The following is a 449,488-nucleotide window of genomic DNA, read 5'->3' as shown; positions in this document are numbered from 1 at the left end:
TGGCTGAGGCTCGAAGGGCACAATCTGGATGTCACTGCTGACCAGTTCGATGCAGCTCTCCCCCACACCCTCATCACCCAAGCCGGGGGATGGCATGAGAGATTCAACGAGATTCGCGTGGCGCCATTCCAAATGGGTTTCCACGAGGACTACGGGGATGACTGCAGGCAAGACTTCATCGACGACTACAGGGCCTTGGCACACAAGGCACGGGCGCAGCTCGGGCCGTAGGCTTAGAGCTAGCTCATGTTTCGGGGCTGCGATGTCGCGCCGAGAACCGGCTTCGCAAGCGCGCCGCGTCTTCTGTAGGAGCGGCCTTGTGCCGCGATGGGCCGCAAAGCGGCCCCGGCAATCGCGGATCACAACAGCGAAACCTCAAGCCCCCACCGACAGGACTCAAAACACCCTATCAGGCAGCCTTCTGCTCCAGACTCTCCCACCCCAGGCATGCCAGTGCCAATGTGCGTGGAACCGCTTCACGACCACTGCTATAGCGGCTGATGCTTCGGGCGCTGACGCCCAGCGCTTCGGCAGCCTGGTCGAGCGTCATCCGATGGCGCAAACGCCAGCGAATGAAAACGCGGGTATTTTCATCAGGGGCGTTCTGGGCAAGCGCATCCAGCAGCAGGGTATCCGCACCAATCTGAATATCCAGCGCCGGCCACTCCACCGACCATCCCCCGTCGCCCAATACGACACCTTCGAACGCTTTACGATTGGACAGCGGCGCCAATCCCGGATACGTCTTGAGCGCATCGCTCATATCCAGGGTGAAATGCTGACCATTGGTAAAAGTAAGCTCAAGGCTGGCACCCAATCGAGGCTGCACACCCTTGAGACGGGGACGTTTCATCGATGCCATTTCATCCACTCCTCCAACAAATCGGCCTGATTGGCCGCGACCCAAGCCAGGGCTTCTTGCACCACTTTGGCAGGTGCTCTGCCTTGGGTAACCGTCACAAATTCCAGACTGATCACCACATCCACTCCACCTCCCGTAAGGTGGACATGGGGTGGGAGATGATCTCTTTCCCTTAGCTCGATTCGGTACTTGTCGCGAAATCGATGTTTGGTAGACATGGCTTGATCGTATCGCCAATTTGGCGATACATCAACCGCTACGAACCGGCTGCTAGGGTATCCACAGCATCGGGGAGGCACATCTGAGCGGGCGCGTTCTTGCGGGGGTTGTAAAGCCGCACCTTTGATGAGGACCAACCAGCAAAAAACTACAACTCATGTCTGCGGCAAACCACTGATGCCATTAAATAAATCTGTCCCCTTTTTTGTCACCTTTTTTGTCACACCATTCAAGGTTCCATAGAAAGCTTTCACAATCTCTGGAACCCCCGAAAAACCCGCCTTATGGCGGTTTTTTTCGTTTTGGCGTTCCGTCGGATTCCGAGGGTAGCCAGCGCTAATTAAGCAACCTGCAGCGCGACATAAAGACGGGCCAATGATGTATGTCTTTGTCTTGAGCGTGTCGGTTGTTAGCCCTTCACGTTATTGACTGGCGGCAGGTTCATGTGAATGGTGCATGATCCCATTTCGTTCACTTTATTCGTGCCTGGTTCATCCACAAGCTGTACCGAAATTCTGCCCATATGGACAGGTCCGGTGAGCGTTTTCAGCCTGACCCGCCTGTAGTTTCCAAACTTCTCCAGCGCGCCAAATGGCGTCGACCCAAGAATCTCATACTCGCAGAACCCGACTTCCGGATTCTCGGCCACGGCAAATCGACTGGCATAGATGTAAATCGAGGGCACGTCTGGGTGCCTCGAAACGTACTCGATACCCATGTTCAATTCATTGAGATTCGGATTCATTAGCTACCCCATGATTATCTATCCACAGAGACTCTACCGCTGACGAACCGAGGAAACCATCTCCAACCCTTCGTAGAATGAGCCGACATGGCAGCCTGAACGTCGGCTTCCCACCTGCGACACATCGCCCACCCCACCCACTTCTTGTTTTCGCTCAATAAACCATACATTCAAAGCGGCTATTCCTGTGCCCGACGGCTTTCGTCGACTTAAGGAGAAGTCCCATGAACGAGCAACAAGGCGTGTCCCTGACCCGGCGCGGCATACTGGCCGGTACCGTGTTGCTGGGCGTCGGCGCCTCGGCGCTTGGCAGCGGCCTGGCAAAGGCCGCGACCGCCGTACCGGGCCAGGACCCGGCGGTTGACCTAGCGAAACTGGAGCGTGTCAGTGTCGAGCTGGTGGCGCCGCCGCAAGTCCACGCTCATACCCAGCGTGCCGAGGGCAAGCCGCGGATCGTCGAGTTCCGCATGGTCATCGAAGAGAAGGAGCTGGCCATCGACACCGTCGGCGCCTACATCCACGCCATGACCTTCAACGGCTCGGTTCCCGGCCCGCTGATGGTGGTGCATGAGGGTGACTACGTGGAACTCACCCTGGTCAACCCAGCCAGCAACAGCATGATGCACAACATCGACTTCCACGCCTCCACCGGCGCCCTCGGCGGCGGCGAGCTGACCCACGTGAAGCCCGGCGAGCAGGTGAAGCTGCGCTTCAAGGCCGACCGTGCCGGGGTGTTCGTGTATCACTGCGCACCGGGTGGGGCGATGATTCCCTGGCATGTGGTGTGCGGCATGAACGGCGCGATCATGGTCCTGCCCCGCGACGGCCTGAAGGACCCCGAGGGCCAGCCGTTGCGCTACGACAAGGTCTGGTACATCGGCGAGCAGGACTACTACATCCCCCGCGACAAGGACGGCAAGTACAAGCGCTACGCCAACCCCATGGCCAGCTTCGGCGACATGAGCCAGCTGATGAAAGGGCTGGTGCCCAGCCATGTGGTGTTCAACGGCAGCGTCGGTGCCCTGACCGGCAAGCAGGCGCTCACCGCAAAGGTCGGCGAGACTGTGCTGATCGTCCATTCCCAGGCCAACCGCGACACTCGCCCGCACCTGATCGGCGGCCATGGCGACTATGTCTGGGCCTCGGGCAAGTTCGCCAACCCGCCGCAGCGCAACCTGGAGACCTGGTTCATCCCCGGCGGCGCGGCAGGCGCTGCGTTGTACACCTTCCGCCAGCCCGGGCTGTACACCTACCTCAACCACAACCTGATCGAAGCGGTGATGCTCGGCGCCGCCGCGCATGTGCAGGTCGAGGGGCGCTGGAACGACGACCTGATGAAACAGGTGCAGGCGCCCGGGCCGATCAGCTAGCGGCATTGACCCCGATCAAGCCCCTTGGCCATGCGCGGCATAGCCTGAGCGCAGGCATTCACTTCATGGAGGGAGACATGGCCAAGCGATTTCCCAACAACCCCAGCCATCCCGAACGGATCTGCTGGGGCTGCGACCTGTACTGCCCGGCCAAGGCGCTGGCGTGCGGCAACGGCGCGGACCGGACCATGCATCCGGTGGAGTTGTTCGGGGAGGATTGGAACCAATTGGATGATCGCCTTGACAGGCCAATCGACAGCCATGTGGATCGCCCATCGAATACTGGCTGACGCGGCTTGCCAGACCTACGGTCTTGATTCAGTCTGAATTTGGACTACGATGCATTCCACTGCACTCGAGGACACTCAGATGAGAGTCGAAACTATCAGCTACCTGAAGCGCCATGCCGCAGACCTCGACCTGGAAGAGCCCATGGTGGTCACCCAGAATGGCACACCCGCGTATGTGATTGAATCCTATGCAGATCGCAAACGTCGCGACGAAGCCATCGCCCTGGTCAAGCTTCTGGCCATGGGCTCACGCGAGTACGCTCAAGGCAAACACAGCTCTGCGGACGATCTCAAGGCGCGTCTTTCCAGGAAGTTCGCCGAGGACTAAGCGATAACGCATGGCCAAGCCAAGTATTCGTTTCACCGACTCCGCGTCACAAAGCCTTGAGGACCAGGTTCATCATCTGGCGGTCTACAACGGCGCCGCGGCAGCACTCGACACGATCACCAACCTGATCGATGCCATTGAGCACAAGCTCTCGATGGCCCCCGCCGCCTATCCCATCAGTCCTCAGGCCAGCGAGCTGGGCGTGGCGCACTACCGGGAACTGAATCTTGCGGGTTACCGTGTGTTCTACGAGATCGTCGAGGACGGGCGAGTGGTGGCCGTTGAGCTGGTCTTGAGGCAGAAGCAAAGCATCGAGCAGGCGCTTGTCCGTTACTGCCTCATCTATCCCCTGGCCTGACACATGTAGTCACTTGATCGCCAGTTGAGGCTGTCACAGGTGTCGCCGGTCAATGGGTACTTGGCCAAGGCGTTGCAGATCGCATAGTCCGACCAGTGCGGTTTGGGGCTGAGCATCGCCCAGCTTATCGCGACCAATCCTGGCAGCGAGCTGCTGCTGGAGTACCGACAGTGTGCGACTGCCCTTGGATGCAAGCCGCTGATCACTTGCAATCACCCTGCAAAATCCTCAGCGCCGCCTCGGCCAGGAAACCCGAGCGACTCTTGTGCTCCGGGTGGTTCTGCACATACGAGTCGATGCGGGTGAGCAGGTACGCCGGCAGTGTGATGTTGAGCTTCTCGGCCTTGCCCAGGTAACGGGTGATGTCTATATCGATCAGCGCCCAGGTACAACCGGCATAGGACGGATTGGCTGCGTGTACGCTGACCAGGCTGGCCTTGGGGATCTCCTGCTGGTCCTGGGCCAGCAGTTCGAGGTGGCCTTCGATGGCTTCGCGGGCCATGGCGATGGCGTTGTCGAGGTCTTCGCCGGCCGAGAAACAGCCCGGGATGTCAGGGACTTCAACACCCCAGGCGTGTTGATCGTCACCGGGGAGAATCGCAATGGGGAACAACATGGTGATGGGTCTCCTCGTCAACTGGCATAGCCGATTCGCGCCTGGCGCAGGATGCTGGCCGCAGTGGCCGGCAGCAGGTCTTTCTTTGGATGCGGGATGGTGACCAGGCCTGGCTTTTCGGGATGCTTGAAGTGATGGTGGCTGCCTTTCGAACGCACCAGGTACCAGCCATCCGCCTCGATCACTGAAATCATTTCACGGCTGTTCATGAACCCATTCCTTGGGCTGGCCGCTCGGTGGTTAGTATAACCACCGAGCGACGTTTATCAACACCATACCCACTATTGCGACGAGTGGGCTGCCAGGAAGGGAAGTATGGTAAGAGGCACAGCATGAGCATCTGGAGAAGTGATGCGGGATCTTGCGGCCAAGCCTTTCAGGGTTTTGACCGAGCGAGGGCCTTCAGGTGTCCGCCGTTACCCTTGCAGCGCCTATCAGATCGAGCGCCGCCCGCGCGGCGCATCGCGGCACAAGGCCGCTCCTACATTTGTTGCAACGTGCCGAACCTGTCTGGCTATGGTTGCCAACCTTGGCGCAAGGCTTGAGGCAGGTGGGGCGGCAGCAATGCCCGCCGAAAAATCGCGTCGAGCGCACAAGGCTGACAACCATGGCCTATCAGGCATGGCCACGTTGCAATAGATGTAGGAGCGGATTCATCCGCGATGCGCCGCGCGGGCGGCGCTCGATCTGATAGGCGCTGCAACTCTAACGCCGAACACCTTGAAAACAACGAATCGATCAAAGTACCGCCAAAGCCTTACTCTTCAGCACCTCCAGATCCATCACCGGCACCCCGGTCAGCTTCGCCATCTCGTCCCACTCGCGCAGGCGCAGACTCACCCGGAATAGAGGATCGGCCTCGAAAGCATCGGCTTCGCTGTCGCTCATCACCCCGCCCTGGTACGCCAGCGTGCGCCGGCTGGCCTCGCTCAGGCGATCGTAGTAACCGGGCTGGCGCAAGGTCAGGTAGCGCTTGGCCTCGACGTGATACTGCACCAGCCGCGCCAGTCGCTCGCTGAAGCCGCAGCGGCGCAGGTACTCGGCACCGATACGTTCATGGCTGACGATGCCATAGCCGCCCATGTCCTCGCCCTCGCACAGGTGGCCGATGTCGTGGAAGAAGGCGGCGAGGACCACTTCGTCGTCGTAGCCCTCCTGCATGGCCAACTGGGCGGCCTGGGACATGTGCTCGATCTGGGTGATGGCTTCGCCGATGTAATCGGCACTGCCGTGGCGCTCGTAGAGGGCGAAGGTGTCGCTGATGATCTGGGTGGGTGTGGGCATTGTGCCTAATCCTGACTGACCTGGTCTGTCGCTATCGCGGGGCAAGCCCCGCGACAGGGCCATGACGACTTGTTACTGAATCTGCTCCGGCGTCACGATCACCCAGTTCTTGTCCGCAGTCACCGGCAACCCTTCCCTGGCCTGGGCCGCCGCGTTCTTGGCGATCATGCCGTTCAACTGGTCCATGTACTTGGCCTTGCGATTTATCCACAGGTGGATGCCGCCTTTGCCCACATCCACACCATGGAATTGCATGTAACCATCGCTGGTCGGGGTATCGCCGCCCACCAGCACCGGCTTCTTCCACTCATCGATGTAAGTGAGGATGGCCGCCTGCTTGCCGGCCATCCAGGTGGCCGGGGTCCACAGGTACGGGGTCAGTTCCAGGCCTTCATTGGCCTTGGGATCGTACTGCCCCGCAGTGATCTGCTTGCGCGCCGTGGTCATCTGGCCACTGGCGCGGTCCTTGAGCAGCAGGCTCACGCCGATCACGTTCTGCGGTTTGACGTTGTAGCCGTACTTGGGATCGGCGGCGACCATGCGCACCAGCTCTTCGGAGGCCGCGGAAATCACATAGACCTCGATGCCGTTCTCCATCAGCTTGTTGTACAGCTCGGCCTGGCCGGTGAACACCTTGGGCGGTTGCACCTCGATGGTCTTGACCTGATCCCCCTCGAAATAGGTGCTGGGGATCGGCTTGCCCGAAGCCATCAGCTCGTCGACCTGCTGCTTCAGCTCCTTGAGGGTGAAGCCCGAGAACACCTGGGCTACCCAGGGGTAGCAGACCATGTCGTCGAGTTCGCACAGGCGGTAGTAGTAGCTGAACAGGCTCTCCTTGTGCTCGGCGGTGTCCTTGAACGGGATCAGCTTGAGCGAGGGGTCGAGCTTGTCGCGGGTCAGCAGGCCCTTGTTCTCCATGAACGGCAGCAGCGCTTCCTCGAGGTCGAAGCGATAGCTGGTGTTGTCCATGTCGAACACCGCGTAGTTACCCTTGTTGGCGTTGGCGGCAATCATCGCGTCGAGCTTCTGCGCGGCCTCGGCGGGCCAATGCTTGAGCTCGGTGGCCGCCCAGCTGCTGGCGCTCAGCAACAGGGCCAGGCCGCCGGCAAGGATTCTCGGAGCAGACATCATGTGCGGTTCTCCAAAAGACGTGGCCGCTCAACCCTAGACCTGATTTGTGACAAACAGGCATGCGTGAGCGACCCCGAGACAACCGCAAACGTCATGTTCATTGCCAAAAACGACCAGACGTTATTCCATAAACGACTATGCAAATTACTTTTAGGTATAAATTCGTTTGTTTTCAGGCTGTTAGCATTTCCGTTCGTAATCGCTCACAGAGGCGATGCCTCTTTTGCCTTTTCCTGGAGCTTCAATGAACCTGCCGCTGTCACTCAACCTGCTGGCGTTCCTGGCCCTGCTGCTGGGCCTGGCGCAAACCCGCCGCACCGACTGGAGCCTGGCCAAGAAAGTGCTGTTGGGCCTGGTGCTGGGCGTGGTGTTCGGCCTGGTCCTGCACACGATCTATGGCGCCGGCCACCCGGTGCTCAAGGCCACCCTCGGCTGGCTCGACCTGGTCGGTAACGGCTATGTCGGCCTGCTGCAGATGATCGTCATGCCGCTGATCTTCGCCTCGATCCTCAGCGCCGTGGCGCGCCTGCACAACGCCTCGAGCCTGGGCCGGATCAGCGTGCTGAGCATTGGCGCCCTGCTGCTGACCACCGCCATCGCCGCGCTGATCGGCATCGTCCTGACCAACCTGTTCGGCCTCAATGCCGAAGGGCTGGTGGCCGGTGCCCAGGAAAGCGCCCGCCTGCAAGCCATCCACAACGACTACGCGGGCAAGGTCGCCGACCTCAACATCCCGCAGCTGCTGCTGTCGTTCATCCCGACCAACCCGGTGGGCGACCTGGCCCGGGCCAAGCCGACCTCGATCATCAGCGTGGTGATCTTCGCCGTGTTCCTGGGCCTGGCCGCGCTGCAGCTGATCAAGGACGACAAGGACAAGGGCGAGCGCGCCCTGTCGGCCATCGATGTGCTGCAGGCCTGGGTGATGCGCCTGGTGCGCCTGGTGATGAAACTCACCCCCTATGGCGTGCTGGCCTTGATGACCAAGGTGGTGGCCAGCTCCAACCTCGAGGACATCCTCAAGCTGGGCAGCTTCGTGGTGGTGTCGTACATCGGCCTGGGCCTGATGTTCGTGGTCCACGGGGTGATCCTGGCGCTGACCGGCGTCAGCCCCCTGCGCTTCCTGCGCAAGGTGTGGCCGGTGCTGACCTTCGCCTTCACCAGCCGCTCCAGCGCCGCCAGCATTCCGCTGAACATCGAGGCGCAGACGCAACGCCTGGGTGTGCCGCAGTCGATCGCCAGCTTCAGCGCCTCGTTCGGCGCGACCATCGGCCAGAACGGCTGCGCCGGGCTGTACCCGGCGATGCTTGCGGTGATGGTTGCCCCGGCCGTGGGCATCAATACCTTCGACCCGCTGTGGATCGCCACTCTGGTGGCCATCGTCACCCTGAGTTCGGCCGGTGTGGCCGGCGTGGGTGGCGGGGCGACCTTCGCCGCGCTGATCGTGCTGCCGGCCATGGGCTTGCCGGTGGAGCTGGTGGCCTTGCTGATCTCGGTGGAGCCGCTGATCGACATGGGGCGTACGGCGCTGAACGTGAATGGTTCGATGATGGCGGGGGTGGTTACCAGCCAGTTGCTCAAGCAGACCGACCAGCAGGTGCTGGGCGGCGACGAGCATGCGGAACTGAGTCACTCCTGAGATATTGTCGGGGGCGCTTTGCGCCCCTTTCCGGCCGGTCCGACGCCTCGGCGAGGCCGCTCCTACAGGGGGTATGCGATCCCTGTAGGAGCGGCCTCGCCGAGGCGTCGGACCGGCCGGAAAGGGCTGCAAAGCAGCCCCGGCGATTCAGGCTCAGTACGCCGCCCGCAACGACAACGTGAAGTTGCGCGGCTCGCCATAGAAGTTCGAGCCCCACGCACTGTCCACGCGCTCGTAGTACACCCGGTCGAACAGGTTGTTGGCGGTCAGCGTCGCCGACAGATGCTTGTTGAAGCGATACCCCACCTGCGCCGTGGCCACGCTGTAGCCGCCCTGGACGAAGTCCACGCCATTGCGCGTGTAGTAGGTGGAACTGACCACCCGCACGCCGCCACCGACACTGAACCCTTCCAGCGGCCCATCGGCGAACGCATAGCGCGTCCACACGTTGAAGTTGTGCTTGGGCGTGATGCTGATGCCCTGATAGTCGGCCTGGCGCCCCGACTCCAGCCGCGTGAAGGCGTAGCCGGTGCTGACGCTCCAGTTGTCGGTCAGGTTGCCGGACAGCTCGGTTTCCCAACCCTGGCTGCGCACCTTGGCCTGGGCCTCGTAGAACGGCGTCTGGCCGATCTGCTGGGCGCGGTTCTCGTCGTAGATGCGAAACACCGACACACTGCCGTTCAGGCGACCGTCGAAGAACTCCCGCTTCAGGCCCAGCTCGTACTGCTTGCCCTCGCGCGGCTCCACCGTGCTGTTGCCGCCGGCCATCTGCGTCTGCGGCTTGTAGACGGTCGTGTAGCTGGCATACGCCGACAGCTCTGGGGTGAGCTTGGCGACCAGCGCACCGTAGGGGATCACCTTGCGCCGAACGCTACTGTGTGGGTCGGAGAATTCGTTGAAGAACGGGTTGGCGTTGTGGCCATCGCTGTCGAACCAGATCACCCGGCTGCCGAGGATCACGTCCAGCCAGTTGTTGGCACTGACCTTGGTACGAGCATACAGCCCGTACTGGTTCGACTTGGACGAGTTGCCGTTGTCCATCACGTAATCGATCCTGGGGATGTCGATGCTGCCCGGGTCGAACACGTTGATGTCGAACCACTCCCGGCCACCGTAGCGGAAATCCTTGTCCACATGCTGGTAGTCGGCACCCACCGTCAGCTCGTGGGTGCGCCCGAACGCCTCGAACGGTCGCGTCACGAAGCTGTCCAGGCCCAGGGTCTTGATGTGGGTGTAGTAGTTGTAGGCCACCGCCGAGCTGGCACCGGTCTCGGGGTTCACCGAACCATCGGTCCAGGTGAAGTCGCGCGTTGGCGTCTCGGCGTCGCGGTAGGTCAACGAAGTCTTGAACTGGCCGCCGTCGTCCAGCGCATGATCGACCTCGAAGAAGCTTTCCCAGACCCGCTCGTCCAGTTCGTTCCACTTGGCGTCGACGAAGGTCGAGCGCTTGACGTCGAGCAGCTTGCCGCTGTCGTAGGCCGGCAGGCCGAACGCGGGCACCGACTTGTTGCGCTGGTAGGCGCCGCCCAGGGTCAGGGTGGTGGCCGGTGACAGGTCGTATTCCAGGCGCCCGTACATCATCGGGCGCTCGTTCTGGGCGTAGTCGACGAAGGCCTGGTTGTTCTCGTAGGCGGTGATGAAGCGCCCGCGCAGGCTGCCGTCGCTGTTCAGCGGCCCGGTGACATCCACCGTGGAGTGGTAGCGGTCATAGGTGCCCGCCGACAGCTCGCCGGACAGGGCGAACTGCCCCAGCGCCCGCTTGCGCACCAGGTTGATGGTCCCGCCGGGCTCGCCCGCGCCCTGGTACAGGCCGGACGGCCCGCGCAGCACTTCGACACGGTCGTACATCGCCAGGTCGAAGGCCGTGGCCATGTCGCCCTGCCCGGTGGGCTGGGTGACACCATCGACCTGCACCATGTCGACCGGGAAGCCGCGCATGTACACGTCATTGAGGTTGGAGCCGGTGTTGTAGCTCTTGATCGTGGTGCCGGTCACCTGCCGCATGGCATCTTGCAGGCTGTTCATGTTCTGGTCGTCCAGGCGTTGGCGGGTCATCACCGAGACCGACTGCGGGATATCCTTGAGCTTCTGCTCGCCCTTGCCGATGGTCAGCGCACCCGTGGTGTAGGAACCCGAACCTTCGGTGGTGGCGCCCAGCTGGCTGCTGTCGATCTTCACCGCACCCAGTTGCAGTGGGTTGTCGCCCGAGGTGCGCTGGCGCTCCAGGGTGACGCTGTCACCGTCGATGTAGGCGGCGCTCAGGCCGGTGCCCTGAAGCAGGCGGGCCAGCGCCTGGTCCTGTGGATAACTGCCGCTCAGCCCCGATGAGCGCAGACCCTGGGTGAATTCGCCCGGTACCAGGACCTGGATCCGTGTGACCGCACTGAAGGCCGCCAGGGCCGAGTCCAGCGACTGCGCCGGAATGTCGAAACGGTAGACCTGCGCCTGGGCGGCGGCCTGGGCCTGGGCCTGTCCAGGTCCGGGCAGCGCGGTGCTGCCAAGCGCGATGGCCAGGCCGAGCACGGCCCGAGTGGCGGTGGTTTTCATCAGTGAGGCTCCCCGAGATCGTTCAAGTCATCGACTGGCGCGGCACTGTCTGAGAGTGCTTATTATTTGCGCCTACGAAATCAAGGACGTCGGTCGAGCGGGAATCCCCGAAAATATTTTCAGTCAGCCTTCACGAAGGATGCGCAGGTAGGCCGTGTACTGTTCGGCGCGCACGCCCAAGGTGTGGGTCAGGGCCTTGAGCACGGCATCCGGCTTGTCGATGTCGAACACCCCGGAAACCTTGCGCTGGCGCAGGCCGTCGCCCAGCACCAGGGTCTGCCCGGGCCAGTAGCGGTTGAGCTCGGCAACCACTGCGCCCAAAGGCTGCTGGCTGAACACCAGTTGCCGCTCACGCCAGGCGAAAGCCCGTCCAGGCTCGAAGCCATGCACCACACCCGGCCCGCTGGCCGTGTACTCCACCGCCTGCCCGGGCTCGAGGAACACGCCCTGGCCGGCGCCGGCACGGACCTCGACCTTGCCCTGGGCCAGTTGCACACGGGTCTGTCCATCCGCCTCGGCGACGCTGAAACGCGTGCCGACCACCCGCACCCAGCCCTCGCCGGCCCGCACCACGAACGGCCGGGCCGGGTCGCGGGTCACCTCGAACCAGGCCTCGCCGCGCAACAAACGGACACGCCGCTCGTCCGCAGCCAGCTCGACCTGCAGGGCGCTGTCGGTGTTGAGCTGGATCCGCGAGCCGTCCTCCAGCTGCAAGCTGCGCGTCTCGCCAGTGGTGGTGGCGTAATCGGCGCGCCAGCGGTCTGGCCAGGGTGTTTGGACGACCAGAACTCCCAGCAGCAGCACGGCCGCGGCAGCACTCGCCAGCTTGGGCCAAGTGCGCCGCCGGGGAGCACGCCAGGCGGTCTGCTGCTGCTCGCGCAGGCGCCTGGCCGGGGCTTGCAGGGCGCCCAGCAGGTCGAGCACTTCCTCCCAGGCCTTGGCATGAGCCTGCCCCTGCGCCCGCCAGACGGCGAACGCCTGGCGTTCGGCCAGGGTGACGTCCTCGGCGTGCAGGCGGTAATACCAGGCCGTGGCTTCGGCGAACAGGCGCTCGCTTTCGGGCAGGTCGCTCATGGGATCGGTCGCACTCTCGGGATGACGGCTCATGGACGTTGCCCCCTCGCGTCACCGGCCAGCCGAGCCTGGATGAAGGCACGGCAGTCGAGCAACGCCCGCCGCAGCTGGTACTCGACGCTGCGTGGCGTGACCTGCAGGCGCTCGCCGATCTCGCGGTAGGTGCAACCGTCAACATGATAGAGCAGGAAGATGTGCCGGGTCGCCTCGGGCAGTGCCTGGATCGCCGCCTGCATCAGCGCCTGTTCCTGCTGCGCGGCCAGCTGGTCTTCGGCACCGGGTGTGTCACTGGCCAGCTCCTCGCTGGGCTCGCCGCCATCCAGGCGCTCGCGGCGAATGGCCTGGCGCTGATGATCGCGCACCAGGTTGCTGGCAATCGTGAAGAGGAAGGCCGGCAGGTTGTCGATCTGCTTGTCGGCGGGCAGCCGCGCCAGACGCAGGAAGGACTCCTGGGTCAGGTCGGCGGCCACCTGGGTGCTGCCGGTGCGCCGTGCAACGAACGCCTCGAGGGCCTTCTTGTGCTCGGTGAACAACCGGGCGATCTGCTTGTTCCACGAAGACACGGCACATCCTGGCTCTGAGTCTCAAGAGGAGCGAACGCTAGCAGAAGATGATATTTGTTCGCAATTGTAACGACCGCGCTTCACCACGGCCGCCCAGCGCAAACCTGTAGGAGCGGGCTTGCCCCGCGATGGGCTGCGCAGCAGCCCCAGGTTTTCAGACCTTGTCCCAGACTTCGAAGTGATAAACCGGCCCCTGCCCCTCGGCAGGTTGCGGCTCACTCGAGCTCAGTTGCCACTGTCCGCGATCGAACGCTGGGAACCAGGCATCGCCCTCCGGCGACAGCTCCACCCGGGTCAGGTACATCCGGCTCACCAGCCCTTTATCCAGCGCCTGCCCATACAGCTGCGCGCCACCGATCAGCATCAGCTCGCCGACGCCCTGCTCCCGCGCCCATTGCTCGGCACGCACCAGGGCTTCCTCCAGCGAAGCGAACACCTCGGCACCTTCCAGTTGCAGCCCGGACTGACGGCTGACGACGATATTCAACCGCCCCGGCAGCGGCCGGCCCAGCGAATCCCAGGTCTTGCGCCCCATGATGATCGGCTTGCCCAGGGTGGTGGCCTTGAAGTACTTGAAATCCCCCGGCAGGTGCCAGGGCATGGAGTTGTCGATGCCGATCACACGGTTCTCGGCGAGCGCCGCGATCAGGCTGAGGGGGAGTGATGTGTTCATGCCGGCGAGGATAGCACCGGGCGCGTGGGTTATGCTTCTCCCCTGACCTGTGCAATGGAAGAGCTTGTGACGGCACCGACTCCACTCGACAAGCGCTGGCTAACCGAAGCAATACGCCTGCGCGAGGAACACGCCGGTCCCCTGGAGGACCAGGAAGCCAACCGTCGCGCCCGCCAGCAAGGCGGCGACCTCGCTACCCGCATCGAGGCCCGCGCCCTGTGGCTGGCCGAACGCGACGGCATGGACACGGCACTGCGCCACTGGAAGCAGGGCGCGCGCCTGGCGTTGCTGGCGCTGATGGTCCTGGCCGTGCTCAGCGGCGCCGGCCTGGGCCTGGCGGCTCTGGGCGACGGGCAGCGCCCGGTGAACGTATTCTGGGCCTTGGGCAGCTTGCTTGGGCTTAACCTCATACTGCTCTTCGGCTGGGCCGTGGGCTTCTTTTTCGCCGGCGAGCAAGGCGCAGCGCTGGGCCGCCTGTGGCTGTGGCTGAGCGAGCGCCTGGCCCGTGACGCCAAGGCCGCGCAACTGGCCCCGGCGCTGCTGGTGCTGTTGCAGCGCCAGCGCCTGAACCGCTGGTTGCTCGGCCTGCTGGTGCATGGCCTGTGGCTGCTGGCGATGCTCGCCGCGCTGGGCATGCTCCTGGCCCTGCTGGCGACCCGACGCTACGGGTTCGTCTGGGAAACCACGCTGCTCGCCGCAGAACCCTTCATCAGCCTGACCCAGGCCCTTGGCGCCCTGCCCTCGCTGCTCGGCTTTGCCGTGCCGGACGAAACCATGATCCGCGCCAGCGGCGACACCCTGCCGGCACTTGATCTGGCACGCCAGGCCTGGGCCAGCTGGCTACTTGGCGTGGTCCTGGTCTACGGCCTGCTGCCGCGCCTGGCGCTGGCCGCGCTGTGCCTGTGGCGCTGGCGCCAGGGCCGAGAGCGGCTGGCGCTGGACCTCGACCTGCCCGGCTACGCCCAACTGCGCGACGCGCTGATGCCGCGCAGCGAACGCATCGGCGTGCAGGACCCCGCCCCCGACGCCCTGCCGCGCTTCGAAGCAGGCCAGCTGGAAAGCGGCAGCAGCGGCGCCTTGCTGGTCGGCCTGGAGCTGGACGACCAGCGCCCATGGCCACCCACCCTGCCTCGGTCGGTCACCCACGCCGGCGTGCTCGACAGCCGCGAATCGCGCAACAAGCTGCTCGAGCAACTGGGCCGCTTCCCTCCGGCGCGCCTGGCCATCGCCTGCGACCCACGCCGCTCGCCAGATCGCGGCAGCCTGGCGTTGCTCGCCGAGCTGGCGCGCAATGCCGGTGCCACCCGTATCTGGCTGCTGCAGGCGCAACCGGGCCAGGCCCTGGACGCGGCACGCCTGGGCGACTGGCACGAGGCCCTCGACCGCCTGGGCCTGACCCACGCCGACACCTCGCCCGTGACCTGGCTGGAGCATGGCCATGACTGAGCCGCTGAAACTGGCCGTGGTCGGCCACACCAACGTCGGCAAGACCTCGCTGCTGCGCACCCTCACCCGCGACGTCGGCTTCGGCGAGGTCTCGCACCGCCCCAGCACCACCCGGCATGTGGAAGGCGCACGCCTGTCGGTGGACGGCGAGCCGCTGCTGGAGCTGTACGACACCCCTGGCCTGGAAGACGCCATCGCCCTGCTCGACTACCTGGAGCGCCTCGAACGCCCGGGCGAGCGCCTGGACGGCCCAGCCCGCCTGGAGCGTTTCCTCCAGGGCAGCGAGGCGCGCCAGCGCTTCGAACAGGAAGCCAAGGTGCTGCGCCAGCTACTGGCGAGCAACGCCGGCCTCTATGTGATCGACGCCCGTGAACCAGTGCTGGCCAAATACCGCGACGAACTGGAAGTGCTGGCCGGTTGCGGCAAGCCGCTGCTGCCGGTGCTCAACTTCGTCGCCAGCAGCCAGCACCGCGAGCCCGAATGGCGCGAGGCCTTGGCGCGCCTGGGCCTGCATGCGCTGGTGCGTTTCGACAGCGTGGCCCCACCCGAGGACGGCGAGCGCCGCCTCTACGAAAGCCTGGCACTGCTGCTGGAAGATGCCCGCCCGGCGCTGCAACGGCTGATCGACGACCAACAGGCCCAACGCCTGGCCCGCCGCCACAGCAGCAAGCGCCTGGTCGCCGAGCTGCTGCTCGATTGCGCCGCCTGCCGGCGCAGCGTCGAGGCGGAGCCTGCCGCCGAGGCGCGGGCCATCGAAGCCCTGCGCCAGGATGTGCGCCAGCGCGAACAGCGCTGTGTCGAGGCGCTGCTCAAGCTCTATGCGTTCCGCCGCGAGGACGCCAATGCCGGTGACCTGCCGCTGCTTGACGGCCGCTGGGGCGACGACCTGTTCAACCCGGAGACCCTGAAGCTGCTCGGCGTGCGCCTGGGCAGCGGCGTGGCCGCCGGTGCTGCGGCGGGCGCAGGGGTGGACCTGCTGGTGGGCGGCCTGACCCTGGGCGCCGCCGCGCTCGCGGGCGCCATCGCCGGCGGCGCCTTGCAGACCGCGCGCAACTACGGCTCGCGCCTGATGGGCAAGCTCAAGGGCCAGCGTGAGTTGACGGTGGATGACGCCGTGCTGCGCCTGCTGGCGTTGCGTCAGCAGCAGTTGATCACCGCCCTGGAAGGGCGAGGCCACGCAGCGCAGGACAGCATTCGCCTGGCGCCCGCGGACGACAAGGGCTGGCGCGAGGGCAAGCTGCCCGAGGCGCTGCGCAAGGCCCGGGCGCATCCGCAGTGGTCCACGCTCAATAGCGGGGCGCGGGTCAGCCAGGCCGAGCGACAGGAGCAACTGGAAGCCCTGGTGGCGGACTTGTAGCCCGATCGCGGGGCCAGCCCGCTCCCACAGATCAATGCAGGGCCATCCTTGTAGGAGATCGCGCAGGGAACAAAACTGCAAGCATCACCAGCGTGGGAGCGGGCTTGCCCCGCGATGGCTAACGCCGCGCCTTGCACAACGCCACCAATTGCCGCCGCATCTCTCGATGCCGCTGGCTATTGAACACCAGCATCGCCAATAACGGCAGCACCAGCGACGCGACCAGCATCACTGGATTCAAACCGCTCCCGATCATGCTCAACGCCATCAGCAGGGCAACCACCGGCACCGGCAATACCCCCCACATCGCCCTCAGCCCGCGAATCATCGCGATGTGACCCAGGCACAACAGCACTACCAGCCCGCCAATGCCCAGCACAGCGTAGAGCGGATTGTCCGGATGATTGCGCCAGTGGCTGTCGACCCACAGCGTCACCGCCAATGCCACCGAGAGTATCGAAGTGAATATGCCCAGCATAAAGACCGGGAAGTAGCGGGCCATGAATCGCGCAGAGGGATCTGGACTCATTGACGCCCCTGGCGTCGATGCTCCCGATACTCCGCCAGGCGAACGCGCATCTCCCGGTATCTGCGGCTATTGAGCAACAGCAATGTCACCAGCCCAGCAACCAGGCTGCTGGTGTAGATAAACAGGTTGGGACGATGCCCGTAGGTCGTCAGCGTGATCACCATGCTAGCCACGCACAGCCCCGCCACGAGCCACGCACCCCAGGCACGTCCCCGGACCACTGCGCCATGGCCCAGCATGAAGACCGCCAGCGTAATGAAGAGACTCCAGGGGAAGAGCCCGTCCTTCGAGCACTGCCGGCAATAGGTGCTCCACACCAATGCGAATGTCCAGGCCACGGCGATGATCGACGAAAAATAGGCGCCGATGAACACGCCGAAGTACCGCTGAAGAAAGCCCTTCAACTCAGGATGCCGGATCATTCGGAGATTTCCTCGTAAAGCCCGACAGCCATGCCCTGTACCGTACCGCTGCCGGCCAGGCCAATGAAACCACCCAGCGAGTCCTTGATCAGCGTCTGTGTGGAGTGGCTGATCTGCGTGGGCGTGAAGCGCTTGACCAGCTCGCCCGCACTTTGCCGGAGCTTCAACTGCTTGGCCGTCAGGGCCGGATGCTTGATCGTCAGCAGTTCCCTGGTCAGCGCCTTGCGTTGCTGTCGACTCAACGAGCGAGTCAGTTGATACCAGCTGTTGCCGGTCGCGGCCTTGCGCACCTGGAGGAACTTCAGCGTCGTAAGGCCTGAAGCCCCCACGCCCATCAACGACACGACATCGAGCACGGGGGTGGCGGCCTGGTACCACGCCTCCTGATCCAGTGCATCATTAAGCGAAGGGTCGGTTGCCTCGAAAGCGGTTCGCACTAGGCCGATACCGCATTGTGCGGTACTGGCGGTTGCCGCAGCATAGCCCGCGACCGTCAGCGCCAGGCTGGCGCCCCCGGAAAACGGCACGGCGATGGTACCGCTGAACATGACGATCCAGCCCAGCACCGCGCCGGCACAGGACAAGGTGGTGTTGACCGCCTCCTTTACCACCCGGGCTTCACGCGGATTGGTCTGCAGCTGGTTCATGAATTGCTCGGGCGAGGTGTAGCGAGGCGCCTCGCGCAGGATGATGCGCTTGGGTTTGATGCTGCAGATCGGCTGGAACTCGCGCAGCGTGATGACGTTGTAGTCGGCATCGATGTAGACGACACCCGCGCCGACGATGCCTGGGTCGGCGTCGATGGCCTTGAACAGCTTCTGCTGATCGATGCGGCCCTGCATGCGCTGACGTGCCATGAACTGAGAGGTGCTGCCCAGGGAATTGGAGAGCAGGTCTGTCACAAATCGGTTTCCTATTACAATGAGCGACCGTATCGCGCGGGGAACTGTGATTACCCGGCCAGCGCGCACCCTGTGGGAGCGGCTTTAGCCGCGAAGCAAGCGACGCGAAGGATGGCACCGGCTTCGCCGGTGTTCGCGGCTAAAGCCGCTCCCACAGGTCCCTGCTAAATCAATTAGTTTGTGCAGCTCTGTGAGAGCGGGCTTGCCCGCGATTGCGCCGGTACATTCACCATCGCAATCGCGGGGCAAGCCCGCTCCTACACAGGTCGGCGAGCGGCCTTAACGGATCACACGTTCGGGCACGGCACCGGCGCCCAGTCACCCATGTCCGGGTTGCGGCACATGGCGTTGACCTGGTCGGTACCGGCCTTGGCCACCTGCTGGGCCTCGGCTTTCTTGCCAGTGGCGTTCTGCAGGGTCTTCTCGGTGGCCACGGCTTCCTGCGGCACGTCCTTGGTCACCTTCTTGGCCGGCTGGACCTTCTTCACCTCCTTCTTCTTGCCGGTGGTCGCCACTTTCGGCGGTTCGGCCACGGCGACCACGTCGGTGCGCGCGACGCCGACCTGCTTGAGGTCCTGCTCGTAGGCCTGGGTGTAGTTGTTCAGGTTTTCACCCAGACGCCCGTTCACAGTGGTCAGCAGGTTGTTCGACTCCTGCAGGCCGGAGACGATCTCGGCCAGGCGCTTGCGCCCCTCGGTGTCGTTGATGCGGCCAGACTTGCGGTTCTGGATCAGGCTGGCGAACTCGCGCTGGTAGCAGGACTGCGACGACTTGGCATAGGCCGTGGTGCGGTCCAGGTCGGCGGCGCTCTTGTCGATATCGGTGGCATACGAGGCGATGCGCTGCTTGTCGTCGCTGATCTGCTTCTGGCGCTCGGTGTAGTAACCGGCCGCGCCGCCGACCAGGGCGCCACCGGCGGCGCCGATGGCGGCATTGCGACCACGATTTTCCTTGTCGACCAGGGCGCCGGTCAGGGCACCGCCGACCGCGCCGAGCAGCGCGCCGGTGGCGACCGAGCGGGTCATGTCACCGTCGGTGGAGCGCAGGTGCTGCACCGGCTCGTAGCAGTTGGGGTAGTACTCGACCTTGGTCGTGGCGCCGACCTTGGACACGGGCGAACTGGCGCAACCGCTCAACAGCACGGTGCTGAAACCGGCTGCCAGCAGCAGCGCGGTACGGGCCTGGGATGCAGTGATCAGGGGTTTGCGGGTGAACATGGTCTGGTTTCTCTTCTTGGGTTTCTCGGTATCCGGGGGCTTCGTGCCACCCGGGAGTCCTTTCTGTCGAAGCTGTCCTTAGGGTCGCGGGGCGGCCGATGCCAGCAGCTCCTTGAGGATCGTCGCCGGATCGGCCCGCCGGTTCTGGCGGTACTCCCCGACGTGGCGGACGAACAGGGTGGCGCGGGTCACCAGGCTGTTGCCCAGGACCGGCTTGCGATTGAGTTCTTCCCTGACCCGCTGGAACTGCGCCTGGATCACCGCGTCGGTGTAGCGCGTGCCGCTGGCCAGGTTGTCGATGTAGATCGCCACGGCCCCGTCGAGGGCGGCGCGGCCATTGGCGATGGCGGCGCCGTACATGCGCGCGCTGGTCTGGTCGCCCGAGGCCTCGGCCTTGGCCTGGGTGGCCTGCAGGTTGGTCAGGCGGATGTTGTAGTTGTTGACGGTCTCGGCCACCAGGGCGGCGGACTGGATCAGGTTGCCGGCGGCCTCTTCGCGCTGGCGGGCGATCAGCGAGACGTTGCGCTTGAGCTCTTCGTTGACCAGGCCGAGCTCGGCCTGCTGGCGCGGGTCGGTGGCGGCGGCGATGATGCTGTCCAGGCGCTTGGTCGGGTCCTGGGCGGCGTCGATGTCGTCGGTCAGGCCGGCCAGTCGGCCTTCCTTCTGCCACTGCTCGAACAGCTCCTGGTAGCGCGAACGCGGCGCCGACAGGGCGCCGATGGCTACGCGAAAGCCAGTGGTCTCGTTGCGCTGCTCGGTGCCGTCGGCGCCGAACAGCGGGTACTCGCGGCGCATGCCGGTGAACAGGGTGCCCTCGCCCTCGAGGTAATTGCCACCCTTGACCACGAAACCACCGTAGGCGCCCTGCAGGCGCCCGGCGTTGACCAGCTGGAATGACTCCTGGACCATCTCGGCGGCGTTGCCGATCACATCGAACAAGCCCAGCGGGTTGGGCTGCCTGGTACCGATCGGCATCAGCCGCGCCGCCTGCCCGGTGCCGCCGGCAACCTGGTTGAACACCGCGAAATCGGCCAGCGGCCCTTCACTGTCGGCGCCTTCGACCTTGCGCGGGAACAGGCGTCCCTCCAGCTCCTGGCGGCTGACCGCCGAACCGCCACGGGCGGCGAACTCCCACTCCACTTCGGTGGGCAGGCGCACGAAACCGGTGCCACCGTCCTCGGCCTTGCTGCCACGGCCACTGACCGGCAGCAGGTCGCGATGGTGCTTCATCAGCCAGGCACTGTAGACGGCGGCGAAACGCTCGGCCTCGAAGCGCGACAGCTTGACCTTGGGCAGGCGCCCCGCCGCGTCGTTGTTCGCCTCACAGGCCGGCGCCGCGTCGCCGCCGGCCAGCGACGGCGCCTGGGCCATCACCTGGGCGTACTGGCGGGCGGTCACTTCGTACTTGCCGATGAAGTACATCATCGGCGTAAGCGGGCTGCCTTTGTCAACCTTCGGCAGGCTCGGGCCGACCGCCTTCTGCCACTGCGGCGCCAGGTCCTGCAGGCTGAACTGGCCGTTGATGAAATCGCGTCGGTAACCGGAGATGAATGACTGCTTGTAGCCAGCCTCGCCTTCGCTGAACGGGTAACCGAGGTTGACCTCGCGGTCATCGAGGCTGCCCTGGGCCAATACGTAGACGCTGCGCAGCACCAGTTCGCCGCCACAAGGCAGCGGCAGGCTGACATCGCCCGGCAATGGCTTGGGATTGTCGAACTTGCTGTCAGCCACGGCCTGGGACTGCACGGCCGGCTTGGCCTTGTCGTCGCCATCGGCCGGGGAGCAGGCCCCCAGGCTCAGCGCGGTGAGGATCAGGGCGGCAGCCCCGAGGCGGCGATCAGACATCACGTATTCCTTGGCAGGCCTCGATGCGCGCCACCCGCCAGCCGCCCAGGGCGGCGGCGGCAGTGCTGGCCAGCAGCACGGCACACAACGCAACGAGGTAGTGCATGGGCAGCAGGTGGCTGGCGAACTCGCCGGGCACCTGCATGAAAAGTCGGTTCAGGCCGTGCTCGGCCAGCAGGTACAACAACCCCGCCACGGCGGCAGCCAAAAGGCCGCTGTAGAGCGCCTGGAGCACCACGAACAACAGCAGCGTGGCGGTGCCGAAGCCCAGCAGGCGCAGCACCGCCAGCTCGCGCTGCTTGCGCTCCACCGCCGCCACCGCACCCGCGGCGATGGCCGCCACGGCGCCGGCCACGGCCAGGCTGGCGATGATCCAGAACACCAGGTCGAGGTTGCGGCTGAGCGACTGCACCTGGGCGATCTGTGCGGCCTGGGTCGAGACCAGCAGCTTGCGTTCGGCGAAGAACTGGCGCAGCGGCTCGACGTCGGTCAGTTCGCGGGCATACAGGCGGAACGCCGGGTACACCCGCTGCGCCACGGAGCCCTGCGCCTCGCCCTGCCACTCCAGTGCCGGCACCGCGCGGCCATCACGGTAGTCCTCGACAGCCTCGAGCAACTGCAACGATGCGAACAGGCCATCGCGCTCGAACGCGGCCAGGGGCAACACGCTGGTGACCTGCAGGCGCGTCTGGCGCCATTGCATCTGCCCGGCCTGCTGGCGGCTGAAGCTGGCCTGCAGCTCGTCTCCGGCCCTGGCGCCGAGCTTTTCCGCGGCGGTAAAGCTCAGCACCACCTGTTGCAGCCCCGCCGGAGGAGCGACCTGCGCCAGCAAGGGATCGCCCTCTGCGGTGGGCAGCATTTCAACCGTCAGGCCACGCCCGTGGGCGGGCAACAGCAGTTCGGCGGTGGCGGCGATCTGTCGGGTACGCGGGATGGCGAAGGCCACTCCCGGACGCTGTGCCAGTTCGTCGATGAACTCGGCGCGAAAGCGTCCACCGCCCAGGGGAATGATCTCGCGCACGCCCGGGTCGCGCTGCAGGCGCTCGGTCAGACTGCCGACCAGGCCGAACTTCAGGCCGAACAGCACCAGCAGCGGCGCAATCACCGCCACCAGCGCCAGCACGCCGCACGCCGACAGCCGCGCATCGTTGCGGTAGTCCTGCCAGGCCAGCCCGGCGATCAGCAGCGGGCGCATCAGGCGGCCCTCTCCAGGGTTGCCGTGACGCCGCCGTCGGCCTCGCGCCGGCAGGCCATGCGCAGCACCGTCAGCCCGGCCTGGCGGGCCAGGCCTTCGTCGTGGGTGGCGACCACGCAGGTCACCTGGCGCGCTTCGGCCTCGCGCAGCAACAGCTGCATCACCCGCTCGGCGTTGACCGGGTCAAGTGCTGCGGTCGGCTCGTCGGCCAGCAGCAGCGTCGGGGCATGGACCAGGGCACGGGCACAGCTGACCCGCTGGCGCTGGCCAAGGGACAGGGCGGCGGGTTTCTTGCCCAGTTGATCGTGCACGTCCAGCGCTTCGGCCAGGCGCTCGACGCTGCCGTCATCGTCGAGCCCCAGCAATTGGCGCGGCAGACGGATGTTGCCGCGCACATCGAGAAAGCCCAGCAGCCCGCCCGCCTGCAGCACGTAGCCGAGGTGCCGACTACGCCAGCTGGCCAGGCGGTCGAGCTGTCGGCCGCGCCACAGCCCGGCGACATCCTCGCCGCCGAGGACGAAACCCTCTGCCGCATCCGGCGCCAGCACCAGCGCCAGCAGGTCGAGCAAGGTACTCTTGCCGCAGCCACTGGGGCCGACCAGCGCCACCCGCTCACCCACGGCCAGGTGCAGCCGGTCGACCTGCAGGCTGTAACGCTGGGCACCCTGCCCGCGCGTCTTGCGCACCCCGTCCAGGCGGATCATCACGGCAACGTCGACAGCGGGACACGGTACAGGGCGTCACCCGGCTCGGCTTTTCCGAAGCGCACCCAGTTGGCCATGTCGTTGTGGAAGGTCTCGTACAGGCGGATCTTCGAGTCCAGCTCGTCGATGAAGTCCTCCTGCTCGGCCACCGACAGCGACAGCCACAGGTCCTGGGTCATGCTCAGGGACTTGCTGCGGTACGGCAGGCCATCGAGGTACTCGCCGAGCACCCCGCCCTGGGCCAGGTTGGCGCCCTTGCGCAGGGCGCCGGGGTCGCGGCTCATGTAGGCGCTGGCGCTGGCGATCTCGTTGAAGAAATCGCCCGGCGAGCTGCGGGTCTTGCGCGCGGCATCGACGATCAGCTTGAGCGACTGCTGCAGGTCGTTGAGCTGCAGCTTGGTGAGCATCACGCACACCTGCAGGGTCGGCAGCGTCGGGTTGGTCAGGTCGCGGTCGGCGGTCCAGGCGCTGACCAGCTGCGGCGCCTGGCTGGCGCCATGACGGCCAAGGAAGTCCATGTGCATGGCGTAGCCGATGGCCTGGGACTTGGCCGCCAGCCCCGAGGCCGAGGTCAGCAGCGGCACCGGCTGTGGTTGCCGGTTGCGCACCTGGTGCACCAGCTCGGCGAAGGTCGAGCCAATCTCGCGCACGCGCTCGCCGAACGCGCCGACCTCGCCCCCCGGCACGCCGACGTAGAGATCGCCGATCTGCGGATTGCTGTCGGCCGTGAGCACGCGGTACTGGCTTTCGGCCGAGCCGTGGTTCTTCACCCCGGACGGAGTGCGCAGGTGCAGGGCGTAGATCTTGATCTGCTTGCTCAGCGCCGCCTGGCGCACTTCGGCCTCGTTCATCTGGGTGCTGCTGAACGGGTCGTTCTTGCGCAGTGCGCCGGCATCACTGACCAGCAGGATGAGGCGCCCGCCGTAGCCGGACCAGTCCATGCCCTCGACCGCCTGCATCACCCCGGCGAAAGCGTCCTCGTTGAACGAATGGCTGGAAACGCTGGTGGCCCTGACCTGAGAGGCGGCCTTGAGGAAGCGCGCCGGATCCCGGCCCTCCTCCAGGCTGACCAGGGTCTTGCTCAGGTACTCGAGGCCCGGGGTGCGCTTGACGCTGTTGCGAAACCCCACCAGGCCGAAGCTGACGCTGTCCAGCTCGCCCCGGGCCGCCAGTTGCTGCTGCAGCTCGCTGACCACCTGGCGCACTCGGTCGATATAGGGCTGCATGGACACCGAGGTGTCCACCACCAGGACGATGCCGGTGCGGAAGCTGTTGTCGCTGACCGCCGTCACGCCGGCCGCCTTGGGCGCACTGTCGCGGGCACTGGCGCCGGGGTCGATCGAGGCGATGTTGAGCAACTGCACCGGCTGGCCGCCGACGTCGAAGCTTTCGCGGTAGTCGAAGATCGGCATCAGGTAGAACTGGTTCTGCGGCACGGCGCTGGCCGTCGGCTCCAGGGCCACCACCTGCGGCACCTGGTCGGGATGGTTCTGTGCCTTGAGCAGGCTGTCGCGGGCCTGGGCGGTGTCGTCGAGCAGGTGCTGCACATCGTCCACCTGGCGCATGAACATCACCGGCGAGCGGCCCGAGCGCTCGGTGAACTTGAGCACCAGGCTCTGTTTCCAGTCGCTGGTCTGCGCGGCCGGCAGCCAGCCATCGCGCTGGCCGTCGCTGGCGGCGCCGACCTGGACCCAGGCCTGGCCGCCGACATCCTTGCGCTGGTAGACGTAGAGCACGGAGAAGGCCGGCAGTTTCTCGCCCGAGGCATCGCCGGGCTCGGCCACCAGCTGGGCGTCGGGCTTGGTCAGCACACGCTGGAACAGGGTCTTCTTGCCGGGCATCAGCAATGGACGGCCATCGTCCGAAGCGGCAGCAGGCGTGATTTTGGGTTCGGCGGGGGCCACGCTGGTGGCGGGCGTCTGCGCCACCGGTGTTTCAGGCGCGGGCGCGTCACTGCCGCCGAGCAACCAGAAGAACGCGCCCCCCAAACCCAGCGCCGCCGCGATCGCCACCGCCAGCACGGCCTTGGCCGGTTTGTTCGATCCGGACTTCACGGCGGGAGCGGCCTTGGGTTCGGGCCGCCGGGCAGGCTCGCCCACGGGAAGGGCCTGCGGAATGTCGATGGACACCGGTTGCGGGATGGCTGGCGGCGGGAGCGGCAGCGGGCGGACCAATGTGCTGTCGTTGTCCTCGACCGGTACCTGCACCGTCAGGCGGTCCAGCGCGGCCAGCAACGCCGCCGCGTCGGCAAAGCGCTCGTTGGGATCCTTGGCCAGCAGGCCACGCAGGATGTCCTGGTAGCGGCCGTGCTCGATGGGCAGTTCCGGCAGCGGCTCGGTCAGGTGCGCCAGCGCCGTGGACAGCGCGTCGGTGCCGCTGTACGGCAGCTTGCCGACCAGGATCTCGTAGAGCACCACGCCCAGCGCATACAGGTCGGCGCGGCCGTCGATCTCCATGCCGCGCGCCTGTTCCGGGCTCATGTAGCTCGGCGTGCCGACGGCGAAGCCGGCCTGGGTGAACTGGGTGCGGTCATCCAGTGACTTGGCGATGCCGAAGTCCGACAGCACCGCGGTGCCGTCGGCGCGGAACAGGATGTTGGCCGGCTTGACGTCGCGGTGCACCAGGCCCTGGGCATGGGCATAACCCAGAGCCAGGGCGATCTGGCGCACGTAGGCCAGGCCCTGCTCGGGCGTCAGGCCATCGGCAATGCGCTCCTTGAGCGTGCCGCTGGGCAGGTACTCCATGGCCATGTAGTACAGCTCGCCGACATTGCCGATGTCGTGGATGGTGGCGATGTTCGGGTGTGCCAGCCGCGCCAGGGTGCGCCCTTCGCGCAGGAAGCGCTCGCAGAAGGTCGGGTCGGCGGCCAGGCTCGCCGCCATGATTTTCAGCGCCACCTTGCGCTCCAGGGAACGCTGGGTGGCGAGGTACACGCTGGCCATGGCGCCTTGGCCAAGCTCGCGATCGATATCGAATCCGGGGATCTGCATGTCCATGATGTCTTCAGTTCACCTTGACGACCACTGCGGTGATGTTGTCCGGCGCGCCACGGGTCAGCCCCAGGTGCACCAGGCTGCGGACCACCTCGTAAGGGTCGGCGTGGCCGAGCACTTCGGCGATCTCGTGGTCCTCGGCGGTCTTGTTCAGGCCATCGCTGCACAGCAGGTAGGTGTCGCCGGGCCGCACCTGCAGGGCCACGGCCTGCAGGTCGAGGTCGTCCTCGACGCCGATGGCGCGGGTGACGATGTTGCCGCGCGGGTGCACCCGCGCCTCGGCCTCGTTGAGCAGGCCGCTGTCCTGCAGCTCCTGGACGTAGCTGTGGTCATGGCTGAGGCGCTCGATGCGGCCATCGCGCAGGCGGTACAGGCGACTGTCGCCGGCCCACAGGCCAATGGCCTGGTCGCCACGCGCCGCCAGCACCACCACCGTGCTGCCCATCATCGTCACGCCGCGGCGCACGGTTTCCTCGCGCACGATGCCGTTGACCCAGGCCAGACCGTCGCGCACCTCGCCGCTGAAGTCGTCGAGCGAGTCGAGCATCGGCAGGCTGCGCAGGCTGTCCATGGCCAGGCTGCTGACATAGTCGCCCGCCGCATGACCGCCCATGCCGTCGGCCACCGCCCACAGGCCTGCCCAGGTCAACTCCAGGCAAGCGTCCTCGTTGATCTTGCGCACCATGCCGACATGGCTGTAGCTGGCCGCTGTGTACTGCATGTCGGTCATTCGGTCCGCGCCTCGCTACCCAGTAGAAACCCGGCGAAATCCTCGCTGCGGGGCAGACCCGCGCAGCGCATCAACCCCGGGGCGATACGTTCGGAACCCCTGCCCCACCACAGGCTCATGCCCTCACAGGCGCATTCGGCCAACGCCAGCGCACGCCCCTGCGGCGTGGTCGCATCCAACCGCTGCACCCCACCGACAGTCACACGCGGTCCCTGTAGGAGCGGCCTCGCGCCGCGAAAAGGCTGCAAAGCAGCCTCAAAACCCTCAAAGGCCGCCCCAGGCTCAAGCGTCGCCAGCAATGCCACCTCGACCGCCTCGAACCACTCCTCGGCCCCGGCCACCACAGGCGCCAACGGCTGCCCCGGCTCCAGCACCTGGGCCACGGTCAGCGGAAAATACCGCCCGACCCGGTCGATGCTCGGCATCAGCACACCAATGACCGCCTCGGGCCCGCACAACCCCGGCGCCAGGGCGAAACGCCACAAGGGGCTGACCAGGTAGGCCTCGAGCCAACGCTCGCCCAGCGCCTGCTGGCTGGCCTGCATCCCCGCCGCCAGCCACTGGTCCCAGGGCTGGATGAAGCTGTTTGGAAGGCCGCGGCTGACGAAGTCGCCGCGGCTGGCCAGTTTTCCGTAGAAACCCACGTCGTTCACAGGTGCTCCGGCAGGCTGAAACCGCTGAGCACTCGGCTGCGGAACGGGTTGAAGGCGCTGCTGGCGCGCAGCTCGTAGGACACGCTGGCGCCATCGACGCGCAGGCGCAGGTTGAAGCGTTCCGGCGAGCTGCCGGCCACCAGGTCGGACTGGTCGAGCAGGCGGAACCAGGCCCAGGGGCCTTCCACGGTCAGGCCGGAACGGCCGGTGGCCGAGGGCGGCGAGATCGACAGGCGCACCACGCCGATGCTGTTGGGGTTCGGCCACTGCAACGCCACCGGCCGGCTCGGTCCGTGGTCGTAGCTGACCTGCTGGCCATCGAGGTCAAGCAGGAACTGGGTGATGGTCGCATCCATCGCCACCGGCTTGAGCTCGAAACGCACGCCCGGCTGCACACCGTTGCTGTTGCGGAAGAACGCATCGCGGATGCTCGCCGCGCGCTGGAAGGTGTACAGCACGTTGCTGTTGATCCCCAGTTTCTGCGCCGCGCCCGGTTGCCAGCTCCACGGCGTGCTCGAGGTGTTGACGTAGGGTTGCAGGTACTTGCGGAAGTAGTTGTCCATCACCCCGCCGACGCCGAAGAACAGGCCGAAGTCCTCCAGGGTGGCGTCCCGCGCGCTGCCAGCCACCAGCGGATAACGGCCGCTGAGGGACTGGCGGTAGACGTTCACCACTTCGCTGGTCCAGGCGGCGTTGAGCTGGTTGCGCACGCCGCCCATGACGATGTTGTGGGTCGAGCCGAGCACCGAGCCCACCAGGTTCTGCACCACCTTGGGCTGGCGCGCGGCGCCCAGGGCGACACGCTGCGCGGCGGCCTGGGCCTGGTTCTTGGCCTCGCCCAGCAGCGCGTCGCCGCTGGCGCCGACCATGGCACTGACCTGCACGTACAGGGCGTTGAGGTCGGTGAGCAGGCCGTCGATGGCCGCAGGCTGCCCTTCGCCGGTTTCCACCAGCGCAGCCAGTTCGGCGAAGTGCGCGGTCACCGGGTCGACCTCACGGGCAGCCGGGTTGTCGCTGGGCAGCGGCGCATCGCCGAGCAGGCCGCCGAGGCGCTGGCGCAGCTGGTCGACACCGGCCTGCTCGGCCTTGGCCTGGACCTTGTCGAGGGTGGTCGGCTGCGCCAGGTTGGTCTCCTTGGCGACCGCCTGCAGCAGTTTCTTCATCGGCGAGGTCGGCCCGGACAGCACCCGCAGCACATCGGCGGCCTGGCCGACGCTGGTGATCGGCACGAAGTCCAGGTCCGCCAACAGCGCATCCCAATGACGGATATAGTCCTGGTAGTACAGCTGCAGCACATCGTCGGCCAGGCGCTTGGCATCGCCCGATTCGCTGGCCTCACGGCCCAGCACCCAGCGCTCCTCGGCCAGGGTCTCACTGTGGGCCAGGCTGGCGGCGAGGAACGCCTTGCGGTAGCCCTCGACGGTGAAGATACCCGGCAGCGGCTCGCTCAGCGGCTTGCCGTTCTTGAAGCGGAACACCAGCGCGGCGTCGCGACCGGCGGCGTCGCTGACCCGGAAGTCGCCGACCCCGGCCGGCAGCTTCTGGCGCTTGACCCGATCGTAGACGCGCTGGGCAACCGGCAGCTGCTGCAGCTGGCGACGGGTATCGTCGATCAGGCGCTGGTCAAGACGGGCATTGGGCGGGCGCTTGTCGAACAGCGCCGTCAGGTGCTGCTCCAGGGCCTGGCGCAGGTCCGGAGCGAGGTCGCGGGGCAGGCTGCGCTCCCAGTCGAGGGTGACCCAGGCCTTGATGAACTCGGCGTCGTAGTGTTCGCCGTCGGCCAGCATCAGGTAGGCCTTGAGCCCCTCGTAGAGATAGTCGGACGGGCCGCCGGCGTACAGCTGCTCCTCGATGCGGGTAACCAGGCGCGGGGCGAAGATGGCGATCAGCAGCTTGCGGTAGACGCTGTCCGACTCGCCTTCGAGCATGTCGCCCTGGTACAACCCCAGGCCCTCGGCCCAGCCGGGCGGATCCTCGGCCAGGCGGCGCACGCCGTTGAGCAGCGGCAGCACGTCGACCACGTTGCGCTGGGCCGGGCTCAGCTCCTGGACGCTCTTGCCCAGTGGTTTGAGACGGCCGTCGACTTCAGCGATGTACTGCTGGTTGGCGCGGTAGCTCAGGGTCCACAAGGTGCCGACCACCAGCACCAGGGCCACGCTCAGGGCCAGGGCGCCGCGAGCGATCCACTTGCGCCGCTGCTCGACCTTGGGGTTGCTGCCGACCAGGCCGCGCTCGGCGAAGGCCACGGCGCTGAACAGCTTCTCGATGAAGTAGCTGCGCCCGGTGCCGTTCTGCCGCGCCAGGTGGGCACGGTCCAGGCCCATGCTCTGGGCCATGCTGCCGATCAGGCGATCGATGGGGCTGCCTTCCTGGGTGCCACTGGTGAAGTACACACCGCGCAACAGGGCGCGCGCTTCGAAGGCGTTGGGCTTGAAGATGCCGTCGAGGAAAGTCTTGAGGTTGCCGCGCAAGGCGGCGAACTGCTGGACGAAACCGTAGACCAGGTCGCGCCGCGCCGGGTCGCGTTCCTGTTGCAGGCGCTCCACCAGACGCTGGTTGAGGCGCTGCTCGAGCAAGGCGAACTCGCTGCCGAACTGGGCCAGCGGGCCATCGCCGTGCTGGCCGTCATCCAGGGGGAAGGTCATGCCCCACACCTGGGCGCGCTCTTCCTTGCTCAGGCTGTCGAAGAACTCCATGAAGCCCGGCACCAGGTCGAGCTTGGTCAGCATCAGGTAGATCGGGAAGCGCACGCCCAACTGGCTGTACAGCTCCTGGATGCGGGTGCGGATCGCCGCCGCGTGGGCGGCGCGCTCGGCGTCGCTGCCCAGCAGCAGGTCGGACAGGCTGATGGCGATGAAGGCACCGTCGATGGGCCGACGTGAACGCTGGGTCTTGAGCAGGTCGAGAAAGCCCAGCCAGGCCGCCTTGTCCACCTGGGCATGGCTGTCCTGGGTGGTGTAGCGGCCGGCGGTGTCCAGCAGCACGGCCTGGTCGGTGAACCACCAGTCGCAGTTGCGCGTACCGCCCACGCCACGGATGGCGCCCTCGCCCAGCTGCGCCGCCAGCGGGAAATGCAGGCCGGAGTTGACCAGCGCGGTGGTCTTGCCCGAGCCGGGCGGACCGATGATCACGTACCACGGCAGCTCGTACAGATTGCGCCGCTCATCACCGCCCAGGCGCGCCTTCTTCAGCAGCGTCAGGGCCTCATCCATGCGCTGGCGCAGGGTCGCCAGCTCTTCGGCGGTGGCAACGCCGGCAGGGTCAGGCGCGGTCTCGGCAGCCAGGCTCTGCATCACCTTGGCCGCCTGGCGCCGGGCCTGGACGATGCGCCACACGCGGTAGGCAATCCACACCGCGAACAGCAGGACGATCAGCACCAGGCGCGGCGCGACCGGCACCAGCGCATCGAGCAGCGGACCAAGGAACCAGATGATCAGGCTGAGGGCGAGCAGGCCCAGCACCGGGACCACCCAGCGAATGACAAAACTGAAAAACGCCTTCACTCGACGCCCTCCGCCAGAACGGTGATTTCAACCCGGCGATTCTTCGCCCGGCCCTGCGCGCTGTCGTTCGACGCCAGCGGCTCGGTGTCGCTCAGGCCCTGGGCGCTGAAACGCCCGGGCTGGCCGGTGCGGGCGGCGAGCAGGTTCTTCACCTCCTCGGCACGGGCCTGGGACAACGCCCAGTTGGACGGGAAGCGCAGCGTGGCGATGCGCTGGTTGTCGCTGTGGCCGGTGACTTTCACGTTGCCCTTGACCTTGGCGACGGCTTCGGCGATGCGCAGCATGAGCGGTTCGAAGTCACCCTTGATGCTGGCGCTGGCCGAGGCGAACAGCTCGTCGCCGCGGATGGTCACCACCGAGCGGTCCACCGCATCCTCCACGGCGACCCGGCCGGCCTTGATGTCCTCGGCCAGGAAACCGGCCAGACGCGGGCGCTCGACAGGCTTTGGCTGCACCACCGGGCGGTCCATGGCCTGCACCGGGATCTCGCCCAGGGCATGGATGCCACGGAACACCGGTTCGGCGTCAGCGGCCAGCTTCAGGCGCAGACCGAACAGCACCAGCAACAGCAGCGCGAGGGCCAGGGCCAGGCCGACCCAGGGCGGCACGAACTGCGCCAGGCGGTCACGGGTCACGGTGACGCCACGCCAGTGCGGCGAAAGCTCGCGCTCGATATCGCCACGGGCGCTGCGGATGGTCGCAGCGGTGCGCTCGCGCAGGGCCTCGAGCTGGGCACGGCCACCGTTCATCACCCGGTAGCGGCCTTCGAAACCAAGGCTGGTGCACAGGTACAACAGCTCCAGCAGGTGCAGGCGCTCACGCGGACTCTGCAGGCAGTGCTCCATCAGCTGGAACACCTTCTCGCCGCCCCAGGCCTCGTTGTGCACGGTGATCAGCAGGCTCTGCTTGCCCCAGTCGCTGGCGCTGCCCCATGGCGTGCTGAGCACTGCTTCATCGAGCGCGGTGCACAGCGCGTAGCGCGCCAGCAGCACCTCGTTGCGCGCGACCCCGGCGGCCTCGGCGCGCTCCTCGAACTGGCGCAGGTAGGCCAGCAGCTGCGCTCGCAGGCTGGCCGGCGCCGGGTGGGCGATGGTGTTGCGCAGGCGGGTGAGCAGCGCCAGCAGCGGGCCGGCAGCCTGCTCCAGCGGGTTCAGGCCCGCCGCCTGGCCCGGCGCCAGTGGTTCGGCCGGCACATTCAGTGGCGGCGGTGGCGCCTGCGCAGGTCCGGGCGCGGCCGGTTGCGGGCCTCGGCCACCGGGGCGCGGCATGAACTGGGTGCGGTCATTGGCGAGCGGATCGTCCGATTGCATCGCGGCTTAGTCTCCGGTCCTTGGATAGCGGGTAGGTTCAGCGTGGGAGCGAGCTTGCCTCGCGATCACCGGCGCAGCCGGTGCCAGGCAATGCGTCGCTTGCATCGCGGGGCAAGCCCGCTCCCACGAGGTTGCGACATGATCGAACGCCATCGCGTTATCCCCGAATCGCCCAGAAGGCCAGGTTCAGGCCGGGGAACTCGCCGGCGACGTAAATGGCGAAACCACCGGAATGCTGCAGCTGCTTCCAGTGTTCGCTCCCCCGGTCGAGTTCGAAGTAGGTGGAGCCGGCATGGAACGGAATCTGCCGTGGCGCCACCGGCAACGGCAGCAGGCTGATGCCCGGAAGCTGCAGGTTGACCAGGTCGCGGATGTGCTCCACCGCGCCGATCTTGCTCTGCTGGCCGAAACGGCTGCGCAGGGTCTCGCTGGGCACGTCGGCGCGCACCACCAGGACGAAGCTGGCGCTGTCGAGCAGGCTGCGGTCGGCCAGCATGCCGACATGGATGCCGTAGGCCTTCTCGACCAGCGGGATGGCCACGGCCTTGCTGTCAATCAGCATCGACAGGGCCTCGCGCAGGGCCACCAGCACCGGGGCGAAGGTCGCCGCCAGGTCGTCGTGCTGGTACACAGGATATGCCTCGGGGCGGCGACCTTCGCGGGTGAAGGTGGCGAACTCGCCAGCCAGGGCCACCAACTCGCTGTACAGCCGCTCGGGGTGCAGCGGCGTCAGCTGGTTGAGGTGCTCGACCAGCGGCTGGGCGCGGTTGACCAGTTGCAGCAGCATGAAATCGGCGATCTCCGAGGCACCGCCGTTGGCCGAAGCCACCACGCGCCCGGCCAAAGCCTCGCCGCGCTGGTGCAGCAGGCCAAGAAGTTCGCCACGGAACCCCGACAGCAGGTTGCTGGCGGTCACGTCGAGCAGCGGCGGGATGTAACCGTCATCCAGCACCAGGGCACGGTCGGCGCGCTTCTCCCGGATGCGCACCACGCCCAGCGCGGCATAGTCGCTCAGGCCATCCTCGGCGCGCAGCAGGCGCAGGGCGCGGCTGCCCAGGGCCAACGGCGCGCGGTTCTCGAACGGGGCGTTGTCGTCGCGGACTTCGCTGATACGGCTGACATAGCGCGCACCATCAGGTATTTCACCGTCGTCGACGGTATCGCGGGCACCGGCGCGCTTGAGCGGCAGGCCCAGATAGATCACGCCGTTGCGCAGGTCGTCGGGAATCTCCAGCGGCGCAGGCGGCAGGTCGTCACGCGGGATATCGAACGGCGTGCCGTCCGGCAACAGGCCACGGGCGCTGAGGATCGCCAGCTTGCCCTGGGCCAGCAGGCCCTGGTCGACCAACAGCTCGGAAAAACCCCAGGCGGCGGCGCTGAGCGGCCGGTTACGGGCGTCGACGAAATTTTCCAGGTAGCGGTCGTGCTGCTGGAAGTGCTGGGTGGTGATGAACATCCCTTCCGACCAGACCACGCGATTGTTCCAGGACATGGGTTCTCCGATTGCCTAGCGGGCAGGCTCAGGTTGTGGGGTGGCCACGGCGCTGCGCACGGCGCGCACATCGAGGCTGATCTGATAGTCACGAGGCGGCACCGGCAGCACGCTGCGCCACTGGGCCTGGTCGACCTCGCGGTAGCCGACCACCAGGCCGACCTGGCGCGTGGCCGGGTCGAGCGGACGCTCAAGGCGCAGTTGCTCGCCGGGCTGGAGCAGGACCTCGTCCTGGTCGATCAGGTCGGCGGCCAGGGTGGCCTGGGCACGCTCGGCCAGGGCGAAATAGTCGGCGCGGGCGAAGGCGGCGCTGTTCTTCAACTCGTAGATGCGTACCCGCACCGGCGCGGGCGTGCCACCAGCGCCCGGGTTGAGCCCGGCCGCGGCACTGAAGTACAGGGTAATGCCCGTGGCCGCCGGCGCCGCGTCGGTAACGGCGGGCTCGACCGGGCTGTCCTTGCTGCAGGCACTGAGCAGCACCATGGCCAGGGCTGCGATCAGTCTCGTTGCGCTCATCCTCGTCCTCATGACGTCCTGTGTTCTTCCTGTGCTCCGGGCGTTGGCCTCAGGAGCGTTGAATGCGTTGGCTATGGGCCTCGTAGGCGCGACTGAACTCGCGACCGAACAGGTCCTGGAAGTCGTCTTCGGCTTCCCGGGAAATCTGGCTGTAGAGCTCGGTGAACTGCTGCCAGCAGTGGGCCTGGCGCGAACCGCCGAACAGCTTGGCCAGCCCGGCGGCGGGCGCCAGGCGCTGCTCCAGGCGGGCGGGCTCGAAGCGCTCGAGCAGGTGCTTGATGGCCGCCTCGACGCCCGCCATCACCGCCAGTTGGTGGGCGCGCAGGTCGTCGAAGCTGTCGCGCACCGCCTGGTCCGGGGCCATGAACGCCTGGTTGCCCTCGCGCAGCAGCAACAGCAGCGCTTCGTCGGCGTTGGGGGCGAACTTCAGCGGGTTATTGCGCACCGGGGCGATGGTGGTCTGCTGCATGCGGAACTCGCCCTTCAGGCTGCTGCGCGCGCGCAGCACGTCGATCAGACCCTCGACCATCAGGCGGTAGCTGCGCCCGACCGCCTCCATCTGCGCGGCGGCATCGGCCGCGTCGATGCGCAGGTGCTCGATGCCCGCGCCACGCAGGAAGGCCTGCAGCAAGGCATCGCCGGCGCCAACCGGGTCGGGCGCAGGTGCCGACACGGCGGTGGGTGCCGGCATAGGCGTGACGACCGGTGCCACCGGCGCTTCCGGCTCTGGCAGGGGCGGCGCGATGACAGGCGCAGGCTGGGGGGCAACGACGGGGGTTTCGTCGAACAGGTTCCAGTCGTCAGGGATTACGCCCGGCGCGGCGGGCATGGCGGCCGGCACTGGCGCAGGCGGCGGCGCCACTGGCGTGGGCGGACGGAAGTCATGCTGCTGGGCGGGGACATGATCCGGCTGGCTGACCGGAGGCACAGTGGATGGGCCAAGAAAGTCGAACAGGTCCGGCAGGGTATCGTGGCTCGACGCCCCCTGCAGGAACGCGGCCGGCGCGCCGACGATGGGCGCGCTCGGGGCGGCCACCTGGTTGGCCATCAGGGCTTCGAAACTGTGGGCTTGCGGCTGCCCGGCGAGCGGAATCGACAGGCCTGCGTCGATGCGCGCCTGGATTTCGTAATCGCCAATTCGAATAACTTCGCCATCCATCAGCGGCTCGCTGTTACCGCGACGCAGGCGAATACCGGCATGCACCAGTTCCACGCCGTTGGTGCTGTTATCGGTCAAGTAATAGCGGCCATCCTTGAACTGGATCACACAATGTTTCGAAGAAACAAGGCGTTCCGGATCGGGAAGTACCCAGTCATTATCCGCCGCACGACCTACGCTGATGGCACCGTTTTCCAGCAACTTCTCCGGGCATTGCCCAGGGGTGATCTTGTGATAACTGGTAATGGTCAGGCAAAGTGCCATCACGCCTCCTTGCATATATATGAAACACTCACACATCCATTTGAGTGGATTCGCGAGCCCGACCCCGCTTTCCGGCTAAACCCTTGTAAGTACTGGGCCTCACACCGAAATTCGCTTCCCGGAAAGGTCGTATTAAACCCTATCGGCAAGGCACTTTGATGGCACCTGACCAATGGACACGAATACCTGCCAACTGGTTCACAGTCGCCCTTCGCGGCGCGTAGCTTACCTTGACAGCAATTTGGAAATAAACCATAAATGCGCAACTTAAGAGTGCCAAAGTGATATCACGGTGATATCAACTTCGCATTCTTTGACAAGTTTGTGCGCCATTTCACATTTGCAACTTGGCGCAAACGACGCCCTCACCAAGGGCCGATATGGAGATCGATTTCTGGTGAACTCACCGCAGCTGCTCGCCGCTGTTTCCGCAGACTTTCCGTGCGGCGACGACCTCGAATACGATGCCGATTTCCTGCAACTGGAACGTGATGCCCAGGGCCGCCCCGAGCGTGTGATGGGCGACGCCGTGCAGCCGGCCGAACCGCCGCAGTGGCGCGCCATCGAACAGTCCTGCACAGGCCTGCTGCAACGCAGCAAGGACCTGCGCATCACCCACTTTCTGGTCCAGGCCAACCTGGCCCTGCACGGCCTGCCGGGCCTGGCCGCGAGCCTCGAACTGATCCGCGATCTGCTGGGCGAATACTGGCTGCACCTGCACCCGCAGCTGGACGCCGCCGACGACAACGACCCTACCGTGCGCGTCAACGCCCTGGCCGGACTCACCTGCGACACCAACATCGCCCTGCTGCGCGACGCCGTGCTGGTGCGTTCGCGCACCTTCGGCCCGGTCACCCTGCGTGCCGCCCTGCATGCGGCGGGCGTGCAGCACTTCGCCAGCGAGCAGTTGAGCGCCGAGGAACTGGCCGCCGCCCTGCGCGACGCCGACCCCGAGCAGCTCGCGCAATGCCGCCAGGCCCTGCAACTGGCCCGCGAAGCCCTGGACACCATCGAGAGCCGGGTCAACGACCAGGTCGGCTCGGCCAGCGGCGTCGACCTGTCCGCCCTGCGCCAGCCGCTGCGCCAGGTCCAGCAGGTGCTGACCGACTACAGCCCGGAAGGCTCGGCGCCGGTCAGCGCGAGCATGGACGAAGTGACGGCGCCCGGCGCCAATGACGACCCGCAGCCCGCCGTCGCCGCGCCACGTGCCGCGGCTGTCGCGGCGCGCCCCGGCGAGGTGAACAGCCGCGATGACGTGCTGCAGAGCCTCGAGCGTGTGCTCCAGTACTACGCCCGCCACGAGCCCTCCAGCCCGCTGCCGGTGCTGCTGCGCCGGGCGAAGAAGCTGGTCGACGCCGACTTCGCGACCATCGTCCGCGACCTGATCCCCGATGGCATGTCGCAATTCGAGAACCTGCGTGGCCCGGAACACGACTGACGTCGTTCCGGCCGCCTAAACACCGACGCCCGCAACAAACAGAGCCGCCGTACCGGCGACCAGGAGGAACAACGTGGCGAAAGACAGCTCCCAGAAATTCATCGCGCGCAACCGTGCGCCGCGAGTGCAGATCGAATACGACGTCGAGCTGTACGGCGCCGAGAAGAAGGTCCAGCTGCCCTTCGTCATGGGCGTGCTCTCGGACCTCGCCGGCAAGCCCGCCGAGCCACTGCCGGCCGTGGCCGACCGCAAGTTCCTGGAGATCGACGTCGACAACTTCGACTCGCGCCTGAAGGCCATGAAGCCCCGCGTGGCGTTCAACGTGCCCAACGAGCTGACCGGTGAAGGCAACCTGAGCCTGGACATCACCTTCGAGAGCATGGACGACTTCAGCCCCGCCGCCGTGGCGCGCAAGGTCGATGCCCTGAACCAGCTGCTCGAGGCCCGCACCCAGCTGGCCAACCTGCTGACCTACATGGACGGCAAGACCGGCGCCGAGGACATCATCCTCAAGGCCATCAAGGACCCGGCCCTGCTCCAGGCCCTGGCCAGCGCGCCGAAACCTGCCGACACCGAGCCGAAGGCCTGAGGAGACCGACCATGAACGATCCGTTGCGCGACAGCCAGGCCCCGCAGGCGGCCACCCAGGACCCGAGCGAGTTCGCCAGTCTCCTGCTGCAGGAATTCAAGCCCAAGACCGAGCGGGCCAAGGAAGCCGTCGAGAGCGCCGTGCGCACCCTCGCGGAGCAGGCCCTGGCGCAGACCAGCCTGGTGTCCAACGATGCCATCGGCTCGATCGAGCAGATCATTGCCGCCATCGACGCCAAGCTCACCGCCCAGGTCAACCAGATCATCCACCACGATGACTTCCAGAAACTGGAAAGCGCCTGGCGCGGCCTGCACTACCTGGTCAACAACACCGAGAGCGACGAGCAGCTGAAGATCCGCGTGCTCAACATCTCGAAGAACGACCTGCACAAGACCCTGAAGAAGTTCAAGGGCACCGCCTGGGACCAGAGCCCGGTGTTCAAGAAGCTCTACGAAGAGGAATACGGCCAGTTCGGTGGCGAGCCCTACGGCTGCCTGGTGGGCGACTACTACTTCGACCAGTCGCCACCCGACGTCGAGCTGCTGGGCGAAGTGTCCAAGGTCTGCGCCTCGATGCACGCGCCGTTCATCTCCGCCGCCTCGCCGACGGTGATGGGCATGGGCTCGTGGCAGGAGCTGTCCAACCCGCGCGACCTGACCAAGATCTTCACCACCCCGGAATACGCCGGCTGGCGCTCGCTGCGCGAATCGGAAGACTCGCGCTACATCGGCCTGACCATGCCGCGCTTCCTGGCGCGCCTGCCCTACGGCGCCAAGACCGACCCGGTGGAGGCCTTCGCCTTCGAAGAAGACACCGACGGCGCCGACAGCAGCAAGTACACCTGGGCCAACGCCGCCTACGCCATGGCGGTGAACATCAACCGTTCGTTCAAGCACTACGGCTGGTGCTCGCGCATCCGCGGCGTGGAATCCGGTGGTGAAGTCGAAGGCCTGCCGGCGCACACCTTCCCCACCGACGACGGTGGCGTGGACATGAAGTGCCCGACCGAGATCGCCATCTCCGACCGCCGCGAGGCGGAGCTGGCGAAGAACGGCTTCATGCCGCTGCTGCACAAGAAGAACACCGACTTCGCCGCCTTCATCGGCGCGCAGTCGCTGCAGAAGCCGGCCGAATACGACGACCCGGACGCCACCGCCAACGCCAACCTGGCCGCGCGCCTGCCGTACCTGTTCGCCACCTGCCGCTTCGCCCATTACCTGAAGTGCATCGTTCGCGACAAGATCGGCTCGTTCAAGGAAAAGGACGAGATGCAGCGCTGGCTGCAGGACTGGATCCTCAACTACGTCGACGGCGACCCGGCGCACTCCACCGAGACCACCAAGGCCCAGCACCCGCTGGCGGCCGCCGAAGTGGTGGTCGAGGAAGTCGAAGGCAACCCGGGTTACTACAACTCGCGCTTCTACCTGCGCCCGCACTACCAGCTCGAAGGGCTGACCGTGTCGCTGCGCCTGGTGTCGAAGCTGCCTTCGGCCAAAGGGGCCTAAGCCTGAACGGGGCCGCTGCGCGCCCCATCGCGGGACAAGCCCGCTCCTACAAAGGCTGCACAAATCCTGTAGGAGCGGGCTTGTCCCGCGATGGGCTGCACAGCAGCCCCAATAGCACCGCCAACCGACTGGAAATTCCGAGGACATCATGGCTGTAGATATTTTCATCAAGATCGGCGACATCAAGGGTGAGTCCCACGACAAGGCCCACAAGGACGAAATCGACGTGCTCAACTGGAGCTGGGGCATGTCCCAGTCCGGCAACATGCACCTGGGCAGCGGTGGCGGCTCGGGCAAGGTCAACATCCAGGACCTGTCGATCACCAAGTACATCGATAAATCCAGCCCCAACCTGATGGCCCACTGCTCCAGCGGCAAGCACATCGACAAGGTCAAGCTGACCGTGCGCAAGGCCGGTGGTGAAAGCCAGGTCGAGTACCTGATCATCAACCTCGAAGAGGTGATCATCAGCTCGCTGAGCACCGGCGGCTCGGGCAGCGACGACCGCCTGACCGAGAACGTGACCCTGAACTTCGCCAAGGTCACTGTCGACTACCAGCCGCAGAAGGCCGACGGCACCAAGGAAGGCGGCCCGATCAAGTACGGCTGGAACATCCGCTCCAACGTCAAGATCTGACCGACCGCGCCCGTGCCGCCCCAGGCGGCGCGGGCGCCCTTCCCCACGCCTCACCCGCCCACGGTGAACATCATGGCCAAGCCTTCCTTCATCAATCTGTGGAATGCCTATCCGAGCGAATCCTCGCCTTGCGATGGAGGCTGGGACAACCAGTGCGCCATCCGCATGAGCATCGCCCTCAATGGTGAACACACGATCAAGGTCAATGCCAGAACCTACAGCGAGCCACGCTGTGCCCATGACCACGCCAGGGGCGCGGAGTCACTGGCGAACTGGCTGTGGAAACACCATCTCGGCGCGCCTCTGCAACTGAGTGGCAGTGCGAATGACCGTCTGAAACTCAATGAGAAACGCGGCATCATCTTTTTCAAGGACTGCTTCGCCCGTGCAGGGCAGTCATACGAGAACCGCACCGGCGATCACATCGACCTCTGGGATCGAGGTCGGGTAACCGGCTACTTTGCCGACCAGGCCCATCGCTCCAAGGCTGTATGGTTCTGGGAGCTGAAATGAAAAGACTGCGCAAAGTCGTCCCTGGCCTGTTGATCGCGCTTGCCCTGAATGCATGCGCTCAGCAGAGCTCGACTGGCACCCCCCAAGACCTTCAGGTCAATCTTGCGGCCCAGACGCTGTCGTTGGTGAACCACGAAGGTCGCTGCGCATTGCGCAAGGCCGATCAGTCGTTGCTTGAGCTGGACATGCCTTGGCCCTGCCAGCTCAGTCCGGAGCGGCTGACTGGCAAGCCTCGTGTCGAGCATTTCAATGGTTCGCAGATCATCATCGTCAGCCATGTGGAGGCCGACCCGTCGCAGCCCGGCCGGTGCAATAGCCAGTATCAGGCCGTACGCCTGGTAGGGGCCAGCCTTGAGCCTTCGATTCTCGCGAAGGGTGGCAGTTGCTCGACAGGCCCTGTAGATCAGAAGGACTTCGTGGGGCTGTTCCAGTGGTAGCCGAGATCGCCACCCGCGACCGCCTGCAGCCCTCGCTGCTGGATCGCCTGACCGACGACGACCCGGGCAACCCGCAGGAAGCCCCCGACAAGCGCGTGCTCAGCCTGCAGCAGCTCAAGGCCTCGGTGCTGCGCGACCTGGCCTGGCTGCTCAACACCACCTCGCTGCTCGACACCGGCGCCACGCTGAATTCCCCGGCCGGCGCCTCGGTGATCAACTACGGCCTGCCGGCCCTGGCCGGCAACAGCGCGTCGAACATCGACCTCAACGCGCTCGAACGCATCATCCACCAGGCCATCGCCACCTACGAGCCGCGCATCCTCGCCCACACCCTGAAGGTGCGCGCCCAGGCCGCGCCCGGCGAGATGAACGCCAACGCCCTGAGCTTCGAGATCGAAGGCGACCTCTGGGCCCAGCCGGCGGCCCTGCCGCTGCTGCTGCAGACCGACGTGGACCTCGAGTCCGGGCACGTGCGCGTGGCCCCCGCCGACCGCCGGAGACGCGCATGAACCCGCGCCTGCTCGAACTGTACAACCAGGAACTGCAGCACATCCGCGAGGGTGCCGCCGAGTTCGCCAAGGAATACCCGAAGATCGCCGGGCGCCTGACGCTGTCCGGGATCGAATGCGCCGACCCCTATGTCGAGCGCCTGCTGGAAGGCTTCGCCTACCTCACCGCGCGGGTGCAGCTGAAACTCGACGCCGAATACCCGACCTTCACCCACAACCTGCTGGAAATCGCCTACCCGCACTACCTGGCGCCGACCCCGTCGATGACCGTGGTGCAACTGCAGACCGACCCCGACGAGGGCTCGCTGGCCGCCGGTTTCCAGCTGCCCCGTGACAGCGTGCTGCGCGCCAACCTCGGCCGCAACTCGCAGACGCCGTGCGAATTCCGCAGCACCCAGGACGTGACCCTGTGGCCGCTGCAGGTGGCCCGCGCCGAATACTTCGGCAACCCCGGCGCCGTGCTCGGGCGCCTGGCCGCCAGCGAACCGAAGGCCCGCGCCGGCCTGCGCCTGACCTTGCGCAGCGGCGCGGAAATCCCGTTCAACAGCCTGCCGCTGACGCATCTGCCGCTGTACCTCAATGGCGCCGACGAAACCCCATTCCGTCTGTACGAACAACTGCTGGGCAGCGCCTGCGCGGTGTTCGTGCGCCAGCCCGGGGCCGACTGGGTCGAGCGCATCCCGGTCGAACAAGCCTTGCTGCCGTGCGGCTTCGACGACCGTGAAGCGGCGTTGCCGGTGGTCCCCCAGGCGTTCCAGGGCTATCGCCTGTTGCAGGAGTACTTCGCCCTGCCGCAGCGTTTCCTGTTCGTCGATTTCGCCGGGCTGGAGCGCGCGGTCAAACGTTGCGATGGCCAGGAACTGGAGCTGCTGGTGCTGTTCGAGCGCTTCGACGCCGCGCTGGAAAGCAGCGTGGGCAGCGCGCAGTTCGTGCCGTTCTGCACCCCGGCGATCAACCTGTTCCCGCGCCGGGTCGACCGCATCCACCTGACCGACCGGGTCCACGAGCACCATGTGATCGCCGACCGCACCCGGCCTACCGACTTCGAGATCCACTCGCTGCAGCAGGTCAGCGGCCACGGCACCGGGCCGGACCAGGCGTTCCTGCCGTTCTACGCCGTGCGCGACCCGTCGCGCTACGGCCGTGACCAGGCCTACTACATCGTCCGCCGCGAGCCACGGGTGCTGTCCAGCGAGCAGCGACGCAACGGCACGCGCTCCAGCTACATGGGCAGCGAGACCTTCGTCAGCCTGGTCGACGGACACCAGGCGCCGTACCGCCACGACCTGCGCCAGCTGGGCATCAGCGCGTTGTGCAGCAACCGCGACCTGCCGCTGTTCATGAACGTCGGCGACGGGCGCAGCGACTTCAGCCTGGCCGACAGCGCGCCGGTGTCCGCGGTGCGCTGCCTGGCCGGCCCCAGCCGACCGAAGGCCAGCCATGCCCACGACAACCGGGCCTGGCGCCTGATCAGCCAACTGTCGCTGAACTACCTGTCCCTGGCCGAACAGGGCCAGGGCGCCGCCGCCCTGCGCGAACTGCTGCGCCTGTACGGCGACCAGCAGGACAGTGCCCTGCAATTGCAGATCGACGGCCTGCGCGAGGTCAGCTGCAAGCCCTGCACCCGGCGCCTGCCGATGCCCGGCCCGATCGTCTTCGGCCGTGGCCTGGAGATTACCCTGACGTTCGACGAAAACGCCTTCCGCGGCACCGGCGTGTTCCTCCTGGGCGCGGTGTTCGAGCGTTTCCTGACCCGCTACGTGTCGATCAACAGCTTCACCGAAACCGTGCTGCGCACCAGCGAACGTGGCGAGATCATGCGCTGGAAAGCCAAGCCCGGGCGCAGGCCGACCCTGTGAACACGCTACAGGCCATGCAGGCAGAGCCCTGGGAGTACGACTTCTTCCAGGCGTTGCGCCGCCTCGAGGCGGAAAACCCCGAGCTGCCGCGCTTCGGCCATTCGCTGCGCCTGGCCGATGAGCCGGTGCGCCTGGGCCAGCGCCTGGATTGCAGCTTCGCCCCGGCAACGCTGGCCTCGGTCACGGCCAACGACGATCAGCCGGCGCGCCTGGAGCAGTTCTTCTTCGGCCTCGGCGGCCCCAACGGCCCACTGCCGCTGCACCTGACCGAGTACATGCGCGAACGCCAGCGCAACCACGCCGACCCGACCAGCAAGCGCTTCCTCGACATCTTCCACCATCGCCTGCTGAGCCTGTTCTACCGTGCCTGGGCCGAGGCCCGGCCGACCGTCAGCCACGACCGCCCCGGCGACGACTACTGGGCCGCGCGCCTGGCCGCCCTCAGTGGCCGCGGCCAGCCGGAACTGCAAGGCCAGGGGCCGCTGGCCGACACCGCCAAGCTGCACTGGTCCGGCCACCTGGCGGCGCAGACCCGCTACCCGGACGGTCTGTGCAGCATCCTGTCGAGCTATTTCGGCGTGCCGGTGCAGCTCGAGGAATACGTCGGCCAGTGGCTGGAGCTGCCCGAGCGCAGCCAACTGGGCGTGCGCGCCAACCGCCTCGGAGTGGACCTGTGCCTGGGCCGTTACGTCTGGGACCGCCAGCACAAGTTCCGCTTGTGCCTGGGCCCGCTGACCCTCGACCAGTACCACGCCCTGCTCCCCGGCGGGCAGGCGTTTATCGAGTTGGCGGCCTGGGTCGCCGAGTACCTGGGCCAGGAACTGGACTGGGACCTCAACCTCATCCTCGCGCAGGGCCAGGTGCCCGCGCTGCAACTCAATGCCGGTCAGCGCCTGGGGTTCGACACCTGGCTCGGCCGCCCCTCGCACGATGCACGCGACCTGAAGCTGGCCCGGTACTACGCCGACCAGCCAGTCGCCGCGCCCCACACAAGGAGTCAGGACCATGGGTGAAATCAGCCGCGCCGCGCTGTTCGGCAAACTCAACAGCGTCGCCTACAAAGCCATCGAGGCGGCCACGGTGTTCTGCAAGCTGCGGGGCAACCCCTATGTCGAGCTGGCGCACTGGCTGCACCAGCTGTTGCAACTGCAGGACAGCGACCTGCACCGCATCATCCGCCAGTTCAACGTCGAGCCGGCGCGCCTGGCCCGCGACCTGACCGACGCCCTGGACCGCCTGCCACGGGGCTCGACCTCGATCACCGACCTGTCCTCCCAGGTGGAAGAAGCCGTCGAGCGCGGCTGGGTCTACGGCAGCCTGATGTTCGGCGAAAGCCAGGTGCGCACCGGCTACCTGCTGATCGGCATCCTCAAGACCCCGAGCCTGCGCAACGCGCTGCTGGGGCTGTCCAGCGAGTTCGCCAAGCTGAAGATCGAAGCCCTGAGCGAGCGCTTCGACGAATACGTCGGCGACTCGCCGGAAAACAACCTGGCCGCCAGCGACGGCTTCAGCGCCGCCGCGCCGGGCGAGGCCAGTGGCGCCGTGGCCCCGGCGGCGATGGGCAAGCAGGAAGCGCTCAAGCGCTTCACCGTCGACCTCACCGAGCAGGCCCGCAGCGGCAAGCTCGACCCCATCGTCGGCCGTGACGAGGAGATCCGCCAGCTGGTCGACATCCTCATGCGCCGCCGCCAGAACAACCCGATCCTCACCGGCGAGGCCGGCGTCGGCAAGACCGCCGTGGTCGAAGGCTTCGCCCTGCGCATCGTCGCCGGCGACGTGCCGCCGGCACTGAAGGACGTCGAACTGCGCAGCCTGGACGTCGGCCTGCTGCAGGCCGGCGCCAGCATGAAGGGCGAGTTCGAACAGCGCCTGCGCCAGGTGATCGAGGACGTGCAGGCCTCGCCCAAGCCGATCATCCTGTTCATCGACGAAGCCCACACCCTGGTCGGCGCCGGCGGCGCGGCCGGCACCGGTGACGCCGCCAACCTGCTCAAGCCGGCCCTGGCCCGTGGCAGCCTGCGCACCGTGGCCGCAACCACCTGGGCCGAGTACAAGAAACACATCGAGAAGGACCCGGCCCTGACCCGCCGTTTCCAGGTGGTCCAGGTCGACGAGCCGAGCGAGGCCAAGGCGCTGTTGATGATGCGCGGCGTGGCCTCGACCATGGAGAAGCACCACCAGGTGCAGATCCTCGACGAAGCACTGGAAGCCGCCGTGAAGCTGTCGCACCGCTACATCCCGGCGCGCCAGCTGCCGGACAAGTCGGTGAGCCTGCTCGACACCGCCTGCGCCCGCGTCGCCATCAGCCTGCACGCGGTGCCGGCCGAGGTGGACGACAGCCGTCGGCGCATCGAGGCGCTGGAGGTGGAACTGCAGATCATTGCCCGCGAAGCCGCCATCGGCGTCAAGACCGAGCAGCGCCAGGCCCAGGCCGACAACCTGCTGACCGAGGAACGCGAGCGCCTGGCCGCCCTCGAGAGCCGCTGGGCCGAAGAGAAAGCCCTGGTCGACGAGCTGCTGGCCACCCGCGCGCAACTACGTGAACAGGTCGGCGTGGTCGATCAGGAAGTGGACGTGCAGGGCAGCCATGAACTGCGCGAAAAACTCGTCGACCTGCAGCAGCGTCTGAGCCAGCTGCAAGGCGAAAGCCCGCTGATCCTGCCGACCGTGGACTACCAGGCGGTGGCCTCGGTGGTCGCCGACTGGACCGGCATCCCGGTGGGCCGCATGGCGCGCAACGAGATCGAGACCGTGCTCAACCTCGACAGCCACCTGGCCAAGCGCATCATCGGCCAGGACCACGCGCTGAAGATGATCGCCAAGCGCATCCAGACCTCCCGCGCCGGCCTCGACAACCCGAACAAACCCATCGGCGTGTTCATGCTCGCCGGCACTTCCGGCGTGGGCAAGACCGAAACCGCGCTGGCCCTGGCCGAAGCGATGTACGGCGGTGAGCAGAACCTGATCACCATCAACATGAGCGAGTTCCAGGAAGCCCACACCGTCTCCACCCTCAAGGGCGCGCCACCCGGCTACGTCGGTTACGGCGAGGGCGGTGTGCTGACCGAAGCGGTGCGCCGTCGCCCGTACAGTGTGGTGCTGCTGGACGAGGTGGAAAAAGCCCACCCCGACGTGCACGAGATCTTCTTCCAGGTGTTTGACAAGGGCGTGATGGAAGACGGCGAAGGCCGCCAGATCGATTTTCGCAACACCCTGATCCTGCTCACCACCAACGCCGGCACCGAGCTGATCGCCAACATCTGCAAGGACCCGCAGGCCCTGCCCGATCCGGAAGCGGTGGCCACATCGCTGCGCAAGCCGCTGCTGGAGATCTTCCCGCCGGCGCTGCTCGGCCGCCTGGTGACCATCCCCTACTACCCGCTCAGCGACACCATGCTCAAGGCCATCACCCGCCTGCAGCTTGAGCGCATCCGCAAGCGCGTGGAAGGCACACATAAGGTCGGCTTCGCCTACGACGACGGCGTGGTCGAGCTGATCGTCTCGCGCTGCAGCGAGACCGAAAGCGGTGGCCGCATGATCGACGCCATCCTCACCAACGGCCTGCTGCCGGACATGAGCCGCGAGTTCCTGACCCGTCTGCTCGAGGGCAAGCCGCTGGCCAGCGTCAGCATCAGCCGCCGCGACAACGACCTGCACTATGACTTCGGCGCCGCCGACTGACAGGACCGACCATGCTGTTCAAGCAGTTCACGCGCCTGGCGCAGATCAACAGCCCCCTGGGGCCGGACAAGCTGATCCTTGCCGAGATGGGCGGCAGCGAAGAGCTCGGCCGCCTGTTCGACTACGAGCTGCAGCTGACCAGCGACGACCCGGCCATCGACCTCAACCAGCTGCTGGGCAAGCCCATGAGCCTGAGCGTGCAGCAGAGCGTCGGCACCTCGCGGCACTTCCACGGCATCGTCGCCCGCTGCAGCCAGTCGGTGGACCAGGGCCAGTTTGCCGCCTACCGGGTCACCCTGCGTCCGTGGCTGTGGCTGCTGACGCGCACCAGCGACTGCCGGATCTTCCAGCACCTGAGCGCGCCGCAGATCATCAAGCAGGTGTTCCGCGACCTGGGCTTCTCGGATTTCGAGGACCTGCTCAGCCGCAACTACCGCGAGCGCGAGTACTGCGTGCAGTACCGCGAGACCAGCTTCGACTTCGTCAGCCGCCTGATGGAGGAAGAAGGCATCTACTACTTCTTCCGCCACGAGCAGGAACGCCACGTGCTGGTGCTGGCCGACGCCTACGGCGCGCACCAGAAGGCCCCAGGCTACGAGACCGTGCCCTACTACCCGCCGGACGGCCAGCACCGCGAGCGCGACCATATCAACGACTGGCACCTGGCCCAGGAAGTCCAGTCGGGCTCCCTGGAGCTCAACGACTATGACTTCCAACGCCCCAGCGCGCGCATCGACGTGCGCTCGGCCATGCCGCGCCCGCACCAGGCCGGCGACTACCCACTGTACGACTACCCCGGCGCCTATGAGCAGACCCAGGACGGCGAGCACTACGCCCGCACCCGCCTGGAGTCGCTGCAGAGCCTGCACGAGCGGGTCGAGCTGCGCGGCAATGCCCGGGGCCTGGGCAGTGGCCACCTGTTCAGCCTGAGCAACTTCAGCCGCCAGGACCAGAACCGCGAGTACCTGATCGTCGCCGCCCGCTACTACGTGCACCAGGAGCGCCTGGAAAGCGGCGGCGGCAGCGGCGCGGCGCAGTTCGAGAGCAACCTCAGCTGCATCGACGCGCAGCAGAGCTACCGCCCGGTGGGCAGCACCCTGCGGCCGATCGTCAAGGGGCCGCAGACCGCCGTGGTGGTCGGCCCATCCGGCGAGGAGATCTGGACCGACCAGTACGGCCGGGTCAAGGTGCACTTCCACTGGGACCGCCACGACCAGTCCAACGAGAACAGCTCGTGCTGGATCCGCGTATCGCAAGCCACGGCGGGCAAGAACTGGGGCTCGATCCAGGTGCCGCGGATCGGCCAGGAAGTCATCGTCAGCTTCCTCGAAGGCGACCCCGACCGGCCGATCATCACCGGGCGGGTGTACAACGCCGAACAGACGGTGCCCTACGACCTGCCCGGCGGCGCCACCCAGAGCGGCATGAAGAGCCGTTCGAGCAAGGGCGGCAGCCCGGCCAACTTCAATGAAATCCGCATGGAGGACAAGAAGGGCGCCGAGCAGCTGTACATGCATGCCGAACGCAACATGGACACCGTGGTCGAGCAGAGCGAGACCCTGTCGGTGGGCATCAACCGCACCCAGACCGTCGGCATGCTCGAGACCATCACCATCGGCCAGGACCGCATCCGCGCCGTGCGCCGCGACGACATGCTGCTGGTCGGCGCCAGCAAGACCGACAGCGTCAGCACCAGCTACCTGATCGAAGTCGGCGAGAACCTGCGCCTGGTCTGCGGCAAGAGCGTGATCGAGCTCAACGCCAGCGGGCAGATCAACATCAGCTGCGAGCAGTTCAGCTTCCACGCCAACGCCGACGCCGAGATCAACACCGGTGGCACCCTGGACCTGAACGTGGGCAGCGGCGCGCAGACCGCCCCGAACAACCAGGGCGTGAAAACGGCCATCGACGGCGCGGTGAAGGCCCTCTTCCCCGCCGCCAGCAAGTAACGAGACCGAACCATGAGCTACCGCCTCAACGAATTCCGCTTCGCCCTGCCCGACGCGCAGGTACGCGACACCAGCATCAACATCCTGCGCTTCGAGGCGCTGGGCACCTCGCTGATCGTCAGCCGCAGCCTGCTCGAAGAGGGCGAGACCCTGCAGAGCAACTTCGACGGCCAGCTGCAGCGCCTGCAGCAGCAGGTCAAGGACCTGCAGTTCCAGCCGGCCCGCGCCACCCAGGTGGGCGCGGCCCAGCCGATCGAGGCGATCGAGCTGAGCAGCCAGTTCAGCAAGGGCCAGGAGAAGGTCTACCAGTACCAGCTGGCGCTGGTGCTGCCGGGCACGCGCAAGATGTTCGCCCTGAGCTACGTCAAGCCGACCCCGCTGGGCGAGGCCGAGGCGACGCACTGGGCGGCGCTCAAGCAGTCCCTCGCCTTCGACAACCTGGGCTGACGTAGCGGATGTCCGACGCACTCTGGGCTGCCCGCGAAGGCGATGCGCTGCTGCACACCTCGGTGATGGCCGACATCATCGGCGGCGTGCTGGAAGTGGCCGCCAACGTCGCCATCGGCGCCCTGGCCACCGCCGCGGTGGCCGCGGCACTGGGCATTACCGTGGTCACCGGCGGCCTGGGCTGCTTCGTGCTCGGCGCGGTGGTGGGCCTGGTGGTCGGCGTGGTCATGGCCAAGACCGGCGCGGACACCGGGCTCAGTCGATTATGCGAGGGCATCGGCAACGCCCTGTTCCCGCCGACCGTGCAGGCCACCATCGTCAGTGGCTCGCCCAACACCAAGACCAACGGCAAGCGCGCCGCGCGCGCGGCCGGGGTGGTCACCGCCCCCTCGGCACCGTCCAGTGGCGGGGGCGGTGACGCGCAGGCCGAGGAGCAGGAAGAAACCTTCCTCGACATGGCCAAGGGCTTCTTCTCGCAGATGTGGCGGCCGACCGTCGCCAGCCCCGCGCCCAACACCCAGGAAGCCCCCGACGACAAGGTGCTGTGCACCAAGCACCCGCCGATGCCGCCGCAGTACCTGGCCGAGGGCTCGAGCAAGGTGCTGATCAACGGCCACCCGGCCTGTCGCAGCGGCGATCGCAGCACCTGCGAGGCGGTGATCGTCGATGGCGGGCTGGTGTCGGACAACGTGCGCATCGGCGGTGGGCCGATCGTGGTGCGTGAAATCCGCAGTGGCAAAACGCCGGGGATCGGTTTGGCGATCACGGCGTTGATGATGTTGCGGGGGCGTGGAGGCAAGTTCTACAGCAAGTTCGGGTGCATGCTCGTCGGAGGCGTGGTCAGTTTTGCCAGCAGCCAGGTGACCGCCGCCCTGACTTCGGCCATCGTCGGCTCGCCAAACCCTGTCCACGCGCCCACTGGCGCGAAGATCCTGAGCGACGAACACGACCTCGACTTCACCCTCCAGGCCATGATCCCACTGGACTGGCAACGCTACTACAACAGTCGCGACGAACGCCGCGAGGGCCTGTTCGGTGCCAGCTGGAGCGTCCCCTACGAAGTGTCTGTGAGGGTCGAGCACGACCGCCTGATCTATACCGACGAACAAGCTCGCGTCATCGACATGGGCATGATCGCCCTCGGCGACGCCGTCTTCAGCGCTGGCGAAGGCATCAGCGTGCGACGCGCCCTTGATGGCGAGCTGCTGATCGAAGACATCAGCAGTGGCCTCTATCGTTTGTTCGAACCCAGTCCACAGGACGCCAACCACCTGCGGCTGGCAAAACTGGGAGATCGCAACGACAACCGCATCCACCTGGACTATGACGATCTCGGGCGCCTGATGTGGCTGCGCGACACCTTTGACCGCGTGCGGATCAAGCTGCACTACAGCGACGCTTGGCCACGTCGAGTCAGCCATATCGAACGGGTGTTCGTCGATGACGATGCTGAAACACTCGCCAGCTATCGCTACGACGCCGCTGGCGATCTGGCCGAGGTCCACGATGCACTGGGGCAATTGCAGCGTCGATTCATGTATGACGAAGGTCGGCGCATGGTCGGGCATCAAACAGCCAATGGCCTGCTTTGCCATTACCAGTGGCAGAAACTGGACGACTGGCGGGTGATCCGGCACTGGACCAACGCCGGCGACGAGTATCACTTCGAATACGATATCGAGGCTGGCATCACCTGCATCACCGACCCGCTGCTACGCACCAGTGTGCGGCGCTGGAACGCGCAGTTCCAGATCATCGAGTCGAGCAACGCGCTGGGCCAAACCTGGCGCTTCCACTGGAACGATGAACGTCAACTGCTTGCCGCTACCGATCCTGAAGGCGGTGAATGGCGCTTCAGCTACGACGAATCCGGCAACCTGTGCGAAACCATCGATCCGTTGGGACGCAGTGAATCGACCCAGTGGCTCGAGCATTGGGCGTTGCCTCGCAGTGAAACCAATGCCGCCGGGGCAACCTGGACCTATCGCTACGACCAGCACGGCAACTGTATTCGCGAAACCGACCCCTTGGGCGAGGTGACGCGCTACCGCCATGACGAACATGGCCTACCGCTGGAAACCATCGACGCCACGGGCAAGCGCCAACGTCAGCGTTGGAACGAACAAGGTCTGCTGATCGAGCAGGTGGACTGCTCAGGCTACGCCACACGGTTGCGCTACGACCGGCGCGGCCATTTGCAGAGTCTGACCAACGCCCTCGGCCAGACCAGCCACTTCCAACACAATGCCTTGGGACATCGGATACGCCAGGAGCTGGCGGATGGGCGCATTGTCCAGTACCGGTACACCGCCTCGGGCCTGCTCGAATGCTTCATCGATCCGCTCGGCAACGCCGAGCATTTTCGCTATGACCTGAATGGCCAGCTCATCGAGCAGCGGGACAACCTCGGCCGGCCGACGCTGTTTACCTATGACCGTTGCACACGACTGGTGGCACTGACCAACAGCAACGGTGAGTCCTATCGTTTCACCTGGGATGAGGCGAACCGCCTGGCCGAGCATGAAAATCTGGATGGCAGTCGCAAGGCCTACCAGTACGATGGACTCGGCCAGATCATCGCCATGGACTTCATTCCGGCGCCGGGCGCCAGAGAGGCGCCGATCCATCACCGCCTTCGACGTGACGCCGCCGGCAGGCTGGTTGCGTTGCTTACCGAGGACGACAGCACTACCTACAGTCTCGATCCGATGGACCGGTTGATGGAGGTGATCAGCGAGGATCGTCAGGGGAATGTGCAACGCGTCGCGTTCGAGCATGATGCCTGCGGACGCCGCACTGCCGAAAGCAACAGTGCCGGAAGGCTGGAGCACACCTACGACGCACTGGACAATCGCTTGCAGACGCGGCTGCCCGATGGCCGCCAACTGAACCGCCTGGTGTATGGCTCGGGACACCTCCATCAGATCAACATCGACGGGCAGGTGATCTGCGATTTCGAGCGCGATCGCCTGCACCGTGAGGTCTCGCGAACCCAGGGACGGCTGCTTACCCGTAGCCAATATGACCTCAGTGGCCGGCCGAGCGCCCGTCTGCGCTGGGGCGCCGACCACAACGAACACCTGCCCGCGCCCTGGCAGCAGCGCTTCGACTTCGATGATCGCGACAATCTGGTGCTCTACCTGCGCCAGCAACCCGATTATCAACATCAGCTGCTGATGCATTACGACGCAACGGATCGCCTGCTTGCCAACCAGGGACCGTTGCCAGGCCAAAACGAACAATACCTCTATGACGCTGCGGCAAACCGTGTGCCCGGTGCTGGGCAAGTCGCCCGCCATGACCAGTTGCTACAGCTGAAAGATCGCCACTACCGCTATGACGGTTTCGGACGCCTGTCGGAAAAACGCAGCACGCTGTATGGCGAACAGCATATGAGCTACGACCAGCATCATCGCCTTGTTCAGGTGCGCTCTGTACGCGGCGGGCGCGAGCGCATCGTCAAATTGCACTATGACCCTCTCGGGCGCCGCATCGGCAAGACCGAGCAAGACGATCAGGGCAATCTGCTGGGCAGCACCGACTTTGGCTGGGACGGTCTCAAATTGCTGCAAGAGCGCTGCAACGGCCACCTCACTTTGTATGTCCATGAACCGGGCTATAGAGTCCTGGCACGTGTCGACGGTCAAGGTGCGCATCAACGCACGCTCCATTACCACAACGCCCTCAACGGTCTGCCCGAGCAACTGACCGACAGTGACGGCACGCTGGCTTGGGAGGGCGAATGCTCCGCCTGGGGCATGACCTTGCGCGAGTGGAGGACTGAGGACTTCATCGAACAGCAGAACCTGCGCTTTCAAGGTCAGTACCTGGACCGTGAGACTGGCTTGCACTACAACCTGTTCCGCTACTATGACCCACAGAGCGGCCGCTTCACTCAGCCCGACCCTATTGGCCTGGAAGGCGGCATCAACCTGTACCGCTATGCGCCGAACCCTGTCGGCGGGATAGATCCGCACGGGTTGGACTGGAGCTATTTCCTTTCCGACGAGAAAGGCAACCCGTATTACAACGGGCGAGCCTCGGACAACGATACGCTCGAAGGCGTGGTACGCCGACATATGGAAACCAAGGGCGCAGACGGCCCACGCTTCAAGGAAGGTGACCGCATCAACCGCGTGACACCGATTGGTACCGACTACGACACGATACGCGGCATCGAGGACTCAGGGATCCGCGAGCGAGAAGTGCTCGGCAGAAAGAACCCGAACGTGCGAGGCAACAAGATCTATGGCATCTCCGACGCCAAGGCGAAAAAAGACCCTGGCCTCGAGCGGATAGCGCTCGCCAACGACTTCCTGAAGGCACGCGGTGTCAGCAAAGTCACGCAACTGCCCGTGCTCGACAGCCGTGGCGCCCTGCCCCCCAAGGCCAACAAAAGCTCCTGCGGGAAATGAACATGAATGCAACTCCTGAACAACTTTGCAAGATCCTCAAGGCCCAGCATCCCAGCGAGCCACCAAGCTCGGCGCTGGTAGCCACAGGCCTGGCGACCGAGACCCGCAGAATGAGCCATGACCAGGTGCTTACCTGGCTGTTCAAGGCGCGAGAGACCGTGGTGAAGAAAGAGGTGGTCGCCAACTTTCTCACCGGTGTCGAGCGCAACCAGGCCTACCTGCGCGCGGCCCTGTCGGCCTATGCTTGCGCGACACACCTGCCGCAACACGCCTTCACGGCGCAGGACCAACTGAACTGTCAGGTCTGCAGTTTCTTCAAGGAGCGCGAAGTCAACTTCATTGCCCTCAACAGGGTGCGTTTTCTGATCGGCGCAGCGCTTTTCGGCAGCCCCTCCAATATCGCGTTCCAGTTGCAGGAGCATAACGCCGGGCCGAAAGAACAGCCGGGCAACCTGGAGCTGATGGTGTCGATCCTGGACCTGATCCGTAACGTGCCTGCCGTGACCAAACCCAAGGACCTGCTCAAGCTGCTGCGTAAACTACCCGGTATCAAGATGAGCGAAGAAGAGGGCCGGGGGTTCCTCGACCTGCTGGGACACTGCGGAATACTGCAGACGCCAGAGCATCCAGGCCTGCTGTACCGCTACACCAACCTCGGCCTGGCGCCACGTAGCGCGCGCTCGTCAGATTGGAGCTACCCGATGGACTTCTGGCGCGGTGAGCATGGTCTCAATCAGGATGCCCTGGACTATTGGTTCAGTGACTATCCCGAGCTGCTCAAGGTTTAAGTCCTTGGCGGCCAATCTGCTCGCTGGGCGCCGCATGGGCAATACAACTGTTGCGCGACCCCCTCATGGCAATGGCTCTATGAAAGACGTTGCGACCAGAACAGCAAGAGCCGTGAAGCCTGATATGAACATCTATTTTGTCAGCAACGCACAAGCACCCTGGGGCGATTGGGGTGAGGTGCTAGCCTACGGCATGATCGCCTGGGACGAAGACACCGACATTGACAGCATCGAGCGTACCGGCCCCTACACACCGCCCGCCTACATCCGCTCTGGCCTGCTGGTACTGACCGAGCCGACAAAGAAGGCGTTGGAGAACTCTGGCCTGAAAGGCATCAGCCGCTTCGAGCATCTGGAAAAGACCCATATTGTCGAACTCGACTGGCAGCAATGGGACGCGGCCAAGGACATCAGCGTCTACCTGGAGCTGGATGACGAGCCCGAATCGATCATCGAGTCACGCCCCCATGCCCCACAACTGGCAGCACGCATGCCGGCGTTCTGGTGCGCCTACGTCGCTGGCAAGGTCGCCTTGCGCATGGACGAGAGTGTAAAGAGCAATGATCCCTCTCATTACCTGCAGGTAGTCCGTGCTGATGAGCACGCCGACTTCTTCAAGGCCGATGTGCACGGCGGCTATTTCGTCAGTGAACGGGCAAAGAACTGGCTCGAGCAGCACTGCCCGGAAGCATTCCAGTTCGCCTTGATCCCCCTCCCGGGCAAGTGATATTTCCGTGGGGCTGACAAGGGTCTTACTTAACCTGAACCAGACCCTCGGACGGGGAACCGCTATTTGATGATCGGTTGGCAACAACTCTACGAAAAGCATGAGACCAAGCTCGACCGCCTCTACGACGATGTAGAAGAAGGCAAGCTGGAGCGGCTACGTGCGTTCGCGCAGAAATACCCCGAACTGCTGGTGCTGCCCCGCTATGGCGAGGCCGACGAGGAGGGGCTGCTGCACATGGCCGCTCGAGCCGGACAGGCGGCTAGCTGTGGCCTGCTCCTGGAGCTGGGCCTGGCGCCGAACCAGCCGTATGTAGACGAGGGTCATGCCAGTGCTCTTGAACTGGCAGCCAGCGAAGGGCACCTTGAAACCTGCGTTTGCCTGCTCGATGCCGGTGCCTGGGTCGACGGCCTGCCACTAAGCGTCTGCCCACCGCTATACGCAGCGGCCCAGTCGGGCCACAACGAGGTCGTTGCACTGCTGCTGACACGAGGCGCACAGGTCAATCGCCTGCACCGACGCGCCAATGACAGCGCACTGGACGCTGCGCGCGAATGGGGGCATCAGCGCACGGTCGATCTGCTGCTCGAACACGGTGCACGCAGCATCAACGATGTCGAGGACGCCGATGCCGAAGGCGCCGGACAGGCCATTGTCACCTTTGTGCACAATACCGCTGGGTGGGTCCTGCCTACCGCGTTCTGCCCTCCCAGTGAAGACCCTCGCGGCACGCTGCATGTCAGCCTGATCGATAGCAAGACCGACTACAAGCTGCTGTTCACCACCGGCCTGTACCAGGTTGCCCCGATGACCGAGTTGTTCCTCTGCCTGCCGGGTGACTGGGCACTGCCCCAGGCCGGATTGCCGGTGCCAGACGCCTGGTATTTTCCAGTAGGAATGCTGGCACGCCTCGCCGCCAGAACCTTCGAGCAGGGCCCGGTGGCCGAGGGCATGCTGTTCCAGCGTGACGATCCACAGTTTGCCGACCTGCACTGGCCTTGCGCGGTGGATGCGCTGTTGGCAGTGGACAAGCCCTGGAACAAGCATGGTGAAGGCGAGCGGATTCCCGAACGTGAGAAGGTCACCCTGCTGACCCTGGCACCGGTGAAGTTCACCGGCAAGGGTGCTCCGACCGCCAAGGCCCTGGCCGCGCTCATCGAGCGTAAACGCAAGGCGAGCTGGAAGGTCCTGGCGCTGGAGACGCCGATCTGAAGTGGAACAACCCGTAAGACGCAAAGGATGCTATTGACCATGACCTCGCAAAAAATCGTGCTTTCCGGCCAGGATCACGGTCTGGGCCAGATCGGCGGCGGCGCCCGCCTCAAGGATGCCTCGCTATGGCCACGAAGCCCGGACACTGATGAGCCGATGACCCCGCTGCTGACATTGAGCGACCGCTTCCTGCCCGTCACCTTCATTCCACCCGGCATGGCGATCACGGTGTTCATCACCGCGCGTCAGCAAGACGGCGCCTTCAACCGGTCCACCCAGCGCCACTACACTGTCAATCAGCAGAGCGAGCTCGACGAAAAGCGCGCCAATCGTTTTGCCCGGGTCATCCTGCACGAGCTGGCCGACCAGTCGATCGCCCCGCCCGCCGCGGCCTTACTGCTGGACCGAGCCTACATTCAGTTCGAACCCTTCAGCGATGAGGAAGAAGAACAGGAACTGGAGGACGAGGACAGCGGTATCGACCTGAGCAAGCCCGTCGGCAGGCCTTGCTGGCTGCAGGACCCGATCTACGAACCCCAGCGCTTCCTGTTCCTGATGCAACTGCTCGACAGTGATGTGGCCGCCGCCAGCCGGCAGCACGTGGGATTGTTCTCGGACGGTATCGGCTACCTGTATGTCGACAGGCAGGCACGGCGCGGCAAGCAAGGCGATGAAGCCGGCTTCTTCTTCATCCAGTTCACCTGATTGGAGACCGGGGCCCTGGCTACAGTCAAACCTGGCCATGTGCTCTCCAGGCAATTCCGCGTCGAGTAACAGTCTTTTACCGAAACCCCAGGTTTTCCCCCCGCAGCCTTTGCCTATCCTAGGCCGGGTCATCCCGCCTGCGATGGACCCATGAAAGACTCGCTCCCCAGCCGCTATGCCTGCCTGTTCCTGTGCCTGGCCTTCACGATCACCAGCGTCCCGTTCCTGCTTGCGCACACCTGGCTCTGGCCCTTCACCGTCATCAGCGCCCTGCTTAGCCTGGTCGGCCTCAACGACCTGCGCCAACGCCACCACGCCGTGCGCCGCAACTATCCGATCCTGGGCAACATCCGCTACCTGATCGAAACCATCCGCCCGGAGATCCGCCAGTACCTGATCGAGGGCGACGACGACAAGCTGCCGTTCTCCCGCGCCCAGCGTTCGCTGGTCTACGCCCGGGCCAAGAACGAAAGCGCCGAGAAAGCCTTCGGCACCCTCAACGATGCCTACAAGCCGGGCTTCGAGTTCATCAGCCATTCGATGCTGCCGGTGCCGATGGCCGACCCGGCTTCGTTCCGCATCCGCATCGGCGGCCCGCAGTGCCGCCAGCCGTACTCGGCGTCGATCTTCAATATCTCGGCCATGAGCTTCGGCGCCCTCAGCGCCAACGCCATCGCCGCGCTGAACAAGGGCGCGCGCCTGGGACGCTTCGCCCATGACACCGGCGAGGGCAGCATCAGCCCCTACCACCGCGAACACGGCGGCGACCTGATCTGGGAAATCGGCAGCGGCTATTTTGGCTGCCGTACCGAGGACGGCCACTTCGACCCCGATCGCTTCGCCGAACAGGCCCGCGCGCCACAAGTGAAGATGATCGAGATCAAGCTCAGCCAGGGCGCCAAGCCGGGCCATGGCGGGATTTTGCCGGGGCACAAGGTCAGCGCCGAGATCGCCGCCACCCGGGGCGTGCGCGAAGGCGAGGACTGCATCTCGCCGGCCGCCCACAGTGCCTTCAGCACACCGCGGGAGCTGCTGCAGTTCGTCGCCCGCCTGCGCGAGCTGTCCGGCGGCAAACCGGTGGGTTTCAAGTTCTGCCTGGGCCATCCGTGGGAGTTCATGGGCATCGCCAAGGCCATGCTGGCCACCGGCATCACCCCGGACTTCATCGTCGTCGACGGCAAGGAAGGCGGCACTGGCGCGGCGCCCCGGGAGTTCTCCGACAACATGGGCGTGCCGCTGCGCGAGGGCCTGATGTTCGTGCACAACACCCTGGTGGGGCTGAACCTGCGCGAGCGCATCCGCATCGGTGCGGCGGGCAAACTGGTCAGCGCCTTCGACATCGCCAGCGTGCTGGCCATCGGCGCGGACTGGGTGAACTCGGCGCGGGGCTTCATGTTCGCCATCGGCTGCATCCAGTCGCAGAGCTGCCACACCAACAAGTGCCCCACCGGGGTGGCGACCCAGGACCCGCTGCGCCAGCGCGCACTGGTGGTGCCGGAGAAAGCCGAGCGGGTCGCCAGTTTCCACCGCAACACCCTGCATGCCCTGGCCGAGATGCTTGCCGCCGCCGGCCTGGACCATCCCTCTGAACTCAAGCCCAAGCACCTGGCGCGGCGTATCAGCGCCAGCGAGATCGGCCTGTTTTCGCAGCTGCACACCTTCCTCAAGCCGGGCGAGCTGCTCAGCGGCACGATCGACAGCGAGTTCTATGCGCGGATGTGGCGGATGGCACGCAGCGACAGCTTTGCACCGGAGACGGGGGAAGTCGAGGTGGCGGCGGCGGTCAACGTGCGCCGAAAAGAAACAGCCCCGGCATAGGCCGGGGCTGCGGGTGACGCGGGAACAGGATCAGAAGATGCTGATCGGGTACTCGACGAATACGCGGACTTCGTTGCCGTCGTCGTTGTAGCCGTTCTGCTGGACAGCATTGTTGGTCCGCAGGAAGGAGCTACGCAGTTTGACGGACAGGTCCTTGGCCGGGCCTTCCTGAACCACGTAACGGATCTGGTTGAAGATCTCGCGCTCTTTACCTTCACCGAAGCCTTGTGGGGCGCCGACTTTACGGGTGTTGATGTTGTCACCCACTACATAGGCGAACTTGTAGGTCAGCCCCGGAACGCCGAAGGCGCCAAAGTCCAGACCATAGCCCAGCTGCCAGGAGCGCTCGTCCTCGGCGTTGAAGTCGGACCAGTAGGAGTTGGCCAGGTAGATGGTCGAACCACCGTCACCCACGCCACCGTCGTTCTGGTACCAGCCGTAGTTGTAGCCGGTGCTGCCGGTGCTGCGCTGGTGCGCCAGGGTGAACGAGTGCGGGCCGTAGGCGTAGGTAGCGGCCAGGCTCCAGATGGTGTTGGAGTCGCCGTTCAGCTTGGCGGCACGTACGTACTTGCTGTCGATGTCCGACTTGTAGCCGTTGAAGTCCAGGGTCAGGGACTGGTCGCTGGCGATCGGGAAGACGTAGTTCAAGCCCAGGTAGTGCTTCTTCATCACGTCTTCGTTGTCGGCGGTGTACAGCGACGCGGTGAAGTTGTCGGTGAACTTGTAGCTGCCGCCGAGCACGTTGATCGACTTCAGGCCGCCGCCATCACGGCGCTCAGCGCTCTTGCGGGCTTCCTGGGTGAAGCGACCGGCGTTGATTTCCAGGCCCTTGATCTCCTTGGAGGTGATCATGGTGCCGGTGAAGCTTTCCGGCAGCAGGCGGCCGTCGTCGTATTGCAGGACCGGCAGGGCCGGCATCTGGTCACCGTACTTGAGTACGGTGTTCGAGACACGGAACTTCACCGCAGCGCCACCACGGGCCAGGTTGTGCGAAGCGTTGGTCTTTTCACCATCGAAAGTGGGATCGGAGCGCTTGAAGAAGTCGACACCGCCACCCTGGTTACGGCCTTTGCCGCCATCCAGGCGCAGGGCGTACAGACCGAAGGCGTCGACGCCGACACCGACGGTGCCCTGGGTGAAACCGGAGGAGAAGTTGGCGATCACACCCTGGCCCCACTGGGACTGGTCGTTGGTGTGGTGCTTCTTGTCACGGTTGATGAAAGCGTTACGCAGCAGGACGTTGGCGTGGCTATCTTCGATGAAGCCCTTGCTTTCGGCCTGCTCATTGGCCTGTGCCTGGGTCGCGGCGATCATCGCCAGGGCGACCAGGCTGATCCTGGTTTTCAACATGTTATTTTCCTTATTTCGTATTCAAAAACGCTCTGCATGAGAACGCCAGGAACCAACGCCCCTTCGTAGGTTCGACGCTATGCGGATCCAAGCCGAAAGGCCCGCCAATGGTCTGCAACGGGCCTTGCAGCCGCATGGCCAGATCATGGCCAGCAGGCGTAGAGCCCGAATCCTAGCCCTGCCTGCTTATACATGTCAAAAAAACGTGAAATGCAGGTTGATATAACCAAAAACAAGGTCGGCGCTGGTGCATTTCCATGCATATCTGCCGTGGGTCAGCGCAAATTTGTCTCTTTTGTGGAAAGCGGGCGAAATCCATAAAAGCGTCATACGGCCATGCTCCTGCAGGCATCCCGAAACCCTGTCGGAAATTGCCCTGAGCGGCGTGGGAGCGGCGGTGCGACTTGCCCCGCGATAGAGTCGGCAAAGCCCACATCACCGTCCAGCCAGGGCGCCATCGCGGGACAAGCCCGCTCCTACAGGTCATCCCCATGCGTATCTGTATGAATATCAAGACAATTAAAAATCAATCCGCATGGATAGCAACATTTTGAAACATATGTAAAGACAACCCTTTACAAATGTCGATGCAACAGCAAATAGCAAGCATTACCATTCGCGCCCAATTTCTCACTCCATTCATTGGACGCCTTCGATGCCTGCCCCCTGCCGCCTTTCCCCCCTGACCCTGGGCCTGTCGCTGCTGTTCAGCGCCGGCCTGGCCAGTGCCGCCACCACGACCCTGCCGGAAACCTCGGTGACCGCCGACAGCACCCGCGAAGAGGACAACCCGCGGGTCAAGGACGTGACCACCGCGACCCGTACCTCGACCCCGGCGCGCTATGTGCCGCAGGCCATCGATTCGGTGAAGACCCGCAACGTGCTGGACTACGGCAGCAGCAACCTGGGCAAGGCGCTGGAAGGCATCCCCAACGTCAGCAGCGGCGCCGACACCCGCTTCGACAGCCTGCGCATCCGCGGCTTCGACGCCAGCAACGACTTCTACCTGGACGGTATCCGCGACGACAGCCAGTACACCCGCGACCTGCACAACATCGAGCGGGTCGAGGTGCTCAAGGGCCCGGCGGCGGTGCTCTATGGCCGTGGCAGCCAGGGCGGCATCGTCAACCGGGTGAGCAAGGCGCCGGAGCATGGCCGCCGCTCGAGCATCGAGGCCCAGGGCGGCAGCCAGGACCTGCGCAGCCTGTACGCCGACCTCAGCGCCGACCCCAGCGACACCCTCAGCCTGCGCCTGAACCTGGGCAACGAAGACAAGAACAGCTTCCGCGACGGCATCGACGGCAACCACCGCCAGCTGTTCGCGCCGTCCATGAGCTGGCAGATCACCCCCGAGCTGAACTGGCTGGTGCAGTACGAGTACAGCCGCTACGACCGCACCCCCGATCGCGGCATCCCCGGCAACCCGCTCACCGGGCGCCCGGCCGATGTCAGCCGCAAGACCACCTACGGCGACACCCAGCGCGACTACATCAACGACCGCGCCGAATCGCTGCGCTCGCGCCTGAACTACGAGCTGAACGACCAGTGGCAACTGCGCCACACCTTCAGCCTGTTCACCCTGGAGAGCGACTTCGACAACACCTACCTGACCGCCTACCGCCCGGCTGCCGGGCTGGTGGATCGCCAGCGCTGGCAACAGGACCTGAGCACCCGCAACCTCTACAACACCGTCGAGCTGGAAGGCCATGTAGAGACCTTTGGTCTTGAGCACACGCTGCTGGTGGGCCTGGAAATGGGCGAGCAACGCCGCAACTCGCTGCTGCACCAGGGCGTCGGCGTGCCATCGGTACCCGTGCAGGGCTCGACGGCCGGCCAGCAGCACAACGGCACGATGCGGGTGTCCAGCAACAACCACACCGACGTCGAGAGCACCGGTATCTACCTGCAGGACCAGATCCGCCTCAACGACCAGTGGCAACTGCTGGCGGGCGTACGCTTCGACCAGTTCGAGGTGGACACCACCAACAAGCTGCGCGACATCTCGGAAAAGCAGAAGGACAACAGTTTCAGCCCGCGCATCGGCGTGGTGTACACGCCCTGGCAGGACCACTCCTTCTATGCGTCCTGGAGCAAGACCTACTCCCCGGTCGGCGGCGGCCTGATCGGCATCACCCCGGGCGCGGCCGGCAACACCAACCAGACCGACCCGGAACAGACCCGGCAGAAGGAGATCGGGGTCAAGAGCGAATGGTTCGACCAGCGCCTGAGCACCACCCTCGCGATCTACGAACTGGAGCTGTACAACCGCCGTACCCGCGACCCGATCAACCCGGAGCTGATCCAGCTCAGCGGCCTGCAACGCTCGCGCGGCATCGAGCTGACCGCTACCGGCAACGTGGTGGGCAACTGGTATGTGCGCGGCGGCATCGGCCTGCAGGACGCGACCATCGTCAAGGACAACAACGGCCAGCAGGGCAACCGCATCAACGACGTGGCCAAGCGCAACGCCAGCCTGTTCGTCACCTGGAAACCGGAGCTGGGCTGGTACGCCGAAACCGGCCTGACCCTGGTCGGCGACCGCTACGCCGACAACCAGAACACCGTGATCCTGCCGGGCTATGGCCGCTGGGACGCGCTGGCGGGCTACCGCACTCATGACTGGGATGTGCGCGCGGCGCTGAGCAACATCACCGACAAGACCTACTACAGCTCGGCCACCAGCGCCGCGCAGATCCAGGTGGGTGATCCGCGTAGCCTGGTGGTGACCGGGACCTACAGCTTCTGATCGTCAAAGGCCATACGCCGTCCGTGTAGGAGCGGCCTTGCCGAGGCGTCGGACCGGCCGGAAAGGGCTGCGAAGCGGCCCCAGGATTTCAGCGTTCATGCAAGATCGCCGGGGCCGCCTTGCGGCCCTTTCGCGGCACAAGGCCGCTCCTACACACAGGGGATGCGTACTTCTGCTGCACGCCTCACAAACGAAAACGCCACCGCAGATGCGGTGGCGTTTTTTTCTGCGACGGGTTCCTTCCCGATCAATGCCAGACAGCCAGCAGAGCTTCGAGCTCTTCCTCGCTGATCAGGCCTTGAGGGTATCGCCCATCCAGCAGGCGTCGTGGGTCGGTCGTCCTGACCCGATTGTCTCCATGACGTTTCAACCACTGAGCCAGGATTCTGAGCGATCGGTGGCTGGCTGCCGCTGGGGGCAAAGCCGACTCACTTGCTGCGTTCATTTCCTCACGTACTCCCCGGGCCTAGTGAGCGGCTAAGGTACTTCAGGCGCGTTACAGAATGGCGTAGGTCCATTCGTCTGAAGCACGAGGAAAAATCAATACAATTGCTGTGCCATGCCGCCCGACCGATTATCGCGAGCATAAAAAAACCCGTCATCCGACGGGTTTTTCACTCATTGGCCGATCAACGTTTTACCGGTGTCGGCTGCTGCTGGGTCAGGCAGTGGATGTTGCCACCGCCCAGCAGCAGCTCGCGCCCCGGGATCATCACCACTTCGTGATCCGGGAAGACCTTGGCCAGGATCGCCCGGGCCAGGGCATCGGCCGGGTCGTCGAAGCTCGGGGCGATGATGCCGCCGTTGACGATCAGGAAGTTCACGTAGGAACCGGCCAGACGCACCGACGGGTCACGCTCCTGGCTGCCCACCACATGATCAACGCCGTCGCATTCTGCCTGGGTGGCATACAGTGGCCCCGGGATCGGCATCTTGTGCACCACGAACTCGCGGCCTTTGGCGTCACGGGTGTTTTTCAGCACCTCGTAGGCGGCATGGCAGCGTGCATAGTTGGGGTCATTGGAATCATCGGTCCAGGCCAGTAACACTTCGCCGGGGCTGACGTAACAGCAGAAGTTGTCGACGTGGCCATCGGTCTCGTCGTTGTACAGGCCGTCCGGCAGCCAGACGATGGTCTCGACCGCCAGGTGCTCGCGCAGGATCTCCTCGATCTGCTCGCGGTTCAGGTGCGGGTTGCGGTTGCGGTTGAGCAGGCATTCCTCGGTGGTGATCAGGGTGCCTTCGCCGTCGACGTGGATCGAACCACCCTCGAGCACGAAACCTTCGGTGTGGTAGCGCTGCACGCGCTCCATCTCCATGACCTTGGCGGCCAGCTCCTCGTCGCGGTTCCAGGGGGCGTACAGGCCACCGTCGAAGCCACCCCAGGCGTTGAAGCCCCAGTCCACGCCACGCACTTCGCCATGGTCGTTGATGACGAAGGTCGGCCCGGTGTCGCGCACCCAGGCGTCGTCGTTGCTGATCTCGACCACGCGGATGTTGGGCAGGTCGAGCTGGCGACGGGCGTTGGCGTACTGGCCGGCGGACACCGCCACGGTGACCGGCTCGAAACGGGCGATGGCCTTGGCCAGGGTCACGTGGGCGGCCTGCGCCGGCTTGCCACCCAGGCGCCAGTTGTCCGGGCGCTCCGGCCAGACCATCCACACCTGGGTCTGGGGGGCCCACTCGGCGGGCATGTGGAAACCGTCGGCGCGGGGAGTCGAGTTGAGCGTTTTCATCGATGGCCTCTGATGGCAACTGTCGGTGGTCCAGGGCCCGCTGCGCGCGCCTTTCGCGGCACAAGGCCGCTCCTACAAAGAAAATGTGTGGGACCTGTAGGAGCGGCCTTGTGCCGCGAAAGGACCGCATCGCGGTCCCGGCTACGGTAAAGCGGACACTTATAAACGATAAATATCGACTTTAGAAGTTATCGGCAAGACCGTTTTCGTATAAACGACGCACAAAATCCGATAAAAATCGATATCACAAACCTTCACCCAGGATCCGCTCCACGCTGTCGACAAAGTAGTCCACGCTGGCCCGCGTGGTGCACATCGGCGGTTTGATCTTGAGGATGTTCAGGTAGTCGCCGGTCGGCTGCATGAAGATCCCCAGGTCGCGCAGGCGATCGCACAGGATCATGGTCTCCTCGGTCGCCGGCTCCAGGGTCTGGCGGTCGCGCACCAGTTCCAGCCCCAGGTAGAACCCGGAACCGTGGGCGGCGCCGGCCAGCGGATATTTATCGACCAATGCCTGCAGGCGTGCCTTGAAGTGGCGGCCGACGTCACGGGCGTTGTCCCACAGCCCCTCGTCGCGCATCACATCCAGCACCGCCATGCCGATGCGGCAACTGACCGGGCTGCCTCCGGCCGAGGAGAAGAAATAGCCCTCGGCCTCCAGTGCCTCGGCGATCTCGCGCCGGGTGATCACCGCGCCCAACGGCTGGCCGTTGCCCATGCCCTTGGCCATGGTGATGATGTCCGGTACCACGCCCTGCTCCTCGAAGCCCCAGAAATACTCGCCCAAGCGCCCATAGCCGACCTGCACCTCGTCGGCGATGCACACCCCGCCGCGCTGGCGCACCTTGGCATAAGCCTCGCGCAGATAGCCCGGCGGCAACGAGATGCCCCCGGCGTTGCCGTACACCGGCTCGCAGATCATCCCTGCCAGCTGGCGGCCACGGGCGTCGAGGTCGGCCAGCTTGGCATCGACGTCGCGCAGATAGTCGGCGGCGCTGTTGGTGCCCCGGTAGCGCCCGCGGAAGGTGTTCGGTGCCTCCACCGGGTGCACCCAGTCCGGACGGGTCTCCAGGGCCTGGGGGTTGTCGGCGATGGAGGTGGAGATCGCGTCGGTGGCCACCGACCAGCCGTGGTAGGCCTCCAGCACGCTGAGCAGGTCGCGCCCGCCGCTGTAGGCCCAGGCCAGGCGGATCGCCAGGTCGTTGGCCTCGGTGCCGCTGTTGACCAGGAACACCCGGTCAAAGCCTTCCGGGGCCACTTCCAGCAAGCGCTCGGAGAACTCGGCGATGGCCGCGTAGTGGAAGCGCGAGTTGGTGTTGAGCAGCGACCACTGGCGCGCCGACTCGGCGACCATGCGCGGATGGCCATGGCCAAGCACCGCGACGTTATTGAGCATGTCGAGGTACGAGCGGCCCTGCATGTCGATCAGGTAGTTGCGCCAGCCGCGCTCGATGTGCGGCGGCTGAGCGTAGTAATGCTTCTGCGAGCGGGCGAAGCTGGCATCGCGACGGGCCAGCAAGGCCTGCGCGTCGGCCAGTGGCTCGGCATCGCAGTCGAAGCCCAGCAGAGCACGCGGTGACGGGCACAGGGCCAGCCAGGCGGATGCGTGGGACGGTGTGGCGAAGAACGGTGGGCGGGTATCGGCATCCAGGCACAGCTGCACGCTGAGGAAGCCACAGGTCGCGCCCAGCGCCTGCCCCTTGAGCAGCGCCTGGCCATCGGCCGGCGTCTCTTCCAGGCCAGCGAGCCACAGGCTCCAGTGCGTGGTTCGCAGGCAGCCACGACCATCCCCGGTGCGCTGCCATACACCAGCCTCGGGTGCTTGCAGCGCGCTACCGGGCAGCAGGCTCAGCTCCACGCCCAGGGCACAGGTGGCCGGCTCTTCGGGCCGATCGATATGGGTTTGCGACAGGCGGTACTGCCCATGGAGGCTGCACGCCGGGCCCGGCTGGGCGGCGAGCAGGCGCTGGTCGAAGCCCGGCTGCTCCCAATTGCCCGCCTCGCAGAGGGGGCTGAGCACGCCCAGGTCGACCCGGGCGACCGGCTGCCCGGCAAGACTCGGCAGCAACACGGCGCAAGCGCTCATGTCCGGCGTCCCGGGCACCTGGCCCGCCGCCTGCAGGATCGCCGCCTCCATCAGCGCGGCGGGCACGGCGCAAGCGGTGTCGAAGATCTCCCATTCATGGTCGATGTTGTCGCGGGTGTACTGGTTGTCCGGGTCGATCGCCAGCTGCTGCTCGCTACTGAGCACCAGCACCGCGGCGCGGTTCAGCACCAGCGGCCACAAGGCGCGCAGCTCCGCCTCCTGCAACGGGTTAGCCGCGTGATAGGCGCTGACCGCTGGCAGGATCCGCAACGGGTCGCCCTCGGCATGATGCAACAAGGCGGCGCAGGTCACCGACAGGTCGGCGATGCGCCAGGTGCGCAGCAGGTCGCCGAAGTCGATGACGCCCTGCACCTGCCACTGCCGCTGGTCATCACGGGCCCAGACCACGTTGTCGTCGGTGATGTCCAGGTGCACGGCCTGGACCGGTAACTGCTCGACCAGCGGTTGCAGGCGAGTGGCTGCGAGCTCGGCGACCTGTGCCACCTGCTCGCGACGCTGGGCATCCTGCAACACCGGCAACAGGTGCTCGATCAGCACCGAGGCGTGCCGCGGGTCCCACTGCAAGGTACGCTCGAGACCCGGGTGGTCGAAACCGGCCAGCGCCTTGTCGACCTCGGCGCAAAGCGTGCCGAGCTCGGCCATCACCCGCGCTGACAAGTGCCCAAGACGTGTCAGAGGCTGGCCGTCGATGTAATCTAGCAAACGGACCCGCAACGGCTGACCATCGATGTCCAGCGCCAGCAATGACTCGCCCGTGTTCGCCGGACGCACCACTGGCACCGGCATGCCTTGCCCGCGCAGATAAGCCAGGGCCGCATGCTGTGCCTGCAGTTCGATCAGCGCATAACTGCCATGGCAGACCTTGAGCACATACCGGCCCTGGTCGCTGTCGACGCAAAAATTCAGATCCTGCTGGCTACCCAGTGCCTGCAACTGCCCTTGCAGGTCATAATGCGACTGCAGCAGGGCGTTGGCCTGGGCCTCACCGAGTGATGGGCTGGGCAAGCACGCACGTTGAGTCAGGATGCTCAGGGACATAGGTGGAAACCTCTTTTTTTGCCACTTATATCGCCACTGCTGCTGCCGATATACAAGGGGCAGATCAAATCAGGCAATGGATTTCCAGCGCCGGCGTGATCGGTCAAGAGCGGCTACAACCAAACAAACCAGGCTTTAGGCCACAGGCTTCCAGTAGAGGCACATGCTCATGCGCATTCTCGTCACCGGCGGTGCCGGCTTTATCGGCTCGGCGCTGATCCGCCATCTTATCGGTGATACCGATCATGAAGTGCTCAACCTCGACAAGTTGACCTACGCAGGCAACCTGGAGTCGTTACAGGGAATCGCCGACAACAGCCGCTATGAGTTCGTCCAGGCCGACATCGCCGACCAGCCAACGGTGGGCAAGCTCCTCGAACGTTTCCAACCCGACGCCATCATGCACTTGGCCGCCGAGTCCCATGTCGACCGCTCCATCGATGGCCCGGCGGCTTTCATCCAGACCAATATCGTCGGCACCTACGCCCTGCTCGAGGCAACCCGCGCCTGGTGGAGCCAGCTGCCAGCCGAACGGCGCGCACGGTTCCGCTTCCACCACATCTCGACTGACGAGGTGTATGGCGACCTGCACGGTGTCAATGACCTGTTTACCGAGACGACCCCTTACACCCCCAGCTCCCCTTACTCGGCGAGCAAGGCGGCCTCTGACCACCTGGTCCGTGCCTGGCATCGCACCTATGATCTGCCGGTGCTGATCACCAACTGTTCGAACAACTACGGACCGTACCATTTTCCAGAAAAACTCATCCCGCTGATGATCCTCAACGCCCTGGATGGAAAACCGCTACCTGTCTACGGCAACGGCCAGCAGGTACGCGACTGGCTGTATGTCGAAGACCACGCCCGGGCGCTGCTCAAGGTGGTGACCGAAGGCAAGGTGGGTGACACCTACAACATCGGTGGCCACAACGAGCGCAAGAACCTCGAAGTGGTGCATACCTTGTGCGCGCTGCTCGAAGAGCTGGCCCCCGAACATCCAACCGGCGTGGCTCGCTATGCCGACCTGATCACCTTCGTCCAGGACCGCCCGGGCCATGACCTGCGCTACGCCATCGATGCCGGCAAGATCGAACGCGAACTGGGTTGGGTGCCGCAGGAAACCTTCGAGACCGGTTTGCGCAAGACCGTCCGCTGGTACCTGGATCACCTGGAGTGGTGCCGCCGCGTCCAGAACGGCAGCTACCAGGGCGAACGCCTGGGCACCTCCCATTTCAAGGACCTGATCGCATGACCAAAGGTATCGTCCTCGCCGGAGGCTCCGGCACCCGTCTGCACCCCATCACCCTCGGTGTGTCGAAACAACTGCTGCCGGTCTATGACAAACCGATGATCTACTATCCGATCTCGGTCCTGATGCTCGCCGGAATCCGCGACATCCTGCTGATTTCCACGCCCCTTGACCTGCCGCAGTACCGCCAGCTGTTCGGCGACGGCAGCCAGTTCGGCATCAACATAAGCTACGCCGAGCAGCCCTCGCCAGATGGCCTGGCCCAGGCATTCCTGATCGGTGAAGCGTTCATCGGCGACGACTCGGTATGCCTGATCCTAGGCGACAACATCTTCCACGGGCAGAGCTTTACCGAGCAACTGCAACGTGCCGTCAGCCACGCCTCCGGCGCCACCGTGTTCGGCTACTGGGTCAAGGATCCCGAGCGTTTCGGTGTGGTCGAATTCGACGAACAGGGCAACGCCCTGTCCATCGAGGAGAAGCCACGGCAACCCAAGTCCAGCTATGCCGTGACCGGCCTGTACTTCTACGACAACGACGTGATCGAGATCGCCAAGGGCGTACGCCCGTCGGCACGGGGCGAGCTGGAAATCACTGACATCACCAATGCCTACCTTCAGCGCGGCGACCTTCGGGTCGAGCGTTTCGGCCGTGGCTTCGCCTGGCTCGACACCGGCACCCATGAAAGCCTGCTGGAAGCCTCGCAGTACGTGCAGACCATCGAGAACCGCCAGGGACTCAAGGTGGCCTGCCTGGAGGAAATCGCCTTCAACAAGGGCTGGATCAGCCGCGAAAGCCTGCTGGTAAAGGCCGATGAACTGAAGAAGACCGGATACGGTCAATACCTGCGCAAAGTGGCCGACGAATCTGCATGAACATCATCCCCACAGACATAGCTGACGTCCTGATCATCGAACCCAAGGTGTTTGGAGATGATCGAGGGTTCTTCTTCGAGAGCTTCAATGCCAAGGTCTTCGAAGAACATACCGGGCTACCGGTAAGTTTTGTTCAGGACAATCACTCGCGCTCGCTGAGGGGGGTATTGCGAGGGCTTCACTATCAGGAGCGCAACATCCAGGGCAAACTGGTGCGCGTGATCCAGGGCGAAGTGCTGGATGTAGCAGTCGACGTGCGCCGTAGCTCGCGGACCTTCGGCAAGTGGGTCGCCCAGCAGCTGTCCGCGGAGAATCGTCGCCAGCTGTGGATTCCTCCGGGCTTCGCCCATGGATTCCTGGTACTCAGCGAGTCGGCTGAGCTTCTGTACAAGACCACCGACTACTACAATCCAGAAGCCGAGCATAGCATCCGCTGGGACGACCCCACCCTGGCAATCGACTGGAAGCTCAAGGACGATCCCCAGCTTTCCGCGAAGGACCAGCAGGGCAAACTGTTCACCGAACTGGCACTATTGCCATGAAGATTCTCGTCTGTGGTCGCAATGGCCAGGTCGCCCATGCACTGCACGATGCGCTCGAAGGTCTTGGCGACGTGCAGTTACTCGGGCGTGAGCGGCTCGACATGGCCCAACCGGCGCTTTTGCGAGAGCAACTGCGCACGCATGCTCCCGACTTGATCATAAATGCCGCCGCTTACACGGCTGTCGACCAGGCAGAAAACGAGCCCGACGTAGCCTATGCGATCAATGCCGAAGCTCCACGGGTACTCGCCGAGGAGGCCGAGCGCCTGGGCGCGCCGCTGATCCACTACTCAACCGACTACGTGTTCGATGGATGCAAGGCCACACCGTACGACGAAGAGGACGAGCCTGATCCCCTGAGCGTCTACGGCCGAAGCAAACTGTCAGGAGAACAGGCGATCCGCGCAGCAGGCGCAGAACACCTGATCCTGCGCACCAGCTGGGTCTATTCGCTGCATGGGCGCAATTTCCTGCTGACCATGCAGCGCCTGCTTCAGGAACGCGCTCAACTGAAAGTGGTGGACGACCAGATCGGCGCCCCGACCTGGGCAGCCACAATTGCAGCCAGTACGCGTGCATTGATCGAGCGCTGGCAGAACGGCCAGGCCGGCGCCTGGGGCACCTACCACCTGACCGCCCAGGGTGAAACCTCCTGGTTCGGCTTCGCCCAGGCCATCGGCGAACAGCTCAAGATCCGTGGCCTGCCCTGCGCCGAATTGCTGCCGATCCCTTCCAGCGAATACCCGACACCGGCAAAGCGACCGCTCAACTCGCGCCTGGACTGTTCGCGCCTGGCCCGCGAATGGCAGGTCAGCCAGCCACACTGGCACGATGCACTCATCGACTGCCTCAAGTAGCGCATAATTGCGCCAGATCCTACTGGCGCCATTATCGCAATGATCCCAAGACCCACGCCTCCCCGCCGCCCCCGCTGGCGCAGCCTGGCCCTGCTGGCGCTGTGCCTGGCCCCGCTGCTGTGGCCGCTGCACCACCTGGCCGAGCGCTACTATCAGGACGAACTGGCTTCGCAGAACCGCCAGACCCTCGACCTCTACGTCGCCAACCTGCTGGGCACCCTGCACCGCTATGAAACCCTGCCGCAGATCCTCGGCGACCTGCCGGCGCTGCGCAGCGTGCTGGCCGACCCGTTGCGCCTCGAGGCGGTGACCAACGCCAACCGCCTGCTCAAGCACATCACCCAGCAAACCGGCGCCGAGGTGATGTACCTGATGGATGTCAGCGGCAACACCCTGGCCGCCTCCAACTGGGACAAGCAGGACAGCTTCGTCGGCCGCAACTTCTCGTTCCGCCCCTACTTCATCGAAGCAATGGAGGGCCGCCTGGGGCGCTTCTTCGGCCAAGGCACCACCTCGGCCAAGCGCGGCTACTTCTTCGCCGCCGCCGTGCACGACCGCGACAAGGTGATCGGCGTGCTGGTGGTCAAGGTCGATCTCGATCACACCGAAACCCTCTGGGGCCGCACTCCGGAACAACTGCTGCTGACCGACCAGAACGGCGTGGTGGTGCTCACCTCGCGCCCGGACTGGCGCTTTCGCGCCACCCGCGAGCTGACCGCGGCCGAGCGCCAGGCCATCGTCGCCATCCAGCCCTACCCGACCCAGGCGCCGCAGCCGCTGACCCTCGACCAGGCCGCCTGGCTGATCCAGACCCGCGACATCAAGGAAACCGGCTGGCAGGTGAGCATCCTCGCCCCGCGCCTGCTGGTCGACCGCTCGGTGCAGACGGTCATGGCCATCGGCGGCGGCGCGCTGCTGGTGACCATGCTCCTGGCCGGCCTGGTGATGCAGCGCCGTCGCCACTACATCGACCGTATCGATTTCGAGGCCCGTGCCCGCCAGGAGCTGGAAAACCGCGTGATCGAACGCACCGCCGACCTCGAAGGCCTCAACACCCGACTCAAGAGCGCGGTACTCGAGCGCGAAAGCGCCCAGCAAGAGCTGGTGCGCGCCCAGGACGAACTGGTCCAGGCCGGCAAGCTGTCGGTGCTCGGCACCATGTCGGCCAGCATCAGCCACGAGCTGAACCAGCCGCTGGCGGCCATCCGCAGCTACGCCGAGAACGCCGAGATCCTACTTGATCATCAGCGCACCGAGGACGTGCGCGGCAACCTCAAGCTGATCGGCGAGCTGACCGGGCGCATGGCCTCGATCATCGCCCACCTGCGCGCCTTCGCCCGCCGCGACCAGCACGCCCCGGAAAGCGTGGCCCTGCAACCGGCCCTGGACGACGCCCTCGCGCTGCTGGCCAAGCGCCGCCGGGCCATGGCCGTGGAACTGGTGCGCGACCTGCCCGAGGCTACCCTGTGGGTGCAGGCCGGCGAGACCCGCCTGCGCCAGGTGCTGGGAAACCTGCTGGCCAACGCCCTCGATGCCCTCACCGAGAAAGCCAACCCACGCAGGCTGTGGCTGAGTGCCGAACGCCAGGATGACTGCGTCTACCTGTACATCCGCGACAATGGCCCCGGCTTCAGCCGCCAGGCCCTGGAGCACGCCAAGGAACCGTTCTTCACCACCAAGACCCGCACCCAGGGCCTGGGCCTGGGCCTGGCCATCTGTGAAAGCCTGATGCATGCGCTGGGCGGCGAGCTGCTGCTGGGCAACCACCCGGAAGGCGGTGCCCTGCTGACGCTGAAACTGCGCGTGGCCAAGCCCGGCGCCAACCTGCAATCTTCGGAGGACACCTCGGCATGACCGAGACACTGATCGATAGCCACGCCCAGGTGCTCCTGGTCGACGACGACCCGCACCTGCGCCAGGCCCTGAGCCAGACCCTGGACCTGGCCGGGCTCAAGGTCGTGGCCCTGGCCGACGCCCAGGGCCTGGCCGGGCGCATCGAGGAAGACTGGCCAGGGGTGGTGGTCAGCGATATCCGCATGCCCGGCATCGATGGCCTGCAACTGCTGGAACAACTGCATGCCCGCGACAACGAGCTGCCGGTACTGCTGATCACCGGCCACGGCGATGTGCCGCTGGCGGTGCAGGCAATGCGCGCCGGCGCCTACGACTTCCTCGAAAAGCCCTTCGCCAGCGACGCCCTGCTCGACAGCGTGCGCCGTGCCCTGGCCCTGCGCCGCCTGGTGCTGGACAACCGCAGCCTGCGCCTGGCCCTGAGCGACCGCCAGCAGCTGGCCACGCGCCTGGTCGGCCAGTCGCCGGGCATGCAGCGCCTGCGCGAGCAGATCGGCGCCCTCGCCGGGACCCGCGCCGACGTGCTGATCCTCGGTGAGACCGGCGCCGGCAAGGAGGTGGTGGCCCGTGCCCTGCACGACCTGTCGAGCCGCCGCGACGGCCCGTTCGTGGCGATCAACGCCGGCGCCCTGGCCGAGTCCGTGGTCGAGAGCGAGCTGTTCGGCCACGAGCCCGGGGCTTTCACCGGGGCGCAGAAACGCCGGATCGGCAAGTTCGAGTTCGCCAACGGCGGCACACTGTTCCTCGACGAGATCGAGAGCATGAGCCTGGATGTGCAGGTCAAGCTGCTGCGCCTGCTGCAGGAACGGGTTGTCGAACGCCTGGGCGGCAACCAGCTGATCCCGCTGGATATCCGCATCATTGCCGCGACCAAGGAAGACCTGCGCCAGTCTGCCGACCAGGGCCGCTTCCGCGCCGACCTGTACTACCGCCTCAACGTCGCGCCGCTGCGTATTCCCGCGTTGCGCGAGCGCGGCGATGACATCCTCGTGCTGTTCCAGCACTTCGCCGACGCCGCCAGCGAGCGCCACGGCCTGCCGCCCCACAGCCTGCAACCGGCGCAGCGCGCCGTGCTGCTGCGCCACGATTGGCCGGGCAACGTGCGCGAACTGCAGAACGCAGCCGAACGCTTCGCCCTGGGCCTTGAGCTGGCCCTCGATGGCCAGGCGCCCGCGGCGACCCATGACATCCAGGTGCCCGTGCCAACCGGCAACCTCAGCGAGCAGGTCGAGCAGTTCGAACGCTCGCTGATCGCCGCCGAGCTGGGCCAACCGCACAACTCGATGCGCAGCCTCGCCGAAGCCCTCGGCATCCCGCGCAAGACCCTGCACGACAAGCTGCGCAAGCATGGCCTGAGCTTCGACGGCGGCGGCGGGCACGACGACCAGGAGGACAACCGTCCATGAGCACCGACAGCCAGTACCTGCAATCCGTGTTGCACAGTGATATTCCCCTGACCCGCGAGATGGGGATGGAAGTCATCGATTGGCAGCGGCACTGTCTGCGCCTGAAGCTGCCGCTGGCCCCCAACGTCAACCACAAAAGCACCATGTTCGGCGGCAGCCTGTACTGCGGCGCGGTGTTGGTGGGCTGGGGCTGGCTGCACCTGCGCCTGCGCGAGCTGGGGATCGATGACGGGCATATCGTCATCCAGGAAGGGCAGATCAGTTATCCGCTGCCGGTTACCGGTACGGCGGTGGCACAGTGCCCGGCGCCGGACGAGAAGACCTGGGAGCGGTTCCTGACGATGTACCAGCGTCGCGGGCGGGCGCGGCTGACGTTGGAGACGGTGGTGAGCAACGAGGGTAGCGACGAGCCTGCGGTGAGGTTCAGCGGGCAGTACGTGTTGCATCGCTGAAAGCTTGGAGGCCCATCGCGGCACAAGGCCGCTCCTACAGGGAAACGTGATCCCCTGTAGGAGCGGCCTTGTGCCGCGATGGGCTGCAAAGCAGCCCCGGCTATCTCAAGCCCGGATAGCGCCCGCCAGCTCAATCAACGCCTTCCGCCAACCGGCAGCCTTGGGCAACGCCAGGAAAAACGGATTGAGCAACGACTCCCGCGCCGGATACCGGAACGGCAATCCATCCAACCCGATCACCTCACCCCCGGCCCCTTCCAGCACGCCCTGGGCAGCCGCCGTATCCCACTGCGAAGTCGGCGCCAACCGCGGATAACAGTCAGCACTGCCTTCGGCCAGCAGGCAGAACTTCAGCGAACTGCCGATATTAGCCAGCTCCAGCTCACCCACCGCACCACTCAACCCGGCCAGCAGGGCCTCCTGCTGCGGGCTGGAATGCCGACGGCTGGCGACGACGGTAAACTTCACCCCCTGCGGTGGCGCGTTGCGTACTCGGATCGGCTGCGCGGCACCATCACGCTCCACACGCCAGGCCCCCAGGTTGCGCCCGCCGAAATAACAGCGGCCATTGGTCGGCATCGCCACCACCCCGAACACCACCTCGCCGTTTTCGACCAGCGCGATATTGACGGTGAACTCTTCGCTACCAGCGATGAACTCCTTGGTGCCATCCAGCGGGTCGACCAGCCACCAGCGCTGCCAGCCTTCACGGGTGGCCAGCGGGATGTCGCAGTCTTCCTCGGACAGCACCGGAATCTGCGGTGCCAGTGCCTGCAGACCCTCGGCGATCACCCGATGGGCCGCCAGGTCGGCAGCAGTCACCGGCGAATCGTCGGCCTTGCTGGTCACGGCCACATCGGCGCGCCAGAACGGCAGGATCGCCTCGCCGGCCAAGCAGGTGAGCGCTACCACGTCCTGCATCAATTGCCGATCGTTCATACGCTCAGCACCCCACGCTGGATCAGCAGGTCACGGGCCAGGTACAACGCCGCCAGCGCCCGTCCTTCGGTAAACTGCGGGTGCATGGCCAACGCCGAAAGCTCGCGCAGGTTGACCTTGTCGACCCGCATCGGCTCGGGCTCGTCACCCTCCAGGCGTTCTTCGTACAGGTCCGAGGCCAGCACCACCTGGATCTTCTGGCTCATGTAGCCGGGCGACAGCGACAGCTCGGTCAGGTGCTCCAGCTGGCGTGCGCCGAACCCGGCCTCTTCCTTGAGCTCCCGGTCGGCGGCGGCCAGCACGTCCTCGCCCGGCTCGATCAGGCCCTTGGGCAAGGACAGCTCGTATTCATCGGTGCCGCCGCAGTATTCCTCGACCAGCAGCGCGTGCTCGGCATCGAGCATGGCCACGATCATCACCGCGCCATAACCGTTGCCACGACCGACCAATCGCTCGTAGGTGCGCTCGGTGCCGTTGGAAAAGCGCAACTGCACGGCCTCGACCCGGAACAGGCGGCTGCTGGCGACGATTTCGCGGCTGAGGACGGTGGGTTTCTGGCGCATGGGGCGGCTCCTTGGCGTGAACGGGTTACTATACCGTGGCTTGCCGACTGATCGAGAATTTCCCATGCCCGTTCTTCCCTGGTCCGCCATCGATACCGTCCTGCTGGACATGGACGGTACCCTGCTCGACCTGCACTACGACAACCGCTTCTGGCTGGACCACCTGCCCCAGCGCTATGCCGAGCTGCATGGCGTGAGCCGAGCCATGGCCGAGCTTGAGCTGCGCCCGCTGTTCGAACAGCATGCCGGGACGCTCAACTGGTACTGCCTGGACTTCTGGAGCCGCGAGCTGCGTCTGCCGATCCGCGAGCTGAAACAGGAGATCGCCGACCTTATTGCCCTCAAGCCGGATGCCGACACCTTTCTCGCGGCCGTGCGCAAGGCGGGCAAGCGGGTGGTGATGATCACCAATGCGCATCGCGATTCACTGTCGCTGAAACTGGAGCGGGTGGAACTGGCGCCGTACTTCGAACGGCTGATCAGTTCGCATGACTATGGATATCCGAAAGAGAGCCCGCAGTTCTGGGACGCGTTGCACGCGGATATCGGCTTCGAACCGGCGCGCAGCCTGTTCATCGACGACACCCTGGCGATTCTGCGCAGTGCCCGGCGGTACGGGGTGGGGCATCTGCTGGCGGTGCGCCAGCCGGACAGTCGGGCGGAGCCTCGGGATACCCAGGAGTTTGCGGCGGTCGAGGATTACCGGGAGTTACTGGTTGGCCTGTGAGGGCCTCTCGCGGGTAAACCCGCTCCCACAGGAGTTGCACAGTCCTTGAATGTGGTGCAGTACCTGTGGGAGCGGGTTTACCCGCGAAAGAGCCGGATCAGACGATGAAGATTAATCCGGAATACGCAGCACCTGCCCCGGATAGATCTTGTTGGGATCCTTCAGCATCGGCTTGTTCGCCTCGAAGATCTTCTGGTACTTGTTGGCATCGCCATAGACCCGTTTGGAGATGGCGCTCAGGGTGTCGCCTTTCTCGACCTCGACGAACCGCGCCGCCTGGGCCACCGGCCCGGTGACGGTGATCTGGTCATCCACCGAAGCCACCCCCGCGATATTGCCGGCGGCCAGTATGATCTTCTCCTTCTCTTCCTGGCTGGCCACCTCGCCCTTGAGAATGACCTTGTCACCCTCTACAGTGGCCGAAATGTTCGGGTTACCCAGGCCAACGTCCTGGACGTGCTTCTTCAACTGTTCCTCGGCATTGGCATTGCCCGGCGTCAGCAGGTCGATCAACTTCTCGCCGGCTTCCTTCACGAAACTGAACAGGCTCATGTGGCGCTCCTTTGATGGTGAATCCATGGAAGCAGGAGTCTAGGCCAGGATCCCTCATCCCGCCCCACTGCGACCAATCGACGCGCTCTATCACGGCATAGACGCTAGCGATTAGACGCCACCGGCACAGGGGCCTAGGCTTGTGGGGTCAAACTGCCAGCCGGTATTCGCCCCGATGAACAGCAAGCCACCGGTCTGCGCGGCGTCCACGTCTTTTGCGCTGCCCGCCGCCAGTAACACCTACGACTACGTCCAGCTCACCGACACAGCTCGCGAAAGCACGCCGTTGGCCGAGGAAGTGGCCCTGGCCATCGTCTACAACGGCCTGAACCAGGCGGTGATGCTGGTCAGCCCGACCGACCTGGAAGACTTCGCCGTCGGTTTCAGCGTGGGCAGTGGCATCGTCGCCGGTACCGAAGAAATCTACGACGTGAAGCTCTCCGGCAGCGGCTCGGCGCTGTATGCCGACCTGGAGATCTCCAGCCGCGCCTTCTGGAACCTGAAGAACCAGCGCCGTCAGCTGGCCGGCACCAGCGGCTGCGGCCTGTGCGGCGTCGAGGCCCTGGAGCAGGCATTGCCCGAGCTGGACGTGCTGCCTGGCGCGCCGCTGCCGCCCGCGCACTGGCTGAAGGACCTGCGCCAGCGCATCGACGCCTTCCAGCCCCTCGGCCAGCACTGCGGCGCGGTGCACGCGGCGCTGTTCATGGACCGCGACGGCCAGCTGCTGCTGGGTCGCGAGGATATCGGCCGGCACAACGCCCTGGACAAGCTGATCGGCGCCCTGCTGCGCCAGCGCATCGACACCACCGGCGGCCTGGCCATCGTCACCAGCCGCTGCAGCCTGGAGCTGATCCAGAAAGTCCTGCGCGCCGGCATCCAGACGTTGGTCAGCCTCTCCGCGCCCACGGGCCTGGCCCTGCAATGGGCGCGCAAGCACAACCTCAACCTTATCCATCTGCCCAAACACAGTGCACCGCGGGTGTTCAGCCCAGCGGCGGAGTAGCAACAGCCGTGACCTCCTACGAAAAACTGCCAGACAACGCCCCCGCCTCCACCCCTCGCTACAAGCCCTACCCCGGCCCTGCCGGCGGTTGGGGGGCGCTGCGCAGCGTGGCCAAGGCCTGGGTGGGCAGCGACAACGCCCTGAAGAACATCCGCGCCCTGCTCAAGACCAACCAGAACGGCGGCTTCGACTGCCCCGGCTGCGCCTGGGGCGACTCGCCCGAAAGCGGCATGGTCAAGTTCTGCGAGAACGGCGCCAAGGCGGTCAACTGGGAGGCCACCAAGCGCCGCGTCGATGCGGCGTTCTTCGCCCGCTACAGCGTCAGCGCGCTGCTCGAGCAGAGCGACTACTGGCTTGAGTACCAGGGACGCCTGACCGAGCCGATGGTCTACGACCCGGTCACTGACCGCTACCAGCCGATCGACTGGGACGCGGCCTTCGCCCTGATCGCCCGCCACCTGAACAACCTGTCCAGCCCTGACCAGGCCGAGTTCTACACCTCCGGCCGGGCCAGCAACGAGGCGGCGTACCTGTACCAGCTGTTCGTGCGCGCCTACGGCACCAACAACTTCCCCGACTGCTCGAACATGTGTCACGAGGCCAGCGGCGTGGCGCTGGGCCAAAGCGTCGGCGTGGGCAAGGGCACAGTCACGTACGACGATTTCGAACACGCCGACACGATCTTCGTCCTGGGTCAGAACCCCGGCACCAACCACCCACGCATGCTCGACCCACTGCGTGACGCGGTGAAGCGCGCTGCCCAGGTGGTCTGCGTCAACCCGCTCAAGGAGCGTGGCCTGGAGCGTTTCCAGCATCCGCAGAACCCGCTGGAGATGCTGACCAACACTGACCGCCCGACCAACACGGCGTTCTTGCGCCCGGCCCTGGGCGGCGACATGGCGCTGCTGCGCGGCATGGCCAAGTTCCTGCTGCAGTGGGAGCGTGAAGCCCAGGCCAAGGGCGAGCCGGCGATCTTCGACCATGCCTTCATCGCCGAGCACGGCCATGGCGTGGACGAGTACCTGGCAGCGGTCGATGCCACCCCGTGGGAGCAGATCCAGGCGCAATCGGGCCTGACCCTGGCCGGCATCGAACTGTCGGCGCGTATGTACTGCAAGGGCAAGCGGGTGATCATGTGCTGGGCCATGGGCATCACCCAGCACCGCCATTCGGTGCCGACCATCCAGGAAATCGTCAACCTGATGCTGCTGCGCGGCAACCTCGGCGTGCCCGGCGCCGGCCTGTGCCCGGTGCGCGGCCACAGCAACGTGCAGGGCGACCGCACCATGGGCATCAACGAACGGCCGCCAGTGTTCCTGCTCGACGCTCTCGAAAAACGCTTCGGTTTCCCGGTGCCGCGCCATAACGGCCACAACACCGTCGAGGCGATCCACGCCATGCTTGACGGTCGGGCCAAGGTGTTCATCGGCCTGGGCGGCAATTTCGCCCAGGCAACGCCGGACACCGAGCGTACCGCGCAGGCGCTGCGCAACTGCGAGCTGACCGTGCACATCAGCACCAAGCTCAACCGCAGCCACCTGGTCCACGGCAAGCAGGCACTGATCCTGCCGTGCCTGGGCCGCACCGATATCGACCTGCAGGGCGAAGGCCCGCAGGCGGTGACGGTGGAGGACTCGTTCAGCATGGTCCATGCCTCCAACGGCCAGCTCAAGCCGCTGTCCCGGCAGATGCGCTCGGAGCCGGCCGTGGTCGCCGGCATCGCCGCCGCCACCTTGGGCAAGCAGCCGGTGGACTGGCACTGGCTGGTGGCCGACTACGCGCGCATCCGCGACCTGATCGCCGACACCATCCCCGGCTTTGCCGACTTCAATGAACGCCTGCGCCTGCCCGGCGGCTTCTATCTGGGCAACAGCGCCGGCAGCCGCCAGTGGAAGACCGCCAGCGGCCGTGCCAACTTCAAGGCCAACCTGCTGCCCGACAGCCTGCTCGACGAGCGCGTGCGCGCCAGCGGCCAGTTGCCGGACCTGATCATGCAGTCGATGCGTTCGCACGATCAGTACAACACCACCATCTATGGCATGGACGACCGCTACCGCGGCGTGCGCGGCCAGCGCGACGTGCTGTTCGTCAACGAAGCCGACATCGTCCGCCTGGGCTTCCAGCCAGGGCAGAAGGTCGACATCGTGTCGCTGTGGGGCGATGAGCATGTGCGCCGGGTGCATGGCTTCACCCTGCTGGCGTTCGACATTCCCGCCGGCCAGGCGGCGGCCTACTACCCGGAGGTGAACCCGCTGGTGCCGCTGGAAAGCATCGGCGATGGCAGCCATACGCCGACGTCGAAGTTCATCGCCATCAAGCTGGAGCGGGCGCGGGACGACGGGCGCATCATCTGAGCAAGATTGGGCTATGCGCGATCCCTGTAGGAGCGGCCTTGCCTAGGCGTCGGACCGGCCGGAAAGGGCCGCAAAGCGGCCCCGGCGATATCTGCTTGATGCACAAATCGTGGGGGCGCTTCGCACCCCTTTCGCGGCACGAGGCCGCTCCTACAAGGGCAAGCGCAGATTCCGAGCAATTGCCCACAAAAAAGCCCTGTTCCGCAACGGTTCAGGGCTTCGTCATAAATAGCTCAGACAACCGAAAATCGATAAAGTTTCATACATAATTCAATAACTTAGAGAATTGTGTACAACTCGTGCTACTCGTCGGATTCCGATTGCCAGGCGCCTCGGCGAGCCTCAAATTCCGCTTCGTCATCCCTCTGAGGCTCTCTTGATGAAGAAGTACTCCTCGATTCTGTTGTTGTCTTTTGGTCTGCTCAGCGGCGTTGCCATGGCAGGCGGCACCACCGAAGCCGGCATTGGCGGCGCATTGGGTGGGGTACTCGGCTCCGTGGTGGGCAACTCCATCGGCGGTAGCACCGGCGGCGCCATCGGTGCCGGCCTGGGTGGCGCGGCCGGCGGCGCCCTGGGTGCCGACAAGCGCCAGCGTGGCGAAGCGGCCATCGGTGGCGCACTGGGCGCCGCAGGCGGCAACGTGGTGGGTCGCTCCGTGGGCGGCACCACCGGCAGCTACATCGGCGCGGCCGCCGGTGGTGGCGCCGGTGGCGCACTGGGCAACTACATGGGCAACAAGGCCGATGAGGATGAGCGCCGTGATTCGCGCCGCTACCGTCGCGACTACGACGATCGCCGCTACTACGACCGCGGTCACCACTATGGCCATCGCAAGCACAAGCGCCACTGGCGCCATGACTGATCGCCAGGCTTACGCCTGAGGCCTAAGGCCCTGCCCTCATCGGCAGGGCCTTTTCGTTTGCATACCCGCCAGAGGATTAGGGGCTGCCCCGATATGGAGGCCACTAGCCACTAGTTATCATCGCTGTTTCGATCAAGCACAGGACGCAGGGAATGCGCACGATCATCACCGACCCCGTCTGTCTGCCCCGGGCCAGGAGAGGCTGAAGGATGCCCGGTCGTCGCCCGCCACTGCTCGGCGAAGCCAGCTTTGCGTCGATTCGCCAGCGGGTCGTGCAGGCCACCGGCGTGCAACTGGCCGACGATCGCCGTGCCGTGGTCGCGGCGCGCCTGCACAAGCGCCTCAAGGCCCTGGGCCTGGCGGACTTCGAGCGCTACCTCGCCCTGCTCGACAGCCCCCGGGGCGCGGAGGAGCACGAGCACCTGCTGCGCCTGCTGGTCGCCCGTGACAGCTACTTCTTTCGCGAGCATCGCCACTTCGAATGCCTGGCCCGCTGGCTGGCCGACCTCGACCACCCCGCACGCCTGTGGAGCGCCGCCTGCGCCACCGGGGAGGAAGCCTGGAGCCTGGCCATGGTCGCCGCCGAAAACGCCCGCCATCCCGGCTGGCAGGTGCTGGCCAGCGACTTCGACCCACAACTGCTGGAGACCGCCGCTGCCGGCATCTACGACATCGCCCAGGCACGCTACTTCCCCGAAGGCTGGCTGGCCCGCCACTGCCTGTGCGGCGTCGACGAGATGGCTGGCCGGCTGCGGGTCACGGCGGCCCTGCGCGAGCAGGTGCGCTTCGAGGCGCACAACCTGATCCGACCCTTGCCTGAACAGCTCGGCAGCTTCGATGTCATCCTGCTGCGCAACCTGTTGTCGAACCTGGCGCCACGGTACAAGAACGAGGTACTCCAGCGCCTGCTGGCACACCTGCGCCCCGGTGGCCTGATGATCATCGGTCACAGCGAGAGCGTCCACGCCCTGGGCCTGCCCCTGCGTCCACTACTGCCGTCGGTGTTCGAACGCCTATGATAAGAGGCACTGCCGCGCCCATCGGCAGACAAGGACTGATCGCGCAACCGCGCGCAGTGCGCTTTCGGATCGAGCAGGCCTGCCGCCCCCCTTCCCTTGCGAAACAGGCCCTTATCCATGCCCTGCCGAATCCTGCTTGCCGATCACTCGCCGCTCTTCCGCGCCGGCCTGCGTGCCCTGCTTGAACAGAAGAAAGATTTCGTCGTGGTGGGCGACACCGGCGATGCCATGACGGCCGTGAGCCTTGCGGAAAAACTCAAGCCGGACATCGTGGTGCTCGACATGAGCGGCGAGCTGGACAGCCAGCAGGCCCTGCAGGAGCTGTTCATCCGTGCCCCCGCCTGCCGGGTGCTGATGTTCTCGCCACGCTCGGAGCTCGAGCATGTGATGAGCTGCCTGCAGCTGGGCGCCCATGGTTTCCTGCTCAAGAGCGCCACGGTGAGCGAACTGGAGCAGGCCCTGCAGACCCTGCGTGGTGGCGGCCAGTACCTGTCGTCGGCGGTGCTGCCGATGGTCATCGGCCAGGCCCTGAAACACAGCCGCAAGCGCGTCGTCAGTCAGGTCCAGACACCGCCGCTGACCACCCGCCAGCTGGAGATCCTGCGCCTGATCGCCCGCGGCGAGACCACTCGCTCCATCGCCGACGGCCTGGGCCTGAGCATCAAGACCGTGGAGGCTCACCGCTCGCAGATCATGCACCGCCTGCAGATCCACGACGTGCCCGGCCTGGTGCTGTTCGCCGTGCGCGAGGGGATCATTCGCCTCAACGATTGAGCGACAGCCCGGCGAGGATCAGCTGCAGCGTCTCCGGTAGCGCCACAGGACGCCCCGAGGCCCGCTCGATGAACACCTGCACCACACTCCCCGCCGCGCAGGCCTCGGCCTCGCCCGGGCGGAACAGCGCCAGGCGGAACTCCACGGTACTGCCCGCCAGGCGCGTCACGCCCAGGCCCACCTCGAGCACGTCGGGAAAGCCCGGCAAGGCGAAGAAATCCGCCGCCGAGCTGACGACGAAGCCGGCCAGCTCACCGTCGCGCAGGTCCAGCTCGGCCTGTTCGACCAGGAAGGCCTGGATGGCGGTTTCGAAAAAGGCATGCACGGTGGCGCCGGCGAGGTGACCGTTATGGTCGTTGTCCTGCGGGCGGGTAAGGATGGGGTGGAAATGGGAGAAGGCGGAGCGTTGGGGGGATTCTGTCATGAGGCATCTGCTTTCTGGTGGGTGCCCTGCAAGTGAAACAGATTCTGGCCGTGCTGTATTGATGCGGCTATCCGACAAACCTTCAGGAACGGTGTGTAAATCCTGTAGGAGCTGGCCTTCCCTGCGATAGCCTCAGTAGACACAGCACCCAAAGCGGGCTTTCAGATACGAAAAAGCCGCCCCGAAGGGCGGCTTTTCTTCCGAACCGGCAGCAGCTTAGAGCTGCGGACCAGCGGCCTTGATGGCGTCGGAAACGTCGAACTTCTTGAAGTTCTCGGTGAACAGCGTGGCCAGGCCCTTGGCGGCTTCGTCGTAGGCAGCCTTGTCAGCCCAGGTGTTGCGTGGGTTGAGCAGTTCGGTCTCGACGCCTGGAACAGCCTTCGGCACGTCCAGGTTGATGATGTCCAGGTGCTCGGTTTCGGCACCGACCAGAGCGCCGCTCTGGATGGCAGCGATCACGCCACGGGTGGTCGGGATGCTGAAACGCTTGCCGACGCCGTAGCCACCACCGGTCCAGCCGGTGTTGACAAGGTAGACCTTGGAACCGAACGCCTTGATACGCTTGATCAGCAGTTCGGCGTAAACGCCGGCCGGACGCGGGAAGAACGGTGCGCCGAAGCAGGTGGAGAAGGTCGACTTGATGCCGCCGCCCGAACCCATTTCGGTGGAACCGACCAGCGCGGTGTAGCCGGACAGGAAGTGGTAGGCCGCCTGCTCGTTGTTCAGGATCGACACCGGAGGCAGTACGCCGGTCAGGTCGCAGGTCAGGAAGATGACCGCGTTCGGCTCGCCGCCCAGGTTCTCTGCCGAGACCTTCTCGACGTGCGCCAACGGATAGGCGGCACGGCTGTTCTGGGTCAGGCTCACGTCGGCGTAGTCGGCGTGCTTGTTGGCGTCGATCACGACGTTTTCCAGCACCGCGCCGTGCTTGATGGCTTTCCAGATGACCGGCTCGTTCTTCTCGGAGAGGTCGATGCACTTGGCATAGCAACCGCCTTCGATGTTGAAGACCACGCCCTCACCCCAGCCGTGCTCGTCGTCACCGATCAGGTAACGGCTTTCGTCGGCCGACAGGGTGGTCTTGCCGGTGCCGGACAGGCCGAAGAACAGGGTGACGTCACCCTCTTCGCCGATGTTGGCGGCGCAGTGCATCGGCAGCACGTCGGCGGCCGGCAGCAGGAAGTTCTGCACCGAGAACATGGCTTTCTTCATTTCACCGGCGTAACGCATGCCGGCGATCAGCACCTTCTTCTGGGCGAAGTTGATGATCACGCAGCCATCGGAGTTGGTGCCGTCACGCTCAGGCACGCACTCGAAGTTGGCAACGTTGAGGATCTGCCACTCACCACGGCCAGCCGGGTTGTACTGCTCGGGGTTGATGAACAGGCAACGGCCGAACAGGTTCTGCCAGGCGGTCTGGGTGGTCATCTTGACCGGCAGGTAGTGCTCGGCCGCAGCGCCTACGTGAACGTAGGAAACGAAGTGATCCTGGGCGTTGTTGAACGCCTCGACGCGGTCCCACAGGGCATCGAACTTGTCGGCCGGGAACTTGCGGTTGATCGGGCCCCAGCCAATCTGGTCCTGGGTGGACGGTTCTTCGACGATGAAACGGTCAGCCGGCGAACGGCCGGTGCGGTGACCGGTTTCCACCACCAGCGCGCCAGTATCGGCCAGCACGCCTTCACCGCGGGACAGCGCTTCTTTTACCAGCTCATCGACGCTCAGGTCGGTGTACACGGTGTTGTTGGCTTGCGTCATGAGATACCCCATCCGGCCCGAGGCCGAGTGCTCCAAACGTTTTGTAGTCGTCTCGAAAAAACTACTACAGCGAAAAAAGTGGCCGGATTATGCCAGAAACGCCCAAAAAAAGTAGGCCCCTCCTGTCAGAACTGCGTTTTTGCGCAATTCGACAGGAGAATTTCCTGTAGTTAACCGTTTCAGTGCTGAGTTTCTGACGGCGCCTCGGTGCCGCCACCGGCAAACAATTGCGCGACATCGCTTGCATCGAAGAGATAGCGCTCGTTGCAGAACTGGCAATCGATCTCGACCTGGCCGCCGCATTCGGCCACCAGCGCCTTGGCATCCTGCTCGCCGAGGCTGACCAGGGCGTTGGCGGAACGCTCGCGCGAGCAGCTGCAACGGAAGCGTAGCGGCTGGATATCGAACAGGCGAACCGCGTCCTCGTGGTACAGGCGGTGCAGCACGGTTTCGTTGTCCAGGCCGAGCAGTTCCTCGGTCTTCACGGTGTTGGCCAGGGCCTTGACGTGGGCCCAGCTTTCCTCGCGCTCCTCGCTGTCCTTGTGGATCTCGGCCGGCAGCTGCTGCACCAGCAGGCCGCGGGCACGCGCGCCATCGGCGGCCAGGGAGATGCAGGTGTTCACCTGCTGCGACATGACGAAGTAGTTGGTGAAGCACTCCGACAGGTCCTTGCCGTCCAGTTCGACGGTGCCCTGGTAGCGCTGGCCATTGACCGGAATGATGGTCAGCACCAGGTGACCACCCGGCATCAGGTCGGCCAGATTGGCATCCGCCTTGATCTGCTCGGCTTCATAGCGTGCCAGGCCACGGATGTCGTGCTCGCTGGTGTACTCGATGGCCAGCAGCGGCACCGGGCCCTGGGACTGCGCCTGGAGCACCAGCAGCCCGTCGAACTTCAGGGTGCCGACCAGCAGCGCGGCGGCGGCCATCAGTTCACCGAGCAGATGCTTTACCGGCTGCGGGTAGGCGTGCTTGGCCAGCACCTCGGCGTAGCTGCGTTCCAGCGCGACCATCTCGCCGCGCACGTCGCGGTCGTCGAACAGGAAGCGTTGAGTGAAATCGGTATCTGGCAAGTCGCTCATGGTTGTCTGGCTTTCTAAAAATGATTACAAAATAATTACAGGAGACCGAAAGGTCCGTCGCAGAGCGCTCACGAGGCGCTCACTTCCTGCTGGATATCGAGGTATTTTATGGACAATCGACCACTGTTCCAAGCAAGGTGGTCCTGGGGACCGTTGGCAGCCTGCACCCTGCTGCCCATCGCACTACTGTGTTTCTGGTTGTGGCCCGTTGGCCAGATCCTGTGCCTGACTTTCGACGAATGGCTGTTCCACAGCCTCAATGCGCCACTGGCCGACAACCTGGTCTGGCGGTCGATCTGGGCAGTCGGCAGCCTACGCCCCTTCGACATCCTGGTCGGCCTGATCATGCTGTCGCTGCTGATCCACGGCGATTGGGTATTCAAGGCTACCCAAGTGCGCCAGGCTTTTTTCGGCTTTTTGGTGACCCTACTCCTCTTAGTGGTGATTCGCGCGCTGTTTTCCAAGTGGGTCAGCGCAATGGGCTGGCAACACAACAGCCCGTCGATGGTGTTCGACGACGCCGTGCACCTGAGCGACTTCTATCCGCACATGGAAGCGAAGTGGGAATTGAAGGACCGTTCCAGCCAGAGTTTCCCGGGTGACCACGCCTCGGTGCTGCTGATCTGGGCGCTGTTCATGAGCCTGTTCAGCCGCCGCCTGGTGCAGCACCTGGTGATCTGGGCACTGGCCTTGCTGTTCATGCTGCCGCGCCTGGTGGCCGGCGCCCATTGGGGGCAGGACGACTACATCGGCGGCCTGTTGATGGCGGTGCTGGCACTGGGCTGGAGCTGCCACACGCCCCTGGTGGCCAAGGCCAGCGAGGCGCTGGTGCGCTGGACGGCACCGCTGTTCGGCCTGCTCGGCAAGCTGCCGTTGGTCGGGCGCATGAGCGTGATGCGCACCGCCTGATCCATTGCCGGGGCCGCCAGGCGACCCCGGTCCTCAAGCCCTGGCCAGCTCCGGCAAGTCCCCGGACAACCCCAGGGCCTGGCGCACGAACAGCGCCTTGGCCTCGGGCATCTGCTCTACCAGCTTCAAGCCGCTGTTGCGCAGCCAGCGCAGGGGCAGCGGATTGGCCTGGAACAAGCGCTCGAAGCCCTCCATCGCCGCCATCAACGCCAGGTTGTGCGGCATCCGTCGCCGCTCGAAGCGGCTCAGCACCTTCACATCGGCCAGGCGCTCGCCACGCTCGCAGGCACGGACCAGTTCCTCGGCCAGCACCGCGGCGTCGAGAAAGCCCAGGTTGACCCCCTGCCCGGCCAATGGGTGGATGGTGTGAGCCGCATCGCCGATCAGCGCCAGCCCCTCCTCCACGTAGCGCTTGGCATGGCGCTGGCGCAGCGGCACGCAGACCCGCGGATCTGCCTCCAGCACATCGCCCAGACGCCCCTCGAAAGCCCGCTCAAGAGCCTGACGGAAGGCCGCGTCGTCCATCGCCATGGCCTGCTCGGCCTGCTCCGGGGTGGTCGACCAGACGATCGAGCACCAGTCCTGGCGACCATCGCGGCTGAGCGGCAGGAACGCCAGCGGGCCTTCGTCGGTGAAACGCTGCCAGGCCGTGGCCCTGTGTGCCTCGCTGCAGCGCACGCTGGTGACGATGGCGTGGTGCAGGTAATCCCACTCACGGGTTGCACAGCCGGCCAGGCGGCGTACCGCCGAGTTGGCGCCATCGGCGGCGATCACCAGCGGCGCGCGCAGCTTGCGGCCATCGGCCAGGGTCAGCAGCCACTCATCACCGGAGCGGCGCAGTTGCTCCAGGCGAGCGTTGGCCAGCAGCCCGACATCGCTGTCGTGCAGACGCTCCAGCAGGCCATCCTGGACCACGCGGTTCTCGACGATATGACCCAGCACCTCGGCATGCACGCTGGCCGCGGAGAAATGGATCTCGCCAGTGCCGCTGCCGTCCCAGACATGCATGTCCGAGTACGGCGAGACACGCCGCCGGGCGATGCCGTCCCAGGCGCCGAGGCGCTCGAGAATGCGCTGGCTGGCGGCCGACAGGGCACTGACCCGTGGTTCGAAAGGTGCCTCGCCGTCAAACGGCTTGACCGTCATCGGGCCGCCATCAAGCAGGAGCACCTCCAGACCACTGTGGCGCAAGGCCAGGGCCAGGGCGCTGCCGACCATACCGGCACCGACAATCAACAGATCTGCGCGCATTTCCATGCCTTACGCCTGCCTCGCTTGCGGCTTGAGCCGCACGTATAGGGTTTTGTCGACCCGCGCCACCAGCTCACCGGCGCCGTCGCGAATCTCCACCTGCAACCGCGGCAGGTATTTCTTGCCGCTGGCGGTCTGCTGGCGGATCTCGTCCAGCAGCGCGTCGTCGACGTGGAATTGGGCATACACCGGGCCCTTGCCCGGCGAGATGAAATCGATGCTGGCGGCCTTGTCCCAGACGATGTATTCACGCCCCAGCTGCTCGATCAGCAGCAGCATGTAGAACGGGTCGACCATCGCGTACAGGCTGCCGCCGAACTGGGTGCCGACGTAGTTGCGATTCCACCGTGTCAGCTTCATGCGCACCTTGACGCTGCGCATGTCCGGGCTGATCTCCTGGATATGGATGCCGGCGCCCAGGTAGGGCGGGTAGAAGTTCAACAACCAGCGCAGCATCCGTGCCCGCCGTGCGAGCCGGCGAACATCGCTCATGGGCGGCCTCGCGGGTCGGGGCGGGTACCCAGGCCCATGGCCTGGCGGGCGAACCAGCTTTTTGCCGGTGGCAGCAGGTCCAGGCCAAGCAGGCCGAGGTTGCGCCCGGCAGCCAGCAGTGGCTGGCTGCTGCCGAACAGGCGGGTGACCTGGTCGGAGAAGCCGATGGTCAGGGCCTGGTCGAGGCGCTGGCGCTGGTGATAGGCCTGCAGCGTGGCCAGGTCGCCCGGCAGTGCCGGGCCGGCCAGCAGGGCGTCCGCCAGCGATTGCACGTCGCGCAGCGACAGGTTGAAGCCCTGGCCGGCGATCGGGTGCAGGCTGTGGGCGGCATTGCCCAGCACCACCAGGTGCGGGCGTACCTGCTCCTCGGCCTCGACCAGCGACAGTGGGTAGAGATGGCGGGCACCGACCTGGCGCAGGGCGCCGAGGCGATAGCCAAAGGCCTCCTGCAGCTCGCGCAGGAAGCTGCGCTCGTCGAGCTCGGCCAGGCGCCTGGCGTCCATCCCCTGGCGGGTCCAGACCAGCGCGCAGCGGTTGTCCGCCAGCGGCAGCAAGGCCATCGGGCCTTGCTCGGTGAAACGCTCGAAGGCCTGACCGGCGTGGGCTTCACCCGGGGTGATGTTGGCGATCAGCGCGCTCTGGTCATAGGGCGTGTTGCGCACATGGATGCCCAGCTGCTCGCGCAGGCCCGAACGGCCGCCGTCGGCCAGCACCGCCAGGTCGCATTCCAGCGAAGTGTCGTCATCCAGCTGCAGGCGGTAGCCACCGGCGATGGCCTGCATCGCCTGCACCTGCGCAGGGCAGCGCCAGCTGATCACTTCGTTGTCGATCGCCTGCCACAGGCACTGGCCAAGCCAGGCGTTCTCGACCACGTAGCCGAGTGCCGGCACGCCCTCCTCCAGGGCGTCCAGGCGGGTGCCGCCAAAGCGGCCGCGGTCGGACACCTGGATCTGCCGGATCGGCTCGGCGCGGCGGCTGATGGTCTGCCACAGCCCCAGGCGCTCATAGATCTGCCGGGTGCCGTAGGACAGCGCCGAGGAGCGTGCGTCATAGCTGGGCTGGAAGCTGTCGCCGGGGGCGAACGGCTCGATCAGCAGGATCTTCCAGCCACGGGCCTTGGCCGCGGCCTGCAGCGTCAGGGCCAGGCTCGCGCCCACCAGGCCGCCACCGATGATCGCCAGGTTGACCCGGTTCATGCGGCGTCCTTGCGGGCGTCGCGCATCAGCGCCTCGATCTCGGCGACCGTGCGCGGCACGCCTGAAGTAAGGATTTCACAGCCTTGCCTGGTCACCACCACGTCGTCCTCGATCCTTACCCCGATGCCACGCCACTTCTTCGCCACCGCCTGGTTGTCGGCGGCGATGTAGATGCCGGGTTCGACGGTCAGCGCCATGCCCGGTTCGAGCACGCGCCACTGGCCACCGACCTTGTATTCGCCCACGTCGTGCACGTCCATGCCCAGCCAGTGTCCGGCGCGGTGCATGTAGAAGGCACGGTAGGCCTCGCTGTCGATCAAGTCCTGCACCTCACCCTTGAGCAGCCCCAGCGTCACCAACCCTTCGGTGATCACCCGCACGGTCGCCTCGTGGGCGTGGTTCCAGTGCTTGCCCGGGGCAATCTCGGCGAACGCCGCGGCCTGGGCCGCCAGCACCAGCTCGTAGATGGCTTTCTGTTCCGGCGAGAACCGCCCGCTGACCGGGAAGGTGCGGGTGATGTCGCTGGCGTAGCAGTCGATCTCGCAACCGGCGTCGATCAGGACCAGGTCGCCGTCCTTGAGCGGCGCGTCGTTCTGCTGGTAGTGCAGGATGCAGCCATTGCGCCCGGCGGCGACGATCGAGCCGTAGGCCGGCATCTTCGCTCCGCCCTTGCGGAACTCGTAGTCCAGCTCGGCTTCCAGGCTGTACTCGTGCAGCCCGGCGCGGCAGGCCTGCATGGCACGCACGTGGGCTCGGGCGGAGATCGCCGCGGCCTCGCGCATGACCTTCACTTCCGCCGCCGATTTATACAGACGCATGTCGTGCAGCAGATGATCCAGGGCAACGAACTCGTTCGGCGGCTGGGCGCCGAGGCGGGCCTTGGAGCGGATCACGTTGATCCACTCCATCAGCCGGCGGTCGAACTCGGCGTTGCTGCCCATGTTGCTGTAGACCCGCTCGCGGCCTTCGATCAGGCCCGGCAGGATCTCGTCGATATCGCTGATGGGGAAGGCATCGTCGGCGCCGAAATCACGCACTGCGCCTTCCTGGCCAGCACGCAGGCCGTCCCACTGCTCGCGCTCGGGGTTGCGCTCGCGGCAGAACAATACGTACTCGCCATGCTCGCGCCCCGGAATCAGGGCGATCACCGCCTCGGGTTCGGGGAAGCCGCTCAGGTACTGGAAATCGCTGTCCTGGCGGTAGACATGCTCGACGTCGCGGTTGCGGATAGCGACCGCCGCGGCCGGCAGGATGGCGATGCTGTTGGGGACCATCTGCGCCATCAGCGCCTTGCGCCGACGGGCGTACTCCGCCTTGGGTATGTGGCTCATGGGCAAACGACCCCGTTCAGATCAGTGCAGCGATGGCTTTGGCGCGGGCGCGGCGGGTGCGGCCAGCTCCGTGTACAGCAGCAGCGGGGCGACGCGCAGGTACTCCATGACCTCCATGTAGTCGCTCTCGCCGTCCTCGGACTCTTCCAGCGCTTCCTGGACCTGGGAAATGGCCACCAGGTCCTGGAGCACTTCCTTGGCATCGGTGGACAGGTCCTTGCCGCCGGCGTTCAGGCCGAAGCCGGTGATGAAGCCCTGGCACCACTGGCCCAGCGCGGTGGCGCGGTCACTGAGTGCGGCATCATCGGAGGGCAGCAGCAGGACGATGGCGACGTCCTCGCCGGTCAGCTCGGCCTTGACCATCTCTTGCAGGCCGACCAGGGCGTTGCGTACCGAGTCACCGGGCTCGGTCTCGAGCAACTGGGCGGCGTCGGCAAGCCAGGCATCGGCATCGAAGCCGGCGCCGGCGCAGCTGCGACCGATCAGCAGGCCATGCAGCTCGGCAGGGGTGACGGGGTGGCCATTGCTCGAAAGCAACATGGCGAAGGCGATGTAGGGCGATTGGGTATTGGGCATGGGCAGCTAGGCGCCAGACGGCGCAATGACTAGAATGGAGGCCTTGTATCCTAGCACCGGCAGGCGCGCCAAGACCATCGGCACTGGCCGTCGCGCCCTTGGGGCAGGCATGATCGCCAGGCGAGTGAAGGAATCGAGTGCAACCCATGCAAGAGAACGACCTGCAAGCACTGATGAGCCGGTTCGAGTTGCTGATCGAACGGGTCGAGCAACTAAAGCGGCAAAACGCACTCTTAGTAGCTCAGGAACGATCCTGGCGCGAGGAACGCGCCCACCTGATCGAAAAGAACGAGATCGCCAAACGCAAGATCGAATCGATGATCCTGCGCCTCAAGGCCCTGGAGCAAGACTCATGAGTTCAAGCAATAGCGTCACCGTCCAGATCCTCGACAAGGAATACTCGATCATCTGCCCGCCCGAGGAGCGCAACAACCTGGTCGGCGCCGCTCGTTACCTGGACGGCAAGATGCGCGAGATCCGCAGCAGCGGCAAGGTGATCGGCGCTGACCGCATCGCCGTGATGGCCGCGCTGAACATCACCCACGAGCTGCTGCACCGCCAGGAACGCCCCGAAGCGACCAGCGGCGGCACCACCCGCGAGCAGGTGCGCGACCTGCTGGAACGGGTCGATCAGGCCCTGTCCGACGATCCGGTTAGCAAAAGCGACTGAGATTGGTATACTGGCGCCACTCCCTGGGGGATGCGCCAGTCGGTTATGTCCCTGAGCCGATACGCACAACCACGGGGGTTGCACGCTGGGGCCGGTGTGCATGTCCGCCCGACGGAAAGCCTTAACGCCCCCTGCAATCTCCACCTTGAACTTTCGGGTTCAAGGGCTACACCGATAGCGGTCTTGTCGGGGAGCCTGCATTCAGAACTGCCCGCCTCCAACGGCGGGCTTTTCGTTTCTTCTGGGATCGCTTGTGCCATGACCGACACCGCGCCGCTCACCCGCCCCCAGCTTCGCCGCTTCCTGCGCAATGCCCGCCGCGCTCTCACACCCGCCCAGCAACGCCAGGCCGCCGAAGGTCTGTATCGCCAACTGGCGCAGGATCCGCTGTTCCGCCGCGCCCGGCATATCGCCCTGTACCTGCCCAATGACGGCGAGATCGACCCACGCCTGCTGCTGCGCGAAGCGCACAAGCGCGGCAAGCGCGTCTACCTGCCGGTGCTGCATGCCTGGCCGCGCACGCGCATGGTGTTCCAGCGCTTCGAGGCCGGCGAGGCACTGCGGCCCAACCGTTTTCGCATCCTGGAGCCGGTGATCGAACGCAAGCGGCAACGGCCGATCTGGGCGCTGGACCTGATCCTGCTGCCGCTGGTCGGTTTCGACGAGGTGGGGGGGCGCCTGGGCATGGGCGGTGGCTTCTATGACCGCAGCCTGGCCTACCAGGGCCGGCGCCAGACATGGAAAAAGCCATTGCTGCTGGGGCTGGCGCACGAATGCCAGAAAGTGGAGCGACTCAACCAGGCGAGCTGGGATGTACCGTTGCAAGGCACGGTCTCGGACCGTGGCTGGTACCTGGCGCCGAAGTGAGGTGCGATCAGCGGTGCTGTTGCTGCGTCGGATCAACAGGCGCCTGCTGGTAGGCGGCATCCAGCTTGCGCTCCCAGAAGCCTTGCGCGTAACCGGTGGTGACCACGCCCAGCCCGAAGACGAAGGCCAGAATCCAGAGCAGGTCCGGTTTACGTTGTTTCATTGATCGTCCCCCAAGAACAACTGTCCAGGCTCGGCGGCTTTCTTGATGGCGGCCGGAGCGTATAGCTTAAAATCGGCGCATTTTCCGACAACATGAGTCGCCAGGCAAACGTTGACGCCAACCGACTGTCGGTTTCATGCAACGAGTTATTTCAAACTCTTTCAGGAGCAGCATCCATGGCCTACTGGCTGATGAAATCCGAGCCCGACGAGCTCTCCATCGAAGCCTTGGCACGCCTGGGCAACGCCCGTTGGGACGGGGTGCGCAACTACCAGGCACGCAATTTCCTGCGGGCCATGAGCGTAGGCGACGAATTCTTCTTCTACCACTCCAGCTGCCCGCAACCGGGGATCGCCGGCATCGCCCGGATCAGCGCCGCCGCCTACCCGGATCCAACCGCCCTGGATCCGCACAGCCACTACCACGACGCCAAGGCCAGCGCCGAGAAGAACCCGTGGAGCGCGGTGGACGTCGAGCATGTGCGGACCTTCCGCCAGGTGCTTGGCCTGGGCCTGCTCAAGCAGCAGGCGGCGCTCGAGGAACTGCCACTGGTGCAAAAGGGCAGCCGCCTGTCGGTGATGCCGGTGACCGCAGAACAATGGGCGGCGATCCTCGCGCTGAGCTGATTGTGCGGCTATTGTCAGGGGTTTGACCAATATCAACGCGCAAGGAAGCGCGTCGCGCCAGGATAAGGCGTGCTAGCCGCAGGATGCAGACCGATGAATAGAAAAGCCCCCAGAATCTTCGCCTCCGCCCTGGTATTGCTGTTGCTGGCGGCAGGCGGGCTGGGCTACTGGAAGTCTCTTCACGATCGCCTGCCCGAAGGCCTGAGCATGGGTAACGGGCGCCTCGAATCCACCGAGGTGCAGATCGCCAGCAAGATCCCCGGGCGCCTGGCCGAGGTGCTGGTCGATGAAGGCGACAAGGTCACCCGCGGCCAGTTGCTGGCACGCATCGACACCCGCACGATGGAGGCCCAGCGCAGCCAGGCCGAGGCCGAAGTGCTGCGCGCCCGCGAGAATTATGCCGCCGCCCAGGCCAGCGTGCAGCTGCGCCAGAGCGAACTGTTGCTGGCCAGCCAGGAACTCAAGCGGGTGCGCGAGATCTACCAGCGCAAGTTCGCCAGCCAGCAGTTGCTCGACCAGCAGCAGGCCCGCTACGACACCGCCACCGCGGCCGTGGTCGCGGCCCGGGCCCAGTTGGCGGCGATCAAGGCCGCCATCGGCGCCGCCGAGGCCCAGGTCGCCCAGCTCACCAGCGAGATCGACGACAGCAGCCTGCGCGCGCCCATCGACGGCATCATCCAGCTGCGCCTGGCCGAACCCGGCGAAGTGCTCGGCGCCGGTGGCCGGGTGCTGATGCTGATCGACCCTAGCGACCAGTACATGAACCTCTACCTGCCCGCCGCCACCACCGGCCGGCTGACCGTCGGCGACCAGGCGCGGATCGTGCTCGACGCCCTGCCGGACAAGGCCCTGCCGGCCAAGGTGGCGTTCGTCGCGGCCAAGGCGCAGTTCACTCCGAAACAGGTCGAGACCCGCGATGAGCGGCAAAAATTGGTGTTCCGGGTCAAGCTGCGCCTGACCGAACCAAGTGCCGTGCCCCAGGCCAAGCCAGGCATGCCCGGCGCCGGGTACGTGCGCACCGCCGATGTGGGCTGGCCGGCCAACCTGCAATGAACGCGGCGATCGCCCTGCGGGCCGAGGGTGTCAGCCATCGCTATGGCGACCTGCAGTCCTTGCACACCCTCGCGTTCAGCCTGCCGGCCGGGACCCGCTGCGGCCTGATCGGCCCGGACGGCGCCGGCAAGTCGACCCTGCTCGGACTGATCGCCGGGGTCAAGCGCCTGCAACAAGGCGAGTTGCAGGTGCTCGGTGGCTCGATCCGCCAGCGCCGCCACCGCACCGCGCTGTATCCCAAGGTTGCCTTCATGCCCCAGGGCCTGGGCAACAACCTGTACCCGGAGCTGTCGATCCGCGAGAACATCCGTTTCTTCGCCACCCTGTTCGGCCTGGGCCGCGCCGAATGCGAGCAACGCATGGCCAGCCTGCTGCGCGCCACCGACCTGGAGCGCTTCGCCGAGCGCCCGGCCGGCAAGCTCTCGGGCGGCATGAAGCAGAAGCTGGGGCTGTGCTGCGCGCTGATCCACGAGCCGGACCTGCTGATCCTCGACGAGCCGACCACCGGCGTCGACCCGCTGTCGCGACGGCGCTTCTGGGAGCTGGTCGAGCAGGTGCGCGCCCAGCGCCCGCAGCTGACCCTGCTGGTGGCCACCGCCTACATGGAAGAGGCCGAGCAGTTCGAGCATTGCCTGATGCTCGACGCTGGCCGCCTGCTGGCCGCCGGCCTCAGCCGCGAACTGGCGGCGGTTACGCCCAGCGGCAAGCTGGACGACGCCTTCACCCACTTCCAGGGCGCCGGCCGCGCACAGCCCGAGCCCCTGCGCATTCCGCAACGCCAGGCCGACGACGGGCCTATCGCCATCGAGGCCCACGACCTGACCCTGCGCTTCGGTGACTTCACTGCAGTGAACAAGGTCAGCTTCGCCATCGGCCGCGGCGAGATCTTCGGTTTCCTCGGCTCCAACGGCTGCGGCAAGACCACCACCATGAAGGTGCTCACCGGCCTGATGCCGGCCAGCGAGGGTAGCGCCAGCCTGCTCGGCCGCCCGGTGGATGCCGGCGACCTGGCCACGCGCAAGCGGGTCGGCTTCATGTCCCAGAGCTATTCGCTGTATGGCGAACTGAGCGCCCGACAGAACCTCGAACTGCACGCCCGCCTGTTCGACCTGGCCAAGGCCGACAGCGCGCCGCGCATCGCCGAGCTCATCGAACGCTTCGACTTAGGCGCCATTGCCGACCAGCCGTCCGGCGCCCTGCCCCTGGGCCTGCGCCAACGCCTGTCGCTGGCCGTGGCGGTATTGCACCGCCCGGAAGTGCTGATCCTCGACGAGCCGACCTCGGGGGTCGACCCGGCGGCCCGCGACGACTTCTGGCGCCTGCTGGTGGAGTTGTCCCGCGAGCAGGGCGTAACCATCTTCCTGTCCACCCATTTCATGAACGAGGCCCTGCGCTGCGACCGTATCTCGCTGATGCACGCCGGTCGGGTACTGGCCTGCGACACCCCGCTGGCGCTGCAGCGCCAGTTCGGCGGCGAGACCCTGGAAGACGCCTTCGTGCGCTGCCTCGAACAGGCCCAGGACGCGCCCGTCCAGGCGCAGGCCGATGCAGGGCTGGAACAGGCCGCCGCCCCGGCGCCCGCCTTGCGCCAGGCCTTCAGCCTGCGCCGCCTGCTGGCGGTGGCCAGCCGCGAAGGCAAGGAACTGCTGCGCGACAAGGTGCGCCTGGCCTTTGCCCTGCTTGGCGCGCTGTTCATGATGGTGATCTTCGGCTACGGCATCTCGCTGGACGTGGAGAACCTCGCCTTCGCCGTGTACGACCAGGACCAGAGCCCGCAGAGCCGCGCCTACCTCGAGGCCTTCCGGGGCTCGCGCTACTTCGCCGAGCAGGCGCCGATTCGCGATGCCCGCCAGTTGCACCAGCGCCTGCAACGCTCGGAGATCAAACTGGCCCTGGAGATCCCGCCGGGTTTCGGCCGCGACCTGCATGCCGGGCGCCAGCCGGTGGTGGCCGCCTGGCTGGATGGCGGCATGCCGTTTCGCGCCGAGACCAGCCGCAACTATGTGGAGGCCGTGCACCAGGCCAACCTTGAGCAGCTGGCCGCCCTCGGCCCGCACCCGGTGGCGCGCCAGCAGCCGGTACGCCTGGAAACGCGCTTTCGCTACAACCAGGACGTGGTCAGCGTGAACGCCATCGGCCCCGGCGTCATGGCACTGATCCTGGCCTTCATCCCGGCCATGCTCACCGCGCTGGGCATCGTCCGGGAAAAGGAACTGGGCTCGATCACCAACTTCTACGCCACGCCCCTGACCCGCCTGGAGTTCCTGCTCGGCAAACAGGCGCCCTACCTCGCGGTGAGCCTGGTCAACCTGGCGCTGCTGGTGGCGATGAACCGCTGGCTGTTCGGCGTGCCGCTCAAGGGCAGCCCGCTGGCCCTGGCCTGCGGAGGCCTGGCCTACCTGCTGGCGACCACCAGCCTGGGCCTGCTGATCTCGGCGTTCACCCGCACGCAGATCGCGGCGATCCTCGGCACCATGATCATCACCAGCCTGCCAACCATCCAGTTCTCCGGCCTGATCGTGCCGCGCTCGTCGCTGGACGGCGCGGCGGCGCTGATGGGCCAGCTGTTCCCGGCCGGCTATTTCCTCGACATCGCCGTCGGCACCTTCACCAAGGCCCTGGGCCTGCGCGAGCTGTGGCCGCAGTGCCTGGCGCTGCTGGGCTTCTTCGCCGCCTTCACCGGGCTGAGCCTGGTCATGCTGAAAAAACAGGAGGCCTGAGATGAGCCGCCTCTCCCACACCCTGCGCCTGGGCCTGAAGGAACTCACCAGCCTGCGCCACGACAGCGTGTTGCTGCTGTTCCTGCTGTACGCCTTCAGCGTGGCGATCTACATGCCCGCCGCAGGCTCCGTGATCGGCGTGCACAACGCCAGTGTCGCGGTGGTCGACGAAGACCACGGCGCCGTCTCGCGCAAGCTCGCCGAATCGCTGCAGCCGCCCGAGTTCCAGCCTGCCGTGGCACTGCCGGCGGATCGCCTGGACCAGGCCATGGACAGCGGCCAGTACACCTTCGTGGTCAACATCCCGGTGAACTTCCAGGCCGACCTGCTGGCCGGGCGCTCGCCGGAGCTGCAGGTCAACGTCGATGCCACGGCCATGAGCCAGGCCTTCATGGGGGCCGGCTACATCGGCCGGATCTTCGAACGCGAACTGCTGGAGTACGCAGGCCGCAGCACCAGCAGCCCGGCCCTGCTCAACCCGAAAGCCCTGTTCAACCCCAACCTGGAAGGCGGCTGGTTCCTGGCGGTGATCCAGATCGTCAACAACATCACCATCCTGGCCATCGTCCTCACCGGCACCGCGCTGCTGCGCGAGCGTGAGCACGGCACCCTCGATCACCTGCTGGTGCTGCCGCTGACGGCGCTGGAAATCATGCTGGCGAAGATCGCCAGCAACGCCCTGGTGGTGGTGGCCTGTACCTGGATATCGCTTGAAGTGGTGGTCAAGGGCGCCCTGGGCGTGCCGCTGGCGGGCTCCATGGGGCTGTTCCTGGGGGTGACCGCGCTGTACCTGTTCGCCAGCACGGCGCTGGGTATCTTCCTCGCCACCCTGGCGCGCTCGACGCCGCAGTTCGGCCTGTTGGCGATCCCGGTGATCATCCCGATGCTGCTGCTCTCGGGGGGCAGCACGCCGCTGGACAGCATGCCGCAGTGGCTGCAGTGGGTCATGCAGGGCTCGCCCTCGACCCACTTCGTCAGCCTCGGCGCGGCGATCCTGTTCCGCGACGCCGGACTGAACGTGGTGTGGCCGGATGTGGCGGCCCTGGCCGCGATCGGCCTGGTGTTCTTCGGCGTGGCCCTGGCGCGCTTTCGCCGCAGCCTCGCCGCCTGATCACTGCACGATCAGGTTGTTGAACAGCAGGTCCTCGACGATCGGCTTGCCCTCTTCGGACTCCATCACCTGCTGCACCTGCTTCAGGGCTTCCTGACGCAGTTTTTCCTTGGCCTCGACGTTGCTCATGTTGTCCACGCCCTGCTGGGTGAACAGCGCCACCAGCTGGTTGCGGATCAGCGGCTCGTGGTGCTTGACCGCGGTGGCGGCGGCATCGCCAGTCACGCGCAGGGCGACGTCGGCCTTGAACACACGCAGCTTGGGGCTGCCGTCGAGGGCGTAGTTGCCGACGAAGGGCGGGCTGAGGCTGATGTAGGCGACCTTGGGCTCGCCTTCCTTTTCCTCGGCCATCGCCGCCACTGGCAGCATCAGGGCCAGCACCATCAAGATCCACGCTTTCACGAATTCGCTCCTCAATACAGTTGGCGCCAGCTTACCCAGCGCGCCGGCCAAACCCAAGCCCGGGCTTATGCCGGCTCATCAGGGCCGGCCATGCTCGTTGACCCTGGGGGTGGCCCTCCTACACTTATCGGCCACCACACGCAAAGGAATAGCCCTGATGAAAGCCTTGTTGTGCAAAGCCCTGGGCCCGGCGCGGGACCTGGTCCTGGAAGAGGTCGCCAGCCCCGCGCCCAAGAAGAACGAGATCCTCCTCGACGTGCACGCCGCCGGGGTCAACTTCCCCGACACCCTGATCATCGAAGGCAAGTACCAGTTCCAGCCGCCGCTGCCGTTCGCCCCGGGTGGTGAGGCGGCCGGCGTGGTGGCCGCGGTCGGCGAGAAGGCCGGCGCGTTCAAGGTCGGCGACCGGGTCATGGCCCTGACCGGCTGGGGCGCCTTCGCCGAGCGGGTGGCGGTGCCGTTCTACAACGTGCTGCCGATCCCGGCGGGCATGGACTTCACCACCGCCGCCGCGTTCGGCATGACCTACGGCACCTCGATGCACGCCCTGACCCAGCGCGGCCAGCTCAAGGCCGGCGAAACCCTGCTGGTGCTCGGCGCCTCGGGCGGCGTCGGGCTGGCGGCGGTGGAAATCGGCAAGGCCCTGGGCGCGCGGGTGATCGCCGCGGCCAGCAGCGCCGAGAAACTGGCAATCGCCCAGGCGGCCGGGGCCGACGAACTGATCGACTACAGCCAGGCCAACCTCAAGGACGAGATCAAGCGCCTGACCGGCGGCCAGGGCGTGGACGTGATCTACGACCCGGTCGGCGGCGCGCTGTTCGACCAGGCCGTGCGCGGGCTGGCGTGGAACGGGCGGTTGCTGGTGGTGGGCTTTGCCAGCGGCACGATCCCGCAACTGCCGGTGAACCTGACCCTGCTCAAGGGCGCGGCGGTGCTCGGGGTGTTCTGGGGCGCCTTCGCCCAGCGCCAACCGGAGGACAACGCGGCCAACTTCCGCCAGCTGTTCGCCTGGCACGCCGAAGGCAAGTTGAAGCCCCTGGTGTCGCAGACCTTTGCACTGGCCGAGGGTGGCGCGGCGATCGAACGCCTGGCGCAGCGCCAGGCGGTGGGCAAGCTGGTGGTGACGATCCCGCGCTGACCGCTCACGTAAACCATTGATTTGACTTAACCCTGTGGGAGCGGGTTTACCCGCGAAGAATCCAGCGCGGTGTATGGCACCGGCTTCGCCGGTGTTCGCGGCGGTGCGGCGGTCCGACAAGCCCGCTCCCACAGGGATAGCATTTCCCTGCACGACAGGGCCGACCCTGCAGTTCTTCTATCCATATTCCTAAACGGTAGTTCATAAACTTTTTCTAAACGAATAGGGTATATCGACCGGACCACCGGACCAGCAAACGTCTGTCGCCATCAGCTGAGGCGACGCTTTCAACTTTGTGAGGTTAGGAATGGTCAGGATCACAATCACCCCAGTGCATAACGCCAGGGCATTGAGTGCAGCCAAGGAGCGGTACTGATGTCCAGCCAACCAACTACTACCCGATTCCACAGCGATCTCGACAGCTCGCCGCTGCTGCTGCCGGCCACGGTGTTGCGCAACGACGAAGAGGCCCTGCAGGCCGCCCGCGAACTGGCCGAGGTGGCCCGCCAGCAGGCCGCCAAACGTGACCAGCAGCGCAAGCTGCCCTGGGCCGAGATCGAACAGTTCACCCGCAGCGGCCTGGGCAGCATCAGCGTGCCCAAGGCCTTCGGCGGCCCCGAGGTGTCCTTCGCCACCATCGCCGAAGTGTTCCGCCTGATCAGTGCCGCCGACCCGGCGCTGGGGCAGATTCCGCAGAACCAGTTCGGCATCCTGCAACTGGTCCGCCTGACCGCCACCCAGGCCCAGCAGGAACTGATCTTCCGCTCGGTGCTCGACGGCTGGCGCATCGGCAATGCCGGCCCCGAGCGCGGGACCAAGGACACCCTGACGCTCAAGGCGCGCCTTACCCGTGATGGCGATGGCTATCGCATCAGCGGCGAGAAGTTCTATTCCACCGGTGCCTTGTACGCCCACTGGGTGGCGGTCAAGGCGCTGGACGACGATGGTCGCCAGCGCCTGGCGTTCGTCCGTCGCGGCAGCCCTGGGCTGCGCATCGTCGACGACTGGTCCGGCTTCGGCCAGCGCACCACCGCCAGCGGCACCGTGCTGCTCGACCAGGTGCCGGTGGACGCCGACCTGGTGGTGGCCAACTGGCGCCTGCGTGAGGAACCCAGCATCCAGGGCGCCGCCTCGCAGTTGATCCAGGCGGCGATCGACGCCGGCATCGCCGAAGCGGCGATCGAGGACACAATCCAGTTCGTTCGGGAGAAGTCCCGGCCGTGGATCGAGGCCAAGGTCGAACGCAACAGCGACGACCCCTATGTGATCGCCGACATCGGTCGCCTGAAGCTCGAACTGCATGCCGCCGAGGCCCTGCTGCGCAAGGCTGCCAAGGTGCTCGACGAGGTGAACGCCGGCGTGATCGATGCCGCCGCCGCGGCCCGTGCCTCGATTGCCGTGGCCGAAGCCAAGGTGCTCACCACCGAGATCTCGCTGCAGGCCAGCGAGAAGCTGTTCGAGCTGGCCGGCAGCCGCGCCAGCCTGGCCGAGTTCAACCTCGACCGGCACTGGCGCAACGCCCGGGTCCACACCCTGCACGACCCGGTGCGCTGGAAGTACCACGCCGTCGGCGCCTACCACCTCAACGGCACCCTGCCTGCCCGCCATTCCTGGATCTGATATCGAGCCTTGGGGCTGCTGCGCAGCCCTTCGCGGGTAAACCCGCTCCCACAGGGATCGCACCGATTCCGATAACAGCGCTGTACCTGTGGGAGCGGGTTTACCCGCGAAGAGGCGCACGACGTCCCCAGGCTCCGGAGAGCAAAATGACTGCATCCATCATCACCACCGACGCCCAGGCCCTGGCCGTCGCCGACGAACTCGCCCAACACCTGCGCCAGGACAGCGCCCTGCGCGACCGCGAGCGCCGCCTGCCCCATGCCGAACTCGAACGCTTCGTGCAGTCCGGCCTGTGGGGCATCAGCGTGCCCAAGGCCTTCGGCGGCGCCGGGGTGTCCAATGTCACCCTGGCCAAGGTCATCGCCCGCATCGCCCAGGCCGACGCCTCGCTCGGGCAGATCCCGCAGAACCACTTCTACGCCCTGGAAGTGCTGCGGGTGAACGGCAGTCCCGAACAGCAAAAACGCCTCTACGCCGAAGTCCTCGCTGGCCGCCGCTTCGGCAACGCCCTGGCCGAGCTAGGCACCAAGAACGCCCACGAGCGCACCACCCGCCTGAGCCGCGACGGCGACCACTATCGCATCGACGGCCGCAAGTTCTATTGCACCGGCGCGATCTACGCCCAGCGCATCCCGACCCTGGTGATCGACGAGCAGGACGTGTCGCACCTGGCCTTCGTGCCCGCCGACAGCCAGGGCATCGAGGTGATCGACGACTGGAGCGGCTTCGGCCAGCGCACCACCGGCAGCGGCTCGGTGGTGTTCAACCACGTGGCGGTCCGCGCCGAGGACGTGGTGCCGTTCCAGAGTGCCTTTGAGCGCCCGACCACGGTCGGCCCGCTGGCGCAGATCCTCCATGCCGCCATCGACACCGGTATCGCCCGCGCCGCCTACGAGGACGCCCTGCACTTCGTGCGCACCCGCAGCCGCCCCTGGATCGACTCCGGCCTCGACAAGGCCAGCGACGACCCGCTGACCCTGAAGAGCTTCGGCCACCTGGCGATCCGCCTGCACGCCACCGAGGCGCTGCTCGAACGGGCCGGGGAAATCCTCGACATTGCCCAGGCCGACAGCAACGCCGAGACCCTGGCCGCCGCTTCCATCGCCGTGGCCGAGGCCCGGGCGATCAGCACCGAGATTTCCCTGGCCGCCGGTACCACGCTGTTCGAGCTGGCCGGCAGCCAGGCCACCCTGGCCGAGCACAACCTCGACCGCCACTGGCGCAACGCCCGGGTGCACACCCTGCACGACCCGGTGCGCTGGAAGTACCACGCCATCGGCAACTACTACCTCAACGACGAGAAGCCGCCGCGCCGGGGGACCATCTGATGGCCAAGGAGATCCTGCTCAATGCCTTCAACATGAACTGCATCGGGCACATCAACCACGGTTTGTGGACCCACCCACGGGACACCTCCACGCGCTACAAGACCCTCGACTACTGGACCGACCTGGCTCGCCTGCTGGAGCGCGGGTTGTTTGACGGGCTGTTCATCGCCGACATCGTCGGCACCTACGACGTCTACGGCCAGTCGGTCGACGTGACGCTCAAGGAGTCGATCCAGCTGCCGGTCAACGACCCGCTGCTGCTGGTCTCGGCCATGGCGGCGGTGACGAAGCACCTGGGCTTCGGCCTCACCGCCAACCTGACCTACGAGGCGCCCTACCTGTTCGCCCGGCGCCTTTCCACCCTCGACCACCTGAGCAATGGCCGGGTCGGCTGGAACATCGTCACCGGCTACCTCGACAGCGCCGCCCGGGCCATGGGCCTGGAGCAGCAACCCGAGCACGACCGCCGCTACGACCAGGCCGACGAGTACCTGCAGGTGCTGTACAAGCTGCTCGAAGGCAGCTGGGCCGACGATGCCGTGGTCGCCGACCGCGAGCAGCGGGTCTATGCCCGCCCCGACAGGGTGCGCAAGGTCGAGCACCACGGCGAGTTCTACAAGGTCGAGGGCTACCACCTGTGCGAGCCTTCGCCGCAGCGCACGCCCGTGCTGTTCCAGGCCGGCAGTTCGCCACGCGGGCTGGCCTTCGCCGGCAACCATGCCGAGTGCGTGTTCATCAGCGGCCAGAACAAGGCCGCCACCCGCGCCCAGGTTGACAAGGTGCGCGCCGCGGCCAAGGCGGCCGGGCGCGACCCAGAGGCGGTCAAGGTGTTCATGGGCATCACCGTGATCGTCGCGCCGACCGAGGCGCAGGCGCAGGCCAAGCACGCCGAATACCTGCGCTACGCCAGCGCCGAGGCCGGGGTCGCGCACTTCGCCAGCTCCACCGGTATCGACTTCTCGCGCTACGAACTGGACGAGCCCATCGGCTTCGCCAAGGGCAACGCCATCCAGTCCGCCACCCGCCAATTGCAGGAAAGCGCCTGGACCCGCCGCCGCCTGCTCGAACAGCACGCCCTGGGCGGTCGCTACGTGACCCTGGTGGGCGACGCCGAGCAGGTGGCCGAGCAGCTGATCGCCTGGATCGACGAAACCGGCCTGGACGGTTTCAACCTGACCCGCACCGTCACCCCGGAAAGCTACGAGGACTTCATCGAGCTGGTGGTCCCCGCCCTGCAAAGCCGCGGTCGCTACAAGACCGCCTACGCCGAGGGCACCCTGCGCGAGAAGCTGTTCGCCAGCGGCGAGCCGCGCCTGCCCGGCGGACACCCCGGCGCCCGCTACCGCAACACCCCCGACCCTGCCCCGACTGGAGCCCTGCACCATGCTTGAGAAACTGTTCCGGCCCGTCGCGGCCATTGCCCTGGGCCTCGGCCTGTCCGCCGCCGCCCTTGCCGCCGAACCCCTGAAGATCGGCACCACCGCCGCCTTCGCCATCCCCCTGGAGGCGGCGGTGGAGGAGGCCCATAAACAAGGCCTGGAAGTGAAACTGATCGAGTTCAGCGACTGGATCGCGCCCAACGTCAGCCTCAACAGCGGCGATATCGACGTGAACTACTTCCAGCACATCCCGTTCCTGGAAAACGCCAAGGCCGCCGCCGGCTTCGACCTGGTCCCGTACGCGCCGGGGATCATCAACAACGTCGGCCTGTACTCGAAAAAATACAAGAGTCTCCAGGAACTGCCCGAGGGCGCCAGCGTGGCCATCGCCAACGACCCGATCAACAGTGGCCGTGGCCTGCAGTTGCTGGCCAAGGCCGGGCTGATCACCCTCAAGCCGGGCGTGGGCTACAAAGCCACCGAGGACGACATCGTCGCCAACCCGAAGCAGATCCGGATTCTCCAGGTCGAAGCCGTGCAGCTGGTACGCGCCTACGATGACGCCGACCTGGTCCAGGGCTACCCGGCCTACATCCGCCTGGCCAACACCTTCGACGCCACCTCGGCGCTGCTGTTCGACGGCCTGGAGAACAAGGAATACGTGATCCAGTTCGTCATCCGCCCGCAGGAGAAGAACGACCCGCGCCTGGCCAAGTTCGTCGATATCTACCAACACTCGCCGGTCGTGCGCGCCGCCCTGGACAAGGCCCATGGCAAGCTCTACCAGGCCGGGTGGGAAGGCTGACATGGCCCAGGCCAGCGCCCTCAGGGCGCCCATCCCGCCCGCCGAACCGCTCAAGGCCGAGGAAACGGCCCTGCGCCCGGAGGTGAACCAGGCGCACATACGTTTCCTCGGCCTGGGAAAGACTTATCCGGGCCAGGGCCAGCCGGCACTGCAAGGCATCGACCTGAACATCCGCCGGGGCGAGATCTTCGGCATCATCGGCCGCAGCGGCGCCGGCAAGTCCTCGCTGCTGCGCACCATCAACCGCCTGGAGCAACCCAGCCAGGGCCGGGTGCTGATCGACCAGGTGGATATCGCGCCGTTCGACGAGGACCGCCTGGTGGCCTTGCGCCGGCGCATCGGCATGATCTTCCAGCACTTCAACCTGATGTCGGCCAAGACCGTGTGGCAGAACGTCGAGCTCCCGCTGAAGGTGGCCGGCGTGGCCAAGGCCAAGCGCCAGCGCAAGGTGCGCGAGCTGCTGGAGCTGGTCGGCCTGGCGGAAAAACATCACGTCTACCCGGCGCAGCTGTCAGGTGGGCAGAAGCAGCGCGTCGGCATCGCCCGGGCCCTGGTACATGACCCCGAGATCCTGCTGTGCGACGAGGCCACCTCGGCGCTGGACCCGGAAACCACTGCCTCGATCCTCGAACTGCTGCGCGACATCAACCGGCGCCTGGGCCTGACCGTGGTGCTGATCACCCACGAGATGGCGGTGATCCGCGACATTTGCCAGCGTGTGGTGGTGCTCGAACGTGGCGAGATCGTCGAGCAGGGCGAGGTCTGGCAGGTATTCGGTACGCCGCGCCACGACGTCACCCGCACCCTGCTCGCACCGCTGCAGACCAAGCTGCCGGCAGCCTTGCAGGCCAGCCTGCGCGCCCAGCCGGTCAGCCGCGACGCGGCCGTGGTGCTTAAGCTCACCCTGGTCGGCGAACCGGAGCTGAGCGCCCTGTTCAACGACCTGGGCGGGCGCGTGCGGCTGCTCCAGGGCGGCGTCGAGACCATCGGCGAGCATGCCCTGGGGCAGTTGATCCTGTCCGTGCGCGGCTCGCCGCTGGACACCCACCAATTGCTCGAACGCGCCCGTCGCTGGGCCGCGGATGTGGAGGTACTCGGCCATGTGGATTGATCGCCTGCTGCAAGGCCTGCTCGACACCCTGCTGATGGTCGGCGTGTCCTCGCTGGTCGCACTGCTCGTCGGGGTGCCGATGGCGGTGCTGCTGGTCACCAGCGACAAGGGCGGGATCTTCGAGGCCCCGGCGCTGAACCGGGTGCTGGGCGCCATCGTCAACCTGTTCCGCTCGATCCCGTTCCTGATCCTGATGGTCGCGCTGATCCCCTTCACCCGCCTGGTGGTCGGCACCACCTATGGCGTGTGGGCGGCCGTGGTGCCGCTGACCATCGCCGCCACGCCGTTCTTCGCGCGGATCGCCGAGGTCAGCCTGCGCGAGGTCGACCATGGTTTGATCGAAGCCGCCCAGGCCATGGGCTGCCGGCGCTGGCACATCGTCTGGCACGTGTTGTTGCCCGAGGCCCTGCCGGGTATCGTCGGCGGCTTCACCATCACCCTGGTGACACTGATCAACTCGTCGGCCATGGCCGGCGCGATCGGCGCCGGAGGCCTGGGGGATATCGCTTATCGGTACGGATACCAACGCTTCGACAGCCAGATCATGCTGACCGTGATCGTGATGCTGGTGGCATTGGTGGCAGTGATCCAGCTGGGCGGGGACTGTTTGGCCAAGGGATTGAACAAGCGTTGATGTATTTCGGGTGTAGGAGCGGCCTTGTGCCGCGAAAGGGCCGCAAAGCGGCCCCGGCAATTTTTGTATCAACGCTGAAATCCTGGGGCCGCCTCGCAGCCCTTTCCGGCCGGTCCGACGCCTCGGCAAGGCCGCTCCTACAACGGTATGCACAAGGCTCAGCCCCAGTGCAGCTCCGCCGCCGGCACCGGCCGCCCGAACCAGTAGCCCTGCCCCAGCTGGCATTGCTGTTCCAGCAGGAACCGCGCCTGCTCCGCCTGCTCGACCCCTTCGGCGTGCACCTGCATGCCCATGCTCCGGGCCAGGGCGATGATCACCCGCACGATGGCGATGTCGTCCTCGTCATGGGGCAGGCCCGCGACGAAGCCCTGGTCGATCTTGAGCTTCTGCACGGGCATCCGCTTGAGCCGCAGCAATGACGAATAGCCCGTGCCAAAGTCATCGATGGCCAGTGTCACACCCAGCTCACGCAGACGGTGCAACTGCTCCAGAGCGACTTCAGGGTCTTCCATCACCGCGCTCTCGGTCACTTCGAGTTCGAGCAGCGCAGGATCCAGGCCGGTGTCGTGCAGCGCATCGGCCACCTGCCGGTACAGGTCGCGCTGGCTGAACAGGCGGCTGGAAATGTTCACCGCGACGAACGCCAGCTGTCGCCCCTCGGTCTGCCATTGCACCATCTGCCGACAGGCCTGGTGCAGGACCCAGGCGTCGATCTCGGCGATCAGCCCGGTGCGCTCGGCGATGGGGATGAATTCCCCGGGCGGGACCAGGCCGCGCTGGGGATGCTGCCAACGCACCAGCGCCTCGACGCCGATCATCCGGGCGGTGAACAGGTCGTGTACCGGCTGGAAGAACACCCGCAGCTCCTGCTGCTCAAGCGCACGGCGCAACTCGCCGGCGGTCTCGACCCGCTGCTGGGCATGGGCGGTGAGCTCCTCGGTGTACAGCGCGTAACAGGCGCGGCCGTTGCTCTTGGCCTTGAACAGCGCCGAGTCGGCGTTGCGCAGCAACTGCTCGGCGCTCAGCGCATCGCTGGGGAACAGGCTGATGCCGATGCTGACACTGATGAAGAGGCGGTTGCCTTCGAAGCAGAACGGTTCCTTCAAACGCTCGATGATCGATTGCGCCAGCTTGCCGGCCTGGCCGACCTGCTGGCAGTTCTCGGCCAGCACGCCGAACTCGTCGCCGCCCAGCCGGGCCAGGGTCACGCCACTGCCCAGCACCTCACACAGACGCTCACCGACCAGCTTGAGCAACTGGTCGCCGATGGTGTGGCCGAGGCCGTCGTTGATGCTCTGGAAATGGTCGAGGTCGAGCAGCAGCAGGGCACAGCCGCGCTTGTTGGCCTGGGCCGCGGCCATGGCCTGCATGGCGCGGTCATTGAACAGCAGGCGGTTGGGCAGGCCGGTCAGCGGGTCGTGATGGACGAGATAGGCCAGTTCTTCCTCGGTGTGCTTGATCGCGCTGATGTCGCTGAAGACCGCGACGTAATGGCTGAGCGCGCCACTGTCATCGCGAATGGCGCAGATCGTCTGCCATTGCGGATAGATCTCCCCGCTTTTACGGCGGTTCCAGATCTCCCCGCTCCACTCGCCCTGCTCCGCCAGGGCGGCGTAGATCTGCTGGTAGAACGGCGCGCCATGCCGACCGGACTTGAACTTGCTCGGGCGCTGGCCGATGACTTCGTCCTGCTGGTAACCGGTGATGCGCATGAAGGCCCGGTTGACGTGCACGATCAGGCCATTGCGGTCGGTCACCAGCACACCCTCCAGGGTGCTGTCGAACACCGCCGCGGCCATGCGCAGGCGCTCGCGGTCTTCACTGCGCAGGCGCGCGCCGATGCCGATGAAGTTCAGCAACCGGGCGCGCGAGACGAAGATCAGCAGGGCGCTGAGCAGCACCCACACCACGACGTTGATCTGACGCCCCACGGTCAGTGCCAGCGGGTCCTCGGTCATGCTGTGCAGAACCCCCTCGGACGCTGCCAGCCAGAGGATCGAGAACACCACGTAGAGCCCGGCCATGCGCAAGGCGTCGCGAACGGAAACAGACATGTCGGGTGGATGAGCCCATGAAAAAGGAAGGGGCATTATAAGGGCTGAAACACCCTGTGACCTCCTATCTAAAAGAGCGACTGGTTTTATTTACCCACCCGGGGATAATGCGAGCGCTGTTCCCCCTGAGTTTTCGAGGGTCTTTCCCGTTATGTGGTACTACGGTCTACTCGACTTGTCGGCCTGGCAACTGGTCGCCGTCACCCTGCTGATGACCCACCTGACCATCGTCAGCGTCACCATCTACCTGCACCGCTACTCGGCGCACCGCGCCCTGGAGCTGAACGCGGGGCTCAAGCATTTCTTCCGTTTCTGGCTGTGGCTCACCACCGCGCAGAACACCCGCGAGTGGACCGCCATCCACCGCAAGCACCACGCCAAGTGCGAAACCCCGGACGATCCGCACAGCCCGGTGCACAAGGGCCTGGGCACCGTGCTGCGCAAGGGCGCCGAGCTGTACCGTGAAGAGGCGCGCAACGAGGAAACACTGCGTATCTACGGCAAGAACTGCCCGGACGACTGGATCGAGCGCAACCTCTACACCCGCTACAAGCTCGGCGGCATCGCCCTGATGGCGGTGATCGACCTGCTGCTGTTCGGCACCATCGGCATCACCATCTGGGCGATCCAGATGATGTGGATCCCGTTCTGGGCCGCTGGCGTGGTCAACGGCCTGGGCCATGCCGTGGGCTACCGCAACTTCGAATGCCGCGACGCCGCCACCAACCTGGTGCCGTGGGGCATCATCATTGGCGGCGAGGAACTGCACAACAACCACCACACCTACCCCAACTCGGCGAAGCTCTCGGTGCGGCGCTGGGAGTTCGACATGGGCTGGATGTGGATCCGCCTGCTGAGCCTGCTGCGCCTGGCCAAGGTGCAGCGCGTCGCGCCCATCGCCCATCGCGTGGAAGGCAAGGCGTCGCTGGACATGGACACCGCCATGGCCATCCTCAACAACCGCTTCCAGATCATGGCCCAGTACCGCAAGCTGGTGATCGGCCCGCTGGTCAAGCAGGAACTGGACAAGGTCGACGCCTCGGTGCGCCACCGTTTCCGCCGTGCCAAGCGCCTGCTCTCGCGGGAGACCAGCCTGCTGCAGGACCGCCACCACGTGCGCATCGAGTCGATGCTGGCCCACAGCCAGGCACTCAAGACCATCTACGAAAAGCGCCTGGCACTGCAGCAGATCTGGGCGCGCACCAGCGCCAACGGCCATGACATGCTCGCCGCGATGAAGGATTGGGTGCACGAGGCTGAGGCCAGTGGCATCCACTCGCTGCGTGACTTCGCCGCCCAGCTCAAGACTTACTCGCTGCGCCCCAACGGCGCCTGAACACCGTTGATCGGCATGCCCCGCAATGGGGCGTGCCGGCCGGAACTTCCCCCCCGAAAACCGACTCAAACCCGGCATATCGCCCGCGTGGCGGGCCGGACCGTGGCCGCACGCCCATCGTCGAGAAATGTTCCGTGCTCATGGCCAAAGACCTCCCACCCACACCTGCCAGCACTCCCCGCCCAGAAGCCGCCCAGACCCTGCTGGCCCTGCTCCACGCCCAAGGCGAAGTGGCTCGCCTGAGCGAACGCGAGCAGCTGTACAGCTCGCTGCTCGACAGCGTCAACGCCGTGCTCTGGGCCTTCGACTGGGAAACCCGCCAGGTGCTCTACGTCAGCCCCGCCTACGAGCGCATCTTCGGCCGCCCGGCCAGCCTGGTACTGGCCGACTACAACGAATGGCGCGACGCCATCTACCCGGACGACCTGGAGTACGCAGAGCGCAGCCTGGCCCAGGTGCTGGTCAAGGGCACCGTCGAGGACCGTGAGTACCGCATCCTCAATGCCGCCGGCGAGGTGCGCTGGCTCAGCGACAAGTGCTACATCAACCAGCAGCGCGAGGGCGACCAGCGGGTGATCATCGTCGGCATCGCCGAGGACATCACCGAAAAGAAACAGCTCGAAGGCGAGTTGCAACGGCTGGCCACCACCGACGTGCTCACTCAGAGCAGCAACCGCCGGCACTTCTTCGAATGCGCCCAGCAGGCCTTCGACAGCGCCCGCGAGGACGGCACGCCAATGGCCTTCCTGCTGCTGGACATCGACGATTTCAAGCACATCAACGACACCTACGGCCACCAGGAAGGCGATCAGGTGCTACAGCGCATCGCCGACAGCGGCAAGGCCGTCCTGCGCCGTGGCGATCAGTTCGGGCGAATCGGTGGCGAGGAGTTTGCCGCCGTGTTCCCCGGCTGCACCGCGCAGGTGGCCGAGCAGATTGCCGAGCGTCTGCAGCGGGAGATCCAGCGGTTGAGTTTTAGCCATGGCGAGCACACCTACGGGGTTACCGTAAGCCAAGGGCTGACCGGGTTGCAGGATGAGGATGAAACGCTCGACAGCCTGTTCGCCCGAGCAGACGCCGCCATGTACCGTGCCAAGCGCCAAGGCAAGAACCAGATCGTTAAAGGCTGAAGCGGATCACTTCACGGCTGCGGTACTCCACTCGTAATCGATCGGCCCGCTACGTGGCCCAGCCAACTTCCCCTCAGGCTCTTTTTCCAGACCCTCCTTGAACCCGACTTCAAGAAAATGCCATTGCTGATCGGTGATTTCACCCGCCAGAGCGATGGCTTGGGCTGTGTAGCGTTTGATCAATGCAGCCTTCCTGGAATCGTTCGAATAGCTCATTGGTACCTCCGATATGTGGAAAGTACGTTGCTGGCTCATAGCCGCAACGGGGATCACGAGACTCCCGGCCGAATCGCGAACGAAACCAAGCGACTGATACAGGGGTTCAGTCCCTGGGTCGGGCTGTTGAACTTCGATTCGCGAGTACTTGAGCATCCTTGCGTACTCCGCAACCGCCAGCAGCGACAGTGACGCCACGACCCCCCTCAATGGGTTACCCGGCCCGGGATTGCCCTCCAGCAGGATAATCTTGATGCAGCGCCTGCTTTGCCGGGGACTGGCATAGCAAAGACCGCAGAGCTCTCGTTCTGACCACAACGACAGGTCGAAACCTTTAAGATCGCAGTCCGTCCATCGCGGCACCTCTTCCCAAGGAAAGTGGTGAGTCTGCTCGCCCCAGCGCTGAAAAGCCTCGACAGCCCTGTGACCTAAGGGCTCGAAACACACCTTGTCGACGTCAAACCCGGGACTGAGCAGACGTTGACTCCTGCAGAATGCTTCCTGGGCGAGCTTCCGCGCTTGCGATCGATAGACCTGATAGCGCAGACCACGATGTCTGTACGTGCTCATCTTCAGCCGCAACCTTCCTGCCATTCCGCTGATGGAGTGGAGGGAAAGCTACGCCTGGAGGACTTCTCTGGATACGAACAGTCGTCCGCAATATCTGTAGGAAGGGTCCCAAGCCTGATACAACCCCGGCGATGCGCCGATCAGGCCTGGCGCTCCTCGCCCTCGGCCGGGCCTGCATCGGTAGCCGACGCAATGATCGGGGCAACCTCCGGCTCGCTGGCAGCAGCTTCCGCCGCCAGACGCTCGGCCTCCTCCCGCGCCAGCGCCTCAGGGTCCACCTTGCGCAGCCGCGACAGCTCCGGCAACCCAAGCTTGAGCAAGCGCGCCGTCTTGCTGCTGGCGACCTTCTCCAGCCCTTCGCTGGGCTTGAGCCGCGACAGCTGCCCGGCCAGGTTCATCGCCAGGATCTCCCGGGAGTAGACGCCGCCGCCCAGCTGGTACACCGCGGCGATCAGCTCGCGCAGGTCCAGCGGCAGGCGCCAGCGGGTGCGCAGCGCCGAGCCGAACGGCGCGCCGAATTCGTTGAGCGACAGCTCCACCTGGTCCTCGTCCAGCTCGCCACCGGCCAGGCGCCACTCCTGCAAGGTGCGCAGCACCGCCAGGTCACCCAGGCAGTGCAGCAGCCCCGCACAGTAACAGCGTGCTTCGTCCACCTCGAGCATGCGCGCCAGGGTGCGGCCGTACTCGGCGGTGTGCAGCGACAGGTTCCAGTAATGGGTGGCGTGCCGCGCCAGCAGCGGGTCGGTCAAACGGGCGCTGCGCTTGAGCGTCAGGCCGAGGATGAGGTTCATGCTCTGGGTGCTGCCAAGCTTGTTCAGTGCCTGCAGCAGGGTCTGTACCGGCGCTTCGCGGTGCAGGGCGGCACTGTTGGCGGCGGCGATGAGCACGCCGGTGATCTGCGGGTCGTTGCGCACCTCTTCCTCAAGCACCTTGAGGTTGAGGCCGTGAGGGTTGAGGGCACGCTTGACCGCCAATTGCACATCGGCGAACAGCGGGCCGCCATCGGCGCTGGCCCGGCGCTGTTCCAGGTAGGCCGGCAGTTGCGCGCCCGGCTGCAACGGCGGTACCGGGCAGGCGATCTGCTCACCCACCGCCAGCAGCAGGTTTTCCAGGCGCTTGCGCAGGTTATCCAGGTCGAGTGGCTTGCTCAGGTAGGCGGTCGGGTGCAACGGCAGCGCCTCGCGCACACTGGCGCTATCGGTGCGGTCACTCATCAGGATGAACGGCAAGCCGGGCTTGTCGCCCTTGGCGCGCACCTTGCGCAGCAGATCGAGGCCGTCGAACCCTGAGAGTTCACGGGCGGCGATAATCAGGTCGGGTTTGGCCGCCAGCGCGCTCAGCGCCTCGGAGCCATCGGCACAGACCTGCAGGCGGGCGTCGCAGCGCACGCTGAGCAGCATTTCGCTGAGCATGTCGCGCACCCAGGGATCGCCTTCGGCAATCAGCACGCAGGGGGGGACGGGGTCGACAGCGCTCATGGGCTATTCTCCAGGCTATGACGCGCGATCCATCGCAGCTTCCACGGAATCCTCGTACAACCTTAGCGCCTGATGCCGGCCAACGGCACAAAAAAAACCCGCCGAGGCGGGTTTTTTTCTGAAGCGTGTCACATTTTTCAGGCCAGTTCGGCGAAGCACTCTTCGATGATGGCCAGGCCTTTGTCCAGCAGCGCGTCTTCGGCGGTCAGCGGAACCAGGATCCGCAGGACGTTGCCGTAGGTGCCGCAAGACAGCAGGATCAGGCCCTTGTCGCGAGCCTTGGCGACCACCTGGGCAACGGCGGCGGCGTTCGGGGTGTGGGTGCCTTTCTCGAAGACTTCCACGGCGATCATCGAGCCCAGACCACGGACATCGCCGATGATCGAATGCTTCTTCTGGATTTCACGCAGGCCGGCGGTCAGGCGCTCGCCGACAGCCTTGCTGCGATCCAGCAGTTTCTCTTCCTCGAACACTTCGATCACGGCCAGGGCCGCGGCGCAGGCGATCGGCGAACCGGCATAGGTGCCGCCCAGGCCGCCCGGGGCGATGGCGTCCATGTACTCGGCCTTGCCGCACACACCGGCCAGCGGGAAGCCGCCGGCGATCGACTTGGCGAAGGTGGTCAGGTCAGGCGCGACGCCCATCTGTTCCATGGCGAAGAAGGTACCGGTACGGCCGGCGCCGGTCTGCACTTCGTCGGCGATCAGCAGGATGCCGTGCTGGTCGCACAGCGCGCGCAGGCGCTGCATCAGCTCTTTCGGCGCTGGCAGGAAGCCGCCTTCGCCTTGTACCGGCTCGAGGATGATCGCGGCGATATCACGCGGCTCGGCGTCGTTCTTGAAGATGCGCTCGACCGAGGCGATGGCGTCGTCGACGCTGATACCGTGCAGTTCGCTCGGGAACAGGGCGCGGAAGATGCCGCCTGGCATCAGGCCCATGCCAGCGGAGTACGGCACAACCTTGCCGGTCAGGCCCAGGGTCATCATGGTGCGGCCGTGGTAGCCGCCGGTGAAGGCGATCACGCCGGCACGGCCGGTGGCGGCACGGGCGATCTTCACGGCGTTTTCAACGGCTTCGGAGCCGGTGGTGACCAGCAGGGTCTTCTTGTCGAAGTTGCCTGGGACCAGCTTGTTGATCTTCTCGCACAGCTCGACGTAGGGCTCGTAGGCCAGCACCTGGAAGCAGGTGTGGCTGACCTTGGTCAGCTGCTCTTGCACGGCGGCTACCACTTTCGGGTGCAGGTGGCCGGTGTTCAGTACCGCGATGCCGCCGGCGAAGTCGATCAGTTCGCGGCCTTCGACGTCGATCACCGTCGAGTTCTTCGCGGTATCGACGAAGATCGGGTGAATCTGGCCGACGCCACGTGGGACGGCGGCGACACGGCGTTGCATCAGGGATTCGTTGGTCTTGCTCATAGTGCCCTCAATTGCGCCGGTTCTGCGGCGCTTTTATTCGGGGGTGGCTGGATGCAGGCGTGCACAGTATTCGTTGATCGACTGCCACACATGCCCTGGCCACCAGGTACCGCTATGTCAAAAAGGCCAGCGAGACGTCGCTCTCGCGCCCCGCTGGCAGAGGTAAAAGCGTTTACCTGGCGATCAGACGCTGATGCACAGGTATTTGATTTCGAGGTAGTCCTCGATACCGTACTTGGAGCCTTCACGGCCCAGGCCCGAAGCCTTGATGCCGCCGAACGGCGCCACTTCATTGGAGATCAGGCCGGTGTTGATACCCACCATGCCGTATTCCAGGGCCTCGGCGACGCGGAACACGCGGCTCATGTCGCGGGCGTAGAAGTACGAGGCCAGGCCGAATTCGGTGTCGTTGGACATGGCGATGACTTCGGCCTCGTCCTTGAAGCGGAACAGCGGCGCCAGCGGGCCGAAGGTCTCTTCCTTGGCGACGGCGGCGGTTTTCGGCACGTCGACCAGGATGGTCGGCTCGAAGAAGTTGCCTTCGATGATCTTGCCACCGGACAGCACCTTGGCGCCCTTGGCGACGGCGTCCTCGATGTGCTCCTGGACCTTGGCGACAGCCTTGCCGTCGATCAGCGGACCAGTGGTGGTGCCTTCTTCCAGGCCGTTGCCGATCTTCAGCTTGGCCACGGCGGCTTTCAGCTTCTCGGCAAACGCGTCGTAGACACCGTCCTGCACGTAGATGCGGTTGGCGCAGACGCAGGTCTGGCCGTTGTTGCGGTACTTGGAGATGATCGCGCCTTCGACCGCCTTGTCCAGGTCGGCGTCGTCGAACACGATGAACGGCGCGTTGCCGCCCAGCTCCAGGGACACCTTCTTGATGTCCTTGGCGCATTCTTCCATCAGCTGGCGGCCGATTTCGGTGGAGCCGGTGAAGGACAGCTTGCGCACCAGGGAGTTGCCGGTCAGCTCGGAGCCGACTTCGCCGGCGCTGCCGGTGATCACGCTCAGCACACCGGCCGGGATGCCGGCACGGGTAGCCAGCTCGACCAGGGCCAGGGCGGAGTACGGGGTCTGCGAGGCGGGCTTGAGCACCATGGTGCAACCGGCGGCCAGGGCCGGGCCGGCTTTACGGGTGATCATCGCGGCCGGGAAGTTCCACGGGGTGATGGCGGCGGTGACACCGATCGGCTGCTTGATGACGATCAGGCGCTTGTCCGGCTGGTGGCCAGGGATGACGTCGCCGTACACGCGCTTGGCTTCCTCGGCGAACCACTCGATGAACGAGGCGGCATAGGCGATCTCGCCCTTGGCTTCAGCCAGTGGCTTGCCCTGCTCGGTGGTCATCAGGCGGGCCAGGTCGTCCTGGTGCTCGATCATCAGCTCGAACCAGCGACGCAGCTTGCCAGCACGCTCCTTGGCAGTCAGTGCGCGCCAGGCCGGCAGCGCCTTGTCGGCGGCCTCGATGGCGCGGCGGGTCTCGGCGGCGCCCATCTTCGGCACGGTACCGATCACCTCACCGGTGGCCGGGTTGGTCACCTTGATGGTCTGACCGCTGTCCGCATCCAGCCATTCACCGTTGATGAAGGCCTGCTGGCGGAACAACTGAGCGTCTTTGAGCTGCATGTCGGCTTCCCTTTACTGCGAATTATTGATTGTTGAAAAGGCGCCCCCGAGCGGGGGCGGCCGTCACAAATTCGTGCACCAGGGTGTTCGACGCCTGGGTGCCGAGCGTTTGAAATCTCAAACGGAATGCTAAGCGGGGGTTGGGGTGTTGGACAATAGGCTGTTCGAAAAAAAGAACGAATGGTTGAACACCCTGTCCGAAATTCGCGTCGCCCATTCGCGGGTAAACCCGCTCCCACAGGATCGGCGGTGAACCTGTGGGAGCGGGTTTACCCGCGAAGAGGCCAGCACAGGTTAGCCGATAACCTGCCGGGGGAAGGATTGGATCAGAACGCCTTGTCGAGATCGATCACCAGCGCCCGGTAGCCCACGCTGCCCGGCTGGCGACTGTGCACTTTCAGCTCCACCGCCACCTCCTGGGTGCCGCGACGCACTTCATTGAGCACGCTGGTCGTCAGCTTCTCGGGCGTCAGGAAATTCACCGAAGCCGAGTAGATGAACTGGGTATCGGTATCCGCCCGGTACGCCACCACCGAGGTGATTGGGCTGTACCACTCGTCCCCGCGTTCCTTGCCGTACTGCCAGACCTGCTCGACCGTGCCCTTGGCCTCGTCGATGCGATACTCCACGGCTCGGCTGTAGTTGCCGCTCAGCCTGGTCGGGCCGAAGTCGCGACCCCAGCCGTTGTCGAACACGGTCAGCGTGCCGCGTCCGGTCAGCCAGGCAGTGTGCTGGGTCCAGGACCATTCGAAACCCTCGCCCACGGGCTTGAGCACCTTGTCCTGGAGGCGCGCCGGCCAGCCTTGGGGGGCGGCGAGAATCCATTTCACCTGCTTGTCGCGACCGATCTTCACCACGCCCTGGTGTCGTGCTGAAACGATGATGCTGTCGTCATCGGCATCGTAGTCGATGGCATTGACGTGGGCCCAGTTGCGCCCGGTGCCGACGCCCGGGGTGTCGCCGAATGGCAGGTCGCCTTCAGCCAGTTCGTTGGCCAGCCGGTCGTCCTGTTTCTGCACAGCGTCCGGCAGCTGGATCGCGGCCTTGCCCAGGGTTTCCAGCAACTCGCCGCGATAGGGGTCGAGGATCTGGTTCAGGTCCCAGAAGTCCAGCACGTCGCCGGCCTCGTTGACCTCGATGATATGGTCGCGGATCGAGCGCACGCGCTTGCCGTCCGGGCGGCGGTAGTCGCTGGTGCCGACCCGCAGCAGGTAGCTGCCGTTCGCCGTCTCGCGGATCTCGTGGGAGAAGTCGGCGAACTTGTCCGGCAGGTTGCGCTGCCACACCTTGCGCCCCAGCAGGTCGTACTTGGAGTAGGTCTGGCCCTGGCCCCAGATCAGCTTGCCGTCGCGGGTCTGGTGGAAGCCCATGGTGCCGCCCAGGCCGTCGCGGTGGTTGGAGTCGTGGATCTGCTCGATGTCCAGGTACCAGCGCACGTCACCGTTGCTGTCGGCGATCCAGTTGTTGCCCACCGAGTCCCACTCGGCGGCGCCGCCCAGGCCGTTCCACTTGAAGGCGCGCCCGCCGGGGATCTCGGCCAGCAGGTGGTTGAACAGGTACAGACGCTGCTCGAAACCGGGCGCGACCTTGACCGGCTCCACCTCGGGCAGCGCGGCAGTCTGCTTCGCCACCACCGGCAGGCGCACCGCCGGGGCGTAGATTTCGTAACGCTCGCGGATGCGTTCGCCATCGAGCTTGTAGCTCACCTCGACCTGGTTGACGTGGTCTGGGTACAGGCCGAATACCGGGATGCCGCCGTAGGTCCACAGCGAGCGGTCGGACACGTCGTAGACGATATCGACACCGCCCTCGCTGCGGCCCAGCACCCGCACATGGGCGGCGCTCAGGGCGCGCCCGCCGTCACGGATGATCGCGGTCAACGGCGCCAGGCGGTACGGGTTGACCACCACGTCGCCGAGCAGGGCTTGGTCGCGGTCGGGTACCTTGGCGGTGAGGCAGGCGCCTTCGGGCAGGTCGTGCGGTTGGGTCTTGGCATTCATGGCAAAGCTCCTTGTGCTCAGAAGTCGTAACGGGCGGTGGCGCCCACGGTGCGCGGGGTGCCCAGCACGCCGGCATAGCCGCCGTTGGCGGAGTTCCACAGGCTGGTGAAGTAGGTCTTGTCGCCGGCGTTCTTCACCCACAGCGACAGGTCGAGCACGCCGTCGCCCTGGTCCAGGCGCACACCGGTGGACAGGTTGACGATGGCGTAGCTGGGGATCTGGCCGTAGTCGGAGTCATCGATGGTGCCGACGGCCTTGGAGCGGAACGCGTAGCTGGCGGTGACGTAGGGCTCGATGCGTTCGCCGAGCTGCCACTTGTACTGGCCGTTGAGGTTGGCGATGTACTTGGAAGCACCAACCACCTGGTGCCCGGACAGGTCGCAGGTGGCCGCAGGGTTGGCCAGGCTCACCTCGGGCGGGCACGGCGCGTCCTTGTATTCGGTGTAGCGCACGTCGTTCCATGAGCCGTTGAAGTTCAGCGTCAGGCCTCGGATCGGCAGGGCCGTGGCTTCGAACTCCAGGCCGCGAGAACGCACGCTACCGGCGTTGGCCAGGTACTGCACACGGTTGGCTTCGTCGTAGACGTTGGCCTGGTAGCCGTGTACTTCGGTCCAGAACAGGTTGGTGTTTAGCTGCAGGCGGTTGTCGAACAGGGTGCTCTTGAGCCCGAGTTCGGCGTTGTTGGCCCGCTCGGTACCCACCAGCAGCGAATCGGTGCCCAAGCGTGGGGCGGCACCGACGGTCAGGTTGACACCCCCGGACTTCTCGCCGTGGGACAGGCTGGCATAACCCAACAGGTCATCAGTGAAGCGGTAGCTCAGGCTGAGCAGCCCGGACGGGGCGAAGCTGTACTGGTTGAGGTCACCTGAATCGTAGGCGCCCACCCGGCCCTGACGGGCGGCGGCCGCCGCACCGGTGACGGGCGTGCCACCGGACGGCGCATCGCGGGTAACCCAGGCGCTTTTCTCCTCGTAGGTGCCACGCACCCCGGCGGTGAAGTCCAGGCGCTCGGTCAGGTGCCAGGTGCCCTGGGCGAACAGCGCGTAGCTGTCGGTATCGATATGGCCATTGCCGATGGTGTTCACGTTGGCCAGGGCGCCGGCCGGGGTCAGGTTCCAGACGTCGGCCTGCGGCCCGTAGTAAGTGAACGATTTATTGTCCAGGTCCTGCTTGAAGTAGTACGCGCCCAGTACGTAGTCGAAGAAGCCGCCGGTGGGTGAGGCCAGCCGAATTTCTTGCGAGTACTGCTTGTCCCGCACCGAGACCCCGGCACTGTAGAACACCGGCACGTTGAGGCCGTCGTCGTTGCGCGGGGTGAAGTCCCACCAGCGGTAGGCGCTGATCGAGGTGAGGGTGAAGTCGTTGGGCAGGGTCCAGTTGGCTTCCACCGAGGTGCCGCCCTGGAATACCTTGACCATCTGGTCGGCGTCGAAGTTGACCTTGCGGTCCTTGCCCGACACCAGGGTGGCGCCGGCCTGCGCAGCCAGGCTTTCATAACGGTTCACGCCATTGATGGTCGGGCCGGTGCTGTACAGGCTGAGGATGCCATTATCGGAGTCTTCTTCGTTGTACTCGCCGATCCAGCGCAGGTTGAAGGTTTCGCTGGGCTTGAACAGCAACTGGGTACGAAAGCCCTGGCGCTTGCCGCCATTGAGGTCGTGGCCGTTGTAGACGTTCTTCACATAGCCGTCATCCTCGGTGTGGTAGGCGCTGATGCGCCCGGCGAGGGTGTCGGTCAGGGGGCCGGAGAAGCTGCCCTGGGTCTGCCAGTAGCCATCCTCGCCCAGCGACGACTGCACACTGCCTTCCTGGTGGAAGGTCGGCTTGCGCGTGGTGATGTTGAGCACCCCGGCGGTGGTGTTCTTGCCGAACAGCGTGCCCTGCGGTCCGCGCAGCACCTCCAGCTGCTCGACATCGAGCAGGTCGAACACCGCCATGCCCGGGCGCCCCAGGTAGACGTTGTCCAGGTACACGCCGACGCTGCCTTCCAGGCCGTCGCTGGCGGGGTTGTTGCCCAGGCCACGAATGGAGATGCTCGACTGCCGGGCGTGCACATAGGCGACGTTGGTACTCGGCACCAGCTGTTGCAGGTCCTGCACGCGGTAGATGCGCTGGGTCTCCAGGGTTTCGCTGCCCAGCACGCTGATCGGCGTGGGCACGCTCTGGGCGGTCTCCTCACGGCGCCGGGCATTGACGGTGACGGTGCCGAGCTTGGCTTCCTGCTCCACGGCCGGTGCGGGGCTGGGCTCGTCGGCGAAGCTGCCGCCGGCGGCGCCCAGCAGCATCCCGGCAGCCAGGGGTTGTAGGACGAACAACGAGGCGCGCGCGGGCCAACGGGAAAGTCGGGACATGCAGATGCTCCTTGAGGCAAGGGCCCAGGCGAGCATTTCCGTTGGCGGAACCGAATCGCGGTCAGGCTGGCTTATATTCTTTTAGGAAATATAAATATTTGTATTTCATATTTTGTGGAATAAGTGACTCCCTTTATAAGGTTCCCAACCCTTCCCAGCAATTGCATTCCACCGAAAGTTTCCATGTAGAAAATGCATATCGACCTGCGCCAGCTCCGCCACTTCATCGCCCTTGTCGAGCACCGCAGCTTTGTCGCCGCGGCGGCGGCGGTGAACCTCTCGCAATCGGCCTTCAGCCGCAGCATCCAGACGCTGGAACACAACGTCGGCTGCCGCCTGGTCGACCGCGCCAGCAAGGAACTGGCGCCGACCCGCCAGGGCCTGCTGGTGCTGGAGCATTCGCGGCGGCTGGTGCACGGGGCGCACAACCTGGTCAACGAGATCAACCAGTTCAATGGCGCCACCACTGGCGTGGTGCGCTTCGGCTCGGGGCCGGCGCCCGCCGGCGGGCTGGTGCCGCGGGCGGTGGCGCGGTTCGTTGCCGAATACCCGGCGGCGCGTACCTGCTTCCAGGTGGACAACTGGCAGGCGCTGAACCGGCGGCTGATCGCCGAGGAGATCGAATTCTTCGTCGCCGACACCCGCCAGTTCGAGGCCGACCCGGACTACCAGGTGCACAAGCTCAGGCCACAGCGCTGGCACTTCTGCTGCCGCCGGGGGCATCCATTGACCGAGCTGGACGAGGTCAGGGCGCGGGACCTGTTCGATTACCCGCTGGCCACCACCTTTCGCCCGCCGAACATCCGCAAGATCCTCAGCGACCTGAGCGGGCGGCAGGATTTTCTGCCCAGCGTGGAGTGCGAGCATGGCTATGCGCTGCTCAATGTTGTGCTGCATTCGGACACCATCGGCATCGCCTGCAGTGCGAACCTGCGGCCCTATGACGGCCTGGTGGCCCTCAAGCTGGTGGACCTGGCGCCGGAGCAGGAAGAGGCGTTCTACACCCGTTATGGGGTGGTGAGCCGGGTGGGGTATGGGTTGTCGGCACTGGCGCAGGGGTTGGTGAGGCAGTTGGTGGCCTGTGATACCGAGTTGTAGCGGATAGGGGCTGCTGCGCAGCCCTTTCGCGACGCAAGGCCGCTCCTACAGGGGAACAAGATCTCCTGTAGGAGCGGCCTCGTGCCGCGAAAGGGCCGCAAAGCGGCCCCAACGATCTCAGCCCTTGCGCGTGGTCCGGCTCAGTTGCCCATCCACCCCCACCGGCACCTCGCCAGCCAGGGTCACGCGGCGCACGATGCGCGGCTGGGTGCCGTAGTCATCCACTGCATAGTGCTGCGTCGCGCGGTTGTCCCAGATCGCCACGTCCCCCGCCTGCCAGCGCCAGCGCACGGTGTTTTCCAGGCGTGTCACATGCCCCTGCAGCAGCGCGAACAGATGCTGCGAGTCCGCCAGCGAGTAACCCTTGATACGTTTGACGAAATGCCCCAGCTGCAACGCCCGCTCGCCGCTGATCGGATGCACCCGCACCACCGGGTGCTCGGTCTCGTACACCGTCGAGGTAAACACCTTGCGGTAACGCTCCAGCTTGGCCGGATCGACATCCGGCTTCACGCTGGCATAGTCGTATTCGTTGCTGTGCACCGCCCACAGCTTGTCGGCCAGTTCGCGCAGTGGCTCGGGCAGTTCCTGGTAAGCTGCGGCGGTGTTGGCCCACACCGTGTCGCCACCGGCAGCCGGGGCCACCACGCTGCGCAGGATCGAGGCCTTGGGGTAGGCGTCGACGAAGGTCACGTCGGTGTGCCAGGAGTTGGCCCGCTGCCCCTCGGCGCCATCGAGCTGCAGCAGGTAGCTGGTGCCATCGACCACCGGCACCGTGGGGTGGGCGATCGGCTCGCCGAGCAACTGGGCGAAGGCCTCCTGGCCCACGTCGTCCAGGTGCTCCTGGGCCCGGAAGAAGATCACCTTGTGGCGCACCAACGCCGCCTGGATGGCATCGATGGCGGCCGGATCGAGGTCGGCGGACAGCTTGATGCCACGGATCTCGGCGCCGATGCGCCCGGCAACGGGGTGGATGTCGAGTTCGAGGGTTTGCGGCGCGGTGGCCAGTGCGGCGTTGCTCATGGTCGTGCTCCTCACGGTTGTTGTCGGGTCAGCGGGCGGCCTGGACGGCCTGGTCCTGGCGCTGGGCGGCATCGATGAAACGCGGTTCGATCCAGTCGGCCACCTGGAAGCCGCGGCGGATCAGGCGCTCCTTGACGGCCAGGTCCACGCCCTGTTGCAGCAGGCCGACGAAACCGGCATCCAGGCGTGGGTCGAAGTAGTTGGCAAGGTTCTCCTGGGCAAGGTCGTCGCGCAGGATCGCCTTCGGCCAGTTGGCGGTGTTCGCGACCAGGTCCACATAAGCTTCGCGGTTGCGTTCGTCGCGCAGCCACTTCACCGCCTGCTCCTGGGCGTTGACCACGCGCTGGACCAGGTCGGGGTGCTGGCGGATGAACTCGCCGGTACCGAGCAGCACCGCCTGGGTGCTGCCGGCGCCCTTGAGGTCGTGGGAGTTGACCGGCAGCTCGACCAGCCCGCGTTCGCGCAGCGACAGCAGGTTGGACAGGCCCCAGGTGGCGTCGATCTGCTTGGCGGCCAGGGCGGCGTTGGCCGCGTTGAAATCGAGGTTGATGACTTTCAGCTCACGTTCGGACAGCCCCTGGCTGGCCAGGGCGCTGGCGAACGACAGCTGGTTGGCGGTGCCGCGGAACACCGCCACGCGCTTGCCCTTGAGGTCCTGCAGGCTGTGGATGCCCGAGCCCGGCACCACGCCGAGGTAGCTCTTCACCCCACGCACCCCGGCCGACAGCACGCGGGTGTCGACGCCGTTGGCCTTGCCGATGATCGCGGCCAGGTCGCCGAGGTAGGCGAAGTCCGCCTGGCCGTTGGCCAGGGCCTCGTTGACCACGGGGCCGGCGCCCTTGAAGAAGCGCCAGTCGATACGGATGCCGTCCTTGGCGAACTCTTTCTCCAGCAGTTGCTGGTCGCGCAGCACATCCACCACGCCGCCGGCGCTGGGCTTGCTGCCGGCGCTGAGGTCGGGCACGGCGATGCGGATCACATCCGGCTGGGCGGCATGGGCTGCCACGGGCATGGCGCTCAACACGGCGGCGAGCAACGGGCTGAGCAGGTGGCGGAAGGCGGTTTTCATGGCAAGGCTCCTTGGCAGGCTGCCACCGGCGATGGCCGGCGCTATGGGCCAGAAGCTAGGCAGGTCCGGTTAGAACCTACAAAGATCAAAACTTCATTTTTTAGTAACCAGAAGACATAAACCAGGCGTCATGCGGGCCTGCGGCTGGCTTGCAGGAAATGCATGGAAAATATGAGGAAAACGCAACGGGACGGGGCTTTCGCATGCACCGGGCGCATGCTCTTATCTCTTGAATTTCGCTTGTGAGAATTTTTAATTCCATAAACGAATAAACAAGGAACGGTTTGAGAGGTGCCCTGATGAGCGAAGTCTTGAGCGTAAGCCTACGCCGTCTATGGGGGCCGCTGCGCGGCCCTTTCGCGGCGCAAGGCCGCTCCTACCTGCCGTGGATCGTGCCAGTGGCGGTGGCGGCCTTGTGGGTCGTCGCCAGCCGTGAGCACTGGATGAGCAAGCAGATCCTGCCTGCCCCCGCGCTGGTCTGGCAAAGCGCGCAGGAGTTCGGCTCGGGCGAACTCTGGACTCACCTGTGGATAAGTCTGCAGCGCCTGACCTGGGGGTTGCTGGCAGGGATCACCAGTGGCTTGCTGCTGGGTACCTGGCTGGGCGGATCGCGGCGGGCGCAGACCCTGGTACTGCCCACCTTCGTCGCCCTGGCGCAAATCCCGACCCTGGCCTGGATCCCGCTGTTCATGCTGTTCTTTGGTATCGGCGAACTGCTCAAGCTGGTGGTGCTGGTCAAGGCCGTGGTGGTGCCGGTCACGCTGCATACCCTGGTGGGTGTGCGTGATGCCCAACCTAAACTGCGCGAAGCCGCCGCCGTCCTGCGCCTGCCCCCTCACCTGCTGTTCCTGCGCCTGCTGCTGCCCGCCGCGCTGCCGGCGTTTCTTGCCGGTGTGCGGCTGGCCCTGGCCACCGGCTGGACGTCATTGCTGGCGGTGGAACTGCTGGCCTCCAGCGAAGGCATCGGCTACCTGATGGTCTGGGGGCGGCAGTTGTTCATGCTCGACCTGGTGTTCCTCTGCATCTTGCTGATCGGCCTGGTCGGCGCGCTGATGGATCGCGGCTTCTCACGCCTGGAACGCGGCCTGTTGCACTGGCCGCAACCGGTCACGGGCGAACAGCTGCGCGGCCAGGTGCCACGCGGCTGGCAAAGCCTGCTGCTGCCCGCGGGGCTGTTGCTGCTGTGGCAGGCGGCCAACAGCCTTGGCTGGGTCGATGCCAACATCCTCTCTTCACCGCTGGATGTGCTGCGCAGCCTGTACGCAGGCCTGCTCGACGGTTCGTTACCCGAGGCCCTGCGCCTGAGCCTGCAACGCACCCTGGCCGGTCTGCTGCTCGGCGGCGGGGCAGGCTTCGTGCTGGGCCTGCTGCTGGGCCTGTCAGCCAACGCCGAGCGCCTGCTCGGCCCGAGCCTGTCAGCGTTGCGCCAGGTGGCGCTGTTCGCCTGGGTGCCACTGCTGACTGCCTGGTTCGGCCTGGGCGAAGGCGCCAAGCTGGTGTTCGTCGCCTTGGCGGCGTTCTTCCCGCTGCTGATCGCCACCCAGCGCGGCATCGCCAGCCTCCCGCCACAGCTGGGCGAGGCGGCACAGGCCCTGCGCCTGGACCTGCCACACCGGCTGCGCCTGCTGGTGCTGCCCGGCGCCGCCCCGGCGATCTTCGCCGGGCTGCGCCTGGCGCTGATCTACGCCTGGCTCGGCACCATCGGCGCCGAGTACTTCATGCCCTCGGACGGCGGCATCGCCAGCCTGATGATCGGCGCCCAGCAATTGTTCCGCATGGACCAGGTGATGGCCGCCATGGTCCTGATCGGCCTGGTAGGCGCCCTGCTCGGCCACCTCGGCCAACGCCTCGAATCGCGCGCCACGCGCTGGAGATCCGCATGAACGCCTTCATCACCCCGGCCCTGCACGCGGCCAACCAACCCGACGCCACGCCGCCGCTGGTCAGTTTCGAGGGGGTCGGCAAGACCTTCAGCGTCGATGGCCAGCCGTTCGAGGCGATCCGCGACTTCGACCTGTCGATCAACGAAGGCGAGTTCATCGCCATCGTCGGCTCCTCCGGCTGCGGCAAGTCCACTCTGCTGCGTCTGCTGGTGGGGCTGGACACCGACTACAGCGGTACGATCCGGGTCGACGGCCAGCCGGTCAACGGCATCGGCGGCGAACGCGGCATCGTGTTCCAGGAGCACCGCCTGTTCCCATGGCTGACGGTGGCGCAAAACATCGGCCTGGGGCTGGTCAACGAGACACTCACCCAGGGCGAGCGCGCCCGGCGCGTGCACGAGTACGTGCAACTGGTGGGCCTGGTCGGCTTCGAATCGGCCTATCCGCACCAGCTGTCCGGCGGCATGGCCCAGCGCGTGGCCATCGCCCGCGGCCTGGTGGCCAGCCCACGGATCCTGCTGCTGGACGAACCCTTCGGCGCCCTCGACGCGCTGACCCGCCAACAGCTGCAGGATGAACTGCTGGCGATTCGCGGACGCTCGGGGATCACCATCCTGCTGGTCACCCACGATGCCGAGGAGGCGACCTACCTGGCCGACCGGGTGGTGGTGCTGGAGCCGAGGCCCGGACGGATCAAGGCGGTGGTGGAAATCGACCTGCCGCACCCGCGCCAGCGCACCGGCGTGGCATTGCATGGCTTGCGCGAAAAGGTCCTGCACCAGATCACCGGGGATGGCGGGTATCTCAAGCCTGCGGGACAGCGGGTGGAGGGGCTGCGGCCGGAGCTGATCGCGCTGTGACCGGCACCCGCTGTCCCCCCCGGGAAAAAACTCCACAGATCAAGGCCATGGACGCCACCGACACAGATGGGTATCATGCGGCCCGTTGCACTCGTAGCTCAGCTGGATAGAGTACTGCCCTCCGAAGGCAGGGGTCGTGGGTTCGAATCCCGCCGAGTGCGCCATGACATCAGCAAAAGCCCCGCTCAGATCGCTCTGGCGGGGCTTTTTCGTTTCCGGGCCTCAGCACTGCACGATGATCTGGCCTTGCAAGTTCCGGAACAATGGTCTCGAGGGGGCTTCTCTGGTGACACGATGTTTATTACAAAAAGCGCTAATGATACGCATTTTTGTCATAAACCTGCAGGCCGCGCCGTAGATGAACGCTTGCACGTTTGTGCAGAAAAGCACATTGCCACCTCTCCCGTGCCGGTGGTCATTGGTGATAGCTTGAGCATCTTCCGTTTGCGTAAACGGTCACCCTCCACCCCTTGCAAAGGAATGCCCACACCCATGCCCTTCACCAAGCTATCCGCCGTATCGCTCCTGCTGGCCAGCGTGGCCATGTTCTCGATCCCGGCCCAGGCCAACCTCTCCCAGCAGCAGTCCGCCGCCATCATCAAGGCCTACGACGGCAGCGACCCGGCCGACTTCAAGCAGTTCCTCGGCAAGCTGGCCGGCAGCGACCTGGCCAAGGCCGCCAAGCTGGACGACACCCTCAAGCTGTACCTGGCCGGCAAGCCGCTGAGCGCCGAGCAGCAGGACGAGATCAACCGCCTGCTGGGCCTTTACACCCGCATCAAGTACGGCAAGGCCGCCAAGGAAACCCTGCGCGAGCTGGTGGAAATCCCGACCGTTCGCAAAGAGGGTGTGCCGCAGCACGAGAACCCTGAGTTCATCAAGATCGCCGACAAGATCAAGGCCCTGGCCGAGGGCTTCGGCCTGACGTTCCGCAACATCGACAACCGTGTCTACGAGATCACCCTCGGTGAAGGCAAGGAAGTGATCGGCATCCACGCCCACGCCGACGTGGTACCGGTCACTCCGGAAAACTGGAAGCTCAAGGACGGCACCAAGCTCGACCCGTTCAAGGTCACCCTGGTGGGCGACCGCATGTATGGCCGCGGCACCGAGGACGACAAGAACGGCATCGTCGTCGCGCTGTACGCGCTGAAGGTGGCCAAGGACGAGAAGCTGCCGCTGGCGCGCCAGTTCAAGCTGTTGGTGGACACCACCGAGGAAACCACCGGCGACGCCATCCCCTACTACTTCGAACGCAACGCCACCCCCGACTACAACCTGGCGCTGGATGGCGGCTACCCGGTGGTGATCGCCGAGAAGGGCTATGGCACCGTCATGGCCACCTTCGCCAAGCGTGCCGGTGACGGCAAAGGCGCCGAAGTGATCAACCTCACCGGTGGCCTGGCCACCAACCAGATCCCCGGCAGCTCGGTGGCGACATTGACCGGCGACAAGCCGGCCGACCTGGCCAAGGCGCTGAACAAGGCCGGCGCGGCCTACGTCAAACGCCATGGTGGCGACTTCAGCATCGACGCCAAGGTCGACGGCAAGCAGGTGCTGCTCACCGTGACCGGCGTGTCGGCGCACTCCTCCGAGCCCGAGTCCGGGGTCAACCCGGTGGCGCGCATGCTCGACTTCCTCAACGGCCTGGGCAAGGACGTACCGCTCAAGCACAACCACATCACCGACGCCGCCCGCTACGCCGCCGACAACTGGGGCCTGGACTACCTGGGCAACAAGCTCGGCGTCGGCTTCAAGGACGACTTCATGGGCCCGCTGACCACCTCGCTGACCTTCGTCGGCCTGGATGACAAGGCGCTGAAGCTGGCCGTGAACCTGCGCATTCCAAAGGGCAAGTCGCTCGACACCCTGAAGGGCGAGATCGCCGGCAAGCTCGATGCGTGGAAGGCCAAGAGCAAGACCCCGGTGGCCTTCGACTACACCCTCGACGAGCCGATGTACCGCAACCCCGAGGGCGAATGGGTCAAGGCCCTGCTGGCCGTGGCCAGCGAGAACCTGGGCATGAAGCACGAGTACGGCACCTCCGCCGGCGCCACCTCGGTGCATGACCTGCCCAATGGCGTGCAGTTCGGCCTGGCCATGCCGGACGTGAAGTACACCGGGCACAACGACAACGAGTTCAAGACCGTGGAGCAGTTCATGCTCGACCTGCAGATCGTCAGCGAGATGGTGGCGCGGATCGGGCAGATGCCGAAGCTCTGAGGTTCTCGTCGCCTTAGGTCCGTCCCTTTCAAGGTTTTTGCGATTTTTGGGATATGGCCGCTCCGATTCAAGATTGCCGGGGTCGCTTTGCGACCCTTTCGCGGCACAAGGCCGCTCCTACAGGCGACCGCGCCCTGGTAGGAGCGGCCTTGTGCCGCGAAAGGGCTGCAGCGCGCCCTGGTGGACGCGATGACGTTTTTCAATCACCTCGATGCCGTTTCCTGCATTGCCGTGCAGAGCGCCGTGCCGGATGCTTTATTTACTCCGACACGTCGCGTTTCCACCCACAGAGGCCCGTATGAAGAACGTCGAACAAATCCTCAAAGCCAAGTCCCAGCACCAGACCGCCTACACCATCGGCCCTGATGACTCGGTGCTGGATGCCTTGAAGCTGCTGGCGGAGAAAAATGTCGGCGCCTTGCCGGTGGTGAACAATGACCAGGTGGTAGGGATCGTCAGCGAACGCGACTACGCCCGTAAACTTGTACTCAAGGGGCGCTCATCTCCATTCACCAAGGTACACGAGATCATGAGCGCCCCTGTGATCACCGTGGAACCCAAGCAGAACCTTGAGTACTGCATGAACCTGATGACCAACCGCCACCTGCGTCACCTGCCCGTGGTTGAAAACGGCAAGCTCATCGGCCTGCTTTCGATCGGTGACTTGGTTAAAGAGATCATCGCTGAGCAGGCAAACCAGATTGTCCAGTTAGAGCAATACATCCGCGGTGAATGACCCTGCTCAGTGATAGGCGCGCTCCAGCTCGTCCAGCTGATGGTCGAAGCTGCGCAGGCGCGCCGACCAGGTGTACACCAGCACTTCCAGATCCCGGTTGAGCACGGCGGTGTTGCCGCCGTCACGGGCCGGCGCGTCGCACAGGTCCAGCTGATAGCGCTCGCGGGCCATGGCCGTGGCCACGCTGGACAGGTCGCGGGCGTTGGCCAGCCAGTGATGGTGATGGTCGTGCACTTCCCGGTCGAGTTCCCGGCACTGACGCTTGAGGGCGTCCAGGCTCTGCTCCAGCGGCGTGCCCTTGAGCTCGCCCATCACCTCCTCGAAGGTGCGCCCGGAGTGCCAGTAGCTGCCCCAGAAATAACGGTCGAACACCGTCTCGACCCGGCGCAGGGCGACCTTGGTGTTCCAGATGGTCAGCAACGTTCGCCCCTGGGCGACTTCGCGTCTGTTCAGGTGCAGCTGCTGCCAGGCGATCCACGCCAGGCCGCACAACGCCACCGCCGCGGTCACGGCGGCGGCGGCATAGAGAAACTGCACGGCCTGGTTCATCGTGTGGGTGTGCCGGATACCGTAGAAGTAGCCGGCGGTCAGGGTGCCCAGGATCGTCACGGTGCACCAGAAGCCCGGTGCGTAGGGATCTTTCATTGCGCCATCCCCTCTTGTTTTCCCTGAGCATAGCAACGGCCCGATCACCCATCAGGTGCCGCTCGGCGCTTTATTTGCGGGGGCGACGCAGCGCTTCGTTGAGTTGATCGAAGGGTACCGCCCAATCGGCGTCCTCTTTGATGCTTTCCTCCAGGAAGTCTTTTTGGGCCTTGGTCCAGAACGGTGCATCCACCAACTTGATCTCGTTCTTCAACGGCGAATGACTGGTAATGAACTGGTCGATGCTCTTGGCATCGTCCGGCAGCCCCAGTTGCTTGAACAGTTCGGAAAACTTGTGGATCGGCGCTTCCATGATTCACTCCTATGACCGGGCCGGTCGTCCACGACGCCAGCCCGGCGTGGGTTGCGAGCATCAGCTCAATTCGCGCACTTCGGCGTGCGGCACCAGTTTCAAGTATTGCTCCATGCTCATGTGGATAAGGTGATCGTGGTCACCTGCCTCGAAATAGACATCACCCTGGCGGGTAAGACTCCGATCGAGCAGCATGGGAATGTCGTAGGCGTCGCCCAGGGCCGGGATGGCGCCGCGTTCGCAATCGCCGAACAGGCTCGGCAGGTTGCTTTCGCGGGTCAGCTGCCAGGCACCGGTCATGCGCACCTCGGTCATGTCCAGATGCCGGTTGGCCGGCAGCACGGCCATGATGTAGTTGCCATGGCGGTCATCGAGCATCACCGACTTGGCGACCCGCTCGGCGGGTACGCCGGCCGTGCGCGCCGACTCCAGGCTGGTGGCCGAATGGGGATGGGGAATGATGTCGTAGTCGCAGTTGGCCTGGTCCAGGCGCTGCTGAAGGGTCTTGGCCATACGCATGATGCACCTCCGGTTTTGCCCCCACCCTCAAGTTTAGGCCGTGGCCCGGCAGCCACGGCTAAACTTCAAGGACAGGTCCGCATGAGGTGACGACAGGTGATCGCCCGGCGCTGGTGCGTGCTGCTGTTGCTACTGATCCTCGGCTTCGCCCCGGGCGGCCAGGCCGCGCCCGGCGGCAACGTGTGGCTGCTGAGCGTCGACGATGCCATCGGCCCGGCCAGCGCCGACTACCTGCTGCGCGGACTGGACCAGGCCCAGGCCCAGGGCGCGCAACTGGTGGTGATCCGCCTCGACACCCCCGGCGGGCTCGACAGCGCCATGCGCCAGATCATCAAGGCCATTCTCGCCAGCCCCGTGCCGGTGGCCACCTACGTCGCCCCGGGTGGCGCCAGGGCGGCCAGCGCCGGCACCTACATCCTCTATGCCAGCCACGTGGCGGCCATGGCCCCGGGGACCAACCTGGGCGCGGCGACGCCGGTACAGATCGGCGTCCCCGGCAAGGACGAAAAGCCCGCCGCGAACAACGAACAGGACACTCTCGCCCGCAAGCAGATCAACGACGCCGCGGCCTACATCCGTGGCCTGGCGCAACTGCGCGGGCGCAACGCCGACTGGGCGGAAAAGGCCGTGCGCGAGGCGGTGAGCCTGTCGGCCAGCGAAGCCCAGCGGCTGAAAGTGATCGACCTGGTCGCCGCTGACCTGCCCGACCTGCTGCGCCAGCTCGATGGCCGGACGCTGACCGTCGCCGGCCAGTCAGCATCAATGCAGACCGCCGGAGCCAGTGTGGTGGAGCACCTGCCGGACTGGCGCACTCGCCTGCTGGCAGTAATCACCAACCCCAGCGTGGCGCTGATCCTGATCATGATCGGCGTGTACGGCCTGCTGTTCGAATTCATGAATCCGGGCTCCGGGGTCGGCGGCGTGGTCGGCGGCATCTGCCTGCTGCTGGCGCTGTACGCCCTGCAATTGCTGCCGGTGAGCCACGCCGGGGTGGCGTTGATCCTGCTCGGGGTGGCGTTCATGGTCGCCGAGGCGTTCCTGCCCAGTTTCGGGGTGATCGGCTTCGGCGGCATCGTCGCCTTCGTGGTCGGCGCGGTGATCCTGATGGACACCGACGCCCCTGGCTTTGGCATTCCGCTGACGCTGATCATCAGCCTGGCGGTGCTCTCGGCGCTGTTGCTCGGTGGCGTGCTGGGCATGGCGCTGAAGGCGCGCAAGCGCGCCCTGGTCAGCGGCGATGCCGGGCTGGTCGGCAGCCTGGTGACGGTGACCCAGGTCCGCGCGGACAACCCGTTCTGCGGCTCGGTACAGGCCCAGGGCGAACAGTGGCAGGCGCAGTGCGCGACACCGCTGCAGCCGGGCCAGCACGTGCGGGTAACGGCCCGTCATGGCGTGACGCTGGAGGTCAGCGCCACTGCGCCCACGGCGCAAGGAGAGTAGACGATGTTCATGCAATTCGGATTCAGCGCCGTGCTGGTGCTGCTGGGCATACTGCTGCTGTCGGCCCTGCGCATCCTGCGCGAGTACGAGCGCGGCGTGGTGTTCCAGCTCGGGCGCTTCTGGCAGGTCAAGGGCCCAGGGTTGATCATCCTGATTCCCGGTATCCAGCAGATGGTCCGCGTGGACCTGCGCACCGTGGTCCTCGACGTGCCGCCCCAGGATGTGATCACCCGCGATAACGTCTCGGTCAAGGTCAACGCCGTGCTGTACTTTCGCGTGCTCGACCCGCAGAAGGCGATCATCCAGGTCGAAGACTTCCTCACCGCCACCAGCCAGCTGGCCCAGACCACCCTGCGCGCCGTGCTCGGCAAGCACGAGCTGGACGAACTGCTGGCCGAGCGCGAGCAGCTGAACTCGGACATCCGCGAGGTGCTGGACGCGCAGACCGACGCCTGGGGCATCAAGGTGGCCAACGTCGAGATCAAGCACGTCGACCTCAACGAGTCGATGGTCCGCGCCATCGCCCGCCAGGCCGAGGCCGAACGCGAACGACGGGCCAAGGTGATCCATGCCGAAGGCGAGCTGCAGGCGTCGGAGAAACTGATGCAGGCGGCGCAGATGCTGGGCAAGGAGCCGGGGGCGATGCAGTTGCGCTACATGCAGACGCTGGGGTCGATCGCCGGGGACAAGAGCTCGACCATCGTGTTTCCGATGCCGATGGATCTGCTCAAGGGGCTGGTGGACAAGCAGAAATAGCGGCGCGGCATTCGCGGGTATACCACTCCTCTCCAGGACAGTGGCGTACCTGTGGGAGCGGGTTTACCCGCGAATGGCTTCATGCGATTGATCAGATCGGCGCCCGGCGCAGAGTGGCGAGGAACGTCGCCGCACCGATGAACAGCCCGGCAAAGGTGCGGTTCAGACGCTTCTGCTGCTTCGGTGTGCGCAACAGGCGCAGCACCCGCGAAGCCAGCCCGGTGTAGCCCGCCATCACCAGCAGGTCGACACTGATCATGGTCACGGTGATCGCCACATACTGCGGCAGCAACGCCTCGTGCGGGTTGATGAACTGCGGCAGCACCGCCAGCATGAACACCAGCGCCTTGGGGTTGCTGACGTTGACCAGGAAGCCGCGGAACACCAGGCTCAACGGCTTGCCGATCGGCCGCACACCGGACTCGTCGCTCATGTCCATCGGCAGGGCGCGCCATTGCTTGTAGGCGAGGTAGACCAGGTAGGCGACGCCGAACCACTTGATGACCTGGAAGGCAGTGGCCGACGCGGCGAGGATGGCGCCGACGCCGGCGGCGATGATGGCGATCTGCACGATCAGGCCCAGTTGCAGGCCCAGGGCGTTCCAGTAACCACGCCAGAAACCGTACTGCAGCCCGCTGGACATCGAGGCAATGGCCCCGGCGCCCGGCGACAGGCTGATCACCCAGCACGCGGCAAAGAAGGCCAACCACGTTTCCATCGACATCGCACACCTCGCTCGAACAGCTTTTGCAAACCGCTAAACTAAGGTGTTGGCGAAAAAATAACCAGTGGTTTTTGCAGTGTCTCAGCAGGCCTCTTCGCGGGTAAACCGCTGACCACGCCGACCTGCGCGTTCCCTGTAGGAGCGGCCTTGTGCCGCGAATGGGCTGCGAAGCAGCCCCAAGATTTCAGTACTGGCAACGTTGCCGGGGCCGCTTTGCAGCCCATTCGCGGCACAAGGCCGCTCCTACAGACGAATGAGCCAGACTTAATCGGCCTCGATGGCCGGGTCTATGGCTGGAGCAGGTACTTCAGCCCCCCGCCAACGGCGCACGGCCTTCTGGAAGAACTGGCTGTTCGGCACCTGTACCAGCGCCCCACCCGCCTCCGGCGTTTCCATCAGCGTGGTGTACAGCAGGTTGATGGCGATCACCCGGCCTTTCACCCCCGGCTTGTCGAGGGTATCAACCAGCTCGACCACATCGCCGATGCGAAACGGCCCGACGGTGAAGATCAGCACCGCGCACAGCAGGTTGGACAGCACGCTCCAGATGGCGAAAAACGCCACCGCTGCCACCGCGACAAAGCCCGATAACGCCGTCCACAGCACCGTGGCGGACACCCCCATGCGCTCCAGCACGAACAGCAGCGCGCTGCCCATGATCAGCCAGCGCAGGGCGCCGCGTACCGGCACCATCAGTTCGTGCGGCAACGGGTAGCGTTCGCCCAGGCTGCGCAGGCCGCGGGCGACCATGCGCTGCAGGATGAACGCGGCGATCAGGATCAGCAGGATCTGCAGCCCCAGCCAGAACGTGTCCATCCACTGCCCGGGCAGCAGCGAACGCAGCTCCTCCATCAGGACAGCGCCTCGAGCTCGGCCTGCATGCTTTCCAGCGTTTCCAGGGCTTCCATCCAGGCTTCCTCGAGCTCGCCTTCGCGTTGCTTGAGCTTGGTCTGGCGGGCCAGCAAGTCGCGCAGCTCATCCTTGCGCGAGGCCTCGTACAGACCGCTGTCGCCCAACGCCGTTTCGATCTCGGCCAGTTGCTGGTGCACCTGGTTGAGTTCGGTCTCCAGCTTGTCGGCCGCCTTCTTGTGCGGGGCCAACTGTTGGCGCAAGGCCGCGGCGGCCTGGCGCTGGGCCTTCTTGTCGGTCTTGTCCGGATTCACCGGAGCGGAGCTGGCCGGCGCGTTGCGCTGGCGGAACTCCACCAGCCAGCGGCTGTAGTCGTCCAGGTCACCGTCGAAGGTGTCGACCTTGCCGTCGGCCACCAGCAGGAAGTCGTTGGTGGTGCTCTTGAGCAGGTGACGGTCGTGGGATACCACCACCACGGCGCCGGCGAACTCCTGCAAGGCCATGGTCAGCGCCAGGCGCATCTCCAGGTCCAGGTGGTTGGTCGGTTCGTCGAGCAGCAGCAGGTTCGGCCGCTCCCAGGCGATCAGCGCCAGGGCCAGACGGGCCTTTTCGCCACCGGAGAAGTTCACCACCGGCTCGTCGACACGGTTGCCGTGGAAGTCGAAGCCGCCGAGGAAGTCGCGCAGGGTCTGCTCGCGCTCACCCGGGGCGATGCGCTGCAGGTGCAGCAGCGGGCTGGCCTTGTCGTCCAGCGAGTCGAGCTGGTGCTGGGCGAAGTAGCCGACGGCGAGGTTCTCGCCACGTACCAGACGCCCGGACAACGGCTGCAGTTCGCCGGCGAGGTTCTTGATCAGGGTCGACTTGCCCGCGCCGTTGGGGCCGAGCAGGCCGATGCGCGCACCCGGCGCCAGTTGCAGCTTGACCTTCTCGAGGATGGCCTTGTCGCCATAGCCCAGGCGGCCTTCGGACAGGTCGAGCAAGGGGCTGGAGATCTTCTCCGACTCGCGGAACACGAAGTCGAACGGCGAATCGACATGGGCCGCCGACAACTCCTCCATGCGCTCCAGGGCCTTGATCCGGCTCTGCGCCTGGCGGGCCTTGGTGGCCTGGGCCTTGAAACGGGCGATGTACTTTTCCATGTGCGCGCGCTGCGCCTGCTGCTTCTCATAGGCCTGCTGCTGTTGCGCCAGGCGTTCGGCGCGGGTGCGCTCGAAGGCGCTGTAGCCGCCCTTGTAGAGATTGAGCTTGCGCTGTTCGACATGCAGCACATGGTCGACCACGGCATCGAGGAAGTCGCGGTCGTGGGAGATCAGCAGCAGCGTGCCCGGGTAGCCCTTGAGCCACTCCTCCAGCCAGAGGATGGCATCGAGGTCCAGGTGGTTGGTGGGCTCGTCGAGCAGCAGCAGGTCGGACGGGCACATCAGTGCCTGGGCCAGGTTCAGGCGCATCCGCCAGCCACCGGAGAAGTCGCCGACGCGGCGGTCCATCTGCTCGTTGCTGAAACCCAGGCCGGCCAGCAGCTTGCGCGCGCGGGCATCGGCGGTGTAGCCGTCGGCGCTGTCCAGCTCACTGTGCAGGCGCGCCAGGGCGGTGCCGTCGTGGGCCTGCTCGGCGGCCGCGAGATCCGCCTGGACCTTGCGCAGGCGGGCATCACCGTCGAGCACATAGTCCACGGCGATGCGGTCGAGGGTGTCGACCTCCTGGCGCATGTGGGCAATGCGCCAGTCGCCGGGCAGCAGGCAATCGCCGGCATCGGGCGACAGCTCACCGCGCAGCAGGGCGAACAGGCTGGATTTGCCAGCGCCGTTGGCGCCGATCAGGCCGGCCTTGTGACCGGTGTGCAGGGTCATCTCGGCGCCTTCTAGCAGGCGCTGGGGACCACGCTGTAAAGTGAGGTTCGATAGTCTGATCATGATGGTCGCGGAGTCTACCAGCTTCGCCGATCACTGGCGCGAGTGAAACCATGCACACCGACCTGTGGAATCACGCCCTGGCCTTGTATGCCCGGCCAGGCGTCGAGGCTGCCAGCCTGGCCCTCCAGGAACTGGGTGGCGATGTCTGCCTGCTGCTCTGCGGCACCTGGCTGCAGGCCCGCGGCGTGGCCGCCGATGAACAGCGGATCGCCGCCCTGCAGGCCCTGGCCGGCCCCTGGCAACGCGATGTGGTGACGCCGCTGCGCGCGCTACGCCGGCAATGGCGCGAGCAGGCGCTGGCCGACCCGCAACTGAGCGTGATGCGTGAGCAGGTGAAGGCGCTGGAGTTGCAGGCTGAACGCACCTTGCTGGAGCGTCTGGAGGCGTTGGCGCACGAGTGGCCTGCGCAAGCGGGCGCCGCGCAGGACTGGCTGACCCGGCTGGCGCCGGACCAGGCCCGGGACCACGACGCACTGCATCAGCTGCGCGCCGCGGCCCGTGAGCTTCAGGACGCCGAAGTCGGCGACTGAGCCGGTGTGGCGGTTGCCGCAGGCGTGGCCGCGCTGGTCGCAGGCGTCGGGGTGGCGCTGGCGGTCGGCGTGGCTGGCTTGCTTTCGGCTGGCTTGCTGGCTACAGACTTGGCCGGAGCTTTGGCAGCGGCCGGTTTGGCTGCTGGCTTGGCTGCAGGTTTGGCCGCTACTGGCTTGGCCGGGGCCTTGGCGGCAGCAGGCTTGGCCGCTGGTTTGGCTGCTGGTTTCGCTGCAGCGGTCTTTGCCGGTGCCTTGGCAGCAGCTGGTTTGGCCGCTGGCTTGGCAGCAGGTTTCGCGGCGGCGGTCTTCGCCGGGGCCTTGGCAGTAGCAGGCTTGGCCGCTGGCTTGGCGGCAGGTTTCGCGGCGGCGGTCTTCGCCGGTGCCTTGGCGGCAGCAGGCTTGGCCGCTGGCTTGGCCGCAGGTTTCGCGGCGGCGGTCTTCGCCGGTGCCTTGGCAGCAGCAGGCTTGGCCGCTGGCTTGGCGGCAGGTTTCGCTGCAGCGGTCTTCGCGGGAGCCTTGGCAGCAGCCGGTTTGGCCGCTGGCTTGGCGGCAGGTTTCGCGGCTGCAGTCCTCGCCGGGGCCTTGGCCGCAGCAGGCTTGGCCGCTGGTTTGGCAGCAGGTTTCGCGGCCGCTTTCGGTGCCGCAGTACGCGAGTCCAGGGCCTTGGCGGCCGCCTCACGCACTTTGCCAACACCCTGGGCCAGTTTCAGGCTTTCCTGGGCATCACGCTTGAGTTGCTGGATGTAAGTTCGGGTCTGGGCCTGGCGATCCTTGAGCGAATCGAGCAAGTGTTCAAGTTCACCCGCGGCTTTTTGCGCCTTGCCCTGAGCCTTGGCTTTACCGGCCTTGGCGGCGTCCTGCAACTTCAGGCGAGCGTTATGCAGTTTCTCCTGGGCCTTGCCACGTTGTTTTTCCAACTTGGCCAACAGTTTCTCGGCATCCGCCAGCGCTTGGGAGCAGGCATCTTCCAAATGTTCGAGCAAGCTACCCGAAAGTTGCTGGAGCAGGTGCAACGGCGTACTGACTGCTTTCTTCTTGGCCGACATGGTTTACCTCCTGGCTGACGAGAGTGCGGCTCATACTATGCTTCTGCTGCTACCGCCGCTAGGGCATGTTGACAGTCTCAGTAGCGCCGCGTTGCATGCCTGGGCAAAGTTGTTGTCTTGCAGCTGGAAACAAGTGTAGTTGCCCATTAGTGCACTGCCGATATTTACACATCTTCGCCCAACAACGCTGGCATACTTTGCGCTCTTTACCGCAGGAACCGTCCATGCCTCGTTATCTGATTCTGAGCCTGTGCCTGGTGATGCCGCTCTCCCTGGCCAACGCCGAAACCGCCCCCGCCAACGACAGCGACCTGGCCTACAGCCTTGGTGCCAGCCTGGGCGAGCGCCTGCGCCAGGAAGTCCCCGGCCTGCAGCTCGACGCCCTGGTCGAAGGCCTGCGCCAGGCCTACCAGGGCCAGCCGCCACGCATTGCCAAGTCACGCATGCAGGCCATCCTCGAGCAGCACGAGACGCAAGCCAACGCCGCCGCCGAACAGGCCCAGGTGGACAAGCTGGTGGAAGCGGAGAAACGCTTCATTGCCGGCGAGCGGGCCAAGGCCGGGGTACGCGAGCTGCCCGAGGGCATCCTCTACAGCGAACTGGCCAGCGGCAGCGGCGCGCAACCCAAGGCCAGCGGTCGCGTGCAGGTGCGCTATGTGGGGAAACTGCCGGATGGCACGGTGTTCGACCAGAACCTGCAACCGCAATGGTTCAAGCTGGACTCGGTGATCGAGGGCTGGCAGGTGGCACTGCCACGGATGAAGGCGGGGGCGAAATGGCGCCTGGTGATCCCGTCGGCGCAAGCTTATGGCGCCGACGGTGCGGGTGACCTGATCGCACCCTATACCCCACTGGTGTTCGAGATCGAACTGCTGGACGTGGCCAACTGAATCAGGCCTGCAGCGCGTCCTCTTCCTTGTGCGCGGTATGCAGCACTTCGATGAGGCAGTCCTCCAGCTCGAAGCGTTCTCGCAACAGGCCGCCCAGCTTGCCCAGCTTGTCCGCGAAGCGCTCGGGGTCGGTGCACTCGCCCTTCTCGCAATGGTCATTGAAAGCCAGCGCGATCTGGGTGCTGTCATCGATACGCGGGTTGATCTGTGTGGCAAGCTCCAGGGCCTTGGTATCGCCAAAGGCCTTGGCTTCGCTGACCAGCTGCTCGCTGACTTCGAAGTGCCAGGCCGAGACATAGTCGACCAGGAGCGCGCAAAAATCGCGGTTCTTGTCCTTGTCGGCAAAGGCCGGCTTGGCATCGCGCAAGGCGCGGAAGGCATGCACCAACTCCTGGCGCTCCTCCAGCCAACGATCGATCAGCTTGTGAACACCGCCCCAGCGTTCCTGGGCGTTCTGGCAACTATCGAGCATGGCGATCTCTTCCCTTCTGGGTAGATGCCGCTGCACCTCGCGACACAACACCGTGGCACAAAGGTGACGTCAGCAAACGGCATCGAGCAGTTGTATTTTCGGTAAGCGTGCTGGGAGATTATTCCCGTGCGACCTGCCCTTCAAGGTACGCAGCAGACTAAGTTCATACAAGCGTTTAATCCCGCCGTCGGCCACCGCTGGTCGCGCAATCCCAGGTGCATTGCCGTGGATCAACCCGCCGCGTCCTGGCGCAATCGATACAGCACCAGCCACGACAACGGCACCGCCGCCAGCAACAGGAACGCCAGCAGGCTCCATTCCGGCAGGGTCAGGTCGAGGAAGCTCCAGTTGACCGACACGCAGTCCGGGCTGCCCAGCAGGAACACCTGCAGGATCTCGCTCCACGGGCGTTCGACCACATGCGCCAGGGGCAGGTGGCAACCACTGGCGGGCAGCGGCTCGGCCTGCAGCCAGACATGCCGCCCGGCCAGCAAGGCGCCAGCCAACGCGAACAGCAGCGCCAGCCAGGCAGGCCAGCGGCGGCCGCCAGCGTGGAACATGGCAACCAGGCAGGCCAGCGCAAAACAGCCCAGCATCAGGCGCTGGCTGAAACACAACGCGCAGGGGTCCAGGCCGACCACGTTTTCGAGACGAAACGATGCGACCAGCACCGCCACGGCGGCCAGGAAGGCGGGAAGGAACGAGCTGCGCAAGCAGGCCAGCGACATGGGCAGAAGTGATCCGAAAATGAAGGAAGTGGTGTGAAACGGTAGAGGAAAGGGGCGCTTTGTATCAAGGCGCTACAGTGCAGACAAGTCGCTGAATGGCTAGGGAATCATTTTCGCGGAACGTGGGAATATTCCGACGCGGACGAAGGACGATTCGACGCCCTCTACGCAGGGGGCGTCTTGAGTCATCGCTCATCAGATAATGCAACGCGCCGCTGGCAAAACATCGCACCGGCACAAGCAGGTATGCCCGCGATGCGCGACAGGTCCATCCCTTTCAAGGTCTTTGCGATTTTTCGGATATGGCCGCTTCAATTCAATATTGCCGGGGCTGCTTTGCAGCCCATTCGCGGCACAAGGCCGCTCCTACAGGATGGCGCGATCACCTGTAGGAGCGGCCTTGTGCCGCGAAAGGGTCGCAAAGCGACCCCGGCGAGTCCAAGTCGAACGCCCCTTCTCAACACCTTGAAAGGGTTGGGTCTCAGGCCCGAACCCCCTCCGGCAGTGGCAACGCCAGCAGGCGCTCATCCAGCAGCCCCAGGCCCTCCTGGAACAGCTGATTGCTGCGCTCGGTCTCGCCGAGACCGGCCAGCAAGCGTGCCAGCTCGGCGCAGGTTTCCGGATTACGCTCCAGGCGCAGACTGCTTTCCAGATAGTCCCGCGCCTTGCCCCACAAGCGGTTCTGCAGGCTCAGCCGGCCGAGGGTGAGCAGCAGGCTAGGATCCTGCGGATGCTCCTTCAGCCAGCCTTCGGCCGTCTGCAGCTGGCGCGCCGGATCGTCGCCGCGCACCAGCCCGTAAAGGCGCGCCAGATGGCTTTCGTAGCCGCGCTTGAGCGCGCCGCGAAGCACCTGTTCGGCCTCGCCCTGGGCACCGACCTGACGCAGTTGCTCGGCGTAGGCCGACACCAGTTGCGGTTCCTGGCGCTGGGCATTGGTCAGCTGCTGCCAGGCGCGCTCGAGCGCCTGGCGTGCCGTCTGCGGATCCTCGCCACGGGCCGCCGCGAGGCCCAGGTTCTGGCCCCAGGCGCGCTGCTCCAGGTCAGCCAGTTCCGCCGCAGGCAACACCTTGTGCTTGCGCAGGTCCGGCAGCAGGCGGATCAACGCCGGCCAGTCGCCCCTCTCCAGATGCAGGCGCTGCAACAGGCGCAGCACCTGGGCGTTGTGCGGATGACGCTCCTGCATCGCCTGCAGGGCCTCCAGGGCACCCTCGCTCTCGCCCCGGTCCATCTGCAATTGGGCATGGGTCAGGGCGACGGCGAGCTCGGCCTGGGGCTGGCGTTCCAGGGCGCGTTCGAGCAGATTGTCGCGTTCCTCGACCCGTCCCTGTTCGTTGGCGGCACGCGCGGCGCCGAGGTAGTAGAGCAGCGGCTGGCGGTCGGACTCGGCAGCACGCTGCAAGTGCCGCTGGGCACTCGCCCAGCGCCCCTCGGCCAGGTCCAGCTGGCCTTGCTCGACAGCGATACGGGTGCGGCGGCTGCGATTGCGTCGCGACCACGGGTTGACCACCCCGGACGAAGTCAGCACCAGCCCGACCAGGTAACGCACCAGCAACAGCAGCAGGATGATACCGACCAACGCGCCGAGCGCCGCCCACAGTCCCGACTGGTAGCGGAAGCTGCCGTAGGCGATCAGTACGTAGCCACTGTGCTTGGCGATCGCGATGCCCAGCGCCGCGGCGACGACAATCGCCAATACCGCCAGCAGGTAGACACGCTTCATGGCTTGGCCCCTTCGGCGGCAGCCGGCAGGTGGCGACGCTGGATATAGGCCTGCACTGCGGCCAGGCTCTCGCTCAGGTCAGGCGTGACCACCGACACCGGCTGTTCGGCCAGCTGGTTGAGGTTGTCGAGCATCGCCTTGCTTTGCGGGTTGTCCGGGTTGAAGTTGGCCAACAACACGCTGCGCGCATCGTCCAGGGCCTGGGCATAGACCTTGGCCTCGCCGTTGAGCGCCGCCCATTGCGCCTGCTCGATGGTCAGGCTCAGGGCCAGGCGCAGCTGGTTGAGCGACTGCCCGGACAGCAACGGGCGCACGTTGTCGTCGGCATTGAACTCGATCTGGAAGTACTTGGAGATCTCGGCCCACCACTGTGACCAGCGGCTGGCGCCATCGCCATCGGCGGTCAGCGCGCCCATGGCGTCGGCCTTGCTGTCGAATTCCGGCGACTGGGCACTGAGCTGCTGCACCAGCTCGCGTTGCGCGGCGAGCTTGAGGAACAGCCCGGTGCGATCCGGCTGCTCGGTGCCGGATAGCGTCGCCAGGCTGCGGGCCAACTGTTCGCGGGCGGCGAAGGCGCCGGGATCGCTCTGCTCGCGAAGGATCTCATCGGCACCTTCGACCAGCGCCTTGGCGCTGGTGATGTCCTGCAACGCCGACAGGCGCAGGGTGGCCAGGCGCAGCAGGTGCTCGGCCTCGGCCAGGCGCCACTCCTTGCGGCTCTCCCCGAGCACGGTCTCCAGGCGCTGGCTAAGGCGTTGCTGGTCGCCCTGCAGTTGCGCCACCAGGCGCCGGCGGTCTTCCAGCTCACTGGCCGCCGGCAGGCTGCCCAGCTGCGCACTGAGCTGCTGCTCACGCTGCTGCAGCGCGTCGGCACGCTGATTGAGCGCTTGCAGGTGTTCGCCCTGGTCATGCTCGCTGCCTTGCAGCTGGCGGACCTGCCAGGCGCCCCAGCCGCCAACCGCGACGCCGGCGGCGCCCAGCAGCAGGGCCAGTAGCGCCAAGCCGTTGCCGGAGCGTCGGGCGGGCTTGGCGGTGACGGATTGCGACGCTTCTGGCGCCGAGGGCTGTTCGGTGTTGGACAAGACAGTTTCGCTCACGTATCCATCCTTTGCATGGTGGCGCATCGCTCTCTAGCTTAGCGCCTTAAGAGGCAGGCGCAGCGCTTCGCTGCACGGCTGCCAGCAAGGCCGCGGCGCTGGCGCCACGGCAATCCACAATGTCTTTTGCCCCGAGTGCACGGGCCTGCTCGGCCACCCGGGGGCTGGGCACGAACAGCGGCAAGCGGGAAAACCGCGGCCAATCCGCACCTGCCAATCGATGCAAGTGTTCCAGACCCTGCCCACTGCTGACCACCAGGCCATTGAGGCGTTCCCCATCGATGCGCTGGGCGAGGGTCGTGGCGGGGTAGTGCGGCAGGCAGCGGCGATACAATTCCAGATAATCGACACTAGCACCTTGCTCGGCAAGACGCTCGGCCAGCAGTTCACGACCTCCGACACCGCGAACGATAAGGACGCGGGGTGCCGGCACGGCCATAGCCTCGCGCAGGGCGGGCAGTGCGAGCAAGGCTTCGCTGTCATCGCCGGCCGCCGGAAAGGCCACCTGCAACCGGTGCTCCTGAAGGATCCGCGCCGTCGCCTCGCCCACCGTGAACCAACCGGCGGACGGCGGCGTCACCCCTGCCTCGGCGAGCTGCTCCAACAGCAGGCGGGCCGCCGGCTTGCTGACCACGATGATGGCCCGGGCCTCGCCGATCGCCCGCAGGCGCTGCACCTGCTCAGGGCCTGGAGCAATCGCCTCGATCACCAGCAACGGCAGGCTGGCGCTGGCGATGCCCGCGTCGGCCAGGGTCTGCGCCAGCGCCGCACAGTCCTCTTCAGGCCGGGTCAGCAGCAGGCGCCAGGGGCTCACGGGTGGCCGGCCTCGCCGTAGACTTCCTTGAGGATCGCCTCGGCGCCCTGCCCGAGCAGGTCTTCGGCGACCTGCACGCCCAGGCGCTCGGCATCGGCACGCGGCGCCCGGGCCTCGGCCACCAGCAAGATGCCGCCGGAGGGCTGCCCGACCAGGCCGCGCAGCCACAGCTGCTCGCCTTCGAGCACCGCGTAGCAGGCGATCGGCACCTGGCAGCCGCCATTGAGGCGCTTGTTCAGGGCACGCTCGGCCACCACCCGGTCGGCGGTGTCGGCATGGTGCAACGGCGCCAGCAAGGCATGAATCTCGGCGTCGGCGCTGCGGCATTCGATGCCCACCGCGCCCTGGCCGCCCGCCGGCAGGCTGTCATCGACGCTGATGGAGGCAGTGATGCGGTCCTCGAAGCCGAGGCGGATCAGGCCGGCGGCGGCGAGGATGATGGCGTCGTACTCGCCGGCATCGAGCTTAGCCAGGCGGGTGTTGACGTTGCCGCGCAGGAAGCGGATTTCGAGGTCGGGCCGGCGCGCCAGCAACTGGGCTTGGCGGCGCAGGCTGGAAGTGCCGACGATGCTGCCGGCCGGCAAGGCCTCAAGACTGGCGAAGTTGTTGGAAACGAAGGCGTCGCGCGGGTCTTCACGCTCGCAGATGCAGTACAGGCCCAGGCCCTCGGGGAAGTCCATGGGGACATCCTTCATCGAGTGCACGGCGATATCGGCCTCGTTGTCGAGCAGGGCGGTTTCCAGCTCCTTGACGAACAGGCCCTTGCCGCCGATCTTCGCCAGCGGCGCGTCGAGCAGCTTGTCGCCGCGGCTGACCATTGGCACCAGGGTCACCAGAAGGCCGGGATGCGCCTGTTCCAGGCGGGCTTTGACGTATTCGGCCTGCCACAGGGCCAAGGCACTTTTACGGGTGGCAATGCGGATTTCGCGAGTGGACATGAAACGCACCGATCCAGAGAAATACCGCCGATGATAACAGCTCCTCCGGTTGTGCCCGCAGATTCAGATCAGCAATCACGCTCCCTGCACAGTCGATACTGGTCGCGATTTGCGTGGGAGCGGGCTTGGCCCGCGATTGCGATGGCGGATCTTGCACTGCTATCGCGGGGCAAGCCCGCTCCCACGTTCCCTGAGGCCTTTCAGTGCAGGCTCTGCATCATCTTGCGCACCCCCGCCACATGGCGGCGGCTGACGGTCAGGGCGTCGCCTTCCAGGCCCTTGAGATAGAGCTGGAAATGCCCCAGCGGCGTGCGCTGCAGGCGCTCGATGCGCTCACGGGCGACCAGCGCGTTGCGGTGGATGCGCACGAAACGCTCGCCAAACTCGTCCTCCAGGGCCTTGAGCGGTTCATCGAGCAGTACCTCGCCCGCCTCATGGCGCAGGGTGACGTACTTGTGGTCGGCGATGAAGTAGATGACCTGGGGAATGGGGATCAACTCGATGCCTTTGCGGGTACGGGCACTGATATGGCTGCGCGGGCCGCCACCGGCCTCGCCGGCCGGGCGGGTCAGCGCCGCCAGCTGGGCACGGTTGGGTTTTTCCGCCCGGCGCAGGGCGTCGCGCAGGGCCTGCGGCTGGATGGGCTTCTCGACATGGCTCAGGGTGCTGTCCCTGAAGGCTTCGCTGCCGTATTCATCGTCGCCGGTGCAGAACACCACCGCCGGCGGCGACTCGCGCTCGCACAGCCGGGCGGCGACCTGCAGGCCATCGAGGCCCGGCATGCCGATATCCAGCAGCACCACATCGGGCTTGAGGCTTTCGATCAGGGTCAGGGCCTCCTCGCCGTTGGTGGCGCTGGGCTCCATCACGGTGTAACCCTCCAGCTCGCCAAGCAGCCGGCTCAGGCGCTCGCGGCCCAGGGGTTCATCATCAACGATCAGGACATTCATAATTGCGCTGGATTCCTGAGTGAGTCTCGCACGGGTATAGCGTAGACAAGTGTGGGGCGACCGAAACGCGGTCACGCTACAGACCGGTGCGAAGGCCAAAGATTCACTGGTCTGGCAGATTCACCGCCAGTCCTTTGTCCAACTGTAGACGCTCCGTGGAACACTGCCGTTCAATCGTTGAATATGCCGCACCCCCTTGTAACCGGACGATTCTCGCGACCAGCGCCCTGCGGCGGCGGGCGCAACCCTGCTATGATCGCGACACTTTTTCCGTTCACGCCTTCAACGAGTGAATCCATGAGCACCGACAAGACCAATCAGTCCTGGGGCGGCCGCTTCAGTGAGCCCGTCGACGCCTTCGTCGCCCGCTTCACCGCCTCGGTCGATTTCGACAAGCGCCTGTACCGCCACGACATCATGGGTTCGATCGCCCACGCCACCATGCTGGCGCAGGTCGGCGTCCTCAGCGATGCCGAGCGCGACACCATCATCGATGGCCTGAAGACCATCCAGGGCGAAATCGAGGCCGGCACCTTCGACTGGCGCGTCGACCTCGAAGACGTGCACATGAACATCGAAGCGCGCCTGACCGACCGCATTGGCATCACCGGCAAGAAGCTGCACACCGGCCGCAGCCGCAACGACCAGGTGGCCACCGACATCCGCCTGTGGCTGCGCGACGAGATCGACCTGATCCTGGCCGAGATCACCCGCCTGCAGCAGGGCCTGCTGGAGCAGGCCGAACGCGAGGCCGAGACCATCATGCCCGGCTTCACCCACCTGCAGACCGCGCAGCCGGTGACTTTCGGCCACCACCTGCTGGCCTGGTTCGAGATGCTCAGCCGCGACTACGAGCGCCTGGTGGATTGCCGCAAGCGCGCCAACCGCATGCCCCTGGGCAGCGCCGCGCTGGCCGGCACCACCTACCCGATCGACCGCGAACTGACCTGCAAGCTGCTGGGCTTCGAAGCCGTGGGCGGCAACTCGCTGGACAGCGTCTCGGACCGCGACTTCGCCATCGAATTCTGCTCGGCGGCGAGCATCGCGATGATGCACCTGTCGCGCTTCTCCGAAGAGCTGGTGCTGTGGACCAGCGCCCAGTTCCAGTTCATCGACCTGCCCGATCGCTTCTGCACCGGCAGCTCGATCATGCCGCAGAAGAAGAACCCGGACGTGCCGGAGCTGGTGCGCGGCAAGAGCGGCCGCGTGTTCGGCGCCCTGACCGGCCTGCTGACCCTGATGAAAGGCCAGCCGCTGGCCTACAACAAGGACAACCAGGAAGATAAGGAGCCGTTGTTCGACGCCGCCGACACCCTGCGCGACTCGCTGCGCGCCTTCGCCGACATGATCCCGGCGATCAAGCCCAAGCACGCGATCATGCGCGAAGCGGCCCTGCGCGGTTTCTCCACCGCCACGGACCTGGCCGACTACCTGGTGCGCCGCGGCCTGCCGTTCCGTGACTGCCACGAGATCGTCGGCCACGCCGTGAAGTACGGCGTCGATACCGGCAAGGACCTGGCCGAGATGAGCCTGGACGAGCTGCGCCAGTTCAGCGACCAGATCGAGCAGGACGTGTTTGCCGTGCTGACCCTGGAAGGCTCGGTCAACGCCCGCAACCACATCGGCGGCACCGCGCCGGCCCAGGTGCGCGCGGCAGTGGTTCGCGGCAAGGCCCTGCTGGCTTCGCGCTAAACCACAATCGCGGGGCAAGTCGCATCGGCGCACCGCCGCTCCCACCAGCCTCGCTCAGGCTCGTGGGAGCGGCGGTGCGCCGATGCGACTTGCCCCGCGATCGTTTGTGGCCTCAGCGCTTGCTCTTGATCATTTCGAGGAACGCCGGCATCGCCGCCTCCTTGTCCGCCACGATCCGCGCCATGTGCGGGTTCTCGCGCAGTTTCTCCAGCAACGCCGTCGCCTGCGGGAAATCCGCCAGGAAGTCGATGTTCAGCACCTTCTTGCCCACCGCGCAGGCCAGGTCGACCGAGAAGCAGAACATCAGGTCGGCGATGGTCAACTGCTCCCCGGCCACGTATGGCTGGAACCGTCCATTGCGCTTGAGGGTGGCGAAGCCTGCCAGCAGGTCCGCCCGCGCCCGCTCCTTGATCAGCGGCTCCACCGCCGCGCCGAAGAACGCCTCGGCGTAGCAGGTACGCGCCGGCAACTCGATATACAGCTCGATCTCCCGCAGCAGCTCGCGGACCTTGGCCTGGCCGAAGGCATCGGCTGGCAGCAGCGCCTTGCCCGGCTGGGTCTGCGCGATGTAGTCGAGGATCACCCCGGTCTCGCTGATGAAACCATGCTCGGTCTGCAGCGCCGGCACCTTGCCACGCGGGCTTTTGGCCAGGGCCTCGGGGGCCTGGCCGCCGAAGAATGGCACCTCTTCGAAGGGCACGCCTTTCTCCAGCAAGGCCAGCTTGACCATGTTGTAGTAGTTGCTGACCGCGAATCCATGAAGCTTGAGCATTGAGACAGCCTCCAAGGCCGTATGGGGTTGGCCCGGCTTTTATAGCCCCCTTCCCCACCCTTGGCCAGCTTCATGCCCGGCGTCGATGACCGGGCATTGCTGGCGCAGGCGTGGCAAACTGTGCCCCCCACCACAGGAGTAACGCCATGAGCGAGCCCACCGACATCGACAATGACGACGAAGACTTCGCCGAGGCGACACTGACCCAGGCCATCGAGAACCAGATCGAAAGCGGCGAGCCGCCGGCGGCCAAGGCCACGTTCAACAAGCTGAGCCTGGTCGGCTACGAGCGCGAGGACATCCTCAACCTCATGGCCCACGTGCTGGCCATCGAGATCGACGCCATGCTCGACGAAGACCGCCCGTTCAACACCGAATGGTATGAAACCGCCCTGCGCGCCCTGCCGGAGCTGCCACCTGAGGCGGATCAAGGCGACATCGAATAAACCTGACTACACTCCTGACTTCCATCCTTGTCTCGAAGTCAGGAGTAGCCCATGCCCTTCAACCCCGAACTGATCGCCGAACTGGAAGTGCTCGCCCAGTTCAACCTGGACAGTCACCAGGAAGGCATCAAGGTTTGTAGCGACGCCTCCCCGGCATTGGTCGCCGCAGCCAAGCGCCTGCACGACAAAGGTCTCACTGACCAACCCGACGGCGGCTACCTCACCAGCCTGGGCACTGATGCCGCTGAAAGTATGCAGTTACTCCTCAGGGTGCTTAAAACTCCGCAGCCTGCCTGAGTTCACCAAGCCCGCCCCCGTGGGAGCGGGCTTGCCCCGCGATGAGCCCTAGAGGATCGCTGTAAAACTGACGTCAAAAAGCCACCAACCCCTTATCCGACCGCCCCACTCAGGCTAAACTCGCCAGTGCTCCCCCTGCCTGCCTGAGTGCGCAATGAACCACCCCCATGAAATCCGCCCCGATCTCGACCAAGGCATCGACCGCAAGGAGCTGTCCAAGCTGCGCGCGCGTTTCCTGAAGATCAACCAGGGCCGCCTGGCACGGGCCATGGAGGGGCTGTCCACGCGCCAGCAGCAGGTCCTCACCCTGTTGCCGCTGTTCTTTCACGTTAATCACCCGCTGCTGCCGGGTTATGTCTCGGGCACCACCCCCGCTGGCGTGTCCGGCTTCGAACCCGACAGCGACCTGCTGGCCGAGGCCCAGCGCCTGACCCGCTCGTTCACCTACAAGCCGCGCCACGGCAAGCCGCCGCAACCGATTCACGGCCTGTTCCTGATGGGCAGCCTGGGCACCCTGGCCCAGGCCGAACAGAGCGACATGGACCTGTGGGTCTGCCATGCACCCGACCTGGACGAGCAGGCCCTGGCCGACCTGCGGCGCAAATGCCAGCTGCTCGAGGCCTGGGCCGCCAGCCAGGGCGCCGAGGCGCACCTGTTCCTGATCGAGCCTCGCGGCTTCGTCCAGGGCGAGCGCGACAGCCAGCTCAGCTCCGACGACTGCGGCACCACCCAGCATTACCTGCTGCTCGACGAGTTCTACCGCACCGCCATCTGGCTGGCCGGACGCACGCCGCTGTGGTGGCTGGTGCCGGTCTACCAGGAGCACAACTACCGCGACTACACCCAGACCCTGCTGTCCAAGCGCTTCATCCGCGCCCAGGACGATCTCGACCTCGGCCACCTGGCGCACATCCCGTCGGGCGAGTTCGTCGGCGCCGGGCTATGGCAGCTGTTCAAGGGCATCGACTCGCCCTACAAGTCGCTGCTCAAGCTGCTGCTCACCGAGGCCTACGCCAGCGAGCACCCGCAGGTGCGCTGCCTGAGCCTGGACTACAAGCAGGCCGTGTTCGCCAACCAGCTGGACCTGGACGAGCTCGACCCCTACGTCATGGTCTACCGGCGCATCGAACGCTACCTGCGCCAGCGCGGCGAATCGGCACGCCTGGAGCTGGCGCGGCGCAGCCTGTACCTGAAGGTGAACAAGAAGCTCAGCGACCTGGGCCGCACCCGCAGCGGCGGCTGGCAGCGCCAGCTGCTCGGGCGCCTGACCGAGGAATGGGGCTGGGACGAGCGCCAGCTGGCGCTGCTCGACAGCCGCAGCCAGTGGAAAGTGCGCCAGGTGGCGGTCGAGCGCCGCGAGCTGGTGGCCGAGCTGAACCACAGCTACCGCTTCCTGACCCAGTTCGCCCGCCTGCAGAACGCCAACAGCCGCGCCGACCAGCGCGACCTCAACGTCCTCGGCCGGCGCCTGTATGCCGCCTTCGAGCGTCGGGCCGGCAAGATCGAGGTGATCAACCCGGGCATCGCCCCGGACCTGGCCGAAGACACCCTCACCCTGGTCCACTCGCCCAACCGCAAGGAGCCCGGCACCCATCACTGGGGCCTGTACAACGGCAACCTGGGCGTGCACGAGTGGGAGCACTTCAGCCCAATCAAGCGCTGCCGCGAGCTGCTCGAACTGCTCACCTGGGCCCATCGCAATGGCGTGATCGACAGCGGCACACGCCTGGCCCTGCACCCTGGCGCCAGCGACCTCAGCGAGTTCGAGCTGTTCAACCTTGTCGGCAGCCTGCAGCAAAGCATCCCCCTGCCATTGGAGACGGTCAGCGAGGTGCGCCTGCTGCAACCGAGCGTGGCCGACGAGATCCTGCTGCTGGTGAATGTCGGGGTCGATCCGCTGCGCCATCACCGCGACCTGAATATCCTGATGACCACCGAGCGCACCGACTCGCTGAGCTACGCCGGGGTGCGCGAGAACCTTGTACTGACCCTCGACCAGATCACCCTCAACAGCTGGAACGAGGTGCTGGTACAGCGCTACGACGGCGAGCATGCGCTGGTGCGCTGCCTGCGCGACTTCCTCAACAGCCTGGGCCAGCGCAGCCACCGCCCGCGGGTGCGGGTGCGCTGCTACTGCCACAACCGCGCCCAGGCCATCAGCCAGCGGGTCGAGGACATCTTCGACACCGTGCAGTTGCTGCTCGACCAGGGCCTGAATCACCGTTACCTGCTGCAGGTCGCCCAGCACACCCACATCCTCGACCTGCAGCCCGGGCAAGTCACCCTGGCCAGCCTCGCCGACCATGATGCGGTGCTGGCGGCTCTCGGCGAAGAGCGCATCCGCTACAGCCCGCTGCACCTGGACGCCCACGCCTTGCAGGACCACGACCTGCCGCTGGTCCTGGGCCAGGGTCGCCCCGGCTGCATCCAGGTGTTCTACCGTCTGCTCGAAGGCTGGGCCGACCTGTACGTGCTCGACGAGCACAACGCGCTCTGGCAACAACGGTTGCCGCTGCAGGACGAGCAGCACCTGCTGCTGCCGCTGCAACGTTTCCTGCAATCGATGCTGATGCGCCGCGATGCCCAACTGCCCCTGGATAGCCTGCCGCTGGCGTCGCTGGACATCCTTTACTACCAGCTGCTGCCTTCAGGCACCGGCAAGGCGCGCAGCCTGGAGCCGCGGCAGACGCCGCTGGACAGCCAAAACCAGGCGCACTACGAGGTCCAGGCTATCCTCCAGGCGGGTACCGGCGACGAGGTGCATGTCACGCTCTACTGCGACCAGCAGGAGTTTTCCGAACTGGAGCACGGCGACCAGCTGTATGCCGTGGTCGCCCGGCAGATCCTGGGCCAGCGCCGCAGCAGCGGCCGTTACCGCTGCTACATCACCGACCTCGACCTGTCCGAGCTGCTGGAAGACGAGCAGGGGTCCACCAGCCTGTACCTGCGCTACAAGCGCGAGCTGGAGCAGGCGCTCAACGATGGGCTGGAACAGCTGCAGGCGCGGCTGGAGCCCTGATTTTCTCTGCCTTCACCGATCCCTCTATAGGAGCGGCCTCGTGCCGCGAAAGGGCCGCGAAGCGGCCCCGGCACTATATGACCTGGCACAGCAGGTGGGGCCGCTACGCAGCCCATTCGCGGCACAAGGCCGCTCCTACAGGGCATTTACGCAGCATCAGAGATCGAAATCCCCTGCCGCCTCCGGCTGGTACTCGACCGCCAGCAGCTCCAGCCTGAGGGTCTTGCCGCCTGGCGCCGGCCAGTCGATCTGGTCGCCCACCGACAACCCCAACAAGGCACAGCCGATTGGCGCGAGGATCGAGACATTGCCCTCGGGGCCGGCATCCTTCGGGTACACCAGGGTCAGGTGATAGTCCTTGCCACTGGCGATCTCGCGGCAGTGCACGCGCGAGTTCATGGTCACCACGCCGGCCGGTACTTCCTCGTGACCCACCACATTCTCGGCACGGTCCAGCTCGTCCTGCAGGGCGAGCACACCCGGGGTGCTTTCATCGAGGTCGTCGAGCAGGCGCTCAAGACGCTGCACGTCCAAGCGGGTGAGGATGAGGGAAGGCTTGGTGCTCATGATCCAGTCAGACTCCTTTGAACAGGCAATTTTCAACAGGCAGATAAAGCAAAACCCCGCCCAAGGGCGGGGTTTGCGAAATGCTGTGGCGTCATCGACGCAGACCCTGACACTACCACAGCGGGGCAAATACTCAAGCCCACACCTTCGTTGTGCCTATGCCGATGCCCGCGATTTCAGGGCCAGCGCCTCACGACAGATCTGCCGGCGCCGCTCGTCATCGGCCGAGCGCCACTCGCGGATATGCTCGACGTGGCGGTGGCAGCCGGTGCAGACCTTGTGCTCATCCAGCCGACATATGCTGATACAAGGTGACGGCACCGCCGGGCTCACGTTGCTGTAGAGCGGCTTGGGTGGCCGGGGCAGGTCGCTCATCTCAGATCTCGTCGAAGTCCAGCTTCTCGCCGGCGCGCTCCCAGACGATGCGCTCGAGCATCTCGCCCAGCAGCTCTTCGCTCTTCTCGCAGACCCACTTGCCGCTCTCTTCGTCGTAGTCGAAGTGGAAGCCGCCGGATTTGTCCGCCAGCCACAGCTGGCGCAGCGGCTCCTGGCGGCTGAAGATCAGCTGGCTGCCGTTGTCGAACTTGACGGTGAGAACGCCGGCGGAGTTCTCCATGTCCAGGTCCATGCCGCTTTCATCGAACAGGTCTTCCAGGGCCTGTTGGGTCGCATCGACCAGGTCGTGGAAACGCGCTTCGCTCAAACTCATTGCAGGGACCTCGAAAAATGGCTGTACACACGCAAGCCGGGCACGATAAGGGCGAACGCCTCAAGCTACAAGCTAATCGCTGTAAGAAAAAGCCGCATGTCCTTCGGTCGCCCACGCCCGCCGAGCGGGGGCGACCCTCGCATAGGCAATCAGGTGGGCGCTCGGTATACTCGGCCGCAATACTGCATATTTCCAAGGATTTCACCCATGAAACGCCTGATTTCCTCCCTCGCGGCGCTGGTCGCGGTTACCTGCCTCGTTTCGGCCTGCGGTCAGAAAGGCCCCCTGTACCTGCCTGAAGACGGCAAGGACGGCAAAGGCCCGCGCAAATCGCACCAGCATGCCAAGCCTGTCCAGCCGCAACCCGTGCTGGTGCAGCCGCAAGAGCAGCCAGAAGAGTCGCCCGCGCAGTAAGGAAATCCCATGGACGCATTCAACTACCGCGGCGGCGAGCTGTTCGCGGAAGGGGTGGCCCTGACGGCGATCGCCGAACGCTTCGGCACGCCCACCTATGTGTACTCGCGCGCCCATATCGAGGCCCAGTACCGCAGCTACACCGACGCCCTGCAAGGGGTCGAGCACCTGGTCTGCTTCGCGGTCAAGGCCAACTCCAACCTGGGCGTGCTGAACCTGCTGGCGCGCCTCGGCGCGGGCTTCGACATCGTCTCGGGCGGTGAGCTGGAGCGCGTCCTGGCTGCCGGCGGGCGCGCCGATCGCGTGGTGTTCTCCGGGGTCGGCAAGACCCGTGAAGACATGCGCCGCGCCCTGGAAGTGGGCGTGCACTGCTTCAACGTCGAGTCCACCGACGAGCTCGAGCGCCTCCAGGTCGTTGCCGCCGAAATGGGCAAGACGGCCCCGGTTTCGCTACGTGTGAATCCGGACGTCGACGCCGGCACCCATCCGTACATTTCCACCGGCCTCAAAGAGAACAAGTTCGGCATCGCCATCGCCGACGCCGAGGCGATCTACGTGCGCGCCGCGCAGTTGCCCAACCTGGATGTGGTCGGCGTCGACTGCCACATCGGCTCGCAGCTGACCACCGTCGAGCCCTTCCTCGACGCCCTCGACCGCCTGCTGGTGCTGGTCGATCGCCTGGCCGAGTGCGGCATCCACTTGCGCCACCTGGACCTCGGTGGGGGTGTCGGCGTGCGCTATCGCGACGAACAGCCACCGCTGCTGGCCGACTACATCGCTGCCATTCGCGAGCGCGTCGGCGAACGTGACCTGGCCCTGGTGTTCGAGCCGGGCCGCTACATCGTCGCCAACGGCGGCGTGCTGCTGACCCGCGTGGAATACCTCAAGCACACCGAGCACAAGGACTTCGCCATCATTGACGCGGCCATGAACGACATGATCCGTCCTGCCCTGTACCAGGCCTGGATGGACGTCAGCGCGGTCAAGCCCCGTGACGGCGAAGGCCGCGCCTACGACCTGGTCGGCCCGATCTGCGAGACCGGCGACTTCCTGGGCAAGGACCGCGTAATGGACCTGGCCGAGGGCGACCTCCTGGCCGTCCGCTCCGCAGGCGCCTATGGTTTCGTCATGAGCTCCAACTACAACACCCGTGGCCGTTGCGCCGAAGTGCTGGTCGATGGTGACCAGGCCTTCGAAGTGCGCCGCCGTGAAACCATTGCCGAACTGTTCGCCGGCGAAAGCCTGCTGCCGGAGTGAACCCATGTTGCTGCGTTTTACCAAGATGCACGGGCTGGGCAACGACTTCATGGTCCTCGACCTGGTCAGCCAGCACGCACACATCCAACCCAAGCACGCCAAGCAATGGGGCGATCGCAATACCGGTATCGGCTTCGACCAGCTGCTGATCGTCGAGGCGCCGAACAATCCGGAAGTGGACTTCCGCTACCGGATCTTCAATGCCGACGGCTCCGAAGTCGAGCAGTGCGGCAACGGCGCGCGCTGCTTCGCCCGCTTCGTGCTGGACAAGCGCCTGACCGCCAAGAAGCGCATTCGCGTCGAGACCAAGGGCGGCATCATCGAGCTCGATGTGCGCAACGACGGCCAGATCTGCGTCGACATGGGCCCGCCGCGCTTCGTGCCGGCCGATATCCCGTTCATTGCCGACGAGCAGGCCAGCAGCTACGCGCTGGAAGTCGATGGCCAGGTGCACCAGATAGCCGCCGTGTCCATGGGCAACCCGCATTCGGTACTGCGCGTCGACGACGTGCGCAGTGCGCCGGTCCATGAGCTGGGGCCGAAGATCGAGCATCACCCGCGCTTCCCGCAGCGGGTCAATGCCGGCTTCATCCAGGTGGTCGACCGCCACCGCGCCAACCTGCGGGTATGGGAGCGTGGCGCCGGCGAGACCCAGGCCTGCGGTACCGGCGCCTGCGCCGCGGCCGTGGCGGCGATCAGCCAGGGCTGGATGGACTCGCCGGTGACCATCGACCTGCCGGGTGGCCGTCTGAGCATCGAGTGGGCCGGCCCCGGCAAGCCGGTGCTGATGACCGGCCCCGCCGTCCGCGTGTTCGAAGGACAAGTTCGTCTCTAAGCGAGTATCCGCCATGACCGATCAGCCTAACGTTGCATCCCCGCAGGCCCATGAGCTCGATGCCGAAGCGGTGGTCGCCTACCTGCGCGCCCACCCGACCTTCTTTGCCGAGCACGACGAGCTGCTGCTCGAACAGCGCATTCCTCACCAGCGCGGCGACAGCGTGTCGCTGGTGGAGCGCCAGCTCAAGCTGCTGCGCGACCGCAACATCGAGATGCGCCATCGCCTGTCGCAGCTGATGGACGTGGCCCGCGACAACGACCGGCTGTTCGACAAGACCCGCCGGCTGATCCTCGACCTGCTCGACGCCGGCACCCTCGAAGAGGTGGTGATGGCGGTCGAGGACAGCCTGCGCCAGGAATTCCAGGTGCCCTTCGTCAGCCTGATCCTGTTCGGCGAAAACGCCGCGCCCGTGGGCCGCTGGGTCTCCGGTGCCGAGGCGCAACAGGCCATCGGTGGCCTGATCGGCGGCGGCAAGACCATCAGCGGCAGCCTGCGCGAGCATGAGCTGGCCTTCCTGTTCGGTGATGCCCAGCACAAGGAAGTCGGTTCCAGCGCCGTGGCCACCCTCGAGTACCAGGGCCTGCACGGCGTGCTGGCGATCGGCAGCCGCGACCCGCAGCACTACAAGAGCAGCGTCGGCACCCTGTTCCTCAGCTACATCGCCGAGGTGCTTGGCCGCGTGGTGCCGCGCTTCACCCAGACGCTGCGCTCGGTGCGCTGATGGAACGCCAGCTGGAGGCTTATTGCGCTCACCTGCGCAACGAGCGCCAGGTGTCCGAGCACACCCTGCTGGCCTACCGTCGCGACCTCGAGAAAGTCATCGAATTCTGCAACACCCAGGGCATCGCCGGCTGGGGCGCCCTGCAGGTCCAGCAGCTACGCCAGCTGGTCGCCCGCCAGCACCACCATGGCCAGTCCTCGCGCAGCCTGGCGCGCCTGCTTTCGGCGGTGCGCGGCCTGTACCGCTTCCTCAACCGCGAAGGCCATTGCCAGCACGACCCGGCCAACGGCCTGGCGCCGCCCAAGGGTGAGCGGCGCCTGCCCAAGGTGCTGGACACCGACCGCGCCCTGCAACTGCTCGATGGCGGCGTCGACGACGAATTCATCGCCCGTCGCGACCAGGCGATCCTCGAACTGTTCTACTCGTCCGGCCTGCGCCTGTCGGAGCTGACCGGGCTCGACCTTGAACACCTGGACCTGGCCGCCGGGCTGGTGCAGGTGCACGGCAAGGGCGGCAAGAGCCGCGTGCTGCCGGTCGGCCGCAAGGCCCGCGAGGCGATGCAGGCGTGGCTCAAGCTGCGCGGTATCGCCGACCCGCGGGACAGCGCGGTGTTCCTCAGCCGCCAGGGCAAGCGCCTCGGCCCCCGCGCCATCCAGCTGCGGGTGAAGGCCGCCGGCGAGCGCGAGCTCGGCCAGCACCTGCACCCGCACATGCTTCGCCATTCCTTCGCCAGCCACCTGCTGGAATCGTCCCAGGACCTGCGCGCGGTGCAGGAGATGCTCGGTCATGCCGACATCAGTACCACGCAGATCTATACCCACCTGGACTTCCAGCACCTGGCCGCGGTGTACGACAGCGCCCACCCTCGGGCCAAACGCAGCAAGGACACGGACTCATGAGCATCAAGCTGATCACCTTCGACCTGGACGACACCCTCTGGGACACCGCGCCGGTCATCGCCAGCGCCGAAGTCGTCCTGCGCGACTGGCTCGAAGCCAACGCGCCGATCCTCGGCGGCGTGCCGGTGGAGCACCTGTTCGCCATCCGCGAGCGCCTGGTGCAGGCCGAACCGGGCCTCAAGCACCGCATCAGCGCCCTGCGCCGACGGGTGCTGTTCCACGCCCTGGAAGAGGTCGGCTACAGCGAGAAGCACGCCCAGGAGCTGGCCAACGAAGGTTTTGAAGTGTTCCTGCATGCCCGGCACCAGGTCGAGGTGTTCCCCGAGGTGCAGCCGGTGCTGGAGATCCTGCGCCACCACTACACCCTCGGCGTGGTCACCAATGGCAATGCCGACGTGCGCCGCCTGGGGCTGGCGGACTACTTCCGCTTCGCCCTGTGCGCCGAGGACCTGGGCATCGGCAAACCGGACCCGGCACCGTTCCTTGAAGCGCTGAAGCGCGGCGAGGTGGACGCGGGGGCGGCGGTGCACGTCGGCGACCACCCGGGCGACGACATCGCTGGCGCCCAGCGCGCCGGGTTGCGGGCGGTGTGGTTCAACCCGCAACACAAGCCCTGGAGCGGCGAGCAGGCGCCGGATGCCGAGATCCAGCGGCTGTCGCAGTTGCCCGATGTGCTCGCGCGCTGGCGCTGAGCAGGCTTCGCTATCCCTGTAGGAGCGGCCTTGTGCCGCGAAAGGGCTGCGCAGCGGCCCCAGGATTTTAGTATCGACAACGACCCTGGGGCCGCTTTGCGACCCTTTCGCGGCACAAGGCCGCTCCTACAGAGACCGTGCCAACCTGACAGGCACAAAAAAGCCCGCAGCGACGGCGGGCTTTTTTGCGTTCAGCCACTCAGATAGGGCGGCTGCCGTACTTGTTGTCCGGCTTCTTGGGCGGATCGGCGACCACGTTGGCCTCCACTTCCTGCACCTTGCCACCGCGCGACAGGAACTCTTCCATCGCCTTGGCCAGCGCATCGCGCTCTTTCTGCTTGGCTTCCATGCTCGGCATCTCGTCTACCGAGACCGCCGCCTTGGACTTGCCCTTGGCCGCCGGAGCCGGGCTGCTGTCGTCGTCGCCGGAGTCTTCCGCGCCGTCGTCAGCCGCTGCCTCAAGGCCTTCATCAGCCTCGTCTTCGTCGCCTACCTCGAGGTCGTCATTTTCCAGATCGTCGTCGCTCATGTTCTACCTCATGACTTGCGAAAAGCAGGTTAGTTATAGACCGGTGCAGCCGTAGACCGGCAGCCACCAGTGAAAATTCAACTGGCCGTGGATTGGCCACTGCCCTGGGTGTCCACCCCCTCATGGGGGGTCCGGCACCCTGCAGGCCCTGCTCCTGGCAAGGCCTGACAAAATTTTTTGAGCCCTTGCTGGCCACAGGCTATTGGCAAGCCTAGCAAAGGGTAGCGAAGTGTGTGGACTACTCGTCCAGCTTCCTTCGGCGCGCATTCTAGCGCGCTCGCAGAAAAAGCAAAGCACCAGAAACACCCGATGGCTTGTAAGTTTTAACCCCAGGTCGCGATCAGCGCAGGGAAACCGTTTGCCCCAGGCCAAACGGTAAATTACAGGCAAAAAAATGCCCGGCGAACCGGGCAAGTTTTCCAGCATCGCGGTTACAGGTTGTAGCCGCGCTCGTTGTGTTGAGCCAGGTCGAGGCCGACCGACTCTTCTTCTTCGCTGACCCGCAGGCCCATCACCAGGTCCAGGACCTTGAGGATCACGTAGGTGACAATGGCGGTGTAGACCACGGTGAAGATCACACCCTTGGCCTGGATCCAGAACTGCGCGGCGATGTCGGTGACCGCGCCGAAACCGCCCAGGGCAGGCGCCGCGAACACACCGGTGAGCAGGGCGCCGATGATCCCGCCGATGCCGTGTACGCCGAAGGCGTCCAGGGAGTCGTCATAGCCCAGCTTGCGCTTGAGGCTGGTGGCGCAGAAGTAGCAGACCACGCCGGACACCAGGCCGATCACCAGCGCGCCCATCGGGCCGACGGTGCCGGCGGCCGGGGTGATGGCGACCAGGCCGGCGACCACGCCCGAGGCGATGCCCAGGGCGCTTGGCTTGCCGTGGAAGATCCACTCGGCGAACATCCAGCCCAGGGCGGCGGCGGCGGTGGCGATCTGGGTCACCAGCATGGCCATGCCGGCGGTGCCGTTGGCGGCAGCGGCGGAACCTGCGTTGAAGCCGAACCAGCCGATCCACAGCATGGCCGCGCCCATCAGGGTGTAGCCCAGGTTGTGCGGGGCCATCGGCGTGGTCGGGTAACCCTTGCGCTTGCCCAGCACCAGGCAGCAGACCAGGCCGGCGATACCGGCGTTGATGTGCACCACGGTGCCGCCGGCGAAGTCCAGCACGCCCCAGTCCCACATCAGCGCGCCGTCACCGCTCCAGACCATGTGCGCGATCGGCGCATAGACCAGGGTGAACCACACGCCCATGAAGATCAGCATGGCCGAGAACTTCATGCGTTCGGCGAAGGCACCGACGATCAGCGCCGGGGTGATGATGGCGAAGGTCATCTGGAAGGTGATGAACACCGCCTCGGGGAACAGCGCGGTGGCCGAGGTCAGGCCCGACGGCGTGACACCGCTGAGGAAGGCCTTGGAGAAGCCACCGATGAAGGAATTGAAGTTGAGCACGCCCTTTTCCATACCGGCGGTATCGAAGGCGAGGCTATAGCCGTAGATGACCCAGAGGATGCTGATCAACCCGGTGATGGCGAAACACTGCATCATCACCGACAGCACGTTCTTCGAGCGCACCATGCCGCCGTAGAACAGGGCCAGGCCCGGGATGGTCATGAACAGGACCAGTGCCGTCGAAGTGAGCATCCAGGCGGTGTCGCCGGAGTTCAGCACGGGGGCGGCAGTTTCCTCGGCCAGGGCCAGCCCTGGCATTACGAGGGACAATAGGGCTCCTAGCCCTGCGATCTTGCGCAGAGTCATGTTGTTTTCTCCTGGGGCGTTGGGTTTGGTGAGGCTTTGCTTGGCGCTTAGATCGCGTCGGTATCGGTTTCGCCGGTACGGATGCGGATCGCCTGCTCCAGATTGACCACGAAGATCTTGCCGTCGCCGATCTTGCCGGTGTTGGCCGCCTTGGTGATGGCTTCGATCACCCGATCGAGGTCCTTGTCGTCGATGGCGACATCGATCTTCACCTTGGGCAGAAAATCGACCACATATTCAGCGCCGCGATACAGCTCGGTGTGACCCTTCTGCCGGCCGAAGCCTTTGACTTCGGTCACGGTGATGCCCTGCACGCCGATTTCCGACAGCGACTCGCGCACGTCGTCCAGCTTGAACGGCTTGATGATGGCAGTGACTAGCTTCATGAAACTCTCTCCCGATTTGGTGGACTTGCCCCAGGAAAACAAACCCGTCTCAAGTCTAAGCGCAGCGCCTGGCTTTGTAACGCGTCGTCGGCTCCATCCTCCCCGCCGACGCACGATCCGGCTGTGACGAAGAACCTTCCGGCTCCGCCTGCGCACTGCCTGGTCACAAGGGACTGCATCAGTGCATGGCTCGCTCAGGTCATTGCAGAAACCTTGCCAGTTGGCGCAAGTCACGGGAAAACAGGTAGTTGCGTGAACCGGTAGGGATTGGCCAATCGCCAGCAGGGAAAAAGCGCACAAAATCGGTGCGCGACCTTTGGCCGCCCTGCGCGAAAAGCGTGCAGCGCAAGTGGCCCGGGGGCCCGTGCTACACTGCTGCCCTTTCAGTGATCAGCGGATACCAGACATGCTCGCGCCCAAAGCCTTCCTCGATGCCCTGAGCGACCAGGCATCGCGCCTGTTCAGCGGTGACACCGCCGCGCCCCGCGCCGAACTGGAAAGCCAGTTCAAGGTGCTGATGCAGGGCGCCTTCAGCAAGCTCGACCTGGTCAGCCGCGAGGAGTTCGACAGCCAGATGGTAGTGCTGGCCCGCACCCGCGCCCGCCTCGAAGCCCTCGAGCAGCAATTCGCCGAGCTGGAAGCACGGATCGCCCCGCCTACTCAGGAATAAGTCATGCAACCGTCCAGCGATTACCCGGTGCTGCTGTTCTCCTACGGCACCTTGCAGGACAAGGCCGTGCAACTGGCCAACTTCGGCCGTGAACTGACCGGCCAGGCCGACCGCATGCCGGGCTATCGCCAGGACTGGGTGCAGATCACCGACCCGCAAGTGCTGGCTACCAGTGGCAAGAGCCACCACCCCATCGTCTCCCCCAGCGAGCGGGCCGAAGACAGCGTCGCCGGCATGGTCTTCCAGATCAGCGAGCAAGAGCTGGCCGCTGCCGATCGCTATGAAGTAGCGGACTACAAGCGTATCGCCGTCAGCCTCGCCTCGGGGCTGACCGCCTGGGTTTATGTACGCGCCTGAATGCCTCGGGCGTGGTGATTGATCACACGGAGTGCTTCCCCATGAAAGTCAGTGCACGCAATGTCTTCGAAGGTAGTGTCAGCGACATCAAGCCGGGCGCGGTGAATGCCGAGGTCGAGCTGACCCTGGCCGGCGGCGAGAAGCTGGTGGCGGTGGTCACCATGGCCAGCCTGCACAACCTCAACATCAACGTCGGCAAGCAGGCCGTGGCACTGGTCAAGGCGCCCTGGGTGGTGCTGATGACCGATGCCGCCGGCTACAGGCTGTCCGCGCGCAACAGCCTGGAAGGCGAAGTGCTGCGGGTCGGTGACGGCGCGGTGAATGCCGAGGTGGTGCTGAAGCTCTCGGGCGGTACCGAGGTGTATGCCATCGTCACCCGCGAAGCGGTGCAGGAGCTCGGCCTGAAGCCGGGTGTGAAGGCCATCGCGCTGATCAAGGCCTCGCACATCATCCTGGGCGCCAAGCCTTGATCGAATGCCTGCTTCTGCCTTGACCAGGCAGAAGCGCGCGCACCCTGTGGGAGCGGCTTCAGCCGCGAAGCAAGCGACGCGGTGGATGGCACCGGCTTCGCCGGTGTTCGCGGCTAAAGCCGCTCCCACAGGTACTACGCCAACCTGTAGGAGCGGGCTTGCCCCGCGATAGCACTTGCGCAGTACCTTGCATTAATTCCCCTCCCAGCAGATGAAACATATTTAAGTTACGCCTTCCCGGTTGACTTCCCCGCTATGCTTTGCATAAAGTTCACCCGCCCCGAACAGCGGGCCTTTATTTCAACTCACGAAGAATTCAATGGACACAGTATCTAGTCGCTGTCTGGCAGCCCTTGGGCGTCAGGCACTTGAACCGGAACTCCGGGCCCGCCCCTAGGTCGGGCAAGCCGCGCCAGAGCCTGCTGCTCCGCCGTCGCTTGTCGCCCCGGGTGCCCGCCCGGTCGGAGGCAAGCTCATGAACCTCGATATCGCCATCCCTCGCCTGCGCACCTGTGCGCACAAGGCCCCGCACCGTCCTGTACTCGGACGGGGTCTGACCTCGTCCCTGGAACCGCCCAGTCGATAGCGCGCCCGTTGCTGCCTGCAGTGACGCGCGCCGTGCTGTCCGTTCGCTGAACTGACGCCATATAAATTGTCAGAAACTTCCGAACTTTAAGTAATTAAAGTTCGTTGAAGTTCTATTGCCCGCCATTTAACAAAGGGATTAACCGACCATGGAATCAGCCAGTAGAAAGTTCGCTGCCGATCTTATTTCCGGCATTCGCCAGCGAACACGTAAACGTCGGAAAAACCACGTTTTTCATTGTTTGAATCATTGCGACACGGGACACGTTCACTCACCTTCCCAACCGTGAGTCGACTGTGTGTCGTGCCGCCTCCTGCGGCAGGAGCACAGCCAAATGACCGTAAAAGACCGCAACACCCGCAGCAAAGCCGGCGAAGACACCCGCCTGTCCATGCGCGCCGCCCGCGAGGCACGCAACGGCCTGGCCGTGACCCTGGCCAACCTCGACGCCAGCGAGCTGGGCCTGACCGAGCACGAAGCCGCCAAGCGCCTGCAGCGTGACGGCGCCAACCAAGTCGCCCATGACAAGCCGCAACCGGTCCTGATGCAACTGCTCAAGGCCCTGCACAACCCCTTCATCTACGTGCTGCTCACCCTCGCCGGCATCAGCTTCGTCACCGACTACTGGCTACCGGTACGCGCAGGCGACATGGAAGAGGCAGACCTGACCAAGGTCATCATCATCATGGCCATGGTCAGCCTCAGCAGCCTGCTGCGCTTCTGGCAGGAATACCGCTCAGGCAAGGCCGCCGATGCGCTCAAGGCCATGGTCCGCACCACCGCCACCGTGCTGCGCCGCGAGCGCCACGACCAGCCGGCGCGCCTGCGCGAAGTGCCGATGAACGAACTGGTGGCCGGCGACATCGTGCAACTGGCCGCTGGCGACATGATCCCCGCCGATATCCGCCTGATCGAGTCCCGCGACCTGTTCATCAGCCAGGCCGTACTGACCGGCGAAGCGCTGCCGGTGGAGAAATACGACACCCTCGGCCACGTCGCGCAGAAATCCGCCGCCGACAGCGCCAACGATGAAAGCGGCCTGCTGGACCTGCCCAACATCGGCTTCATGGGCACCAACGTGGTCAGCGGCCGCGCCCGCGCCGTGGTGGTGGCCACCGGCAAGCGCACCTACTTCGGTTCGCTGGCCAAGGCCATCGTCGGCTCGCGCAGCCAGACCGCCTTCGACCGCGGGGTGAACAGCGTCAGCCGTCTGCTGATCCGCTTCATGCTGGTAATGGTGCCGGTGGTGTTCATGCTCAACGGCGTGGTCAAGGGCGACTGGAGCGACGCCTTCCTGTTCGCCCTCGCCGTGGCCGTGGGCCTGACCCCGGAAATGCTGCCGATGATCGTCAGCGCCAACCTGGCCAAGGGCGCCGTGGCCATGGCCCGGCGCAAGGTGGTGGTCAAGCGCCTGAACGCCATCCAGAACTTCGGTTCGATGGACGTGCTGTGCACCGACAAGACCGGCACCCTGACCCAGGACCGCATCATCCTCGAGCACCACGTCGACCCCAGCGGCCACCAGGACCCGCGCCTGCTGCAACTGGCCTGGCTCAACAGCCACCACCAGAGCGGCGTGAAGAACCTGATGGACCAGGCCGTGCTGCGCTTTGCCGGCGAAGACCAGCGCTTCCAGCCCCCCTATGCCTACGCCAAGGTCGACGAGCTGCCCTTCGACTTCATCCGCCGGCGCCTGTCGGTGATCGTCAAGGATGCCCTGGGCGATCATTTGCTGGTGAGCAAGGGCGCCGTCGAGGAAATGCTGGCCATCGCCACCCATGTCGAAGAAGGCGGCCAGCGGGTCGTCCTGGATGACGGACGACGCCAGCAACTGCTGGATACCGCCAGCGCCTACAACCAGGAGGGCTTCCGCGTGCTGCTGGTTGGCACCCGCGACATTCCGGCCGCCGCCGGCAAGCCCCAGTACCACACCGATGACGAGCGCGAGCTGGTGATCCGGGGCTTCCTGACCTTCCTCGACCCGCCCAAGGAAACCGCCGGCCCGGCCATCGCCGCCCTGCGCGAGATGGGCGTGAAGGTGAAGGTGCTGACCGGCGACAACCCGGTGGTCACCTGCAAGGTCTGCCGCGAAGTGGGCCTTGCGCCCGGCCAGCCGCTGCTCGGCCAGGACATCGAGCGCCTGGACGACACCCAGCTCAAGGCGCTGGTCGAGGAGCGCACGGTGTTCGCCAAGCTCACCCCGCTGCAGAAGTCGCGGGTGCTCAAGGCGCTGCAGGCCAACGGCCACACCGTGGGCTTCCTTGGTGACGGCATCAACGACGCCCCGGCGTTGCGCGATGCCGACGTGGGCATCTCGGTGGACAGCGGCACCGACATCGCCAAGGAATCGGCCGACATCATCCTCCTGGAAAAGAGCTTGATGGTGCTGGAGGAAGGCGTGCTCAAGGGCCGCGAAACCTTCGGCAACATCATGAAGTACCTGTGCATGACCGCCAGCTCCAACTTCGGCAACGTGTTCTCGGTGCTGGTGGCCAGCGCGTTCATCCCGTTCATGCCGATGCTGGCGATCCACCTGCTGCTGCAGAACCTGATGTACGACTTCTCCCAGCTGTCGCTGCCGTGGGATCGCATGGACAAGGAATTCCTGCGCGAGCCACGCAAGTGGGATGCCCGCAACATCGGCCGTTTCATGCTGTGGATCGGCCCCACTTCGTCGATCTTCGACATCACCACCTTCGCCCTGATGTGGTACGTGTTCGCCGCCAACAGCGTGGAGATGCAGGCGCTGTTCCAGTCCGGCTGGTTCATCGAGGGGTTGTTGTCGCAAACGCTGGTGGTGCACATGCTGCGCACCCGCAAGGTGCCGTTCTTCCAGAGCACCGCGGCGCTGCCGGTGGTCCTGGCCACCGGCCTGGTGATGTGCCTGGGCATCTACATCCCGTTCTCGCCGCTGGGGGCGATGGTCGGGCTGGTGCCGCTGCCCTGGGAATACTTCCCGTGGCTGGCCGCCACCCTGCTGGGCTACTGCCTGGTGGCCCAGGGCATGAAGACCCTGTACATCCGCCGCTTCGGCCAGTGGTTCTGAGGGGGTGGCCATGCGCGTACTGATCTGCGCGGGGCGCAACTACGCCGACAGCCAACGCTGCCGCCAGGCGCTGGACGCCCTCCAGCGCCAGCAACCGATCCGGGTGCTGATCCACGGCGGCAGCCAGCACCTGGGCGGCGAGATCGAAGGCTGGGCCCGCGAGCAGGGCGCCGACATCGTGCGCTACCCGCCCAACTGGCAGCTGCACGGCAAGCTGGCCGAGCGCCTGCGCAACGTCTTCATGCTGCGCGACAGCCGGCCCGACCTGGTGCTGGCGTTGCCGGGCGGGGACGACACCGAGGAACTGCTGGCACGGGCGCGGGGTTCGGGGATTCCGGTGATCTGCGGCAGGCAGCCTCGGGCGGCAGGCGCCAACGGTACTGAGTGCCAGGCCGGACAAAACTCGACGCACTCTTCTCGTCCACCTGCCCAGGAGCACCACTAAGCTTTGCCAGGCCGCAGGATGCGGCCATCACCTGCAAATACGGAGTGCCCATGTCCCTCGCCCTCGTCCACAGCCGCGCCCAGGTGGGCGTGCAGGCCCCCGCCGTCAGCGTCGAAACCCATCTGGCCAACGGCCTGCCCACGCTCACCCTGGTCGGCCTGCCGGAAACCACGGTCAAGGAGAGCAAGGACCGGGTACGCAGCGCCATCGTCAATTCCGGGCTGGACTATCCGGCCCGGCGCATCACCCAGAGCCTCGCCCCCGCCGACCTGCCCAAGGACGGTGGCCGCTACGACCTGGCCATCGCCCTGGGCATCCTGGCCGCCAATGGCCAGGTGCCGGTAGCCACCCTCGACGACATCGAATGCCTGGGTGAGCTGGCCCTGTCGGGCGCTTTGCGCCCGGTACAGGGCGTGCTGCCCGCGGCATTGGCGGCCCGGGATGCGGGCCGGGCGTTGGTGGTGCCTCGGGAGAATGCCGAGGAGGCCAGCCTGGCCAGCGGCCTGGTGGTGTATGCGATGGGGCACCTGCGCGAGCTGGTGGCCCACCTGAACGGCCAGCCCGCGCTGTCTCCCTACGCAGCCAATGGCCTGCTGCTGGAACAACGCCCCTATCCGGATCTCAGCGACGTCCAGGGCCAGATCGCCGCCAAGCGCGCCCTGCTGGTCGCCGCGGCCGGTGCGCACAACCTGTTGTTCACAGGTCCCCCGGGCACTGGCAAGACCTTGCTCGCCAGCCGCCTGCCCGGGCTGCTGCCGCCGCTGGACGAGCGCGAGGCACTGGAGGTGGCGGCGATCCGCTCGGTCAGTGGCCATGCACCGCTCGACAGCTGGCCGCAGAGACCCTTTCGTCACCCCCATCATTCCGCATCCGGCCCGGCATTGGTGGGCGGTGGCAGCCGGCCGCAACCCGGCGAGATCACCCTGGCGCACCATGGCGTGCTGTTCCTCGACGAGCTGCCCGAGTTCGAACGGCGCGTGCTGGAGGTGCTGCGCGAACCGCTGGAGTCCGGCGAGATCGTGGTGGCCCGGGCCAAGGACCGCGTACGTTTTCCGGCGCGCTTCCAGCTGGTGGCGGCCATGAACCCCTGCCCCTGCGGCTACCTGGGCGACCCCACCGGCCGCTGCCGGTGCAGCAGCGAGCAGGTCCAGCGTTATCGCAACAAGCTGTCGGGCCCACTGCTCGACCGCATCGACCTGCACCTGACGGTGGCTCGGGAAAGTACCGTGCTGACCCACCAGCCCAGTGGCGAGACCAGCGCCAGCGTCGGCCAGAGGGTGGCCGAGGCCCGGGCGCTGCAGCAGCGCCGGCAGGGCTGCGCCAACGCCTTCCTCGACCTCAAGGGGTTGCGCCGGCATTGCCCGCTGGAGCCGGTCGACCAGGCCTGGCTGGAGCAGGCCTGCGAACGGCTGACGTTGTCGTTGCGGGCCGCGCACCGGCTGCTGAAGGTGGCCCGCACACTGGCGGACCTGGAGGGCGCGCAATCCATCGCCAGGGCGCACCTGGCGGAAGCATTGCAGTACCGCCCCAGCGCTTGATGCTGCCCCCCTGTGGGAGCGGGTTTACCCGCGAAACAGACAACGCGGTGCCTGGCACCCGCTTCGCGGGTGTTCGCGAGTAAACCCGCTCCCACAGAAGCTGGCCAAGACGCACTCAATCAGCGTCATAGCGGAAATATATTTTGCGCACTAAATATTTGCGCGCAATATTCACCTCAAGCAGCAAGCAGTCGCCAACCCAACTCAGCAGAACCCGGAGAACGATCATGACCCTTCGCAAAGCCTTCGCCCTCACCGTTACCACCCTGGCCCTCGGCACCAGCGTCAGCAGCTTCGCCAGCGAAGCCACCCCGTACCACTACGGCATGGACCTGGACATCGCCAAGGTCGTCAGCGTCGATGCACCCGCCAGCGTCCAAGGCCAGGCCAGCACCGCCACCCTGACCTACCGCGACAGCAGCGGCCAGCTGCGCGCCGTGAGCTACGTGCAACCCACCGTCCTCGCCAACCAGAACTGAGCCACGGCTCGAACCCTAAAGGAGCTAGAACATGAAACTGTCCCACACCCTGACCGCCGGCCTGCTGGCCCTCGCCGTGAACAGCGCCTTCGCCGCCGGCAGCCCTGGCGTCGAGCACACCACCCAGGGCTTCCTCGAGGCCCTGGCCGCCGGTGGCGGCAAGCCGCTGGAAACCCTCGCGCCCAAGGATGCCCGTGCGGTGTTGAGCGGTGCCCAGGCCGGGGTGAAGGTCGACCTGTCGGGGATCCGCGTCGAACGCCGGACCATCCAGGCCGATGGCCAGCCGCTGGAGATCCGCGTGGTGCGGCCCGAAGGCGCCAAGGGTGAACTGCCAGTGTTCATGTTCTTCCACGGCGGCGGCTGGGTGCTGGGCGACTACCCCACCCACGAACGCCTGATCCGTGACCTGGTGGTGGGCTCCGGTGCTGCGGCGGTGTACGTCGACTACACGCCATCGCCGGAGGCCAAGTTCCCCACCGCGATCAACCAGGCCTACGCCGCCACCCGCTGGGTCGCCGAGCACGGCAAGGAGATTGGCGTGGACGGCAGCCGCCTGGCGGTAGCCGGCAACAGCGTCGGCGGCAACATGGCCGCGGTGGTGGCGATCAAGGCCAAGGAGGCCGGCACGCCGAAGCTGCGCTTCCAGGCCCTGCTGTGGCCAGTGACCGACGCCAACTTCAACAACGCGTCCTATAACCAGTTCGCCGAAGGCCACTTCCTGACCCGCAACATGATGCAGTGGTTCTGGAACAACTACACCACCGACCCGCGCCAACGCGACGACGTCCACGCCTCGCCGCTGCGCGCCAGCCTCGAGCAGTTGCAAGGCCTGCCGCCGGCCCTGGTGCAGACCGCCGAGATGGACGTGCTGCGCGACGAAGGCGAAGCCTATGCCCGCAAGCTCGACGCCGCCGGGGTACCGGTGACCGCCGTGCGCTACAACGGTCTGATCCATGACTACGGCCTGCTCAATGTGCTGAGCACCGTGCCCAGTGTGCGCAGTGCCATGGACCAGGCGGCACAGGCCTTGAAAACCCATCTTCAATAAGTGGCCGATCACCATCGCGGGGCAAGCCCGCTCCCACGCAAGGTGTCAGACCTTCTTCGGAGTGTGCGCAGTGCCATGGACTAGGCGGCGCAGGCCTTGAGAATCCATCTGCAATAAGTGGTTGATCGCCATCGCGGGGCAAGCTCGCTCCCACGCAAGGTAGCTGACCTTCGTGGGAGCGGGCTTGCCCCGCGATTGATTCGGCAAAGGTCCTACTTTCAGAACGCTGCTTCCTGTAACCCCAGGATTGTCCTGTTTCCCTCCCGGCCCGAAAATGCCCGCCTCTTTCATCGATGGCATAAGCTGTTGCATCAAACGCTGCCGCACGCAGTTCAAGGAGTCCGAGCAATGCCACACGAAGGCAGCCTTCTACAAACCGCCGTCATCTTCCTCCTCGCCGCCGTGGTCGCCGTGCCCCTGGCCAAGCGCCTGCAACTGGGCGCCGTGCTCGGCTACCTGCTGGCCGGCGTGGCCATCGGCCCGCAGGCCCTGGGGCTGATCCGCGACACCGAGAGCGTCGCGCACATCTCCGAGCTGGGCGTTGTCCTACTGCTGTTCATCATCGGCCTGGAGCTGTCGCCCCGGCGCCTGTGGCTGATGCGCAAGTCGGTGTTCGGCGTCGGCACCGCGCAGGTGGTCCTGACCGGCGCGGCGCTCGGCGCCATCGCCCTGTTCGGTTTCAGCCAAAGCCTGCCGGCGGCCATCGTGCTCGGCCTGGGCCTGGCGCTGTCGTCCACCGCCCTGGGCCTGCAGAGCCTGGCCGAGAGCAAGCAGCTCAACGCGCCCCACGGCCGCCTGGCCTTCGCCATCCTGCTGTTCCAGGACATCGCCGCGATCCCACTGATCGCCCTGGTGCCGCTGCTGGCCGCCAGCGGCCCGGACACCAGCCAAGGCGACAGCTTCGAGCATGGCCTGAAGGTATTCGCCAGCATCGCCATCGTCATCGTCGGCGGCCGCTACCTGCTGCGCCCGCTGTTTCGCACCGTTGCCCGCACCGGCCTGCCGGAGGTGTCCACCGCCACCGCGCTGCTGGTGGTGATCGGCACTGCCTGGCTGATGGAGGAAGCCGGTATTTCCATGGCCCTGGGCGCCTTCCTCGCCGGCCTGTTGCTGGCCGACTCCGAATACCGCCACGAACTGGAAGCGCAGATCGAACCGTTCAAGGGCCTGCTGCTGGGGCTGTTCTTCATCAGCGTCGGCATGGGCGCCAACCTGCGTCTGCTGCTGGAGATGCCGCTGGTGCTGCTGGGCATGACCGTGCTGTTGATCGCGGTGAAACTGGTGCTGCTGATCGGCGTCGGCCGCCTCGCCGGGGGCCTCAACAGCGCCAGCGCCCTGCGCCTGGGCATGGTGCTGGCCGCCGGAGGCGAATTTGCCTTCGTGGTGTTCAAGCTGGGCAAGGACCAGGGCCTGTTCGACACCCTGACCTACGACCTGCTGCTGATGACCATCACCCTGTCGATGGCCCTAACCCCGCTGCTGATGATCGGCTGCGCCCGCGCCCTCAAGCGCCCGCAGCCCGCCCGTGAAGTGCCCGAGCAATACAAGCAGATCGACGCCGGCACGCCACGGGTGGTGATCGTCGGCATGGGCCGCATGGGCCAGATCGTCGCGCGCATCCTGCGGGCGCAGAAGATCCCCTTCGTCGCCCTGGAAACCTCAGTGGACACCATCGAGATGACCCGCATGTTCGAGCAGGTGCCGGTGTTCTACGGCGACCCATCGCGCACCGAGGTGCTACATGCGGCCAAGGTCGGCGAAGCCGAGTACGTGATCATCACCATCGATGACCCCGAGGCCGCCACCCGCACGGCCGAGCGGGTCAAGCGCCTGTACCCGCACCTGAAGGTCATTGCCCGGGCGCGCAACCGCCAGCATGTGCACAAGCTGGTGGACGTGGGCGCCGAGCCGATTCGCGAGACCTACCATTCCAGCCTGGAGATGAGCCGGCGGGCGCTGGTCGGGCTGGGGCTGACCGAGGCCCAGGCGGCGGATCGCATCGCCCGCTTCACCGAGCATGACGAGCAGGTGCTGGAGGCCCAGGGGCATGTGCGCGACGACCGGGCCAAGGTGATGCAGACGGCGAAGGAGGCGCGGGTGGAGCTGGAGCGGTTGTTTGCGTCGGATGAGGATTGACGCTCAGGCGAACGCCAGCCGCTCGATAGGTGGATGCGCGCGGTGTGCGGCCTGCCACAGGTCGTAGGCCGCCTGCTCGGCCAGGTACTGACGGGCACTGCCAAGACCGGCCAGTTCGAGGCGATAGGCCAGGTCGGCTGAAATGGCTGCGTGGCCGTTGAGCACTGTGGATAACTGACCACGTGAATAGCCCAGGTGGCGGGCCAGGGAGGAGACGTTCATGCCGATGGCGGGCAGGACGTCTTCGCGCAGGGCTTCGCCGGGATGGGGTGGGTTGTGCATAGGCATGGTTTCAGCCCCTTAGTGATAGTCCAGATAATCGACCAGCTCGACATCAGTACCGATAAAACGGAACACCAAACGCCAGTTGCCCGAAACATTTACGGCCCAGAAGGTGTCCAAACGCCCCCGCAACGGATGAAGACGATTGCCCGGACGGTCCAGGTCCGAAGGGCTTTGCGCGACATCCAGCGATGCAAGTAAACGCCGCAGACGTGCTACGTGATCAAATCGGACACCTGAGGTATCACCCTGCAGGTGAAGTGATTTCAGGCCTTTGTGCCTGAAACTCCGAATCATGGTTGAAGAAGTGTAAGGCCATACCTTACACCCATCAAGGCTGCTTGAGTCATGATGCGTCCCTGTGGAATGGAAAGAACGCAGTTTGATCACTCAGGCCAACTCGATGAGAGCCCCCGCTCTCTGGAGTTCTTGTCAGATCGTTCCTGAGCTGCTGCGAGTGGCTGGCAACCTCAAGTTAGAACAATCCCAACCACTTCCTACGAGCTCTGCAGACCTTTCCCACTGGGCAGCCTGCAGCCCAAGAAATACCCTACAAAGTCTGTCGATACCCTTCTGATTGTCCGGGGAAATCATGCCCTCTAGGCTGACCAGGTCGCTGTCGGTTCAGCGATCGGGCGTGGAAACCCGGCTGGTTGGTTATCGGATTATCTGTCGTAACGGCAGCTGTACGCGGGAGGCCGCAAGGCCTGCCGGGGTTCTCCGATAACCTGGTTTTCCACCCCGTGTACAGCCGCCACCCTTCGCGTGGAAACGGACGGTGCCGGTCAATTTCTATCGGAGTTTGACCATGAAGAAAATCGTCCCCGACCCACCCCTCCCCGACACCCGCCACCACCCCTTCGGCAAATGCGACGCCGGCCACCCACCGCTGTTCGCGGTAAACCCCAACATCAACGCCCACGACGCCCTGGTGCATGTCGCCGAGTACCTGCGCAGTGCCTACAACGTCGGCTACAAGGCGCTGGAGCATATGGATGAAACCGGCAGGAGCCTGTTGTGGGCCAGCCTGCATGGCATCGAGATGGCCGAAGGCCTGACGGAGGCGATGCTGGAGGGTATTGAGTCGTCCTGAGAAGCAGATCGCATGAGGGCCGCCAAGCGCTTGCCGATGGCCTTGCAGCGCCTATCAGATCGAGCGCCGCCCGCGCGGCGCATCGCGGCACAAGGCCGCTCCTACATCTGTTTCGGGCCAGTCAATCCTGTGCCATTACCGGGTCCGCCTTGTGGGTACGACGCGGTTTCAGCGTGGGCACTACTGGCGCTTCACCTGTCTCAAGGCATGCGTCAAGGCTGGCAACCATGGCCTGACAGGTTCGGCACGTTGCAACAAATAATGAAATGGCTACCCCCGCCCCACCCTGTGTCAGCCCTCTAAGCTTTCACAGGGTGCCTATCGGAGTGCAACGCCATGAACACTGTCGCCATCATCGCCATCGACCTGGGAAAGTTGAGCTTCCATGTACACGCTCAGGATGATCGGGGTCATGAGCTCTATCACCGCAGGTTCAACCGTGAGTCACTCATCCGCCACCTTGCCAATCTTGCGCCCTGCACGGTGGCGATGGAGGCCTGTGGTGGCTCTCATTTCATGGCGCGAGAGGTGACGAGACAGGGTCATACGCCCAAACTTATTCCCGCACAGTTCGTTCGCCCCTACGTGAAAAGCAACAAGAATGACTTTGCCGATGCTGCCGCTATCGGTGAGGCGGCAACCCGCGATCAGATGCGCTTCGTGCCTCCCAAAACCGAGGCCCAGCAGGCGCTGGCGATGCTCAATTCACTGCGCGACAGCTTCATCAGAGACCGTACTGCCACCATGAACCGCATCCACGCTTATTTGCTCGAGGTGGGGGTCAGTTTGGCACCCACCTTCAAGGCGGTCCGGGAGCTCCCCATTCTGCTGGACGACAGTACCTTCTCACCGTTGATCAAGAAGCTGTTGCTGGACCTACATGCCCACTTCCGCTATCTCGATGATCGGATCAAGGCTCTGGACAAGGAAGTGCATAGCCAGGCCGTTAGCGATGATCTTGCTTCCCGTTTGATGTCGATACCTTGTATTGGCCCGATCACCGCTACCGCCCTGGCTGCGGAATTGGGTGATGGTAAGCAGTTCCGCTGTGGGCGAAATTATTCAGCCTCCATAGGCCTGGTTCCCAGGCAGCACACGACAGGCGGCAAACCTTGCCTGGGGCGAATCAGCAAGCGGGGCGACGGCAATCAGCGACGACTGCTGATCCAGTGCGCGAGGGTCTATCTGATTGGGCTGGAGCGCAAAACCGGCAAGCTGGCGGACTGGGTACGTGGCTTGCTACGTGTTCACCACCCCAACCTGGTGGTGTGCGCTATCGCCAACAAACTGGCCCGAATCGCCTGGGCCATCACGGCACACCACAGCGAATTTAATGCAGGGTCAAGCGCCATGAACGCTTGACCCTGCAGACACACGAGTAACAACCCACCTGGTTTTGCGATGCTGCACACAGATGACGTGAACGGTATACCGGCCTGGCGATCAACCTGAGCTCCTACTCGGCTTCAGAAGCCGAACAAATATCTAGGCTCGTCGGGCGCGATTTTCATCGAGGCGCGGGACCAACCTCCCACACGACGCCGTATAGATTGACGCAAACCAAACTCACGCACATCTCAGTACAGTATTGCAGAAATGGGGGTAACCATAGATGTAGGAGCGGCCTTGCGTCGCGATGCGCCGCGCGGGCGGCGCTCGATCTCATAGGCGCCACAAAGCTGTCGCCCTGCCCTCCAGCCCCACCACCCGGTAGACTGCGAACCACCCCCTGCCCCGTCGCGGAGACCGCTCTTGGAAGACCTCAACTCCCTCTACTACTTCACCCAGGTGGTCGAGCACGGTGGCTTTGCCCCGGCCGGGCGGGCGCTGGACATGCCCAAGTCCAAGCTCAGCCGGCGCATCGCCGACCTGGAGGAGCGCCTCGGCGTGCGCCTGCTGCACCGCACCAGCCGGCACTGCTCGCTGACCGAGATCGGCCAGGCCTACTACAACCGCTGCCTGGCCATGCGCGTGGAAGCCGAGGGCGCCGCCGAGATCATCGAGCGCAACCGCAGCGAACCACGCGGGCTGGTGCGCATCAGCTGCCCGACCACTCTGCTCAACTCCTGGGTCGGACAGATGCTGACCCGCTACATGCTCAAGTATCCGCAGGTGGAGCTGTTCATCGAGAGCACCAACCGCCGCGTCGATCTGCTGCATGAGGGCTTCGACGTGGCGCTGCGGGTGCGTTTCCCGCCGCTGGAGAACACCGACATGGTGATGAAGGTGCTGAGCAACAGCACCCAGTGCCTGGTCGGGCATCCGTCGTTCCGCGAACAGCTTGCGCAAGGCTTTGACCCGCTGCAACTCAGTGAGCTGCCCAGCGTGCATTGGGGTGGCGCCCAGCGTGAATACCAGTGGGAGCTGTTCCAGGGTGAGGACATGAGCCGCAGCCTGGTGATCCCGCACAAACCACGGATGGTCACCGACGACCTGTTCGCCCTGCGGCATTTCGTGGTGGCGGGCGTGGGGATCGCGCACCTGCCCAGGGTGGCGGTGCGCGAGGACCTGGCGGCGGGGCGGTTGGTGGAAATGCTGCCGGACTGGCATCCGCGTTGCGGCATCGTGCATGCGATCTTCCCGTCGCGGCGCGGGTTGCTGCCGTCGGTGCGGTCGTTGATCGATCATCTGGCGGAGGAGTTCGCCATCAGCGACATGGCTTAGATACTGGGGCTGCGTTGCAGCCCTTTCCGGCCGGTCCGACGCCTCGGCAAGGCCGCTCCTACATGGGAATGCGCTCGCCTGTAGGAGCGGCCTTGCCGAGGCGTCGGACCGGCCGGAAAGGGCCGCAAAGCGGCCCCTGGCCCACTCAGAAGGCGAAGCAGGAACAACCCAACGCACCCCAGAAGCCCTGGTAATCACTCACCGGCACACTGGAATGCCGCGCCTTCTCATGGCTGTGGGCATGCACCCCGCACGGCCCAACGCACTGGTGCAGCGCCGCCGCCATCGGCGCACCGGCGCGCCAGTGCCCCGGCACCTTGGCCACCGGCGACCACTCCGGCAACACAGGCACCTGCGCAGGGCCCAGCTTGTCGAACTCGGCGGCGCCGTACACCACCTTGCCGTCGACGATGGTCAGCACCGACTCGATGCCCTTGATCGCCTCTTCATCGACGCTGAAGAAGTCCAGCGACAGCGCCGTCAGGTCCGCCAGCTGGCCGACCTTGATCTGCCCCTTCTTGCCCTGCTCGCTGGAGAACCAGGCGCTGCCATGGGTGAACAGCTGCAGCGCGGTCTCGCGGCTCAGGCCTTCCGGATACAGTTCCAGCCCACCGACGGTCTTGCCGCTGACCATCCAGTACAGCGAAGTCCACGGGTTGTAGCTGGACACCCGGGTAGCGTCGGTGCCCGCCCCCACCGGCACGCCCATGTCGAGCATGCGCTTGATCGGCGGGGTGTGTTCGGCGGCCTTGGCGCCATAGCGGTCGACGAAGTACTCACCCTGGAAGGCCATGCGGTCCTGGATGGCGATGCCACCGCCCAGTGCCCGGACCCGCTCGATGTTCTGCGGGGTGATGGTTTCGGCATGGTCGAAGAACCACGGCAGGCCATTGAACGGGATGTCGCGGTTGACCTTCTCGAACACATCGAGCATGCGCGAGATCGACTCGTCGTAGGTGGCGTGCAGGCGGAACGGCCAGCGCTGCTCGACCAGGTGACGCACCACCGGCTCCAGCTCCTGCTCCATGGTCTGCGGCAGGTCCGGACGCGGCTCGAGGAAGTCCTCGAAGTCGGCGGCGGAGAACACCAGCATCTCGCCGGCGCCGTTGTGGCGGAAGAAGTCGTTGCCGTCGCCCGGCTTGACCTTCTGCGTCCAGTTCTTGAAGTCGGCCAGTTCTTCCTTGGGCTTCTGGGTAAACAGGTTGTAGGCGATGCGCACGGTCAGCTGGTCGTTGTTGGCCAGCTCCTGGATCACCTGGTAGTCGTCCGGGTAATTCTGGTAGCCGCCGCCGGCATCGATGGCGCTGGTCAGACCCAAGCGGTTGAGCTCGCGCATGAACTGGCGGGTGGAGTTGACCTGGTACTCCAGCGGCAGCTTCGGCCCCTTGGCCAGGGTGGCGTAGAGAATGGTGGCGTTGGGCCGGGCGATGAGCATGCCGGTGGGATTGCCGAACTTGTCGCGCTGAATCTCGCCACCCGGGGGATTGGGCGTGTCCTTGCTGTAGCCCACTGCCCTGAGCGCGGCACGGTTGAGCAGCGCGCGGTCGTAGAGGTGCAGCAGGAACACCGGGGTGTCCGGCGCGGCCTGGTTGATCTCTTCCAGCGTGGGCATGCGTTTCTCGGCGAACTGGAACTCGTTCCAGCCACCGACCACGCGCACCCACTGCGGGGTCGGCGTGCGCTCGGCCTGGTCCTTGAGCATGCGCAGGGCGTCGGCCAGCGACGGCACGCCTTCCCAGCGCAGTTCGAGGTTGTAGTTCAGGCCGCCGCGGATCAGGTGCAGGTGCGAGTCGTTAAGGCCGGGGATCACCGTGCGCTGCTTGAGATCGATGATCTGCGTGGCGGTCCCCTTGTGGGCCATGGCTTCGGCGTCGCTGCCCACGGCGAGGAACTTGCCGTCCTTGATGGCGACGGCGCTGGCGGTGGGCTTCTCGCGGTCAACGGTGTGCAACTTGCCATTGAACAAGATGAGGTCGGCGGTCATGGGATCTCCTGAAAGGGCGGCATGGGCGGAATCGGTGAACGGCAATGCGCTCCACAGCGCGCCGGCGGCACCGAGCACGGTGCTGCTGGCGAGAAACTTGCGGCGGCTCTGGTCGGTAGGGTCCTGGCTCATGGTGCTCTCCGTCCGGGTGGGTGATCGGCAGGCGGTTGAAGGCTAGCAATGGATCACGGCGGGCGCTCAGCGGCGCAACCAGCCGGCGCAGCGGCGGGTCACCCAGGGCATGATGTAGAACACCACGGGCAAGATGACGAACAGGTTGGTGATCAAGTTGCCGGTGATCTGGCCACCCAGCAGCGGATAGCGGGCAAACAGCGGCGCCAGCAGCTGGGGAATGACCAGGGTCATCGGGCAGATCACCAGGTAGGTCAGCAGGGCCTGTTTCCAGCGCGGCGGTTGCGCGGCGCCGACGCTGGGCGGGGTGAACCAGAACTCCGGGTCATCGTGCACCTGGGTCTGGTCGCCGTCTTCCAACAGTGGCAGCACTTCACTGATCAGCGCCTGACGCTCGGCAGAGTTGACCCAGGCCTGCAGCAGGCCGGCGTCGGCGAAGCGCACCACGGTGGTGAAGTGGCGACCGCCGTCGTCCGGGCGGATGACATTGACGTCCAGATGACCGGGCTGCTGGCGAGCGGTAGTCACGGCGCGCTTGAGCCAGGTTTCGTAGTGCACCAGCGCCTGGGCACGGACCTTGTGCTGGATCACCAGCGTGACGACGCTGCGGTTGCCTTCGGTTGCGGTGTTCATCGCTGACATTCCCTGGAGATGAGCTGGCCTGCATCCACTGTGCAACAGCAGACGAGCGCTGGATTGGATGGGTGTGCTGCCTTGCCTGGCACCTCGCGGTGCCAGGCTGGCGGCGGCTTACTTGCCGGCGGTCAGGGCGTTGTAGCTGGTGATCAGGTTGCGGTAGTCCGGGATGTGGTTGGAGAACAGCGCGGCCAGCCCTTCGACGTCGTTGCGCCAGTCGCGGTGCAGCTCACAGGCGACGCCGAACCAGGTCATCAGTTGCGCGCCGGCCTGGCTCATGCGGTCGTGGGCAGCATCGCGGGTCATTTCGTTGAAGGTGCCGGAAGCATCGGTGACCACGAACACCTCGAACTCTTCTTCCAGGGCCGCCAGCGCCGGGAAGGCCACGCACACTTCGGTCACCACGCCGGCGATGATCAGCTGCTTCTTGCCGGTGGCCTTCACCGCCTTGACGAAGTCTTCGTTGTCCCAGGCGTTGATCTGGCCGGGGCGAGCGATGTACGGGGCATCCGGGAACAGTTCCTTGAGTTCCGGCACCAGCGGGCCGTTGGGGCCTTGCTCGAAGCTGGTGGTGAGGATGGTCGGCAGGTTGAAGTACTTGGCCAGGTCCGCCAGGGCCAGCACGTTGTTCTTGAAGCGGTCCGGCTCGATGTCGCGGACCAGGGACAGCAGGCCGGCCTGGTGGTCGACCAGCAGTACGGCGGCGTCGTCTTTGTTCAGGCGGTTGTATTTGAAGTTGTTCATTGCCGGTGCTCCTTGGGTTTCGATCTTCAGTGGGGTGGGTGTTTCGCGTTGATGGGAGAAGATTAAAACCAGGACCTTTGTGGCGGTAGATAGTGAAATTTGGCTGTAGCGTTCTATTTTATGAACGATTGGGCGTGCTGGCTTCTTCGCGGGTAAACCCGCTCCCACAGGGATCGCACAGGCCTTGAAGGCGGCGAAGAACCTGTGGGAGCGGGTTTACCCGCGAAGAGGCCATCAGCACTATCGCCACCCCATTGCCTGCCACCCCAACCTGCTCTATTACTACCCACAGCCCTCCCCCGCACCGAGACCACCATGCTGGCGTTCATCCAGTCATACCCGCTGTTGCTCGGCACCTTGCTGATCCTGCTCGACCTGCTGCTGTGGCAGCTGATTCCGCTGCACCACCGGGCCTGGCGCATCGCCACGCGGCTGGTGTGCTTCCTGGTGTTCAGCACGGTGCTAATGACGGCGGGCATGAGCCCGCTGCAACCGCCGCCCTGGGCCGACGATGTGCCGCGCAACCTGATGGCCACGGTGCTGGCGATCGGCTGGTGGCTGTTCGGCGCACGCACGGTGACGGTGGTGTTCGGCCTGTTGCTGGTGGCACGCGGCAGCCACGGCGGGCGTCTGCTGCAGGATGTGGTCGGGGCGCTGATCTTCCTGGTCGCGGCGGTGGCGGCGGCGGCCTATGTGATGCAATTGCCGGTCAAGGGCCTGCTGGCGACCTCCGGGGTGATGGCCATAGTCATCGGCCTGGCGTTGCAGAGCACCCTGGCCGACGTGTTCTCCGGCATCGTGCTGAACACCACGCGGCCCTACCAGATCGGCGACGCGATCTCGATCGACGGCACCGAGGGCAAGGTGGTCGACATCGACTGGCGCGCCACCCGCCTGATCACCGGCAACAGCAGCCTGGCGGTGATCCCCAATTCGGTGGCGGCCAAGGCCAAGATCCTCAACTTCAGCCGCCCGGCCGAGGTGCATGGGGTGTCGATCAGCGTGGTGGTGCCGGCCAAGGTGCGTCCGCAGCGGGTGTTCGATGCGCTGGAAAAGACCCTGCAAGGCACCAGCATCCTGCTCGACAAGCCGGCACCCAAGGTCACGGTGAAGGCTTCGAGCCTGGAGTCGGTGGAGTACGAGGCCAGTGGCTTCATCGCCGAGATGTCGCGCAAGACCGAGGTGCGCAACCAGCTGTTCGACCTGGCCCACCGCCACCTGGAAGCCAGCGGCGTGACCTGGAATACCGAGCTCGGCGCCCCGGTGCGCAGCCGCCAGCGCGAGCTGCTGGAGGAGGTGCGGGTGTTCCGCTCACTGAGCAACGAAGAGCGCGATGCCCTGAGCCAGCGCATGACCACGGTGGAGTACCTGGCCGACCAGGTCATCCTCGGCATCGGCGAGCGCTCGGAGCATGTGCTGCTGATCAGCCGTGGCGTGGTGCTGGCCTCGGTGCGCGACGGCGAGCGGTTGATCGAAGGCGGGCGCATGGGACCTGGGGAGGTGCTGGGGCTGGAAGGGCTGGTGGATGACGAGGCATCGCCGGTCGAGTTCCGCGCCCTGAGCAGCTGCATGCTCTATCGCATCGACAAGGAACAGGTACGCGGTTGCCTGACCGAGAGCGGGGATGTGAAGTCGGCGCTGACCAAGCTGCAGCGGTTCCGCCGGCAGAAGCGCGAGTCACTGCTGCTGCAGAAACCGGCGGCAGTGAAGAAAGGTGGGTTCCTGAGCTGGCTGCATAAATGACCTGACCCTCTGCGCCGCCTTCTTCGCGGGTAAACCCGCTCCCACAGGTTTTGCACGTCCCCTGTGGGAGCGGGTTTACCCGCGAAGAAGGCGGCGCCATTACAGCACCACCCGCAGACACTGCCCTGCGTGATACAGCGAGAACCCCGATTCATAGAACGCCGTGCGCAAGGACGGCGCGCTCACCGGCCTCATGGGCGAGAACGGAATCGGCAGGCTGTCCGGATCATCCTTGAGCAGAAACTCGGCAAACGCCCGGCCGATCACCGTGCCGGTGGTGTTGCCGCGCCCGTTGTAGCCGGTCACCGCCACCAACCCCGGCGCCGGTTCGAACAGGCGCATGAGGTGGTCCGGGGTGAAGTCGATGCAGCCGGTCCAGTGCATCTGCCACTCGACCTTGCCCAGCTCCGGGTAGTAGTGGCTCTGGATACGGTCGGCCCAACTGCGCACGAACCACGCCGGCTTGTTGTCGACCCGGCCGAGGCTGCCGAGCAGCAGGCGGCCCTGGTCGTCGCGGCGGATGCTGCTGAGCACGGTGCGGGTGTCCCACGAGCCCTGGCCATGGGGCAGGACCTTGTCGGCGGCGGCGCCGTGCAGCGGCTTGGAGGCGACCTGGTAGTAATAGCCGCGGAAGAAGTGCTTCTGCAGGTTGCTCCAGTCGCCTTCGGTGTAGGCGCCAGTGGAAATCACCACCTTGTCGGCGCGCACCGCGCCGCGCGCAGTCTTCACTCGCCAGGCATCGCCGTCGCGCTCCAGCCCTTCGACCGAGGACTGCTGGAACAGCTTGCCGCCCAGCCGGTTCACGGCGGCGGCCAGGCCTTGTGTATAGCCCATGGGGTTGATGGTGCCAGCGCGGCGGTCGAGCAGCGCGGCGGAAATCTTGTCGGTACCGCAGTATTCCTGGCATTGCGCGCCGGTCAGCAGCTCGACGTCGGCGCCGCGCCGGGTCCATTGCTGATGGCGGGCCTCGAGGTCGGCGATGCCGGTGGCGTTGTGCGCCATGTGCAGGGTGCCCTGGTGCCGGGCCTGGCAGTCGATGCCCAGCCGTTCGATCATGGCGAACACTTCACCCGGGGCCTCGCCGAGCACCTTGTTCAGGCGGCTGCCCTGCTTGTGGCCGAGGGTGGCCTCGACGTCGTCGGGGCGGATCCAGGTGCCGGCGTTGACCAGGCCGACGTTGCGCCCCGAGCCGCCGTGGCCAATCTTCCAGGCTTCCAGCAGGATCACCGACTTGCCCTGCTCCAGCAGGTGGATCGCCGCGGACAGGCCGGTAATGCCGCCGCCTATCACACAGACATCGGCCTTGTGCTCACCGGCCAGGGCCTGGGCGGCGACGGTCGACTGGGTGACGTGTTCCCACAGACATTCTTGACGCAGTTCGGACATGGCCCGGCTCCAGCTGTTGTTCTTGTTGGGACCGCTGTGCGGCCCATTCGCGGGTAAACCCGCTCCCACAGGGATCACACAGGCCTCAAGGGCAGTGAAGCTCCTGTGGGAGCGGGTTTACCCGCGAACCGGGGGCTATCGCCCCCGGCCATGCTGCATCATTGCATCAGTCGAACACGATACCCTGCGCCAGCGGCAACTCACGCGAATAGTTCACGGTATTGGTCTGCCGACGCATATAACCCTTCCACGCATCCGACCCGGACTCACGCCCGCCTCCGGTCTCCTTCTCACCCCCGAACGCCCCGCCGATCTCCGCGCCGCTGGTGCCGATATTGACGTTGGCGATGCCGCAATCGCTGCCCGAGGCGCTCTGGAAACGCTCGGCCTCACGGATGTCGGTGGTGAAAATGCACGACGACAGGCCTTGCGGCACCTCGTTGTTCAGGCGCAGGGCCTCTTCGAAGTCGTCGTAGGCCAGCACGTAGAGGATCGGTGCGAAGGTCTCGTGGCGAACCACGTCGCTCTGGGCCGGCATCTCGGCAATGGCCGGCGACACGTAGTAGGCGTTCGGATACTGCTCGGCCAGCTGGCGCTCGCCACCGAACACCTGGCCGCCCTCGTCGCGGGCCTTGGCCAGCGCGCCCTGCATGGCATCGAACGACTGCTTGTCGATCAGCGGGCCGACCAGGTTGTCCTTGCGCGGGTCGCCGATGCGCACCTTGCCGTAGGCGGCTTTGACCCGGGCGACCACTTCGTCCTTGATTGAACGGTGGACGATCAGGCGGCGCAGGGTGGTGCAGCGCTGGCCGGCGGTGCCGACCGCCGAGAACAGGATGCCGCGCACGGCCAGGTCGAGGTCGGCACTCGGGGCCAGGATCATGGCGTTGTTGCCGCCCAGCTCGAGAATGCTGCGCCCGAATCGCGCGGCGACCCGCGGGCCGACTTCACGGCCCATGCGGGTGCTGCCGGTGGCGCTGACCAGCGGCACACGTGAGTCGTCGACCAGGGCTTCGCCTGCTTCGCGGCCACCGATCACCAGTTGCGCCAGGCCAGCCGGCGCATCGCCGAAGGCTTTCACGGCCTTGTCGAACAGTGCCTGGCAGGCCAGGGCGGTCAGCGGAGTCTTCTCGGACGGTTTCCACACCACGGCGTTACCGGCCACCAGCGCCAGCGCGGTGTTCCACGCCCATACCGCCACCGGGAAGTTGAAGGCGCTGATCACCCCCACTACACCCAGCGGGTGCCAGGTTTCACGCATGTGGTGGCCCGGGCGCTCGGAGGCGATGGTCAGGCCGTACAGCTGGCGCGACAGGCCGACGGCGAAGTCGCAGATGTCGATCATTTCCTGCACTTCGCCCAGGCCTTCCTGGGTGATCTTGCCGGCTTCGATGGAGACCAGCTCGCCGAGGTCGGCCTTGTGCTCGCGAAGCACCTCGCCAAACAGGCGCACCAGCTCGCCACGACGCGGGGCCGGCACGCTGCGCCAGGTTTCGAAGGCCTGTTGCGCCTGGTCGATGCGGGCAATGGTGTCGGCCTTGCCGAGCAGTTTCACCGAGGCGATGCGGCTGCCGTCGATCGGGGTGTGAACAGGGTAGTCACCCTGGGTGTGAGCCGCGGCGGCAACGCCAAGACGCTCGAGCAATGCAGCAACCATTGTGCTTCTCCTTTCATCGGGTGAAGGGGTGGAAAAGGATGTGGGTCAGTATTAATCCGATTACACAGGTGCAACAAACGACCTTTATTCCGCATATCATTCCGCCAGGTAATGATTTCAGCCGCCGAGACCGCTTATGTCCAAACGCCTGGTTCCGTCCATGACCGCCCTGCAGTGCTTCGAGGCCGCAGCCCGCCACCTGAGCTTCACCCGTGCCGCCGAGGAGCTGCACCTGACCCAGAGCGCGGTGAGCAAGCAGGTGGCGCAGCTCGAGGAGATGCTGCGCCACCACCTGTTCCTGCGCATCCGCCGACGCCTGCAACTGACCCCCGCCGGCAGCCTGTACCTGGCCGAGGTGAACAAGATCCTCACCCAGGTGGACATGTCCAGCCGCTATGTCCTGAGCTATGGCTCGCAGACCGAAGTATTGAAGGTAGCCACTCAACCGAGTTTCGGCGTGCGCTGGCTGATTCCGCACCTAAAAGGCTTCGGCAAGCGCCACCCGAACATCCACCTGGATATCCGCAACGAAATGGAGCCGTTCGCCCTGCTGCAGGGGTCGGCCGACGTGGTGTTCTTCTATGGCCAGGGTACCTGGCCCGGGGCGACCTGCGTCGAGCTGTTCGGCGAAGAGGTGGTGCCGGTGTGCGCGCCGGAGCTGTTGCAAGGGCGCACACTGCCTGACGCGGGTGCGGTGGCGGAGCTGGTATTGCTGCAGAGCACCTCGCGCCCGGAGGCCTGGCACGCGTGGTTCCTGGAGCAAGGGCTGCACACCGACAACAGCTACCACGGGCCGCGCTTCGACACCTTCTACATGGCCTTGAGCGCGGCGCAGGCTGGGTGCGGGGTGGCGCTGGTGCCGCGTTACCTGGTGGCCCGGGAGCTGGCCGAGGGCAGCCTGGTGCTGGCCTGGGACCATGCAATGAAGAGCAATGGCGCGCATTACCTGGCGTATGCCGAGCATGCGGCGGAAGTGCCGAAGGTGCGGGCGTTGGTGGAGTGGGTTCGGGAACAACTGCAGGCTTGAGATCGCCGGGGCCGCTTTGCGGCCCTTTCGCGGCACAAGGCCGCTCCTACATGGGAACGCGCTCGCCTGTAGGAGCGGCCTTGTGCCGCGAAAGGGCTGCAAAGCAGCCCCATGGCCCTCAAGGTCGATCAAAAAAGGAATGAAACCCGCACTTTTTTTCGCTTGTACGCCGGCTCCATTCCCAGTTTTCATGTAAGTGTCCTCCACTCACCCAGGAAGCTTGCGATGCCCGCCCATGATTTCGTCAGCCCCGACAGCATCCGCGCGCAGTTCTCTGCCGCCATGTCGCTCATGTACAAGCAGGAAGTCCCCCTGTACGGCACGCTGCTCGAGCTGGTGAGTGAGACCAACCAGCAGGTCATGGCCGCACAGCCCAAGGTGGCCGAGGCCTTGCGCTGGACCGGCGAGATCGAACGCCTCGACCAGGAGCGCCACGGCGCCATCCGCGTGGGCACCGCCGAGGAACTGGCCACCATCGCACGCCTGTTCGCGGTGATGGGCATGCAGCCGGTCGGCTACTACGACCTGAGCTCGGCCGGCGTGCCGGTGCACTCCACCGCATTTCGCGCCGTGCACGAACAGTCGCTGCACATCAGCCCGTTCCGCGTGTTCACCTCGCTGCTGCGCCTGGAGCTGATCGACAACCCGCAACTGCGCGCACTGGCCCAGGGCATCCTGGAGAAACGGCAGATCTTCACCCCCCGCGTACTCGAACTGATCGCCCAATGCGAACGCGACGGCGGCCTGGGCGCGAGCGATGCCGAGACCTTCGTCCAGGAGGCGCTGCACACCTTCCGCTGGCACCAGGACGCCACGGTCAGCGCCGAGCAGTACCAACAGTTGCACGACCAGCACCGGCTGATTGCCGACGTAGTGGCATTCAAAGGCCCGCATATCAACCACCTGACCCCGCGCACCCTGGACATCGACGCGATCCAGCTCGGCATGCCGGCCAAGGGCATCCCGCCCAAAGCCGTGATCGAAGGGCCGCCCACCCGGCGCCAGCCGATCCTGCTGCGCCAGACCAGCTTCAAGGCCCTGCAGGAAAAGGTCGCCTTCAGCGATGCCCAGGGCAGCCACACGGCGCGCTTCGGCGAGATCGAACAGCGCGGCGCGGCGCTGACGCCCAAGGGGCGCCAGCTGTACGACCGTCTTCTGGATGCGACCCGTGAAGCCCTGGGCGGCGCGCCGGCGGAGGCCAATGCCGAGCGCTACATGGCGCTGCTTGCGGAGCACTTCGCCGCGTTTCCGGATGACCTGGGGCAGATGCGCGAGCAGGGGCTGGCGTACTTCCGCTACTTCGCCACCGAGAAAGGCCTGGCCGAGCGTGGGCAACAGGATCGCCCGACCACCCTGCAGGGGTTGATCGACGCCGGGCACGTGCATTTCGAGGCGCTGGTGTACGAGGATTTCCTGCCGGTGAGCGCGGCGGGGATCTTCCAGTCCAACCTGGGGGATGATGGGCAGGCCGACTATGGCAGCAACGCCAACCGCGAGGCCTTCGAGCAGGCGCTGGGGTTGCAGGTGCAGGATGAGCTGGCGCTGTATGCGCAGAGCGAGCGCAGGTCGTTGCAGGCGTGTGCGCAGGCGTTGGGTCTGGGGACTCTGTAGGGTTTGAAACTGCTGGGGCCGCTTCGCGGCCCTTTCGCGGCACAAGGCCGCTCCTACATGGGAACGCGCTCGCCTGTAGGAGCGGCCTTGTGCCGCGAACGGGCTGCAAGGCAGCCCCAGTGCACTACCGGTGGGTACGGAACCGATCCACTTCCTGGCGCAACTGCCCCGCCAGCCCTTCCAGCTCGCGGGCCGTCATGGCCAGTTCATTGGCCACATCGCGCTGCTCGCTGTTGGCCTGGGCGATGCTCTGCAGGTTGCGGCTGAGCACCGTCGCGGTGCTGCTCTGCTCCTGGGTCGCGGTGCTGATCACGGCGAACTGCTCGCCCGCCACCCTGCTCTGCTCGTCGATCCGGGCCAGGGCCTCGGCCACTTTGTCATTGCGCGCCAGGCCTTCCTGCATCAGCTGGTTGCCCTGCTCCAGGGTGCTGATGGCATGGCCGGTCTGCTGCTGGATGCTGGCGATCATGCCCGAGATCTCGTCGGTGGCCTGGCGGGTGCGCGCGGCCAAGCCACGGACCTCGTCGGCAACCACGGCGAATCCACGGCCCTGCTCGCCGGCACGCGCCGCCTCGATGGCAGCGTTCAGCGCCAGCAGGTTGGTCTGCTCGGCGATCGAGGTGATCACGCCGACAATCCCGCCGATCTCCTGCGAACGGGCGCCCAGGGTGTCCATTACACTGGCGGTTCCGCCCAACGCCTCGGCGATCTGCCGCAGGGAAACCGAGGCTTCGTCCATGGCGCTGCGGCCGATGCGGGTCTGCTGGGCATTGTCGCGGGCCATGCGCTCGGTGCCGGCCATGTTGTCGGCGATGTTCATCGAGGTGGCGCTGAACTCTTCCACCGCGCCGGCCATGCTGGTGATCTCGCCGGACTGCTGGTCCATGCCCTCGCAGGCGCCGGACGACAGGCCCGACAGCGAACGGGCGCGGCCACTGACCTGGTCTGAGGCGGTGCGGATATGCTCGACCATGGTCGCCAGCGCCTCGCCCATCTGGTTGAAGCTGCGGGCCAGCTGGCCGATCTCGTCATGGCTGGTGACGCTCAGGCGAGCATTCAGGTCGCCGGCGCCGAGGGCTTCGGCCTGGCGCACCAGGTCGCCCAGCGGGCGCAGCTTGCGCCGCAGCAGCCAGAGGGTGGCGGCCACGGCCAGCAGCATCGCCAGCACGCTGCCGATGGCCAGGCGCAGGCCGACGCTCCAGGTCACTTCGCGGATCTCGCCCTCGGGCATGCTTGCCACCACGGTCCACGGGCCCTCGGCGAACGGCTCGGTGACGCTGAATAACGGCTCGCCGGCACCAGCCCAGAACTGCCCTGCTCCCGGCTTGATCGCCTTGACCGCCTGGGCCGCCGCCTCGCCATCACGCACCTCGGCCGGCGGCACCAGCCACTTGCCCTGCTCGTCCAGCAACGCCAGCGAACCGGTCTGGCCGATGCGAAAGCGCTTGAGGTTGGCAAACTGGGCGTTCTGCGCGTCGGTGTAGTCGAAACCGACGAACAGCACCGCGATCACCCTGCCACCGCCGTCACGCACCGGCACATAGCGGGTCATGTAGTTGCGCTCGAACAGCACGGCGCGGCCGACGTAGGTCTGCCCGGCCATCAGCTTGGCGTAGGCCGGATGCTGGCGATCGAGCTGGGTGCCGATGGCGCGGCTGCCGTCCTGCTTGGTCAGGCTGGTGCTGATGCGCACGAAGTCGTCGCCGCTGCGCACGAACAGGGTCGCCACCCCGGCGGTCATCTGCTGGAACTCGTCGACCTGGCGCAAATCGTTGTTCAGCAGGTGGTCGCCCAGGTACAGCGCCGGTGTCGCGGCACCGGCGACGTTGACCGTCTCACCGGCGTGCAACGCCAGCCCCGAGGCGAATCGGCGCTCGAACAGGCCGCTCAGGCGCTGGGTGTTGTCCTTGAGCGAGCCGTGGAAGGTGTCGAGCTGGTCGGCCAGCAGGCGCGCCTCGCTGGCCAGGTGCGCCTGGCGGGTGGTGAGGTTGGCGTCGTCCAGTGAACGCAGGGCGAACAGGGTACTGCCGGTGATCACCAGCGCCAGCACGATGGCGAGGGCGATCCCGAGCTGCGAGGCGATTCGGGCACGCGGTTGAGACATGGCAAGGCTCCTGGCAAGAGGCCGGGATCGTCCTGATCACGCTGACCGCCCGCTGCATATCGACGGGAAATCGCGTCCTCTTCCGGGACGCTGGTGCAAGTTGATCGGCGTCTGTAGGAAATACTTGAGTGCCGGACCGGGATATTCGCAAACGTTTTCTTGCGACTGGGCCCTGTCGCTCTGCTTAGGTGATTACCCAGCGCTTTGGGTTGCACTGTCGCCCGGGGAACAGAGTTGCAGGCATCATCAGCGTGGGAGCGGGCTTGCCCCGCGATGGTCCTCAGCCTTGCGCCGACAGTACCTGCACCGCCGGCAGGTCCATCGCCGCCGCCTCCTCCTGCAGGAATACACTCAACCTGCGCAGCCGCTCCCCGCCCGGCCGGGTCCGCGGCCACACCAGGTAGTAGTCCATGCCACTGGCCACCGCGGTCGGCCAGGGCAGGCTCAGCCGGCGCTGGGCCACGTCCTCGGCCACCATCAGCAGGTCGCCCATGGAGATCCCGTAACCCCGTGCCGCGGCGATCATGCCCAGCTCCAGGGTGTCGAACACCTGCCCGCCCTTGAGCGAGACCTTGTCGGTCAGCCCCATGCGCGCCAGCCAGGCACGCCAGTCGCGCTTGTCCGGCGTGGGGTGCAGCAGTTCGATGCCCGCCAGGCGCCGCTCGTCCCAAGGCGCGTCGTCGAGCAGGTCCGGCGCGCCCACCGGGATCAGCAACTCGGAGAACAACCGGCGCACCTCCCAGTCCGCCGGGAAGCTGCCATCGCTGAGCAGCACCGCGCAGTCGAATGGCTCCTGGTTGAAGTCGACATGATCGACATCCATCCAGGCGCTGGTCAGCTGCACCTCGTTGCCCGGCTGCAGGTGGCGAAAACGGCTCAGGCGCGCCAGCAGCCAGCGCATGGTCAGGGTCGAGGGCGCCTTCATGCGCAGGATGTCGTCCTCGCCACGCAAGGCGTCGCAGGCCCGCTCCAACGAGGCGAAGCCGTCGCGCACACCGGGCAGCAACATGCGTGCGGCTTCGGTCAGTTGCAGGCTGCGGCCGCTGCGCACGAACAGGCGGCAGGCGAAATGCTCCTCGAGGGTGCGGATATGCCGGCTGACCGCGCTCTGGGTGATCGACAGTTCTTCCCCAGCACGGGTAAAAGAGCTCAGCCGGGCGGCGGCTTCGAATGCGCGCAGCGCATAGAGCGGAGGCAGTTGGCGGGTCATGGCGCACCTGTCATGCGGGGCGTAGGTCGGATACACAGGATCATACAGGCATGAGTCAGACTCATGTCAGTGATCGCATTTATCCTTTTGTGCAAAGCTGACCGAGGCCTCAGAATCGACGGCTCGCTTCCCCGAATCATCCAGAAGGACCGCCCCCATGCATGTTGCGCCCACCACTGAACTCAAGGCTTTGCTGCGCCTGGCCGGGCCGCTGATCGCCTCGCAGTTGGCGCACATGCTGATGGTGCTCACCGACACCCTGATGATGGCCCGCATCAGTCCCCAGGCCCTGGCCGGTGGCGGCCTGGGCGCGGCGAGCTACTCGTTCGTGTCGATCTTCTGCCTGGGCGTGATCGCCGCGGTCGGCACGCTGGTGGCGATCCGCAAGGGCGCCAACGACACCGAGGGCGTCACCCGCCTGGCCCAGAGCGGCCTGTGGCTGGCCTGGGGCCTGGCGCTGGTCTCGGCGCTGGTGATGTGGAACCTCAAGCCGGTGCTGCTGCTGTTCGGCCAGAAGCCGGAGAACGTCGATTCTGCGATGCAGCTGCTCACCCTGCTGCCGCTCGCCCTCCCCGGCTACATGACCTTCATGGCCCTGCGCGGCTTCACCAGCGCCCTGGGCCACTCGACCCCGGTGATGGTCATCAGCCTGGTGGGCACGGTGGCCAACTACCTGCTCAACCATGCGCTGATCGAGGGCATGTTCGGCCTGCCCAAGCTCGGGCTGATGGGTATCGGCCTGGTCACCGCGGTGGTGACCCTGGGCATGGCCATCGCCCTCGCGCTTTATATTCGCTGGCACAAGGCCTATGCCGCCTACCCGCTGCGCAAGGGCCTGTCGCGCCCTTCCCTGCCGGCGCTGCGCGAGTTGTGGCGACTGGGGCTGCCGATCGGCGGCACCTATATGGTCGAAGTGGGCCTGTTCGCCTTCGCCGCCCTGTGCATGGGCGTGCTGGGCAGCACGGAACTGGCGGCGCACCAGATCGCCCTGCAGATCGTCTCGACCGCGTTCATGGTACCGACCGGCCTTTCTTATGCGGTGACCATGCGCGTCGGTCTCTACTATGGTGCCGGCAACCTGTTGGCGGCGCGCAGCGCCGGGCGCGTGGGGATCAGTTTCGGCGCCTCGCTGATGTTCGCCTTCGCCGCACTGTTCTGGTTGCTGCCGGACGCCCTGGTCGGGCTGTTCATCGACCGTAACGACCCGGCCTTCGCGGCGATCTTCATGCTGGCGGTACAGTTGGTGATGGTGGCGGCGTGGTTCGAGCTGTTCGACGGCGTGCAGACCATCGCCATGGGTTCTATCCGTGGTTTGAAGGACGCCAAGACCACGTTCCTGATCGGCCTGGTGTGCTACTGGCTGGTGGGCGCGCCGAGCGCGTGGCTGTTTGCTTTCAACCTCGGGGGCGGCGCGCAGGGTATCTGGTGGGGGCTGGCACTGGGCCTGGCTTGCGCGGCGGTGGCGCTGACGTTCGGCTTTGAGTGGCGGATGAAGCGGTTGCTGGGCAAGGCCGAGCGGGCGCGGGGGGCGGCGGTGTCGGCGTGAGGGGTTTGGGGATCGCGTAATGGCGGACAGGTGCCTGGCGATGGTCTTGCAGCGCCCTTGAGACCGAGCGCCGCCCGCGCGGCGCATCGCGGGACAAGCCCGCTCCTACATTTATTGCAACGTGCCTAACCTGTCAGGCCATGGTTGCCCGCCTTGGTGCATGTCTTGAGGCAGGTGAAGCGGCAGTGGTGTCCACATTGAAATTGCGTCGTAAAAACAAGGCGGACCAGGTAATGGCACAGGATTAACTGGCCCGAAACAGATGTAGGAGCGGCCTTGTGCCGCGATGCGCCGCGCGGGCGGCGCTCGATTTCATAGGCGCTGCAACTCTGTCGTCGAACACTTTCAAGCCAAAACATATCTAAAACTGTACTACTGTACCGCCAAAAACATCACTCCCTGCTTACCATTTCCCCACCAACACCACAAAATCGCACCAAACCAGTGCACACCAGTACAGTTCCCTCAATAACCAGTGCAACAGTCCCTTCCAACAGTTAACTGCCCCCTCACAATACACCTGAACTGTACCTACTGTTCTGGACGAGAGAAGAGGAAGATGGGCACCAGTTAAATCACTCCCTAATGCCGCCACAAGCGGAAGGATGACACATCATGGAACGTACCCTCAGTTCCGGTCTGGTTTTCGAAAACGCCCAAGCTTCCAACGCCGCCCTGCCGCTGCGCGTCCTGTCCACCCTGGTACTGTGGCAGCGCCGCATGGCCAGCCGCCGCCAGCTGGCGCGCCTGGACTCCCGCCTGTTGGCCGACGCCGGCATCAGCGAGTCGCAGCGCTACGAAGAGCTGAGCAAGCCTTTCTGGCGCTAAGCGCCGGCCGCCGGCCCAGGCCGGCACCGCGAATTCACAAGAACCCGTTGCAGGAAACTGCGACGGGTTTTTTGTTTTAAGCCCGGGCTAGAGCGGCCGCACAACAGAACAACACAGTTTTAATAAATCACAAATCTACAGGTACAGTTACGATTTGTGATCTTTTCTCGAACCAAACGCCCGAACCAGCGCGTGTTACGCTTGTCCTACACGCCTGGCAGAGAAAAGTACCGTGACGAGCCAAGCGAGCGTCCGATAAGCAGAACTATCCAGACCCAGTGCAGGAGTCCCCGACCATGTCCCGTTATCACCTGTTTGGCGCCGCCTTGCTGCTGTCGCTCGCCGGCGCAGCCAATGCCACCAGCTTCGTCGTCACCACCGACGCCGTGGTGGGCGCGGTAGCCGCCTCCACCGACGCCACCTCCGACATCTCCTCCTCGTTCCGCGACGACAAGATCGTCAAGGCCGCCCGTGACGATGCCGCCAGCTTCGTCGGCAGCGACGGCGCCATTCGCGGCGCCAAGCTGGAGAGCGCGTTCGTGCACATTCGCCAGGAACTGCCGGAGCTGCAGGCCAGCGACGCGCAGCTGGCCCGCGCCATCCTCGCCATCTGAGCCCCGCACTGCCCGGATTCACTGGCCCGGCCAGTGGATCCGGGGTAGCCTTCGCAGCCCGAGACCATCGCCGCCAGACCGCCCATGCGTTACCTGTTGCCTTCACTGTTCGCCCTGGCCTGCATCAGCAGCGCCCAAGCCATGGATACCACTACCCAGAGCCTGGTCATCAGCGGCTACGTCACCAGCCAGGTCAGCGCCGCGCCGTTCGACCGCAAGCTGGTCGCCGCCGCCCGTGACGACGCCGCCGCGTTCGTCGCCAGCGACGGCCGGATCCGTGGCGCGCGCCTGCAGGCGGCGCTGGACATGCTGCACCAGAACGTCGCCCGGCACTCTGTCGGCGACCGTGAACTGGCCGAAGCGATTCTCGTCCAATAACTACACTCGACTCCCCTGTATTTCCGGAGATGCTCCATGCGTAAACCGCTGATCGCCGCCACCCTCGGCATGCTGCTGCTCGCCGACCTGGCCCAGGCCCACACCCTGGTGGCCACCAGCAACATCATCGTCCGCGCCTTTGGCCGCTCGATCGATTTCACCTCCGACACCACCACCTCGATCCGCGACTCGAAAGTGGTGCGTGAAGCCCACGACGACGCCGCCAGCTTCGTCGCCAGCAACGGTGATATCCGCGGTGCCCAGCTCGAGGCCGCCTTCGACACCCTGCGCGCCCGCGTCCCCGAAGCCCGTGACGCCAGCGACCAGGTGCTGGCCGAAGCCATCCTCGCCCTGTGAAGCGCGTGCGTGCCTGGCTGCTGGGCTGCGCCCTGACGCTGCTCGGCACGCCCGCCCTGGCCGACCTGCAGCTGGTACTGCAGCGCGACGGTCTCAACCCTGCGCAACAGCAGGCGACCCAGACGTTGCTCGACGAAGCCATGGCCAAGCTGCCACCGCGCTTCAAGCAGCAACTGGACCGGCAGATCCTGGTCGGCTGGACCGAGCGCATGCCCGAGGACGCCTACGGCCAGGCCTCTCCGGTGGCCAGCCTGGACCTCAACCGGCGCCTGCTGCCGGGCCTGGTCGACGGCAGTGCCGCCCGCGAGAAGACCAACCGTCCCCACGGCACGGTCCGCGAGGAACTGCTGGCCACCGTGCTCCACGAGCTCACCCATATCTATGACCGCGCGCGCCTGTGGCCGGACGCCGAGCGCCAGCTGATCAGCCGCTGCAAGCGCCAGCAGGGCGCTTTGGGCAAGGTCGGGCTGCCGCAGGACTGCCGTGGCCAGGCCGAACGCCGCTTCACCCTGAGCGACGACCCGCGCCTGCTGGACCTCGCCGGCTGGCCGCAGTACGTCGGCCGGCGCGGCGAGCGCGAACAGCACAACGGCCAGCTGGTGCGCAGCCCGGATCCCTACGAGCTGAGCAGTCCGAAGGAGTTCATCGCGGTCAACATGGAGTACTTCCTCCTCGACCCGAGCTACGGCTGCCGTCGCCCGGCGCTCAACCAGTACCTGCGCGAGCACTTCGGCTGGGCGCCGCAACAGGATGCCTGCGCCAAGGGCCTGCCGTTCCTCAACGCCGGCAACGACTTCGCCCGCCAGCCATTGGGCGAGATCGACCCGGAGCGGGTCTACGAGGTGGACTACCTGCTGGCCGAGGCCAACCAGAACTGGGTCAGCCGCTGGGGCCACAGCATGCTGCGCCTGGTGATCTGCGCCCCGGGCCGCCCGCGCGGGCCGGCCTGCCGCCTGGACCTGGACCAGAGCCTGGTGCTGTCGTACCGCGCCTTCGTCAACGACGTGCAGCTGTCCAGCTGGGACGGCCTGACCGGCGCCTATCCCTCGCGGCTGTTCGTGCTACCGCTGGGGCAGGTGATCGACGAATACACCAAGACCGAGCTGCGCAGCCTGGCCTCGGTGCCGCTCAAGCTCAGCCGTGGCGAGATCGAGAACCTGGTGCGCCAGGCCGCCGAGATGCACTGGAGCTACGACGGCAACTACTACTTCCTGTCCAACAACTGCGCCGTGGAATCGCTCAAGCTGCTGCGCAGCGGCACTGGCAACCCGCGCCTGAACGACCTCGACAGCATCATGCCCAACGGCTTGCTGGAGGTGCTCAAGGGCAGGGGACTGGCCGATACCCACGTGCTCGACGACCCGCGCGAAGCCCTGCGCCTGGGTTATCGCTTCGACTCCTACCGCGACCGCTACCAGGCGATGTTCGAGGTGCTGCGCAAGCAGTTGCCGATCAGCCAGACCAGCGTGGAAGACTGGCTGGCGCTGGACGCCGAGCAGCGCCGCCAGTGGTTCGACCGTGCCGACCTGCGCACCAGCGCGGCCTTGCTGCTGCTCGAGCAGGCCGGCCTGCGCCGCCAGCTGTTGCTGGCCCAGGACGAGGTCAAGCAACGGTACCTGAACGGCCGGGCACTCAAGGACGGCAGCTTCGACAAGGCCAACGAGACCTTGCAGGCGATGCTGGCCAACAGCGGCTTCCTCAGCCGCCCGGCGGAGTTGCTGGGGGCAGGGGGCTACGGCCTGCCGCAGCCTGCCGAACGCAAGCAGCTGGAGCAGGTAAGCAGCGAGCGCCAGGCACAGCTGCTGCGGCTGAGCACCGACCTGGACCAGCAGGTGAGGGCGCTGCTGGGGCCGGAGCGGGGCAGGGAGATCAAGGCGGTGGAGGCCAATATCAAGCAGGTGGGCGAGCACCTGCGGGCGTTGCACAAGGCGGCCGGGGGGCTGCAGCTGCCCTGAGGTATGGGTCCACCATCATCGCTGTAGGAGCGGCCTTGTGCCGCGAATGGGCTGCGTAGCAGCCCCAGGATTTCAGTGTTGACGCAAAAATCGCCGGGGCTGCTCTGCAGCCCATTCGCGGCACAAGGCCGCTCCTACAGAAGTCTCGCAGCCCGACAGCCAGCACCAAACCTCAAAGGCTTTCCTCGTCCTCCTCCGGCAACCCCTGATCCACCTGCAACCACGGCAACCGGCTCCCCACCCAGATATGCCGATTGGCTGGCACCCGCTCCGGGTGATCCAGCGTCGCCACCGTCACATCGATCGTTTCAGGACTATGCGCGGTCACCAGCGCCACATGCGCCCCGCAGTTGCCACAGAAATACCGGCTGCAACTCTGCGGCGCCATGTAGCGCCGGGGCGAGCCTGCCAGCCACTGGAAGTCCGCAAGGGGCAGGGTGACCCAGGTCACCAGCGTGCCGCCGCTGACCCGCCGGCAGATCGAGCAATGGCAATGGGCGACATCGCCCAGATCGGCCTGCAGCCGGTAGCGCAACGCCCCGCAATGACACCCGCCGTCCACGACATCCACCATCGAACGACCTCCCGTCGCCTGACTGCAGCCGAAAGCTGGCTGAAAGCTTGCCCACATAGGATAGCGCCACCACCGGCAGCAGACCGGTCAGCCAGGGCACCCGGAAACTTCCGCGCCCGGCCCAATCAACAACAACAATGGTGATTCTGATGTTTTCCTGTGCCCGCCTTTTCGCAGTCCCCCTCCGCCTGCTCCCCGCGCAGCGCCTGACGCGCTGATCCGCCCGAATCGTCCTTCCTTTCGCCGCGCCACGCCTGGAGTACCGCCATGCTGACCTTCCTCGGCTTCGCCATGGTCATCACCTTCATGTACCTGATCATGACCAAGCGCCTGTCGGCCTTGATCGCGCTGATCCTGGTACCGATCCTGTTCGCCCTGTTCGGTGGGTTTTCCGCCAAGATCGGCCCGATGATGCTCGAAGGCATCAGCAAGCTCGCGCCCACCGGCGTGATGCTGATGTTCGCCATTCTCTACTTCGCCCTGATGATCGACTCCGGCCTGTTCGACCCGGCCGTGCGCAAGATCCTCAAGCTGGTCAAGGGCGACCCGCTGAAAGTCTCGGTCGGCACCGCGGTGCTGGCCCTGGTGGTGTCCCTCGACGGTGACGGCGCCACCACCTACATGATCTGCTGCGCCGCCATGCTGCCGCTATACAGCCGTCTGGGGATGAGCCCGCGAATCATGGCCGGCCTGATCATCCTCGCCGGCGGGGTGATGAACATGACCCCGTGGGGCGGCCCTACCGCCCGCGCCGCCAGCGCCCTGCACGTGGACCCGTCGGACATCTTCGTGCCGATGATCCCGGCCATGGCCTTCGGCGTGGCGGCGATCCTGGCCATCGCCTACTGGTACGGCAAGCGCGAGCGTGCCCGCCTGGGCGAGCTGCACCTGCCGACCGACGACATCGACCACAGCGAAATCAGCGTGTCGCAGTTCCCGGAGGCCCGACGCCCGAAACTGATCTGGTTCAACGGCGCCCTGACCGCGGCACTGATGGTCGCGCTGATTGCCGGCCTGCTGCCGCTGCCGGTGCTGTTCATGATCGCCTTCAGTATCGCCATGATCGTCAACTACCCGTGCCTGCAGCAGCAGAAGGACCGCATCGCCGCCCACGCCTCCAGCGTGCTGGCCGTCAGCGGGCTGATCTTCGCCGCAGGCATCTTCACCGGCATCCTGTCGGGCACCGGCATGGTCGACGCGATGTCCAAGAGCCTGCTGGCGGTGATTCCGGAAGCGTTCGGCCCGTACATGGCGGTGATCACCGCGATCGTCAGCATGCCGTTCACCTTCTTCATGTCCAACGACGCCTTCTACTACGGCGTGCTGCCGGTACTGTCGGAATTCGCCAGCCACTACGGCGTCACCCCGGTTGAGATGGCCCGCGCGTCGATCGTCGGACAGCCGGTACACCTGCTCAGCCCGCTGGTACCCTCCACCTACCTGCTGGTGGCCCTGGCCGGCATCGAGTTCGGCGATCACCAGCGCTTCACCCTCAAGTGGGCAGTGCTGGTGTGCCTGTGCATAATGTTCGGCGCGCTGGCCCTGGGGACTTTCCCGCTGTTCAGCAGTCTGTAACACAAGCGCATCATCCAACCGCAAAGCGCCCACCATTTGGGCGCTTTGCCTTTACTGCTCGAAGGAATACACATGGAATGGCTGACCAGCCCGGAAATCTGGGTTGCCTTTTTAACCCTCACGGCCCTTGAGATCGTGCTCGGGATCGACAACATCATCATGATCTCGATCCTGGTCAGCCGCATGCCCAAGCACATGCAGCCGCGCACGCGGATCTTCGGCCTGGCCCTGGCCATGGTCACGCGGATCATGCTGCTGCTGTCGATCACCTGGGTCATGCGCCTGACCGACGACCTGTTCCATGTGCTCGGCCAGGGTATCTCCGGGCGCGACCTGATCCTGTTCTTCGGTGGCCTGTTCCTGCTGTGGAAAAGCTCCCAGGAGATCTACCACGGCCTGGAAGGCGAGGACGAGAGCGCGGACGAGCCGAAAGGCGCGGGCGGCAAGTTCTTCTACACCATCATCCAGATCGCCATCATCGACATCGTGTTCTCCCTGGACTCGGTGATCACTGCCGTGGGCATGGTCTCCCACGTACCGGTGATGATCGCCGCGATCATCGTCGCGGTGCTGGTGATGATGCTCTGCGCCGGCACCATCAGCGACTTCATCGACAAGCACCCATCGCTGAAGATGCTCGCGCTTTCGTTCCTGATCGTCGTCGGTACCGTGCTGATCGCCGAATCTTTCGATGTTCACGTGCCGAAGGGCTACGTCTACTTCGCCATGGCCTTCTCGCTGGCGGTTGAAGCGATCAACATCCGCATGCGCACGGCGCTGGCGCGCAAGAAGGGCAAGGAGCACGATCCGGTGAAACTGCGCAAGGACATTCCGGGTCAGTAAGACCTTGAAGCGCAGAAAGACAAAGGGCCCTTCGGGGCCCTTTTTTGCAATCCTGTGGGAGCGGGTTTACCCGCGAAACAGACACCACGATGGATGGCACCGGCTTTGCCGGTGTTCGCGGGTAAACCCGCTCCCACAGGATCGTGGCAGGTTTCAAATAGATTTCAGTCATGCCAAGCTGGCACCCACTGCGCAAAACAACTAAAGCTTCAGTGAGCACTGAAAAAACCAGCCCACCCCCGGGCCAGACTCACCGCCGCACCCATTGGCCCCGCCCAGGGGCATAGAAGAAAAGGGGGCCCGACCATGCTGACCCTGCTCAACCTGCTCTCCGCCGTGGCGCTGCTGGTGTGGGGCACCCATATCGTGCGTACCGGCATCCTGCGGGTGTACGGCTCGAACCTGCGCCGGGTGCTCGGCCAGAACATGAACAAGCGTCCGCTGGCGTTCGTTGCCGGGATCCTGGTCACCGCCATGGTGCAGAGCAGCAACGCCACCGCCATGCTGGTCACCTCGTTCGTCGGCCAGGGCCTGATGGCCATGACCCCGGCCCTGGCGATCATGCTAGGTGCCGACGTGGGCACTGCGCTGATGGCGCGGGTGCTGACCTTCGACCTGTCCTGGCTGTCGCCGCTGCTGATCTTCCTCGGGGTGATCTTCTTCCTCTCGCGCAAGCAGACCCGCGCCGGCCAACTGGGCCGGGTGGGCATCGGCCTGGGCCTGATCATCCTGGCGCTGCAGTTGATCGTCCACGCCGCCGCGCCGATCACCCACGCCCAGGGGGTCAAGGTGCTGTTCGCCTCGCTGACCGGCGACATCCTGCTCGACGCCCTGATCGGCGCGCTGTTCGCCATGATTTCCTACTCCAGCCTGGCCGCCGTGCTGCTCACCGCCACCCTGGCCGGCGCCGAGGTGATCAGCCTGCCGGTCGCCATCGGCCTGGTGATCGGCGCCAACATCGGCAGCGGCCTGCTCGCCTTCCTCACCACCAGCCTGCAGAACAGCGCCGGACGCCGGGTGGCGCTGGGCAGCCTGCTGTACAAGATCGTCGGCCTGTTGCTGATCATCCCGGTCCTGCACCCTCTGGTGCAGTGGATGGACAGCCTGAGCTTCAGCCCGCAGGAGCTGGTGATCGGCTTCCACCTGCTCTACAACACCTTGCGCTGCCTGCTGATGCTACCGACGGTCAAACCCATGGGCCGTGTGTGCAGCTACCTGTTGCCCGAACGTGACAACGGCAACGGCCATCACCAGCCGCGCCACCTGGACCCGACCGCGCTGAACACCCCCAGCCTGGCACTGGCCAACGCCGTGCGCGAAACCCTGCGCCTGGGCGATATCGTCGACAGCCTGCTCGAGGCCATGCTCGGCGCCCTGCGCGGCACCCAGACCGCGATGCCGCAGCAGGTGCGGGCCCTGGGCGAGGACGCCGAGGCCCTGTACAACGCCATCAAGCTGTACCTGGCGCAGATGCCCCGCGAGGATCTTGGCGAGCAGGACAACCGGCGCTGGGCGGAAATCATCGAGCTGGCGATCAACCTCAAGCTGTCCAGCGACCTGATCGAGCGCATGCTGCGCAAGGTCCAGCAGCAGAAGACCTCGCAGCGCCGGGAGTTCTCCCAGGTCGGCCTGGAGGAACTGACCGGCCTGCAGGAGCAGCTGCTGGCCAACCTGCGCCTGGGCCTGACGGTGTTCCTCAGCGCCGACCCGCAGAGCGCGCACCAGTTGCTGCGCGAGAAACGCCGCTTCCGCGCCCAGGAAAGGCGCCTGGCCCACGCCCATGTCAGCCGCCTGCAACGTAAAGTGGTGCAGAGTATCGAGACCAGTTCGCTACACTTGGAGCTGATTGCCGACATGAAGCGTTTGAACTCTTTGTTCTGCAGCAGTGCCTATGTGGTACTGGGCGGCACCGACACCGGCGGGCTGATGCTCGACAGCGTGCCGGACGAAGCCCGCCAGCCTTGAGCCCAGACACCCCGGAGACCGAAGCTCGCCTATGCGTTGCCTGTTGTTCGCCTGCCTGCTGACCCTCAGCCTGCCCACGCTCGCCCTCGATCGCTCACGGGTCGAGGGTTACCTGCTGCCCAACGGCCTGCAAGTGATCCTCAAGTCCGGCTACGAGCGCGACCATGTGTCGATCCGCCTGGTGGTCGGCGTGGGCCTGGACGACTTCGACTGCGACCAGCGCGAGCTGCCGCACCTGCTCGAGCACCTGCTGTTCAGCGGTATCGACGAGACGGGCGAGGGCGGCCTGGAGGAGCGCATGCAGGCCCTGGGCGGGGAGTGGAACGCCTTCACCAGCAGCGCCGACACCACCTTCGTCATCGAGGCCCCGGCGCGCAACCAGCGCAAAGTGCTCGACCTGCTGCTGGCAATCCTGCGCGACACCCGCATCGACGAAAAGGCGCTGGCCACCGCGAAGAAGATCATCGAACGCGAGGACGGCGGCCACTACGGCCGTCTGCAGCGCTGGCTCGACCGCCAGGACATCGGCCACCCGGCCAGCGACCAGCTGGCCACCGAGCTGGGCCTGAAGTGCCCCGAGCGCTCCAACCTCGACGACATGACCCTGGAGCAGGTCCGGCAACTGCGCGAACACTGGTACGCGGCCAACAACATGTCGCTGATCGTCGTCGGCGGCCTCGACCGCCTGCTGCCGGCCTACCTGGAACGCACCTTCGGCGAATTGCCGGCCACCGAGCCCGAGGAGCGCCGCAACCTGGAAAGTATCAGCCAGCAGGCCGAGCAGCGTCGCGACCTGACCCGCGGCTGGTTGGGCGACAACGTCAAGCTGCACTGGCTGTTCATCGAGCCAACGCTGGAGGAGGGCCACGACCAGACCCTCGAGCTGCTCTCGCGCTACCTCGACTGGGCGCTGTACGACCAGCTGCGCCTGCGCCATGGCCTGTCCTATGGCCCGTCGGTGCAACGCGAGAGCTTCGGCGACAGCGGGATGCTCAGCCTCAATGCCGACCTCGAGCGCCAGGACCTCGACGAGGCGCTGAAGGTGCTCGGGGAGCTGTTCGACCACCTGCGCAAACACGGCCTGGACCCGGACACCTTCGCCCGGATCAAGGAGGCGGCAATTGCCCGGGAAAGCTGGACCACCCAGGGCAACGCGGCGCTCGCCGACTATTACTGGGGGGCGCTCAACGCCTACGAGGACGGGCGTTTCACCGATCCGGTGCGACAACTGCGCCAGGTCAGCCTCAAGCAGGCCGACGCGGCATTGCGCGAACTGCTCAAGGAGCCGGGGTACCTGCGCATCGAGAAGCCGTTGCTGGGGTATGACGAACTGTATGGTCTGGCGGCGCTGGTGCTGGGGCTGATCCTGGCCGCGGGGCTGATCCGCCGGCGCCGCGTGGTGGCCAATCGCCCGAGTGGTGCTACACGGGAGCCGTGATTCGGCGGTATCCTGTCGGCCAACAGCGTCTGCGTGGGAGCGGGCTTGCCCCGCGATGATCTCATCGCGGGGCAAGCCCGCTCCCACGACGCCTCGAACACGCCTTTTCCTGTTGTAAACCCATGCCCCCGATCCCCAGCTTCATCCTGCGCATCATCGAGCTGCTCAAACGCTATCCTGGCATCATCGCGCTCTACGGTTTCCTCTCCGGGATCGGCAGCTTCATCCTGGTCGACCGCCAGGCCGGGCTGGCCAGCTGGATCGCCATCGTCATGCTGGTCAGCTGGATCTGGCTGATGCTGGAGAACACCCTCACCGAGCTGTTCGCCCGCACCTTCAAGCGCGAGATCCCGCAGCCGCTGCTGCGCTTCGCGACGCAGATGATCCACCAGGAAAGCCTGTTCTTCGTCCTGCCGTTCTTCTTCATCACCACCACCTGGAACAGCGGCCAGCTGATCTTCACCGGCCTGCTCGGCGCCGCCGGGCTGATCTCGATCGTCGACCCGCTGTACCACAAATGGCTGGCGCCGCGGCGCTGGCTGTTCCTGGCGCTGCACACCCTGACACTGTTCGCCGCGATGCTCACGGCGCTGCCGATCATCCTGCACCTGACCACCGCGCAGAGCTTCAAGCTGGCGTTGATCGCCGCCATGGTGCTGTCGTTCCCGAGCCTGGCCAGCAGTTTCCCGATCAACAACTGGCGCCGCGGCGTGGCCCTGGTGCTGGTGACCCTGGCGGTCGGCGGCGGCGGCTGGCTGCTGCGTTCCTGGGTGCCACCGGCCACGCTGTGGATGACCGATGTGGCGATCAGCACAGAAGTGCTCAACCGCCAGCCGGGCGCCTCGCTGGACGAAGTGGCTGCCAGTCGCATCCGCAGTGGCGGACTGTACGCCTATACCGCCATCAACGCGCCCCGTGGCCTGAACGAACGCATCTACCATGTGTGGCAGCTGGACGGCAAAGAGGTCGACCGCATCGCCCTGGATATTCACGGTGGGCGCAAGGAAGGCTACCGGGCCTGGACCCACAAGCAGAACTTCCCGGCCAATCCGGTGGGCAAGTGGCAGGTGAGGGTGCTGACCGAGGACGGGCAGGTGATCGGGGTGTTGCGGTTCAAGGTTGTGGACGACACCGCCCGCTGAAAAAACCCTGTAGGAGCGGCCTTGTGCCGCGAAAGGGCTGCGAAGCAGCCCCAGGATTTCAGCGTCAAGGCAGAAATTGCCGGGGCCGCTTCGCAGCCCTTTCGCGGCACAAGGCCGCTCCTACAGGAATGCGGCCCGCTGCGCTATGATCAGCCTCTATGCCCTCAGTCAGACGCATGGAGCCTATGACCGTCCCGAGCGCCACCCTGGACACCACCGAGCAGCCCTCGCGCCTGCGCATCGTCGGCGACTGGACCCTGGCCCACTACGCCAGCCTCAAGCGCGAGTGCGAGCGTCTGGGCAGCCAGTACGGCGATGACACCCAGGTCGACCTCAGCCAGCTGGGCCGCCTGGACACCGCCGGCGCCTCGCTGCTGGCCGAGCTGCTGGGCTCCGAGCGCCTGTCGCGCTGCACCGACGAACTCCCCGACGCCAGCCGCGCGCTGCTGAAGAACGTCTACTGCTCGGTGCAGGACTACTGCATCCCGGTCAAGGAGCCTGAGCAACCGGTGCTGCTCCTGCTGCTGGCGCGCATCGGCCGCGCCGTCGACCAGCTGTGGCAGGACACCAACCAGGTGCTGGGCTTTATCGGCCTGATCCTGCAGACCCTGTTCCTGCGCCTGTTCCAGCCGCACCGCTGGCGTGTCACGCCGGTGGTCGCGCACCTCGAGCAGACCGGCCTGGACGCCGCGCCGATCGTCGCCTTGCTAACCTTCCTGGTGGGCGCGGTGGTGGCCTTCCTCGGCGCCACGGTGCTGGCAGACTTCGGCGCGACCATCTTCACCGTCGACCTGGTCGCGTTCTCCTTCCTGCGTGAATTCGCCGTGCTGCTGACCGCCATCCTCATGGCCGGTCGCACCGCCAGCGCGTTCACCGCGCAGATCGGCTCGATGAAGGCCAACGAAGAGATCGACGCCATCCGCACCCTGGGCCTGAACCCCATCGAACTGCTGGTGGTGCCAAGGGTGCTGGCGCTGCTGATCGCGCTGCCGCTGCTGACCTTCGTCGCCATGCTCTGCGGCATGATCGGCGGCGCGGTGGTCTGCGCCCTGACCCTGGACATCTCACCGGCCATGTTCCTCTCGCTGCTGCAGAGCGACATCGGCGTGCAGCACTTCCTGGTCGGCCTGGCCAAGGCGCCGTTCTTTGCCTTCCTGATCGCCGCCATCGGCTGCCTGGAAGGCTTCAAGGTCAGCGGCAGCGCCGAGTCGGTGGGCGCCCACACCACGTCTGCCGTGGTGCAATCGATCTTCGTGGTGATCGTGCTGGATGCGGTGGCCGCGCTTTTCTTCATGGAGATGGGCTGGTGACTGAAGCCGTGATCGAAGCCCGGGGCCTGTGCAACCGCTTCGGCAGCCAGAGCGTGCACGAGAACCTCGACCTGGACCTGTACCGCGGCGAGATCCTCGCCGTGGTCGGTGGCTCGGGCAGCGGCAAGTCGGTGCTGTTGCGCAGCATCGTCGGCCTGCGCCGGCCCAACGAAGGCACGGTCAAGGTGTTCGGCCAGGACCTGGCCACCCTCGACGAAAGCCAGCGCTCGCTGGTCGAACGCCGCTTCGGCGTGCTGTTCCAGAAGGGCGCGCTGTTCTCCTCGCTGACCGTCACCGAGAACGTCGCCCTGCCGCTGATCGAGCATGCCGGGCTGTCGCGGGCCGACGCCGAGCACCTGGCCGGGGTCAAGCTGGCCCTGGCCGGGCTGCCGATCAGCGCCGCCGACAAGTACCCGGCATCGCTGTCCGGCGGCATGATCAAGCGCGCCGCCCTGGCCCGCGCCCTGGCCCTGGACCCGGATATCCTGTTCCTCGACGAGCCCACCGCCGGCCTCGACCCGATCGGCGCCGCCGCCTTCGACCAGTTGATCCTCACCTTGCGCGATGCCCTGGGGCTGTCGGTGTTCCTCATTACCCACGACCTGGACACCCTCTACACCATCACCGACCGGGTGGCGGTGCTGTCGCAGAAGAAGGTGCTGGTGGCAGGGCCCCTGGCCGAGGTCGAGCAGACCGATGACCCGTGGATTCACGAATACTTTCACGGCCCGCGTGGCCGGGCGGCCGAAGACGCCGCCCTGCGCGCCCGCCAGGAGCGCTGAACGATGGAAACCCGAGCTCATCATGTCCTGATCGGCCTGGTCACCGTGCTGGTGGTGGCCGGCGCCATGCTGTTCGGCCTGTGGCTGACCAAGTCCAGCGTCGACGACGCCTTCAAGGACTACGAAGTGGTGTTCAACGAGGCGGTCTCCGGCCTGTCCCGCGGCAGCCCGGTGCAGTACAACGGCATCAAGGTCGGCGACGTCAGCAGCCTACGCCTGGACCCGAAAGACCCGCGCCGGGTGCTGGCCCGAGTACGCCTGAGCGGCGATACGCCGGTCAAGGAGGACACCCAGGCCAAGCTGACCCTGGCCGGGGTGACCGGCAACTCATTCATCCAGCTCAGCGGCGGCACCCCGCAGAGCCCCGAACTCAAGGGCAGGGACGGCAAGCTGCCAGTGATCGTCGCCTCGCCCTCGCCGATCTCGCGCCTGCTCAACGACAGCAGCGACCTGGTGACCAACATCAACCTGCTGCTGCACAACGCCAACCTGATGTTCTCCGAAAGCAACATCGAACGCCTGAGCAACACCCTGGCCAATCTCGAGCAGACCACCGGCGCCTTCGCCAGCCAGAAGGGCGGCATCGCCGACGCCATCGAGCAACTGGCCCAGGTCGGCAAGCAGGCCAACGCCACCCTGGCCGAAACCCAGGCGTTGATGCGCAATGCCAACGGCCTGCTCGGCACCCAGGGCAAGCAGGCCATCGGCAGCGCCGAGCAGGCCATGCAGTCGCTGGCCGAAAGCACCGCCACCATCAACAGCCTGCTGCAGGACAACCGCCAGTCCCTGGACGACGGTGCCCAGGGCCTGAACCAGATCGCCCCGGCGATCCGCGAACTGCGTGAGACCCTCAATTCGCTCAAGGGCATCTCCCGGCGCCTGGAAGCCGACCCCAGCGGCTACCTGCTGGGCCGCGACAACAACAAGGAGTTCCAGCCATGATCCCGTCGCTGCGCCTGGCCTTCGCCGCCACGCTGAGCCTGGTTTCGGCCTGCTCGATCCTGCCGCAGAGCGAGCCTGTGGATATCTACCGCCTGCCGGTGAACCAGTCGGCCCGCGCCGCCGCGCCGCTGGACTGGTCGCTGCGCCTGAACAAGCCGCTGGCCAGCGAAGCCCTGGCCGGGCCGCGTATCGCGGTGATCCCCCAAGGTGACGTGATCAGCAGCTACAAGGGCGCACGCTGGAGCGATCCGACGCCGATGCTGGTGCGCAACCGCCTGCTCGACGGTTTCCAGCGCGATGGCCGGGTGCAGCGCCTGAGCGCCGATGACAGTAACCTGCAGGCCGACTACGAGCTGGGTGGCGAGCTACAGGCCTTCCAGAGCGAATACCGCCCGGGCGGTGCGGTGGAGGTGGTGATCCGCTACGACGCGCGGCTGGTGCAGGGCCGCAGCCAGCGCATCCTCGCGAGTAAACGCTTCGAGGTGCGCCAGGCGCTGGGTGAACAGCAGGTGCCGGCGGTGGTCGCCGGCTTCGGCGCGGCCAGCGACCAGCTGGCGCGCCAGGTGATCGACTGGACCGTCAGCCAGGCTCAGGCGAAGAACCAGTAGCAGACGAAGATCGCCGCGATCACCCCGGCCAGCTCGGCCAGCAGGGCGCAGCCGACGGCGTGGCGCACGCGCTGGATGCCGACCGCGCCGAAGTACACCGCCAGCACGTAGAAGGTGGTCTCGGTGCTGCCCTGGATGGTCGCCGCCACCAGCGCCGGGAAGCTGTCCACGCCCTGGGTCTGCATGGTCTCGATCAGCATGGCTCGCGCCGCGCTGCCGGAGAACGGCTTGACCAGCGCGGTGGGCAGGCCCTCGACGAAGCGGGTGTCCAGGCCCATCCAGGTCACCGCGTGGCGGATACCGTCCAGGGCCAGCTCCAGGGCGCCCGAGGCACGCAGCACACCGACCGCCACCAGCATCGCCACCAGGTAGGGCAGCAGCCCCTTGGCCACGTCGAAGCCCTCCTTGGCACCTTCGACAAAGGCTTCGTACACCTTTACCCGCCTTAATGCGCCGATCACCAGGAACAGCATGATCACACCGAACAGCGTCAGGTTGCCGAGGATCGACGACAGGCTGGCCAACGCAGCCGCCGACAGCGTGCCGAGGAAGGCCATGAAGCCGCCCAGCAACAGGGCGCCGGGGATGAGGTAGGCGAGCACCACCGGGTCCCACAGGCGCAGGCGCTGCATCACCGCCACCGACAGCAGGCCGACCAGGGTCGAGCAGCTGGTAGCCAGCAGGATCGGCAGGAACACCATGGTCGGATCGGGCGCGCCTTGCTGGGCGCGGTACATGAAGATGGTCACCGGCAGCAGGGTCAGCGACGAGGCGTTGAGCACCAGGAACAGGATCTGCGCGTTGCTCGCCGTGGTGCTGCTGGGGTTGAGCTCCTGCAGCGAGCGCATGGCCTTCAGGCCGATGGGCGTGGCGGCGTTGTCCAGGCCCAGGCCGTTGGCGGCGAAGTTCATGGTGATCAGTCCCAGGGCAGGGTGGCCGGGCGGCACTTCCGGCATCAACCGGGCGAACAGCGGGCCGAGGACCTTGGCCAGCCATTCGACGATGCCGGCCTTCTCGGCGATCTTGAGGAAGCCCAGCCACAGGGTCAGGGTGCCGAACAGCAGGACCATGACCTCCACCGACAGCTTGGCCATGGCAAAGATGCTCTCGACCATCGCGGCGAAGATGCCGGCGTTGCCGCCCACCAGCCATTGGGCCAGGGCGGAGATGGCCGCCACCAGGAAAAAGCCGAGCCAGAGGCCGTTGAGCATCCGTGTGTTCCCCCGTGAAAAATGCCCGAATGATAGCGCAATCGCCGCGCCCTCTGTGGGAGCGGGTTTACCCGCGAACACCGGCAAAGCCGGTGCCAGCCACCGAGTTGTCTGCTTCGCGGGTAAACCCGCCCCCACAGGACCCGATGCGCCACAAAAGAATGCAAAAAGCCCCGACAAGTCGGGGCTCTTCGCTCAGCTCAGCGGCTTACTGGTTGACGGTCTTGCCCGCCACCACAGCCTCTTTCTTGCCTTTTTCCAGCACCAGCGACTGGTAGTACGCCGCGCCTTTCTCGGCGTCGTACATGCCCTGCCACTTGGCGATGACCACCGCGGCCAGGGCGTTGCCCACGACGTTCAGCGCGGTACGGGCCATGTCCATGATGCGGTCGACACCGGCGATGAATGCCAGGCCTTCCAGCGGAATGCCCACGCTGCCCAGGGTGGCCAGCAGTACCACGAAGGACACGCCCGGCACGCCGGCGATACCCTTGGAGGTGACCATCAGGGTCAGCACCAGCAGCAGCTGCTGGCTCCAGGACAGGTCGATGCCGTACAGCTGGGCGATGAAGATCGCCGCGATGCTCTGGTACAGGGTCGAACCGTCGAGGTTGAACGAGTAGCCGGTCGGTACCACGAACGAGCAGATCGACTTCGGCGCGCCGTACTTCTCCATCTTCTCGATCACGCGCGGCAGCACGGTCTCGGAGCTGGAGGTGGAGTAGGCGAGGATCAGCTCGTCCTTCATGATGCGCATGATCTTGATGATCGAGAAGCCGAACACGCGCGCCACCAGGCCCAGCACCATGAAGGCGAAGAAGGCGATGGCGAAGTACACCAGCAGCACCAGCTTGGCCAGTGGCAGCAGGGAGGCGAAGCCGAAGTTGGCGACGGTGGCCGCGATCAGGGCGAACACGCCGATCGGGGCGTAGTTCATGATCATGTGGGTGACCTTGAACATGGTCTCCGACACGCCCTGGAAGGTACGCACCAGCGGCTCGCGCAGGTCGGCGTTGAGGCTCGACAGGCCCATGCCGAACATCACCGAGAAGAAGATGATCGGCAGCATCTCGCCACGCATCAGCGCCGCGAAGATGTTCGACGGGATCAGGTTGAGCAGGGTCTCGATGAACGCGTGCTCATGCTGCACCTCGGCCGCGGTGGCCTGGTACTTGGAGATGTCGACGGTGCCCAGGGTGCTCATGTCGATGCCGGCGCCCGGGTGGAACACGTTGGCCAGGACCAGGCCGACGACGATGGCGATGGTGGTCACCACCTCGAAGTAGATGATGGTCTTCAGGCCGATGCTGCCCAGTTTCTTCGCGTCGCCAACCCCGGCGATGCCCACGATCAGCGACGAAATCACGATCGGGACGACGATCATCTTGATCAGGCGAATGAAGATGTCGCCGGCCGGCTGGAGGACGTTGCTGATCCACCATGCCTTTTCTGCACTGAAATGATTCAGTAGCGCGCCGACTGCAACGCCCAGCAACAGACCAATCACGATCTGCCAGGCGAGGCTCAGTTTTGCCTTCTTCATGTCATTACCCTTTGTTGTAGTGGTCACGGGCACCGGCCGAAAAGGCGCATGCCAGAGCGGCTAAAAGCCATTCCGGTTGCGCCGGGTCGGTCCGGCGTCCCACTGTAAGGACACCGCGAGCGAACATTGCTGGCGCTCGGGCCGAGGAAAAAGGCGGCAACTATTGCGACGTGGGGAGGGGCAGTCTAATGCCGGAAACGACTACCCTATGCCGAATCGGCATGAGACCGGAAGCCAAAATCGGGCATCGCCAAGCCCTTGATTTTCAACGTTCGGATTTCCGAACAAGACCAAAGCGCCATTTTTAGGCCGATTTGGCAGTAGGACAGAAAGGTGTGAAGTGGCGTGTTCGACAATCCGAATGGCTGAAATGCCACACGAGCTGACCTGTCGGACAACTGAAAATATTTCGATATACGGTAGCGACAAAATGTGTCTGAAGTAAAAAGTCGCTCGTATTAAAGGAAGGAGTCCTACAGGCGCTTCGGAAGCCAGATCGGTCACATCGTCCTGTTCGGACCCAACCGACCTGCAACTTCCGATGCCACCCTCTCCTGACCCGGCCCATGACGGAGGCACTCCCTGTACCCCTAGGCCACTGCGACCCTGAAACAGTCAGAGCGGCCCGGCCCCTTGGTCATGCGCCACCCCTCCTCGGGGCGGCGCATCATAGAAGCCTGAAAGATAAAAAGGTTCAGCTTCTATCTAGTGACACTATTTACAGTGCGCGACCGCTGGTCAGTACCAGTTCGGGTCACGCTTGAGCTGCTCCTGCAGCAAGGCCTTCATGCCCTCGTCCGGCTTGCCCAGCCAGCGGTAGTTGGCATGGCGGGTCGGCGACTTGTCGGCGGGCAGGCCTTCGGGCACTTCCACGAGCATGCCGTAGGCTTCTTCCTTGTCCCAGCTGAAGGCCACGATCATGCGCTTGTAGGTGCAGTTGCCTTCGGACTCGCACAACGGCCCGACCAGGTACTGGTCGCCGTCCTCGGTCACCGCCGACATCTGCTGCGCCGAACTGCCGCTCAGGTTGATCACCCACTCGGGCAGGCGCTCCTCGTTCTTGAGGGTCTTCTGCCAGGTTTTTTGGTATTCGGGGTCCGAGCCGAGCAACTGGTTGGCCCGGACCTGGCCGTCATTGGCCGCCAGCGCCGTCGCGCCGCTGCCCAGCAGCAGCGCGACAACCAGGGCCTTGGGGAGCATCCTGCTCATGGTCATCAACCTCTGCCGCGGCCGAAGAAGAAAGAGGCGACGAACAGCACCAGGAAGACAATGAACAGGATCTTCGCGATACCGGTCGCGGCGCCAGCGATGCCGCCAAAGCCCAGGACCGCGGCGATGATGGCGATGATCAGGAAGGTGATTGCCCAACTAAGCATGATGTTTCTCCTTTTCTTGTGCGAAATCGGTCGATGGCGTCAGAACACCCAACGCTCCTCGGGCTGGACGCGCTCGAGCACGGCAGGCGCGGTGTCGGCACTGGGCAGCGGCTCGGCGGCCTTGACCAGGGTGGTGGCATGGGTGGCCCGCATTTGCGTCAACAGCGCGGTCTGCACCGCCACCTGCTCGGCCAGCCGGGCGGTCTGCCAGCTGTGGTAGAACAGGCCTGCCGCCAAGGTGAGCAGCAGGGCCATGCCGAGGAACAACAGCTGGTGCAGGGGGACTACAGCGCTCTGCGTACGATTGTCTTGGGGGCGATTCATGCCGGCTCCTCCTGCTGTGCTTGTTATCCTTTCTGCAAAGGTCATTGCAGCCTGCATGCCAGCCTTAACGCACAACAAAAAATCCTTTTAAATCAGGAAGATATGAAATTCACCCAACTTGATGAGGGACGTATCCTGCACGATGCACCGCAATCGGGCCGTGCGTTTTGCACGACTCGGCCTTCGGCCAGTTCATAGCGATGCCTCCACTCCAGGCCCTCAGATCGGGCTAGCAGCCGATTGCCCGTTATCAACTTCATATTTATCAGCCGCTTAGCCATCATGAAGGCATGCGGCTAGCATGCATGGAGTGGAATCAATCAGAATCGACCATGCAACTTGCCCGATTTTTCCGACACTAATTGAGATCAATCCCAAAGGAGCGCAGGAAATGGAATCAGCCCAGGACAACCAAGGCCGCATTCTGCTGGTGGACGATGAGTCCGCCATCCTGCGTACCTTCCGCTATTGCCTCGAGGACGAGGGCTACAGCGTGGCGACCGCCAACAGCGCCGCCCAGGCCGAGGCCCTGTTGCAGCGCCAGGTGTTCGACCTGTGTTTCCTCGACCTGCGCCTGGGCGAGGACAACGGCCTGGACGTGCTGGCGCAGATGCGCATCCAGGCACCTTGGATGCGGGTGGTGATCGTCACCGCCCACTCGGCCATCGACACCGCGGTGGATGCCATCCAGGCCGGCGCCGCCGACTACCTGGTCAAGCCCTGCAGCCCCGACCAGCTGCGCCTGGCCACCGCCAAGCAGCTGGAGGTGCGACAACTGTCGGCGCGCCTGGAAGCCCTGGAAGGCGAGGTACGCAAACCCAAGGACGGCCTGGACTCCCACAGCCCGGCGATGATGGCGGTACTGGAAACCGCGCGCCAGGTGGCGACCACCGACGCCAACATCCTCATCCTCGGCGAGTCGGGCACCGGCAAGGGCGAGCTGGCCCGTGCCATCCATGGCTGGAGCAAGCGGGCGCGCAAGGCCTGCGTGACCATCAACTGCCCCTCGCTGAATGCCGAGCTGATGGAGAGCGAGCTGTTCGGCCACACCCGTGGTGCCTTCACCGGTGCCAGCGAGAGCACCCTGGGGCGGGTCAGCCAGGCCGATGGTGGCACGCTGTTTCTCGACGAAATCGGCGATTTTCCCCTCACGCTGCAACCGAAACTGCTGCGTTTCATCCAGGACAAGGAATACGAGCGGGTCGGCGATCCGGTCACCCGTCGGGCGGACGTGCGAATCCTGGCGGCCACCAACCTCAATCTCGACGAGATGGTCCGCGAGAACCGCTTCCGTGAAGACCTGCTGTACCGGTTGAACGTCATCACCCTGCACCTGCCGCCGCTGCGCGAGCGCAGCGAGGACATCCTGACCCTGGCCGACCGTTTCCTGGCCCGCTTCGTCAAGGAATACTCGCGCCCGGCCCGCGGCTTCAGCGACGAAGCCCGGGCCGCGCTGCTCAACTACCGCTGGCCGGGCAATATCCGCGAACTGCGCAACGTGATCGAACGGGCCAGCATCATCTGCCCACAGGAATGGGTGGAGATCAGCCACCTGGGCATGGCCGAGCAGTCCGTCAGCAACGCACCCAGGGTCGGCGCGGCGCTGAGCCTGGATGAACTGGAACGCGCCCATATCGGCGCGGTGCTGGCCACCAGCGACACCCTCGACCAGGCGGCCAAGACCCTCGGCATCGACGCCTCCACCCTGTACCGCAAGCGCAAGCAGTACAACCTATGAAATGGCCGATGAAGCTGCGCACGCGGCTGTTCCTCAGCATTTCGGCGCTGGTCACGGTAGCCCTGCTGGGGCTGATGCTGGGGCTGTTCAGCGTGCTGCAGATGGCAGCCCTGCAGCAGCGCGTGGTGCAGGACACCACCCACACCCTGGAGCTGGGCCTGAAGCTGCGGCAGAACCTGGGTGAGCAACTGAACCTGATCCTCGACGAGGACACCGTTCCGACCAGCCTGGTGACCTTGCAGGAGCAGTTCCAGACGCTGCTCAAGCAAGGGCTGGAGCAAGGCGGCGAGCGCACCGGCTTCAGCAAGGCCGCCAGTAACTACCAGGCGTTCGTCCAGGCCTACCGGCAGAGCCCCGCACCCGCCCGCAGCATGGGCGTGGACCAACCCCTCGGCGCCACCTTCAACCAGGTCCGTACCGACCTGCTGGACTCTCACCGCCAGGCCCTGGAGCACATCGCCCGCAGCGAGGAGAAAGCACGCGACCGCGCCCTGCTGATCAGCGGCTTGCTGGGGCTGATGGGCCTCACCGTGCTGGTGCTCGGGTTCATCACCGCGCACAACATCGCCCGCCGCTTCGGCCAGCCGATCGAGGCGCTGGCCAAGGCCGCCGACCAGGTCGGCCAGGGCAATTTCGACGTCACCCTGCCGGTGACCCAGGCCACCGAGCTCAACCAGCTGACCCGTCGCTTCGGCCTGATGGCCGATGCCCTGCGCAAGCACCAGGCCACCAACATCGACGAACTGCAGGCCGGCCAGCAGCGCCTGCAGGCAGTGCTCGACAGCATCGACGACGGCCTGCTGATCATCGATCGCCAGGGCCGCCTGGAACACCTCAACCCGGTGGCCCAGCGCCAGCTCGGCTGGGACCCGAGCCGGCTCGGCGCAAGCCTGGCCGAGGCCCTGCAGCGCCCGGAGCTGGAGAAGCAGCTACGCCAGGTGCTGCGCGGCGGCAGCCTGGACCGCCCGCCGGACGACCTGAGCCTGGAGGTGGATGAGGAAACCCGCCTGCTGACCTACAGCCTGACCCCGGTCAGCCACCCCGAGGGACCGATCCTCGGCGCGGTGATGGTGCTGCACGATGTCACCGAACAGCGTGCCTTCGAGCGGGTACGCAGCGAATTCGTGCTGCGCGCCTCCCACGAACTGCGCACGCCGGTCACCGGCATGCACATGGCGTTCGGCCTGCTGCGCGAGCGGGTCAGTTTCCCGCCCGAGGCGCGGGAAAACGACCTGCTCGAGACCATCGCCGAGGAGATGCAGCGCCTCACCCAACTGATCAACGACCTGCTCAACTTCTCCCGCTATCAAAGCGGCCTGCAGAAGCTGGAGCTGGCCCCCTGTGCCCTCGACGAACTGTTCGAGCGCGCCCAGGCACGCTTTGCCGAACAGGCTTCGGGCAAGCAGATCGAGCTGGTACGCGAGCTGGAACCGCCGCTGCCGCGTATCCAGGCCGACGTCGCGCAACTCGACCGGGTGCTCGACAACCTGCTGCACAACGCCATCCGCCACACCGGCAGCGGCGGGCGCATCCGCCTGCACGCGCGGCGCCACGCAGAGCGGGTGATCATCAGCGTCGAGGACAATGGCGAAGGTATCGCCTACGGCCAGCAAGGGCGGATCTTCGAGCCGTTCGTGCAGGTCGGGCGCAAAAAGGGCGGGGCCGGCCTGGGCCTGGCGCTGTGCAAGGAGATCGTCCAGCTGCATGGCGGGCGGATGGGGGTGTTCTCACGGCCAGGGCAGGGCACGCAGTTCTATATGGCCTTACCGGTCTGACAGACATTTTCGGTGGGAGCGGGTTTATCGGACCGCCGCACCGCCGCGAACACCGGCGAAGCCGGTGCCAGGCACCGCGCTGGATTCTTCGCGGGTAAACCCGCTCCCACAGGGATCGCGCCAGATTCTAAAAGTTGAGCAAGACAGTTGCTCTCACAGGGGCAAGCTAAATCACTGAGCTGTGTGTTGGGCTTGCGCAGCGATGAGGCTGGCGCAGGCAGTCCAGCCTCAAGGCTCATCATCGATCCGCCGCCCCGCCACCCGCCGCCCCCGGGTAATCAGCTCGGCAAACTGGCGCGCGTTCAACGGATGGGCGAACAACCAGCCCTGGCCATAGTTGACCCCCTCGCTGTTGAGCAGCACCGCCTGGTCCTCGGACTCGATGCCCTCGGCGATCACCCGCAGGTGCAGGTCGTGGGCCATGCGGATGATGTGCGGCGCCACGCCGCTGCTGGCGGCGTCATGGCCGAGGGCGTCGATGAACGACTTGTCGATCTTCAGGCAGTCCACGGGCAATGTCTGCAAGTACGCCAGGCTGCAATAACCGGTGCCGAAGTCATCGATCAACACCTGGTGCCCCACGTCGCGCAGGGCCTGCAGGTTGTCCCGCGCCACCACCACGTCGATCAGCCCGCGTTCGGTCACCTCGAAGGCAATCTGCCGGGGCGCCACCCGATGATGGGCCAACAGCCGCGCCGCCACCCGGCCGATACGCGGCGCCATGACATCGCAGGCCGCCAGGTTAACCGAGATGTACAGCTGGCGGTTGGCCCGCAGCAACTGCCCCAGTTGCTCGAGCACCCGCTGCAGGACGAAATCGGTTATCTGGCGAATCTGCCCGGTGTTCTCCGCCAGGGGAATGAACAGCTCCGGGCTGGTCAGGCTGCCGTCCGGGCGGCGCCAGCGCACCAGCGCCTCGGCCCCGACGCAGCGGCGGCTGTCCAGCTCGAAGATCGGCTGGTACAGCACCTGCAGTTCGCCCCGGCGCAAGGCCTGCTGCAGCTCCGAGCTCATCGAGCGGCGCTGCAGGATCAGTTGCAGCACCAGCCAGCCGATGCACGCCGCCAGCACCAGGCTGCCGGGGAACAGCAACCAGAGCAGGCCGTTGAGCTTCAGGGGCAGGCTGGCACGAGGGGCGATCAGCACCAGCTGGTAGTCCGGCGACTTGGTGGACATGCGATAGACCAGGCGGTCGGGCAGTTCGATCAGCGACTTGCCCTGCGGCGGCGGCCAATCGGCGATCGGTGGCCAGGGTTGCGCCGGCCCCAGCACCGGAATGGCCCGCGTGCCCCGGTCCAGCACCACCAGCAGGCTGCCGCCCGGGGGCAGGTCGACCACGTCGGTGAGATGGCCACGGGAGGTCGACACCACGAAGCGGCCCCGGCCCAGCATCAGCGCCGCGAGGTTCTCGTTGGGCTCGGTGGTGGTGTTGAGCCAGTAGCTGTAGGTCGGGCCCTGGATATCAGGGCTGCGCAAAGGTTCGATAGTCCGCTGGCCGCCGCGGTTCGAACAGGCCAGCGAGCCTTCCACATAGGACGCCTCGTAGATGAACCGCGACTTCAGCGCCACCTGCTGCAGTTGCGCCAGCATCTGCGGGTCACAGCCACGCAGGGGTTGCGCCTGAAGCTGGTCCACGCCCTCGCGCAACTGACCGAACACCTGCTCCAGGCGCTCCAGGAAACGCTCGCCCTGGGCGTTCATCTGCGCGCTTTCACTCTGCTTCATCTGCTGCAAGGCGACGTTGACGCTGATCGCCAGCAACAGCACGGCGCTGGCCAACGCCGCGAGCGCGGCCAACAGCCAGGGTCGGTGAAAAAATTGACGCACCGAAGCGAGGAGGTCAAACATGCGTGGCATCCAGTTGAATACCAAAGGTATAGCAACTGAATCGGAGCTTGGCGCGGCCGCTGGGCATATGGATTATCAGGATTGATCCATCCCCTGTGTAGGAGCGGCCTTGCGCCGCGAAAGGGCTGCGCAGCAGCCCCGACAATCTTGAGTCAAGTTCAAGATCCTGGGGCCGCGCTGCGGCCCATTTCGCGGCACAAGGCCGCTCCTACAGGGTCAAGCTACTCAGTCTCACCGTTTGCGGTTGAGCACCTGCAACATCGCCGCAGTCTGCGCATCCGGCACACCGTCAAAGCGCTGCGGGCGGAAACGCATCTGGAAGGCGGCGATCACATGCCGGGTGGAAACATCCAGCTCGCCAGTCTGGTCGATGGCGTAGCCAAAGCGCGCCAGCTGCTGCTGGTACCAGGTGACACTCGGCGGATTGACCTCGAAATAGGCCTGTTGCCGTGCCACCGAGGCGGCATCCGGCCAGATGCCCAGGCCGGCATCGGCCAGGCGCTTCCAGGGGAACAGTGGGCCCGGGTCGAGCTTGCGCAACGGCGCGATGTCGCTGTGGCCGATGATGTGGCGCGGATCAATGTTGTTGCGCTTGACGATATCCTTGAGCAGCGCGATCAGCGCCTGCACCTGCGCTTCGCTGTACGGATGCCAGACCCGCCCGGTCGGCGTGTCGGTATACCCCTCGTTGACGATCTCGATGCCAATGGAGCTGGAATTGAGCCAGGTGCGACCCTGCCACTGGCTGTCCCCGGCGTGCCAGGCGCGGCGGTTCTCGTCCACCAGCTGATACACCGTGGCCGGGCCGTCACCGATCAGGTAGTGGCTGCTGACTTCGCCATGGGTCAGCAGGGCAAGGGAACGCTCCAGCGAGGCATTGGTGTAATGCAGCACGACGAACTGGATACGGCTGTCCTGGTTGGCCGAGGGATGGCTGCGGTCGATGCGCAGGCCACTGGAACAACCTGTCAGGGCCAGCAGGAGCAGGGCAGTGAAGAGTCTTTTCATTGCGGGAATACGTCATCAGGTAAGCGGCAACAGCGCTATAGTATAACGTGCTGACCGCTTGGCGTCAGAGTGCGTTGCATCCGCTCAGCGAATGCACATGACCAGAAACTCCAGAGAGTTGTCGCCGCTGGCGCCTTTCATGTCCACCAACTGCGTCATCACCGTGGCATGCGTGACCTGCGGGTTGCCAATAACCTTGGCCTGACCATGCATCTGCCGATCATGGCTGCTGGCATCGATTGGCGACACCGAGCAGTAGCCTGGGTCTTGCTGAATGATGCGTGGATTGAACTTGAGCGTGTACTGGGTGAAGTAATTGGGCTGCGCCCGGCGCTCGACCTCACTGATCCATTGGGGCCACTGACGCAGCACCGTGCCATCGGCACCCACGCGTGCGGTAAAGAACTGATCCTTGGCCATTGCACTTGTCTGGAAAACCAGGCCCAGCAGCAGCGGCATGATCAATCGGGTCATTTTCATTCTTCAAACTCCAGTCGTCGGTCTGTTGGCGAGGCGCTGAACAGTCAGCGCTCACCCGTAGTCTCAACGGTCCGGGAGTCAGAGAAGCGGTACTTGTTTATGCCTGCTCAACCCGATTGCGGCCATTGTCCTTGGCCCGATACAACGCCTCGTCAGCGCGCTTGAGCACCTGGTCGCTGCGCTCGCCGGAGCGGAAGGCGCTGATGCCAATGGAAGTGGTGATGACTACCCGCTCGCCCTTGAAGTGGAACGGGCAGGCTTCGATGGCCGCACGCAGTGCTTCGGCCACCTGCGCCGCTGCCGGCGGTGAAGTCTGCGGCAACAGCAGGACGAACTCCTCGCCGCCGAAGCGGGCGATGAAGTCGCGCCCGCGCAGGCGCTTGCGCAACTGCTCGGCAACGATCTTCAGCACCTTGTCGCCCGCCAGGTGACCATAGCCGTCGTTGATGCGCTTGAAATGGTCGAGGTCAAGGATGGCCATGGCCAGGTGACCGCCGTTCTCCTGCCAGTCGAGTACCTCGCGTTCGACCTGCTCACTCCAGGCTGCACGGTTGGGCAGGCCGGTAAGCGGATCAATCATGGCTTTCTGGCGCTGCTCCTCCAGGTGCTCGCGGTAACCGAGGGCCTCCTGCTCCATGCTCGCCACGCGTTCGGCCAGGCCTTGCAGGCGGCTGGCCAGCTCGTGCTCGCGGCGGTCGCGCTCATGCTGGTGATCGTCCATGGTCACCAGCAGGCCCTCGAGACGGTTCTCCAGGATGTGCTTGAGGCTGTCGACATCGACGGCGCCCTGCACGCTGCTTTGCAGGCCATCGACCTGCTCGCGCAACTGGCTGTCCAGCTCGCGGGCGGCGGAGCTGTTGTCGGCATGGCCGGCGCTGGCTTCGTGCAGATGGCTCTGGAAGGTCTCCAGGCGCTCGTTGAGCTGTTGCAGGTAGGCTTCGAACTCGTGCTGGCCACTGTCGGTGATCGCCAGCATGAGCACGGCCAGGTCATCCAGGACTGGGATCAGCTCGTACCAGTTCAGCCCCCGTGAAACCCGCTCACGCATCTCCAGGGCCTGGGCCTTGTGGCGCTCCGGCAGGCTGAGGTCATCGAGCAGGCCGATCAGGGTCTGCTCGATATGGGCGGCAACCTGGCTGTACGGTGGCTCGACCGCGTCGGGGAGAGCATAAGGGCCGTCTTCGCCGATAACCTCATCTGCCGCAGGTTCCAGCTCATCCGGTACGGGTTGCACGTCCTCGACAAGCGCCACGGGCTCAGCAACCGCTACGTCAACGGGCTCCACCTCTGCTTGAGGTTCGGCTTTCGGTTCGACAACGGGCACTGGCGTGGTTTCAACCAACGCTGGACCGGGCAGTTCAATTTCCGGCTCGGGTTCCGGTTCGGGCAATTCGGCAGGCGCGGTGTGCTCCTGCGCAGGCTCAGGCGCGACAGGCGGCACAGGTGCAAGAGCATGCAGTTCATCGGCATCCCTGGCCTGCGCCTCAGGCGCGATGACGGGAGACTCCTGCGCCGCAGGCACAGGTATTTCGACGGCCACAGGCGCAGGCACCAGCTCGCCCGGGGCCTCGTCACGGCCACCGAACAGGCGTTGCAGGAAACCCGGGCGGGCTTCGTCCTCGGGCTTTTGCACCGCGCTCAGGGCGCGCCCCTGCAAGCCGCTGAGCTCACCCAGCAAGGGCGGCAGTTCGCGGGACTGGCTGACCCCACCGTCGAGCTTCTTCGCCAGTTTTTTCAGCGGCCGCGACACCTCGCCCGGCAGCGGCAGGGTCTGCAGCTGGGTAACCAGTGCAGTCAGCGCCTCGCTGACCTGGTTCATGCGGGTCTCACGGCGCTGCTCGGAGTCGAGCACGGCTTTTTCCAGGCGTGGAATCAGCCCGGCGAGGCCGGCATCCATGTTGTCGCTGCGGATGACCTCGCGCATTTCCTTCATGCACTGGTCAACGGTCTTGTCGCTACCTTCAGCCGCCAGGGTGCTGCGCACCAGGCCACGGCGCAGCAGGTCGAGACGGGCTTCCCAGCGCCGCTCGAGCTTTTCCTGCTGCTCGATGCTCTTGAGGTATTTTTCTTTCCAGCGCTCGGCTTCTTCGGTCATGCCTGGATCCGCAACGGGTAGTGGCATCTAGTCCTGCAATCACTGGATTTCGGCGGAAAAGCCCAACACTTGAGTGCTGGATTCGCCCAGGCAGGACTAACTCAGGACCGGCAGCGTATCCACAGTCAGGGCATCAGGCAATCGGATCTCGACGGCAACCGGGAGGTGGTCGGAAATGGGCTGCGCCAACACCTCGACTCGCTCGAGTGTCAGGCTCGGGCTGAGCAGGATATGGTCCAGGCAACGCTGGGGGCGCCAACTGGGGAAGGTGGCCTCGACCTGGGGCGCGATCAGGCCCAGGTCACGCAGTGGCGAGTGCTCGATCAGGTCGTTGGCGTGGGTGTTCATGTCACCCATGAGGATCTGGTGGCGATAGCCACCGATCAGCTCGCGGATGTAGGCCAGCTGGCGGGCGCGAGTCTTGGCGCCAAGGGCCAGGTGCATCATCACCACGATCAGCGCGTCCGCGCCTTCGCCGAAGCGCACCAGGATCGCCCCTCGGCCGGACGGGCCGGGCAGGGGGTGGTCTTCCAGGTGCTGGGGCTTGAGGCGACTGAGCACGCCGTTGCTGTGCTGGGCGAAACGCCCGAGGTTGCGGTTGAGCTGCTGGTACCAGTAGGGGAAGGCGCCCAGATGGGCCAGGTGCTCGACCTGATTGACGAAGCCGGAACGCAGGCTGCCGCCGTCGGCTTCCTGCAGGGCCACCAGGTCGAAGTCGCCAAGCAGTTCGCCGATCTTCTGCAGGTTGCCGGCGCGCCCGTTGTGCGGCAGCAGGTGCTGCCAGCTGCGGGTGACATAGTGCCGGTAACGCTCGCTGCTGATGCCGACCTGGATATTGAAACTGAGCAGCCGCAGGCGACCATCTTCCGGCAGGCCGGTGGCCCGCAGGTGATGCTCGTTGACCTGCGGCTGGGGCAGGCCAATGCCTCGCGTGGCACGCAAGCGCATGGCGGTCGCCGCTTACTTAGCGGCGCGCTCCTTGGCGATCAGTTGGTCGGCGACGTTCAGCACGCCTTCCGGACCACCGGCAGTGCCCAGGTCGAAGCGGTACTTGCCGTTGACGACCATGCTCGGCACGCCGGTGATTTCGTACTTCTTGGCCAGCTCCTTGGCCTGGTTGACCTGGCCCTTGATGGCAAAGGAGTTGAAGGTGGCCAGGAACTTGTCCTTGTCCACGCCCTGGGTGGCCAGGAAGTCGGCCATGTCGTTCGGGTCGGTCAGGCGCTTGCGCTGATTCTGGATGGCGTCGAATACCGCGGCGTGAACCTTGTGCTCCACGCCCATGGCTTCGAGGGTCAGGAACATCTGGCCATGGGCATCCCATGGGCCGCCGAACATGGCCGGGATGCGTTTGAAGTTGACGTCCTTCGGCAGTTTTTCAGCCCAGGGGTTGATGACCGGTTCGAAGTGGTAACAGTGCGGGCAGCCGTACCAGAACAGCTCGACGACTTCGATCTTGCCAGGCACCGACACCTGAACGGGGTTGCTCAGCTCGATATATTCCTTGCCAGCGGTTGCAGGCTCCGCGGCCTGCACGGCGGCCATACCGAATACGCTGGCGGCGACCAGCGCGGCGCTGAGAATCAGTTTACGCATGCTTTACTCCTGAGCAGTCTTTGGTCGCCTCGACACGACCTGCGTATGACAGGTCGGGAAGGGCTCGAGTTCTGTAGTGTAACGGCTATGGACAGAAAAAAGGGCAGCCTTGGCTGCCCTTTTCATCTTTAGCGCTGATGCATTAACCGAGTGTTAACGCGGGGCTCACGCCCACCCGACCGGACCAAACTCAAGCCTTGAGCGATTCCTGTAGGAGCGGCCTTGTGCCGCGAAAGGGCTGCATAGCAGCCCAATATTCAGCATTGAGCAACGATCGCCGGGGCCGCTTTGCGGCCCTTTCGCGGCACAAGACCGCTCCTACCAGGGCAAGGGTGAATCCCGAACACCCTGGAGGGCAGTTGCCCTCACTAAGGCAACTGGATCAGTGCAGGCCCTGGATGTAGCTGGACAGCGCTTCGATGTCCTTGTTGCTCAGCTTGCCGGCGATGGTGCGCATGGTCATGGCGTCGCCGTCGTTGGTGCGGTTGCCTTCGCGGAAGTCGGTCAGCTGCTTGCCGACGTACTGCGCGTGCTGGCCGCTCAGGTGCGGGAATTTCGCCAGGGCGATGCCCGCGCCGTTGGGCGAGTGGCAACCGGTGCAGGCAGGCATGCCTTTCTCGAGGTCGCCGCCATTGAACAGGGCACGGCCGCGCTCGACCAGTTTCGGGTCGGCGGCGCCAACGCTGCCTTTCTGGCTGGCGAAGTAGGCGGCGATGTCGGCCAGGTCCTGGTCATTGAAGTTGGCCAGCATGCCGGTCATCTCCAGCACGGTACGCTTGCCGTCCTTGATGTCATGCAGTTGCTTGTTCAGGTAGGGCTCGCCTTGGCCGGCGAGTTTCGGGAAGTTCGGTGCCAGGCTGTTGCCGTCAGGGTTGTGGCAAGCCCCACAGACAGCTGTTTTGGCCTGACCGGCAGCAGCATCGCCTTTGATGGGCCCCGCAGCAGTTGCCGCACCTGCGACCCCCATGGTCAACAGCAGACTCACGAATAGTTTGTTCATCAGCTAATCCAACACGGCTAAGGGTGAAATGTTATGTATCGGGACTGCCGCTCATCCAAAGGATGACCAAACGGTAGTCCTCGGCACTGCAGTCCATGCACAATCCACGCGGCGGCATAGCCTTGAAACCCTGTGTAACATGTACCACCAGTTGCTCCATGCCTCGCGCCAGCCTTGGCTCCCAGGCCGCCCGGTCACCGCTCTTGGGTGCCTGGGGCAGTTGTCCGGCGTGACAGGCCGCGCACGTGCGGTTGTACAACGCCTCGGGATCCTGTGTAGCCTGTGCGCTGAAAAACGGCAGGAACATACCGACAGCAAGCAGCCATTTCGCCATGCGAAACGACCTGACAGGGTTGGGGGCCGCGCTGCGTTCTGTTGCGCGAGCTATTGTTCGACACCCCATGCTCAATTGCCTTCGCTGGGCGAATGAGCACACAAAAACTGGGGCATTATATACTTCCGCCAGCCAAACGGAAACGACACCGCTTGCCAGGCCTGGTCCTACGCCTCCAGCGCTGGGCAACACCCACATCGGAAATCCCATGCAAGTCAAGAACCCCATCCTCGGCCTCTGCCAGAAAGCCAAATTCGCCCTCAGCGCCGCCAAGGTCGAACAATGCCCCGAAGACCAGGGTTACGAGGTGGCTTTCGCCGGCCGTTCCAACGCCGGTAAATCCAGCGCCCTCAACACCCTGACCCATGCCAGCCTGGCGCGCACCTCGAAGACCCCCGGGCGCACCCAGCTGCTGAATTTCTTCAGTCTGGACGATGAACGGCGTTTGGTCGACCTGCCGGGCTACGGTTATGCAAAAGTGCCGATCCCGCTCAAGCAGCACTGGCAGAAACACCTGGAAGCCTACCTGGGCAGCCGCGAGTGCCTGCGCGGAGTGATCCTGATGATGGACACCCGCCACCCGATGACCGACTTCGACAAGATGATGCTCGACTGGGCCAAGGCCAGCGGCATGCCCATGCACATCCTGCTGACCAAGGCCGACAAGCTCACCCACGGCGCCGGCAAGAACACCCTGCTCAAGGTGCAGGCGGAAATCCGCAAGGGCTGGGGCGATGCGGCGACCATCCAGCTGTTCTCGGCGCCCAAGCGCCTGGGGCTGGAGGAGGCCTACGGGGTGCTGGCGGACTGGATGGAGCTGGAAGACAAGCCGGTGGCTTGAAGGCTGGTACAACTTCTGTGGGAGCGGGTTTACCCGCGAATGCGATGCCGGATTCACCGCCGCATTCGCGGGTAAACCCGCTCCCACAGGGTCTGCATCCAGCCCAAACGCCGAATTCCGGGCAAAAAAAACCCCGGACTTCGTATGGGGAGGGGGAAGTTCGGGGTCCAAGTCCGGACCGCTAGGGCGGGGTCCAGATATCTGCCAACACTTAACACAACATAGGAGCATCGAAAGGCTTCACCAGCCATTCAGTACCTCTGAGTGGCGGTTCACCGGTTTAGTTCCAAGCCCCTCGAAACTATTTGCGATAGTTTCATGAAACTCCCGATCTAAGGCCCGAGGCCAGCACCGGATCCGCGACACTACGCCGCAGATCCTACACAGCTTTCACGCAGCGTTTAGTGAGCTTCGTCCCAATTCGCGCCAACGCCTACTTCCACCAGCAGCGGCACGTCGAGTTCCGCGGCACCGCTCATGTAGCCACGAATTTCATCTTTCACCTGCTCGACCAGGTCCTCGCGCACCTCGAGCACCAGTTCGTCGTGCACCTGCAGGATAACGCGCGCATCCAGCTTGCTGTCGGCCAGCCAGTTGTCCACCGCCACCATGGCGCGCTTGATGATGTCCGCCGCGGTCCCCTGCATCGGGGCGTTGATCGCGGTGCGCTCGGCGCCTTTGCGCAGGGCCGGGTTCTTGGCGTTGATGTCCGGCAGGTACAGGCGACGGCCGAACAGGGTTTCGACGAAGCCCTGCTCGGCGGCCTGGGCGCGGGTGCGCTCCATGTAGGCCAGCACGCCGGGGTAACGGGCGAAGTAGCGGTCGATGTAGTCCTGGGACTGCTTGCGGTCGACGCCGATCTGCTTGGCCAGGCCGAACGCGCTCATGCCGTAGATCAGGCCGAAGTTGATCGCCTTGGCGCTGCGGCGCTGGTCGTTGGTGACATACTCGAGGGCGACGCCGAACACTTCGGCGGCGGTGGCGCGGTGCACATCCAGGTCATTGCGGAAGGCATGCAGCAGGCCTTCGTCCTTGGCCAGGTGGGCCATGATGCGCAACTCGATCTGCGAGTAGTCCGCCGCCAGCAGGCGGTAGCCGGGGCTGGCGACGAAAGCCTGGCGAATGCGCCGACCTTCGGCGGTACGGATCGGGATGTTCTGCAGGTTCGGGTCGTTGGACGACAGGCGCCCGGTGGCGGCCACGGCCTGCTGGTAGGAGGTGTGGATGCGTCCGGTGCGCGGGTTGATCTGCTCGGGCAGCTTGTCGGTGTAGGTGTTCTTGAGCTTGCTCAGGCTGCGGTACTGCATCAGCACCTTGGGCAGCGGGTAGCCTTGCTCGGCCAGCTCATCGAGCACCGCCTCGGCGGTGGACGGCTGGCCCTTGGCGGTCTTGCTCAGCACCGGCATGCCCAGCTTGTCGTAGAGGATCCCCCCCAGCTGCTTGGGCGAGCCCAGGTTGAACGTCTCGCCCGCCAGCTCGAACGCCTCGCGTTCCAGCTCGACCATCTTTGTTCCCAGCTCGCCGCTCTGCACCTTGAGCAGCGCGGCATCCACCAGTGCGCCCTGGCGCTCGATGCGGGCCAGCACCGGTACCAGCGGCATCTCGATGTCCATCAACACCGGCTGCACGCTGGGTGTCTCGGCCAGGCGCGCCTGCAGCGCGTGGTGCAGGCGCAGGGTGATGTCGGCGTCCTCGGCGGCATAGGGGCCGGCCTTGTCCAGATGAATCTGGTTGAAGGTCAGCTGTTTGGCGCCCTTGCCGGCGATATCCTCGAAGGCGATGGTGGAGTGGTCCAGGTACTTCTGCGCCAGGCTGTCCATGTCGTGGCGAGTGGCGGTGGAGTTGAACACGTAGGACTCGAGCATGGTGTCGTAGGCCACGCCGCGCATCAGGATGGCCGGGCTGCCGTTGGCCAGGATGTTGATGTCGTACTTGGCGTTCTGGCCGATCTTGCCCTTGGCCGGGTCTTCCAGCAGGGGCTTGAGGGCCAGCAGCACGGCGTCACGGTCGAGCTGGGCGGGGGCGCCTTCGTAATCGTGGGCCAGCGGCACGTAGGCGGCCTCGTGGGGCTCGACGGCGAACGACAGGCCGACCAGTTGCGCCTGCTGCGCGTCGAGGCCGGTGGTCTCGGTGTCGAAGGCGAACAGCGGCGCCTGGCGCAGCTTCTCAAGCCAGGCGTCGAAACGCGCCTGGTCGAGGATGGTCTCGTACTTCGGCTCGACCTTCTCGGCCACAGGCTCAACGTCGGCAGCAACGCTGTCACCGGCCTGGGGCGCGCTGCGCTGGACTTCGGCCACCCAGCTCTTGAACTCCATCTCGGTGTACAGCGCCAGCAGCGCCTCGCGGTCCGGCTCGCCGCAGACCAGGGCGTCCACTTCGACATCCAGCTCGACATCGCACTTGATGGTCGCCAGCTCGTAGGACAGGAAGGCCGCGTCGCGGTGCTCCTCGAGCTTGGCCGGCAGGGTCTTGGCGCCACGGATGGCCAGGGCCGGCACCTTGTCGAGGTTGTCGTACAGGTCGCGCAGGCCGCCGCCGATACCGGTCAGCAGGCCGACCGCGGTCTTCTCGCCAACGCCCGGCACGCCGGGGATGTTGTCGACCTTGTCGCCCATCAGGGCGAGGAAGTCGATGATGTGCTCGGGACCTACGCCGAACTTCTCGTGCACGCCGGCGATGTCCAGCACGCTGCCGGTCATGGTGTTGACCAGGGTGACGTGACCGTCCACCAACTGGGCCATGTCCTTGTCGCCGGTCGAGATGATCACCGGGCGGCCGGCGGCGGCGCTGCTGCGCGCCAGGGTGCCGATGACGTCGTCGGCCTCCACGCCTTCGACGCACAGCAGCGGGTAGCCGAGGGCGCGGACGCTGGCGTGCAGCGGCTCGACCTGCACCCGCAGGTCGTCGGGCATGCTCGGGCGGTTAGCCTTGTACTCGGCGAACATGGCGTCGCGGAAGGTCCCGCCCTTGGCGTCGAAAACCACCGCGAACAGGCTGTCCGGGTACTGCTTGCGCAGGCTCTTGAGCATGTTCAGCACGCCCTTGACCGCGCCGGTGGGCAGGCCCTTGGAGGTGGTCAGCGGCGGCAGCGCGTGGAACGCGCGGTAGAGGTAGGACGAACCGTCCACCAGGACGAGGGGCGCTTGGCTCATGAGGAGAATCAACCTTTTCGACGGGTCCGGCGCTAGAATAGCCGGATCAATGACGACAAAAGGACTAGGTTATCATGCGCACACCCATTCGCCTGTTACTGCTCGGTCTGCTGGCCACCATGCCGGTCGTCACCCTGGCGGCGGACGAAGCCCCATCGGCCGATCCCGATGTAACCATTCGCACGGAAGGCGACAAGACCATCCAGGAGTACCGTCAAAACGGCTTCCTGTATGCGATCAAGGTCACGCCGAAGAACGGCAAGCCTTATTTCCTGGTACGCGCCGATGGCTCCGAAGGCAATTTCATTCGTTCCGACCAGCCGGACATGCTGATTCCGTCCTGGAAGATCTTCGAGTGGTAAGCTAGTAACGCGTATCGTTCTTATCAACCAGGCACTTCCGGCGGAAGTGCCCGCATGGGCAATTCTTCAACATGTCAGTCTTCACCCCTGTGTCCCGGCCTGAGCTGGAAACCTTTCTGGCGCCGTACGAGCTGGGTCGCCTGCTCGACTTCCAGGGCATCGCCGCCGGTACCGAGAACAGCAATTTCTTCGTCAGCCTGGAAAAAGGGGAGTTCGTCCTCACACTGATCGAGCGCGGGCCGGCTGAAGACATGCCGTTCTTCATCGAACTGCTCGACGTGCTGCACGCTGCCGACATGCCGGTGCCCTACGCCGTGCGCGACCGCGACGGCAACGGCCTGCGCGAACTGTGCGGCAAGCCGGCTCTTCTGCAGCCACGGCTTTCGGGCAAGCACATCAAGGCTCCGAACAACCAGCACTGCGCCCAGGTCGGCGAGCTGTTGGCGCATATCCACCTGGCCACCCGCGAGCACATCATCGAGCGCCGCACCGACCGTGGCCTGGACTGGATGCTGGAATCTGGCGCCCAGCTGCTGCCGGGCCTGAACCGGGAACAGACAGGGCTGTTGCAGCCGGCACTGGCGGAAATCACCGCGCACAAGGCGCAGATCCTCGCCCTGCCCAAGGCCAACCTGCACGCCGACCTGTTCCGCGACAACGTGATGTTCGAAGGCACCCACCTGACCGGGCTGATCGACTTCTACAACGCCTGTTCCGGGCCGATGCTGTACGACATCGCCATCACCGTGAACGACTGGTGCCTGGACGAGCAGGGCGGCATCGACCTGCCACGCGCCCAGGCCCTGTTGGGCGCCTATGCGGCGCTGCGGCCGTTCGCTGCCGCCGAGGCCGAGCTTTGGCCGGTGATGCTGCGGGTGGCCTGCGTGCGCTTCTGGCTGTCGCGCCTGATCGCGGCGCAGGCGTTCGCCGGGATGGACGTGATGATCCATGACCCGAGCGAGTTCGAAGTGCGCCTGGCGCAGCGCCAGCAGGTGGCATTGCGCCTGCCGTTCGCCTTGTAACCGCGTCCGCTTCTTCGCGGGTAAACCCGCTCCCACAGGGACCCCGCTGACTTCAACTTCGGCGCGAAGCCTGTGGGAGCGGGTTTACCCGCGAAAGGGCCAGCCCAGGCGTTAGAGCTGTTCCAGGCAACCGGCCAGGTCGCTGCCCAGCTTCTCCAGCAAGCGCTCATAACCCCTGGCATCCACCGCATCGCTCCCACCCAGCGCATCCAGCTCCGCCAGGCGCACCGGCAACCCGGCCGTCAGCGTCTCGGCCAGGCGTGGGCGCAGCGGCGGCTCGCTGAACACACAGGTCTTGCCCACCGCCTGCAGGCGCTTGCGCATCGCGGCGACGTGTTGCGCGCCCGGCTGCACTTCCGCGGCGACACTGAACACCCCGGCGTGCTTCAGGCCATAGGCGGCCTCGAAGTAATCGAAGGCTTCATGGAACACGAAGTACGGCTTGCCGGCGATCCCCGCCACCCGCTGCTTGATCCGCCCATCCAGGGCATCCATGCGCTCGATGAACAGCTTGAGGTTGGCCTGATAGCGCGGCGCATTGGCCGGGTCCGCTGTCGCCAGGTCACCGGCCATCTTCGTCGCGATCACCCGGGCATTCACCGACGACAGCCACAGGTGCGCATCGAGGCTGCCCGGACGGTGGTCATGGTCGTGATCGTCGTGGTCTTCCTCGTCATGGGAGTGGCTGTCCTCGCCGAAGTGACGCAGTTGCAGGCCCGACAGCGACTGCACGGCCACGGTCGGCTTGGCGCGGCTCTTCAGCACGCGGGGCAGGAAGCCTTCCATGTCCGGGCCGATCCAGTACAGCAGGTCGGCATCGGCGACCTTGCGCACGTCGGAGGGGCGCAGCGCGTAGTTGTGCGGGGAGGCGCCCGGCGGCAGCAGCACGTCAGGGCTGCCGACACCGTCCTGAACGGCGGCGGCAATCTGCTGCAGGGGCTTGATGCTGGTCAGCACGCGCACGTCGGCGTGGGCCGAAAAAGCGATGAAAGCGACAAACAGGGCAAGGAATCGGGACACGGTGGATACTCGGGTCGTCAGAAACAGGTAACATAATAACGTCTCCATCCTGAACCGTCGCTGCCCATGTCCATCACGCCGCTGGCCCACCGTCCCCACGATCATTCCCACTGCGTCCACAGTGCGCTGGCCGAGGCCGACGCGCTGTGCAACCGTCAGGGCCTGCGCCTGACCGCCCTGCGCCGCCGCGTGCTGGAGCTGGTGTGGCAGAGCCACAAGCCGCTGGGTGCCTACGACATCCTCGCCGTGCTCAGCGAGCAGGACGGCCGCCGCGCCGCGCCACCGACCGTCTATCGGGCGCTGGACTTCCTGCTGGAGAACGGCCTGGTGCACCGCATCGCCTCGCTCAACGCCTTCATCGGCTGCAGCCATCCCGAGCATGCGCACCAGGGCCAGTTCCTGATCTGCCGCGCCTGCCATGTGGCCATCGAGCTGGAGCAACACAGCATCAGCGACGCCATCGTCAGCAGCGCCAAGGCCGTGGGCTTCGCCGTCGAGACGCAGACGGTCGAAGTGGTCGGCCTGTGTGGCAACTGCCGGGGCAAGGCATGAGCGACGCCCTGATCCGCCTCGAGCAGGTCGGCGTCAACTTCGGTGGCGAAGCGGTGCTCGACAGCATCGACCTGGCCGTCGCGCCGGGGCAGATCGTCACCCTGATCGGCCCCAACGGCGCCGGCAAGACCACCCTGGTACGCGCCGTGCTCGGCCTGCTCAAACCACACCGCGGCAAGGTGTGGCGCAAGCCGAAGCTGCGCATCGGCTACATGCCGCAGAAGATCCAGGTAGACGCCACGCTGCCGCTGTCGGTGCTGCGCTTTCTGCGCCTGGTGCCCGGGGTAGACCGCGCGGCAGCCTTGGCGGCGCTGCAGGAAGTCGGCGCCGAGCAGGTGATCGACAGCCCGATCCAGACCGTCTCCGGCGGCGAGATGCAGCGCGTGCTGCTGGCCCGCGCCCTGTTGCGCGAACCCGAGCTGCTGGTGCTGGACGAGCCGGTGCAGGGCGTCGACGTAGTCGGCCAGACCGAGCTGTACAACCTCATCACCCGCCTGCGCGACCGTCATGGCTGCGGCGTGCTGATGGTCTCCCACGACCTGCACCTGGTGATGAGCGCCACCGACCAGGTGGTCTGCCTCAACCGCCACGTCTGCTGTTCGGGCCATCCGGAGCAGGTCAGCAACGACCCGGCCTTCGTCGAGCTGTTCGGCCAGAATGCCAAGAGCCTGGCCGTCTACCACCACCATCACGATCACAGCCACGACCTGCACGGCTCGGTGATCGCCCCTGGCGCCCATGTCCACGGAGAGCACTGCAAGCATGGCTGATTTTCTTCTCTACGCCCTGCTTGCCGGCCTGTCGCTGGCACTTGTCGCCGGCCCCCTGGGCTCTTTCGTGGTCTGGCGGCGCATGGCCTACTTCGGCGACACCCTGTCCCACGCCGCGCTGCTCGGCGTGGCGCTGGGCTTTGCCCTGGACGTCAGCCCGGCGCTGGCGGTGACCGTCGGCTGCCTGTTGCTGGCGATCCTGCTGGTGACCCTGCAACAGCGCCAGCCACTGGCCTCGGACACCCTGCTCGGCATCCTCGCCCCCAGCACCCTGTCGCTGGGCCTGGTGGTGCTGAGCTTCATGCACGATGTGCGCATCGACCTGATGGCCTACCTGTTCGGCGACCTGCTGGCGATCAGCACCACCGACCTGGCCTGGATCCTCGGCGGCAGCGCGCTGGTGCTGGTACTGCTGGCGATGTTCTGGCGGCCGCTGCTGGCGGTCACCGTGCACGAGGAGCTGGCGAGGGTCGAGGGCCTTCCCGTGGCCGGCCTGCGCCTGGCGCTGATGCTGCTGATCGCCGTGGTGATCGCGGTGGCAATGAAGATCGTCGGCGTGCTGCTGATCACCTCGCTGCTGATCATCCCGGCCGCCGCGGCACAGCGTCACGCCCGCTCGCCAGAGCAGATGGCCGTGGGCGCCAGCCTGCTGGGGGTTACCGCGGTCTGTGGCGGCCTGGCGCTGTCCTGGTTCAAGGACACCCCGGCCGGCCCTTCGATCGTGGTCTGTGCGGCAGTGCTATTCTTGCTGAGCCTGGCGTTGCCGAAACGCTGAGATTCCAGGGCGCCTGCTGACGCGCCCTGCAACCTTTTCATCGCTTGCAGGTCTGACAAGACCAGTTTTCGAGCGTGCGCACCTGGGTGTAGACTTGCTCGCTTTTTGCGCAAATAGAGAGTCGCAGGAATGAAGCCGTTCGCCTCACGTTATCTGCTTGTTGCCGCGTTTTCCCTGTTCCTGGCCGCCTGCTCCAGCAAGCCGGCCGAGCAGCCGGTCGCGCCTGCCCAGCCGGATGCCTGGCAGCAGCTGGAACAGAGCATTGCCAGCAACGAGCTGGTCACCGCCGAGGACCAGCTGGCCGCGCTGCAGGCCCAGGCACCAGGCGATGCGCGCCTCGAGCCGCACCAGCGCCAGCTGGCCGAGGCCTACCTGCAACGCAGCCGCATCGTCCTGCAAAAGGGCGATGTGAATGCCGCCGCCACCGCGCTGGCCCGCGCCCGGGCGCTGATGCCCCAGGCACCGGCCCTGACCGGTGGCGATGCCATGGCCCAGGCGCGCAAGGCCGAGCTGGAAAAGGCCGAGGCAGCGCTGAAGGCGGCCGAGTCCAAGCCCAAGGCCCGAGTCATCGACCCGACCGCGCCCAGCACCGTCGTCGCGTTGAAGACCACCGACAGTCGGGCGATGCGCCGCCAGTTGGATGACATCGCCGCCGATGTGGTGAACTACCAGTGCGAGGTGGTGTTCCAGGTCCCGCGCACCCAGGACGCGCCGTGGCTCAAGACCCTGCTGGAGAAGCGCGTGCGCAAGCTCGACAGTGGTTTCGAGCTTGAGCAGAAACATGAGATCCAGCGCTCGCTGCCGGCGCAGGTGGTCTTGATCCCCCATCAGCAGTGAACAATCGCGGGGCAAGCCCGCTCCTACAGGGGTTATGCGATCCCTGTAGGAGCGGGCTTGCCCCGCGAAAGGGCTGCAAAGCAGCCCCGGCATTTCCAAGCCGAGCACCATATCGACACTGAAAGGGCTGATTCCTACGCTGGTATCGCCTCTGCAGCCGCCTCCCGCGCCCACACCCGATGCCCTTCGAGCGCCTTGAAGAACCCATCGAACGCCTTCTGCCCGTCCCCCAGCAACAGCCCCGCATCCTCCTTCAGCCCCAGCTTGTTCAGCAACAGCTTGCCCTCGCTGGTCACCCCAATGGGCTTGAGGTGCTTGTAGGCCTCCAGCAGGAAATGCCTGGCCACGCCGCTTTTCTCCAGCGCCTCCAGCGAAGCCTTGCCCGCCGGCACCCACACGCCATCGAACATCACCGACGGCATGCCTTCCATGGAGGCATCCACCGGCAGTGGCGTGCCATCGGCAGCCTTGACCGGTGCCGAGGTCGGGCCCAACAGCACGGGGCGGGCGCTCTTGGCCTCCAGCGCCTTCACAACCTTGTCGACGCTGCCAGCATCCACGCCATCGGCAACCAGAATGGCGACCTTGCGCCCACTGATGCCGATCCCACCGGGATGGCTCATCTGGCTCAAGGCCTTTGACTGCGAGGGCTTGCTGCCTTTCACCTTGACCGTGCCGGCCTTCGGCGCCGGCAACCCGAGGTTGGTCGCCACCGCCGCCGCCAACTTGAGGTCGATGTTGGCGAGGATCTCGTTCACCTCCCGAGCGCGAATCGCCTCGCGCTCGACCTTGCCCAGCTCGAAGCTGTAGGCCTTGATGATGTGCTGCTGCTCCGTCGGGCTCATGCTCTGGAAGAACAATCGGGCCTGGGAAAAATGATCGCCGAACGACGCGCTGCGCTGGCGGATCTTGTGGGCATCGATACGCTCCCCATAGCTCTCGAAGCCACCGTCCCGCGCGGCGGGCGGCGTCTCCTGCGGCCAGCCGCCATCGATCGAGTTGGGCTCGTAGGCGGCGCGTCCCTTGTCGAGGGTCATTCGGTGCATGGCATCGCGCTGGCTGCTGTGGTTGGGAGCGATGGGGCGGTTGATCGGGATTTCATGGAAGTTCGGCCCGCCCAGGCGGCTGATCTGGGTATCGGTGTAGGAGAACAGCCTGCCCTGCAGCAGCGGGTCATTGCTGAAGTCGATGCCAGGGACGATATGCCCCGGACAGAAGGCGATCTGCTCCACCTCGGCGAAGAAGTTGTCGGGGTTGCGATCGAGCACCATCCTGCCCAACGGTGTCACCGGAACGAGTTCTTCGGGGATGAGCTTGGTCGGGTCGAGCAGGTCGAAGTCGAACGTGTGCTCATCGGCTTCAGGGACGATCTGCACGCCCAACTCCCATTCCGGGTAATGCCCGGTCTCGATGGCCTCCCACAGGTCGCGGCGGTGGTAGTCGGTGTCCTTGCCCGCCAGCTTCTGCGCCTCGTCCCACAGCACCGAGTGCACGCCCTGGCGCGGTTTCCAGTGGAACTTGACGAAACTGGCCACGCCCTCGGCGTTGACCAGGCGGAAGGTATGCACGCCAAAGCCTTCCATCATCCGCAGGCTGCGTGGGATGGCGCGGTCGGACATGGCCCACATGACCATGTGCGCCGACTCCGGCACCAGCGAGACGAAGTCCCAGAAGGTGTCGTGGGCCGAACCGCCGGTGGGCATCTCGTTGTGCGGCTCGGGTTTCACCGCGTGGACGAAGTCGGGAAACTTGATCGCGTCCTGGATGAAGAACACCGGCATGTTGTTGCCGACCAGGTCGAAGTTACCCTCGTCGGTGTAGAACTTCACCGCGAAGCCCCGCACGTCACGCACCGTGTCGCCCGAGCCGCGTGGCCCCTGCACGGTGGAAAAACGCACGAACACCGGGGTGATCTTCTCGGGATCCTGCAGGAAACCGGCCTTGGTCAGTTCGCCATGGCAGCCGTAGCTCTGGAAATAGCCGTGGGCGCCACAGCCCCGTGCGTGGACGATGCGTTCCGGTATGCGCTCATGGTCGAAGTGGGTGATCTTCTCGCGCATGATGAAGTCTTCGAGCAGCGAAGGCCCACGGGCGCCGGCCTTGAGACTGTTCTGGTTGTCGGCGACCCTCACGCCCTGGTTGGTGCGCAGCGCCTGGCCGCTGGCATCGCTGCGAAAGGCTTCCAGGCTCTGCAACTTGGCGTTGGTGTTGGCCTTGTCGGGGGTTTCGGTGCCCGCGACCGGGCTCGGCTGCGGCGCCTGCGGCTTCTTGCTGGGCATCTTCGGCTCTCCTCATCAGTACTCGGGCTTGTTCAAGTAGATGACTGGAAGGCCGTCGGATGCGTTCAATCGGATTGCCGACCGTCGCGATATGCCGATTGGATTGGAGCATTGCGAAATTAATGCTAAGAACAGGCAGGGGAAAAGGCTAAAATGCGCGACCCCGGCTAACCGCTGACCCAAATTCCATGCGCCCCACAAGGTTCGCTCAGTGATCGAGTTTCAAAATGTCCACAAGACCTACCGCGTCGCCGGTAGGGATATCCCGGCCCTGAACCCGACCAGCCTGACCATCGAAGATGGCCAGGTGTTCGGCCTGATCGGCCACTCCGGTGCCGGCAAGAGCACCATGCTGCGTCTGATCAACCGCCTCGAGGAGCCGTCCGGCGGCAAGATCGTGGTCGACGGCGAGGACGTCACCGCCTTCGACGCCAACCAGCTGCGCCGCTTCCGCCAGCAGGTCGGGATGATCTTCCAGCACTTCAACCTGCTGGCGTCCAAGACCGTCGCCGACAACGTCGCCCTGCCGCTGGTGCTGGCCGGCGAGTTGCCGCGTGGCGAGATCGACAAGCGCGTCACCGGACTGCTGGCCCGAGTCGGCCTGTCCGAGCACGCGAAGAAGTATCCGGCACAGCTGTCGGGCGGACAGAAGCAGCGCGTCGGCATCGCCCGCGCCTTGTCCACCAACCCGAAGATCCTGCTGTGCGACGAGGCCACCAGCGCCCTCGACCCGCAGACCACCGCCTCGGTGCTGCAACTGCTGGCCGAGATCAACCGCGAGCTGAAGCTGACCATCGTGCTGATCACCCACGAGATGGATGTGATCCGCCGGGTCTGCGACCGCGTGGCGGTGATGGACGCCGGGCAGATCGTCGAGGCCGGCCCGGTGGCCGACGTGTTCCTGCACCCGCAGCACGCCACCACCCGGCGCTTCGTCCAGGAGGACGAGCAGGTCGACGAGAACGAGCAACGCGACGACTTCGCCCATGTGCCGGGCCGCATCGTGCGCCTGACGTTCCAGGGTTGCGCCACCTACGCGCCGCTGCTGGGCACCGTGGCCCGCGAGACTGGTGTCGACTACAGCATCCTGGCCGGACGCATCGACCGCATCAAGGACATTCCCTATGGCCAGCTGACCCTTGCCCTGATCGGCGGAGACATGGACGCGGCATTCGCCCGCTTCACTGCAGCTGACGTACATATGGAGGTACTGCGTTGATGGACGCCCTGAATTTCTTCGCCAACGTCGACTGGGCCGAAATCTGGCTGGCCAGCATCGACACCATGATCATGCTGTTCGGCTCGCTGTTCTTTACCGTGCTGCTGGGCCTGCCGCTGGGCGTGCTGCTGTTCCTCTGCGGGCCGCGGCAGATGTTCGAGCAGAAGGGCGTCTACGCGCTGCTGTCGCTGGTGGTGAACATCCTGCGCTCGCTGCCGTTCATCATCCTGCTGATCGTGATGATCCCGATCACCGTGCTGATCACCGGCACCTCGCTGGGTGTTGCGGGGGCGATTCCTCCGCTGGTGGTGGGGGCCACGCCGTTCTTCGCGCGCCTGGTGGAAACCGCCCTGCGCGAGGTGGATCGCGGCATCATCGAAGCCACCCAGTCGATGGGCGCCACCACCCGCCAGATCATCACCAACGCCTTGCTGCCTGAGGCCCGTCCGGGCATCTTCGCGGCGATCACCGTCACCGCCATCACCCTGGTCTCGTACACCGCCATGGCCGGTGTGGTGGGCGCGGGCGGCCTGGGTGACCTGGCCATCCGCTTCGGCTACCAGCGTTTCCAGACCGACGTGATGGTGGTCACCGTGGTCCTGCTGCTGATCCTGGTGCAGGTGCTGCAGAGCGTCGGTGACAAGCTGGTCGTGCATTTTTCCCGTAAATAACCCCAATGGGGTCGGCCTGGCCGACCCGTTCGGGGGCCGTCGCGGCCCTCACAAGGAGTGATCAATGAAGAAGCTGCTTGCTGTTGTCGCCGCCGTCGCGGCCTTCTCGGCCCACGCCGAGACCCTGACCGTCGCCGCCACCCCGGTGCCGCACGCCGAGATCCTCAAGTTCGTCCAGCCGCAGCTGGCGAAGGAGGGCGTGGAGCTGAAGGTCAAGGAGTTCACCGACTACATCCAGCCGAACGTGCAGGTGGCCGAAAAGCGCCTGGACGCCAACTTCTTCCAGCACCAGCCGTACCTGGATGAGTTCAACAAGGCCAAGGGCACCCAGCTGGTCAGCGTTGCCGGCGTGCACCTGGAGCCGCTGGGCGCCTACTCGAGCAAGTACAAGAAGCTCGACGAACTGCCATCCGGTGCCACCGTGGTCATCCCCAACGACGCCACCAACGGCGGCCGTGCCCTGCTGCTGCTGGACAAGGCTGGCGTGATCAAGCTCAAGGACAGCAACAACATCCTGTCGACCGTGAAGGACATCACCGGCAACGACAAGAAGCTGAAATTCCGCGAGCTGGAAGCGGCCACCATTCCACGCGTGCTGACCCAGGTCGACCTGGCGCTGATCAACACCAACTATGCGCTGGAAGCCAAGCTGAACCCGGAGAAGGACGCCCTGGTGATCGAAGGCAGCGATTCGCCCTACGTGAACATCCTGGTGGCGCGTCCGGACAACAAGGACGCCGATGCCATGAAGAAGCTGGCCGCGGCCCTGCACTCGCCTGAGGTGAAGCAGTTCATCACCGAGAAGTACAAGGGCGCGGTGATTCCGGCGTTCTGATCTGACATCCCTGGGGCCGCGTTGCGGCCCTTTCGCGGCACAAGGCCGCTCCTACAGAGTACGGCCTTGTGCCGCGACGGCCTGCGCAGCAGGCCCGAGGATCGAATGCCAATCGCGGGGCCAGCCCGCTCCCACGCCAGAACCCAATCTGGCGTGGGAGCGGGCTGGCCCCGCGATTCATTTCAACGGTCAGTCGCGCTTCACAAGCCCCGGCAACTGCGCCACCAGCTTCTGGTTGTTGAACGGCGCACGGATGAACCCACGCTGGCGCCCGTCCGGGCCGACCACCGCCAGGTTGCCGCTGTGATCCACGGTGTAGCCCGGCTTGCTGGTATCGGCCGGAATGAACGGAATGCTCAAGGCATTGGCCAGCTTCTGGGTATCCTCGATCGACCCCGCCACCCCGACGAAATCCTTGTCGAAGTAGCCCAGGTACTGCTTGAGCTGGTTCGGCGTGTCGCGGTTCGGGTCGACGCTCACCAGCACCACCTGCAAACGCTCCAGCGCCTCCTTGGGCAGCTCGCTCTTCACCTGGCGCAGCTGGGCCAGGGTGGTCGGGCAGATGTCCGGGCAGTAGGTGTAGCCGAAGAACAGCAACGACCACTTGCCCTTGAGCTGGTCCAGCACCAGCGGCTGGCCGTTCTGGTCGGTCATGGTCACGTCGGGCACGGTGCGGCTCTGCGGCAGCAGGATGATGCCGGCGTCGATCAGTTCGGTGGGGTTCAACTGACCACGGTCGTTGAGCACCTTGTTGACGGTCAGGCCCATGATCAGCGCGACCAGGGCAACGAGGATGAAGACGGTTTTCTGGGTTCGGGTCATAGGTTCAGCAACAGGTAATGGTCTACGAGCAACGCGATGAACAGGGCGAACAGGTAGCCGATAGAGTACTTGAACGTCTTGATCGCCGCGTGCGGCCGGGTGCCACGGTACAACACCCAGGCCCAGTGCAGGAAGCGCAGGCCCAGCCCCAGGGCACAGGCCAGGTACAGTGGTCCGCTCATGTGGATGACATAGGGCAACAGGCTCACCGCCAGCAATATCAAGGTGTAGAGCAGGATATGCAGGGCCGTGTAGCGCTCGCCGTGGGTAACGGGGAGCATGGGAATATCAGCTTTTGCGTACTCCTCCTTGCGATGAATCGCCAAGGCCCAGAAGTGCGGCGGCGTCCAGGCGAAGATGATCAGCACCAGCAGCAGCGGTTCGGCGCCCAGGTGCCCACTGACCGCCACCCAGCCCAGCAACGGCGGGGCTGCCCCGGCCAGGCCGCCGATCACGATGTTCTGCGGCGTGGCGCGCTTGAGAAAGCCGGTGTAGAGCACCGCATAACCCAGCAGCGAGGCCAGGGTAAGCCAGGCGGTGAGGGGGTTGGTGAACGCCAGCAGCAGGGCCATCCCCGCCACGGCCAGCAGCAAGGCGAACAGCAGTGCCGGCAAGGGCCCTACCCGGCCCTGGGCCAGCGGACGCTTGTGGGTGCGGGCCATGAGCGCATCGACGCGGCGGTCGACCACGTGGTTGACCGCCGCCGCGGCCCCCGCGCACAAGCCTATCCCCAGGTTGCCGAACAGCAGGATGCTCCAGGCCACCCCCGCGCGGGTGGCGAGAAACATGCCCACCAGCGAGGTGATCAGCATCAGCACCACCACCTTCGGCTTGGTCAGTTCCATGTAGTCGCGCCATCCGGCGCGCTGGCGTTCCGTGCTCAGAAGCGTCGCCACGAATCGTTCCTCATGTGATGGGAAAGGTGCACGCCGGTCACCGGCGTCAGACGCCAGCCGTGGCCCACACGGACCTTGTCGACCACGCGGATGCGGTAGTTGACCAGCACCATGCACAGCAGCAGCAGGGCGCCGCCAGCGTTGTGCGCGACGGCCACGCCCAGGGGCAGGTGGAACAGCACGTTGCTGATGCCCAGGCCCAGTTGCAGCGCCAGCGCCAGCAACACCAGGCGGGCCAGGCCACCCAGGCCGTGACGGTGCAGCTTCCAGCTCAGGGTCAGCAGCACCAGCATGACCAGCAACGCGCCCAGGCGATGGCTGATATGGATCGCGGTGCGCGCGTCGCTGTCCAGCTGCCCGCCAAGGTAATTGGGGCCGACGTGCTGGGTCAGGTGGAAGCCGTTGCTGAAGTCCGCCGCTGGCCACCACTGCCCGTGGCAGGTGGGCAGGTCGATGCAGGCCACCGCCGCGTAGTTGGCGCTGACCCAGCCCCCCAGGGCGATCTGGCCGATGACCACCAGCAGCGCCAGCGCGGCGATCCGGCGCAGGCTCAGCGGCAATTTCGGCAATGGCGCAAAGGCCCGGGATAGACGCAGGGACAGCAGGAAAAGCAGGCTCACCGTGGTGAACCCGCCGAGCAGATGCGCGGTCACTACTTGCGGCCACAGTTTCAGCGTCACGGTCCACATACCGAACGCCGCCTGGGCCAGTACCACTGCCAGCAGCAACACCGGCAGGCGATAGGGCTGGCCATCACGGGCATGCCGGCGCACGGCCTGGAAGGCGAGCAGGGCGATCACCAGCGCCAGGGTGCCGGCGAAATAGCGATGGACCATCTCGGCCCAGCCCTTGGCTTCTTCCACCGGGTGCTCGGGGAAGTGCAGCTCGGCATGGGCCAGCTGGGCATCGGTCTTGGGCACGCTGATGAAGCCGTAGCACCCCGGCCAGTCGGGACAGCCAAGGCCAGCATGGGTCAGCCGGGTATAGGCACCGAGCAGCACGACCAGCAACGCCAGCAGGGTGGCGAACACAGCGAGACGGTATCCGGGTCTGGCCATGGCGGCCTCCTAGCCGATGTTGGACAGCTTGAGCAGGTGGCGCAGGTCGTCCAGCACATGCTTGCCGTTGACCTTGGCGTCGTAGCGCAGCACCAGGTTGCCGTGAGGGTCGACGATCCACAGCTGCGGGCCCGCTTCGCCGACCTTCTGCACATAGCGCTGGGCGTCCAGCGGGTAGCGCTGCAACTGCGGGTATTCGCGGCCCAACTGCGCCTGGTAGTCGGCGGCCAGTGGCTGGGCCGCCGCCAGGGCATGGCTGGCGCGGCTGGCGTCGCGGCCCAGGCCAACCTGGATCTGCCGGGCCAGGTACACCAGTTGCCGACACTCCTCGGCACAGGCCTCGGGGGTGCTGACCAGCAACTGCCAACGCTCGTCCCGGGCATCGATGCCGATATCTACGCGGCCCTCGCCATTGCCGATCATCACGCCGTGATAGCTGCGCCCCTCCGGCACCCAGAACTTGAGCTTGTACATGAAGGTGGCGAGGATCATCGGCCCGAGCACGACGAACAGGATCAGCAACAGTTGCAGACGTCCCCTCGGCTTGCGGCGATCAGGCGCGTCCAGTGGACTCGTGGCGGCGGCCATGGCGGTTCTCCTTGTCGTTGTGATGCCAGCCGAAATACAGGTACAGCAACACCAGCGTGGTGGCCAGGGCGAACCACTGCACGGCGTAGCCCTGGTGCTTTTCCGGGCCCATGGCGACCACCGGCCAGTCCAGGCGGTAGGCACCCGGGCCGGCCTGCAGGCGCAGCTCATGGGTGAAACCTTCACGGCCAAGCTGCTGCCAGAGCCCACCCGGGTCGATTGCCGTCAGCAGTTGCGGCCAGCGGCCGTCCGGGTTGTCCGGGTGCAGCTGGAAGGTCTTGCCCGGCGCCACGTAGACCGTGGCGTCCAGCGCCAGGGCCTGGTCCGGGGTGTCGAAACGCACCGGCACCCGGCGATCGGGCCAGGGCAGCCAGCCGCGGTTGACCAGCAGCCACAGCCCGCTGGCCTGATCGTGGAAGGGTTGCAGCAGCTCGACGCCGGCCTTGCCGTCGCGCATCTGGTTGTCCAGCAGCAGGCTGTGCGCGGCGTCAAAGCGGCCATACAGGTGCACGGGGTAGAACGCCGGGTCCGGCAGCTGGCGCAGCTGTTCGACAGCGACCGGCGCCTCGATCTGGCGCTCGGTGTAGGCGGCGAGCAGGTCGCGCTTCTCGTCGGCGCGGCGCAATTGCCAGCAGCCGAGCGCGATCAGGCCCGGCAGCAGCGCGAGCACCACCAGGGTCGGCAGCAGGCCGGGGCGAAACGGCTTCACCGGGGCCTCGTCAGGTCGAGCGCTATACTTGTACCCATCACCGCATCCCCCTGGAGTTACGCCATGCTCAAGGCCGCGATAGTCCTGATGCTACTGGCCACCATCGCCAGCCTGTTCAGTGGCCTGGTGTTCCTGGTCAAGGACGACGACCAGTCGACCCGCCTGCTCAAGGCCCTTACCGTGCGTGTCGCCCTCGCCACCCTGACCATCGGGCTGGTGGCCTGGGGCTTCATCAGTGGGCAGTTGGTCTCCCACGCGCCGTTCTGAATTGTCTCGGTCCCTGTAGGAGCGGCCTTGTGCCGCGAAAGGGCTGCGCAGCGGCCCCAGGATCTTGGCATCATGCAAAATCGCCGGGGCTGCTTCGCAGCCCTTTCGCGGCACGAGGCCGCTCCTACAACAGGGGACCGCGCCACCCGTCAAAGCACGTACACAAAGATGAACAACCCCACCCACACCACATCCACGAAGTGCCAGTACCAGCTCGCCGCCTCGAAACCAAAGTGCTTGTCCGGCTCGAAATGCCCGCGCATCACCCGGCAGAACATCACGAACAGGATCAACGTCCCCAGCGTCACGTGAGCGCCGTGAAAGCCCGTGAGCATGAAGAACGTCGCACCGTAGATCCCCGAGCCCAGGGTCAGCCCCAGCTTGTTGTAGGCCTCGTGGTACTCGTAGGCCTGCAGCGCGAGAAACCCAAGCCCCAGCAGGATGGTCAGCCCCAGCCACAGCTTCAGCGTGCCGCGATGGCCCTTGCGCAGGGCATGGTGGGCAATGGTCACGGTCACGCTGGAGCTCACCAGCAGGATGGTGTTGATCAGCGGCAGGTGCCACGGGTCGATCACTTCCTTCGGCGGCGGGAACAGTTTCGGGTCCGGCGTGTGCAGCAGCGGCCAGACGAACTCGAAGTTGGGCCAGAGCATGTGCGCCACGCCCTTGTCTCCCTCACCGCCCAGCCATGGCCCCGCCAGCACGCGCACGTAGAACAGCGCGCCGAAGAAGGCCAGGAAGAACATCACCTCGGAGAAGATGAACCAGCTCATGCCCCAGCGGAACGAGCGGTCCATCTGCGCGCTGTAAAGCCCTGCGTGGCTCTCCTTGATCACCGCGCCGAACCAGCCGAACAGCATGTACGCCAGGAACAGCCCACCGACGAAGAAAATCAGTGGCCCGTGGGATTCCGGGTGGCCGGCCTTGAGGTCGTTGAACCAGGTGCCCAGGCCGAACACGGTGATGAACATGCCGATCGTGGCGATGATCGGCCACTTGCTCTGCGCCGGGACGTAGTAATGCTCGTGGCTTGCCATGCTTGATCTCCTTCCCTCAACGGGCGGCCTCGGTCGCGGTTTGTGCGACCGGCGGGTGGCGAGCGGTGATGTCGAACAGGGTGTAGGCCAGTGTCAGGTGCTTCACCGACTCCGGCAGGTCACGGTCGACGATGAAGCGCACCGGCATCTCGATGCGCTCTCCCGGCTGCAGCACCTGCTGGGTGAAGCAGAAGCATTCGGTCTTGTGGAAGTACGCCGCGGCCTCGGCCGGGGTGATGCTGGGGATGGCCTGGGCACTCATCGGCTGGTTGGTCGGGTTGCGGGCAATGAAGATCATCTGGTTCACCGCCCCCGGGTTGACCTCGATCTGGTCGGCGGTGGAGTGGAACTCCCAGCTCATGTCACCGGCGTTGGTGGACATGAACTGCACCCGCACCGAGCGCGACGGGTCGCTGACCTGGGTGCCCGCGTACTGCCCGCCGGTCTTGCCGTTGATGCCGAAGGCCTTGCACATCACGTCATAGATCGGCACCAGGGCGAAGCCGAAGGCGAACATCACCACGGTCAGCATCAGCAGGCGGGTGACCAGGCGTTTGAGCGACAGGCCGTCCATGGGCGGGCTCCTACTTCACTTCCGGTGGGGTCTGGAAGGTGTGGTAGGGCGCCGGCGACGGGATCGACCACTCCAGGCCCTCGGCGCCGTCCCAGGGCTTGGCCGCTGCCGGCGCGCCGCCGCGGATGCACTTGATGACGATGAACAGGAAGAAGATCTGCGTGGCGCCAAACATGAAGGCACCGACCGACGAGACCATGTTGAAGTCGGCGAACTGCAGGTTGTAGTCCGGGATCCGCCGCGGCATGCCTGCCAGGCCGACGAAGTGCATGGGGAAGAAGGCCAGGTTCATGCCGACGAACGACAGCCAGAAGTGCAGCTTGCCGAGGGTTTCGTCATACATGTGGCCGGTCCATTTCGGCAGCCAGTAGTAGGCCGAGGCAAAGATGCCGAAGATCGCCCCAGGCACCAGCACGTAGTGGAAGTGGGCGACCACGAAGTAGGTGTCGTGGTACTGGAAGTCCGCAGGCGCAATGGCCAGCATCAGGCCGGAGAAGCCACCGATGGTGAACAGGATGACGAAGGCGATGGCGAACAGCATCGGTGTCTCGAAGGTCAGCGAGCCTTCCCACATGGTGCTGACCCAGTTGAACACCTTCACCCCGGTGGGCACGGCGATCAGCATGGTCGCGTACATGAAGAACAGCTCGCCCACCACCGGGATGCCGACCACGAACATGTGGTGGGCCCAGACGATAAATGACAGGAAGGCGATCGCCCCGGTGGCGTAGACCATCGAGGTGTAGCCGAACAGCGGCTTGCGCGAGAACGCCGGGATGATCGAGCTGACCGCGCCGAAGGCCGGCAGGATCATGATGTACACCTCGGGGTGGCCGAAGAACCAGAACACGTGCTGGAACAAGACCGGGTCGCCACCGCCGGCGGCGCTGAAAAAGCTGGTGCCGAAGTGGATGTCCATCAGCATCATGGTCACCACGCCGGCCAGCACCGGCATCACCGCGATCAGCAGGAACGCGGTGATCAGCCAGGTCCAGACGAACAGCGGCATCTTCATCAGGGTCATGCCCGGGGCGCGCAGGTTGAGGATGGTGGCGATCACGTTGATCGCGCCCATGATCGAGCTGATGCCCATCAGGTGGATGGCGAAAATGAAGAAGGTCACGCTGGCCGGGGCGTAGGTGGTCGACAGCGGGGCGTAGAAGGTCCAGCCGAAGTTCGGCCCGCCGCCGGGGCTGAACAGGGTCGAGACCAGCAGCAGGAACGCCGCCGGCAGCAGCCAGAAGCTGAAGTTGTTCATCCGCGGCAGGGCCATGTCCGGCGCGCCGATCATCAGCGGGATCATCCAGTTGGCCAGGCCGACGAAGGCCGGCATCACCGCGCCGAACACCATGATCAGCCCGTGCATGGTGGTCATCTGGTTGAAGAACGCCGGTTCCACGATCTGCAGGCCGGGCTGGAACAGCTCGGCGCGGATCACCATGGCGAACGAGCCGCCGAGCAGGAACATGCTGAAGGCGAACCACAGGTACATCGTGCCGATGTCCTTGTGGTTGGTGGTCAGCACCCAGCGCATCAGGCCCTTGGCCGGGCCGTGGGCGTGTTCATGACCGTGGGCGTGGTCGTCGATCACTGCACTCATGTCCTGTCTCCTGCAATCCACTGACTGTCGCGGCTAGCCCGGCTCATTGCGCTTCGGCCTGCTTGAGCGCCAGCACGTCCTTCGGCGTGACCATGTCGCCCTTGTTGTTGCCCCAGGCATTGCGCTCGTAGGTGACCACGGCGGCGATATCGACTTCCGAAAGCTGCTTGCCGAACGCCGCCATGGCGGTGCCGGGCTTGCCGTGGAAGACGATGCCCAGGTGGGCGTCCTTGGGCCCGGTGGCGATCTTCGAGCCCTTGAGCGCCGGGAACATCGGCGGCAGGCCCTGGCCTTCGGCCTGGTGACAGGCCACGCAGGTGGTGTGGTAGACCTTGTCGCCGCGCGCGACCAGCTCTTCGAGGGTCCATTCCTTGCTGGTCAGTTCCTTGAGCTTGGCCGCCTCGGCCTTGCGCTCGCCGAGCCAGGTGTCGTAGTCGGCCTTGGACTTCACCTCGACCACCACCGGCATGAAACCGTGGTCCTTGCCGCACAGCTCGGTGCACTGGCCACGGTAGATGCCCGGCTTCTCGACCCGGGTCCAGGCCTCGTTGACGAAGCCGGGGATAGCGTCGCGCTTGACCGCGAAGGCCGGTACCCACCAGGAATGGATGACGTCGGCGGCGGTCACCAGGAAGCGCACCTTGGCGCCCACCGGCAACACCAGCGGCTGGTCGACCTCGAGCAGGTAGTGCTCGTCCTTCGGCGACTTGTTGTGGATCTGTTCGGCGGGGGTGGCCAGGTTGCTGAAGAACTCGACGTCCTGGCCCAGGTACTTGTAGTGCCACTTCCACTGGTAGCCGGTGACCTGGATGTCGATGTCGGACTCGCTGGCGTCGTAGATGTCGATCAGGGTCTTGGTGGCCGGGATGGCCATCACCACCAGGATCAGGAAAGGGACCACGGTCCAGAGGATCTCGACCCAGGTGTGCTCATGGAAGTGCGCAGCCTTTTGCCCGGTCGAGCGGCGGTGGATGACCATCGACCAGAACATCGCGCCGAACACCACGATGCCGATGATCACGCAGATCCAGAAGATGGTCATGTGCAGGTCGAACACTGCGTGGGAGACTTCCGTCGCCCCGGGCGCCATGTTCACCGTCCATGCTGCCTGTGCCTGACCGAAAACCGACCACAGCAACAGGCCCATCCAGACATGTGGATGTCGCATCATTGCGGGTTCCCCTTATCGTTCTTGTAGTCCCGGAGGCGTGGACGACCTGCTACGACAAAGGGGGGAACGGTGGCCAAGACTGCCTGGCTTCGACGACCGAGCCCCCTGCTTAAGGCAGTCGGGCCTCATCAACGAATCACGTTTCACCCGGAGTATAGACACCGACCAATGGTGCGCAACGCAGCACTTGAAATGATCTTCACTCAACCAAACGTTTGCGCTGAAAGCCGCATGAATGCTGGGCCGGGGCACAATAATGGCACATTGATATAGCCAATTTCCTACACGTGCCTCAGAGATATAACAAATGCGTCTTAGCCATTCTCGTAAGCAAGCTAACTTAGTGTCTTCCGTTTGTAACGCCATGCCCCTGGAGTTGTCATGAACATCGCTGCTGTACGCGAGCAGATCGAAAACGCCCATCAACATGAGAGCCGCACAGGCCAACTGAAAGCCCGCCTCGAACTGCAACTGCCACACCTGCATCCATCGATCCAACTACCCCAGCAGGATGCCCAGGGTACCTTGGCGCGCTTCGTCGGCGCCTACATCAACGAGGTTCCGGAACTGCTCGAGGCCGCGCACAACGTGGCGCTCGAAGCAGGCATCGAGACGCAGATCAAACCGGTACTGAAGATTGCCGAGGCCTACTTCCTGCAGCCGCCGAGCGTGATGGCGGGGCAGGTCGGGCTGGATTGCCTGCTGGACGAGGCCTACCTGGCTCATCGTCTGGTCGAGGAGGTCAACGACCTGTACATCCGCCACTTCCAGCAGCCGCTGATTCCGGTGGATACCACGGTCGCCAACCTGATCGCCCATCAGCTGATCGGCGAGACGTTTGCCAACCAGCTGGATGAGGTGGTGCACCATTCGGTGGACAAGATGCTCGATGAGGAGAGCTTCGCCGTGGAATCGGTGGAGGTCTACCGCGACAAGCTGTCGAGCCCGGAAACCGGCAACGCGTGGAAACGCTGGCCGTGCCTGTCGCGCCAGCTTGGTGTGGAGTTGGGGCAATCGGCCTGAATTGACCTGATCCGACCCTATCGCGGGGCAAGCCCGCTCCCACGAGTTCGATCATCGTGGGAGCGGGCTTGCCCCGCGATAGGTCGCTATAGACTTACGCTAAGCCCCAACCCCCGCCGTAGTCCGCAACCTTCCCTCGACCCGCCGCTTCAGACGCCGCTGCTCCAGCACCAGCCGCGAGCCCTTGGCCGCGCCGCTGCGCCCCCAGTCCTCGAGCAACTCCAGGCAGGAATGGTCGATATAGCTCAGGTTGCCCAGCGGCACATGCAATGTCGTCCCCTCCGGCACGGTATCAAGCACCTGGGTCAGCGCCGGCACCTTGAGGAAGGTCGCCGCCCCACTCAGGCGCAGTTCCAGGTGCCCCGGCGTACCCAACGCCACCAGGTTAATCTTCAACCGCGCCGCCTTCAGTGCCAGCTTCAGCAGGGTCAGGGCAAAGCCCAGCAATACGCCGGTCAACAGGTCGGTAAAGATGATCGCCAGTGCCGTCGCCGCATAGGTGAACATCGGCATCCGCCCATAGCGGCCCAGGCCTCGGAACGCCTTGAAATCCACCAGTTTGATGCCGGTATAGACCAGCACCCCGGCCAGGCTGGCCACCGGGATCTGCTGCAGCACACTGCTCAACGCCACCACGAAGGCCAGCAACCAGAGCCCATGGAATATCGCCGAGGCACGTGTCTGGGCGCCGGCCTGAACGTTGGCCGAGCTGCGCACGATCACTCCGGTCATCGGCAGCGCACCGAGCGCACCGCAGAGCATGTTGCCGATACCCTGCGCCGACAGCTCCCGGTCGAAGTCCGAACGCTGGCCGCTGTGCATGCGGTCGACGGCGGCAGCGGACAGCAAGGTCTCGGCGCTGGCGATGAAGGCCAGGGCGAAGGCCGCCACCAGCAGGGTCGGGTCGGCGAGCTTGAGCAGGTCATCCGGACGCAGCCAGTCGATGGCTTCGGACAGATCGGCCGGCACCTGCACACGGTTGACCGGCAGCGCCAGCCACAGGCTGACGGCGGTCATTGCCGCCACCCCGAGCAGGGCTCCGGGAATGAAGCGCAGGCGCTGCGGGCGCAGACGCTCCCAGCCCCACATGATGGCGATAGTACCCAGCCCAAGCGCACCGGCCTGCCAACCATTGCCCGCGCTTTCCAGCGGCAGGGCCGAAGCCAGCGTCGCCGGGAAGCCCAGCAGGTTATCCACACCCGAGGGCTGAGGCGCCGTATCGAACATCACATGCACCTGGGACAGCACGATCAGCACGCCGATCCCGGCCAACATACCGTACACCACCGCCGGCGCCGTGACCCGGAACCAGCAACCCAGGCGCAGGCGCCCGGCCAGCAGCTGCAGCAATCCGGCCAGCAACAGGATCGGCCCGAGCATGGCCACGCCATGTTGGCGCACCAGTTCGAACACCAGCACCGCCAGGCCGGCCGCCGGGCCGCTGACCTGCAACGGCGAGCCGGCGAGAAAGCCCACCACGATACCGCCGATGATCCCGGTGATCAGTCCTTTGGCCGGTGGCATGCCCGAGGCAATGGCAATGCCCATGCACAATGGCAGGGCGACCAGGAAGACCACCACCGAAGCCAGCAACTCGCGCGGCAGGGCCGCCTTTATCTGTGTCATGTTCACCATGTAGCTCCTTTCTAGATTCACGGCCATTCCGCTGGCCGCTAGCACGGGGAACCCTGAATGACGCGCAGGCGCGGGCCGCCAGCGGGTGTGCCGGCAAGGTATTCAGGGAGATTCAAGGCAGGCGAAGGCCGCGCCGCACCCATCGGGTGCAGCCGGCAATCAAGGCTTGTTCAGCGTGTTCGGGTCGCTTAGTAGCGGCCTCTCGGTGTGGCAGAGGGGATCGGCTCACCGGCGGTCAGCGGCAGGAAGCGATCGCTGGCGGCATCGTAGGCTTCGATCTGGCTGGTTTCGATGTCGTAGATCCAGCCATGGATATGCAGCTGTCCGGCGGCCAGGCGCGAAGCGACCGAAGGGTGGGTGCGCAGGTGGTGCAGCTGGGCGATGACGTTTTCCTTGGTCACCAGTTGCATGCTTTCGTGTTCACTGCCGCAGGAGCAGTTGTCCTCGATCACGGTCCGCGCTACCTCGGCGTGACGCAGCCAGGCGGAAACGGTCGGCATCTTGGCCAGCGACTGCGGGTTGAGCACCGCGCGCATGGCGCCGCAGTCGGAGTGGCCGCAGACGATGATGTGGTGCACGCCCAGCGCCAGCACCGCGTATTCGATGGCACTCGACACACCACCGTTCATCTGGCCATACGGTGGCACGACGTTGCCGACGTTACGGGTGACGAACAGGTCGCCCGGCGAGCTCTGGGTGATCAGCTCAGGCACGATGCGCGAGTCAGCGCAGGTGATGAACATGGCGCGCGGCTTCTGCGCGGTGGCCAGTTTCTTGAACAGCTCTTGCTGTTCGGGGAAGACTTCGGTGTGGAACCGCAGGAAGCCGTCGACGATATGCTTGAGGGCGGCATCGGCGCTTTCGGCGGGTGCGGCCGGGACAACCTTGGATGGGTCCTTGACGGGCATGATTCATCCTCTTGACGGTTTGAAAGTGAATTCCATGTTACCGGGGAAAGATTGGGGTGACGCGGGGATTTAGATGACGCGCACGGGTAAATAATCACAGTCACTGCTGACTCATGACTCACGCTAGCGTAGGAAACTTAACTGAAACTTAATTGCGCAGGCTCTAGAACGGGCGTTCTGGATTGGCGAGGGGAGCACTGGATAATAGCAAAAAAGCATCAGATGCCAAGCTTCATGAGTGAAATTGTTAGGTTGTGTTAGTTGTACTTATAGCTCTCGGACAAAGAGACTGCGCTGCTAGAACAGCGCCATCTGTGCGCCGGGGACGCAGAAAGCGCTGCAATCGAGCTGCAGGTCCTCACGCCCCTCGAACCCCAACCGCCTGGCCGCCTTGCGAAAGCGCTGGGCCAACAGCTCGGCGAACACTCCCTCGCCGCGCATCCGAGCGCCGAAACGGCTGTCATACAACTCGCCCCCCCGGCTCTGGCGGATCAGGCTCAGCACATGCGCGGCCCGCTGCGGGTAGTGATCCTGCAGCCACTGCTCGAACAACGGCGCCACCTCTAGCGGCAGGCGCAACATCATGTACGCCGCGCTCTGCGCGCCTGCCTCTTTCGCCGCCTCCAGCAGGTGCTCCAGCTCGCTGTCATTGATCATCGGGATCATCGGCGAACACAGTACACCCACCGGAACGCCGGCCTCACGCAACACGCGGATCGCCCGCAGGCGCGCCTTCGGAGCGGCCGCGCGGGGTTCGAGGGTGCGCTTGAGTTCATCGTCGAGAGTGGTGAGGCTGATCATCACCCGCGCCAGGCGCTGGCTGGCCAGTTCGCTCAGAAGGTCGAGGTCGCGCAATACCAGCGAGCCCTTGGTGACGATGGTTACCGGGTGGCGGTAGCGCAGCAGCACCTCTAGCAGACGCCGGGTGAGCTGGTGCTCACGCTCGATGGGCTGGTAGGGATCGGTGTTGGAACCCAGGTTGATCGGCGCACAGACGTATCCCGGCTTGCTCAGTTGCTGCTCAAGCACTTCGGCGGCATTGGTCTTGGCGATCAGCTTGGTTTCGAAATCGAGACCGGGAGAGAGGTCCCAGTAGGCATGGCTGGGGCGCGCATAGCAGTAGATGCAGCCGTGCTCGCAACCACGGTAGGGGTTGATGGAGCGGTCGAAGGGCAGGTCGGGGGAGGTGTTGCGGGCGATGATGGTCTTGGCCGTCTCGATCCGCACCTCGGTGCCCTGGGTGAGTGGGACTTCCTGGTACCAGCCATCGTCCTCGGCCACTGAAACGCTCGGGGCGAAGCGGTTGTGGGGGTTGTCGGCGGTGCCGCGGCCGCGAATGGGGGCTGGTTTCATGATGGAAGACCGGATTACTGTATGTGCGTACAGTAATCCGGGATTGAATGAAGTGCCAGTGCCGTCAGGCGGATTCAGGGGCCGTTGCACGGCCCATCGCGGCACAAGGCCGCTCCTACAGGGGATCGCGATTGCCTGTAGGAGCGGCCTTGTGCCGCGATGGCCCGCAAAGCGGGCCCAGGCTTACTCCGGCTTCTTCAGCTTCGGATTGGGGAAGAACTGCACGGTCTGCACCTTGGCCGGCGCCGCCTTGGGCGCCAGGTGGTTGACCCGGGTGCCCAGCTCCGAGGGTACCGACAGGCCCTGTTCGTTCAGGGTGTCGGTGAACCCGCAGGCCACGCACTCGCGGTGCGGCACGCCGTCCTCGTTCCACATCATCAGCTTGTCCATCTCACTGCACGCCGGGCATACCGCCCCGGCGATGAAACGTCGCTTGCTCTTGCTCACGGCTACCTCGCTCATGCCGCCGCGTCCTCGGTAAGGCCACTGTGGCGCAGCAATGCATCGATGGAAGGCTCACGGCCACGGAAGTCGACGAACAGCACCATCGGCTCACGGGAGCCGCCACGGGCCAGGATGGCTTCGCGGAAGGCACGGCCGGTCTCGGCGTTCAGCACGCCTTCTTCCTCGAAGCGCGAGAAGGCGTCGGCCGACAGCACTTCGGCCCACTTGTAACTGTAGTAACCCGCCGCGTAACCGCCGGCGAAGATGTGCGCGAAGCTGTTGGGGAAACGGTTGTAGGCCGGCGGACGCATCACCGAGACCTCGTCGCGCACGCCTTCGAGCACCTGCAGCACGCTGCGGCCGTCGCCGTGGGTGGCGTGCAGCTCGAAGTCGAACAGCGAGAACTCCAGCTGACGCACCATCATCATGCCGGACTGGAAGTTCTTCGCCGCCAGCATCTTGTCCAGCAGGTCCTGGGGCAGTGGTTCGCCGGTCTCGTAGTGGCCGGAAATGAGCGCCAGGCCCTCGGGCTCCCAGCACCAGTTCTCCATGAACTGGCTCGGCAGCTCCACCGCATCCCAGGCCACGCCGTTGATGCCGGACACGCCGGCATGCTCGATGCGGGTCAGCAGGTGGTGCAGGCCGTGGCCGAACTCGTGGAACAGGGTGGTGACTTCGTCGTGGGTCAGCAGCGCCGGTTTGCCGGGCGTGGCCGGAGTGAAGTTGCACACCAGGTTGGCCACCGGGCTCTGCAGTTGGCCGGCAGCGGTGCGGCGGTGATCGCGGGCGCCGTCCATCCAGGCGCCGCCACGCTTGTTGGCGCGGGCATAGAGGTCGAAGAAGAAGCGCCCGACGTGCTGGCCGTTTTCCTTGATCTCGAACAGGCGCACGTCCGGGTGCCAGCTGTCGAAGCCCTTGAGCTCGGCGATCTCGATGCCGTACAGGCGCTGGACGATGGCGAACAGGCCGGTCAGCACCTTGTCGATCGGGAAGTAGGCGCGCAGGGCTTCCTGCGACACGCTGTAGCGCTGCTCGCGCAGCTTCTCGCCGAAGTAGCCGGCGTCCCAGCTGGCCAGCTCAGGGGTACCCTGCTCGGCGGCGTAGGCCTTGAGCTGTTCCAGGTCCTGGGCGGCGAACGGCTTGGAACGCTTGGCCAGGTCGCGCAGGAAGCTCAGCACCTGGTCGCTGGACTCGGCCATCTTGGTGGCCAGGCTCAGCTCGGCGAAGTTCGGGTAGCCCAACAACCCGGCCAGCTCCTGACGCAGGTCGAGGATCTCTTCCATCACCGGGCCGTTGTCGAACTGGCCGGCGTTCGGGCCCTGGTCGGAGGCGCGGGTGCAGTAGGCGGCATACAGCTCTTCGCGCAGGGCGCGGTCGCTGGCGTAGGTCATCACCGCGTAGTAGCTGGGGAATTCCAGGGTGATCAGCCAGCCGTCGAGGCCCTTGGCCTGGGCGGCGGCGGCCATCTGCGCCTTGGCCGAGTCGGTCAGGCCGGCGAGGGCGGCCTCGTCGGTGATGTGCTTGGTCCAGGCCTGGGTGGCATCGAGCAGCTGGTTGGAGAAGCGGCTGCCCAGCTCGCTGAGCTTGCTCTGCACTTCGGCGTAGCGCCGCTGCTTGTCGGCCGGCAGGTCGATGCCCGACAGACGGAAGTCGCGCAGGGCGTGGTCGATGATGGTCTTCTGCGCCACATCGAAGCCGGCGGCCTCGGGGCTGGCGGCCAGGGCTTCATAGGCTTCGAACAGGGCACGATTCTGGCCCAGTTCGGTGGAATAGGCGCTCAGGGCCGGCAGGCACGACTCGTAGGCCTCGCGCAGTTCCTGGCTGTTGCACACCGCATTGAGGTGGCTGACCGGGCTCCAGGCGGCGCCCAGGCGGTCGTTGAGTTCGTCCATCGCCAGCACCAGGCCGGCCCAGGTCGGGTTCTTGCCCTGCTTTTCGAGGATCTCGGCGATGGCCTTGCGGTTGTCGGCGAGGATCTGCTCGATCGCCGGCAGCACATGCTCGGCGCGGATTGCCGAGAAGGGCGGCAGATCATGGGACTGCAGCAGCGGGTTGTTCGCACTCACGGTTCGGGTACCTTGGCAGGAGAAACACGGGACCATCTTAATTACAATCGACGCCGACCGCAGCAGGCAGCCTGCCTATCGGCATTGCAGAGGAACACTATCATGGCCCTCCGGACCTTCCAGCAACACACGCCGAAAGTGGGAGCACGGGCCTTCGTCGACCGTTCGGCGGTGGTCATCGGCGACGTCGAGATCGGCGAGGACAGCTCGATCTGGCCGCTGACCGTGGTACGCGGCGACATGCACCGCATCCGCATCGGCGCGCGCACCAGCGTGCAGGACGCCAGCGTGTTGCACATCACCCACGCCGGGCCGTTCAACCCCGACGGTTTTCCGCTGATCATCGGTGACGAGGTGACCATCGGTCACAAAGTCATGCTGCATGGCTGTACCCTGGGCAACCGCATCCTGGTCGGCATGGGCAGCACCCTCATGGACGGCGCCATCGTCGAGGACGAGGTGATCATCGGCGCCGGCAGCCTGGTGCCGCCCGGCAAGCGCCTGGTCAGCGGCTACCTGTACATGGGCAGCCCGGTGAAGCAGGTGCGCCTGCTGAGCGAGCAGGAACACGCGTTCTTTGCCTACAGTGCCGGCAACTACGTGAAGCTCAAGGACCAGCACCTGGCCGAAGGCTACGACCAACCGCAATGACGCCATCGCGGGGCAAGCCCGCTCCCACAGATCTTGCACACAGCCTGTGGGAGCGGGTTTACCCGCGAAGCAGTCGACCCAGAATTCGAGCGGAATCCATTACATGCACCAGCAGAACATCCTTTTCGACCTCGACGGCACCCTGACCGACCCGCGCTCAGGAATCACCCGCTCGATCCAGTACGCCCTGGCCAAGCTGGGCATCGACGAGCCGGACCTGACCCGCCTCGAGCACTTCATCGGCCCGCCCCTGTTGCAGGCCTTCATGCAGTTCTATGGCTTCGACGAGGCCAAGGCCTGGGATGCGGTGAACTTCTACCGCGAGCGCTTCAAGGTCACCGGGCTTTACGAGAACCTGGTGTTCGACGGCGTGCCCGAGCTGCTGCAGGCGCTCAACGGCCAGGGACGCACCCTGTATATCGCCACTTCCAAGCCGTGGGTGTATGCCCGCGAGATCGCCCGGCATTTCGAGTTCGACCAGCACTTCAAGGTGATCTACGGCAGCGAGCTGGACGGCACCCGCACCAACAAGGTCGAGCTGATTCGCCACCTGCTGGATGAAGAAGGGCTCGACCCGGCACAGACCCTGATGATCGGTGACCGCAAGCATGACCTGATCGGTGCGCGCAGCAATGGGTTGCAGGCCGTGGCGGTGGGCTATGGGTTCGGCAGCCGAGAGGAACTGGAGGCCGAGGCGCCAGCGTTCCATTTCGAGACGCTGGCCGAGTTGCACCAGGCCTTTACGCGCTGACCTCTTCGCGGGGCAAGCCCGCTCCCACGCTGTCCTCTGTCCCACGCTGGCAGCTGATCATGGCGTGGGAGCGGGCTTGCCCCGCGATGGCATCAGACGCTCCAACTGTGCCTTGCGCCTATCAATGGGCATCCGACCCAATTCTTCGACTCGCTGGTAAAACCGCAACCAATCCCCACCAACATCCTTGAACAACTGCGAAAACGCCGGAACCCACTGATCATAAAGCCCAAAAGGCAACAACTTGGCATTGTTCAATGGCGCAAAGATCCAGGCATCGAACCGCCGATCCCCGCCCCAATCCCGATCCCGCACCTCGCGGTATTCCCGGCGCAACCGCTCGAACTCAACCTGCTTGGCCGCTCGTTTGCTCGCCTCATCCAACGGCCCGGCATAGATCGCCTGCAACCGCTCGCGGCTGGCCAGCACCAGCCGGGTGAACTGCTCGCGCTGCCTGGCGCCAGCCTCGTCGATGGCTGCCAAGCCACGTGCCGCGCGCCATTGCCGGGTGCCCTCCTGTTCGACGAACGAGGCGAACGACTCGTTGAACTCGGTATCGTCCTGCACGTAGAAGCGCTGGTGCGCCAGCTCATGGAAGATCACCGTGGCCAGGCGCTCATCCCCCCAGCCGGCCATGGTCGACAGAATCGGGTCATCGAACCATCCCAGGGTGGAGTAAGCCTCCACGCCTCCCACATAGACATCCAGGCCTTCCTGGCGCATCAACGCCGCCGCGCCGCGGGCCGCGCCCTGCCGGTAGTACCCTCGATAAGCCACGCAGCCGGCGATGGGGAAGCAATGGGTCACCGGCTGCAACGACAGCTCAGGTGTCGCGAACACATTCCACACCACATACGGTCGCCCCAAATCGGCGTAGACCCGGTAACTGCCGTTGTCCGGCAACTTCAACTGCGAGCTGGCAAACGCCCGGGCCTTTTCGGCAAACGACAGGCGCTGGCGCAGCACCGGGCTGGTGGCCGGATCCTCGATCACCCGATCCAGCGGCTGGCGCGCCCGCAACAACTGCCACTGGCCCTCGGCCAACTGGCCGTAATAGCCCACGCTGGAGCAACCGCTCAGCAGGACGCCCAGCGCCACGGGAACCAACCGGGTGAAAACGCGGTCCAGAGCCCGACGGCTGCAGCGCATGAAAAGAAAAAGTCCAAACATCGAGGCTGTCTATCTCGCTCGTCGGCCGAATGCGACCAAGACTATCTCGCCAAGGGGAAGCTTCGCCATGCGTACTCTGCTGTTTGCCGCCGGCACGCTCGTGCTGCTGTCCGGTTGTGCCTCATTCCTGCCGCGCGCCGACCCGAACCAGGCCTGGATCGACCTCGCCCCGGGTGACAACGACTCGCTGCACGCCCTGCAGGTCGATGAGCGCGACTGGGCCGACACCCGCTATTTCCAGGTGCAGCCCGGCAATCATGAGCTGACCGTGCGCTACCAGTTCACCGTGACGCCCAGCAACATCGGCCCGGTGGACGAGCCGCTGTGGCGCGACTGCCAGCTCAATCTCAGCTACAAGGACTTCACCGCCGGGCAACGCTACCAGATGCAGGCGGGCAGCATCGGTTTCCGCCCCTGGATCAAGCTCTACGACCAGCAGCAGAAACTGATCGGCCAAGGTGAGCCGGCAGGCTGCCAGCGCACCTGAACCCTGCGAACGGCGCTATGCTTGTAACCTGTGAACCGCGAGCGGGAGTTTCACCATGCGCCAGCCCATGATGCTGATGGCCCTCAGTGCACTGGGGGCGTGCGCCAGCCCCTTGCCGCCCGTAGACCCAGGCAAGGCCTGGGTCGATCTCTACACCATCACCCCCGGCAGGACCATCATGGCCGACCGCCTCGACGGCCAGCGCCTGGATGACGGTCGCTACTTCCAGGTGACGCCGGGCAAGCACGAACTGGTGGTGCGCTTTGACTACGAGATCCATTCCGGCGGCTTCAGCACCGACCCCACCGAGCGAACCTGCTATCTCACCGTGCGCTACAACGACTTCAAGGCCGGCCAGCGTTATCGCCTGGAGGCACGGGCCCCGGCGATGCAACCGCAGGTGCTGCTGTACGACGCCAACCGCAAGGTGGTGGTCAACGAGCCGAGCAACGTGACCTGTATTCCCTAGGACTCACAGCCATTCGCCTGGAGCGGCCTTGTGTCGCGATAGGGACGCCAGGATTTCAGCATCAAACAAAAATCACCGGTGCTGCTGCGCAGCCCCATCGCGGCACAAGGCCGCTCCTACAGAGGTGGAAGCCGGCCTTACCTATCGTTCTTCTGGTAGATGATCTTCTTCGTGCCGCCATCGCAGCTGCCCACGATCATGTTCTGATCGCGGACTTCGCTGTTAGGCACGATCTCCAGCGTGTAGGAGGTCACCCCGCGCGCCTGGATCTTCGCTTCGATCTCGGCCTTCAGTTCCTCGCACGGCTTGGGCGCGGCCAGTGCGACCGTGGCGAGCAGGGCAGCCAGCACACCAATTGCTACGCGGATCATGGAACGGCTCCTGAGGCAGGGCAGACGAGCTGCCAACGCTGTTTAGACTACAGGAAACCGCCGCCGTTGCGCCGCCTAGGAAAGCAGGGTGGCGTCCAGGCTGATAGTCGCGTTCAGTACCTTGGAGACCGGGCAACCCGCCTTGGCCTTGTTGGCGATCTCCTTGAATTGCGCTTCGCTGGCACCCGGCACTGTTGCCTTGAGCGTGAGGTGCACGGCGGTAATGGCAAAGCCGTCGGCCTGCTTGTCGAGACTCACTTCGGCAACGGTATCGATACGTTCCGGGGTGAAACCCGCCTCGCCCAGCATCATCGACAGCGCCATCGAGAAGCACCCGGCATGGGCGGCGCCGATCAGCTCCTCCGGGTTGGTCCCGGGGCTGCCCTCGAAGCGGGTGTTGAAGCCGTAGGGCGCCTGCTTGAGCGCGCCGCTTTCAGTGGAAATCTGGCCTTTGCCGTCCTTCAGACCACCTTGCCAGACCGCCGATGCTGTCTTTTTCATGCTGCCTCCCGGACATGGGTTGGGTATGTACAGTTCTGAGGACTGGGCCTGCGCCAAGTTCAGATCAATCTGCAGGCAGGCATTGAATCCGCCGAATATGCCCATACAGAGTTCGCAAGGCCCTTGGCCAATCACCTGAAGCGGAGGCTCCAATGACGCACCTGCGAGACCTGAAGATATCCACCCTCGACCTGGTGCCCGTGCGCGCCGATGGCAGCCCGGCGCAATCGCTGCACAACTCGCTGGACCTGGCCCGGCACGCCGAACGCTTTGGCTACAACCGCTTCTGGGTCGCCGAACACCACAACATGGACGGCATCGCCAGTTCGGCCACCGCCGTGCTGATCGGCTACCTGGCCGGTGGCACCTCGACCATCCGCATCGGTTCCGGCGGGGTGATGCTGCCCAACCATGCGCCGCTGGTGATTGCCGAGCAGTTCGGTACCCTGGCCAGCCTGTACCCTGGCCGTATCGACCTGGGCCTGGGCCGCGCCCCGGGTTCCGACCAGATGACCGCCCGCGCCCTGCGGCGTGAACGCTCCGGCAGTGCCGACGACTTCCCCGACGATGTCGAGGAACTGTCACGCTACCTCGGCCCGCGTACCGATGATCAAAAAGTGATCGCCGTGCCCGGTTACGACACCGAGGTGCCGATGTGGCTGCTCGGTTCCAGCCTGTTCAGCGCCCAGCTGGCCGGCATGCGCGGCATGCCCTATGCCTTCGCCTCGCACTTCGCGCCACGCTACATGCACGAGGCGATCCGCATCTACCGTGACCATTTCAAGCCGTCCACCACGCTGGACAAGCCTTACGTGATGCTCGGCATCCCGATGGTGGTGGCCGAGACCGACGAAAAGGCCGAGTACCTGGCGACGTCGGTGTACCAGCGCATCCTTGCGCTGATCCGTGGCCAGAGCCTGATGCAGCGCCCGCCGGTCGAAAGCATGAATGGACTATGGCTGCCCCATGAGCGCGATGCGGTGAGCAGCTTCCTGGGCCTGGCGATGATCGGCAGCCCGCAGAAGGTGCGGGCGAAGGTGGAGGTGCTGCTGGAACAGACCGGGGCGGATGAGCTGATCTTTACCAGTGATCTTTATGAGCATGCCGACCGGATCAGGTCCTATGAGCTGATGGCGCAGGCCCTCAAGACCGAGTGATCTTCTTCGCGGGTAAACCCGCTCCCACAGGTACCTCACTGACCTTGATAACAGTGGAATACCTGTGGGAGCGGGCTTGCCCGCGAAGAATCCAGCGCATCAGCCACGGCGGTAGACAATCTCCTTGGTCCCGCCCTCGCAGGTGCCGACCACCTTGCCCGCCGGATCGCCCTTGTTGACGATCTCCAGCGTATAGCCCTTCACCCCCTTGGCATCCAGCTTCGCCGCAATCTCCGCCTTGAGCTCCTCGCACGGCTTGCCCGCCGCCAGCGCGCCGCCGGCCAATGCCATCAGCCCCACGGCCAGAATCAACTTCTTCATCGATCGCTTTCCTTGTACAGATCAAAGACGAAAAGGGCGCGAAGCTCGCGCCCTGCAACCTTATTACCCGATCAGGCCGGGCAAGCCTAGCCCAGCTTCGTTTCAGCTGTTGGCGATGCGAAAGCCCACCTTCAGCGTCACCTGGAAATGCGCGGCCTTGTTGTCGCGGATATGCCCGCGGGTATCGACCACCTCGAACCACTCCAGGTGCTTGATGCTCTTGCCGGCCTCGGCCAGGGCATTGTTGATCGCTTCTTCGATGCTGGTGGGGGAGGATCCGACCAGCTCGATCTTCTTGTAGGTGTGATGATCCGACATGAGTGCTCTCCTTGGTTGGGTAGTCCGTTGAGCCTAGCAGCGCAGGCCCGGTTTACCTGCGAGCGATCGCCGCAGGGCAAAGTTCGATCGCACTTTCGCCATCCCGCACAGTCGCATTCCTTACAGCCCATCACTGCGAAGGAGAGTCACCATGGCCCATAACTCGCTGCGCAAAGCGTCGCTGGAAAGCATGGAAGCCGAGATCGAAAGCCTGCTCAAGACGCTGGAGCACCTCAAGCACGATGCCTCGGAGGAGTCGCACAAGACCATGAAGGCGCTGCGCGGCAATGCCGAAAACGCCCTCAAGCATTCACGCAGCCTGCTCGGTGACGCCTACGAGGAAGTGAAGACCCGCACCCGCCAGACCGGTGTCGCCACCCGCGACTATGCCCAGGAACACCCTTGGACCACCGCCGGTGTGGCAGTCGGCGCCCTCGGCCTGCTGGCCGCCTACCTGATGTGCCGGCGCAGCTAGCCGGCCTGCTGTTGCAGCTCCCGGCGCAGCCATTGCGCCAGCTGCTCGGCGCGCCCGTCCGCGGCGCGCCGGGGCACCCACAGGGCCAACGCGGCGCGGGTCGGTGAGAAGCCCCATGGCGCAGCCAGCCGCCCGGCCTTCAGGTCGTCCGCCACCAGTGGTTGTGGCGCGATGGCCACGCCAAGCCCTGCCACCGCCGCCTCCAGCAGGTAGTACAAATGCTCGAATGCCTGGCCGTAACTCAGCGCGCCGGGCTCGATGCCATGCTGCTGCGCCCAGGTCGGCCAGGCCTGTGGCCGCGAGGTCGTGTGCAACACCGCCTCTCGTTGCAAAGCCACGGCTGGCGCGGCTTTCAAACGATCGAAGCCTTCGAAGTGCGGGCTCATCACCGGGCCGATCCGCTCTTCGGCGAGCACATGCACCTGCATGTCCGCCGGCCAGGGCGGTTCGGCATAGACCAGCAGGGCATCCAGCCCCGGGCGGCGAGGATCGAGATCGCCTTCGCCAGCTGAAAGGTGCAGGCGCAACTCCGGCAGGTCAGCCTTCAAACGTCCCAGGCGCGGGATGAACCAGCGCGCCAGCAGGCTGCCGGAACAACCGAGCACGAAGGGCGCTTCGTCGGCATCGCGGGAAAGCTCGGCGCAGACACTGCGCAAGCGGTCGAAGGCCTCGAAGCTGGCATCACGCAGGCGCACCCCGGCATCTGTGAGTTTGACGCCACGCCCGTCCTTGGCGAACAGGGCCACGCCCAGATGCTCCTCAAGCACCTTGATCTGTCGGCTGACGGCGCCATGGGTGACGTGAAGTACTTCGGCAGCCTGGCTGACACTGTTCAGCCGGGCGGTCGCCTCGAAGGCCCGCAGGGCGTTGAGGGGGGGAAGGTCCTGGGCCATTTGGCTTGTGAGTTTTCCTGACAGGTTTTCGCAATCTTATCGGTTTTCAGCCGGGCATGTCGTGGGTAGAGTAAAGCCCATCGACCAGTGTCGGCCTCTTCGCGGGCAAGCCCGCTCCCACAGATTCCAAGTGCGACGCCGTACCTGTGGGAGCGGGTTTACCCGCGAAGAAGCCAGCACGATCCCAACCCATACACCGCTTATGGAGCGCCCCATGACCCAGACCCAATACCGCGCCGGCCCCGATGCCAACGGCCTGTTCGGCTCGTTCGGCGGCCGCTACGTGGCCGAAACCCTGATGCCCCTGGTGCTGGACCTGGCCCGCGAATACGAAGCCGCCAAGGCCGACCCCAAGTTCCTCGAAGAACTGGCCTACTTCCAGCGCGACTACATCGGCCGCCCCAACCCGCTGTACTTCGCCGAGCGCCTGACCGAGCACTGCGGCGGCGCGAAGATCTTCTTCAAGCGTGAAGAGCTCAACCACACCGGCGCGCACAAGGTGAACAACTGCATCGGCCAGGTGCTGCTGGCCAAGCGCATGGGCAAGAAACGCCTGATCGCCGAGACCGGCGCCGGCATGCATGGCGTGGCCACAGCCACCGTCGCCGCGCGCTTCGGCCTGCCTTGCGTGATCTACATGGGCGCCACCGACATCGAGCGTCAGCAGGCCAACGTGTTCCGCATGAAGCTGCTGGGCGCCGAGATCGTCCCGGTGACCGCCGGCACCGGCACGCTCAAGGACGCCATGAACGAGGCCCTGCGTGACTGGGTCACCAACGTCGACGACACCTTCTACCTGATCGGCACCGTGGCAGGTCCCCACCCGTACCCGGCGATGGTCCGCGACTTCCAGTCGATCATCGGCAAGGAAACCCGCGCCCAGTTGCAGGAGAAGGAAGGGCGCCTGCCCGACAGCCTGATCGCCTGCGTCGGCGGCGGCTCCAACGCCATGGGCCTGTTCCACGACTTCCTCGATGATGCCAGCGTGCAGATCATCGGCGTCGAAGCCGGCGGCCACGGCGTGCACACCGACAAGCACGCGGCCAGCCTGAACGGCGGCGTGCCGGGCGTGCTGCACGGCAACCGCACCTACCTGCTGCAGGACGACGACGGCCAGATCACCGACGCCCACTCGATCTCGGCAGGCCTGGACTACCCCGGCATCGGCCCGGAGCACGCCTACCTGCACGAAGTGAAGCGCGTGGAGTACGTCAGTATCACCGACGACGAGGCTCTCGACGCCTTCCACGCCACCTGCCGCCTGGAGGGCATCATCCCGGCGCTGGAAAGCTCCCACGCCCTGGCCGAGGCGATCAAGCGCGCGCCGAAGCTGCCCAAGGACCACCTGATGGTGATCTGCCTGTCCGGTCGTGGTGACAAGGACATGCAAACCGTGATGAACCACATGGCCGCCCAGGAGAAACAGGCATGAGCCGTCTCGAACAACGCTTCGCCGAACTGAAGGCCGAAGGCCGCTCGGCACTGGTCACCTTCGTCACTGCCGGCGACCCGGGCTACGACGCTTCGCTGGAGATCCTCAAGGGCCTGCCAGCGGCCGGTGCCGACGTGATCGAACTGGGGATGCCGTTCACTGACCCCATGGCCGACGGCGTGGCCATCCAGCTCGCCACCCTGCGCGCCCTGGAGGCCGGCCAGACCCTGGCCAAGACCCTGCAGATGGTTCGCGAATTCCGTGTGGATAACCAGACCACGCCCATCGTGTTGATGGGTTACTACAACCCGATCCACCGTTTCGGCGTGGCGCAGTTCGTCGCCGAGGCGAAGGAAGCCGGCGTCGATGGCCTGATCATCGTCGACCTGCCACCGGAGCACGACGCCGAGCTGGCCACTCCGGCCCAGGCCGCGGGTATCGACTTCATCCGCCTGACCACCCCGACCACCGACGATGCGCGCCTGCCGCGCGTGCTGGAGCGCAGCTCCGGGTTCGTCTACTACGTGTCGGTGGCCGGTGTGACCGGTGCCGGTTCGGCAACCACCGAGCATGTGACCGAGGCCATTGCGCGCCTGCGTCGGCATACCGATCTGCCGATCAGTGTTGGCTTTGGTATCCGCACGCCTGAGCAGGCCGCCGCCATTGCCCGTTTGGCCGATGGCGTGGTGGTGGGTTCGGCGCTGGTCGACAAGATCGCCCAGGCCAAGGATGCCGGCCAGGCAGTGAAGGATGTGCTGAGCCTGTGCTCGGCGCTGGCCGAAGGCGTGCGCGCCGCCCGGGCCTGATCCGCGTCGCCTGCTTCGCGGGTAAACCCGCTCCCACAGTAATGGTGTGATCCTGATAGTTTCACCTGACCTGTGGGAGCGGGTTTACCCGCGAAGAGGCCCGCACAGGCAACAACGATCTACTCTTTGAAAATCGACAGATCCAACGGCCTGATCGCCCCCATCCAGATCGCATGATCGCGATGATCCGCCAGCTCATCCCCGGTTTCCGGGTGCAGGAACACCACCAGCCCCTTGCGATACAGCGCCAGCCACGGCAGCACCACGCCGACCACTTCCGGCCCGAAGGCCAACTGGCAGCTCCAGTCCGGGTGCGGCCCGACCGGCTTCTGGTGCATGCGCCCCATGGTCACGGAGAACAGGCGCGCCGCCTCCTCGCACAGCTCACGGGCCTGTTCCATGGTCGATGCGTCGTAGTACACGTGGGCGTGATAGCCCTTGATCCTTTGCACGGTGGCTCCTGATTACAGTAATACGAACATCTGGAAGTCTACGCCATCCCTGTAGGAGCGGCCTTGTGCCGCGAAAGGGGCGCGAAGCGGCCCCAGATTATGGCAATCCCGCAACACTACCGGGGCTGCTTTGCAGCCCTTTCGCGGCACAAGGCCGCTCCTACATGCGCTCCAGCTCCAGCCAATCTACGAACCGCTGGATCAGCGCCCCGCGTCGTTTGCGCGGCGGCAGCACTACGTAATACCCGCGCTCCGACCGCAGACTGCCTTCCATAGGCCGACACAACAACCCTTGCTCGACCAGCCCATCAACCAGATGTGCCCAACCGATGGCCACCCCTTGCCCGGCAATCGCGGCCTGAATCAGCAGCGTGTAGTTATCAAACCGTAGCTGCCCGGACGGAGGCGGGCTGTCCACACCAAGACCACGAAACACCCCCGCCCAATCGAACCAGCGACTGGCCTGCTCGCCCTTCAGATGCAGCAAGGGCAATCGTTGCAAAGCCACGGCTGACAAGGGTTTGCCATGAGCCAGCCGCGGACTGCAGACCGGGAAGACCTCCTCGTCGAACAACCAGCGGCTCTCACCCTGGTGAAAGCGCCCATCGCCAAACAGCACCGCCACATCGATGTCCGGGCGCAACATCCCCTGGCTGCGCTCGCCGGTGACCAGGCTCACATCCACCTGTGGATTGGCCTCGTGAAAGCGCTGCAAGCGCGGCATCAGCCAGAACGCGGCAAAGGCGAAGTCGGTGGCCACCTGCAACACCTCGCGCTGACCACGCCCGCTGGCCAAGGCAACACCATCGTCCATGGCCTGCAACCCTTGATGCACCTGTTCGAACAGCAACTGGCCCGCTTCGGTCAGCTCGATGCCCCGGTAGATGCGATCGAACAATCGCGTCCCCAGCCGCGCCTCCAGGCGCTTCACCTGCTGGCTCACCGCCGGCTGCGTGGTGCCCAGCTCCAGGGCAGCGGCAGTAAAGCCACGCAGACGTGCGGCGGCCTCGAATACACGCAGGGCATCGAGGGACAGTTCCGCAAGGTGCTCAAACATAAGCTTGGCTAATCCCAGTCATTGCCCGACGTGGGCTTTACCCACGTTATCCACAGCACCATGCTGGATTGCAAGCGTTCTCCATAACCCTCGACGATGGAAGTCACCATGAAGCAACCCAACATACTGTTCATCATGGCCGACCAGATGGCCGCGCCGCTGCTGCCGATCTACACCCCGTCGCCGATCAGGATGCCCAACCTGGCGCGCCTCGCCGAGCAGGCCGTGGTGTTCGATTCCGCCTACTGCAACAGCCCGCTGTGCGCCCCCTCGCGCTTCACCCTGGTCAGCGGCCAGTTGCCCAGCCGCATCGGCGCCTATGACAACGCCGCCGATTTCCCCGCCGATATACCGACTTACGCCCACTACCTGCGCCGCCTCGGCTACCGCACCGCGCTGTCGGGCAAGATGCATTTCTGCGGCCCGGACCAGTTGCATGGCTATGAGCAAAGACTGACCAGCGACATCTACCCGGCCGATTACGGCTGGGCGGTGAACTGGGACGTCCCCGACGAGCGCCCTAGCTGGTACCACAACATGTCCTCGGTGTTGCAGGCCGGACCCTGCGTGCGCACCAACCAGCTGGATTTCGACGAAGAGGTGGTGTTCAAGGCACGCCAGTACCTCTACGACCACGTGCGCGAAGACGATGGCCGGCCCTTCTGCCTGACCGTGTCGATGACCCACCCGCACGATCCGTACACCATCCCCAAACGCTACTGGGATCTCTACGAGGCGGTGGATATCCCGCAGCCCCGCGACATGATCGCCCAGAGCCAGCAAGACCCGCACTCGCAACGCCTGCTCAAGGTCTACGACCTGTGGGACAAGCCGCTGCCCGTGGACAAGATCCGCGATGCCCGCCGCGCCTACTTCGGCGCCTGCAGCTACATCGACGACAATATCGGCCTGCTTGTGCAGACGCTGGAAGACTGCGGCCTGGCCGACGACACCCTGATCGTCTTCTCCGGCGACCACGGCGACATGCTTGGCGAGCGCGGGCTCTGGTACAAGATGCACTGGTTCGAGATGTCGGCGCGGGTGCCGTTGCTGATCCACGCGCCCAAACGCTTCGCACCAGCGCGGGTCAGCGCCAGCGTATCCACCTGCGATCTGCTGCCGACCCTGGTCGAGTTGGCCGGCGGCGCTGTGGATAACACCCTTCATCTGGACGGCCGCTCGCTGCTCGGCCACCTGCAAGGGCAGGGGGGCCATGACGAGGTGATCGGCGAGTACATGGCCGAAGGCACCGTCGGCCCGCTGATGATGATCCGCCGCGGCGCATACAAGTTCGTGTACAGCGAGGACGACCCCTGTTTACTCTACGACCTGAGCCGCGACCCGCACGAGCGGGAGAACCTCACCGGCAGCCCGGAGCACCAGGCGCTGCTGCAGGCATTTGTCGATGAAGCGAATCAGCGCTGGGATATCCCCAGCCTGCGCCAGCAGGTGCTGGCCAGCCAGCGCCGCCGCCGTCTGGTGGCCGATGCGCTGTCCATCGGCACGCTGAAAAGCTGGGACCACCAACCCCTGGTGGACGCAAGCCAACAGTACATGCGCAACCACATCGATCTCGACGACCTCGAGCGCAAGGCACGTTATCCACAGCCCGCACCCCTGGATTGAGAAGAGAGGCCGCCATGCAGAAGTTCTCCACCGCCGTGCTCGCCCTGGCCCTGAGCCTGGGCACGGCCCACGCCGCCGACGGCGACGCGCAATGCAGCACCGTGAAGCTGGCCGACCCCGGCTGGAGCGATATTGCCAGCACCAACGCTGTCGCCCGCCTGCTCCTGGAAAGCCTGGGTTACCAGGTGAAGATTGACAGCCTGGCCGTGCCGATCATCTACGGCGGCCTCAAGGATGGCCGGGTGGATGCCTTCCTCGGCAACTGGATGCCGGCGCAGCAGGGTTTTCATGACAAGTTCATCGCCAATGGCGACGTGCAGCAGTTGGCGCGCAACCTGGAGGGCACCGAGTTCACCCTGGCGGTGCCCGATTATGTGTGGGAGGCCGGCGTGAAGGACTTCGCCGACCTGCACAAGTACGCCGACAAGTTCGACAAGAAGCTCTATGGCATCGGCTCCGGCGCGCCGGCCAACCTGTCGCTGAAGGAGATCATCGACAAGAACGACTTCGAGCTCGGCCAGTGGAAGCTGGTCGAGTCCAGCGAGCAGGCGATGTTGGCCCAGGTGGATCGGGCAGTGAAGAAGCAGCAGTTCATCACCTTCCTGGGTTGGACCCCGCACCCGATGAACGTGAAGTTGAAGATGCATTACCTCACGGGTGGCGAAAAATGGTTTGGCAGCAAAGGTGATGTGTACACGCTGACCCGCAAGGGATATCCACAGGTGTGCCCGAATGCGGCGAAGTTGCTGGGCAACCTGACGTTCACGCTGGATATGGAGAACAGCATCATGGCCGAGGTTGTGGATAAGAAGGTGAGCTTTGATGAGGCAGCCAGGGGTTGGGTGAAGGCCCATCCACAGGTGCTTAATGCCTGGCTCGCGGGGGTGACCACCAAAGCTGGCGGGGAATCCCAAGCGGCCGTAAAAGCTAAACTCTGACCCGTTGAGCGACATCTAACCCCCGTGGGAGCGGGTTCACCCGCGAACACCGGCACAGCCGGTGCCATGCACCGCAGTGCTCGCTTCGCGGGTAAACCCGCTCCCACAGGGCTGGTGAAATCTTCAGGAATCCCTATTCCCATGCCCCGCCTGACCCACCTGCTGCCCTTCCTCACCTGGCTCCCCCGCCAATCGGGCCGCAGCCTGCGCCAGGACCTGCTGGTGGGCCTGAGCGGCGCCATCCTCGCCCTGCCGCAATCGATCGCCTACGCCCTGATCGCCGGCCTGCCCGCCGAGTACGGCCTGTACGCCGCCATCGTGCCGGTGCTGGTCGCCTGCCTTTGGGGCTCTTCCTGGCACCTGATCTGCGGCCCCACCGCCGCTATCTCCATCGTCCTGTACGCCAGCATCAGCCCACTGGCCGTGGTCGGCAGCGCCGACTACGTGACCCTGGTGCTGCTGCTGACCTTTCTCGGCGGCATCTTCCAACTCTTGCTGGGGCTGCTGCGCTTCGGCACGCTGGTCAACTTCGTCTCCCATTCGGTGGTGCTGGGCTTCACCCTCGGTGCCGCCGTTGTCATCGCCCTGGGCCAATTGCCCAACCTGCTGGGCCTGGACCTACCTAGCCAGGCCACGGCTCTGAAGACCGTGCAGGAATTGGCCGGTCATATTGGCGAGGTGGACATGCCATCGCTGGTACTCGGACTGAGCACCCTGGCGATTGGTGTGGTATTGAAGCTGTGGCGTCCACGCTGGCCGAGCCTGTTGATAAGTCTGCTGCTGGTCAGCCTGGCGGCTTGGCTGTTGCCCGGCGTGTTCGGCCATGTGCCACGCGTGCCTGCTTTCATCGGCCAGTTGCCACCGCTCAGCCCACTGCCGCTACTCGATGTGGAACTGATGCTGCGCCTGCTGCCCAGCGCCGTGGCCATCGGCATGCTTGGGCTGGTCACCAGCCTGTCCATCGCCCGCTCCCTGTCCGCGCGCTCCGAGCAACTGATCGACGCCAACCAGGAGATCCGCGCCCAGGGCCTGTCGAACATCATGGGGGCATTGTTCTCCGGCTACCTGTCCTCCGGCTCCTTTACCCGCTCCGGGCTCAGCTACGACGCAGGCGCCCGCTCACCGTTGGCCGGGGTGTTCTCGGCGCTGTGGGTGGCGCTGTTCGCGGTCGCTGGTGCCGGGCTGATCGCCCATCTGCCGATCCCGGCAATGGCAGGCAGCATCCTGCTGATCTGCTGGGGGCTGGTGGACCATCGCGGCATCCGCGCGCTGTTCCGGGTCAGCCGCTCGGAGTTCCTGGTGATGGCGCTGACCGCCGCCGCGACCCTGCTGCTGGAGCTGCAAACGGCGATCTACGCCGGGGTGCTGGCATCGCTGTTCTTCTACCTCAAGCGCACCTCGAGGCCGCGAGTGCAGCAGAGCCGGGAAGGGGAGGCGGACGTGTTGCGGGTGGGCGGGTCGATCTTCTTCGGCGCGGCGCATTACCTGCAGGTGCGCTTGCAGCGCTGCCAGGGGCCGCATGTGGTGATCGATGCGCGACAGGTGAACTTCATCGACTATTCGGGTGTGGATATGTTGCACCGCGAGGCGCGGCGGTTGATGCGCAATGGCGGTAGCCTGACGTTGCAGCGGGCACGGCCGCAGGTGATAGAGGAACTGCAAAAGCTGGAAGGGATGGCGAGTTGCCCGATTCGCTTCGAGGACTGATGGTCAACTGGCATTTCTGTCAGTTGCGAACAGCGTGCAGGCGATGAAAGAGTGAATAACGCCCATTCACTGCGGAGCACGCCATGAGTAGTTGCGCTCATCTCGCACTGGCACTCGTGCCATTACTAGCCGCTCCAGGCAGCGGCGCTGTGGATAACTGCTGGAGCGTTGCCGATGCTCAGGTACGGATTGCCCGACTGGAAAGCGACATGACCGCTCGCGATCCCTACACTGGCGAAACGCAATCCACAGCAAAACTCGCTCACTACCAGCAGCAGATTTACCTGGAACGCCAATTCATCCAACAGCGCCCCGACGTCAACTGCGCGCCAGTTGACGACGCAGCTCATCCAGCACAGGCGCCGTGTCCGGACGCACTCCCCGCCAGATAAAGAACGCCTCAGCCGCCTGCTCGGCCAGCATCCCCAGCCCATCCAGCACCTTGGCCGCGCCAAGCTTGGTGGCCCACTGGCAGAACGGCGTCGGCTCCTTGCCATACATCATGTCATAGCAGACCGTGCGCCCCGCCTCGACCAGGCTGTCGGCAATCGGCGGCAGCTCGCCGGACAGGCTCGCCGAAGTGGCGTTGATGATCACGTCCACAGGCTCCTGCAACCAGCTGAAACCACTGGCCACCACCGGGCCCAGCTCATCGAATTCGCGCGCCAGCTGCTCGGCCTTTTCCACGGTGCGGTTGGCGATCACCAGCGATTGCGGGTTGTGCGCCAGGATAGGCTCCAGCACACCTCGAACAGCACCGCCAGCGCCAAGGATAAGGATGCGCTTGCCCGCCAGGGTCACCCCGGCATTCACCGTCAGATCACGCACCAGCCCGGCGCCGTCGGTGTTGTCGCCCTGCAACGTACCGTCGGCCAGCTTGGTCAAGGTGTTCACCGCGCCGGCACGCTGGGCGCGCGGGGTGAGGCTGTCGCACAGGCGATAGGCCTCTTCCTTGAACGGCACGGTGACGTTGGCGCCGCTGCCTTGCTTGAAGAAGCCTGTGGCGCAGTCGCTGAACTCGTCCAGAGGCGCCAGCAGGGTGGCGTACTCCAGGGCCTGGCCGGTCTGGTCGGCGAACAGGCGGTGGATCAGCGGCGACTTGCTGTGGCCAATGGGGTTGCCGAATACGACGTACTGGTCCATGGGAGCTCCTCGGTTATCCACAGGCTTACTGGGCGAGCCAGTCGCGGTCCTGCAGGAAATAGTCGGTCAGGCGCGCTTCTTCGCTGCCCGGCTCGGCTTTCCAATCGTAGCCCCAACGCACCTGCGGCGGCAGCGACATCAGGATCGACTCGGTGCGACCGCCCGACTGCAAACCGAACAGCGTGCCACGGTCGTAGACCAGGTTGAACTCAACGTAGCGGCCACGGCGGTATTCCTGGAATTCACGCTGCTTGGGAGTGTACGGCGTGTCCTTGCGGCGCTGGATGATCGGCAGGTAGGCATCGACGTAGGCGTCGCCGATGGCGCGCATGAAGGCGAAGCAGGTGTCGAAGTCCCACTCGTTCAGGTCGTCGAAGAACAGGCCGCCAATGCCGCGCGGCTCGCCACGGTGCTTCAGGTGGAAGTAGCGGTCGCACCAGGCCTTGTAGCGCGGGTAGACGTCGGCGCCGAATGGCGCGCAGGCCTGCTCGGCGACGCGGTGCCAGTGCACGCAATCTTCCTCGTTGCCGTAGTACGGGGTCAGGTCGAAGCCGCCGCCGAACCACCATACCGCCTCTTCACCTTCCTTCTCGGCGATGAAAAAGCGCACGTTGGCGTGGGAAGTCGGCACATGCGGATTATGCGGGTGGATCACCAGCGACACGCCCAGGGCCTCGAAACCTCGGCCCGCCAGCTCCGGCCGGTGGGCACTGGCCGACGGCGGCAGGCCGGCGCCGAACACGTGGGAGAAGTTCACCCCACCTTTCTCGATCACCTTGCCCTCGCCGATCACCCGTGTGCGACCGCCGCCGCCGGCATCGCGCACCCAGGCATCCTCGACGAAGCGGGCGCCGCCGTCTTCGGTTTCGAGGGCAGAGCAGATGCGGTCTTGCAGGTCGAGCAGGTAGGCTTTTACGGCCTCGGTGCGGCTGGTCATCGGGTCACCTGGAAGGAGCGGGAAAATTCGCCGCGTAGCATACCACCGGCCGACGCCGCGTCGCAGTTGACGGCGGTCAAGCAAAGGCGTCCGATAGAAGGCCTTTGCGACCCTCGACAACAGGAGTGTGTGATGGCCAAGCGTATCCAGTTCAGCCAGCATGGCGGCCCGGAAGTCCTGCAACTGGTGGAGTTCGACCCGGCACCGCCCGGCCCGCAGCAAGTGCGGGTGCGTAACCATGCGATCGGCTTGAATTTCATCGACACCTATTTCCGCAGCGGGCTGTATGCGCCGCCTGCGCTGCCGTCTGGCCTGGGCACCGAAGCGGCCGGCGTGGTCGAGGCGGTGGGCGAGGGCGTCAGCCGGATCAAGGTCGGCGACCGCGTGGCCTATGCCGGTGGGCCGCTGGGGGCCTACAGCGAGGTGCATACGCTGCCGGAGGCCAACCTGGTGAAGCTGCCGGAGGCGATCAGCTTCGAACAGGCGGCAGCGGTGATGCTCAAGGGGCTGACCACGCAGTATTTGCTCAAGCAGACCCATGCCGTGCAGCCGGGGGACTTCGTGCTGTTCCACGCCGCCGCCGGCGGTGTGGGGTCGCTGGCATGCCAGTGGGCCAAGGCACTGGGGGCGAAGCTGATCGGTACCGTCAGCTCTGCTGAGAAAGCCGAACGGGCCAAGGCCCTCGGCGCCTGGGCGACCATCGACTACAGCCATGAAGACGTGGCGGAGCGCGTGCTGGAGCTGACCGACGGTCAGAAGTGCTCGGTGGTGTATGACGGAGTGGGCGCCGATACCTGGCTGACTTCGCTGGATTGCCTGCGGCCGCGCGGTTTGATGGTCAGCTTTGGCAATGCCTCCGGCGCGGTAACCGGGGTCAACTTGGGGATCCTGTCGCAGAAGGGGTCGTTGTATGTCACCCGGCCGACGCTGGGGAGCTACGCCAACAATGCCGAGAACACCCAGGCAATGGCTGACGACCTGTTCGCGATGATCGCCAGTGGCAAGCTCGTTGTGGATATCCAGCAGCGGTATCCATTGAGCGAGGCGGCCAAGGCGCAGACGGAGTTGTCGGCGCGGCGGACTGTTGGCTCGACTGTGCTTCTACCTTGAGGGCCCTATCGCGGGGCAAGTCGCAGCGGCGCACCGCCGCTCCCACGCCATAATCAGAGACCGGCGTGGGAGCGGCGGTTCGCCGCTGCGACTTGTCCCGCGATGCTATTGCTCAGTCGTAGTGGAACCGGCATTGCAGTACCGTCAACCGGCCACCTTCATAGAAGTAGACCAGACGGTGCTCTCGGGTGATGCGACGAGACCAGAACCCGGAAAGATCACCCTTGAGCGGCTCAGGTTTGCCCGTCCCTTTGAAGGGTGTGCGGCAGCACTCGCGAATAAGCACATTGACTGCCTCGAAGATCACCGAATCAGCTTCGCGCCAGTGGTGATAGTCCTCCCACCCCTCGACAGTGAACGCAACACTCACGGAATTCCGAGCCTCAGTCTTGTTGCGTTGCTTTGACTTCATGTTCATCGATGATCAGCTCTTGGGTAACTGGCTGACCCGACCGCAGCTGCTCGACTGATGAACGCAAGCGCCTTGCGTTGGCAGATGACCCTAGCAAGTAAAGGGTCTCCTGCATGCCGTTGTAATCCTCCAGGGACAGCATGACCACCGGCTCACCACGTTGGCGCGTGATGATTGCCGGCTCATGGTCACGGCATACGTCATCCATCGTTTGCTTCAGGTCGGCGCGAGCTTGGCTAAAAGTCAGTACATGCATTTGTCCAATCCTTCCCGGATTACAAAGGAGAGCTGAGCGAACATTGTACAAAGCTGTGTACAAATCTCAACGACCCGCCGTCGGCGTCTTCATCACTCGGGATGGAGTGCTGCGCAAAGCAAAGGGAGATTACCGGCCCAAACCTTCAGCGAGAACGTGATTGGATCGGTGTGACACGTAGGGTATTTCCCAGTTTCTATTTCATCGCGGGGCAAGTCGCAGCGGCGAACCGCCGCTCCCACGTCATGACCAGAGATCGGCGTGGGAGCGGGCTTGCCCCGCGATTGCGTCAGTTCAGCCGGCGGGTTTCTTCAACGCTGGAGCCGACTCGAGGCCATCGAGCATCGCCTCCACCAACCCCTCCGCCATTTCCAGCGAATGCAGGCTGGACCAGTACATGCCTCGCCCCTCATCGCGCAGGTGGTCGAGGGCCTTGATGCCGGTGTCGTAGGCACAGCGCAGGTAGAGCGCGACGTGTACCAGGGCGTCGTGGGCTTCGATGTTGGGGTTTACGGTGAAGAGTGGAGGGTGGCCGGCGTCGCAGCGGCCGAAAGGGTGGGTTGTGGTGTTTGGGAGTGGTGGATCGGGAACAAGCTTTCTAGTCATGGGAATTCGCTCCTTAAAAAACCACCGGCCCCGCTACCACGCGAATTGGGTGGCGACTGTACGCGAGGTGGTAGACCCGGGCGATTCCCAAACCAGGCAGGCTCGAAAGCCTCCCACGCACAGCCGCCATGGACTGACATGGGAAATCGAATACCCGGGCTACCACACCTGATCGCCAAATTATTCGGCGATGGTCTGGAGCCTAGAGGCAGGAGTTCCCATTGAGAAGGTAATGGCAGTCGACAGACTGCGTAGGATATTTCTCTGAATTCAGAATGGGCAGCCATCTGGGTGCAAATCAGAAAAATCGGCGGGGATTCTGGGGCCGCTTTGCGGCCCTTTCGCGGCACAAGGCCGCTCCTACAGGGGATCGCGATTGCCTGTAGGAGCGGCCTTGTGCCGCGAAACGAGGGCGAAGCCCTCGCCAGCGGTATCAACCCGGGCGCACAACCTCGCCGGTCGCCAGGTCGCGAATCAGGCTCGGGTTCTTCCGCCCACCCAACGCCCCACCCAGCACCATATCCAGCTCGTTGTGGAAATACTGCTCCACCCGCAACCGACTCTTGGCCGCCGGCCGCCCGGCCGGGTTGCAGGAGGTGGAGATCAGCGGCCCGACCAGCGCGCACAACTCCCGCACCTGTGGATGATCGCTGACCCGCAGCGCCACGGTGTCGTGCTGCCCGGTCACCCACTCGGGCAGCAGGCCCTGGTGCGGCACCAGCCAGGTGTTAGGCCCAGGCCAAGTGGCGCTCATGCGGTCGATCCAGTCCTGGGGGAAATCCTCGAACAGAAAGTCGAACTGGCGGATGTTGTCGGCGACCAAAATCAGTCCTTTATCCACAGGGCGCGACTTGAGCGCCAGCAGGCGATACACCGCGTCCTCGTTCCATGGGTCGCAGCCCAGGCCCCAGACCGCTTCCGTCGGATAGGCAATCACCGCACCCGCCTTCACCTCGCGCGCGGCTTGTTGCACACGCCAACTGCTCACCATTTTCCGTCTCTCCGCATAAACGCCGTGCGCGCAGTGTACTTAGCCGGCACGGGCAAACCAACGCCCGGCTTCGTTGCTCACCCGGCCTTCGAGCTCCAGCTCGGTGAGACTGGCAAGCACCTGGGCCAACGGCAGGCCGCTGCTGTGGGCCAGGCCCTCGCTGGTGTGGGGGGCAGCGTGGAGCAGGGCGAGCAGGGGATGGGCGGGTTTATCCACAACTGCGGGCGGCAGGTTCTGCCAACCGCGCAGGCTGTCGAGGATCTGCTCCACGCTTTCCACCAGCAGGGCGCCATCGCGGATCAGCTGGTGGCAGCCCTTGGCGCCGGGGTGATGAATGGACCCAGGAATCGCGTACACCTCTCGCCCCTGTTCGGCGGCGAGCCGTGCGGTGATCAACGAGCCACTGGCGAGGCTGGCCTCGACCACCAGCACACCCAGCGACAAGCCGCTGATGATCCGGTTACGGCGCGGAAAGTTGCCGGCCAGTGGCCCAGCGTCCAGCGGATACTCGGAAACCAGCGCGCTACCGCTGTCGATCATCGCCCTGGCCAGGTCACGGTGGCGCTGTGGATAAAGTTTTTGCAACCCCGTGCCGAGCACCCCTATGGTGTACCCGCCAGCCTTCAACGCGGCCCGATGAGCGGCACCGTCGACGCCCAGTGCCAGCCCGCTGGTGATGGTGAAACCCGCCTGGGAAAGGCATCGGGAAAACGAGCCCGCGGTATCCAGCGCCGGGGGTGAAGCACGCCTGCTGCCCACGATCGCCAGTTGCGGTTGCTCGAGCAAAGCGGGCTCGCCCGCGACGAACAACAGCGGCGGCGGATCGTCTATCTCGGCCAGCAACGCCGGGTAGCCAGGCCTGTCCCACATCAGTAAATGCTGGCCCGGACGCTCTATCCAGCGCATTGCAGCCAATGCGCCGTCGCGCACTTGCGGGCTGCGGCGGGCGTCTATACTGGCATCCTTCAGCCCCAACGCCTGCCAGGCGCTGGCCGGCGCGCTGAGTGCCGACGAGGCACTGCCGAACGCGTCGATGAGGGTATGGAAACGACGCAAGCCAATATCCGGAAGGCTATGAAGACGCAGTCGCGCCTCCAGTTCCGCAGGCGGACAAGGCGACGAACGGGATGGGTTCATGGTGGATCGTCCTTGATCGACAGGGGGCCAGATACGTGGCACAACCTGTGGATATCTTTGTGAATAACACTTTGAAAAGCTGTCCATGAAATGGCAGCTATCAAGCCCATAGAGACCCTAGCCAAGCTTCACAGGTGCCGAACGCCCCATTTCCCTTTATTATGTGTGCTCAGTTTTCAACCGACCGCACAGTGACTGCCTGACCACCATGGCCATTTTGAACATTCTCGAATTCCCCGATCCGCGCCTGCGCACCATCGCCAAACCGGTGACGGAGTTTGACGACGCCTTGAGCCAGCTGATCGACGACATGTTCGAGACCATGTACGAGGCGCCTGGCATCGGCCTGGCCGCCACCCAGGTCAACGTGCACAAGCAGGTCGTGGTGATGGACCTGAGCGAAGACCGTAGCGAGCCGCGCGTCTTCATCAACCCCACGGTCGAGGAACTGACCCACGACATGGGCCAGTACCAGGAAGGCTGCCTGTCGGTGCCCGGCTTCTACGAGAACGTCGACCGCCCGCTGCGCGTGCGGGTCAAGGCCCAGGACCGCGACGGCAAGCCCTACGAACTGGAATGCGAAGGCCTGCTGGCGGTGTGTGTGCAGCACGAGTTCGATCACCTCAACGGCAAGTTGTTCGTCGACTACCTGTCCCAGCTCAAACGCGACCGGATCAAGAAGAAGCTGGAAAAGCAGCACCGCCAGCAAGCCTGATCCCCACCTTCCAGAAGGCTTGCTCCGGCAAGCCTTTTTCTTTTTGAAGAAGCGAGAACTCCATGCGCATCGTCTTCGCAGGCACTCCAGAGTTTGCCGCCGAACACCTCAAGGCCCTGCTCGACAGCCCGTACGAGATCGTGGCCGTCTACACCCAGCCCGACCGCCCGGCCGGCCGTGGCCAGAAGCTCATGCCGAGCGCGGTCAAGGCGCTGGCCGTGGCCCATGATATCCCGGTGTACCAGCCGCAGACCCTGCGCAATGCCGATGCACAAGCCGAACTCGCCGCACTGAAGCCAGACCTGATGGTGGTGGTCGCCTACGGCCTGATCTTGCCGCAAGTGGTGCTGGATATCCCGCGCTTGGGTTGCATCAACAGCCACGCCTCCCTGCTGCCACGCTGGCGCGGCGCGGCGCCGATCCAGCGCGCCGTGGAAGCCGGCGACGCCGAGAGCGGCGTGACCGTGATGCGCATGGAAGCCGGCCTGGACACCGGCCCGATGCTGCTCAAAGTGGTTACCCCTATCGGCGCCGACGACACCGGCGGCACCCTGCACGACCGCCTCGCCGAAATGGGCCCGCCTGCTGTAGTACAGGCAATTGCCGGCTTGGCCGACGGTTCGCTGCAAGGTGAAGTCCAGGACGATGCCCTGGCCACCTACGCCCACAAGCTGAACAAGGACGAAGCACGCATCGACTGGAGCCGCCCGGCCGTGGAGCTGGAGCGCCTGATCCGTGCCTTCAACCCCTGGCCGGTGTGCCACAGCACCCTCGACGGCGAAAGCGTGAAGGTGCTGGCCGCCAACTTGTCCACAGGCCAGGGCGCCCCCGGTGAAATCCTCTCCGCCAGCAAGGACGGCCTGGTCGTCGCCTGCGGTGACGGCGCCCTGAGCCTGACCCGCCTGCAACTGCCCGGCGGCAAGGCCCTGGCCTTCAGCGACCTGTTCAACAGCCGCCGCGAGAAGTTCGCCAGCGGCAAGGTGCTTGGCCAATGAACCCACGCCTGGCCGCCGCCCGCGCCCTTGCCGCCGTGCTCAGCGGCAAGGCCTCGCTGAACAGCTCGTTGCCGGCGCAACTGGACAAGGTCGAAGAGCGCGACCGGGGCCTGACCCAGGACCTGGCCTTCGGTACCGCCCGCTGGCAGCCGCGCCTGGACCTGCTGGCCGCGCAACTGCTGCAGAAGCCGTTCAAGGCCGCCGACGCCGATGTACAGGCGCTGCTGCTGGTCGGCCTGTACCAGCTGTTCTACACGCGCATCCCGGCCCACGCCGCCATCGGCGAGACCGTGGGTTGCGCCGACAAGCTCAAGAAGCCGTGGGCCAAGGGCCTGCTCAATGCCGTGCTGCGCCGCGCCCAGCGTGAAGGCGAGGAGCTGCTCGCCGGCATGGAAGGCGACCCCGTGGTACGCACCGCCCACCCGCGCTGGCTGCAGAAATCGCTGAAAGCCTTCTGGCCGGAGCAATGGGAAGCCATCTGCGCCGCCAACAACGCCCACCCGCCGATGATCCTGCGGATCAACCGCCGCCATCACAGCCGCGATGCCTACCTGGCGCTGCTGGCCGAGGCCGGCATCCAGGCCAGCGCCTGCCAGTTCAGCCGCGACGGCATCGTCCTGGCCGAAGCCTGCGACGTACGTGGTTTGCCGGGCTTCGCCGACGGCTGGGTGAGCGTGCAGGACGAAGCCGCGCAGCTGTCCGCCGACCTGCTCGAACTGGCCCCCGGCCAGCGCGTGCTCGACGCCTGCTGCGCCCCGGGTGGCAAGACCTGCCATCTGCTGGAAGCCGAACCTGGCCTGGCCCACATGGTCGCCATCGACCTGGAAGCCAAACGCCTGGCCCGCGTGCGCGAGAACCTCGACCGCCTCAAGCTCGACGCCGAGCTGATCGCCTGCGACGCCCGCGACACCACCAGTTGGTGGGACGGCAAGCCATTCCAGCGCATCCTGCTCGATGCGCCCTGCTCGGCCACCGGCGTGATCCGCCGCCACCCGGACATCAAGCTGACCCGCCAGGCCGAGGACATCCCGGCCCTGGCCGCGCTGCAAGGCGAGCTGCTCGATGCCCTGTGGCCGACCCTGGAAGTGGGCGGCATGCTGCTCTACGCCACCTGCTCGAGCCTGCCGACCGAGAACACCGAAGTGATCGCGGCCTTCCTCGCCCGCACCCCCGGTGCCCGCGAGCTGGACCTGGCCACCGAAGCCGGCCTGCGCCAGCCCCACGGCCGCCAGCTGCTGGCCCAGGAAGGCGGTCACGACGGGTTCTACTATGCCAAGCTGATCAAGATCGCCGCCTCGCGCGGGTAAAAGAACAAAAAGGGTAGGGAGTAGCGGATGAAGATCATCATCCTCGGCGCAGGCCAGGTTGGCGGTACGCTGGCAGAGCACCTGGCCAGCGAAGCCAACGACATCACCGTGGTCGACACCGACAGCGAGCGCCTGCGCGGCCTCGGCGATCGCCTGGACATCCGCACCGTGCAGGGCCGCGCCTCGCTGCCGACGGTGCTGCGCCAGGCCGGCGCCGACGACGCCGACATGCTGGTGGCGGTGACCAACAGCGACGAGACCAACATGGTCGCCTGCCAGGTGGCTTATTCGCTGTTCCACACCCCGACCAAGATCGCCCGGGTACGCGAGTCGGCCTACCTGACCCGCGAAGAGCTGTTCGACAACGACCACATCCCGGTGGACGTGCTGATCAGCCCCGAACAGGTGGTGACCAACTACATCAAGCGCCTGATCGAACACCCGGGCTCGCTGCAGGTGATCGACTTCGCCGAAGGCAAGGCCCAACTGGTGGCGGTCAGGGCCTACTACGGCGGCCCGCTGGTGGGCCAGCAACTGCGCCAGATCCGCGCCCACATGCCCAACGTCGACACCCGCGTGGCGGCGATCTTCCGCCGCGACCGGCCGATCACGCCCCAGGGCGACACGGTGATCGAGGCCGACGACGAGGTATTCTTCATCGCCGCGAAGAAGGACATCCGCGCGGTGATGGGCGAGCTGCGCCGTATCGACGAGACCAACAAGCGCGTGGTCATAGCCGGTGGCGGGCAGATCGGCGAACGCCTGGCCGAGGCCATCGAAAGTCGCTACCAGGTGAAGATCATCGAGATGAACCCGGCGCGCTGCCGCTACCTCTCCGACACCCTCGAGAGCACCGTGGTGCTGCAGGGCAGCGCCTCCGACCGCGACCTGATGCTCGAAGAGAACATCGCCGACGCCGACATCTTCCTGGCCCTGACCAACGACGACGAGGCCAACATCATGTCGTCGCTGCTGGCCAAGCGCCTGGGCTCGCGCAAGGTGATGACCATCATCAACAACCCGGCCTACGTCGACCTGGTGCAGGGCGGCGAGATCGACATCGCCATCAGCCCGCAGCTGGCCACCATCGGCACCTTGCTGGCCCACGTGCGCCGCGGCGACATCGTCAGCGTGCACTCGCTGCGCCGGGGCGCGGCCGAGGCCATCGAGGCGGTGGCCCATGGCGACTCGAAGTCGAGCAAGGTGGTGGGCAAGGCCATCGAGGACATCTCGTTGCCGCCGGGCACCACCATCGGCGCGATCATCCGCGACGAGGAGGTGCTGATCGCCCACGACGACACGGTGATCGAATCGGGCGACCATGTGATCCTGTTCGTTGTGGATAAAAAGCATATTCGGGACGTGGAGAAGCTGTTCCACGTGGGCCTGAGTTTCTTCTAGAAGAGAAAGCCAACCCCTGTGGGAGCGGGTTTACCCGCGAATACGATTGTCGATTCACCGACGCATTCGCGGGTGAACCCGCTCCCACAGGCGCCCGCAACATCATGGATTCGGGAGAGAAACCTATGCGCGAATCGCTGGAGAAGATGCTGGCCAAGGGTGTGGATAACCCGCTGCTGAGGTTCGGGCTGGGCAAGGCCTGGCTGGACGAGGGCAACGGGGCTGAAGCGGCGCTGCACCTGGCTGCCTGTGTGAAGCAGGATCCGAAGTACTCGGCGGCGTGGAAGCTGCTGGGGAAGGCGTATCAGTTGAGCGGGGATCTGGACGGCGCGCGCAAGGCCTGGGAAGAGGGGATCGTCGCGGCGCAGGCCCATGGCGACAAGCAGGCTGAGAAAGAGATGACGGTTTTTCTCAAGAAGCTAAACAAAACATCAAATTGACGGTCCCTGTGGGAGCGGGTTTACCCGCGAATGCGATGGGGCATTTGCTGACGCATTCGCGGGTAAACCCGCTCCCACAGAAGACGGTGGAAACTTCAATACCAGCGCGGCTCGCCCGCCGGACGCTTCTTGAAGCGCTTCATGCTCCACATGTACTGGCTCGGATACTCGCGCACATAACGCTCGACCACCTTGCTCATGGCCGCCGCCGATTCAGTCACATCGGTGCTGTACATCGCTTCCGGCGCCGCTTCCAGGAACACCTTGAAGCCCGACCCATCCGGCAACCGCAGGGCATGCAGGAAAACACCCACCGCCTTGCCGCCAGCCAGCATGTTCGGCACGAACTTGCTGGTCAGCGCCTGGGTGCCGAGGAACGGCACGAACACCCCCGCCGACTCCGCCGGCTCCGGGTCGGCCGGAATCCCCACCTGGCCACCCCGACGCACTTCCTTGATCACGCTGAGGATGCCTTCCTTGGTCGAAGGCGCCACGCGGTTGCCCATCTGCACGCGCTGTTCACGCAACAAGTCATCCACAGCCTTCAACTTCGGCGGGCGGTAGAAGATGATCGGTTTGCACTGGTTGCAGTAGAAGTGGTTGAGCACCTCCCAGTTGCCCAGGTGGCTGGTGATGCCCACCACGCCCTTGCCCGAGGCCAGGGCCTGCTCCAGCACTTCCAGGCCATGCACTTCCTTGACCAGCTCCAGCGAGCGCTGCGGCGGCCAGATCCAGGCGCAGGCGCTCTCGACGAACGACTTGCCGATGTCCTTCAACGCGCGGCCAACCAGCTGCTCGCGCTCGACCGGGTCCATCTCCGGGAAACACTTGGCCAGGTTGATCCGCACGACATTGCGCGAGCCATTGGGGATTTTCCACATCAGCCAGCCGATACCGGCGCCGACGCGCTGCACAGCGCCCCAGGGCAGCTTGGCAAACAGGCGCAGCACCCCGACCATCAGGGCGCCCTTGAACTTTTCCACAGGCGAATTCCTTATTTCAGCAAGGCGCGCATTGTACCCCGTCAGCGCACCAGCGCGGCGTAGCGATCGCAGTCGGTGGTGTGGTCCATGACCATGCCGGTGGCCTGCATGAAGGCGTAGCAAATGGTCGGCCCGACAAAGGTGAAGCCGGCCTTCTGCAGGGCCTTGCTCATGGCCTTGGCCTCGTCGGTGACCGCCGGCACGTCGCCGCGCCCCTGGAACTGGTTGATCTTCGGCGCACCGCCGACGAACGACCACAACCACTCTGCCGGGTTATCCACAGCCAGCCAGGCCAGGGCATTGCGGCGCACGGCCTTGAGCTTGAGGCGGTTGCGGATGATGCCGGGGTCCAGCATCAGCTCCTCGATGCGCTCGTCGCTCAGACGCGCCAGTTTCACCGGGTCGAAGCCGTCCAGCACCTGGCGATAGCGCTCGCGTTTCTTCAGTACCGTGATCCACGACAACCCCGCCTGGAACCCTTCGAGCAAAAGCATCTCGAAGAGCAACGCCGGATCGCGCTGCGGCGTTCCCCACTCATGGTCGTGATAGGCCTGGTACAACGGATCGTCGGAACACCAAAAGCAGCGTGGCATAAGGCTCCAATAACGTAGAGGGCGAGGCGAATCGGGTATACTCCCGCTCTTTACATCCGCATCCCCAGATACAGGTGAATTTCGTGAGCCAGCCTACGCCAGCCGTGCGTACCTTCCAAGACCTGATCCTCGCCCTGCAGAACTACTGGGCCGAGCAAGGTTGTGTGGTACTTCAGCCCTACGATATGGAAGTAGGCGCCGGCACTTTCCACACCGCTACCTTCCTGCGCGCCGTCGGCCCGGAGACCTGGAACGCCGCCTACGTGCAGCCCAGCCGTCGCCCTGCCGACGGGCGGTATGGCGAAAACCCCAACCGCCTGCAGCACTACTACCAGTTCCAGGTGGTGCTCAAGCCGAACCCGGCCAACTTCCAGGAGCTGTACCTCGGCTCGCTGAAAGCCATCGGCCTGGATCCGCTGGTTCACGACATCCGCTTCGTCGAAGACAACTGGGAATCGCCGACCCTGGGCGCCTGGGGCCTGGGTTGGGAAATCTGGCTGAACGGCATGGAAGTGACCCAGTTCACCTACTTCCAGCAGGTCGGCGGCATCGAGTGCTACCCGGTCACCGGTGAAATCACCTACGGCCTGGAGCGCCTGGCCATGTACCTGCAGGGCGTGGACTCGGTCTACGACCTGGTGTGGGCCGACGGCCCGTTCGGCAAGGTCACCTACGGCGACGTGTTCCACCAGAACGAAGTGGAGCAGTCGACCTACAACTTCGAGCACGCCAACGTCGAGAAGCTGTTCGAACTGTTCGACTTCTACGAAAGCGAAGCGAACCGCCTGATCAAGCTGGACCTGCCACTGCCGACCTACGAAATGGTCCTGAAGGCCTCGCACACCTTCAACCTGCTGGACGCCCGTCGCGCCATCTCGGTGACCGAGCGCCAGCGCTACATCCTGCGCGTGCGTACCCTGGCCCGGGACGTGGCGCAAAGCTATCTGCAAGCCCGCGCACGCCTGGGCTTCCCGATGGCCTCTCCCGAACTGCGTGACGAAGTGTTGGCTAAGCTGGAGGCTGCACAATGAGTGCTCAAGATTTCCTGGTTGAACTGGGCACCGAAGAGCTGCCACCGAAGGCCCTCGCCACCCTCGGTGACGCCTTCCTCGCCGGCATCGAGAAAGGCCTGCAGGCCGCCGGCCTGAACTACACCGGCAAGCAGGTCTACGCCGCGCCGCGCCGCCTGGCCGTGCTGATCCGCCAGCTGGACGTGCAGCAGCCGGACCGCAGCATCAACATCGACGGCCCGCCGGTGCAGGCCGCGTTCAACGCCGAAGGCCAGCCGACCCAGGCCGCCCTGGGCTTCGCCAAGAAGTGCGGCGTGGAGCTCTCGGACATCGACCAGAGCGGCCCCAAGCTGCGCTTCTCCCAGCACATTCCGGGCAAGGCCACCGCCAGCCTGCTGCCGACCATCGTCGAGGATTCGCTCAACGACCTGCCGATCCCCAAGCGCATGCACTGGGGCGCCAGCCGTGAAGAGTTCGTGCGCCCGACCCAGTGGCTGGTGATGCTGCTGGGCGACCAGGTGGTCGATTGCACCATCCTGGCCCAGAAGGCCGGCCGTGAATCCCGTGGCCACCGCTTCCACCACCCGGAAAACGTGCTCATCACCACCCCGGCCAACTACGTCGAGGACCTGCGCAAGGCCCACGTGCTGGCCGACTTCGCCGAGCGTCGCGAGCTGATCAGCAAGCGCACCGCCGAGCTGGCCATGCAGCAGGAAGGCACGGCCATCGTGCCACCGGCGCTGCTGGACGAAGTGACCGCCCTGGTCGAGTGGCCGGTGCCGCTGGTGTGCTCGTTCGAGGAGCGTTTCCTCGAGGTGCCGCAGGAAGCCCTGATCACCACCATGCAGGACAACCAGAAGTACTTCTGCCTGCTGGACAGCGAAGGCAAGCTGCTGCCGCGCTTCATCACCGTGGCCAACGTCGAGAGCCGCGATCCGAAGCAGATCGTCGAAGGTAACGAGAAAGTCGTGCGTCCGCGCCTGACCGACGCCGAGTTCTTCTTCAAGCAGGACAAGAAGCAGCCGCTGGAAAGCTTCAACGAGCGCCTGAAGAACGTGGTGTTCCAGGCTCAGCTGGGTACCGTGTTCGACAAGGCCGAGCGCGTTTCCAAGCTGGCCGCCTTCATTGCCCCGTACATCGGCGGCAGCGCCGCCAACGCCGGCCGTGCCGGCCTGCTGTCCAAGTGCGACCTGGCCTCGGAAATGGTCGGCGAATTCCCTGAAATGCAGGGCATCGCCGGCTACTACTACGCCCTCAACGACGGCGAGCCGCAAGACGTCGCCCTGGCACTGAACGAGCAGTACATGCCGCGCGGCGCCGGCGCCGAGCTGCCGCAGACCCTCACCGGTGCCGCCGTGGCCATCGCCGACAAGCTCGACACCCTGGTCGGCATCTTCGGCATCGGCATGCTGCCCACCGGCAGCAAGGACCCGTATGCCCTGCGTCGTGCCGCCCTGGGCGTGCTGCGCATCCTGATCGAGAATCAGCTGGACCTGGACCTGGCCGTCGCGGTCGAGTTCGCGGTCAAGCAGTTCGGTGCCAAGGTCAAGGCCGCCGGCCTGTCCGAGCAGGTGCTGGAGTTCGTCTTCGACCGCCTGCGCGCGCGCTACGAGGACGAAGGCATCGACGTCTCCACCTACCTGTCGGTGCGTGCCCTGAAGCCGGGCTCGGCGCTGGACTTCGACCAGCGCGTACAGGCCGTGCAGGCCTTCCGCAAGCTGCCGGAAGCCGAAGCCCTGGCCGCGGCGAACAAGCGCGTATCCAACCTGCTGGGCAAGGCCGAAGGCGCCATCGCCGACCAGGTCGAGCCGAAGTACTTCGACAACGCCAACGAGTTCTCCCTGTACTCGGCCATCCAGCAGGCCGACCAGGCCGTGCAACCGATGGCGGCCGCGCGTCAGTACAGCGAGGCCCTGGCCCGCCTGGCGGCCCTGCGTGACCCGGTCGACGCCTTCTTCGAGGCGGTGATGGTCAACGCCGAGGACGCCAAGGTACGCGCCAACCGTTATGCCCTGCTCAGCCGCCTGCGCGGTCTGTTCCTGGGCGTGGCCGATATCTCGCTGCTGGGGTGAGTCGTTGAAACTGCTGATTCTTGATCGAGACGGAGTGATCAACCACGACTCCGACGCCTACATCAAGTCGCTGGAGGAGTGGATCCCCATTCCCGGCTCGATCGAGGCCATCGCGCAGTTGAGCAAGGCGGGCTGGACGGTGGCGGTGGCCACCAACCAGTCCGGCATTGCCCGCGGCTACTACCCGCTGGAAACCCTCGAGGCCATGCATGCGCGCCTGCGCGCACTGGTGGCCGAGCAGGGCGGCGAGGTCGGCATGATCGTGCATTGCCCGCACGGCCCGGATGAGGGCTGCGACTGCCGCAAACCCAAGCCCGGGATGCTGCGGACCATTGCCGAGCACTACCAGGTACCGCTGGCCGGTGTATGGTTCGTCGGTGACAGCAAAGGTGACCTGGAGGCGGCCCTGGCCGTCGATGCACAACCCGTGTTGGTGAAAACCGGCAAGGGTGAAAGGACCCTGGAAAAAGGGGTTCCGCAAACTACACTGATTTTCGACGATCTGGCAGCCATCGCCAGAGAACTTATTTAAATGAGTGCGCCAGGAACGGCGCACTTTTCATTAGGCGGGCACGCCCCGCAACGGTACATGCCACTATGTCGATCCTGCAGGCGATCAGAATCTTTCTTTTTTACCTGCTGTTGGGCACCAGTTCGCTGCTGTGGTGCTCGCTGAGTTTCTTTGTCGCGCCTTTCCTGCCGTTCCCCAAGCGCTACCGGTTCATCAACGTCTACTGGTGCCGCTGCGCGCTGTTCCTGGTACGGACGATCCTGCGGATCGACTACAAGATCACCGGCGCCGAGAACGTGCCTGAGGTACCTTGCGTGATCCTGTCCAACCACCAGAGCACCTGGGAGACGTTCTTCCTGTCGGCGTATTTCTCGCCGCTGAGCCAGGTGCTCAAGCGCGAGCTGCTGTATGTGCCGTTCTTCGGCTGGGCCATGGCCATGCTGCGACCGATCGCCATCGACCGGAAGAACCCGAAGGAGGCCCTGCGCCAGGTTGCCAGCCAGGGCGACGAGCTGCTCAAGCAGGGCACCTGGGTGTTGATCTTCCCCGAAGGCACCCGCGTGCCGCACGGTCAGATCGGCAAGTTCTCCCGTGGTGGTACCGCATTGGCGGTGAACGCAGGCCTGCCGGTGCTGCCGATCGCCCACAATGCCGGCAAGTTCTGGCCGCGTGAAGGCTGGGGCAAGCGCCCGGGCACCATCGAGGTGGTGATTGGCGAGCCGATGTACCCGGAGGGGACAGGTCCGCGAGCCATCGCTGAGCTCAACGACCGTGCCCAGGCATGGAACGAGGCGGCCCAACGCGCCATGGGTTCGCTGCCGCCCGCGGCGGAAAAACCCGAGCAGCAGCTTGCCTGACGATCTGTGGATAACGTGTTAGCAATTTTTGGATTAAGCGTCTTCAAACATAGCTAAGTTATTGAATTAGATATTTATTTCCATGTATGACGTTTTTTCGAAAATCGTGCATAAGTTTTTTCCCGCGATAAAAAAACCGGCTTTTACGCCGGTTTTTTTGTGGGCTGAAATCGCTGCTGGCTTCTTCGCGGGTAAACCCGCTCCCACAGGGTATTGCGCAAACCTGTGGGAGCGGGTTTACCCGCGAAGGCCCCAGCGAAAATCTCAGACCTTGTCGATATCCACATCCCGAGTCTCTTTCAGGCAGAAGATCCCCACCACCAGGCTCACCCCGGTGATCAGCACCGGGTACCACAGCCCATAGAAGATATCCCCGGTGTACACCACCAACGCGAACGACACCGTCGGCAGGAAACCACCGAACCAGCCGTTGCCGATGTGGTAGGGCAGGGACATCGAGGTGTAGCGGATACGCGTCGGGAACAGTTCGACCATCACCGCCGCCAACGGCCCGTAGGTCATGGTGGCGATCAGGATCATGGCGACGATGAGCACCACCACCATCACCTGGTTCACATGCGCAGGATCCGCCTTGGCCGGGTAGCCGGCGCTATCGATGGCACTGCGCATGGCCGTCTCGTCGAAGCCATTGATGGTCTTGTCGCCGATGCTGACGATCACCTCGCTGCCAGCGACATTCACCGAACTGTAGGGCAGCCCCTGCTTGACCAGGAACGTCTTGACCTTGTCGCACGGGCTGTCGAAGCGTGCCTTGCCCACCGGGTCGAACTGGAAGGTGCAGCCCTTGGGATCGGCGGTGACGACGATCGGCGCCTGGCGACTGGCAGCGTCGATCTGCGGATTGGCGTAATGGCTCAGGGCCTTGAACAGCGGGAAGTACAACACCGTCGCCAGCAAAAGGCCAAGCATCAGGATCGGCTTGCGCCCGACCCGGTCCGACAGCCAGCCGAAGAACACGAAGAACGGCGCACCGATCACCACGCTGATGATCAGCAGGGTGTTGGCCTGGGCCGGGTCCATCTTGAGCATCTGGGTCATGAAGAACAGTACGTAGAACTGCGCGGTGTAGAAGGTCACCGCCTGCCCGGCGTTGATACTGAACAGCGCGGTGAGCACCACCTTGAGGTTGGGCCACGAGGTGAACGACTCACGGATCGGCGACTTGCTCACCTTGCCCTGGGCCTTCATTTTCACGAAGGCCGGCGACTCGTGCATGCTCATGCGGATCCAGGTGGAAATCGCCAGCAGCACGATCGACAGCAGGAACGGCAGGCGCCAGCCCCAAGTTTCGAACTGGTCGCCACTGATATAGCGGCTGGCCAGGACGACGGTCAGCGACAACAGCAGGCCCAGTGTGGCAGTGGATTGGATGAAGCCGGTGTGGAAGCCACGTTTGCCATGAGGCGCGTGTTCGGCGACATAGGTGGCCGCACCACCGTATTCACCGCCCAGCGCCAACCCCTGGAGCATGCGCAGCACTACCAGGATGATCGGCGCGGCGATGCCGATGCTGGCGTAGGTCGGCAACAACCCCACCGCGAAGGTCGACAGGCCCATCAGCACGATGGTCACCAGGAAGGTGTACTTGCGCCCGATCATGTCGCCCAGTCGGCCGAACACCAGCGCGCCGAACGGGCGCACCAGGAAGCCGGCGGCGAAGGCCATCAGGGCGAAGATGAAGGCGGTGGTGTCGTTGACCCCCGCGAAGAACTGCTTGCTGATGACCGCAGCCAGCGCGCCATAGAGAAAAAAGTCATACCACTCGAACACCGTCCCGAGGGATGACGCGAAAATGATCTTGCGCTCTTCACGACGGCTTGGGCTGCTCGCCGCCGCCCCCTGCTCCTGGATGTAATCCGACATCGTTGCTGTCCTCGGCCCGCAGGCCACAGTGATTATTCTTGTTGTTCCACTGCCGACGACTTGCGACCACAAGCCGCCGCTGTTGCAAACACCCGGGTCAGGGCGTCGGTATCGCGCTGGCGTCGCTGAGGTTGGTCTGGGTATTGGCCCCCTTGAGGATCAGTTGTGCCGCCTTTTCGGCAATCATCAACGTGGGTGAACAGGTATTGCCGGAGACGATCTGCGGCATGATCGAAGCGTCGGCCACGCGCAAGCCTGGGATGCCATGCACGCGCAGCTGGTTATCCACAACGTCGAGCGTGCCGCTGCCCATGCGGCAGGTGCCCACCGGGTGGAAGATGGTGGTGCCGATCTGAGCGGCGGCCTGGTGCAGATCTTCGTCGCTCTGCAGGGCAGGGCCTGGCAAGTACTCGCGAGGATCGAACGCCGCCAGGGCAGGGGCCTGGACGATGCGCCGGGTGAGGCGGATGGCCTCGGCGGCCACGCGCAGGTCCTCGGGGCCACTGAGGTAGTTGGGGTCGATCACCGGCGCGGCATTCATGTCCGCCGAGCGGATGTCGATGCGCCCACGGCTCGCCGGGCGCAGGTTGCACACCGAGGCAGTGAAGGCCGGGAAGCGGTGCAGCGGTTCGCCGAAACGGTCCAGCGACAACGGCTGCACGTGGTATTGCAGGTTGGCGGTTGCCTGCTCGGGGCCTGAACGGGCGAAGGCGCCCAGCTGGCTCGGCGCCATGGCCAACGGGCCGCTACGGTCGTAGGCGTAGCGCAGGCCCATGCCCAGCTTGCCCCACAGGCTGTTGGCCATCTGGTTGAGGGTGCGGGTGTTGCGGATCTGGTAGATCAACCGCAACTGCAGATGGTCCTGAAGGTTGCCGCCAACCCCGGGCATCTCATGACGAACCCCGATACCCAGGTCTTCGAGCAGCTTGCGTGGGCCGATGCCGGAGCGTTGCAGAATGCCGGGCGAGCCCACGGAGCCCGCGCACAGGATGATCTCTCGACGGGCGGCGAACTCATGCCAGGCACCTTGCCACAAGGCCTTCACCGCCCGGGCGCGGGTAGTGTCGAGCAGCACCTGGTCGACCTGTACGCCCGTCAACACTGTCAGGTTGGGGCGCTTGAGGATGGGCCTGAGAAACGCCTTGGCCGAGTTCCAGCGCACACCGCTGCGCTGATTGACCTGAAAGTATCCACAGCCGGCGTTGTCACCCGTATTGAAGTCGCCGACCTTGGCAATGCCACTCTGCTCGGCGGCATCGCGGAAGGCATCGAGGATCGGCCAGCTGTAGCGCTGCTGCTCGACCCGCCATTCCCCCTCGACGCCGTGGCTGTCGCTGGCGCCGGCGAAGTGGTTCTCGCTGGCCTTGAACAAGGGCAACACATCCTTCCACGCCCACCCGTCATTGCCTTGCTCGGCCCAGCGGTCGTAGTCGGCGGCCTGGCCACGCATGTAGATCATGCCGTTGATCGACGAGCAGCCGCCCAGCACCTTGCCCCGTGGATAACCCAGGATGCGACCGTTCAGGCCGGGCTGGGCCTCGGTCTTCAGGCACCAGTCGGTGCGTGGGTTGCCGATGCAGTAGAGGTAACCGACGGGGATGTGAATCCAGGGATAGTTGTCGCGGCCACCCGCCTCGAGCAGCAATACGCGGCACGAAGGGTCGGCGGACAAGCGGTTGGCCAGCAGGCAACCGGCGGGACCGGCACCCACGACCACATAGTCGTAGACAGGATCGGCTGATGGCATGTGCAACCTCGCGCCTGATTATTATTCTTGTCCCGATCCATCTTATTGATTAATTTCGCCGAGGAAACACGAGATTTCGCGCAGCCGTTGTGCGTTTTAGCACAGCGCCATACCTGAGCCGGCCCCTTCGCGGGTAAACCCGCTCCCACAGGGTTATCGCCGAATTCAGGGTCGGCGGTGAGCCTGTGGGAGCGGGTTTACCCGCGAAAGGGCCAGCGCGAACAGCCAAAGGGACAAGCATGTTCGACTGGAACGATCTGCGGTTTTTCCTCGAGTTGCAGCGCAGCGGCCGCCTGCTAACCGCCGCCAAGCGCCTCAACACCACCCACAGCACCGTGGCCCGGCATATCGAGAGCATCGAAAAGCACCTGGGCACCGCACTGTTCGTCCAGCACGCCCAGGGCTACGAACTCACGCCCTCCGGCCAGGCCCTGCTCAAGCACGCCGAAGCCATGGAGAACGTCGCCCTGCTGGCGCAGGAAGAAATCACCCAGGCCATCACGCCGCTGGGCAAGATCCGCCTGGGGGTGACCGAAGGCATCGGCATCATGTTCTTCACCCCGCGCATGAAAGCCTTGTTCCAGCGCTACCCGGGGCTTGAAGTGGAGCTGGTGGCCGTGCCGCGTTTCGTCAGCATCCTCAACCGCGAAGCCGAGATCAGCATTCACCTGGAACGCCCCAACGCCGACCTGCTGATCACCCGCAAGCTCACCGACTACCGCCTGGCCCTTTACGCCAGCCAGGATTATCTGGACCGCGCACCGCCGCTGCACAGCCGCGAAGACCTGGCCCGGCATAGCTGGATCGGCTATGTCGACGACCTGCTGTTCAGCCAGGAGCTGCTGTTCCTCAACAGTTTCTGCCGGGCGCCCAACGTGGTGTTCCGCAGCACCAGCGTGATCGCCCAGCAGCAAGCCGCGCAGGCTGGGCTGGGTATTGCCGTGCTACCCAACTACATGGCTCGCCACGACTCCAAGCTGGTGCGTGTGCTGCCCAGCGAGACCATCCAGCGCAGCTACTGGATCTGCACCCGCCGCGAGCTGCACAAGTCGGTACGCCTGCGGGTGGTGTGGGACTACCTGCTGGCGCTGTGCACTGCCGAACAGGACGAGTTGCTAGCCGAGTAGCGCCTTGCCGGCCAGCAGTACCGCAGCGCTACAGCCCACCACGGCGAACAGCTGCTGCAGACGAGGGCCGGCCAGCTTGCTCGCCAATGGCCGCGCCAGCAAGAGACCCAGCACCGCCCCCACGGCGAACGGCGCCCCGACCCTCCAGTGCATCACCCCCGCCACGCTGGCGCTGACCACGCTGCCGATGGACACCAGGGCGATCACCGCCAGCGAGGTGGCGACGATGCTTTTCATGTTCAGGTTGGTATAGCGGTTCAGTGCCGGGATGATCACGAAGCCACCACCGACACCCAGCAGGCCTGACAGCAACCCCGACAGCATCCCGGTGAATGCCAGCGCCCGGGCGCAGGGCAGGGTCCAGCGCAAGCGCCCCTGCAGCGGGTTAAGCACACAGGGCATGATCTCCCGCTCACCACAGGGTGACTCGCCACGCAGCTCACGCGCCGCCTTGCGCCAGATCCGCAGGCAGGCGTACACCAGCACCCCGGCGAACACCAAGGCCAACGGCGTATTGGGGACTCGGTGAGCGAGCATAAGCCCGAAGGGCGCACAGGCAATCCCGATCACCGCGATAAACAGGGCCGCCCGGTAGCGCACCAGCCCCTGGCGCAGGCCGAGCACCGCACCGACCGCAGCTGCCAGCCCCACCGCCAGCAGGCCGATCGGCGCCGCCTCGACCATGCTCAGCCCCAGGCCGAACACCAGCAGCGGCACCGCGAGGATGCCGCCGCCTGCGCCGGTCAGGGCCAGCACCGCGCCAATGATCGCGCCGAGCCCGGCGCCCAGCAGTTGCTGTTCGATCACTGCTGCGCCTCGACCACCAGAGGTTGCGGCCGGGCCAGCCACTCGCGGCCCTTGAGCATGGCTTTCCAGTACAGCGGCGGCAGGATCTGCGCCTTGAGCAACCAGGCCAGGCGCGTCGGCTTGCGGCCATCGAGCAGCCAGCGCGGGAAGCTCGGCGCGACCTTGCCGCCATAGGTGAACTCGGCCAGGACGATCTTGCCGCGCTCGACCGTCAACGGGCAGGAGCCGTAGCCGTCGTACTGGGCCAGGGTCGACAGGCGACCGAGTGCCACCAGCACATTGTTGGCCACCACCGGCGCCTGCTTGCGGGCGGCGGCGGCGGTCTTGGCGTTGCTGGTATTGGCCACGTCACCCAGCGCGTGGACATTACCGAACTGGCGATGACGCAGGGTATGGGGATCGACATCCACCCAGCCCGCCGCATCGGCCAGCGGGCTCTGGCGGATGAAGTCAGGCGCCACCTGGGGCGGCACCACATGCAGCATGTCAAAGGCCTCGACCCGGGTCTCGGTGCTGCCGTCGGGGAGGGTACGGATGAACGTGGCGCGCTTGTTCGGACCATCCACCGCCGTCAGGCGATGCTGATAGTTCAGGTCCACGCCGTACTTGTCGATGTAGCTCATCAGCGCCGGCACATAGTCCGGTACACCGAACAGCACCGCCCCGGCATTGAAGAAGCTGGCCCTGACATTGCCCAGGTGCCCATTGCGCAACCAGTGATCGCAGGACAGGTACAGCGCCTTCTGCGGCGCACCGGCGCATTTGATCGGCATCGGCGGCTGGGTGAAGAGGGCGCGCCCCTGCTTGAGGTTCTGCACCAGTTGCCAGGTGTAGGGCGCCAGGTCGTAGCGGTAGTTGGAGGTGACGCCGTTGCGTCCGAGGGTCTCGCTCAAACCCTCGATAGCGTTCCAGTCGAGTTTCAATCCCGGGCAGACCACCAGTTGCTCATAGCTGACCGCACGCCCGTCCTCGAGCACCACCAGCTGCCCCTGAGGGTCGAAGCCCTCCACCCGTGCCTTGATCCAGCGCACGCCACGGGGCAGGGTGGCCGCCATGGTCTGGGCGGTACTCGGCGCCTTGAACACACCGGCGCCGACCATGGTCCAGCCGGGCTGGTAATAGTGCACGTCGGCGGGGTCGATCAGGGCAATATCCAGCGACGGATCACGGGCGATCAGGCTGGAGGCGGTGGCGATACCGGCGGCACCGGCGCCGACGATCACCACCTTGTGGTGGTCGGCACGGGAGGAATCGGCAGGGGACAGGGCAGGCATGGCGGTGTTCCTTGGAAATCTCGTTATGGGTACGGCGTGGCTTACAGCTTGTTCAGCGGGATCTTCAGGTAGCTCACGCCGTTGGCTTCAGGTTCGGGGAATTGCCCGCTGCGCATGTTGATCTGCACCGACGGCAGGATCAGCACGGGCATGTCGAGGGTCTTGTCACGGGCTTCGCGCATCTCGACGAAGCTCTCTTCACTGACACCTTCGTGGATATGAATGTTGTCGGCGCGTTGCTCGGCCACGGTGGTGACGTAACACAACTCACGACCACCGGGCAGGTAGTCATGGCACATGAACAGCCGGGTCTGGTCGGGGAAGGCGAGCAGGCGACGGATCGACCGGTACAGGGTTCGCGCGCTGGCGCCCGGAAAATCGCAACGGGCGGTGCCGTAGTCGGGGGTGAACAAGGTGTCGCCGACGAACACGGCCTTCTCACCTGCGTCCTCGACCATGTAGCTCATGCACGCCGGGGTATGCCCTGGGGTGTGCAGGGCACGGGCATGCAGGTTGCCGATGCGAAATCCTTCTTCATCTTCGAACAGGACGTCGAACTGACTGCCGTCACGGGCAAAACCCGGCTCGGCGTTGAACAGGGTGCCGAAGACTTTCTGCACCTGGGTGATCTGCGCACCGATCGCGATGCTGCCGCCAAGCCGCTCCTTGAGGTAGGCCGCGGCGGACAGATGGTCTGCGTGCACGTGGGTATCCAGGATCCATTGCACCTTGGCATCCAGCGCCTCGACGCGAGCAATCAGCTTGTCCGCCGAATCGGTGCAGGTGCGCCCGGACTTGGGGTCATAGTCCAGCACGCTGTCGATCAGCGCGCATTGGCGCGTCTCGCCATCCATGACCAGGTAGCTGATGGTCCAGGTCGCCTTGTCGAAGAATGCTTCGACGTGAAGGTTGTTGCCGATGATCATTGCACTCTCCAGTTATCCCAGGCCTCCTTGAAGGCATAGGCAGTGGAGGGTGCTTTATCAAGATACATGCCAGCCTTTCAGATAGGACGCCGCCCCCTTGTAGGAGCGGCCTTGTGCCGCGATGGGCTGCGCAGCAGCCCCATTCCAACCAACCAAAGGTGACAGTTCCTGGCAGTCGACTGTCAGCCAATGGCAGTGTTTGGCAGTCCTTGCTACCCTCGCCAGGTCCTTCATCTGGTGCTGTCATGCTAGCCGCTTCCCATCCCGCGATCCTCGCGCTGGTGTCCTACCTCGAACACGATGTCCTGCCCAGTATCGTGTTGGACACCGACTACAACATCCTGGCTGCCAACGCGGCGTACCGTCGCCAGTTCGGCAACGAGGAGCACGCGCCGATCGGCGAAAAATGCCACCGGGTCTCGCACCACTATGCCGTGCCCTGCGACCAGGCCGGGGAACATTGCCCACTGCGCAAATCGCTGGACAGCAAGGTGCCGGAGCGCGTGCTGCACATCCATCACACCCCGCGAGGGCCGGAACATGTGGATGTAGAGCTGCGCCCGATCCTCGATCACGAGGGCAGGGTAGTGGCCTTCGTCGAACGCCTGACCAGCGTCACCCTGGCATCGGCACAACCTCAACAACAAGGACTGGTTGGCCGGGCGCCAGCTTTCAAGACCGCCGTGGCCAGTTTGCAACGTGCAGCCCCTGCGCAGATTCCGGTACTGCTCCAGGGCGAGTCGGGCACGGGCAAGGAGCTGTTCGCCCGCGCCTTGCACCTGGGCAGCCCCCGAGCCAATGGTCCCCTGGTGGTGGTGGACTGTACCGGGCTGACCGAGTCGTTGTTCGAGAGTGAACTGTTCGGCTATGAGAAGGGCGCCTTCACCGGTGCGACCCAACGCAAGATCGGCCTGGCCGAAGCCGCTCACGGTGGCACCCTGTTCCTCGATGAGATCGGTGAAGTACCGCTGGCGATGCAGGTGAAGCTGCTGCGCCTGATCGAGTCCGGCAGCTTCCGCCCGGTCGGCAGCACGCGCACGGTCCATTCGGACTTTCGCCTGGTCTCGGCCACGCACAAGCCATTGAAAGAGATGGCCGCCGAAGGGACGTTCCGCGAAGACCTGTATTACCGCATCAGCGGATTCCCGATTCGCCTGCCATCACTGCGTGAGCGGGTCGAGGATTTGCCGTTGCTCTGTGAGAGTCTGCTGCAACGCATGGCCGGCAAGCACTCGCCCAAGGTTACCGCCGAAACACTCTCGTGCCTCAACCTGCATACCTTCCCAGGCAACATTCGTGAGCTCAGGAACATCCTGGAACGGGCCAGGCTGTTTGCCGATGACGGTTTCATTCGTCCGGAACATCTGCCCGAAGACATCCATCCGATGTCAGATCAGGGCCACTTGCGCAGTCGGGGGCGCAAAGAAATGGCCGACCTGGCGCACGCCCTGGAGACCTTCAAAGGATCACGCAACGAACTGGCAGCACATCTGGGCATGAGTGAACGCACGCTGTATCGGCGACTCAAAACCCTCGGGCTGTAAATGTTCCACGTGAAACATCCCGAGGATTTGAGTCGTTACCTCCTGTCAGCGGGGCGCGGCGCCCTCGGCTTCGAGTAGCAAACGCGCATAGTGCTGCAGGTCGACGTTGCCGCCGGTGAGGATGACCCCGACTCGCTTGCCCCGCAGCCGTTCGCGCAGCTTCACTACCGCTGCTGCCGCCAGGCAGCCGGTGGGCTCGACCAACAGGTTCATGCGCTCAGCCAGAAAACCCATGGCCTGCAGCAACTCCGCGTCCGATACCGTGACCATGTCGCTCACCAGCTGCTGGATCAATGGAAAGGTGATCGTCCCCAGCGACTGCGACTGCGCGCCATCGGCCAGGGTCGCTGGCGTGTCGATGCTCACCAGTTTGCCGGTGCGGAAGGACTGCTGACCGTCGTTGCCGGCCTCGGGTTCGACCCCGATCACTTCGCAGTCGGGGCTGCGTAAATGCGCCGCCAGGGCACAGCCGGAAATCAGCCCACCGCCGCCCACCGGTACCAGCAATACGTCCAGCGGGCCAGTCTCCTCGAACAGCTCGAGCGCCGCGGTGCCTTGCCCGGCGATCACATCCGGGTGATCGAACGGAGGGATCAGCGTGTAACCGTGATCCAACTGCAACTGACGGGCGATGGCGAGACGGTCTTCGCGGTAGCGGTCATAGGCGACCACAGTGGCACCGTAGCCTTCGGTGGCTGCCCGTTTTGCCGCAGGGGCGTCGGCGGGCATCACGATCACCGCCGGCATACCCAGCTCCCGGGCGGCGAGGGCGACGCCCTGGGCGTGGTTGCCAGACGAATAAGCGACCACTCCGCGTTGCCGGCTGGCCGGATCGAGCCGCATCAGCGCATTGAGCGCGCCACGAATCTTGAAGGCGCCCATGCGCTGAAACTGTTCGCACTTGAAGAAGACCTGCGCATCAACCCGGGCGTCGAGGGTGGAGGAGGTGAACACAGGAGTACGGTGGACATGGCCTTGCAGGCGATCGGCTGCGGCTTGCACGTCCTGGACTGTAGGTAGCGATTGTTCGGTCATGGCGATTCCTTGGCACGAAGACACGCACGGCAGCCAGATTAGCTGCCGTGCGCGTGTTTTACGAGAGGCTGTGCCTCGCGTCTCGCTGATCAGTGGGTCGAAGCCGCCACCAACTGGTTGAGGTGACTGACACCGCCCATCAGGGTGCCGCCCCGGGTTTCAAAACCGACCATCCCTTTCCAGCCGGTGTACTGCATCGCATCGACCAATGCCGGGAAATTGAGGGTGCCGCGGCCCAGCGCGCTGGCGAGTTTCGACCCGGGCGCGGCAGCCTGATCGACACGCTGCTCGACGCAGGTCATCTGGTCTCGTTCAGCTGCCGGGAAGGGGTGTGCGGCTCCTGCGAAACCACTGTGCTGGAAGGCACGCCCGACCACCGCGACTTCGTGCTCAGCCCTCACGAGCAGGAAGCAGGGAAGACGATGATGATCTGCGTGTCGGGTTGCAAGTCGCCTCGCCTGGTGCTGGACCTGTAAAGACCGCCGGTAATCGCAAGCGGTGCCGGCCATTCATGAGCAGGGCAACTATCTGTTACAGTCCGTCGAATCTATGTGGTGTTCCCCAGGAGATGTACAAGGATGTCGCTTCACGAATGGTTCGGTTTTGTCGTCGTCGCCATGCTGGTTACCCTGACCCCAGGTCCCGGGGTCATCATGGCGCTGTCCAACTCGGTGGCCTACGGACCGCGACGGGCGATGCTCGGCTCGATCGGCAACGCCTTCGGCTTGCTGGCAATCTCGGCCGCCACCAGTGCCGGGTTGGGGGTGGTGCTACAGGCGTCCGCCACCGCCTTACTGCTACTCAAGGTGCTCGGCGCGAGCTACCTGATCTACCTGGGCGTCAAGCAGTGGAGGAGCCGCACCAGCGCCTTCGACAAACTCGACCAGCCGGCCGGGCGCGCCTCCACCAATAACAGGCTGATGCTCAACGGCGTGACGGTGGCGCTGACCAACCCCAAGGCGATCCTGTTCTTCGCAGCGTTCCTGCCGCAGTTCATCCGTCCGGGCAGTGATTCGACCGTGCAGCTGGGCATTCTCGTACTGACCTTCGCGGCCTGCTCGATCGTCTCCCACGCCTTCTATGTGACCCTGGCCCAGGTGCTGCGTCGCAAGCTCGCCTCGCCGAACCGTGCGCGGTTGATGAACCGGCTGTTCGGCGCCTCGTTCGTGGCGCTGGGAGCGAGCCTGTTCACCGTTCAGGCGAAAGTTGCCTGAATATCAGTCATACCTGCTGATTCAAAAAAAAAGCCAATACTCGCGTATTGGCTTTTTTCTTTTGCGTGTCCGACCGAAAGATCAGAAGTCCAGGTTGGACACCGACAGCGCATTGCTTTCAATGAAGTCGCGACGCGGTTCGACCGCATCACCCATCAGGGTGTTGAACAGCTGATCGGCGGCGATGGCGTCCTCGATGGTCACCTTGAGCATGCGGCGCACGGTCGGATCCATGGTGGTTTCCCACAGCTGGTCCGGGTTCATCTCACCCAGCCCTTTGTATCGCTGGATGGTGTGGCGCTTGGTGCTTTCGTTCATCAGCCAGTCGAGGGCTTCCTTGAACTCGGTAACTGCCTTGCGACGTTCGCCACGCTGAACATAGGCGCCGTCGCCCAGCAAGGTACCCAGCTTTTCACCCAGGGCAACGACAGTCTTGTAGTCATTGCTGCCGAAGAAGTCACGGTTGAAGGTGACATAGCTGGCCAAACCATGGGATGTCGTTTCAACGACAGGCAGCCAGAGGTTGCGCTCCTTGTCCTCATGCAAGTCGGCTTTATAAACCAGACCGGAGCGCTGGCTGTTATCCAGGCGCTGCTGGAACGCCTTCAGCCAATCGTCCATCTGCGCCTTGTTGGCCAGTTGCTCGAGGGAAACCTTATTCAGGTAGATGAAGTGCTCGGTCAGCTCTTCCGGGTACAGACGCGACAGACGCTTCAACGTCTTCATCACACCGCGGAATTCATTTACTAGGGCTTGCAGCTGAACACCGGAGACGGCTGGCGCAGCTTCGTCCAGGTGCAGGCTGGCATCCTCAAGGGCCGACTGGGTCATGTATTCTTCCATGGCCTCGTCGTCCTTGATGTACTGCTCCTGCTTGCCTTTCTTCACCTTGTACAGCGGTGGCTGGGCGATATAGATGTAGCCACGCTCGACCAGCTCCGGCAGCTGCCGGAAGAAGAAGGTCAGCAGCAGGGTACGGATGTGCGAACCGTCGACGTCAGCATCGGTCATGATGATGATGTTGTGATAACGCAGCTTGTCGATGTTGTACTCTTCGCGGCCGATGCCACAACCCAGTGCGGTGATCAGCGTGCCGACCTCCTGGGAAGAGATCATCTTATCGAAGCGCGCTTTCTCGACGTTGAGGATCTTGCCCTTGAGCGGCAGGATCGCCTGGGTGCGGCGGTTACGGCCTTGCTTGGCCGAACCACCTGCGGAGTCACCCTCCACCAGGTACAGTTCGGAAAGGGCAGGGTCCTTCTCCTGGCAGTCGGCCAGTTTGCCCGGCAGGCCAGCGATGTCCAGCGCGCCTTTGCGGCGCGTCATCTCACGGGCTTTACGCGCCGCTTCACGGGCACGGGCAGCGTCGATCATCTTGCCGACCACGGCCTTGGCTTCGTTGGGGTTCTCCAACAGGAAGTCGGCGAAGTACTTGTTCATCTCCTGTTCCACGGCGGTCTTCACCTCCGAGGAAACCAGCTTGTCCTTGGTCTGCGAGCTGAACTTCGGATCCGGCACCTTGACCGAGATGATCGCGGTCAGACCTTCACGGGCGTCGTCACCGGTGGTGGCGACCTTGTTCTTCTTCGCCAGACCTTCCTGCTCGATGTAGCTGTTCAGGCTACGGGTCAGCGAGGAACGGAAACCGACCAGGTGGGTACCACCATCGCGCTGGGGAATGTTGTTGGTGAAGCACAGCAGGTTTTCGTTGAAGCTGTCGTTCCACTGCAGGGCGACTTCGACACCCACGCCATCGTCACGCTGGACGTTGAAGTGGAAGACCTGGGAATTGACCGGGGTCTTGTTGGTGTTCAGGTATTCAACGAATGCGCGCAGGCCGCCTTCGTACTTGAAGAACTCTTCCTTGCCGCTGCGCTCGTCCTTCAGCAGGATGCCAACACCCGAGTTCAGGAACGACAGCTCGCGGATACGCTTGGCGAGAATGTCCCAGCTGAAGTGGATGTTCTTGAAGGTTTCAGCCGAGGGCTTGAAGTGGATGTGGGTACCGGTGGTTTCGCTCTCACCGACGACCGCCATCGGCGCCTGTGGCACACCATGGACGTAGGTCTGTTCCCAGATCTTGCCGCTACGACGAACGGTGAGCACCAATTGCTCGGACAGGGCGTTCACCACCGAAACACCTACGCCGTGCAGACCGCCGGATACCTTGTAGGAGTTGTCGTCGAACTTACCGCCGGCGTGCAGGACGGTCATGATGACCTCGGCTGCGGAAACGCCTTCTTCTTTATGCACGTCGACTGGAATGCCACGGCCGTTGTCACGGACGCTGATGGATTCGTCCGGGTGAATGATGACGGTGATGTCATCGCAGTGACCGGCCAGGGCTTCGTCGATCGAGTTGTCGACCACCTCGAACACCATGTGGTGCAGGCCGCTGCCGTCATCGGTGTCGCCAATGTACATGCCGGGACGCTTGCGTACGGCATCCAGCCCTTTCAGCACCTTGATGCTGGAGGAGTCGTACGTTTGATTTTCGCTCATGCCTTCACTCCCGATGGTCGTGGGTCTGGGTGATACGGCCTTGTTCCACGTGGAACAAGGCGACTGGCGTTTCCGTCTGCCAGCCTTCCCTCAGAAATTCGTGGTCTACACAGGTGATGAACACCTGGCAGTTCAATTCTTCAAGCAAGCGGCACAGGGCGCGGCGGTGCTGCTCGTCCAACTCGGACGGCAGGTCATCCACCAGATAAATACACTGACCGCGACGAACCTGGCTGACCAGATGTCCCTGGGCAATGCGCAGGGCACAGACCACCAGCTTCTGCTGCCCGCGCGAGAGGATGTCGGCCGCGTTGTTCGCGCCCAATCGCAGGCGCAGATCAGCACGCTGTGGCCCGGCCTGGGTATGGCCCATCTGCTGATCGCGAAGGAGAGAGGTTGCGAGGACTTCGTTGAGTTCCCGGTCCTTGTCCCAGCCTCGGTAGTAGCTCAGGGTCAGCCCGTCCAGTTCGACCAGCTCGCTCAGGGTACGCTCGAAGACAGGCTTCAAGGCCTTGATGTAGTTGCGACGGTATTCATCTATTTCCGCACTGGCGAGACATAACTCCCGATCCCAGGCGGCTTGCGAAACGGCATCAAGTGTACCATGCCGCAGCCATGAGTTCCGCTGCCGCAAGGCCTTCTGCAGGCGCTGCCAGGTCGCCATGAAACGAGGTTCCACGTGGAACACGCCCCAGTCGAGAAACTGCCGGCGCACCTTGGGCGCACCTTCAAGCAGGCGGAAACTGTCCGGGTTGATCAGTTGCAGGGGCAACATCTCGGCCAGTTGCGCGGCACTGCGCGCATTCTGGCCGTCGATACGGATGGTGAAATCACCCTGCCGCTCCCGTGAAACACCCAGGTTGCTGGTACCACCTTCGGCCAGTTCGACCTGACCGAATACGGTACAGGTCGGCTGCTCGTACTGAATCACCGGGTTCAACCGGGTGCTGCGGAACGAGCGGGCGAGCCCCAGCAGGTGCACGGCTTCGAGCACGCTGGTCTTGCCACTGCCGTTGGCGCCGTAAAGGATGTTGATGCGGGGGGAGGGTGAGAGGGTCACCGGGTGCAGGTTGCGCACCGCGGTGACCGAGAGACGTCGAAGGGACATGTCGCCTGCTATGGCTTACAGACGCATCGGCATGACAACGTAGGACGAGTCGTCATTGCCGGCTTCCTGCAGCAAGGCGCTGCTGTTGGAGTCGGACAGAATCAGGCGAACCTGTTCAGTGGTCATGACACCCAGCACGTCCAGCAGGTAGCTGACGTTGAAACCGATCTCCAACGAGCTGCCGTTATAGTCGACGCTGATCTCTTCTTCCGCTTCTTCCTGCTCCGGGTTGTTGGCCTGGATCTTCAGCTGGCCGGCGGCCAGTTGCAGACGGATGCCGCGGTACTTCTCGTTGGACAGGATCGCGGTACGGCTGAACGCCTCGCGCAGCGCCTGGCGGTCACCGATCACCAGCTTGTCGCCGCCCTTGGGCAGGACGCGCTCATAGTCCGGGAACTTGCCGTCAACCAACTTGGAGGTGAAGGTGAACTCACCAGTGGTGGCACGGATGTGATGCTGGCCCAGGACGATGCTGACCATGCCTTCCGGATCGGTGAGCAGGCGCGCCAGCTCGAGGATACCCTTGCGTGGCACGATGACCTGATGGCGTTCAGCCTGGCCGATCGCCGCCTGCATGGCGCACAGCGCCAGACGGTGGCCATCGGTGGCGACGGCGCGCAGGGTATCGGTGGACACTTCCAGCAACATGCCGTTGAGGTAATAGCGTACATCCTGCTGGGCCATGGCGAAGCTGGTGCGCTCGATCAGGCGGCGCAGCTTGCTCTGTTCCAGGTTGCAGGTCAGCGAGCCTGGGCCTTCCTCCACGGTCGGGAAGTCATTGGCCGGCAGGGTGGACAGGGTGAAACGGCTGCGGCCAGCCTTGACCAGCAGCTTCTGCTCGTCGACCTTGATGTCGATCAGCACATCGCTGGGCAGGCTCTTGCAGATGTCCATCAGCTTGCGCGCCGGAACAGTGATCTCGCCCGGCTCCGCAGGCTCTTCCAGCTGGACGCGGCCAACCAGTTCGACTTCCAGGTCGGTACCGGTCAACGACAGCTGCTGGCCTTGCACGACCAGCAGGACGTTGGACAGGACCGGCAAGGTCTGGCGGCGCTCGACGACGCCTGCGACCAGTTGCAGGGGTTTCAACAGGGCTTCGCGTTGAATGGTGAAATGCATGGTCTAGTCCCTTGCCTTCAATTAGCTGCGCAGACGGCCATCAGGTCGTCAGCGTGCGCAGCAGGTTCTTGTAGTCCTCGCGGATGTCCGCGTCGGATTCCTTCAATTCGTTGATCTTGCGGCAGGCGTGCAGAACGGTGGTGTGGTCGCGGCCGCCGAACATGTCACCGATCTCCGGCAGACTGTGGTTGGTCAGCTCTTTCGACAACGCCATGGCCACCTGACGTGGTCGCGCAACGGAGCGCGACCGCCGCTTGGACAGCAGATCGGAGATCTTGATCTTGTAGTACTCGGCCACGGTGCGCTGGATGTTATCCACACTGACCAGCTTGTCCTGCAGCGCCAAAAGATCCTTGAGCGATTCACGGATCAGCTCGATGGTGATGTCGCGGCCCATGAAGTGCGAGTGGGCAATCACCCGCTTCAGGGCGCCTTCGAGCTCACGCACGTTGGAGCGGATACGCTGGGCGATGAAGAACGCGGCATCGTGCGGCAGCTCGACCTTGGCCTGGTCGGCCTTCTTCATCAGGATCGCCACGCGGGTTTCCAGCTCCGGCGGCTCGACGGCCACCGTCAGGCCCCAGCCGAAGCGGGACTTCAGGCGCTCTTCCAGGCCTTCGATCTCCTTCGGGTAGCGGTCGCTGGTGAGGATCACCTGCTGGCCGCCCTCGAGCAGGGCGTTGAAGGTGTGGAAAAACTCTTCCTGGGAACGCTCCTTGCGGGCGAAGAACTGGATGTCATCGATGAGCAACGCATCGACCGAACGGTAGAAGCGTTTGAATTCGTTGATCGCGTTCAGCTGCAGCGCCTTGACCATGTCGGCGACGAAACGCTCCGAATGCAGGTAGACCACCTTGGCGTTCGGGTTCTTCTTCAGCAGGTGGTTACCCACAGCGTGCATCAAGTGCGTCTTACCCAGGCCGACGCCACCATAAAGGAACAGTGGGTTGTAGCCGTGCTTGGGGTTGTCGGCAACCTGCCAGGCTGCGGCCCGGGCCAGCTGGTTCGACTTGCCTTCGACGAAGGTTTCGAAAGTGAACGTGCGGTTCAGGTAGCTGGTGTGCTTCAGGGCACCCTCGACCTGCACCGTACGCTGCTCGGTACGCCCACTGGCAACCGGAGCGGTCGCGATCTCGGCCATGCTGTCGAAGCTGTCGCGCGAAGAAGGTTCTTCGACTTCGGCAACCTGCGTCGGCTCCACCACAGGTGCACTGACAGGCTCGAGCACCGGCGCTGCCTGCTGCACCTGCGCCTGTTGCGCAAGGGTTGCCGCGACGGCGGCACTGACAGGGGCGTTGGGAGCGGCACGGGCTGCGGAGCTGCGACGGCTGCCTATTAATAAGGAAAGGGCGGGAGCGATACCGCTGCCCTGTTCACCCAGCAGTTCGAGCAGGCGGCCAAGGTACTTTTCATTGACCCAGTCGAGCACGAAGCGGTTGGGCGCATAGACGCGCAACTCGTCGCCTTCGGCTTCGACCTGTAGCGGGCGGATCCAGGTGTTGAATTGCTGGGCAGGCAGCTCATCGCGCAGAAGCTCCACGCACTGCTGCCAAAGTTCCACTGACACGGATATCCCCTGAGTTGAAAGCCGGATGAGGCAAAAACAAACCGCCATTGTACCGGGCGGGCGGTCAGTTATCCACACGTGACGCCACCCACTATCAGGGTAAATCCGCCAAAAAACGACTCGAACACCACTCATGCACTGTTGATAAGCCCTGTGGATAACAGCACCTGTGGGCTATGCACAACCCTGGGTTCTGATCTGTGGATAAATCGGCTGTGGATAAACACTCTTTTCCCCCACAGGTTTTCCTCACCCCAGGCACAGACAGAACACCCCTTACCGACAAGGTTATGGTTTTCTGTACAGCCCGCAGTTAAAGGGCTCAAATAGGTTATCCACAGAAGGTTATCCACCTAAGATCTATAAGTTCTTCAGAAAAGCTTTTTATATGCCTCTTCTGTTTTTTTGATTTGCCCGCTTTCAGGTCAGCCAGGTCGAGGTAGCACCCATCGACCTGCCTCGACCTTCCATAAGGAAAGGCTGGTTGGAAATTGACCTATCGCCTTGCTTTCTCTAGAATCGCCGATCTCTTAAAAAGGGGGCCCTTCCGGCCCGTTGTCGACCAACCCAGGTAACACGCCATGAAACGTACTTTCCAACCAAGCACCATCAAGCGCGCCCGCACCCACGGTTTCCGTGCCCGTATGGCTACCAAGAACGGCCGTGCCGTTCTGTCGCGTCGCCGTGCCAAAGGCCGTAAGCGTCTGGCCATTTGATTTTTCGGTACAGGTGGTGAGTCAGGACTTCAGTCGGGACAAGCGACTGCTTACACCCCGGCACTTCAAAGCGGTCTTCGACTCCCCAACCGGCAAGGTTCCAGGGAAAAACCTGCTTATCCTTGCCCGCGAGAACGGCCTCGATCATCCACGCCTCGGCCTGGTAATCGGCAAGAAGAGCGTCAAGCTCGCCGTTCAACGCAATCGCCTGAAACGCCTGATGCGCGATTCGTTCCGCCTGAACCAGCAAATGCTGGCAGGGCTGGATATCGTGATCGTTGCACGCAAGGGGTTGGGCGAAGTGGAAAACCCAGAATTGCACCAACACTTTGGCAAGCTCTGGAAGCGACTGGTCCGCAGTCGGCCCTCTCCAGCGGTCGCCGATTCCGCAGGGGTAGACAGTCACGATGCGTAAACTGGCCCTCGTTCCGATCCAGTTCTACCGTTATGCCATCAGTCCACTGATGGCCAGTCACTGTCGTTTCTATCCCAGCTGTTCCTGTTACGCCTATGAAGCCATCGAAAACCATGGCCTCTTGCGTGGTGGGTGGCTGGCCGTTCGTCGCCTGGGGCGTTGTCATCCGTGGAACGACGGCGGTTTCGATCCCGTTCCACCTGCTCCTTCCTCCCGAACTTCTTCGATAGCCGAGTAATCATGGATATTAAACGCACGATCCTGATCGTCGCCCTGGCAATCGTGTCCTATGTCATGGTCCTCAAGTGGAACCAGGACTATGGCCAGGCTGCCCTGCCGACTCAGAATGCTGCTGCCAGCAATGCTGCCCCGGCCCTGCCGGACACCGTGCCGGCCGGCAACTCCGGTGCAAGCGCCGATGTGCCGAGCGCCAATGCTGAATCCAGCCCTGCTGAACTGGCGCCGGTCGCGGTCAGCAAGGACCTGATCCGGATCAAGACCGATGTCCTGGACCTGGCTATCGACCCGGTCGGTGGTGACATCGTCCAGCTGAACCTGCCGAAGTACCCACGTCGCCAGGACCATCCGGACATTCCGTTCCAGCTGTTCGACAACGGCAGCGAGCGCGTGTACCTGGCCCAGAGCGGCCTGACCGGCACCAACGGCCCGGACGCCCGCTCCACGGGTCGCCCGCTGTACGCCGCCGAACAGAAGAGCTTCCAGCTTGCCGACGGTCAGGACCAACTGTCCGTCGACCTGAAGTTCAGCGAGAACGGCGTCAACTACATCAAGCGCTTCAGCTTCAAGCGCGGTGAGTACGACCTGACCGTCAGCTACCTGATCGACAACCAGAGCGGCCAGGCCTGGAGCGGCAACATGTTTGCCCAGCTCAAGCGCGACGCCAGCTCCGATCCGTCGTCGAGCACTGCCACCGGTACGGCCACCTACCTGGGCGCCGCCCTGTGGACAGCTTCCGAGCCGTACAAGAAAGTGTCGATGAAAGACATCGACAAGGGCAATTTGAAAGAAAATGTGACCGGCGGCTGGGTCGCCTGGCTGCAGCACTACTTCGTGACCGCCTGGATCCCGAGCAAGTCGGACAACAACGCCGTCCAGACCCGCAAGGACAGCCAGGGCAACTACATCATCGGCTTCACCGGCCCTGCGCTTGACGTCCCTGCCGGCGGCAAGGTCGAAACCAGCGCGATGCTGTATGCCGGTCCCAAGATCCAGTCCAAGCTCAAGGAACTGTCCCCAGGCCTGGAACTGACCGTCGACTACGGCTTCCTGTGGTTCATCGCCCAGCCGATCTTCTGGCTGCTGCAACATATCCACAGCCTGCTCGGCAACTGGGGCTGGTCGATCATTGTCCTGACCATGCTGATCAAAGGCCTGTTCTTCCCGCTGTCGGCCGCCAGCTACCGCTCGATGGCGCGCATGCGTGCCGTGGCGCCGAAACTGGCCCAGCTCAAGGAACGCTTCGGTGACGATCGCCAGAAGATGTCCCAGGCGATGATGGAGCTGTACAAGAAAGAGAAGATCAACCCGCTGGGCGGCTGCCTGCCGATCCTGGTACAGATGCCGGTGTTCCTGGCCCTGTACTGGGTACTGCTGGAAAGCGTAGAGATGCGCCAGGCACCGTGGATGCTGTGGATCACCGACCTGTCGATCAAGGATCCGTTCTTCATCCTGCCGATCATCATGGGCGCCACCATGTTCATCCAGCAGCGTCTGAACCCGACCCCGCCGGATCCGATGCAGGCCAAGGTGATGAAAATGATGCCGATCATCTTCACCTTCTTCTTCCTGTGGTTCCCGGCCGGTCTGGTGCTGTACTGGGTTGTGAACAACTGCCTGTCGATCGCACAGCAGTGGTACATCACCCGCAGCATCGAGGCAGCGACCAAGAAAGCTGCCGCTTGACGGGCAAGCCTGTTTGCCTGTGAATAAAAACGCCCCCTAGTGGGGCGTTTTTGCTATCTGACGAATTCGTTGTAGAGGCTTTCGAGCATGAACACTGTGCGTGAAACCATTGCCGCCATCGCTACCGCCCAGGGCCGCGGCGGGGTTGGCATCGTCCGCTTGTCCGGGCCGCTGGCCAGCCAGGCCGGGCAGGCCATCACCGGCCGCACGCTGACCCCGCGCCATGCCCACTACGGCCCGTTCCGCGATGCCGATGGCCTGGTCCTGGACGAAGGCATCGCGCTGTTCTTCCCCGGGCCGAACTCGTTCACTGGCGAAGACGTGCTGGAGCTGCAGGGCCACGGGGGGCCGGTGGTCATGGACATGCTGCTGCAGCGTTGCCTGCAACTGGGCTGCCGGTTGGCACGCCCGGGCGAGTTCAGCGAGCGTGCGTTCCTCAACGACAAGCTCGACCTGGCCCAGGCCGAAGCCATCGCTGACCTGATCGAAGCCAGCTCCACGCAAGCTGCCCGTAATGCCCTGCGTTCGTTGCAAGGAGCGTTCTCCAAGCGCGTGCATGGGCTGACCGAAGCGCTGATTGCCTTGCGCATCTACGTCGAGGCCGCAATTGACTTCCCTGAGGAAGAAATCGACTTCCTCGCTGACGGCCATGTGTTGCGCATGCTCGATGACGTGCGCAGCGAGTTGTCCACAGTGCAGCGTGAGGCCGGGCAGGGTGCCCTGTTGCGTGACGGCATGACGGTGGTCATCGCCGGTCGGCCGAACGCCGGCAAATCGAGCCTGCTCAACCAGCTCGCCGGACGCGAGGCGGCGATCGTCACCGATATCGCCGGCACCACCCGGGACATCCTGCGCGAACATATCCACATCGATGGCATGCCGTTGCATGTGGTCGACACCGCCGGTCTGCGCGATACCGATGACCATGTGGAAAAGATCGGGGTGGAAAGGGCGCTCAAGGCCATCGGCGAGGCTGATCGGGTGCTGCTGGTCGTCGACTCGACCGCACCGGAAGTCAGTGATCCCTTTGCGCTGTGGCCGGAATTCCTGGATCAACGACCAGATGTGGCAAAGGTCACGCTCATCCGTAACAAGGCCGACTTGAGTGGTGAACGTGTCGGCATGGAGCAGAGTGACGATGGGCATGTAACCATTACCCTGAGTGCCCGCGAAGACGACATGGGGCTGGACCTGCTACGTGACCACCTCAAGGCCTGCATGGGGTATGAACAGACCGCGGAGAGCAGCTTCAGCGCCCGTCGCCGGCACCTGGAAGCGCTGCGCCAGGCCAGTGAGCACCTGGAGCATGGTCGTGCGCAGCTGACCCTGGCTGGCGCCGGAGAGCTGTTGGCGGAGGATCTGCGCCAGGCACAGCAGGCGCTGGGTGAAATCACCGGGGCGTTCAGTTCGGACGACCTGCTTGGCAGGATTTTCTCGAGCTTCTGCATCGGCAAATAGTCCACAGCCCTTCGATAACAAGGCCGCTCCAGTCTGGAGCGGCTTTTTTTTGCCTGTGATTCAGGTTTGTGGGAGCGGGCTTGTCCCACGAACACCGGTGCAGCCGTTGCCAAATCTGTAAGCCTGCTTCGCTAGGCAAGCTCGCTCCCACGACGTCATCCACAGATTAAAGTCCTGACTCGGGAGCTCTGTGGAAAACTCGGCCTCAGCTCCGTTGATAACCGGGCTTTTTTTCTGAGGACAAACCGCCCTGTGGGTAACAGGCATATTCATCCACAGGTTAAACAGCGCTATCCAGAGCCCACAAGCCCGTTTCGACACAGGGTTTTGATTCTCTGTACATGCCGTATTCTGTGGCCTTGAAAGACTTATACACAGACAGGATGGGCCCTAAACATAAACATAAAAACAAAGCTTTTTTAAATTTTTCCTCTTTGTTTTCTTTTGCCTGCCACTCATCCACAGCCTGCTCATTTTTTGCTCAGAAGGTTTCTTTGAAGGGCGGTAAGTCCCTATACTTGTCCGCTTACCTTCTCTATTCGCAAAAACAGGCACGAGGTGCGTGGTGGATTTCCCTTCCCGTTTTGAAGTGATCGTCATCGGCGGCGGCCATGCCGGTACCGAGGCTGCGCTTGCGTCCGCACGCATGGGTGTGAAAACCCTGCTGCTGACCCACAACGTGGAAACCCTCGGTCACATGAGTTGCAACCCGGCCATCGGCGGCATCGGCAAGAGCCACCTGGTCAAGGAAATCGATGCGCTCGGCGGCGCCATGGCGCTGGCCACCGACAAGAGCGGCATCCAGTTCCGCATCCTGAACAACCGCAAGGGCCCGGCCGTACGCGCCACCCGTGCGCAGGCCGACCGCGCCATCTACAAGGCGGTGGTGCGCGAAATCCTGGAAAACCAGCCGAACCTGTGGATATTCCAGCAGTCCTGCGATGACCTGATCGTCGAGCAGGACCAGGTCAAGGGCGTGGTCACGCAAATGGGCCTGCGCTTCTTCGCCGACTCCGTGGTCCTGACCAGCGGCACCTTCCTCGGCGGACTTATCCACATTGGTCTGCAGAACTACTCCGGTGGTCGCGCCGGCGATCCACCCGCCAACGCCCTGGCCCAGCGCATGCGTGAACTGCCGCTGCGCGTCGGCCGGCTGAAGACCGGCACGCCGCCGCGCATCGATGGCCGTTCCGTGGACTTCTCGGTGATGACAGAACAACCGGGCGACACGCCGATCCCGGTGATGTCGTTCATGGGCAATGCCGAAATGCATCCGCGCCAGGTGAGCTGCTGGATTACCCACACCAACGCCCGCACCCACGAGATCATCGCCTCGAACCTCGACCGTTCGCCGATGTACTCCGGCGTGATCGAAGGCATCGGCCCGCGCTACTGCCCGTCGATCGAGGACAAGATCCATCGCTTCGCCGACAAGGAAAGCCACCAGGTGTTCATCGAGCCGGAAGGCCTGACCACCCACGAGCTGTACCCCAACGGTATTTCCACTTCGCTGCCGTTCGACGTGCAGCTGGAGATCGTCCGCTCGATCCGCGGCATGGAAAACGCCCACATCGTCCGTCCGGGCTATGCCATCGAGTACGACTACTTCGACCCGCGCGACCTGAAGTACAGCCTCGAGACCAAGGTCATCGGCGGCCTGTTCTTCGCCGGCCAGATCAACGGCACCACCGGTTACGAAGAGGCCGGCGCCCAGGGCCTGCTGGCCGGGACCAATGCCGCGCTGCGTGCCCAGGGCCGTGAAAGCTGGTGCCCGCGCCGCGACGAGGCCTACATCGGCGTGCTGGTCGACGACCTGATCACCCTGGGGACCCAGGAGCCGTACCGCATGTTCACGTCACGTGCCGAGTACCGGTTGATCCTGCGCGAAGACAACGCCGACCTGCGCCTGACCGAGAAAGGCCGCGAACTGGGTCTGGTCGACGACCAGCGCTGGGCTGCGTTCTGCGCCAAGCGCGAAGGCATCGAGCGTGAAGAACAGCGCCTGAAGAGCACCTGGGTTCGTCCGGGTACGCCGCAGGGCCAAGCTGTTGTGGATAAGTTCGGCACGCCGCTGGCCCATGAATACAGCCTGCTCAACCTGCTCGCCCGTCCGGAAGTCGACTACGCTGGCTTGATCGAGGCGACCGGCGGTGAAGTGATCGATCCACAGGTTGCCGAGCAGGTCGAGATCAAGACCAAGTACGCCGGCTACATCGACCGCCAACAGGACGAGATCGCCCGGCTGCGCGCCAGCGAAGACACGCGCCTGCCTGTGGATATCGACTACACCACGATTTCCGGCCTGTCCAAGGAGATCCAGGGCAAGCTCGGGCAGACCCGCCCGGAGACCCTGGGCCAGGCTTCGCGCATTCCGGGTGTCACCCCGGCGGCGATTTCCCTGTTGCTGATTCACTTGAAAAAGCGCGGCGCAGGCCGCGAATTGGAGCAAAGCGCTTGAGTTCCCCGGTCACCCCGCAACACGCCGAAGAGTTGTCCACAGGTGCGCGCCAGCTTGGTGTCGAGCTGAGCGCGCAGCAGCATGAGTTGCTGCTGGGCTACCTGGCCCTGTTGATCAAATGGAACAAGGCCTACAACCTGACCGCGGTGCGCGACCCGGACGAGATGGTCTCGCGCCACCTGCTCGACAGCCTGAGTGTCATGCCGTTTATCCACAGTGACACCCAGCGCTGGCTGGATGTCGGCAGCGGCGGCGGCATGCCGGGTATTCCGCTGGCCATCCTGCATCCGCACAAACAGGTGACGGTGCTGGACAGCAACGGCAAGAAGACCCGTTTCCTCACCCAGGTGAAGATGGAACTGAAACTGGACAACCTCACGGTTATCCACAGCCGGGTGGAAGAGGTCCAGCCCGAGCAGCCGTTCTGCGGGATCGTTTCCCGAGCGTTCAGCAGCATGGAGAATTTCACCAACTGGACCCGCCACCTGGGTGACGCCCGCACGCAATGGCTTGCAATGAAGGGGCTGCATCCTGCCGACGAACTGGTAGCATTGCCCGCAGACTTCACAGTGGAAAGCGAGCAGGCCCTGACCGTTCCAGGTTGCCAGGGCCAGCGCCATCTGCTGATACTGCGCCGCAAGGCATGACTGGGAACACACGCAACAATGGCTAAGGTATTCGCAATCGCGAACCAGAAGGGTGGTGTGGGCAAGACCACCACCTGCATCAATCTCGCCGCATCGCTGGCCGCGACCAAGCGTCGCGTGCTGCTGATCGACCTCGATCCACAGGGCAACGCCACCATGGGCAGCGGTGTGGATAAACACGAGCTCGAGCACTCGGTGTACGACCTGCTGATCGGGGAATGCGACCTGGCCCAGGCCATGCACTACTCCGAGCACGGCGGTTACCAGCTGTTGCCGGCCAACCGCGACCTGACCGCCGCCGAGGTGGTCCTGCTGGAAATGCAGATGAAGGAGAGCCGCCTGCGCAACGCGCTGGCGCCGATCCGCGAGAACTACGACTACATCCTCATCGACTGCCCACCGTCGCTGTCGATGCTGACGCTCAACGCCCTGGTCGCCTCCGATGGCGTGATCATCCCCATGCAGTGCGAGTACTACGCGCTGGAAGGTCTCAGCGACCTTGTGGATAACATCAAGCGCATCGCTGCCCGGTTGAACCCGGAGCTGAAGATCGAAGGCCTGCTGCGGACCATGTACGACCCGCGCCTGAGCCTGAACAACGATGTATCGGCGCAGCTCAAGGAGCACTTCGGCGACCAGTTGTACGACACGGTGATCCCGCGCAACATCCGCCTGGCCGAGGCGCCGAGCTTCGGCATGCCGGCCCTGGCCTACGACAAGCAATCCCGCGGCGCGCTCGCTTATCTGGCGCTGGCCGGGGAACTGGTTCGCCGTCAGCGCCGTCCATCACGCATTGCACAGACAACTTAAGGAATCCGCATGGCCATCAAGAAACGCGGTCTCGGACGTGGGTTGGATGCACTGCTCAGTGGTCCTTCCGTCAGCGCGCTCGAGGCGCAGGCTGTCAAGATCGACCAGAAGGAACTGCAACACCTGCCGGTCGAGCTGATCCAGCGCGGCAAGTACCAGCCGCGCCGCGACATGGATCCCGAGGCGCTGGAAGAACTGGCGCACTCGATCCGCACCCACGGCGTCATGCAACCGATCGTGGTGCGCCCGATCGGCGACAACCGCTACGAGATCATCGCCGGTGAGCGGCGCTGGCGCGCCACCCAGCAGGCCGGCCTGGACACCGTTCCGGCGATGGTGCGCGAAGTGCCCGACGAAGCCGCCATCGCCATGGCGCTGATCGAGAACATCCAGCGCGAGGACCTCAACCCGCTGGAAGAGGCGCTCGCCCTGCAGCGCCTGCAGCAGGAGTTCGAGCTGACCCAGCAGCAGGTGGCGGACGCCGTCGGCAAGTCGCGGGTAACCGTGGCCAACCTGCTGCGCCTGATCTCGCTGCCGGAGGCGATCAAGACCATGCTCGCCCACGGCGACCTGGAGATGGGCCATGCCCGCGCCTTGCTCGGCCTCGAGGAAGATCGCCAGGAAGAAGGGGCGCGTCATGTTGTCGCACGCGGGCTCACCGTGCGCCAGACCGAGGCACTGGTGCGCCAGTGGCTCAATGGCAAACCTGAGCCGGTCGAGGCGAGCAAACCTGATCCGGACATTGCCCGTCTCGAACAGCGTCTGGCAGAGCGCCTGGGCTCGGCGGTACAAATTCGCCATGGCAACAAGGGCAAAGGTCAGTTGGTTATTCGCTATAACTCCCTTGACGAGTTGCAGGGCGTGCTTGCTCACATCCGCTGAAACAATTCCTGTTGTAGCGCGCAGTCGGAAATCACTACCGAAGAGTTGAATAGGGGTTAATCCACCCCTATACTCTGCGCGCATTTTGTCGGCACAAATTATGCCAAGTCATTGCTGACTAGGCGGTCGACTTTAGAGGAGCAGTTGTGATGGAAATCCGCACGCCAAACCGCCTGCCTTTCCATCGCTGGGCGGTTTTTCCGGTACTGCTGGCTCAATTTGTCGTCCTGCTGCTGGCAACGCTGGTGTTGTGGCAGTGGAAAGGGGCGGTCAGTGGATATTCAGGCCTCTGCGGAGGGTTGATTGCCTGGCTGCCCAATGTGTATTTCGCCTGGAAGGCTTTTCGCTTCAGCGGAGCCCGGGCGGCGCAGGCCATCGTCAAGTCGTTTTACGCGGGCGAGGCAGGCAAGATGATTTTGACGGCAGTGCTGTTTGCACTGACCTTCGCAGGAGTGAAGCCATTGGCGCCGTTGGCAGTATTCGGCGTCTTCGTGCTGACCCTTTTGGTCAGCTGGTTCGCGCCCCTGCTGATGAATAAAAGACTTTCGAGACCTTAGGGCGTTTGAGGCAACCATGGCAGCAGAAACCGCTTCGGGCTATATCCAGCACCACTTGCAGAACCTGACCTACGGTCAACTACCAGACGGCAGCTGGGGCTTCGCCCATTCGGCTGCAGAAGCCAAGGCAATGGGCTTCTGGGCGTTCCACCTGGACACCCTGGGTTGGTCCGTCGCGCTGGGTCTGATCTTCCTGTTCATCTTCCGCATGGCGGCCAAGAAGGCGACTTCCGGCCAACCTGGCGGGCTGCAGAACTTCGTTGAAGTGCTGGTCGACTTCGTCAACGGCAGCGTGAAGGACTCCTTCCACGGCCGTAGCCCGGTGATCGCCCCGCTGGCACTGACCATTTTCGTCTGGGTGTTCATGATGAACGCCATCGACCTGGTGCCGGTCGACTGGATTCCGAAAGCGGCGGCCTGGATCTCCGGTGACCCGCATCTGGTCTTCCGCGCGGTGCCAACCACCGACCCGAACGCAACCCTGGCCATGGCCTTCTGCGTGTTCGCCCTGATCATCTTCTACAGCATCAAGGTCAAGGGCCTGGGCGGCTTCATCGGCGAGCTGACCCTGCACCCGTTCGGCAGCAAGAACATCTTCGTGCAGATCCTGCTGATTCCGGTCAACTTCCTGCTCGAGTTCGTCACCCTGATCGCCAAGCCGATCTCGCTGGCCCTGCGTCTGTTCGGCAATATGTACGCCGGCGAGCTGGTATTCATCCTGATCGCCGTGATGTTCGGCTCCGGCCTGCTGTGGCTCAGCGGCCTGGGTGTGGTGCTGCAGTGGGCGTGGGCCGTGTTCCACATCCTGATCATCACCCTGCAAGCTTTCATCTTCATGATGCTGACCATCGTCTACCTGTCGATGGCTCACGAAGATAACCATTAAGACCGCCTGGCGTGTCTGATAGCCTTCCCCGCCCGTTTGGGGGGAGGGCTTAAAAAGTCCGCAAGGGCATGCTGTACCAAACGATTTGTTTTACCGCTTCAAACTAAAAACCTAACCAATACGACGTAAAAGTCGGGAGGAAAGATGGAAACTGTAGTTGGTCTGACCGCTATCGCTGTTGCTCTGCTGATCGGCCTGGGTGCTCTGGGTACCGCCATTGGTTTCGGCCTGCTGGGCGGCAAGTTCCTGGAAGGCGCTGCTCGCCAGCCAGAAATGGTTCCGATGCTGCAGGTCAAAATGTTCATCGTTGCCGGTCTGCTCGACGCCGTAACCATGATCGGTGTTGGTATCGCTCTGTTCTTCACCTTCGCGAACCCCTTCGTTGGTCAGATCGCCGGCTAATCACTCGTTCATTACGAGTTGATTGGTGTGATGGACAAAGACCGAGCGAGGTGTTGGCGTGAACATTAATGCAACCCTGATTGGCCAATCCGTTGCTTTCTTCATTTTCGTAGCTTTCTGCATGAAGTACGTGTGGCCTCCGGTCATCACTGCCCTGCAAGAGCGTCAGAAGAAGATCGCCGACGGCTTGGACGCTGCCAACCGCGCAGCTCGCGACCTGGAGCTGGCCCAAGAGAAAGCGGGTCAGCAACTGCGTGAAGCGAAGGCACAGGCAGCCGAAATCATTGAGCAAAGCAAGAAACGCGCTGCTCAGCTTGTCGAGGAAGCCCGTGAACAGGCTCGCGTCGAAGCTGACCGTGTGAAGGCTCAGGCTCAAGCCGAGATCGAACAGGAACTGAACAGCGTCAAAGACGCCCTGCGTGCCCAAGTGGGTGCCCTGGCCGTTGGCGGTGCTGAAAAGATCCTTGGCGCCACAATCGATCAAAACGCGCATGCGGAGCTGGTTAACAAACTGGCCGCTGAAATTTAAGCGAGGGCGATCATGGCAGAACTGACCACGTTGGCCCGACCTTACGCTAAGGCTGCCTTCGAGCATGCCCAGGCCCATCAGCAACTGGCCAATTGGTCAGCCATGCTCGGCCTGGCTGCTGCGGTGTCGCAAGACGACACCATGCAGCGCCTGCTCAAGGCCCCGCAACTGACTAGCGCAGAAAAGGCCGCCGCATTCATTGAAGTGTGCGGTGACAAGTTTGACGCCAAGGCACAGAATTTCATTCATGTTGCCGCGGAAAACGAACGTCTCCTGCTTCTGCCGGAGATTTCGACTCTGTTCGACCTGTACAAGGCCGAGCAAGAGAAGTCCGTGGACGTGGAAGTCACCAGTGCTTTTGCGTTGAACCAAGAACAGCAAGACAAACTCGCCAAGGTTCTCAGTGCACGGTTAGGCCAGGAAGTGCGCCTGCACGCGTCGGAGGATGCCAGCCTGATCGGCGGCGTCGTCATCCGCGCTGGCGACCTGGTAATCGACGGTTCGGTTCGCGGCAAGATCGCGAAACTGGCCGAAGCCTTGAAATCTTGAGTTTGAAGGGGCAGCAGAGCAATGCAGCAACTCAATCCTTCCGAAATTAGTGAAATCATCAAGGGCCGCATCGACAACCTCGATGTCGGCTCCCAAGCCCGTAACGAAGGTACCGTCGTTTCGGTTTCCGACGGCATCGTGCGGATCCACGGTCTGGCCGACGTCATGTACGGCGAAATGATCGAGTTCCCTGGCAGCGTATTCGGCATGGCCCTGAACCTGGAGCAAGACTCCGTAGGTGCAGTGATCCTGGGTGCCTATGACACCCTCGCCGAAGGCATGAGCGCCAAGTGCACCGGCCGCATCCTGGAAGTTCCGGTTGGTAAGGAACTGCTGGGTCGCGTCGTCGACGCACTGGGTAACCCGATCGACGGCAAAGGTCCTCTGGGCAACACCCAGACCGACGCGGTCGAGAAAGTAGCTCCAGGCGTGATCTGGCGTAAGTCGGTAGACCAGCCTGTACAGACTGGCTACAAGTCCGTCGACGCCATGATCCCTGTCGGCCGTGGCCAGCGCGAGCTGATCATCGGTGACCGTCAGATCGGCAAGACCGCCATGGCCATCGACGCCATCATCAACCAGAAAGACTCCGGTATTTTCTGTGTTTATGTTGCAGTCGGCCAGAAGCGTTCCACCGTTGCCAACATCGTTCGCAAGCTGGAAGAAGCTGGCGCCCTGGCCAACACCATCGTGGTCGTTGCCAGCGCCTCGGAATCCGCCGCACTGCAGTTCCTGGCCCCGTACGCCGGCTGCACCATGGGCGAGTTCTTCCGTGACCGCGGTGAAGACGCCCTGATCGTTTACGATGACCTGTCCAAGCAGGCCGTTGCCTACCGTCAGATCTCCCTGCTGCTGCGCCGTCCACCAGGACGTGAAGCGTACCCAGGCGACGTGTTCTATCTCCACTCCCGTCTGCTGGAGCGTGCATCGCGCGTTTCCGAAGAGTATGTCGAGAAGTTCACCAACGGTGCCGTAACCGGCAAGACTGGCTCGCTGACCGCTCTGCCGATCATCGAAACCCAGGCTGGCGACGTTTCCGCGTTCGTTCCGACCAACGTGATCTCGATCACCGACGGTCAGATCTTCCTGGAATCGGCCATGTTCAACGCAGGCATCCGTCCTGCCGTTAACGCCGGTGTGTCGGTATCCCGTGTTGGTGGTGCCGCCCAGACCAAGATCATCAAGAAGCTGTCCGGTGGTATCCGTACCGCCCTGGCCCAGTACCGTGAACTGGCGGCATTCGCCCAGTTCGCTTCGGACCTGGACGAGGCTACCCGCAAGCAGCTGGAGCATGGTCAGCGCGTTACCGAGCTGATGAAGCAGAAGCAGTACGCGCCAATGTCGATCGCCGACATGGCCCTGTCGCTGTACGCCGCTGAGCGTGGTTTCCTGACCGACGTAGAAGTCGCCAAGGTCGGTAGCTTCGAACAAGCTCTGATCGCCTACTTCAACCGTGATCACGCCGAACTGATGGCGAAGATCAACGTGAAGGGTGACTTCAACGACGAAATCGACGCTGGCATGAAAGCCGGCATCGAGAAGTTCAAGGCCACCCAGACCTGGTAAGCCGCAGCGGGGGCTCCGGCCCCCGCTTGCTAACCTGATAGGTGATACATGGCAGGCGCAAAAGAGATTCGCAGTAAGATTGCGAGCATCAAAAGCACGCAAAAAATTACCAGCGCCATGGAGAAAGTGGCGGTCAGCAAGATGCGCAAGGCACAAATGCGCATGGCTGCTAGCCGTCCTTACGCGGAGCGTATCCGCCAGGTGATCGGTCATCTGGCCAACGCCAACCCGGAATACCGCCACCCGTTCATGATCGAGCGCCCTGTAAAGCGCGCTGGTTATATCGTGGTGAGCAGTGACCGTGGTCTGTGCGGTGGCTTGAACACCAACCTGTTCAAGGCCCTGGTCAAGGACATGAACGAAAACCGCGAACAGGGCGTTGAAATCGACCTGTGCGTGATCGGCAGCAAGGGTGCGACTTTCTTCCGCATCTTTGGCGGTAACGTCGTAGCCGCGATCAGCCACCTGGGCGAAGAGCCATCGATCAATGATCTGATCGGCTCCGTCAAGGTGATGCTGGACGCCTACCTGGACGGCCGCATCGATCGCCTCTCGGTGGTTTCGAACAAGTTCATCAACACCATGACCCAAAAACCGACGGTCGAGCAATTGGTACCGTTGGTGGCAACCCCGGATCAGGAACTCAAGCACCACTGGGACTACCTGTACGAACCCGACGCAAAAGAGCTGCTGGACGGCTTGATGGTGCGTTACGTGGAGTCGCAGGTCTACCAGGCGGTGGTCGAGAACAACGCTGCTGAACAAGCGGCCCGGATGATCGCCATGAAAAACGCCACAGACAACGCCGGTGATTTGATCAAAGAGCTTCAGTTGATCTACAACAAGGCGCGTCAGGCTGCGATCACCCAGGAGATCTCGGAAATCGTCGGCGGCGCTGCCGCGGTTTAACGGTTCAAAAATTCAGAGGATCCAGCTATGAGTAGCGGACGTATCGTTCAAATCATCGGCGCCGTCATCGACGTGGAATTCCCACGTGATGCCGTGCCGAGTGTTTACAACGCGCTGAAAGTACAAGGCGCGGAAACCACCCTGGAAGTTCAGCAGCAGCTGGGCGACGGCGTGGTTCGTACCATTGCGATGGGCTCGACCGAAGGTCTGAAGCGCGGTCTGGATGTCGTCGACACCAAGGCTGCCATCTCGGTACCTGTCGGCAAGGCAACCCTGGGCCGTATCATGGACGTCCTGGGCAACCCGATCGACGAAGCCGGTCCAATCGGCGAAGAAGAGCGTCGCGGTATCCACCAGCCAGCGCCTTCGTTCTCCGACCAGGCGGGCGGCAACGACCTGCTGGAAACCGGTATCAAGGTTATCGACCTGGTCTGCCCGTTCGCCAAGGGTGGTAAGGTTGGTCTGTTCGGTGGTGCCGGCGTCGGCAAGACCGTGAACATGATGGAACTGATCCGTAACATCGCCATGGAACACAGCGGTTACTCCGTGTTCGCTGGTGTGGGTGAGCGTACTCGTGAGGGTAACGACTTCTACCACGAGATGAAGGACTCCAACGTTCTCGACAAGGTAGCGCTGGTCTACGGTCAGATGAACGAGCCACCAGGAAACCGTCTGCGCGTAGCGCTGACCGGCCTGACCATGGCTGAGAAGTTCCGTGACGAAGGTAACGACGTTCTGCTGTTCGTCGACAATATCTATCGTTACACCCTGGCCGGTACCGAAGTATCCGCACTGCTGGGCCGTATGCCTTCGGCAGTAGGTTACCAGCCGACCCTGGCCGAAGAGATGGGCGTTCTGCAAGAGCGTATCACTTCGACCAAGGAAGGTTCGATCACCTCCGTCCAGGCCGTATACGTACCTGCGGACGACCTGACCGACCCGTCGCCAGCGACCACCTTCGCCCACTTGGACGCCACCGTCGTTCTGTCCCGTGACATCGCTTCCCTGGGTATCTACCCAGCGGTCGACCCACTGGACTCGACTTCGCGCCAGCTGGACCCGAACGTGATCGGCACCGAGCACTACGAGACCGCTCGTGGCGTTCAGTATGTTCTGCAGCGTTACAAAGAGCTGAAGGACATCATCGCGATCCTGGGTATGGACGAGCTGTCCGAAGCCGACAAGCAACTGGTTGCCCGCGCTCGTAAGATCCAGCGCTTCCTGTCGCAGCCGTTCTTCGTGGCCGAAGTCTTCACCGGCTCGCCAGGCAAGTACGTTTCGCTCAAGGACACCATCGCTGGCTTCAGCGGCATCCTCAAAGGTGACTACGACCACCTGCCAGAACAAGCGTTCTACATGGTCGGCAGCATCGACGAAGCGATCGAGAAAGCCAAGAAACTGTAATCCCGGCGCCCCGCAAGGGGCGCTAATCAGGTTGAGGCAAGCAGATGGCTATGACAGTCCATTGCGATATCGTCAGCGCGGAAGGAGAGATCTTCTCCGGCCTGGTCGAGATGGTAGTCGCGCACGGTAACCTGGGTGATCTTGGTATCGCCCCGGGCCACGCGCCGCTGATCACCAATCTCAAGCCTGGTCCGATCACGCTGACCAAGCAAGGTGGCGATCGTGAGGTGTTCTACATCTCCGGTGGCTTCCTCGAAGTGCAGCCGAACATGGTCAAGGTTCTTGCCGACACCGTGCAGCGCGCTGCCGACCTGGACGAAGCTCAGGCTCAGGAAGCCCTCAAGGCTGCTGAGAACGCGCTGAACGCGAAAAGCTCGGACTTCGACTACGGTGCTGCTGCCGCACGTCTGGCCGAGGCTGCAGCTCAGCTGCGTACTGTCCAGCAATTGCGCAAAGGCAAGTAATCCGGCCTTGGCCGCTTACCGCCGTTGCGATTGAGTTAAAGGGTAGCCTCGGCTACCCTTTTTCTTTTTCAGAATTTCCCCTTCGGTCACGTCCCTGACCGCCCAGGATTGGTAGCCAGTCAATGTCCCTCGATATCGTCATTCTCGCCGCAGGCCAAGGCACCCGCATGCGCTCCGCGCTGCCGAAGGTACTGCACCCGGTCGCCGGCAATTCCATGCTTGGCCACGTTATCCACAGCGCGCGCCAGTTGCAGCCCGAAGGTATTCACGTGGTAATCGGCCATGGCGCCGAGCTGGTACGTGAGCGCCTGGCAGCCGACGATCTGAACTTCGTCATGCAGGACAAGCAACTGGGCACCGGCCATGCCGTGGCCCAGGCGTTGCCGGCCATCACCGCCGATACCGTGCTGGTGCTCTACGGCGATGTGCCGCTGATCGAGGTAGAGACCCTGCAGCGTCTGCTGGCCAAGGTCAGCGAGCAGCAGCTCGGTCTGCTCACCGTGACCTTGCAGGACCCGACCGGCTACGGCCGCATTGTCCGAGATGCAGCGGGCAACGTGACCGCGATTGTCGAGCACAAGGATGCCAGCGAAGCGCAGAAGGCGATCAAGGAAGGCAACACCGGCATCCTCGCCATGCCTGCCGCACGCCTGGCCGACTGGATGGGCCGGTTGTCCAACAACAACGCCCAAGGCGAGTACTACCTCACCGACGTGATCGCCATGGCCGTGGCCGATGGCCTGGTGGTCGCCACCGAGCAGCCCCACGATCCGATGGAAGTGCAGGGCGCCAACGACCGCCGCCAGCTGGCGGAGCTCGAGCGTCACTATCAACTGCGTGAAGGCCTCCGCCTGATGGCCCAGGGTGTCACGCTGCGTGATCCGGCGCGCTTCGATGTACGCGGCGAGGTGACGGTCGGCCGCGACGTGCTGATCGACATCAACGTCATTCTCGAAGGCAAGGTGGTGATCGAGGACGACGTGCAGATCGGCCCCAACTGCGTGATCAAGGACAGCACCCTGCGCAAGGGCGTGGTGGTCAAGGCCAACAGCCACCTTGAAGGCGCGGTGCTGGGCGAGGGCAGCGATGCCGGCCCGTTCGCCCGTCTGCGTCCAGGTAGCGTCCTGGAAGCTCGTGCCCATGTGGGTAACTTCGTCGAGCTGAAGAACGCGCACCTGGGCGAGGGCGCCAAGGCCGGTCACCTGACCTACCTGGGTGATGCCGAGGTCGGTGCCCGTACCAATATCGGTGCTGGCACCATCACCTGCAACTACGACGGCGCCAACAAGTTCCGTACGGTGATGGGCGAGGATGTGTTCATCGGTTCCAACAACTCGCTGGTGGCACCTGTGGAAATCCAGGCGGGGGCCACTACCGCGGCGGGCTCGACCATCACCCAGACGGTTGAAGCCGGGCAGTTGGGCGTGGCCCGTGCGCGCCAGCGCAACATCGAAGGCTGGAAGCGGCCGGAGAAGATCAAGAAGAGCTGAGTTATCCACAGCGCTTTCGATCGAAAGCCGGCTTATGTGAATAAGCCGGCTTTTTATTGGGTGCCAAGGTGAATTCCATTGGGGCCGCTGCGCGCCCCATCGCGGCACAAGGCCGCTCCTACAGGGACCGTGCCGAAGCAGAGATAAACTTGACGAATCGTCCATCTTAGGTTTTGATTGCAATACTTATCTTTCGAATCGAAACTTAAAGCCGACATGTCGAAACGAAATACCCCTCAGCGCCGCCACAACATCCTGGCCTTGCTCAACGAGCAGGGCGAGGTGAGCGTCGATGCCCTGGCCAAGCGTTTCGAAACTTCCGAAGTGACCATCCGCAAGGATCTCCACGCCCTGGAGGCCAACGGTCTGCTGTTGCGCCGCTACGGTGGCGCGGTGACCATGCCCCAGGAGCTGTTGGGCGATACGGTCCAGCCGGTGTCCCTCTACAAGCAGGCCATCGCCCGGGCAGCGGTCGATCGCATTCGCGAGCATGCACGCATCATCATCGACAGCGGCAGCACCACGGCAGCGATGATCCCACAGCTCGGGCGCCAGCCAGGCCTGGTGGTGATGACCAACTCGCTCCACGTGGCCCGCGCCATCAGCGAGCAGGAGCATGAGCCCGTGCTGCTGATGACCGGTGGCACCTGGGACCCGCACTCTGAGTCCTTCCAGGGCCAGGTGGCCGAGCAGGTACTACGCTCATACGACTTCGACCAGCTGTTCATCGGTGCCGACGGCATCGACCTGGAGCGTGGCACCACCACCTTCAACGAGCTGCTGGGGCTGAGTCGGGTCATGGCCGAGGTGGCGCGCGAGGTGATCGTCATGGTCGAGTCGGACAAGGTCGGTCGCAAGATCCCCAACCTCGAGCTGCCCTGGGGCAGCGTCAACACCCTGATTACTGATGATCGCCTGCCCGCCGAGGCGCGCGACCGGATTCAAGCCCGCGGCATCACCCTTATCTGCGCCGCTATCAGCTAGGAGCAACATCTTATGTGTGGAATCGTTGGTGCCGTTGCCGAGCGCAATATCACAGCCATCCTCATCGAAGGCCTCAAGCGCCTGGAATACCGTGGTTATGACAGCGCCGGCCTGGCCGTCCTGAACCAGCAAGGCGCGCTCGAGCGTCGCCGCCGTATCGGCAAGGTCAGCGAGCTGGAAGGCGCCGTGAGCGCCGATCCGCTGGCCGGTCAGCTGGGCATCGCCCATACCCGTTGGGCGACCCATGGCGCGCCGACCGAGACCAATGCCCACCCGCACTTCTCCGGGCACGACGTGGCGGTGGTGCACAACGGCATCATCGAGAACCACGAAGAGCTGCGTGAAGAGCTCAAGGGCCTGGGCTATGTCTTCGTCTCGCAGACCGACACCGAAGTCATCGTCCACCTGATCCACCACCTGCTCAAGGGCATTCCCGACCTGACCGACGCGCTCAAGGCCGCGGTCAAGCGCCTGCACGGCGCCTATGGTCTGGCAGTGATCAGCGCCAGCCAGCCGGACCGCCTGGTCGCCGCCCGCAGCGGCAGCCCGCTGGTGATCGGCCTGGGCCTTGGCGAAAACTTCCTGGCCTCGGACCAACTGGCCCTGCGCCAGGTCACCGACCGCTTCATGTACCTGGAAGAAGGCGATATCGCCGAGATCCGCCGTGACCAGGTGCAGATCTGGGATCAGGCCGGTCATCCGGTCCAGCGCGAGACGGTGCAGTACCACGAAGGCGCCGAAGCCGCCGAGAAGGGCAACTACCGCCACTTCATGCTCAAGGAAATCCACGAGCAGCCCACCGTGGTGCAGCGTACCCTGGAAGGGCGCCTGGGCAAGGACCACGTGATGGTCCAGGCCTTCGGTCCACAGGCCGCCGAGCTGTTCGCCAAGGTGCGCAACGTGCAGATTGTCGCCTGCGGCACCAGCTATCACGCCGGCATGGTCGCCCGTTACTGGCTGGAAAGCCTGGCCGGCATCCCATGCCAGGTGGAAGTGGCCAGCGAATTCCGCTACCGCAAGGTGGTGGTGCAGCCGGACACCCTGTTCGTCTCCATCTCGCAGTCCGGCGAAACCGCCGACACCCTGGCGGCCCTGCGCAACGCCAAGGAGCTGGGCTTCCTCGGCAGCCTGGCGATCTGTAACAAGGGCATTAGCTCGCTGGTGCGCGAATCCGACCTGACCCTGCTGACCCTGGCCGGGCCGGAGATCGGCGTCGCCTCGACCAAGGCCTTCACCACCCAGCTGGTGTCGCTGATGCTGCTGACCCTGGCCCTCGGCCAGGTGCGCGGCACCCTCGAAGCTGGTGTCGAAGCCGAGTTGGTGGACGAGCTGCGTCGCCTGCCGGCCCGCCTGAGCGAAGCGCTGGCGATGGATGGCGTGGTCGAGAAGATCGCCGAGCTGTTCGCCGACAAGCACCACACCCTGTTCCTCGGCCGCGGTGCCCAGTATCCGGTGGCGATGGAAGGCGCGCTCAAGCTCAAGGAGATCTCCTACATCCACGCCGAAGCCTACCCGGCAGGCGAGCTCAAGCATGGCCCGCTGGCGCTGGTGGACAACGACATGCCGGTGGTGACCGTGGCGCCGAACAACGAGCTGCTGGAGAAGCTCAAGTCGAACCTGCAGGAAGTGCGCGCCCGTGGCGGCGAGCTGGTGGTGTTCGCCGACGAGCACGCTGGCATGAGCAACGGCGAGGGCACCCATGTGATCAACGTGCCGCACATCAACGATGCGCTGGCGCCGATCCTCTACACCATTCCGCTGCAACTGCTGTCGTACTACGTCGCCGTGCTCAAGGGCACCGACGTCGACCAGCCGCGTAACCTGGCCAAGTCGGTGACCGTGGAGTAACCCCACGGCTGTCGAAGCAAGGCTACCGAACGCCCCTGGTCCGCCAGGGGCTTTTTATTTCTGAGTGTTCGACAATGGATTTGTAGCGCTCTTGTCCTACGCGATTGTACGTCCGTCGCTGTAGGACATTTCTTAAACGTGCCTCTGGCATGGATCAATGTTTTCCCTCGTTGTTTGCCCTAACGTCGCCCGACCCATCAGTCATCAAGGACGACAGGAAATGCAGACGCTGCAACGAAAGCACGATATCCAGCCATTGGAAGGCGCTGAAATGACCCTGCTGGTCAATGGCCTGCCTGCGGTCGCCAGTGCCGGCGAAACCGTACTCAGCGTGCTCAACGCCGTTGGCCTGCGCCAGCTGGCGCGTAATGATCATGGCCAGCTCAGCGGTGCCTACTGCGGCATGGGCGTCTGCCATTGCTGTCTGGTGCAGATCGATGGGCGTCCCAAGCGTCGCGCCTGCCAGACCATCGTCAAGCCGGGCATGAGCATCGAGACCGAGGTCAACCGCGTGCAAGAGGAGGTCCACCCATGAGCCTTCGTCCCGTGATCGTCGGTGGTGGTTCGGCCGGCATGGGCGCCGCCATCGAGCTGGCTGAACATGGCGTGGATTGCCTGCTGTTCGACGAGGCCTCGCGCCCCGGTGGCGTGGTCTATCGTGGCCCGCTGCGCGCGGGTGTCGACCTGGGCTACCTGGGGCCGCGCTACACCAAGGCCCTGACCAAGCTGCATGAAGATTTCGCCGCCTGCGCCGAGCGCATCGACCTGCGCCTGAACCATCGCGTGGTGGGCGGGGACGATCAACGGCTGATGGTCCTCGACGCTGACGAGCAACTGCACGAGATCGACTACTCGCACCTGCTGCTGGCCGCCGGATGCCACGAGCGCAACGTGCCGTTCCCCGGCTGGACCTTGCCTGGGGTGATCCTGCTCGGCGGCTTGCAGCTGCAGATCAAGAGCGGCGTGGTCAAGCCACTGGGCAGCACGCTGATTGCCGGTACCGGGCCGTTGCTGCCGCTGGTCGCCTGCCAGTTGCACGCCGCCGGCGCCAAGGTGGCCGGCGTGTACGAAGCTTGCTCGTTCAACCGTATCGCCAAGGAAAGCCTGGCCTTGATGAACAAGCCGCAGCTGTTCCTCGACGGCCTGAGCATGCTCGCCTACATGAAGCTCAACGGCATCCCCATGCATTACGGCTGGGGCGTGGTGGGCGCCACGGGTGATGGCGAGTTGCAGGAGGTCCAGGTCGCCCCCTACACCCAGGACTGGCAGCCGGACATGACCCGCGTCCAGCGCGAGCAGGTGCGCACCCTGGCGGTAGGCTACGGCTTCATTCCGCGGACCCAGCTCAGCCAGCAACTGGGCCTGGCCCATGGTTTCAGCGAGGATGGCTACCTGCGCGCCGAATGCAACGTGTGGCAGCAGAGCAGCCAGCCGAACATTCACCTGGCCGGCGACATGGCCGGTATTCGCGGTGGCGAGGCGGCAATGCTCACCGGGCGTATCGCCGCGGTGTCGATGCTGCAGCAGATGGGCAAGCTCGATGCCGAGCAGGCGATCGAGCGCCGTGAGCGTTTCCTCGGCAAGCTGGCGGCGATCAAGCGCTTCCGCTCCGGGGTGGAACGCTACACCGCGCGCGGCGCGGCGCAGATCCAGCTGCCCCAGGCCGACACGGTGATCTGCCGTTGCGAAAACGTCACTCGCGATCAGATCGACCTGGCCCTGGAGCAGGGCGTGGAGGACATGGCCAGCCTGAAGATGCGTACCCGGGTAAGCATGGGCGACTGCCAGGGGCGCATGTGCGTCGGCTACTGCAGCGACCGCTTGCGCAGCGCCACTGGACGTCCGGACGTGGGCTGGCTGCGCCCGCGCTTCCCGGTGGACCCGATCCCATTTTCCGCATTCGAACAACTCGGCACGGAGGCCTGAGCATGAACAAGCATTACGACATCATCATTGCCGGTGGCGGCGTGATCGGCGCGTCCTGTGCCTACCAGCTGTCCAAGCGGCACAACCTGAAGATCGCCCTGATCGACTGCAAGCGCCCGGGCAACGCCACCCGTGCCTCGGCCGGCGGCCTGTGGGCCATCGGCGAGTCGGTGGGACTGGGCTGCGGGGTGATCTTCTTTCGCATGATGTCCTCGCGCAACAAGCGTGAGGCCAACGGCGCGGCGGTGGTGGTTGACTCGAGCACGCCGCACATCCTGCCGGAGTGCTTCTTTGACTTCGCCCTGCAGTCCAACGCGCTTTATCCACAGCTGCACCAGGAGCTGATCGAGCGCCACGGGATGGACTTCAAGTTCGAACGCACCGGGCTCAAGTACATCATCCAGGATGAAGAAGACCAACTGTACGCCGAGCACATCGTCAAACAGATCCCGCACCTGGCCGACCAGGTACGCTGGCTCGACCGCGACGCGCTGCGGGCCTCGGAGCCGGCGGTGACGCTCAAGGCCAATGGCGCGCTGGAGTTTCTCTGCGACCATCAGGTCAGCCCGTTCCGCCTGGGCGATGCCTACATGGAGGCGGCGCGGCAGAACGGCGTCGATTTGTACCCGAACGTGAACATCACCGGCGTGCTGCATGAAGGCTCGCGGATCAAGGGCGTGCGCACCGCCGAGGCCGGCGAGTTCCATTGCGCCACCTTGATCAATGCCGCTGGCGCCTGGGCCGCCGAGCTGAGCGAATGGGCGACCGGGGAGAGCATTCCGGTCAAGCCGGTGAAGGGCCAGATCGTGCTGACCGAACGCCTGCCCAAGCTGCTCGATGGTTGCATCACCACCAGCGATTGCTACATGGCGCAGAAGGACAATGGCGAGATCCTGATCGGCAGTACCACGGAAGAGAAGGGCTTCGATGTCAGCAACACCTTCCCGGAAATCAGCGGCCTGGTGCAGGGTGCGATTCGTTGCGTGCCGCAGCTGGCGCAGGTGAACCTCAAGCGCACCTGGGCCGGCCTGCGCCCGGGGTCACCGGACGAGCTGCCGATCCTCGGGCTTGTGGATAATGTGCAGGGCTATTTCAATGCCTGTGGACATTTCCGTACAGGAATCCTCACGTCGGCCATTACCGGTGTGTTGCTGGACAAGGTTGTCCACAACGAGGCGTTACCGCTGGATATCACGCCATTCCTGGCGTCGCGCTTCCGTGAGGGTGTGGATAAACAACTGGCCCACGGCTAGGTCGAGCACTCGTGGGGCAAGGCCGCTCCGACAGGTTGGCGTAGTACCTGTGGGAGCGGCTTTAGCCGCGAACACCGGCGAAGCCGGTGCCATCCACCGAATCGCTTGCTTTGCGGCTAAAGCCGCTCCCACACGGTTTAACGCAAGGCTTTGCTTCAGATCTGCATCGCTTTCCCATCCACATTCATCGCCGCCTGGCGCAGCGCCTCGGAGCGGGTCGGGTGTGGGTGGCAGGTGAGGGCGATGTCCTCGGCCGAGGCCGAGAATTCCATGGCCACGCAGAACTCGCCGATCATCTCGCTCACGCTCGGGCCAACCAGATGCACGCCCAGCACCTCGTCGGTGACGGCGTCGGCGATAACCTTGGCGAAGCCTTCGGTCTCATGGTTGATCTTGGCCCGGCTGTTGGCGGTGAAGGGGAACTTGCCGACCTTGTAGGCACGGCCTTCGGCCTTGAGCTGCTCCTCGGTCTTGCCGACACTGGCCAGTTCCGGGCGGGTATAGATGACGCCGGGGATCAGGTTGTAGTTGACCTCGTGGGGCTTGCCGGCGATGCGCTCGATGCACGCCACCGCTTCGTCCTCGGCCTTGTGCGCCAGCATCGGGCCGGAGGTGACGTCGCCGATCACCCAGATACCCGGGACCGTGCTGCGGTGATGGTCGTTGGCGAGCATGCCGCGCTTGTCGGTTTCCAGCCCCACGCTTTCCAGGTTAAGGCCCTTGGTATAAGGACGGCGACCGATGGCCACCAGCACGTAGTCGGCCTGCAGGGTTTCGGCGTTGCCACCGGCGGCGGGCTCCAGGGTCAGGCTGACGCCGTCGGCGCTGGATGTGGCCTGGGTCACCTTGCTGCCGAGCTTGAAGGTCATGCCTTGCTTGGCCAGGGCCTTCTGCAGGGTCTTGGCGGTTTCCTCATCGGTGCCCGGGCAGATGCGGTCCAGGTATTCGATCACCGTCACTTCGGCACCCAGGCGGCGCCACACCGAACCCAGCTCCAGGCCGATCACGCCGGCGCCGATCACGATCAGGTGCTTGGGCACCTGGGGCAGCGACAGGGCGCCGGTGGAATCGATGATGCGCTGGTTGTCGATGGTCACGCCAGGCAGCGGCGTGGGTTCGGAACCGCTGGCGATGACGATGTCCTTGGCCTGCAGGGTGGTTTCACTGCCGTCCTCGGCTTTGACCACCACCTTGCCGGCGCCGTCCAGGCGGCCCCAGCCCTTGACCCAGTCGACCTTGTTCTTGCGAAAGAGGTACTCGATGCCCTTGGTCAGGCCAGTCACGCTTTCGTCTTTCTGCTTCATCATCTGGCCCAGGTTGAGGGTCGGTTTGACCTCGATCCCCAGGTGGGCGAATTCTTCGCCGCTGGCTGCCTCATACAGCTCGGACGCATGCAGCAGCGCCTTGGAAGGCATGCAGCCGACGTTCAGGCAGGTGCCGCCCAGGGTCGAGCGACCCTCGACACAGGCCACGCTCAGGCCCAGCTGGCCGGCGCGGATCGCTGCGTTGTAGCCGCCGGGGCCGCCGCCGATGATCACCACGTCATAGGATTTCATGGGTTTCGTTACTCCGAGAGTGTGAGGAAGCGAAGAGGGGCACAAGGTTAGTCTGAGCGATTGAAATTGTATACAATCTGTTGTGCGGCCCGGACCAGATAGTTCTAGACTATGGTCGCGATTAACGGAAACTTCGCACGAATGAACTACCCTGATCCGGTGACGTCCGACAGCTTGAGGCTTGGCGTCCCGTATCAATGAAAGGGAGGGTCATGAATGCTTGCGCAACTTCCACCCGCATTGCAGAGCCTGCACTTACCTTTGCGCGTCAAGTTGTGGGACGGCAACCAGTTCGATCTGGGGCCGAGCCCGCAGGTCACCATCCTGGTCAAGGAACCCCAGCTGATCGCCCAGCTCACCCATCCGAACCTGGAGGCGCTTGGCTCCGCCTTTGTCGAGGGCAAGCTGGAGCTGGAAGGCGATATCGGCGAAGTCATCCGGGTCTGCGACGAGCTCAGCGAAGCCTTGCTCAAGGATGAAGACGAGTTCTTGCCGGAGCGCACGTCCCATGACAAGCGCACCGATGCCGAAGCCATTTCCTACCATTACGACCTGTCCAACGATTTCTACCAACTGTGGCTCGACCCGGACATGGTCTACTCCTGCGCCTACTTCAAGGAGCCGGACAACACCCTGGCCCAGGCCCAGCAGGACAAGTTCGACCACCTGTGCCGCAAGCTGCGCCTGCAGGCCGGCGACTACCTGCTGGATGTCGGTTGCGGTTGGGGCGGGCTGGCGCGATTCGCCGCCCGCGAGTACGGCGCCAAGGTGTTTGGCATCACCCTGAGCAAGGAGCAGCTGAAGCTCGGTCGCCAACGGGTCAAGGAGGAGGGCCTGGCCGACAAGGTCGACCTGCGGATCCTCGACTACCGCGACCTGCCCCAGGATGGTCGCTTCGACAAGGCGGTCAGCGTCGGCATGTTCGAACACGTCGGGCATGCCAACCTCGAGCTGTATTGCCAGCGGCTGTTCGGCGCGGTGCGTGAAGGTGGCCTGGTGATGAACCATGGCATCACCGCCAAGCACGTCGATGGTCGTCCGGTTGGCCGTGGCGCGGGGGACTTCATCGACCGTTATGTGTTCCCCCACGGCGAGCTGCCGCATATCTCGATGATCACGGCGCGGATCTGCGAGGCGGGCCTGGAGGTGGTCGATATCGAGAGCCTGCGCCTGCATTACGCCAAGACCCTCAACCACTGGAGCGAGAACCTGGAGAACCAGCTGCACCGCGCCGCCGCGCTGGTGCCGGAGAAGACCTTGCGTATCTGGCGCCTGTACCTGGCCGGTTGCGCCTACGCCTTCACCAAGGGCTGGATCAACCTGCACCAGATTCTCGCGGTGAAGCCCTACGCCGACGGCCACCACGACCTGCCGTGGACCCGTGAGGACCTCTATCGCTGATCGGCTAGCCCGGCGTGCCGACAAGGCTCGCCGGGCTACAGGATCGGTGAAATCAGCCGTGCGATACGCATCCCCAGCTGTTGCAGGCGGTGGGTGTCGCGGCTGTCCTCCGCGGTGATCTCCCGGGCCTGCTCGAAGTCATCCTCCAGCATCCGTTCGACCTGGTCGGCGAAAGCGCGGTCCACGGTGAGCAGGGTGATCTCGAAGTTCAGCCGGAACGAGCGGTTGTCGAGGTTGGCGCTGCCGATGGCGCTGACCTCATCGTCAACCAGCACCACCTTCTGGTGCAGGAAGCCCGGCAGGTAGCGGAACATGCGCACCCCGGCGCGCACCGCCTCGAAGGCGAACAGGCTGGAGGCGGCGTAGACGATGCGGTGGTCGGGGCGCGAGGGAATCAGGATGCGTACGTCGACACCCCGCAGCACTGCCAGGCGCAGGGCGGCGAAGATGGCTTCGTCGGGGATGAAATAGGGACTGGTGATCCAGACCCGTCGGGTGGCCGAGTGAATCGCCTCGAGGAAGAACAGCGCACAGGTTTCCTGTGGATCGGCCGGGCCGCTGGCCAAGGCCTGGCACAGCACGCCGTTCTCCGGGTAGACGTCGGGCAGGATCAGCGGCGGCAGCTGGCGCGTGGCCCAGTACCAATCCTCGGCGAAGGACTCCTGCAGGCAGGCCAGCACCGGACCGCCGATCTGCACATGGGTGTCGCGCCACGGTGACAGCTTGGGGTGCGCCCCTAGGTACTCGTCCCCTACGTTATGGCCGCCGAGAAACCCGAGCAGGCCATCGACCACGACGATCTTGCGATGGTTGCGAAAGTTGACCTGGAAGCGGTTGAACCAGCCGCGCCGGGTGGCGAACGCTTCGATCTGTACGCCGCCGTCGCGCAGTACCTGGCTGTAGCTGGCTGGCAGGGCATGGCTGCCGACGCGGTCGTACAGCACGAACACCCGCACGCCCTCGGCGGCCTTGCGCAGCAGCAGTTGCTGCAACTCCCGGCCGAGGGCGTCGTCATGGATGATGAAGAACTGCACCAGCACGGTGTCGCGCGCGGTGCGGATGGCCGAGAAGATCGCCTCGAAGGTGGCGGCGCCATCGATCAGCAGCTTCACCTCGTTGTTGGCCAGACACGGCATGCGCCCCAGCTTGGGCATGGCGCGCAGGGCGGCGTAGCTGCCGGACTCGCGGGCGGTCAACGCTTCCTCCACCCAGGGCCGCCAGTTCAGGTTGGCCATGGCCACGTGCATTTCCTGGTTGGCCTGGCGCCGCGCCTGGATATAGGCGTAGAAGGAACGGGCGCCGAACACCAGGTAGGGGATGAGGGTGAGGTAGGGGATGAACAGCAGTGACATGGCCCAGGCGATCGCACCCTGGGCGGTGCGCACGGTGAACACCGCATGCAGCGCGGCGATGAGGCCGAGCAGATGAATCAGGCCGAGCAAGTAACCGAAGAAGTAGGGGCTGTGGAAATCCATACGCATCCTGCTTGCCGAGAGCACTGCTGCTAACAGACCACGTTCGAGGGTATGCCTGCAACCCACAGGCGATTTTGACGTCTAACGGCTCAGTCCGGCCGGAGCCGGTATTTCGAGGAGCTTTCATCCATGAAGATTCGTCTGCCACTGCTTGCCCTGGTACTGGGGCTGGGTAGTCCGCTGGTTCATGCGCAGATGCTGCAACCCGGCCTGTGGGAACTGACCACCAGCAACATGCAGGTCGATGGCAAGCCGTTGCCGGACATGGAGTTCATGCTCGGTCAGTTGAAGAACCTGCCGCCCGAGCAACGGGCGATGATGGAGGGTGCCCTGGCCAAGCAGGGCATCACGGTGGGGGGCAAGGGGGTGCGTTCGTGCCTGACTGCGGAGCAGGTCAAGACCAACGACATTCCGCTGCAGGATCCGCAGTCGGGGTGCACGCAGAAGATCACCGAGCGCAATGGCAATGTCTGGAAGTTCCAGTTCAGTTGCCCCAAGGCCCAGGGCAACGGCCAGGCCACCTTCCTCAGCGACCGGGAGTTCCTGACCAAGGTCAACGGCACCTTCAATGCCTCCGGGGTCCAGCAGCAGGGCAGCATGGACACCCGGGCGGTGTGGCTTGGGAATGACTGTGGAACCGTCAAGCCGCGTACCTGATCTGTCACCAGCGATAACGACTGACCGCCACTGCGTCGTGGGCATGCAGGCTCTCTGCATGTTCCACGCGCACGCTGAAGCCGCTCACGCCCGTTAGCGTTCGCAAGGCCGCATGCAGGCGGCGGGCGGCATCCTCGCAGAACATCAGGTTCTGTCCGTTGGCCAGGGCAAAGGCCTGCTCGTCGGCGCGCTTTACTGCCGTCTGTACGGCCGTGCCCAAAGCTGCCTCCGCAGTCTCGATCAACTCGGTCAGCCTGAGCTCGTCGCCGTCCAGGCGGACTTGCAGCTTGGCCAAGCTCCTTTGGCTGTGGGGTGTCGCAACGATGCCGTTACTGCTGCCAAGCCATTGGCGAACACGTTCCCGCTCAAGCGACTGGTCAGCGAAGTCCCGGTCGAACTGCGCCTGGATCAGCTGCCTGGCCAGCGCCGCTGAGCATGGGCAGGTCGAGGAGTAGGGAATGTGCACCGATAGTTCCACGTGGAACATTTCATCTTTCAGCTGGGCATCGATGCTCACCGGATAGCTTTTCCAGCCTGCAAGCGGGCTGACCAGCGCCGGGCGCTTAAGCAGGTGATCGAACGCCAGACGCAGGTAGGCGGCGTTCGAAAGGCCTTCGTGGCTGGCGAGAAAATGCTCGAGCGTCCGGCGAATCAGCTGCGGGCTCAACGCTTGCTGTTCCAGCGCTTCCAGCGCCAGGTACAGCCGTGACATATGGATGCCCCGGGCTGCGCCGTCATCCAGGCTCACGCCGGCATCGGCGTGTGCGCCGAGGCTGCGTCCGTCGACCAGCAGTGGCAGAGCGATACCGCACATGCCGACCCAGTCCAGCGGCAGTGCCTGCTGGCTGCTCTGTGCGGCGATGTCGGGAAGGGCGAGGCTAGACATGAAAGGATCCTGAAGTGATGGCAGTCAGCGGCAACCGCCGACAAGGCTGCAGTGCAGGTTGAAGCGTTGACCACTGGAGCTGGAGACACGGTTGAGGGTGGTCCAGCCGATGCGGCGGCTGTAACCCACCCAGGCTTCACCGTCGCTGGCCAGCCCGGTGAAGAAGGTCAGCGTGCCGTAGCGGCTGTTGGTCTGAGCCCACAGGCGTTTGCCTGCCACTTCGTAGCCACGCAGGTAGAAGGTGCTGCCTTCGGTACGCACGCTGTAGTAGTTGCCCTGGCCATCCTGGCAGGCGAGCAAGGTCGCGCTGCGGGTGCACAGAGCGAGGTCGGTGTGAGGCATGGCGAAGAGCTGCGTGGGTGTTGCGAGCAGCAGCAAGGCAGCGAGGCCGGATGATTTCATGACGCTCTCCAGACAACCGTTCGGTCGACACGGCTTGGCGAAATTGTATTGTTATAATATAACATTGTGCAATGCATCGATTCGAATGCGCCTGCCCGATGAGGTTAGTCATGCCCAACCGTCTCCCTGTCACCGTGCTGTCCGGCTTCCTCGGCGCCGGCAAGAGCACGCTGCTCAACCATGTGCTGCGCAACCGCGACAACCTGCGCGTCGCCGTGATCGTCAACGACATGAGCGAAATCAACATCGATGCCAGCGAGGTCCAGCGCAACGTCAGCCTGAACCGGGCCGAAGAAAAACTGGTGGAGATGAGCAACGGCTGCATCTGCTGCACCTTGCGCGAGGACCTGCTGGAAGAGGTGGCGCGGTTGGCCGGCGAGGGCCGCTTCGATTACCTGCTGATCGAGTCGACCGGAATATCCGAGCCGCTGCCGGTCGCCGAGACTTTCACCTTTCGCGACGAACAGGGGCGCAGCCTCTCCGACATGGCGCGCCTGGACACCATGGTCACCGTGGTCGACGGGCTGAACTTCCTGCGTGACTACCAGGCCGCCGAGAGTCTCGCCAGCCGTGGCGAGACCTTGGGTGAACAGGACGAGCGCTCGATCAGTGACCTGTTGATCGAGCAGGTCGAATTCGCCGACGTGCTGTTGCTGAGCAAGATCGACCTGATCAGCCAGTCTGACCGCGAGGAGCTGGTGGCCATCCTGCGCAGCCTCAATGCCCGGGCGCAGATCGTGCCGATGGTGATGGGCCAGGTGGCGCTGTCGCGCATCCTCGATACCGGCCTGTTCGATTTCGACCAGGCAGCCCAGGCTCCGGGGTGGCTGCGCGAACTGCGGGGCGAGCATGTACCCGAAACCGAGGAATACGGCATCGCCGCCAGCACCTGGCAGGCTCGTCGGCCGTTCCACCCGCAGCGCTTCTTCGATTTTATCCACACGCCCTGGAGCAACGGCCGGTTGCTGCGTTCCAAGGGCTTCTTCTGGCTGGCCAGCAAGTATCAGGAGGCCGGGAGCTGGTCCCAGGCCGGTGGCATGATGCGTCACGGCCTGGCGGGGCGCTGGTGGCGCTTCGTGCCACGCGAGCAATGGCCGCAGGACGAAGAGAACACCGCGGCGATCCTCAAGCAGTGGTCGGTGGAAAGCGGCGATTGCCGCCAGGAACTGGTGTTCATCGGGCAGAACATCGACTTCCAGCGGTTATCCACAGAGTTGGAGGCCTGCCTGCTCACGGACGAGGAGATGGAAACTGGACCGATGGCCTGGCTGCGGCTACCCGATCCTTTCGGTGCCTGGCATGAGGACGCGGTGGCATGACTGTGGATATCCGCCAGGTGTTCGGTGAATCGCCCCAGGTGATGACCGACATTCTTCAGGATGGCGTCAACCTGGCGGTCTGGCAGCGCCGCCTGCCGGCCCAGGTGGAGGACTTCGCCAACCTGGTGCTCAGTCTTGGCCAGTCCCTGGCCGATGAGCGGGTGATCGAGGTGGATGAACGCCACCCGCCGGCCTTGCCCGGTTTGCTCAGGGAGGCCGCTGATCTGCACGGCTATGACGGTTTCGTCGCGGATGTGGCCTGGCTGGTGGCCGCCTATACCTGCCTGTTGGGAGCCCGTCGTCTCGGTGTACGCGTGCGGGTACTGGACGGGGCGATGTGTCCGCGCATGCATGTGGACCATGTGCCGGTGCGCCTGCTCAGCACCTATGCCGGCGCGGGCAGCGAATGGTTGGCGGAGGGAGCGATCGATCGCGCGCGCTTGCAGCAGTCGTTACCGCCTGTGGATAACGTTCGGCGCCTGACGGCGGGAGAGGTGGCCCTGCTCAAGGGCGAGAAGTGGCTGGGCAACGAGGGCGCGGGATTGGTGCACCGATCACCGCTGACGCCTGCCGGGGAGCGCCGATTGTTGCTGAGCCTGGACTGGTTGGCATGAATCGCGGGGCCCGGCGGTATAGACTGCCATCAATCCCCCCCGATACCGAGCCATGCTGCAGGACATTCCCACCCATGTGATCGCCGGCCCCCTCGGCGCCGGCAAGACCAGCCTGATCCGCCACCTGCTGGAGCAGCGTCCAGCCGGCGAGCGCTGGGCCGTGCTGGTCAACGAGTTCGGCCAGGTCGGCCTCGATGCCGCCTTGCTCAGCCGCGACGAGGTGGGCATCGCCATCGGTGAAGTGGCGGGAGGCTGCTTGTGCTGCGTCAATGGCGCGCCGTTCCAGGTGGGGCTTGGCCGTTTGCTGCGCAAGGCGCGCCCGGACCGTCTGTTCATCGAACCGTCCGGCCTTGGTCACCCGCTCGAGTTGCTGGAGCAACTGGGACGCCCACCCTGGACTGGCGTACTGTCGGTCCAGCCACTGCTGATGGTGCTGGATGCCGCAGCCCTGTCCCGGGGCGGCGTCCTGCCTGAGGCTCAGCACCAGGCACTGGCGAAAGCGGGGATGCTGGTGTTCAACAAGGCGAGCGTTGTGGATGAAGCCGAACGCTTGTTGATAACTGCATCACTACCCGCAATACCGTCATGCTGGACGGATCACGGGGTACTGCCGCTTGCTGTATTGCCTGTTTCAACCCCCGTAGCAGTAGGCACTCTCGACCTTGGCAGCCTGCCTGTGGATAACGGTGCAGTGCCGTTGCCCACCCTGTGGACCGATCCACGACAGCCGATCTGCCAGTTTCAGCAGGGGGAGGGAGGTTGGAGCGTCGGCTGGCGCTGGCATCCCGACCAATGCTTCGACAATGCGGTGCTGCGCGGTGTTCTCGAGCAATGGGTGTGGCGCCGGGCGAAGGGTGTTATCCACAGCACGGAAGGCTGGCAGTCGTTCAACGGCCTGGAAGGCGGGACGCTGGAGTGGCGTTCCAGCGAATGGCGCAAGGACTCGCGTATCGAGCTGATCTTCGATCGACCGCAACCCTTGCAGGCCCTGCAAGCGGCCATCGGCGGCTGCCAGCTGATCCGTTGATCCGTTGATCCGTTGATCCGTTGATCAATTGCGCCAGCGGTTATGTTCCTGGCGCCACTGCTGCATCTCGATGACGTTGTCGGTACGCGGCGGGGTCTTGATCTCGAACGGATAGGGCGCGAGTTCAATCTGCATGGTGTGGGCGCCGAACTGGGTGACGGTGCCGGGGTGGCGTTGTTCACCGGTGACGGTGAACTCGAAGTTGTAGATGCGCGCCAGGCGCTTCCTGCCATTGGCGTCACGCACGAAGGCGATGCGTTTGAGCGCCACGGCGTCGTCGAGCAGTTCCAGGTCGAGCTTGGCGCAATGCTGCTTGACCCGTGCCAGGGCCTTTTCGCGCAGCCCGTGGTTGTGCCACAGCCAGGCGCCTGCGGTCGCCACCAGCATCAGGACGAAGAGGTTTTCCAGGGTCAGCATTTGCGTAAGCTCCAGACAGGTCGATCCAGCTTAACTGCGTCTCTGGCCTGTCGTACAGATGGCAATCGGGTTCATACTGCGGGCCGCACACTTATTCACACAGTTTCGGAATCGTCCCGCATGAAACGTACGCCGCACCTGCTCGCCATTCAGTCCCACGTGGTCTTTGGACACGCCGGAAACAGCGCCGCGGTGTTTCCCATGCAGCGGGTTGGGGTCAACGTCTGGCCGCTCAACACCGTACAGTTCTCCAACCATACTCAGTATGGACAGTGGGCTGGGGAAGTGCTTGCCCCAGCGCAAATTCCCGCGTTGGTGGAAGGCATTTCCAATATCGGTGAGCTGGGCCACTGCGATGCGGTGTTGTCGGGCTACCTGGGCAGTGCCGAGCAGGGGCGGGCGATCCTGGCCGGCGTCGAGCGGATCAAGGCGGTCAATCCTAAGGCCTTGTACCTGTGCGACCCGGTCATGGGGCATGCCGAGAAGGGCTGCATCGTACCGGCAGAGGTCAGCGAGTTCCTGCTCGAGGAGGCCGTCGCCAAGGCCGATATCCTGTGCCCGAACCAGCTCGAGCTGGATAGCTTCTGTGGCCGTCGCGCGCAGTCCCTGGACGATTGCGTGAGCATGGCGCGCGGGTTGCTGGAGCGCGGGCCGCAGGTGGTGCTGGTCAAGCACCTGAATTATCCACAGCGGGCGGACGACGCCTTCGAGATGCTGCTGGTGACCCGTGATGCCAGCTGGCACCTGCGCCGGCCCTTGCTGGCCTTCCCACGCCAGCCGGTGGGCGTGGGCGACCTGACCTCCGGGCTGTTCCTCGCCCGCGTGCTGCTGGGTGACGACTGGTTGCAGGCTTTCGAATTCACCGCCGCCGCGGTACATGAGGTGCTGCTGGAAACCCAGGCCTGTACCAGCTATGAGCTGCAGCTGGTGCGGGCCCAGGATCGCATCGCCCATCCACGGGTGCGCTTCGAGGCGCAGCGCCTGATGTACTAGATCGAATCAGCCTTGAGGTTCTGGTAACGCTGTTCCAGCTCCTGGCGGATCTGGCGGCGTTGCTGGCCTTGCAGGAAGCGGCGCTTCTCCTCGCTGCTCTGCGGCTGGCGCGGCGGCACCTTCACCGGGCGACGGTCGTCGTCCACCGCGACCATGGTGAAGAAGCAGCTGTTGGAGTGGCGTACCGAGCGCTCGCGGATGTTCTCGGTGACCACCTTGATGCCCACCTCCATCGAGGTGTTGCCGGTGTAGTTGACCGAGGCGAGGAAGGTCACCAGCTCGCCGACATGCACCGGTTCGCGGAAAATCACCTGGTCCACCGACAGGGTCACCACATAAGTGCCGGCATAGCGGCTGGCGCAGGCATAGGCGACTTCGTCGAGGTACTTGAGCAGGGTGCCGCCGTGTACGTTGCCAGAGAAATTGGCCATGTCCGGTGTCATCAGGACGGTCATGGTCAGCTGGGCGTTTCCAGGTTCCATAGAGAGCTCACGGTGAATTTGCACGGATTCGGGGCGGGTATCTGCAGACACTTCTGTTTCCCCTCGTTGAGGTTTCCCATCCTGGTACGGGACGTCGGCTGACGCTCCATCGTCACGCCAATCTTGCCATCGGCGGTGTCGAATCGGCCGATCTGTTTCTGCATATTGCATCGGCAATTTGTGGCACGGCGCGATGTTAACCTGACGACGCCCATGCAACGTGGGCTTTTGCGTCTATCACAAGATTATGTGCCTGCTCCGCGCCGAAGGATCGTCCGGCAGAGGAGCGGTTCGCCCCGAGCACTGAAAACAAGGAGTATCACGCCATGCATGCCATCAGCTTCATCCAGGACCTGGCGGTGATCATGCTGGTTGCCGGGGTGGTCACCATCCTCTTTCATCGCCTCAAGCAGCCGGTGGTGCTGGGTTATATCGTCGCTGGTTTCATCATCGGCCCGCATACGCCGCCGTTCGGCCTGATCCACGACGAAGACACCATCAAGACCCTGGCCGAGCTGGGGGTGATCTTCCTGATGTTCTGCCTGGGCCTGGAGTTCAGCCTGCGCAAGCTGTTCAAGGTCGGCGCCACGGCCTTCATCGCGGCCTTCCTGGAAATCGTGCTGATGATCTGGATCGGTTTCGAGATCGGTCGCTGGTTCGGCTGGAACACCATGGATTCGCTGTTCCTCGGGGCGATCCTGGCGATCTCCTCGACCACCATCATCGTCAAGGCGCTCAACGACCTGAAGATGAAGAACGAGCGTTTCGCCCAGCTGATCTTCGGCGTGTTGATCGTCGAGGACATCCTCGGCATCGGTATCATCGCACTGCTGTCGGGCATCGCCGTCAGTGGCTCGGTGAGCTCCGGCGAAGTGTTCTCCACCGTGGGCAAGCTGTCGCTGTTCATGATCGTCGCGCTGGTCATCGGCATCCTGCTGGTGCCGCGGCTGCTGGCCTACGTGGCGAAATTCGAAAGCAACGAGATGCTGCTGATCACCGTGCTGGGCCTGTGTTTCGGTTTCTGCCTGCTGGTGGTCAAGCTCGAGTACAGCATGGTGCTCGGCGCCTTCCTGATCGGTGCGATCATGGCCGAGTCGCGCCAGCTGCTGAAGATCGAGCGCCTGATCGAGCCGGTTCGCGACCTGTTCAGCGCCATCTTCTTCGTCGCCATCGGCTTGATGATCGACCCGTCGATCCTGGTCGAGTACGCCTGGCCGATCGTGGTCATCACCCTGGCGGTGGTACTGGGCAAGATGCTCTCCTGCGGCTTGGGCGCGTTCATCGCCGGCAACGACGGGCGCACCTCGTTGCGCGTGGGGATGGGGCTTTCGCAGATCGGCGAGTTCTCCTTCATCATCGCCGCCCTGGGGGTGACCCTGCAGGTCACCAGTGACTTTCTCTATCCGGTCGCAGTGGCGGTGTCGGCCATCACCACCTTGCTGACACCGTACCTGATCCGTGCCGCCGATCCGTTGTCGATCAGGCTGGGCAAGGTGGTGCCGAGCCGCGTGGCACGGGTGCTGTCGTTGTACGGCGAGTGGTTGCGCAGCATCCAGCCGCAGGGCGAGGGGGCCATGCTGGCGGCGATGATCCGACGCATTCTGCTGCAAGTCGGGGTCAACCTGGCGCTGGTGATCGCGATCTTCTTCAGTGGCGGCTACTTCGCCGGGCGCATCGGCAGCTGGTTGAGCGAGTGGGTGGCGGACGCCGGCCAGCAGAAGGCGATGATCTGGGGCGCGGCATTGCTGTTGTCGCTGCCGTTCCTGATCGCGGCGTATCGCAAGCTCAAGGCGTTGTCGATGCTGCTGGCGGAGATGGGCGTCAAGCCCGAGATGGCCGGGCGGCATACCCAGCGGGTACGGCGGGTGATCGCCGAGGTGATTCCGCTGCTGTCACTGCTGGTGATCTTCCTGCTGCTGTCGGCCTTGTCGGCAAGCATCCTGCCGACCAGCGAACTGCTGCTGGTCATCGTGGTGGTGGCGGCGGTGGTGGTGGCGCTGCTGTGGCGCTGGTTGATCCGGGTGCATACGCGGATGCAGGTGGCGTTGCTGGAGACGCTGGAGAACAGCCGCGATCATTCGCACTGAGCGGGCGGTTAACGCTTTCTGCGCAAGATTTCACCGTCGTCCGAGGGGATGGAGCGGTAGCAGTGTCGCCAGGCGCAGAGAGCCTGGCGATTCTACGAGTGATTGGTAGCTATAAGCCATCACTTTATGCGGGTATTTCTCATTCAGCTTTCCAGCCAGACATCCCGTGCCCAGTGCCAGACCGATTCCCAGCTTTCCTCGGTGACGATTTCTTCTTCGCCGGACCACAGCACCACGGTGCCGTCCTCTTCGACGCAGTAGTAGTCGTCTCCGTCCTGGCAGATGGGAATGAGATCGCGGGGCACACCGGCGTCCCAGGCGTTGGCCGCCACTTCCGGCAGGTAGGTGTGGGATTGCGGATCGGTCACGGTCACCGGCTCGAGGCTACCGTACACCACGTCGCTGACGGTCAGCAGGTATTCCTTGAACACGAACGGGATGTTGATGAACAGCTCTTCCTCGATCTCGACCAGCTGATCCTCGTCCGGCAGCTCCAGCGGCACCGGTACCGGCTCGTTGGCTTCACGGAGTTGTTCGATCACTTCTTCCACGGTTCACATCCTCTGACCTTATGACAACGCTGCGCGTTATACCCTAGTAGGCCGCTCTGGCAAAAGCAAAAACCCCGGGACAGGCCCGGGGTTTTTTCTGCAACGTGCGACGGTTAACCGTTTTGGCGGATACCGGCCAGCAGCCAAGGCTGGTTTTCGCCATGGGCGCGAACCATGTGCCAGCTTTCGCTGAAGGCTTCGCCCTGGTCGAAGCGCGAGGTCTTCGACACGCCACGGAAGGTCAGGGTGGCGTCGGTCTGGTCGGCGCGCTCGTCGACGCCGTCCAGTTGCACATCGAGGTCGTCGATGTAGGTGGACTGGAAGCCTTCACCCTGCTCGGCGCGCTCGCGCTTGAGGAACTCGAGCATCTGCGGGGTGACGAACTCGGCGATTTTGTCCATCTCGTTGGCGTCCCAGTGCTGCTGCAGCGACTGGAAGTGCGAACGGGCGGCGGACAGGAAGCTGGCTTCGTTGAACCAGGCCGGGGCGTTGATCACAGGCGAGGCGACCGGTGCGGCGGAGCCGCCGAAGATCGACTGCGGTGCGGCCTGCGGCTGTGCTTCGCGCTGGTACGGGGCGTGGCCGGCGGCAGCGTGTTGCGGCTGCTGCTGGCGACGGCGCGCGGCGATGAAGCGGAAGACCAGGAAGGCGATCAGGCCCATGATCAGGAAATCGAGGATCTGCATGCCGTCGAAGCCGTCGCCCATGAACATGGAGGCCAGCAGGCCACCGGCGGCGAGGCCGGCGAGTGGGCCCAGCCAGCGCGAGGCACCGCTGGCGGCAGCGGGTGCGCGGCCAGGAGCGGTCGGGGCGGCGGCAGGCGTGGTCGGGGTGGCCTGGCGGGTCTGGTGGATAGGCGCGGAGCCCGAGCTCTTGCCACCACCGAAGCGCTTGGCGTTGGCGTCGAGGCTCAGCGTCAGGCCGACGCAGAGCGCCAGAGCGATGCTAAGAAAACGTTGCATAAGATGGGGATTCCCGTTTGTGTGGATTGCACGCGCGTCATGGTGCACATGAACTGGCAGACATAGCCAGCGACAAGATGTTTCGAGCTTTTGCCTGATCGCCCGGATCTACGCGTTCACCTGTAGGAGCGGCCTTGTGCCGCGAAAGGGCTGCGCAGCAGCCCCTGTTGCGGTGTGACGCTGAAATTGCCGGGGCCGCTTTGCGGCCCTTTCGCGGCACGAGGCCGCTCCTACAGGCGCGTGTCGTTCAGTCCAGTCAGATAGCTTCCAGCTTGGCGTAGCCCAGCATCAGCCATTTGCTGCCCTCGGAGAAGTTCACCTGCACCCGTGCCTGGGCCCCGGAGCCCTCGAAGTTGAGGATTACGCCCTCGCCGAACACCGCATGCTGCACCCGCTGGCCGAGGCTGAAGGCGGTCTGCGGGATGCTGGCGTTGGCGAACAGGCTGCTGGCCGGCGTCTTCGCGCCACCGAACGGACGGCTGACGGTGTTCGACAGGCGCACCTCCTGCACCAGTCCGGCGGGGATCTCCCGGACGAAGCGCGACACCTTGTTGTAGGTCTCGCTGCCATATAGTCGACGGGTCTCGGCGTAGGTCATGACCAGCTGGCGCATGGCCCGGGTAATCCCCACGTAGGCCAGGCGGCGCTCCTCTTCAAGACGACCGGGCTCTTCCAGGCTCATCTTGTGCGGGAACAGGCCTTCCTCCATGCCTACCAGGAACACGTACGGGAACTCCAGGCCCTTGGCACTGTGCAGGGTCATCAGCTGGATGCTGTCCTCGTGCTCGTCGGCCTGGGTGTCGCCAGCCTCCAGCGAAGCGTGGCCGAGGAACGCCGACAGCGGCGAGAGGTCGGCGTCTTCGTCACTGGTCTCGAAGTTGCGCGCCGCGCTGACCAGTTCCTCAAGGTTTTCCACCCGGGCCTGGCCTTTCTCGCCTTTTTCTTCCTGGTGATAGACGATCAGCCCGGACTGCTCGATGACCGTCTGGGTCATCAGGTGCAGCGGCATGTCCAGCACCTTGGCGGCGAGGTTCTCGAGCAGCTCGATGAACGCGCCCAGGGCGCTGGCGGCGCGGCCCTTGAGGGCCTTGGCGGCGAGCAGCTGGCACATGGCTTCCCACATCGACAACTGGCTGTGGCGGGCGTGGTCGCGGATGGCCTCAACGGTCTTTTCGCCGATGCCCCGTGGCGGCACGTTGATCACCCGCTCTAGCGCCGCGTCGTTGCCGCGACCTTCGAGCAGGCGCAGGTAGGCCATGGCGTTCTTGATCTCGGCGCGCTCGAAGAAGCGCTGGCCGCCATAGATGCGGTACGGGATGCGTTCGCGCAGCAGGGCCTCTTCCAGCACCCGCGACTGGGCGTTGGAGCGGTACAGGATGGCCACTTCGTTACGCGCGTTGCCCTGCTTGATCAGGCTTTCGATGGTCTCGACCACGTAGCGCGCTTCGTCATGCTCGTTGTAGGCGGCGTAGAGCGTCAGCGGCTCGCCTTCGCCCATGTCGGTCCACAGTTCCTTGCCCAGGCGCCCGCTGTTGTTGGCGATCAGGGCGTTGGCGGCCTTGAGGATGCCGCCGGTGGAGCGGTAGTTCTGCTCCAGGCGGATCAGCTCGGCGTCCGGGAAGTCGGCGGTGTACTGGTGGATGTTCTCGATCTTGGCGCCACGCCAGCCGTAGATCGACTGGTCGTCGTCGCCCACCGCCATCAGGCTGTCGCCACCGGAGGCCAGCAGGCGCAACCAGGCGTATTGCACGGCGTTGGTGTCCTGGAACTCGTCCACCAGCAGGTGGCGGAAGCGGCGCTGGTAGTGCCTGAGCAGGTCCGGGTGGTCGCGCCACAGATCGAGGGCGCGCAGCAGCAGCTCGGAGAAGTCGATGACCCCGGCGCGGTCGCAGGCCTGCTCGTAGGCGACATAGATGTCGCGCATGGTGGCCAGGAACAGGTCGCCGCTGGCCTGGATATGGCGTGGGCGCAGGCCTTCGTCCTTCTGCCCGTTGATGAACCACTGGACCTGGCGCGCCGGCCATTTCTGCTCGTCCAGGCCCATCTCGCGGATCACCCGCTTGATCAGGCGCTGCTGGTCGTCGCTGTCGAGGATCTGGAAGTTCTGCGCCAGCCCCGCCTCCTGCCAGTGCGCCCGCAGCAGGCGGTGGGCCAGGCCGTGGAAGGTGCCGACCCACATGCCGGCCGGGTTGATGCCCAGCAGTTGCTCGATCCGCTGGCGCATTTCCGCCGCGGCCTTGTTGGTGAAGGTCACCGACAGGATCGAGTGCGGCGAGGCCTGCTCGACCTGGATCAGCCAGGCGATGCGGTGCACCAGCACGCGGGTCTTGCCCGAGCCGGCGCCGGCCAGAACCAGTTGGCGCCCCACCGAGGCCGCCACGGCCTGGCGTTGAGCGTCGTTGAGGGAGTTCAGCAGGAGGGAGAGGTCGTCATTATGCATCCGGGCATTCTATGGCCGCGCGAAGGCAGGGGCAAACGCCCCGGGTGCAAATCGCCGGGCGGACGCTCGACCGTTCATCGGTGGTCTTGCCCGGCACCCGTGGTTGAGCGGTCAGACCTGGACGCAGCAGACATTTTCGAAATCATGACGCAGAGCAGTTTGGTCCGACGCGGTGCTTGTGTATGCTCCCTGCACATTTGCGGTCAGCCATAACAAGAACACAAAAGAAACCAGCCAATATGACCCAGGATTGCGGGGCGATCGGAGCATCGCCGGAGACGACAAGGAGCGTTCGCAGGCAATTCGCCACCCAGCTGTCGATCGAGCGTACTCGCCTGCTGTACCAGGGCTCGTTGTTGCCCACCTTGTTCATGCTGCTCAACGGCCTGCTCTGCGCCTGGCTGCTGTGGAGCCCTGCGCGCTATCTGCTGGTCGGGGTGTGGCTGGCCTGGTTGCTGGCGCTGGTGGCGCTGCGGGTGATCCAGGTGGCGGCCTTCGACGCGGCGACGCCGGCGCGCCAGGCCAAGCCGACCTGGCGGCGCATGTTCCTGCTCGGCTCGGCGTTCAGCGGCCTGACCTTGGCCAGCGCGGTCATCGCCCTGGCGCCGGCGGACAACTTCGTGCAGCAGGCCTGGGTCTTCGGCCTGCTCGGCGCGGCGGCGTTGTCCGCCAGTGTCGCCTACGCGGTGAGCCTGCCGGCGTTTCTCAGCTTCGCCCTGCCGTGCCTGCTGCCGCCGATCGCGTTTCTGTTCGTCTATGACGCCGGGCACCAGCGCGGCTGGGGCTGGCTGGGGCTGATCCTGCTGGTGGCGCTGATGGTGGTGGCCTGGCAGGTCAATCGCCTGATCGAGCGCGGCCTGCTGCGCCGCTTCCAGAACCAGGCGCTGATCGAGCACCTGCAGAACGCCCAGCGCCATGGCGAGGGCCTCAACCGTCAGCTCAGCGCCGAGATCGCCCAACGACGCCGGGCCGAGGACGACCTGCGCAAGGCCCATGCCGGCCTCGAGCAGCGGGTGGCCCAACGCAGTCATGAGCTGGATCTGGCCAACCAGGCCCTGAGCAAGAGCGAGCAGCGCCTGGCCCTGGCCTTGCAAGCCAGCGAACTCGGGCTGTGGGACTGGAACCTGGAAACCGACGAGGTCCACCACACCCAGTTGCACACTTTATTTGGCCTGGATCCGGAGCAGGTGCGCTCGGTGCGCGCCGACCTCAAGCCACGGCTGCATCCTGATGATCTGCCTGTGCTGCGGCGCACGCTGGTCGAGCACCTCAAGGGGCGCACCGAGGACTACCGGGTCGAGTACCGGGTACGCCACGCCCAGGGGCACTGGTGCTGGATCGAGGACCGTGGGCGGGCGGTGGAGTCCGATGACCAGGGCAAGGTCCTGCGCATGCTCGGCACCCGCCGCGACATCACCGCGCAGAAGGAACAGGAAGAGCAGCAGCGCTTGGCCGCGACGGTATTCGAGGCGGCCAGCGAAGGGATCGCCATTCTCGACGCGGACTTCCAGTTGCTGGCGGTGAACCAGGCCTTCTGCGATGTCACCGGCTACGGCCGGGCCGAGCTGATCGCCCGCAATGCCCTGGAACTGCCCTGCAGCCGCGATGCCCGGCGCCACAGCCAGGCCATCGACCAAGCGTTGGAGCAGCAGGGCCGCTGGCAGGGCGAGCTGGTCGAGGCGCGCAAGAACGGCGAGCTCTACCCGCAGTGGCTGCAACTGAACAGCGTGAATGACCCTCGGGGACGGATCGTCAACATCGTCGGCTTCTTTACCGACCTGTCCGCACGCCGTGAGTCCGAGGAGCGCCTGCGCTACCTGGCGCACTACGATGACCTCACCGGGCTTGCCAACCGGGCGCTGTTCCGCCTGCGCTTGCACGAAGCGGCGCAGCGCATGCGCCTGAACGGTCGCAGCCTGGCGCTGCTGCATGTGGACCTGGACCGTTTCAAGCTGCTCAACGAGAGCCTGGGGCATGAACTGGCGGACCAGCTGCTCAAGAAGATGGCCCAGCGCCTGGCCAACGCGGTGCCGGAGGCCGATACCGTGGCGCGCCTGTCCGGCGACGAGTTCGCCGTGCTGTTCGACGGCTACACCAACCTGTCGAGCCTGGTGCGCGTCACCACCCGGCTGCTCGACAAGCTGCGCGTGCCCCAGCGCGTCGGCGGGCACGAGGTGGTGATCAGCGCCTCGGTAGGTATCAGCCTGTTGTCCGACGCCACCCTGGACCTCAATGCCCTGGTCAGCCAGGCCGACATGGCCAAGCAGCATGCCAAGCACCTGGGCGGCGACAGCTTCCAGTTCTACACCGAGAGCCTGCGCGCCAGCACCCTGGAGCGCCTGCAACTGGAGAACCAGCTGCGCAAGGCCATCGACGAGCGCCAGTTGCTGGTCTACTACCAGCCCAAGCTGTGCCTGCGCACCGGCCAGCTGCATGCGGCCGAGGCGTTGGTGCGCTGGCTGCACCCCGAGTGGGGCATGGTGCCGCCCGGTGAGTTCATCGGCCTAGCCGAGGAGACCGGGCTGATCGCGCCCATGGGTGAGTTCGTGCTGCGCCAGGCTTGCTGGCAGGCGTGCGAATGGTTGCGCCAGGGCCTGGAGGTGCGCGTTTCGGTCAACCTGTCGGTGTACCAGCTGCGCCAGGGCAAACTGGTCAGCCTGGTGCGCCAGGTCCTGCAGGAGTCAGGCCTGGCGCCGCACCTGCTGGAGTTGGAGCTGACCGAAAGCCAGTTGCTGGACAGCGTCGAGCACATCATCACCACCTTCGAACAGCTGCACGCGTTGGGGGTGAAGCTGGCCATCGACGATTTCGGCACCGGCTACTCGTCGCTGAGCTACCTCAAGCGGTTCCCGGTCGACTACGTGAAGATCGACCAGGCATTCATCCGTGGTCTGTTAGAAGGGACTCAGGACGCGGCGATCACCCGGGCGATCATCGCCATGGCCAAGAGCCTGCGACTGAAGGTAGTGGCCGAAGGGGTGGAAACCCGCGAGCAATTGCAGTTCCTGCGCGAGCATGGCTGTGACGAGGTGCAGGGTTACCTGATCAGCCGGCCGGTGGACGCGACCTCGTTCCGCGCGCTGCTTGATCGCTCGACGGCCGACCTGTTGCGCTGAAGGTCGGCCTTTTCAAGGCGTTGATAATAGGCGCCCGGCTTGGAGTTGCCGGGGCTGCTTTGCAGCCGTTTCGCGGCACGAGGCCGCTCCTACAGGTGCCAGGCCTGGCCTTGGCGTGCCAACAGGCTGTTGGCCTGTTCCGGGCCATTGCTGCCGGCGGGGTAGGGACGTGGCGCCTGGAAGTGCTCCTCCCAGCCCTGCAGGATCGGGTCGATCCAGGCCCAGGCGGCCTCGACCTCGTCGCGGCGCATGAACAGTGTCGAGTCGCCTTCCAGCACATCCAGCAGCAGCCGCTCGTAGGCGTCCCAGCGGCGGGTCTGGGCGAAGGCCTGGGCGAGGTTCAGGTCCAGTTCGACCGGTGCCAGGCGCATGCCCTTGCCCGGGCTCTTGGTCATCATGCGCAGGCTGATGTGCTCGTCCGGCTGTAGCTGGATCAGCAGCTGGTTGACCTGACCGCCGCTGAACAGCTCGTGAGGCACCGGCTTGAACTGGATGACGATCTGCGACGAGCGCCGCGCCATGCGCTTGCCGGTGCGCAGGTAGAAGGGCACGCCGGCCCAGCGCCAGTTGTCGATGTGCGCCTGCACCGCGACGAAGGTCTCGGTGTCGCTGTCGTTGTCCACGTCCTTCTCGAAGTAGTAGGCCGGTACTTCCTGGCCGCCGATCTTGCCGGCGCCGTACTGGCCGCGCACGGTCTTGTCCTGCACGTCCTGGCCGGTGATGGGCTTGAGCGCGCGGAGGATCTTCACCTTTTCGTCGCGCACCGCCTCGGCCTCGAACTGCGCCGGCGGCTCCATGGCCACCAGGCAGAGCAATTGCAGCAGGTGGTTCTGCAGCATGTCGCGGGTGGCGCCGGCACGGTCGTAGTAGGCGCCGCGGTTTTCCACGCCAAGGGTCTCGCAGACGCTGATCTGCACATGGTCGACCTGGCCGTTGCGCCACACCGGCTCCAGCAGGGCATTGGCAAAGCGCAGCGCCATGAGGTTCTGCACGGTTTCCTTGCCCAGGTAGTGGTCGATGCGGAACACCTGCGGTTCGCTGAACACCGCACCGATGGCCTCGTTGATCGCGGTGGCCGACTCCAGCGAGTGACCGATGGGCTTCTCCAGCACGATGCGCGCCTCGCTGTCGGCAAGGCCGGCGATGCGCAGGTGGTTGGCGATGGGCACGAACAGCTTGGGCGCGGTGGCCAGGTAGAAGATCCGGGTCAACCCGCCAGGTTCGCCCAGGTAGCGGGCCAGGCGACCGAAGTCGGCGCTTTGCGCGGCGTCCATGGGGAAATAGTCCAGGCGTGCGCAGAAGCGCTGCCAGACGTCCTCGTCGAAGTCCTGGCGGGCGATCTGCGCCCGGCAGTGGCGTTCGGCGAGCTTGAGGTAGTCGTTGCGCGAAAGGTTGCGCCGGGCCAGGGCAATGATTCGCACGGCGTTGTGCAGGCGGGCCTCGCGATACAGGTGGTAGAGCGCCGGGAGCAGTTTGTGCAGGGCCAGGTCGCCCGTGCCGCCGAAGACCAGGATGTCGCAAGGAATCGTCAAACCACCACTCTCCACGTTCGTTTAGCTGGGCGGGTTGGCAAGCATGTAGTATAACTACAAGAAAGCTACATCCCGGCACGCCGATCATAACCGAGTCCAGCCCGTGAATCTGTTGCAACATATCGACCAATCGCGGCACCTGCTGCGTAAATCGGAACTCAAAGTGGCCGACCATGTGCTGCTCGATCCGGCTGCCGTCATGCACAGCTCGATGGCCGACCTGGCGCACAGCGTGGGGATCAGCGAGCCAACCATCGTGCGCTTTTGCCGGGCGATAGGCTGTTCGGGCTTCCAGGACCTCAAGCTCAAGCTGGCGCAGAGCCTGGCCGCCGGCGCCAGTTTCGGCCAGTTTGCCATCCATGAAGACGACTCGGTCGCCGACTACAGCCTGAAGATCTTCGACACCACCCTGCACACGCTGATGGAAGTGCGCGAGCACCTCGACCCGCAAGCGCTGCAGCAGGCGGTGACCGCCATGGCCCAGGCCCAGCGCGTGGAGTTCTACGGCTTTGGCGCTTCCGGCGCGGTCGCGGCCGATGCCCAGCACAAGTTCTTCCGCCTGCTGCTCAGCGCCGCGGCCTATTCCGACCCGCACATGCAGGCGATGTCAGCGGTCACCCTGAAGCCGGGCGATGTGGCGGTGTGCATTTCGCAGTCGGGGCGTTCCAAGGACCTGCTGATCACCGCCAACCTGGTGCGTGAAAGCGGCGCCAACCTGATCACCCTGTGCCCGAGCCAGACGCCGCTGGCCGAATTGTCGACGGTCAACCTGGCCATCGACGTGCATGAAGACACCGAGATCTACACCCCGCTGACCTCGCGTATCGCCCACCTGGTGGTGATCGACGTGCTGGCCATGGGCGTGGCCATGGCCCGTGGGCCAAGCCTGGTCAACCACCTCAAGAGCGTGAAGCGCAGCTTGCGCAGCCTGCGTTTGTCGCCGAAGTCGATCAAGGCCACCGACGACTGATCGCCTGTACCGGCCTCTTCGCGGGTAAACCCGCTCCCACAGGATTCCCCTCCAGCCTCAGGTGCTGTGGTGAATCTGTGGGAGCGGGTTTACCCGCGAATGGGCCGACAGAATTCATCGATCTGTCACCCTTTGGCAGCGAAACGGCAAAACAAGCTTGCCAGTCTGAAACTCCCGCATCCTATCTGGGAGACAGGCAATGGCACATGATCACGCAGGTGTGTACCAACCCAACGCCAAGGCTCGCAAGCAACAGGAAAAGGACCAGCGCCGCATGGAGTTCCGTCGCGCGATCGAAAGCTACTGCGACCAGCGCCAGCTGCTGCGCGAACTGGCCGACTACCCCGACCTGCAGGACATCACGGTGTGGCAGGTATCGGCGGCAACTTCCCCGAGAAACGCTCAACAAGCCCACTGATTTGCGCACGTTCGCCGCGGATGAACGCCTGGAACGCCAAGGCGACCGGCGACTGGCGCTTGCTTTTGGATTGCACCAGGCACCAGCTGCGGTACAGCGGCAACTCCTCCACCGGCAGTTCCCTGAGCACGCCGGTGGCCAGCTCCAAATTGACTGCGTGGCGGGTCAGCAGGGCGATGCCCAGGCCGGCCACCACGCATTCGCGCTGGGCATCGGTTGAGGCTACCTCGAGGGTCTGGGTGAAGTGCACGCGCTTGTCCTTGAAGAACTCCTCGCAGGCCTTGCGCGTGCCCGAGCCCTGCTCGCGAACCAGCAGGGTATGAGGTTCGAGGTCCTGCAGGCGAAGTTGCTCCAGCTTGCACAGCGGGTGGTCCGGCGGTGCCACGGCGATGATCGGGTTGTTGAGGAAGGGCAGGAATTCCAGACCCATGTCCTGGGGCACCATGGACATGATGGTCAGGTCGTCGCGGTTGTCCGAAAGGCGCCGGATCGCCTGGGCCCGGTTGACCACCGTGAGGGTGAGGTTGACCTCCGGGTGGCGCTGCTTGAAGGCGGCGAACAGGTGTGGCACGAAGTACTTGGCGCTGGACTCGATCGCCAGTTTCAGCTGCCCCTGCAATGAGCCCTGCAGGTCCGACAGCTGCATGTCGAGGTTCTCCAGGCGCCCGAAGATATCCCGGCTGGCGCGTTGCAGCGCCTCGGCCGCCTCGGTCAGGTAGAGCTTCTTGCCGACGTACTCGAACAGCGGCTGGCCGACCAGCTCCTCGAGTTGGCGGATCTGTAGACTAACGGCGGGTTGCGTCAGCGCCATCTCCTCGGCCGCCCGGCTGTAGGAGCGCAGATCACACACCTCGTTGAACACCTGAAGTTGACGTAAAGTCATACGCATCAAGGACTTACGCATTTTTTCCGGGGCTCCGGCAAAACCTTGTTACCTCACTATAAGCTTTTGCTAATACTGCCCCTAACAAATATTGATTTTTGTTTATCGATCTTCAGCGCTAGGGTGAATATGCGACTGGCCAGCGACGTCTGGTCACGCGCCGACCGGTAAAACCGGATCGTCTGTTCCTACGGCTTTGGGAAGACTCCAGTGATAACAAAAATCCTGATCGCCAACCGGGGTGAGATCGCAGTTCGGATCGTGCGTGCCTGCGCCGAGATGGGCATTCGCTCCGTCGCGATCTATGCCGACGCCGACCGTCACGCCCTGCACGTCAAGCGCGCCGACGAGGCCTACAGCATCGGTGCCGAGCCCCTGGCCGGCTACCTGAACCCGCGCAAGCTGGTGAACCTTGCTGTCGAGACCGGCTGCGATGCCCTGCATCCAGGCTACGGTTTCCTGTCGGAAAACGCCGAACTGGCAGAAATCTGCGCCGAACGTGGAATCAAGTTCATCGGCCCGTCCGCTGATGTCATTCGCCGCATGGGCGACAAGACCGAAGCGCGCCGCACCATGATCGCGGCCGGTGTCCCGGTCACCCCCGGCACCGAAGGCAACGTCGCCGATATCCATGAAGCCCTGCGCGAGGGTGACCGCATCGGTTACCCGGTGATGCTCAAGGCCACCTCCGGTGGCGGCGGGCGTGGCATCCGCCGCTGCAACAGCCGTGAAGAGCTGGAGCAGAACTTCCCCCGTGTCATCTCCGAGGCCACCAAGGCCTTCGGCTCGGCGGAAGTGTTCCTGGAAAAATGCATCGTCAACCCCAAGCACATCGAGGCGCAGATCCTCGGTGACAGCTTCGGCAACGTGGTGCACCTGTTCGAGCGCGATTGCTCGATCCAGCGCCGCAACCAGAAGCTCATCGAGATTGCTCCGAGCCCGCAGCTCACCCCCGAGCAGCGCGCCTATATCGGCGACCTGGCGGTGCGCGCAGCCAAGGCGGTGGACTACGAGAACGCCGGTACCGTGGAGTTCCTGCTCGCCGATGGCGAGGTGTACTTCATGGAAATGAACACGCGGGTGCAGGTGGAACACACCATCACCGAGGAAATCACCGGCATCGACATCGTCCGCGAGCAGATTCGCATCGCCTCCGGCCTGCCGCTGTCGATCAAGCAGGAAGACATCCAGCACCGCGGCTTCGCGTTGCAGTTCCGCATCAACGCCGAAGATCCGAAGAACAACTTCCTGCCCAGCTTCGGCAAGATCACCCGCTACTACGCTCCCGGCGGCCCCGGCGTGCGCACTGACACGGCGATCTATACCGGCTACACCATCCCGCCGTTCTACGACTCCATGTGCCTGAAACTGGTGGTCTGGGCACTGACCTGGGAAGAAGCCATGGACCGCGGCCTGCGAGCCCTGGACGACATGCGCGTGCAGGGGGTGAAGACCACCGCCGCGTATTACCAGGAAATCCTGCGCAACCCGGAATTCCGCAGCGGGCAGTTCAACACCAGCTTCGTCGAAAGCCACCCTGAACTGACCAACTACTCGATCAAGCGCAAACCCGAAGAGCTGGCCCTGGCCATCGCCGCCGCCATCGCCGCGCACGCAGGCCTGTGAGGAACCGAACAATGTCCAAGAAAATCTTTGTTACCGACACGATCCTGCGCGACGCCCACCAGTCCCTGCTGGCTACCCGCATGCGCACCGAAGACATGCTGCCGATCTGCGACAAGCTCGACAAGGTCGGCTACTGGTCGCTGGAAGTCTGGGGCGGCGCCACCTTCGACGCCTGCGTGCGCTTCCTCAAGGAAGACCCGTGGGAGCGCCTGCGCAAGCTGCGCGCCGCATTGCCCAACACCCGCCTGCAGATGCTCCTGCGCGGCCAGAACCTGCTGGGCTACCGCCACTACAGCGACGACGTGGTCAAGGCCTTCGTCGCCAAGGCGGCGGTCAACGGCATCGACGTGTTCCGCATCTTCGACGCCATGAACGACGTGCGTAACCTGCGCGTGGCCATCGAGGCGGTGAAGGCCGCCGGCAAGCACGCCCAGGGCACCATCGCCTACACCACCAGCCCCGTGCACACCATCGATGCCTTCGTGCAGCAGGCCAAGCAGATGGAAGCCATGGGCTGCGACTCGGTGGCGATCAAGGACATGGCCGGCCTGCTGACCCCGTTCGCCACCGGCGAGCTGGTCAAGGCGCTGAAGGCCGAGCAGTCGCTGCCGGTGTTCATCCACTCCCACGACACCGCCGGCCTGGCCGCGATGTGCCAGCTCAAGGCGGTGGAAAACGGCGCCGACCATATCGACACCGCGATTTCCAGCTTCGCCTGGGGCACCAGCCACCCGGGTACCGAATCGATGGTCGCCGCGCTCAAGGGCAGCGAGTTCGACACCGGCCTGGACCTGGAGCTGCTGCAGGAGATCGGCCTGTATTTCTACGCCGTGCGCAAGAAGTACCACCAGTTCGAGAGCGAGTTCACCGCCGTGGACACCCGCGTGCAGGTCAACCAGGTGCCGGGCGGGATGATTTCCAACCTGGCCAACCAGCTCAAGGAGCAGGGCGCGCTCAACCGCATGAACGAAGTGCTGGCGGAGATCCCGCGGGTGCGTGAAGACCTCGGCTTCCCGCCGCTGGTGACCCCGACCTCGCAGATCGTCGGCACCCAGGCGTTCTTCAACGTGCTGGCCGGCGAGCGCTACAAGACCATTACCAACGAAGTGAAGCTGTACCTGCAGGGCGGTTACGGCAAGGCTCCGGGCGTGGTCAACGAGCAGCTGCGCCGCCAGGCCATCGGCAGCGAGGAAGTGATCGACGTGCGCCCGGCCGATCTGCTCAAGCCGGAGATGGCCAAGCTGCGTGCCGATATCGGCAGCCTGGCGCACTCCGAGGAAGACGTGCTGACTTTCGCCATGTTCCCCGACATTGGCCGCAAGTTCCTCGAGGAGCGCGAAGCCGGCACCCTCAAGCCCGAAGCCCTGCTGCCGATTCCGGAAGCCGGCGCGGTGGGCTCGGTGGGCGGTGAGGGCGTACCGACCGAGTTCGTCATCGACGTGCACGGCGAGACCTACCGCGTCGACATCACCGGCGTGGGCGTCAAGGCCGAAGGCAAGCGCCACTTCTACCTGTCCATCGACGGCATGCCGGAAGAAGTGGTGTTCGAGCCGCTCAACGACTTCGTCGGCGGTGGCGGCAGCAAGCGCAAGCAGGCCAGCGAACCGGGCCATGTCAGCACCACCATGCCGGGCAACATCGTCGATGTGCTGGTCAAGGAAGGCGATGTGGTCAAGGCCGGCCAGGCAGTGCTGATCACCGAGGCGATGAAGATGGAGACCGAAGTCCAGGCGGCCATCGCCGGCAAGGTCGTGGCCATCCACGTGGCCAAGGGCGACCGGGTAACCCCGGGCGAGATCCTGATCGAGATCGAAGGCTGACAGAAGCCTTCATCTGCAAGCGGTTAACCTCTGGGGAGCGAATGCTCCCCTTTTTTTGTGCTGGGTTTCCCGGCCCCTTCGCGGGTAAACCCGCTCCCACAGAGTCGGCGCCCAACCTGTGGGAGCGGGTTTACCCGCGAAGAGGCCGGTGAGGTTTGAGCAAGACTCAGCCTTGACGGCATGTCTCCAAGGTTCGCACCTGACCTTCAGGTTGCTGGTTATCCACACTCAACCAGCGCTCGAACCCCGCCGCCACCGCCGGCCATTCGCCGTCGGTAATCGAATACCACGCCGTATCCCGGTTGCGGTCCTTGACCACCATGTGCTGACGGAACACGCCCTCGAAGACGAAGCCGAAGCGCTCCGCCGCCCTCTTGGAGCGGGCATTGGCGTCGTTGCATTTCCATTCCAGCCGGCGATTGCCCAGTTCGAAGCCCAGTTTACCCAGCAGGTACACCGCCTCGGTGCCTTTCGGCGTGCGTTGCATGGCGGCGCCGAAGGCGATGTGGCCGATCTCGAAGCGGCCCTGTTCCGGGACGATCGACATGTAGCTCAGGATGCCTTGAACCTGGCCGCTGGCGCGGTCGATCACGCTGTAGAACAGCGGATCGCGGCTGGCGGCGTTGCCTTGCAGCCAGTGGTCGAAGCCGGCGCGCTCGGCAAACGGGCCGTAGGGCAGGTAGTCCCACAGCACCGGGTCCGAACCCGGACCTTGCAGTACTTTCCAGAGGTCGTCGCCATGGCGGGCCGGATCGAGCTTTTCCAGGCGGATGAAACGGCCTTCGATAGGGTCGGCCTTGGGTGTGCCGGCGGGCTTCCAGTTCAATGCGTCGTTCATCTTCGGCCTACAGTGCTTTGCGAAATTGAATGAAGCCTGGCCGCTCGGCGACCTGTTCGTACAGGCTGATGGCGGTGGCGTTGGTCTCATGGGTCAGCCAGTGCACCCTCGTGCAGTCGGCGGCCTTGGCCGTCGCGTAGACATGCTCGATCAACTGGCGGCCAATACCCAGACCGCGTTGCTCGCTGTCCACGTAGAGGTCCTGCAGGTAGCAGGAATTCTGGATGCTCCAGTTGGTGCGATGGTAGATGAAGTTGACCAGGCCCACTGCCTTGCCGTCGACCCAGGCAAGGGTCGAATGGGTGGGCTCGTTGGGGTCGAGCAGGCGTTGCCAGGAGCTGAGGTAGATCTCGTCGGCCAGTTCGGTCTGGTAGAAGCGCAGGTAGGCCTGCCACAGGGAGCGCCAGGCGGCGTGATCGTGGGCGCCGACCGGGCGCAGGGTAACGTGGCTCATGGGCTTTTCCTTCAGAGATCGCGCATGTGCGCGGCGAGTTGGTTGTCCAGGTGGTCATTGCTGGCGCCGAGGCCTTCGCGCACGCCGGCAATGTCCTGCGCCGAGCGGTTCTGGCTCAGCTTGCGCGCACCTTGCAGGCGGCTGATGGGCAGGCGGATGCCGACGATGGCGCGGAGCATGCTGTCGAGGTAGTCGCTGGGGGCGTCAGACACTTTCCAGGGTTCGTTGCGGTGTTGTTCATGGCGTTCGGTGAGGCGGGTGACGATGCCCAGCAACGACTGGGCGTTGTGGATAACTTCGACCGGGCCGTAGGCGTGCACAGCCAGGTAGTTCCAGGTCGGCACCACCTTGGGGTTGTCCGCCTTGCTCGGGTAGTAGCTCGGGCTGACGTAGGCATCGGCACCGGGAAACACCAGCAGCGCCTCGCCCCCTTGCTCCAGGTCCTGCCACTGGCGGTTGGCCCGAGCGAGGTGGGCGTAGACCGTGCCGAACTCGCCTTCGCCGGTCTCGACCAGTACGGGCAGGTGGGTGGCCAGCAGGCCCTGTTCACCCGGGCTGACCAGCAGCGCCAGGCGGGTTTGCAGCATGTGCCGGTGCAGGCGGTCGAGGTCGTGTTCCTGGTGGGGCTTGTTGTTGTACATGCTGGATGTCCTTGTTGAATGGCTCCATGCTAGGCAGGCTATTGGCTCTGGGTAAGAGCCATTCACGGCTGTTTTCATAGGTCCAATGACATGATCGAACGTTGCCATCCTCTGCCTTTCGACCCCACGGGTATCGTCCTGGACCGCCGCCGCGGGCTGAGCCAGCAGCTCTACCATGCCTTGCGCGCCAGGGTTCTGGATGGGCGTTTGGGCAGCGGCACGCGGTTGCCGGCCACCCGCGACCTGGCGGCGATGCTGACGCTGTCGCGAAACAGCGTGGTGCGGGCCTACGACCAGCTGTATGCCGAAGGCTTCATCGAGAGCCGGGTCGGCGATGGCACCTATGTGAGCCAGCTACCGAAACTATCCACACAATTATCAACAGGGTTATCCCTGGGTTTATCAACAGACTTATCCACATTTCGCACTGCGGATACTGAGGATTTATCCAGTCAGGCTGTCATCAGCGAGCCCCTGCAACGTCTGAAAAATCATCATTTGCCGCTGCCCAGGGGCGGGGCACCCAGGGCTTTTCGCGTGGGTGTGCCGGCGTTCGACCTGTTCCCGTTCGAGGTGTGGGCCAAGCTGCAAGCGGGTTTCTGGCGAAATCCCGACCCGGCGATGCTGGGTTATGGCGACCCGGCGGGTGAGTGGCAGCTGCGCGAGTTGATTGCCACCTACCTGCGACGCTCGCGGGGGCTTTACTGCGCGGCTGAACAAATTGTGATCACCAGTGGCGCGCAGGAGGCCATCAGCCTTTGTGCACAGCTGCTGTTGCAGCCCGGCGATGGCGTGGCTGTGGAAAACCCGGGGTACCGGGCTGCCGGGCATGCGTTCGCGATGGCCGGGGCGACGCTCAGGGGTGTACCGGTGGATGCCGAGGGCATGGACTGCGCGAGACTGGCCGAGATGCCCGAGTGCCGGCTGGCCTACGTGACGCCTGCCCACCAGTACCCCACGGGTATCACCATGAGCCTGGCTCGTCGCCTGTCGTTGCTGGCCTGGGCCGAGCGCCAGGATGGCTGGATCCTCGAGGACGACTACGACGGCGAGTACCGTTACAGCGGTGCGCCGCTGGCGCCACTGGCCGCGCTGGACCGCCAAGGGCGCGTGCTGTACGTGGGGACCTTCGGCAAGATCGCCCTGCCGGCCCTGCGCCTGGGATACCTGGTGCTCCCCGGGCGTCTGGTGCAGGCGTTCAGTCAATGCCGGGCGCTGGCGGTGCGCCATTCGGAGGTCGGCACCCAGTGCGTGATGGCGCAGTTCATGGCCCAGGGGCATTTCCAGCGGCATGTCCGCCGCATGCGCCGGGCTGCGCTGGCGCGGCGCAATGTGCTCCAGGCTGGCTGGCCACAGGATGTGCCGGGGCTGGGGGCCATGCCGGTGGTGGCGGCGGGGCTTCATGTGAAGGTGGATGTGGATAACTTCGCGCAGGAACAGGACCTGGTGGCTCGGGCGGAAGCGGTGGGGGTGGAGGTCAATCCGCTGAGCAGCTACTGGCTGGAGGACAGCGAGGAGCCTGTGGATAAAAGGGCGGGGCTGGTGCTGGGGTTTGCGGCGGTGCCGGAGGCGCAGATCGCGGATGCGTTGATGCGCCTGCGCAAGGCTTGGCGGCCTATTCGCGGGTGAACCCGCTCCCACAGGGTATATGCCGTACCTCGCATGGTGCGACACCTGTGGGAGCGGGTTTACCCGCGAAGCAGTCGACTCAGGTTCCCGACTTGATCTTGGTCCAGGCCCGCGTCCGTGCCCGCTCGGCATCCCGCGGCAACGGCTTGAGGGTATACAGCTTGGCCATCGCCTCCGCCGTCGGGTACAGGTTCGGGTTGTTGCGGATCGCCGGGCTGACCTTGTCGGTCGCATCCTTGTTCGGGTTCGGGTAGCCGACGAAATCGCTGATCGGCGCGATCACCTCAGGCCGCAGCAGGTAGTTGATGAAGGCATGGGCATCCTCCGGGTTGGCGGCATTCTTCGGGATTGCCAGCATGTCGAACCAGATCGGTGCGCCTTCCCTGGGCAGGCGCATGTCCACCACTACGCCGTTCTTCGCCTCGTGGGCGCGGTTGGCGGCCTGGGAGAAGCTGCCCGAATAGCCCACCGCCACGCAGATGTCGCCGTTGGCAATGTCGGCCATGTACTTGGAGGAGTGGAAGTAGGTGACATGCGGGCGAATCTTCAGCAGCAGGTCCTGGGCCTTCTGGTAGTCGGCCGGCTTGCCGCTGTTGGGGTCCAGGCCCAGGTACGACAGGGCCAGCGGCAGGATCTCCGACGGCGAGTCGAGCAGTGCCACGCCGCATTGCTTGAGCTTGGCGATGTTCTCCGGCTTGAAGATCAGGTCCCAGCTGTCCACCGGAGCGTTGTCGCCGAGCACGGCCTTGACCTTGTCCGGGTTGAAGCCGATCAGCACGGTGCCGTACATGTAGGGCACGGCGAACTTGTTGCCGGGATCGTTGGCCTCGATCAGCTTCATCAGCGCCGGGTCCAGATGTTGCCAGTTGGGCAGCTTGGTGCGATCGAGCGGCTGGAACACGCCGGCCTCGATCTGCTTGGCGAGGAACACATTGGACGGCACCACCACGTCGTAGCCGGAGTTGCCGGTCAGCAGTTTGGCCTCCAGCGCCTCGTTGGTGTCGAAGATGTCGTAGACCAGTTTCACCCCGCTGTCCTTCTGGAAGTCGGTGAGGGTCTGCGGGGTGATGTAGTCGAACCAGTTGTAGACCCGCAGGGTGCGCTGGTCGGCGTGGGCCTGGAGCGCGCCGGCGAGCAGGCCGGCGGTGATGAGCGGGGCGAGCAGACGCTTGAGTCGGACCATGTTCAGGCTCCTGGCTGGGCGCGCTGGAAGCCTTCCAGCACATTGACCGCGTTGATGCCGATTTCCTCCACAGCGTAGCCGCCCTCCATCACGAACAAGGTCGGCTTGCCCAGCAGGGCGATGCGCTTGCCCATCTCCAGGTAGTCCGGGCTGTCGAGCTTGAACTGGGAGATCGGGTCGTCCTTGAAGGTGTCGACGCCGAGCGAGATCACTAGTACATCCGCATCGTAGGTGGCGATGCGCTGGCAGGCGGCTTCCAGTGCTGCGCTCCAGGCCGCCCAGTCACTGCCGGCGGGCAGTGGGTAATTGATGTTGCAGCCTTCACCCGCGCCTTCGCCGACCTCGTCGGCATAGCCCAGGAAGAACGGGAACTCGTCCTGCGGGTCGCCGTGGATTGAGGCGAAGAACACATCGTTGCGGGTGTAGAAGATGTCCTGGGTGCCGTTGCCGTGGTGGTAGTCGACATCGAGGATGGCCACCTTGCGCCGGCCCTGGTCGAGAAAGGCCTGGGCGGCGATGGCGGCGTTGTTCAGGTAGCAGTAGCCACCCATCACCTCGGCGGCGGCGTGGTGTCCTGGCGGGCGGCACAGGGCGAAGGCCGCGTGGGCGCCTTGCTGGATCGCGGCCTGGGCGGTCAGGGCCACTTGCGCTGCGCTGTAGGCGGCCTGCCAGGTACCGGCGGTGATCGGCGCGCCGGCATCGAAGCTGTAGTAGCCGAGTTCGCCGTGCAGGCCGGTGGGCTTGACCTGGCGCAGGGTGCGCGCCGGCCAGGTGAAGGGCAGCAGGTCGCCGTCGTGACCGAGTGCGGCCCAGCGGGCCCAGGCGCCTTCGAAGAAGTTCAGGTAGTCGGTGCTGTGGATGCGCTGCAGCGGGGCGCGACCGAAATCAGTGGGGCCTTGCACAGGGCCGAGGTTGCGCCTTTGCACCTGCTCCAGGACGTGGTCGGCGCGGGAGGGCATTTCAAAGCAGGGCATCAGCTGGCCGTCGATCAGCTCGCAGCGGCCATGGTGCAGGCGGTGGTCATCGGAATAGACCGTCAGCATTTGTTGTTCTCCGGTTATGACTGGCGTGAGGCCATTCTGGTGGGCGGCCAATGGAGGGAGAACGATGCAAACGGCCAAAAGGGGATTGATATGGCCAAGTGCGAGGCTGCTTGTTCCGGCCTTTTCGCGGGTAAACCCGCTCCCACAGGTGCGGCGTTGATCTTGAGCCCGACGCGGTACCTGTGGGAGCGGGTTTACCCGCGAAAGGGCCGGCGTAGTTACCCGCGGAAATGACTGGGCGCCACGCCGCTCCAACGCTGGAAGGCATGCCTGAAACTCGCCGTCTCGCTGAACCCCAGCGATTCGGCAATGCGATAGATCGGCATCTGGTCTTCGGCCAGCAGTTGCTTGGCCCGTTCGAAGCGCAACTCGTCGAGCAGCTGTTGATAACTGCTGCCCAGCGCCTGCAGGTGCCGGCGCAAGGTGCGCGACGAGCAGTTCATCTGCCGTGCCAGGCCCTCCAGCCCGGGGGCGGCATCCAGCTGTTGGACCAGCAACTGGCGAATGCGCCCGAGCCAGGCCTGGCGTCCGGTGAACTCCAGGTTCAGGCGCCGGCAGCGTTCGCCCATGGCCTTGTGGGTGATCGGGTCGGCCAGCGGCAGCGGCATGTCCAGCCAGCGGCGCTCGAAGGCGAAGGCGTTATCGCCGGCCTCGAAGCCGAGCGGGCACTGGAATGCACCGTCGTAGAGCGTGTGGTAGCCGGGGCGCGAGTGTTCGAAGCGCGCCGCCAGCAGCGGCAGCGGGCGGCCGAGAAGGTCATCGCAGATCACTTTCAGCGACACCAGGCAGAACTCGGCGTTGAAAGCGGCAAGGCCGGGGGCGTCGTAATGATCGCTGGCACAGAGCCAGATCCGCTGGCCGTCGTCCACCAGGCGCAGCTGGAAGACTGTTCCCAGCAGTGCCGGGTAACTCAGCGCCAGGCGCAGGGCGTCACCCAAAGTGGCACTGGAGAGCAGGGCGTAACCCAGCATCCCGTAGCACGAAACATGCATCCGTCGGCCCAGTTCCAGGCCGATGTCCTCGCGTCTGGCCACGGCGTTGGCGCACACCTGCAGCTCCTGCTGGGTGGTGATGCGCGCATCGGCGTGGCCCAGGTCCGCCGGGCCTATGCCGCTGCCGGCGAGCAGCTGCCGCGAGTCGACGCCGGCCTCCTGGAACACCTGGAGGATCAGCGAAACCGCGTTGAGGGTGGTGAGGTGGCTGTGCAGCATGCTCGGCGTCCCATTGGGCTGAGCGGATAATGGAGCAAGTTGTGTGCCGCCCGAGACTGTAGGAGCGGCCTTGTGCCGCGAAAGGGCTGCATGGCAGCCCCGGGATTTCAGCATTGACGCAAAGATCGGCGGGGCCGCTTTGCGGCCCTTTCGCGGCACAAGGCCGCTCCTACAGGGGGCGCGCATGGCTTGAAGTGCAGGTACAAAAAAAGGGCCCGGAGCGTGCGCTCGGGCCCTTGAAAGGTTGAGAGGTGTCTAGTCCCTCGACCTGGTGAGACTGTTTGCAGCGGTCTGGGTTACGCCTTCAGCGGAACCAGACGGGGAGCGATCATGTTTTCCGGACGCAGGATGTCGTTGAGCATCTCTTCGTCCAGCAGCTTCTCTTCGCGCACCAGTTCCAGTACACCGCGGCCGGTTTCCAGGGCGACGCGGGCGATACGGGTGGCGTTTTCGTAGCCGATGTACGGGTTCAGGGCGGTGACAAGGCCGATCGAGTGCTCGACCAGTTCACGGCAGCGCTGTTCGTTGGCGGTGATGCCGACGATGCAGTGCTCGCGCAGCATGTCCATGGCGCGTTGCAGCAGGCGGATCGAGTCGAAGATCTTGTAGGCGATCAGCGGCTCCATCACGTTCAGCTGCAGCTGGCCACCTTCAGCGGCGACGGTCAGCGCCAGGTCGTTGCCCATGATGGCAAAGGCCACCTGGTTGACGGCTTCCGGGATCACCGGGTTGACCTTGCCTGGCATGATCGAGCTGCCTGGCTGACGCGCCGGCAGGTTGATCTCGTTGATGCCGGTGCGCGGGCCGCTGGACAGCAGGCGCAGGTCGTTGCAGATCTTCGACAGCTTGACTGCGGTACGCTTGAGCATGCCGGAGAACAGCACGAAGGCGCCCATGTCGGAGGTGGCTTCGATCAGGTCGGCGGCCGGGACCAGCGGCTGGCCGCTGATGATCGCCAGGCGCTGAACGGCCAGCATCTGGTAGCCCGGGTCGGCGTTGATGCCGGTACCGATGGCGGTGCCGCCCAGGTTGATTTCGGTCAGCAGTTCCGGAGCCAGCGAGCGCAGGCGCTGCAGGTCTTCGGTCATGGTGGTGGCGAAGGCGCGGAATTCCTGGCCCAGGGTCATCGGCACGGCGTCCTGCAGCTGGGTGCGGCCCATCTTCAGTACGTGATCGAACTCTTTACCCTTGGCGGCGAAGGCCTGGATCAGGCTGTCGAGGCTGGCCAGCAGGGCGTCGTGGCCCAGCAGCAAGCCCAGACGGATCGCGGTCGGGTAGGCGTCGTTGGTCGACTGCGCCATGTTCACGTCGTTGTTCGGGTGCAGGTACTGGTACTCACCTTTCTGGTGGCCCATGTGCTCCAGCGCGACGTTGGCGATGACTTCGTTGGCGTTCATGTTGGTGGAGGTGCCAGCACCGCCTTGAATCATGTCCACGACGAACTGATCGTGGAAGTCACCCTTGATCAGTCGGGCGCAGGCTGCACTGATGGCAGCGTGCTTGGCATCGCTCAGGTGCCCCAGCTCACGGTTGGCGTCAGCAGCAGCCTGCTTGACCATCGCCAGGCCGACTACCAGTTTCGGGTAGTGCGACAGCGGAACGCCGGAGAGGTGGAAGTTGTTGGCAGCGCGCAGAGTCTGGATGCCGTAGTAGGCATCGGCAGGGACTTCAAGGGTACCAAGCAGATCTTTTTCGACGCGGAACGATGCAGCGGAGGACATGATGGATATCATCTCGATTTTGACCCGGCACCTGCCGGAATGGCGCCAATGCTAGGGCTGCCCGGATTTTGCGGCCAATGCTGTTGCACGCTAACCTATGCACAAACGGCATACGGTTTGATGTGACGCCGATTGACAATCGAGCGTGTTCCATTTTGGTGCACGCGTTGCGGAGTAGTCGATGAACCTCGAAAGCAAATGGCTGGAGGACTTCAGTGCCTTGGCCTCCACCCGCAGTTTTTCCCAGGCGGCCGAGCGCCGTTTCGTCACCCAGCCGGCCTTCAGCCGACGCATACGCAGCTTGGAGGCGGCGCTGGGGCTGACCTTGGTGAATCGTTCCCGCACCCCCATCGAACTGACCGAGGCCGGTCAGCTGTTTCTCGTCACCGCGCGTACCGTTGTCGACCAGTTGAGCGAAGTTCTCCGCCATTTGCATCACCTCGAAGGCGGGCAGGGCGAGGTGATCCAGGTGTCGGCGGCGCACTCCCTGGCGTCGGGCTTTTTCCCGCGCTGGGTGGCGCAGTTGCGCAACGATGGCCTGAACATCGCCACGCGCCTGGTGGCCACCAACGTCGGTGATGCCGTTCATGCATTGCGCGAAGGTGGCTGCGACCTGATGCTGGCTTTCTATGACCCGGACGCCGCCCTGCAGATGGACGCCGAGATATTCCCCTCATTGCACATGGGCACCACCGAAATGCTTCCGGTGTGCGCGGTGGGCCCGGACGGCAAGCCGCTGTTCGACCTGGAGGGCGAGGGTAGCGTGCCGCTGCTGGCCTATAGCGCCGGCGCCTTTCTCGGCCGTTCGGTCAATCTGCTGCTGCGCCAGCGCAACCTGCGCTATACCACTGTCTATGAAACCGCGATGGCCGACAGTCTCAAGAGCATGGCCCTCGAAGGCATGGGCATCGCCTGGGTGCCGAGGCTGTCGATGCGTGGTGAGCTGGAGCGCGGCGAACTGGTGATCTGTGGCGGCAGCCAGTGGCATGTGCCGCTGGAAATCCGCCTGTATCGCTGCGCGCTGGTGCGCAAGGCCAACGTGCGGTTGCTGTGGCGCAAGCTGGAGGGCGGCTCAGTTGACCCGAAAGTCAGCCAAACCCCCGAAAAATAAGGGCGACAGTTGGTCGCCGGGGGTGCCGTGATCGCCTCGCGTTACGCTATACTGCGCGGCCCCTCGACCGGATAGATCCGGTCATGATCAGCAAACAAGCCACGCCGGTCGTCCCGCGTGGCTTGTTGTTTTTTGACGCGCCTGCGGGCGCACAAGCGAAGAGGCTCGACGATGAGTGCACTGGTTGGCGTGATCATGGGCTCCAAGTCCGATTGGTCCACCCTTAGCCACACCGCCGATATGCTGGAAAAACTCGGCATCCCCTACGAGGTGAAGGTGGTTTCCGCCCACCGTACCCCGGACCTGCTGTTCCAGTACGCCGAGGAGGCCGAAGGCCGCGGCATCGAGGTGATCATCGCCGGTGCCGGCGGCGCCGCCCACCTGCCAGGCATGTGCGCCGCCAAGACCCACCTGCCGGTGCTGGGCGTGCCGGTGCAGTCGTCGATGCTGTCGGGTGTCGATTCGCTGCTGTCGATCGTGCAGATGCCGGCCGGCGTGCCGGTAGCCACCCTGGCCATCGGCAAGGCCGGCGCGATCAACGCCGCGCTGCTGTCGGCGAGCATCCTGGGCGCCAAGTACCCGCAGTTCCACGCGGCGCTCAAGCAGTTCCGCACCGAGCAGACCGACACCGTGCTGGACAATCCAGACCCGCGCCAGGCTTGAGGTTGACGCTATGAAGATCGGTGTAATCGGTGGCGGCCAACTGGGCCGCATGCTGGCCCTGGCGGGCACCCCGCTGGGCATGAACTTCGCCTTCCTCGACCCGGCCCCGGACGCCTGCGCCGCCCCGCTGGGCGAGCACCTGCGCGCCGACTACGGCGACCAGGACCACCTGCGCCAGCTGGCCGACGAAGTCGACCTGGTAACCTTCGAGTTCGAGAGCGTGCCGGCGGAAACCGTCGCCTTTCTCTCGCAGTTCGTGCCGGTCTACCCGAGTGCCGAGGCCCTGCGCATCGCCCGTGATCGTCTGTTCGAGAAGAGCATGTTCCGCGACCTGGGGATTCCGACCCCGGCTTTCGCCGATATCCTCTCGCAGGAAGACCTGGATGCGGCCGTCGCCAGCATCGGCCTGCCGGCCGTGCTCAAGACCCGCACCCTGGGGTATGACGGCAAGGGCCAGAAGGTCCTGCGCAAGCCTGAGGACGTGGTCGATACCTTCGCCGAGCTGGGTAGCGTGCCCTGCCTGCTGGAAGGTTTCGTGCCGTTCACCGGCGAAGTGTCGCTGGTGGCCGTGCGTGCCCGCGATGGCGAAACCCGCTTCTATCCGCTGGTGCACAACACCCACGACAGCGGCATCCTGAAACTGTCGGTGGCCAGCGACGCGCACCCGCTGCAGGCCCTGGCCGAAGACTACGTCGGTCGCGTGCTGCAGAAGCTGGACTATGTCGGCGTCATGGCCTTCGAGTTCTTCGAAGTCGACGGCGGCCTGAAGGCCAACGAGATCGCCCCGCGCGTGCACAACTCCGGGCACTGGACCATCGAAGGCAGCGAGTGCAGCCAGTTCGAGAACCACCTGCGCGCCGTCGCCGGCCTGCCGCTGGGTTCGACCGCCAAGGTCGGCGAGAGCGCCATGCTCAACTTCATCGGCGAAGTGCCGCCGGTGGACAAGGTCGTGGCCATCGACGATTGCCACCTGCACCACTACGGCAAGGCGTTCAAGGTCGGACGCAAGGTCGGCCATGCCACCCTGCGTTGTGACGACATGGCCACCCTCAAGGCCAAGATCGCCGAAGTAGAGGCGTTGATCGCCGGCTGATCGAACTTCTGCCCGGCAATGCCGCTCTGAGATGGCAACATGCCAAAGCGCTGACTAGGCTTTGGCATGTTTCATGTTCATCACAGAGGGATTGCCATGGGCATCATTGGAACCATCTTCATCGGCCTGATCGTCGGCCTGCTGGCGCGTTTCCTGAAACCGGGTGACGACAGCATGGGCTGGATCATGACCATCCTCCTCGGCATCGCCGGCTCCCTGGCCGCCACCTATGGCGGGCAAGCCCTGGGCATCTACCAGGCCGGACAGGCCGCAGGCTTCTTCGGGGCCCTGGTCGGCGCCATCATCCTTCTGGTGATCTACGGCTTCATCAAGAAGAACTGAACACAGGCTAGAATGCCCGGCAATTCAATCCCGAGTTGTCGAGCATTCCCATGCGTGCGTTATTCCTCGTCCCCCTGCTGTTGGCCAGCGCCCTGGCCCATGCCGAACTGCCCGAGACCGACTGGCTTGAGCTGATGCCCAAGTCGGACCAGAAAGCCCTCGAGCAGATGCCCGAGATCGACCACGACTCCCCGGAAGCTCAAGGGACCTTTACTGCCAAGGGTGGCCTGAAGCAGAGCAAGGGCTTGCCTGCGGTGATGTACTCGACCAAGACCGTGGCAGCGATGAACGGCAAGCAGATCCGCCTGGGCGGGTATCCGGTGCCGCTGGAGAGCGATGCCAAGGGCAACAGCACGCTGTTCTTCCTGGTGCCGTACCCGGGCGCTTGCATCCACGTACCGCCGCCGCCGCCGAACCAGCTGGTGCTGGTGCGTTATCCGAAAGGTTTGAAGATCGACGACATCTACACGCCGTTGTGGGTGACCGGCACGCTGAAGGTGGAAACGGTCAGCAATGACCTGGCGGATGCGGCGTATGCATTGGAGGCGGGGCAGGTTAGGGTGGTGGAGGATGCCGACCTCTGATTTACCTGTGCCGGCCTCTTCGCGGGTAAACCCGCTCCCACAGGCATTTCACTGACCTTGAGAACAGTGGAGGGCCTGTGGGAGCGGGTTTACCCGCGAAAGGGGCGGCACTGACTCTGAAAATTACGGATCAGAGCACTTCGCTACCGATCGCCACGCTCATCGCATGACTCGCCCCCGGCTTGAGCACCACCACGTCGTCCATCACATTCGCCGTCTCGATGCACAGCATGCGCTGCCAGCCATCGTCGGCCATGTCCGGCAGGTCGCGGGCGCGCTCGGTCCAGGGGTTCCAGATCACCGCGGTGCGTGAGCCGCCGGCCTGCAAGGTGATGCGTCGGTTCCAGTGCGGGTCGACGATGGCCAGGCGCTCGGGGGCGTTCAGGTAGATGCGATCGGTCTCGCCCGTAAAGCCCAGGTTGCCCTGCTGTTGGCGCTGCTCCCAGTTGGCCAGGGTTTCGATATAGGCCAATCCGTCCACGCCTTCCACCTGCACCTGACGCACGTCGCTTAACGCGAAGTAGCTGTGCAGGGCCTGGCTCAGGGTGACGTCGGTACTGCCGAGGTTGTAGCTGGTGAGGGTCAGCTTCAGCTGGTCGCCCAGTTCCACCAGCAGCTTGAGCTGGACCTCGTGGGCCCAGCCCGGCAAGTCGCCCTGGGCTTCGGGCAGTTCGAATTCGATGTGCAGGCTTTCGCTGTGCTCCTCGGCCCCCAGCAACTGCCACTCGCGCCCGCGCACCAGGCCGTGGGCCGGTGGCTGCTCGCCCTTGAACATGGCTTTGACCGAATCCGGGTTGCGTTCGAAGATGCCGAACCAGGGCCAACACACCGGTGCGCCGGCGCGCACCGACTTGCCCTTGCGGAAGATGGCCAGGTCGCTCAGCCACAGCAGCGGCGGTTCGCCGATCCGCTGGTAGCTGAGGACCTGCGCGCCCTGCTGGGCGATCAATAGTTCGGCATGCTCGCTGGTGATGCGCCAGCAATTGAGTTCGCCGTGAAGCTCGGTCTCGACCGTGAAGTTAGCCATTGCGCTCGTCTCATTGATTGTCTGTCAGGCCGTTGGACCCGGTGACGTGCAATGAGTTTACCGCTCGCTCGGCTCAGCGACGAGGCACCGAGCGGGTGCGACCGCTGCCGTCGATGGCGACGAACACGAACACCGCCTCGGTGACCTTGCGCCATTCGCTCGAAAGCGGGTCATCGCTCCACACTTCGACCATCATCTGGATCGAGCTGCGGCCGATCTCCAGGGTCTGGGTATAGAAGGACAGCTGCGCGCCCACCGCCACCGGCACCAGGAAGGCCATGCGGTCGATGGCCACCGTGGCCACCCGGCCGCCGGCGACGCGGCTGGCCATGGCGGTGCCGGCCAGGTCCATCTGGGCGACCAGCCAGCCGCCGAAGATATCGCCGAAACCATTGGTCTCGCGTGGCAGCGCGGTGATCTGCAAGGCCAGGTCGCCCTGCGGGATAGGATCTTCTTGTTCGAGCTCAATCATGCCGTGGGGCCTCTGACCCGTGAAGCTTCGTTGGTGGCGCAATGAAGGACGCCGTAAAAACGATTCAGCAACACGCATACTACGCTGATTTCGCTTCGCGAGGCGGCCAAAGGGAAACTCTGCGAAACAGTCTGACAACAATGACCGACGTTTTCGCACAACTTCCCACAATGGAAGCAACCTTTTCCTACGAGCGGGCAGTATATATACCTGCACAGCCAGCGACGACCGCACATTCATGAATATCTGTATGGATTTTGTACCGCTATGAGCGCGGCTCGGCAATTTGCTATCTTCGCTGCCTAGCCAATCCAGAAGCCGCATGCCAAGCGGTCCGCAGACCTACAAGAGAAAGAACAGCGATGACCTCCGTGCAGAGCAGTATCGAGCAGCCGTCCCGGCCGTTGTCCCGCAGTGACTACAAGACCCTCTCGCTGTCCGCCCTCGGCGGGGCCCTGGAGTTCTACGACTTCATCATCTTCGTGTTCTTCGCCACGGTGGTCGGCAAACTGTTCTTCCCGGCCGACATGCCCGAATGGCTGCGCCTGATGCAGACTTTCGGCATCTTCGCCGCCGGCTACCTGGCCCGCCCCCTGGGCGGCATCGTCATGGCCCACTTCGGCGACCTGCTCGGACGCAAGAAGATGTTCACCCTGAGCATCTTCCTGATGGCCGTGCCGACCCTGGTGATGGGCCTGCTGCCCACCTATGAGCAGATCGGCCTGTGGGCACCGATTCTGCTGTTGTTGATGCGGGTGATCCAGGGCGCGGCCATCGGCGGCGAGGTGCCGGGGGCCTGGGTGTTCGTCTCCGAGCACGTGCCGGCGCGCAACACCGGCTATGCCTGCGGCACCCTGACCGCGGGCCTGACCTCGGGCATCCTGCTTGGCTCGCTGGTGGCGACGCTGATCAACACGATCTATACCCCGTACGAAGTGGCGGACTTTGCCTGGCGTATCCCGTTCCTGCTCGGTGGGGTGTTCGGCTTCTTCGCGGTCTACCTGCGCCGCTGGCTGCATGAAACCCCGGTGTTCGCCGAGATGCAGGCGCGCAAGGCGCTGGCCGAGGAACTGCCGCTGCGCGCGGTGCTGCGCGACCACCGCGGCGCGATCATCCTGTCGATGCTGCTCACCTGGCTGCTGTCGGCCGGCATCGTGGTGATCATCCTGATGACCCCGGCCTTGCTGCAGAGCATCTATCACGTCAGCCCCACCGATTCGCTCAAGGCCAACAGCCTGGCCATCGTGCTGCTCAGCCTGGGCTGCATCGGGGCTGGCAGCCTTGCCGACCGTTTCGGCGCCGGGCGCGTGTTCATCGTCGGCAGCCTGGCGTTGCTGGCGTCGTCCTGGGCCTTCTACCACAGCCTGCCGACTCGACCGGACCTGCTGTTCCCGCTGTACGCCCTGACTGGCCTGTGCGTGGGTATCGTCGGCGCCGTGCCCTACGTGATGGTCAAGGCCTTCCCGCCAGTGGTGCGCTTCAGTGGCCTGTCGTTCTCCTACAACCTGGCCTACGCGATCTTTGGCGGGCTGACGCCGATGGTGGTGACCGCGCTGCTCAAGTTCAGCCCTATGGCACCGGCCTATTATGTGGCGTGCCTGTGTGCCGTTGGTCTGCTGGTTGGTACCTATCTGCTCGTCAACAAGCGCTGAACCGAACAAAAATCGCGGACCTGTAGGAGCGGCCTCGTGCCGCGAAAGGGGCGCGCAGCGGCCCCAGGATCTCGGCCTCCTGCAAGACCGTCGGGGCTGCTTTGCAGCCCTTTCGCGGCGCAAGGCCGCTCCTACAGGGGCGTGCTCCGACCCCCTCCAGAAACATCTTGAAAGGCCATCCCGGATAACCGGTGATGGCCTTTCATCCAATTGTCACATTCGAGTCATAGAGTGTTCATGCGGCCTGCAGATACTTGGGCCCGTTCCATCTCACAACCCACGATATTCCTGCTAGGAGCAAGGCATGAAACTGAAGCGTTTGATGGCGGCCCTGACCTTTGCCGCCGCTGGCGTCGCTGCCGCCAATGCGGTCGCCGCTGTCGATCCTGCAATCCCGACCTACACCAAGACCACCGGTGTATCGGGCAACCTCTCCAGCGTCGGTTCCGACACCCTCGCGAACCTGATGACCCTGTGGGCCGAGGCCTACAAGAAGGAATATCCGAACGTAAACATCCAGATCCAGGCCGCCGGTTCCTCGACCGCGCCACCCGCGCTGACCGAAGGCACCGCCAACCTGGGCCCGATGAGCCGCAAGATGAAGGACGTCGAGCTGCAGGCCTTCGAGCAGAAGTACGGCTACAAGCCGACCGCCATCCCGGTCGCCGTCGACGCCCTGGCCGTGTTCGTGCACAAGGACAACCCGATCAAGGGCCTGACCATGGCTCAGGTTGACGCCATCTTCTCCTCCACCCGCCTGTGCGGCGCCAAGGCTGACGTCAAGACCTGGGGCGACCTGGGCGTGACCGGCGACCTGGCCAACAAGCCAGTGCAGCTGTTCGGCCGCAACTCGGTATCGGGTACCTACGGCTACTTCAAGGAAGAAGCCCTGTGCAAAGGCGACTTCAAGCCTAACGTCAACGAACAGCCTGGCTCGGCCTCGGTCGTGCAGTCGATCAGCTCCTCGCTGAACGGCATCGGCTACTCGGGCATCGGCTACAAGACCGCCAGCGTCAAGACCGTGGCCCTGGCCAAGAAAGAAGGCGGCGCCTTCGTTGAAGACAACGAAGCCAACGCCCTGAACGGCACCTACCCGCTGTCGCGCTTCCTCTACGTCTACGTCAACAAGGCCCCGAACAAGCCTCTGGCCCCGCTGGAAGCCGAGTTCGTCAAGCTGGTGCTGTCGCAGGCCGGCCAGCAAGTTGTCGTGAAGGACGGCTACATCCCGCTGCCAGCCAAAGTGGTCGACAAGACCCTGGCCGACCTGGGCCTGTCCCACGCGGGTAACGTTGCAAAGAAGTAAGTAACTGAGGACGAGGCCGGTGACCACAATGCCGGCCTCCTCCACGAATTCCTTAGTCCGAAGCCAGGGCTCCTGAGCGGCGGGCTTTTTTGCGTCACTGCACTGTCATGTTTTTGTCATACGGGACCGCTAGGGTGTGCGCATGAATGATCTGGCCAACTCCACAATGACCCAAAATTCTCCTCCCGTGCGCATTGATTTCAATACGCCCGAGTTGCAACGCAAGCGCCGCATGCGCGCCCTCAAGGACCGTCTGACCCGCTGGTACGTCCTGGTGGGCGGCCTTGCCGTGCTGGCTGCGATCACGCTGATCTTCTTCTACCTGGCCTACGTGGTGCTGCCGCTGTTCCAGGGTGCCGAGTTGACCAGCAAGAAAGCCCTGGAGCCGACCTGGCTGCAACAGGACGCCGGCAAACCCCTGATGATCGCCCTCGAGGAGCAGAACCTCGTGGGCATGCGCGTGTCCGACAAGGGCCAGGCGCTGTTCTTCGATACCAAGACCGGCAATGAACTGAAGCGCGTCGACCTGCCACTGCCCGCCGGCGCCCAGGTCAGCTCGATCAGTACCGACCAGCCCGGCAGCCCGCTGGTGGTGCTGGGCCTGTCCAACGGCCAGGCGCTGGTGTTCCATCACACCTACAAGATCACCTATCCGGACAACAAGAAGACCATCGAGCCGGGTATCGACTACCCCTATGGTCAGGACCTGTTCACCCTGGATGACCAGGGCCGTGCGCTGGAGCACGTGAGCGTCAACGTCAATGGCGATACCCTGCTGCTGGCCGGCTCCACCGGCGCGCACCTGCAGGTGCTCGAACTGTCGCGCACCGAGAACATGATGACCGACGAGGTCACCATCGAGCAGAACCGCATCGAGCTGCCGCAGATGACCGAGGTGGTGAAGAACATCTTCATCGACCCGCGCCAGCAGTGGCTGTACGTGGTCAACGGCCGCGCCACCGCCGATGTGTTCAGCCTGCGCGACAAGAGCCTCAATGGCCGCTACAAGCTGCTGGAAGACGGCAACGCCGAAATCACCGCGACCGCCCAGCTGGTCGGCGGCATCTCACTGATCTTCGGTGACTCCAAGGGCGGCCTGAGCCAATGGTTCATGGCCCGTGACCCGGATGGCGAGTCGCGCTTCAAGCTGATCCGCAGCTTCCAGCTGGGCAAGGCCCCGGTGGTGCAGATCGACGCCGAAGAGCGCCGCAAGGGCTTCATCGCCCTGGACAGCGAAGGCAAGCTGGGCGTGTTCCACAGCACCGCGCACCGCACCCTGCTGGTCGAGCCGGTGGCCGAAGGCGCGGGCGTGTTGGCCCTGTCGCCGCGCGCCAACCGCATCATCATCGAAGAAGGCGGCAAGCTGCTGCCGCTGAGCCTGCGCAACCCGCACCCGGAGATCTCCTTCAGCGCGCTGTGGGGCAAGGTCTGGTACGAGAACTACGACGAGCCTAAATACGTCTGGCAGTCGACCGCCTCGAACACCGACTTCGAACCCAAGCTGAGCCTGTCGCCGCTGACCTTCGGTACGCTCAAGGCCGCGTTCTACGCGATGATCCTGGCTGCGCCGCTGGCCATCGCCGCTGCCATCTACACCGCCTACTTCATGGCCCCGGGCATGCGCCGCAAGGTCAAGCCGGTGATCGAGCTGATGGAAGCGATGCCGACGGTGATCCTCGGCTTCTTCGCCGGCCTGTTCCTCGCGCCGTACCTCGAAGGCCACCTGCCGGGCGTGTTCAGCCTGTTCGTGATCATGCCGATCGGCATCCTGCTCGCCGGCTTCAGCTGGAGCCGCCTGCCGGAGTCGATCCGTCTGCGCATCCCGGATGGCTGGGAGGCGGCGATCCTGATCCCGGTGATCCTGGTGATCGGTTGGTTCGCCCTGTACATGAGCCCGCTCCTCGAGAGCTGGTTCTTCAAGGGCGACATGCGCCTGTGGATCAGCAACGACCTGGGCATCACCTACGACCAGCGCAACGCCCTGGTGGTCGGTATCGCCATGGGCTTCGCGGTCATCCCGAACATCTATTCCATCGCCGAAGACGCCGTGTTCAGCGTGCCGCGCAGCCTGACCCTGGGTTCGCTGGCCCTGGGCGCCACGCCGTGGCAGACCCTGACCCGCGTGGTCATCCTCACCGCGAGCCCGGGTATCTTCTCGGCGCTGATGATCGGCATGGGCCGTGCGGTGGGCGAGACCATGATCGTGCTGATGGCCACCGGCAACACCCCGGTGATGGAGATGAACCTGTTCGAGGGCATGCGCACCCTGGCCGCCAACGTGGCCGTGGAAATGCCCGAATCGGAAGTCGGCGGCAGCCACTATCGTGTGCTGTTCCTCGCCGCCCTCGTGCTGCTGATGTTCACCTTCGTGATGAACACCCTGGCCGAGCTGATTCGCCAGCGCCTGCGCAAGAAATACTCGTCGCTTTGATAGAAAGGTAGAGATCCGTGAAAAAGGATTCCCTCAAAGGCTGGTTCAAGAGCGGCGCCCCCGGCGTCTGGATCAGTGGTGGCGCGGTCGCCATGGCGGTCATCATGACCGTCGGCCTGCTGGCCGTGATCGCCGTGCGCGGCCTGGGCCACTTCTGGCCGGCCGACTTGGTCCAGGCCACCTACAAGGTGCCGGGCCAGGCCGACCACGTGGTCGTCGGTGAAGTGGTACAGAAGGAAGAAGTACCGCGTGAACGCCTCAAGGGTGCCGGCCTGCCGGTGCCCGAGCAGGGCCCGGAGTTCATGACCCGCGAGCTGATCAAGGTCGGTAACCGCGACCTCAACGGCAGCGACTTCACCTGGGTCGTTGGCGAGTGGCTGGTGGACCAGCAAAAGCCGGTCGACCTGATCGCCCTGGAGCGTCGTGAGTGGGGCAACTTCTACGGCTACCTGGTCAGCGTCAAGGAAGAGGGCCGCGTGGTCGCCCAGGGCCCCGAGGCCTGGAACGAGCTGCAGGCCCGCCTCAAGCGCGCCAGCGAGTTCAACGACCAGTTGGTGAAGCTGGAGAAGAAGGATATCGGTGCCATCAACCATGGCCTCGAGCGCCTGCGCCTGCACAGCCGCAAGCTGGAACTGGACGGCAAGCTGGACGCTGCCGCCCAGGCCGACATGGACGCCGAGCGCGCCGAGCTGAACAACCGCTACAAGGCCATCGAAGAGCGCCTGACCGGCCTGCACCAGGCCTTCGCCCGCGACAGCCTGGTGGCCCGCGACGGCAACGGCCGCGAGGTGGAGATCAACCTGAGCAAGGTGGTCCACGCCATCCAGCCGAACGCCATGTCGGGCATGACCAAGATGGGCGCCTACTTTGCCAAGGTCTGGGAGTTCCTCAGCGACGACCCGCGTGAGGCCAACACCGAAGGCGGTATCTTCCCGGCCATCTTCGGCACCGTGATGATGACCCTGATCATGGCCGTGATCGTCACCCCGTTCGGCGTATTGGCGGCGGTCTACCTGCGCGAGTACGCCAAGCAGGGCCCGGTGACCCGCTTGATCCGCATCGCGGTGAACAACCTGGCCGGCGTTCCGGCGATCGTCTACGGCGTGTTCGGCCTGGGCTTCTTCGTCTACGTGCTGGGCGGCTCGATCGACCGATTGTTCTTCCCCGAGTCGCTGCCGGCGCCGACCCTCGGCACCCCCGGCCTGCTGTGGGCCTCGCTGACCCTGGCGCTGCTGGCGGTGCCAGTGGTGATCGTGGCCACCGAGGAAGGCCTGGCGCGGATTCCGCGCACGGTGCGCGAGGGCTCGCTGGCCCTGGGCGCGACCAAGGCCGAGACCCTGTGGAAGATCGTCCTGCCGATGGCCAGCCCGGCCATGATGACCGGCATGATCCTCGCCGTGGCCCGTGCCGCCGGCGAAGTGGCCCCGCTGATGCTGGTGGGTGTGGTGAAGCTGGCGCCGTCGCTGCCGGTGGATGGCAACTACCCGTACCTGCACCTGGACCAGAAGATCATGCACCTGGGCTTCCACATCTACGACGTCGGCTTCCAGAGCCCCAACGTCGAGGCCGCGCGGCCGCTGGTGTACGCCACCGCGCTGTTGCTGGTGCTGGTGATCGCCACCCTCAACCTCTCGGCGGTGTGGATCCGTAACCACCTGCGCGAGAAGTACAAGGCCCTCGACCACTGATCCTGATTGCAAGCGTGCCGCCCGAACGCCGGGCGGCCCTTTGAAACGAATTGATAGCGTATGGAGTTGACCATGCAGCATGAATCCCACGCCCACGGCATCGACATGTCGGCCCTGGGCCGCGACAAGCAGAGCCTGCGCCTGGCCGAAGAGACCGTGGCCATCGAAGTACCCGGGCTGTCCCTGTTCTACGGCGACAAGCAAGCGCTGTTCGACGTCAGCATGAACATCCCCAAGCAGCGCGTGACTGCCTTCATCGGCCCGTCCGGCTGCGGCAAGTCGACCCTGCTGCGGACCTTCAACCGCATGAACGACCTGGTCGATGGCTGCCGCGTGGAAGGCGCCATCAACCTGTACGGCAGCAACATCTACCGCAAGGGCGAGGACGTGGCCGAGCTGCGCCGCCGCGTGGGCATGGTGTTCCAGAAGCCCAACCCGTTCCCCAAGACCATCTACGAGAACGTGGTCTACGGCCTGCGCATCCAGGGCATCAACAAGAAGCGCGTGCTCGACGAAGCCGTCGAGTGGGCGCTGAAGGGCGCGGCGCTGTGGGATGAGGTCAAGGACCGCCTGCACGACTCGGCCCTGGGCCTGTCCGGTGGCCAGCAGCAGCGCTTGGTGATCGCCCGTACCATCGCCGTGGAGCCGGAAGTGCTGCTGCTCGACGAACCGTGTTCGGCGCTGGACCCGATCTCGACGCTGAAGGTCGAAGAGCTGATCTACGAACTGAAATCCAAGTACACCATCGTCATCGTCACCCACAACATGCAGCAGGCGGCCCGCGTTTCGGACTACACCGCGTTCATGTACATGGGCAAACTGGTTGAATTCGGTGACACCGACACCCTGTTCACCAACCCGGCGAAGAAGCAGACCGAAGACTACATCACCGGTCGCTACGGCTAATCACAGTGCTTGTGGGGCATTGAGGCCTCTGTGGGAGCGGGTTTACCCGCGAACACCGGCAAAGCCGGTGCCATACACCGCAGGGCCTGGTTCGCGGCGGTGCGGCGGCCCGATGAACCCGCTCCCACAGGTTCAGGTGAGGCCGGAAAGCCAGGGAACGATACAAACGACTTGCAGCTGCTTCGCGGAGCGAAACGATGATCAACAAAGAAAGCCTTACCCACCATATCTCCCAGCAGTTCAACGCCGAGCTCGAGGAGGTGCGCAGCCACCTGCTGGCCATGGGCGGGCTGGTCGAGAAACAGGTGAACGACGCCGTCACCGCGCTGATCGAGGCCGACTCGGGCCTGGCCCAGCAAGTGCGCGAGGTCGATGAACAGATCAACCAGATGGAGCGCAACATCGACGAGGAGTGCGTGCGCATCCTCGCCCGTCGCCAGCCGGCGGCCTCCGACCTGCGCCTGATCATCAGCATTTCCAAGTCGGTGATCGACCTGGAGCGCATCGGCGACGAGTCGACCAAGATCGCCCGCCGCGCCATCCAGCTGTGCGAGGAAGGCGAGTCGCCGCGTGGTTACGTCGAGGTGCGCCACATCGGCGACCAGGTGCGCAACATGGTCCGCGATGCGTTGGATGCCTTCGCTCGCTTCGATGCCGAACTGGCGTTGTCGGTGGCCCAGTACGACAAGACCATCGACCGCGAGTACAAGACCGCGCTGCGCGAGCTGGTCACCTACATGATGGAAGACCCGCGCTCGATCTCCCGTGTGCTCAGCGTGATCTGGGCCCTGCGTTCGCTGGAACGCATCGGCGACCACGCGCGCAACATTTCGGAGCTGGTGATCTACCTGGTGCGCGGCACCGACGTGCGCCACATGGGCCTCAAGCGCATGAAAGCCGAGGTGCAGGGCGAAGCGTTCGATGAGGGCGAAATCGCTAATGTTCCGGCTGAACCGGACGATAAATAGGATTGCTCCCGAGCATGAACGCCCGGCAACCGCCGGGCGTTTTCGTTTGCGGTCGAGCACCAGCAGGCACCCGCGAACCGTGTGAGAAGTCCCGGCGTGACCAGTGGTTTGGCAAATGGCCATCAGTCGGCGGTATGCTAGCCGGGATTCAAGAGGAGTATCGATGAGTAAAGTGAATGTGCTGGTCGTGGACGATGCCCCGTTCATCCGCGACCTGGTAAAAAAGTGCCTGCGCAACGCCTTTCCCGGCGTGGTGATCGAGGACGCGGTCAACGGCCGCAAGGCCATGGCCATGCTGAGCAAGGAACGTTTCGACCTGGTCCTGTGCGACTGGGAGATGCCCGAGATGTCGGGCCTCGAGCTGCTGACCTGGTGCCGCCAGCAGGAAGAGATGAAGACCATGCAGTTCATCATGGTGACCAGCCGTGGTGACAAGGAAAACGTGATCCAGGCCATCCAGGCCGGTGTTTCCGATTTCGTCGGCAAGCCGTTCACCAACGAGCAGCTGCTGACCAAGGTGAAGAAGTCGCTGACCAAGATCGGCAAGCTCGATGCCCTGATGTCCAGCGCGCCGGCGCGGGTCAACTCGGCCTTCGCCAACGACTCGCTCAGCGCCCTGACCGGCGGTCGCCCGGAAGCGGCCAAGGTCGCGGCTCCGGCGCCTGTTGCCGCTGCTGCCAAGCCACTGATCAACGCACCGACGCCGAAGACTGCCGCCGCCGCGGCCCAGACTGGCCGTGGCCAAGGCCAACTGCGCCTGTCCAGTGGCACCCAGCCGTGCATGATCAAGGCCCTGAGCCTCAAGGAAGCCCTGCTGGTGGTCCGCCGTGGCACCAACCTGCCGCAGGTGCTCGAAGGCGCGGTGCTGGACCTGGAGCAAGGCGAGAATGCCGAAACGGCGCGGCTGAACGGCTACCTGCACGCCATTGCGGCGCTGGAACCCAAGCCTGAGAGCGACTGGCTGCAACTGACCTTCAAGTTCGTCGACCAGGATGCGCAGAAGCTCGACTACCTGTCACGGCTGATCGCCCGCGGCACAGCCCAGAAGCACTTCACGCCCGGGGCCTGATGGCCTGGGTTGGATAGGTGGACGTAAACCCTGTGGGAGCGGGTTTACCCGCGAATACGATGGTGCTGTCGCCGACGCATTCGCGGGTGAACCCGCTCCCACAGAGATCAATGTTCTCTGCTTGATCCTCTGAAACTTCCGACCAGCTGTCACAACTTGTCTTTATTCGGGCTGCTAGGCTTCGACAGAACACAACTGTCAAAAAGCCACCATCATGCCGCCCGCCCGCCTGCTGCTGTTCTGTGCCTTGCTCACGGCCTCGGCGTCGAGCCTGGGCATGACCGTCTACAAGACCACCGACACCTTCGGCGTGGTCTCCTATTCAGACCGCCCGAGCCCAGGGGCGAAAGCCTTTGTGTTCCGTGAGCCCATGGTCGAGCGCCTGGATGGCCAGGTTCGCCTGAAGACCGAGTCCTTTGCCGGTGGCGTGCGCTTTGTCGCCCGCAACGAACTGTTCGTGCCCATGGAGGTAGAGCTGCGCGTGGAGCGCCTGGCCAATGCCCAGGGCGGCAACGCGCCGCGTATCGTCCGGCGCCTGGTGCCGCCGCGCTCGACCCAGGTGCTCAGTGTGGTCCAGGCCCGCCAGGGGGCCGGCCTCAGGTACGACACCAGGTTTCGCTATGCCATGGGTGACCCGGGGCAGCGCCCGCAGGGCTATCGCTATCCCTTCCCCTGGAAGGGCGGGCCGTTTCGCCTGAGCCAGGGGCCCAACGGCCGTTTCAGCCACTTCGGGCCCAAGGGTCGCTACGCCATGGACATCGCCATGCCCGAAGGCACACCGATTATCGCGGCGCGGGGTGGGGTAGTGGTGAAGATCGAGAACAACCAGAGCGGGCGGGGCAACAACCCGGCGGGCAACTTCGTCAGGATCCTGCACCCGGACGGCACCATGGGCGTGTACCTGCACCTGATGCGCGGTTCGGTGGTGGTAGGCGAGGGGCAGCGGGTGGCCCAGGGGCAGGCGCTGGCCAAGTCGGGCAACACCGGCAACAGCAGCGGTCCGCACCTGCATTTCGTGGTGCAGCGCAATGTGGGGTTGGCGCTGGAGTCGATACCGTATCAGTTCGACCGGCCGATTGGCGGGTTGCCGGATTTTACTGCCGGCAACCCTTGAGGCTTTTGCGGCACAAGGCCGCTCCTACAGGGGAATGCGATCTACTGTAGGAGCGGCCTTGTGCCGCGATAGGGCTGCAAAGCAGCCCCAGGGATATCAATCGAGCTTGAGCACCTTGGCCAGCACGATCTTCGGCCCTTTCATCTTCTTGATGATGATGCGCAGGCCGTCGACCTCCAGCACTTCCTCTTCCTCGGGCACGCGCTTGAGGGTCTCGTAGACCAGGCCGGCCAGGGTTTCCGCCTCGATATGGTCGAGGTCGACGCCCAGCAGGCGCTCGACCTTGAACAGCGGCGTATCACCGCGTACCAGCAGCTTGCCCGGCTGGTAGGCGAGGATGCCGCGCTCGGTCTTGCGGTGTTCGTCCTGGATATCGCCGACCAGCACCTCCAGCACGTCTTCCATGGTCAGGTAGCCGATCACCTTGCCATCGGCTTCCTCCACCAGCACGAAGTGCGCGCCACCCTTGCGGAACTGCTCCAGCAGCTGGGACAACGGCATGTGCCGCGACACGCGCTCCAGCGGGCGGGCGAGGTCCTCGAGGTCGATGGTCTCGGGCAGGTGGTCCAGTTCGGCCAGCTCCAGCAGCAGGTCCTTGATGTGCAGCAGGCCGGTGAACTCCTCGCGCTCGGCGTCATACAGCGGGTAGCGGCTGAACTTGTGACGGCGCAGCAGGGCGAGGATTTCCTTCAGTGGCGCATGGGCGTCGATGCTGACCATGTCTTCGCGGGAGTTGGCCCAGTCGACCACTTCCAGCTCGCCCATCTCCACGGCCGAGGCCAGCACGCGCATGCCCTGGTCGCTCGGATCCTGGCCGCGGCTGGAGTGCAGGATCAGCTTGAGCTCCTCGCGGCTGTAGTGGTGCTCGTGGTGCGGCCCGGGCTCACCTTGGCCGGCGATGCGCAGGATGGTGTTGGCGCTGGCGTTGAGCAGGTAGATGGCCGGGTACATTGCCCAGTAGAACAGGTACAGCGGCACGGCAGTCCACAGCGACAGCAGCTCGGGCTTGCGGATCGCCCACGACTTCGGTGCCAGCTCGCCGACCACGATGTGCAGGTAGGAGATCACGAAGAAGGCGACGAAGAACGAGATCGCCTTGATCAGCTCGGGGCTGTCCACGCCCACGGCGGCCAGCAGCGGCTCGAGCAGGTGGGCGAACGCCGGTTCGCCGACCCAGCCCAGGCCCAGGGAGGCGAGGGTGATGCCCAGCTGGCAGGCCGACAGGTAGGCGTCGAGCTGGTTGTGCACCTTGCGCAGGATGCTGCCACGCCAGCCGTGCAGCTCGGCGATGGATTCGACCCGGGTGGAACGCAGCTTGACCATGGCGAACTCGGCGGCAACGAAGAAGCCGTTGAGCAGCACTAGGAACAAGGCGAAGAGAATCATGCCGAAATCGGCGAACAACGAGGTGAGGCTGATACCAGGGGAAGGGTCCATGATGGAGTTTTTACGGGGTCCGTCTTTGAATTCAAGAGAAAAAAAGTGCCAGCGATGGCTGGCACGGGGGATCCAATGTAGCGGCTGGAGCCGCAAAAGCAAAGGGGATGCGTCCCATCGCGGGGCAAGCCCGCTCCCACGATCGCTTAGGCAGTGCGTGGGAGCGGGCTTGCCCCGCGATGATTCAGGCTTTGCTTGACACCAATTGCGCCGGCGCGAAGTGGCAGGTAAAGGTGCTGCCATGCCCCGGCACGCTGCTGATTTCCAGGCGTGCGCGATGGCGCATCAGCACATGCTTGACGATCGCCAGCCCCAGCCCGGTGCCGCCGGTATTGGACGCACGGCTTGAGTCGACCCGGTAGAAGCGTTCGGTCAGGCGTGGCAGGTGCTTGGCTTCGATCCCCACCCCCGAGTCCTGCACGCTCAGGTGCGCGCCCTGTTCGTCGGCCCACCAGCGGATGCGGATATTGCCTTCGTCCTGGGTGTACTTGACCGCGTTGAACACCAGGTTGGAGAACGCGCTGCGCAGCTCCGACTCACTGCCCTTGAGACGAATGCCGGGCGTCGCCTCCAGGCTGATGCGCTGGTTGCGCGGGCCTGACAGGGCCTGGGCGTCGTTCTTGATGGCACCGAGCAGGGTGTCGACCAGCACCGGCTGGTTGTCCGAGGGGTAGTCGGTGGCCTCGAGCTTGGCCAGCAGCAGCAGGTCGTTGAGCAGGGTCTGCATGCGCGAGCCTTGCGCGCTCATCTGCTGCAGGGCGCGGCTCCAGCGTGGGTTCACGTCCTCGACGTTGTCCAGCAGCGTCTCCAGGTAACCGGTGATCACCGTCAGCGGCGTGCGCAGCTCGTGGGAAACGTTGGCGACGAAGTCTTTGCGCATCTGTTCCAGCTGGTGGATGCGGGTCACGTCGCGCACCAGCATCAGGTGTTCGTTGTTGCCGTAGCGGGTCAGGTGCAGTTGCACGCGCAGGCGGTCGTTGATCGGCGAGGGGATCTCCAGCGGCTCGGCGTAGTTGTCCGACTCGAAATACTCCTTGAAGCGCGGGTGGCGCACCAGGTTGGTCACCGGCTGGCCGCCGTCCTGCGGCGTCTTGAAGCCCAGCAGGGTCTCGGCGGCGCGGTTCCACCACTCCAGGTTGCCTTCGCTGTCGAGCATGATCACCGCGTCGCGCAGGGCGGCGGTGGACTCCTGGACCCGGTCGATCACTGCTTGCAGGCGGCCGCGCACGCGCTGGTCGCGGCGTTGCAGGTGGTAGATGCTGTCGAACACCTCGCCCCACAGGCCGTAGCCATCGGGGGGCGCTTCGTCGGGCTGGTGGTTGCGCAGCCAGTCGTGCAGGCGCAGCAGCTGCTTCAGCGTCCAGCCCAGGTACAGGGCCAGGCCGATGGCCAGGCTCCAGCCGTAGTAGCCGCTGACCAGCCCGCCGATCAGGCAGACGGTGATCAGCAGGAGCATGTGGCGAATCAGGGTCGCGTGCCAGTTCTGGTTCAATTGACAGTCCTTGTACAGCGGGCGCTGGGGCTTCGATCAGCTCTTGGTCGAGAAGCGATAGCCGGTGCCGCGGACGGTTTGTACCAGATTTTCGTAGGCTTCACCCAGCGCCTTGCGCAGGCGACGGATGTGCACGTCGACGGTGCGTTCCTCGACGTAGACGTTGCCGCCCCAGACCTGGTCGAGCAGCTGGCCACGGGTGTAGGCGCGCTCCTGGTGGGTCATGAAGAACTGCAGCAGGCGGTATTCGGTGGGGCCCATCTCGGCCGGCTTGCCGTCGATGGTCACGCGGTGGCTGATCGGGTCGAGCAGCAGGCCACCGACTTCGATCGGCGCCTCGCTGTCGCTCGGGCCGGTGCGGCGCAGCACGGCCTTCAGGCGCGCCACCAGCTCGCGGGGGGAGAACGGCTTGGTGATGTAGTCGTCGGCGCCGACTTCCAGGCCCTGGATCTTGTTGTCCTCTTCACCCTTGGCGGTGAGCATGATGATCGGGATGTCGCCGGTCAGTTCGTCGCGCTTGAGGCGGCGGGCCAGCTCGATGCCCGAGGTGCCCGGCAGCATCCAGTCGAGCAGGATCAGGTCCGGCTTGCGGTCGACGATGATGGCGTGGGCCTGTTGCGAGTTCTCGGCCTCGAGGCAGTCATAGCCGGCCATTTCCAATGCAACGGCGATCATCTCGCGGATAGGCGCTTCGTCGTCGACGATCAGAATGTTTCTGCCAACCATGCTCAATTACCTCTCCCAGGAACGGTGTCTTGGCCCGCATTAGATAACGGAATTATTGCAGCTGTGTGACAGGGTGTTGGCCATTCTGGCGACATTGCGTGACTGGGCTAGGCTTCAGGGGGCCGCGAAGGCGGCGCGGACATTCAATCCACCCCCGAAACAATGGTGATTCCAATGACACGACATACGCTGAGCTGGATGGCCCTTTGCGCTGCGCTGGCAGTGCCGGGGGTGGCGTCGGCTCATCACGCCACGGAAAAGGACGGCATGTGGGTCGATCACAACGGCATGACGCTGTACACCTTCGACAAGGATGCCGGCGGCAAGTCCATGTGCAACGGCGAGTGCGCCAAGAACTGGCCGCCGTTGATGGTCAGCGATGGTGAGAAGGCCGAAGGCAAGTGGACGCAGATCAAGCGTGACGACGGCAAGATGCAGTGGGCCTACGACGGCAAGCCGCTGTACACCTTCGTCAAGGACAAGCAGGCCGGGGAGACCACCGGTGATGGCATGAAGGACGTCTGGCATATCGCCAAGCCCTGAAGGTTGATATTTGACCCTGTGGGAGCGGGTTTACCCGCGAATGCTGCGGTGCCGCCGCCATCGCATTCGCGGGTAAACCCGCTCCCACAGAGACGGTGAGCCTCAGCGCAACGCGTAATCCAGCACCACCCCGGCAAAGACCAGCATCCCTGCCCAATGGTTGTGCAGAAACGCCTTGAAGCACGACTCCCGATCCAGCTTGCGCGTCGACCAGAACTCCCAGGCAAAGCACACCGCCGCCGCCAACAGCCCCAGGTGGAACCAGCCGCCCAGCTCGAAACGGTTACCCGCCAGCAACAGGCAGCCCAGCGACAGCAACTGCAAGGTCAGGATGATCACCCGGTCGGCCTCGCCGAACAGGATGGCGGTGGATTTCACGCCGATCTTCAGGTCGTCGTCACGGTCAACCATGGCGTAGTAGGTGTCGTAGCCCACCGTCCATAGCAGGTTGGCGATGTACAGCAGCCAGGCGCTGGCCGGCAGCTCGCCGCCCGCGGCGGTGAAGGCCATGGGGATACCCCAGGAGTACGCCGCGCCCAGCACCACCTGCGGGTAGTAGGTGTAGCGCTTCATGAACGGGTAGCAGAACGCCAGGGCGACCGCGCCGAACGACAGCCATACCGTGGTAGCGTTGGTGCACAGCACCAGCAGGAAACTCAGCCCCACCAGCAGGGCGAACAGCGCCAGCGCTTCGCGGGGTTTCACCCGGCCACTGGCCAGTGGCCGGTCAGCGGTGCGCTTGACGTGGCCGTCCACCTTGCGGTCGGCGAAGTCGTTGATGCAGCAGCCGGCGGCGCGCATCAGCACCACGCCCAAACCGAAGATCAGCACGTTGGCCAGGGTCGGCGAACCGTTGCCGGCGATCCACACCGCCACCAGCGTCGGCCACAGCAGCAGGTAGATGCCGATCGGGCGGTCCATGCGGCTCAGCTGGATGAAGTCCCAGGCCCGTGGGTGCAGGCGGTTGAGCGACTTGAGCAGTTGCAGGTACATCAGCGGTTCTCCTCCTTGGCCGCGTGCCACAGGGCGGGCAGGAACACCTCGGCCACCAGCAGGTCGAGGCCGTCGCGCTCGAAGCGCGAGCGCCGCCCCCACAATCCGGCGCCGGCGACCTCGGCGGGCAGCCAGCCCTGTGGATAACTGCACACTTCGATCGGGTGGCGGACGAACGCCTGGTCACAGAACAGCAGCTCGCCCAGCGAGCGGCTGCCCAGGGTCTCCAGGTCCAGCCCGCCGCGTTCCAGCGCCGTGCGACTGGCCACGCTGCGGGCGAACACCCACGGATGGCCGTGGCCGCGCAGGTAGACCTCGCGCACCCAGCCCTGCGCGCCAGGCGCCAGGCCCAAGGCGGCGCACTCGTCGTCGCGCAGGGGCTGCCAGCCTTCGAACAGGGGCGTGACGCTGAAGTGATCGTGGGAGAGACGGGTCAGGCGACGGGTCAGGGAGCCCTCGTCGAACAGCCAGCCCAGGGTCGGCTGGTCGAGGGTGGTCGCCAGCTGCGGATACGCCAGCCACGCGACAGCGGCTGCTTGCGGGGTTTCGTACGGCACGTCGGTATGCTTGATACAGGCCAGAGAGGCGGCGAGCTTAGCATGTTTGCCCGGACTGCTTGCATACTGCTGGCAGGGCCAGTACAAAGCCCCCACGAATTGCGCGGTAGCCCCTTCGCGGGTAAACCCGCTCCCACAGGTACAGTGCAGCCCTCGGGAACTGCGCGTCCCTTGTAGGAGCGGGCTTGCCCCGCGATGAGGCCGTCAGCTGCAACGCATCCTTAAGCCTGACCGAGGAACAGCAGTAAATGAAGAAGTGGCAATGTATTGTCTGCGGCCTGATCTACGACGAGGCCCAAGGTTGGCCGGACGACGGCATCGCCCCCGGCACCCGCTGGGAAGATGTACCGCAAGACTGGCTGTGCCCCGACTGCGGCGTGGGCAAGAGTGATTTCGAAATGATCGCCATCGGCTGATCGCAACCCTGGCTTGAAGAAGGAACGCACGACATGACGTCCCCCGTGGTGATCATCGGTACCGGCCTTGCCGGCTACAACCTGGCGCGAGAGTTTCGCAAGCTCGACGGCGATACGCCGCTGTTGCTGATCACCGCCGACGACGGTCGCTCCTACTCCAAGCCCATGCTGTCCACCGGCTTCGCCAAGCAGAAGGACGCCGACGGCCTGTGCATGGCCGAACCGGGTGCGATGGCCGAGCAGCTCAAGGCCGAGATTCGTACCCATACCCGTATCAGCGGCATCGACCCGGGCCACAAGCGCCTGTGGATTGGCGAGGAAGCGGTGGAGTACCGCGACCTGGTACTGGCCTGGGGCGCGCAGACGGTGCAGGTGCCTGTGGAAGGCGATGCCGGCGAGCTGGTCTTCCCGATCAACGACCTGGAGGACTACGCACGCTTTCGCGCTGCGGCCGCGGGCAAGCAGCGTGTGCTGATCCTCGGTGCCGGCCTGATCGGTTGCGAATTCGCCAACGACCTCAGCCTGGGCGGCCTGCACTGCGAGGTCGTCGCCCCCTGTGAGCAGGTGATGCCGACTCTGCTGCACCCAGCTGCCGCCGCAGCCGTGCAGGCGGGCCTGGAAGGACTGGGCGTGCGCTTTCACCTCGGCCCGGTGCTGACCCGCCTGCAGCGGGCAGGGGAGGCGCTCGAGGCGCACCTGTCCGATGGCAGCGTGATTCCCTGCGACCTGGTGGTGTCAGCCATCGGCCTGCGTCCGCGCACCGACCTGGCGGCGGCGGCGGGTTTGCAGGTCAACCGTGGGGTGGTGGTGGACCGCCAGCTGCGCACTTCACATGCCAATATCTTCGCCCTGGGCGACTGCGCCGAGGTCGACGGCATCAACCTGCTGTACGTCATGCCGCTGATGACCTGCGCCCGTGCCCTGGCCCAGACCCTGGCCGGCAACCCGACCGCGGTGGCCTACGGCCCGATGCCGGTCACCGTGAAGACCCCGGCCTGTCCACTGGTGGTATCCCCGGTGCCGCCCGGCCATGAGGGCACCTGGGTGGTCGAAGGCAGCGGCGCCGACCTGAAAGTGCTCTGCCACGGTGCCGATGGCCAGCTGCTGGGCTACGCCCTGACCGGCGGCGCGGTCATGGAGAAACTGGCGCTGAATCGCCAGTTACCGCCCTTGATGGCGTAAATAGCGGGCGTTCTGTCGGAATTATCCTGTTCTTGCCGCGACAATGGCCGCCCAGATACTGGCGCGGCCCCGGTCGGCGTGCCATCCTCACTGGCGTCTGCCGCAGCCTAGAGCCTGCGGTGCCTTGAACGCTGCTCCCTTCGGCAGCACGGCATAACAACAAGAAATCCCGTCAAAGAGGCTTCACTATGCGTAAACCAGAACTCGCCGCCGTCATCGCCGAAAAGGCCGATCTGACCAAGGAAAAGGCCAACCAGGTCCTCAACGCGATTCTCGACAGCATCACCGGCGCGCTCGACAAGGACACCGTCACCCTGGTCGGTTTCGGCACCTTCGAAAAACGCCACCGTGGCGCCCGCACCGGCAAGAACCCGCAGACCGGCCAGCCGGTGAAGATCAAGGCCAGCAATACCGTCGCTTTCAAACCAGGCAAGAACCTGCGTGACAGCGTCAACGTCCCGGCCAAACCTGCCAAGAAAAAGTGATCGAACAGTTTCACCCGACGGGCGCCTGGAGGCGCCCGTTGCGTTTCTGGTAAGCAAATGCGGCGAACTTGCATAAACAGGGCGAGAAACGGATAAACTGCGCGACTCAGTCACTTTTCATTCGAGGCGTGTCGATGAAGTTTCGCTTTCTTCTCTGGGCCATGGGTCTGCTGATGGCCAAAGCCAGCCGCAACAACCCGGCGTTCCAGCAGCAGTTGCAGGACAAGGACCTGGTCTTCCAGATGCAGACGCTCGACGGCAAGGTCGCCCGGCACTTCATCGTCAAGGACCTGCGCATCAGCAGCAAGGGCGGCCTGCACCCGCAGCCGGCCTTCGCCATCGCCTTCAAGGACGCCGCTTACGGATTCGCCACGCTGCAGGCCGGTAACAAGCAGCTGGCGTTCATGCAGGGGATTCAGGAGAAGAACATCCAGATCAAGGGCAATCCGGCGCTGGTGATCTGGTTCCAGGGCTTGATGAAGTACCTGAAGCCGAAGAAGAAGGCCTGAGCCCCAGGCGCAGGGCTTCTCTGTAGGAGCGGCCTTGTGCCGCGAATGGGCTGCGTAGCAGCCCCAGCTGGTCTGCGCCATTATTGAAATTGCTGGGGCCGCTTCGCGCCCCTTTCGCGGCGCAAGGCCGCTCCTACAGAGTGATCTTAATGCGAGTGCGGCGCGTGGAACTGCGACGCCAGCTCGCGCAGCAGGGCCTCGGCCTCCAGCACCTTGTTCACCACCTCTTCGGCCTTGTCCCGGGTCAGCCCCAGGCGCTCGAGCAGGGCATCCGGGATCTCGTCCTTCGGCCCCGAGCCGATTCCCCGGGCGCGCAGCAGGCGCGTCGCCAGGCACACCAGGTTGGGGAACGCCGCATAATCGCCGGCGTACGCCGGATCGTGCTGGAAACGCAGGGCCGTTGACAGCTCATCGGGCATGTCCCACAGCTTCATCAGCCAGGCCCCGATCTGTTCACGGCTGATCCCCAACAGGTGCTGTTCCACATAGCTGTGGCACAGGTGCGGGTTGACCTCCAGGTGACGGCAGATCAGCGAGAAATGCGGCGGGAAGACGTGGGCCAGCAGCAGGTAACCGAAGTTGTGCAGCAGGCCGGCCAGGTAGGTCAGGCCCGCTTCCGGGCGCTCGGCGCGCGGCATGGCACGGGTCAGGCCCTCGATCACCGCGGCGGTGTAGATCGACTGCTGCCAGTACGGCGTGGCCTGTTGCGGGTGGTCCTTGGGCAGGCTCAGGGTCTTGCCCAGCGCCAGGCCCAGGGCCAGGTTGATCACCAGGTCGAAGCCCAGCACGCGGACGATGGCGTCCTCCACCGAGCGAATCTTGCCGGGCGAGGCGTAGTACGGGGAGGCAGCCCAGCTGACCACCTGCGCGGCCAGGGCCGGGTCGGTCTCCACCACGCCGGTGATGTCGTCGATGCTGGCATTGGGGTCGACGCGCAGCTTGATGATCTTCTGCGCGGTGTCGGCCAGCGGCGGAATCTCGATGGTCTGTTCCAGGCGTTGCTGGATGCGGCGGGCGGTGAAGGCCTGGACGGCGCGGATGACTTCCCTGGGAGGGCCGTCCAACTGATCGAAACTCAGGCGAATATCGCTGATCTGCTGGCCGAAGGTGCTGGCGCTGGCCTTGCGCAGCATCTCCTTGAACGCCGTCTTGCCGATTTCCAGGAGCAGGCCGGCTTCGCCGGACTGGATCAGCAGCGTCTCGTTGTCGAGCAGGCTCTTTTCGTACTGGCACGGCGAGCTGGTCAGGGCGGGAATGGCCGGCAGGGCCTTGAGGTGATGCTTGTCGAGCATCTGCTTCAGGCGCTCCAGCGGCACGGCCTTGAGCTTGCGGCCGGTCAGTTCTTCGAGGCGCTTGAGGTCCAGCAACTGGCTTTGCGGGAACAGCACCATCAAGGCACCGATCTCGTCATCGAGCAGCACGGCCTGCACCCGCGAGGCGGCCGGCAGCTCCGGGTGTTCGGGCACCTCGCGGAAGCTGACGCCGAGCTTGTCGAGCAACAGCCGGATGACAGACGGTGCGTGTAGGGTTGCGGTATCCAGGGCAACTTCAGTCATGGCCTGTATCCAATCATTCTGTAAACGCGAAGTATAACCAGCCTGTCCGACAAGCTGGATCCATTATGGGACGGGCGTCACACCTGGCCATATTGTTGACCGTGGCGCAGCCAGCGATCGAGCAACGGGCTGACGTGGTCGGGCCAGCGTGCCAGCAGGGCCTGGGCGGCGTCGCGTACGGCCGGCAGCAGGTCGGCGTCGCGCATCAGGTCGGCGACCTTGAACTGTAGCAGGCCGGTCTGGCGGGTCCCGAGCATCTCGCCGGGGCCACGCAACTCCAGGTCCTTCTCTGCTATGACGAATCCGTCGTTGGTTTCCCGCATGATGCCCAGGCGCTCGCGGCCGATCTGCGACAGCGGCGGGTGGTAGAGCAGCACGCAGTGGCTCACCGCGCTGCCCCGGCCGACCCGGCCACGCAGCTGGTGCAGCTGGGCCAGGCCCAGGCGCTCGGGGTTCTCGATGATCATCAGGCTGGCATTGGGCACGTCGACGCCGACCTCGATCACCGTGGTGGCCACCAGCAGTTGCAGGTCGCCGGCCTTGAACTCGGCCATCACCGCGGCCTTTTCCGCAGGCTTCATGCGCCCGTGGATCAGGCCCACGCGCAGCTCGCCCAGGGCGCTGCCCAGCTCTTCGAAGGTGCTCTCGGCGGCCTGGCAGGTCAGCTCTTCGGACTCTTCGATCAGGGTGCACACCCAGTAGGCCTGGCGGCCTTCGGCACAGGCGGCGCGGACCCGCTCGACCACCTCGAAGCGGCGGCTGTCGGCGACCAGCACGGTGTTCACCGGGGTACGTCCGGGCGGCAGCTCGTCGAGGACCGAGGTGTCGAGGTCGGCATAGGCGCTCATGGCCAGGGTGCGCGGGATCGGCGTGGCGGTCATGATCAGCTGGTGCGGGCACAGCTGGCCCATGACGCCCTTCTTGCGCAGGGCCAGGCGCTGCTGCACGCCGAAGCGGTGCTGTTCGTCGATGATCGCCAGGGCCAGGTGCTTGAACTGCACCTCGTCCTGGAACAGCGCGTGGGTGCCGACCACCATGGGCGCGCCATTGGCGATCTGCTCCAGGGCGCTGGCGCGGGCCTTGCCCTTGAGCTTGCCGGCCAGCCAGGCGACCTCGATGCCCAGCGGTTCGAGCCAGCGCTTGAAGGTGATGTAGTGCTGTTCGGCGAGGATCTCGGTGGGCGCCATCAGGGCGACCTGGTAACCCGCTTCCAGAGCCTGCAGGGCGGCCAGCGCGGCGACCACTGTCTTGCCGGCGCCTACGTCGCCTTGCACCAGGCGCATCATCGGCTCGTGCTGGCTGAGATCGTAGGCAATTTCGTTGCCGACCCGCTGCTGGGCGCCGGTCGGGCTGAAACCGAGGTTGGCCAGGTACTGCGCCGGCAGGCGGCTGGCCTTGGGCAGCACCGGCGCCCGCAGGCTGCGCTGGCTCTCGCGCAGGCGTTGCTGCGAGAGCTGGTGGGTCAGCAGTTCCTCGAAGGCCAGGCGATGCTGGGCCCAGTGATGGCCCTCGGCGAGTTCCTCGAGGTCGGCGTCTGCCGGCGGGTTGTGCAGGTAGCGGATGGCGTCGCTGAGCGGCGCCAACTGGTAGTCGCGGGCCAGTTCGTCGGGCAGCCAGTCGGGCAGGCTGCGCGGGCCGAGCAGGCCGAGGCTCTGCTGGCACAGCAGGCGCAGGCGCTGCTGGGTCAGGCCTTCGGTGGTCGGGTAGATCGGTGTCAGCGTCTGTTCGACCGGCGGCGGTGCTTCGTCGCCGTTCAGCGCCCGGTATTCCGGGTGGTAGATCTCCAGCCCCGAGGCGCCGGGGCGGGCTTCACCATAGCAGCGCAGGTGGGTGCCACGCTTGAGGCCCTCCTTCTGCGCATTGCTGAAATGGTAGAAGCGCAGGCTCAGCGTGCCGCTGCCGTCGCCCAGGCGCACCACCAGGCTGCGGCGCTTGCCCATGGTCACGTCGGCCCCGCTGACCACGCCCTCGATGACCGCGTCCTGGCCTGGACGCAACTGGCCGATGGGCACCACGCGGGTGCGGTCCTGGTAGCGCAGCGGCAGGTGGAACAGCAGGTCCTGCAGGTTCTCCAGACCGACCTTGGCGAGTTTTTCCGCCATGGCGTCGCCTACGCCCTTGAGCGTGGTGACCGGGACGTTCGACAGCTCGGTCATGGGTTCAGGCCGGTTGTTCCACCGGCGGCTTGGCCACCGAGCAGAGGCGGATCGAGTCGGCGAGGATCTCGATGGCCTTCGGCCGCGGGAAGCTGGCGCGCCAGGCGATGGCCACGGTACGGAACGGTGCGGGCGCGGTCAGCGGACGGACTTCGATGACGCCCGGCGCGTAATGATGGCTGTGCACCGCCGACAGCGGCAGGATCGACACGCCCAGGCCCGAGGCGACCATGTGGCGGATGGTTTCCAGCGAGCTGGACTCGACCGTGGTGTGCTTGGAACCCTCGCCGCCCTTGTTCAGCGTCGGGCAGGCCTCGAGCACCTGGTCGCGGAAGCAGTGGCCCTCGCCGAGCAGCAACAGGCTCTTGTCGTTGAGCATGGCGGTGTCGATGGTGTCCTTGGCGGTCCACGGGTGGTCGGCTGGCATCAACGCGCAGAACGGCTCGTCGTACAGCGGCAGGGTCAGCACGTCGGCCTCGTTGAACGGCAGGGCGATGATCACCGCGTCCAGTTCGCCGTTGCGCAGCTTTTCGCGCAGCACGTGGGTGAAGTTCTCTTCGATGTACAACGGCATCTGCGGCGCCACGCGGTGCAGCTGCGGGATCAGGTGCGGGAACAGATAGGGGCCGACGGTGTAGATGGCGCCGACCTTGAGTGGCGCGGTCAGCTGGTTCTTGCCGGCCTGGGCCAGCTCGCGGATACCTTGGGCCTGCTCCAGTACCTTCTGCGCCTGGGCGACGATGCTCTCGCCGACCGGCGTGAGGCGCACCGCGCTCTTGCTGCGCTCGAAGATCAGCACGCCGAGTTCGTCCTCGAGCTTCTTCACGCCCACCGACAGGGTCGGCTGGCTGACGTGGCAACGCTCGGCCGCGTGGCCGAAGTGCTGCTCTTGCGCGAGGGTGACGATGTAGCGAAGTTCGGTGAGGGTCATAACGTGCGTCCATGAAGTTGCGGCCCCAGCATAGCGGCTGCAATCGATAGACGCACGTTATCAGACTTGCCGTTTTGTGACAGAAACAAAAACGTCAGCGTCGGTCCAGCGAGTAGACGAACGGCGCGACGACTTCGATCGTGCCATTGTTCAGCAACTCCGCCGGAGGCTTGGGCACCGTGCCGGCACGGCGGATCATCTCCAGCGTGGCCCGGTCCAGCGCCGCGCTGCCGGAACCGCCGGCCAGCGCGTACGAGACCACCTTGCCTTCGGCGTCGACCACGAAGCGCAGGCGGTTGATGCCCTGCAGTCCGCGACGGCGAGCGTCCTCGGGGTACTTCTTGTACTTGGCCAGGTGACGCAGCAGATCGCTCTGCCAGCTTGGCAGGGCATTGCTGTTGGACGCGATGCTCGGCTGTGGCGCCGCCGACTTCTGCGGTGGCGTGTTGCTCGGCGGCGTGTCCGCGACGTCGTCCTTGGCCGGTGGTTCGTCCTTCGGCGGCTCAAGCTTCTTCTCGGGCTTGGGCGGCTGTGGCTTGGCCTTGGGCTTGGGCGGCTTGGGAATGGCGATCTTCGGCTTCGGTGCCTCTGCCAGCTTCGGCAGTGGCGGTTCCTCGACCGGCGTCGGCGGTTTCGGGGCGGCCTTGGGCGGTGGCGGCGGCGCGGGCTCGGGCAGCGGTGCCAGCTCGACCATCATCGCTGCCGGCGGCAACTCGAGGGCCTGGGGCACCGACCAGTTGAGCGTCAGCAGCACGGCGACTGCGTGCACACCCAGCACGATCGCCAGGCTGCCACCGTAGCGCGCCATGTTTGAGCGCGTTTTCGTCATTTCTTGGCTGCCGTCTCGAGTCCGACCAGGCCGACCTTGAGGTAGCCGGCGGCGCGCATGGTGTTCATCACTTCCATCAGGTCGCCGTAGTCGACGCCCTTGTCAGCCTGGAAGAAGATGGTGGTTTCCTTGTCGCCCTTGGTCTTGGCGTCGAGCATGGCGCCAAGCTGGTCGCGCTGGGCCACCTCGTCGTCGCCGAGGTAGAGCTTCTTGTCGGCCTTGACGCTGACGAACACCGGCTTCTCGGGCCTCGGCGCGGGCTTCGCGGTCGAGGCGGGCAGGTCGACCTTGATGTCGACCGTGGCCAGGGGCGCCGCGACCATGAAGATGATCAGCAGCACCAGCATCACGTCGATGAACGGCGTGACGTTGATTTCGTGGTTCTCGGCGAGGTCATCGCCACCTTCGTTGAGATGCAGGCCCATGGCTTACCCCACTTTCACCATGTGCGGGGCGGCGCGCTCGCTGCCCTGGTGGTCCAGATCGCGGCTGACCAGCAGCAGGACCTGGGCGGAGGCGTCGGACACCTGTGCCTTGTAGCCGGCGATGGAGCGGGCGAAGACGTTGTAGATGACCACGGCCGGGATCGCGGCGACCAGGCCCAGGGCGGTGGCCAGCAGGGCTTCGGCGATGCCTGGGGCGACCACGGCGAGGTTGGTGGTCTGGGTCTTGGCGATGCCGATGAAGCTGTTCATGATGCCCCACACGGTGCCAAACAGGCCGACGAACGGCGCGGTAGAACCGATGGTGGCCAGCACGCCGGTGCCGCTGCTCATGGTCCGGCCGCTGGCGGCCACCAGGCGCTCCAGGCGGAAGCTGACGCGTTCCTTGATGCCTTCCTTTTCGCGGGCGTTGGCCGACAGGCGCATCTCTTCGAGGGCGTCATGCACCAGGGTGTGGGCCAGGGTGCCTTCCTTGTTCGACACCTCGCTGGCCTCTTTCAGGCTCACCGAGCGCTTCAGGGCGGCGATCTCGCCACGCAGGCGGCGCTTGGCGCCCATCAGCTCGAAGCCCTTGGCGATCCAGATGGTCCAGGTGATGATCGAGGCGATGGCCAGGCCGATCATCACGGCCTTCACCACCACGTCGGCGTTCTTGTACATGCCCCATGGTGACAGGTCGTGGGCCATGCCCAGCGAGGTGTCTTCGACCATCGCCTGCACGTTCTCGTCGGCTGGTGCCTGGCCTTCCACCGGAGCATTTGCGTCAGCAGGCGCGGCGATCGGCGCGGCAACCGGTGCCTGGCCTTCGGCAGCTGGCGTGGCCGGGGCGGTGGCAGCGGCGGCTGCCGGGGTAGCGGCGACAGGCTCATCGGCCATGGCTGCCGGGGCCAGTACCAGGCTGAACATCAGCGCGGCAATGGCGCGCCAGGCGCGCGACGGGGTTGGCGAAGCGGAAGGTTGAGTACGTGTCATGCTGGCCGGACCTGATGAAGAGAAATGGGTTGAGTTCTTCAAGGCCTCGAAGCAGGCCGAGAACAGACAGGGCCGCCATTATTGCAAGTAATTCTTGTTAACAAAAGTAATACTGTTGCTTTTTTTGACCTTGGTATAGCCGTTTATCGCGCTAACCCGATAGCCTGTGCCTTTCGCATTAGGAGGTTTGGTATGTCAGACGTTTCAGCTTTGATCGTGGGTTGCGGTGATGTGGGCAGCCGCCTGGCCCGCCAACTGCTTGCTCAAGGCTGGCAGGTCAGCGGCTTGCGCCGTTCGGTCGATCAGCTGCCCGAAGGGGTTCGGCCGATCGCCGCCGATCTGGCCGAGCCGCAGATACCGAGCGCCTGGCCTGAGCAGGGGCCTGATTACCTGGTGTATTGCGTGGCGGCCAGCCAGCACGATGAAGCCGGCTACCAGGCGGCCTATGTCGAAGGTCTGCGCCATGTGCTGGGATGGCTGGCGGCGAAAGGGCAGCGGCCACGACGCCTGGTGTTCGTGTCCAGTAGCAGCGTGTATGCGCAGCAGGACGGTGAATGGATTGCCGAAGCGGCAGCCACGCAGCCCGAGGGCTATTCCGGCAAGGTGATGCTCGAGGCCGAGCGGCTGGCGCTGGACAGCGGCATTCCCGCGACGATCCTGCGCCTGACCGGCATCTATGGCCCGGGGCGTGAGTGGTTGCTGAGCCAGGTGCGCCAGGGTTACCGCGTGGCCGAGGAGCCACCGTTGTACGGCAACCGTATCCATGCCGAGGATGCCGCCGGCCTGATGGCGCACCTGCTGCGCGCCGATGCCCGGGGCGTTGCGCTGGACGACTGCTATATCGGTGTCGATGACAATCCGGCGCCGCTGGCCGAGGTGGTGGCCTGGCTGCGCGAGTACCTGGGCGTTACCCAGTGGTCGGATGAGCAGCGGGTGCGGCGTACCGGCAGCAAGCGTTGCAGCAATGCGCGGGCGCGGGCGTTGGGGTGGGTGCCGCAGTACCCGAGCTACAAAGAGGGGTATGCGGCCATTCTCGAGGGAAGAAACTAACCTTCAAGGCTTGATGCGCCCCCTTGTAGGAGCGGCCTTGTGCCGCGAAAGGGCTGCGAAGCAGCCCCAGCAATCCATGCGGCGCCTCTTGAATCCTGGGGCTGCTTCGCAGCCCTTTCGCGGCGCAAGGCCGCTCCTACAGAGGGCGTGCGCGCTTCAGTCCTTTTCCAGCACCCACTGCCGCGCACCGGCGGTCAGTTGCGGCATTTCATCCGGCTGGGCGCGGTTCACCGCCTGGAAGATCTCCAGGGTGTCGCCGTCGCGCTTGAAGATCCACGGCGCGCCGCGCTGGTTGCGCTCCAGCCACAGGCTGTCGTTGCCATCGCCCATGGTCGCGCAGTCGCCCGCCAGACACAGGGCGAAGCGGTCGGGGCCGGGCAGGCCGGTGACGTTGCCGGTGTCGCTGAAGTGCACCACGGCGCCCTTGCCCTGGCCTTCGACGATCTTCCAGTCGCCGCCCAGGTATTGCTGGTACAGCGCCTTCTCGAAGCTGCCGCCCAGCGGCGTGTTCTGTGGGCCTTCGCTGCGCACGAAGGTTTGCTGGTGACCGGACGGGTCGATCGCCAGCAACTCGTCGCCGTCGAGCTTGAGCTGTTCGATCAGGCCACCTTCGAAGCTGACCTGCCAGTCTTTCTCGTTGGCGCTCAGACGCCCGTCGGCCGCCTCGAAGCCATTGCTGAAGCTGGCCTGCTGGTTCTTGACGTCGATCTTCCATTCGAACACCGGGCCCTGGGCGTCGAGGGCCTGGCGCAGGCTGGTGCCTTTGCGGGCGGCGTCGATGGCGGCCTGGTTGATCCAGGTGCCGTTGAAGTCTTCGGGTTTGTGGCTGGCGCAGCCGCCCAGGAGCAGGGCTGCCAGCGCGAGAGGCAATGCGTGGCGCATGGGGGAAACCTTGGGGCAGGAGAGGGTGGTGACGGGCGTGGCGCCCGTCACCGGGGGTATTACTCGAGGACCAGGATGGCGTCCATTTCGACCTGGGCACCCTTCGGCAGCGCGGCTACGCCGATGGCGGCGCGGGCTGGGTAAGGCTGTTCGAAGTAACGGCCCATGATTTCGTTGACCTTGGCGAAGTGGCTCAGGTCGGTGAGGAAGATGTTCAGCTTGACGATGTCCTTGAACGAGCCGCCAGCGGCTTCGGCCACCGACTTCAGGTTCTCGAACACCTGGACGGTCTGGGCTTCGAAGCCTTCGACCAGTTCCATGGTCTTTGGATCGAGCGGGATCTGGCCCGACATGTACACGGTGTTGCCAGCCTTGATCGCTTGCGAGTAGGTGCCGATGGCGGCAGGGGCCTTGTCGCTGGTGATGACGGTCTTGCTCATGATGACTCCTTGCGGTTGGCGGACTACGCACGCATCCGGGTGATGCGGACCACGCCGGTCAAGGTGCGCAGCTTCTTGATCACACGGGCCAGGTGCACGCGGTCGTGCACGCTGACCACCAGTTGGACCACGCTGATACGGCCGTCGCGTTCGTCCATGCTGATTTTCTCGATGTTGCCGTCGGCGGCGTTGACGCTGCTGGCCAGCAGCGCGATCAGGCCGCGCTGGTGCTCCAGCTCGACGCGCAGCTCGACGTTGAACTCGCCGGTGATGTCCTTGGCCCAGGAGAGCTGCAGGCACTTCTCCGGGTTGTGGCGGACTTCACTGATGTTGCGGCAGTCTTCCAGGTGCACGACCATGCCCTTGCCGGCCGACAGATGGCCGACGATAGGGTCGCCCGGGATCGGGGTGCAGCACTTGGCGTAGCTGAGCACCAGACCCTCGGTGCCGCGGATCGCCAGCGGGCCTTCCGGCGCCGGCAGCTGCTCGCCTTCGGCGGACAACAGGCGGCGGGCGACCACGTAGGCCATGCGGTTGCCCAGGCCGATGTCCTCGAGCAGGTCCTCGAGCAGTTCCAGGCGGTACTCGGCGAGGATCGACTGGATGCGTTCCTGGGGGATCTTCTCCAGGCTGCTGTCGAAGCCGGTCAGCACCTTGTTCAGCAGGCGCTCGCCAAGGCTGATGGACTCGGAGCGACGCTGCTGCTTGAGGGCGTGGCGGATGTGCGTGCGTGCCTTGCCGGTGACCACGAAGTTGAGCCAGGCCGGGTTTGGCCGGGCGCCCGGTGCGCTGACGATCTCGACGGTGGAGCCGCTCTGCAGTGGCTCGGACAGCGGCGCCAGGCGGCGGTTGATGCGGCAGGCGATGCAGCTGTTGCCAACGTCGGTGTGCACCGCGTAGGCGAAGTCGACGGCGGTGGAGCCCTTGGGCAGCTCCATGATCCGGCCTTTGGGGGTGAAGACATAGACCTCGTCCGGGAACAGGTCGATCTTCACGCTCTCGATGAATTCCAGCGAGTTGCCGGCACGCTGCTGCAGCTCGAGGATGCCCTTGACCCACTGACGGGCGCGGGCGTGGCTGCCCTTGGGCTGCTCTTCCTCGTTGGACTTGTACAGCCAGTGCGCGGCGATGCCGTTGTTGGCCATCTCTTCCATTTCGCGGGTGCGGATCTGGATCTCGATGGGCACGCCGTGCATGCCGAACAGCGTGGTGTGCAACGACTGGTAGCCGTTGGCCTTGGGGATCGCGATGTAGTCCTTGAACCGACCCGGCAGCGGCTTGTACAGGTTGTGCACGGCGCCGAGCACGCGGTAGCAGGTGTCGACCTTGTCGACGATGATGCGGAAGGCGTACACGTCCATGATCTCGGTGAAGGCGCGGCGCTTGCCGCGCATCTTCTTGTAGATGCCATAGAGGTGTTTCTGCCGGCCGCTGACCTCGCCCTGGATGCCGTCGGCGGCCAGGCAGTTGGCCAGCGAGGTCTCGATCTTGGCGACGATTTCCTTGCGGTTGCCTCGCGCGCTCTTGACCGCCCGGTGGATCAGCGACGAACGCATCGGGTGCATGGCCTTGAAGCCGAGGTCCTCGAACTCGACGCGCACGGTGTGCATCCCCAGGCGGTTGGCGATGGGGGCGTAGATTTCGAGGGTTTCCTTGGCGATGCGCCGGCGTTTTTCGCCGGACAGTACTTCCAGGGTGCGCATGTTGTGCAGGCGGTCGGCCAGCTTGACCAGGATCACGCGGATATCGCGGGCCATGGCCATGGCCATCTTCTGGAAGTTCTCGGCCTGCGCCTCGGCCTTGGTCTCGAAGTTCATCTGGGTCAGCTTGCTGACCCCGTCGACCAGCTCGGCGACGGTCTCGCCGAATTGCTGGCTCAAGGCTTCCTTGGCGATGCCGGTGTCTTCGATCACGTCGTGCAGCATGGCCGCCATCAGGCTCTGATGGTCCATGTGCATGTCGGCGAGGATGCTGGCGACCGCCAGCGGGTGGGTCACGTAGGGCTCGCCGCTGCGGCGGCGCTGGCCATCGTGGGCCTGCTCGGCGTAGAAGTAGGCCCGGCGAACCAGGTTGACCTGTTCGGGGCCCAGGTAAGTCGACAGCCGTTCGGCGAGGGCTTCTATACCCGGCATGGTTTCACCTCTTGCTGAAGAAGAGGGCCTTGCGCCGCACGGTGTCGACTGGGCATCAATCAGACGGCCTCGTTGTTCTCGTCCTCGAACGCGGCGAATACCGGATCCTCGGTGACGATCTCTTCGGCGGCGATGAACTCTGGCGTGACGATGCCTTCGGCGATTTCACGCAGGGCGACGACGGTCGGCTTGTCGTTTTCCCACGCAACGCGTGGCTCTTTGCCGCCGGTAGCCAGCTGGCGGGCGCGCTTGGTCGAGAGCATGACCAGCTCAAAGCGGTTATCCACGTGTTCCAGGCAGTCTTCAACAGTTACGCGGGCCATGGTCTTCCTCAGTAGCAAATGCGGTAGGCGTGCGCCCAGAATGGGCAGGCGGACTCGATAGTTTAAAAAATCACCAGCCAATAGGGAAGGGCTGTTTTGTCGGGTGTGCCTGTGGCGCTTCTATCGCGGGGCAAGCCCGCTCCCACGAATGTGTTCCCGAAACGGGCAACGTGGGAGCGGGCTTGCCCCGCGATAGGGCCGATCCAGACAACTGGAGCCAACCGCCGATGCCCGACAATAGCGTGCCGTCCATCGCCGACACAACCGCCCCTGACGCGTTAACGCAACATTGCGTCGCGCAGGCGCGGAGTCAGCTCCTCGAACAGCGTCTGCACCGAGCGCAGGGCGCGGCAATCGGGTCGGGTCAGCAGCCACAACTGGGTGTCGCAGCCGGGCAGCGGGCCGCTCAGCGCCTCGACGCCGGGCAGGTCGTGGACCATGTAGTCGGGCAGTGCCGCGACGCCCAGGCCGGTGGTCACCAGTTGGGCGATGGTCGACATGCCGCTGCACTGGTAGCGCGGGATCAGCCCCGGGTGATGCTGGTTACGCCAGACCACCGTGGCGTGGTCCTGCATGGAATCGTCGGGGGCGATCCATGGCACGTTGGCGGCGGACTCCTGCAGGCGCTCGCGCAGTACCGGCAGGCCGCAGACCACGTAGGAGGTCGAGCCCAGGCAGCGGCCCACCAGGTGTTCCGGCGGGGTGTTGGTCAGGCGCAGGGCGATGTCGGCATCGCGGCGACTGAGGTTGGCGAAGGTATTGGAGGTGCCCATTTCCAGCGACAGCGCCGGGTAGTTGGGCATGAACTCGGCCAGCGCCGGCAGCAGCAGGCTGTGCAGCACCGCCTCGGTGCAGGTCAGGCGCACGGTGCCGCTGACCACCTGCTCACCGCTGGTCAGGGCGATGCGCGCCGCGTCCAGCGCCTGTTCGGCGCGCTCGGCCTGCTCGGCCAGGGCCTGGGCGGTATCGGTGGGCAGGTAGCCCTTGCGGCTCTTGACGAACAGCGCGGTACCCAGCGCCGATTCCAGCCGGCGGATCGAGCGGAAGACCGTGGAAACGTCGACCTTGAGCAGTTCGGCGGCCTTGGCCAGGGAGCGGCCGCGCTCCAGCGCCAGGACCAGTGAGAGGTCTGCATGGTTGATCTGATATTGCATCGGTGCACGCTCTGCTTGCCAAAATGCCAATGTCTGTTGCGTTGAGGCCATTTTATAGTGGAACGGCCCCCGGGAATCAATGCAGCCGGTTGGCAACAAGCCCCCCACGATGGGCCAGTTAAAAGAACAACAGCAGCACCATCGTCGCCTGCCAAGGCGTCATCCGCAGTTCCCCACATCGCCGCTCCAAATCGAAGGATGTACAGCCATGACGTCGGTCTCCCCGTGCGCCAGTTCTTCCCGCGAGATGAATGAGTTCCTGGATGCCCATCCGGATACCCAGTACGTCGACCTGCTGATCTCCGACATGAACGGGGTGGTGCGCGGCAAGCGCATCGAGCGCGCCAGCCTGCACAAGGTGTACGAGAAGGGCATCAACCTGCCAGCCTCGCTCTTCGCCCTGGACATCAACGGCTCGACCGTCGAAAGCACGGGCCTGGGCCTGGATATAGGCGACGCCGACCGTATCTGTTTCCCGATTCCCGGCACGCTCTGCGACGAGCCATGGCAGAAGCGCCCGACCGCGCAGTTGCTGATGACCATGCACGAACTGGACGGCGCGCCGTTCTTCGCCGACCCGCGCGAGGTGCTGCGCCAGGTGGTGAGCAAGTTCGACGACCTGGGCCTGGATATCTGCGCCGCGTTCGAACTGGAGTTCTACCTGATCGACCAGGACAACCTCAACGGCCGTCCGCAGCCGCCGCGCTCGCCGATCTCGGGCAAGCGCCCGCAGTCGACCCAGGTGTACCTGATCGACGACCTCGACGAATACGCCGACTGCCTGCAGGACATGCTCGAAGCGGCCAAGGAGCAAGGCCTGCCTGCCGACGCCATCGTCAAGGAAAGCGCCCCGGCGCAGTTCGAGGTCAACCTGCACCACGTCGCCGACCCGATGAAGGCCTGCGACTACGCGATCCTGCTCAAGCGCCTGATCAAGAACGTCGCCTACGACCATGAGATGGACTCCACCTTCATGGCCAAGCCCTATCCGGGCCAGGCGGGCAACGGCCTGCATGTGCACATCTCGCTGCTGGACAAGAAGACCGGCAAGAACATCTTTGCCAACGACGACCCGCTGCAGAGCGACACCCTGCGCCACGCCATCGGCGGCGTATTGGAGACCATGCCGGCGTCGATGGCCTTCCTGTGCCCGAACATCAACTCCTACCGCCGCTTCGGCGCCCAGTTCTACGTGCCCAACGCACCGAGCTGGGGCCTGGACAACCGCACCGTGGCGGTCCGCGTGCCGACCGACAGCAGCGAGAACGTGCGCATCGAGCACCGCGTGGCCGGCGCCGACGCCAACCCGTACCTGATGCTCGCGGCGATCCTCGCTGGCATCCATCACGGCTTGACCAACAAGGTCGAGCCGGACGCGCCGATCGAGGGCAACTCGTACGAACAGCTGGAACAGAGCCTGCCGAACAACCTGCGCGACGCCCTGCGCGCGCTGGACGACAGTGAAGTCCTCAACCAATACATCAGCCCGGACTACATCGACATCTTCGTGGCCTGCAAGGAGAGCGAGCTGGCCGAATTCGAAGTGTCGATCTCCGACCTCGAGTACAACTGGTACCTGCACACGGTGTAAGCCCATGAGCGCAATTGCGGTCCCCTTGATCGGTGTCAGCGCCTGCCGCCAGCAGGTGGGGAAGAACTCGTCGCACACGGTGGGCGACAAGTATGTCGAGGCCGCAGGCTTTGCCGGGCTGCCGCTGATCCTGCCGGCGCGTGATGGCGGCAGCGACACCCAGGCGCTGCTGGCCCGGCTCGATGGCATTCTTTTTACCGGTTCGCCTTCAAATGTCGAGCCGCATCATTACAATGGCGCCCCCAGCGCGGAAGGTACCCGGCACGATCTTGCACGTGACCGCCTGACCTTGCCGCTGCTGCAGGCGGCCATTGCCGCCGGTGTGCCGGTGTTGTGCATCTGCCGTGGCTTCCAGGAACTGAACGTGGCCCTTGGCGGCAGCCTGCACCAGCGGGTGCAGGAATTGCCCGGCTACCTGGACCACCGTGAACCTGAGGACGCACCCCTGGAGGTGCAATACGGCCCTCGTCACCCTGTCGGCATCGAGCCGGGTGGGGTGTTCGAGCGCCTGGGCCTGGCTGCGCGGTTCGAGGTCAACTCGCTGCACAGTCAGGGCATCGACCGTCTGGCCCCGGGCCTGCGTGTCGAAGCACGGGCCCCGGATGGCCTGATCGAAGCGGTGTCGATGCCTGATGCGCCGGGCTTTGTTGTCGGCGTGCAGTGGCACCCTGAATGGCGTTTCGCCGAAAACCCGGTTTCGCTGCGCCTGTTCGAGGCGTTCCGCGAGGCCTGCATTGCCCATGCTGCACGGGAGGGTGCGCGCCAGGAGCGATTCTGACGTCACCCGAAAGTCTCGGATGACTCACCCCCAAAGCGAGCTTTCAATGAGTGGAAGCGGGCCCTCTACGGCGGGTCTGTGACAACAATTCCAATAGTTACGGCAAATACTCATGAGCGATTACACAGAAGCCGGACGCCCACCCGACGTGGCGTCCGACTCGGGCAACACCCAGCGCGGCAAGGGCCTGGCCAAGGGCCGCCTCGGCCTGCTGGCCAGCGTCGTGCTGGGCATTTCCACCATCGCCCCGGTCTACACCCTGACCGGCGCGCTCGGCCCGACCGTGCGCGAAGTCGGCGCCCACCTGCCGGCGGTGTTCATCGTCGGCTTCCTGCCGATGCTGCTGGTGGCCCTGGGTTACCGCGAGCTGAACTCGGCAGAGCCCGACAGCGGCACCTCCTTCACCTGGTCGGCCCGGGCTTTTGGCCCGATGATCGGCTGGATCGGCGGCTGGGGGCTGGTGGTCGCCACCACCATCGTGCTGTCCAACCTGGCGGGCGTGGCGGTGGACTTCTTCTACCTGTTCCTGGCCCAGATCACCGGCAACCAGGAGCTGGCGGCACTGGCGGACAACCTGTTGGTCAACGTCACCACCTGTTGCGTGTTCATTGCCCTGGCGGTGTGGATCTGCTGTCGCGGCATGGCCACCACCATGACCGTGCAGTACGGCCTGGTGGCCTTGCAACTGCTGGTGCTGATCGGCTTCGCCTTCGCCGCCTTCGGCGAGACCACCGCGCCGCCGCCGCTGGCATTCGATCTTGCCTGGTTCAACCCGTTCGGCGTCGAGTCGTTCTCGGCGTTCGCGGCGGGCCTGTCGTTGTCGATCTTCATCTTCTGGGGTTGGGACGTGTGCCTGACCGTCAGCGAAGAGTCGGTCGGCAGTGAAGAAGTGCCCGGCAAGGCCGCCACCTGGACCGTGCTGCTGATTCTCGGCCTGTACCTGCTCACCGCCATCGCCACCCTGCAGTTCGCCGGGATCAGCGAGGATGGCCTGGGCCTGGGCAATCCGCGCATCCAGGAGAACGTGTTCGCCCACCTGGCCGGCCCGGTCATGGGGCCGCTGGCGATCCTGATGTCCATCGCCGTGCTGGCCAGCACCGCCGCCTCGCTGCAGTCGACCTTCGTCTCGCCGGCGCGCACCTTGCTCGCCATGGGTTACTACGGCGCCGTGCCGCAGCGCTTCGCCACGGTCTGCCCGCGTTCGCAGACGCCACGTTACGCAACCATCTGCGCCGGTATTGCCGCGGGCCTGTTCTACGTGACCATGCGTACCCTGAGCGAGAACGTGCTGGCCGACACCATCACCGCGCTGGGCATGATGATCTGTTTCTACTACTCGCTGACCGCGTTCGCCTGCGTGTGGTACTTCCGCCGCAGCCTGTTCGACAGCGTGCGCCACTTCTTCATGCGCGGCGTCTGCCCGCTGGTGGGTGGGGTGATCCTGTCGGTGATCTTCATGCGCACGGCGATCGACAGCGCTTCGCCGGACTTCGGCAGCGGCTCGCATGTGGGCGGGCTGGGGCTGGTGTTCGTGATTGCGGCGATCATCTCGGCACTGGGGATCGTGCTGATGATGCTGTCGCGGCTGCGGGCGCCGGCGTATTTCCTGGGGGCTACCCTGCGTCAGCAGGCGACCATTCAGCTGCAGGACTAACGCATGGGGGCGCTTTGCGCCCCTTTCGCGACACAAGGCCGCTCCTACAGGTACAGCGCAGTTTCAGACTCTGCACCGTACCTGTAGGAGCGGCCTTGTGTCGCGATAGGGCCTCGCAGAGGCCCCGGCGGTCTTCAGCCGATCAGCTGCTTGAGCAACTCACCATGCCGCGCCTGCTGTTTCTTCAGCAACAGGCGATTCGAGGCGAACACCGACTTCATTTCTTCCAGCGCCACGCCGAAGTCGTCATTGATGATGACGTACTCATACTCGTCGTAGTGCACCATCTCGCTGACCGCTTCCTTCATACGCCCGGCGATGATCTCCTCGCTGTCCTGCCCACGGCCATCCAACCGTTGACGCAAGGCCTCCTGGCTTGGCGGCAGGATGAAGATCGAACGCGCCTCGGGCATCAGCTTGCGCACCTGCTTGGCGCCTTGCCAGTCGATTTCCAGGATCAGGTCGAAGCCCTGGTCGAGAGTTTCCTGCAACGCGCTGCGCGACGTGCCGTAGAAGTTGCCGAACACTTCGGCGTGCTCGAGGAAGTCGCCCTGGGCGATCAATGCCTTGAACTCCTCGTGGACGACGAAGTGGTAGTTCACCCCGTGCTCCTCGCCCGGACGCATGGCGCGGGTGGTGTGGGAGACCGAGACGCGCACGTTGGTGTCGTCCTTGATCAGGGCCGTGACCAGGCTGGTCTTGCCGGCGCCGGACGGGGCCGAAACGATGTAGAGGGTGCCGCTGCTGTGGTTCATGGTGGGGGTGGCCTTACTCGATATTCTGTACTTGTTCACGCATCTGTTCGATCAGCACCTTCAGGTTGACCGCCGCCTGCGTGCTGCGCGGGTCGAAGGCCTTGGAACCGAGGGTGTTGGCTTCGCGGTTGAGCTCCTGCATCAGGAAGTCCAGGCGCCGGCCGGCGGCGCCGCCGGACTTGAGCACCCGGCGCACCTCGGTGACGTGGGTGCTGAGGCGGTCCAGCTCCTCGGCGACATCGCTCTTCTGCGCCAGCAGGACCATTTCCTGCTCCAGGCGCTGCGGATCGAGCTCGGCCTTCATGTCGCCGAAGCGATCGAGGACCTTCTGCCGTTGCGCGGCCAGCATCTGCGGCACCAGGGTGCGCAGGGTGGCGACTTCGCCGGCCATGCTGTCCAGGCGTTCGTTGATCAGCCGGGCCAGCTCGGCGCCTTCGCGCTCACGGCCCGCCTTGAGTTCGGCCAGCGCCTCGTCGAACAGGGCGATGGCTTCGGCATTGAGCGCCTGCGGGTCGCTGGCGTCGGCCACCAGCACGCCTGGCCAGGCCAGCACTTCCAGCGGGTTGAGCGGCGCTGGCTGCTTGATCAGGCCGGCGACGGTCTCGGCGGCGGCCACCAGCTGCGCGGCGCGCTCGCGGTCGACCTGCAACGGCTTGCCGGCGTTGTCCTCGCTCAGGCGCAAGGTGCACTCGACCTTGCCGCGGGACAGGCCCTGGCGCAGGCCCTCGCGTACCGCGCCTTCGAGGTCGCGCAGCGCTTCGGGCAGGCGCAGGTGGGGTTCGAGATAGCGGTGGTTGACCGAGCGCAGCTCCCAGACCAGGGTGCCTTGGCTGCCAGCGCGCTCGACACGAGCAAAAGCGGTCATGCTATGCACCATGGGGAGTACCTCGCGTATTCAGGTGAACGGGGAGCCTGTCGGCTGCAAGGCGCAGGATTGTAGCGCAGTGCGGCCCGGGCGCCCAATCCACCCATGCTACCGACCCTCTTCTGGCCTGTCGGAAAAGGCGACAGGCTGCGCGGGTACGACGACAGGCGTGCCTTCGGCGGGCGGCGGGCTCTATAATGCTCGGCAGATTCAAAGTCCCGGTACAGGTATCCCAGATGAAACGTCCAAGTGGTCGCGCCGCCGATCAGCTCCGCTCGATCCGCATTACCCGCAACTACACCAAGCACGCCGAGGGATCGGTACTGGTCGAGTTCGGTGACACCAAGGTCATCTGCACGGTCAGCGTCGAGAATGGTGTTCCCCGCTTCCTCAAAGGTCAGGGCCAAGGCTGGCTCACCGCCGAATACGGCATGCTGCCGCGTTCGACCGGCGAGCGTAACCAGCGTGAGGCCAGCCGCGGCAAGCAAGGTGGCCGCACCCTCGAAATCCAGCGCCTGATCGGCCGCTCCCTGCGCGCCGCGCTGGACATGAGCAAGCTCGGCGACATCACCCTGTACGTCGACTGCGACGTGATCCAGGCCGACGGCGGTACCCGTACCGCCTCGATCACCGGCGCCATGGTCGCCCTGTGCGACGCCCTGGCGGTGATCAAGAAGCGTGGCGGCCTCAAGGGCGGCAACCCGCTCAAGCACATGATCGCCGCAGTGTCGGTGGGCATGTACCAGGGCGAGGCCGTGCTCGACCTCGACTACCTCGAGGACTCCGCCGCCGAGACCGACCTGAACGTGGTCATGACCAGCGCCGGTGGCTTCATCGAAGTGCAGGGCACCGCCGAAGGCGCGCCGTTCCAGCCTGAAGACTTCAACGCCATGCTGGCGCTGGCGCAGAAGGGCATGACCGAGATCTTCGAACTGCAGCAGGCCGCATTGGCTGACTGACTGTTCCTGTAGACACGAAAAAGCCGACATCAATGTCGGCTTTTTCGTGTCTGGACAGCACTCAGATGGTCAGCGTCCAGTCGTAGTCCACGATCAGCGGCGCATGCTGGGAGAAGCGCGGCTGGCGCGGCAGACGGGCGTTGCGCACGAAGCGGCGCAGGCCTGGGGTGAGGATCTGGTAGTCGAACCGGTAACCCAGGTTGAGCATCTCGGCCTGCTCGTTGTCCGGCCACCAGCTGTACTGGTCGCCTTCACGGCTGACTTCGCGCAGGGCGTCGACATAGCCCATGTCGCCGACGATGGCGTCCATCCAGGCGCGTTCCGGCGGCAGGAAGCCGACCGACTGCTGGCTGTCGCGCCAGTTCTTGATGTCGAGCTTCTGCTGCGCCACGTAGAACGAGCCGCAGTAGATGTATTCGCGACGCTTGCGACGCTGCTTGTCCAGGTACTTGGCGAAGTCGTCCATCAACTTGAACTTCTGGTTCAAGTCTTCGTCGCCGTTCATGCCCGAAGGCAGCAGCAGGCTGGCAATACTGACTTTGTCGAAATCTGCTTGCAGATAACGCCCGTAGCGGTCGGCTGTCTCGAAGCCCAGGCCGGTGATGACTGCCTTGGGCTGCATGCGCGAGTACAGTGCCACGCCACCTTGGGTGGGCACCTCCGCGTCGCAGGCGTAAAGGAAATAGCCATCGAGCTGGAAAGCTGGGTCGTCGAGTTCAAAGGCCGAGGCGCGGGTATCCTGAAGGCAGATGACGTCGGCATTCTGGGCTTGCAGCCAGCTGAGCAATCCACGCTCGGCCGCAGCCTGAATGCCATTTACGTTCACACTGATGATCCGCATAAATGGCCCCAAAAATCTCGTGCGTGTATGATACCCGAGCTCAACACATTTAGCTAAATCCGTGGTGTCCGGGACCTTTCATGCAGCCGTATCAGCGCGACTTCATCCGTTTTGCCATCGATCGCGGCGTTCTGCGCTTCGGTGAGTTCACTCTGAAATCGGGGCGTACCAGCCCGTACTTCTTCAATGCCGGCCTGTTCAACACAGGTTCCGCGCTGGCCCAGCTGGGGCGTTGCTACGCGGCGGCCATCGTCGACAGCAAGATCCCCTTCGACGTGCTGTTCGGCCCGGCCTACAAGGGCATTCCCCTGGCGGCGGCCACTGCCGTGGCCCTGGCCGAACAGCACCAGCTCGACGTGCCGTGGTGCTTCAACCGCAAAGAGGCCAAGGATCACGGCGAGGGCGGCAGCCTGGTCGGCGCCCCGCTGGCCGGTGACGTGCTGATCATCGACGACGTGATCACTGCCGGTACCGCCATCCGCGAGGTCATGCAGATCATCAACGCCCAGCAGGCCAAGGCCGCTGGCGTGCTGATCGCGCTGAACCGCGAAGAGCGTGGCAATGGCGAGCTGTCGGCGATCCAGGAAGTGGAACGCGACTTCGGTATCCCGGTGGTCAGCATCGTTTCGCTGACCCAGGTGCTGGAGTTCCTGGCTGACGATCCGCAGCTCAAGCAGCACCTGCCGGCTGTAGAGGCGTATCGGGCGCAGTACGGGATCTGATCCTGGCCTGGAAATGAAAAAGGCGACCTTCTTGTGAAGGTCGCCTTTTTTTTGTCGCCTGTTCCGGCCCTTTCGCGGGTGAACCCGCTCCCACAGGATCGCCACAGCCCTCAAAGGCGGTGCTATCCCTGTGGGAGCGGGTTTACCCGCGAAGAGGCCAGAACAGGCTAACCGATCACTCAGCGTGGCTTGCGGTTGGTGATCAGGGTGCCCACGCCGCTGTCGGTGAAGATCTCCAGCAGCACCGCATTCGGCACGCGACCGTCGATGATGTGCGAGCTGTTGACGCCGCCCTGGACGGCGTCCAGCGCGCATTTGATCTTAGGCAGCATGCCGCCGTAGATGGTGCCGTCGGCGATCAGCTCGTTGACCTGCTCGGTGGTCAGGCCGGTGAGGACCTCGCCCTGCTTGTCCATCAGGCCGGCGATGTTGGTCAGCAGCATCAGCTTCTCGGCTTTCAGTGCCTCGGCCACCTTGCCGGCCACCAGGTCGGCGTTGATGTTGTACGACTCGCCGTTGGCGCCCACGCCTATCGGAGCGATCACTGGAATGAAGTCGCCTTTGACCAGCATGTTCAGCAGGTCGGTGTTGACGCTCACGACCTCGCCGACATGGCCGATGTCGATGATTTCCGGGGTGGTCATCTCCGGGGTCTGACGGGTGACGGTCAGCTTCTTGGCGCGGATCAGCTCCGCGTCCTTGCCGGTCAGGCCGATGGCGCTGCCGCCGTGGCGGTTGATCAGGTTGACGATGTCCTTGTTCACCTGGCCGCCCAGGACCATTTCCACCACGTCCATGGTCGCCGCGTCGGTGACGCGCATGCCGTCGATGAAGTGGCTGTCGATCGACAGGCGCTTGAGCAGGTCGCCGATTTGCGGCCCGCCGCCGTGCACCACCACCGGGTTGATGCCCACGGCCTTCATCAGCACGATGTCACGGGCGAAGCCGGTCTTGAGCTCCTCGCTCTCCATCGCGTTGCCGCCGTACTTGATCACCAGGGTCTTGCCGACGAAGCGGCGGATGTAAGGCAGTGCTTCGGACAAAACCTCGGCTACATGGGAAGCGGCATCGCGATCGAGGGTCATGCAGGGCTCCAGGTAAGGAACGTATAGTCGTCAGAACGGCAGTTGCAGGCCGGGTTGGACCCGCAGCAACTGCGTGCGGAATACAGCCTTGATTCGGTCGAGCTCTGCCGCGCTGTCGGCCTCGAAGCGCAGCACCAGCACCGGCGTGGTGTTGGAGGCGCGGACCAGGCCCCAGCCGTGGGGATAGTCGACCCGCACACCGTCAATGGTGGTCAGGTTGGCTTCGCCCCAGTCGGCGTCGCGTTGCAGTGCATCAATGATGCTGAATTTACCCTCGTCGGTCACATCAATGTTGATTTCCGGCGTGGAAATATCATTGGGGAACGCGGCGAACAGGCTTTCGGCATCCTGCCCGGCCTTGCTGAGGATCTCCAGCAGGCGCGCGGCGCTGTAGATGCCGTCGTCGAAACCGTACCAGCGTTCCTTGATGAAGATGTGTCCGCTCATCTCGCCGGCCAGCAGCGAGCCGGTCTGCTTCATCTTCTTCTTGATCAGCGAGTGGCCGGTCTTCCACATCAGCGCACGGCCACCGTGCTGCTCGATCAGCGGGGTCAGGCGGCGGGTGCACTTGACGTCGAAGATGATCTCGGCGCCCGGGTTGCGCGACAGCACGTCCTGGGCGAACAGCATCAGCAGGCGGTCGGGGTAGACGATGCTACCGGTGTTGGTCACCACGCCGACGCGGTCGCCGTCGCCGTCGAAGGCCAGGCCGATGTCGGCACCGGTCTCTTTCACCTTGGCGATCAGGTCTTCCAGGTTCTCGGGCTTGCCCGGGTCCGGGTGATGGTTGGGGAAGTTGCCGTCGACCTCGCAGAACAGCGGGATGACGTCGCAGCCCAGGGCCTCGATCAGTTGCGGGGCGACCACGCCGGCGGCGCCGTTGCCGCAGTCGACCACCACCTTCAGGCGCTTGGCCAGCTTCACGTCGGCGGTGATCTGCTGGAAGTAGCGGTCGAGGATCTCGACTTTTTCCACACGGCCTTCGCCGCGGGTCAGGTCGTTGGTCTTCAGGCGCGTCAGCAGGGCCTGAATCTGCTCGTTGGCCAGGGTGTCGCCGGCGATGACGATCTTGAAACCGTTGTAGTCCGACGGGTTGTGACTGCCGGTGAGCATCACCCCCGACTTGCCGGCCAGCACGTTGGCGGCGTAGTACAGCGCCGGAGTGGGTACCAGGCCGACATCGCTGACCTGGCAACCGGCGTCGGCCAGGCCCTTGATCAGTTGCTCGACCAGCATCGGGCCGGACAGGCGGCCATCACGGCCGACCGAAATCTGTGGCTCGCCCTGGGCGAGGGTCTGGGCGCCGATGGCGCGACCGATCCAGTAGGCGGTCTCGGCATGCAGGGTCTTGCCGACCACACCACGGATGTCATAGGCGCGGAAGATGCTGTCGGGCAGTGCGGGGACCAGCTGGGCCATGTCGTTCATCTCTGGGGACTCCATAAGTCAAAGGCTTCTGGGCAAGCGCAAACTGAACGCTTGGACGGCGGTTTCGCCAGAGAGTTCGCCATCCATGGCCCGAGCGGTCTGCTGTCGGCTCAGCGGGTGCCGGAGTGCCCGAAGCCGCCGGCACCGCGCTGGGTCTCGTCGAACTGCTCGACGATGTCGAAGTGCGCCTGCACCACCGGCACCAGGATCAGCTGGGCGATGCGCTCGCCGACGGTGATGGTGAACGGCGTATTGCCGCGGTTCCAGCAGGAGACCATCAGCTCGCCCTGGTAGTCCGAGTCGATCAGGCCGACCAGGTTGCCCAGCACGATGCCGTGCTTATGGCCCAGGCCCGAGCGCGGCAGGATCATGGCCGCCAGGCCCGGGTCGCCGATGTACACCGACAGGCCGGTGGGAATCAGCAGGGTCTGGCCCGGCTCGAGGACGGTGTCCTCCTTGAGCAGGGCGCGCAGGTCCAGGCCGGCGGAGCCGGGGGTGGCGTACTGCGGAAGGGGGAATTCGGTGCCCAGGCGTGGGTCGAGGATCTTGGCTTGAAGAGCGTGCATGTAACTTATTGAACCTGGTTGAGCCGTTCGGCGATGAAGGCAACCAGCTGGCGGGCGATCTTGCCCTTGCTGGTCTGCGCGAAGAGGGTCTGGTGCTGCTGGCGGTCGATCACGGTCAGGGCGTTCTCCTCGCTGTTGAAGCCGATGCTGGGGTTGGCCACATCATTGGCGACGATCAGGTCGAGGTTCTTGTCCTTGAGTTTGCGCGTGGCGTAGTCGAGCAGGTGCTCGGTCTCGGCGGCGAAGCCCACGCTGAACGGGCGATCAGGCCGACCGGCAATGGTCGCAAGGATATCGGGATTGCGCACCATCTGCAGCAGCATGCCGTCGCCTGTGGTGGGATCCTTCTTGAGCTTCTGTGGGGCGACGACTTCCGGGCGGTAGTCTGCGACCGCGGCCGAGGCGATGAACAGGTCGCAGGGCATGGCCGCCTCGCAGGCCGCGAGCATGTCCCGCGCGCTGACCACGTCGATGCGGTTGACCCGGTCGGGCGTCTGCAGGTGCACCGGGCCGGTGACGAGGGTCACCCGGGCCCCCGCTTCGGCGGCGGCCTCGGCCAGGGCGAAGCCCATTTTCCCTGAGCTATGGTTGGTGATGTAGCGCACCGGGTCGATGTTCTCTTGCGTCGGACCGGCGGTGATCAGCACGTGCTTGCCGGTCAGGGCCTGGCGCTTGAAGCTCTCGGCGGCGCACCAGGCCAGGTCCGTGGCTTCGAGCATGCGGCCCAGGCCGACGTCGCCACAGGCCTGGCTGCCGGATGCCGGGCCGAATACCTGGATGCCGCGACTTTTGAGCAGCTCGAGGTTGGCCTGGGTGGCCGGGTCGCGCCACATGGCCTGGTTCATCGCCGGGGCGACGGCCACGGTGGCGTCGGTGGCCAGCACCAGGGTGGTCAGCAGGTCGTCGGCCATGCCTTGGGCCATGCGCGCCATCAGGTCGGCGGTGGCCGGGGCGATCAGCACCAGGTCGGCCCACTTGGCCAGCTCGATATGGCCCATGGCCGCTTCGGCGGCGGGGTCGAGCAGGTCCATGTGCACCGGGTGGCCGGACAGCGCCTGCAGCGTGAGCGGGGTGATGAACTCGGCGCCACCACGGGTCATGACCACGCGCACCTGCGCGCCGTGTTCCAGGAGTCGGCGAATCAGCTCGGCGCTCTTGTAGGCGGCGATGCCGCCACCGACGCCGAGAACGATGCGCTTGCGATACAACCGCTGCATAGGCCTTGCCTTATTCCAGTGAAAGCGGGTGGCGACGACAGCTGCCTGCGGCAGATCGTCGCATTTTCGAAGCGAACTAGATTAACACAGCGCCCAAAAGGGCCGTAGTGGCAGGCGAGGAGGGGAAATGAACATCAGGGAGTGGCCGGCTGAGGAGCGGCCGAGGGAAAAGCTGTTGCAGCGCGGGGCGTCGATCCTTTCGGACGCGGAATTGCTGGCCGTGCTACTGGGCTCGGGGGTTGCCGGACGCAATGTGCTTGATCTCGCCCGTGGCTTGCTGGCGAAGTTCGGTGGGCTCCGGCAGTTTCTCGAGGCGGACCGGACCAAGGTGCTGCGCGAGCCAGGCCTGGGGCCGGTGCGGTATGCGCAGTTGCAGGCATTGCTGGAGATCGGCAGGCGCTATCTGGACGAACACATCGAGCGTGCCTCGGTCCTGGAGAGCCCGGCCTCGGTGAGGCGTTATCTCAAGTCCATGCTGCGGCACGAGTCCAGCGAGGTGTTCGGCTGCCTGTTCCTGGATACCAAGCATCGACCGTTGGCGTTCGAAATACTGTTCCGCGGCACCATCGACCGCGCGAGCATCTACCCACGCGAGGTCGTGCGCCGGTCATTGCTGCACAACGCGGCGGCCCTGATCCTCTGCCATAACCATCCGTCGGGCAATTGCGAGCCGAGCCAGGATGACGTGCATCTGACGCTGATGCTCAAGCGCTCGCTGGCGCTGATCGATGTGCGGGTGATGGACCATGTCATCGTCGGTGATGGCGAGCCGCTGTCGATGCTCGAGCATGGGTGGTTGGCGGGTTAGTCGTGGGCAAGCTGCACCGGCCTCTTCGCGGGTAAACCCGCTCCCACAGGATTTGCGCGTAACCTGTGGGAGCGGGTTTACCCGCGAAAAGGCCTCAACGGCTGACGGAAACCTTGCTGAAGTCCTGCCGCCCGAACGGGCTCACCTGATAACCCTCGACCCCTTTGTGCAGCAGCGCCGCCGCCGTCGGATGTGCCAGAGGCAGCCACAGCGCCTGCTGCTGGATCAGCGTCTGCGCCTGCTGGTACAGGCGACTGCGCACGCTCTGGTCGTTGGTGGTGCGTCCGGCATTGATCAGTTGGTCCAGGCGGCTGTCGCAGAAGCGCGCGAAGTTGGTCCCGGACTTGACCGCCGCGCAGGCAAACTGCGGGCTGAGGAAGTTGTCCGGGTCGCCATTATCACCGGCCCAGCCCATGAACAGCAGGTCGTGCTCGCCGGCCTTGGCGCGGCGGATCAACTCGCCCCATTCGATGGTGCGGATCTCGGCCTTGATACCGACCTTGGCCAGGTCCGCCTGGAGCATCTGCGCGCCGAGGCTGGGGTTGGGGTTGAGCAGGCTGCCCGCCGGGCGGGTCCAGATCGTGGTCTCGAAGCCCTTGGCCAGGCCAGCCTTGGCCAGCAGCGCCTTGGCCTTCTTCTGGTCCAGGACGTAGCCGGGCAAGTCCTTGGCGTAGCTCCAGGTGTTCGGCGGATAAGGGCCGTTGGCGGCGGTGGCGGTGTCTTCGAACACCGCCTTCAGGTAGGCGGCCTTGTCGAAGGCCAGGTTGATCGCCTGGCGCACCTCGGGCTTGTCCAGCGGCGGATGCTGGCTGTTGATGGCGACGAAGGCAGTCATGAACGCTGGCGTGGTGACCACCTTGAGGTTGCCGTCCTTGCCGGCTTCGGCGATGTCCAGCGGCTTGGGCGACAGGGCCACCTGGCACTCACCGCGCTTGAGCTTCTGCAGGCGTACGTTGGCGTCCGGGGTGATGGCGTAGATCAGCGGGTCGACGGACGGTTTGCCGGCGAAGTAGTCGGGGTTGGCGCGGTAGCGCACCACGGCGTCCTTCTGGAAGCGCTGGAAGACGAACGGCCCGGTACCCACCGGCTGGCTGTTGAGCTTGTCCGGGGTGCCGGCCTTGAGCAGCTTGTCGGCGTACTCGGCGGAGTAGATCGAGGCGAAGCCCATGCTCAGGGTGGCCAGGAAGGTAGCGTCGGCATGGGTCAGGGTGAAGCGCACGGTGTGCGGATCGGGGGCGTCGATCGCCTTGATCAGGCTGGCCAGCTGCAGCGACTGGGCATGCGGGTAGCCGCCCGGGGCGGTCTTGTGCCAGGCGTGGGCGGGGTAGAGCATGCGCTGGAAGCTGAACAGCACATCGTCGGCGTCCAGCTCGCGGCTCGGCTTGAAGTACGCCGTGGTGTGGAACTGCACGCCCTGGCGCAGCTTGAAGTCGTAGATCAGGCCGTCGGGCGATACCGACCAGCCTTCGGCCAGGCTCGGCACCACCTTGCCGAGGCCGGCGTCGAACTCGACCAGGCGGTTCATCAGTACATCAGCCGAAGCATTGGTGGTGGTCAGCGAGTTGTACTGCACCACGTCGAAGCCCTCCGGGCTGGCTTCGGTGCACACCGACAGTGGTGCGGCCTGGGCCAGACCGGCGGCGCACAGGGCAGTGAAAAACAAGGAAAGGGCGGCGGCACGCATGGTGACTCCTTGGCTGGTCGGTGGCCCATCTGCCGGTGCAGTCTGGAAATGGCCCTACCCTAGTGTGCGCTACAAGAAATGACCACCCTCTTTTTCAGGTGCTTGGCGACGAGCGGTCGACAGTGTGGCGGGCGAGTCGTTATGCTGCTCCCCCGCAATTTGCAGCAGGTGGATGCTCACTTTCTGTTGTTGCGGCGTAGTCTTTCTGGTATAAAGCAGCGCTCTTTTCTAGGGGCTCGGCCTGTCGCATCAGCGAATCCGGTCGATAAGACCTCCAGAATCACGGCGCCTGGCGCCAAAGACTGAGAGATTAAGCGGCCAACCCATGCCGGGTTGGGCATGTGGTTTTAGAGGGCTGAGTCATGTCGAGAGTCTGTCAAGTTACTGGTAAGGGTCCAGTAACCGGGAACAACATTTCCCACGCAAACAACAAAACCCGTCGTCGTTTCCTGCCGAACCTGCAGCACCACCGTTTCTGGGTTGAGTCCGAGAAGCGTTTCGTGCGTCTGCGCGTATCCGCCAAAGGCATGCGTATCATCGACAAGCGCGGCATCGATGCCGTTCTGGTCGACATCCGCCGTGCTGGCGCCAAGGTTTAAGGGAGAACATCATGCGTGAATTGATCCGTCTGGTATCGAGTGCTGGCACTGGCCACTTCTACACCACCGACAAGAACAAGCGCACCACTCCGGACAAGATCGAGATCAAGAAATATGATCCGGTCGTCCGCAAGCACGTGGTCTACAAGGAAGCCAAGATCAAGTAATTGATCGGCAACCTGAAAAAACCCGCTACCGAAAGGTGGCGGGTTTTTTTATGCCTGCAGGAACATCGTGTCCAGCTTCTTCGCGGGTAAACCCGCTCCCACAGGGGGCGCGCCGAACCTGTGGGAGCGGGTTTACCCGCGAAGAAGCGGGCGCTTATTTCTGCTCGAACAGCACATAGATCTTGCGGCACGGCTCCAGCACTTCCCAGGTGCCCTTGAAGCCGGCCGGGATGACGAAGCGATCACCGGCACGCAGGGTCTTGGCGTTGCCTTCCTGGTCACGCAGCACCGACACGCCCTGGACGATCTCGCAGTACTCGTGCTCGGTGTAGCTCACCGTCCACTGGCCCACCTCGCCCTCCCAGACGCCGGCGGCGAACTGACCGCAAGGGCTGGAGTAGTGGTTGTAGACGGCCTGGTCAGGCTCGCCCTTGAGGATTTTCTCCGCCGCGGGGCGGTAGCGTTCGGCCTCGGTGAGAACCTGGGCGAAGTCGACAATACTGGCGATGCTCATGGTGGTTACCCTGTTGTTGTTTAATAAAATGCACATCAGTAGGCTTTTAGGCTATTCGTGTCAAATATATTGATAGTTTCACCGCCCTGGTTTAGGGTGTTGGATGCCGGTGTGCGTTTGTCACCCGGCCAGAATTTCTGACAGCGCCCGTGAGTCCTCAGTGCGGCGTTGCACCTTAACAAGAGAGGAGTTTCCTATGACCACCCTGACTCGTGCGGACTGGGAACAGCGTGCCCAGCAACTGAAGATCGAAGGCCGCGCCTTCATCAACGGCGAATACACCGATGCCGCATCCGGTGAAACCTTCGACTGCCTGAGCCCGGTGGACGGACGCTTCCTGGCCAAGGTCGCCAGCTGCGACCTGGCCGATGCCAACCGCGCCGTCGACAACGCCCGCGCCGTGTTCGAATCCGGCGTCTGGTCGCGCCTGGCTCCGGCCAAGCGCAAGGCCAAGCTGATCCGCTTCGCCGACCTGCTGCGCAAGCACGTCGAGGAACTGGCCCTGCTCGAAACCCTCGACATGGGCAAGCCGATCGGTGACTCCTCCTCCATCGACATTCCGGGTGCAGCCCAGGCCATCCACTGGACTGCCGAAGCCATCGACAAAGTCTACGACGAAGTCGCCCCGACCCCGCACGATCAGCTGGGCCTGGTGACCCGCGAGCCAGTAGGCGTGGTCGGTGCCATCGTACCGTGGAACTTCCCGCTGCTGATGGCCTGCTGGAAGCTGGGCCCGGCCCTGGCCACCGGTAACTCCATCGTCCTGAAACCGTCGGAAAAGTCGCCGCTGACCGCCATTCGCATCGCCCAGTTGGCCATCGAGGCCGGTATCCCGGCGGGCGTGCTGAACGTGCTGCCAGGCTACGGCCACACCGTGGGCAAGGCCCTGGCCCTGCACATGGATGTCGACACCCTGGTGTTCACCGGCTCCACCAAGATCGCCAAGCAGTTGATGGTCTACGCGGGCGAGTCGAACATGAAGCGCGTCTGGCTGGAAGCCGGCGGCAAGAGCCCGAACATCGTCTTCGCCGACGCCCCTGACCTGCAGGCCGCCGCCGAGGCCGCCGCCAGCGCCATCGCCTTCAACCAGGGCGAGGTCTGCACCGCGGGTTCGCGCCTGCTGGTCGAGCGCTCGATCAAGGACAAGTTCCTGCCCATGGTGGTCGAGGCCCTCAAGGCCTGGAAGCCTGGCAACCCGCTGGATCCGGCGACCACCGTCGGTGCGCTGGTCGACACCCAGCAGATGAACACCGTGCTGTCGTACATCGACGCCGGTCACCAGGACGGCGCCAAGCTGCTGGCCGGTGGCAAGCGTATCCTCGAAGAGACTGGTGGCACCTATGTCGAGCCGACCATCTTCGACGGCGTGACCAACGCCATGAAGATCGCCAAGGAAGAGATCTTCGGCCCGGTGCTGTCGGTGATCACCTTCGACACCGCCGAGGAAGCCATCGCCATCGCCAACGACACGCCGTATGGCCTGGCCGCCGGCATCTGGACCGCGGACATCTCCAAGGCCCACAAGACTGCCCGCGCCGTGCGCGCCGGCAGCGTCTGGGTCAACCAGTACGACGGCGGCGACATGACTGCGCCGTTCGGTGGCTTCAAGCAGTCGGGCAACGGCCGTGACAAGTCGCTGCATGCGCTGGATAAGTACACCGAGCTGAAGGCGACCTGGATCAAGCTGTAATCAGGTAGCGTCTTTTCGCGGGGCAAGCCCGCTCCCACGTCAGTCGTGGGAGCGGGCTTGCCCCGCGATGCTTTTTGCCAGATTTTTTCCGGAGGCCGCTATGCGTTGGGGAACCTACTTTGCCGTCCTGGCGTCGGTGCTCAGTGTCGGGCTCGCGCTCGGTGTGAGCATGCCGCTGGTGTCCCTGCGCCTGGAGGGTTGGGGCTACGGCGGGTTCGCCATCGGCGTGATGGCGGCGATGCCGGCGCTTGGCGTGCTGGTCGGCGCTGCCATTGCCAGCCGTCTGGCCGGCTGGATCGGCGTCCCGGCCGCCATGCGCCTGTGCCTGTGGGGCGGGGCACTGTCCATCGGCTTGGTGGCGCTGTTGCCCAGCTACCCGCTGTGGCTGTTGCTGCGGCTGATGATCGGCATGTCGCTGACCGTGGTGTTCATCCTCGGCGAAAGCTGGATCAACCAGTTGGTGGTCGAGCAGTGGCGTGGCCGATTGGTTGCCCTGTACGGTAGCAGCTATGCCCTGAGCCAGCTGGCCGGGCCGCTGGTGCTGGGCTTTCTCGGTTCGGACGACGACTTTGGTTTCTGGGCGGCGACCGGGCTGTTGCTGGTTGCGCCGTTGATCCTGTTGGGCCGAGGTGGGGCACCGAGTACCGAGGCCTGTAGCGTTACTTTCCGCGACCTGTTCGGGTTCTGTCGGCGCTTGCCAGTGATCGCATGGGCCATTGCGCTGTTCGCGGCGTTCGAAGCGATGATCCTCACCCTGCTGCCGGTGTATTGCCTGCAACAGGGGTTCACCACGGAGGTGGCGCTGTTCATGGTCAGTACCGTGGTGGTGGGCGATGCGGTACTGCAATTGCCGATTGGCGCGCTGGCCGACCGTATGTCGCGACGCACGCTGTTCAGTGGTTGCGCGCTGACCTTGCTGGTTTCCAGCCTGGCGATTCCGTTGCTGTTGCACACACCGGTGATCTGGCCGCTGTGGGTGCTGTTCGGTGCCAGTGCGGGTGGCTTGTTCACCTTGTCGCTGGTACTGATCGGCGAGCGCTACCGGGACGATGAACTGGTGCGGGCCAATGCCCATGTGGCGCAGCTGTGGGGCATCGGTTGCCTGCTTGGGCCGCTGCTGGCCGGGGCGGGGAGCCAGTGGATCAGCGGGCATGCGCTGCCGTTGCTGATGGCGGTGGGGGCGGCGGGGTTGGTGGTGCTGACCCGGCGGCGGAATGCCTTCGAGCCGGCGTCGGCCTGAGCCATCCTGGGGCTGCTGCGCAGCCCATCGCGGCACAAGGCCGCTCCTACAGAAGATCGCGGTCCCCTGTAGGAGCGGCCTTGTGCCGCGAAAGGGGCGCAAAGCGCCCCCGGAAATCCCAGCTACAACATCTTCTCCAGCCCGACCGCCTTGCTGATCCAGGCATTGAAGCGTCGCCATATCCCCCCCGGCTCGGTCAGCAGCATATGCCGCTGGCCATTGTCCTCGGTCGCCCAGGCCAGTTTCCCGTCCACCAGCTTCACCTCGTAGCTCAGCGCCGGCGCCATGCCCTGCACGGCCAGGTCGCGGGTGTATTCGGCCAGCTCCGGGCTGTCCACCAGCACCCCGACCTCGGTATTCCACAGCACCGAGCGCGGGTCGAAGTTGAACGAACCGATGAAGGTCTTGCGCCGGTCGAACACCATGGCCTTGCTGTGCAGGCTCGAATCGGAGCTGCCATGCAAGCCCAGGCGTGGCCGAGGGGCGCCGGGCTGGCGACGCAGCTCGTACAGTTGCACGCCATGCTCGAGCAGGGCACGGCGGTAGGGCGCGTAGCCACCGTGCACGGCCGGTACGTCGGTGGCTTCGAGGGCGTTGGTCAGCAGCTTGACCGAGGTGCCGGCGTCGGCGCGGCTGGTCAGGTACAGCAGCCCCGGTTCGCCGGGCACGAAATAGGCGGACACCAGGATCAGTTCCTTGTGCACACCGTTCAGTTCCGGGGCCAACTGCCGACTCATCAGCAATCGTGGATCCGGCTCGTCGTCCGCAAGCACCTTGCTTGGCGCATCCCACAACGCCTGGCTGTGGGCCCAGATCAGTTCGTTGCGCCATACGTCCAGGCGCGGCTGCGTCTGATAGGCCATCAGGCGGTCGTACAGCGCCTTGCGCTTGACCCGCGCCTCGGCCAGCGACACCTCCAGGCGCTGGCGACTGGCGAACAGGTCATCGGCATCGGGCTGGCGCCAGAGGAAATCGCCGATGGGGCGGCTCAGGGCGCTGTTCCAGTACTGGTCGAAACTGTGGCCGAGCTGCTCGGCCACCGGGCCCACGCCCAGCAGGTCGATGTCGGTGAAGTTGAGGTTGGGCTCGGCATCGAAGTACTCGTCGCCCAGGTTGCGACCACCGACGATGGCCATGCTGTTGTCCACCAGGAACAGCTTGTTGTGCATGCGCCGGTGCTGGCGCGACAGGTTGAACAGCCTCCCCACGGCGCGGGTGACGCCGGTGCTGCGCCCCAGGTGCAGCGGGTTGAACACGCGGATGTGGATGTTCGGGTGGGCGGCGAGGGTGCCCATCAGGCTGTCCAGGCCATCGCTGGTGGTGTCGTCGAGCAGGATGCGCACGCGTACGCCGCGGTCGGCGGCGCGCAGCAGTTCGTGGACCAGGGCGCGGGTACTGAGGCCGTCGTGGACGATGTAGTACTGCAGGTCGATGCTTGTCCGGGCGTTGCGGATCAGCTCGGCGCGGGCGCGGAACGCCTCGTTGCTGTTGGGCAGCAGACGGAAGCCCGAGCGCCCCTCGTAAGGCGCGGCCTGGCGCTGCACCGAGCGACCGAACGCCGAGTCGGCTGCCGGTAATGCCTGGCTGACTTCACGCGGTGTACCGACGCTGGCGCAGCCAAACAGGCCGAGCGCCAGCAGCAGAGGCAGGGCTCGCTGGAGTCTCAAGGGTGGATCGTCCTGTGCAGCAAGGGCTTATTGGGTTGGGCCGTGGAAGGCGGCGCAAAGTTACCCGCCGCCGTGCTCGGCCTCCAGTAGACGAAGGGCGGTTTCACCGACCTTGCGCACGGCGGCTTCGATCTGCGCCGTGGGCCGGGCGGCGAAGTTCATGCGCAGGCAGTTGCGGTACTTGCCCGAGGCCGAGAAGATGCTGCCCACGGCAATCTGCACGCCTTGCTCCAGTAAAGCGCGGTTCAGGCGCAGCGTATCGAAACTTTCCGGCAATTCAACCCACAGCATGAAGCCCCCTTGGGGCCTGCTGGCGCGGGTGCCCGGCGGGAAGTAGCGGGTCACCCAGTCGCACATCTGGTCGCGGCCGCGCTGGTACTGGCTGCGCATACGGCGCAGGTGCGGCTGGTAGTGGCCTTCGGCGATGAAGTCGGCGATTGCCAGCTGTGGCTGGCAGGCGGTGCTGCCGGTGCTGATGTACTTCATGTGCAGCACCCGCTCCAGGTAGCGCCCCGGGGCTACCCAGCCGACCCGCAGGCCCGGGGCCAGGGTCTTGGAGAATGAACTGCAGAGCAGCACGCGGCCATCGTCGTCGAACGACTTGATGGTGCGCGGACGTGGATAGGTGTAGGCCAGGTCGCCATACACATCGTCTTCGAGGATCGCCACATCGTAGCGCTGGGCGAGGGTCAGCAGGGCCTTCTTGCGCGCCTCGGGCATGATGTAGCCCATCGGGTTGTTGCAGCTGGGGGTGATCTGGATGAGCTTGATCGGCCACTGTTCCAGGGCCAGCTCCAGGGCCTCCAGGCTGATGCCGGTGATCGGGTCGGTGGGGATCTCCAGGGCTTTCATGCCCAGGCCCTTCAGCGTCTGCATGGCGCCGTGGAAGCTGGGCGAATCGACCGCGACGATGTCGCCGGGCTGGCACACCGCGCGAATGCTGCACGACAGCGCTTCGTGGCAGCCGGTGGTTACCACCAGGTCGGCTGGGCCCAGGCGGCAGCCGGAGTCGAGCATCAGTCGGGCGATCTGCTCGCGCAGCTGGGCGTTGCCGTGGATGTTGTCGTAGTACAGGCCAGGCATGTCCATGCGCCGGCTGATCTGCGCCAGGCTGCGCAGCAGCGGTTTGAGGGTGGGGCTGTCGACGTCGGGCATGCCGCGACCGAGCTGGATCACATCCGGGCGCGGGGTGGCGCGGACCAGCTCCAGCACCTGTTCCCACTGGGAGATATCCACAGGCCGCTGGGCCGGGCGACTGATGTCGGGCAGGGCCGGGAGCTGGCGATCCTCGGCGACGAAATAGCCGGACTTGGGCCGTGGCGATACCAGGCCGTTGTCCTCCAGCAGGCGATAGGCCTGCTGTACGGTGCTCAGGCTGACGCCGTGCTCGACGCTCAGGGCGCGCACCGAGGGCAGGCGCTGGCCGGGGCGGTAGAGGCCTTGCTCGATACGCGAGCCGAGCAGTTCGGCGAGGTTGAGGTAGAGCGTCACGGCATACTCCTGGGCGTTTTGCGGGTCGATGACCGATACAGATGGCTGGAAAATACTTCATTCAGCCGACTTTTCGCCAATTCTGTATGGGGATAATAAGTCATTGTTGGGTCTGTATTGTCGAAGGTGCGAGCGCGCATGCTTTCTCCACGGTATCAACTGATGGGAGAACGCAGTGATGGGTGGCTTGAGCGATGTGCGCTTGCAACTGTTGCCTGGTGAACTCGAGGCTGGTCAGCGGCCCAAGGTCTTCAATGCGCCGGCTGGCTTGAGTCGTTGGGGCCTGATGCTGCATCGCTGGCGGACCCGCAGGGCGCTGCTGCAGCTGGATGATCGGCAGTTGCGCGATATCGGGCTGACTTGGGAACAGGCGCGACAGGAAGGGCGCAAGCCTTTCTGGAAGGATTGAGCCGATCTCCTGTAGGAGCGGCCTTGTGCCGCGAAAGGGCTGCACAGCAGCCCCGGCAATCTTCAGTCTGATTCGAGACCCTGGGGCCGCGCTGCGGCCCTTTCGCGGCACAAGGCCGCTCCTACAGGGGCGTGCTGAATTCGACTCAAACCAGTTCTTTGAGCCGGTACCAAAGCATCCCCAGCGCCAGCAGCGGCGAGCGCAGCAGCTTGCCGCCGGGGAAGGTGGTGTGCGGCACCTTGGCGAACAGGTCGAAACGACCACCCTGCTGGCCGCTGATGGCCTCGCCGAGCAGGCGCCCGGCCAGGTGGGTGGCGTTGACCCCATGGCCGGAATAGGCCTGGGCGTAGTAGACGTTGGGCTGGCTGGCCAGGCGGCCGATCTGTGGCAGGCGGTTGGCGCCGATGCCGATCATGCCGCCCCACTGGTAGTCGATGCGCACATCGGCCAGTTGCGGGAACACCTGGAGCATCTTCGGTCGCATGTAGGCGGCGATGTCCTGCGGATCCCGGCCCGAGTAGTGGCAGGCGCCGCCGAACAGCAATCGGTGGTCGGCGGACAGCCGGTAGTAGTCCAGCGCCACGCGCTGGTCGCACACCGCCATGTTCTGCGGCAGCAACTGGCGGGCGCGCTCTTCGCCCAGGGGCTCGGTGGCGATGATGTAGCTGCCGGCGGGCAGCACCTTGCCGCCCAGCTCGCGGTTGAGGTCGTTGTGGTAGGCGTTGCAGCACAGCACCAGGGTCTTGGCGCGCACCCGGCCCTGGGCGGTGTGCACCTTCACCTCGGAGCCGTACTCGATGCGGGTTACTTCAGACTGCTCGTACAGGCCAACGCCCAGGCGGCTGGCCACGGCGGCTTCGCCGAGTGCCAGGTTGAGCGGGTGCAGGTGGCCCGAACCCATGTCGACCAGGCCACCGACATAGCGGTCGGAGCCCACCACCGAGTGCATGTCGCCGGGCTGCACCAGGCGCAGTTCGTGGCGATAGCCCAGACTGCGCAGTTCCTCGGCGTCCTCGGCGAAGCCTTGCAGTTCGGCGGGTTTGTTGGCCAGGTCGCAGTAGCCCCAGGTCAGGTCGCAGTCGATGCCATGGCGCTCGACGCGGTCGCGGACGATCTCCACGGCCTCCAGGCCCATGAGCTTCAGGCTGCGAACACCGTCTTCACCGAGCACCGGGAGAAACTGCTCCAGGCCGTGGCCGACGCCGCGGATAAGCTGGCCGCCGTTGCGGCCGCTGGCGCCCCAGCCGAGCTTGCGGGCTTCCAGAAGGATCACCGAGAAACCGCGCTCGGCCAGTTCGATGGCGGTGTTCAGGCCCGAGTAGCCGCCGCCGACGATGCATACGTCGGCGCTGTGCTCGCCTTGCAGGAACGGATGGTCTGGGTGTGGCGCGCTGCTGGCGGCGTAGTAAGAGGCGGCGTGCTGCGCGCTGTGGACCATGGGTCGATTCCTGGATTGAGACGAAAGGGGGAGGATAGGCAACTGCCCAATCGCGGGGCAAGTCGCATCGGCGCACCGCCGCTCCCACGCTTACGTACTGGCGTGGGAGCGGGGTTGCCCCGCGATTGGGCTTATAATTCAACCTCATTCATCGCACTGTCCTCGGTCATGTCCTGCAACCGCCACAAGATCCACTTCCTGCGCGAACTCATTCCCTCGTTCGAGTGCGAGCCCGGCTGCCACGATTGCTGCGGCCCGGTCACCACGTCCGCCGAGGAGATGGCCCGCCTGCCGCGCAAGACCCAGGCCGAGCAAGACGCCGCCCTGGAGCGCCTGGACTGCGTGCACCTGGGCCCGAACGGCTGCACGGTCTACGAAGAGCGTCCGATGATCTGCCGCCTGTTCGGCACCACCCCGCGCCTGGCCTGCCCCCGTGGCCGAGGGCCGGCGCAACCCATCGAGCCTGAGGCCGAGCAACTGGTCCACCAGTTCATCGCCACGACCCGTCAGGTGCTGGTCTGAGGCCTTGGCTCTGTACGAAATGTATCTGCACTCGCCCATACTGCGTTGAAACGGGGCTCGGAATGCTCATGTACTCCAGTACAGTCGGGCGCGACCCCGGCCGTTCCTCCCCCCGTTTCGCCTTGTCTGGCCTTCGCGCAGACACATTTCGTACAGACCCTAGTCCGGGATCGGCAGGCACAGGCTCTCTTTCACTTCTTCCATCACGATGTAGCTCTTCGACTCGCGCACATGGGGCAGCTTGAGCAGGATGTCGCCGAGCAGCTTGCGGTACGAGGCCATCTCCGAGATCCGCGCCTTCACCAGGTAGTCGAAGTCGCCCGACACCAGGTGGCATTCCAGCACATGGGGCAGCTTGAGCACGGCGCGGCGGAATTCCTCGAAGGTGTCGCCGGACTTGTAGTCCAGGCTGATCTCGACGAACACCAGCAGGCTGCCCTTCAGGTGCTGCGGATTGAGTCGGGCGTTGTAGCCCATGATGATCCCCTCGCGCTCCAGGCGCCGTACGCGCTCGGTGCAGGGGGTGGTGGACAGCCCGACCTTCTCGCCCAGTTCGGTGAAGGAAATACGCCCGTCATTCTGCAGGATCCGCAGGATGTTGCGGTCGATCTTGTCCAGTTCACGTTTGCTCTGGTGCTGGGTTCTCATAGGGGATGCCCCTCCGTGAAAGGCGATTTTGCCGAGAATTCTCGCCAAATATAGCTGCTTATATAGTGAATAGCACTGGCTTGAGATTCATATACTGCGCGCATCCATGCCATTTCAACAAAAGACTGCGGCGAGCCGCGTGCGAGGGATACAACAATGCGAGTTCTGGTACTTGGTAGCGGTGTGATCGGTACCGCCAGTGCCTACTATCTGGCCCGGCAAGGTTTCGAGGTCACGGTGGTCGATCGCCAGCCGGCGGTGGCCATGGAAACCAGCTTCGCCAACGCAGGCCAGATCTCGCCCGGCTATGCCTCGCCCTGGGCCGCCCCGGGCGTGCCGCTCAAGGCCATCAAGTGGCTGCTGGAGCGTCACGCGCCCCTGGCCATCAAGCTGACCGGCGACGTCGACCAGTACCTGTGGATGGCGCAGATGCTGCGCAACTGCACCGCCAGCCGCTACGCGGTGAACAAGGAGCGCATGGTGCGCCTGTCCGAGTACAGCCGCGACTGCCTCGACGAGCTGCGCGCCGAAACCGGCATTGCCTACGAAAACCGCAGCCTGGGCACTACCCAGCTGTTCCGCACCCAGGCCCAGGTCGACGCCGCGGCCAAGGACATCGCCGTGCTGGAGCAATCCGGCGTGCCATACGAGCTGCTCGACCGCGATGGCATTGCCCGCGTCGAACCGGCCCTGGCCGGGGTGAAGGACATCCTCGCCGGTGCCCTGCGCCTGCCCAACGACCAGACCGGCGACTGCCAGCTGTTCACCACCAAGCTCGCCGAGATGGCCATCAAGCTGGGCGTCGAGTTCCGCTTCGGCCAGGACATCCAGCGCCTGGACGTCGCCGGCGACCGCATCAACGGCGTGTGGATCGACGGCAAGCTGGAAACCGCCGACCGCTACGTGCTGGCCCTGGGCAGCTACTCGCCGCAGCTGCTCAAGCCGCTGGGCATCAAGGCCCCGGTCTACCCGCTCAAGGGTTACTCACTGACCGTGCCGATCACCAACGGCGACATGGCGCCGACCTCGACCATCCTGGACGAGACCTACAAGGTCGCCATCACCCGTTTCGACGACCGCATCCGTGTCGGCGGCATGGCCGAGATCGCCGGTTTTGACCTGTCGCTGAACCCGCGTCGGCGCGAAACACTGGAGATGATCGTCAACGACCTTTATCCTCGCGGCGGCGACCTGAGCCAGGCGAGCTTCTGGACCGGCCTGCGCCCGGCCACCCCGGACGGCACCCCGATCGTCGGGGCGACCAAGTTCCGTAACCTGTTCCTCAACACCGGTCACGGCACCCTGGGCTGGACCATGGCCTGCGGTTCCGGTCGCCTGCTGGCAGACCTGATCGCGCGCAAGAAGCCGCAGATCAGTGCCGAAGGCCTGGACATCTCGCGTTATGGCAACAGCCGCGAGATCGCCAAGCATGGCCAGCCGGCGCCTGCGCACCAGTAAGCGGGCGTCTGCGCCGGCCCTTTCGCGGGTAAACCCGCTCCCACAGGTTTGTGCTGCCCCCTGTGGGAGCGGGTTTACCCGCGAAGAAGTTCACACCGATTGACCTGTTCCCTCACCCCGGCGCGGTGGGTACCTACCCCCATCTGCCGCGTCGGGGCTTTATCGAAAACCAGAACTGCCAGAAGGCTGCCGCCATGCGTCCCGCCCGTGCCCTGATCGACCTCCAAGCCCTCCGTCACAACTACCGTCTGGCCCGTGAGCTGACTGGCGCCAAGGCCCTGGCCGTGGTCAAGGCCGACGCCTATGGCCATGGCGCGGTGCGTTGCGCCCTGGCGCTCGAGCCCGAGGCCGACGGTTTTGCCGTGGCCTGCATCGAGGAAGCCCTGGAGCTGCGCGCGGCGGGCATCAAGGCACCGGTGCTGCTGCTTGAAGGGTTCTTCGAGGCCAGCGAGCTGGCGCTGATCGCCGAGCATGACCTGTGGTGCGTGGTGCATTCGCTGTGGCAGCTGGAAGCGCTCGAGCAGACCTCGGTGCGCAAGCCGCTGACCATCTGGCTGAAGATGGACACCGGCATGCACCGCGTCGGCGTGCACCCCAAGGATTACCACGACGCCTACCAGCGCCTCCTGGCCAGCGGCAAGGTGTCGCGCATCGTGCTGATGAGCCACTTCGCCCGCGCCGACGAACTCGATGCCGCCGCCACCGAGCAGCAGGTCGCCGTGTTCGAGGCCGCACGCCAGGGCCTGGCTGCCGAGTGCAGCCTGCGCAACTCACCGGCCGTGCTGGGCTGGCCGAGCATCAAGAGCGACTGGGTGCGCCCGGGCATCATGCTCTACGGCGCCACGCCGTTCGAGGTGGCGCAGGCCGAAGCGGCCCGCCTGCAACCGGTGATGACCCTGCAATCGCGGATCATCAGCGTGCGCGAGCTGCCGGCCGGCGAACCGGTGGGCTACGGCGCCAAGTTCCTCAGCCCGCGCCCGACCCGCGTGGGCGTGGTCGCCATGGGCTATGCCGACGGCTACCCACGCCAGGCGCCCACCGGCACCCCGGTGGTGGTGGCCGGCAAGCGCACCCAGCTGATCGGCCGGGTGTCGATGGACATGCTCTGCGTCGACCTCACCGAGGTGCCCGAGGCCACCATCGGCAGCCCGGTGGAGCTGTGGGGCAAGCAAGTCCTGGCCAGCGACGTGGCGATGCAGGCCGGGACCATTCCGTACCAGATCTTCTGCAATCTCAAGCGCGTGCCACTGGACTATATCGGCGAATAAGGCGCTGAAGCGGACAGGCTGCGGGGCTGTGTGTTGTAAATACTGAACGGCATTGCCATCATATCGTTCACACTACCCCCATCTCGACCGATTCAGGAGGCTCCAGCTTTGGACGTCGGTGAACGACTGCAAGCCATCCGCAAGCTCAAGGGCCTGTCCCAGCGCGAACTCGCCAAGCGCGCGGGGGTGACCAACAGCACCATCTCGATGATCGAGAAGAACAGCGTGAGCCCGTCAATCAGCTCCCTGCGCAAGGTGCTCAGCGGTATCCCCATGTCCATGGTCGAGTTCTTCTCGGTGGAGCTGGCGCCGGAAAGCCCGACCCAGATCGTCTACAAGGCCCACGAGCTGATCGACATCTCCGACGGCGCGGTGACCATGAAACTGGTCGGCAAGTCGCATCCCAACCGGGCCATCGCCTTCCTCACCGAGGTCTACCCGCCGGGTGCCGACACTGGCGCGGAAATGCTCACCCACGACGGCGAAGAGACCGGCATCCTGCTTGAAGGCCGCCTGGAGCTGGTGGTTGGTACCGAGATCTTCATTCTCGAGGCCGGCGACAGCTATTACTTCGAAAGCACCCGTCCACACCGCTTTCGCAACCCATTCGAGGAGCCGGCACGTTTGATCAGCGCGGCGACCCCGTCGAACTTTTGATCCAGCGCAGTGCATTGATTCGCCAATACCCTTTCCCTGAGTGTGGTCGTTTCACGCCTTCCGGGTTCCCGCTATACTTTTCAACGCTCGCAATTCCGTGGCCGCGGGCGTGATTAGCCACCATGAGGGTGTTCGCGTGAACCAAATCAAGAAGATGCTGGCCATACCAGCAGCCGTATTCGCCCTTTGGGCAATGAGCGCAACCGCTGCAACCAACGACGACATCGCCAAGCGCCTCGAGCCGGTTGGCCAGGTGTGCGTCCAGGGCCAGGAATGCAAGGGCATGGAAGTGGCCGCCACTGCCGGCGGCGGCGGTGCCAAGACCCCGGACGAGATCATCGCCAAGCACTGCAACGCCTGCCATGGCACCGGCCTGCTGAACGCGCCGAAGATCGGCGACACCGCGGCGTGGAAAGAGCGTGCCGATCACCAGGGCGGCCTTGACGGCATCCTGGCCAAGGCTATCACCGGGATCAACGCCATGCCGCCGAAGGGCACCTGCGCCGATTGCTCGGATGAAGACCTGAAGGGTGCGATCAAGAAGATGTCCGGGCTGTAAGCCATAGATGGAATACACAAGGCCCGCCTATCCTGGCGGGCTTTGTTTTTGCACCTGGAGTCCTATAGGCCGATACCTGGTATTTTTACCAGTTCTCTGTTTCAGGTGTGGTCATGATAATAATGCACCCAACCGTGGCAGAGGGTGCGTCATGCTGAGCGACAAAAGAGTTAGTGCTTTGTTGGCGGTGGCTCAACAGCGATCGATTCTGACTAGGGTCAACCCCTGCTGTTCGCTGCAGAGCGTTGCCTATTCACCTTACGGCTACCATCCTGAGCTGAAGATTAGCCTCGGTTTTAATGGGGAGCGATTAGAACCGATAACCGGGCATTATCTTTTGGGTAATGGCTATCGTGCATTTAATCCAGTACTGATGCGCTTCAGTAGCCCAGACTCCCTGAGCCCATTTGCGCGGGGTGGTTTGAATGCGTATGCATACTGCCTGGGGGATCCAGTAAACCATCGCGACCCAAGTGGTCACAACATAGAGCGTTACTTTGTTAGCGCTTTCGAAAGACTTTTGCGGAATGTACCGGATGTAATGGATGCTTCTCTTACAGGTCAGAATTCGTTGCCGCTGAAGTTGATTTCTCTACATGGAAGCGATAAGGCAAATGAGCACTCGTTGAGAAATGGGGTGTCGTCGGCGTTTTCGGAAAGGAAAACTAATGGGGCTGGTTTTTATACCACGCCAAAACCTAAAAAAGCCAACGGCTACGCTAGAAATTCCACTGACGGAGGGTATGTCTACGGAGTGTTTGCAAAGCAGCCTGAAATTTTTGTGCCAGAAGTGCATTATGTACAATACTCTTCAGGTGTATTGTTATTCCTCGAGCCTGCATTTGAGTTTCTTGTCGTGCAGAAAGAAATTGTAGGGCCAATGCATTTCAACGCTAAGTATGTAGAGTTTGAAAAATATTCAGGTATCAAGTTTTCAAAAGATCTGAGTCATCCATTGAGTAACTACGACGGCCCCTGGGAGGCGTGGTATATAGTTGATCACTCGACCGGTATGAGGTCGGAGCCCGCAACCAACCCGCATGGACCACTGTCCAACCCCTGAACCCACGGACGACTCAGGAGGCCGAGATGTACCTCTGCTCCATTGATCAGGCTGTCGAGCAGACCCTGTCACGCCTTCCTGCCCACATCCACATGGGTCTTCCTTTGGGCCTGGGCAAGCCCAATGCCTTCGTCAATGCCCTGTATGCCCGGGTGAAGGCACTACCGGAGCGGCGGTTGACCATCTACACGGCCCTGTCGTTAGGCCGTCCATCTCTGGGTGATGGCTTGCAACGGCGCTTTATCGAGCCCTTCATCGAGCGTGTGTTCGCCGACTATGAAGAGCTCACCTACCTGGCCGACCTGCGTGCCGACCGACTGCCACCAAACATCCGTGTCGAGCAGTTCTTCATGCAGCCTGGCAGCCTGCTGCACAGCGAGGCTGCGCAGCAGGACTACGTCAGCAGTAACTACAGCCACGCGGCCCGCGACATCAACGCCAAGGGCCTGAACCTGGTTGCGCAGCTGGTGGCGGCCACACCTGAAAGGCCTGACCACCTGAGCCTGGCCTGCAATCCCGATATCACCCTCGACCTGTTGCCAATGATCGCCCGGCGCCGAGCCGCCGGCGAGACCATCCTGGTGCTTGGCCAGGTCCACGACGAACTGCCCTACATGCCTGGGGACTCGGAGCTGGAACTGACGCAGTTCGACCTGCTGATCGACCAGCCTGAACGCCGTCGGCTGTTCTCCACGCCGAACATGCCGGTGAACACCCAGGACCACTGCATCGGCCTGCATGCCAGCGCCCTGGTGCGTGACGGCGGCACCCTGCAGATCGGCATCGGTGCCATGGGCGATGCGATAACGGCGGCGCTGCTGGCGCGCCAGGGCGACAACGAGGGCTATCGCGCGCTGCTCGATGAACTGGATATCGGCCCATGGCAGGCGCTGATCGGGCGGGAAGGGGGTCTGGATACCTTCGCCCAGGGGCTGTACGGCTGCAGCGAGATGTTCGTCAATGGCCTGCTGGCACTGGCCGACGCCGGGGTGGTGCGCCGCCCTGCCGACGAGCAGGGGGTGCTGATCCATGGCGGGTTCTTCCTCGGGCCACGAGCGTTCTACCAGCGCCTGCGCGAGATGCCGTTGGAGCAGCGCGCACGGTTCGCCATGAGCGCCATCAGCTTCATCAACGAGCTCTATGGCCAGGAGGAGCGCAAGCGTCGCCAGCGGCGGGATGCGCGCTTCATCAACACAGTATTCGGCATGACCCTGCTGGGTGCGGGGGTTGCCGACCAGCTCGAGGATGGCCGGGTACTTAGCGGCGTGGGTGGGCAGTACAACTTCGTCGCCCAGGGGCATGCGCTGGAGGGTGGTCGCTCGATCCTGTTGCTGCGCAGCTGGCGTGAGGCCGGTGGCGAAGTTACCTCGAACCTTTACTGGACCTACGGCCATTGCACCATCCCCCGACACCTGCGGGACATCGTGATCACCGAGTATGGCATCGCCGACCTGCGCGGGCAGACCGACAGTGAGGTGATTGCGCGTTTGCTGGCGATCAGCGACTCACGTTTTCAGCGCGAGCTGATGGAGCAGGCCAAGGCGGCGGGCAAGCTGGCCAAGGACTTCGAGCTGGATGCGCGGTTCATGGACAACACGCCTGAGCGGCTCGAGGCTATTCGGGCACGGCATGCGCGGCTGTTCCCTGAGTATCCGCTGGGCACTGACTTCACGGCAGAGGAGCGAGATCTGTTGCGGGCGCTGAACTGGTTGAAGAGCAAGTTCAAGCTGAGCGAGGTTCTGGAGTTGGGCAAGGCGGCATTGGATGCGCCGGGGCCCGAGGGGTATGGGGCAGCGTTGGCGAGGATGGGGCTGGGTGAGCCACAGGGGTTGAAGGAGGAGTTGTATCAGCGGTTGCTGTTGGCGGCGCTTCAGGCCACGCGGCAATGACGGGCATTCCTGGCCCCCTGTAGGAGCGGCCTTGTGCCGCGAAAGGGCCGCAAAGCGGCCCCGGCGATCTGTGCATGAACGCTGAAATGCTGGGGCCGCTGCGCGCCCCTTTCGCGGCACAAGGCCGCTCCTACAGGGTACGCGCAAGGCTTTACTCGATGAAGGTGACCACGCCGCCTTCAAGCGACTTGACCCGGGCCAGCGATTCGACGCGGTAACCCTGGCTGTCCAGCTCGGCACGGCCGCCCTGGAACGACTTCTCGATGACGATGCCCAGGCCGGCCACGGTGGCGCCGGCCTGCTTGATGATCGAGATCAGTGCCTGGGACGCCTTGCCGTTGGCCAGGAAGTCGTCGATCACCAGCACGCGGTCGCTGCTGTTGAGATGGCGCGGCGAGATGGCCACGGTGTTCTCGGTCTGCTTGGTGAAGGAGTACACCGAGGCAGTCAGCAGGTTCTCGGTCAGGGTCAGCGACTGGTGCTTGCGGGCGAAGATCACCGGCACGCCGAGCTTCAGGCCGGTCATTACCGCCGGGGCGATGCCGGAGGCTTCGATGGTGACGATCTTGGTCACGCCCGAATCGGCGAACAGGCGGGCGAACTCGTCACCGATCAGCTGCATCAGCGCCGGGTCGATCTGGTGGTTGAGAAACGCGTCGACTTTGAGAACCTGGTCGGAAAGCACGATGCCTTCTTCGCGAATCTTCTGCTGCAGTGCTTCCACTGTTTTTTCCTCGATGTAGATAGTGGCCTGTATGGCCGATTTGTAAGCCCAACTTCGGCGCCAGCCTTCGTCACACTGCGTTGCCGCTCCTCGCCGTAGCTGGGCTACGACTCGTCGCGGCGCCTTGTGTGCCGAACCCTGGCACTCGAATTTGAGCTCACAAATCGGCCATACAAGCCACCGTGGCCGCAAATAGCGGCAAAGTTTAAGAGTAATGGTTGATCAGCGTTTGAGCATCGCCCGGATATCGGCCAGGGCGTTGTTGCCGCGCGCGGCTTTCACTTCCACGGGCGCATCGTCCAGGCCTTCCCAGGCCAGGTCGTCCGGCGGCAGTTCGTCGAGGAACCGGCTCGGGGTGCAGTCGATGATCTCGCCGTACTGTTTGCGCTTGGCGGCGAAGGTGAAGGCCAGGGTCTGGCGTGCGCGGGTGATGCCCACGTAGGCCAGGCGGCGTTCCTCTTCGATGGTGTCGGCTTCGATGCTCGAGCGGTGGGGAAGAATCTCCTCCTCCATGCCCATGATGAACACGTAGGGGAACTCCAGGCCCTTGGAGGCGTGCAGGGTCATCATCTGCACGCCTTCGGCGTTCTCTTCCTCTTCCTGCTGGCGCTCGAGCATGTCGCGCAGCACCAGCTTGCCGATGGCATCCTCGATGGTCATGTCACCCTCTTCATCCTTCTCGAGGGTGTTCTTCAGCGCTTCGACCAGGAACCAGACGTTGCTGATGCGGAACTCCGCGGCCTTGTCGCTGGCGGTCTGCTGGCGAATCCAGTTCTCGTAGTCGATGTCGCGGATCATCTCGTGCAACGCGGCGATCGGGTCTTCCAGGGCGACCTTGTGGCGCACCCCGTCGAGCCAGTGCTTGAAGCGCTGCAGGCGCTCGGTGTAGCGGGCGTCCAGGTGCTCGCCCAGGCCCAGCTCCTCGCTGGCGGCGTACATCGAGATGCCGCGCTCGGTGGAATAGTTGCCGAGCTTTTCCAGGGTGGTCGAGCCGATTTCGCGGCGCGGCACGTTGATCACCCGCAGGTAGGCGTTGTCGTCGTCCGGGTTCACCAGCAGGCGCAGGTAGGCCATCAGGTCCTTGACCTCCTGGCGGCCGAAGAAGCTGTTGCCGCCGGAGAGGCGGTACGGCACCTGGTGGTGCTGCAGCTTCAGTTCGATCAGCTTGGCCTGGTAGTTGCCCCGGTAGAGGATGGCGAAGTCGCTGTACGGACGGTTGGTACGCAGGTGCAGGGTGAGGATCTCCATGGCCACGCGCTCGGCCTCGGCTTCCTCGTTCTTGCAGCGGATCACGCGGATCTCGTCGCCGACGCCCATCTCGCTCCACAGCTCCTTCTCGAAGGCGTGGGGGTTGTTGGCGATCAGCACGTTGGCGCAGCGCAGGATGCGGCTGGTGGAGCGGTAGTTCTGCTCGAGCATGACGATCTTCAGGGAGGGGTAGTCCTCCTTGAGCAGCATCAGGTTCTCGGGGCGGGCGCCGCGCCAGGCGTAGATCGACTGGTCATCGTCGCCGACCACGGTGAACTGGTTGCGCATGCCGATCAGCATCTTCACCAGCAGGTACTGGCTGGCGTTGGTGTCCTGGTATTCGTCCACCAGCAGGTAGCGCACGCGGTTCTGCCAGCGTTCGAGCACGTCGGGGTGCTCCTGGAACAACTTGACCGGTTGCAGAATCAGGTCGTCGAAGTCCACCGCATTGAACGCCTTGAGCGTGCGCTGGTAGTGGGTGTAGACGATGGCCGCGGTCTGCTCGCGCGGGTTGCGCGCCTTTTCCAGGGCCTCGGGCGGCAGGATCAGGTCGTTCTTCCAGGCACCGATCATGTTCTTGATCTCGTCGATGCCGTCGTCGCCGGAGTATTCCTTCTGCATGATGTCCGACAGCAACGCCTTGATGTCGGATTCGTCGAAGATCGAGAAGCCCGGCTTGTAGCCCAGGCGCTCGTGCTCCTTGCGGATGATGTTCAGGCCCAGGTTGTGGAACGTGCACACCGTCAGGCCCCGGCCTTCCCCCGCGCGCAGCAGGGTGCCGACCCGCTCCTTCATCTCGCGCGCGGCCTTGTTGGTGAAGGTCATCGCCACGATGTACTGGGCGCGGATGCCGCAGTTCTGGATCAGGTGGGCAATCTTGCGCGTGATCACGCTGGTCTTGCCGGAGCCTGCACCGGCGAGCACCAAAAGTGGGCCGCCGACGTAGTCTCGGGCTTCCTGTTGCCGGGGATTGAGTCGGGACATGCTAGAAACCGGGGGTAACCAGAAAATAGCCGCGCATTCTAGCAGGCATGGGGCCGTTAATGCGCGACCGTCTGACGTTGTGATGCAGGGCGCGAATCGGATTTGCCGCATCTGCTACTTTCGCGCAGGATGCACGTCAGATTGCGTCGGGATGGCGGCCAGGGAAGGGCAACGACTAAAAGTGAAAATCATTTCCAATTAATCGGGTAGGATTGCCCGCGCTCGCCGTTCCACCGCCCATGTCTAAGGAGCCCGCTTGTCCACGCCTGTCGAACCCCTGCGTTTGCTGCTGTTGGCTGATGAGCCGGAGTGGACCGTGCATCTGCGCGAGTGCCTGCAGCCGATGGGCGGTAGCGTCGTGCTGCTGACCGCGCCCAACTGGGCAGCGGTTGACAGCTTGTTCGCCAATGACCGCCAGGCCGTGGTGCTGGCCACGCCCGAGCTGCAGCCAGCGCCGGGGCGTTGCGAGCTGCCGACCATCCTGCTGCTGGAGCAGGAGCCGGCCAGCGCGCCGCTGGGCGTCAGCGACTGGCTGGTGCTGGCGCAGCTGACCACTGACACCCTGCGTCGCTCGCTGCGTCATGTGCGCGAGCGCGGCGTGCTGGTGGCCACCCTGCAGCGCCTGGCCGAACAGGATCCGCTGACCGGTATCGCCAACCGCCAGGGCTTCCAGGCCCTGCTGACCGCGCGCCTGGCGGAGAACGAAGGCCGCGGCCTGGCGCTCGGCCACCTCGATCTGGACAACTTCCGCCACGTCAACGACGCCCTCGGCCACCAGGGTGGCGACCGGTTGATCCTGCAGGTGGTCGGTCGGTTGAAACACCAGTTGGAAGCGAGCGACCAGCTGGCACGCCTGGGCAGCGACGAGTTCGCCCTGTTGATCGACACCCGGCGCGACCCCAATCGCGCCGAGTGGATGGCCGAGCGCATCACCGAAGCGCTCACCGAGCCCTACTGGATCGACGGCGAGAGCCTGCTGCTCGGTTGCAGCCTGGGGATCGCCCATGCCCGCGCCCAGGCCGGCGCCGACCCGCTGATGTGGCACGCGCACATCGCCATGCGCCAGGCCAAGAGCAGCCAGGGCTGCACCTTCCATGTGTTCAACGAGCGCATCAACCGCAACGCCCGCAGCCTGGCTGACCTCGAAAGCGAGCTGCGCCGCGCCCTGCGCCGCGACGAGCTGGAGCTGCACTATCAACCGCGGCTCAACCTCGCCGACGGTCGCATCGTCGGGCTCGAGGCGCTGGTGCGCTGGAACCATCCCGAGCGCGGCCTGCTCGCGCCCAGCGAATTCGTGCCGTTGGCCGAGCAGAGCGGGTTGATCGTGCCGCTGGGCTACTGGGTGATCTCCCGGGCGCTGAGCGACATGCAGGCCCTGCGCGAGCGCGGCCTGGCGCCGCTGCACATGGCGGTAAACCTGAGCTTTCGCCAGTTCCAGGACAGCCAGTTGCTGGCCACCCTGAGCCGGCTGATCGTCGAGCACGGCGTCGATGCCCGCTGGCTGGAGTTCGAGCTGACCGAGACTGCCGTGATGCGGCGCAACGAGTTGGTGCGCCAGACCATGGACGCCTTGGGGCGCCTGGGGGTGCGTTTCTCGCTGGATGACTTCGGGACCGGCTTCTCGTCGTTCGTGCACCTGAACAGCCTGCCGATCACCCTGCTCAAGGTCGATCGCAGTTTCGTCGGCGGCATGGAGCAGCGCGAGGAGAACGCCAAGCTGGTGCACGCGATGATCAACCTGGCGCACAACCTCAACCTGGAGGTGGTGGCCGAAGGGGTGGAGAGCGAGGAGCAGCTGGCGCTGCTGCGGGCATTCGGTTGCGACCAGGTGCAGGGGTTCCTGGTGAGCCGGCCGTTGCCGGTGGAGGCGTTGATCGAGTACCTGTTGCAGGTGCCGAGTCCGGGTCTGGTGCAGACCTTGTAGATCTCATGCAGCCCTTTCGCGGCACAAGGCCGCTCCTACAGAGGATCGCGGTCTTCTGTAGGAGCGGCCTTGTGCCGCGAAAAGGGGCGCAAAGCGCCCCCGGCAATTTCAAGCCGTGAAGATGATCAACCGACCAGCATCCGCCCGGTTTCTTCCAGGTTCTCATGCCAGCTCAAGGCTTCGCGCAGGATATGCGGGGTATGCCCGCCACGCTGGCAGGCGCGCTCGAAGTAATCGTTGAGCGCGGCGCGGTAGTCCGGGTGCACGCAATTGTCGATGATCACCCGGGCACGCTCGCGCGGTGCCAGGCCACGCAGGTCGGCCAGGCCCACCTCGGTCACCAGGATGTCCACGTCGTGCTCGGTGTGGTCGACGTGGCTGACCATCGGCACCACGCTGGAAATCGCGCCGCCCTTGGCGATCGACTTGGTGACGAAGATCGCCAGGTGCGCGTTGCGGGCGAAGTCGCCCGAGCCACCGATGCCATTCATCATCTTGGTGCCGCAGACGTGGGTGGAGTTGACGTTGCCGTAGATGTCGAACTCCAGCGCCGTGTTGATGCCGATGATCCCCAGGCGACGCACTACTTCAGGGTGGTTGGAGATCTCCTGCGGACGCAGCACCAGCTTGTCCTTGTAGCGCTCCAGGTTGCCGAACACGTCGGCGTTGCGGCGGCTCGACAGGGTGATCGAGCTGCCCGAGGCGAAGCTCAGCTTGCCGGCGTCGATCAGGTCGAAGGTCGAGTCCTGCAGCACTTCGGAGTACATGGTCAGGTTTTCGAACGGCGATTCGATCAGGCCGCACATCACCGCGTTGGCGATGCTGCCGATGCCGGCCTGCAGTGGGCCGAGGTTGTTGCTCATGCGCCCGGCGTCCACCTCGCCCTTGAGGAAGGCGATCAGGTGGTCGGCGATGCCCTGGGTCTCGTGGTCAGGCGGCAGCACGGTGGACGGCGAGTCCGGCTGATCACTGATGACGATGCCGACGATCTTGGCCGGGTCGATCGGGATCGCGGTGCTGCCGATGCGGTCGTCGACCTTCACCAGCGGGATCGGCGTGCGGGTCGGGCGGTAGGTCGGGATGTAGATGTCGTGCAGGCCTTCGAGGTTGGCATGGTGCGACAGGTTGATCTCGACGATGACCTGCTTGGCGAAGATCGCGAAGCTGGCCGAGTTGCCGACGGAGGTGGTCGGCACGATGTGGCCCTGTTCGGTGATCGCCACCGCTTCGATGACCGCGATGTCCGGCAGGGTCAGCTGTTTATTGCGCAGTTGCTCGACGGTTTCCGACAGGTGCTGGTCGATGAACATCACCTTGCCGTCGTTGATGGCCTTGCGCAGGGTGCTGTCGACCTGGAACGGCATGCGCCGGGCCAGCACGCCGGCCTCGGTCAGTTGCTTGTCCAGGTCGTTGCCCAGGCTGGCGCCGGTCATCAGGCTGATCTTCAGCGGCGACTGTTTTGCACGTTCGGCCAGTGCATGGGGCACGGCCTTGGCTTCGCCGGCGCGGGTGAAGCCGCTCATGCCGACGGTCATGCCGTCCTGGATCAGGCCAGCGGCGTCAGCCGCACTCATAACCTTGCTGTGCAGGGAGGACAAGCGGATACGATCACGGTACATGGATTGTTATCTCAGGCTACTGAAGCTACTGGAAGCGCAGTCTAGAGATTTCACCCGGAACCGTCCCGCGACCATGGTCGTAGGCGAAGGCCGGAAGTAGAGCCGTTGATCTGGATCAGGCAAATACGACAAACCCCGGGAATGACTTCCCGGGGTTTGTTCGACAGCATCGGTTTCGTGGGAGCGGGCTTGCCCCGCGATGGCGATGCTGCATTCAAGCCATCATCGCGGGGCAAGCCCGCTCCCACAAAGCATCGCTCCTGCTATTACTCCACCGCCTTGACCATGTCCTCGATGACTTTCTTGGCGTCACCGAACACCATCATGGTCTTGTCCAGGTAGAACAGTTCGTTGTCCAGGCCCGCATAGCCACTGGCCATGGAGCGCTTGTTGACGATGATGGTCTTGGCCTTGAAGGCTTCGAGGATCGGCATGCCGGCGATCGGCGACTTCGGATCGTTCTTCGCCGCCGGGTTGACCACGTCGTTGGCGCCCAGCACCAGCACCACGTCGGCTTGGCCGAACTCGGCGTTGATGTCCTCCATCTCGAACACCTGGTCGTACGGCACCTCGGCCTCGGCCAGCAGCACGTTCATGTGCCCAGGCATGCGCCCCGCCACCGGGTGGATCGCGTACTTCACGGTCACCCCGTTGTGGGTCAGCTTCTCGGTCAGCTCCTTGAGTGCGTGCTGGGCGCGGGCCACCGCCAGGCCGTAGCCCGGGACGATGATCACGCTGTCGGCGTTGCTCAGCAGGAAGGTGGCGTCGTCGGCCGAGCCGGACTTCACCGGGCGCTGCTCCTTCGAGCCCTGCGCCGCGCCGACATCGGTATCGCCGCCGAAGCCGCCGAGGATGACGTTGAAGAACGAACGGTTCATCGCCTTGCACATGATGTACGAGAGGATCGCACCGCTGGAGCCCACCAGGGAACCTGCGATGATCAGCATCGAGTTGTTCAGCGAGAAGCCAATACCCGCCGCCGCCCAGCCCGAGTAGCTGTTGAGCATCGACACCACCACCGGCATGTCGGCCCCGCCGATCGGGATGATGATCAGCACGCCCATGACGAAGGCCAGGGCCAGCATGAGGGTAAAGGCGCTGTAGTGGCCGGTGAAGGTGAACAGCAGCCCCAGGGCGATGGTCGCCAGGCCCAGGATCAGGTTCAGCTTGTGCTGGCCGGCGAACTGTACCGGTGCGCCCTGGAACAGGCGGAACTTGTACTTGCCCGACAGCTTGCCGAAGGCGATCACCGAGCCCGAGAAGGTGACGGCACCGATGGCCGCGCCAAGGAACAGCTCCAGGCGATTGCCGGTGGGGATCGGGTCGCTGATGGCGGCGACGATACCCAGCGATTGCGGCTCGAGCACGGCAGCGATGGCGATGAACACCGCGGCCAGGCCGATCATGCTGTGCATGAAGGCGACCAGCTCGGGCATCTTGGTCATCTCGACGCGCTTGGCCATGATCGAGCCGGCGCTGCCGCCGACCAGCAGGCCGACGATGACGTAGCCGATGCCGGCGGTCGCAAGCTCTGCGCCAAGCTTGTAGATCAGGCCGACCGTGGTGAGGATGGCGATACCCATGCCGATCATGCCGAACAGGTTGCCGCGGCGTGAGGTAGTCGGATGCGAGAGTCCCTTGAGCGCCTGGATGAAGCAGACCGAGGCGACCAGGTACAGAAGCGTTACCAGATTCATGCTCATGCTTACTTCTGCCCCTCGCTCTTGGTTTTCTTCTTGAACATTTCCAGCATGCGGCGGGTGACCAGGAAGCCACCGAACACGTTGACCGCAGCCAGCGCCACGGCCAGGGTGCCCATGACCTTGCCGGCCGGGGTGACGGTCAGCGCGGCGGCCAGCATGGCGCCGACGATGACGATCGCGGAAATGGCGTTGGTGACCGCCATCAGCGGCGTGTGCAGGGCCGGGGTGACGTTCCACACCACGTGGTAGCCCACGTAGATGGCCAGCACGAAGATGATCAGGTTGTAGATGCCGTGGGAAATCAGCATGTCTTCCATTGTCGTGCTCCTCAGCCGTTCTTGCGCACGACTTGGCCGTCGCGGCACATCAGGCACGCGGCGACGATGTCGTCTTCGAGGTTGATGACCAGGTTGCCGTCCTTGTCGAACAGCAGCTTCATGAAGTCCAGCAGGTTGCGCGCGTACAGCGCCGAGGCATCGGCGCCGACCTGGGCCGGCAGGTTGGTCGGGCCGACGAGGGTCACGCCGTTGTGCATGACGACCTGATCGGCCACGGTCAGCGGGCAGTTGCCGCCCTGGGCCGCGGCGAGGTCGATGACCACCGAGCCGGGCTTCATCTGCGCCACGGTCTCGGCGCTGAGCAGGGTCGGCGCCTTGCGCCCGGGAATCAGCGCAGTGGTGATGACGATATCGGCCTGCTTGGCGCGCTCGTGCACGGCCTGGGCCTGACGCTGCATCCAGCTGGCCGGCATCGGCCGGGCATAGCCGCCGACGCCTTCGGCGCACTCGCGTTCTTCATCGGTCTCGTAGGGCACGTCGATGAACTTGGCCCCCAGCGACTCGATCTGCTCCTTCACCGCCGGGCGCACGTCCGACGCTTCGATCACCGCACCCAGGCGTTTGGCCGTGGCGATGGCCTGCAGGCCGGCGACGCCGGCGCCGAGGATCAGCACGCGGGCGGCTTTCACCGTACCTGCGGCGGTCATCAGCATGGGCATGAAGCGAGGGTAGTGGTGAGCCGCCAGCAGCACGGCCTTGTAGCCGGCGATGTTGGCCTGGGACGACAGCACGTCGAGGCTCTGGGCCCGCGAGGTGCGTGGCGCGGCTTCCAGGGCGAAGGCGGTGATGCCGCGTTCGGCCATCTTGCCGATCAGTTCGTTGTTGAAGGGGTTGAGCATGCCCGCCAACAGGCTGGTGCTGTTGATCAGCGCCAGTTCCTGGTCATCGGGCGCGACCACCTTGAGTACCAGCTGCGCGCCGAAGGCGTCGGTGGCTTCACCCAGGGTGGCGCCCACGGCTTCATAGGCACTGTCCGGAATGCTGGCTTTGAGCCCTGCCCCCCGTTGCACGGTGACCTGATGGCCCTGGCCTACCAGTTTCTTGATGGTTTCCGGGGTCGCGGCGACCCTTGTCTCACCCGTCTGCGTCTCGAGAGGAACACCAATGTGCACGACTATGTCTCCTGCGGTGACCTTTATTGTCTTTATGGAAACCAGCGCACTTCGGGTGGTGCGGCTGGGCGGCCGTAGAGCACGACTCCGCCTGGTTCGAGGCGGGAGAGGCATTTTGCAGACGAACCCAGGGGCCTTCAACAGGTTCTGAAGCGAAACGAACTCAAAACTACAAGTCACCCTGTGACCGTATGTCGCAACGATTCCGATCCAGCCCGTCAAGTACGCGCTATTCGCAGCTTAGGGGAAAAAATGAAAAAAATTCGGCCGTTTTCGTTCGCGGCGTTGTGAATGTCGCAAAATAAGCCGCAAACCCGCGCAGTCACTAGGGTTGCTACGGTTTTTCCGGTAAACGGAACAGATTACGAATTTGCGACAAATCCATATATCTGTAGGTGTTCAAAATAATTGACTACGGAGTCAGGTTGTCGCTTTATGGCCTCAGCTGGTGGCGGTGTACTGCTGTGCCTGCGCCACCAGCCAGTCGCGAAACGCCCGCAGCGAAGCGGACTCCACCTTTCGCTCAGGGATCATCAGATGGTAGGCCTTGTCGCTGGACAGGGCATGCCTGTTAGCGACCAGCAATCGACCTTCCTGCAACTCGCGCTGGATCAGGAACGGCGGAATCAGCGCGATGCCCATGTCGTGCATGGCGGCCTGGGCCAGCATGGAGAACAGTTCGTAGCGCGGGCCAGTCATGTCGCGCTCGACGCTCATGCCCAGGCCGTCGAACCATTGCCGCCAGGCATAGGGGCGCGTGGTCTGCTGCAGCAGGGGCAATTCGGCGATGCGCCGGGCGTCGAGGCTGGCTTGTCCGTCCAGCAACGCGGGGCTGCACACCGGCACGGGGTTCTCGCCCATCAGTCGGTGGGACTGGGTTCCGGACCAGTCGGCGTCGCCGAAATAGATGGCGGCGTCGAAGGGCGTGTCGGCGAACAGAAAGGGGCGGGTGCGGTTGGTCAGGTTGACCGTGACTTCGGGGTGGCGCTGCTGGAAGTCCTTCAGGCGCGGCAGCAGCCATTGCGTGCCGAAGGTCGGTACCACCGCCAGTTCGATCACGTTGGCGCCCTGCTGGCGCATCACCGAAAGCGTGTCGCGCTCCACCGCATCCAGCTGCGCAGCCACCTGGCGGCTGTAGGACAGCCCGGCTTCGGTCAGTTTCACGCCCCGGCGCGAGCGGCGGAACAGTTCGACATTGAGGAAGGCCTCAAGGCCACCGATCTGCCGACAGACGGCGCCCTGGGTCAGGGCCAGTTCCTGGGCGGCCTTGGTGAAGCTCTCGTGACGCGCGGCCGCCTCGAAGCAGACCAGGGCGGTGGTGCTGGGGATCTTGCGGCGCATGTACGTCAACCTCACTTGTAGGGCGTTGAACAGGGCATTTCGATGATTACGAAGTGAGAAAATATCACTAAACCGTGCGCAATCCTCGTTTGTCCCGCAGGCCGATCAGGCCTAGGATCAATCCAGCACAACAATTCGTTCCCATCTTTCGAGGAATCCGCACATGGCTGGCAAGGCAAGCTTCAACTGGATCGACCCGCTGCTGCTGGATCAGCAGCTCACTGAAGAAGAGCGCATGGTTCGCGACAGCGCCTATCAGTTCGCCCAGGACAAGCTGGCACCCCGTGTGCTGGAGGCGTTCCGCCACGAGCAGACAGACCCGGCGATCTTCCGCGAGATGGGTGAAGTCGGCCTGCTCGGCGCGACCATTCCCGAGCAGTACGGCGGCAGCGGCCTGAACTACGTGTGCTACGGCCTGATCGCCCGCGAGGTGGAGCGCATCGACTCCGGCTACCGCTCGATGATGAGCGTGCAGTCGTCGCTGGTGATGGTGCCGATCAACGAGTTCGGTACAGAGGCGCAGAAGCAGAAGTACCTGCCGAAGCTGGCCAGCGGCGAGTGGATCGGCTGCTTCGGCCTGACCGAGCCCAACCATGGTTCCGACCCAGGTTCGATGATCACCCGCGCCCGCAAGGTCGACGGCGGCTATCGCCTGACCGGCAGCAAGATGTGGATCACCAACAGCCCGATCGCCGATGTGTTCGTGGTCTGGGCCAAAGACGATGCCGGCGATATCCGCGGCTTCGTGCTGGAGAAAGGCTGGGACGGCCTCAGCGCCCCGGCCATCCATGGCAAGGTGGGCCTGCGCGCCTCGATCACCGGCGAGATCGTCATGGACAACGTGTTCGTGCCGGAAGAGAACATCTTCCCGGACGTGCGTGGCCTCAAAGGTCCGTTCACCTGCCTTAACTCGGCCCGCTATGGCATCTCCTGGGGCGCCCTGGGCGCCGCCGAGGCCTGCTGGCACACTGCGCGCCAGTACACCCTGGACCGCCAGCAGTTCGGCCGCCCGCTGGCTGCCAACCAGCTGATCCAGAAGAAGCTGGCCGACATGCAGACCGAGATCACCCTGGCCCTGCAAGGCTGCCTGCGCCTGGGGCGGATGAAGGACGAAGGCACCGCGGCGGTGGAAATCACCTCGATCATGAAGCGCAACTCCTGCGGCAAGGCCCTGGACATCGCCCGTCTGGCTCGCGACATGCTGGGCGGCAATGGCATCTCCGACGAGTTCGGCGTGGCCCGCCACCTGGTCAACCTCGAGGTGGTCAACACCTACGAAGGGACCCATGACGTGCACGCGCTGATCCTTGGGCGTGCGCAGACCGGCATCCAGGCGTTCTATTAA

General features: G+C 64.8%; 414 protein-coding genes, 1 tRNA gene, 1 other RNA gene and 4 pseudogenes (1 of these 420 only partly in view). 223 read left to right on the top strand and 197 right to left on the bottom strand.

The window, feature by feature from the left end; genetic code table 11:
• Positions 1-231, top strand: the final stretch of a protein-coding gene (locus AC0MAZ_RS04830; RefSeq protein WP_475860403.1) for a hypothetical protein. It extends 237 nt beyond the left edge of the window; only the last 231 of its 468 coding nucleotides appear in the window; the start codon falls outside the window, past its left edge; its stop codon occupies positions 229-231.
• Positions 232-409: 178 nt separating this feature from the next.
• Here AC0MAZ_RS04830 and AC0MAZ_RS04825 read toward each other — a convergent pair whose 3' ends face one another.
• From AC0MAZ_RS04825 to AC0MAZ_RS04815, 3 genes are all read right to left on the bottom strand, one after another.
• A complete protein-coding gene (locus AC0MAZ_RS04825) occupies positions 410-862 on the bottom strand; it encodes a DUF2442 domain-containing protein (protein ID WP_475860401.1) in 453 nt (150 codons plus the stop codon).
• Positions 850-1,080: a DUF4160 domain-containing protein gene (locus AC0MAZ_RS04820; RefSeq protein WP_475860399.1), complete on the bottom strand. Its 231-nt coding sequence runs from the start codon at positions 1,078-1,080 to the stop codon at positions 850-852. The genes AC0MAZ_RS04825 and AC0MAZ_RS04820 overlap by 13 nt, the downstream gene beginning before the upstream one ends.
• Positions 1,081-1,490: 410 nt before the next feature.
• Complete coding sequence (locus AC0MAZ_RS04815; protein WP_234563084.1) at positions 1,491-1,826, bottom strand: hypothetical protein; 336 nt, start codon at positions 1,824-1,826, stop codon at positions 1,491-1,493.
• Between the two features lie 224 nt (positions 1,827-2,050).
• On the opposite strand from AC0MAZ_RS04815, the gene nirK reads away from it, so the two are divergent.
• The 4 genes from nirK (at position 2,051) to AC0MAZ_RS04795 (ending at position 4,172) form a co-directional block, all read left to right on the top strand.
• Entirely contained in the window at positions 2,051-3,196 is a 1,146-nt protein-coding gene (gene nirK / locus AC0MAZ_RS04810) for a copper-containing nitrite reductase (protein ID WP_475860396.1), read from the top strand.
• 77 nt (positions 3,197-3,273) lie between these two features.
• Positions 3,274-3,486, top strand: a complete 213-nt coding sequence (locus AC0MAZ_RS04805) for a DUF3079 domain-containing protein (RefSeq protein ID WP_203648636.1) — start codon at positions 3,274-3,276, stop codon at positions 3,484-3,486.
• Positions 3,487-3,565: 79 nt separating this feature from the next.
• Complete coding sequence (locus tag AC0MAZ_RS04800; protein WP_203648638.1) at positions 3,566-3,814, top strand: type II toxin-antitoxin system Phd/YefM family antitoxin; 249 nt, start codon at positions 3,566-3,568, stop codon at positions 3,812-3,814.
• A 10-nt stretch (positions 3,815-3,824) separates the two neighbouring features.
• Positions 3,825-4,172 carry a type II toxin-antitoxin system RelE/ParE family toxin gene (locus AC0MAZ_RS04795; RefSeq protein ID WP_475860394.1) on the top strand — a complete coding sequence of 116 codons (348 nt, stop codon included), beginning with the start codon at positions 3,825-3,827 and terminating at the stop codon, positions 4,170-4,172.
• Between the two features lie 202 nt (positions 4,173-4,374).
• Here AC0MAZ_RS04795 and AC0MAZ_RS04790 read toward each other — a convergent pair whose 3' ends face one another.
• The 4 genes from AC0MAZ_RS04790 to AC0MAZ_RS04775 form a co-directional block, all read right to left on the bottom strand.
• Positions 4,375-4,788 carry a type II toxin-antitoxin system HicB family antitoxin gene (locus AC0MAZ_RS04790; RefSeq protein ID WP_050703389.1) on the bottom strand — a complete coding sequence of 138 codons (414 nt, stop codon included), beginning with the start codon at positions 4,786-4,788 and terminating at the stop codon, positions 4,375-4,377.
• Positions 4,789-4,805: 17 nt separating this feature from the next.
• Entirely contained in the window at positions 4,806-4,997 is a 192-nt protein-coding gene (locus AC0MAZ_RS04785; protein WP_050703388.1) for a type II toxin-antitoxin system HicA family toxin, read from the bottom strand.
• 529 nt (positions 4,998-5,526) lie between these two features.
• Positions 5,527-6,072 (bottom strand): phosphonate degradation HD-domain oxygenase, encoded by a 546-nt coding sequence (locus tag AC0MAZ_RS04780; protein WP_232854868.1) that lies wholly within the window; start codon positions 6,070-6,072, stop codon positions 5,527-5,529.
• Between the two features lie 72 nt (positions 6,073-6,144).
• Positions 6,145-7,200, bottom strand: a complete 1,056-nt coding sequence (locus AC0MAZ_RS04775) for an HAD family hydrolase (protein WP_254465162.1) — start codon at positions 7,198-7,200, stop codon at positions 6,145-6,147.
• A 247-nt stretch (positions 7,201-7,447) separates the two neighbouring features.
• Here AC0MAZ_RS04775 and AC0MAZ_RS04770 point away from each other — a divergent pair, with 247 nt between their 5' ends.
• Positions 7,448-8,839 carry an L-cystine transporter gene (locus AC0MAZ_RS04770; RefSeq protein WP_254465163.1) on the top strand — a complete coding sequence of 464 codons (1,392 nt, stop codon included), beginning with the start codon at positions 7,448-7,450 and terminating at the stop codon, positions 8,837-8,839.
• A 153-nt stretch (positions 8,840-8,992) separates the two neighbouring features.
• Here the strand turns inward: AC0MAZ_RS04770 and AC0MAZ_RS04765 are convergent, their stop codons facing one another.
• From AC0MAZ_RS04765 to AC0MAZ_RS04750, 4 genes are all read right to left on the bottom strand, one after another.
• On the bottom strand, positions 8,993-11,389 hold the full coding sequence (locus AC0MAZ_RS04765) for a TonB-dependent siderophore receptor (RefSeq protein ID WP_475861390.1): 2,397 nt from the start codon (positions 11,387-11,389) through the stop codon (positions 8,993-8,995).
• A gap of 120 nt (positions 11,390-11,509) precedes the next feature.
• A complete protein-coding gene (locus AC0MAZ_RS04760; protein WP_232854865.1) occupies positions 11,510-12,493 on the bottom strand; it encodes a FecR family protein in 984 nt (327 codons plus the stop codon).
• The gene (locus AC0MAZ_RS04755; protein ID WP_232854864.1) at positions 12,490-13,023 is read right to left on the bottom strand and encodes an RNA polymerase sigma factor; all 534 of its coding nucleotides are present in this window, start codon (positions 13,021-13,023) and stop codon (positions 12,490-12,492) included. The genes AC0MAZ_RS04760 and AC0MAZ_RS04755 overlap by 4 nt, the downstream gene beginning before the upstream one ends.
• A gap of 154 nt (positions 13,024-13,177) precedes the next feature.
• Positions 13,178-13,696: a dihydrofolate reductase gene (locus AC0MAZ_RS04750; protein ID WP_110735414.1), complete on the bottom strand. Its 519-nt coding sequence runs from the start codon at positions 13,694-13,696 to the stop codon at positions 13,178-13,180.
• 54 nt (positions 13,697-13,750) lie between these two features.
• Between AC0MAZ_RS04750 and AC0MAZ_RS04745 the strand changes: the two genes are divergently transcribed.
• The gene (locus tag AC0MAZ_RS04745) at positions 13,751-15,142 is read left to right on the top strand and encodes a DUF2868 domain-containing protein (protein WP_234561205.1); all 1,392 of its coding nucleotides are present in this window, start codon (positions 13,751-13,753) and stop codon (positions 15,140-15,142) included.
• Positions 15,135-16,499, top strand: coding sequence for a GTPase/DUF3482 domain-containing protein (locus AC0MAZ_RS04740; protein ID WP_475860388.1), 1,365 nt, complete (start codon positions 15,135-15,137; stop codon positions 16,497-16,499). Before AC0MAZ_RS04745 ends, AC0MAZ_RS04740 begins: the two co-directional genes overlap by 8 nt.
• Positions 16,500-16,617: 118 nt before the next feature.
• Here the strand turns inward: AC0MAZ_RS04740 and AC0MAZ_RS04735 are convergent, their stop codons facing one another.
• The 15 genes from AC0MAZ_RS04735 to tagH form a co-directional block, all read right to left on the bottom strand.
• Positions 16,618-17,001, bottom strand: coding sequence for a hypothetical protein (locus AC0MAZ_RS04735; RefSeq protein ID WP_475860386.1), 384 nt, complete (start codon positions 16,999-17,001; stop codon positions 16,618-16,620).
• A gap of 23 nt (positions 17,002-17,024) precedes the next feature.
• On the bottom strand, positions 17,025-17,450 hold the full coding sequence (locus AC0MAZ_RS04730; protein ID WP_475860385.1) for a hypothetical protein: 426 nt from the start codon (positions 17,448-17,450) through the stop codon (positions 17,025-17,027).
• Complete coding sequence (locus AC0MAZ_RS04725; protein ID WP_475861388.1) at positions 17,447-18,307, bottom strand: NAD synthetase; 861 nt, start codon at positions 18,305-18,307, stop codon at positions 17,447-17,449. Before AC0MAZ_RS04725 ends, AC0MAZ_RS04730 begins: the two co-directional genes overlap by 4 nt.
• A gap of 332 nt (positions 18,308-18,639) precedes the next feature.
• Positions 18,640-19,569 carry a type VI secretion system-associated lipoprotein TagQ gene (gene tagQ, locus AC0MAZ_RS04720; protein ID WP_475860384.1) on the bottom strand — a complete coding sequence of 310 codons (930 nt, stop codon included), beginning with the start codon at positions 19,567-19,569 and terminating at the stop codon, positions 18,640-18,642.
• A gap of 78 nt (positions 19,570-19,647) precedes the next feature.
• Positions 19,648-21,414, bottom strand: a complete 1,767-nt coding sequence (locus tag AC0MAZ_RS04715) for a formylglycine-generating enzyme family protein (RefSeq protein WP_475860382.1) — start codon at positions 21,412-21,414, stop codon at positions 19,648-19,650.
• Positions 21,407-22,609, bottom strand: a complete 1,203-nt coding sequence (locus AC0MAZ_RS04710) for an FtsX-like permease family protein (protein WP_203648677.1) — start codon at positions 22,607-22,609, stop codon at positions 21,407-21,409. Before AC0MAZ_RS04710 ends, AC0MAZ_RS04715 begins: the two co-directional genes overlap by 8 nt.
• Positions 22,609-23,313 carry an ABC transporter ATP-binding protein gene (locus AC0MAZ_RS04705; RefSeq protein WP_475860379.1) on the bottom strand — a complete coding sequence of 235 codons (705 nt, stop codon included), beginning with the start codon at positions 23,311-23,313 and terminating at the stop codon, positions 22,609-22,611. Before AC0MAZ_RS04705 ends, AC0MAZ_RS04710 begins: the two co-directional genes overlap by 1 nt.
• Positions 23,313-26,309, bottom strand: coding sequence for a serine/threonine-protein kinase (locus AC0MAZ_RS04700; protein ID WP_475860377.1), 2,997 nt, complete (start codon positions 26,307-26,309; stop codon positions 23,313-23,315). Before AC0MAZ_RS04700 ends, AC0MAZ_RS04705 begins: the two co-directional genes overlap by 1 nt.
• Before the next feature lie 7 nt (positions 26,310-26,316).
• Positions 26,317-27,036 carry a PP2C family protein-serine/threonine phosphatase gene (locus tag AC0MAZ_RS04695; RefSeq protein ID WP_475860375.1) on the bottom strand — a complete coding sequence of 240 codons (720 nt, stop codon included), beginning with the start codon at positions 27,034-27,036 and terminating at the stop codon, positions 26,317-26,319.
• Entirely contained in the window at positions 27,033-27,689 is a 657-nt protein-coding gene (gene tagF, locus AC0MAZ_RS04690) for a type VI secretion system-associated protein TagF (protein WP_475860373.1), read from the bottom strand. The genes AC0MAZ_RS04695 and tagF overlap by 4 nt, the downstream gene beginning before the upstream one ends.
• A complete protein-coding gene (gene tssM / locus AC0MAZ_RS04685; RefSeq protein ID WP_475860372.1) occupies positions 27,686-31,192 on the bottom strand; it encodes a type VI secretion system membrane subunit TssM in 3,507 nt (1,168 codons plus the stop codon). The genes tagF and tssM overlap by 4 nt, the downstream gene beginning before the upstream one ends.
• Positions 31,189-32,502, bottom strand: coding sequence for a DotU family type VI secretion system protein (locus tag AC0MAZ_RS04680; protein WP_232854854.1), 1,314 nt, complete (start codon positions 32,500-32,502; stop codon positions 31,189-31,191). The genes tssM and AC0MAZ_RS04680 overlap by 4 nt, the downstream gene beginning before the upstream one ends.
• A 157-nt stretch (positions 32,503-32,659) precedes the next feature.
• A complete protein-coding gene (gene tssK, locus AC0MAZ_RS04675; protein ID WP_475860370.1) occupies positions 32,660-33,994 on the bottom strand; it encodes a type VI secretion system baseplate subunit TssK in 1,335 nt (444 codons plus the stop codon).
• 15 nt (positions 33,995-34,009) lie between these two features.
• A complete protein-coding gene (tssJ, locus tag AC0MAZ_RS04670; RefSeq protein WP_186712079.1) occupies positions 34,010-34,510 on the bottom strand; it encodes a type VI secretion system lipoprotein TssJ in 501 nt (166 codons plus the stop codon).
• Between the two features lie 49 nt (positions 34,511-34,559).
• Positions 34,560-35,933, bottom strand: a complete 1,374-nt coding sequence (tagH, locus tag AC0MAZ_RS04665; RefSeq protein WP_475860368.1) for a type VI secretion system-associated FHA domain protein TagH — start codon at positions 35,931-35,933, stop codon at positions 34,560-34,562.
• A gap of 397 nt (positions 35,934-36,330) precedes the next feature.
• On the opposite strand from tagH, the gene tssA reads away from it, so the two are divergent.
• From tssA to AC0MAZ_RS04575, 18 genes are all read left to right on the top strand, one after another.
• Positions 36,331-37,371 carry a type VI secretion system protein TssA gene (gene tssA, locus AC0MAZ_RS04660; RefSeq protein WP_234561215.1) on the top strand — a complete coding sequence of 347 codons (1,041 nt, stop codon included), beginning with the start codon at positions 36,331-36,333 and terminating at the stop codon, positions 37,369-37,371.
• Between the two features lie 73 nt (positions 37,372-37,444).
• Positions 37,445-37,960, top strand: a complete 516-nt coding sequence (gene tssB, locus AC0MAZ_RS04655; protein WP_023632506.1) for a type VI secretion system contractile sheath small subunit — start codon at positions 37,445-37,447, stop codon at positions 37,958-37,960.
• Between the two features lie 11 nt (positions 37,961-37,971).
• Entirely contained in the window at positions 37,972-39,465 is a 1,494-nt protein-coding gene (gene tssC, locus AC0MAZ_RS04650) for a type VI secretion system contractile sheath large subunit (protein ID WP_046857484.1), read from the top strand.
• 148 nt (positions 39,466-39,613) lie between these two features.
• Positions 39,614-40,102: an Hcp family type VI secretion system effector gene (locus AC0MAZ_RS04645; RefSeq protein WP_023632508.1), complete on the top strand. Its 489-nt coding sequence runs from the start codon at positions 39,614-39,616 to the stop codon at positions 40,100-40,102.
• Positions 40,103-40,174: 72 nt separating this feature from the next.
• Positions 40,175-40,615, top strand: a complete 441-nt coding sequence (locus AC0MAZ_RS04640; protein WP_203648716.1) for a type VI secretion system amidase effector protein Tae4 — start codon at positions 40,175-40,177, stop codon at positions 40,613-40,615.
• Positions 40,612-41,052, top strand: a complete 441-nt coding sequence (locus tag AC0MAZ_RS04635) for a hypothetical protein (protein ID WP_203648718.1) — start codon at positions 40,612-40,614, stop codon at positions 41,050-41,052. Before AC0MAZ_RS04640 ends, AC0MAZ_RS04635 begins: the two co-directional genes overlap by 4 nt.
• Entirely contained in the window at positions 41,046-41,561 is a 516-nt protein-coding gene (tssE, locus tag AC0MAZ_RS04630; protein ID WP_038707176.1) for a type VI secretion system baseplate subunit TssE, read from the top strand. Before AC0MAZ_RS04635 ends, tssE begins: the two co-directional genes overlap by 7 nt.
• A complete protein-coding gene (tssF, locus tag AC0MAZ_RS04625) occupies positions 41,558-43,420 on the top strand; it encodes a type VI secretion system baseplate subunit TssF (RefSeq protein WP_234561217.1) in 1,863 nt (620 codons plus the stop codon). The genes tssE and tssF overlap by 4 nt, the downstream gene beginning before the upstream one ends.
• Positions 43,384-44,433 (top strand): type VI secretion system baseplate subunit TssG, encoded by a 1,050-nt coding sequence (gene tssG / locus AC0MAZ_RS04620; protein ID WP_234561246.1) that lies wholly within the window; start codon positions 43,384-43,386, stop codon positions 44,431-44,433. Before tssF ends, tssG begins: the two co-directional genes overlap by 37 nt.
• Positions 44,426-47,101: a type VI secretion system ATPase TssH gene (tssH, locus tag AC0MAZ_RS04615; protein ID WP_475860364.1), complete on the top strand. Its 2,676-nt coding sequence runs from the start codon at positions 44,426-44,428 to the stop codon at positions 47,099-47,101. The genes tssG and tssH overlap by 8 nt, the downstream gene beginning before the upstream one ends.
• An 11-nt stretch (positions 47,102-47,112) precedes the next feature.
• Positions 47,113-49,050, top strand: a complete 1,938-nt coding sequence (locus tag AC0MAZ_RS04610; RefSeq protein ID WP_475860363.1) for a type VI secretion system Vgr family protein — start codon at positions 47,113-47,115, stop codon at positions 49,048-49,050.
• A gap of 12 nt (positions 49,051-49,062) precedes the next feature.
• Positions 49,063-49,497 (top strand): DcrB-related protein, encoded by a 435-nt coding sequence (locus AC0MAZ_RS04605; protein WP_050703360.1) that lies wholly within the window; start codon positions 49,063-49,065, stop codon positions 49,495-49,497.
• Positions 49,498-49,505: 8 nt separating this feature from the next.
• Positions 49,506-53,912 carry an RHS repeat-associated core domain-containing protein gene (locus AC0MAZ_RS04600; RefSeq protein ID WP_475860361.1) on the top strand — a complete coding sequence of 1,469 codons (4,407 nt, stop codon included), beginning with the start codon at positions 49,506-49,508 and terminating at the stop codon, positions 53,910-53,912.
• A gap of 2 nt (positions 53,913-53,914) precedes the next feature.
• Entirely contained in the window at positions 53,915-54,700 is a 786-nt protein-coding gene (locus AC0MAZ_RS04595; protein WP_232854843.1) for a hypothetical protein, read from the top strand.
• A gap of 124 nt (positions 54,701-54,824) precedes the next feature.
• On the top strand, positions 54,825-55,427 hold the full coding sequence (locus AC0MAZ_RS04590; protein ID WP_232854842.1) for a hypothetical protein: 603 nt from the start codon (positions 54,825-54,827) through the stop codon (positions 55,425-55,427).
• A gap of 69 nt (positions 55,428-55,496) precedes the next feature.
• Positions 55,497-56,639 carry an ankyrin repeat domain-containing protein gene (locus AC0MAZ_RS04585; RefSeq protein ID WP_254465104.1) on the top strand — a complete coding sequence of 381 codons (1,143 nt, stop codon included), beginning with the start codon at positions 55,497-55,499 and terminating at the stop codon, positions 56,637-56,639.
• 39 nt (positions 56,640-56,678) lie between these two features.
• On the top strand, positions 56,679-57,344 hold the full coding sequence (locus tag AC0MAZ_RS04580; RefSeq protein WP_050703356.1) for a hypothetical protein: 666 nt from the start codon (positions 56,679-56,681) through the stop codon (positions 57,342-57,344).
• Positions 57,345-57,494: 150 nt separating this feature from the next.
• Positions 57,495-59,162, top strand: a complete 1,668-nt coding sequence (locus AC0MAZ_RS04575) for an FMN-binding glutamate synthase family protein (RefSeq protein ID WP_475860359.1) — start codon at positions 57,495-57,497, stop codon at positions 59,160-59,162.
• 30 nt (positions 59,163-59,192) lie between these two features.
• Here AC0MAZ_RS04575 and AC0MAZ_RS04570 read toward each other — a convergent pair whose 3' ends face one another.
• Positions 59,193-60,512, bottom strand: coding sequence for an OprD family porin (locus tag AC0MAZ_RS04570; protein ID WP_475860357.1), 1,320 nt, complete (start codon positions 60,510-60,512; stop codon positions 59,193-59,195).
• Between the two features lie 655 nt (positions 60,513-61,167).
• On the opposite strand from AC0MAZ_RS04570, the gene AC0MAZ_RS04565 reads away from it, so the two are divergent.
• Positions 61,168-63,258, top strand: a complete 2,091-nt coding sequence (locus AC0MAZ_RS04565; RefSeq protein ID WP_232854838.1) for a TonB-dependent receptor — start codon at positions 61,168-61,170, stop codon at positions 63,256-63,258.
• A 629-nt stretch (positions 63,259-63,887) separates the two neighbouring features.
• Here the strand turns inward: AC0MAZ_RS04565 and aguA are convergent.
• Both aguA and AC0MAZ_RS04555 read right to left on the bottom strand, forming a co-directional pair.
• The gene (gene aguA, locus AC0MAZ_RS04560; RefSeq protein WP_475860356.1) at positions 63,888-64,994 is read right to left on the bottom strand and encodes an agmatine deiminase; all 1,107 of its coding nucleotides are present in this window, start codon (positions 64,992-64,994) and stop codon (positions 63,888-63,890) included.
• Positions 64,995-65,238: 244 nt separating this feature from the next.
• Positions 65,239-68,139 carry an aminotransferase gene (locus tag AC0MAZ_RS04555; RefSeq protein WP_475860354.1) on the bottom strand — a complete coding sequence of 967 codons (2,901 nt, stop codon included), beginning with the start codon at positions 68,137-68,139 and terminating at the stop codon, positions 65,239-65,241.
• Positions 68,140-68,308: 169 nt separating this feature from the next.
• Between AC0MAZ_RS04555 and rfbB the strand changes: the two genes are divergently transcribed.
• From rfbB to AC0MAZ_RS04520, 7 genes are read left to right on the top strand one after another with little or no spacing between them, the layout of a single operon-like run.
• Positions 68,309-69,391: a dTDP-glucose 4,6-dehydratase gene (gene rfbB, locus AC0MAZ_RS04550; RefSeq protein ID WP_475860352.1), complete on the top strand. Its 1,083-nt coding sequence runs from the start codon at positions 68,309-68,311 to the stop codon at positions 69,389-69,391.
• Positions 69,388-70,263 carry a glucose-1-phosphate thymidylyltransferase RfbA gene (gene rfbA, locus AC0MAZ_RS04545; RefSeq protein WP_475860350.1) on the top strand — a complete coding sequence of 292 codons (876 nt, stop codon included), beginning with the start codon at positions 69,388-69,390 and terminating at the stop codon, positions 70,261-70,263. Before rfbB ends, rfbA begins: the two co-directional genes overlap by 4 nt.
• Positions 70,260-70,805 (top strand): dTDP-4-dehydrorhamnose 3,5-epimerase, encoded by a 546-nt coding sequence (gene rfbC, locus AC0MAZ_RS04540; RefSeq protein ID WP_475860349.1) that lies wholly within the window; start codon positions 70,260-70,262, stop codon positions 70,803-70,805. The genes rfbA and rfbC overlap by 4 nt, the downstream gene beginning before the upstream one ends.
• A complete protein-coding gene (gene rfbD, locus AC0MAZ_RS04535; RefSeq protein ID WP_475860348.1) occupies positions 70,802-71,662 on the top strand; it encodes a dTDP-4-dehydrorhamnose reductase in 861 nt (286 codons plus the stop codon). Before rfbC ends, rfbD begins: the two co-directional genes overlap by 4 nt.
• Before the next feature lie 39 nt (positions 71,663-71,701).
• Positions 71,702-73,516, top strand: coding sequence for a sensor histidine kinase (locus tag AC0MAZ_RS04530; RefSeq protein WP_232854834.1), 1,815 nt, complete (start codon positions 71,702-71,704; stop codon positions 73,514-73,516).
• Positions 73,513-74,919 (top strand): sigma-54-dependent transcriptional regulator, encoded by a 1,407-nt coding sequence (locus AC0MAZ_RS04525; protein ID WP_203648775.1) that lies wholly within the window; start codon positions 73,513-73,515, stop codon positions 74,917-74,919. The genes AC0MAZ_RS04530 and AC0MAZ_RS04525 overlap by 4 nt, the downstream gene beginning before the upstream one ends.
• A complete protein-coding gene (locus AC0MAZ_RS04520) occupies positions 74,916-75,371 on the top strand; it encodes a thioesterase domain-containing protein (RefSeq protein WP_203648777.1) in 456 nt (151 codons plus the stop codon). The genes AC0MAZ_RS04525 and AC0MAZ_RS04520 overlap by 4 nt, the downstream gene beginning before the upstream one ends.
• Before the next feature lie 105 nt (positions 75,372-75,476).
• Here AC0MAZ_RS04520 and cysQ read toward each other — a convergent pair whose 3' ends face one another.
• Both cysQ and nudE read right to left on the bottom strand, forming a co-directional pair.
• Positions 75,477-76,310, bottom strand: a complete 834-nt coding sequence (cysQ, locus tag AC0MAZ_RS04515) for a 3'(2'),5'-bisphosphate nucleotidase CysQ (protein ID WP_475860346.1) — start codon at positions 76,308-76,310, stop codon at positions 75,477-75,479.
• The gene (gene nudE / locus AC0MAZ_RS04510; RefSeq protein WP_254465341.1) at positions 76,307-76,873 is read right to left on the bottom strand and encodes an ADP compounds hydrolase NudE; all 567 of its coding nucleotides are present in this window, start codon (positions 76,871-76,873) and stop codon (positions 76,307-76,309) included. The genes cysQ and nudE overlap by 4 nt, the downstream gene beginning before the upstream one ends.
• Positions 76,874-76,937: 64 nt before the next feature.
• Here nudE and yrfG point away from each other — a divergent pair, with 64 nt between their 5' ends.
• Positions 76,938-77,600, top strand: a complete 663-nt coding sequence (gene yrfG, locus AC0MAZ_RS04505) for a GMP/IMP nucleotidase (RefSeq protein WP_254465342.1) — start codon at positions 76,938-76,940, stop codon at positions 77,598-77,600.
• Between the two features lie 111 nt (positions 77,601-77,711).
• Here the strand turns inward: yrfG and lysM are convergent, their stop codons facing one another.
• Positions 77,712-78,152 carry a peptidoglycan-binding protein LysM gene (lysM, locus tag AC0MAZ_RS04500; protein ID WP_028689196.1) on the bottom strand — a complete coding sequence of 147 codons (441 nt, stop codon included), beginning with the start codon at positions 78,150-78,152 and terminating at the stop codon, positions 77,712-77,714.
• A gap of 175 nt (positions 78,153-78,327) precedes the next feature.
• On the opposite strand from lysM, the gene fdhD reads away from it, so the two are divergent.
• The 5 genes from fdhD (at position 78,328) to AC0MAZ_RS04475 (ending at position 84,164) form a co-directional block, all read left to right on the top strand.
• Positions 78,328-79,155, top strand: coding sequence for a formate dehydrogenase accessory sulfurtransferase FdhD (gene fdhD, locus AC0MAZ_RS04495; RefSeq protein ID WP_203648788.1), 828 nt, complete (start codon positions 78,328-78,330; stop codon positions 79,153-79,155).
• Between the two features lie 8 nt (positions 79,156-79,163).
• On the top strand, positions 79,164-81,509 hold the full coding sequence (locus AC0MAZ_RS04490; protein ID WP_475860343.1) for an FdhF/YdeP family oxidoreductase: 2,346 nt from the start codon (positions 79,164-79,166) through the stop codon (positions 81,507-81,509).
• A gap of 379 nt (positions 81,510-81,888) precedes the next feature.
• A complete protein-coding gene (locus AC0MAZ_RS04485) occupies positions 81,889-82,371 on the top strand; it encodes a glycine zipper domain-containing protein (RefSeq protein ID WP_234561233.1) in 483 nt (160 codons plus the stop codon).
• 209 nt (positions 82,372-82,580) lie between these two features.
• Positions 82,581-83,390 (top strand): CheR family methyltransferase, encoded by an 810-nt coding sequence (locus AC0MAZ_RS04480; RefSeq protein WP_475860341.1) that lies wholly within the window; start codon positions 82,581-82,583, stop codon positions 83,388-83,390.
• 117 nt (positions 83,391-83,507) lie between these two features.
• Positions 83,508-84,164, top strand: a complete 657-nt coding sequence (locus tag AC0MAZ_RS04475; RefSeq protein ID WP_232854827.1) for a response regulator — start codon at positions 83,508-83,510, stop codon at positions 84,162-84,164.
• Here AC0MAZ_RS04475 and AC0MAZ_RS04470 read toward each other — a convergent pair.
• The 3 genes from AC0MAZ_RS04470 to hslO form a co-directional block, all read right to left on the bottom strand.
• Positions 84,154-84,588 (bottom strand): acyl-CoA thioesterase, encoded by a 435-nt coding sequence (locus AC0MAZ_RS04470; RefSeq protein WP_186712110.1) that lies wholly within the window; start codon positions 84,586-84,588, stop codon positions 84,154-84,156. The two genes, AC0MAZ_RS04475 and AC0MAZ_RS04470, sit on opposite strands and share 11 nt — an antisense overlap.
• A gap of 216 nt (positions 84,589-84,804) precedes the next feature.
• The gene (locus tag AC0MAZ_RS04465) at positions 84,805-86,346 is read right to left on the bottom strand and encodes a phosphoenolpyruvate carboxykinase (protein WP_186712112.1); all 1,542 of its coding nucleotides are present in this window, start codon (positions 86,344-86,346) and stop codon (positions 84,805-84,807) included.
• Positions 86,347-86,525: 179 nt separating this feature from the next.
• On the bottom strand, positions 86,526-87,428 hold the full coding sequence (hslO, locus tag AC0MAZ_RS04460; RefSeq protein ID WP_475860339.1) for an Hsp33 family molecular chaperone HslO: 903 nt from the start codon (positions 87,426-87,428) through the stop codon (positions 86,526-86,528).
• Positions 87,429-87,536: 108 nt separating this feature from the next.
• Here hslO and AC0MAZ_RS04455 point away from each other — a divergent pair, with 108 nt between their 5' ends.
• A complete protein-coding gene (locus AC0MAZ_RS04455) occupies positions 87,537-88,337 on the top strand; it encodes a phosphatase PAP2 family protein (protein ID WP_475860337.1) in 801 nt (266 codons plus the stop codon).
• 33 nt (positions 88,338-88,370) lie between these two features.
• On the opposite strand, the gene AC0MAZ_RS04450 is transcribed toward AC0MAZ_RS04455, so the two are convergent.
• Genes AC0MAZ_RS04450 through AC0MAZ_RS04430 form a run of 5 tightly spaced genes read right to left on the bottom strand, consistent with a single transcriptional unit; the run spans position 88,371 to position 93,183 of the window.
• Entirely contained in the window at positions 88,371-89,588 is a 1,218-nt protein-coding gene (locus AC0MAZ_RS04450; protein WP_203652568.1) for a 2-octaprenyl-3-methyl-6-methoxy-1,4-benzoquinol hydroxylase, read from the bottom strand.
• A gap of 9 nt (positions 89,589-89,597) precedes the next feature.
• On the bottom strand, positions 89,598-90,080 hold the full coding sequence (locus AC0MAZ_RS04445) for a DUF4442 domain-containing protein (protein ID WP_203648827.1): 483 nt from the start codon (positions 90,078-90,080) through the stop codon (positions 89,598-89,600).
• Positions 90,077-91,276 carry a 2-octaprenyl-6-methoxyphenyl hydroxylase gene (ubiH, locus tag AC0MAZ_RS04440; protein ID WP_186712116.1) on the bottom strand — a complete coding sequence of 400 codons (1,200 nt, stop codon included), beginning with the start codon at positions 91,274-91,276 and terminating at the stop codon, positions 90,077-90,079. Before ubiH ends, AC0MAZ_RS04445 begins: the two co-directional genes overlap by 4 nt.
• On the bottom strand, positions 91,273-92,607 hold the full coding sequence (gene pepP / locus AC0MAZ_RS04435; RefSeq protein WP_475860335.1) for a Xaa-Pro aminopeptidase: 1,335 nt from the start codon (positions 92,605-92,607) through the stop codon (positions 91,273-91,275). The genes ubiH and pepP overlap by 4 nt, the downstream gene beginning before the upstream one ends.
• A gap of 21 nt (positions 92,608-92,628) precedes the next feature.
• Positions 92,629-93,183: a YecA/YgfB family protein gene (locus tag AC0MAZ_RS04430; RefSeq protein ID WP_232854823.1), complete on the bottom strand. Its 555-nt coding sequence runs from the start codon at positions 93,181-93,183 to the stop codon at positions 92,629-92,631.
• 146 nt (positions 93,184-93,329) lie between these two features.
• On the opposite strand from AC0MAZ_RS04430, the gene AC0MAZ_RS04425 reads away from it, so the two are divergent.
• From AC0MAZ_RS04425 to AC0MAZ_RS04410, 4 genes are all read left to right on the top strand, one after another.
• The gene (locus AC0MAZ_RS04425; RefSeq protein WP_023631616.1) at positions 93,330-93,539 is read left to right on the top strand and encodes a TIGR02449 family protein; all 210 of its coding nucleotides are present in this window, start codon (positions 93,330-93,332) and stop codon (positions 93,537-93,539) included.
• Complete coding sequence (locus tag AC0MAZ_RS04420; RefSeq protein WP_203648834.1) at positions 93,536-93,853, top strand: cell division protein ZapA; 318 nt, start codon at positions 93,536-93,538, stop codon at positions 93,851-93,853. The genes AC0MAZ_RS04425 and AC0MAZ_RS04420 overlap by 4 nt, the downstream gene beginning before the upstream one ends.
• Before the next feature lie 17 nt (positions 93,854-93,870).
• Positions 93,871-94,050, top strand: a non-coding RNA gene (gene ssrS / locus AC0MAZ_RS04415) — 6S RNA.
• Positions 94,051-94,111: 61 nt separating this feature from the next.
• Positions 94,112-94,720: a 5-formyltetrahydrofolate cyclo-ligase gene (locus AC0MAZ_RS04410; RefSeq protein WP_232854822.1), complete on the top strand. Its 609-nt coding sequence runs from the start codon at positions 94,112-94,114 to the stop codon at positions 94,718-94,720.
• A 7-nt stretch (positions 94,721-94,727) separates the two neighbouring features.
• On the opposite strand, the gene AC0MAZ_RS04405 is transcribed toward AC0MAZ_RS04410, so the two are convergent.
• Entirely contained in the window at positions 94,728-94,883 is a 156-nt protein-coding gene (locus AC0MAZ_RS04405) for a hypothetical protein (RefSeq protein ID WP_254463897.1), read from the bottom strand.
• Positions 94,884-95,059: 176 nt separating this feature from the next.
• Here AC0MAZ_RS04405 and AC0MAZ_RS04400 point away from each other — a divergent pair, with 176 nt between their 5' ends.
• From AC0MAZ_RS04400 to AC0MAZ_RS04385, 4 genes are all read left to right on the top strand, one after another.
• On the top strand, positions 95,060-95,509 hold the full coding sequence (locus AC0MAZ_RS04400; protein ID WP_232854821.1) for an EVE domain-containing protein: 450 nt from the start codon (positions 95,060-95,062) through the stop codon (positions 95,507-95,509).
• 93 nt (positions 95,510-95,602) lie between these two features.
• Complete coding sequence (locus tag AC0MAZ_RS04395; RefSeq protein WP_050703321.1) at positions 95,603-96,562, top strand: HlyD family secretion protein; 960 nt, start codon at positions 95,603-95,605, stop codon at positions 96,560-96,562.
• Positions 96,559-99,282, top strand: a complete 2,724-nt coding sequence (rbbA, locus tag AC0MAZ_RS04390) for a ribosome-associated ATPase/putative transporter RbbA (protein ID WP_475860332.1) — start codon at positions 96,559-96,561, stop codon at positions 99,280-99,282. The genes AC0MAZ_RS04395 and rbbA overlap by 4 nt, the downstream gene beginning before the upstream one ends.
• 1 nt (position 99,283) lies before the next feature.
• Positions 99,284-100,393, top strand: coding sequence for an ABC transporter permease (locus AC0MAZ_RS04385; RefSeq protein ID WP_475860330.1), 1,110 nt, complete (start codon positions 99,284-99,286; stop codon positions 100,391-100,393).
• Here the strand turns inward: AC0MAZ_RS04385 and AC0MAZ_RS04380 are convergent, their stop codons facing one another.
• Complete coding sequence (locus AC0MAZ_RS04380) at positions 100,394-100,795, bottom strand: flagellar basal body-associated protein FliL (RefSeq protein WP_110734175.1); 402 nt, start codon at positions 100,793-100,795, stop codon at positions 100,394-100,396.
• A 157-nt stretch (positions 100,796-100,952) separates the two neighbouring features.
• Between AC0MAZ_RS04380 and AC0MAZ_RS04375 the strand changes: the two genes are divergently transcribed.
• The 7 genes from AC0MAZ_RS04375 to AC0MAZ_RS04345 all read left to right on the top strand — a co-directional run bounded on the left by AC0MAZ_RS04375 (position 100,953) and on the right by AC0MAZ_RS04345 (position 108,810).
• A complete protein-coding gene (locus tag AC0MAZ_RS04375; RefSeq protein ID WP_232854818.1) occupies positions 100,953-101,933 on the top strand; it encodes an NADPH:quinone oxidoreductase family protein in 981 nt (326 codons plus the stop codon).
• A 375-nt stretch (positions 101,934-102,308) separates the two neighbouring features.
• Positions 102,309-103,553 carry an SfnB family sulfur acquisition oxidoreductase gene (locus AC0MAZ_RS04370; RefSeq protein ID WP_475860328.1) on the top strand — a complete coding sequence of 415 codons (1,245 nt, stop codon included), beginning with the start codon at positions 102,309-102,311 and terminating at the stop codon, positions 103,551-103,553.
• Between the two features lie 146 nt (positions 103,554-103,699).
• Complete coding sequence (locus AC0MAZ_RS04365; RefSeq protein ID WP_330104570.1) at positions 103,700-104,881, top strand: SfnB family sulfur acquisition oxidoreductase; 1,182 nt, start codon at positions 103,700-103,702, stop codon at positions 104,879-104,881.
• Positions 104,881-106,272 (top strand): LLM class flavin-dependent oxidoreductase, encoded by a 1,392-nt coding sequence (locus AC0MAZ_RS04360; protein WP_475860327.1) that lies wholly within the window; start codon positions 104,881-104,883, stop codon positions 106,270-106,272. The genes AC0MAZ_RS04365 and AC0MAZ_RS04360 overlap by 1 nt, the downstream gene beginning before the upstream one ends.
• Positions 106,265-107,065, top strand: coding sequence for a MetQ/NlpA family ABC transporter substrate-binding protein (locus AC0MAZ_RS04355; RefSeq protein ID WP_475860326.1), 801 nt, complete (start codon positions 106,265-106,267; stop codon positions 107,063-107,065). Before AC0MAZ_RS04360 ends, AC0MAZ_RS04355 begins: the two co-directional genes overlap by 8 nt.
• Position 107,066: 1 nt before the next feature.
• A complete protein-coding gene (locus AC0MAZ_RS04350; protein WP_475860324.1) occupies positions 107,067-108,176 on the top strand; it encodes a methionine ABC transporter ATP-binding protein in 1,110 nt (369 codons plus the stop codon).
• A complete protein-coding gene (locus AC0MAZ_RS04345; protein ID WP_475860322.1) occupies positions 108,166-108,810 on the top strand; it encodes a methionine ABC transporter permease in 645 nt (214 codons plus the stop codon). Before AC0MAZ_RS04350 ends, AC0MAZ_RS04345 begins: the two co-directional genes overlap by 11 nt.
• A 158-nt stretch (positions 108,811-108,968) precedes the next feature.
• Here the strand turns inward: AC0MAZ_RS04345 and dibA are convergent, their stop codons facing one another.
• Positions 108,969-110,864, bottom strand: a complete 1,896-nt coding sequence (dibA, locus tag AC0MAZ_RS04340) for a phosphodiesterase DibA (RefSeq protein ID WP_234562459.1) — start codon at positions 110,862-110,864, stop codon at positions 108,969-108,971.
• A 151-nt stretch (positions 110,865-111,015) separates the two neighbouring features.
• Here dibA and desA point away from each other — a divergent pair, with 151 nt between their 5' ends.
• Together desA and AC0MAZ_RS04330 are read left to right on the top strand one after the other, a co-directional pair.
• Positions 111,016-112,200 carry a delta-9 fatty acid desaturase DesA gene (gene desA / locus AC0MAZ_RS04335; protein WP_050703307.1) on the top strand — a complete coding sequence of 395 codons (1,185 nt, stop codon included), beginning with the start codon at positions 111,016-111,018 and terminating at the stop codon, positions 112,198-112,200.
• A gap of 140 nt (positions 112,201-112,340) precedes the next feature.
• The gene (locus AC0MAZ_RS04330; protein WP_234562460.1) at positions 112,341-113,330 is read left to right on the top strand and encodes a GGDEF domain-containing protein; all 990 of its coding nucleotides are present in this window, start codon (positions 112,341-112,343) and stop codon (positions 113,328-113,330) included.
• A gap of 6 nt (positions 113,331-113,336) precedes the next feature.
• On the opposite strand, the gene AC0MAZ_RS04325 is transcribed toward AC0MAZ_RS04330, so the two are convergent.
• The 6 genes from AC0MAZ_RS04325 to AC0MAZ_RS04300 form a co-directional block, all read right to left on the bottom strand.
• Positions 113,337-114,116 (bottom strand): hypothetical protein, encoded by a 780-nt coding sequence (locus AC0MAZ_RS04325; RefSeq protein WP_475860318.1) that lies wholly within the window; start codon positions 114,114-114,116, stop codon positions 113,337-113,339.
• A 140-nt stretch (positions 114,117-114,256) separates the two neighbouring features.
• Entirely contained in the window at positions 114,257-115,594 is a 1,338-nt protein-coding gene (locus AC0MAZ_RS04320; RefSeq protein ID WP_475860316.1) for an HDOD domain-containing protein, read from the bottom strand.
• Positions 115,595-115,731: 137 nt separating this feature from the next.
• Positions 115,732-117,009 (bottom strand): 4-aminobutyrate--2-oxoglutarate transaminase, encoded by a 1,278-nt coding sequence (gene gabT, locus AC0MAZ_RS04315; RefSeq protein ID WP_203648896.1) that lies wholly within the window; start codon positions 117,007-117,009, stop codon positions 115,732-115,734.
• 183 nt (positions 117,010-117,192) lie between these two features.
• Positions 117,193-118,635, bottom strand: coding sequence for an NADP-dependent succinate-semialdehyde dehydrogenase (gene gabD / locus AC0MAZ_RS04310; RefSeq protein ID WP_028688580.1), 1,443 nt, complete (start codon positions 118,633-118,635; stop codon positions 117,193-117,195).
• Between the two features lie 326 nt (positions 118,636-118,961).
• Positions 118,962-120,635 (bottom strand): aryl-sulfate sulfotransferase, encoded by a 1,674-nt coding sequence (locus AC0MAZ_RS04305; RefSeq protein WP_475860315.1) that lies wholly within the window; start codon positions 120,633-120,635, stop codon positions 118,962-118,964.
• 17 nt (positions 120,636-120,652) lie between these two features.
• Positions 120,653-122,986: a TonB-dependent receptor gene (locus AC0MAZ_RS04300; RefSeq protein WP_475860314.1), complete on the bottom strand. Its 2,334-nt coding sequence runs from the start codon at positions 122,984-122,986 to the stop codon at positions 120,653-120,655.
• A 192-nt stretch (positions 122,987-123,178) separates the two neighbouring features.
• Here AC0MAZ_RS04300 and AC0MAZ_RS04295 point away from each other — a divergent pair, with 192 nt between their 5' ends.
• Positions 123,179-124,084, top strand: coding sequence for a LysR family transcriptional regulator (locus AC0MAZ_RS04295; RefSeq protein WP_475860312.1), 906 nt, complete (start codon positions 123,179-123,181; stop codon positions 124,082-124,084).
• Between the two features lie 117 nt (positions 124,085-124,201).
• On the opposite strand, the gene AC0MAZ_RS04290 is transcribed toward AC0MAZ_RS04295, so the two are convergent.
• Both AC0MAZ_RS04290 and AC0MAZ_RS04285 read right to left on the bottom strand, forming a co-directional pair.
• A complete protein-coding gene (locus AC0MAZ_RS04290) occupies positions 124,202-125,107 on the bottom strand; it encodes a TauD/TfdA dioxygenase family protein (protein ID WP_475860310.1) in 906 nt (301 codons plus the stop codon).
• 28 nt (positions 125,108-125,135) lie between these two features.
• The gene (locus AC0MAZ_RS04285; protein WP_475860309.1) at positions 125,136-126,176 is read right to left on the bottom strand and encodes an ABC transporter substrate-binding protein; all 1,041 of its coding nucleotides are present in this window, start codon (positions 126,174-126,176) and stop codon (positions 125,136-125,138) included.
• Positions 126,177-126,475: 299 nt separating this feature from the next.
• On the opposite strand from AC0MAZ_RS04285, the gene AC0MAZ_RS04280 reads away from it, so the two are divergent.
• The 5 genes from AC0MAZ_RS04280 to AC0MAZ_RS04260 all read left to right on the top strand — a co-directional run bounded on the left by AC0MAZ_RS04280 (position 126,476) and on the right by AC0MAZ_RS04260 (position 131,878).
• Positions 126,476-128,059, top strand: a complete 1,584-nt coding sequence (locus AC0MAZ_RS04280) for an ABC transporter permease (protein WP_475860307.1) — start codon at positions 126,476-126,478, stop codon at positions 128,057-128,059.
• Complete coding sequence (locus AC0MAZ_RS04275) at positions 128,056-128,919, top strand: ABC transporter ATP-binding protein (protein ID WP_475860305.1); 864 nt, start codon at positions 128,056-128,058, stop codon at positions 128,917-128,919. The genes AC0MAZ_RS04280 and AC0MAZ_RS04275 overlap by 4 nt, the downstream gene beginning before the upstream one ends.
• Positions 128,920-129,006: 87 nt before the next feature.
• A tRNA-Arg gene (locus AC0MAZ_RS04270) sits at positions 129,007-129,083 on the top strand.
• Between the two features lie 328 nt (positions 129,084-129,411).
• Complete coding sequence (locus tag AC0MAZ_RS04265; RefSeq protein WP_203648905.1) at positions 129,412-131,142, top strand: dipeptidase; 1,731 nt, start codon at positions 129,412-129,414, stop codon at positions 131,140-131,142.
• Between the two features lie 298 nt (positions 131,143-131,440).
• Positions 131,441-131,878: a CBS domain-containing protein gene (locus tag AC0MAZ_RS04260; RefSeq protein WP_203648906.1), complete on the top strand. Its 438-nt coding sequence runs from the start codon at positions 131,441-131,443 to the stop codon at positions 131,876-131,878.
• Between the two features lie 6 nt (positions 131,879-131,884).
• On the opposite strand, the gene AC0MAZ_RS04255 is transcribed toward AC0MAZ_RS04260, so the two are convergent.
• From AC0MAZ_RS04255 to AC0MAZ_RS04245, 3 genes are all read right to left on the bottom strand, one after another.
• The gene (locus AC0MAZ_RS04255) at positions 131,885-132,523 is read right to left on the bottom strand and encodes a hypothetical protein (RefSeq protein ID WP_028688591.1); all 639 of its coding nucleotides are present in this window, start codon (positions 132,521-132,523) and stop codon (positions 131,885-131,887) included.
• Between the two features lie 70 nt (positions 132,524-132,593).
• The gene (locus tag AC0MAZ_RS04250; RefSeq protein ID WP_203648908.1) at positions 132,594-132,836 is read right to left on the bottom strand and encodes a DUF2789 domain-containing protein; all 243 of its coding nucleotides are present in this window, start codon (positions 132,834-132,836) and stop codon (positions 132,594-132,596) included.
• Positions 132,837-132,896: 60 nt separating this feature from the next.
• The gene (locus AC0MAZ_RS04245) at positions 132,897-133,355 is read right to left on the bottom strand and encodes an aminoacyl-tRNA deacylase (RefSeq protein ID WP_203648910.1); all 459 of its coding nucleotides are present in this window, start codon (positions 133,353-133,355) and stop codon (positions 132,897-132,899) included.
• A 96-nt stretch (positions 133,356-133,451) separates the two neighbouring features.
• Between AC0MAZ_RS04245 and AC0MAZ_RS04240 the strand changes: the two genes are divergently transcribed.
• Together AC0MAZ_RS04240 and AC0MAZ_RS04235 are read left to right on the top strand one after the other, a co-directional pair.
• Positions 133,452-134,795 carry an NfeD family protein gene (locus AC0MAZ_RS04240; RefSeq protein WP_254463886.1) on the top strand — a complete coding sequence of 448 codons (1,344 nt, stop codon included), beginning with the start codon at positions 133,452-133,454 and terminating at the stop codon, positions 134,793-134,795.
• Between the two features lie 3 nt (positions 134,796-134,798).
• Positions 134,799-135,551, top strand: a complete 753-nt coding sequence (locus AC0MAZ_RS04235) for a slipin family protein (RefSeq protein ID WP_203648914.1) — start codon at positions 134,799-134,801, stop codon at positions 135,549-135,551.
• 91 nt (positions 135,552-135,642) lie between these two features.
• Here the strand turns inward: AC0MAZ_RS04235 and AC0MAZ_RS04230 are convergent, their stop codons facing one another.
• From AC0MAZ_RS04230 to AC0MAZ_RS04220, 3 genes are all read right to left on the bottom strand, one after another.
• A complete protein-coding gene (locus AC0MAZ_RS04230; protein ID WP_203648922.1) occupies positions 135,643-136,275 on the bottom strand; it encodes a LysE family transporter in 633 nt (210 codons plus the stop codon).
• A 264-nt stretch (positions 136,276-136,539) separates the two neighbouring features.
• Positions 136,540-137,127, bottom strand: coding sequence for a mechanosensitive ion channel family protein (locus AC0MAZ_RS04225; RefSeq protein ID WP_232854803.1), 588 nt, complete (start codon positions 137,125-137,127; stop codon positions 136,540-136,542).
• The gene (locus AC0MAZ_RS04220) at positions 137,127-139,037 is read right to left on the bottom strand and encodes an ATP-binding cassette domain-containing protein (RefSeq protein ID WP_232854802.1); all 1,911 of its coding nucleotides are present in this window, start codon (positions 139,035-139,037) and stop codon (positions 137,127-137,129) included. The genes AC0MAZ_RS04225 and AC0MAZ_RS04220 overlap by 1 nt, the downstream gene beginning before the upstream one ends.
• 50 nt (positions 139,038-139,087) lie before the next feature.
• Here AC0MAZ_RS04220 and AC0MAZ_RS04215 point away from each other — a divergent pair, with 50 nt between their 5' ends.
• Positions 139,088-139,567 carry a TIGR02444 family protein gene (locus AC0MAZ_RS04215; protein WP_203648936.1) on the top strand — a complete coding sequence of 160 codons (480 nt, stop codon included), beginning with the start codon at positions 139,088-139,090 and terminating at the stop codon, positions 139,565-139,567.
• Here AC0MAZ_RS04215 and AC0MAZ_RS04210 read toward each other — a convergent pair.
• Entirely contained in the window at positions 139,543-140,613 is a 1,071-nt protein-coding gene (locus AC0MAZ_RS04210; protein WP_475860302.1) for an AlgP family protein, read from the bottom strand. The two genes, AC0MAZ_RS04215 and AC0MAZ_RS04210, sit on opposite strands and share 25 nt — an antisense overlap.
• A gap of 224 nt (positions 140,614-140,837) precedes the next feature.
• Between AC0MAZ_RS04210 and AC0MAZ_RS04205 the strand changes: the two genes are divergently transcribed.
• Positions 140,838-141,503, top strand: a complete 666-nt coding sequence (locus AC0MAZ_RS04205) for an FKBP-type peptidyl-prolyl cis-trans isomerase (RefSeq protein WP_475860301.1) — start codon at positions 140,838-140,840, stop codon at positions 141,501-141,503.
• A 1-nt stretch (position 141,504) separates the two neighbouring features.
• Here the strand turns inward: AC0MAZ_RS04205 and AC0MAZ_RS04200 are convergent, their stop codons facing one another.
• The 7 genes from AC0MAZ_RS04200 to AC0MAZ_RS04170 form a co-directional block, all read right to left on the bottom strand.
• Positions 141,505-141,975, bottom strand: a complete 471-nt coding sequence (locus AC0MAZ_RS04200; RefSeq protein ID WP_050703285.1) for an Rsd/AlgQ family anti-sigma factor — start codon at positions 141,973-141,975, stop codon at positions 141,505-141,507.
• Positions 141,976-142,205: 230 nt separating this feature from the next.
• Positions 142,206-142,703, bottom strand: coding sequence for a disulfide bond formation protein B (locus tag AC0MAZ_RS04195; protein WP_475860298.1), 498 nt, complete (start codon positions 142,701-142,703; stop codon positions 142,206-142,208).
• Positions 142,704-143,184: 481 nt separating this feature from the next.
• Positions 143,185-144,423 (bottom strand): heme biosynthesis protein HemY, encoded by a 1,239-nt coding sequence (locus AC0MAZ_RS04190; protein WP_232854798.1) that lies wholly within the window; start codon positions 144,421-144,423, stop codon positions 143,185-143,187.
• The gene (locus tag AC0MAZ_RS04185; protein ID WP_232854797.1) at positions 144,420-145,520 is read right to left on the bottom strand and encodes a uroporphyrinogen-III C-methyltransferase; all 1,101 of its coding nucleotides are present in this window, start codon (positions 145,518-145,520) and stop codon (positions 144,420-144,422) included. Before AC0MAZ_RS04185 ends, AC0MAZ_RS04190 begins: the two co-directional genes overlap by 4 nt.
• Before the next feature lie 46 nt (positions 145,521-145,566).
• Positions 145,567-146,334: a uroporphyrinogen-III synthase gene (locus AC0MAZ_RS04180; protein WP_232854796.1), complete on the bottom strand. Its 768-nt coding sequence runs from the start codon at positions 146,332-146,334 to the stop codon at positions 145,567-145,569.
• Positions 146,331-147,272: a hydroxymethylbilane synthase gene (gene hemC, locus AC0MAZ_RS04175; protein ID WP_232854795.1), complete on the bottom strand. Its 942-nt coding sequence runs from the start codon at positions 147,270-147,272 to the stop codon at positions 146,331-146,333. Before hemC ends, AC0MAZ_RS04180 begins: the two co-directional genes overlap by 4 nt.
• A gap of 200 nt (positions 147,273-147,472) precedes the next feature.
• Entirely contained in the window at positions 147,473-148,222 is a 750-nt protein-coding gene (locus AC0MAZ_RS04170; protein WP_234562473.1) for a LytR/AlgR family response regulator transcription factor, read from the bottom strand.
• Positions 148,223-148,519: 297 nt separating this feature from the next.
• Here AC0MAZ_RS04170 and argH point away from each other — a divergent pair, with 297 nt between their 5' ends.
• Positions 148,520-149,914 carry an argininosuccinate lyase gene (gene argH, locus AC0MAZ_RS04165; RefSeq protein WP_232854793.1) on the top strand — a complete coding sequence of 465 codons (1,395 nt, stop codon included), beginning with the start codon at positions 148,520-148,522 and terminating at the stop codon, positions 149,912-149,914.
• A gap of 112 nt (positions 149,915-150,026) precedes the next feature.
• Here argH and AC0MAZ_RS04160 read toward each other — a convergent pair whose 3' ends face one another.
• Entirely contained in the window at positions 150,027-150,686 is a 660-nt protein-coding gene (locus AC0MAZ_RS04160) for a glutathione S-transferase (protein WP_475860296.1), read from the bottom strand.
• 146 nt (positions 150,687-150,832) lie between these two features.
• Here AC0MAZ_RS04160 and AC0MAZ_RS04155 point away from each other — a divergent pair, with 146 nt between their 5' ends.
• From AC0MAZ_RS04155 to AC0MAZ_RS04145, 3 genes are all read left to right on the top strand, one after another.
• On the top strand, positions 150,833-151,132 hold the full coding sequence (locus AC0MAZ_RS04155) for a hypothetical protein (protein WP_203648973.1): 300 nt from the start codon (positions 150,833-150,835) through the stop codon (positions 151,130-151,132).
• A 51-nt stretch (positions 151,133-151,183) separates the two neighbouring features.
• Complete coding sequence (locus AC0MAZ_RS04150) at positions 151,184-151,429, top strand: TIGR02647 family protein (protein WP_050703275.1); 246 nt, start codon at positions 151,184-151,186, stop codon at positions 151,427-151,429.
• Positions 151,430-151,583: 154 nt separating this feature from the next.
• Complete coding sequence (locus AC0MAZ_RS04145) at positions 151,584-154,448, top strand: class I adenylate cyclase (RefSeq protein WP_234561865.1); 2,865 nt, start codon at positions 151,584-151,586, stop codon at positions 154,446-154,448.
• 156 nt (positions 154,449-154,604) lie between these two features.
• Here AC0MAZ_RS04145 and rnk read toward each other — a convergent pair whose 3' ends face one another.
• The 3 genes from rnk to cyaY form a co-directional block, all read right to left on the bottom strand.
• Positions 154,605-155,015, bottom strand: a complete 411-nt coding sequence (gene rnk, locus AC0MAZ_RS04140) for a nucleoside diphosphate kinase regulator (protein WP_234561867.1) — start codon at positions 155,013-155,015, stop codon at positions 154,605-154,607.
• 156 nt (positions 155,016-155,171) lie between these two features.
• Positions 155,172-155,390, bottom strand: coding sequence for a DUF1289 domain-containing protein (locus AC0MAZ_RS04135; protein ID WP_234561869.1), 219 nt, complete (start codon positions 155,388-155,390; stop codon positions 155,172-155,174).
• A gap of 1 nt (position 155,391) precedes the next feature.
• Entirely contained in the window at positions 155,392-155,724 is a 333-nt protein-coding gene (gene cyaY, locus AC0MAZ_RS04130; RefSeq protein ID WP_028688616.1) for an iron donor protein CyaY, read from the bottom strand.
• A 207-nt stretch (positions 155,725-155,931) separates the two neighbouring features.
• On the opposite strand from cyaY, the gene lptM reads away from it, so the two are divergent.
• Genes lptM through AC0MAZ_RS04100 form a run of 6 tightly spaced genes read left to right on the top strand, consistent with a single transcriptional unit; the run spans position 155,932 to position 160,545 of the window.
• Positions 155,932-156,138, top strand: a complete 207-nt coding sequence (gene lptM, locus AC0MAZ_RS04125) for an LPS translocon maturation chaperone LptM (protein ID WP_475860292.1) — start codon at positions 155,932-155,934, stop codon at positions 156,136-156,138.
• A gap of 9 nt (positions 156,139-156,147) precedes the next feature.
• Positions 156,148-157,395, top strand: a complete 1,248-nt coding sequence (lysA, locus tag AC0MAZ_RS04120; protein ID WP_475860290.1) for a diaminopimelate decarboxylase — start codon at positions 156,148-156,150, stop codon at positions 157,393-157,395.
• Between the two features lie 4 nt (positions 157,396-157,399).
• Entirely contained in the window at positions 157,400-158,230 is an 831-nt protein-coding gene (gene dapF / locus AC0MAZ_RS04115; protein WP_110734086.1) for a diaminopimelate epimerase, read from the top strand.
• A gap of 13 nt (positions 158,231-158,243) precedes the next feature.
• On the top strand, positions 158,244-158,954 hold the full coding sequence (locus tag AC0MAZ_RS04110; RefSeq protein WP_203648983.1) for a DUF484 family protein: 711 nt from the start codon (positions 158,244-158,246) through the stop codon (positions 158,952-158,954).
• Positions 158,954-159,853 (top strand): tyrosine recombinase XerC, encoded by a 900-nt coding sequence (gene xerC / locus AC0MAZ_RS04105; protein WP_475860288.1) that lies wholly within the window; start codon positions 158,954-158,956, stop codon positions 159,851-159,853. The genes AC0MAZ_RS04110 and xerC overlap by 1 nt, the downstream gene beginning before the upstream one ends.
• Positions 159,850-160,545 carry an HAD family hydrolase gene (locus AC0MAZ_RS04100; RefSeq protein WP_046853674.1) on the top strand — a complete coding sequence of 232 codons (696 nt, stop codon included), beginning with the start codon at positions 159,850-159,852 and terminating at the stop codon, positions 160,543-160,545. The genes xerC and AC0MAZ_RS04100 overlap by 4 nt, the downstream gene beginning before the upstream one ends.
• A 199-nt stretch (positions 160,546-160,744) precedes the next feature.
• Here the strand turns inward: AC0MAZ_RS04100 and sutA are convergent, their stop codons facing one another.
• The 3 genes from sutA to glnK form a co-directional block, all read right to left on the bottom strand.
• Positions 160,745-161,074 (bottom strand): transcriptional regulator SutA, encoded by a 330-nt coding sequence (gene sutA, locus AC0MAZ_RS04095; protein ID WP_110734080.1) that lies wholly within the window; start codon positions 161,072-161,074, stop codon positions 160,745-160,747.
• Between the two features lie 431 nt (positions 161,075-161,505).
• Complete coding sequence (locus AC0MAZ_RS04090; RefSeq protein WP_186594498.1) at positions 161,506-162,840, bottom strand: ammonium transporter; 1,335 nt, start codon at positions 162,838-162,840, stop codon at positions 161,506-161,508.
• Positions 162,841-162,887: 47 nt separating this feature from the next.
• Entirely contained in the window at positions 162,888-163,226 is a 339-nt protein-coding gene (glnK, locus tag AC0MAZ_RS04085; RefSeq protein ID WP_002555808.1) for a P-II family nitrogen regulator, read from the bottom strand.
• Positions 163,227-163,632: 406 nt separating this feature from the next.
• Between glnK and AC0MAZ_RS04080 the strand changes: the two genes are divergently transcribed.
• From AC0MAZ_RS04080 to AC0MAZ_RS04040, 9 genes are all read left to right on the top strand, one after another.
• Complete coding sequence (locus AC0MAZ_RS04080; RefSeq protein ID WP_203648991.1) at positions 163,633-163,896, top strand: accessory factor UbiK family protein; 264 nt, start codon at positions 163,633-163,635, stop codon at positions 163,894-163,896.
• Positions 163,897-163,899: 3 nt separating this feature from the next.
• Positions 163,900-164,253 carry a gamma-glutamylcyclotransferase family protein gene (locus tag AC0MAZ_RS04075; protein WP_475860286.1) on the top strand — a complete coding sequence of 118 codons (354 nt, stop codon included), beginning with the start codon at positions 163,900-163,902 and terminating at the stop codon, positions 164,251-164,253.
• A gap of 41 nt (positions 164,254-164,294) precedes the next feature.
• Complete coding sequence (locus tag AC0MAZ_RS04070; RefSeq protein WP_475860285.1) at positions 164,295-164,723, top strand: TOBE domain-containing protein; 429 nt, start codon at positions 164,295-164,297, stop codon at positions 164,721-164,723.
• Between the two features lie 920 nt (positions 164,724-165,643).
• A complete protein-coding gene (mgtA, locus tag AC0MAZ_RS04065) occupies positions 165,644-168,355 on the top strand; it encodes a magnesium-translocating P-type ATPase (protein ID WP_475860283.1) in 2,712 nt (903 codons plus the stop codon).
• A gap of 10 nt (positions 168,356-168,365) precedes the next feature.
• Positions 168,366-168,800, top strand: coding sequence for a DUF2493 domain-containing protein (locus tag AC0MAZ_RS04060; protein ID WP_232854786.1), 435 nt, complete (start codon positions 168,366-168,368; stop codon positions 168,798-168,800).
• A 50-nt stretch (positions 168,801-168,850) separates the two neighbouring features.
• The gene (locus AC0MAZ_RS04055; RefSeq protein ID WP_220689960.1) at positions 168,851-170,338 is read left to right on the top strand and encodes a YifB family Mg chelatase-like AAA ATPase; all 1,488 of its coding nucleotides are present in this window, start codon (positions 168,851-168,853) and stop codon (positions 170,336-170,338) included.
• 227 nt (positions 170,339-170,565) lie between these two features.
• Positions 170,566-170,817, top strand: coding sequence for a DUF2790 domain-containing protein (locus AC0MAZ_RS04050; RefSeq protein WP_203649041.1), 252 nt, complete (start codon positions 170,566-170,568; stop codon positions 170,815-170,817).
• Positions 170,818-170,848: 31 nt separating this feature from the next.
• A complete protein-coding gene (locus AC0MAZ_RS04045) occupies positions 170,849-171,865 on the top strand; it encodes an alpha/beta hydrolase (protein WP_475860280.1) in 1,017 nt (338 codons plus the stop codon).
• A gap of 348 nt (positions 171,866-172,213) precedes the next feature.
• Positions 172,214-174,001 (top strand): monovalent cation:proton antiporter-2 (CPA2) family protein, encoded by a 1,788-nt coding sequence (locus tag AC0MAZ_RS04040; protein ID WP_475860278.1) that lies wholly within the window; start codon positions 172,214-172,216, stop codon positions 173,999-174,001.
• Positions 174,002-174,004: 3 nt separating this feature from the next.
• Here AC0MAZ_RS04040 and AC0MAZ_RS04035 read toward each other — a convergent pair whose 3' ends face one another.
• Complete coding sequence (locus AC0MAZ_RS04035) at positions 174,005-174,289, bottom strand: HigA family addiction module antitoxin (RefSeq protein ID WP_475860276.1); 285 nt, start codon at positions 174,287-174,289, stop codon at positions 174,005-174,007.
• A 12-nt stretch (positions 174,290-174,301) separates the two neighbouring features.
• A complete protein-coding gene (locus tag AC0MAZ_RS04030) occupies positions 174,302-174,580 on the bottom strand; it encodes a type II toxin-antitoxin system RelE/ParE family toxin (protein WP_475861386.1) in 279 nt (92 codons plus the stop codon).
• Positions 174,581-175,091: 511 nt separating this feature from the next.
• On the opposite strand from AC0MAZ_RS04030, the gene AC0MAZ_RS04025 reads away from it, so the two are divergent.
• The 3 genes from AC0MAZ_RS04025 (at position 175,092) to AC0MAZ_RS04015 (ending at position 178,040) form a co-directional block, all read left to right on the top strand.
• A complete protein-coding gene (locus AC0MAZ_RS04025; protein ID WP_028688634.1) occupies positions 175,092-175,376 on the top strand; it encodes a DUF6124 family protein in 285 nt (94 codons plus the stop codon).
• 336 nt (positions 175,377-175,712) lie between these two features.
• Entirely contained in the window at positions 175,713-176,738 is a 1,026-nt protein-coding gene (locus AC0MAZ_RS04020) for an IS110 family RNA-guided transposase (protein ID WP_475858338.1), read from the top strand.
• Between the two features lie 390 nt (positions 176,739-177,128).
• Positions 177,129-178,040, top strand: a complete 912-nt coding sequence (locus tag AC0MAZ_RS04015) for a LysR substrate-binding domain-containing protein (protein ID WP_475860274.1) — start codon at positions 177,129-177,131, stop codon at positions 178,038-178,040.
• Positions 178,041-178,185: 145 nt separating this feature from the next.
• On the opposite strand, the gene AC0MAZ_RS04010 is transcribed toward AC0MAZ_RS04015, so the two are convergent.
• The 3 genes from AC0MAZ_RS04010 to ycaC all read right to left on the bottom strand — a co-directional run bounded on the left by AC0MAZ_RS04010 (position 178,186) and on the right by ycaC (position 181,536).
• Positions 178,186-180,024, bottom strand: coding sequence for an amidohydrolase (locus tag AC0MAZ_RS04010; protein ID WP_475861384.1), 1,839 nt, complete (start codon positions 180,022-180,024; stop codon positions 178,186-178,188).
• 198 nt (positions 180,025-180,222) lie between these two features.
• Complete coding sequence (locus tag AC0MAZ_RS04005) at positions 180,223-180,789, bottom strand: antibiotic biosynthesis monooxygenase (RefSeq protein WP_203649053.1); 567 nt, start codon at positions 180,787-180,789, stop codon at positions 180,223-180,225.
• A gap of 117 nt (positions 180,790-180,906) precedes the next feature.
• Positions 180,907-181,536, bottom strand: coding sequence for an isochorismate family cysteine hydrolase YcaC (gene ycaC, locus AC0MAZ_RS04000; RefSeq protein ID WP_110735958.1), 630 nt, complete (start codon positions 181,534-181,536; stop codon positions 180,907-180,909).
• Positions 181,537-181,851: 315 nt separating this feature from the next.
• On the opposite strand from ycaC, the gene AC0MAZ_RS03995 reads away from it, so the two are divergent.
• Positions 181,852-183,279, top strand: coding sequence for a mechanosensitive ion channel domain-containing protein (locus AC0MAZ_RS03995; RefSeq protein WP_475860272.1), 1,428 nt, complete (start codon positions 181,852-181,854; stop codon positions 183,277-183,279).
• Between the two features lie 99 nt (positions 183,280-183,378).
• Here the strand turns inward: AC0MAZ_RS03995 and amaA are convergent, their stop codons facing one another.
• Together amaA and amaB are read right to left on the bottom strand one after the other, a co-directional pair.
• Positions 183,379-184,665 (bottom strand): L-pipecolate oxidase, encoded by a 1,287-nt coding sequence (amaA, locus tag AC0MAZ_RS03990; RefSeq protein WP_475860270.1) that lies wholly within the window; start codon positions 184,663-184,665, stop codon positions 183,379-183,381.
• A 166-nt stretch (positions 184,666-184,831) separates the two neighbouring features.
• Complete coding sequence (amaB, locus tag AC0MAZ_RS03985) at positions 184,832-186,322, bottom strand: L-piperidine-6-carboxylate dehydrogenase (protein ID WP_332880046.1); 1,491 nt, start codon at positions 186,320-186,322, stop codon at positions 184,832-184,834.
• Between the two features lie 136 nt (positions 186,323-186,458).
• On the opposite strand from amaB, the gene AC0MAZ_RS03980 reads away from it, so the two are divergent.
• Positions 186,459-187,349, top strand: a complete 891-nt coding sequence (locus AC0MAZ_RS03980) for a LysR family transcriptional regulator (protein WP_050703230.1) — start codon at positions 186,459-186,461, stop codon at positions 187,347-187,349.
• 225 nt (positions 187,350-187,574) lie between these two features.
• On the top strand, positions 187,575-188,960 hold the full coding sequence (hglS, locus tag AC0MAZ_RS03975) for a 2-oxoadipate dioxygenase/decarboxylase HglS (RefSeq protein WP_475860267.1): 1,386 nt from the start codon (positions 187,575-187,577) through the stop codon (positions 188,958-188,960).
• 124 nt (positions 188,961-189,084) lie between these two features.
• Here hglS and AC0MAZ_RS03970 read toward each other — a convergent pair whose 3' ends face one another.
• From AC0MAZ_RS03970 to AC0MAZ_RS03960, 3 genes and pseudogenes are all read right to left on the bottom strand, one after another.
• On the bottom strand, positions 189,085-189,780 hold the full coding sequence (locus AC0MAZ_RS03970; RefSeq protein WP_420713652.1) for a methyl-accepting chemotaxis protein: 696 nt from the start codon (positions 189,778-189,780) through the stop codon (positions 189,085-189,087).
• Between the two features lie 219 nt (positions 189,781-189,999).
• Positions 190,000-191,064, bottom strand: a pseudogene (locus AC0MAZ_RS03965) (Cache 3/Cache 2 fusion domain-containing protein); the annotation flags it as partial.
• 280 nt (positions 191,065-191,344) lie between these two features.
• The gene (locus tag AC0MAZ_RS03960; RefSeq protein ID WP_232855486.1) at positions 191,345-192,274 is read right to left on the bottom strand and encodes a LysR substrate-binding domain-containing protein; all 930 of its coding nucleotides are present in this window, start codon (positions 192,272-192,274) and stop codon (positions 191,345-191,347) included.
• 157 nt (positions 192,275-192,431) lie between these two features.
• On the opposite strand from AC0MAZ_RS03960, the gene AC0MAZ_RS03955 reads away from it, so the two are divergent.
• From AC0MAZ_RS03955 to AC0MAZ_RS03930, 6 genes are all read left to right on the top strand, one after another.
• Positions 192,432-193,820, top strand: coding sequence for a NorM family multidrug efflux MATE transporter (locus AC0MAZ_RS03955; protein ID WP_232855485.1), 1,389 nt, complete (start codon positions 192,432-192,434; stop codon positions 193,818-193,820).
• Between the two features lie 615 nt (positions 193,821-194,435).
• Positions 194,436-194,648: a DUF1127 domain-containing protein gene (locus AC0MAZ_RS03950; protein ID WP_110735977.1), complete on the top strand. Its 213-nt coding sequence runs from the start codon at positions 194,436-194,438 to the stop codon at positions 194,646-194,648.
• 296 nt (positions 194,649-194,944) lie between these two features.
• On the top strand, positions 194,945-195,262 hold the full coding sequence (locus AC0MAZ_RS03945; RefSeq protein ID WP_475860263.1) for a DUF2388 domain-containing protein: 318 nt from the start codon (positions 194,945-194,947) through the stop codon (positions 195,260-195,262).
• A gap of 84 nt (positions 195,263-195,346) precedes the next feature.
• Entirely contained in the window at positions 195,347-195,640 is a 294-nt protein-coding gene (locus AC0MAZ_RS03940; RefSeq protein ID WP_203649077.1) for a DUF2388 domain-containing protein, read from the top strand.
• Between the two features lie 36 nt (positions 195,641-195,676).
• Positions 195,677-195,997 carry a DUF2388 domain-containing protein gene (locus tag AC0MAZ_RS03935; RefSeq protein WP_011531558.1) on the top strand — a complete coding sequence of 107 codons (321 nt, stop codon included), beginning with the start codon at positions 195,677-195,679 and terminating at the stop codon, positions 195,995-195,997.
• Positions 195,994-197,952, top strand: a complete 1,959-nt coding sequence (locus tag AC0MAZ_RS03930; RefSeq protein WP_475860261.1) for a DUF7844 domain-containing protein — start codon at positions 195,994-195,996, stop codon at positions 197,950-197,952. The genes AC0MAZ_RS03935 and AC0MAZ_RS03930 overlap by 4 nt, the downstream gene beginning before the upstream one ends.
• A 172-nt stretch (positions 197,953-198,124) precedes the next feature.
• Here the strand turns inward: AC0MAZ_RS03930 and AC0MAZ_RS03925 are convergent, their stop codons facing one another.
• Positions 198,125-198,526 carry a GFA family protein gene (locus AC0MAZ_RS03925; protein ID WP_475860259.1) on the bottom strand — a complete coding sequence of 134 codons (402 nt, stop codon included), beginning with the start codon at positions 198,524-198,526 and terminating at the stop codon, positions 198,125-198,127.
• Between the two features lie 267 nt (positions 198,527-198,793).
• Here AC0MAZ_RS03925 and AC0MAZ_RS03920 point away from each other — a divergent pair, with 267 nt between their 5' ends.
• The 9 genes from AC0MAZ_RS03920 to AC0MAZ_RS03880 all read left to right on the top strand — a co-directional run bounded on the left by AC0MAZ_RS03920 (position 198,794) and on the right by AC0MAZ_RS03880 (position 209,131).
• A complete protein-coding gene (locus AC0MAZ_RS03920) occupies positions 198,794-200,101 on the top strand; it encodes a CitMHS family transporter (RefSeq protein WP_203649083.1) in 1,308 nt (435 codons plus the stop codon).
• 72 nt (positions 200,102-200,173) lie between these two features.
• On the top strand, positions 200,174-200,944 hold the full coding sequence (locus AC0MAZ_RS03915; RefSeq protein WP_186712185.1) for a TerC family protein: 771 nt from the start codon (positions 200,174-200,176) through the stop codon (positions 200,942-200,944).
• Between the two features lie 306 nt (positions 200,945-201,250).
• Positions 201,251-202,909 carry a Na/Pi cotransporter family protein gene (locus AC0MAZ_RS03910; protein WP_475860257.1) on the top strand — a complete coding sequence of 553 codons (1,659 nt, stop codon included), beginning with the start codon at positions 201,251-201,253 and terminating at the stop codon, positions 202,907-202,909.
• A gap of 31 nt (positions 202,910-202,940) precedes the next feature.
• Entirely contained in the window at positions 202,941-204,347 is a 1,407-nt protein-coding gene (locus AC0MAZ_RS03905; RefSeq protein ID WP_267813575.1) for a M16 family metallopeptidase, read from the top strand.
• 122 nt (positions 204,348-204,469) lie between these two features.
• Complete coding sequence (locus AC0MAZ_RS03900) at positions 204,470-205,489, top strand: DUF5924 family protein (RefSeq protein ID WP_110735988.1); 1,020 nt, start codon at positions 204,470-204,472, stop codon at positions 205,487-205,489.
• A 176-nt stretch (positions 205,490-205,665) separates the two neighbouring features.
• A complete protein-coding gene (locus AC0MAZ_RS03895; protein ID WP_050703217.1) occupies positions 205,666-206,799 on the top strand; it encodes an ABC transporter permease in 1,134 nt (377 codons plus the stop codon).
• Positions 206,796-207,581: an ABC transporter ATP-binding protein gene (locus AC0MAZ_RS03890; RefSeq protein ID WP_475860255.1), complete on the top strand. Its 786-nt coding sequence runs from the start codon at positions 206,796-206,798 to the stop codon at positions 207,579-207,581. The genes AC0MAZ_RS03895 and AC0MAZ_RS03890 overlap by 4 nt, the downstream gene beginning before the upstream one ends.
• Positions 207,582-207,584: 3 nt before the next feature.
• Positions 207,585-208,523 (top strand): MlaD family protein, encoded by a 939-nt coding sequence (locus AC0MAZ_RS03885; protein ID WP_050703215.1) that lies wholly within the window; start codon positions 207,585-207,587, stop codon positions 208,521-208,523.
• Positions 208,520-209,131: an ABC-type transport auxiliary lipoprotein family protein gene (locus AC0MAZ_RS03880; RefSeq protein ID WP_475860254.1), complete on the top strand. Its 612-nt coding sequence runs from the start codon at positions 208,520-208,522 to the stop codon at positions 209,129-209,131. The genes AC0MAZ_RS03885 and AC0MAZ_RS03880 overlap by 4 nt, the downstream gene beginning before the upstream one ends.
• Here the strand turns inward: AC0MAZ_RS03880 and AC0MAZ_RS03875 are convergent.
• The 5 genes from AC0MAZ_RS03875 to AC0MAZ_RS03855 form a co-directional block, all read right to left on the bottom strand.
• The gene (locus AC0MAZ_RS03875; RefSeq protein ID WP_475860252.1) at positions 209,113-210,342 is read right to left on the bottom strand and encodes a nucleoside recognition domain-containing protein; all 1,230 of its coding nucleotides are present in this window, start codon (positions 210,340-210,342) and stop codon (positions 209,113-209,115) included. The two genes, AC0MAZ_RS03880 and AC0MAZ_RS03875, sit on opposite strands and share 19 nt — an antisense overlap.
• Positions 210,343-210,550: 208 nt before the next feature.
• Entirely contained in the window at positions 210,551-211,885 is a 1,335-nt protein-coding gene (gene gltP, locus AC0MAZ_RS03870; RefSeq protein ID WP_050703212.1) for a glutamate/aspartate:proton symporter GltP, read from the bottom strand.
• 738 nt (positions 211,886-212,623) lie between these two features.
• Positions 212,624-213,094: an inhibitor of vertebrate lysozyme family protein gene (locus AC0MAZ_RS03865; RefSeq protein WP_203649092.1), complete on the bottom strand. Its 471-nt coding sequence runs from the start codon at positions 213,092-213,094 to the stop codon at positions 212,624-212,626.
• 5 nt (positions 213,095-213,099) lie between these two features.
• Positions 213,100-213,261 carry a DUF1328 domain-containing protein gene (locus AC0MAZ_RS03860; RefSeq protein ID WP_008092060.1) on the bottom strand — a complete coding sequence of 54 codons (162 nt, stop codon included), beginning with the start codon at positions 213,259-213,261 and terminating at the stop codon, positions 213,100-213,102.
• 39 nt (positions 213,262-213,300) lie between these two features.
• Positions 213,301-213,585, bottom strand: coding sequence for a hypothetical protein (locus AC0MAZ_RS03855; RefSeq protein ID WP_186712192.1), 285 nt, complete (start codon positions 213,583-213,585; stop codon positions 213,301-213,303).
• Positions 213,586-213,976: 391 nt separating this feature from the next.
• Between AC0MAZ_RS03855 and algB the strand changes: the two genes are divergently transcribed.
• Together algB and AC0MAZ_RS03845 are read left to right on the top strand one after the other, a co-directional pair.
• A complete protein-coding gene (algB, locus tag AC0MAZ_RS03850; RefSeq protein ID WP_475860248.1) occupies positions 213,977-215,323 on the top strand; it encodes a sigma-54-dependent response regulator transcription factor AlgB in 1,347 nt (448 codons plus the stop codon).
• On the top strand, positions 215,320-217,098 hold the full coding sequence (locus tag AC0MAZ_RS03845) for a KinB sensor domain-containing domain (protein WP_475860247.1): 1,779 nt from the start codon (positions 215,320-215,322) through the stop codon (positions 217,096-217,098). The genes algB and AC0MAZ_RS03845 overlap by 4 nt, the downstream gene beginning before the upstream one ends.
• A gap of 228 nt (positions 217,099-217,326) precedes the next feature.
• Here the strand turns inward: AC0MAZ_RS03845 and AC0MAZ_RS03840 are convergent, their stop codons facing one another.
• The 8 genes from AC0MAZ_RS03840 to AC0MAZ_RS03805 form a co-directional block, all read right to left on the bottom strand.
• Positions 217,327-218,946, bottom strand: a complete 1,620-nt coding sequence (locus AC0MAZ_RS03840) for an EAL domain-containing protein (protein WP_232855477.1) — start codon at positions 218,944-218,946, stop codon at positions 217,327-217,329.
• A gap of 231 nt (positions 218,947-219,177) precedes the next feature.
• A complete protein-coding gene (locus AC0MAZ_RS03835) occupies positions 219,178-219,954 on the bottom strand; it encodes an N-acetylmuramoyl-L-alanine amidase (RefSeq protein WP_232855476.1) in 777 nt (258 codons plus the stop codon).
• Positions 219,955-220,038: 84 nt separating this feature from the next.
• The gene (locus AC0MAZ_RS03830; protein ID WP_254463868.1) at positions 220,039-220,434 is read right to left on the bottom strand and encodes a hypothetical protein; all 396 of its coding nucleotides are present in this window, start codon (positions 220,432-220,434) and stop codon (positions 220,039-220,041) included.
• A gap of 97 nt (positions 220,435-220,531) precedes the next feature.
• On the bottom strand, positions 220,532-222,529 hold the full coding sequence (locus AC0MAZ_RS03825) for a GGDEF domain-containing protein (protein ID WP_475860244.1): 1,998 nt from the start codon (positions 222,527-222,529) through the stop codon (positions 220,532-220,534).
• A gap of 96 nt (positions 222,530-222,625) precedes the next feature.
• Complete coding sequence (locus AC0MAZ_RS03820) at positions 222,626-223,477, bottom strand: endonuclease/exonuclease/phosphatase family protein (RefSeq protein WP_475860242.1); 852 nt, start codon at positions 223,475-223,477, stop codon at positions 222,626-222,628.
• A gap of 12 nt (positions 223,478-223,489) precedes the next feature.
• On the bottom strand, positions 223,490-224,125 hold the full coding sequence (dsbA, locus tag AC0MAZ_RS03815) for a thiol:disulfide interchange protein DsbA (RefSeq protein WP_023629400.1): 636 nt from the start codon (positions 224,123-224,125) through the stop codon (positions 223,490-223,492).
• 382 nt (positions 224,126-224,507) lie between these two features.
• Positions 224,508-225,125 (bottom strand): c-type cytochrome, encoded by a 618-nt coding sequence (locus AC0MAZ_RS03810; RefSeq protein WP_475860240.1) that lies wholly within the window; start codon positions 225,123-225,125, stop codon positions 224,508-224,510.
• 31 nt (positions 225,126-225,156) lie between these two features.
• Positions 225,157-225,459 carry a c-type cytochrome gene (locus AC0MAZ_RS03805; RefSeq protein WP_050703202.1) on the bottom strand — a complete coding sequence of 101 codons (303 nt, stop codon included), beginning with the start codon at positions 225,457-225,459 and terminating at the stop codon, positions 225,157-225,159.
• A 208-nt stretch (positions 225,460-225,667) separates the two neighbouring features.
• Between AC0MAZ_RS03805 and yihA the strand changes: the two genes are divergently transcribed.
• On the top strand, positions 225,668-226,300 hold the full coding sequence (yihA, locus tag AC0MAZ_RS03800; protein ID WP_203649117.1) for a ribosome biogenesis GTP-binding protein YihA/YsxC: 633 nt from the start codon (positions 225,668-225,670) through the stop codon (positions 226,298-226,300).
• 401 nt (positions 226,301-226,701) lie between these two features.
• Here yihA and polA read toward each other — a convergent pair whose 3' ends face one another.
• A complete protein-coding gene (gene polA / locus AC0MAZ_RS03795; protein ID WP_475860237.1) occupies positions 226,702-229,452 on the bottom strand; it encodes a DNA polymerase I in 2,751 nt (916 codons plus the stop codon).
• A 74-nt stretch (positions 229,453-229,526) separates the two neighbouring features.
• On the opposite strand from polA, the gene AC0MAZ_RS03790 reads away from it, so the two are divergent.
• Both AC0MAZ_RS03790 and AC0MAZ_RS03785 read left to right on the top strand, forming a co-directional pair.
• Positions 229,527-229,814: a DUF2782 domain-containing protein gene (locus tag AC0MAZ_RS03790; RefSeq protein WP_050703199.1), complete on the top strand. Its 288-nt coding sequence runs from the start codon at positions 229,527-229,529 to the stop codon at positions 229,812-229,814.
• Between the two features lie 71 nt (positions 229,815-229,885).
• Complete coding sequence (locus AC0MAZ_RS03785; protein ID WP_475860235.1) at positions 229,886-230,836, top strand: homoserine kinase; 951 nt, start codon at positions 229,886-229,888, stop codon at positions 230,834-230,836.
• A 111-nt stretch (positions 230,837-230,947) separates the two neighbouring features.
• Here AC0MAZ_RS03785 and AC0MAZ_RS03780 read toward each other — a convergent pair whose 3' ends face one another.
• The gene (locus tag AC0MAZ_RS03780; RefSeq protein ID WP_475860233.1) at positions 230,948-231,904 is read right to left on the bottom strand and encodes a zinc ABC transporter substrate-binding protein; all 957 of its coding nucleotides are present in this window, start codon (positions 231,902-231,904) and stop codon (positions 230,948-230,950) included.
• 18 nt (positions 231,905-231,922) lie between these two features.
• On the opposite strand from AC0MAZ_RS03780, the gene zur reads away from it, so the two are divergent.
• The 4 genes from zur (at position 231,923) to AC0MAZ_RS03760 (ending at position 234,790) form a co-directional block, all read left to right on the top strand.
• Entirely contained in the window at positions 231,923-232,408 is a 486-nt protein-coding gene (gene zur, locus AC0MAZ_RS03775) for a Fur family transcriptional regulator (protein WP_203649138.1), read from the top strand.
• Positions 232,405-233,178, top strand: a complete 774-nt coding sequence (znuC, locus tag AC0MAZ_RS03770) for a zinc ABC transporter ATP-binding protein ZnuC (protein ID WP_203649140.1) — start codon at positions 232,405-232,407, stop codon at positions 233,176-233,178. Before zur ends, znuC begins: the two co-directional genes overlap by 4 nt.
• On the top strand, positions 233,171-233,953 hold the full coding sequence (gene znuB / locus AC0MAZ_RS03765; RefSeq protein ID WP_203649142.1) for a zinc ABC transporter permease subunit ZnuB: 783 nt from the start codon (positions 233,171-233,173) through the stop codon (positions 233,951-233,953). Before znuC ends, znuB begins: the two co-directional genes overlap by 8 nt.
• A gap of 129 nt (positions 233,954-234,082) precedes the next feature.
• Positions 234,083-234,790, top strand: a complete 708-nt coding sequence (locus tag AC0MAZ_RS03760; RefSeq protein ID WP_475860231.1) for a PA5502 family lipoprotein — start codon at positions 234,083-234,085, stop codon at positions 234,788-234,790.
• 134 nt (positions 234,791-234,924) lie between these two features.
• On the opposite strand, the gene katE is transcribed toward AC0MAZ_RS03760, so the two are convergent.
• Positions 234,925-237,069 carry a catalase HPII gene (gene katE, locus AC0MAZ_RS03755; protein ID WP_475860229.1) on the bottom strand — a complete coding sequence of 715 codons (2,145 nt, stop codon included), beginning with the start codon at positions 237,067-237,069 and terminating at the stop codon, positions 234,925-234,927.
• Positions 237,070-237,280: 211 nt separating this feature from the next.
• On the opposite strand from katE, the gene AC0MAZ_RS03750 reads away from it, so the two are divergent.
• The 3 genes from AC0MAZ_RS03750 (at position 237,281) to AC0MAZ_RS03740 (ending at position 239,794) form a co-directional block, all read left to right on the top strand.
• Positions 237,281-238,288 carry a methionine ABC transporter ATP-binding protein gene (locus AC0MAZ_RS03750; RefSeq protein ID WP_475860228.1) on the top strand — a complete coding sequence of 336 codons (1,008 nt, stop codon included), beginning with the start codon at positions 237,281-237,283 and terminating at the stop codon, positions 238,286-238,288.
• On the top strand, positions 238,288-238,959 hold the full coding sequence (locus tag AC0MAZ_RS03745; protein WP_050703190.1) for a methionine ABC transporter permease: 672 nt from the start codon (positions 238,288-238,290) through the stop codon (positions 238,957-238,959). Before AC0MAZ_RS03750 ends, AC0MAZ_RS03745 begins: the two co-directional genes overlap by 1 nt.
• Before the next feature lie 64 nt (positions 238,960-239,023).
• Entirely contained in the window at positions 239,024-239,794 is a 771-nt protein-coding gene (locus AC0MAZ_RS03740) for a MetQ/NlpA family ABC transporter substrate-binding protein (protein WP_232855468.1), read from the top strand.
• Positions 239,795-239,983: 189 nt separating this feature from the next.
• On the opposite strand, the gene AC0MAZ_RS03735 is transcribed toward AC0MAZ_RS03740, so the two are convergent.
• The 5 genes from AC0MAZ_RS03735 to AC0MAZ_RS03715 are packed head-to-tail and all read right to left on the bottom strand — an operon-like array spanning position 239,984 to position 243,867.
• Complete coding sequence (locus AC0MAZ_RS03735; RefSeq protein WP_028688687.1) at positions 239,984-240,616, bottom strand: SCO family protein; 633 nt, start codon at positions 240,614-240,616, stop codon at positions 239,984-239,986.
• Positions 240,613-241,461 (bottom strand): heme o synthase, encoded by an 849-nt coding sequence (gene cyoE, locus AC0MAZ_RS03730; protein ID WP_475861382.1) that lies wholly within the window; start codon positions 241,459-241,461, stop codon positions 240,613-240,615. Before cyoE ends, AC0MAZ_RS03735 begins: the two co-directional genes overlap by 4 nt.
• Before the next feature lie 35 nt (positions 241,462-241,496).
• On the bottom strand, positions 241,497-242,570 hold the full coding sequence (locus AC0MAZ_RS03725; protein ID WP_475860226.1) for a COX15/CtaA family protein: 1,074 nt from the start codon (positions 242,568-242,570) through the stop codon (positions 241,497-241,499).
• A gap of 9 nt (positions 242,571-242,579) precedes the next feature.
• Positions 242,580-243,158 (bottom strand): hypothetical protein, encoded by a 579-nt coding sequence (locus tag AC0MAZ_RS03720; RefSeq protein WP_232855464.1) that lies wholly within the window; start codon positions 243,156-243,158, stop codon positions 242,580-242,582.
• Positions 243,124-243,867: an SURF1 family protein gene (locus tag AC0MAZ_RS03715; RefSeq protein ID WP_232855463.1), complete on the bottom strand. Its 744-nt coding sequence runs from the start codon at positions 243,865-243,867 to the stop codon at positions 243,124-243,126. The genes AC0MAZ_RS03720 and AC0MAZ_RS03715 overlap by 35 nt, the downstream gene beginning before the upstream one ends.
• Positions 243,868-243,930: 63 nt before the next feature.
• On the opposite strand from AC0MAZ_RS03715, the gene AC0MAZ_RS03710 reads away from it, so the two are divergent.
• Positions 243,931-244,134, top strand: a complete 204-nt coding sequence (locus tag AC0MAZ_RS03710) for a twin transmembrane helix small protein (RefSeq protein WP_110736050.1) — start codon at positions 243,931-243,933, stop codon at positions 244,132-244,134.
• Between the two features lie 149 nt (positions 244,135-244,283).
• Here the strand turns inward: AC0MAZ_RS03710 and AC0MAZ_RS03705 are convergent, their stop codons facing one another.
• The 4 genes from AC0MAZ_RS03705 to coxB are packed head-to-tail and all read right to left on the bottom strand — an operon-like array spanning position 244,284 to position 248,516.
• Entirely contained in the window at positions 244,284-245,171 is an 888-nt protein-coding gene (locus AC0MAZ_RS03705; protein WP_203649157.1) for a cytochrome c oxidase subunit 3, read from the bottom strand.
• Positions 245,172-245,187: 16 nt separating this feature from the next.
• Positions 245,188-245,745: a cytochrome c oxidase assembly protein gene (locus AC0MAZ_RS03700; RefSeq protein WP_203649159.1), complete on the bottom strand. Its 558-nt coding sequence runs from the start codon at positions 245,743-245,745 to the stop codon at positions 245,188-245,190.
• Between the two features lie 10 nt (positions 245,746-245,755).
• A complete protein-coding gene (gene ctaD / locus AC0MAZ_RS03695; RefSeq protein ID WP_203649161.1) occupies positions 245,756-247,345 on the bottom strand; it encodes a cytochrome c oxidase subunit I in 1,590 nt (529 codons plus the stop codon).
• A gap of 43 nt (positions 247,346-247,388) precedes the next feature.
• Positions 247,389-248,516, bottom strand: coding sequence for a cytochrome c oxidase subunit II (gene coxB / locus AC0MAZ_RS03690; RefSeq protein WP_203649163.1), 1,128 nt, complete (start codon positions 248,514-248,516; stop codon positions 247,389-247,391).
• 381 nt (positions 248,517-248,897) lie between these two features.
• Between coxB and AC0MAZ_RS03685 the strand changes: the two genes are divergently transcribed.
• Positions 248,898-249,539: a hypothetical protein gene (locus tag AC0MAZ_RS03685; protein WP_234560772.1), complete on the top strand. Its 642-nt coding sequence runs from the start codon at positions 248,898-248,900 to the stop codon at positions 249,537-249,539.
• Positions 249,540-249,638: 99 nt separating this feature from the next.
• On the opposite strand, the gene AC0MAZ_RS03680 is transcribed toward AC0MAZ_RS03685, so the two are convergent.
• The 5 genes from AC0MAZ_RS03680 to prlC form a co-directional block, all read right to left on the bottom strand.
• Positions 249,639-251,174 (bottom strand): SulP family inorganic anion transporter, encoded by a 1,536-nt coding sequence (locus AC0MAZ_RS03680; RefSeq protein WP_475860222.1) that lies wholly within the window; start codon positions 251,172-251,174, stop codon positions 249,639-249,641.
• A 188-nt stretch (positions 251,175-251,362) separates the two neighbouring features.
• A complete protein-coding gene (locus AC0MAZ_RS03675; protein WP_203649169.1) occupies positions 251,363-252,082 on the bottom strand; it encodes a carbonic anhydrase in 720 nt (239 codons plus the stop codon).
• 297 nt (positions 252,083-252,379) lie between these two features.
• Complete coding sequence (locus tag AC0MAZ_RS03670; protein ID WP_475860220.1) at positions 252,380-253,435, bottom strand: PA0069 family radical SAM protein; 1,056 nt, start codon at positions 253,433-253,435, stop codon at positions 252,380-252,382.
• Between the two features lie 183 nt (positions 253,436-253,618).
• Complete coding sequence (locus AC0MAZ_RS03665) at positions 253,619-253,897, bottom strand: YheV family putative zinc ribbon protein (RefSeq protein ID WP_110736062.1); 279 nt, start codon at positions 253,895-253,897, stop codon at positions 253,619-253,621.
• Entirely contained in the window at positions 253,894-255,981 is a 2,088-nt protein-coding gene (prlC, locus tag AC0MAZ_RS03660) for an oligopeptidase A (RefSeq protein WP_475860218.1), read from the bottom strand. The genes AC0MAZ_RS03665 and prlC overlap by 4 nt, the downstream gene beginning before the upstream one ends.
• Positions 255,982-256,047: 66 nt before the next feature.
• Between prlC and AC0MAZ_RS03655 the strand changes: the two genes are divergently transcribed.
• Both AC0MAZ_RS03655 and AC0MAZ_RS03650 read left to right on the top strand, forming a co-directional pair.
• Positions 256,048-256,596 carry a gamma carbonic anhydrase family protein gene (locus tag AC0MAZ_RS03655; RefSeq protein WP_232855458.1) on the top strand — a complete coding sequence of 183 codons (549 nt, stop codon included), beginning with the start codon at positions 256,048-256,050 and terminating at the stop codon, positions 256,594-256,596.
• Between the two features lie 103 nt (positions 256,597-256,699).
• Positions 256,700-257,347 (top strand): HAD family hydrolase, encoded by a 648-nt coding sequence (locus tag AC0MAZ_RS03650; RefSeq protein WP_203649175.1) that lies wholly within the window; start codon positions 256,700-256,702, stop codon positions 257,345-257,347.
• Between the two features lie 57 nt (positions 257,348-257,404).
• Here the strand turns inward: AC0MAZ_RS03650 and AC0MAZ_RS03645 are convergent, their stop codons facing one another.
• Positions 257,405-258,496, bottom strand: coding sequence for an aminopeptidase (locus tag AC0MAZ_RS03645; protein ID WP_475860215.1), 1,092 nt, complete (start codon positions 258,494-258,496; stop codon positions 257,405-257,407).
• An 88-nt stretch (positions 258,497-258,584) separates the two neighbouring features.
• Between AC0MAZ_RS03645 and AC0MAZ_RS03640 the strand changes: the two genes are divergently transcribed.
• Both AC0MAZ_RS03640 and AC0MAZ_RS03635 read left to right on the top strand, forming a co-directional pair.
• Complete coding sequence (locus tag AC0MAZ_RS03640) at positions 258,585-259,004, top strand: PA0061/PA0062 family lipoprotein (protein ID WP_254463949.1); 420 nt, start codon at positions 258,585-258,587, stop codon at positions 259,002-259,004.
• A gap of 55 nt (positions 259,005-259,059) precedes the next feature.
• Positions 259,060-259,473 (top strand): PA0061/PA0062 family lipoprotein, encoded by a 414-nt coding sequence (locus tag AC0MAZ_RS03635; protein WP_203649181.1) that lies wholly within the window; start codon positions 259,060-259,062, stop codon positions 259,471-259,473.
• A gap of 137 nt (positions 259,474-259,610) precedes the next feature.
• Here AC0MAZ_RS03635 and AC0MAZ_RS03630 read toward each other — a convergent pair whose 3' ends face one another.
• Positions 259,611-259,844, bottom strand: a complete 234-nt coding sequence (locus AC0MAZ_RS03630) for a DUF1161 domain-containing protein (RefSeq protein WP_475860213.1) — start codon at positions 259,842-259,844, stop codon at positions 259,611-259,613.
• A gap of 75 nt (positions 259,845-259,919) precedes the next feature.
• Positions 259,920-260,345, bottom strand: a complete 426-nt coding sequence (locus AC0MAZ_RS03625; RefSeq protein WP_203649185.1) for an OsmC family protein — start codon at positions 260,343-260,345, stop codon at positions 259,920-259,922.
• 152 nt (positions 260,346-260,497) lie between these two features.
• Between AC0MAZ_RS03625 and AC0MAZ_RS03620 the strand changes: the two genes are divergently transcribed.
• Positions 260,498-261,502, top strand: a complete 1,005-nt coding sequence (locus AC0MAZ_RS03620; protein ID WP_475860211.1) for an LLM class flavin-dependent oxidoreductase — start codon at positions 260,498-260,500, stop codon at positions 261,500-261,502.
• A 99-nt stretch (positions 261,503-261,601) separates the two neighbouring features.
• Here the strand turns inward: AC0MAZ_RS03620 and AC0MAZ_RS03615 are convergent, their stop codons facing one another.
• Positions 261,602-261,823 (bottom strand): DUF1161 domain-containing protein, encoded by a 222-nt coding sequence (locus AC0MAZ_RS03615; RefSeq protein WP_110736077.1) that lies wholly within the window; start codon positions 261,821-261,823, stop codon positions 261,602-261,604.
• 102 nt (positions 261,824-261,925) lie between these two features.
• Complete coding sequence (locus tag AC0MAZ_RS03610) at positions 261,926-262,141, bottom strand: dodecin (protein WP_011531496.1); 216 nt, start codon at positions 262,139-262,141, stop codon at positions 261,926-261,928.
• A 151-nt stretch (positions 262,142-262,292) separates the two neighbouring features.
• Here AC0MAZ_RS03610 and AC0MAZ_RS03605 point away from each other — a divergent pair, with 151 nt between their 5' ends.
• Positions 262,293-262,616 (top strand): ElaB/YgaM/YqjD family protein, encoded by a 324-nt coding sequence (locus AC0MAZ_RS03605; protein WP_475860209.1) that lies wholly within the window; start codon positions 262,293-262,295, stop codon positions 262,614-262,616.
• Here the strand turns inward: AC0MAZ_RS03605 and AC0MAZ_RS03600 are convergent.
• Entirely contained in the window at positions 262,613-263,509 is an 897-nt protein-coding gene (locus AC0MAZ_RS03600; RefSeq protein ID WP_232855455.1) for a LysR family transcriptional regulator, read from the bottom strand. The genes AC0MAZ_RS03605 and AC0MAZ_RS03600 overlap by 4 nt on opposite strands.
• A gap of 214 nt (positions 263,510-263,723) precedes the next feature.
• On the opposite strand from AC0MAZ_RS03600, the gene trpB reads away from it, so the two are divergent.
• Complete coding sequence (gene trpB / locus AC0MAZ_RS03595; RefSeq protein ID WP_110736082.1) at positions 263,724-264,941, top strand: tryptophan synthase subunit beta; 1,218 nt, start codon at positions 263,724-263,726, stop codon at positions 264,939-264,941.
• Positions 264,938-265,747 carry a tryptophan synthase subunit alpha gene (gene trpA / locus AC0MAZ_RS03590; protein ID WP_203649191.1) on the top strand — a complete coding sequence of 270 codons (810 nt, stop codon included), beginning with the start codon at positions 264,938-264,940 and terminating at the stop codon, positions 265,745-265,747. The genes trpB and trpA overlap by 4 nt, the downstream gene beginning before the upstream one ends.
• A 119-nt stretch (positions 265,748-265,866) precedes the next feature.
• Here trpA and AC0MAZ_RS03585 read toward each other — a convergent pair whose 3' ends face one another.
• Together AC0MAZ_RS03585 and AC0MAZ_RS03580 are read right to left on the bottom strand one after the other, a co-directional pair.
• Positions 265,867-266,199, bottom strand: coding sequence for a DOPA 4,5-dioxygenase family protein (locus tag AC0MAZ_RS03585; protein ID WP_475860207.1), 333 nt, complete (start codon positions 266,197-266,199; stop codon positions 265,867-265,869).
• A gap of 160 nt (positions 266,200-266,359) precedes the next feature.
• Positions 266,360-267,256, bottom strand: a complete 897-nt coding sequence (locus AC0MAZ_RS03580; RefSeq protein ID WP_475860205.1) for a choline sulfate utilization transcriptional regulator — start codon at positions 267,254-267,256, stop codon at positions 266,360-266,362.
• 108 nt (positions 267,257-267,364) lie between these two features.
• On the opposite strand from AC0MAZ_RS03580, the gene betC reads away from it, so the two are divergent.
• From betC to AC0MAZ_RS03565, 3 genes are all read left to right on the top strand, one after another.
• A complete protein-coding gene (betC, locus tag AC0MAZ_RS03575; RefSeq protein WP_475860203.1) occupies positions 267,365-268,882 on the top strand; it encodes a choline-sulfatase in 1,518 nt (505 codons plus the stop codon).
• 14 nt (positions 268,883-268,896) lie between these two features.
• Complete coding sequence (choX, locus tag AC0MAZ_RS03570) at positions 268,897-269,820, top strand: choline ABC transporter substrate-binding protein (RefSeq protein WP_475860201.1); 924 nt, start codon at positions 268,897-268,899, stop codon at positions 269,818-269,820.
• A 141-nt stretch (positions 269,821-269,961) separates the two neighbouring features.
• Entirely contained in the window at positions 269,962-271,527 is a 1,566-nt protein-coding gene (locus AC0MAZ_RS03565; protein ID WP_475860200.1) for a SulP family inorganic anion transporter, read from the top strand.
• Positions 271,528-271,845: 318 nt separating this feature from the next.
• On the opposite strand, the gene aroE is transcribed toward AC0MAZ_RS03565, so the two are convergent.
• Together aroE and hemF are read right to left on the bottom strand one after the other, a co-directional pair.
• Positions 271,846-272,670, bottom strand: coding sequence for a shikimate dehydrogenase (gene aroE / locus AC0MAZ_RS03560; protein ID WP_475860198.1), 825 nt, complete (start codon positions 272,668-272,670; stop codon positions 271,846-271,848).
• A 25-nt stretch (positions 272,671-272,695) separates the two neighbouring features.
• On the bottom strand, positions 272,696-273,607 hold the full coding sequence (gene hemF / locus AC0MAZ_RS03555; RefSeq protein WP_475860196.1) for an oxygen-dependent coproporphyrinogen oxidase: 912 nt from the start codon (positions 273,605-273,607) through the stop codon (positions 272,696-272,698).
• 132 nt (positions 273,608-273,739) lie between these two features.
• Here hemF and AC0MAZ_RS03550 point away from each other — a divergent pair, with 132 nt between their 5' ends.
• A complete protein-coding gene (locus tag AC0MAZ_RS03550; protein WP_475860194.1) occupies positions 273,740-274,717 on the top strand; it encodes an NADPH:quinone reductase in 978 nt (325 codons plus the stop codon).
• A gap of 112 nt (positions 274,718-274,829) precedes the next feature.
• On the opposite strand, the gene AC0MAZ_RS03545 is transcribed toward AC0MAZ_RS03550, so the two are convergent.
• The 5 genes from AC0MAZ_RS03545 to dprA all read right to left on the bottom strand — a co-directional run bounded on the left by AC0MAZ_RS03545 (position 274,830) and on the right by dprA (position 278,119).
• Positions 274,830-275,135 carry a Txe/YoeB family addiction module toxin gene (locus AC0MAZ_RS03545; protein WP_203649203.1) on the bottom strand — a complete coding sequence of 102 codons (306 nt, stop codon included), beginning with the start codon at positions 275,133-275,135 and terminating at the stop codon, positions 274,830-274,832.
• A complete protein-coding gene (locus AC0MAZ_RS03540) occupies positions 275,101-275,385 on the bottom strand; it encodes a type II toxin-antitoxin system Phd/YefM family antitoxin (protein WP_046853585.1) in 285 nt (94 codons plus the stop codon). The genes AC0MAZ_RS03545 and AC0MAZ_RS03540 overlap by 35 nt, the downstream gene beginning before the upstream one ends.
• A 294-nt stretch (positions 275,386-275,679) precedes the next feature.
• On the bottom strand, positions 275,680-275,991 hold the full coding sequence (locus AC0MAZ_RS03535; protein WP_254463954.1) for a DUF3077 domain-containing protein: 312 nt from the start codon (positions 275,989-275,991) through the stop codon (positions 275,680-275,682).
• 433 nt (positions 275,992-276,424) lie between these two features.
• Complete coding sequence (gene tsaC / locus AC0MAZ_RS03530; RefSeq protein WP_028690052.1) at positions 276,425-276,982, bottom strand: L-threonylcarbamoyladenylate synthase type 1 TsaC; 558 nt, start codon at positions 276,980-276,982, stop codon at positions 276,425-276,427.
• A 39-nt stretch (positions 276,983-277,021) separates the two neighbouring features.
• The gene (dprA, locus tag AC0MAZ_RS03525; RefSeq protein WP_475860193.1) at positions 277,022-278,119 is read right to left on the bottom strand and encodes a DNA-processing protein DprA; all 1,098 of its coding nucleotides are present in this window, start codon (positions 278,117-278,119) and stop codon (positions 277,022-277,024) included.
• Between the two features lie 208 nt (positions 278,120-278,327).
• Here dprA and def point away from each other — a divergent pair, with 208 nt between their 5' ends.
• From def to AC0MAZ_RS03500, 5 genes are all read left to right on the top strand, one after another.
• Complete coding sequence (gene def / locus AC0MAZ_RS03520; protein ID WP_028690050.1) at positions 278,328-278,834, top strand: peptide deformylase; 507 nt, start codon at positions 278,328-278,330, stop codon at positions 278,832-278,834.
• A gap of 62 nt (positions 278,835-278,896) precedes the next feature.
• The gene (gene fmt, locus AC0MAZ_RS03515; RefSeq protein WP_232855443.1) at positions 278,897-279,829 is read left to right on the top strand and encodes a methionyl-tRNA formyltransferase; all 933 of its coding nucleotides are present in this window, start codon (positions 278,897-278,899) and stop codon (positions 279,827-279,829) included.
• On the top strand, positions 279,826-281,136 hold the full coding sequence (rsmB, locus tag AC0MAZ_RS03510) for a 16S rRNA (cytosine(967)-C(5))-methyltransferase RsmB (protein ID WP_475860190.1): 1,311 nt from the start codon (positions 279,826-279,828) through the stop codon (positions 281,134-281,136). Before fmt ends, rsmB begins: the two co-directional genes overlap by 4 nt.
• A gap of 27 nt (positions 281,137-281,163) precedes the next feature.
• Complete coding sequence (gene trkA, locus AC0MAZ_RS03505; RefSeq protein ID WP_475860188.1) at positions 281,164-282,537, top strand: Trk system potassium transporter TrkA; 1,374 nt, start codon at positions 281,164-281,166, stop codon at positions 282,535-282,537.
• Between the two features lie 125 nt (positions 282,538-282,662).
• Entirely contained in the window at positions 282,663-282,977 is a 315-nt protein-coding gene (locus tag AC0MAZ_RS03500) for a tetratricopeptide repeat protein (protein ID WP_475860186.1), read from the top strand.
• Positions 282,978-283,072: 95 nt separating this feature from the next.
• On the opposite strand, the gene AC0MAZ_RS03495 is transcribed toward AC0MAZ_RS03500, so the two are convergent.
• Both AC0MAZ_RS03495 and AC0MAZ_RS03490 read right to left on the bottom strand, forming a co-directional pair.
• The gene (locus AC0MAZ_RS03495) at positions 283,073-283,960 is read right to left on the bottom strand and encodes a lysophospholipid acyltransferase (protein WP_203649220.1); all 888 of its coding nucleotides are present in this window, start codon (positions 283,958-283,960) and stop codon (positions 283,073-283,075) included.
• A 41-nt stretch (positions 283,961-284,001) separates the two neighbouring features.
• On the bottom strand, positions 284,002-284,553 hold the full coding sequence (locus AC0MAZ_RS03490; protein ID WP_475860184.1) for a DNA-3-methyladenine glycosylase I: 552 nt from the start codon (positions 284,551-284,553) through the stop codon (positions 284,002-284,004).
• A gap of 83 nt (positions 284,554-284,636) precedes the next feature.
• Between AC0MAZ_RS03490 and glyQ the strand changes: the two genes are divergently transcribed.
• The 4 genes from glyQ to AC0MAZ_RS03470 all read left to right on the top strand — a co-directional run bounded on the left by glyQ (position 284,637) and on the right by AC0MAZ_RS03470 (position 289,003).
• A complete protein-coding gene (glyQ, locus tag AC0MAZ_RS03485; RefSeq protein ID WP_011531473.1) occupies positions 284,637-285,584 on the top strand; it encodes a glycine--tRNA ligase subunit alpha in 948 nt (315 codons plus the stop codon).
• Positions 285,581-287,635 (top strand): glycine--tRNA ligase subunit beta, encoded by a 2,055-nt coding sequence (glyS, locus tag AC0MAZ_RS03480; RefSeq protein ID WP_475860181.1) that lies wholly within the window; start codon positions 285,581-285,583, stop codon positions 287,633-287,635. The genes glyQ and glyS overlap by 4 nt, the downstream gene beginning before the upstream one ends.
• Positions 287,636-287,639: 4 nt before the next feature.
• Complete coding sequence (gene gmhB, locus AC0MAZ_RS03475) at positions 287,640-288,167, top strand: D-glycero-beta-D-manno-heptose 1,7-bisphosphate 7-phosphatase (protein ID WP_475860179.1); 528 nt, start codon at positions 287,640-287,642, stop codon at positions 288,165-288,167.
• Positions 288,168-288,232: 65 nt separating this feature from the next.
• Entirely contained in the window at positions 288,233-289,003 is a 771-nt protein-coding gene (locus AC0MAZ_RS03470) for a lysophospholipid acyltransferase family protein (protein WP_475860178.1), read from the top strand.
• Positions 289,004-289,267: 264 nt separating this feature from the next.
• On the opposite strand, the gene AC0MAZ_RS03465 is transcribed toward AC0MAZ_RS03470, so the two are convergent.
• Complete coding sequence (locus tag AC0MAZ_RS03465) at positions 289,268-290,887, bottom strand: MFS transporter (RefSeq protein WP_254463957.1); 1,620 nt, start codon at positions 290,885-290,887, stop codon at positions 289,268-289,270.
• A 97-nt stretch (positions 290,888-290,984) separates the two neighbouring features.
• Entirely contained in the window at positions 290,985-292,634 is a 1,650-nt protein-coding gene (locus AC0MAZ_RS03460) for a GMC family oxidoreductase (protein ID WP_475860176.1), read from the bottom strand.
• 239 nt (positions 292,635-292,873) lie between these two features.
• Here AC0MAZ_RS03460 and AC0MAZ_RS03455 point away from each other — a divergent pair, with 239 nt between their 5' ends.
• Positions 292,874-293,761 carry a LysR family transcriptional regulator gene (locus AC0MAZ_RS03455; protein ID WP_232855438.1) on the top strand — a complete coding sequence of 296 codons (888 nt, stop codon included), beginning with the start codon at positions 292,874-292,876 and terminating at the stop codon, positions 293,759-293,761.
• Here AC0MAZ_RS03455 and AC0MAZ_RS03450 read toward each other — a convergent pair.
• From AC0MAZ_RS03450 to AC0MAZ_RS03440, 3 genes are read right to left on the bottom strand one after another with little or no spacing between them, the layout of a single operon-like run.
• On the bottom strand, positions 293,750-294,568 hold the full coding sequence (locus tag AC0MAZ_RS03450) for a sulfite exporter TauE/SafE family protein (protein ID WP_254463960.1): 819 nt from the start codon (positions 294,566-294,568) through the stop codon (positions 293,750-293,752). The two genes, AC0MAZ_RS03455 and AC0MAZ_RS03450, sit on opposite strands and share 12 nt — an antisense overlap.
• A complete protein-coding gene (locus AC0MAZ_RS03445) occupies positions 294,565-295,842 on the bottom strand; it encodes an NAD(P)/FAD-dependent oxidoreductase (protein ID WP_203649235.1) in 1,278 nt (425 codons plus the stop codon). The genes AC0MAZ_RS03450 and AC0MAZ_RS03445 overlap by 4 nt, the downstream gene beginning before the upstream one ends.
• Before the next feature lie 41 nt (positions 295,843-295,883).
• Complete coding sequence (locus tag AC0MAZ_RS03440; protein WP_475860174.1) at positions 295,884-296,768, bottom strand: MBL fold metallo-hydrolase; 885 nt, start codon at positions 296,766-296,768, stop codon at positions 295,884-295,886.
• Between the two features lie 245 nt (positions 296,769-297,013).
• Here AC0MAZ_RS03440 and AC0MAZ_RS03435 point away from each other — a divergent pair, with 245 nt between their 5' ends.
• A complete protein-coding gene (locus AC0MAZ_RS03435) occupies positions 297,014-298,312 on the top strand; it encodes a sigma-54 interaction domain-containing protein (RefSeq protein WP_232855436.1) in 1,299 nt (432 codons plus the stop codon).
• Positions 298,313-298,357: 45 nt separating this feature from the next.
• Here AC0MAZ_RS03435 and AC0MAZ_RS03430 read toward each other — a convergent pair whose 3' ends face one another.
• Positions 298,358-299,347, bottom strand: a complete 990-nt coding sequence (locus AC0MAZ_RS03430; RefSeq protein ID WP_475860172.1) for a threo-3-hydroxy-L-aspartate ammonia-lyase — start codon at positions 299,345-299,347, stop codon at positions 298,358-298,360.
• 89 nt (positions 299,348-299,436) lie between these two features.
• Positions 299,437-299,649, bottom strand: coding sequence for a hypothetical protein (locus tag AC0MAZ_RS03425; protein WP_232855501.1), 213 nt, complete (start codon positions 299,647-299,649; stop codon positions 299,437-299,439).
• Between AC0MAZ_RS03425 and AC0MAZ_RS03420 the strand changes: the two are divergent.
• Positions 299,605-299,823, top strand: a pseudogene (locus AC0MAZ_RS03420) (2Fe-2S iron-sulfur cluster-binding protein); the annotation flags it as partial. The gene AC0MAZ_RS03425 and the pseudogene AC0MAZ_RS03420 sit on opposite strands and share 45 nt — an antisense overlap.
• Positions 299,824-299,925: 102 nt before the next feature.
• Positions 299,926-300,561 (top strand): LysE family translocator, encoded by a 636-nt coding sequence (locus AC0MAZ_RS03415; protein WP_232855435.1) that lies wholly within the window; start codon positions 299,926-299,928, stop codon positions 300,559-300,561.
• An 81-nt stretch (positions 300,562-300,642) separates the two neighbouring features.
• On the opposite strand, the gene gyrB is transcribed toward AC0MAZ_RS03415, so the two are convergent.
• From gyrB to dnaA, 4 genes are read right to left on the bottom strand one after another with little or no spacing between them, the layout of a single operon-like run.
• Positions 300,643-303,063, bottom strand: coding sequence for a DNA topoisomerase (ATP-hydrolyzing) subunit B (gene gyrB, locus AC0MAZ_RS03410; RefSeq protein WP_232855434.1), 2,421 nt, complete (start codon positions 303,061-303,063; stop codon positions 300,643-300,645).
• Between the two features lie 4 nt (positions 303,064-303,067).
• Positions 303,068-304,171, bottom strand: coding sequence for a DNA replication/repair protein RecF (gene recF / locus AC0MAZ_RS03405; protein WP_028690032.1), 1,104 nt, complete (start codon positions 304,169-304,171; stop codon positions 303,068-303,070).
• Between the two features lie 15 nt (positions 304,172-304,186).
• Positions 304,187-305,290 carry a DNA polymerase III subunit beta gene (gene dnaN, locus AC0MAZ_RS03400; RefSeq protein ID WP_234560797.1) on the bottom strand — a complete coding sequence of 368 codons (1,104 nt, stop codon included), beginning with the start codon at positions 305,288-305,290 and terminating at the stop codon, positions 304,187-304,189.
• 40 nt (positions 305,291-305,330) lie between these two features.
• Complete coding sequence (dnaA, locus tag AC0MAZ_RS03395; RefSeq protein WP_232855433.1) at positions 305,331-306,857, bottom strand: chromosomal replication initiator protein DnaA; 1,527 nt, start codon at positions 306,855-306,857, stop codon at positions 305,331-305,333.
• 581 nt (positions 306,858-307,438) lie between these two features.
• Between dnaA and rpmH the strand changes: the two genes are divergently transcribed.
• The 24 genes from rpmH (at position 307,439) to hcnC (ending at position 330,933) form a co-directional block, all read left to right on the top strand.
• Positions 307,439-307,573 (top strand): 50S ribosomal protein L34, encoded by a 135-nt coding sequence (rpmH, locus tag AC0MAZ_RS03390; protein ID WP_003253163.1) that lies wholly within the window; start codon positions 307,439-307,441, stop codon positions 307,571-307,573.
• 13 nt (positions 307,574-307,586) lie between these two features.
• A complete protein-coding gene (gene rnpA / locus AC0MAZ_RS03385; protein WP_234560813.1) occupies positions 307,587-307,988 on the top strand; it encodes a ribonuclease P protein component in 402 nt (133 codons plus the stop codon).
• Positions 307,981-308,226: a membrane protein insertion efficiency factor YidD gene (yidD, locus tag AC0MAZ_RS03380; RefSeq protein WP_011536514.1), complete on the top strand. Its 246-nt coding sequence runs from the start codon at positions 307,981-307,983 to the stop codon at positions 308,224-308,226. The genes rnpA and yidD overlap by 8 nt, the downstream gene beginning before the upstream one ends.
• 2 nt (positions 308,227-308,228) lie before the next feature.
• Positions 308,229-309,911, top strand: coding sequence for a membrane protein insertase YidC (yidC, locus tag AC0MAZ_RS03375; protein WP_050707603.1), 1,683 nt, complete (start codon positions 308,229-308,231; stop codon positions 309,909-309,911).
• Positions 309,912-309,998: 87 nt separating this feature from the next.
• Positions 309,999-311,369 carry a tRNA uridine-5-carboxymethylaminomethyl(34) synthesis GTPase MnmE gene (gene mnmE, locus AC0MAZ_RS03370; protein WP_475860167.1) on the top strand — a complete coding sequence of 457 codons (1,371 nt, stop codon included), beginning with the start codon at positions 309,999-310,001 and terminating at the stop codon, positions 311,367-311,369.
• Positions 311,370-311,934: 565 nt separating this feature from the next.
• Entirely contained in the window at positions 311,935-313,827 is a 1,893-nt protein-coding gene (mnmG, locus tag AC0MAZ_RS03365; protein ID WP_232855430.1) for a tRNA uridine-5-carboxymethylaminomethyl(34) synthesis enzyme MnmG, read from the top strand.
• A complete protein-coding gene (rsmG, locus tag AC0MAZ_RS03360; protein ID WP_475860166.1) occupies positions 313,824-314,474 on the top strand; it encodes a 16S rRNA (guanine(527)-N(7))-methyltransferase RsmG in 651 nt (216 codons plus the stop codon). The genes mnmG and rsmG overlap by 4 nt, the downstream gene beginning before the upstream one ends.
• Positions 314,475-314,492: 18 nt before the next feature.
• Positions 314,493-315,284 carry a ParA family protein gene (locus AC0MAZ_RS03355; RefSeq protein WP_011536509.1) on the top strand — a complete coding sequence of 264 codons (792 nt, stop codon included), beginning with the start codon at positions 314,493-314,495 and terminating at the stop codon, positions 315,282-315,284.
• 9 nt (positions 315,285-315,293) lie between these two features.
• Positions 315,294-316,166, top strand: coding sequence for a ParB/RepB/Spo0J family partition protein (locus AC0MAZ_RS03350; RefSeq protein WP_110736140.1), 873 nt, complete (start codon positions 315,294-315,296; stop codon positions 316,164-316,166).
• Between the two features lie 149 nt (positions 316,167-316,315).
• Positions 316,316-316,723: a F0F1 ATP synthase subunit I gene (locus AC0MAZ_RS03345; RefSeq protein WP_008092225.1), complete on the top strand. Its 408-nt coding sequence runs from the start codon at positions 316,316-316,318 to the stop codon at positions 316,721-316,723.
• 16 nt (positions 316,724-316,739) lie between these two features.
• The gene (gene atpB / locus AC0MAZ_RS03340) at positions 316,740-317,609 is read left to right on the top strand and encodes a F0F1 ATP synthase subunit A (RefSeq protein ID WP_475860163.1); all 870 of its coding nucleotides are present in this window, start codon (positions 316,740-316,742) and stop codon (positions 317,607-317,609) included.
• Positions 317,610-317,753: 144 nt separating this feature from the next.
• On the top strand, positions 317,754-318,011 hold the full coding sequence (gene atpE / locus AC0MAZ_RS03335; RefSeq protein WP_003097235.1) for a F0F1 ATP synthase subunit C: 258 nt from the start codon (positions 317,754-317,756) through the stop codon (positions 318,009-318,011).
• A gap of 58 nt (positions 318,012-318,069) precedes the next feature.
• Complete coding sequence (locus AC0MAZ_RS03330; protein ID WP_475860162.1) at positions 318,070-318,540, top strand: F0F1 ATP synthase subunit B; 471 nt, start codon at positions 318,070-318,072, stop codon at positions 318,538-318,540.
• Positions 318,541-318,552: 12 nt separating this feature from the next.
• On the top strand, positions 318,553-319,089 hold the full coding sequence (locus AC0MAZ_RS03325; RefSeq protein WP_023628561.1) for a F0F1 ATP synthase subunit delta: 537 nt from the start codon (positions 318,553-318,555) through the stop codon (positions 319,087-319,089).
• A gap of 21 nt (positions 319,090-319,110) precedes the next feature.
• A complete protein-coding gene (atpA, locus tag AC0MAZ_RS03320; RefSeq protein ID WP_050707597.1) occupies positions 319,111-320,655 on the top strand; it encodes a F0F1 ATP synthase subunit alpha in 1,545 nt (514 codons plus the stop codon).
• A gap of 48 nt (positions 320,656-320,703) precedes the next feature.
• Positions 320,704-321,564 (top strand): F0F1 ATP synthase subunit gamma, encoded by an 861-nt coding sequence (gene atpG, locus AC0MAZ_RS03315; protein WP_028690020.1) that lies wholly within the window; start codon positions 320,704-320,706, stop codon positions 321,562-321,564.
• Positions 321,565-321,591: 27 nt separating this feature from the next.
• Complete coding sequence (atpD, locus tag AC0MAZ_RS03310) at positions 321,592-322,968, top strand: F0F1 ATP synthase subunit beta (RefSeq protein WP_028690019.1); 1,377 nt, start codon at positions 321,592-321,594, stop codon at positions 322,966-322,968.
• A 44-nt stretch (positions 322,969-323,012) separates the two neighbouring features.
• Complete coding sequence (locus AC0MAZ_RS03305) at positions 323,013-323,432, top strand: F0F1 ATP synthase subunit epsilon (protein ID WP_011536500.1); 420 nt, start codon at positions 323,013-323,015, stop codon at positions 323,430-323,432.
• A 122-nt stretch (positions 323,433-323,554) separates the two neighbouring features.
• Positions 323,555-324,922, top strand: a complete 1,368-nt coding sequence (glmU, locus tag AC0MAZ_RS03300) for a bifunctional UDP-N-acetylglucosamine diphosphorylase/glucosamine-1-phosphate N-acetyltransferase GlmU (protein WP_475860159.1) — start codon at positions 323,555-323,557, stop codon at positions 324,920-324,922.
• 216 nt (positions 324,923-325,138) lie between these two features.
• Positions 325,139-325,906 carry a DeoR/GlpR family DNA-binding transcription regulator gene (locus AC0MAZ_RS03295; protein ID WP_254463966.1) on the top strand — a complete coding sequence of 256 codons (768 nt, stop codon included), beginning with the start codon at positions 325,139-325,141 and terminating at the stop codon, positions 325,904-325,906.
• A 12-nt stretch (positions 325,907-325,918) separates the two neighbouring features.
• Positions 325,919-327,754, top strand: a complete 1,836-nt coding sequence (glmS, locus tag AC0MAZ_RS03290) for a glutamine--fructose-6-phosphate transaminase (isomerizing) (protein WP_254463967.1) — start codon at positions 325,919-325,921, stop codon at positions 327,752-327,754.
• Between the two features lie 220 nt (positions 327,755-327,974).
• On the top strand, positions 327,975-328,289 hold the full coding sequence (gene hcnA, locus AC0MAZ_RS03285) for a cyanide-forming glycine dehydrogenase subunit HcnA (protein ID WP_475860157.1): 315 nt from the start codon (positions 327,975-327,977) through the stop codon (positions 328,287-328,289).
• Positions 328,286-329,680 (top strand): cyanide-forming glycine dehydrogenase subunit HcnB, encoded by a 1,395-nt coding sequence (gene hcnB, locus AC0MAZ_RS03280; RefSeq protein ID WP_475860156.1) that lies wholly within the window; start codon positions 328,286-328,288, stop codon positions 329,678-329,680. The genes hcnA and hcnB overlap by 4 nt, the downstream gene beginning before the upstream one ends.
• A gap of 2 nt (positions 329,681-329,682) precedes the next feature.
• Positions 329,683-330,933 carry a cyanide-forming glycine dehydrogenase subunit HcnC gene (gene hcnC, locus AC0MAZ_RS03275; RefSeq protein ID WP_475860154.1) on the top strand — a complete coding sequence of 417 codons (1,251 nt, stop codon included), beginning with the start codon at positions 329,683-329,685 and terminating at the stop codon, positions 330,931-330,933.
• A gap of 155 nt (positions 330,934-331,088) precedes the next feature.
• Here hcnC and lpdA read toward each other — a convergent pair whose 3' ends face one another.
• The gene (lpdA, locus tag AC0MAZ_RS03270) at positions 331,089-332,489 is read right to left on the bottom strand and encodes a dihydrolipoyl dehydrogenase (protein WP_475860152.1); all 1,401 of its coding nucleotides are present in this window, start codon (positions 332,487-332,489) and stop codon (positions 331,089-331,091) included.
• A gap of 216 nt (positions 332,490-332,705) precedes the next feature.
• Between lpdA and cfaB the strand changes: the two genes are divergently transcribed.
• Positions 332,706-333,890, top strand: coding sequence for a C17 cyclopropane fatty acid synthase CfaB (cfaB, locus tag AC0MAZ_RS03265; protein WP_232855424.1), 1,185 nt, complete (start codon positions 332,706-332,708; stop codon positions 333,888-333,890).
• A 35-nt stretch (positions 333,891-333,925) separates the two neighbouring features.
• Here the strand turns inward: cfaB and cls are convergent, their stop codons facing one another.
• Positions 333,926-335,365, bottom strand: a complete 1,440-nt coding sequence (gene cls, locus AC0MAZ_RS03260; protein WP_475860151.1) for a cardiolipin synthase — start codon at positions 335,363-335,365, stop codon at positions 333,926-333,928.
• Between the two features lie 129 nt (positions 335,366-335,494).
• Here cls and AC0MAZ_RS03255 point away from each other — a divergent pair, with 129 nt between their 5' ends.
• A complete protein-coding gene (locus AC0MAZ_RS03255; RefSeq protein ID WP_050707585.1) occupies positions 335,495-336,022 on the top strand; it encodes a DUF3617 domain-containing protein in 528 nt (175 codons plus the stop codon).
• Between the two features lie 4 nt (positions 336,023-336,026).
• Here the strand turns inward: AC0MAZ_RS03255 and folE2 are convergent, their stop codons facing one another.
• Together folE2 and AC0MAZ_RS03245 are read right to left on the bottom strand one after the other, a co-directional pair.
• Positions 336,027-336,908 carry a GTP cyclohydrolase FolE2 gene (gene folE2, locus AC0MAZ_RS03250; RefSeq protein WP_475860148.1) on the bottom strand — a complete coding sequence of 294 codons (882 nt, stop codon included), beginning with the start codon at positions 336,906-336,908 and terminating at the stop codon, positions 336,027-336,029.
• Between the two features lie 24 nt (positions 336,909-336,932).
• A complete protein-coding gene (locus tag AC0MAZ_RS03245; protein WP_203649300.1) occupies positions 336,933-337,310 on the bottom strand; it encodes a glutamine synthetase in 378 nt (125 codons plus the stop codon).
• 110 nt (positions 337,311-337,420) lie between these two features.
• Here AC0MAZ_RS03245 and zigA point away from each other — a divergent pair, with 110 nt between their 5' ends.
• From zigA to AC0MAZ_RS03230, 3 genes are read left to right on the top strand one after another with little or no spacing between them, the layout of a single operon-like run.
• On the top strand, positions 337,421-338,629 hold the full coding sequence (gene zigA, locus AC0MAZ_RS03240) for a zinc metallochaperone GTPase ZigA (protein WP_475860146.1): 1,209 nt from the start codon (positions 337,421-337,423) through the stop codon (positions 338,627-338,629).
• A complete protein-coding gene (locus AC0MAZ_RS03235; RefSeq protein ID WP_203649304.1) occupies positions 338,626-339,243 on the top strand; it encodes a DUF1826 domain-containing protein in 618 nt (205 codons plus the stop codon). Before zigA ends, AC0MAZ_RS03235 begins: the two co-directional genes overlap by 4 nt.
• A 52-nt stretch (positions 339,244-339,295) precedes the next feature.
• A complete protein-coding gene (locus AC0MAZ_RS03230; RefSeq protein WP_475860145.1) occupies positions 339,296-340,270 on the top strand; it encodes a CobW family GTP-binding protein in 975 nt (324 codons plus the stop codon).
• 24 nt (positions 340,271-340,294) lie between these two features.
• Here AC0MAZ_RS03230 and AC0MAZ_RS03225 read toward each other — a convergent pair whose 3' ends face one another.
• Positions 340,295-340,687, bottom strand: coding sequence for a DUF3301 domain-containing protein (locus AC0MAZ_RS03225; protein ID WP_023629680.1), 393 nt, complete (start codon positions 340,685-340,687; stop codon positions 340,295-340,297).
• A gap of 120 nt (positions 340,688-340,807) precedes the next feature.
• Between AC0MAZ_RS03225 and pdxY the strand changes: the two genes are divergently transcribed.
• A complete protein-coding gene (gene pdxY / locus AC0MAZ_RS03220) occupies positions 340,808-341,680 on the top strand; it encodes a pyridoxal kinase PdxY (protein WP_203649315.1) in 873 nt (290 codons plus the stop codon).
• Here pdxY and AC0MAZ_RS03215 read toward each other — a convergent pair.
• Positions 341,677-342,162, bottom strand: a complete 486-nt coding sequence (locus AC0MAZ_RS03215) for an acyl-CoA thioesterase (protein ID WP_050707577.1) — start codon at positions 342,160-342,162, stop codon at positions 341,677-341,679. The genes pdxY and AC0MAZ_RS03215 overlap by 4 nt on opposite strands.
• Positions 342,163-342,488: 326 nt before the next feature.
• Here AC0MAZ_RS03215 and AC0MAZ_RS03210 point away from each other — a divergent pair, with 326 nt between their 5' ends.
• Positions 342,489-344,249, top strand: coding sequence for a cation:proton antiporter (locus AC0MAZ_RS03210; protein ID WP_203649317.1), 1,761 nt, complete (start codon positions 342,489-342,491; stop codon positions 344,247-344,249).
• Positions 344,250-344,392: 143 nt separating this feature from the next.
• Here AC0MAZ_RS03210 and AC0MAZ_RS03205 read toward each other — a convergent pair whose 3' ends face one another.
• From AC0MAZ_RS03205 to uvrD, 3 genes are all read right to left on the bottom strand, one after another.
• Positions 344,393-344,800, bottom strand: a complete 408-nt coding sequence (locus tag AC0MAZ_RS03205) for an SMI1/KNR4 family protein (RefSeq protein WP_028689999.1) — start codon at positions 344,798-344,800, stop codon at positions 344,393-344,395.
• Between the two features lie 113 nt (positions 344,801-344,913).
• Complete coding sequence (locus AC0MAZ_RS03200; RefSeq protein ID WP_062360080.1) at positions 344,914-345,762, bottom strand: Tim44 domain-containing protein; 849 nt, start codon at positions 345,760-345,762, stop codon at positions 344,914-344,916.
• Between the two features lie 256 nt (positions 345,763-346,018).
• A complete protein-coding gene (gene uvrD, locus AC0MAZ_RS03195) occupies positions 346,019-348,202 on the bottom strand; it encodes a DNA helicase II (protein ID WP_203649319.1) in 2,184 nt (727 codons plus the stop codon).
• Between the two features lie 239 nt (positions 348,203-348,441).
• On the opposite strand from uvrD, the gene AC0MAZ_RS03190 reads away from it, so the two are divergent.
• Positions 348,442-351,318, top strand: coding sequence for an EAL domain-containing protein (locus AC0MAZ_RS03190; RefSeq protein WP_475860142.1), 2,877 nt, complete (start codon positions 348,442-348,444; stop codon positions 351,316-351,318).
• Between the two features lie 89 nt (positions 351,319-351,407).
• Here AC0MAZ_RS03190 and zwf read toward each other — a convergent pair whose 3' ends face one another.
• Positions 351,408-352,850: a glucose-6-phosphate dehydrogenase gene (gene zwf / locus AC0MAZ_RS03185; protein ID WP_203649326.1), complete on the bottom strand. Its 1,443-nt coding sequence runs from the start codon at positions 352,848-352,850 to the stop codon at positions 351,408-351,410.
• A 103-nt stretch (positions 352,851-352,953) separates the two neighbouring features.
• Here zwf and hexR point away from each other — a divergent pair, with 103 nt between their 5' ends.
• A complete protein-coding gene (gene hexR, locus AC0MAZ_RS03180) occupies positions 352,954-353,820 on the top strand; it encodes a transcriptional regulator HexR (RefSeq protein WP_023630201.1) in 867 nt (288 codons plus the stop codon).
• Positions 353,821-354,019: 199 nt separating this feature from the next.
• Positions 354,020-354,238 carry a PA3496 family putative envelope integrity protein gene (locus AC0MAZ_RS03175; protein WP_203649329.1) on the top strand — a complete coding sequence of 73 codons (219 nt, stop codon included), beginning with the start codon at positions 354,020-354,022 and terminating at the stop codon, positions 354,236-354,238.
• On the opposite strand, the gene AC0MAZ_RS03170 is transcribed toward AC0MAZ_RS03175, so the two are convergent.
• Positions 354,180-355,127, bottom strand: a complete 948-nt coding sequence (locus AC0MAZ_RS03170) for a LysR family transcriptional regulator (protein WP_203649331.1) — start codon at positions 355,125-355,127, stop codon at positions 354,180-354,182. The genes AC0MAZ_RS03175 and AC0MAZ_RS03170 overlap by 59 nt on opposite strands.
• A gap of 204 nt (positions 355,128-355,331) precedes the next feature.
• On the opposite strand from AC0MAZ_RS03170, the gene AC0MAZ_RS03165 reads away from it, so the two are divergent.
• Both AC0MAZ_RS03165 and oadA read left to right on the top strand, forming a co-directional pair.
• On the top strand, positions 355,332-356,747 hold the full coding sequence (locus tag AC0MAZ_RS03165) for an acetyl-CoA carboxylase biotin carboxylase subunit (RefSeq protein ID WP_203649333.1): 1,416 nt from the start codon (positions 355,332-355,334) through the stop codon (positions 356,745-356,747).
• An 11-nt stretch (positions 356,748-356,758) separates the two neighbouring features.
• A complete protein-coding gene (gene oadA / locus AC0MAZ_RS03160) occupies positions 356,759-358,567 on the top strand; it encodes a sodium-extruding oxaloacetate decarboxylase subunit alpha (RefSeq protein ID WP_203649335.1) in 1,809 nt (602 codons plus the stop codon).
• 166 nt (positions 358,568-358,733) lie between these two features.
• Here the strand turns inward: oadA and AC0MAZ_RS03155 are convergent, their stop codons facing one another.
• The 3 genes from AC0MAZ_RS03155 to AC0MAZ_RS03145 are packed head-to-tail and all read right to left on the bottom strand — an operon-like array spanning position 358,734 to position 360,500.
• Positions 358,734-359,405 carry a GNAT family N-acetyltransferase gene (locus AC0MAZ_RS03155; protein WP_475860139.1) on the bottom strand — a complete coding sequence of 224 codons (672 nt, stop codon included), beginning with the start codon at positions 359,403-359,405 and terminating at the stop codon, positions 358,734-358,736.
• 7 nt (positions 359,406-359,412) lie between these two features.
• Positions 359,413-359,859 (bottom strand): GNAT family N-acetyltransferase, encoded by a 447-nt coding sequence (locus AC0MAZ_RS03150; RefSeq protein WP_203649339.1) that lies wholly within the window; start codon positions 359,857-359,859, stop codon positions 359,413-359,415.
• Between the two features lie 11 nt (positions 359,860-359,870).
• Complete coding sequence (locus tag AC0MAZ_RS03145) at positions 359,871-360,500, bottom strand: FMN-binding negative transcriptional regulator (RefSeq protein WP_475860137.1); 630 nt, start codon at positions 360,498-360,500, stop codon at positions 359,871-359,873.
• A 90-nt stretch (positions 360,501-360,590) separates the two neighbouring features.
• On the opposite strand from AC0MAZ_RS03145, the gene pdxR reads away from it, so the two are divergent.
• The gene (pdxR, locus tag AC0MAZ_RS03140; protein WP_203649341.1) at positions 360,591-362,129 is read left to right on the top strand and encodes a MocR-like pyridoxine biosynthesis transcription factor PdxR; all 1,539 of its coding nucleotides are present in this window, start codon (positions 360,591-360,593) and stop codon (positions 362,127-362,129) included.
• Between the two features lie 79 nt (positions 362,130-362,208).
• Here the strand turns inward: pdxR and AC0MAZ_RS03135 are convergent, their stop codons facing one another.
• From AC0MAZ_RS03135 to aspA, 4 genes are all read right to left on the bottom strand, one after another.
• Positions 362,209-363,312 carry an extracellular solute-binding protein gene (locus tag AC0MAZ_RS03135; protein ID WP_203649344.1) on the bottom strand — a complete coding sequence of 368 codons (1,104 nt, stop codon included), beginning with the start codon at positions 363,310-363,312 and terminating at the stop codon, positions 362,209-362,211.
• Between the two features lie 2 nt (positions 363,313-363,314).
• Positions 363,315-364,355, bottom strand: a complete 1,041-nt coding sequence (locus AC0MAZ_RS03130; RefSeq protein WP_203649347.1) for a histone deacetylase family protein — start codon at positions 364,353-364,355, stop codon at positions 363,315-363,317.
• Between the two features lie 218 nt (positions 364,356-364,573).
• Complete coding sequence (locus AC0MAZ_RS03125) at positions 364,574-365,566, bottom strand: AraC family transcriptional regulator (protein WP_475860134.1); 993 nt, start codon at positions 365,564-365,566, stop codon at positions 364,574-364,576.
• A gap of 296 nt (positions 365,567-365,862) precedes the next feature.
• A complete protein-coding gene (gene aspA, locus AC0MAZ_RS03120; RefSeq protein WP_475860132.1) occupies positions 365,863-367,287 on the bottom strand; it encodes an aspartate ammonia-lyase in 1,425 nt (474 codons plus the stop codon).
• 181 nt (positions 367,288-367,468) lie between these two features.
• Between aspA and AC0MAZ_RS03115 the strand changes: the two genes are divergently transcribed.
• The 5 genes from AC0MAZ_RS03115 (at position 367,469) to AC0MAZ_RS03095 (ending at position 371,080) form a co-directional block, all read left to right on the top strand.
• Positions 367,469-368,398 (top strand): LysR substrate-binding domain-containing protein, encoded by a 930-nt coding sequence (locus tag AC0MAZ_RS03115; RefSeq protein WP_050707560.1) that lies wholly within the window; start codon positions 367,469-367,471, stop codon positions 368,396-368,398.
• Between the two features lie 171 nt (positions 368,399-368,569).
• The gene (purE, locus tag AC0MAZ_RS03110) at positions 368,570-369,061 is read left to right on the top strand and encodes a 5-(carboxyamino)imidazole ribonucleotide mutase (protein ID WP_050707559.1); all 492 of its coding nucleotides are present in this window, start codon (positions 368,570-368,572) and stop codon (positions 369,059-369,061) included.
• Between the two features lie 10 nt (positions 369,062-369,071).
• Complete coding sequence (locus tag AC0MAZ_RS03105; RefSeq protein ID WP_267813521.1) at positions 369,072-370,154, top strand: 5-(carboxyamino)imidazole ribonucleotide synthase; 1,083 nt, start codon at positions 369,072-369,074, stop codon at positions 370,152-370,154.
• A gap of 96 nt (positions 370,155-370,250) precedes the next feature.
• Entirely contained in the window at positions 370,251-370,496 is a 246-nt protein-coding gene (locus AC0MAZ_RS03100; protein WP_050707557.1) for a GlsB/YeaQ/YmgE family stress response membrane protein, read from the top strand.
• 50 nt (positions 370,497-370,546) lie between these two features.
• Positions 370,547-371,080, top strand: coding sequence for a DUF3299 domain-containing protein (locus AC0MAZ_RS03095; RefSeq protein WP_028689975.1), 534 nt, complete (start codon positions 370,547-370,549; stop codon positions 371,078-371,080).
• A gap of 130 nt (positions 371,081-371,210) precedes the next feature.
• On the opposite strand, the gene AC0MAZ_RS03090 is transcribed toward AC0MAZ_RS03095, so the two are convergent.
• Entirely contained in the window at positions 371,211-372,107 is an 897-nt protein-coding gene (locus AC0MAZ_RS03090; RefSeq protein WP_475860129.1) for a D-hexose-6-phosphate mutarotase, read from the bottom strand.
• 73 nt (positions 372,108-372,180) lie between these two features.
• Complete coding sequence (locus AC0MAZ_RS03085; protein WP_003253317.1) at positions 372,181-372,579, bottom strand: acyl-CoA thioesterase; 399 nt, start codon at positions 372,577-372,579, stop codon at positions 372,181-372,183.
• A 362-nt stretch (positions 372,580-372,941) separates the two neighbouring features.
• Here AC0MAZ_RS03085 and AC0MAZ_RS03080 point away from each other — a divergent pair, with 362 nt between their 5' ends.
• The 8 genes from AC0MAZ_RS03080 (at position 372,942) to AC0MAZ_RS03045 (ending at position 383,710) form a co-directional block, all read left to right on the top strand.
• Positions 372,942-374,231: an MFS transporter gene (locus tag AC0MAZ_RS03080; RefSeq protein WP_232855407.1), complete on the top strand. Its 1,290-nt coding sequence runs from the start codon at positions 372,942-372,944 to the stop codon at positions 374,229-374,231.
• A 304-nt stretch (positions 374,232-374,535) separates the two neighbouring features.
• Positions 374,536-375,534, top strand: coding sequence for a phosphate ABC transporter substrate-binding protein PstS (locus AC0MAZ_RS03075; protein WP_232855406.1), 999 nt, complete (start codon positions 374,536-374,538; stop codon positions 375,532-375,534).
• 142 nt (positions 375,535-375,676) lie between these two features.
• A complete protein-coding gene (locus tag AC0MAZ_RS03070; protein WP_475860126.1) occupies positions 375,677-377,965 on the top strand; it encodes an ABC transporter permease subunit in 2,289 nt (762 codons plus the stop codon).
• A 17-nt stretch (positions 377,966-377,982) separates the two neighbouring features.
• Positions 377,983-379,653, top strand: a complete 1,671-nt coding sequence (gene pstA, locus AC0MAZ_RS03065; RefSeq protein WP_203649355.1) for a phosphate ABC transporter permease PstA — start codon at positions 377,983-377,985, stop codon at positions 379,651-379,653.
• 72 nt (positions 379,654-379,725) lie between these two features.
• Entirely contained in the window at positions 379,726-380,559 is an 834-nt protein-coding gene (pstB, locus tag AC0MAZ_RS03060; RefSeq protein ID WP_028689970.1) for a phosphate ABC transporter ATP-binding protein PstB, read from the top strand.
• A 197-nt stretch (positions 380,560-380,756) separates the two neighbouring features.
• Positions 380,757-381,527, top strand: coding sequence for a phosphate signaling complex protein PhoU (gene phoU, locus AC0MAZ_RS03055; protein ID WP_110736220.1), 771 nt, complete (start codon positions 380,757-380,759; stop codon positions 381,525-381,527).
• 163 nt (positions 381,528-381,690) lie between these two features.
• Positions 381,691-382,596 (top strand): response regulator, encoded by a 906-nt coding sequence (locus AC0MAZ_RS03050; protein WP_050707550.1) that lies wholly within the window; start codon positions 381,691-381,693, stop codon positions 382,594-382,596.
• Positions 382,597-382,810: 214 nt separating this feature from the next.
• Positions 382,811-383,710: a peptidoglycan DD-metalloendopeptidase family protein gene (locus AC0MAZ_RS03045; RefSeq protein ID WP_475860123.1), complete on the top strand. Its 900-nt coding sequence runs from the start codon at positions 382,811-382,813 to the stop codon at positions 383,708-383,710.
• Positions 383,711-383,806: 96 nt separating this feature from the next.
• Here AC0MAZ_RS03045 and AC0MAZ_RS03040 read toward each other — a convergent pair whose 3' ends face one another.
• From AC0MAZ_RS03040 to phoB, 3 genes are all read right to left on the bottom strand, one after another.
• Positions 383,807-385,147 carry a hemolysin family protein gene (locus AC0MAZ_RS03040; RefSeq protein WP_203649361.1) on the bottom strand — a complete coding sequence of 447 codons (1,341 nt, stop codon included), beginning with the start codon at positions 385,145-385,147 and terminating at the stop codon, positions 383,807-383,809.
• 184 nt (positions 385,148-385,331) lie between these two features.
• Entirely contained in the window at positions 385,332-386,603 is a 1,272-nt protein-coding gene (gene phoR / locus AC0MAZ_RS03035; protein WP_232855495.1) for a phosphate regulon sensor histidine kinase PhoR, read from the bottom strand.
• Between the two features lie 72 nt (positions 386,604-386,675).
• Entirely contained in the window at positions 386,676-387,365 is a 690-nt protein-coding gene (gene phoB / locus AC0MAZ_RS03030; protein ID WP_003253341.1) for a phosphate regulon transcriptional regulator PhoB, read from the bottom strand.
• Positions 387,366-387,539: 174 nt separating this feature from the next.
• Between phoB and AC0MAZ_RS03025 the strand changes: the two genes are divergently transcribed.
• Positions 387,540-387,908 carry a COG4315 family predicted lipoprotein gene (locus AC0MAZ_RS03025; protein WP_203649365.1) on the top strand — a complete coding sequence of 123 codons (369 nt, stop codon included), beginning with the start codon at positions 387,540-387,542 and terminating at the stop codon, positions 387,906-387,908.
• A gap of 102 nt (positions 387,909-388,010) precedes the next feature.
• Here the strand turns inward: AC0MAZ_RS03025 and ubiA are convergent, their stop codons facing one another.
• Together ubiA and AC0MAZ_RS03015 are read right to left on the bottom strand one after the other, a co-directional pair.
• Positions 388,011-388,901: a 4-hydroxybenzoate octaprenyltransferase gene (gene ubiA, locus AC0MAZ_RS03020; protein WP_203649367.1), complete on the bottom strand. Its 891-nt coding sequence runs from the start codon at positions 388,899-388,901 to the stop codon at positions 388,011-388,013.
• Complete coding sequence (locus AC0MAZ_RS03015) at positions 388,901-389,458, bottom strand: chorismate--pyruvate lyase family protein (protein ID WP_254464596.1); 558 nt, start codon at positions 389,456-389,458, stop codon at positions 388,901-388,903. The genes ubiA and AC0MAZ_RS03015 overlap by 1 nt, the downstream gene beginning before the upstream one ends.
• A gap of 248 nt (positions 389,459-389,706) precedes the next feature.
• Here AC0MAZ_RS03015 and AC0MAZ_RS03010 point away from each other — a divergent pair, with 248 nt between their 5' ends.
• The 4 genes from AC0MAZ_RS03010 to AC0MAZ_RS02995 all read left to right on the top strand — a co-directional run bounded on the left by AC0MAZ_RS03010 (position 389,707) and on the right by AC0MAZ_RS02995 (position 392,050).
• Positions 389,707-389,874 carry a rubredoxin gene (locus AC0MAZ_RS03010; RefSeq protein ID WP_012312109.1) on the top strand — a complete coding sequence of 56 codons (168 nt, stop codon included), beginning with the start codon at positions 389,707-389,709 and terminating at the stop codon, positions 389,872-389,874.
• A 33-nt stretch (positions 389,875-389,907) separates the two neighbouring features.
• Positions 389,908-391,056: an NAD(P)/FAD-dependent oxidoreductase gene (locus AC0MAZ_RS03005; protein WP_203649372.1), complete on the top strand. Its 1,149-nt coding sequence runs from the start codon at positions 389,908-389,910 to the stop codon at positions 391,054-391,056.
• A 188-nt stretch (positions 391,057-391,244) separates the two neighbouring features.
• Positions 391,245-391,541: an HU family DNA-binding protein gene (locus AC0MAZ_RS03000; RefSeq protein ID WP_027917040.1), complete on the top strand. Its 297-nt coding sequence runs from the start codon at positions 391,245-391,247 to the stop codon at positions 391,539-391,541.
• Between the two features lie 134 nt (positions 391,542-391,675).
• Entirely contained in the window at positions 391,676-392,050 is a 375-nt protein-coding gene (locus tag AC0MAZ_RS02995; protein ID WP_050707542.1) for a hypothetical protein, read from the top strand.
• A 146-nt stretch (positions 392,051-392,196) separates the two neighbouring features.
• Here AC0MAZ_RS02995 and AC0MAZ_RS02990 read toward each other — a convergent pair whose 3' ends face one another.
• The 6 genes from AC0MAZ_RS02990 to exbB all read right to left on the bottom strand — a co-directional run bounded on the left by AC0MAZ_RS02990 (position 392,197) and on the right by exbB (position 398,937).
• Positions 392,197-393,606 carry an HDOD domain-containing protein gene (locus tag AC0MAZ_RS02990; protein ID WP_475860120.1) on the bottom strand — a complete coding sequence of 470 codons (1,410 nt, stop codon included), beginning with the start codon at positions 393,604-393,606 and terminating at the stop codon, positions 392,197-392,199.
• Positions 393,607-393,683: 77 nt separating this feature from the next.
• Complete coding sequence (recG, locus tag AC0MAZ_RS02985) at positions 393,684-395,762, bottom strand: ATP-dependent DNA helicase RecG (RefSeq protein WP_203649376.1); 2,079 nt, start codon at positions 395,760-395,762, stop codon at positions 393,684-393,686.
• Between the two features lie 4 nt (positions 395,763-395,766).
• Positions 395,767-396,693: a hydrogen peroxide-inducible genes activator gene (locus AC0MAZ_RS02980; protein ID WP_028689956.1), complete on the bottom strand. Its 927-nt coding sequence runs from the start codon at positions 396,691-396,693 to the stop codon at positions 395,767-395,769.
• Positions 396,694-396,787: 94 nt separating this feature from the next.
• Positions 396,788-397,522 carry an energy transducer TonB gene (locus tag AC0MAZ_RS02975; protein WP_028689955.1) on the bottom strand — a complete coding sequence of 245 codons (735 nt, stop codon included), beginning with the start codon at positions 397,520-397,522 and terminating at the stop codon, positions 396,788-396,790.
• A complete protein-coding gene (gene exbD / locus AC0MAZ_RS02970; RefSeq protein ID WP_023632733.1) occupies positions 397,519-397,947 on the bottom strand; it encodes a TonB system transport protein ExbD in 429 nt (142 codons plus the stop codon). Before exbD ends, AC0MAZ_RS02975 begins: the two co-directional genes overlap by 4 nt.
• A gap of 3 nt (positions 397,948-397,950) precedes the next feature.
• On the bottom strand, positions 397,951-398,937 hold the full coding sequence (gene exbB, locus AC0MAZ_RS02965; RefSeq protein ID WP_203649378.1) for a tonB-system energizer ExbB: 987 nt from the start codon (positions 398,935-398,937) through the stop codon (positions 397,951-397,953).
• A 192-nt stretch (positions 398,938-399,129) separates the two neighbouring features.
• On the opposite strand from exbB, the gene AC0MAZ_RS02960 reads away from it, so the two are divergent.
• Positions 399,130-399,987 carry an SDR family oxidoreductase gene (locus AC0MAZ_RS02960; protein ID WP_475860117.1) on the top strand — a complete coding sequence of 286 codons (858 nt, stop codon included), beginning with the start codon at positions 399,130-399,132 and terminating at the stop codon, positions 399,985-399,987.
• A gap of 156 nt (positions 399,988-400,143) precedes the next feature.
• On the opposite strand, the gene AC0MAZ_RS02955 is transcribed toward AC0MAZ_RS02960, so the two are convergent.
• From AC0MAZ_RS02955 to AC0MAZ_RS02935, 5 genes are all read right to left on the bottom strand, one after another.
• Positions 400,144-400,869 carry a hypothetical protein gene (locus tag AC0MAZ_RS02955; RefSeq protein ID WP_475860115.1) on the bottom strand — a complete coding sequence of 242 codons (726 nt, stop codon included), beginning with the start codon at positions 400,867-400,869 and terminating at the stop codon, positions 400,144-400,146.
• 59 nt (positions 400,870-400,928) lie between these two features.
• Positions 400,929-401,309 (bottom strand): RidA family protein, encoded by a 381-nt coding sequence (locus AC0MAZ_RS02950; RefSeq protein ID WP_028689951.1) that lies wholly within the window; start codon positions 401,307-401,309, stop codon positions 400,929-400,931.
• A 23-nt stretch (positions 401,310-401,332) separates the two neighbouring features.
• Positions 401,333-403,441 (bottom strand): bifunctional GTP diphosphokinase/guanosine-3',5'-bis pyrophosphate 3'-pyrophosphohydrolase, encoded by a 2,109-nt coding sequence (spoT, locus tag AC0MAZ_RS02945; RefSeq protein ID WP_028689950.1) that lies wholly within the window; start codon positions 403,439-403,441, stop codon positions 401,333-401,335.
• A 59-nt stretch (positions 403,442-403,500) separates the two neighbouring features.
• The gene (rpoZ, locus tag AC0MAZ_RS02940; protein ID WP_008091595.1) at positions 403,501-403,764 is read right to left on the bottom strand and encodes a DNA-directed RNA polymerase subunit omega; all 264 of its coding nucleotides are present in this window, start codon (positions 403,762-403,764) and stop codon (positions 403,501-403,503) included.
• A gap of 278 nt (positions 403,765-404,042) precedes the next feature.
• Positions 404,043-404,918 carry a LysR family transcriptional regulator gene (locus AC0MAZ_RS02935; protein WP_203649385.1) on the bottom strand — a complete coding sequence of 292 codons (876 nt, stop codon included), beginning with the start codon at positions 404,916-404,918 and terminating at the stop codon, positions 404,043-404,045.
• 208 nt (positions 404,919-405,126) lie between these two features.
• Between AC0MAZ_RS02935 and AC0MAZ_RS02930 the strand changes: the two genes are divergently transcribed.
• From AC0MAZ_RS02930 to AC0MAZ_RS02920, 3 genes are all read left to right on the top strand, one after another.
• Positions 405,127-406,509, top strand: a complete 1,383-nt coding sequence (locus tag AC0MAZ_RS02930; RefSeq protein ID WP_203649387.1) for a glutamine synthetase family protein — start codon at positions 405,127-405,129, stop codon at positions 406,507-406,509.
• A gap of 4 nt (positions 406,510-406,513) precedes the next feature.
• Positions 406,514-407,287, top strand: a complete 774-nt coding sequence (locus AC0MAZ_RS02925; protein ID WP_203649389.1) for a gamma-glutamyl-gamma-aminobutyrate hydrolase family protein — start codon at positions 406,514-406,516, stop codon at positions 407,285-407,287.
• 112 nt (positions 407,288-407,399) lie between these two features.
• Entirely contained in the window at positions 407,400-408,941 is a 1,542-nt protein-coding gene (locus tag AC0MAZ_RS02920) for an APC family permease (RefSeq protein ID WP_475860114.1), read from the top strand.
• Positions 408,942-409,075: 134 nt separating this feature from the next.
• On the opposite strand, the gene gmk is transcribed toward AC0MAZ_RS02920, so the two are convergent.
• Complete coding sequence (gene gmk, locus AC0MAZ_RS02915; protein WP_475860113.1) at positions 409,076-409,696, bottom strand: guanylate kinase; 621 nt, start codon at positions 409,694-409,696, stop codon at positions 409,076-409,078.
• 13 nt (positions 409,697-409,709) lie between these two features.
• Entirely contained in the window at positions 409,710-410,573 is an 864-nt protein-coding gene (locus AC0MAZ_RS02910; RefSeq protein WP_186712300.1) for a YicC/YloC family endoribonuclease, read from the bottom strand.
• 224 nt (positions 410,574-410,797) lie between these two features.
• On the opposite strand from AC0MAZ_RS02910, the gene rph reads away from it, so the two are divergent.
• Positions 410,798-411,520: a ribonuclease PH gene (gene rph, locus AC0MAZ_RS02905; protein WP_009681991.1), complete on the top strand. Its 723-nt coding sequence runs from the start codon at positions 410,798-410,800 to the stop codon at positions 411,518-411,520.
• A 61-nt stretch (positions 411,521-411,581) separates the two neighbouring features.
• Here the strand turns inward: rph and AC0MAZ_RS02900 are convergent, their stop codons facing one another.
• On the bottom strand, positions 411,582-412,361 hold the full coding sequence (locus tag AC0MAZ_RS02900) for an exodeoxyribonuclease III (protein ID WP_203649402.1): 780 nt from the start codon (positions 412,359-412,361) through the stop codon (positions 411,582-411,584).
• Positions 412,362-412,441: 80 nt separating this feature from the next.
• On the opposite strand from AC0MAZ_RS02900, the gene pyrE reads away from it, so the two are divergent.
• Entirely contained in the window at positions 412,442-413,083 is a 642-nt protein-coding gene (gene pyrE, locus AC0MAZ_RS02895) for an orotate phosphoribosyltransferase (RefSeq protein WP_011536401.1), read from the top strand.
• 179 nt (positions 413,084-413,262) lie between these two features.
• Here pyrE and argB read toward each other — a convergent pair whose 3' ends face one another.
• The 4 genes and pseudogenes from argB to coaBC all read right to left on the bottom strand — a co-directional run bounded on the left by argB (position 413,263) and on the right by coaBC (position 417,379).
• Positions 413,263-414,168, bottom strand: coding sequence for an acetylglutamate kinase (argB, locus tag AC0MAZ_RS02890; protein ID WP_028689938.1), 906 nt, complete (start codon positions 414,166-414,168; stop codon positions 413,263-413,265).
• Positions 414,169-414,198: 30 nt separating this feature from the next.
• Positions 414,199-415,572, bottom strand: a pseudogene (locus tag AC0MAZ_RS02885) (phosphomannomutase/phosphoglucomutase); the annotation flags it as partial.
• Between the two features lie 134 nt (positions 415,573-415,706).
• The gene (gene dut / locus AC0MAZ_RS02880) at positions 415,707-416,162 is read right to left on the bottom strand and encodes a dUTP diphosphatase (RefSeq protein ID WP_050707525.1); all 456 of its coding nucleotides are present in this window, start codon (positions 416,160-416,162) and stop codon (positions 415,707-415,709) included.
• 5 nt (positions 416,163-416,167) lie between these two features.
• Entirely contained in the window at positions 416,168-417,379 is a 1,212-nt protein-coding gene (coaBC, locus tag AC0MAZ_RS02875; protein ID WP_203649404.1) for a bifunctional phosphopantothenoylcysteine decarboxylase/phosphopantothenate--cysteine ligase CoaBC, read from the bottom strand.
• 127 nt (positions 417,380-417,506) lie between these two features.
• On the opposite strand from coaBC, the gene radC reads away from it, so the two are divergent.
• A complete protein-coding gene (gene radC, locus AC0MAZ_RS02870) occupies positions 417,507-418,187 on the top strand; it encodes a RadC family protein (RefSeq protein ID WP_234562099.1) in 681 nt (226 codons plus the stop codon).
• Between the two features lie 94 nt (positions 418,188-418,281).
• On the opposite strand, the gene AC0MAZ_RS02865 is transcribed toward radC, so the two are convergent.
• Positions 418,282-419,871, bottom strand: a complete 1,590-nt coding sequence (locus tag AC0MAZ_RS02865) for an ABC transporter substrate-binding protein (RefSeq protein ID WP_475860110.1) — start codon at positions 419,869-419,871, stop codon at positions 418,282-418,284.
• Between the two features lie 362 nt (positions 419,872-420,233).
• On the opposite strand from AC0MAZ_RS02865, the gene rpmB reads away from it, so the two are divergent.
• Together rpmB and rpmG are read left to right on the top strand one after the other, a co-directional pair.
• Positions 420,234-420,470, top strand: coding sequence for a 50S ribosomal protein L28 (gene rpmB, locus AC0MAZ_RS02860; RefSeq protein WP_023629974.1), 237 nt, complete (start codon positions 420,234-420,236; stop codon positions 420,468-420,470).
• 11 nt (positions 420,471-420,481) lie between these two features.
• Positions 420,482-420,637 (top strand): 50S ribosomal protein L33, encoded by a 156-nt coding sequence (gene rpmG / locus AC0MAZ_RS02855; RefSeq protein WP_003253507.1) that lies wholly within the window; start codon positions 420,482-420,484, stop codon positions 420,635-420,637.
• A 154-nt stretch (positions 420,638-420,791) separates the two neighbouring features.
• Here the strand turns inward: rpmG and AC0MAZ_RS02850 are convergent, their stop codons facing one another.
• Positions 420,792-421,151, bottom strand: a complete 360-nt coding sequence (locus AC0MAZ_RS02850; RefSeq protein ID WP_050707521.1) for a cupin domain-containing protein — start codon at positions 421,149-421,151, stop codon at positions 420,792-420,794.
• Positions 421,152-421,347: 196 nt separating this feature from the next.
• Between AC0MAZ_RS02850 and AC0MAZ_RS02845 the strand changes: the two genes are divergently transcribed.
• Together AC0MAZ_RS02845 and AC0MAZ_RS02840 are read left to right on the top strand one after the other, a co-directional pair.
• A complete protein-coding gene (locus tag AC0MAZ_RS02845) occupies positions 421,348-422,841 on the top strand; it encodes an aldehyde dehydrogenase (RefSeq protein ID WP_203649416.1) in 1,494 nt (497 codons plus the stop codon).
• Between the two features lie 100 nt (positions 422,842-422,941).
• Positions 422,942-424,081, top strand: a complete 1,140-nt coding sequence (locus AC0MAZ_RS02840; RefSeq protein ID WP_475860107.1) for an MFS transporter — start codon at positions 422,942-422,944, stop codon at positions 424,079-424,081.
• Positions 424,082-424,203: 122 nt separating this feature from the next.
• On the opposite strand, the gene AC0MAZ_RS02835 is transcribed toward AC0MAZ_RS02840, so the two are convergent.
• Positions 424,204-425,748 carry a phospholipase D family protein gene (locus AC0MAZ_RS02835; protein WP_475860105.1) on the bottom strand — a complete coding sequence of 515 codons (1,545 nt, stop codon included), beginning with the start codon at positions 425,746-425,748 and terminating at the stop codon, positions 424,204-424,206.
• Positions 425,749-425,808: 60 nt separating this feature from the next.
• Positions 425,809-427,239 carry an aminotransferase-like domain-containing protein gene (locus tag AC0MAZ_RS02830; protein WP_475860103.1) on the bottom strand — a complete coding sequence of 477 codons (1,431 nt, stop codon included), beginning with the start codon at positions 427,237-427,239 and terminating at the stop codon, positions 425,809-425,811.
• 178 nt (positions 427,240-427,417) lie between these two features.
• On the opposite strand from AC0MAZ_RS02830, the gene AC0MAZ_RS02825 reads away from it, so the two are divergent.
• Positions 427,418-427,648, top strand: a complete 231-nt coding sequence (locus tag AC0MAZ_RS02825) for a DUF1127 domain-containing protein (RefSeq protein ID WP_186712306.1) — start codon at positions 427,418-427,420, stop codon at positions 427,646-427,648.
• 145 nt (positions 427,649-427,793) lie between these two features.
• Here the strand turns inward: AC0MAZ_RS02825 and AC0MAZ_RS02820 are convergent, their stop codons facing one another.
• Complete coding sequence (locus tag AC0MAZ_RS02820; RefSeq protein ID WP_475860101.1) at positions 427,794-429,086, bottom strand: NAD(P)/FAD-dependent oxidoreductase; 1,293 nt, start codon at positions 429,084-429,086, stop codon at positions 427,794-427,796.
• 168 nt (positions 429,087-429,254) lie between these two features.
• On the opposite strand from AC0MAZ_RS02820, the gene AC0MAZ_RS02815 reads away from it, so the two are divergent.
• Positions 429,255-429,608 (top strand): YkgJ family cysteine cluster protein, encoded by a 354-nt coding sequence (locus AC0MAZ_RS02815; protein ID WP_254464587.1) that lies wholly within the window; start codon positions 429,255-429,257, stop codon positions 429,606-429,608.
• A 159-nt stretch (positions 429,609-429,767) separates the two neighbouring features.
• Here the strand turns inward: AC0MAZ_RS02815 and dadR are convergent, their stop codons facing one another.
• A complete protein-coding gene (dadR, locus tag AC0MAZ_RS02810) occupies positions 429,768-430,256 on the bottom strand; it encodes a transcriptional regulator DadR (protein ID WP_003258963.1) in 489 nt (162 codons plus the stop codon).
• Positions 430,257-430,412: 156 nt separating this feature from the next.
• On the opposite strand from dadR, the gene dadA reads away from it, so the two are divergent.
• The 6 genes and pseudogenes from dadA to AC0MAZ_RS02780 all read left to right on the top strand — a co-directional run bounded on the left by dadA (position 430,413) and on the right by AC0MAZ_RS02780 (position 437,150).
• Positions 430,413-431,714: a D-amino acid dehydrogenase gene (gene dadA / locus AC0MAZ_RS02805; protein ID WP_186732204.1), complete on the top strand. Its 1,302-nt coding sequence runs from the start codon at positions 430,413-430,415 to the stop codon at positions 431,712-431,714.
• Positions 431,715-431,908: 194 nt separating this feature from the next.
• On the top strand, positions 431,909-432,982 hold the full coding sequence (gene alr, locus AC0MAZ_RS02800; RefSeq protein ID WP_475860098.1) for an alanine racemase: 1,074 nt from the start codon (positions 431,909-431,911) through the stop codon (positions 432,980-432,982).
• A gap of 108 nt (positions 432,983-433,090) precedes the next feature.
• The gene (locus AC0MAZ_RS02795; RefSeq protein ID WP_023629132.1) at positions 433,091-433,639 is read left to right on the top strand and encodes a cupin domain-containing protein; all 549 of its coding nucleotides are present in this window, start codon (positions 433,091-433,093) and stop codon (positions 433,637-433,639) included.
• 154 nt (positions 433,640-433,793) lie between these two features.
• A complete protein-coding gene (locus AC0MAZ_RS02790) occupies positions 433,794-434,198 on the top strand; it encodes a c-type cytochrome (RefSeq protein WP_232855493.1) in 405 nt (134 codons plus the stop codon).
• A 136-nt stretch (positions 434,199-434,334) separates the two neighbouring features.
• Positions 434,335-434,679: pseudogene (locus AC0MAZ_RS02785) on the top strand (RHS repeat-associated core domain-containing protein); the annotation flags it as partial.
• Between the two features lie 608 nt (positions 434,680-435,287).
• Positions 435,288-437,150, top strand: a complete 1,863-nt coding sequence (locus AC0MAZ_RS02780; protein ID WP_475860096.1) for an acetyl-CoA hydrolase/transferase C-terminal domain-containing protein — start codon at positions 435,288-435,290, stop codon at positions 437,148-437,150.
• Between the two features lie 151 nt (positions 437,151-437,301).
• Here the strand turns inward: AC0MAZ_RS02780 and AC0MAZ_RS02775 are convergent, their stop codons facing one another.
• Positions 437,302-437,874, bottom strand: coding sequence for a xanthine phosphoribosyltransferase (locus tag AC0MAZ_RS02775; protein WP_011536381.1), 573 nt, complete (start codon positions 437,872-437,874; stop codon positions 437,302-437,304).
• 222 nt (positions 437,875-438,096) lie between these two features.
• The gene (gene rep, locus AC0MAZ_RS02770; RefSeq protein WP_475860095.1) at positions 438,097-440,106 is read right to left on the bottom strand and encodes a DNA helicase Rep; all 2,010 of its coding nucleotides are present in this window, start codon (positions 440,104-440,106) and stop codon (positions 438,097-438,099) included.
• 256 nt (positions 440,107-440,362) lie between these two features.
• Between rep and AC0MAZ_RS02765 the strand changes: the two genes are divergently transcribed.
• Positions 440,363-442,030 (top strand): putative bifunctional diguanylate cyclase/phosphodiesterase, encoded by a 1,668-nt coding sequence (locus AC0MAZ_RS02765; protein WP_203649437.1) that lies wholly within the window; start codon positions 440,363-440,365, stop codon positions 442,028-442,030.
• A gap of 125 nt (positions 442,031-442,155) precedes the next feature.
• Here the strand turns inward: AC0MAZ_RS02765 and AC0MAZ_RS02760 are convergent, their stop codons facing one another.
• The 5 genes from AC0MAZ_RS02760 to AC0MAZ_RS02740 all read right to left on the bottom strand — a co-directional run bounded on the left by AC0MAZ_RS02760 (position 442,156) and on the right by AC0MAZ_RS02740 (position 448,143).
• Positions 442,156-443,649: an acetyl-CoA hydrolase/transferase family protein gene (locus tag AC0MAZ_RS02760; RefSeq protein ID WP_050707507.1), complete on the bottom strand. Its 1,494-nt coding sequence runs from the start codon at positions 443,647-443,649 to the stop codon at positions 442,156-442,158.
• 266 nt (positions 443,650-443,915) lie between these two features.
• Positions 443,916-445,352, bottom strand: a complete 1,437-nt coding sequence (locus tag AC0MAZ_RS02755; protein WP_203649439.1) for an NAD(P)(+) transhydrogenase (Re/Si-specific) subunit beta — start codon at positions 445,350-445,352, stop codon at positions 443,916-443,918.
• 2 nt (positions 445,353-445,354) lie between these two features.
• The gene (locus AC0MAZ_RS02750; protein WP_232855387.1) at positions 445,355-445,669 is read right to left on the bottom strand and encodes an NAD(P) transhydrogenase subunit alpha part 2; all 315 of its coding nucleotides are present in this window, start codon (positions 445,667-445,669) and stop codon (positions 445,355-445,357) included.
• Between the two features lie 11 nt (positions 445,670-445,680).
• On the bottom strand, positions 445,681-446,802 hold the full coding sequence (locus tag AC0MAZ_RS02745; RefSeq protein WP_203649449.1) for a Re/Si-specific NAD(P)(+) transhydrogenase subunit alpha: 1,122 nt from the start codon (positions 446,800-446,802) through the stop codon (positions 445,681-445,683).
• Positions 446,803-447,243: 441 nt separating this feature from the next.
• Complete coding sequence (locus AC0MAZ_RS02740; protein ID WP_203649451.1) at positions 447,244-448,143, bottom strand: LysR family transcriptional regulator; 900 nt, start codon at positions 448,141-448,143, stop codon at positions 447,244-447,246.
• Between the two features lie 163 nt (positions 448,144-448,306).
• On the opposite strand from AC0MAZ_RS02740, the gene AC0MAZ_RS02735 reads away from it, so the two are divergent.
• Positions 448,307-449,488, top strand: coding sequence for an acyl-CoA dehydrogenase (locus AC0MAZ_RS02735; protein ID WP_028689912.1), 1,182 nt, complete (start codon positions 448,307-448,309; stop codon positions 449,486-449,488).

It is taken from the genome of Pseudomonas sp. A (assembly GCF_056270345.1).
The sequence above is the reverse complement of the archived record's forward strand: the minus strand, read 5'-3'. Positions and strand labels throughout refer to the sequence as shown.

Excerpts from the sequence above, each read along its gene's own strand:
- pepP (WP_475860335.1), bottom strand. The coding sequence starts at position 92,607 with ATGAGCCACATACCCAAGGCGGAGTACGCCCGTCGGCGCAAGGCGCTG.
- rph (WP_009681991.1), top strand. The coding sequence starts at position 410,798 with ATGAAACGTCCAAGTGGTCGCGCCGCCGATCAGCTCCGCTCGATCCGC.
- AC0MAZ_RS03685 (WP_234560772.1), top strand. The coding sequence starts at position 248,898 with ATGAACATCGCTGCTGTACGCGAGCAGATCGAAAACGCCCATCAACAT.
- AC0MAZ_RS03045 (WP_475860123.1), top strand. The coding sequence starts at position 382,811 with ATGCCGCCCGCCCGCCTGCTGCTGTTCTGTGCCTTGCTCACGGCCTCG.
- AC0MAZ_RS04345 (WP_475860322.1), top strand. The coding sequence starts at position 108,166 with ATGTGGATTGATCGCCTGCTGCAAGGCCTGCTCGACACCCTGCTGATG.
- AC0MAZ_RS02950 (WP_028689951.1), bottom strand. The coding sequence starts at position 401,309 with ATGAGCAAGACCGTCATCACCAGCGACAAGGCCCCTGCCGCCATCGGC.
- tssJ (WP_186712079.1), bottom strand. The coding sequence starts at position 34,510 with ATGAGCGCAACGAGACTGATCGCAGCCCTGGCCATGGTGCTGCTCAGT.
- AC0MAZ_RS03885 (WP_050703215.1), top strand. The coding sequence starts at position 207,585 with ATGGAAACCCGAGCTCATCATGTCCTGATCGGCCTGGTCACCGTGCTG.
- AC0MAZ_RS03200 (WP_062360080.1), bottom strand. The coding sequence starts at position 345,762 with ATGCAACGTTTTCTTAGCATCGCTCTGGCGCTCTGCGTCGGCCTGACG.
- AC0MAZ_RS03605 (WP_475860209.1), top strand. The coding sequence starts at position 262,293 with ATGGCCCATAACTCGCTGCGCAAAGCGTCGCTGGAAAGCATGGAAGCC.
- radC (WP_234562099.1), top strand. The coding sequence starts at position 417,507 with ATGAACATCAGGGAGTGGCCGGCTGAGGAGCGGCCGAGGGAAAAGCTG.
- znuB (WP_203649142.1), top strand. The coding sequence starts at position 233,171 with ATGGCTGATTTTCTTCTCTACGCCCTGCTTGCCGGCCTGTCGCTGGCA.
- AC0MAZ_RS04170 (WP_234562473.1), bottom strand. The coding sequence starts at position 148,222 with ATGAATGTCCTGATCGTTGATGATGAACCCCTGGGCCGCGAGCGCCTG.
- AC0MAZ_RS03960 (WP_232855486.1), bottom strand. The coding sequence starts at position 192,274 with ATGACCCGCCAACTGCCTCCGCTCTATGCGCTGCGCGCATTCGAAGCC.
- AC0MAZ_RS03245 (WP_203649300.1), bottom strand. The coding sequence starts at position 337,310 with ATGAAATCATCCGGCCTCGCTGCCTTGCTGCTGCTCGCAACACCCACG.
- glmU (WP_475860159.1), top strand. The coding sequence starts at position 323,555 with ATGTCCCTCGATATCGTCATTCTCGCCGCAGGCCAAGGCACCCGCATG.
- hcnC (WP_475860154.1), top strand. The coding sequence starts at position 329,683 with ATGAACAAGCATTACGACATCATCATTGCCGGTGGCGGCGTGATCGGC.
- atpE (WP_003097235.1), top strand. The coding sequence starts at position 317,754 with ATGGAAACTGTAGTTGGTCTGACCGCTATCGCTGTTGCTCTGCTGATC.
- AC0MAZ_RS03810 (WP_475860240.1), bottom strand. The coding sequence starts at position 225,125 with ATGAACAAACTATTCGTGAGTCTGCTGTTGACCATGGGGGTCGCAGGT.
- AC0MAZ_RS04385 (WP_475860330.1), top strand. The coding sequence starts at position 99,284 with ATGAGCCGCCTCTCCCACACCCTGCGCCTGGGCCTGAAGGAACTCACC.
- prlC (WP_475860218.1), bottom strand. The coding sequence starts at position 255,981 with ATGGTCCCGTGTTTCTCCTGCCAAGGTACCCGAACCGTGAGTGCGAAC.
- AC0MAZ_RS03710 (WP_110736050.1), top strand. The coding sequence starts at position 243,931 with ATGCTCAAGGCCGCGATAGTCCTGATGCTACTGGCCACCATCGCCAGC.
- AC0MAZ_RS03955 (WP_232855485.1), top strand. The coding sequence starts at position 192,432 with ATGCATGTTGCGCCCACCACTGAACTCAAGGCTTTGCTGCGCCTGGCC.
- AC0MAZ_RS04760 (WP_232854865.1), bottom strand. The coding sequence starts at position 12,493 with ATGAGCCGTCATCCCGAGAGTGCGACCGATCCCATGAGCGACCTGCCC.
- AC0MAZ_RS03090 (WP_475860129.1), bottom strand. The coding sequence starts at position 372,107 with ATGGCTAACTTCACGGTCGAGACCGAGCTTCACGGCGAACTCAATTGC.
- AC0MAZ_RS03580 (WP_475860205.1), bottom strand. The coding sequence starts at position 267,256 with ATGTTTGAGCACCTTGCGGAACTGTCCCTCGATGCCCTGCGTGTATTC.
- AC0MAZ_RS03735 (WP_028688687.1), bottom strand. The coding sequence starts at position 240,616 with ATGACCCGAACCCAGAAAACCGTCTTCATCCTCGTTGCCCTGGTCGCG.
- hslO (WP_475860339.1), bottom strand. The coding sequence starts at position 87,428 with ATGAGCGACTTGCCAGATACCGATTTCACTCAACGCTTCCTGTTCGAC.
- AC0MAZ_RS03415 (WP_232855435.1), top strand. The coding sequence starts at position 299,926 with ATGTCGCTTCACGAATGGTTCGGTTTTGTCGTCGTCGCCATGCTGGTT.
- AC0MAZ_RS04565 (WP_232854838.1), top strand. The coding sequence starts at position 61,168 with ATGCCTGCCCCCTGCCGCCTTTCCCCCCTGACCCTGGGCCTGTCGCTG.
- AC0MAZ_RS03175 (WP_203649329.1), top strand. The coding sequence starts at position 354,020 with ATGGCACATGATCACGCAGGTGTGTACCAACCCAACGCCAAGGCTCGC.
- AC0MAZ_RS04455 (WP_475860337.1), top strand. The coding sequence starts at position 87,537 with ATGGACAATCGACCACTGTTCCAAGCAAGGTGGTCCTGGGGACCGTTG.
- AC0MAZ_RS03190 (WP_475860142.1), top strand. The coding sequence starts at position 348,442 with ATGACCCAGGATTGCGGGGCGATCGGAGCATCGCCGGAGACGACAAGG.
- AC0MAZ_RS04530 (WP_232854834.1), top strand. The coding sequence starts at position 71,702 with ATGATCCCAAGACCCACGCCTCCCCGCCGCCCCCGCTGGCGCAGCCTG.
- AC0MAZ_RS03820 (WP_475860242.1), bottom strand. The coding sequence starts at position 223,477 with ATGCGCTTGCGTGCCACGCGAGGCATTGGCCTGCCCCAGCCGCAGGTC.
- AC0MAZ_RS04265 (WP_203648905.1), top strand. The coding sequence starts at position 129,412 with ATGCCCTTCACCAAGCTATCCGCCGTATCGCTCCTGCTGGCCAGCGTG.
- AC0MAZ_RS03825 (WP_475860244.1), bottom strand. The coding sequence starts at position 222,529 with ATGACCGAAGAAGCCGAGCGCTGGAAAGAAAAATACCTCAAGAGCATC.
- pdxR (WP_203649341.1), top strand. The coding sequence starts at position 360,591 with ATGATCGAACGTTGCCATCCTCTGCCTTTCGACCCCACGGGTATCGTC.
- AC0MAZ_RS04250 (WP_203648908.1), bottom strand. The coding sequence starts at position 132,836 with ATGGAAGCGCCGATCCACAAGTTTTCCGAACTGTTCAAGCAACTGGGG.
- dsbA (WP_023629400.1), bottom strand. The coding sequence starts at position 224,125 with ATGCGTAAACTGATTCTCAGCGCCGCGCTGGTCGCCGCCAGCGTATTC.
- AC0MAZ_RS02990 (WP_475860120.1), bottom strand. The coding sequence starts at position 393,606 with ATGACTGAAGTTGCCCTGGATACCGCAACCCTACACGCACCGTCTGTC.
- AC0MAZ_RS02840 (WP_475860107.1), top strand. The coding sequence starts at position 422,942 with ATGCGTTGGGGAACCTACTTTGCCGTCCTGGCGTCGGTGCTCAGTGTC.
- AC0MAZ_RS02820 (WP_475860101.1), bottom strand. The coding sequence starts at position 429,086 with ATGGTCCACAGCGCGCAGCACGCCGCCTCTTACTACGCCGCCAGCAGC.
- AC0MAZ_RS04010 (WP_475861384.1), bottom strand. The coding sequence starts at position 180,024 with ATGACCGCCGACCTCATCTTGTTCAATGGCAAGTTGCACACCGTTGAC.
- AC0MAZ_RS03470 (WP_475860178.1), top strand. The coding sequence starts at position 288,233 with ATGTCGATCCTGCAGGCGATCAGAATCTTTCTTTTTTACCTGCTGTTG.
- yihA (WP_203649117.1), top strand. The coding sequence starts at position 225,668 with ATGCAAGTCAAGAACCCCATCCTCGGCCTCTGCCAGAAAGCCAAATTC.
- AC0MAZ_RS02995 (WP_050707542.1), top strand. The coding sequence starts at position 391,676 with ATGAAGTTTCGCTTTCTTCTCTGGGCCATGGGTCTGCTGATGGCCAAA.
- AC0MAZ_RS04770 (WP_254465163.1), top strand. The coding sequence starts at position 7,448 with ATGAACCTGCCGCTGTCACTCAACCTGCTGGCGTTCCTGGCCCTGCTG.
- rsmB (WP_475860190.1), top strand. The coding sequence starts at position 279,826 with ATGAACCCACGCCTGGCCGCCGCCCGCGCCCTTGCCGCCGTGCTCAGC.
- AC0MAZ_RS02900 (WP_203649402.1), bottom strand. The coding sequence starts at position 412,361 with ATGCGGATCATCAGTGTGAACGTAAATGGCATTCAGGCTGCGGCCGAG.
- AC0MAZ_RS04800 (WP_203648638.1), top strand. The coding sequence starts at position 3,566 with ATGAGAGTCGAAACTATCAGCTACCTGAAGCGCCATGCCGCAGACCTC.
- AC0MAZ_RS04645 (WP_023632508.1), top strand. The coding sequence starts at position 39,614 with ATGGCTGTAGATATTTTCATCAAGATCGGCGACATCAAGGGTGAGTCC.
- AC0MAZ_RS03895 (WP_050703217.1), top strand. The coding sequence starts at position 205,666 with ATGGAGCCTATGACCGTCCCGAGCGCCACCCTGGACACCACCGAGCAG.
- AC0MAZ_RS03780 (WP_475860233.1), bottom strand. The coding sequence starts at position 231,904 with ATGGAGACGTTATTATGTTACCTGTTTCTGACGACCCGAGTATCCACC.
- AC0MAZ_RS04525 (WP_203648775.1), top strand. The coding sequence starts at position 73,513 with ATGACCGAGACACTGATCGATAGCCACGCCCAGGTGCTCCTGGTCGAC.
- hcnA (WP_475860157.1), top strand. The coding sequence starts at position 327,975 with ATGCAGACGCTGCAACGAAAGCACGATATCCAGCCATTGGAAGGCGCT.
- dadA (WP_186732204.1), top strand. The coding sequence starts at position 430,413 with ATGCGAGTTCTGGTACTTGGTAGCGGTGTGATCGGTACCGCCAGTGCC.
- trkA (WP_475860188.1), top strand. The coding sequence starts at position 281,164 with ATGAAGATCATCATCCTCGGCGCAGGCCAGGTTGGCGGTACGCTGGCA.
- rep (WP_475860095.1), bottom strand. The coding sequence starts at position 440,106 with ATGTCCCGACTCAATCCCCGGCAACAGGAAGCCCGAGACTACGTCGGC.
- AC0MAZ_RS04295 (WP_475860312.1), top strand. The coding sequence starts at position 123,179 with ATGCATATCGACCTGCGCCAGCTCCGCCACTTCATCGCCCTTGTCGAG.
- AC0MAZ_RS03860 (WP_008092060.1), bottom strand. The coding sequence starts at position 213,261 with ATGCTTAGTTGGGCAATCACCTTCCTGATCATCGCCATCATCGCCGCG.
- AC0MAZ_RS03840 (WP_232855477.1), bottom strand. The coding sequence starts at position 218,946 with ATGTTTGACCTCCTCGCTTCGGTGCGTCAATTTTTTCACCGACCCTGG.
- AC0MAZ_RS03940 (WP_203649077.1), top strand. The coding sequence starts at position 195,347 with ATGCGTTACCTGTTGCCTTCACTGTTCGCCCTGGCCTGCATCAGCAGC.
- AC0MAZ_RS03700 (WP_203649159.1), bottom strand. The coding sequence starts at position 245,745 with ATGGACGGCCTGTCGCTCAAACGCCTGGTCACCCGCCTGCTGATGCTG.
- zigA (WP_475860146.1), top strand. The coding sequence starts at position 337,421 with ATGCCCAACCGTCTCCCTGTCACCGTGCTGTCCGGCTTCCTCGGCGCC.
- glnK (WP_002555808.1), bottom strand. The coding sequence starts at position 163,226 with ATGAAGCTAGTCACTGCCATCATCAAGCCGTTCAAGCTGGACGACGTG.
- AC0MAZ_RS04725 (WP_475861388.1), bottom strand. The coding sequence starts at position 18,307 with ATGGCACGTCAGCGCATGCAGGGCCGCATCGATCAGCAGAAGCTGTTC.
- def (WP_028690050.1), top strand. The coding sequence starts at position 278,328 with ATGGCCATTTTGAACATTCTCGAATTCCCCGATCCGCGCCTGCGCACC.
- AC0MAZ_RS04370 (WP_475860328.1), top strand. The coding sequence starts at position 102,309 with ATGTCCAGCCAACCAACTACTACCCGATTCCACAGCGATCTCGACAGC.
- AC0MAZ_RS02865 (WP_475860110.1), bottom strand. The coding sequence starts at position 419,871 with ATGCGTGCCGCCGCCCTTTCCTTGTTTTTCACTGCCCTGTGCGCCGCC.
- AC0MAZ_RS03875 (WP_475860252.1), bottom strand. The coding sequence starts at position 210,342 with ATGCTCAACGGCCTCTGGCTCGGCTTTTTCCTGGTGGCGGCCATCTCC.
- AC0MAZ_RS04450 (WP_203652568.1), bottom strand. The coding sequence starts at position 89,588 with ATGCGCGCAGATCTGTTGATTGTCGGTGCCGGTATGGTCGGCAGCGCC.
- dut (WP_050707525.1), bottom strand. The coding sequence starts at position 416,162 with ATGCACGCTCTTCAAGCCAAGATCCTCGACCCACGCCTGGGCACCGAA.
- cfaB (WP_232855424.1), top strand. The coding sequence starts at position 332,706 with ATGCTTGCGCAACTTCCACCCGCATTGCAGAGCCTGCACTTACCTTTG.
- AC0MAZ_RS03720 (WP_232855464.1), bottom strand. The coding sequence starts at position 243,158 with ATGGCCGCCGCCACGAGTCCACTGGACGCGCCTGATCGCCGCAAGCCG.
- hcnB (WP_475860156.1), top strand. The coding sequence starts at position 328,286 with ATGAGCCTTCGTCCCGTGATCGTCGGTGGTGGTTCGGCCGGCATGGGC.
- lptM (WP_475860292.1), top strand. The coding sequence starts at position 155,932 with ATGAAACGCCTGATTTCCTCCCTCGCGGCGCTGGTCGCGGTTACCTGC.
- AC0MAZ_RS02780 (WP_475860096.1), top strand. The coding sequence starts at position 435,288 with ATGTACCTCTGCTCCATTGATCAGGCTGTCGAGCAGACCCTGTCACGC.
- cls (WP_475860151.1), bottom strand. The coding sequence starts at position 335,365 with ATGGATTTCCACAGCCCCTACTTCTTCGGTTACTTGCTCGGCCTGATT.
- AC0MAZ_RS04040 (WP_475860278.1), top strand. The coding sequence starts at position 172,214 with ATGCCACACGAAGGCAGCCTTCTACAAACCGCCGTCATCTTCCTCCTC.
- AC0MAZ_RS03790 (WP_050703199.1), top strand. The coding sequence starts at position 229,527 with ATGCGCACACCCATTCGCCTGTTACTGCTCGGTCTGCTGGCCACCATG.
- AC0MAZ_RS04610 (WP_475860363.1), top strand. The coding sequence starts at position 47,113 with ATGCTGTTCAAGCAGTTCACGCGCCTGGCGCAGATCAACAGCCCCCTG.
- AC0MAZ_RS04215 (WP_203648936.1), top strand. The coding sequence starts at position 139,088 with ATGCACACCGACCTGTGGAATCACGCCCTGGCCTTGTATGCCCGGCCA.
- AC0MAZ_RS04820 (WP_475860399.1), bottom strand. The coding sequence starts at position 1,080 with ATGTCTACCAAACATCGATTTCGCGACAAGTACCGAATCGAGCTAAGG.
- AC0MAZ_RS04775 (WP_254465162.1), bottom strand. The coding sequence starts at position 7,200 with ATGTCTGCTCCGAGAATCCTTGCCGGCGGCCTGGCCCTGTTGCTGAGC.
- AC0MAZ_RS03465 (WP_254463957.1), bottom strand. The coding sequence starts at position 290,887 with ATGTCGGATTACATCCAGGAGCAGGGGGCGGCGGCGAGCAGCCCAAGC.
- AC0MAZ_RS04485 (WP_234561233.1), top strand. The coding sequence starts at position 81,889 with ATGAAGAAGTACTCCTCGATTCTGTTGTTGTCTTTTGGTCTGCTCAGC.
- AC0MAZ_RS04430 (WP_232854823.1), bottom strand. The coding sequence starts at position 93,183 with ATGCCCAATACCCAATCGCCCTACATCGCCTTCGCCATGTTGCTTTCG.
- AC0MAZ_RS03835 (WP_232855476.1), bottom strand. The coding sequence starts at position 219,954 with ATGAAAAGACTCTTCACTGCCCTGCTCCTGCTGGCCCTGACAGGTTGT.
- tssC (WP_046857484.1), top strand. The coding sequence starts at position 37,972 with ATGAACGATCCGTTGCGCGACAGCCAGGCCCCGCAGGCGGCCACCCAG.
- AC0MAZ_RS04595 (WP_232854843.1), top strand. The coding sequence starts at position 53,915 with ATGAATGCAACTCCTGAACAACTTTGCAAGATCCTCAAGGCCCAGCAT.
- AC0MAZ_RS03610 (WP_011531496.1), bottom strand. The coding sequence starts at position 262,141 with ATGTCGGATCATCACACCTACAAGAAGATCGAGCTGGTCGGATCCTCC.
- AC0MAZ_RS04730 (WP_475860385.1), bottom strand. The coding sequence starts at position 17,450 with ATGATCCGGCATCCTGAGTTGAAGGGCTTTCTTCAGCGGTACTTCGGC.
- betC (WP_475860203.1), top strand. The coding sequence starts at position 267,365 with ATGAAGCAACCCAACATACTGTTCATCATGGCCGACCAGATGGCCGCG.
- AC0MAZ_RS03150 (WP_203649339.1), bottom strand. The coding sequence starts at position 359,859 with ATGAGCCACGTTACCCTGCGCCCGGTCGGCGCCCACGATCACGCCGCC.
- AC0MAZ_RS03325 (WP_023628561.1), top strand. The coding sequence starts at position 318,553 with ATGGCAGAACTGACCACGTTGGCCCGACCTTACGCTAAGGCTGCCTTC.
- rfbA (WP_475860350.1), top strand. The coding sequence starts at position 69,388 with ATGACCAAAGGTATCGTCCTCGCCGGAGGCTCCGGCACCCGTCTGCAC.
- AC0MAZ_RS04400 (WP_232854821.1), top strand. The coding sequence starts at position 95,060 with ATGGCCTACTGGCTGATGAAATCCGAGCCCGACGAGCTCTCCATCGAA.
- AC0MAZ_RS04360 (WP_475860327.1), top strand. The coding sequence starts at position 104,881 with ATGGCCAAGGAGATCCTGCTCAATGCCTTCAACATGAACTGCATCGGG.
- exbB (WP_203649378.1), bottom strand. The coding sequence starts at position 398,937 with ATGACACGTACTCAACCTTCCGCTTCGCCAACCCCGTCGCGCGCCTGG.
- AC0MAZ_RS03145 (WP_475860137.1), bottom strand. The coding sequence starts at position 360,500 with ATGTACAACAACAAGCCCCACCAGGAACACGACCTCGACCGCCTGCAC.
- AC0MAZ_RS04605 (WP_050703360.1), top strand. The coding sequence starts at position 49,063 with ATGAGCTACCGCCTCAACGAATTCCGCTTCGCCCTGCCCGACGCGCAG.
- gabD (WP_028688580.1), bottom strand. The coding sequence starts at position 118,635 with ATGCAGCTCAAAGACGCTCAGTTGTTCCGCCAGCAGGCCTTCATCAAC.
- AC0MAZ_RS04200 (WP_050703285.1), bottom strand. The coding sequence starts at position 141,975 with ATGCTCGATAGTTGCCAGAACGCCCAGGAACGCTGGGGCGGTGTTCAC.
- AC0MAZ_RS03075 (WP_232855406.1), top strand. The coding sequence starts at position 374,536 with ATGAAACTGAAGCGTTTGATGGCGGCCCTGACCTTTGCCGCCGCTGGC.
- AC0MAZ_RS03785 (WP_475860235.1), top strand. The coding sequence starts at position 229,886 with ATGTCAGTCTTCACCCCTGTGTCCCGGCCTGAGCTGGAAACCTTTCTG.
- rpoZ (WP_008091595.1), bottom strand. The coding sequence starts at position 403,764 with ATGGCCCGCGTAACTGTTGAAGACTGCCTGGAACACGTGGATAACCGC.
- AC0MAZ_RS02825 (WP_186712306.1), top strand. The coding sequence starts at position 427,418 with ATGGGTGGCTTGAGCGATGTGCGCTTGCAACTGTTGCCTGGTGAACTC.
- AC0MAZ_RS04100 (WP_046853674.1), top strand. The coding sequence starts at position 159,850 with ATGAGCATCAAGCTGATCACCTTCGACCTGGACGACACCCTCTGGGAC.
- AC0MAZ_RS03615 (WP_110736077.1), bottom strand. The coding sequence starts at position 261,823 with ATGAAGAAGTTGATTCTGGCCGTGGGGCTGATGGCATTGGCCGGCGGC.
- rnk (WP_234561867.1), bottom strand. The coding sequence starts at position 155,015 with ATGAGCACCAAGCCTTCCCTCATCCTCACCCGCTTGGACGTGCAGCGT.
- AC0MAZ_RS04580 (WP_050703356.1), top strand. The coding sequence starts at position 56,679 with ATGACCTCGCAAAAAATCGTGCTTTCCGGCCAGGATCACGGTCTGGGC.
- AC0MAZ_RS04420 (WP_203648834.1), top strand. The coding sequence starts at position 93,536 with ATGAGTTCAAGCAATAGCGTCACCGTCCAGATCCTCGACAAGGAATAC.
- tssF (WP_234561217.1), top strand. The coding sequence starts at position 41,558 with ATGAACCCGCGCCTGCTCGAACTGTACAACCAGGAACTGCAGCACATC.
- hemC (WP_232854795.1), bottom strand. The coding sequence starts at position 147,272 with ATGTCCACTCGCGAAATCCGCATTGCCACCCGTAAAAGTGCCTTGGCC.
- AC0MAZ_RS04205 (WP_475860301.1), top strand. The coding sequence starts at position 140,838 with ATGCCTCGTTATCTGATTCTGAGCCTGTGCCTGGTGATGCCGCTCTCC.
- xerC (WP_475860288.1), top strand. The coding sequence starts at position 158,954 with ATGGAACGCCAGCTGGAGGCTTATTGCGCTCACCTGCGCAACGAGCGC.
- dibA (WP_234562459.1), bottom strand. The coding sequence starts at position 110,864 with ATGTCTGTTTCCGTTCGCGACGCCTTGCGCATGGCCGGGCTCTACGTG.
- zur (WP_203649138.1), top strand. The coding sequence starts at position 231,923 with ATGTCCATCACGCCGCTGGCCCACCGTCCCCACGATCATTCCCACTGC.
- AC0MAZ_RS03000 (WP_027917040.1), top strand. The coding sequence starts at position 391,245 with ATGCGTAAACCAGAACTCGCCGCCGTCATCGCCGAAAAGGCCGATCTG.
- AC0MAZ_RS02960 (WP_475860117.1), top strand. The coding sequence starts at position 399,130 with ATGTCAGACGTTTCAGCTTTGATCGTGGGTTGCGGTGATGTGGGCAGC.
- exbD (WP_023632733.1), bottom strand. The coding sequence starts at position 397,947 with ATGGGCCTGCATCTCAACGAAGGTGGCGATGACCTCGCCGAGAACCAC.
- AC0MAZ_RS04260 (WP_203648906.1), top strand. The coding sequence starts at position 131,441 with ATGAAGAACGTCGAACAAATCCTCAAAGCCAAGTCCCAGCACCAGACC.
- AC0MAZ_RS04025 (WP_028688634.1), top strand. The coding sequence starts at position 175,092 with ATGAAGAAAATCGTCCCCGACCCACCCCTCCCCGACACCCGCCACCAC.
- amaA (WP_475860270.1), bottom strand. The coding sequence starts at position 184,665 with ATGTCCGAACTGCGTCAAGAATGTCTGTGGGAACACGTCACCCAGTCG.
- purE (WP_050707559.1), top strand. The coding sequence starts at position 368,570 with ATGAGTGCACTGGTTGGCGTGATCATGGGCTCCAAGTCCGATTGGTCC.
- lysM (WP_028689196.1), bottom strand. The coding sequence starts at position 78,152 with ATGAGCCTGTTCAGTTTCGTGAAGGAAGCCGGCGAGAAGTTGATCGAC.
- AC0MAZ_RS02955 (WP_475860115.1), bottom strand. The coding sequence starts at position 400,869 with ATGCGCCACGCATTGCCTCTCGCGCTGGCAGCCCTGCTCCTGGGCGGC.
- AC0MAZ_RS04195 (WP_475860298.1), bottom strand. The coding sequence starts at position 142,703 with ATGTCGCTGGCCTGCTTGCGCAGCTCGTTCCTTCCCGCCTTCCTGGCC.
- AC0MAZ_RS03155 (WP_475860139.1), bottom strand. The coding sequence starts at position 359,405 with ATGAACGACGCATTGAACTGGAAGCCCGCCGGCACACCCAAGGCCGAC.
- AC0MAZ_RS03125 (WP_475860134.1), bottom strand. The coding sequence starts at position 365,566 with ATGCTGCACAGCCACCTCACCACCCTCAACGCGGTTTCGCTGATCCTC.
- polA (WP_475860237.1), bottom strand. The coding sequence starts at position 229,452 with ATGAGCCAAGCGCCCCTCGTCCTGGTGGACGGTTCGTCCTACCTCTAC.
- AC0MAZ_RS04070 (WP_475860285.1), top strand. The coding sequence starts at position 164,295 with ATGAAAGTCAGTGCACGCAATGTCTTCGAAGGTAGTGTCAGCGACATC.
- AC0MAZ_RS03805 (WP_050703202.1), bottom strand. The coding sequence starts at position 225,459 with ATGGCGAAATGGCTGCTTGCTGTCGGTATGTTCCTGCCGTTTTTCAGC.
- AC0MAZ_RS03235 (WP_203649304.1), top strand. The coding sequence starts at position 338,626 with ATGACTGTGGATATCCGCCAGGTGTTCGGTGAATCGCCCCAGGTGATG.
- AC0MAZ_RS03950 (WP_110735977.1), top strand. The coding sequence starts at position 194,436 with ATGGAACGTACCCTCAGTTCCGGTCTGGTTTTCGAAAACGCCCAAGCT.
- AC0MAZ_RS03070 (WP_475860126.1), top strand. The coding sequence starts at position 375,677 with ATGAATGATCTGGCCAACTCCACAATGACCCAAAATTCTCCTCCCGTG.
- tagH (WP_475860368.1), bottom strand. The coding sequence starts at position 35,933 with ATGGCACTTTGCCTGACCATTACCAGTTATCACAAGATCACCCCTGGG.
- tssK (WP_475860370.1), bottom strand. The coding sequence starts at position 33,994 with ATGTCCTGGAACAATCGCGTGGTCTGGTCGGAAGGGATGTTCATCACC.
- algB (WP_475860248.1), top strand. The coding sequence starts at position 213,977 with ATGGAATCAGCCCAGGACAACCAAGGCCGCATTCTGCTGGTGGACGAT.
- AC0MAZ_RS04405 (WP_254463897.1), bottom strand. The coding sequence starts at position 94,883 with ATGAAACAACGTAAACCGGACCTGCTCTGGATTCTGGCCTTCGTCTTC.
- mnmE (WP_475860167.1), top strand. The coding sequence starts at position 309,999 with ATGAACACTGTGCGTGAAACCATTGCCGCCATCGCTACCGCCCAGGGC.
- AC0MAZ_RS03135 (WP_203649344.1), bottom strand. The coding sequence starts at position 363,312 with ATGGTCCGACTCAAGCGTCTGCTCGCCCCGCTCATCACCGCCGGCCTG.
- AC0MAZ_RS03430 (WP_475860172.1), bottom strand. The coding sequence starts at position 299,347 with ATGACCGAACAATCGCTACCTACAGTCCAGGACGTGCAAGCCGCAGCC.
- atpA (WP_050707597.1), top strand. The coding sequence starts at position 319,111 with ATGCAGCAACTCAATCCTTCCGAAATTAGTGAAATCATCAAGGGCCGC.
- AC0MAZ_RS03540 (WP_046853585.1), bottom strand. The coding sequence starts at position 275,385 with ATGCATGTACTGACTTTTAGCCAAGCTCGCGCCGACCTGAAGCAAACG.
- AC0MAZ_RS02975 (WP_028689955.1), bottom strand. The coding sequence starts at position 397,522 with ATGACGAAAACGCGCTCAAACATGGCGCGCTACGGTGGCAGCCTGGCG.
- AC0MAZ_RS04445 (WP_203648827.1), bottom strand. The coding sequence starts at position 90,080 with ATGAGCGATGTTCGCCGGCTCGCACGGCGGGCACGGATGCTGCGCTGG.
- AC0MAZ_RS03880 (WP_475860254.1), top strand. The coding sequence starts at position 208,520 with ATGATCCCGTCGCTGCGCCTGGCCTTCGCCGCCACGCTGAGCCTGGTT.
- AC0MAZ_RS03255 (WP_050707585.1), top strand. The coding sequence starts at position 335,495 with ATGAAGATTCGTCTGCCACTGCTTGCCCTGGTACTGGGGCTGGGTAGT.
- cyoE (WP_475861382.1), bottom strand. The coding sequence starts at position 241,461 with ATGGAACTGACCAAGCCGAAGGTGGTGGTGCTGATGCTGATCACCTCG.
- AC0MAZ_RS02980 (WP_028689956.1), bottom strand. The coding sequence starts at position 396,693 with ATGACCCTCACCGAACTTCGCTACATCGTCACCCTCGCGCAAGAGCAG.
- AC0MAZ_RS03600 (WP_232855455.1), bottom strand. The coding sequence starts at position 263,509 with ATGGCCCAGGACCTTCCCCCCCTCAACGCCCTGCGGGCCTTCGAGGCG.
- AC0MAZ_RS04465 (WP_186712112.1), bottom strand. The coding sequence starts at position 86,346 with ATGACGCAAGCCAACAACACCGTGTACACCGACCTGAGCGTCGATGAG.
- AC0MAZ_RS04600 (WP_475860361.1), top strand. The coding sequence starts at position 49,506 with ATGTCCGACGCACTCTGGGCTGCCCGCGAAGGCGATGCGCTGCTGCAC.
- AC0MAZ_RS04635 (WP_203648718.1), top strand. The coding sequence starts at position 40,612 with ATGAAAAGACTGCGCAAAGTCGTCCCTGGCCTGTTGATCGCGCTTGCC.
- AC0MAZ_RS04275 (WP_475860305.1), top strand. The coding sequence starts at position 128,056 with ATGAACGCCTTCATCACCCCGGCCCTGCACGCGGCCAACCAACCCGAC.
- AC0MAZ_RS03445 (WP_203649235.1), bottom strand. The coding sequence starts at position 295,842 with ATGCCTGCCCTGTCCCCTGCCGATTCCTCCCGTGCCGACCACCACAAG.
- ycaC (WP_110735958.1), bottom strand. The coding sequence starts at position 181,536 with ATGAACAACTTCAAATACAACCGCCTGAACAAAGACGACGCCGCCGTA.
- AC0MAZ_RS04695 (WP_475860375.1), bottom strand. The coding sequence starts at position 27,036 with ATGACCGACATGCAGTACACAGCGGCCAGCTACAGCCATGTCGGCATG.
- AC0MAZ_RS04030 (WP_475861386.1), bottom strand. The coding sequence starts at position 174,580 with ATGATTCGGAGTTTCAGGCACAAAGGCCTGAAATCACTTCACCTGCAG.
- argH (WP_232854793.1), top strand. The coding sequence starts at position 148,520 with ATGAGCACCGACAAGACCAATCAGTCCTGGGGCGGCCGCTTCAGTGAG.
- AC0MAZ_RS03995 (WP_475860272.1), top strand. The coding sequence starts at position 181,852 with ATGCTGGCGTTCATCCAGTCATACCCGCTGTTGCTCGGCACCTTGCTG.
- AC0MAZ_RS03905 (WP_267813575.1), top strand. The coding sequence starts at position 202,941 with ATGCGTTGCCTGTTGTTCGCCTGCCTGCTGACCCTCAGCCTGCCCACG.
- AC0MAZ_RS03565 (WP_475860200.1), top strand. The coding sequence starts at position 269,962 with ATGCCCCGCCTGACCCACCTGCTGCCCTTCCTCACCTGGCTCCCCCGC.
- AC0MAZ_RS03305 (WP_011536500.1), top strand. The coding sequence starts at position 323,013 with ATGGCTATGACAGTCCATTGCGATATCGTCAGCGCGGAAGGAGAGATC.
- AC0MAZ_RS04705 (WP_475860379.1), bottom strand. The coding sequence starts at position 23,313 with ATGATCCGCCTGGACGGGGTGCGCAAGACGCGCGGGCAGGGTGCCCAG.
- AC0MAZ_RS02790 (WP_232855493.1), top strand. The coding sequence starts at position 433,794 with ATGCTGGCCATACCAGCAGCCGTATTCGCCCTTTGGGCAATGAGCGCA.
- AC0MAZ_RS03760 (WP_475860231.1), top strand. The coding sequence starts at position 234,083 with ATGAAGCCGTTCGCCTCACGTTATCTGCTTGTTGCCGCGTTTTCCCTG.
- AC0MAZ_RS03550 (WP_475860194.1), top strand. The coding sequence starts at position 273,740 with ATGGCCAAGCGTATCCAGTTCAGCCAGCATGGCGGCCCGGAAGTCCTG.
- choX (WP_475860201.1), top strand. The coding sequence starts at position 268,897 with ATGCAGAAGTTCTCCACCGCCGTGCTCGCCCTGGCCCTGAGCCTGGGC.
- AC0MAZ_RS04005 (WP_203649053.1), bottom strand. The coding sequence starts at position 180,789 with ATGAACACCGCAACCGAAGGCAACCGCAGCGTCGTCACGCTGGTGATC.
- AC0MAZ_RS02755 (WP_203649439.1), bottom strand. The coding sequence starts at position 445,352 with ATGAGCATGAATCTGGTAACGCTTCTGTACCTGGTCGCCTCGGTCTGC.
- AC0MAZ_RS04425 (WP_023631616.1), top strand. The coding sequence starts at position 93,330 with ATGCAAGAGAACGACCTGCAAGCACTGATGAGCCGGTTCGAGTTGCTG.
- dnaN (WP_234560797.1), bottom strand. The coding sequence starts at position 305,290 with ATGCATTTCACCATTCAACGCGAAGCCCTGTTGAAACCCCTGCAACTG.
- AC0MAZ_RS02735 (WP_028689912.1), top strand. The coding sequence starts at position 448,307 with ATGGCTGGCAAGGCAAGCTTCAACTGGATCGACCCGCTGCTGCTGGAT.
- amaB (WP_332880046.1), bottom strand. The coding sequence starts at position 186,322 with ATGGTTGCTGCATTGCTCGAGCGTCTTGGCGTTGCCGCCGCGGCTCAC.
- AC0MAZ_RS03295 (WP_254463966.1), top strand. The coding sequence starts at position 325,139 with ATGTCGAAACGAAATACCCCTCAGCGCCGCCACAACATCCTGGCCTTG.
- AC0MAZ_RS04220 (WP_232854802.1), bottom strand. The coding sequence starts at position 139,037 with ATGATCAGACTATCGAACCTCACTTTACAGCGTGGTCCCCAGCGCCTG.
- AC0MAZ_RS03080 (WP_232855407.1), top strand. The coding sequence starts at position 372,942 with ATGACCTCCGTGCAGAGCAGTATCGAGCAGCCGTCCCGGCCGTTGTCC.
- AC0MAZ_RS03050 (WP_050707550.1), top strand. The coding sequence starts at position 381,691 with ATGAGTAAAGTGAATGTGCTGGTCGTGGACGATGCCCCGTTCATCCGC.
- AC0MAZ_RS04305 (WP_475860315.1), bottom strand. The coding sequence starts at position 120,635 with ATGAATGCCAAGACCCAACCGCACGACCTGCCCGAAGGCGCCTGCCTC.
- AC0MAZ_RS04590 (WP_232854842.1), top strand. The coding sequence starts at position 54,825 with ATGAACATCTATTTTGTCAGCAACGCACAAGCACCCTGGGGCGATTGG.
- nudE (WP_254465341.1), bottom strand. The coding sequence starts at position 76,873 with ATGCGCCAGAAACCCACCGTCCTCAGCCGCGAAATCGTCGCCAGCAGC.
- AC0MAZ_RS03010 (WP_012312109.1), top strand. The coding sequence starts at position 389,707 with ATGAAGAAGTGGCAATGTATTGTCTGCGGCCTGATCTACGACGAGGCC.
- AC0MAZ_RS04410 (WP_232854822.1), top strand. The coding sequence starts at position 94,112 with ATGACCGACACCGCGCCGCTCACCCGCCCCCAGCTTCGCCGCTTCCTG.
- AC0MAZ_RS03655 (WP_232855458.1), top strand. The coding sequence starts at position 256,048 with ATGGCCCTCCGGACCTTCCAGCAACACACGCCGAAAGTGGGAGCACGG.
- tssH (WP_475860364.1), top strand. The coding sequence starts at position 44,426 with ATGGGTGAAATCAGCCGCGCCGCGCTGTTCGGCAAACTCAACAGCGTC.
- AC0MAZ_RS04280 (WP_475860307.1), top strand. The coding sequence starts at position 126,476 with ATGAGCGAAGTCTTGAGCGTAAGCCTACGCCGTCTATGGGGGCCGCTG.
- atpB (WP_475860163.1), top strand. The coding sequence starts at position 316,740 with ATGGCAGCAGAAACCGCTTCGGGCTATATCCAGCACCACTTGCAGAAC.
- AC0MAZ_RS03830 (WP_254463868.1), bottom strand. The coding sequence starts at position 220,434 with ATGAAAATGACCCGATTGATCATGCCGCTGCTGCTGGGCCTGGTTTTC.
- AC0MAZ_RS02910 (WP_186712300.1), bottom strand. The coding sequence starts at position 410,573 with ATGGTGCATAGCATGACCGCTTTTGCTCGTGTCGAGCGCGCTGGCAGC.
- yidD (WP_011536514.1), top strand. The coding sequence starts at position 307,981 with ATGCGTAAACTGGCCCTCGTTCCGATCCAGTTCTACCGTTATGCCATC.
- AC0MAZ_RS03545 (WP_203649203.1), bottom strand. The coding sequence starts at position 275,135 with ATGAACATGAAGTCAAAGCAACGCAACAAGACTGAGGCTCGGAATTCC.
- AC0MAZ_RS04745 (WP_234561205.1), top strand. The coding sequence starts at position 13,751 with ATGGAAGAGCTTGTGACGGCACCGACTCCACTCGACAAGCGCTGGCTA.
- AC0MAZ_RS03095 (WP_028689975.1), top strand. The coding sequence starts at position 370,547 with ATGCGTGCGTTATTCCTCGTCCCCCTGCTGTTGGCCAGCGCCCTGGCC.
- trpB (WP_110736082.1), top strand. The coding sequence starts at position 263,724 with ATGACCCAGACCCAATACCGCGCCGGCCCCGATGCCAACGGCCTGTTC.
- AC0MAZ_RS04355 (WP_475860326.1), top strand. The coding sequence starts at position 106,265 with ATGCTTGAGAAACTGTTCCGGCCCGTCGCGGCCATTGCCCTGGGCCTC.
- AC0MAZ_RS02930 (WP_203649387.1), top strand. The coding sequence starts at position 405,127 with ATGACGTCGGTCTCCCCGTGCGCCAGTTCTTCCCGCGAGATGAATGAG.
- AC0MAZ_RS03490 (WP_475860184.1), bottom strand. The coding sequence starts at position 284,553 with ATGCCACGCTGCTTTTGGTGTTCCGACGATCCGTTGTACCAGGCCTAT.
- AC0MAZ_RS03645 (WP_475860215.1), bottom strand. The coding sequence starts at position 258,496 with ATGCGCTGCAGCCGTCGGGCTCTGGACCGCGTTTTCACCCGGTTGGTT.
- AC0MAZ_RS03670 (WP_475860220.1), bottom strand. The coding sequence starts at position 253,435 with ATGAAACCAGCCCCCATTCGCGGCCGCGGCACCGCCGACAACCCCCAC.
- AC0MAZ_RS03635 (WP_203649181.1), top strand. The coding sequence starts at position 259,060 with ATGCGCCAGCCCATGATGCTGATGGCCCTCAGTGCACTGGGGGCGTGC.
- AC0MAZ_RS04210 (WP_475860302.1), bottom strand. The coding sequence starts at position 140,613 with ATGTCGGCCAAGAAGAAAGCAGTCAGTACGCCGTTGCACCTGCTCCAG.
- AC0MAZ_RS04785 (WP_050703388.1), bottom strand. The coding sequence starts at position 4,997 with ATGAACAGCCGTGAAATGATTTCAGTGATCGAGGCGGATGGCTGGTAC.
- yidC (WP_050707603.1), top strand. The coding sequence starts at position 308,229 with ATGGATATTAAACGCACGATCCTGATCGTCGCCCTGGCAATCGTGTCC.
- AC0MAZ_RS04330 (WP_234562460.1), top strand. The coding sequence starts at position 112,341 with ATGGCCAAAGACCTCCCACCCACACCTGCCAGCACTCCCCGCCCAGAA.
- ubiA (WP_203649367.1), bottom strand. The coding sequence starts at position 388,901 with ATGTACCTGCAACTGCTCAAGTCGCTCAACCGCCTGCACCCACGGGCC.
- AC0MAZ_RS02760 (WP_050707507.1), bottom strand. The coding sequence starts at position 443,649 with ATGTACCGTGATCGTATCCGCTTGTCCTCCCTGCACAGCAAGGTTATG.
- AC0MAZ_RS04640 (WP_203648716.1), top strand. The coding sequence starts at position 40,175 with ATGGCCAAGCCTTCCTTCATCAATCTGTGGAATGCCTATCCGAGCGAA.
- AC0MAZ_RS03440 (WP_475860174.1), bottom strand. The coding sequence starts at position 296,768 with ATGATCATCGGCAACAACCTTCACGTCGAAGCATTCTTCGACAAGGCG.
- AC0MAZ_RS04050 (WP_203649041.1), top strand. The coding sequence starts at position 170,566 with ATGACCCTTCGCAAAGCCTTCGCCCTCACCGTTACCACCCTGGCCCTC.
- AC0MAZ_RS04285 (WP_475860309.1), bottom strand. The coding sequence starts at position 126,176 with ATGAAAACCGCCTTCCGCCACCTGCTCAGCCCGTTGCTCGCCGCCGTG.
- rpmH (WP_003253163.1), top strand. The coding sequence starts at position 307,439 with ATGAAACGTACTTTCCAACCAAGCACCATCAAGCGCGCCCGCACCCAC.
- AC0MAZ_RS02740 (WP_203649451.1), bottom strand. The coding sequence starts at position 448,143 with ATGCGCCGCAAGATCCCCAGCACCACCGCCCTGGTCTGCTTCGAGGCG.
- AC0MAZ_RS02925 (WP_203649389.1), top strand. The coding sequence starts at position 406,514 with ATGAGCGCAATTGCGGTCCCCTTGATCGGTGTCAGCGCCTGCCGCCAG.
- AC0MAZ_RS04715 (WP_475860382.1), bottom strand. The coding sequence starts at position 21,414 with ATGTCTGATCGCCGCCTCGGGGCTGCCGCCCTGATCCTCACCGCGCTG.
- AC0MAZ_RS04225 (WP_232854803.1), bottom strand. The coding sequence starts at position 137,127 with ATGGAGGAGCTGCGTTCGCTGCTGCCCGGGCAGTGGATGGACACGTTC.
- rfbB (WP_475860352.1), top strand. The coding sequence starts at position 68,309 with ATGCGCATTCTCGTCACCGGCGGTGCCGGCTTTATCGGCTCGGCGCTG.
- pstB (WP_028689970.1), top strand. The coding sequence starts at position 379,726 with ATGCAGCATGAATCCCACGCCCACGGCATCGACATGTCGGCCCTGGGC.
- AC0MAZ_RS02850 (WP_050707521.1), bottom strand. The coding sequence starts at position 421,151 with ATGAGCATCGCCAGTATTGTCGACTTCGCCCAGGTTCTCACCGAGGCC.
- nirK (WP_475860396.1), top strand. The coding sequence starts at position 2,051 with ATGAACGAGCAACAAGGCGTGTCCCTGACCCGGCGCGGCATACTGGCC.
- AC0MAZ_RS03680 (WP_475860222.1), bottom strand. The coding sequence starts at position 251,174 with ATGGTGAACATGACACAGATAAAGGCGGCCCTGCCGCGCGAGTTGCTG.
- trpA (WP_203649191.1), top strand. The coding sequence starts at position 264,938 with ATGAGCCGTCTCGAACAACGCTTCGCCGAACTGAAGGCCGAAGGCCGC.
- AC0MAZ_RS03910 (WP_475860257.1), top strand. The coding sequence starts at position 201,251 with ATGCTGACCCTGCTCAACCTGCTCTCCGCCGTGGCGCTGCTGGTGTGG.
- hemF (WP_475860196.1), bottom strand. The coding sequence starts at position 273,607 with ATGACCAGCCGCACCGAGGCCGTAAAAGCCTACCTGCTCGACCTGCAA.
- AC0MAZ_RS03855 (WP_186712192.1), bottom strand. The coding sequence starts at position 213,585 with ATGAATCGCCCCCAAGACAATCGTACGCAGAGCGCTGTAGTCCCCCTG.
- AC0MAZ_RS03675 (WP_203649169.1), bottom strand. The coding sequence starts at position 252,082 with ATGCCCGTCAAGGACCCATCCAAGGTTGTCCCGGCCGCACCCGCCGAA.
- gabT (WP_203648896.1), bottom strand. The coding sequence starts at position 117,009 with ATGAGCAAGACCAACGAATCCCTGATGCAACGCCGTGTCGCCGCCGTC.
- ubiH (WP_186712116.1), bottom strand. The coding sequence starts at position 91,276 with ATGAACCGGGTCAACCTGGCGATCATCGGTGGCGGCCTGGTGGGCGCG.
- AC0MAZ_RS02935 (WP_203649385.1), bottom strand. The coding sequence starts at position 404,918 with ATGCAATATCAGATCAACCATGCAGACCTCTCACTGGTCCTGGCGCTG.
- AC0MAZ_RS04520 (WP_203648777.1), top strand. The coding sequence starts at position 74,916 with ATGAGCACCGACAGCCAGTACCTGCAATCCGTGTTGCACAGTGATATT.
- AC0MAZ_RS04815 (WP_234563084.1), bottom strand. The coding sequence starts at position 1,826 with ATGAATCCGAATCTCAATGAATTGAACATGGGTATCGAGTACGTTTCG.
- desA (WP_050703307.1), top strand. The coding sequence starts at position 111,016 with ATGTGGTACTACGGTCTACTCGACTTGTCGGCCTGGCAACTGGTCGCC.
- AC0MAZ_RS03640 (WP_254463949.1), top strand. The coding sequence starts at position 258,585 with ATGCGTACTCTGCTGTTTGCCGCCGGCACGCTCGTGCTGCTGTCCGGT.
- lysA (WP_475860290.1), top strand. The coding sequence starts at position 156,148 with ATGGACGCATTCAACTACCGCGGCGGCGAGCTGTTCGCGGAAGGGGTG.
- znuC (WP_203649140.1), top strand. The coding sequence starts at position 232,405 with ATGAGCGACGCCCTGATCCGCCTCGAGCAGGTCGGCGTCAACTTCGGT.
- AC0MAZ_RS04740 (WP_475860388.1), top strand. The coding sequence starts at position 15,135 with ATGACTGAGCCGCTGAAACTGGCCGTGGTCGGCCACACCAACGTCGGC.
- AC0MAZ_RS02845 (WP_203649416.1), top strand. The coding sequence starts at position 421,348 with ATGACCACCCTGACTCGTGCGGACTGGGAACAGCGTGCCCAGCAACTG.
- AC0MAZ_RS04235 (WP_203648914.1), top strand. The coding sequence starts at position 134,799 with ATGTTCATGCAATTCGGATTCAGCGCCGTGCTGGTGCTGCTGGGCATA.
- atpG (WP_028690020.1), top strand. The coding sequence starts at position 320,704 with ATGGCAGGCGCAAAAGAGATTCGCAGTAAGATTGCGAGCATCAAAAGC.
- gltP (WP_050703212.1), bottom strand. The coding sequence starts at position 211,885 with ATGAAGAAGGCAAAACTGAGCCTCGCCTGGCAGATCGTGATTGGTCTG.
- AC0MAZ_RS04750 (WP_110735414.1), bottom strand. The coding sequence starts at position 13,696 with ATGAACACATCACTCCCCCTCAGCCTGATCGCGGCGCTCGCCGAGAAC.
- AC0MAZ_RS03170 (WP_203649331.1), bottom strand. The coding sequence starts at position 355,127 with ATGCGTATGACTTTACGTCAACTTCAGGTGTTCAACGAGGTGTGTGAT.
- AC0MAZ_RS03920 (WP_203649083.1), top strand. The coding sequence starts at position 198,794 with ATGCTGACCTTCCTCGGCTTCGCCATGGTCATCACCTTCATGTACCTG.
- AC0MAZ_RS03865 (WP_203649092.1), bottom strand. The coding sequence starts at position 213,094 with ATGAGCAGGATGCTCCCCAAGGCCCTGGTTGTCGCGCTGCTGCTGGGC.
- AC0MAZ_RS03210 (WP_203649317.1), top strand. The coding sequence starts at position 342,489 with ATGCATGCCATCAGCTTCATCCAGGACCTGGCGGTGATCATGCTGGTT.
- recG (WP_203649376.1), bottom strand. The coding sequence starts at position 395,762 with ATGACCGAGCTGTCGAACGTCCCGGTCACCACGCTCAAGGGCGTAGGC.
- AC0MAZ_RS03625 (WP_203649185.1), bottom strand. The coding sequence starts at position 260,345 with ATGAAAAAGACAGCATCGGCGGTCTGGCAAGGTGGTCTGAAGGACGGC.
- AC0MAZ_RS04325 (WP_475860318.1), bottom strand. The coding sequence starts at position 114,116 with ATGAGCACGTACAGACATCGTGGTCTGCGCTATCAGGTCTATCGATCG.
- hglS (WP_475860267.1), top strand. The coding sequence starts at position 187,575 with ATGCCCGCCCATGATTTCGTCAGCCCCGACAGCATCCGCGCGCAGTTC.
- AC0MAZ_RS04190 (WP_232854798.1), bottom strand. The coding sequence starts at position 144,423 with ATGAAGCGTGTCTACCTGCTGGCGGTATTGGCGATTGTCGTCGCCGCG.
- AC0MAZ_RS03705 (WP_203649157.1), bottom strand. The coding sequence starts at position 245,171 with ATGGCAAGCCACGAGCATTACTACGTCCCGGCGCAGAGCAAGTGGCCG.
- AC0MAZ_RS02920 (WP_475860114.1), top strand. The coding sequence starts at position 407,400 with ATGAGCGATTACACAGAAGCCGGACGCCCACCCGACGTGGCGTCCGAC.
- AC0MAZ_RS04790 (WP_050703389.1), bottom strand. The coding sequence starts at position 4,788 with ATGTTGTTCCCCATTGCGATTCTCCCCGGTGACGATCAACACGCCTGG.
- AC0MAZ_RS03425 (WP_232855501.1), bottom strand. The coding sequence starts at position 299,649 with ATGACCTGCGTCGAGCAGCGTGTCGATCAGGCTGCCGCGCCCGGGTCG.
- AC0MAZ_RS04350 (WP_475860324.1), top strand. The coding sequence starts at position 107,067 with ATGGCCCAGGCCAGCGCCCTCAGGGCGCCCATCCCGCCCGCCGAACCG.
- rpmG (WP_003253507.1), top strand. The coding sequence starts at position 420,482 with ATGCGTGAATTGATCCGTCTGGTATCGAGTGCTGGCACTGGCCACTTC.
- AC0MAZ_RS03740 (WP_232855468.1), top strand. The coding sequence starts at position 239,024 with ATGAAGAAGCTGCTTGCTGTTGTCGCCGCCGTCGCGGCCTTCTCGGCC.
- AC0MAZ_RS04320 (WP_475860316.1), bottom strand. The coding sequence starts at position 115,594 with ATGAGCGCTGTCGACCCCGTCCCCCCCTGCGTGCTGATTGCCGAAGGC.
- glmS (WP_254463967.1), top strand. The coding sequence starts at position 325,919 with ATGTGTGGAATCGTTGGTGCCGTTGCCGAGCGCAATATCACAGCCATC.
- aspA (WP_475860132.1), bottom strand. The coding sequence starts at position 367,287 with ATGTCCTCCGCTGCATCGTTCCGCGTCGAAAAAGATCTGCTTGGTACC.
- AC0MAZ_RS03025 (WP_203649365.1), top strand. The coding sequence starts at position 387,540 with ATGACACGACATACGCTGAGCTGGATGGCCCTTTGCGCTGCGCTGGCA.
- AC0MAZ_RS04555 (WP_475860354.1), bottom strand. The coding sequence starts at position 68,139 with ATGTCCCTGAGCATCCTGACTCAACGTGCGTGCTTGCCCAGCCCATCA.
- lpdA (WP_475860152.1), bottom strand. The coding sequence starts at position 332,489 with ATGAAATCCTATGACGTGGTGATCATCGGCGGCGGCCCCGGCGGCTAC.
- AC0MAZ_RS03005 (WP_203649372.1), top strand. The coding sequence starts at position 389,908 with ATGACGTCCCCCGTGGTGATCATCGGTACCGGCCTTGCCGGCTACAAC.
- recF (WP_028690032.1), bottom strand. The coding sequence starts at position 304,171 with ATGTCCCTTCGACGTCTCTCGGTCACCGCGGTGCGCAACCTGCACCCG.
- argB (WP_028689938.1), bottom strand. The coding sequence starts at position 414,168 with ATGACCCTCGATCGCGATGCCGCTTCCCATGTAGCCGAGGTTTTGTCC.
- AC0MAZ_RS04055 (WP_220689960.1), top strand. The coding sequence starts at position 168,851 with ATGTCCCTCGCCCTCGTCCACAGCCGCGCCCAGGTGGGCGTGCAGGCC.
- gyrB (WP_232855434.1), bottom strand. The coding sequence starts at position 303,063 with ATGAGCGAAAATCAAACGTACGACTCCTCCAGCATCAAGGTGCTGAAA.
- AC0MAZ_RS04570 (WP_475860357.1), bottom strand. The coding sequence starts at position 60,512 with ATGTTGAAAACCAGGATCAGCCTGGTCGCCCTGGCGATGATCGCCGCG.
- fmt (WP_232855443.1), top strand. The coding sequence starts at position 278,897 with ATGCGCATCGTCTTCGCAGGCACTCCAGAGTTTGCCGCCGAACACCTC.
- AC0MAZ_RS03500 (WP_475860186.1), top strand. The coding sequence starts at position 282,663 with ATGCGCGAATCGCTGGAGAAGATGCTGGCCAAGGGTGTGGATAACCCG.
- AC0MAZ_RS03115 (WP_050707560.1), top strand. The coding sequence starts at position 367,469 with ATGAACCTCGAAAGCAAATGGCTGGAGGACTTCAGTGCCTTGGCCTCC.
- AC0MAZ_RS04135 (WP_234561869.1), bottom strand. The coding sequence starts at position 155,390 with ATGAGCGACCTGCCCCGGCCACCCAAGCCGCTCTACAGCAACGTGAGC.
- AC0MAZ_RS03980 (WP_050703230.1), top strand. The coding sequence starts at position 186,459 with ATGTCCAAACGCCTGGTTCCGTCCATGACCGCCCTGCAGTGCTTCGAG.
- AC0MAZ_RS04230 (WP_203648922.1), bottom strand. The coding sequence starts at position 136,275 with ATGTCGATGGAAACGTGGTTGGCCTTCTTTGCCGCGTGCTGGGTGATC.
- dapF (WP_110734086.1), top strand. The coding sequence starts at position 157,400 with ATGTTGCTGCGTTTTACCAAGATGCACGGGCTGGGCAACGACTTCATG.
- AC0MAZ_RS03100 (WP_050707557.1), top strand. The coding sequence starts at position 370,251 with ATGGGCATCATTGGAACCATCTTCATCGGCCTGATCGTCGGCCTGCTG.
- AC0MAZ_RS03745 (WP_050703190.1), top strand. The coding sequence starts at position 238,288 with ATGGACGCCCTGAATTTCTTCGCCAACGTCGACTGGGCCGAAATCTGG.
- gmk (WP_475860113.1), bottom strand. The coding sequence starts at position 409,696 with ATGAACCACAGCAGCGGCACCCTCTACATCGTTTCGGCCCCGTCCGGC.
- AC0MAZ_RS04480 (WP_475860341.1), top strand. The coding sequence starts at position 82,581 with ATGCCCGGTCGTCGCCCGCCACTGCTCGGCGAAGCCAGCTTTGCGTCG.
- rfbD (WP_475860348.1), top strand. The coding sequence starts at position 70,802 with ATGAAGATTCTCGTCTGTGGTCGCAATGGCCAGGTCGCCCATGCACTG.
- AC0MAZ_RS03355 (WP_011536509.1), top strand. The coding sequence starts at position 314,493 with ATGGCTAAGGTATTCGCAATCGCGAACCAGAAGGGTGGTGTGGGCAAG.
- AC0MAZ_RS04020 (WP_475858338.1), top strand. The coding sequence starts at position 175,713 with ATGAACACTGTCGCCATCATCGCCATCGACCTGGGAAAGTTGAGCTTC.
- katE (WP_475860229.1), bottom strand. The coding sequence starts at position 237,069 with ATGCCCAGCAAGAAGCCGCAGGCGCCGCAGCCGAGCCCGGTCGCGGGC.
- uvrD (WP_203649319.1), bottom strand. The coding sequence starts at position 348,202 with ATGCATAATGACGACCTCTCCCTCCTGCTGAACTCCCTCAACGACGCT.
- phoB (WP_003253341.1), bottom strand. The coding sequence starts at position 387,365 with ATGGTTGGCAGAAACATTCTGATCGTCGACGACGAAGCGCCTATCCGC.
- AC0MAZ_RS03345 (WP_008092225.1), top strand. The coding sequence starts at position 316,316 with ATGGAAATCCGCACGCCAAACCGCCTGCCTTTCCATCGCTGGGCGGTT.
- dadR (WP_003258963.1), bottom strand. The coding sequence starts at position 430,256 with ATGAGAACCCAGCACCAGAGCAAACGTGAACTGGACAAGATCGACCGC.
- AC0MAZ_RS03230 (WP_475860145.1), top strand. The coding sequence starts at position 339,296 with ATGCTGCAGGACATTCCCACCCATGTGATCGCCGGCCCCCTCGGCGCC.
- AC0MAZ_RS03040 (WP_203649361.1), bottom strand. The coding sequence starts at position 385,147 with ATGGACCCTTCCCCTGGTATCAGCCTCACCTCGTTGTTCGCCGATTTC.
- ctaD (WP_203649161.1), bottom strand. The coding sequence starts at position 247,345 with ATGAGTGCAGTGATCGACGACCACGCCCACGGTCATGAACACGCCCAC.
- AC0MAZ_RS04110 (WP_203648983.1), top strand. The coding sequence starts at position 158,244 with ATGACCGATCAGCCTAACGTTGCATCCCCGCAGGCCCATGAGCTCGAT.
- spoT (WP_028689950.1), bottom strand. The coding sequence starts at position 403,441 with ATGCCGGGTATAGAAGCCCTCGCCGAACGGCTGTCGACTTACCTGGGC.
- AC0MAZ_RS03215 (WP_050707577.1), bottom strand. The coding sequence starts at position 342,162 with ATGGAACCTGGAAACGCCCAGCTGACCATGACCGTCCTGATGACACCG.
- AC0MAZ_RS03945 (WP_475860263.1), top strand. The coding sequence starts at position 194,945 with ATGTCCCGTTATCACCTGTTTGGCGCCGCCTTGCTGCTGTCGCTCGCC.
- AC0MAZ_RS03925 (WP_475860259.1), bottom strand. The coding sequence starts at position 198,526 with ATGGTGGATGTCGTGGACGGCGGGTGTCATTGCGGGGCGTTGCGCTAC.
- atpD (WP_028690019.1), top strand. The coding sequence starts at position 321,592 with ATGAGTAGCGGACGTATCGTTCAAATCATCGGCGCCGTCATCGACGTG.
- AC0MAZ_RS03085 (WP_003253317.1), bottom strand. The coding sequence starts at position 372,579 with ATGATTGAGCTCGAACAAGAAGATCCTATCCCGCAGGGCGACCTGGCC.
- AC0MAZ_RS03900 (WP_110735988.1), top strand. The coding sequence starts at position 204,470 with ATGCCCCCGATCCCCAGCTTCATCCTGCGCATCATCGAGCTGCTCAAA.
- AC0MAZ_RS04255 (WP_028688591.1), bottom strand. The coding sequence starts at position 132,523 with ATGAAAGATCCCTACGCACCGGGCTTCTGGTGCACCGTGACGATCCTG.
- AC0MAZ_RS04585 (WP_254465104.1), top strand. The coding sequence starts at position 55,497 with ATGATCGGTTGGCAACAACTCTACGAAAAGCATGAGACCAAGCTCGAC.
- AC0MAZ_RS03725 (WP_475860226.1), bottom strand. The coding sequence starts at position 242,570 with ATGGCCAGACCCGGATACCGTCTCGCTGTGTTCGCCACCCTGCTGGCG.
- AC0MAZ_RS04155 (WP_203648973.1), top strand. The coding sequence starts at position 150,833 with ATGAGCGAGCCCACCGACATCGACAATGACGACGAAGACTTCGCCGAG.
- AC0MAZ_RS04160 (WP_475860296.1), bottom strand. The coding sequence starts at position 150,686 with ATGCTCAAGCTTCATGGATTCGCGGTCAGCAACTACTACAACATGGTC.
- AC0MAZ_RS03620 (WP_475860211.1), top strand. The coding sequence starts at position 260,498 with ATGACGCACCTGCGAGACCTGAAGATATCCACCCTCGACCTGGTGCCC.
- tsaC (WP_028690052.1), bottom strand. The coding sequence starts at position 276,982 with ATGGTGAGCAGTTGGCGTGTGCAACAAGCCGCGCGCGAGGTGAAGGCG.
- cyaY (WP_028688616.1), bottom strand. The coding sequence starts at position 155,724 with ATGAGTTTGAGCGAAGCGCGTTTCCACGACCTGGTCGATGCGACCCAA.
- AC0MAZ_RS03350 (WP_110736140.1), top strand. The coding sequence starts at position 315,294 with ATGGCCATCAAGAAACGCGGTCTCGGACGTGGGTTGGATGCACTGCTC.
- AC0MAZ_RS04075 (WP_475860286.1), top strand. The coding sequence starts at position 163,900 with ATGCAACCGTCCAGCGATTACCCGGTGCTGCTGTTCTCCTACGGCACC.
- AC0MAZ_RS03455 (WP_232855438.1), top strand. The coding sequence starts at position 292,874 with ATGTTCGACTGGAACGATCTGCGGTTTTTCCTCGAGTTGCAGCGCAGC.
- fdhD (WP_203648788.1), top strand. The coding sequence starts at position 78,328 with ATGAACAGCAAGCCACCGGTCTGCGCGGCGTCCACGTCTTTTGCGCTG.
- folE2 (WP_475860148.1), bottom strand. The coding sequence starts at position 336,908 with ATGTCTAGCCTCGCCCTTCCCGACATCGCCGCACAGAGCAGCCAGCAG.
- AC0MAZ_RS03535 (WP_254463954.1), bottom strand. The coding sequence starts at position 275,991 with ATGACTAGAAAGCTTGTTCCCGATCCACCACTCCCAAACACCACAACC.
- AC0MAZ_RS04700 (WP_475860377.1), bottom strand. The coding sequence starts at position 26,309 with ATGGACATGCAGATCCCCGGATTCGATATCGATCGCGAGCTTGGCCAA.
- AC0MAZ_RS04795 (WP_475860394.1), top strand. The coding sequence starts at position 3,825 with ATGGCCAAGCCAAGTATTCGTTTCACCGACTCCGCGTCACAAAGCCTT.
- AC0MAZ_RS04470 (WP_186712110.1), bottom strand. The coding sequence starts at position 84,588 with ATGACAGAATCCCCCCAACGCTCCGCCTTCTCCCATTTCCACCCCATC.
- tagQ (WP_475860384.1), bottom strand. The coding sequence starts at position 19,569 with ATGTTCACCCGCAAACCCCTGATCACTGCATCCCAGGCCCGTACCGCG.
- AC0MAZ_RS02815 (WP_254464587.1), top strand. The coding sequence starts at position 429,255 with ATGTCCTGCAACCGCCACAAGATCCACTTCCTGCGCGAACTCATTCCC.
- glyS (WP_475860181.1), top strand. The coding sequence starts at position 285,581 with ATGAGTGCTCAAGATTTCCTGGTTGAACTGGGCACCGAAGAGCTGCCA.
- cysQ (WP_475860346.1), bottom strand. The coding sequence starts at position 76,310 with ATGAACGATCGGCAATTGATGCAGGACGTGGTAGCGCTCACCTGCTTG.
- pyrE (WP_011536401.1), top strand. The coding sequence starts at position 412,442 with ATGCAGCCGTATCAGCGCGACTTCATCCGTTTTGCCATCGATCGCGGC.
- AC0MAZ_RS03225 (WP_023629680.1), bottom strand. The coding sequence starts at position 340,687 with ATGCTGACCCTGGAAAACCTCTTCGTCCTGATGCTGGTGGCGACCGCA.
- sutA (WP_110734080.1), bottom strand. The coding sequence starts at position 161,074 with ATGAGCGACGACGATCTGGAAAATGACGACCTCGAGGTAGGCGACGAA.
- AC0MAZ_RS03630 (WP_475860213.1), bottom strand. The coding sequence starts at position 259,844 with ATGATCCGCGTAGCAATTGGTGTGCTGGCTGCCCTGCTCGCCACGGTC.
- AC0MAZ_RS04365 (WP_330104570.1), top strand. The coding sequence starts at position 103,700 with ATGACTGCATCCATCATCACCACCGACGCCCAGGCCCTGGCCGTCGCC.
- AC0MAZ_RS04475 (WP_232854827.1), top strand. The coding sequence starts at position 83,508 with ATGCCCTGCCGAATCCTGCTTGCCGATCACTCGCCGCTCTTCCGCGCC.
- mgtA (WP_475860283.1), top strand. The coding sequence starts at position 165,644 with ATGACCGTAAAAGACCGCAACACCCGCAGCAAAGCCGGCGAAGACACC.
- pdxY (WP_203649315.1), top strand. The coding sequence starts at position 340,808 with ATGAAACGTACGCCGCACCTGCTCGCCATTCAGTCCCACGTGGTCTTT.
- AC0MAZ_RS04145 (WP_234561865.1), top strand. The coding sequence starts at position 151,584 with ATGAACCACCCCCATGAAATCCGCCCCGATCTCGACCAAGGCATCGAC.
- AC0MAZ_RS04080 (WP_203648991.1), top strand. The coding sequence starts at position 163,633 with ATGCTCGCGCCCAAAGCCTTCCTCGATGCCCTGAGCGACCAGGCATCG.
- AC0MAZ_RS04290 (WP_475860310.1), bottom strand. The coding sequence starts at position 125,107 with ATGAGCAACGCCGCACTGGCCACCGCGCCGCAAACCCTCGAACTCGAC.
- aroE (WP_475860198.1), bottom strand. The coding sequence starts at position 272,670 with ATGGACCAGTACGTCGTATTCGGCAACCCCATTGGCCACAGCAAGTCG.
- AC0MAZ_RS03935 (WP_011531558.1), top strand. The coding sequence starts at position 195,677 with ATGCGTAAACCGCTGATCGCCGCCACCCTCGGCATGCTGCTGCTCGCC.
- AC0MAZ_RS04045 (WP_475860280.1), top strand. The coding sequence starts at position 170,849 with ATGAAACTGTCCCACACCCTGACCGCCGGCCTGCTGGCCCTCGCCGTG.
- AC0MAZ_RS03460 (WP_475860176.1), bottom strand. The coding sequence starts at position 292,634 with ATGCCATCAGCCGATCCTGTCTACGACTATGTGGTCGTGGGTGCCGGT.
- AC0MAZ_RS03650 (WP_203649175.1), top strand. The coding sequence starts at position 256,700 with ATGCACCAGCAGAACATCCTTTTCGACCTCGACGGCACCCTGACCGAC.
- phoR (WP_232855495.1), bottom strand. The coding sequence starts at position 386,603 with ATGCTCCTGCTGATCACCGTCTGCCTGATCGGCGGGCTGGTCAGCGGC.
- rfbC (WP_475860349.1), top strand. The coding sequence starts at position 70,260 with ATGAACATCATCCCCACAGACATAGCTGACGTCCTGATCATCGAACCC.
- alr (WP_475860098.1), top strand. The coding sequence starts at position 431,909 with ATGCGTCCCGCCCGTGCCCTGATCGACCTCCAAGCCCTCCGTCACAAC.
- AC0MAZ_RS04735 (WP_475860386.1), bottom strand. The coding sequence starts at position 17,001 with ATGGCCCGCTACTTCCCGGTCTTTATGCTGGGCATATTCACTTCGATA.
- coaBC (WP_203649404.1), bottom strand. The coding sequence starts at position 417,379 with ATGCAGCGGTTGTATCGCAAGCGCATCGTTCTCGGCGTCGGTGGCGGC.
- oadA (WP_203649335.1), top strand. The coding sequence starts at position 356,759 with ATGTCCAAGAAAATCTTTGTTACCGACACGATCCTGCGCGACGCCCAC.
- AC0MAZ_RS02750 (WP_232855387.1), bottom strand. The coding sequence starts at position 445,669 with ATGGAAGACATGCTGATTTCCCACGGCATCTACAACCTGATCATCTTC.
- AC0MAZ_RS04575 (WP_475860359.1), top strand. The coding sequence starts at position 57,495 with ATGAAAGACTCGCTCCCCAGCCGCTATGCCTGCCTGTTCCTGTGCCTG.
- rpmB (WP_023629974.1), top strand. The coding sequence starts at position 420,234 with ATGTCGAGAGTCTGTCAAGTTACTGGTAAGGGTCCAGTAACCGGGAAC.
- AC0MAZ_RS03665 (WP_110736062.1), bottom strand. The coding sequence starts at position 253,897 with ATGAGCGAGGTAGCCGTGAGCAAGAGCAAGCGACGTTTCATCGCCGGG.
- AC0MAZ_RS03845 (WP_475860247.1), top strand. The coding sequence starts at position 215,320 with ATGAAATGGCCGATGAAGCTGCGCACGCGGCTGTTCCTCAGCATTTCG.
- dprA (WP_475860193.1), bottom strand. The coding sequence starts at position 278,119 with ATGAACCCATCCCGTTCGTCGCCTTGTCCGCCTGCGGAACTGGAGGCG.
- AC0MAZ_RS04150 (WP_050703275.1), top strand. The coding sequence starts at position 151,184 with ATGCCCTTCAACCCCGAACTGATCGCCGAACTGGAAGTGCTCGCCCAG.
- AC0MAZ_RS04780 (WP_232854868.1), bottom strand. The coding sequence starts at position 6,072 with ATGCCCACACCCACCCAGATCATCAGCGACACCTTCGCCCTCTACGAG.
- AC0MAZ_RS03915 (WP_186712185.1), top strand. The coding sequence starts at position 200,174 with ATGGAATGGCTGACCAGCCCGGAAATCTGGGTTGCCTTTTTAACCCTC.
- AC0MAZ_RS04395 (WP_050703321.1), top strand. The coding sequence starts at position 95,603 with ATGAATAGAAAAGCCCCCAGAATCTTCGCCTCCGCCCTGGTATTGCTG.
- yrfG (WP_254465342.1), top strand. The coding sequence starts at position 76,938 with ATGCCCGTTCTTCCCTGGTCCGCCATCGATACCGTCCTGCTGGACATG.
- AC0MAZ_RS04090 (WP_186594498.1), bottom strand. The coding sequence starts at position 162,840 with ATGACTCTGCGCAAGATCGCAGGGCTAGGAGCCCTATTGTCCCTCGTA.
- AC0MAZ_RS03130 (WP_203649347.1), bottom strand. The coding sequence starts at position 364,355 with ATGCTGACGGTCTATTCCGATGACCACCGCCTGCACCATGGCCGCTGC.
- AC0MAZ_RS03105 (WP_267813521.1), top strand. The coding sequence starts at position 369,072 with ATGAAGATCGGTGTAATCGGTGGCGGCCAACTGGGCCGCATGCTGGCC.
- AC0MAZ_RS04805 (WP_203648636.1), top strand. The coding sequence starts at position 3,274 with ATGGCCAAGCGATTTCCCAACAACCCCAGCCATCCCGAACGGATCTGC.
- AC0MAZ_RS04245 (WP_203648910.1), bottom strand. The coding sequence starts at position 133,355 with ATGCGTATGGCCAAGACCCTTCAGCAGCGCCTGGACCAGGCCAACTGC.
- AC0MAZ_RS04060 (WP_232854786.1), top strand. The coding sequence starts at position 168,366 with ATGCGCGTACTGATCTGCGCGGGGCGCAACTACGCCGACAGCCAACGC.
- AC0MAZ_RS04825 (WP_475860401.1), bottom strand. The coding sequence starts at position 862 with ATGGCATCGATGAAACGTCCCCGTCTCAAGGGTGTGCAGCCTCGATTG.
- phoU (WP_110736220.1), top strand. The coding sequence starts at position 380,757 with ATGATCAACAAAGAAAGCCTTACCCACCATATCTCCCAGCAGTTCAAC.
- AC0MAZ_RS04680 (WP_232854854.1), bottom strand. The coding sequence starts at position 32,502 with ATGCAATCGGACGATCCGCTCGCCAATGACCGCACCCAGTTCATGCCG.
- rbbA (WP_475860332.1), top strand. The coding sequence starts at position 96,559 with ATGAACGCGGCGATCGCCCTGCGGGCCGAGGGTGTCAGCCATCGCTAT.
- AC0MAZ_RS03970 (WP_420713652.1), bottom strand. The coding sequence starts at position 189,780 with ATGAACATCGCCGACAACATGGCCGGCACCGAGCGCATGGCCCGCGAC.
- aguA (WP_475860356.1), bottom strand. The coding sequence starts at position 64,994 with ATGAAAACGCTCAACTCGACTCCCCGCGCCGACGGTTTCCACATGCCC.
- AC0MAZ_RS03435 (WP_232855436.1), top strand. The coding sequence starts at position 297,014 with ATGCTAGCCGCTTCCCATCCCGCGATCCTCGCGCTGGTGTCCTACCTC.
- coxB (WP_203649163.1), bottom strand. The coding sequence starts at position 248,516 with ATGATGCGACATCCACATGTCTGGATGGGCCTGTTGCTGTGGTCGGTT.
- AC0MAZ_RS04710 (WP_203648677.1), bottom strand. The coding sequence starts at position 22,609 with ATGCGCCCGCTGCTGATCGCCGGGCTGGCCTGGCAGGACTACCGCAAC.
- AC0MAZ_RS04035 (WP_475860276.1), bottom strand. The coding sequence starts at position 174,289 with ATGCCTATGCACAACCCACCCCATCCCGGCGAAGCCCTGCGCGAAGAC.
- AC0MAZ_RS04375 (WP_232854818.1), top strand. The coding sequence starts at position 100,953 with ATGAAAGCCTTGTTGTGCAAAGCCCTGGGCCCGGCGCGGGACCTGGTC.
- AC0MAZ_RS04300 (WP_475860314.1), bottom strand. The coding sequence starts at position 122,986 with ATGTCCCGACTTTCCCGTTGGCCCGCGCGCGCCTCGTTGTTCGTCCTA.